We start from the raw sequence: 369,648 nt of genomic DNA on the forward strand, positions 1-369,648 counted from the left end.
CTCGCCTTCAAACGCCCACGCTTATCGGCTGTGAATTCTTAAAGAACATCGCGATCAACTACTGTCTTTCGCGTCGCCAATCAGTGATCAGCGAAGAATCGAATTATGACTGAATTCTTTTCAATTCGTCAAGCGTTTTTGAAAACTTCTGAAAGTTTCGCAGCGCCTGCTGTCACCGTTCTCACCACCTTCGCCTCGCAGCAGCCGCACCCCGTCTCCAAGGAGCGCTGTCAGCAGCGAAGCCCGCCACTGTAGCACAAGAGTTGAAGCACTTGGGAAAGCAGTCAGTGAAAAAATCTTCCCGCGGCCTGCAGGCCGACCCCAAGCGCCTGTCGAGCGGCTTCCCTTGGATCTTCACTGGCGAGGATGATCGGCAGGGCGCCAGCCAGCTTGGCACTATCGGCACGCAGGACGCGCTGCTTCACCGAGGGGATCTGAGAGGGGTGCATAGAGAAGCTGCGCAGCCCCATTGCCAGCAGGAGATCGGTGAACTCAGCGTCTCCTGCCATCTCGCCGCAGACGCTGACTGGCTTTCCCGCAGCGCGCGCCTGCGCGATGGTTGAAGCAATCAGCTGCAGCACAGCGGGATGCCAAGGGTCATATAGATGAGCCACCGTCTCATCTGCCCGATCAATGGCCAGTGTGTACTGGATCAGGTCATTGGTACCAATGGAGACAAAGTCCACGTGCCTGAGCAGCAGCGGGAGCATCACTGCCGCGGCAGGAATCTCGATCATCACGCCCAAGGCCACATGTGAATAGGCCTGACCGGCATCGTTGAGCTGCTGCTGCACGCGCTTCATCGCCTCGATCACTTGGCGGATTTCGGCGAGATGCGCCACCATGGGGATCAACAGCCTGACCTGGCCGAAAGCGCTGGCGCGATAGATGGCGCGCAGCTGCTGTCTGAACATGCTTGGTTCTGCAAGGCTCCACCGGATCGCGCGCAAGCCCATCGCGGGATTGAGCACATGCTCGTGACGCAGCTCACTCGGACTCATGCGATCCAGTGGCTTGTCCGCACCGATGTCGACCGTTCGTATCGTGACCGGCATGCCCTGCATGGCCTCCACGGCCGCGCGGTAAGCCTCGAACTGCTCATCCTCACCAGGCAGCTCGCCGCCTCGGTTCATGAAGAGGAACTCGCTACGGAAAAGGCCAACCCCAGTCGCGCCCGCCTCAACCGCAGCTGCGGCGTCGCCAGGCAACTCAATGTTGGCTTGCAGCTCAACACGCTCGCCATCCAGCGTTATCGCCGGGGTGTGGCGCAATCTGGCCAAGCGGGCGCGCTCCAGCTCGCTTTGGCGCTGACGGAAGCGGTATTCCTCCAGCACGATGGGGGATGGATTCACGATCACCGCACCGACATCGCCATCGATGATGACCCAGTCGTCCTGCCGGATCAGGCGCGACGCTTCGCGGGTCCCCACAACGGCCGGGATATCCATGCTGCGCGCGACGATGGCGGTGTGCGAGGTTCTGCCACCAATGTCGGTGACGAAGCCCTGAAAGACGCTGCGCTTGAACTGCATCATGTCGGCAGGCGCAATGTCGGCTGCGACCAGCAGCAATGGATCCTCGCCAGCGAAGTCTCGCTGCCCGATGGCTGGCTGGCCCTGAGGGCTCTTGCCTTGCTCGCGCGCAAGCGCACCGAGAACCCGCTCCACCACTTGCTCCAAATCGGCTTTGCGCTCGCGGAGGTAGTCGTCCTCCATCTCGTCGAATTGACGCGCAAGAACCTCGAGCTGCGCAGACAGCGCCCACTCGGCGTTGTAGTGGCGCTCGACAATCCACTGCTTGGTTGCCCCCGAAAGCGCCTCGTCATGCAAGAGCATCAGGTGAACATCGAGGAGAGCAGCCAGCTCATGCGGCGCATCTTCAGGAAGATCCTGCTTCAAGGTCTCAAGCTCGCGCACGACTTCGTCGCGTGCCCGAAGGCAGCGCTCGATCTCGGCGGGCACGCTGGCCTCATCGATGAAGTAGTGCGCTACGTCGACACGGCTGGACGCCACCAGCACAGCGCGCCCGATGGCCACGCCGCTCGACACAGGGATGCCGAAGACTTGGAAGCTCATGCGGCGACTGTAGCAGCGCAGCCGCTTCATCCAGGCGTCACATCCCAGTCATGCGGCCGTCACCTGCAAGCACGAGCATGAAAGGCGTCCAAGCTAGCCGAGGTTGCCATGAGGGATATCCCGCTGCCCACCCTGCCCTTCTCCGAACTGCGCCCAGATTCAGCACCACGGAGGTCACTTCATGGGCACGATGTGGCCTCGAAAGTTGGGCTGGCTGTGGCCTGGGCCCGCACTGAAGAAGAGATCCGCGAAGCGCAGCGGCTGAGGCACTTCGTCTTCGCCGAGGAGATGGGCGCCCGGCTCAGCCCTCCGGCCGGCACCCCTGCCGGCCTGGACGTCGACCGCTTCGACGCCTTCTGCGAACACCTGCTGGTACGCCTGACCGCCAGTGACGGCAGCAGCGGCCCGGTGATCGGCACCTACCGCGTGCTGACCCCTGCGGCAGCCGGGCGCGCCGGCGGTCTCTACAGCGAGACCGAGTTCGATCTGACACCTCTGGCGGCACTGCGCCCGCGCATCGTCGAGCTGGGCCGCTCCTGCGTGCACCCTGACCATCGTTCCGGCGGCGCGATCATGGCGCTGTGGGGCGCACTGGCCGAGTTCATGGTCCGCAATGGTCTGGACATCATGGTCGGCTGCGCCAGCATCAGCATGCGCGATGGCGGCCACTATGCGGCGAGCCTGTGGGAGAACCTCAGCAAAACGCAGATGGCCGCTGACGAATGGCGCGTTCGCCCGCACCTGGCTCTGCCGGTTGGTGAGCTGCGGCGCGACCTGCCCGTCGAGCCGCCGCCGCTGATCAAGGGCTATCTGCGCTGCGGTGCTCGCGTGCTGGGCGCGCCAGCCTGGGACCCGGACTTCAACACCGCCGACCTGCCGCTGATGATGCAGATCGCCGATCTGCCGGCACGCTACCGCAAACACTTCCTCGGTTGACACCCCGGGCGGGCACCGCCCTGGCCATGAGCCTTACTCGCCCTCGCCGAACTTGTCATTGACCAGCGCAGTGATTGCCTGCTGGGCGGCCGCCTCGTCGGCCCCATCGGTCTCCAGTTCCACCTGCGAGCCCATGCCGGCTGCCAGCATCATCACGCCCATGATGCTTTTGGCATTGACGCGCCGGCCGTTACGACTGAGGAAGACCTCGCACTGGAAGCCGCCGGCCAGCTTGGTCAGCTTGGCCGAGGCGCGGGCATGCAAGCCCAGTTTGTTGCTGATAGTGAGCGTGGACTTGAGCATCTGGGCTAGGCAGAAGGGTGAGGGTTGCAGGCGGCGGCGCAGACAGGCAGCTGTTCCGACGCCACGATGCCGCGGCTGCCACCCTCGCGCGCACGCTCGGCCAGAGCCTCCAGCGGCTCGGCGGCGTAGCACAGCGAGCGCCACAGCATCGGCACATTGACGCCACTGACCACGCGCACATGTCCGGCGCTGAGGTCCTGCAGCCGCTGCGCGGCATTGCAGGGCGTGGCGCCGAACACATCGGTCAGCACCAGCGTGTCGACAAAGCCCGCCGAGGCCAGCAGCCCGCGCGCGCGCGCCTCCACCTCCTCGGCAGACATCTCCGGCGTCACATCAAGCACCGCCAGCTGCGAAAGACAGTTGGGATAGGTGTGCTGGGCCACCTCCCGCAAGGCGGAAGCCAGTGGCGCATGGGCAATCAACAGCAGGCCGGTCATCGTGCCGCCATTATCCGCCGTCGCGCCCGGGCTGCCGCTGCGGCCAGACGAACCAGAGGTAAGCCAGGACGCAGCCCACCGCCAACGCGCCGAAGGCCCCCTGGAAGGCGGCCTCGGTCGTCCAGCCCCTGGCGAGCAAGGCGTCGACGAGCAGGCCCACCCCCCACTGCACAATGAAGACGCCGACGAAGATCGCCAGGTTGAAGGCCGACAAGGCACGGCCAGCCAGTGCGGCAGGAAAGACCTGGGCCACAGCCGGCTGCGACAGGCTGACCACCGAGCAGGCGGCGCAGAACAGCACCCAGGCCCAGACACCGCTGTGCGAGCCCAGCGACAGTGCGAGCACCAGCAGCGCGATCGCCACGGGCAGCAGGCGTCGCAGCAAGCGCTGCGCATCCCAGCCGCCAGCCAGCAGACGGGGCATCAGCGCGCCCCAGGCGAAGAAGGTGCACAGCATCGCCAGGTTGAGGAAGAAAAGCCCGCGCGCCGCGTCGATCTGACTCCAGCCGCAGACTCGCGTCAGCCAGGGGCCGGCCCACAGCGACTGCACGGCCACCATGCCGGCATAAGGCAGCAGGCCCAGCGGCAGCATGCGGCGGAATACCGGGTGGGCGAACACTTCCCGATAGCTGCCAGTCGCGCGCAGGCCCAGCTCGGGTCGCGGATCAGCGGGCACCCTGACCAGCAGCACGCACCACGCGAGTGCCAGCAGCGCCGCCAGCAGCCAGAACAGCCCCCGCCAGCCCATCAGCGGCAGCAGCCACTGCACCGGCAACGTGGAGGCCACCATGCCCAGCGAGCCTGTCATCAGCATCCAGGAATTGGCGCGCAACTGCTGCTCGGGACTGAAGCGCTGCCGAAACGCAGTCAAGGGCGCCATCAGGCAGGCCGAGACACCCACCCCCACAAGCATGCGTGTCATCAGCATGGCGCTGAAGCCCTGGGCCATCGCGAAGCCGGCGCATCCCGCCACGCCGATGCCCAGCAGGATCAGCAACACCCGCTTCGGGCCCCAGCGATCCAGCGCACTGCCCAATGGCAGCTGCATGACGGAGAAACCAAGGAAGTAGGCTCCGGCCAGCAGCCCCAGCTCTGCCGCCTGCAAACCGATCTCTGCGCTGAACACCGGCGCCAGCGTCGCTGTCACGGCACGCAGCAGGGCCGACAGGAAGTAGGCGAAGGCAAAGCTCAGGAAAAGCGGCAATGGCCGCGCGTCGCCAAGCCCGACGCTCATGGGACGAGCCGGACACCGCCAACGAAACTGTCCCAGGGCTGCGCCTCAGCGCCGGTGCGCGCGCCCAGCAGCACCAGCTGGTAGATGCGCAAGCCCCGAGCGAACACGGCGACACGCCCCTCGCGCAGCTGGCCGCCGGACATCGTCTCGAAGCTTTGCTGCAGGGCCTCGTCGTTCGGCGTCATGCCTTGCATTGTGAACGCCTGGGTCGATCCGGCCTGCGCCTGCAGACGAGACAGTAGCGAGGTGCGCATCTCGCGCAGTGCCACGCCCAGCTGGGCCGGATCGCCGACCTCGGCCCAGGCCAGCGAGAAGCTGATGTCGTCCGCCTGACACACCGCCAGGCCCAGGGCCCGCGGCCCTTCCGTCGGCGCCGAAGCGGCAGGCCCGGGCTGCTCGCGCGTCTGCACCGCAGGCTTGCAGGGGAACATCAGCGCCAGGCCGGCGTCGTCAGGGCGCACCTCGCGCCAATCCAGCCTGGGCGAGCATCCGACAAGCATGAGGGTCGCGCCGAACAGCAAAGCCAGGCGACAGGCGCGCGATGCACAGGGAATCATCAGCCGATTATCGGCGCCGGCTCGGCGGCCTGCCGGCCAGACCGTGACGGACAATCAGCGCCATGCAGACCTCATCCGCCTCCCTTGCCCCCGGCGCGCTCGACGGCGTGCGTGTGCTCGATCTGTCCCGCGTGCTCGCCGGCCCCTGGTGCACGCAAACCCTGGCTGACCTCGGCGCCGACGTAATCAAGGTCGAGCGCCCCGGCAGCGGCGACGACACCCGCGCCTGGGGCCCGCCCTATCTGCGCGACGGCGAGGGTCGCGACACCAGCGAGGCGGCCTACTACCTGGGCGCCAACCGCAACAAGCGCTCGATCGCGATCGACATCGCCAAGCCCGAGGGTCAGGCCTTGATACGCGAGCTGGCGATGCAAGTGGACGTGCTGGTGGAGAACTTCAAGGTCGGCGACCTGGCCCGCTACGGGCTCGATGCCGACAGCCTCCATGCCCTGAACCCGCGCCTGGTGTTCTGCTCGATCACCGGCTTCGGCCAGACCGGCCCCTACAAGGATCGCGCCGGCTACGACTACGCGGTGCAGGGCATGGGCGGGCTGATGAGCGTCACCGGCGAGCGCGACGACCTGCCCGGCGGCGGCCCGCAGAAGGTGGGCGTGGCGGTGGCCGACCTGTTCACCGGCATGTATGCCACCGTGGCCATCCTCGCCGCGCTGCGCCACCGCGACCGCACCGGCCAGGGCCAGGTGATCGACATGGCGCTGCTGGACACGCAACTGGCCATGCTGGCCAATCTGGGCTCCAACTACCTGTGCACCGGTGTCGCACCCAAGCGCATGGGCAATGCGCACCAGAACATCGTGCCCTATCAGGTCTTCGCCGCCAGCGACGGCCACCTGATCCTGGCCGTCGGCAATGACGGCCAGTTCGCCAAGTTCGCGGAGATCGCCGGCCGGCCCGACTGGCCCGCCGACCCGCGCTTCGCGAAGAATGCCGATCGGGTGCGCAACCGTGAGCTGCTGGTGCCCGACATCGCCGCCGAGATCGCCAAGCGGCCGCGCGCCGAGTGGCTGGCGGCTCTCGAAGCCGCCAAGGTGCCTTGCGGCGCGATCAACAACCTGGCCGAGGCCTTTGCCGACCCGCAGGCCCAGGAGCGCGGCATGACGGTGGCAATGGCTCATCCGTTGAGCGACCGTCTCAAGCTGGTCGCCAGCCCGATGAAGCTCTCGGCCACGCCGGTCAGCTACAGGCATGCGCCGCCGCTGCTGGGCCAACACAGCGACGAGATCCTCACCGCCGCCGGACTGAGCGCCGAGCGCATTGCCGCGCTGCGCGAGCGCGGCATCGTGGCCTGAGCGCCCGGGCGGCATGCCCCGCAGATAGGCGGCGCAAACGGTGCTTCCGTGACAAAGTGCGCAGCCGACGATACGCCGGTCGCACCCGTCTAGGTGTTGCCCCCGATCCGGGGGATGGACGCTCGGACACCCCAAAACCGACCATGGCGACCGCCTCAGACCCGGCGCCATGACCGGACTCTAAGTACACAAAGCCGAACAACAACTCCCGTTGGAGCCCCTGTCCTTCTCTGCGCGTCCGATGTCCAACCAGCCCCCAAGCCCGCCCGTGAAGCTTGCCGGCGCCGCCAACGATGTGGCGCAGGGGCCCAACCACGCCCAATGGGCGGACATCGTGCAGCAGATCGGCGCGGAGATCGCCGGGCCGCTGAGTTCGGCGCTGGAGCGCATCCACAACCTGATGGTCACCGGTCAGATCGACCGGCAGGGCCTGCGCTCGCTGCGCGAGGCCGTGGCCCATGCGCGCGAAGCCGGCATGATGGGTCAGCAGCTGGCCCGCCTGGCCTCGGGCCGCGTCAAGCTGGCGCGCGAGCGCATCCACCTCACCCAGCTGCTGCGCAGCGTGCTGGCGCAGCGCAGCCGCGAGACGCAGGCGCGCGGCATCCAGGTCCGTCAGGTGCTCAAGCCGGTGGAGGTGATGGCCGACGGCTCGCTGCTGTTCGCGCTGCTCAACGCGCTGATGGACTGGGCGCTCACCAGCACGCACTCGTCGGTGGATCTGCGCCTGGACCTCACACCCTGGCCGGCGAAGGCGCGGCTGGTGTGCCGCTTCGCGCACCGCTCGCTGGACATGCTGGACAACCTGAAGCCGGCGCCGACGCCGCCGTCGCTGAACTCGCTGGCCTGGCGCCTGCTCGAACAGACCGCGCTGACCATGGGCGTGCTGCCGCTGCGCGAAGACGATGGCGGCCTCACCGTGCTGACACTGGAGTTCCCCCAGACGGTCGGCGAGGATGGTGTGGCCGGGACGAGCGCGCCTTCGCCAGCCGGCGAACGGGCCGTCGACCGTCCGCTCGAGCGTGCTGCGGATCGCCCCGCCGAGCGCAGCCGGGAAGCCGAGGGGGCGCCCACCACCACGCTGAACTCCAAGCCGCTGGCCGGCAGCCACCTGCTGGTCGTCACGCCGCGACGCGATCTGCGCGCGCAGATTCAGGACGCGGTCAAGCACATGGGTCTGATCATCGACATGGTCAGCGACATGAACGAGGCCAGCCAGTTCTGCCTGGAGGGCTTGCCGCACGGCATCGTCTTCGAGACTGCGCAGCGCGGTCCAGCCTTCGACCTGCTGCGCCAGGAGCTGTTGCACGAGGTGCCGGAGTTCTGCTTCGTCGAGGTGCTGGACATGGATCACCTGACGCAGTTGTCCACCGCCACCGGCGAGCGCATGGCGCGCATCTCACGCGCCCATCTGGGCGACGCACTCCCCTCGGTACTGCTGTTCGAACTCTCGCGCGGCATGTGAGCGGGCCGGCCGGCGGCGGGGCAATAGCACTGCGGCACGGCCCACTTGGTCGCGCTGGCCTAAACTGCAGGCCTTATGAAGCTGCCCCGATTCGCTGCCCCGCTGCTCGTCGTCGCCGGTCTGGCCGTGGCCGGCGTGCTGGCCTACAACAGCCTCGCCGTGCGGCCGCCCGCGCCGACGGTCGACTATGTGCTGCTCGACGGCAGCCAACACCAGTCCTCGCAGTGGCGGGGCAAGGTGGTGCTGGTGAACTTCTGGGCCACCAGCTGTGCCACTTGCGTGCTGGAGATGCCCGAGATCGTCGCCACGCACGAGAAATTCAAGGCGCGCGGCTTCGACACCCTGGCCGTGGCGATGAGCTACGACCCGCCGGCCTATGTGGCGCGCTTCGCCGAAAGCCGCAAGCTGCCCTTCGGCGTCGCGATCGACAACACCGGCGAGATCGCCCGGCGCTTCGGCGACATCCAGCTGACGCCGACGACAGTGCTGATCGACAAGCGCGGCCAGATCGTCAAACGCTACGTGGGCATGCCGGACTTCCCGCAGCTGCACGCGCTGGTCGAGAAGCTGCTGGCGGAAAGCTGAACCGACGCCCGCATTGAAAGCCAACGAGCCGCTCGAAGCGGCTCGTTTCGCTTAGGCCCGCTGCAGCGCTCAGCCGCCGCTGCTCACGCCCGCCGCGTGCGCCTGCTGGTCGGCGTGGTAGCTGGACCGCACCAGCGCCCCGACAGCCGCATGGGTGAAGCCCATCTTGTAGGCCTCGGCCTCATACATCTTGAAGGTGTCCGGGTGCACATAGCGGCGCACCGGCAGGTGGTGGCCCGAGGGCGCCAGGTACTGGCCGATGGTCAGCATGTCGATGTCGTGCGCGCGCATGTCGCGCATCACCTGCAACACCTCCTCGTCGGTCTCGCCCAGGCCGACCATGATGCCGCTCTTGGTCGGCACGCCCGGCACCTCTTCCTTGAAGCGCTTCAGCAGGTTCAGGCTGAACTGGTAGTCCGAGCCCGGGCGCGCTTCCTTGTACAGGCGCGGCGCGGTCTCGAGGTTGTGGTTCATCACGTCCGGCGGGGCGGCCTTGAGGATCTCCAGCGCGCGGTCCATGCGTCCGCGGAAGTCGGGCACCAGCACCTCGATCTGTGTCTGCGGACTGAGCTCACGGACCCTGCTGATGCACTCGGCAAAGTGGCCGGCGCCGCCGTCGCGCAGGTCGTCGCGATCCACGCTGGTGATCACCACATACTTGAGCTTCAGCGCCGCGATGGTCTTGGCCAGATTGAGCGGCTCGTCGGCGTCCAGCGGATCCGGACGGCCATGGCCCACGTCGCAAAAGGGGCAGCGACGCGTGCACTTGTCGCCCATGATCATGAAGGTGGCCGTGCCCTTGCCGAAGCATTCGCCGATGTTCGGGCAGGAGGCCTCCTCGCAGACCGTGTGCAGCTTGTGCTCGCGCAGGATCTGCTTGATCTCGTAGAAGCGCGTGCTCGGCGACCCGGCTTTCACGCGGATCCAGTCGGGCTTCTTCAGCGTCTCCGCCGGCACCACCTTGATCGGGATGCGCGCGGTCTTGGCCTGGGCCTTCTGTTTGGCGCTGGCGTCATAGGCCTCGCCGCTCTTGGCTTCGTGGGTGATGTTCTCGGTCGGCATGGAATGCGCCCCGTCTGCAGGAGAGGTCAGCGCGTCAGCTGGGCGACCAGGCGGTCGGCGAAGCGCTGGGCCACGGTGGGCCAATCGGTGAAGACTTGAAGTGTAGCGAGGTCCACCGTCTGCATCCCGGCATAGCCGCAAGGGTTGATGCCGGCGTAGGGTTGCAGATCCATCGCCACGTTCAGCGCCACGCCGTGGTAGCTGCAGTGACGGCTGATCTTGATGCCCAGGGCCGCGACCTTGCCCAGGCCGCGGAAGGGATCGTCCGCCGGCGCCGGGCCAGTGAGCGCCGCATGCGAGAAGGGATCCTCCAGCCGCACATAGATGCCGGGCGCGCCGGCGACGCGGTGGCCGGTGACGCCAAAGCTCTCCAGCGTCTGAATCACCGCCGTCTCCAGCCGGAATACGTACTCGCGAACGTAGACGCCCAGGCGCTGCAGGTTGACCAGCGGATAGGCCACCACCTGTCCAGGCCCGTGGTAGGTCACCTGGCCGCCGCGGTTGGTCTGCACGATGGGGATGCCCGCCGGGTTCAGCACATGCTCGGCCTTGCCGGCCAGGCCCTGGGTGTAGGTGGGCGGATGCTCGCAGATCCACAGCTCGTCGGGGCTGTCCTCGCTGCGCGCCTCGGTGAAGGCGCGCATCGCCGCTTCGGTGGGCGCATAGTCGACACGCCCCAGCATCTTGACGATCATCGCCGGCTCAGAGCACGACCTTGACCATCGGGTGCGTCGTCAGTGTGCGGTAGAGCTCGTCGAGCTGCTCGCGGCTGGTGACCAGCACGGTGACGGTCAGACCCAGGTAGTTGCCGCCCTTGCTCGGGCGCTGCTCGATGGTGGCCGGATCGAAGTCCGGGTCGAAGCCCCGGGCCACGTAGGCGATCGCATCGATGAAGCCCTCCACGTTCGCGCCCATCACCTTGATCGGGAAGCGGCAGGGGTACTCGATCAGCGATTCTTCGGGCGGTATCGGTCGATTCATGATGGGTTCTCGCGCGCCGGCTCAGATGGACTGCAGCAGCTTGGCACGTTGGTAGGCTTCGTAAAGCCGTGCATACACGGGGCCCGGCTTGCCGCGCAGCGCGCCGTGGCCCACAGGCTCATGGTCCAGCGTGGTCACCGCGAGCACTTCCTTGGTCGCCGAGCTGAGCAGCACCTCATCGGCGCTCATCAGCTCGTCCTCGGCAATCGGCCGCAGATTGAAGCCGATACCGCATTCCTCGCAGAGCTCGCGCAGCAGTTCGATGCGCACGCCTTCGAGCACATGCTCGCTCTTGGGCGGGCCGAGCAACGCGCCTTCCCTGACGATCCAGACATTCGAGGCCGAAGCTTCAGTCAGGTGGCCGTCGCGGAACATGATGGTCTCCGCCGCCCCCTGATCCGCCGAGATCTGGCGCGCCAGCACATTGCCCAGCAGCGAGATGCTCTTGATGTCGCCGCGCTCCCAGCGGAAGTCGCGCGCCGTCACGCAGGCCACGCCGTGGTGGCGCTGCTCGGCCGACACCGGCTCGGCCGCGACGCTGTAGCAGAACACGGTGGGCGTGAGCCCCTCGGGCATCACATGATTGCGCGGGGCGACGCCGCGCGTGACCTGCAGATAGACCCATTGATCGGCCGCCGGCAGCGCCGCGACCAGTCGGCGTGCGATCGCCAGCCATTCGCTGCGCGTCAGCGGCGGCTCGATGCGCAGCTTGGCCAGGCTGCGCTCCAGCCGCTCCATATGCGCCTCGAAGCGGAACAGCCGCCCGCCATAGACCGGGATCATCTCGTACACGCCGTCGCCGAAGATGAAGCCGCGGTCCATTGCCGAGACCTTGGCCTCGGCCAGCGGGCCATAGTCACCGTTCAGATAGCACTGAACTTCGGGCAAGGCGATGGTCATGCGCTTCTCCTGCTGCTCAAGGTTGCGACAAGGCCCGAGCTTAGCCCCTGCATATGGCGCTTTACTTGATCCAGAGCCGAATCGCATCCCAGGCGCGGCCGAAAATGCCGGCCAGCGGCACATCCTGCTGCACGATCACCGGGATGTCGGCCACCGGCGCGCCGCTGGCGGTGCTGACCTTCAGCGTGCCGACACGCTGCCCCTGGGTCAGCGGCGCCACCAGCGGGTCGGTGCGCTCCAGGCGGCTGGCAAGCTTGCCGCCTTCGCCGCGCGGCACCGCGACGAACACCGCGTCCGCGGCGCCCAGCCTGGCCTCCGGCGCGGCGCCCTTCCACACCGGCACGGTGGCGATGGCCTGGCCCTTGTCGAACAGGCGGATCGACTCGAAGGCGGAATAGCCCCAATTGAGCAGCTTCTGGCTCTCGGCGGCACGCGCCTCGCGCGATGCCGTGCCCAGCACGACGCTGAGCAGACGGCGCTTGCCGTTGGGGAAGTCGCGCTGCGCGCTGGCGATCAGGCAGTAGCCGGCTGCCTCGGTGTAGCCGGTCTTCATGCCGTCGACGCTGGGATCGCGGCCCAGCAGCAGGTTGCGGTTGTGCTGGCGGATCTTGTTGTAGGTGTACTCGCGTTGCGAGTAGTAGCCGTAGAACTGCGGGAAGTCGCGTACCAGGTTGGCGGCGATCACCGCGAGGTCGCGCGCGCTGCTCTTGTGCCCCGGCTCGGTCATGCCGGTGACGTTCCTGAACTCGGTGTTCTTCAGACCCCAGGCCTTGGCCTGGCGGTTCATCATCGCGACGAAGTTCTCCACCGAGCCGGCCACGCCCTCGGCCAGCGCGACCGACGCGTCGTTGCCCGACTGGATGATCATGCCGCGTAGCAGCTCATCGACCTTGGGCCGCATCGTGGTGTCGATGAACATCAGCGAGGGATCGCCCTTGCGCTCGTCCCAGGCGCGCTGCGAGACGCTCAACTGCTGGTCCAGCGTCAGCTTCTTGTCGCGCAAGGCGCCGAAAACGATGTAGGCCGTCATCAGCTTGGTCAGCGAGGCCGGATCCTGCGGCTGGTCGGCCTCGCGCTCGGCGAGCACCTGATTGGCGGTGACGTCGAGCAGCAAGTAGTTGCGCGCCGCGATTTCGGGCGGCTGCGGGGCCTGGGCCCAGGCATGGGTGGCGCTGGCCGCAGCCAGCAGCAAGGCAATGAAACGCTTCATCTCAGGGAACCTAAGGGAAAGTAGGCAGAAATCAAGGCCGCGGGCACCGCCCGTCAGGCCTGCCAGTTGCGCAGCACGATGTCCTTCAGCAAGGGCAGCTTGCCATGGAAGAAATGACCGACGCCGGGCACCACGACCACCGGCAGCGATTGCGGTCGCGCCCAGTCGAGCACCGATGCCAGCGGCACCACCTCGTCCGTCTCGCCATGGATGACCAGGGTGTCGGGCGGCACGGCCGCGGTGTCGAAGCGGCTCGTCGCCGGGCCGACCAGCACCAGGCGCTCCGCCGGTGCATCGGCGGACAGGCGCTGTGCTGCGCGCGAGGCGACGTAGCCGCCAAAGGAAAAGCCGGCGAGCACCAGCGGCGCGCCCGCCTCGCGAAAGGCTTCGATCACCGCCAGCGCATCGTCGACCTCGCCGCGGCCCTCATCCCAGCCGCCGGCCGAGGCACCGATGCCACGGAAGTTGAAGCGCACGGTGCGGTAGCCCAGTTGAACGAAAGCACGGGCCAGGGTCTGCACGACCTTGTTGTCCATCGTGCCCCCCTGGGTGGGATTCGGGTGGCAGACCACCGCCACACCGCGCGGCGCCTGGCCGCCCGGCGGCAGGTCGATCGCACACTCGATCGATCCCGCCGGTCCGGCGACCAGCTGTTTCTGGGTCTGGGCGTTCACGGCAGGCGCTGCACGCTCAGCGACCGACGTTCGGAGGCAGCACCAGGCGCTCGACCACCTGGCCGTTCTTCAGGTGCTGCTCGACGATCTCGTCGATATCGCTCTGGTCCACATACGTGTACCAGGTCGCATCCGGGTAGACCACCGCCACCGGACCGCCGGCGCAGCGATCCAGACAGCCTGCCTTGTTGACACGCACGCCACCAGGCCCCGCCAGGCCCAGGTCGCGCACCTTGGCCTTGCAGTGGTCAAAGGCCTGTTGCGCGCCATGCGGAGCGCAGCAGGCTTCGCCGTTGTCGCGCTGATTCAGGCAGAAAAAGATGTGGCGCTGGTAGTAGCTCATGCCGCGATTGTAGGCAGCCGGCCTGAGCCGCCGCCGCTGTGGGCCTATCGAAGCACCCGTGGCGGCACGCGTCAGAACTCGCGCTTGCCGAGCTGCGTCAGCAGCAGCACCAGCACGCCGAAGGGCCACAGCCAGCCCAGCCACTGCGCCAGGCCGTAGAAATGGATATAGCGGCTTTGCTCCCAGCCGGCGATGCTCTGCGCCAGGTAAGGATCGGTCGGCGCGCCGCTCACCAGCGCGATCAGCACCGTCGTCGCCAACACACCCCATGCAGCGCTGACACGACGAGAGAACAGACACATCGCCACCGCCAGCACCAGCCCCAGCAGCAGGCCCGCGCCGCTGCTCGGCGTCAGCCAGGCCCAGATGTGCTGAGGGCCGAAGTTCAGCGCCGTCGAAATGCCGGTCGCCAGCACGCCGAGCAGGCAGGTCGCCAGCACCAGGACCAGGCGGCGCTCGCCGGGGCGCGCCACCGAGAGCAGTAGCAGGCAGGGAGACAGCAGGCCCAGCGCGGTGACCAGCGACTCCAACCCGGGTGCGAGCGGCAGCGGCGCAGCGAGGAAGGCGCCCTCGCGTTGCAGGTCCCAGGGCGTGCCGGCCAGCAGCTGAGCCAGCCCAAGCTGCAGCCGCGGCAGCAACTGTCCCAGGCCCAGCGGCGCGGGTGGCGGAAACAGCAGACCCAAGGGCCACAGCGCCAGCATGGCGAGGGCGCCGGCGCTATGCGGTACGAAGCAGCGTTCGCGCCAGTCGTGCCAGCCGTTCAGCCCACCCAGATGATGCAACAGCAGCCCGCCGAGCGCACCCAAGGCCGCCCCCACGCTGTTGAGCAGACAGTCCAGCGCCGAAGGGACACGGCCCGGCACGAAGTACTGCAGGCACTCCATCGTGTAGGACAGCAAGGCCGGCAATACGACAGCCCAGATCAGGCTACGCGACGCACGCCAGCCGCTGCGCACACCGGCGGCGTACAGCAGCAGCCCCAGCGGCATGTAGCCGATCAGGTTGAGCTGGATGTCCAGCGTGCCGGTGTAGCGCGGCCAGGGCAGATGCAGCAGGCCCATGCCCGCAACGCCTGGAGGCCATTGCCAGGCAGCGAAGGAATAAAGACTGGCATAGACGATCAGCAGCACATAGGCGAAGGCCAGCGGGCTGGCCGTGCTGCGCCGGCGCGGCGCGAAGTCCAGCGGCCGGCTGCGCCTCATGATCAGAACGGCTTGACGACGGCGAGCACCACGATGGCCATGAACAGAAGCACCGTGATCTCGTTGAAGACCCGGAACCAGCGATGGCTGCGGCGATTGCTCATCTGCTCGAACTGCCGCAGGATGGATTTGCAGACATGCTGGTAGCCGATCACCAGCACCACCAGCGCCAGCTTGGCGTGCAGCCAGCCGCGGTTGAAGCCGTCGAAATTCAGCCACCACATCCATAGGCCCAGCACCAGGGCCGGGATCATCAGGATGACCATGAACTTGTAGAGCTTGCGCGCCATCAGCAGCAGGCGCTCGCGCTCGGCATGGCTGTCGGACGGCACCATCGCCAGGTTCACGAAGATCCGCGGCAGGTAGAACAGGCCCGCGAACCAGGACGCCACGAAGACGATGTGGAAGGCTTTGATCCAGAGCATCGGGGCATCATACGTGCCCGGCCTGAGCGCCTGCCGCGGCGACTGGGCGAAAAAAAGCCCCGGCCATGAGGCCAGGGCTGGAAAGCCTTTTCGCTGTCATCACGTCAAGGCTCCTGCTCAGGGAGGAAAAGCAGGGGACAACACCCTTGCGGATATCATCCGGGACTGATTTTAGCAGTATCGCGTCGAGCCCGTCTCTACGGGAAGTTGCGTAGTCCGCGCAGTTCGGCACACGCCAAAGGCGTCCCCGCCCAGATACCGGAGCCCATCTTGTCTCGCCAGGCCTTCATCCCCGCCCCCTATCCCGCCAGCCGTCCACGCCGCCTGCGTCGCGACGCCTACACCCGCGCCTTGGTGCGCGAGAACACCGTCAGCGCCAGCGACCTGATCCTGCCGGTCTTCGTTCATGAGGGCGTGGACAAGGTCGAGCCGGTGGCCTCCATGCCCGGTGTCGCACGACTGAGCCTGGACCGACTGATCCCGGTGGCCGAGGAGTGCGTCATGCTGGGCATCCCGGCGCTGGCACTGTTTCCTGTGATCGACGTCACACTGAAGACACCCGATGGCCGCGAGGCCACCAATCCCGACGGCTTGGTGCCGCGCGTGGTACGCGCACTCAAGGAGAAGGTGCCGGGACTGGGCATCCTCACCGACGTGGCGCTGGATCCCTTCACCAGCCACGGGCAGGACGGCGTGCTCGACGACAAGGGCTACATCCTCAACGACGAGACGGTGGAAATTCTGGCCCGCCAGGCGCTGGTCCAGGCCCAGGCCGGCGTGGACATCGTCGCGCCCAGCGACATGATGGACGGCCGGGTGGGTGCGATTCGTGCGGCGCTGGAGGCGGGCGGCCACATCCACACCCGCATCATGGCCTACAGCGCCAAATACGCGAGCGCCTTCTACGGTCCCTTCCGAGATGCGGTGGGCTCGGCGGCCAACCTGGGCAAGGCCGACAAGAAGACCTACCAGATGGACCCGGCCAACAGCGACGAAGCGCTGCGCGAGGTGGCGCTGGACATCGCCGAAGGCGCCGACATGGTGATGGTCAAGCCCGGCATGCCGTATCTGGACATCGTGCGCCGTGTGAAAGACGAGTTTCGGGTGCCGACCTTCGCCTACCAGGTCAGCGGCGAGTACGCGATGCTTAAGGCCGCGGCCGCCAACGGCTGGCTGGACCACGATGCGGTGATGATGGAATCGCTGCTGGCCTTCAAACGCGCCGGCGCGGATGGCGTCCTGACCTACTTCGCGCTCGAAGTGGCACGTCTGCTCAAAAAGGCCTGATGCGCATCTTCCACGTCCAGGGCGAGCGTTTCGTCGAACTGGACGGGCTGCCGGCCACACTGCCCCCCGAGGGCTATCTGTGGCTGGGTTGCGCGCGCGAGTCGCTTGCGCCGCGCATCGCCGAGGTGCAGACGGCGCTGCAGCGCTGGACCGGCGGACAGCTCGTCGATCTGCATGTCTCCGACCTGCTCAATCCGCAGCTGCCCTCGCATTTCGACTACACGTCCTGGTACGACCTGCTGGTGTTCCGGCGCCTGGCCGCCGCAGCGGGCAGCGAGCCGGCAGCGCCCGACGAAGCCGGCGCCGGCACGCTGCAAGCGGAGCAGCGCGTGCTTGACGAGATCGACACGAGCCCGGTGGGATTTGCGGTGTTCGACCGGGTGCTGCTCAGCGTGCATCCTGAGGACTGTCTGGTGCGCGAATTCTTCGCGACACGTCTGGGCAAGCTAGCCCAAGGCGCCGACTTCCGCGGCAGCGCGCGCCTGCCCAGCAGCCCGGCCGAGCTGATGCTGCGCATGGTCAACCACATCGTCGACAGCTATCTGGCGCTGCGCCGCCTGCTCAGCCGCCACTTGGGCAGGCTGCAGCAGGCGCTGCTGGCGCCGCGCAGCCGCTTCGCCGACTGGCAGCTGCTGCTCGACGCGCGCAATGCGCTGCACCTGCTGGAAGACATCTGCGAGGATCAGCGCAGCGCAATGCAGGAGTGGCTGGACGTGCTGGCCGACTGGCCTACCGCGGACGATGCGCAGCAGCAGCGCGAGCGCGAGCTGCTGCGCGTGCGTTCGCGCGATGTGCTCGAACATGTGGAGCGCGTGCTCTCGCATGTGCGCCGCCTTGAGAACTCGGTCGAGTCGGCGGTGCAGATGCATTTCTCCGCACTGGGCCATCGCACCAACACCATCATGCGCACGCTGACCGTGCTGACCGCGATCTTCCTGCCGCTGAACCTGATCACCGGCATCTTCGGCATGAACTTCGACACGCTGCCGCTGATCCACCGCGCCACCGGCTTCTGGATCGCGGTAGGCCTGATGGCTGCACTGGGCCTGGGGCTGGGGCTGTTCTTCTGGCGCAAGCGCTACCTGGGCACACAGCGCTGAGGTAGGACCACCCCCTACACGCTGACGCGCGCCCCTTCATGGGGGCGAGTCCGCAGGACCGGCACAGCCAGATCCTCGGACTCCGCTGTGTCAAGGGGCTTGGTGTACCTCAGTCTCGACCTGCGTACGGATCGGCGAAGCCAAGGGCGCGCATGATCTCGCTCTCGCGCGCTTCCATCACCTCGGCTTCGGCATCGTCCTCGTGGTCGTAACCCTGTGCATGCAGGGTGCCATGCACCAGCATGTGCGCGTAATGGTCGACCACCGGAATGCGCATCTCCTGCGCCTCGCGCTCGACGACCTCGGCACAGATGACCAGATCGGCGCCGACCACCGGCTCGTGGCTGTAGTCGAAGGTCAGCACATTGGTCGCGTAGTCCTTGCTGCGGTAATCGCGGTTGAGCGTGCGCCCCTCCTCGGCATCGACGATGCGTACCGCGATCTCGCCCGGCAGCTCCAGCGCCGCACGGATCCAGCGCGCGACCTTGTGGCGCGGCAACAGTGCCTTGTGGCGGGCATCGGCGAACTGCAAGGACAGGCTCAGGTCTTCGCGGGCGATGCTCATTGCTCAGCTCCCTTGGCGCGTTCGGCGGCCTTGGCCTGCGCCGCAGTGCGTTTCTCGTAGGCCTCGACGATGCGCGCCACCAGCGGATGGCGCACGACGTCGGCGGAACTGAAGCGCGTCGTCGCGATGCCCTTGACACGCGAGAGCACGCGCTCGGCATCGACCAGCCCGCTCATCTGGCCCTTGGGCAGGTCGATCTGGCTGACGTCGCCGGTCACCACGCACTTGCTGCCGAAGCCAATGCGGGTGAGGAACATCTTCATCTGCTCGGGCGTGGTGTTCTGAGCCTCGTCGAGGATGACGAAGGCATGGTTGAGCGTGCGCCCGCGCATGAAGGCCAGCGGCGCGATCTCCAGCAGGCCCTTCTCGAAGGCCTTGGTGACGCGGTCGAAGCCCATCAAATCGTAGAGAGCGTCGTAGAGCGGGCGCAGATAGGGATCGACCTTCTGCGCCAGGTCGCCGGGCAGAAAGCCCAGGCGCTCGCCGGCCTCGACGGCCGGGCGCGTCAGGATGATGCGCTGCACCGTCGAGCGTTCCAGCGCGTCGACCGCGCAGGCCACCGCCAGATAGGTCTTGCCGGTGCCCGCCGGACCGATGCCGAAGGTGATGTCGTGCGAAAGGATCTGCGCCAGGTACTGATGCTGGTTGGGCGTGCGGCCGGCGAGATCGGCGCGACGCGTGCGAAGGACCAGACCTTCGTTGGGGGCCGTCGGGGCGACGCGTGCGGCTGCACTGCCGGCCAGGTCGGCCTGGGCCTCGGCCAGGGCCAGTTGCAGGGCTTCGGCGGCAATCGGCTTCTTGGCCCGCTCGTACAGCGCCTCCAGCAGCGTGCGCGCGCGCTCGGCAGCGGCCTTGGGGCCGTCCAGGCGCAGTTGCTCGTTGCGGCGCGTGATGCGCAAGTCCAGCGCGGCCTCGATGCTGCGCAGATGCTCGTCCAGCGTACCGCACAGATGTGCCAGGCGCGCGTTGTCCAGGGGCGTAAATGACAGTCGGATGATCACGGCGCGCTTCCTTCTCCTGGCCTGGCAGTGTGCAAAGTCACATTGTCGCCCCACCGACGCACAGCTACACCGGTCCATCGCGCCGGGCTGGCCTGCACAATCGCCGGTCATGCAAATCGGAACAATGAGCCGCGCCGCGCTGGCCGTGGCCCTGGCGCTGGGCCTGCCGCTTCTGACCTGGGCACAGGACGCGCCGGCCGGCGCCTTGCGCTGGCCGGCAGCGCTGCCGGCCTGGCTGAGCGGCATGGTGCTGGCCATGGCACTGGTCCTCGGCCTGCTGTCGCACTTGCACCGACGCGAACGCGAGCTGCCCTGGCTCGCGCTGCTGATGCTGGCCAGTGCGGCGCAGGCCGCACTGGCCCACGACCACGCGCTGCCGGGTATGCCCGCACTGATCGGGGCGCTGCATGCGCTGCAGCTGCTGGGTCTGGTGCGTTATCTGCTCGGCATCGTCGGCTGGCATCGGGCATGGCTGGACCTGGCGCTGTGGCTGCAGCTGCTGGCTGTGCCCTTGAGCCACCAGCTCACCGCACCCGCCGGCCAAGCCTCGCTGGAACATGCCTGGACTGCACTGCTGGCGGCTCAGGCACTGGGCGTCATCGCCTGGCAGCTGCGCCTGCGCAGCCAGGACCTGCAGCGCCAGGCACCCGATGCGCAAGCCCGCCGCGACCGGCTGTGGATGGCCCTGCTTCTCGCCGGTGCGCTGGGAGTGGCTGGCTGCAATCTGCTTGCCTGGTGGCATATCTGGGCACAAGGCGAACAGATCGCCGCCACGCTGCAGACCTTGCTGCTGCTCGGCCTGGGCCTGCATGCCCTGACGCTTTGCGTGCGCCAGCAGGGCGATGCCGAGGCGCAACTCAGGCAGTTGGAGCAGGATCATCAGGAGCAGGTGGAAGCGATGGAGCGGCGCTTCGTCGAGGCGGCCGAGCAACGTCTCGAACAGGTCACCGAGCGAGAACGCAAGCGCATTGCCGCCGATCTGCACGACGACCTCGGCGCCAAGCTGCTGACCATCGTGCACACCAGCGAGTCCGACCGCATCTCGACGCTGGCGCGCGAGGCGCTTGAAGAGATGCGCCTGTCGGTGCGCGGTCTCACCGGCAAGCCGGTGCAGCTGATCGACGCTCTGGGCGACTGGCGCGCCGAGGCGGTGTCGCGGCTCTCGCAGGCCAACATCCTGGCCGAGTGGAAGTCGCCCGCCGAAGACGTGGAGCACACGCTGCCAGCGCGCACCTATGTGCAGACCACGCGCATCCTGCGAGAGTCAGTGAACAACATCATCAAGCACAGCGGCGCGACGCACTGCACGATCAGCTGCAATGTGCTGGACAGCGACTTCCAGGTGGTCATTCAGGACAACGGCCAGGGCATATCGACCGAGATTGATGGCCGACTGGACAAGGGCCATGGCATGGCCGGCATGAAGTCACGCGCCAAGCAGATGCACGGCCAGTGTCTGGTCGAGTCCGGCCCGGGCTGGGGAACCGTGATCCGTCTCACGATTCCACTGTGAACGTGCGCCCGGTCGCTTGAATCGAACAGAAGCTGGCCGATAAGGTCGAATGGGCGACCCCTGTGTGGTGGTCGCAGTACAGTCGGGGAGAAGGACCTTGAACATGAATCACATCCTGCTGCTCGAAGACATTCCTGAGATCCGCGCCTGGCTCAAGGCGCTGGTCAAGCAAGTCTTCGCCAATGCACAGGTGACCGAGTGCTCGCGGGTGCAGGACGCGCTGAAGCTGGTCGCCAGCCAGCGCTTCACGCTCGCGCTGCTGGACCTGGGCCTGCCGGACGGCTCGGGCGTCGACGTGATCGCCGCGCTGCGCGAGCAGCAGCCCGAGGTGCAGTCGGTGATCGTGACCATCCACGACGACGACGAGCATCTCTTCCCGGCGCTGCAGGCCGGCGCCTTCGGCTACCTGCTCAAGGAGCAGTCGCGCGAGTTGCTGGTCGAGCAGCTACAGCGCATCAGCCAGGGCGAGCCGCCGCTGTCGCCGTCGATCGCGCGCAAGGTGATCGCCTATTTCGCCTCCCAGCGTCGTCCGCAGGCCAGTCAGCTGCTGCACGAGGTCTCGCTGACCGAACGCGAGAGCGAGGTGCTGCTGCGCGTGGCCAAGGGCTTCACGCTGCCAGAGATCGGCGTGCAGCTGGGCCTGTCTCGCCACACCATCGCCGACTACGTCAAGCAGATCTACCGCAAGCTCAACGTGAGCTCGCGCGCCGAAGCGGCGCTTGAGGCCCAACGCCTCGGCCTGTTCGGCAGGAATTGAGCGCTCCCCCTACCGCCTGCGGCTGCCACCTCAAGGGAGCTGAGGCCGGACACGGACCGTCCTGAGGACTGTTCGTGCCTGCCGAAGGCCAAGGCCGCTGGCCTTGGCAGGTCCGTAGGACCGGCTGAGCCGGATCCTCGGACCTCGCTCGATCAACAGTCGACCGAGCCATTTCGCGAGAGACCGATAATCAGCCAATGATTGGAAGATTGACCGGCGTCATCGCGGAGAAAGCGCCCCCGCAGGTCCTCATCGATGTGCAGGGCGTTGGCTACGAGGTCGACGTGCCGATGAGCACCTTCTTCAATCTGCCGGGCCTCGGCGAGCGCACCAGCCTGCTCACCCATCTGAGCATCCGCGAGGATGCCCATGTGCTGTTCGGCTTCCTCACCGCCGAGGAGCGCAACACCTTTCGCCTGCTGATCAAGATCAGCGGCGTCGGCCCGAAGATGGCGCTCTCGCTGCTGTCCGGCCTGTCGGTCGGCGAGCTGGCGCAGGCCGTCTCCAAGCAGGAGTCCGGCCGGTTGGTGAAGGTGCCGGGCATCGGCAAGAAGACCGCCGAGCGGCTGCTACTGGAGCTCAAGGGCAAGCTCGGGCCAGACCTGTCCGCGCCCGTGGCGGTGGCCAACGACGCGCAGACTGACATCCTGCAGGCGTTGATCGCGCTGGGCTACAGCGAGAAGGAAGCCGGTGCCGCGCTGAAGGCGCTGCCCCCTGATGTCGGTGTCAGCGAAGGCATCAAGCTGGCGATGAAGAAGCTGTCATGAGCATCCAGACCGACGATTTCGGCGACGTGCCGCCGGCTGCAGCACGCCGCGTGGTCAGTGCCGCGCCGAGCTCGCCCAACGAAGAGGCGCTGGAGCGCGCGCTGCGCCCCAAGTTGCTCGACGAATACGTGGGCCAGGCCAAGGCGCGCGAGCAGTTGGAGATCTTCATCGGCGCCGCGCGCAAGCGCAGCGAAGCGCTGGACCATGTGCTGCTGTTTGGCCCGCCCGGGCTGGGCAAGACTACGCTGTCGCACATCATTGCCGCTGAACTGGGCGTGAACCTGCGCCAGACCTCCGGACCGGTGCTGGAAAAGCCCAAGGACCTGGCCGCCATCCTGACCAATCTCGAGAAGAACGATGTGCTCTTCATCGACGAGATCCACCGACTCTCGCCGGTGGTCGAGGAGATCCTCTACCCGGCATTGGAGGATTACCAGATCGACATCATGATCGGCGAGGGCCCGGCGGCGCGCTCGATCAAGCTGGACCTGCAGCCCTTCACGCTGGTCGGTGCCACCACGCGCGCCGGCATGCTGACCAACCCGCTGCGCGACCGCTTCGGCATCGTCGCGCGACTGGAGTTCTACAACGCCGAGGAACTGCAGCGCATCGTCACGCGCTCGGCCGGGCTGCTCAATGCACCCATCGATCCAGAGGGCGCACTGGAAGTGGCGCGCCGCTCGCGCGGCACGCCCCGCATCGCGAACCGGCTGCTGCGCCGCGTGCGCGACTATGCCGAGGTCAAGGGCGACGGCCGCATCAGCAAGACCATGGCCGACAAGGCGCTGGCCATGCTGGATGTCGATCCGCAGGGCTTCGACCTGATGGACCGCAAGCTGCTCGAGGCGGTGGTGCACCGCTTCGACGGCGGGCCGGTCGGCCTGGACAACGTCGCCGCCGCGATCGGCGAGGAGAGCGGCACGATCGAGGATGTGATCGAGCCTTACCTGATCCAGCAGGGTTTCCTGCAGCGCACGCCGCGCGGGCGCATCGCCACCTTGGCCGCCTATCGGCACCTGGGCCTGACGCCACCCAAGAGCGCCGGGCAGTTGTTCGACGAATAGCCGACTGCGCCCAGCGATTCAGCCAAGAAAAAAGCGACCCGAGGGTCGCTTTTTTCATTTCCGATCGAGGTTCGATCAGAAGTTGTGGCGGATGCCAGCAGCCAGCGAGCTGAAGTCCGACGCCTTGTTCTTGGCGTCGACGGCGGTGTAGTAGCCGTACAGCTTGGTGCGCTTGCTCAGGTTGTAGTTGTAGCCCAGCGTGTACTGGCTGGCGCTGCCAGCAGCGTTGAACTTCTCGGCATTGCCGTAGTTCAGGTGGAACTCGGAAGCGCCCATCACATACATGCCAGCCAGGCGATAGATGTCGCGCGTGGTCGCGCCATCGTCAGCACGCTGGTAGTAGCCGCCAACCGTGAACGCGCCCATCTCGTACAGGCCGCGCAGAGCGAACTGGTTCACGTCACCACGCTTGGCATAGCCTGCGCCCAGGTGCAGAGCGCCAGCCTGGTAGTTGCCGGCCAGATCGTAAGCGCGCTTCTGAGCGCCTTCGCCCAGGGACATAGCCACCTCGGCGTTGAAGCCGTTCACCGTCGGGGTGAAGTAAGCGATCTTGTTGGTGGTCGCCCAGCCGTTGCCGCTGTACAGCTTGTCTTCCGACGAGCCGGTGTCGTGGTTGTGCATGCTGACGTAGTCAGCGGTGGCGAAGTACGAGCCCGGGGTCCAGTTGCCCAGACGGACAGCACCGAAGGCGCCGGCCAGTTGCACGGACGACTCACGGTTCCACATATTGCCGGTGGCCTTGCCTTCGTCGACATTGAAGCCATGCTCCAGCACGAACGACGCCTTCAGGCCACCGCCCAGGTCTTCCGTGCCCTTGAAGCCGATACGCGAAGCGTTGTTGGCGACGACGGTCTTGCGGTCGGCATTGCCTTCCTTCTGGCTTTCGACCGTAGCGTTGAAGCGGCCGTAGATATTCACGCTGCTTTGCGCGAAAGCGGCGCTGGACAGGGCTGCCATAGCAGCCACGAGTGCGATCTTCTTCATCGTTTACCCTTTGAAAGATGTTTCGACCTCGCCCGCGTCGGCAAGACGACGGGCATGAGAGCGAAGGGCAGTATAGGAGCTGCGGGTAATTCCCGATAAGCATCGACGCGAAATTGCAACAGGTACCTGCTATGCGTGGGATGTCGCAGGTTCACAGAGCTTCGCCACGCCGACAAGACCCAGAGTCATGGAAAGCGTCGCCCCGAGCCAGCCCAGCGGCCCCAGCGTGTGAGCCCACCACAGGAAGGCCGCCGTCGCACCCAGCAGCATGAGGAACAGCGCAGCAGCCAAGGCCAGCCGCACCGACCCCGGCTGCGGGTCGTAGCGCTGACGCGACGCAAGATCCTGCGCCTCGCTGGATGCGGGCGCTGGCGGCAGACCGGCCTCGGGCTGCCATCCTGCGGAGGCAAACCAGGCGGCAAGCTTGTTGCGCCAGCCGCGCGCCGCGCGCATCTTGCGCCACAACCCAACATAGACGGTGGTGTTGGCCGTCCACGGATTCCAGCTGCGCAGCGGCTCCTTGGTGCCGTAGACGCAGGGCACCTCATCGAGCTCATCCTGAAAGGTGCCGAACAAGCGATCCCAGATGATGAGGATGCCACCGTAGTTCTTGTCGATATAGACCTCGTTGACCGCGTGATGCACGCGGTGGTTGGAGGGCGAGCAGAACCAGCGATCGAACCAGCCCAGCCGCCCGATCTGCTGCGTGTGCACCCAGTACTGGTAGAGCAGATCGATCAGCGCAACCACGGCGAACACCAGCGGCGAGAAGCCCAGCAGCGCCATCGGCAGGTAGAACACCCAGCCGACGATCCAGCCGCTGCTGGTCTGGCGCAGTGCGGTGGACAGGTTGTAGTCCTCGCTCTGGTGATGCACCGCATGGGCCGCCCACAGCAATGCCACTTCGTGACCGAAGCGGTGGTACCAGTAATAGAGGAAGTCGTACAGCAGCAGGCCGGCAACCCACACCCAGACCGCGTCATCCGGCAGGCGTAGCAGCGCCGCGTGCTCATAGACCCAGACATAGATGCCCAGAGTGAAAAGCTTGGTGCCGACACCAACCACCTGGCTGAGCATGCCCAGCCCGATGCTGGACATCGCATCCGCCAGACGGTAGGTGTTGCGCCTGCGCCAGCGGCCGACCAGATACTCGATGCCGATGAGCAGAAAGAAGACCGGCGTGGCGAAGACGATGATCTGCTCAGGACGCATGGGGGCTCGCTCCTTGGAACTCTTGTCGTGGGCCTGCAGCGTTCAGGCCGCTGCCTCGTCCAGGCTCAAGCCCTCGAGGTGCTTGTCGTCATTCCAGCCGACGAGGTTGAAATCCTGTCCGGTGTAGAGCAGGCGGTTGATCGTGGCGTTGCCGAGCAGCCAGGTGCGCGGCGCCTGCAAAGGCTGACGGGCCGCGGCGCGGTAGAGGCAGTCGAGCACACCGCCGTGCGCGACCAGCAGCACGCTCTGGCCAGGATGAGCGGCCGCCAGCCGCTGCGCGGCCGCCACGGCGCGCGCATAGAAGTCCTGCAGGCTCTCACCGCCTGCGGCGCCGAATTCCGGATCGCGGCGTCGCCAGCGCTCGCTCTCGGCGGGCCAGCGCTCCTCGATCTCCGCCCAGGTCTTGCCCTCGAAGACGCCGAAGGCGCGCTCGCGCAGGCCCGGGTCGCTGCGCACCTCCAGGCCCAGCAGCTCGGCCACGATGCGCGCCGTCTCATCGGCGCGCCCCAGGTCGCTGGCATAGATCACATCGATGGGCTGATCGGCCAGGGCTTGCGCGAGCCGCTGCGCCTGGGCCCGGCCTAGCGCGTTCAGCGGAATGTCGAGCTGCCCCTGGATGCGGGTCTCGCGATTCCAGGCCGTCTCGCCATGACGCACTGCGAGCACCGTCGTGACCCGGTCGAGAGCGTCCATGCTCAGACGCCCCAGACCACGTCCTGGCCAGCCGCCAGGCTGCGTCGCATCAGCTCCAACACCGGCCAGGCTCGCTGCCGCAGACTGACGCCCTGACGTTGCGGCACAGGTTCGCCGCGCTCCTCGGCCTCCAGCTGCAGGCGAGCAAACTCGGCCTCGTCCTCGGCCACCGCCCGCTCGAGCTCGGCAATCGCCGCAGGCAACTGTGCGGCCAGCACGATGCCGCTGGCAGACGGCTCGCGCCCGAGCAGACGGAGCAACTGGTCGCCTGCCGCACCCATCATGATGACGTCGGCAGCTGCCTTGGATCTGAACTTGTAGAGCACGTACCCTCCTGTGAGCTGGAGGGTATTGTGGAGGCTTTCGGCCGCAGATACGGCCCGGGCAAGTCCTCAGCCGCCGCGCATCAGGCGCGCCGGCGCCAGCGCCGGTCGGGCCGGCGGCATGGGCGCGACAGCAGCCACGGTCGGGGCGCGCCAGACGAGTTGCTCGAAGGCCTGAGCGTCCAGTGCCGGCGCGAAAAGATAGCCCTGGAACTCGTGGCAGCCGCAGCGCCTGAGGAACTCCTGCTGCTCTGCGGTTTCCACACCTTCGGCAATCACCGAGAGATGCAGCGCCCGGCCCATCTGCACGACGGCATTGACGATGCCAGCGTCGCTCTCGTCGCTGGGTAGCCCCTTGACGAAGCTGCGGTCGATCTTCAGGCGCTGGATCGGGAAGCGCTTCAGGTAGCCGAGGCTGGAATACCCGGTGCCGAAGTCGTCGATGGACATGCACACGCCCAGCGCATCGAGCGCCTCGAGGCGCAACAGCGCCTCGTCCGCATCGCGCAGCAGGATGCCTTCGGTCAGCTCCAGCTCGAGCAGCTCCGGCGGCAGCTCATGCTCGCGCAGCACGGCAGCCACCCGATCGACGAACTGCGGCTGCTGGAACTGCAAGGCCGACACATTGACCGCCACCGGCATGCGTCGGCCCTTGCGCAGCCAGGCGGACGCCTGCTTCACTGCACGCTGCAGCACCCAGTCGCCGATCGCGGTGACAAAGCCGCTCTCCTCGGCCACCGGGATGAACTCGGCCGGCGAGATATCGCCGCGAACCGGGTCGTGCCAGCGGATCAGCGCCTCGGCGCCGATGACGCGACCATCGGCCAGATCGACCTGGGGCTGGAAAAACAGCTTGAAGCGGTCCTCCTGCAAGGCCTGGCGCATCGCATGGTCCAGGCGCATGCGCGAGAGCAGGTCCACGTCCTTGCGCGGCTGGTGGAAACGGAAGTCGCCACGCCCGCTTTCCTTCACCCAGTGCATCGCACGCTCGGCGCTGGCCATCAGCTCCTCGACCGTCGCGCCATCTCCCGGGAAGAGCGCGATACCGATGCTGCAGGTCACGGTGAAGTTCAGCGTGTCGAAACTGAACGGGCGCGACATCGCCTCCTGCACGCGCCGAGCGGCCAACTCGGCGGCTCGCGCATCGGCCTGGTGGATGAGCAGCGCAAAGTCATCGCCGCCCAGGCGCGCCACGGTGTCCACCTCGCGCAGGCAATCCTTCAGACGCAGCGCCACTTCCTTGAGCACGCGATCGCCATAGCTGTGGCCGAGCGTGCCATTGATCTGTTTGAAGCGATCGAGATCCACATCCAGCAGCGCGAAAGACTGGCCGTCGCGGCGCGCGATCGCCTGCGCGTAGTCGAGCCGCTCGGCCAGCGCACGCCGGTTGGGCAGGCCGGTGAGCATGTCCGAATGCGCCAGCTCTTCGATGCGCTGGTTCGCCGCCAGCTTCTCGCTCAGGTCGCGGAAGGAGTACACGCGCCCGATCGGCCGACCACGGCTCCACTGCGGCTGGGAGACGCGCTCCAGCACACGGCCGTCGTGCAGTCTGATCACATCGCTGGTCTGCAGCAGCGGCGCATCCTGGATTGCCGCCAGGCGGCTCTCATAGCTGCCGGCATCGACGACGCTGCGACGCATCCAGGCCTGCACGGCCTCGTCATCGCGCTCCAGCAGCAGGTCCTCGGGAATGCCCCAGAGCGAGGCGAAACGCTGATTGAAGCTGCGCATGCGCCCAGCCAGGTCGATGACGAGGATGCCGTCGGCGGTCGACTCCAGCGTCGCACGCAGCTCGGCCAGCAAGGTCTCGCGGTCCTCATCCTGCTGCCGCTGGCGCGTCTGATCCTGGATGGCCACCATCCAGAGTCCGGCGCTGCCCGGCTGCGGCACAAAGCTGATGCGCCGCGACACCCAGAGGGTCTGCCCGTCAGCACGGCGCATCAGGGTGTCGGAGTGCAGCCCCTCGCGCAGACCTGCTGCCGCCTCGCTCCAGAAGATCGCGTCCTCCGTCGTGCAGGCCAGCGATTGCATGGACATGCCTAGCAGCGAGCCTGCACCGGCGCCCATCAGCTGGGCGGCGGCGTCATTGATGGCCAGCAGCGCGTTCGTGCCCGCATCGACCAGATACACCGCCTCCTGCAGACCATCCAGCAGAGGCTGGTATTGGTCCACCAGCGGCGGCGCTGGCGACTTGAGCAGGGCTTTGATCACGCAGCCATCTCCCCCACGGGTGAGGTGGCCGCGCTCTCGAAGAAGTAGGCCACCCGGGTGCGCGGGGTCAGGTACTGCAAGGCGTCGCGCGGCAACAGACTGGGCTTGAGGCTGCGCCGGATGCCCAGGTCAGAGTGATCTTCAAGATTGACGATCAGAGCGTCCTCACGCGGCACCTTGGGATCGTGAACCATCACCTTGGGCTTGAGCGGACGCGAGGAGTTCACCGCGACGACCAGCGCATAGCGGTCGTCGGTCAGCTGCACCGCCGAGCCCGGCGGATAGACGCCCATCATGCGGATGAATGCGTTCAGCATGGTCGCATCGAAGCGGTTGCGTCCCTGCGCAAACATCAGCGAAAGCGCCTCGTGGGGCGTCATAGCCTTGGACGTCACCAGCGGATTGCACAGGCCGTCGAACCGGTTGACCAACGCCACAATGCGCGAGGCCGCACTCATGCGGTCGACATTGATGCGCTGAGGGAAGCCACTGCCATCGGCGTTTTCGTGGTGCTGGGCAATCACCAGCAGCTGGCCGGCGGACAAGCCCATCTGCTGCCCCAACGCCACGCCCTTGGTCACGTGCTGTTGATAGAGCTGCGTCTCGGGCAGCGTGAAGCTCTCGTCACGGTGTCGCACGCGCGCCGGCAATTCCTGCTTGCCGATGTCATGCAGCAAGGCCCCGACACCCAGATCCATCAGCTCCTCGCGCCCCAGGCCGAAGGCGCGCCCCAGCAGCAGCGAGATGATCGACACATTCAGCGCATGCGCGGTGCCGCGATCGCCAGCGCTTTCGTTGAGCAGCCGGATGCTGATGTCGCCCTCGACCAGCATCTTGTCGAGCATCGCGCCGGTCAGGGCCACGGTCTGTTCGCGCGTCCCCTGCGGGTGGCTCGGCATCAGCTCGACAGCCTGTCGATAGGCCGCAGCCGCCTCGCCATACTGCTTCTCACAGAGGTTGAGCGCAGCACGCTGGGCAGCCAGCGCACGCCGGTGCGCGTCGCGCTGAGCCTGCAGGGGATCGGCGCCAGCCAATCCCGCCGCCGCTTCCTGCGGCACCGGCACCGGCGTTGCGTCGGTCTGCAAATCGCTTTTGCCCGGACTCCAGCGCACCTGCGCAATTCCAAGGCGGCGAATGGTCGCCAGCTGCTCTTCCGAGCTCAGCTTGAAGCTGCTCAGCGGAAAGGGATGCGACATCCACCCCAAGTCGAGATGGATGAACATGCCAACCTTCAGCTGGCTGACGTCGATCAGGGGTTCCGAAGACCTGTCCTTCATTTTGTACCTACCGCCTGCTAGGCCTTTCAGGCGCTTTCGGGAGCAGCATCGTCCATCTGCCCGCCCTTCTTGAGTGAACAAAGCGCATTTCGTGCATCTGCTTGCAAGGCAAACAAATTTACGTGCGAATTGTCACGCGCCCCACTTGACCTCTTGTGCATCAAAAGGGACAGTCCTCGTGAAATATAGAACACAGGTTCTATATACGAACAACCACTACATCACGCCATGATCGACAAGACTTGTCCGACGCCACAGCAGGCGCTTGCCGATGTGCGCGACGGCTCGACAGTGATGATCGGCGGCTTCGGCACGGCCGGCCTTCCCGACGAACTGATCGAGGCTCTGCTCGAGCAGGGCGCGCGCGAGCTGACCGTGGTGAACAACAACGCCGGCAACGGCGACACCGGCCTGGCCGCGCTGATCGGCGCCGGCCGCGTGCGCAAGATCATTTGCTCCTTTCCTCGGCAGGTCGACTCGCACCATTTCGACCGCCTCTACCGTGCCGGCAAGATCGAGCTGGAACTGGTGCCGCAGGGCAATCTGGCCGAGCGCATCCGTGCCGCCGGCGCCGGCATTGGTGCCTTCTTCACGCCCACCGGCTACGGCACGCAGTTGGCCGAGGGCAAGGAGACACGCATCATCAACGGCCGCGGCCAGGTACTCGAGTACCCCATCCATGCCGACTTCGCACTGATCAAGGCCGAGCGCGGTGACCGCTGGGGCAATCTCTGCTACCGCATGACGGCGCGCAACTTCGGCCCCATCATGGCGATGGCCGCGCGCACCACCATCGCCACCGTGCACGAACTCGTGCCGCTGGGCACGCTGGACCCCGAGGCCGTCGTCACGCCGGGCATCTTCGTGCAACGCGTCGTACCGATCGCCTTCAGGCCTGCCCGTGCCGGCGGCAACGCCGCCAGGAGCTGAGATGAGCGTCACCGTCAACTACACGCCCTGGACACGCGAGCAGATGGCCGCGCGCGTTGCGCGCGACATTCCCGAGGGCGCCGTCGTCAACCTCGGCATCGGCCTGCCCACGCTGGTGGCCGCGCACATCCCGGCCGAGCGCGAGGTGATCTTTCACAGCGAGAACGGCGTGCTCGGCATGGGTCCGCCGCCGCCTGCCGGCGATGAAGACTACGACCTCATCAACGCCGGCAAGCAGCCCGTCACGCTGCGCCCCGGAGGCTGCTTCTTCCACCACGCCGACAGCTTCGCGATGATGCGCGGCGGTCACCTGGACCTGTGCGTGCTCGGCGCCTTCCAGGTCTCCGTCACCGGCGACCTGGCCAACTGGCACACCGGCGCGCCCGACGCGATCCCCGCGGTCGGCGGCGCGATGGACCTGGCCATCGGCGCGAAGAAGACCTACGTGATGATGGAGCACCTGAGCAAGCAGGGCCACAGCAAGATCGTCGCGCAGTGCAGCTATCCGCTGACGGCGCCGGCCTGCGTCGCACGCATCTACAGCGACCTCGCCGTACTCGACGTCACGCCGCAGGGCCTGCGCGTCGTCGACTGCGTCGACGGACTGGACCACGCCAGCCTGCAGGCGCTCAGCGGCGTGCCGCTGCTCGCCCGCGGAGCGGCATGACAAACCACTCACAACAGACAACAGCACAGGAGCACAAGCCATGACCCAGCACGCCTTCATCTGCGACGCGCAACGCACCCCCATCGGCCGCTACGGCGGCGCCCTCTCCTCGGTGCGCACCGACGACCTCGGTGCCATGCCCCTTCGCGCGCTGATGGAGCGCAACACCAAGGTCGACTGGGAGGCCGTGGCCGACGTGCTCTACGGCTGCGCCAACCAGGCCGGCGAGGACAACCGCAACGTCGCACGCATGGCCGCGCTGCTCGCCGGCCTGCCCATCGGCGTGCCCGGCGCGACGATCAACCGCCTGTGCGGCTCGGGCATGGACGCGGTCGGCACTGCCGCGCGCGCCATCCGTGCCGGCGAGGCCGAGCTGATGATCGCCGGCGGCGTGGAGAGCATGAGCCGCGCGCCCTTCGTGATGCCCAAGGCCGAGAGCGCCTTCTCGCGCAGCAACGCGATCTACGACACCACCATCGGCTGGCGCTTCGTCAACAAGCTGATGAAGGAGAAGTACGGCGTCGACTCGATGCCCGAGACCGCGGAGAACGTCGCCACCGACTTCAAGATCGAACGCGAGGCGCAGGACCGTATGGCTCTTGCGAGCCAGCTCAAGGCGGTGGCCGCGCAGAAGGCCGGCTTTTTCGACGCCGAGATCTGCCCGGTGACGATCCCGCAGAAGAAGGGCGACGCGGTCGTCGTCAGCCGCGACGAGCACCCGCGCGAGACCAGCCTCGAAGCACTGGCCAAGCTCAAGGGCGTGGTGCGCCCCGACGGCACGGTGACCGCCGGCAACGCCTCGGGCGTCAACGACGGCGCGGTGGCGATGCTGATCGCCAGCGAAGCCGCCGCCAAGCGCCATGGTCTGACGCCGCGCGCCCGCGTGGTCGGCATGGCCACCGCCGGCGTGGCGCCGCGCATCATGGGCATAGGCCCGGCACCGGCAACGCGCCGCGTGCTCGAACTCACTGGCCTGAGCCTGGCGCAGATGGACGTGATCGAGCTCAACGAGGCCTTCGCCGCCCAGGGCCTGGCGGTGCTGCGCGACCTCGGCCTGCAGGACGACGACCCGCGCGTGAATCCAAATGGCGGCGCCATCGCGCTGGGCCACCCGCTGGGTGCCAGCGGCGCCCGCCTGGTGATGACGGCGGTGAACCAGCTGCAGCGCAGCGGCGGTCGCTACGGCCTGTGCACGATGTGCATCGGCGTGGGCCAGGGCATTGCCTTGATCGTCGAGCGCGTCTGACCGAAGGGGGATGGGCGGAGCGGTCAGCCCCACCGGGCCGCCGGCAAATGTGCGCCATGCGCCCGAAATTCCGGTTTTTGCGTACGCAGATGCGCAAACGCCCCCCCTATAGTGAAGGAGTCCCGCCCGGCTAGCGCACAGCCGGGCGCCTATCGCCCCTTTCGAAGCGCCACCCATGTCTGCAGCCCGTGCCCTAGATGATCTGGCCGCAATCGCGGCAGCCAGCCCCTCCTCCGACAGCGAAACCCGCGGCCCGCTCAAGCGCGACCTCGTGGCCGGCCTCGAAAAAGGCCTGGCGGTGATCGAGGCCTTCGATCAGGAGCGCCCGCGCTTGACGATCAGCGAGGTCGCGGCACGCACCGGGCTGACCCGGGCCGCCGCCCGCCGCTACCTGCTCACGCTGACCCATCTGGGCTTCGTCTCGCAGGACCGCAAGATGTTCGCCCTCACGCCCCGGGTGCTGCGCCTCGGGCAGAGCTATATGCACTCGGCCCGCCTGCCGCGGCTGGTGGAACCCGAGCTGCACAAGCTGGCCTATGCGATGAAGGAGGCCAGCGGCGCTGGCGTTCTCGATGGCAACGACGTGATCTGCATCTCCGCCACCAGCGCCGGCCGTGCCGTGTCGCCGGTGCTGCAGCCCGGCACGCGCGTGCCGGCCTATTGCGCCGGCACCGGCCGCGCCATGCTGGCAGCGCTGCCGCAGACCGATGTCGACGACTGGATCGCGCGCCAGGAGCTTCGGCCTCTGACGCCCCATACCATCACCCAGCCCGAGAGGCTGCGCAACGAGATCGCGCGCATCCGCTCGCTGGGCTATGCCTGCGTGGATCAGGAACTGGAAATGGGCTTGCGCACCGTGGCCGTGCCGCTGAAGAACTACCGCGGCGAGGTGGTAGCGGCGATGAGCGTCAGCGTCCATGCCTCACGCATGAGCATGGACCAGCTTGTCGACCATTGCCTGCCGCCGCTGCTGCAGTCCCAGGCTCATCTGCGCATGCTGCTGTAAGCCGGCGGCTGCTGTCCCATCAATGCACAAGGGCGGGATCTCGAGATCCCGCCCTTGTTCGTTCAGCCGCGTCGGCGCGGCAACTCAGGGGTGCGCCGCCATCACCTGCGCCACGGCGGCGGTGAGCCTCTTGCCGTAAGGCACATGCAGGAACTCATTGGGGCCGTGGGCATTGCTCTTCGGACCGAGCACGCCGCAGACCATCATCTGCGCCTTCGGGAAGCCCTTCTGCAGCATGCTCATCAAGGGGATCGTGCCGCCCTGGCCGATATAGCCCAGCGGCGCGCCGAAATGGGTCTGACTGGCCTCGTTCAGCGCCGTCTCCAGCCAGGGCGACAGCTCGGGCGTGTTCCAGCCGGTCGCGCCGTAGGCGCCAGCCCGGCCATCGGGCACGAAGGTGACCTTGGCGTTGTAGGGCGCGTTGTCTTCCAACAGGGCCTTGAGTTCCAGCGCCGCCTGGTTGCCATCGATCAGCGGCGGCAGACGCAGCGAGAGCTTGAAGGCCGTGTAGGGACGCAGCACATTGCCGGCGCTCTTCAGCTCGGGGAAGCCATCGACGCCGGTGACCGACAGCGTCGGGCGCCAGGTACGGTTCAGCAGCGCCTCGACCGGATCCTGGGTCATCGGCAGCACCGGGCCGCCATCGGCGCCGCAGGCCCAGGGATAACGCTTCCACACCTCGTCCTTGAGGATCGCCGCGGCGGCGCGCGCCTGCTCGACACGCTGCGTCGGGATTTCGCAATGGAAGCTCTCGGGCAGCAGCCGGCCGGTCTTGCTGTCCTCCAGCCGGTCGAGCACCTGGCGCAGGATGCGGAAGCTCGACGGCACCAGGCCGGAGGCGTCGCCCGAATGGATGCCCTCGGTGAGCACCTCGACCTTCAGCACGCCGCTGACCATGCCGCGCAACGAGGTCGTCAGCCAGAGCTGCTCGTAGTTGCCGGCGCCCGAATCCAGGCAGACCACCAGCGAGACATTGCCCAGCCGAGCCTTCAGCGCGTCGATATAGGCCGGCAGGTCGAAGGAGCCGCTTTCCTCGCAGGTTTCGATGATGCCGACGCAGCGCGGCCGCGGAATGCCCTGCTTGTCCAGAGCCATGATCGCGGTCAGCGAGGCATAGACCGCATAGCCGTCGTCGGCGCCGCCGCGGCCGTAGAGCAGGCCGTTCTCGTACTTGGGCGTCCAGGGCCCGAGGTCGCTGCGCCAGCCGTTGAACTCGGGCTGCTTGTCGAGGTGGCCGTACAGCACGATGGTGTCCGTGCAGCCGCTCTTGGTGGCCGGCACCTCGAAGAAGATCACCGGCGTGCGGCCCTCGATGCGCACCACCTCGAGCTTGAGACCGGCCACCTTCTTGCTTTCCACCCAGCTCGCCGCGTCACGCACCACCTTCTCCAGATGGCCGTTCCTGGCCCAGTCGGCGTCGAACATCGGGCTTTTGGCGGGAATGGCGATGTAGTCGGTCAGCGCCGGGACGATCTCCTCGTCCCAGACACGTTCGGCATAGGCGCCGATCGCGCTGGCTTCATCGGCTTGCAGGGGCAGTGCGGGGTCGCGTGCATTCATGGCGGTCTCCAGCTCGTGGCGGGTGAGCCGGCAGTTTACCCAGCGCGCCGCACTGCAAGGCTCAGCGGCCGTGCGGAAAGCGCGCATCCAGCCAACGGCGCAACCGCGCGAAGACCAGCTCGCGCTCCGGCTCGTTGAAGATCTCGTGATAGAGCGCGGCAAACTCGTGGCCCTGCACCACCGTGGTCGGCGCCTGGGCCAGGAAGGCAGCACTGCCTGCCGGCGCAATGCAGCGGTCCGCACCGGCCCACATCAGCAGGGTCGGCACCACCCAGGCCGGCGCATGCTCGATCACCGTGCGGCCCTCGTCGGCGATCAGCCGGGCAAGAGCCGGCGTGACCCGGTCGTGCACCAGCGGGTCGTTCTTGTAGGCCTGCACCACCGCCGCATCGCGCGAGATCCAGGCGGGCTTCAGCCCGTTGCCCACCGCCAGATGCGGCAGCAGCGGATGCGCGACCGCGAGCAGCAGTTTCTGGAAGGGAGACATGCCCGGGTCCAGCGCAGGCGAACTCAGCACCAGCGCATCCACAGGCCGGAACCAGGCCGGCAGCACGCCGCCATGATTGACCGACAGGCCGCCCGCGACGAAGCGTGCCGCTACCAGGCCGCCCATGCTGTGCCCCAGCAGCACCAGCGGACCGGCGCCCAGCTGCGCATCGGCACGCAACTCGTCGATCACCAGCGCCAGATCGAGCAGCAGGCTGTCCGCGGCAGGAATGTCGCCGCGCGCACCGCCCGAAGCGCCGTGGCCGCGCTGGTCGTGGCCGACCACATGCCAGCCCCAGTCGTTGAGTTGAGCGGCGAGATGCTCATAACGCCCGACATGCTCACCCAAGCCATGCACCAGCAGCACCGTGCCACGCGCCGGATCCATGCCGGGCTTGCTCCATTGCCGCCAGTGCAGGGGCAGACCGTCGCTGGTTCTCAGAGTACGCATCGTCTGCAGTGTAGGCAGGCCACCCCGCTACACGCACCCGGTGTTCCCCTTTCAGTAAAAGTACGCAAGCGCCTGCTTGTGTCGCGCAGCGGATAGACCGTGGCCGTCCCCTGAGTAAGCTACGCCACTGTGCACGCACAAGCAGTGATCAATAGGGACCCCAAGCCATGAACGAATTCTTCACGCTCGCCCAGTCGCCCCAGGGCGTCGCCCATCTGCAGCTCAACCGCCCCGAGCGCATGAACACGATGGCGCCGACCTTCTTTCCGGCGCTGCGCGATGCGGTGCGCCGCCTGCACGACGAGGGCCGCACACGGGTGCTGGTGATCTCCTCCACCGGCAAGCACTTCAGCGCCGGCATGGCGCTGGACACCTTCGCCGGCCAGGGTGCGGTGCTCGACACCAGCAGTCCGCGCGCGCGGCTGAGCTTCCAGGATTCGCTACGCGCGCTGATGGACTGCTTCAGCGTGCTCGACGAGGCGCGCTTTCCGGTGATCTGTGCCGTGCAGGGCGGCTGCATCGGTGGCGGCTTCGACCTCGCCGCAGCCTGCGACATCCGCGTCTGCAGTGCCGACGCCTTCTTCAGCGTGCAGGAGATCAATATCGGCATGGCGGCCGACCTGGGCATCCTGCAGCGCCTGCAGCGCCTGATCCCGCAGGGGCTGGCGCGCGAGCTGGCCTACACCGGCGAACGGCTGCCCGCCGAGCGCGCACTGGCCGTCGGCCTGGTCAATACCGTGTTGCCCGACCCTGAGGCCCTGCTCGATCATGCGATGAAGCTCGCCGCGCAGATCGCATCCAAGTCCCCGCTGGCGATGGCCACCAGCAAGCTTGCGCTCAACCATGCGCGCGACCATGGCGTGGCCGCTTCGCTGGCGCATATGAGCGTGCTGCAGAGCGCGGTCTTCGACACCGCCGAGATGGGCCAGGCCATCATGGCCTGGAAGAGCAAGCAGGCCGACGCCGGCTTCGCCGACCTGAGCCCTGTGGGCAAGTTCTGAGGCGCCCCGTCAACAGGTGGCGCGATTGCCCCATGCCGGGCGATGGCGGCGCCTAAACTGCCGGGCAACCTCGCATCGTCCAAGACCCTCGATGTCTGCCCTGCCCCGACCGTCTCCGCGCTGGCGTGCCCCGGTCAGCTGTCTCGTGCTGTCCCTGTTGCTGGCCGGCTGCGCCGGCCCCAAGTACACCGTTGATGACGGTCGCAAGGTCGACGAGGTGCTGCTCGGCAATATCCGCGCCTATGGTGCCGGCGAGCGCGCGCTGCGTCCGGCCATCGTGCGCAGCGGCGCGCTGAAGGACAGCGACTGCGACACGCAGTGGGAACTGCCGATCGCGGTGGCCACCAGCCAGGGCTGGAGCGACAACGACCGCGTCGCCTGGGTGCGCGGCCTGGGCGTGGACGAGCGGCTCACCGTCGTGGCCGCCAGCGCCGACGCGCCGCTGCAGGTCGGCGAGCGCATCGTCAGAATCGCTGGCTCGGCCAGCGACGACAGCCAGAAGCTGCTCGAGCGCCTGGCTGAGTACCGCGACGAGGGCAAGCCCTTCGCGGTGCAGTTGGCCGATGGCAAGAGCGCGACGCTGAAACCCTTCAAGGTCTGCCGCGGCTATGCGCGGCTGGCGCCGCCGAACACGCCCAAGCTGCAGGACTATCACTGGCTGCTCAGCCTGCACCCGCTGGAGATCACCCGTGCCGACCCGAGCGAGGACGAAGCGCTGTGGGCCGTGCTGTGGACGCAGGGCCTGTCCGAGGAGGGCGGCGCGCGCATGAAGACCTACCACTACGGCACCAAGATCGCCGGCACGCTCTACAACCTGGTCACGCTGGCCTCCGGCCTGCAGGGCGCTGCGCTGGCGGCCAATGCGGCGATCAGTGCTGCCAAGTCCGCCGCGGCCACCGTCGCCACCGAGGTGCTCAAGCAGCAGCTGATCGAGCAGGGCAAGGCGCTGGCCATGCAGAGAATCCGCGAAGGTCTGGTCGATGCCGCGCAACAGCTGACCAAGGCGCAGGTGGTCGATGCGCTGCAGCAGGCCGCCGCGAACCGCGGCTCGCTCAGCGGCGTGGCACGGATCGGCGCCACGGTGTTCGACGACGCGGACCGCTGGGCCTTCGAGCGCATGGGCAAGCTCGGCGCCAACCCGCTGGCCGGCTTCACGCTGCACCAGAAGATGGTCGAGCGCAGCCTCACCGCCAATACGCTGATCTTCGACGCCGAGCGGCTGACCGCGCTGAACAAGGTCGCGCAGGCCAAGGGCCTCGAGGGCGAGGTGCTCGCCATCCTGCAGGGCTTCAGGCCCGACGAGCTGGCCAACGAGATCGGCGCGATGCCGCTGGCCTCCGCACCAGAGGCCTTCTCCTTCGAAGACCCCAACGATCCCGGCGCCGGCCGTTTCTCGCGTGGACTGATCGACGCGATGCTGGACATCCCCGCCGAATCCTCTGCCGCTCCCCGCAAGCCATGAACCCTCTCGCCCCCGCGCTGGCCCTGCTGCTGACGCTCGCGCTGACGCCCACAGTGCGCGCTCAGATGCCCCCCGCACCGGCCGCGTCCGACGCCGCACTGAGCATGCCCAGCGAGGGCGCGGCATCCGCAACCGCGCCGGCGGCCTCGGCTGCCGCGCCGGCGCCGCCGCCTCCGCCGAGCTGCGCGATGCTCACCGCACGCGCCATTGCCGCCGACCTGCGCGCCACCACGGCGCAGACGCTCAAGCGCGACCTGGACGTGCAGATCCAGCAGCTCGACGAGGCACTGGCGCTGTGGACCGCCGCCGTGCAGCGCTGCGAAGACCGCGCCAAGGAGCGCGCCAGCCGCCACCTGGCCGATGGCCAGAAGCAGCGCGCCGCACTGGCCGAACGCCAGGCAGCCGGCGCCGCCTGCGAGGGCGCGCACCGCGACGCCACCGCGCTACAGGACCTGGCGCGCCAGGCCTTCGGCGAGCGCCGCTGGAGCGATGCCGGCGCGCTCTATCGCAAGGCCGAGACCATGTGGGAGTTGGCCGCCGAACAATGCAGCGGCCAGCAGCAGCAGATTGCCAAGCAGCGCCACGCACAGAGCGAGATCGACGGCCACAACGCCGAGCACTGCGCGCCGCTGTTCGACCGTGCGCGCGAGCACACGCAGAAGTTCCGCAACAGCGCCGCCGGCCTGGCGCTGGCCGACAAGCAGCGCTTCTCGATGGAAGCCGAGACGCTGTGGCGCAACGCGGTGGGCCAGTGCAAGGGCAATGCGCAGGAGCTGGCGCAGAACAATGCCCAGGCGCTGGCGCGCGAGCGCGGCACGCCCTGGGTGGCCAGCTACCCCGCCGGGACCAGCGCGCCCGCCGCGCCCGTGGCCACGGCAGCGGCCAAGCCGGCCACCGCGCCGGCGGCGGCTGCTCCGGCGGCCACGGCACCCAGCGCCAAGCCAGCGGCAGCCAGTGCCGCCGCGCCGGCCGCACGCGGCGCCGCCGCTGCAGGCGCATCCACCGCCACCGCTGCGGCCAGCGAAGGCCCCGGCCTGCTCGGCAGCATCGGCTCGGCGATCGGCAGCGCGGCCAGCAGCGTCAGCGCCGCGGCCACCGCCACGCCGACCAAGCCCGACGAGCCCGTCGCCGCGCCGCCCAAGCCCAGCGAGATCGACATCCGTGTCGGCGACACACGCTACCAGGGCCTGTTCGCGCGCGAGACTGGTCAGGTGGTCACCGGCACCGGCCGCGTCGAATGGAGCAATGGCGACGTCTACGAAGGCGCACTGCTGCGCAGCAAGCGCCAGGGCCAGGGCGAGCTGCGCTGGGCCAGCGGCCAGCGCTACAAGGGCGACTGGCAGGACGACAGGCCGACCGGCCGCGGCCAGATGCTGTTCGCCAACGGCAACCGCTACGAGGGCCCGGTGATCGACGGCGTGCCGCAGGGTGCCGGCGTGATGGCCTATGCCAGCGGTGACCGCTACGAAGGCCAGTTCCGCGACGGCGTGCCGCACGGTCAGGGCCGCTACCGCTGGGCGAGCGGCCAGGAGTTCGACGGCACCTGGGTCAACGACAAGCCGCAGGGCCGCGGCGTGATGCGCTTCGCCAACGGCAATGTCTACGAAGGCCCGGTGGAGGCCGGCGTGCCGCAGGGCCGCGGCCGCATGCGCTATGCCGACGGCAGCGAGTACGAGGGCGACATCGCCCAGGGTCAGCCGCAAGGCCAGGGGCGCTTCCGCTGGCCCAGCGGCGACAGCTACGAAGGCGGCTGGCGCGCCGGGCTGAAGCATGGCCAGGGCGTGTTCCGCTGGGCCAGCGGCGATCGCTGGGAAGGCGAGTACCGCGACGACCAGCAGACCGACAAGGGCGAGATGATCTACAAGAAGGACGTCAAGGAAGAGCCCGGCAAATGAGCGAGACCAATCCCGCCGGCATGCCGACCCAGGTCGAGCTGCACGCCCCCGACATCGCGCCCTACCGCGACAGCGCCACCGGCGTGCCCTGGGTGCATGTCTACGACTCGGGCCGCGCTGGCCCGACGGTGATGGTGCAGGCGCTGACGCATGGCAACGAGCTCTGCGGCGCGATCGCGCTGGACTGGCTGTTCCGCCAGGGCATCGGGCGCACGCTGCAGCCGCAGCGCGGCCGGCTGGTGCTCAGCTTCGGCAATGTCGAGGCCTACCAGCGCTTCGACCCGGCGAACCCGGCCGCCTCGCGCTACGTGGACGAGGACCTCAACCGCGTCTGGGCCGACGAGGTGCTCTACAGCCGGCGCGACTCGCTGGAGCTGCGCCGCGCGCGCGTGCTGCGCCCCTTCGTCGATGCGGCCGACTACCTGCTCGACATCCATTCGATGCAGGACGCCTGCCGGCCGCTGATGGTCTGCGGCCTGCTCGACAAGGGCGCGGAGTTCGCGCGTCAGCTCGGCATGCCCTCCGAGCTGCTGATCGACACCGGCCACCCCGCCGGCCTGCGCATGCGCGACCGCGGCGGTTTCGGCGATCCGGCCAGCGCGAAGAACGCCGCGCTGATCGAATGCGGCCAGCACTGGGAGCGCTCCAGCGCCGTGGTGGCCATCGATGCGCTGCTTCGCTTCCTGCGCCTGACCGGCGTGCTGGACGCGGCCTGGGTGGAGTCGCGGCTGCGCCTGCCGCTGCCCGGCCAGCAGCGCCTGATCCGCGTGGACGAGGCGGTGGCCGCACGCAGCGAGGACTTCCGCTTCCTCTTCCCGGTGCACGGCCTGGACGTGCTGCCCAAGGCCGGCACCGCCTTCGCGCAGGACGGCGACACCGTCTTCAGCACCGCCTACGACGACTGCGTGCTGGTGATGCCCTCCTATGGCCGCGCCAGGCCCGGCGCGACCATGGTGCGGCTGGGCCGCATCGACACGAGCTTCGGCCGCGCCTGAGCGCGGCCGCGGCCGGCGCCTCAGCGCGCCTTCAGCAGCTCGGGCACGCGCAGCAGGATGAACTCGTTGTCGTCCTGCACATTGGGCTGGCGGCCGGCCGAGTACGGCAGGTTGTTGTCGTTGGCGACGATGATGTGCTCGGCATCCACCACGTCCACGTTCTCTATCGTCACGAAGGGGAAGCTGAAGCGGCCGTCCTTGCTGCTGCCGCGCTTGGCCACGCCCTTGGCATCGGCGATGTCCATCAGGTCGATGTAGCCGATCTTGCGCAGCACGCCGTCGGCATCGGCATCCTTGAAGCTGACCTTGTAGACGCGCTTGAAGCGCGCCGGCAGGTTCTGGCAGTCGGGCTGCGGCGCGCCCTTGCAGGCATGGGCCTCCAGGCCTTCGCCGTTGTCGCGCTCGATGATCAGGCCGGTGTCGGCGTCGATCATGTTGAAGTCGCCGATGTTGTTGCCCTTGAGCTCCAGCGGGTACTTCCAGCTGCGGCCGGTCCAGGCGCCGCGCTTGACGTCGAATTCCAGCACGCGCAGCAGCTCGCGGCCGTCCTTGTCGGTCTCCCACTTCTTCTCGCCGTCCAGCCACAGCGGGCCTTCCTGCAGCGGGTAGAGGAACTGGCCGTCGGTGCTGGAAGCCATGCCCTCAAAGCCGCGCGAGCGGCGTACCGGCGTGGCGAACTGGCCCGGCACCGCCGGCGTCGTGACGCTGTAGTGGTCGGGCGACTTCAGCGTCTTGCCGTCGAGCTGCGTCTCGAACACCGCCAGCACGCGGCCATGGCGGTCGGCGCGGATCAGGTAGGGGCCCAGCTCGTCGCCGAACCAGAACTCGCCGTCGATCAGCTGGATCGATTCGATGTCGAAATCCGCGCCGGTCAGGTAGCGCTTGGCAGTGGCTTCGTTGACGATCAGGAACGGTACCTTGCGATCGGGGTCGTGCAGGAACACCGTCTGCAGACGCTGCACCTGGCCCTTGGCCCAGTCGGGCTTGACGCGGTGGAACATCAGCATCGCATCGGCGCTGTTCGCCTTCGATCCGAAGCCGTTGTCGGTCAGCACCCAGTAGCTGCCGTCCTTGAGCGTCTTGATGCCCGAGAAGCCCTGCACCGCCTGGCCCTTGAAGGGCAGGCTGACGCCGGTGGCGCGCGGCGCGTTCTTGTCGGACAGGAAGGAGCTGCCCATCACCGATTCCAGCCTGTCGATGCGGCGGCCATCGGCGGACGTGAACTTGCCGCTGCTGCGCAGGAACTCGGGCGCGTCTTTCGGCGCGGCGACGAAGCTGCGCGCTGGCAGCAGCGCATGGCCGGCCAGCTCGGCCGGATAGGCCACCGGCTGGGCCTGCGCGGCGCCACTGGCCAGCAGGCCGGCAAGCAACGCGGCCAGGGGCTGACGACACAGCAGACGATCGAGACGCGAAGAGAGGTTCATGGCTGTCGGCGCAAAGGCGTTGGGGTGGAAGCCCCGCAGCCTAGGCGGCGACGATGACAGCGCCGTGAAGCGGCCGCCGCCCGCGCCTCAGCGCGGCCGCGCCCAGTCGAGCAGCTCGGCCGGGTAGTGGCGCAGCAGCGCAGCGCGCACGCGCCCCTCGCGCACGGCCTTCTGCAAGGCCTCGGCGATGCGCTGCCGGTCCGCATTGGGCAGGCTCTTGCGGGACAGGTAGACGCCGAACTCCATCGCCGGCAGACCCGCGAGCGGCAGCAGTTGCAGGCCCGGCCGCCATTGCCCATCGGCATCCTGCAGCGAGCTCGGCGGCAGCAGACTGAACTGCACGCGTCCCGCGTGCAGCATGCGCATGGCAGAGGCCGGGTCGGTCACCAGATCGGCACGCTGCTGGGTGCGCAGGGCCTCGACCAGGCCGACGTACTCGTCATTGAAGGCATAGGCGCGCACCAGCGCGCCACGCCATGCGGAACGGTCCCTGAGCTCGGCCAGGCTGGCTGGCGCGCTGCCCTGTTCCGACTGGTGGACGACCAGGGCGACCTGCTCGCGCAGCAGCGGCACGAACTGCGCCACCGCATCACGCTGCGAGTTGCGGCCGGCCGGCAGCAGCAGATCCATGCGCCCTTGCTCGATCACCTCCTGATGCACGCGCGCACGCGGCATCACCGGGAAGCGGAACTCGCAGCCAATCTCGCGCCCGATCTCGCGCAGCAGCTCAGGCAAGGCACCGCCGACCTCGTTGCCCTCCACCTGCACCATGCGCCCTGTCGGCGCCGCCGGCACCAACACCGGCCGCTCACAGGCCGCATGGCTCTGGGCTGACGGTGCCAGCCCGATGCCGGCAGCCATGAGGGCAAGCGTCAAGGGTCGAAGGTATTCCTCGTTCAGACGAAACAACTGATTTGTCTCCGCGATCGGCTCGTTCTCGTCGGTTGCGTCTGCCTGTGCCGGCCCTTCACTTGATCGGCATCAATGACAGCACTCCCTGTCGATGGAATTCTGACCCTGAGCATCCATCGTAATGTCACAAGACTATGGCAACCAATCGAAACAACCCTGCTGCCGAGCGCAAATCCGTTAAGACTGCCGCAGTTCGCACGCCGCGCCCGCGGAGCACGCGCGCTGGCGACACCACCGGCACGCTGAAGCCTGAACGCATCGCACGGCGCACGGTGGCGGAAGCGGTGGAAAAGGCGCAGGCGCGCGAGCTGGAGGCGCTGAAGGACATCGTCGGCAAGAACGCCGCCGGCAGCCTGGCCAGTTCAGTGCGCGCCGTGGTGGCCGGCGCCGCTCCGGACGACGCGGCGGCGCTGCGCAAGGCGCTGCTGAAGGAGTTGCAGGTTTCGGTACGCCAGGGCACTGTCGACCCGGACGAGGAGCTGGCGCCCAACTGGCGCAAAGGCGGCTACCCGTACAAGAACCTGATGTCGCGACGGGCCTACGAGAAGCAGAAGTACCGCCTGCAGGTGGAACTGCTGAAGCTGCAGGCCTGGGTCAAGCAGACCGGCCAGAAGGTCATCATCCTCTTCGAAGGGCGCGACGCCGCCGGCAAGGGCGGCACGATCAAGCGCTTCATGGAACACCTGAACCCGCGCGGCGCCCGCGTCGTCGCGCTGGAAAAGCCCAGCGAGGTCGAACGCGGCCAGTGGTACTTCCAGCGCTATGTGCAGCACCTGCCCACTGCTGGCGAGATCGTGCTGTTCGATCGCAGCTGGTACAACCGCGCCGGCGTCGAGCGGGTCATGGGCTTCTGCAGCAACGACGAGTACAACGAGTTCATGCGGCAGGCGCCGGAGTTCGAGCGCAATCTGGTGCGCTCGGGCGTGCACGTGATCAAGTTCTGGTTCTCCGTCAGCCGCGAGGAGCAGCGCCGCCGCTTCAAGGAGCGCGAGGCGCACCCGCTCAAGCAGTGGAAGCTCTCGCCGATTGACAAGGCCTCGCTGGACAAGTGGGACGATTACACCAAGGCCAAGGAAGCGATGTTCTTCCACACCGACATCGCCGAGGCGCCCTGGACCGTGGTGAAGTCGGACTGCAAGAAGCGCGCGCGCCTGAACGCGATGCGCTACGTGCTGCACCAGCTGCCCTACGCCAACAAGGACCTCGACAAGATCGGCCAGATGGACCCGCTGCTGGTGGGCCGTGCCAACGTGGTCTACGAGCGCGGCGAGGCGCAGAGCCCGGCACCCCGCTGAAGCTTGCAGGGCCGGATTCCCGGCCCGCCTGCCGACTTACTCGGTGGTCATGCAGAAGGCATTGAGCTTGTTGCCGTCGAGGTCGCGGAAGTAGCCGGCGTAGAAGCCGCCGCCGCGCGGCCCTGGCGCGCCTTCGTCCGTGCCGCCCAGGGCCAGCGCCTTGGCGTGCAGGGCCTGCACCGTAGCCGGGCTGTCGGCAGCCAGCGCGATCATCACGCCGTTGCCCACGGTGGCGGGCTTGCCGTCGAAGGGCAGCATCACCGCGAAGCCCGGCTCGCTCATGCTGCGACCCCAGGCGATGCCGCGGCCAAAGTCCATCGTGCGCTTGACGCCGATGACGGCGAACAGCTCGTCGTAGAAAGCCGCGGCGCGCGGCAGATCGTTGGTGCCGAGGGTGGTGTAGCCGATCATGTCTGAGCTCCCTGAAAGACGTGGAGCACCGATGATGCCAGCGGCACGTGCCGGGAAATGGCAGCAGCCTGGCCCTAGACTGCGCAGACACTAAGCAACGGCCAACGAGGAGGTGGGAGATGAGCAGCAACTGGGGCTATTTGCTCGGCGCCATCGTCAGCGAGGTGATTGCCACCTCGGCCCTGAAGGCGTCCGACGGCTTTACCCGCCCTTGGCCCTCGCTGCTGGTGATCGGCGGCTATGCCGCAGCCTTCTACCTGCTCTCGCTGACCTTGCGCAGCATCCCCATCGGCGTGGCCTATGCGATCTGGTCGGGCCTGGGCATCGCGCTGATCAGCGTGATTGGCTGGGTGCTCTACGGCCAGAGCCTGGACCGCGCCGCGCTGGCCGGCATCGCGCTGATCGTCGCCGGCGTGCTGGTGATACAGCTGTTCTCGAAGAGCAGCGGGCACTGAGAGCGGCACGCTCTCGACGCTCCACGCCGCTTCGCGCCCCCCGGCTCGCATGTCACAACCGCATTCCCGAGCGACGTCCGAGGATCCGGCTCCGCCGGTCCTACGGACGTGCCCCCTTGAGGGGGCGGCCGAAGGCCGTAGGGGGTGATCCAGTATCAGCCGCGATCGAACTTGAACACGGCCATGCTTGCCATCAGGTTGGGCAGCGAACGGACGATGCGCCCGTCCTGGATGCCGAAGCTGTCCAGCACGCGCAGGCGGTTCTTCTGCGCCAGCACCTCGAAGTCGGCGTAGGTGCCGACGCGGATGTTCGGCGTGTCGTACCACTCGTAGGGCAGCACGCGCGTCACCGGCATGCGGCCCAGCAGCACCTGCAGTCGGTTGGGCCAGTGGGCGAAGTTGGGGAAGCTGACGATGCCCATGCGGCCCACGCGCGCGGTCTCCTTCAGCATGGCCTCGGTATTGCGCAGATGCTGCAGCGTCTCCAGCTGCAGCACCACGTCGAAGCTCTGGTCCTCGAAGATCGCCAGGCCCTCTTCCAGGTTCAGCTGGATCACGTTGACGCCGCGCTTGGCGCAGGCCAGCACATTGGCGTCGTCCAGCTCCACGCCGTAGCCGGTGCAGCCCTTGGTCGTCTGCAGGTGGTGCAGCAGCTCGCCAGTGCCGCAGCCCAGGTCCAGCACGCGCGAACCCACCGGCACCAGCGCGGCGATCGCTTCCATCACAGCCTTGTCGCTCATGCCGAGAACTCCTTGGCGATGCGCTCGAAGTAGGCGCGCAGCACGCCGTGGTAGCGCGGGTCTTCGAGCAGGAAGGCGTCGTGGCCGTGCGGCGCATCGATCTCGGCATACGAGACATCGCGCTTGTTGTCCAGCAGCGCCTTGACGATTTCGCGCGAGCGCGCCGGCGAGAAGCGCCAGTCGGTGGTGAAGCTGGCGAGCAGGAACTTGGCCTTGGCCGACGCGAAGGTGCGCGACAGGTCGCCGCCGTGCTCGCGCGCCGGGTCGAAGTAGTCGAGCGCGCGCGTGATCAGCAGGTAGGTGTTGGCGTCGAAGTACTCGCTGAACTTGTCGCCTTGATAGCGCAGATAGCTCTCGATCTGGAACTCGATGTCCTGCGTGCTGTAGCCCAGCTCGGCGGCGCGCATCTGGCGGCCGAACTTCTGTTCCATCACATCGTCGCTGAGGTAGGTGATGTGGCCGATCATGCGCGCCACGCGCAGGCCGCGCTTGGGCACTACGCCGTGCTCGTAGAAATGGCCGTCGTGAAAATCGGGGTCGGTGATGATGGCGCGGCGCGCCACCTCGTTGAAGGCGATGTTCTGCGCCGACAGGCTGGGCGCGGTGGCGATCGCGATGCAGTGGCGCATGCGCTCGGGGTAGCGCAGCGACCAGTCCAGCGCCTGCATGCCACCCAAGCTGCCGCCCAGCACCGCCGCCAGCTGCGTGATGCCCAGCGCATCGAGCAGCCTGGCCTGCGCATCGACCCAGTCCTGCACCGTCACCACCGGGAAGTCGGCACCATAGACGCGGCCAGTCGCCGGGTTCAGATGCATGGGCCCGGTGGAGCCGAAGCAGGAGCCCGGGTTGTTGATGCCGATGACGAAGAACCTGTCGGTGTCCAGCGGCTTGCCCGGGCCGACCAGGTTGTCCCACCAGCCCTCGCTCTTGTCCTTGCCCGCATAGGTGCCGGCCACATGGTGGCTGGCGTTGAGCGCGTGGCAGACCAGCACGGCATTGCTCTTGTCCGCGTTCAGCTGCCCGTAGGTCTCGTAGACCAGTTCGTAGTCGCACAGCTGCGCACCGCTACGCAGCGGCAGCGGGGCACTGAACTTCATGCGCTGCGGCGTGACATGGCCGACTGACCCCATGTGCTCACCTCTGACTTCCATAACACCCATAAACGAAAACACCGGTGTCGCTGACGGAGCGGACACCGGTGCATCGGGCGTCCCTCTTTAGCGGCATTTGTAGAGCGCCCGCAATCCGGAACAAATCGGCGCTGTGGCCGGAAGTATATCGGGCCGGCTCAAGCCCCGCCCGCCGGCGCGCAGATGAAGTCCAGCATCTGGCGCCGCGCCAGCCTTGCCTCAGCCACCGGCAGCAAGGGCCAGGCGTGCAGCATGCCGGGTGCCTCCACATAGCGCAGCGCCGCGCCGGCCGCCTCGGCCTTGTCGCGCAGCCGCCGCACGCCGGGCCAGAGCAGGTCGCGCGTGCCGATGAACACGGCCATCTCGGCCAGCCCATCGAGCCGGCCGTGCAGCGGGCTCAAGGCGGGCGCATCGAGCGGCTCGCCATCGGCCCACAGCCGTGCCGCTTCGCGCAAGCCCGGCAGGTCCAGCATTGGGTCGCGCACGGCCAGTGCCTGCAGCTCGGCATCGTCCGCCGGCAGATGCAGGTCCACCCAGGGCGAGATCAGCAGCAGCCGCGCCGGCTGCGGCAGGCCCGCCTCGCGCAACTGCTGCGCCAGCGCCAGCGCCAGCCCGCCGCCGGCCGAATCGCCGGCCAGCGTCAGCGCCTGCGGACCATGCGCGTCGAGCAGGCGCTGGTACTGCGCGCGCACGAAGGGCAGCGCGTCGCGATGGCTGTGGCGCGGCGCCAGCGGATACAGCGGCACCGTCACCGCCGCATCGGCCTGCTGCGCAAGCTGCGCGACAAGCTGCCAGTGCTGGCGCACCACCGGGTTGATGTAGGCGCCGCCGGGCAGGTAGAGCAGCTGGCGCTGCGGCTCCCGCGTGCCGGCGGGACGCACGCGCAACACCGGATGTGCGCCATCGACGACGCGTTCGACGCGCAGGCCCGCACGCTGCAGGGCCGCGTGCGGCGCATCGCCCTGCGGCCGGCGCACTGCCTGCGCAGCGATGAAGCGGTGCAGCGCCGCCGCGCTGGCATAGCGCGCACGGCGCCGCGTCAGGCGCAGCACGGCAAGCACCGCGTGATGGGACAGGCTGGGCATGAGCGGAACAATGGAGCGGCGATCGCCGGCCATGCCCGGACCGCGCGCGGGTCGCACAAGAGACGCCGCATTGTCCTCATGCGTGGCAGCATCCGCACTCAGGACAAACCGCCTGGCCGCATCGACAGCCGGGCAGGCGCATGGACCCGGACGCAGCAGCGGAGACGACACGATGGCTTGGTTCGACGAACACTTCAAGGCCGAGACGGTCACGGTCAAGGCAGACGAAGGCATACGCCTGTTCGTGCGCAGCGGCGGGCGCGCCGACGGACCGCCGCTGCTGCTCTTGCACGGCTTTCCGCAGACCAGCGCGATCTGGCATCGCGTGGCCCGGCTGCTGGCGCCGCACTTCTTCCTCGTCATGCCCGATCTGCGCGGCTACGGTGCCTCCAGCAAACCGGCCAGCGACGGCCAGCAGCACCTGCCCTACAGCAAGCGCGCGATGGCTGCCGACATGGTGACGCTGATGCGCGCGCACTTCCGTACTGATCGCTTTGGCCTGGTCGGCCACGACCGCGGCGGGCGCGTCGCGCACCGCCTGGCGGTGGACCATCCCGATGCGGTGGACAAGCTCGCCGTGCTGGACATCGCGCCGACGCTGGACATGTACGCGCGCACCGACATGGCTTTCGCCCGCGCCTACTACCACTGGTTCCACCTGATCCAGCCCGAGCCGCTGCCCGAGCGCATGATCCTCGGCAGCGATGGCGGGCGCTTCTACCTGCACTGGAAGCTCGGCGGCTGGGGCAGCGCGGGCCTGGGCCACATCGAGCCCGAGGCGCTGGCCGAATACGAGCGCAGCTTCTGCACGCCCGAGGCGGTGCACGCCGCCTGCGAGGACTACCGCGCCAGCGCCGGCATCGACCTGGAGCACGACCGCGCCTCTCGCGCAGCCGGCCAGCGCATCGCCTGCGACACGCTGGTGCTGTGGGGCGAGCGCGGCGTGGTGCACCGCATGTTCGAGCCGCTGGCGCTGTGGCAGGCGCAGTGCTCCGGCACCGTCAGCGGCCACACCCTGCCCTGCGGACACTATCTGCCCGAGGAGCAGCCGGAGGCGACGGCTAAGGCGCTGCTGGGCTTCTTCGGCAGCTGAAGCCTTGCTGCGCGCTGCGTTGCTGGCGGCCCTCACTCCAAAGGGGGGGCCGCCGTGCCCGCCCCACTGTGCAGCCATACTCACAGGCATGCTTTGCTCGCGTTAGCGCTCCAAGCGCTGGACCGGCACAGGCAAAGCCCGAAGGAGCCGTGACGATATGCATGCAGACCGCCAACCTTTTGCTGCGACCGTCCTACGTGTCGCACTCGCCGCCGCGCTGATTGCTGCCATCGTCGTCTACATCGCCGCGCAAGTCGCTCCAGGCGTCAGCTCGCTCGTCGTGCTGGACTACACCGCGCTGGCAGGCCTCAGCGTCGTCGCCCTTGTCGCACTCCGGCTCGCCTTCGGGCAGTGGATTCTGCGGCTCGGCGGTACGGACACACAGTGGCTCTGGTTCAGGAGCGAGCCGCGCGGTCTGGAAGCGATGCGGCAGGACGAGAACCCACGAAGCTGATCTGTCCCCGCTCAGCGCTGCGGCTCGATCAGCAGCGGCCGCTCGACAGACCGCACCTGCGGATCCCCCGCGCGCAAGTCCAGCCCCAGGCGGACCAAACGCAGCCGCTCCCTGACGATGTCGGCCACCGCAGCAGCGTCCGACGCAGTGCAGCGCAATTCGATCCGCACGCGACCCTCCGAAGTCCGCGAGCGGATCTGCTGGATCTCGCCCAGTGGCTGCAGCGCCTGTTCCATCGGGACCGTGAACGCCCTTTCGATTTCCTCGGCAGCCACCTTCGCCACGGCGCTGTGCGCCTCGATTGCGACGACGCAGGCTGCGGCCTTGCCCGCCGCAGCCATCAGCAAGGTGCCGAGCATCAGCGCCTTGCGCATGCGCGCCGCAGGCGCGAACAGGCGGCGCAACCTCACGGCGCCGTACACAGGCAATGCACCACCGCAGAGAAGGGCCTGCGGCCGTCCACCAGCTCAGCGGCCCATGCCAGTTCCTGGCGGGCCTGCTCGGCGGGCGCCGGCAAGGCCGTGGCCAGCATCACCGGGCGCAGCCAGTCGGCGACCGTCGGCGCGAGCACGCCGTCCAGCGACTTGAACATACGCTCCAGCTTGCCGGGTTCGCGTTCGATGTAGCTGACGCGCGGCTTGTCGCCTTCGATCTTGGCCAGCTGCGCAGCCAGCTTGACCGCATCGCCGTAGCTGCCCAGTTGATCGACCAGACCACGCTCCAACGCCTGCGCGCCGGTCCACACGCGGCCCTGCGCGACGGCATCGATCTCGGCCACGCTCTTGTTGCGCGCCTTGGCGGCACGGCCAGTGAAGTCGTCGTAGATGTGCTGGATGCCGGACTGCACCGCGGCACGCAGCCGCTCGTCCAGCGGACGGCGCGGGTCGTAGCCGGCGGCCAGCCAGCTGGTGGTGTAGCCGCCGGTGTGCACCGAGAGCTTGTCCATCAGCTTGTTGGCGGTAGGCAGCATGCCGAACACGCCGATCGAGCCGGTGACGGTACCGGGGTCGGCGATCACGCGATCCGCGGCCATAGCGATCCAGTAGCCGCCCGAGGCCGCCACATCGCCCATCGAGACGACCACCGGCTTGCCGGCGGCACGGGTGATCTCCAGCTCGCGGCGCACGATCTCGGAGGCAAAGGCGCTGCCGCCCGGCGAGTTCACCCGCAGCACCACGGCCCTGATCTTGTCGTTCTCGCGCGCCTGGCGAATCAGCGCAGCGGTGGAGTCGCCGCCCACCTTGCCGCGGGCGGCCTCGCCGTCGACGATCTCGCCTTCGGCCACGACGATGCCGACGCGGCCGGCCTGTTCATGCTCGCCACCCTTGGGCTCCTTCACATGGACCAGGTAGCCGGCCAGGCCGACGCGGCGGTAGCTCTTGCCCTTCTCGTCCTGCGCGCCCCGCTCCATCAACAGCGCACGCATCTCGTCGCGCGTCTTCAGGCCGTCGACCAGCTTCTCGTTCAGCGCCAGTTTGGCGGTGTCGCCGCCCACGGCCTGCAGGCGCTGCGGCAGCTCGTCGATGCCGCGCTGCAGCGCGCCCCTGTCGAGCTTGCGCGCCCTCTCCACCACGCCGCTGTAGTCGGCCCACAGCGCGCCGTAGAGAAAACCTTCCGATTCCAGCGTCGCCGGCGAGGGCGCATTGGCGAAGTAGGGCTCGCCGAAGTTCTTGTACTTGCCGACGCGGATCACGTTGGCTTCGATGCCCAGCCTGTCGAGTGCGTCCTTGTAGTAATTGCGGTAGCGGCCGAAGCCCTGGATCAGCACGCCGCCCATCGGGTTCAGATAGATCTCGTCGGCACGCGCAGCGAGGTAATAGGCGCGCTGGTCGAAGTAGTCGCCATAGGCATAGACCTTCTTGCTGCCGCCGGATTCCTTTTTGAAGCGCTCCAGCGCATCGGCCACCTCGCGCAAGCTGGCCATGCCACCACCGCCGAAGCCGTCCAGGTCCAGCAGCACATGGGCGATCTTGTCGTCCTTGGCAGCGGCATCCAGCGCGCGCAGCACATCGGGCAGGCGGGTCTGCTTCTGCGGCTTCTCGCCGCGCGCCTCGGCCAGCGCCTGCTCGCGCAGCGAGCCCGAGGTCTGCTCGACCAGACGGCCGCGCAGGTCCAGCACCAGCGCGGTCTTGTCCTCCAGCGGCTTGGGGCCGCGCTTGGCAATGCCCACCACCACGGCGACGATGATGGCCAGCAGCAGCAGGTTCAGCAGGCCGCGCCGCAGCGCGTCCAGCCAGCCCCAAACCTTAGCGATACCCCGGCCTACCGGGCGAAGAATGGACATCATGGATGGCTGCTCCCTGTCGGTGATCCGACTGTTGATCTGTTCATTGCCGCGCGCTGGCGCTGGCTCGCGCCGATTCTAGGCACGGCCCGCGGCGGCCTTCGCTAGGCTGGCGCGTACCGGGGCAAACACCGGGCAAGACCTGGCCCCGCGCTGGCTATGCTGACAGCCACGCGCGCCCCACCCACGGCGCGAGGAGGCATCACCCATGCCCAGCTGGCTGCACGCGCTCGACCGCCTCTACCCGGCCCGCTACACCGTCTGGCTGCTGTGCTGCATTGCCGCGCTGGCCTTCTCGGTGGACTGGCTGTTCACGCGCAACGCGCGCGAGCTGCTGCCGGCCATGGTCTTCGCGGCGCTGGCCCTGCTGGGCTGGCGCGACCGTCTGCAGACCAAGCGCGCGGTGCTGCGCAACTACCCGGTGATCGGGCATCTGCGCTTCTTCCTCGAGTACATCCGTCCCGAGATCCGCCAGTACTTCATCGAGAGCGACAGCGAGGCGGCACCCTTCTCGCGCCAGCAGCGCTCGCTGGTCTATCAGCGCGCCAAGGGCGACCCCGACAAGCGCCCCTTCGGCACGCAGCTGGACGTGGGCGCCGCGGGCTACGAATGGATCAACCATTCGCTGGCGCCCACACAGCTGCCGGGACATGATTTCCGCGTGCTGATCGGCGAAGGCCGCGCCCAGCCCTACGAAGCCAGCATCTTCAACATCTCGGCGATGAGTTTCGGCGCACTCAGCGCCAATGCCATCCTGGCGCTGAATGCCGGCGCGAAGAAAGGCCACTTCGCCCACGACACCGGCGAGGGCTCGATCAGCGTGCACCACCGCCAGCATGGCGGCGACCTGATCTGGGAGATCGGCTCCGGCTACTTCGGCTGCCGCAACGAGGACGGCAGCTTCAGCGCCGAGCGCTTCGAAGCCAACGCGCGCGACCCGCAGGTCAAGCTCATCGAGATCAAGCTCAGCCAGGGCGCCAAGCCCGGCCATGGCGGCATGCTGCCCGGCCCGAAGGTGACCGCCGAGATCGCGCAGGCCCGCGGCGTGCCCATCGGCGTGGACTGCGTCTCGCCGGCATCGCACAGCGCCTTCGGCACGCCGATCGAGCTGATGCTGTTCGTCGAGAAGCTGCGCAACCTGAGCGGCGGCAAGCCCACCGGCTTCAAGCTCTGCATCGGCCATCCCTGGGAGTGGTTCGCCATTGCCAAGGCCATGCTGCAGACCGGCATCGTGCCGGACTTCATCGTCGTCGACGGCGCCGAAGGCGGCACCGGCGCCGCGCCGCTGGAGTTCACCGACCATGTCGGCGCGCCGCTGCAGGAAGGCCTGCTGCTGGTGCACAACACGCTGGTCGGCATCGGCCTGCGCGAGCAGGTCAAGATCGGCTGCGCCGGCAAGGTGGTCAGCGCCTTCGACATCGCGCGCATGATGGCGCTGGGTGCCGACTGGTGCAATTCGGCGCGCGGCTTCATGTTCGCGCTCGGCTGCATCCAGGCCCAGCACTGCCACACAGGTCTGTGCCCCACCGGCGTGACCACGCAGGACCCGCTGCGCCAGCAGGCGCTGGTGGTGCCCGACAAGGCCGAGCGTGTCTACCGCTACCACCAGAACACGCTCGCGGCCCTGCAGGAACTGACCCAGGCCGCCGGCCTGCGCCATCCCGGCGAAATCAGCGCCGCACACATCGTGCACCGCACCGGCCCGCACGAGACGCGGCTGCTGATCAACCTGCTGTCCTTCATCGCGCCCGGCTCGCTACTCAATGGCGAGCTGCCCGGCAACGTCTTCAAGGTCTACTGGCCGCTGGCCAGCGCGCAGAGCTTCAGCCCGCAGGGGACGGTGGCACGCATCTGCTAACAGGAACCGGCAGCGCGCCGCCAAATCTGACCGGGCGCGCTGCTAGTCCTAGCGCAACGAGCGCGAAGCATGAGTGAAGCGAGTTCTGCGCCCGCAGGCCGCCGGCCGGGCGGCGCCGCGCCAGCCTCGGCATGCCGCCAGCACGCGGCAACAAACCCGCACACCCCACTCAAGCACCCCGCCTGCCCTACCCTTGCGCCATGCGCCGCCTGTTCACCGCCTTCCGCCACTTGATGCCGCAACGCAAGCTCCACCTCGCCGCCGCCGGCCTGATCGTCAGCCTGGGGCTGGCCACCAGCGGCTGCGCCACGCTGGACGAGAAGCAGCGCGAGTGGATCTTCCAGCCCAGCGACCGCAGCTGGTCCGGCGGGCTGGCGGCGGCGCAGGGCATGGACGATGTGTGGATTGACTTCAAGTCCCCCAGCAGCGGCGATGCCGTCAAGCTGCACGGCCTGTGGCTGCCGGCTGAGCGCGGCGTCGACACAGCGCCGGTGCTGCTCTACCTGCATGGCGCACGCTGGGACGTGCGTGGCAGCGCCAACCGCATGCGCCGCATGCAGGAGCTGGGCTTCTCGGTGCTGGGCATCGACTACCGCGGCTTCGGCAAGAGCGGCTTCGGCCAGCTGCTGCCCTCGGAAGCCATGGCCTACGAGGACGCGCGCGCCGCGTGGGATTGGCTGGGCCGGCAGTACCCGGGCCGGCCACGCTACATCTTCGGCCACTCGCTGGGCGGCGCGATCGCTACGCATCTGGCGCAGGAGGTGCAGCAGGAAGCCGCCGGGCTGATCGTCGAAGGCAGCTTCACATCGATCGCCGATGTGGTGGGGACGTTCCGCTGGGGCTGGCTGCCGGTGGGGCCGCTGCTGACGCAGCGTTTCGAGTCGGCCGAGCGCATCGCCCACGTGCGCGTGCCGGTGCTGGTGCAAGGCGGCAGCCATCACAACACCAATGCGGTGGGTCAGCCGCAGTACCGCGCGGCGCTGGCCGAGCTGTTCGGCCTGCCCACGCAGGCAGGCGGGACACGCGCTGCGACGAAGATGCCGCTTACGCCCAGCAGCGCTGGCGCAGCAGGGGGCTGACGCGGTAGCGCTCGCTGCGGTAGGCGGCGAAGAGGCCGTCGATCAGCGCCACCACGCGCGGCGCGCCCAGCAGCGCCAGCCACTCGAAGGGGCCAGCGGGATAGTTGACGCCCAGCTTCATCGCCAGGTCGGCGCCCTGCTCGTCGCAGACGCCCTGCCACACCGCATCGGCGCCTTCGTTGACCAGCATGGCCACGGTGCGCGCCACAGCAAGACCTGGCACGTCGCGCAGCACCAGCAGCTCCCAGCCCAGCACATGCCAGAGGTCGGCGAGCAGGCCGCGCGCGACCTCGCCCACCTGCGGTGCGAAGGCCACGGCCAGGCCGTCGGCGCGGTCGGGCTGCAGCGGCCAGTCCATCACCGCCAGCTGCGGATGCGCGCGCTCATGCGCCAGCTCGGCGGCGCAGCGGCCGCTCGTCAGGTGCACCTGCAGATCGCCGATCTGCAGGCCGGCCCAGTCGGCCGATTCGGCGCGGGTGAAGGTCAGGCCCTGGTGGGCCATCCACTCGGCCAGGCGCTCCACCAGCGCGCCACGGCCGGCCACGCTGAGCGCAGGCAGCGCGCCATTGAAGGCCGGCACCGGCACGGCCGCAGCTGGCGTGCCGACATAGAAGCCCTTGCCCACCTTGCGGCCCAGGCGACCGCCGTCGACCAGCGCCTTCTGCACCAGCGAGGGCACGTAGCGCTTGTCGCCGAAGTTCGCTTCGAACACCGACTGCGTCACCAGGTAGTTGGTGTCGTGGCCGATCAGATCCATCAGCTCGCAGGGGCCCATGCGGAAGCCTGCGCCGCGCAGCGCGCGGTCCATCACCGCGGGCTCGGCGCCCTGCTCCTGCAGCACGGCCAGGGTCTCGGCGTAATAGGGCCGCGCGATGCGGTTGACGATGAAGCCCGGCGTGCTCTTGGCATGCACCGGCGTCTTGCCCCAGCGCTTGGACAAGGCATAGATGGTCTCGGCCACCGAGGCCTCGGTCTCGGCGCCCCACACCACCTCCACCAGCTTCATCAGCGGCACGGGGTTGAAGAAGTGCATGCCGACCAAGCGCTGCGGATGGGCCATGCCATTGGCCAGCGCGGTGATGCTGATCGACGAGGTGTTGGACGCGATGATCGCGTCCGCCGGCAGCAGCGCATCCAGCTCGCGCAGCAGCGCCTGCTTGGGCTCCAGCTTCTCGACGATCACCTCCACCACCAGTGCGCAGTCGGCCAGCTCGGCGGTGGCGCTGGCGGGGCTGATGCGGGCGACGACAGCCTCGCGCTCGGCGGCTTCCATGCGGCCCTTGGCCACCAGGCCGTCCAGCGCCTTGGCGATCGAGGCCACCGCGGCGGCGGCGGCACCTTCGCGCACGTCCAGCAGCTTCACCGCATGGCCGGCCTGCGCGGCCACCTGGGCGATGCCCGCGCCCATCACGCCGGCGCCGATCACGCCGATGGGGGCGTCGGCAGCGGCACCGGCGACGCGCCAGCTCTGTTGTTGTGTGTTGTTGCTCATCGCTGTTGTCTCGTCTGCTTGATTCGATCAGTCGTTCTTCGCCGGCACCCAGGCTGCGGGCCGCTTGGCCAGGAAGGCGGCAAAGCCTTCGCGTGCCTCGTCGCCCATGCGCACGCGAGCGATGGTCTGCGCGGTCAGCTCGCGCACGCCGCTGGTGACCGGGCCGACTTCCAGATGCTCCATCAGCTTCTTGATCTCGGCCTGCGCCTGCGGGCCGTTCAGCAGCAGCTCGGCGATCCAGTGCTCCAGCGCAGCGTCCAGCGCCTCAGCGCTGTCGACCACCTCGTGCACCAGGCCCATGGCCAGCGCCTGGGCCGCCGGAATGCGGCTGGCTGTCAGCGCCAGCCGGCGCGCCTGGCGCGGGCCGACGGCGTTCACCACATAGGGGCCGATCACCGCAGGCAGGATGCCAAAACGCGCCTCGCTGACGGCGAACTTCGCATCGGCCGACGCGATGGCAATGTCGCAAGCGGCCGTGAGGCCCACGCCGCCGCCCAGCGCCACGCCCTGCACGCGTGCGATGGTCGGCTTGGGGCACACATGGATGCGATGCAGCATCGCCGCGAAGCCACGCGCGTCTTCGACATTCCACTCATGCGTGGCTTCCGACGCGCGCTTCATCCACTGGATGTCCGCGCCGGCGCTGAAGGCCTTGCCCGCTCCGGCCAGCACGATCACCCGCACCGCGGGATCGTGCGCCAGTCGATCGAAGGCCTCGCCCAGTTCGGCGATCATGGTTTCGTTGAAGGCGTTGAACACCTCCGGCCGGTTCATCGTTACACGCGCGACGCCGCGGGCGTCGGTGGCTAGGGTCAAGGTTTGCATGGCGGGCACTCTGATGGGCTTTGTCTAGTGAATTGCTGCGGTCTCCAGGACAAGCCGGCAGTATCGCAGCGAGAGGTGACGGGGGTGTTCGGAGGCGGTCGCGCCGCGGACCGCAATCATCGAGTGCCGACCCAGAAACAAAGGGGGGACGAAGCCGCGCAGCTAAGGTGTAACGCTATGTCAACTCTGACAGATCGCGAGTAGCCTGGATCGAGCCGTCGTACAGCGACGACGCGCGTATGTCGTGCAAATCTGCTGCGCCAACACTGAGTGCTCTTTGCAGAGCGGCAAACGGTCTTGGGGCGCAAGGACTGTCGTCCCCGGCCCCGTGTGGGGGCATCCGCCAGCCACCTCTTTCAAGGAGAACCGTATGAAGATGAAGTACAGGAACTGCAAGAACTGCATTCAGCAGGCCATGGCGTTGTCTGTTGTTGCTCTCTTCTCTGCATCTGCTGCAGCTCAGACACTCGCACCCCCTAGCAAGCTATCTTGACGTTGGACTACTGTTGATGGAGCTGCGGGGCAATCCATTTCCGCCACCATCGATGTGGCGACCTCCAAGGGCACCCTCACTGTTTGGTCGAACACAGCGGACTGCACAGTGCGAGATGCGCCCATTTCAGTAACGTCCGCAGGTGAGAAGCTCACCCTCAAGGTCGACCCGACATATACGAACCCATGCAGGTCGGATGTGTCGGTTGAGCTCACGAAGAAAGCCGGCTCCGACGAGTACGAGGGAGAGCTGCGCCAAGGCGGTCCCGCCGGCGCCCGGTTTCCGGTCCTGCGAGTGCGAATGAGCCCGTGAGCTGATGCCGGTTATGGGCTGCCAGCCTTGCTAATTGGTAACGCTGGCACCCGCGTCTACAAGCCGTAGATCTCGCCGAAGTCGCGGGTGGTCTTGCCCTTGGCCACGCAGGGAAGCGCCGCGATCTCGCGCATCAGCAGCTGCAAGCGCTGCCCGACAATGAGCCGATGCATCCGCCCGGCCCCGCATCAACTCCCCAATCGTCACTGTCAGCCTTCGCGCCCGGCGCGCCCTTCCTGCAGCCGCTGACGCTGCACGGCCGCGCGCTGCAGATCGAGACGCAGTGGCTGGCACCCGCCGGCGCTGCCGACGAACAGTCGCCGCTGATCGCCTTCCTGCACGAAGGCCTGGGCTCGCTGGCGCAGTGGCGCGAGTTCCCGCAGCAGCTCTGCGACGCGGCCGGATGCCGCGGCCTGGTGTTCTCGCGCCCGGCCTATGGGCGCAGCACGCCGCGCACCGAGCCCTGGGAGCCCGACTATCCGCAGCGTCAGGCGCGCGAGCTGCTGCCTGCCTTCTTCGACGCACTGGGGCTGCAGCACGAGCGGCTGTTTCTCTTCGGCCATAGCGATGGTGCAACGCTGGCACTGCTCTTTGCGGCCCACTTTCCTGAGCGGGTGTGCGGCCTGGTCGCGATGGCGCCGCATCTCTTTGTCGAGGAGATCACGCTGGCCGGCCTGCGCGAGGCCAAGGCCGCCTACGAGCGCCCGAACAGCGCGCTGAAGAAAGGCTTGGCGCGCTATCACGCCGACACCGATTCGGCCTTCTACGGCTGGAACGACTGCTGGCTGCGCCCCGGTTTCGAGGACTGGAACATCGAGGCCGAGCTGCGCACGCTGTCCTGCCCGGTGCTGGCGCTGCAGGGCGTGGGCGACGAGTACGGCACGCTGGCGCAGATCGAGGCGGTCGGCCGCCTGCATCCGCAGGGCACGCGCGTGCTGGCGCTGCCGGACTGCGGCCACATCCCGCAGCGCGACCAGCCCGCCGCGGTGATCGCCGCGACGCTGGAGCTGCTGGACCGTTCGCGCTGAAACGGCGGCCGGCACCCTTCTCCGGACGCCGCCCTCGGGCAATGGGGGAAAGCCCGGCTGTGACTGCCATCGGCAGCGACGCCATCGCTCCTCATAATCGTTGTCAACGATGCGCCGGCGCTGCTGTGACGGACGCGTCCAGCACAGGCTGCCCTGCGGCCGACGAGGAGACAACAGCATGCAGCACGCCTTGGCCCTGCCAGCGGCAAGCCGTGAAACCGGCTTGCACCTGCCGACGCGCCAGCTCGATGCCGCCCGCGAGGCCATCGCTGCGCTGGAGCTGGAGCAGTTCGTCCACTGCGAGCCGGGGCTCGGCCTGCTGCGACTGCGCACCGACAGTGCCGACGCGCTGGGCCTGATCGGCCACGACACCACGGCGCTGGGCCGCCGGTTGCAACTCGACACCGAAGCTTGTGCCGAAGACCTGGCGCGCGAGATCTGGCTGAGCCTGCTGGCCACGCCTCGCCTGCTGGACTTCCCGAGCAGCGAGGAACTGCTCGCTGCGGTGCGCATGCGCGCGCACATCGTGCGCGACGCGCGACGGACGGCGCTGGCCTTTCGGACCAATGCAGCCGAACGGCCGGAGGGTCTGTGGAGCTATGCAGACGGCACCGGCTTCACCGTCGTGCCCGGCGTCGACCTGATCGAAGCACTGCAACGCGCCACGCAGCCTGGCTGCAACGGCGGACGACTCTACGACTTCTCCTGCTACCGCGCCACCGAGTATGTGATCCTGCTGGGCATCGCGCGCGAAGCGAAAGAGAACCACCCGCAGCTCTATGCGCGTCTGCAGCGGCAGAACGAACTGCGCGCGGTGATGTCCGGCAGCTTCCACGAGGTCTACCTGCGCGAACTCGGCGATACCGATGATCCGCTGCCGCCGGCCTATTACGTGCCAGGCGACCGCGTCTGGTTCCGCAACCCGGATGCGCGCTCGTCGGACGCCTCGGGCTTCGAGGGCTCGTGGGTGATCTATCTCGGCAATGGACAGTTCGCCAACTTCTGGCAGCGCGACCAGCCCTTCACGATGCAGAGCAAGTGCCTGGAGATCTATCACTGGCGCCATGGCGTCTACCAGGACGCGCAGGGCGAGGCGCGGGTCGACGAGGACCGCGTCGCCGCGCACATGGAGCAGACCTTGCGCGACCCCACGGCCACGGCACGCATCGTGGACCGCATGATGCGGCTGCGCGACCCCAAGGGCGTGTACCAATGGGGCGGCTGCGTCGATCGCAGTCGGGAAAGCCCGCGCTGGGTCTGCCCCGGCACGACCGACATCAGCCTGCCGGACGCCTGAAACGAAGACCGCCCCGGCAGCAAAGACAAAGGGCGCCTACCGGCGCCCTTTTGCTTTGCTAGCAGCGGAAGTGGTCGTCTGGGGACGATTACTTCTTTGCAGCCTTCTTGGCCGGCTTGGCAGCAGGCTTGGCGGCGGGCTTGGCAGCAGCCTTGCGCGCAGCAGCCTTGGGGTCCACGGCGGCCTTGAAGCCAGCACCCGGGCTGAACTTGGGCAGCTTGGCAGCGGCGATCTTGATCTTCTCGCCGGTGCTGGGGTTCACGCCAGTGCGGGCTGCGCGAGCGTGCTGCTTGAAAGTGCCGAAGCCAGGGATCGAGACCGAGCCGCCCTTCTTGACGGTGGTCACGACTGCGTCCAGCAGGGTCTCGACGATGCGGCCGGCCTCGGCCTTGCTCAGCTCGTGCTTGCCAGCCAGGTGCTCAATCAGTTCGGTCTTGTTCATTCCTAGGTTCTCTGTGTTCAGGGTGAAGCCCGTCGATCACGGGCAGGCGCGATTGTGCCGCGAACTTGCTTCGATCCCGCTGACGACGAGGGAAAACGCTGAAGGCGGATCTGTAACGAAGTTGGCCGGCCAAGGCCCTGCCGGCTGGGCGCATAAACGCAAAAGGCCAGTACTTTCGTACTGGCCTTTCTTGTTTGGTGCCCAGGAGAGGACTCGAACCTCCACGGAGTTACCCGCTAGTACCTGAAACTAGTGCGTCTACCAATTCCGCCACCTGGGCTTTCAGGTCCCGCATCGCTGCGGGAGGCCGCACTATAGCATCAAATTCGAGGCCTTCCGGACAGGCCTCAGACGTCGAACTTCACACCCTGCGCCAGCGGCAGTTCGCGCGAGTAGTTGATGGTGTTGGTGGTGCGGCGCATATAGACCTTCCACGCGTCGGAGCCCGACTCGCGGCCGCCGCCGGTTTCCTTCTCGCCGCCGAAGGCGCCACCGATCTCCGCGCCCGAGGTGCCGATGTTGACGTTGGCGATGCCGCAGTCCGAGCCGGACGCTGACATGAAACGTTCGGCCTCGCGCAGGTCGTTGGTGAAGATCGCCGACGACAGGCCCTGCGGCACTGCGTTCTGCAGCGCGATCGCTTCGTCGAGCTCGCGGTACTTCAGCGTGTAGAGGATGGGCGCGAAGGTCTCCTGCATCACCACCGCGCTCTGCGTCGGCATGCGCGCGAGCGCCGGCTCGGCATACCAGGCCTCGGGATGCTCGGCGGCCAGTGCGCGGCCGCCGCCCGTCACCACGCCGCCCTGCTCGCGCGCGGCGGCCAGCGCGGCCTGCATCGCGTCGAAGGCGCGCTGGTCGATCAGCGGGCCGACCAGCGTGCCGGCTTCCAGCGGGTTGCCGATGCGCAGGCTGGCGCGGGCGCGCTCCAGGCGTGCGACCAGCTCGTCGTGGATGCTCTCGTGCGCGATGACGCGGCGCGTCGTCGTGCAGCGCTGGCCGGCGGTGCCATAGGCGCCGAAGACGATGCCGCGCACCGCCAGGTCCAGGTCGGCCGTCGGCGTGACGATGATCGCGTTGTTGCCGCCCAGCTCGAGCAGGCAGCGGCCGAAGCGCGCCGCCACACGCGGGCCCACCGCGCGGCCCATGCGCGTGGAGCCGGTGGCCGAGACCAGCGCCACCTTGTGGTCGTCGACCAGTGCTTCGCCGACCGCAGCGCCGCCATTGAGCACCTGCGAGAGCTGCGCCGGTGCGGCAAACCCCGCGGCGCGATAACGCGACAGCGCGCGCTCGAACAGGGCCTGCGTGGCCAGCGCGGTCAGCGGCGTCTTCTCCGAGGGCTTCCAGACGCAGCTGTCGCCGCAGACCAGGGCCAGCGCCGAGTTCCAGGCCCACACCGCTACGGGGAAGTTGAAGGCCGAGATGATGCCCACCACGCCCAGCGGCAGGTACTGCTCCATCATGCGGTGGCCGGGGCGCTCGCTGGCGATGGTCAGGCCATGCAGCTGGCGCGACAGGCCGACGGCGAAGTCGCAGATGTCGATCATCTCCTGCACCTCGCCCTCGCCTTCGCTGGCGATCTTGCCGGCTTCCAGCGAGACCAGACGGGCCAGCGCGCTCTTGTGCTGGCGCAGCTCTTCGCCGAACAGGCGCACCAGTTCGCCGCGCTTCGGTGCGGGCACATTGCGCCAGTCGAGGAAGGCGGCATGCGCCTGCGCGACGGCATCGCGCATGTCGTCGGCCGAGGCCTCATGCACGGCGCCGATCACGGCGCCGTCAATGGGCGAACGCACGATCAGCATGCCGCCGGTGCTGGCCGCCTGCGGCACGCCCAGCGTGGCCAGCAGGTCCTGGATGGAGGAGGTGGAGGTATTCGTCATGGTGCGTGATTGTGGCGTGATCTCCAGCCCGGCCACTCGCAGGCGGCCGGTCCTTCGTCAGGCGTCGCCCAGTGCGCAGGCACTGCGCTCGGTCCTGTCTCAACCAATGGATTCCACCTGGCGCGACTGCTGATAGGCGCGGCCGAAGCGGTTGGCGAGGAAGTCGGGCAGCTCCACCTGCTCCTGACGGATGAAGCCGCGTTGCGGCAGCTTGCCTTCGCGGAACAGGTCCAGTGCGGCGCAGATGCCGGCCGCGGTGGTGATCTGGATGGCCGACAGCGGATGCGCCTCGTCGCGCTCTGCGAAGATCTTGCGCGCGAAGACCTCCTGCATCAGCGCGCCGCCCTTCATGCCGGAGACGGTGACGAAGACCAGCACCACGTCCTGCATAGTGGCCGGCATGCTCTTGCGCATGATGTTCTTCAGCGTCTCCTGGTCGCTCTTCAGGCCCAGGTCGCCGAGCAGGAACATCATCAGGTCACGATGACCGGGGTAGCGCACCGTCTTGTAGTCGAGGTTGCGCACGCGGCCGCTCAGGGTCTCGCACAGCGTGCCCAGGCCGCCCGAGGTGTTGAAGGCCTCGTACTCGGTGCCGTCCAGCGAGAAATGCTCCAGCCCTTCCAGCGGCAGCGCATCGATGCGCTCGCCGTCGTGGATGGCCTCGCAGGGATGGCAGTACTCGTTGATCAGGCCGTCCACGCTCCAGGTCAGGTTGTACTTCAACGCATTGGTCGGGAAGGCGGGCAGCGCGCCGACTCGCATCTTCACGTCCTGCAGCGTGTCGAAGCGCTTGGCCAGGTGGTGGGCGACGATGCCGATGAAGCCCGGCGCCAGGCCGCACTGCGGCATGAACGCCGTCTTGGCACCCTCGGCCATCTTCATGATCGCCTTGGTGGCGGCCACGTCCTCGGTGAGGTCGAAGTAGTGGCAGCCGGTCTCCAGCGCCATCTGCGCGGCGGGAATCGCGAGGTGATAGGGCAGCGCATTGAGCACCGCGTCGTTGCCACGCAGCGCAGCGGCCAGCGCCGGCTGGCTCTCGGTATCGACCTGCTGGGTGGCGATGCCTTCGGCCGCCAGACGGGCCAGCGCCTCGGCGCTACGGTCCATCACGGTGACGCGGTAGTCGCCCGTGCCATGCAGCAGGCGGGCAATGGTCTGGCCGATATGGCCGGCGCCCAGCAGGGCGATCTTCATCGGTGCGGCGGTGTAGTCGTTCATCGTCTGGGTCCTGGCTTGCCTCAAAGGGCCGGTTCATCGATGGCGCAAGTCTGTGTCGGCTTGCCGACGAATGAAAGCGCGAGTTCGTCGAAAAATCCGTGGAGAATGACGATTCGTCAGCAAGTCCATTACGTATCGTCAGAACCAAGGGAAAACCATGGTCAGCCGCAAACCGCCACTTGCGCCGCGCAGCCGCAGCCACCCCAGCGCTGCCGAGCCCAGCCCGGCACCGCCGAGGAACGACGCGCTGGACCGCGAGTTGATCCGCCTGCTGCAGGCCAATGCGCGCGAAAGCAGCGCCAATCTCGCACGCAAGCTGGGCGTGGCGCGCACCACGGTGGTGGCCCGCCTGTCCCGTCTGGAGGCATCGGGCGTGATCGTCGGCTACACGACGCGGCTGTCCAGCGAGGCTGCGGACCGCGGCGTGCAGGCCTTCGTGGGCATCACCGTGCAGCCCCGCGCCGGGCGCGAGGTGGTGGCGCGGCTGGGCCGCTTCCCCGAGCTGAGACAGCTGGCCTCGGTGAGCGGCGAGTTCGATTACATGGCGGTGCTCAGAGCGGAATCGACCGCGCGGCTCGATGCGCTGCTCGACGAGATCGGCGACATCGAGGGCGTACTCAAGACCACCAGCTCGGTGGTGCTGGCACTACGCGTGGACCGCACCAGCTGACGGCGCATGTGCATTCCTGCACGCGGTTCGCCAGGCGTGGCAAGCTGCGGCATGGCTCTTGCTGTACGGTGCCCATCCACCCTCCTGGAGAGCACCATGAGCCGAGCCCTCGCTACACGCGGTCAAGACTTCGGTACCGCGCTCAAAGTCGTCCTGCTGTTGTCCGGCATCTGGGGCGGCGTCTTCCCGGGCCTGCTCTGGGTCCTGGGCCAGGCGCTCAACAGCTGAGCGCCGGCTTGCCCCTACGACGGGCACTGCAGGCGCAGCCCCGCCAGCACGGATGTGCGTGCTGACAGATACTCGCGGCCGAGTACGACAACCTGACGCCCCGCGCGGGCGTCCAACGCCATGCCCGCCACCAGTTACCTGATCCTCGGCCTGCTGATCTTTCTCGGCGCGCACTCGGTGCGCATCTTTGCCGAAGACTGGCGCCGCGCGCAGATCGCGCGCCTGGGCACCAAGGGCTGGAAGGGCCTCTACAGCCTGGTATCGATCGTCGGCTTCGCGCTGATCATCTGGGGCTACGGACAGGCAAGGCTGGCGCCGGAGGTGCTGTGGGCCACGCCCAAGGGCATGGCCCACCTGGCCTCGTTGCTGACGCTGGTGGCCTTCGTGCTGCTCGCGGCCGCTTATGTGCCGGGCAACCACCTGAAGGCCAAGCTGCGCCATCCGATGATTCTGGGCGTGAAGACCTGGGCGCTGGCGCACCTGCTGGCCAACAACACCGTCGCCGACCTGCTGCTGTTCGGCGGCTTCCTGGCCTGGGCCGTGCTCGACTTCCGCGCCGCGCGCCAGCGCGACCGCGCCGAGCCGCCGGCACCGCTGCCGGCCACCGTCGCCGCCACCGGCGTGACGGTGATCATCGGGCTGGCCGCCTGGGCCGGCTTCGCCTTCTGGGCCCATGCGGCCTGGATCGGCGTGCGGCCTTTTGGCTGAAGCACCGGGCTGATCGTCGCGAAGCCTCAGAGCAGGCCGCGCGTCTGCGCCATCAGGCGCGTCAGCCCCAGCATCGCGTCGGTGAAGGGCGTGGCCAGGCCGATGTGCCGGGCGATCTCGCGCACCGCGCCGACCAGCGCCTGCAGCTCTATCGTCCGCCCGGCCTCCACGTCCTGCAGCATCGAGGTCTTGAAGGCGCCGAGCTTGCGCGTCACCGCGTGGCGCTGCTCGGGGGTCTGATCGACCGCGCAGCCGATGCGCGCGCCGATCTCGGCCGCTTCCAGCATCACGTTCGTGACGAAGCCGCGCACCAGCTCGTCGTCGAGGATGCGGTCGCAGGTGGCGCCGGTCAGCGCCGAGATCGGATTCATGGTCATATTGCCCCAGAGCTTGAACCAGATGTCGCGCTGGATGCGCTCGGACAGCGTGGCCTCGAAGCCGGCGCGCTGCAGCAGCGCCAGCAGCTGCTCCAGATGGGCCGGCCGGCCGCCCTCGGGTGCGCCGACGATCAGGCCCATGCCCATCACATGGCGCACCAGGCCCGGTTCGGGCGTCGCGCAGCTGGCATGCACCACGCTGCCGATGACACGATCGGTGGGGATCAGTGCGCGCACGACGCCGCCCGGGTCCACCGACTCCAGGCGCAGGCCCTGGCAGGGGCCGGGCAGGCCGTCGAAGAACCACCAGGGCACGCCGTTCATCGCGACCAGAACGCGAGTCTCGGGGCCCAGCAATGCGTTCACCGCAGGCGCCACGGAGGCCAGAGCCGGCCCTTTGACGGCAACCACGACCAGGTCCTGCGGGCCGAGATCTGCGGCCTTGTCGCTGGCTGTCACCGGTACGCTCAAGCGCTCGCCCGTCGGCGTATCCAGCCGCAGGCCATGCTCACGCAGCGCTGAAAGGGTGGCGCCGCGGGCATACACGCTGAGGCGCACATCGCTGTCGGGTCGACGACCGAGATAGGCACCTATCCAACCGCCAATGGCTCCAGCGCCAACGATGCACAGCTTCACAAGACACTCCAGGTCGCTCAGGGATAGCGATGCTATCCGGACCGGGAGCAAGCACAATCTGCATGAAAGCGCTGCCGCAAATTCGGCACCATCTCTGCGCCAAGCCATGTTGTCCCCCGCCGCCGAGATCAAGTCCGAACCCAGCTTCAGCGACTGGATGGCCTTGCGTTCGCTGCCGGTGTTCCGCTTCGTCTATGCGATCGGTGGCTTCATTCCGCTGCTGTACCTGCTTGGCGATCTGCTGGTGGAGCCAGCCGCCGGCGATGTCTCGCGACTTCGCCTGGGCTACCTGTTGTTCTGGTTCGCATTGAGCGCGCTGACGTTCAAGCCCGGTTGGCATCTGCCGTTGAGCATCTCCTATCCGGTCTACACCCTTGTCGGCGTTGCCTTCACCTGTGTCATCGACGGGCTGCTGCTTGAACGCCCCCAGTTCATCCTGGCCACCTCGCTGCTGTATCTGGTCGGACTGGTGATCGCCAAGGCAGGCGTCGGTCTGACTGCCATCTGCGGCGCCGTGACGGTGCTGGTCCCGGCGATCATGCTGCCCCGTCTGGGCTTGCCGGACGATGAGGTCCATCGTTTGGTCTTCTTCCACGTCGTCTGGGCTGCGGTCTGTGTGGCCGCCGCCTGGACCATTCAGAGACTGAACCGAAGGCTGTATGACACCGAGTGCGAGTTGCACCGTTCGCTCGCGCTGAACCAGCGCCTGCTTGTCGAGGCAGACAAGCTCGCCAGAACCGATGCGCTGACCGCCCTGCCCAACCGGCGCCACTTCTTCCGCAGCGCCGAAGCCGCCCTTGCCGACGCACGCATGCATGGGCGCCCCCTGGCGCTGCTGGCATTGGATGTTGACCACTTCAAGCGGATCAACGACCAGGGCGGACATCAGCTCGGCGACACCGTGCTCCGCGAGGTGGCCCAATGCTGCCGAAGCAGCCTGCGGGCCAGCGATCTTGCCGCGCGCCTGGGCGGCGAGGAATTCGCGATGCTCCTGCCCGACACCGATCTTGGTCAGGCCCAACAGCTGGCCGAGCGGCTGCGTGCCGCCATCGCCGAACTGCAACTGCCAGCCGCCGTGACGGTCAGCATCGGCTGCGCAGAACTGAGTTCGAGCATGGTCAGCGTCGACGCCCGCTGGCGCGCGCGGACGATGCCCTCTATGCGGCCAAGCAAGGCGGACGAAACCGCGTCAGCAGCGCGAGTCGAGAGAAACAAGCCGCGGGCTGACCTGTCGCCCGCCTAAGGTGCAAAGAGCGCTTGGGCGAGCAGCAATCCCCTTTGCAGATGAGCGAACACTTGGCGCCGCACAATGGCGCTTTCGTCTTCGCCAGACTCTACAAGCCTTGCCAATGAAATACCTTCACACGATGGTCCGCGTGACCGACCTCGAAGCCAGCCTGAAGTTCTACCGCGACGCGCTGGGCCTGCAGGAAATGCGCCGTAGCGAGCACGAGGCGGGCCGCTTCACGCTGGTCTACCTGGGTGCCCCGGGCGACGAGCCGGGCAAGTACCAGCCCCAGGTCGAGCTCACCTACAACTGGCCCGATGCCGACGGCAAGGTCGAGACCTATACCGGCGGCCGCAACTTCGGCCATATCGCCTATGCGGTGCCGGACATCTATGCCGCCTGCCAGCGCCTGGCCGACCATGGCGTGACCATCCTGCGTCCGCCGCGCGATGGCCGCATGGCCTTCGTGCGCTCGCCCGACAACATCTCGATCGAGCTGCTGCAGGACGGCCCGGCGCTTGCACCGGCCGAGCCCTGGGCCTCGATGCCCAATACCGGCAGCTGGTAAAGCGCCCTACTCGACCAGGATCCCGCGGTGCTTGAGCGCCAAGTGGATCTTGTCGGCCAGCGTGTCCTTGTTGAAGGGCTTCACCACATAGCCGGCCGCACCCAACTGGGCCGCGCGAATGATGTCTTCCTTGCGGCCTTCTGCCGTCACCAGCAGGACGGGAATCTTGTGCAAGGGGCTGTCGGCTGGACTGCTCTTCAGCGACTCGAGCAACTGAAAGCCATTCATCTCCGGCATGTTCACATCGCTCAGCACGAAGTGAATCGGCTCGGCAGAGGCCGCAGACAACTCCAGCATCTGCAGGGCAGCCTTGCCATGCTCTGCCTCGACGATCCTCTTGAAGCCAATCTCGCGCAACAGGCCCGAGATGATGCGCCGCATGGTGGAGAAATCGTCCACCACCAGGAAACAGAATTCTTCGCGTTTGATGGTCGTAGGCATGACCGACTCCTTGACCGCCACATGCTAGCGCAGCCTGGAAGGGGGCGGCCCGCCAGGGCGCTCAGGATTCGCTGAGCGCAGCGGCCAGCAAGGCCGGCACCTCGTTGTCGAAGCTCATCAGCAGATCCGTCGCCTGGCTAGAGGCGGCCAGGCGCAAGGCATCGCCGATGCTGGCCTTCTGCACATCGGTCGCGGGGCGGGCGAGCCTGGCTTCGAGCAGGGCCACGGTTTCGTCGCACATGCGCTGCGAGCCGAGCACATGCCAGGCATAGTCGACCTCGTAGCGCTCGACGGCATCGCGCAGCGTCTCGCCGTCCAGCCGCGACTCCTCCGCGAAGCCGCCCAGCGTGCGCGTGCACAGCGCATCGACAACGACGCGGGCCAGACGCTCGGCCTGCTCGTGCACAGCGGTGTTTCGATCGTTCATCTGCAAGTCCTTGTTCAACAGGCCCACGAAAGGTTCGAACGATTGACGATCCATGGGCGGACAAGCAATCACCGGCGGCGTCGCACGCGATGAGCGGCGATACGGGTAAGTCGGGCAACACGAACGCCGCACTGGGCAGCGCTGAAAAGACAAAAGCCCGTCGTCACGACGGGCTTTTGCATGCTGTTTGGTGGCCAAGGGCGGAATCGAACCACCGACACGCGGATTTTCAATCCGCTGCTCTACCAACTGAGCTACTTGGCCTTGCTGCCTCACTGATCCGGCCAGAGGCCGTTTCGGCGAAGACGCAGACTATAGCACAAGACTAGACGCTGCCACCCCGCTTGTTGCGACTGAGATCCACGCCCAGTTGCTTGAGCTTGCGATAGAGGTGGGTACGCTCGAGGCCGGTCTTCTCGGCCACGCGCGTCATCGAGCCGCTCTCCTTGGCGAGATGGAACTCGAAGTAGCTCTTCTCGAAGGCATCGCGCGCCTCGCGCAGCGGACGATCCAGTTCGAAGAGCTGCTCGGAAGACAACGAGGTCACGGTCATCGCGCCGCCAAGCGCACTGCCGCCCACCACCATGGTGCTTGGCGCCATGGCCACGCCGGCGCCAGCACTGATCTCGGCGCGCGCATAACCGGCGCTGACGCCGGGCAGCGGCGCCGGGCGCGGCGCGGTCTTCACCAGCGCCTGCTCGACGGCGCGCAGCAGCTTCTGCAGCGTGATCGGCTTTTCGAGGAAAGCGATGGCGCCGAATTTCGTGGCTTCGACGGCCGTATCGATGGTGCCGTGGCCGCTCATCATGATCACCGGCATGGTCAGCTGCCCGCCGCTGCCCCACTCCTTGAGCAAGGTGATGCCGTCGACATCGGGCATCCAGATGTCCAGCAGCACGAGGTCCGGCCGCATGCGCTCGCGCACGGCGCGGGCCTGTGCAGCGTTCTCCGCAAGCTCGATGGTGTGGCCCTCGTCGCTGAGGATTTCGGACAGCAGGGCCCGGATGCCCAGCTCGTCGTCGACTACAAGAATGGTTGCCATGTATGCCTGAGGTTCACGCGGCCCGTTGCGTATCGCCGGGATCGGCCGGGGCAGGAGCGGCGGTTGCCGCTGCTGCAAGTTTTGAAAATGATAGCGAAACTTGCGCCCCGCTCGGCGGCGCACCCTCCTCGCCTGCGGGATGCAGATTACTCAGACGCACGCGGGCGCCGTGTTCATCGGCAATCTTCTTCACCACCGCCAGGCCCAGGCCGGTGCCTTTGCTCTTGGTCGTCACATAGGGCTCAAAGGCGCGCTTGAGCACCTTCTCGGCGAAGCCGGGACCGTTGTCGGCGACGATGAGGCGCAGGCCGCGCAGCTCGCCGGAATCGTTGAAGCTCTTCTGCGTGCGCAGCTGCACATGGCCGTCGGGCCGCTCGGCCACCGCGTCCAGCGCGTTCTGCACCAGGTTGTGGATCACCTGACGCAGCTGCGAGGCATCGCCCATGATCAAAGGCAGATCGCTGCCCAGCTCGGCATGCAGCCGGCCGGCCTCTTGGGCCGGCGCATAGAGACCGAGCACCTCGCTGACCAGCGCATTGATGTCCAGCGCCTTGAGCTTGGCCGAGGGCAGCCGCGCGTAGTCGCGGAACTCGTTGACCAGCTGCTTCATCGCCTGAACCTGGTTGACGATGGTGCCCACCGAGCGCACCAGCATCGCCTGGTCGGTGCCCTCAAGCTTGGCTTCCAGCTTGTGCTGCAGGCGCTCGGCAGAGAGCTGTATGGGCGTCAGCGGGTTCTTGATCTCGTGAGCCAGTCGCCGCGCCACCTCGCTCCAGGCCTGCGAGCGCTGCGCCGAGACCACCTCGGAGATGTCGTCGAAAACCAGCAGCCGGCCCTCTTGCGGCAGCTTGGCGCCGCGCGCCAGCAGCGTCAGCGTGTCGCGCCCTTCCTGGATCGGCAGCTCGAAGGTGTCCTGCCAGTGGTCGCGCTCGCCGGCCTCGGGCGCCTCGTCGAGCTGCTCGAAGCGTTGCCACACCGCCTGTGCGAAGTCCTGCAGCGCGGCAATATCCTCGAGCCGGCCGCCGTGATGGGCCGACAGCGGCAGACGCAGGATGCGCGTGGCGCCAGGGTTGACCGTCTCGATGCGGTGCTGCGCGTCAAACACGATCACGCCGGCGGTCAGGTTGTCGAGGATGGTCTGCAGATTGGTGCGTGCGCTCTCCAGCTGGGCCACGCTGCGCTCCACCTGCGCGCGCGCATCGGCCAGCTGGTCGGTCATGTCGGCGAAGGAGCGGGTCAGGCCGCCCAGCTCGTCGCGCGAGGCCAGCACCGGCTTGCGCGTCAGATCACCCTTGGCCACCTGGCGCACGCCGTCGGCCAGCAGCAGCAGCGGGCGCGCCAGCTGGTTGCCCAGCGTGACGGCCAGCAGCAGCGCCGCGAACACGGCGAGGATCAGCACCAGCGTCAGCGTGCCCAGATACATGCGGCGCAGGCCATCGCGCTCCAGCGCGCGCTGCTGGTATTCGCTGCTCGCCGTCTGCACCGCCAGCGCATTGGCCAGCACCTGCGCCGGCACGCGCTGCACCACCATCAGATAGCGGTCGCCGCCGCCGAGCAGGAACTGGCTGCTGGGCAGCAGCGCCAGCGCGCGGATGCGGGCCTGACCGCGCAGCGCGGCCGCCTCGTCCTCCAGGCCCTCCAGCTGGCCGATCACGCCGGCCGACCTCGCCTGGCGCAGCAGCCCCGGCGGCGGCCGGTCCGGTGCCAACGAGCGCGTGTCGCTGCCCACGGCCAGCAGCACCTGCCCGCTGCTGCTCAGCAGCGCCACGCTGCGCGCCGAGAGCTGCTCGCGCAGCCGCTCCAGCGCCAGCGGCTGCGGCGTGGTGCCGGACTCGGACAGGCGCTCCGCGGCATCGCGCGTCTTCGCCGCCAGGTCGTCGACCATGCCGTCCAACGTCACCCGGCCCAGGTTCAGGCCGGCCTCCAGCGCGCTGGCCAGCCTCACGTCGAACCAGCTCTCGATGCTGCGGTTCACGAACTGGTAGGACACCGTGTAGATCAGCACGCCCGGCACCACACCGACGAGGGCGAAGATGCCGGCCAGTTTCAGCAGCAGCCGGCTGCCGAACCTGCCCTGGCGCACCCGCAGCACCAGACGCACCGCGGCCGAGCCGATCACCAGCACCAGCACCGCGGCCACCGCCACGTTCAGCCAGAACAGCCAGACGTAATGGCGCTCGAAAAAGCCGCGCGGCGAGGTGGCGCCGATGGACAGCAGGAAGGCCAGCACGCCGCAGGCGCCGGTCACCACCACCAGCGACACCAGCCACGCCCAGCGTGCGGCCTTGGTCATGGCTTGATCTGACTCGAGTAGTCCGTGGTGTTGAGCAGCAGCGTGCGCTCGACGGCCAGGGTCCAGCCCTGCGGCGAGCCCAGGCCGATCTGCATCGGCCGGGGCAGCTGGTTGGTATCGAGCCGGTAGCTGAACTCGAGGTAGTGGCGCGTGTCGTCCTCGATCTCGCGAGCCTCGGCGACGCGCCAGCCCGAGATCGCCTGCAGGCTGGCCAGCGCCTCGGACAGGCTGGCATAGCTGCGATGCAGACCGCCGGTGCTGACCCGGTACTGCCGGGTCAGCGGCTGCCAGGCCAGGCGCCAGGTCTTGCTGACGCGCGCCACACGGGCATCGCGCCAGTACCAGCGCGCGCGCAGCAGCGTGGCCTCGGCGACGAAATAGATCGGCACCCCCTTGTGCAGCGCCTCATCCACCGCGCGCGGCAGCTCGAAGAAGGTGGCGAAGCTCAGCTCCAGCCCCTCGTCCGCCTTGGCGGTGCTCAGCGCCGTCAGCTCCAGCGTCGACTGCGCCCGGGCCGCAGGCGGCAGACACGCCAGCCACAGCGCCGCCAGCAGGGCCAGCAGCCAGCGGCCGATAGGCCGGCCGGCTGCAGCGATGCGCAGGCGATGAGAGGTGACGGACAGCAAGGCGCTAGCTCTTCTTGGTCAGCAGGGCATAGAAGAAGCCATCGACCAGCGATGCCTCCGGGCCGCCCCGATTTGGTGAACGGCCATTGTCGGCCAGGGGCAGCAAATGCCCGGTGACGCCCTCCACGGCCAGCGCCCGCGCGTCGTCGTGCCGTTGCATAAATGCATCGATCTGCGCCTGGCCCTCGGCCTTGAAGATCGAGCAGGTGGCATAGACCAGGCGCCCGCCCGGCGCCAGCGTGGGCCACAGCGCCTCCAGCAGCTCAGCCTGCACCTTGGCCAGCGCCGCGATGTCCTCGGGCCGGCGCAGCCAGCGCACGTCCGGGTGGCGGCGCACGATGCCCGAGGCGCTGCAGGGCGCGTCGAGCAGGATGGCGTCGAAGGGCCGGCCGTCCCACCAGGCCGCCGTCTGCCGGCCGTCGGCGGCCTTCAGCGTGGCCTTGAGCTGCAGGCGCAGCAGGTTGTCCTGCACGCGCGAGAGGCGCTGTGCGTCGGCGTCCAGCGCCAGCAGTTCCAGCTCGGCCAGCTCCAGCAGATGGGCGGTCTTGCCGCCCGGGGCCGAGCAGGCGTCCAGCACGCGGGCATGCGGCGGCAGCGGGGTCAGGTCTTGCCGCTCGCCCAGCAGCAGCGGCGCAGCCAGCTGGGCGGCAACGTCTTGCACCGAGACCAGGCCCTGCGCGAAGCCGGGCAGCGCCGTCACCGGCACCGGTTTGTCCAGCACCAGCGCTTGCGGCGCCAGCGCGCCGGCCAACCGGGCGCCGATGCCCAGCGCGGCCAGGCGCTCCAGATAGGCCTGCGCCGTCAGATGCCGCGCATTGACACGCAGCGTCATCGGCGGATGCGTGTTGTTGGCCTGCAGGATGGCCTGCCACTGCGTCGGCCAGTCCTGGCGCACCCGCTCTATCCACCAGGGCGGATGGTTGAAGGCGCCCTGCGGGTCGCGCTGCGCAGCGGCCACCACCGCATCGCGCTCGCGCAGGAAGCGGCGCAGCACCGCGTTGACGAAGCCGGCCGCGGCCGGCGCGCGCTTGTTCATCGCCTGCACCGCCTGATCCACCACGGTGTGCTCGGCATAGGCCGGCTCGGCCACCGGCCACAGCAGGGCCAGTGCGCACAGCAGCAGGCTGTCCACCCGCGGCGGCGGCGTCTTGGGCGCCAGCTGGGCACGCGCCGCCTGCGCGCCGCCCAGCAGGCGCAGCACCGCGAAGCTCAGCGCCTGCGTGCCGGGGCGCAGCTCGGCCGGGCAGCGCGCCAGCACATCGGTCAGCGAACGGCCCTCGCGCACCGCCTGCACCGCATCGGCGGTCTGGCCGAGCAGGCGGTTCAGCGGGACGGAAGAAGGATGAGAGGATGGGGGCGGCGTGGACACGCGCCCAGTGTAGGTGCAGGCCCCGCCGCCCCGCGGCGAGACAAGGGCATGGGCTTGCGCACACAATGCATCCAGATGAAGCAGGACCAAGGAACCACCCCCATGAACGACGGCAAGAAGAGCCCGGCGCCCGATCTGGCAGTGGCCGCAGCCAAGCCCGCGCTCAGCGAAGCCGAGCTGGCCGCCCTGCCCGCCTCCGAGCGCATCCGCTATCGGCTGATGTCCGCCGGCTGCCGCCACCACGCCAACGACAACATCTCCGCCTTCATCGAAGACGGCGAGCTCGACGAGCTGCAGGCCGAGGTGCAGGCCAAGCTGCAGGAGGTGCTGCGCGCGATGGTGATCGACACCGACAGCGACCACAACACGCAGGAGACCGCCAAGCGCGTCGCCAAGATGTACCTGCGCGAGATCTTCAAGGGCCGCTATGCCGCCGCGCCCGCGGTGACCGAGTTCCCCAACGTCACCCGGCTGAACGAGCTGATGATCGTCGGCCCCATCACCGTGCGCAGCGCCTGCTCGCACCACCTCTGCCCCATCATGGGCCGGGTCTGGATCGGCCTGCTGCCCAACGAGCACAGCAACCTGATCGGCCTGTCCAAGTACGCGCGGCTGACCGACTGGATCATGAGCCGGCCGCAGATCCAGGAAGAGGCAGTCACGATGCTGGCCAACGAGCTGCAGGAACGCGTGCAGCCCGACGGCCTGGCCATCGTGATGGAGGCCGACCATTTCTGCATGCATTGGCGCGGCGTCAAGGACACCGACTCGATGATGACCAATAGTGTGATGCGCGGTGCCTTCCTGAAGGACGCCAACCTGCGCCGCGAGTTCCTGTCCTTGCTCAGCAAGAAGTGAAGTCGTCCAACCCCCTACGCGCTGCGCGCGCCCCCTCGAGGGGGCGTCACCGGCAGCCCGGCGAAGCCGGATCTGCGGTGACCGCTCGGGAAAACCAAACAGCCCTTGCGTAGCGGGCACTCATGATTCGCACGGAGATTTGAAATGCTCGTCCGCCTCCTCTACGCCAGCCGCGCCGCCAAGCCCATGGGCGATGCCGAGCTGGCCGCCATCGTCAAGCAGTCGCGCGAACACAACCCGGCCGAAGGGCTGACCGGCCTGCTCTGCTACAGCGACGGCATCTTCATCCAGGTGCTCGAAGGCGGCCGCGCCGCGGTGAACGCCCGCTACAAGAAGATCATCGAGGACCCGCGCCACCAGGACGTGCAGCTGCTCAGCTACGAAGAGATCGCCGAGCGCCACTTCGCCGGCTGGAGCATGGGCCAGGTCAACCTGCACCGCCTGAACCCGGCGCTGATGCTCAAGTACGGCGAGAGCACCAAGCTCGACCCCTATGCGATGAGCGGCCGTACGCTGATGAAGCTCTTTGAAGAGCTGGTCAGCACCGGCGCCATCGTCTGCGGTTAAAGGCTCTTCTGCTGCGCCACCGCCATGCGTCGTTGGTCGGTGCTCGAAATCCTCACGTACAGGGAGTACGTTCCGGTTCCTGCGCGCCGCCCGCCTAGCCTGGCGGCGGCTCGCGACGAAGAGCAAGTCGCGCTGATCTTCAAAGCGCCCGCGCGGGCGCAAAGCCGTACAGGCTCACCAGCAGCCGCGTCGGCATCTGCTGCAGTGCCTCGTTGTACTGCTCGACTGCGTTGTTGAATACCTGGCGCGCGAAGGCGTACTGGCGGCCGGTCATCTTCAGCTCGTCGATCAGGCTGCCGATCTCGGCATGGCCGTTGAGCTCGCCGTGGTGCTCCACCAGGCTGATCAGCCGGGTCAGCGCCGCACTGTGCAGCGCGGCGGCCACTGCCAGCGCAGCCACCGGCTCCCCGGCATGCGGCTTGGCGCGCACCGCCTGCGCGGCCGTCTGCGCCTCGGCCTGCGCCGACTCCAGCGTATCGAAGGTGGCATGCTCGTTGGCCAGGCGCGGACGCAGCAGCGTCAGCAGCACGCGGCAATGCGCGGCGCGCGCCGACAGCGTCTGGTCCAGCTGCACATAGGCCGCGCCGATGGCATTGCGCAGCTTCATCAGCCGGTTGTAGGCGCCTATGCCCCAGAAGAGCAGCAGCGCCAGCAGCAGCCAGCCCAGCAGCGACCAGCTCATGTGCTGGCGTTCTCCGCCGCCTCGTCGGCCGCAGCGGCCGCAGCGAACTCGGCATAGCCCTTGGCGCGCAGCTCGCAGGCCGGGCAATGGCCGCAGCCATGGCCCCAGTCATGCAGCTCGCCGCGCTCGCCCAGATAGCAGGTGTGCGTGTGCTCGACGATCAGCCGGTTCAGCGCCGGGCCGCCGAGCTGCTGCGTCATCGCCCAGGTCTCGGCCTTGGTGATGAACATCAGCGGCGTCTCCAGCGTCATCGGCGTGTCCAGCCCCAGGCTCAGCGCCACCTGCAGCGCCTTCAGCGTGTTGTCGCGGCAGTCCGGATAGCCGGAGTAGTCGGTCTCGCACATGCCGCCCACCAGCACCGAGGCGCCCCTCCGGTAGGCCAGCGTCGCCGCAAACGTGAGGAACAGCAGATTGCGCCCCGGCACGAAGGTATTCGGCAGCCCATTGGCCTGCATCTCGATCGCGCGCTCGGCGGTCAGCGCGGTATCGGAGATCTGGCCCAGCAAGGCCAGGTCCAGCACATGGTCCTCGCCCAGCTTGGTGCCCCAGTGCGGGAATTGCCTCGCGATCTCCTCGCGCACCGTCTTGCGGCACTCCAGCTCGATGCGATGGCGCTGGCCGTAATCGAAGCCGATGGTCTCCACCGCCGCGAAGCGCTCCAGCGCCCAGGCCAGGCAGGCGGTCGAATCCTGGCCGCCGGAGAACAGGACCAGGGCTTTGCGGGAAGACGAGGCGAGATCGGACATGGTGCTTGGGGCGTCGGCGCGCAGCGGAGGGATCAATCAGGCCGCAAGTGTGCCAGCCAGCAAGACACCGCGCCTGCCACGATGAACCGACTTACCGCGCGGGCGCCGCCGATCCGGCTCTGCCGGTCGGCCGGCAACGCCCCCTCGAGGGGGCCGGCGCAGCCGGTAGGGGGTGGGCCTTTCAGCCCCGCACCTCGCCCTGCCCCAGCACGATCCACTTCATCGAAGTCAGGCCTTCCAGGCCCACCGGGCCGCGGGCGTGGAACTTGTCGGTGGAGATGCCGATCTCGGCGCCCAGGCCGTACTCGAAGCCGTCGGCAAAGCGCGTGCTGGCGTTGACCATCACGCTGGCCGAATCGACCTCGCGCAGGAAGCGCATCGCGTTGGGGTGATGGGTCGTCAGGATCGCATCCGTGTGGTGCGAGCCGTAGCGGTTGATGTGCGCAATGGCCTCGTCCACGCTGGCCACGATCTTCACGCTGATGATGGGGGCCAGGAACTCGGTGGACCAGTCTTCCTCGCTCGCGTCCACCAGCTGCGCGCCGGCCACGCCGGCGAGCATGACCTTGGACTCTGGGCAGCAGCGCATCTCCACGCCCTTGGCCGCGAACACCGCTCCGATGCGCGGCAAAAAGGCCGCCGCCTGCGCGCGATGCACCAGCAGCGACTCGGTCGCGTTGCAGGGGCTGTACTTCTGCGTCTTGGCGTTGTCGGTGACCTTTACCGCCAGATCGATGTCCACCTCGGCATCCACATAGGTGTGGCAGTTGCCGTCCAGGTGCTTGATCACCGGCACGCGCGCCTCGGCGCTGATGCGCTCGATCAGGCCCTTGCCCCCGCGCGGGATGATCACGTCGACGAACTCGGGCATCGCAATGAGCTTGCCCACCGCGGCGCGATCAGTGGTGTTGATCAGCTGCACCGCGTCACGGGGCAGGCCGGCCTCGGCCAGCGCATCGCCCACCAGCGTGGCCAGTGCGAGATTGGAATAAATCGCCTCGGAGCCGCCGCGCAGGATGCAGGCGTTGCCGCTCTTGATCGCCAGCGACGCGGCCTCGATGGTCACATTGGGCCGGCTCTCGTAGATCATGCCGAACACGCCCAGCGGCACGCGCATCTGGCCCACGCTGATGCCCGTCGGGCGGCGCTTCACGCCGGTGATCTCGCCGATCGGGTCGGGCATCGCCGCCAGCTGCTCGCAGCCTTCGGCGACGGTGGCGATCACCTTGTCGGTCAGCCGCAGCCGATCCACCATCGGCGCCTCCAGCCCGGCAGCGATCGCCCCATCCACATCCCGCGCATTGGCCGCCGCCAGCGCCGGGCCCGCCTCGCGCAGCCGGCGCGCCAGCGCCAGCAGGGCGTTGTTCTTGGCCAGCGTGGAGGCCGCAGCCATCGCAGTGGCGGCAGCGCGCGCGGCGCGGCCGACGGTGCTCATGTAGGCGGCGAGATCGGAGGCGGGGGTGGCAGTGGTCATGGCCCGATTCTCGCTGATCGGGCTTGACGGCATTCGACGGGCGGCAGCCCCAGTCACTGCAACGGTGTCGCTTCGAGCTTCGCCCTGGCAAGCCAGCCCAGGTGCTCGGATGACCTGGGTGAGGCGGAAAGTCTATGAGTCAGGCCACGGAACAGCGGGGCGCCAGGGATTGAACTGCGCAAGGAGAGCAGCCGTGCTGGGCATCACTGCGCGGTGTAGCCCCCGTCGATCGAGTGCACGCTCCCGGTGATGAAGGCGCCGGCATCACTGAGGAGGTATGCGATCAAGCCGGCAACTTCGCCACGTGCCGCAAGACGGCCCATCGGATGACGACTCGCCATCCAGTCAGTGACCTCAGTGCCAGAGGCCAGGATCCGCGGCGTGGCGACATAGCCGGGGGCAACGGCGCAGACGCGGATGCCCTGCGCAGCAAGCTCCAGCGCGGCCGACCTTGTCAGCCCGATGACGGCGTGTTTCGCGGCTGTGTAGGCCGACATGCCGGCCAGTCCAACCAGTCCATTCGCAGAAGACAGATTGACTATCGCGCCGGCGCCGTTCTGCAGCATCGCGCGGACCTGGTACTTCATGCAATGGAAGACGCCGGTAACGTCCACATCCATGACGTCGCGCCATTCCTTGGGATCGAGGTCCTGCACAGGAACGCCGGCGGGACCGGTGATCCCGGCGCTATTGATGCCGTAATCAAGCCTTCCAAAAGTGGCGACGGTCTGCTCGACAGCCCTTGCCACCGACTCCGGGTCGCGGACATCAGCCTCGACAGCCAAGGCGCGACGCCCCTGCGGGTCGATCCGATCACGGGTCGCGTTCAGCGTCGAGAGGCTGCGCCCCACCAGTGCAACTGAAGCGCCGCGAGCCCATAGGAGCTCTGCAACGGATTCGCCGATCCCGGTGGCCGCGCCGGTCACGAACGCAACCCTGCCCGCAAAGTCCTGTTCCATCGTGTGCGCCTTTCGTCCTGACCAACCAGGCCCGCGCGCCAGCGCCTGAAGGCTGGCGCTCAACGAGCCCGGTATCGAGAAGCGATTGTGAAGATCAGCTCCTGACAGCGTCTGGCGGCAGCGTCAGGGTTCCGTTCGGACGGAGTTCAGGCGATGGCCTTCACAGCGGCGCGCCGTCGGCCACGGTGGCGACCACCTTATCGGTCAGCATCGGCGCCGCCAGCCCGGCGGGAACGACGCGCCACGTACTGCTGAAGCACTGCATCCATTCGCAACTGCCAACCGTCGCCGGTGGATTTGAAATAGGCGACCACCTCCGGGCTGTAGCGCACCGAGACCAGCATCTTCTTGTTCTCGGACTTCGGGCGGCCACGCAGCGATTTCAGCGGAACCATGGCCTTCAGTTGCTTGGGCGTCAGCGGCTGTGCATCGGGGTCGGCCTCTGCAGCCGCTGTGATCGCCCGGTCTTCTTCCACGCTTGGCATGGCTACCGCAGGCCGCTTAGAAACTTTGGACATAGTGCTTCACCTCGCGTCTATTTGCTCTGCGCAGGCTGATGATCCGTCGCGCCTCGGTTCGATCCACAAACGCCACGTAGTACAGGGTCCCGGTCCGCGGGGCCAAGGCGATCATGCGCAACTCGCCGTATTCGTGCCGCTCATCCACCCAGACCAGTGCTGCATCCCAATCGAGCTCCGAGGCCATTGCCACGGGTCTTGAACGGGAACGGTACAGATTCAAGACCTGACCCCGGTTCTTCGGGCATTGTCAATCGACTCGCTCGGCGTCACTCTTCGACCTTTGGTAAGGATCCAATGAGTTTGATGAGCTCTTCGGTGAGCGCGAAGGCATTTCGATGCATGCGGCGTAGCTCGGCCATGTTCAACGTGCGTTCGGTCTTGCGTGTTCTGGATGGAGACGGAACCCCGCCAGCGAGGGCTGTTCCAAAGACCTCGTCATCGTTGGATCGAAGCCAGCAGAAGTGCGAAATCTTGTTCCGTTCAGCTCGAAGCTTCGTGACCTCCGCGTTTAGAGCGCCGATCTGGTCAAGGATTGGCGAGGCTATCCGCGCGGCGCCGTACCGATGGCGATGGACTTGAATCGCCTCCGTTATGGCGTCTTGGAGTCGCACGGCAGATAGGCCTGCTGTGTAGGTACGACCAAGAAATTCCGGTGTCCGCAATAGGCGGCTAAGGAGAAATCCGAGCAGCCGCTCAATGTTCGACCACTCAACCACTATTCGCCCAATCGCGGCGTACTGCTCGTCCGTTAGGTCACTGAACGGGCTAGTGTGATTGAGGGGCATTTCTTACGCTTGTTGGGATCAACCAAGAACTGCTCGTGCAGCCACCACCGAAGCGAGCTCACGAGTCGGCAAACGGTTCCAGGCTGTTGAACTCATGGTTCCTATTGTGCGCACCTTCGCTACGCGCCTAGGCGCTCTGAACCCGCATCAGGGGTCCCAACGGCGTCCAAGTGCAGGCCCGGTAAGGCATCTATCGCCACGCAGGCATCCCGCGTCGACACTATTGATTGGCCGGGACCAGCACTCCCGCCGCACCCCTCACCTCAACCCCACCCTTGCCCCGCTTCAGCCCCTTCAACTGCGGCTCCACCTGCCCCTTATCCCCCACCGCCACCACGATCAAATCCTCGGGCCGCAGGTGCGTCCTCAGCGCACGCAGCGCATCCCGCGCCGTCACCGCGCGATAACGCGCCGGCAGCGTGGCCAGGTGATCGGGGGGCAGGCCTTTCGCCCACTCGCCGGCATAGCCGACGGCCAGCGCGGCGTTGGTGTCGAAGAGGCCGGGCAGCGCCAGCAGCTGCGCGTTGCGCACGCGCTCCAGTTCGGGCTTGCCCATGGGCTTGGCGCGCATGGCTTCGATCTCGCGGAACATGTCCTTCAGCGCGGCGCCGGTGGCGTCGCTGCGCACGCTGCCGCGGATGCCGAAGTCGCCCAGCTCGCGGCCCTGGTTGAAGCCCGAGTAGATGCCATAGGTGTAGCCCTTGACCTCGCGCAGCTGGGTGTTGATGCGCGAGGTGAACAGGCCGCCCAGCGCCGCGTTGGCGATCTTCAGCGCGGCCTCGTCGGGCACGCCGGCACGCGGGCCCGGCGCCACCACGGCCAGCGCGGTCTGCTGCGCGCCGGGCTTGTCGACGAGGACGATGCGCGAGCGCGTCGGCTGCGGCTTGGCCAGCGGGGCGGCTGACGCTGCTGCTTCGGCAGCCGGGCGCTGCCAGGCGCCGAAGTGTTGCTCGGCCAGCGCGCGCAGCTCGGCCGCATCAATATCGCCGGCCACCACCAGCGCAGCCTGGTCCGGCCGGTAATGCTGCTGCCAGAAGGCGCGCAGTGCAGCGGCGTCCACTGCAGCGATCGCGGCCTCGCTGCCCAGCGGGTTCTGGCCCAGCAGGTGCGAGTCGCCATAGACCGCGCGGGCGGCGGCGAGTGCGGCGATCGCCTCCGGCTCCTCGCGCTGCTGCGCCAGCGCGGCCAGGCGCGCGGACTTCAGGCGCGCGATCTCGGCCGCGTCGAAGGCCGGGTTCATCGCCATGTCGGCCAGCAGCGCCAGGCCCGGCGCGAAGTTGCGCTTCAGTGCGACGCCCAGGCTGATGCTGGCGCTGTCGCTGCCGGCGCCGCTGGACAGGGCCAGGCCCAGCGCCGAGGCCTCGTCGGCCAGCTGCAGGGCGCTGCGCGTGCGCGTGCCCTGCTGCAACATGGCCGCGGTGAAGCTGGCCAGGCCCGGCTGTGCGGGCGGGTTGGCGCTCTGGCCGGCACGCAGCACCAGGCTGGCGCTGACCAGCGGCAGGCCCGGGCGCGGGATGTGGATCAGCGCCAGGCCGTTGGGCAGCACGCTGCGCTGCGCCTGCGGGATGGCCAGCGGCGCGGCAGCCGTGGGCGGGGGCTGGCGGCGGCGCCACTCAGCGGGTGCGTTCATCGCCTCGCGCTCGCCTTTGCTCGCCTTGGCCGGCATCGGCGGCGTGGGCGGCTCGGGCGGCAGCTGCTTGTCGCCCGGCAGCACCTGGGCCACCACGCGCGCATCGCGCCGCAGCTGCGCGGCCACCACGGCGCGCACATCCTCGGGGCTCAGCGTCTGATAACGCGCCAGGTCCTTGCCCACATAGCCGGGGTCGCCCGCCTGCTGGTTGTAGTAGTTGATCTGGTCGGCCAGCGCGCCGAGCTTCTCCAGCCGCGCCAGCAGCCCGGTCTCGATGGCAGCGCGGGCGCGCTGCAGCTCCTCAATCGTAGGCGGCCTGGGGCCGGCCAGCGCGTCGAGCTCGGCATTGACGATGGTTTCGATCTCGTCGAGCGATTTGCCCGGCCGCGCCAGCACCTCGATGCTGAACACCGAGCCCAGCGAGGCCGAGCCCTGCATCACCTGCACCGACTGCGCCAGCTGCTTGTCGTAGACCAGGGTCTTGTACAGGCGGCTGCTCTTGCCGCCGCCGAGGATGTGCGAGGCCACGTCCAGCTCGGCATCGCCGCGCTGGAACACCGCCGGCGTGTGCCAGGCGATGGTCAGGCGCGGCAGCTCGATGCGGTCGGTCACGGTGATGCGGCGCTCAGCGGTGATCTTGGGCTGCGCCACCTTCAGCTCGGGCACCGGCTCGCCGGGCTGCAGCGGGCCGAAGTAGGTCTGCACCAGGGCTTTCGCACGCGCGGGGTCGAAGTCACCGGCCAGCACCAGCGTGGCGTTGTTGGGCCGGTAGTAGCGGCGCGCAAAGGCCTTCACGTCGGCCAGCTTGATCGACTGGATGTCCTCGTGCGAGCCCATCACCAGCGCCCGGTAGGGGTGGCCGGCGGGAAAGAGCTCGCGGTAGATCGCTTCGTCGACGATGCCGTAGGGCCGGTTCTCGATGGACTGGCGGCGCTCGTTGCGCACCACGTCCTGCTGGTTGGCCAGCGCGACCGAATCGACCTCGTCGATCATGTAGCCCAGCATGTCCGACTTCAGCCACAGGCCCAGCTCCAGTTGGTTCGATGGCAGCGTGAAGTAGTAGTTGGTGCGGTCGAAATCAGTGCTGCCGTTGGAATCGGTGCCGCCGGCGGCGTCCACGATGCGGTCCATCTGGCCACGCGGGATGTGGCGCGTGCCGGCGAACATCAGGTGCTCGAACAGGTGCGCGAAGCCGGTCTGGCCCTGAGCCTCATTGCGCGGGCCGGCATGCACCCAAAGGTTGAAGGCCACCAGCGGCAGGCGGTGGTCAGGCACCAGGATCAGCTCGAAGCCGTTGGCCAGGCGCAGCTTCTCGAGGCGCACCGCCAGGCGGCCGCCCGGCTCTATCGCTACAGCGCTGGCACTGGCGGTGGCACTGGCGCCAGTGCCGGGCCCGGTGCTGTCGGCCGGCGCCGCCTGCGCGACCGGAACGACCAGACTGCAGCTCAGCAGCAGCAAGCCCACGGGCAGCAGTCGCGTCTTCGCCGCCAGGTTCGCCATCCATCGCATCGCTTGGTTCTCCCTCATCAAGATCGCAGGCTTGCGTTCTGCGCAAGCCGCGCATTCTGCACGATAGCCGTGCCGCTCAGCCCACCGCGCCCAGCCAGACGGCGGTGATCGCCAGGCTGGCCAGCGTCACCGGCACGCCCACGCGCGCATGGCGCCGCCAGTCGATCGCCACACCGGCGCGGCGCGCCGCATCGACGACGATGATGTTGGCGATCGAGCCGACGATCAGCAGATTGCCGGCCAGCGTGGACACCAGCGCCAGCGTGCTGCCGCCGTGCGGCGCCTGCTGTGCAGCGGGCAGCAGCAGCATCACCGCCGGCACGTTGGACACCAGGTTGGACAGGCCCAGCGTGGCGATGAACAGTGTCGCCGGCTCGGCCAAGTTCACGCCCTGCGCGACCAGCCAGGCCATGGCCTGCTCGGTCAGCCCGGTCAGCGCCAGCGCATGGTTGACGATGAACAGGCCTATGAAGAGGATCAACAACTCCCAGTCGATCAGGCCCATCATCCGGCTGCTGTGGAAGCGCCGGCTCAGCAGCAGCACGCCGGCGCCCACCAGCGCCGCCACGTCGCGCGGCCAGTCGGTGAGCAGGAACACCGCCACCAGCGCGCCGGCCACGACCAGGCCCTTGATGGTCTGCCAGCCGTCGTAAGGCGTCTCCTCGCGGCGCTCGGTCGGCACCGGTGCCAGGGCCGCCGCGGGCGCGCGCTTCAGCGCCCAGGCCAGCAGCGCCCACAGCGCCAGCAGGCTGAAGCCCACCGGCGCGATGGCGCCGCGCAGATAGTCGGCGAAGTGCAGTTTCAGCACCTCGCCGATCAGCATGTTCTGCGGGTTGCCGATCAGCGTCGCCGCCGAGCCGATATTGCTGGCGCAGGCCAGCGCCAGCAGATAGGGCACCGGGTCGACGCGGCGGCGCAGGCAGGCCTCGGCCAGCAGCGGCGCCATCGCCAGGCAGACGATGTCGTTGGAGAACACCGCCGAGAGCAGCGCCGACACCGCGATCACCACGCCCAGCAGCAGCGTGGGCGAGACCGGCAGCGCGGCGATGCGCCGCGTCACGCGGTCGTAGAAGCCGCCCAGGCGCATCTGCGCCGAGATCACCATGAAGGAAAACAGCAGCACGATGGTCGGCAGGTGGATGCTCTGCGCGGCCTGCTCGGGCGTCATCACGCCGGTGCCGACGATGGCGATCGCGCCGAGCAGCGCCACGCCGGTGCGGTCGAGCTGCAGCCGCGGCAGGCCGCCGAGGATCATGCCCAGGTAGACGATCACGAAGACCGCCAGCACCAGGCCGGTCTGCAGCGGCAGCGTCGCCAGGCTCATCGTGCGATGCCCTCAGCGCCCGCCCAGCAGCGCCAGCGCCTGCGCAGCAATGGCGCGCGTGGTCTCCGCCGCCGGCCGGGCCTGGGTGAGCGCCGCGGCCTGGCCGGCCCACAGCGGCGTGAAGTCACTGCGGCCCTGCGCCTCGGCCACGGCGCGCAGCGGCGCCAGTGCGGCGCTGGCCTGCGGGAAGGCCGGCGCCAGCGCCGACAGCGGCCCCAGCTCGCGCATCAGCCGGTTGACGATGCCGCGCGCCGGCCGGCCGCTGAACAGATTCGTCAGCGCCGTGCGTTCGGCCTGCGTCGGGTCCTGCAGCGAGGCGCGGTGCACCGCGGGGATCTTGCATTCCGGCGCCAGCAGATAGGCCGTGCCGATCTGCACGCCGGCCGCGCCCAGCTGCAGCGCTGCGGCCATGCCGCGCCCGTCGGCGATGCCGCCGGCGGCGATCACCGGCAGCTCGACCGCGGCGACGATCTGCGGCAGCAGCGCAATGAGGCCCGGCTGCGTGCTGATGTCCTGCGCATCGAGGAAGACACCGCGATGGCCGCCGGCTTCCAGGCCCTGGGCAATGATCGCGTCCACGCGCTGCGCGGCCAGCCAGCGCGCCTCGTCCACCGTGGTGGCAGAGGACAGCACCTTGGCGCCGGTGGCCTTCACCCGTGCCAGCAGCGCCGGCTCGGGCAGGCCGAAGTGGAAGCTCACCACTTCGGGCTGCAGTTCCTCGACCAGCGCGCAGGTGTCGGCATCGAAGGGCCGGCGCGTCGCGGCCGGCAGCGGCATGGCCGGGTCCAGGCCCAGCTCGCGGTAATACGGTGCCAGCGCCTCGCGCCAGGCGGCGTCGCGCGCGGCGTCGGGCAGCGGGTTGCGGTGGCAGAAGAAGTTCAGGTTCAGCGGCTTGCCCGGCGCCAGCGCGCGGAAGCGTTGCACCTCGGCGCGGATCTGCTCGGGCGACAGCATCGCGCAGGGCAGCGATCCCAGGGCGCCGGCCGAGGCCGCGGCGGCGGCCAGCGCGTGGTCGTTGGGACCGGCCATCGGCGCCTGCACCAGCGGCAGCGCGATGCCAAGCAGCGCCTGCAGGCGCGTGTCGGGCCAGCCGGCCGCGGAACTGGGATGCGTCATCGATTCAGGTCCTTCCCACACCGGTCAGCCAGGCGATCAGCGCCAGCCACAGCGGCGCGCTCAGCACATAGAGCAGCGTGGAGATCACCGTCGCCGCGGTGGTCTCGGCTTCGCGCGTGCGGTAGCGCTGCGCGAAGATCAGCGCGTTCGAGCCCACCGGCAGCGTGCCCATCAGCACGATCACCGCCAGCGGCAGGCCGCGCAGGCCGAAGCCCCACCAGGCCACGGCCAGCACCAGCGCCGGCAGCGCGATCATCTTCAGCAGCACCAGCCCGATCACGCCACGCCAGCGCTTGGGCCAGCCGTAGTAGGCCAGCGACATGCCGATCAGCACCAGGCACAGCGGCACCACCGCGGTGCCGAGCAGTTGCAGCACCTCGTCGATGGGGCCGGGCAGCGGCAGCGACAGCGCATTCCACGTCAGCCCGGCGACCACCGGCAGCACCACCGGATGGATCACCGTGTTGCGCACGGTGGCGCGCAAGGTGCGCAGCAGGCTGGCGCCGCCATCGGCGTGGGCGCGCGCGCGGGCCAGGTCCTGCTCGACCAGCGCGGTCAGCACCACCAGGATGATCAGCGCATGCAGGCTGACCACGGTGATGTGGATGGCCAGCCCCGCCTCGCCGAACACGCCGGCCGCCATCGGGATGCCGATCTGCAGCGTGTTGCCGAAGGTGGTGGTGATGGCCTGCACGCTGGGCAGTGCGGGCTCCTCGCGGCCGCCGGCGCCGCGCCAGCGCTGCACGCCATAGACGGCCAGGATCATCAGCAGCACCGGCACGAAGAAGGCCGACAGCGTGACCCAGGGCAGCGTGGCGAAGTCCACCCGCGCCGTGGTGCGGAACAGCAGCGCCGGCACGAAGATGTAGAAGGCCGCGGCCGAGAGCACCCGCGCCGGATCGCTGCCGGTGCCCGAGGGGTCGGCCTGGCCCAGCCAGCGCATGCGGCCGACGAACCAGCCTATCGTCACGGCGATCAGTATCGCCAGCAGCTTGTAGAGAACAGTCGCGGACATTGCGGCCAAGTATCGCCGCGCGGCGCAGGGCCGGGGTCAGGACTGAACGGGGAGTTCGAGCTCGAAGAAGAAGCGGCTGCCGCGCTGCGGCGCGCTCTCCACCTGGATCTGCGCCCCCATCAGCCGCACCAGCTGCTGGCTGATCGACAGGCCCAGGCCGGTGCCGCCGCCGCGGCGGTGGTCCTCGGAGACCTGCTCGAAGGGCTGGAACAGCCGCGCCTGCTGCGCCTCGTCCATGCCGATGCCGGTGTCGATCACTTCGATCAGCACCCGCGCCAGCCCGGGGCGCTGCGCGGTCACGCGCGCATGGAGCCGCACCTCGCCGCTGTCGGTGAACTTGATGCCGTTGGCCAGCAGGTTCAGCACCACCTGGCGCAGGCGCTGGCCGTCGATCTGCACGCGCAGCGGCAGGGCCGGGTCCAGCGAGACGAGGAAGCCGAGCTGCTTCTCCTCGGCACGGATGCGCACCGAGTCGCAGGCCACCTCGAGCAGCGCGCGCAGGTCCACCACGGTGGGCAGCAGGCGCACCTTGCCGGCCTCGATGCTGGCCATGTCCAGCAGGTCGGAGATCAGGCTGAGCAGGTGCTCGCCGGAGTCGCGCATCAGGTCCACCTTGCTGCGCTGCGCGTCGTTGAGGCTCATGTCCATCTGCAGCAGCTGCGCGAAGCCGAGGATGGCGTTCAGCGGCGTGCGGAACTCGTGGCTCATCGTGGCCAGGAAGCGGCTCTTGCTGCGGTTGGCCTCCTCGGCGCGCAGCTTGGCCTGCGAGAGTTCCAGCGTGCGCTCGGCGACCAGCTCTTCCAGATGGTCGCGGTGGCGCGTCAGCTCCTGCTCGGCCTGACGGCGCTGGGTGATGTCGGTCACCATGCCCTCAACGCGGGGCGCGCCGCCGGCACTGTCGGCAGACAGGCGCACGCTGACCTCCACCCACAGCTCGCGGCCGCCCGGACCGACCAGCAGCAGCGGCAGCTGCTGCAGCATGCGGTGGCGCAGCAGCGCGTTGGTCAGGCGCTTGTATTCGTCACGTTCGAAGCCGCCCAGCTTGCGCAGGCTGGGACGGCCCTGCAGCGCGTCCTGCGGGCGCGCAAAGCCCAGCAGATGCGCCAGCGCCCGGTTGATCTCGAGCACCCGGCCCCGCGCATCGGCCTGGAAAATGCCCTCGATCGCGTTCTCGAACAGGCCGCGGTAGCGCTCCTCGCTGCGCCGCAGGCCTTCGGACGAGCTGCGCAGCTGCAGGCTCATCTGGTTGAACTGCTCGGTGAGCATGCCCAGCTCGTCGAAGCGCTGCACCGGCTGGGTCACACCCAGCTCGCCGGCGGCCACGCGCCTGGCCAGCGCGCCCAGGCTCACCACCGGCTGGGTGACGAAGCGGCGCACCAGCAGATAGCTGACCACGATCACCGACGCCAGCACTGCCGCCAGCAGGCTGCCCACCAGCTGGCGCGTCCCGGCCACGGTCTCCTGCACCTTGTCCCGGCTGAAGACCAGCCGCGCCTGGCCGACCACGCTGCCCGGCGACTGGGCCTGGCCCTGGTAGTGGATGGCCACCTCGCGCACCAGCGTCTGCTGCGGCATGCCCACGCGGCTGCGCGCCATCGCCCCCTCGTGCACGCCAGTGGCCGTCAGCGAGATCGCATGGACCTCGGGGTCCTCCATCACCGCGTCGAGCAGGGTGTCGATGGCCAGGGTGTCGATGTTCCAGATCGGACCGGCCAGGCCGCGCGCGACCATCTGCCCCATGCGCTCGGCGCGGCGCTCCAGCGCAGCGTTGAGTTCACGCTCCTCGCGCGCCGTCCAGAACCATCCGATCGCCACCACCAGCACGGTGGCGGCCAGGCCGATGCCGGCGATCAGGCGGGTCTGCAGGCTCAGCGGACTGGCCTTCAAGGACATCTGACTCCCCTGTTGCTCCTGCCGGCCCATGCGTGACGGGCCTTCACGGCCCAAGTGTCACGCATTCGGGCCGTTCGGCGGCCGCTTGTTTTCCCCCATGCGCCGGGCGGCTGCCATTGGCCGCCACTCAGCCCTTGCTGGCGCTCTTCTTGGCAGCGGCCTTCTTGGCCGGCGCCTTGGCCGCTGGCTTGCCCGCAGTCTTCGCCGCAGGGCGGCCGGCACGCGGTTCGAACTCGAACACCACCTTGCCTTCCTTCTTGTCGTAGACGAGATAGGCCTTGAACTTGCGACGCGTCTTGTTGGAGACGAAGCCGTCGAGCAGGTCGGTCTTGCCCAGCTCGAGCAGCTTGTGCAGTTGGGTGCCGTCGATGGTCTGCTGCAGGATGATCTTGCCGGTCTTGAAGTCGCAGGTCACATGCGCGCCGACCGCGTGCTCGCAGACGTAGTTCGTGCCATGTTCGTACACATGGCCCTGGCACTTGGGGCAGGCGCCCAGCGAGCTCTGGCCGCTGAAGTCCACCGGCTCGCCGCTTTCCTCGGCCTTCTTGGCGTCCTCGCCGAAGTCGAACTCGAGCTTCCAGTTCTGGATCTCGTCGTCATAGACCAGCGCCAGCTCGGCGGTGAAGGGCCAGCCGGCCTTGGAGCGGAAGCCTTCCAGCGGGCCGATCTTCTTGTCACGCAGGAAGACCTCGACCTCATGCAGCTCGAAGCTGCGGCCGCCGGGGATCTTGCCGATAGAGAAGCCGCAGCCTTCGGTATCCCCGGATTTTCCGGTGCAGGTGAAGCGGCGGTAGTTCTCCTTCACGACGCCGCCGCACTTCGGGCAGGGGGTCTTGAGCGTCGCGTAGTCGCCGGGGATGGTGTCGCGGTCGTATTCCTTGGCCTTGCGCACCACCTTCTCGGTCATCGCGGCGATCTCGGCCATGAAGGCCTCGCGCTTCAGGCGGCCCTTCTCCATCTCGGCCAGCTGGTACTCCCAGTTGCCGGTCAGCTCGGGCTTGGTGAGCTCCTCGACGTCCAGACCGCGCAGCAGCGTCATCAGCTGGAAGGCCTTGGCGGTGGGGATCAGCTCGCGGCCTTCGCGCAGCATGTACTTCTCGGCCAGCAGGCCTTCGATGATGGCCGCGCGCGTGGCCGGCGTGCCCAGGCCCTTCTCGGCCATGGCCTCGCGCAGTTCGTCGTCGTCGACCAGCTTGCCCGCGCCTTCCATCGCCGAGAGCAGCGTCGCTTCGGTGTAGCGCGCCGGCGGCTTGGTCTGCAGCGCCTTCACCTCGGTGCTTTCGGTGCGCACCAGCTCGCCGGGCTGCACCGGCACCAGATTGGCACCGCTGCCGTCGGCCGGGTCGTCGGTCTGCGCTTCCTTGCCGTAGATGGCCTGCCAGCCCGGCTTGACCAGCACCTTGCCATTGGTCTGGAACTTGTACTCCTTGCCGCCGGCCTTGACGGTGGAGATGCGCGTCGTGACCTGGAACTCCGCCGGTGGGAAGAACACCGCCAGGAAGCGCTTGACCACCATGTCGTAGAGCTTTGCCTCGGCCTCGGTGAGGCTGCGCGGCGCCTGCAGCGTCGGGATGATGGCGAAGTGGTCCGAGACCTTGCTGTTGTCGAAGACCTTCTTGGTCGGCTTGATGTAGCCGTTCTTCAGCGCGGTGGCGGCATGGCCGGCCAGCGCCAGCAGCGGGCCGGGCAGCTCCTCGGTGGCGATCATCTCGGCGGTCTGCTTGGCCACGCTCAGATAGTCCTCGGGCAGGTAGCGCGAGTCGGTACGCGGGTAGGTCAGCACCTTGTGCTTCTCGTACAGCGCCTGCGCCAGCGACAGCGTGGTCTTGGCCGAGAAGCCGAAGCGCGAGTTGGCCTCGCGCTGCAGCGTGGTCAGGTCGTAGAGGCCCGGGCTGGCCTGCGTGCTGGGCTTGCTCTCCTCGGTGACCGAGGCGGGCTGGCCGGTGGCCGCGGCGGCGATGGCGTCGGCCTCGGCGCGGGTCCAGACGCGGTCGGCGCGGCGCTCCGGGTCGTTCTCGTCCTTCTTGAACGCCGGATCGAACCACTTGCCCTCGTACTGCCCAGCCTGGGCGTCGAAAGTGCCGCGGATCTCCCAGTAGTCGCGGTAGACATGCTTGCGGATCTTCTCCTCGCGCTCGACGACGATGGACAGCGTGGGCGTCTGCACGCGGCCCACGGTGGTGAGGAAGAAGCCGCCGTCGCGCGAGTTGAAGGCGGTCATCGCGCGCGTGCCGTTGATGCCCACCAGCCAGTCGGCCTCGCTTCGGCAGCGCGCCGCATCGGCCAGCGGCAGCATCTGCGCGTCGCTGCGCAGCTGCTCGAAGCCATCGCGGATGGCCGCAGGCGTCATGCTCTGCAGCCACAGGCGCTGCACCGGCTTGTCCAGCTTGCCCTTGGCCGGCTGCGCGTACTGGACGATCAGGCGGAAGATCAGCTCGCCCTCGCGCCCCGCGTCACAGGCGTTGATCAGGCTGCTGACATCCTTGCGGCGGATCAGCTTGACCAGCGCATTGAGCCGGCCCTTGCTCTTGTCGATGGGGTTGAGCTCGAAGTGCGGCGGGATCACCGGCAGGTGCGCGAAGCTCCACTTGCCGCGCTTGACGTCGAACTCCTCCGGCGCCTTGATCTCCACCAGGTGGCCCACGGCGGAGCTGACCACGTACTGCTCGTTCTCGAAATACTCGTCGTGCTTGTCGAACTTGCCGGCGACGGGCGTCAACGCCCGCACGATGTCCTGCGCGACAGACGGCTTCTCGGCAATGATCAGTGCTTTGCTCATGTTTGCGGCTTCTTCTCAACAGCTGGCGGGGGGCGGGTGCAGGAGCTGCCTACAATCCGCCTCGCGCGCACATGCGTACGTACGCATACACGTGCACACACGCACGCACACGCGCACCCATGAATTCAATGTACCGAAGTCGAGAGATGACGCAAGAAGAGCGCAAGGCCCCGGGCGGCCGCCGTATCCAGGTGAGGCGCTCTGGCGTCCATGGCCGCGGTGTCTATGCCGTCGCCCCCATCGAGGCCGGCGAGACCGTGATCGAGTACACCGGCGAGCGCATAGCCTGGCCGGAGGCGCTGCGCCGCCACCCGCACGATCCCAAGCAGCCCAACCACACCTTCTATTTCCATCTCGACAACGGGCTGGTCATCGATGCGCTGTACGGCGGCAACAGCTCGCGCTGGATCAACCACAGCTGCGAACCCAACTGCGAGGCCGAGGAGAGCAACGGCCGCGTCTTCATCAAGGCGCTGCGCGACATCCTGCCCGGCGAGGAGCTCTTCTACGACTACGGCCTGGTCATCGACGAGCGCTACACCCCTAAGCTGAAAAAGCAGTTCGCCTGCCATTGCGGCAGCGAGAGCTGCCGTGGCACGATGCTCTCGGCCAAGCGCTGAGTGTGAGCGCACGCAAGGGGCGAGACGGGGTCGGCAATGAGCGGCAGCACGGATCAACAAGGGCAACAGCAACATCTGCAGTGGCATGTCGAGGCACTGTGGGAACAGCTCGAACCGCTGCTGCCGGGCCTGAGCATCGAGGTGCTGGCGCGCATCGAATCGACCAACACGGCCTTGCTTGACCGCGTGCGCAGCGGCGGCAGCGCTGCCGGCGCGACACGAGGCGGCGGTGAGGAGCGACGCGGCTTTGGTCGGCGTGCCCAGGACCTGCAGCCCTGCCTGCTCGTCGCCGAGGCGCAGACCCAAGGCCGCGGGCGCATGGGTCGCATCTGGCAGTCGCAGGCCGGCGATTCGCTGACCTTCTCGCTGGCGCTGCCGCTGGCGGCCACCGACTGGTCGGGGCTGTCGCTGATCGTCGGCACGGCCATCGCCGATGCGCTGGACCCGCCCGGCGATGCAGCCCAGGGCTGGGTGCCGCGGCTGCAGCTGAAGTGGCCCAACGACATCTGGCTGGACGGCCGCAAACTCGGCGGCATCCTGATCGAGACGGTCGCCGCCGGCCAGCAGCGCATGGCCATCGTCGGCGTGGGCCTCAATGTGCGCGCCAGTGCCGACCTGTCCGCCGCCAGCTTCGCCACCGGCTATGCCAGCCTTGACGAGCTCATCCCCGGCATCGGCGCTCCGCAGGCGCTGGCACGCTGCGCGCCGGCGCTGGCGCAGGCGCTGCGCGACTTTCCGCAGACCGGCTTCTCCCCGGCCTGGATGGCGGCCTACGGCCGGCGCGACCTGCTGCGCGGCCAGGCCATCAGCGCCGGCGCGCTGGACGGCATCGGCCAGGGCGTCAGCGCCCATGGCGAACTGCTGCTGCAGGATGCGCAGGGGCAACAGCACGCGATCGGCGCCGGCGAGGTGAGCGTGCGCCTGGCAGCAACGGGCAAAGACGCGGGCAGCTGATAACCTAGCGCCCATGCTGAGAACCCTCGTCGCGCTGCTGCTGCTGGCCAACGCCCTCTTCTTCGCCTGGACACGCGGCTGGCTGGACCCGCTGCTGGGTGTCGGCCCCGACGCCGGGCGCGAACCGCAGCGCCTGCAGCAGGAACAGCAGTCGCAGCGTGTGGCCCTGCTTTCCCCACAGGCGGCCAGCGCGCTGCAGCAGCCCGTCTGCCTCGAGTTCGGCCCCTATGCCAGCGACGAGAGCCTGCGCGCCGCGCAGTCCGCGCTGGAGCGCCTGGGACTGGCTGCAGCGAGCTGGCAGGTGGACAGCGGCGAGCAGCCCGGCGTGTGGGTGCTGGCCACGGCCAAGCTCGATGCGCGCGAGCTCGCGCGCCGGGAAGAGGCTTTCAAGCGCCTGAAGATCAACGTCGAACCGCTCGCCGGCAAGCCCGAGGAACAACCCGCGCTGGTGCTGAGCCGTCACGGCAGCGAGGCGGCAGCGCAAGCGGCACTGGAAGCGCGGCGCAATATTCGCGAGCTGCGCGTGCTGCAGCTGCAGCCGCCGCAGGTCCGCCACCTGATTCGCCTGCCGCAGGCCAACAGCCTGTTGGCCAAGCAGATTGCCGACGCCAAGGACCGCGCGCTGGGCGCATCGCGCGTCTGCAGTCCGGCGGCCGCCGCTGCCGCGGCCTCGGCTGTGGCCGCCTCCGCAGCAGCCTCCGGCGCATCGCGCTAGACGGACGACAAGCCGCCGCGAGGCGGCGTCTCAGCGGCGTCGGCCAGGCAGCAGCGCCGTCAGCAGCAGCAGGCCGGCCAGCCAGAGCGTGCTCATCGCGCCTCCGCCGCCGCTACCCGCATTGCTGTTGCCCGAGGGCGTGGTGCTGGAGCCGCCGGTCGCGGCACTGATGGTCAGCGTCTGGCTGCTGCTGGCCGTGTAGCCGTTGCTGTCGGTCACGGTCAGCGTCACGGTGACCGTGCCGGCCGCACTGGCCGCCAGCGTGGCGGTGCTGGCATTGGTCGCACCGCTGAAGCTGGCCAGGCCGGCGCCGCTGCTGATCTCCCACTGATAGGCGCTGACCCGCGCGCTGCCCCTGGCGCTGGAAGCGCTGCCGTCCAGCGTCACGCTGGCACCGACGCTGGGCGTGCTGGTCGAAGCGCTGAAGCTGGCTGTCGGCCGGCCGGCGGCGATCGCGAAGCTGAAGCTCTGCGTGGCGCTCTGGCCCAGGCTGTCGGTGACGGTCAGCTGCACCGTGACCGTGCCCTCGGCACCGGCCGCCAGCAGCACGCTGCTGCCGGTCGCCGAGCCGCTGATGCTGGCCAGACCGGCACCGCTGGTGATCGTCCAGCGGTAGGCGGCGATGCTGCGGCCGCCGGGCGCGCTGGAGCCGCTAGCGTCCAGGCTCAGCGTCTCGCCGGCGAGCACACGGCTCGCCGCGCCGGCGATCACCGCGGTGGGCGCGAGCGTCGCGGCGGCGGCCCGCACCGCGGCCGCGGCGTCGAGCAGGCCGGCACCACAGGTCTCGGTCGTGCAGTAGCACTCGCTGGTCTGGGCCGTGCCGCTGGGCGCCTGGCAGGCGCTGACGCCGGCATCGGCACCGCTGCTGGGGAAGCTGCGCGCGGTGGACCTCAGCAGGCTGGTGACCTCACCCGGCGTGAGCGCGCTGTTGGCCGCCAGCATCAGCGCCACCGTGCCGGCCACCTGCGGCACGGCGAAGCTGGTGCCGACGTTGTAGTTGCTGCCATCGGTATAGCTGGAGCTGACCGGCACCGTGGTGCCGGTGTTGGTGGCGGCGGTGATCGGGTACAGGCACAGGCCGCTGAGGTTCACGCAGTTGCCGGCCGGCGCCGCGATGCTCACCTCGGGCCCGAGATTCGAATAGCCGACCTTGGTGCCGGCATGGCGCACGCCGGTCACGGCGACCACGCCCGGGCAGCTCGCCGGCGTGCCGACCGCTAGGCCGTCGTTGCCGGCCGCGGCGACCACCACCGCCCTGGCAGCCACCAGCTGGTTGACCACCTCGCGGTAGGCGATGTTGCAGCTGCCTGACGAGCCCAGGCTCATATTGATGACCCGGGCCGGATTCGGATTGGCAGGCACGCCGGGCACGGCAATGCCGGCCGACCACAGCATCGCCGCCTGGATGTCGGAGTCGTAGCCGCCGCACTTGCCCAGCACGCGCACCGGCAGCAGCGGCGCATTCGGCGCGGTGCCGGCCATGCCAATGCCGTTGTTGGTCGCCGCGCCGACGACGCTGGCCACGCGAGTGCCGTGCCAGCTGCTGTTCTCGACGCCGCAGCCCTTGAAGCTGCCAGCGCTGTCCTCGGCCGCGGTGATCCAGTCTCCGGGGTCGGAGGGGTTGCTGTCGCGGCTGTTCTGGACTGGGCTAGCGTCGTCGTTGGCGGTCGCAGTATTGGTGATGAAGTCGTAGCCAGCGAGCAGCTTGCTCGACAGGTCCGGATGCGTCCTGATCACGCCGGTGTCGAGGATGGCCACGACGATGCCGGCACTGCCCTGGGTGGTGGCCCAGGCACCCTCGGCATTGATCGCCGAGACCAGCGTGCTGTTCGGTGCACGCAGGTACCACTGGCCGGCCACCGGCGTGCTGCTCGTCTGGTTGTCGGCAAAGAGCGGGTCGTTGGGCGCCGCCAGCGGGAAGCGCCGCTGGTCCTCGACCACCCATTCGACATCGGCCTGCTGCGCGAGCTTCTCGACCAGTGCGCGCGAGCTCAGGCCCTGGCCGTGCAGCACCTGGCTGCGGCTGCCCAGCGCGCGGCCGTCGCTGAGCGCCAGGCTCAGGCGCTGCGCCAGCACCGCGGCGCTCTGCGGGCCGCTGGCGCTGCCGTCGGCCGACTGCGCCTTCTTGATATCGCTGGCGAGGAGGGTCGCATTGGCGCGGTACTTGACGATCACGCGCGCCGTGGCGGCTTCGGCCTCGAGCCGCGGCGGGATGCGCGGCTTGCCGCCCTCGCCCGGCGGCGTGGCCTGCACCTGCCATGCGGCAAGGGCCAGCAGCGCTGCCAGAAGCTGACCTACCTTTGTCGATCGTTGATGAATCAGCGGAGTCCGCATCGACTTGCACCTGCAACACTGGTCATGACAGCGCGCAGTCTAGTGCTGCTGCTGTTGCTGCAAGGTTTCCAATCGTGCACCCCGGGAGCCGATGGGGTGATTCCCCAAGACCGGTCGCATCGCCGCCTCGCGCCAAGCGGGGCATGCACCCTCAAGCGGCCCGCTCCACCGAGCAGCGGACAAGCAAAGAAAAGGGGCCCTCGCAGGGCCCCTTCGATGCACAGCGCGAGCGCAGCGTGCTTACTTGGCGACGACGCGCACCATCTCCAGCACCTTGTTGGAGTAGCCCCACTCGTTGTCGTACCAGGACACCAGCTTGACGAAGGTGCCGTCCAGCGCGATGCCGGCGTCGGCGTCGAAGATCGAGGTGCGGGCATCGCCGCGGAAGTCGGTGGCGACCACCTTGTCCTCGGTGTAGCCGAGCACGCCCTTCATCGCGCCCTCAGACTGCGCCTTCATCTCGGCGCAGATCTCGGCGTAGGTGGCAGGGCTGTTCAGCTCGACGGTCAGGTCGACCACCGAGACGTCGGAGGTCGGCACGCGGAAGCTCATGCCGGTCAGCTTCTTGTTCAGCTCGGGGATCACCACGCCCACGGCCTTGGCGGCGCCGGTGCTGCTGGGGATGATGTTCTCCAGGATGCCACGGCCACCGCGCCAGTCCTTGTTGGACGGGCCGTCGACGGTCTTCTGCGTCGCGGTGGCGGCGTGCACCGTGGTCATCAGGCCGCGCTTGATGCCCCACTTGTCATTCAGCACCTTGGCCACCGGGGCCAGGCAGTTGGTGGTGCACGAAGCGTTGGAGATGATGGCCTGGCCGGCGTAGGTCTTGTCGTTGACGCCAAAGACGAACATCGGCGTGTCGTCCTTGGACGGCGCCGACATGATGACCTTCTTGGCACCGGCGGCCAGGTGCTTCTCGCCGCCCGCCTTGTCCAGGAACAGGCCAGTGGCCTCGACGACGATGTCGGCGCCGACTTCGTTCCACTTCAGCGCGGCGGGGTCGCGCTCGGCGGTCAGGCGGATCTTCTTGCCGTTGACGACCAGGGTGTTGCCCTCGACCGAGACTTCGCCGTCGAAGCGGCCGTGCACGCTGTCGTACTTCAGCATGTAGGCCAGGTAGTCGGGCTCGAGCAGGTCGTTGATGCCGACCACCTCGATGTCCTTGAAGTTCTTGATGGCAGCGCGGAACACCATGCGGCCGATGCGGCCGAAGCCGTTGATACCGATCTTGATCGTCATGTCAGTCTCCTGAAGAAAAACCTGAAAAACCAAAAACAAAAGGGGTGCTGCGAGGCACCCCTTCGGATCACTTCCGAGCGCCCTTCAGACGCGCGGCGCCGACCGCCACCTTGACCGTATCGGCCACGTTCTCGGCGGTGAAGCCGAAGTGCTTGAACAGCACGCCGGCCGGGGCCGATTCGCCATAGCTGTCGATGCCGACCACGGCGGCGCAGCCGTACTTCCACCAGAAGTCGCTGACGCCGGCCTCGACGGCCACGCGCGGCAGACCGGCCGGCAGCACGCTCTGCTTGTACTTGGCGTCCTGGCGGTCGAAGACATTGGTGCTGGGCATCGAGACCACGCGCGCGGCGATGCCGTCCTTGGCCAGCAGTGCCTGCGCGTTCAGCGCCAGTTGCACCTCGGAGCCGGTGGCGATGATCACCACCTGGGCCCTCTTCTTCAGGCCCACCTCGCTGGGCTCGGCCAGCACATAGGCGCCCTTGGCGATCTCGTCCACCGCGACCTTGGGCGCATAGGGCAGGTTCTGGCGCGACAGCGCCAGCACGCTGGGACGCGTGGCGTTGCCGATGGCCATGGTCCAGGCGACCACGGTCTCGGCGGTGTCAGCCGGACGCCAGACATCCAGGCCCGGGATCAGACGCAGGCTGGAGACATGCTCGATCGACTGGTGCGTCGGGCCGTCCTCGCCCAGGCCGATGGAGTCGTGCGTGAACACATGGATCACGCGCTGCTTCATCAGCGCGGCCATGCGGATGGCGTTGCGGCTGTAGTCGCTGAAGGTCAGGAAGGTACCGCCGTAGGGGATGTAGCCGCCATGCAGCGCGATGCCGTTCATGATCGCGGCCATGCCGAACTCGCGCACGCCGTAGTTGATGTGGCGGCCGCCGTTGCTGCTGCCGTCGGCTTCGATGCGGAAGGCCGGCGTGCTCTTGGTGTTGGTCAGGTTCGAGCCGGTCAGGTCGGCCGAGCCGCCGAGCAGCTCGGGCAGTGCCGCAGTGAAGTGCTCCAGCGCCAGCTGGCTGGCCTTGCGGCTGGCCACGGTCTCGGCCTTGGTGTGGGCGGCGATCACGGCGTCCACCGCAGTCTGCGCGAAGTTGGCGGGCAGCACACCGGCCATGCGGCGCTGGAACTCGGCAGCCAGCTCGGGATGGGCGGCGGCATAGGCCTCGAAGCGCTCGTCCCAGCTCTTTTCGGCAGCGGCGCCGGCAGCCTTGGCGTCCCAGTCGGCATAGACCTCGGCGGGGATCACGAAGGGCTCGTGGGTCCAGCCGATCGCTTCACGGGTGAGCTTGATCTCCTCGGCGCCCAGCGGCTCGCCGTGGGCCTTGGCGGTGTTGGCGCGGTTGGGCGAGCCCTTGCCGATATGCGTCTTGGCGATGATCAGCGTGGGCTTCTCGCTGCTCTTCTTCGCGTCGGCGATGGCCTGCGCCACGGCCTCGACATCGTGGCCGTCCACCGAGCCGATCACGTTCCAGCCATAGGCCTGGAAGCGCTGCGCGGTGTTGTCGATGAACCAGGGCGCGACCTGGCCGTCGATGGAGATGCCGTTGTCGTCGTAGATCGCGATCAGCTTGTTGAGCTTCCAGGCACCGGCCAGCGCGCAGGCCTCGTGGCTGATGCCTTCCATCAGGCAGCCGTCGCCCAGGAACACATAGGTGTGGTGGTCGACGATGGCATGGCCGTCGCGGTTGAATTCCTTGGCCAGCATCTTCTCGGCCAGCGCCAGGCCCACCGCATTGGTGATGCCCTGGCCCAGCGGACCGGTGGTGGTCTCCACGCCCGGGGTGATGCCCACCTCGGGATGGCCCGGCGTCTTGCTGTGCAGCTGACGGAAGTTCTTCAGCTCCTGCATCGACAGCTCGTAGCCGCTGAGGTGCAGCAGCGCGTAGATCAGCATCGAGCCGTGGCCGTTGGACAGCACGAAGCGGTCGCGGTCGGCCCACTGCGGATTGGCCGGGTTGTGCTTGAGGTGGCTGCCCCACAGCGCGACGGCGATGTCGGCCATGCCCATGGGGGCGCCAGGGTGTCCCGAATTGGCCTGCTGCACGGCGTCCATGGCCAGTGCGCGAATGGCGTTGGCCATCTGGGTGGTGTTGCGAGCAGCGGTATCAGCCATGGTGGATGCGATGCAGAGTTGCGGGGAAAACCCTGGATTTTACTTGCGCAACGATCTGGTCCCAGCTTGACTCAAGGCAAGACCCCGGCGCGCCACTCTGTCACGCTTGCGGCAAAGAATTCCGGAGACTTCTGCGATGAACACGACCCCGCTGACCCTGCGCATCATCCGCGACGAACACAGCGCCTTGGCGGCGATGCTGCGCTCCATCCCGCTGCTGCTGGCCGAGCACCGCCGCCACGGCACGCTGCCCGACTTCGCTGCGCTGCGCGCGATGATCTTCTACGTCGACGAGTTCCCCGAGCGCCTGCACCACCCCAAGGAAAGCGAGCTGCTCTTTCCCAAGCTGCGCGCCCGCGCGCCCGAACTGCGCGACACGCTGGACAAGCTGGACCACGACCACGACCGTGGCGAGAACGCGATCCGCGAGCTCGAGCACAGCCTGCTGGCCTTCGAGATGCTCGGCGAACCGCGGCGCGAGCGCTTCGAGCGTCAGGTCGAGCGCTACATCGCGTCCTATCTGCAGCACATGGAACTCGAAGAGCGCGAGATTCTTCCCGCCGCCATACGCATGCTCAGCGCCGAGGACTGGGCCGAGTTGGACGAGGCCTTCGCGGCGAACCGCGATCCACTGACCGGCCATGCGCCGGACGAGGCCTACCAAGGCCTGTTCCAGCGCATCCTCAACCTGCTGCCCGCCCCGCTGGGCCTGGGCAGCGCCAAGGCCTGAGTCACTGCCGCGAGGCGGCGACAGCTGTGACGAAATTCGCGCGGCCTCCGAATCATTTTTATCTAGTTGAGCTCGTTTTTATCATTTGATGCACACTCAGGTCCAAGCCCGAAAGCGACGGCGCTGCCGTTCGGGAGGACCTCATGGAAACGACGCCAAGCCCACTGCCCGAGCCCACGCTGCTCTTCGTCGATGACGAGCCTTCGATCCTGAGCTCGCTGCGGCGCCTGTGCCGCCCGCAGGGCTACCGCGTGCTGATTGCCGAGAGCGGCGCCGCTGCGCTGGAGATCCTCGAGCGCGAGCCGGTGGACCTGATCGTCTCGGACATGCGCATGCCGCAGATGGACGGCGCGCAGCTGCTGGCCATCGTGCGCGAACGCTGGCCCGAGGTGGTGCGGCTGCTGCTGACAGGCTATGCGGACATCAACTCGACCATCGCCGCGATCAACCAGGGCGAGATCCACCGCTACATCGCCAAACCCTGGGACGATCAGGAGCTGCTGCTCAGCCTGAGCGATAGCCTCAAGCGCCAGCAGCTGGAGCGCGAGAACCGCCGCTTCGCCGCACTGATCCAGTCGCAGAACGAACAGCTGCAGAGCGCCAACGAGATGCTCCAGCAGCTCAACGATGAACTCGAGGCCAGCAACACCCAGCTGGCGAACAGCAACGAAGAACTTGACCGCAGGGTCAAGGAGCGCACCGCCGAGCTGGAAGAGAGCAACCTCAAGCTCGCCGACGCCAACACCCGCATGGCTGCTGCCAACCAGCGGCTGCAGGAGGCCAACGCGCTGCTCGAGGAGAACTTCGCCACCTCGATCGCTGTCTTCTCCGCGCTGCTGGAGCTGCGCGACGGCAGCGTTTCCGGCCACGGGCATCGCGTCGCCGCGCTCGCCCAGCGCATTGCCGAGCAGATGGGCATGGGCCCCGCCGAGGTGCTGGACATCTACAACGCGGGCCTGCTCCACGAGATCGGCAAGATCGGCCTGCCCGACGCGCTGATGAACAAGACCGTCTCGCTGATGACAGGTGCCGAGTTCGAGCGCTACAAGCGTCATCCGGTGCAGGCCCAGGCAGCACTGATGCCGCTGGGCCGGCTGCGTCAGACCGCTTTGATCATCCGCTCGCAGCACGAGCGCATCGATGGCCACGGCTTCCCGGACGGCCTGAGCGGCTACGAGGTACCGCTGGGCTCACAGATCATCAACATCGCCAGCACCTTCGAGTCGCTGATCTCCGGCCGTCTTGCGCAGAAGGAGTACTCCACCCAGGAGGCGGCAAGCCTGATCGCCGAAGGCGCGGCGCAGCGCTATGCACCGGATCTCTGGGAAGCCTTCAACGCGGTGCTGCGCGAGTTGATGAAGGAAGCCGAAGCGGACATCGAGGTCGACAGCAGCGGACTGCGCTCCGGCATGGTGCTGTCGCGCGCGCTGCTGAGCCCGCAGGGCAACGTGCTGCTTCCGGCCGGCTTCAAGTTCACCGCACAGCTGGTGCGGCAGGTGCAGGAGCTCGAGGCCCGCGACGGGCTCAGGCTGAGCTACTTCGTCAAGCAGGACAAGGACGCCCGTCCGATTCCGGCGACGCCCGGCAAGAGCCCCTTGCCGCCGTCAGGCGCTCAGCGCAGCGGGCCAGGTGCGGCAGGCGTGGCGGTGCAGCATGCTTGAGTTCCACAGCACGCCCGCACCCATGCCGCAGGCCGGCCTGACGGGAAGCGCCGGACTGCGCCCGGCCGGCGGGACGACGCGGACATTGAGCCGCGAGTTCTGCTCGTCGCTCGAGGCGGTGAGCGCCCCGGTCCTGGTGCACGCCGGAGACGAAACGCTGTTCGCAAACTCCGCCATGCAGCGCCTGCTCGGCTACAGCCTCGATCAGCTGCAGGCCATGCCTCACTACGCATGGGCGACGGCCGAGTTCATCGCGCCGCTCCAGCACTACGGACGTCGCTGCCTCAGCGAAGCCGAGCAGTTGCCCTCGCTGGAGTGCGATGCGCTGACAGCCAGCGGCGCGGTCCGCCACCTCGACATCAATGCCCGCCAGCTCTGCTGCGCAGACGGCACGCTGGCGGTGATCACCTGCCAGGACCTGAGCGACATGCGCCACGTGCAGAACAGCCTGCTCGAGATGGGCCGCGTGATGCACCAGATCATCGAGACCGATCCGGTGCCGACCTTCGTGATCGACGCCGAGCACCGCGTGACGCACTGGAACGCCGCCTGCGCGCGGCTGACCGGCGTACCCGCCACCGAACTGCTGGGCAGCCACGAGCCCTGGCGCGCCTTCGACACCGCGCCGCGGCCGGTGCTGGCCGATCTGGTGGTGGACGGCCGGGTGGAGGCCGAAGGCGTACAGCGCTATGGCAGCGCGCTGCGCTCCAACCTGCTGCTGCCCGATACCTGGGAATGCGAAACCTTCTTCCCCCAGCTGGGCGGCCAGGCCCGCTGGGTGTACTTCACCGCGACGCCGCTTCGTGACATCGAGGGGCGCGTGGTTGGTGCGATAGAGACCCTGCAGGATGTCACAGCGCGACAAATGGCGGAAGAGCAGCTGCGCCGCAGCCAGGCCGAGCTGGAGAACATCGTCGCGCAGCGCACTGCCGAACTGCTGCTGAGCAACCACGAGCTCGACGCCTTTCTGGAGAACGCCTCGGTGGGCATCATCGCCACGCGAGGCAGCGCGATCTCGCGCAGCAACAAGAAGTTCGCCGAGATCTTCGAGCTCGACAATCCGCTCGGCGGCAGCCTGGATGCCCGACGCTTCTTCCCCAGCGAAGAGGACTTCCGCGAGCTCAGCCGCCTGATGCGCAAGACCCTGGCCGAGGGCCGCCCGCTGACGCATGAGATGCGGCTGCGCACCGAGCGCGGCACGCCGATCTGGGTGCAGATGATCGCCTACACCACCAACCCCGAGGACCCGCAGGCCTCGGTCTGGTGGCTGCTGCAGGACCGCACCGAGGTGATGCGCGCGCAGGAAGAGCTGGTGCTGAACTACCGCAACATCCAGGAGACCAACCGGCGTCTCGAGGAAGCGCAGAACCAGCTGCTGCAGTCCGAGAAGATGGCCTCGATCGGCCAGCTCGCCGCCGGCGTGGCGCACGAGATCAACAACCCGATCGGCTTCGTCAACTCCAACCTCGGCTCGCTGCGCCGCTATGTCGAAGCGCTGCTCGCGCTGGTTGCCGCCTACGGCCGCCACCGCGACGAGCTGGCCGAAGATGCCGAGCTCGCCCGGCTCGAGAAGGCGGCCGACCTCGACTACCTGGCCGAGGACCTGCCCGCGCTGCTGCAGGAGAGCGAAGAAGGCCTGTCGCGGGTGAAGAAGATCGTGCAGGACCTCAAGGACTTCTCGCGCGTGGATTCGGCCGACTGGCAGGACGCCGACATCAATGCCGGCATCGAATCCACGCTGAACGTGGTGATGAACGAGGTCAAGTACCGCGCCGACATCGAGCGCCACTACGGCACGCTGCCGCCGGTGCGCTGCCTGGCCGGCCAGCTCAACCAGGTGTTCATGAACCTGATCGTCAATGCCGCGCATGCGATGGAAGGCAAGCGCGGCCTGATCACGCTGAGCAGCGGCGTCGAGGCGCGCGGTGGCATCGAGGGCGTGTGGATCGAGGTGGCCGACAACGGCAAGGGCATGCCCCCGGAAGTGCAGCGGCGCATCTTCGAGCCCTTCTTCACCACCAAGCCGGTGGGTCAGGGCACCGGCCTGGGGCTGTCGCTGTCCTTCTCCATCGTGCAGAAGCATGGCGGCGCGATCCAGGTGAAATCCACACCGGGTGAGGGCACGCGCTTTCGCGTCTGGGTTCCAGTGGCCGGACCGAACGCACTGCCCGCTGCGGCCTGAGACGGCAAGGCGAACGGCAGCCCCTACACTGCCGGCCCATGCGAGCCATCATCCTCGCGGCCGGGCGCGGCGAGCGCCTGCGGCCGCTGACCGACCACCGCCCCAAGCCCTTGATCGAGGTGCAGGGCAAGCCGCTGATCGTCTGGCACATCGAGGCGCTGGCCCGGGCCGGCGTGCGCGACATCGTCGTCAACACCGCCTGGCTGGAGGAGCAGTTCCCCGCAACGCTGGGCGAAGGCTCGGCTTACGGCGTGCGCCTGCACTACAGCTTCGAGGGCCGCGATTGCGGCGGCGCGCTGGAGACTGCCGGTGGCATCGCCCGCGCGCTGCCGCTGCTGTGCGCCGATGGCGACGCGCATTTCTGGGTCGTCTCGGGCGATGTGTTCGTGCCCGGCTTCGAGTTCGACATGGATGCCGCCCGGCGCTTCGCGCAGGGCCTGCTGCTCGCGCAGCTGTGGATGGTGGACAACCCTCCGCACCACCCGGACGGCGACTTCGGCATCAGCGCCGAAGGCCTGGCACTGCTGGACGCGCCGCAGCGCTACACCTGGTCCTGCATCGGCCTGTACCGGCGCGAGTTCTTCGCCGGCGTGCCAGCCGGACAGGCGGCACGCCTGCGCCCCCACCTGGAAGCGGCGATCACGCAGCAGCGCCTGGGCGCCGTGCACTACCGTGGCGCATGGACCGACGTCGGCACGGTCGAGCGCCTGGCCGCGCTGAATGCAGCACGGCCGGCCGCGCTCATGCCACGCGCCTGATCACCTCCAGCTCGCCGCTGGCCAGCCAGTCGCTCTGCGGTCGCGCCGCCTGCGCACGCAGGGCGGCCGCATCCTGCTGGGGCGCGGCATGCACGCCCACCCAGGTGTTGCGCCCGGCGGCCTTGGCGGCATAGAGCGCCGCATCGGCCAGGCCCAGCGAGATGCGCCAGTCCAGCAGCCCCGGCTGCGCCGGCTGCAGCGGGAAGGGGGCAAAGCCCAGCGAGCAGCTCATCGCCACCGTGCTGCCATCGGCAAGCAGGAAGCGTCGCTCGCCCACCGCGCGGCGCGCGCGCTCGGCCAGCTCCGCCGCATGGCTGCGCGAGGTCTCGCGCGCGACGATGAGGAACTCCTCGCCACCCCAGCGCAAGAGGTAGTCGCTCTCGCGGAACACCTGGGCCAGGCGGTCGTGCATCTGCTGCAGCACCGCGTCGCCGGCCGCATGGCCGCGGCTGTCGTTGAGCGACTTGAAGTGGTCGAGGTCGAGCAGGAAGAACACCAGGTCGCCGTCGTCGACCGCGGCGCGTCCCTGGCGGCGCGCGCCCTCGTGCCGCCGCAGCGACAGCGCGACGTCCTGCTCGATATGGCGGTCGAGGAAGCGGCGGTTGCGCAGGCCGGTCAGCGGATCGCTGAGGCTGGCCTCCTCCAGCTCCTGGCTCTTGCGGCGCAGCTCGGCCGACACGGCCTCCAGCGCCTCGGTGCGCTCGCGCACGCGCGCCTCGAGCTCGCGCTGCCGGCGCGCCAGCCATCGCGTGCGCAGCTGCACCACGCCGAGCATCAGCAGCGTCGCAGCCAGCACCAGCAGCACGGTGCCCCACCAGGTCTGCCACCAGGCCGGCAGCACGCGCACCGGCAGGGTCAGCTCCTTGTCGCTCCAGACGCCGGCGCGATTGCTGCCACGCACGCGCAGCAGATAGTCACCCGGCGCCAGATCCTCGTAGCTGGCGACACGGTAGGCGGCATCGGCCTCCAGCCAGTCCTTGTCGCGCCCGTCCAGCCGGTAGCGGTAGCGCACGCTGCGCGGACTGCTGAAGTCCAGCGCCGCGAATTCCGCGCTGAAGCTGCGCTGTCCGGGCTGCAGCGTGAGCGGCTCGTCGGCCGCACCGCGTGCGACGCGCTCGCCGGCGACACGCAGCTCGGTCAAGGTCAGCGGCGGCGCATAGGTCCAGGGCTTGAAATGCTCGGGCTGCACCACCAGCAGCCCGGTACTGCCGCCGAAAAGCAGGCGCCCGTCGTCCAGCGGGGCATAGGAACGGAACCAGCCGGTGCCGATGTCGCTGCCGTCGGCGGGCGTCAGCGCGTAGTGGCTGCCCGCGGCGACGTCGAACACGCCGCGCTGGCTCCACACCCGACCATGCGCGTCGGCCAGCAGATTGGCGCCGAAGCTCTGGCCGCCAAAGCCGTGACGCTCGGCGACCGGCTCGAAGTCCAGCTGCGCGGCGCGCCAGTCCGGCGCGCGGAAGAGGCCGGCGTTGGTGTCTATCCACAGACTGCCCTTGCCGTCGAGCAGCAGGCCCAGCACCGAGGATCGCGTGCTCGCCCCGTCGCCGCGCACCGCGACCTCGGCCAGCGACTCGCTGCCGGGCGCCAGGCGCAGCAGGCCGAACTCGGTGCCCGCCCACAGCGCACCGTCCGGCGTGAGCAGCAGCGTGTGGATGTTGCCGCCCAGCGCCCGACCGCCGGCCAGCCCGATGCGCAGCAGCTTGCCCGAGGGATCGCGACGGAACAGCCCGTCCTCGGTGCCTATCCACAGGCTGCCGTCCTCGGCAGGAAGCAGCCGGCGTATGCGTCCTTTGCCCACCGCTTCCGAGCCGAGCAGCTGCCGCTCGGTGGAAAAGCGCAGAAGCTTCGCATTGGCGCCCACCCAGACCTGCTCGCTGCGCAGGTCCTGCGCGATTGCTCCGACCAGGCCGCCCGGGAATCCGCCGCGGCCGGGCGCGATGACGGCGCGCGCCTGCAGCTCGCGGTCCAGCACCGCGATGCCATGTTCGTTCAGCCCCAGCCAGACCTCGCCGCTGCCGCGCAGCTGCGCGACGCTGCGTACATCGGCTTCCAGCGGCTCGGCGCCGGCGCGCTCGATCAGGCGCAGCACGCTCAGGCCGCTCTCGGTGGCGTTGTAGCGCTGCAGGCCGCCGCCGAAGCTGCCCAGCCAGACCCAGCCGGCCTGGTCGCGCAGCATGGTGGCGATGCTGTTGCCGGCCAGGCCCCAGGGCTTGCGCAGGTCGCGGCGCAGCAGCTGCAGCAGGCGGCCGTCGGCCAGCTGGCGCCGCTCGACGCCATCGGTGCGGCCGAGCCAGAGTTCGCCGTCATCGAGCTGCACCATCGCGTAATAGGCGCCATGACGCCCCCCCTCGGGGCGCTGCAGCCACTGCCCCCGCTCGCTACGCGGGTCCAGGCGCAGCAGCGCGCCGCTGCGCGTGCCGACCCAGAGCTGCCCGTCGCTGGTCTCGCCCAGCAGCGTGATGACCTCGCTGCCCAGCCCCTCGCCGGCCGCGGAGGCGTCCAGCGCAATGGCCCGGCAGCGCTGTGCCTCGCGCGGGCACAGGGCCAGGCCGCCCCAGGTGCCCACCCAGAGGTCGCCACGCCGGTCCACCCACAGGGCCTGCACCCTTTCGTCGGGCAGTCCGTCGCTGACGTGGCGCTCGGCGAAGCTGTTGCTGGCCGGGTCGTAGCGTCGCAGGCCGGCGCCCAGCGTGCCTATCCACACCTGGCCGGCACCGTCCTCCGCCAGCGCGCGCACCGTGGCGCCGGCCAGGCGCGCCGGGTCGCCCGCATCGCTGCCGAAGAAGGTCCAGCGCTCGGTCGCGGGCTCGTAGCGCGCCAGCCCCGCGCTGTCGCTGCCCAGCCAGATGGCGCCGTCGCGCGCGGTCAGCAGGCTGCGCACGAAATTCGTGCCCTTGCGCGTGCTGCCGCTGGCGCGGATGTCGTAGCTGCGCAGCTGGTAGCCGTCGTAGCGCAGCAGGCCGGCGCTGGTGCCTATCCACAGCAGGCCGCGCGGGTCCTGCGCCAGGGCGGTGACGATGCCGTCGGGGATCTGGCTGGCGTCGCCGATGCTCTCGAAGCGGGGCTCGGCTCGGGTCGCGCTGCTGGCAGCCAGCGGGCACAACAGCGCCAGGGCTGCCAAGCCACCGGCCAGGACGGACCGCGGTCGAGCCGCGAGAGTAGGGAACCAGCGCATGGTCGTGATGCTAGGGCCTGGCGGGGATGTTGCCAGCGGCGTCAGAACTTCGCACCACCGTCAGCCGCCCTTCCTCGAGCCAGGCGGCAGCGCTGCCGCGCCGCTCGGCGAGGGCGGCGACATCCGCCTGTCCGGCATCGAGCACCCCCACCCAGGCATCGCGACCGGAACGCTTGGCCTGGTAGAGCGCGGCATCGGCGAGGTCCACCGTGGCAGCCCAGTCCGGCCCCCACTGCGTCGACAGCGGGAAGCAGGCGAAGCCCAGCGAACAGCTGACTGCCAGCGGCCGGCCATCGTCGAGCCGGAACGGCTCGCCGGCCACGCGCTGGCGCACCCGCTCGGCCAGCTCGGCCGCGTGCCGGCGCGAGGTACCGCGCGCGACGATGAGGAACTCCTCGCCGCCCCAGCGAACCAGCCAGTCGCTCTCGCGGAACACCGGCTCCAGCCGGGCGCGCATCTGTTGCAGCACGGCGTCGCCGGCCGCGTGCCCTTGCTCGTCGTTGATGCGCTTGAAACGGTCGATGTCGATCAGGAAGAACAGCAGATCGGCATCCTCGGGGACCGGCTGCCCGGCCTGCTGCGCATTGGCATGGCGGCGCAGCGCCAAAGCCACATCGGTCTCGATATGCTGGGTCAGGAAGCGGCGGTTGCGCAGACCGGTGAGCGGATCGGTCAGGCTGGCTTCCCGCAGCGCCCGTGTGGCGGCTTCCAGTTCGGCGGTGCGCTCGCGCACGCGCTGCTCCAGCAGCGCCTGGCGGCGGCGCAGCACCACGGTGCGCAGATGCACCACGCCAGCCACCGCAGCCAGCGTCGCCGCCAGTGCCAGCAGCCGCAGCCACCACTGCTGCCACCAGGCCGCCTTCACCAGCACCGGGATCGCCAGCTCGTGGCTGCTCCAGGCGCCGCTGCGGTTGGTCGCGCGCACCTGCAGCGTGTAGCGACCCGGCGGCAGGTTGCCATAGCCCGCGATGCGCACATTGGCCGAGGTGCTGATCCAGTCATCCTCGTAGCCCTGCAGCCGGTAGGCGTAGCTGCTGCGCAGCGGCGCACTGAAGTCCAGCGCTGCGAACTCGATCGCGAAGCGACGCTCACCGGCCTGCAGAACCAGCCCCTGTCTGAGCTCGCCAAGGCCGCGCAGCTGCCCGTCCACGCGCAGCTCCGAGACCACCAGCGGCGGCGCGTAGCTCCAGGGCTGGTAGCGCTGCGGGTCGACCACCAGCAGGCCCTTGCTGCCGCCGAACAACATGCGGCCGTCGCGCAGCTGCGCATAGGAACGGAACCAGCCAGTGCCGATGTCCGCGCCGTCGGCCGGCGTCAGTTCGTCGATCTTGCCGGTGGCGGGGTCATACACATACTGCTGCGTCCAGATGCGGCCTTGCGGGTCCTCGAGCAGGTTGGCGCCGAAGGCGCGCCCGCTCAGGCGCTGCGCGACGATCTCGAACGCGGCCTCGCTGCCGTCCCAGCTGCTCATGCGGCGCAGCCCGTCCGCGGTGTCCACCCAGAGACGACCGCGCCGATCGAGCAGCAGGCCCAGCACCGAGGGATGGCCGAGGCCCGCCCCCGCGCGCTCGCGCACGCGCTGCAGCTGCCCGGCCCCCGGCGGCAGGCGCAGCAGCCCCTGCTCGGTGCCTATCCACAAGCCGCCGTCGGCAGCCGGCACCAGGGCGTTGACATCGCCGCTGAGGCGCTGGCCGTCCTCCAGGACCATGCGCTCCAGCTGCCCCTGCGCATAGCGGTACAAGCCGTCCTGCGTGCCGATCCAGAGCTCGCCGCTCGCACCGGCGAGCATGCGGCGCACCCGTCCGCCCGTCAGGCTCAGACGCTGCAGCACCCGACGCTGGCGGTCCAGCTCGTAGACCTCGGCATCGGCCCCGACCCACAGACGGCCATCGCGGGTCTGGGCCATGCCGCCGATGCGCCGCCCGGCGAAGCCGCCCTGGCCGGGGCGCAATGTGCCCATCAGGCGCAGCTGCTCGTCGAACACCGCCAGCCCGCGCTCGCTGGTACCGACCCAGATCTCGCCACTGTCCAGCTGCAGCAGGCTGCGCGTGCTGGCGTCGTCGAAGGCGCTTCCGGGCGCAAGGTCCGGGCCGCGCACCCAGATGCCGGTGTCCACCGGGTTGTGGCGCTGCAGGCCGCCGCCGTAGCTGCCGACCCAGATCCAACCGGCGCGATCGCGCAGCAGCGCGCGCACCTCGTTGCTGCCCAGCCCGCCAGCCGGGTCGCCCCGCGCATGCTGGATGCGTCGCATCAGCTGACCTTCGGCATCGCGATGCTCGATGCCACTGCCGCGTGCGACCCAGAGCTGGCGCTGATCCAGTTCGGCGAAGCCATGCACGCTGCCGAGTCCGTCCTGGGGCCGGGTGAACACGCGCTCATCGCTGCCATCGCCGGACAGCTGCACCAACGTGCCCTGCTGCGAGCCGGCCCAGATGCGGCCATCGCTCGCTTCGTGGATCGCGGTGACGATCTGCCCGGCCAGCGCCGGCGCCACCGTCTCGAAACGGCTGCCGTCGCGGGGACGTCGCTGCAGCCCCGCCCAGCTGCCCACCCAGAGCGTGCCTTTGCGGTCGATCAGCAGAGTCTGGATGCGGTCGTCGGCCAGACCCAGCGCTGCGTCCGCCTTGCGGTAATGGCTGAAGCGGCCGCTGCGCACGTCCAGGCGGTCCAGGCCGCGACCGATGGTGCCGATCCAGATGGCGCCATCGGCATCCTCGGCCAGCCCACGCACCGTACCGGGCGAGATGCCGTCGGGCTGCGCCGGGTCGCTTCGATAGGCGGTCGCCTCCTCGCTGCGCGGATCCAGCCGCACCAGGCCGTCGGATTCGGTGCCCACCCACAGCCGGCCGTCGCGGGCCACCATCATCACGCGCACGAAGCCCAGGCTGCCACCGTTGCGCCCCTCACGCTCCAGACGGAATGGCCGGAAGGTGTAGCCATCGTGCCGCACCAGGCCCGCGCCAGTACCTATCCACAGCAGGCCCTGCTGATCCTGGGCCAGGGCCGAGACCACGCTCTGCGGCACGGTGCTGGAGTCGCCGACCGTTTCGAAGCGCGGCTGCGCCAGCAAAGGCGCACCGGCCGCCGCTGTCGCGGCGACAGCCGGCAGCTGACACAGCAGCAGCATCAGGCCAAGCAGCAGCGAACGACGTAGCAGCAGGTACAGCAAATGGAGCGAGCGCATCGGGCGTGATGCTAGCCGGTCGGCACGACCCGGCTCCTGGAGAAAAGCGGTCCGCTGCGCCGCCTCACTCCGCCAGCGGCTGACAGATCGCGTCGATGCGCGCCATCAACTCGGGCGTGAGCTTGGGCGCCAGCGCCAGCGCGCCCAGGTTGTCCTGCAGCTGGGCCAGCTTGCTGGCGCCGAGGATCACGGTCGACACGCGCGGGTTCTTGTTGATCCACGCGATCGCCAGCTGCGCCAGCGTGCCGCCCAGCTCGGCGGCGATAGGCTCCAGCTGCGCGACCGCGGCATTGCGCGCCGGGTCGGTGAGCTGATCGCGCATCCAGGCCAGGTTGTCCATCGCGCCGCGGCTGCCCGCGGGGATGCCGTGGCGGTACTTGCCGGTCAGCAGGCCCGAGGCCAGCGGGCTCCAGGTGGTCAGGCCCAGGCCGATGTCCTCGTAAAGCCGCGCGTACTCCTGCTCGACGCGCTTGCGATGGAACAGGTGGTACTGCGGCTGCTCCATCACCGGCTTGTGCAGGTGGTGGCGCTCGGCGATGTTCCAGGCCGCGCGGATCTCGTCGGCGCTCCATTCGCTGGTGCCCCAGTACAGCGCCTTGCCCTGGCGGATGATGTCGCTCATCGCCCACACCGTCTCCTCGATCGGCGTGTGCGGATCGGGGCGGTGGCAGTAGATCAGGTCCACATGGTCGAGCTGCAGGCGCTTGAGCGAGCCGTCGATCGCCTGCATCAGGTATTTGCGGTTCAGCGTGTTCTGGAAGTTGACGGTGCAGGCCGGCTCGCGATCGATGCCCCAGAAGAACTTGGTCGAGACGATGTAGCGGTGACGCGGCCAGCTCAAGCGTTTGAAGGCCTCGCCCATCACCTGCTCGCTCTTGCCCAGCGCATAGACCTCGGCGTTGTCGAAGAAGTTCACGCCGGCATCGAAGGCGGCAGCCAGCATCTCGGCGGCGGCGGCGACATCGACCTGGTTGGCATAGGTGATCCACGAGCCCAGCGAGAGCTCGGACACCTGCAGGCCGCTGCGGCCCAGACGACGGTATTGCATGGGGTCTCCAGTGCTTGTGTGCGTGTTTGCGGAAGTGGCGGCAAGCGTAGCCCAGCGGCATGGCCCCTGTCAGCCGCAGGGGCGGCAGACCATGCGACTGCCGTGCGCTTGTCGTATCGCTGTCATCTGTGACGCCGAGACTGCGCGCATGAGCACCACACCCGATACCCCCAGCAAGCCCGTCCACAACCTGATCGCCGAAGCGGCCGCCACGCACGATGCCGGCCGGCGCGGCTTCGTCCGCGGCGCCGTCGCGCTGACCACGCTGGGCGGCAGCGGCGCGCTGCTGTCCGGCTGCGGCGGCAGCGACTCGCTGCAGGCCAGCTTCCCCCAAGGCGTGGCCAGCGGCGATCCGCTGGCCGACCGCGTGATCCTGTGGACCCGCGTGCTGGTGCAGGACGGTCTGGACAGCGCCGACGTGACGGTGAGCTGGGAAGTCGCCAGCGACGCCAACTTCACCAGCATCGCCGCACGCGGCAGCGCGGTGGCCAAGGCGTCCAGCGACTTCACCGTCAAGGTCGACGCCAGCGGGCTGCAGGCGGGCACGCGCTACTGGTACCGCTTCGCCGTCGGCGACACACGCTCAGCCGTCGGCCGCACCAAGACCTTGCCGACCGGCAGCGTCGCGCAGGTGAAGCTGGCGGTGTTCTCCTGCTCGAACTATCCGGCCGGCTATTTCCATGCCTATGCCGAAGCCGCCAAGCGCGAGGACCTGGACGCGGTGCTGCACCTGGGCGACTACATCTACGAATACGGACGCGACGGCTACGCCAGCAGCAAGGCCGCCAGCCTGGGCCGCGAGGTGCAGCCTGCGACCGAAATCGTCGCGCTGGCCGACTACCGCCGCCGCTATGCGCAGTACCGCAGCGACGCGAACCTGCAGGCCCTGCATGCGGCCGCGCCGATGATCGCGGTCTGGGACGACCACGAGTTCACCAACGACGCCTACATGAACGGCGCCGACAACCACCAAAGCGCCAGCGAAGGCGACTGGGGCGCGCGCAAGGCCGCCGCGATGCAGGCCTACCATGAATGGATGCCGATCCGCACCGGCTCAAGCCGCGAGCAGATCTACCGCAGCTTCGACTTCGGCAGCCTGGTCTCGCTGCACATGCTGGACACGCGCATCGTCGGCCGCGACAAGCAGCTCGACTATGCAAACTACATGACGGCCAACGGCTTCAATGCGAGCGCCTTCGCCGCCGACATGGCCAGCACCAGCCGCCAGCTGCTGGGCGCCACGCAGACCGCCTGGCTGCAGCGCCAGCTGGCCGCCTCCAGCGCGACCTGGCAGCTGCTCGGCCAGCAGGTGCTGATGGCGCGCATGAACATCCCCGCACCCATCCTCTTCGAGGCCAACAATCCGGGCAGCGGCGTCAGCGTCTCGACCTACGCAGCTATCGTCGCCAAGGCGCAGACCGCGCCGGCCACGCTGACCGCCACCGAGAAGGCCGTCCTCGCCCAGCCCGCGATTCCCTACAACCTCGACGCCTGGGACGGCTACGCGATGGCGCGCGAGACCGTGCTGGCCAGCGCGCGCCAGCTCGACAAGAACCTGGTCGTGCTCGCCGGCGACACGCACAACGCCTGGGCCAGCGAGCTGCAGGACTACGCGGGCAACCCGGTCGGTGTGGAATTCGGCACCAGCTCGGTCAGCTCGCCGGGCTTCGAGGAATACCTGCCCAAGGAGAACCCGGCCGTGCTGGCCGGCGCGCTGACCCAGCTGATCAAGACGCTGAAGTACTGCGACACCTCGCGCCGCGGCTATCTGCTGATCACCGCCACGCCCGCCGAATGCCGCGCCGACTTCGTCTTCACCAGCAGCGTGCTCGAGCGCACGTACACCGCGACGACCGGTGCCAGCTGGAAGGTGCTGCCCGGCGCCGGCCAGCGCAAGCTGCTCAGCGCCTGAGCCGGCGCGCCCTGTCGCATCGAGGCACTGGCGCTGGTCCCGGGACGAGCGCCGGTTCAGCCGTCCGAGCGGACCAGCTCAAGCTCGCCGGTCGCCAACCATTCCTGCGCCGACGGTCTGTGCGCCAGGGCGGCCTGGGCCTGCAGCACGCCCGTCCAGGCATTGCGACCGCGCGCCTTCGCGTCATAGAGCGCGGCATCGGCCAGATTGATGGTCTCGTCCCAGCCCAGCGCGAACGGCTGGGACGGGATCAAGGGAAAGGCCGCAAAGCCGGTGGAGCAGCGCACCGACAGGGTCTGTCCGCCGGGCAGCCGGAAGGGCGCATCGGCCACTGCCTGGCGCACACGCTCGCTGATCTCCGCTGCATGGCGCCTGTCGCTGCCGCGTGCCACGACCAGAAACTCCTCGCCACCCCAGCGGATCAGGTAGTCGCCATCGCGAAAGACCGGCTTCAGGCGCTCGCCCATCTGGCGTATCACCTCGTCTCCCGCCGCGTGCCCATGGCGGTCATTGATGGCCTTGAAGTGGTCGACATCGATCAGGAAGAAGAGCAGATCGGCATCCACGGGTGCCGGCTGCTGTGCTGACCACCCCTGATACCTGCGCTGGCAGATCGAGACGTCGGCGGCAATTTGCTGCGCCAGGAAGCGCCGGTTGCGCAGCCCGGTCAGCGGGTCGCTGAGGCTGGCCTCCTCCAGCGCCGCGGTCCGCTCGCGCACCTTGTGCTCCAGCACCAGCTGATGCTGGCGCAACTGGCGGGTGCGCAGCTGCACCAGCCCCAGCAGGGCGGCCGCTGTCAGCAGTGCCGCCAGGGCTCGCGCCCACCAGCGCTGCCACCAGGCCGGCAGCACCTCCACCGGTATGTGGAGTTCGTGAGGGCTCCACAGGCCGCTGCGGTTGCTGCCCCGCAGCTTCAGCAGATAGCGGCCGGGCGGCAGGTTGCCGTAGCTGACCACGCGAAAGTCCGCGCCGGTCGTGATCCAGTCGCTGTCATAGCCTTCGAGACGATAGGCATAGCGCAGCCTCGCGGGCTCGCTGAAGTCCAGCGTCGCGAACTCCAGACTGAAGCCGCGCTGCCCCGGCTCCAGACGCAAGCCCTGGCGCAGGTCTCCGGCAAGGCGCGGCTGGCCATCGATGCGAAGCTCGGACACCACCACCGGCGGCTGATCGGCGGAAGGCCGAAACAGCTCCGGCCTGACCACCAGCAGGCCGCGACTGCCGCCGAAGAACATGCGCCCATCGGGATGCTGGCCGAAGGACTGAAACCAGCCCGTGCCGAAGTTCACACCATCGGCAGGACGAAGCGCATCCAGCCGGTCGGACGCCGGGTCGTACACATACATATGCGTCCAGATGCGCCCCTGGCCATCCTCCATCAGATTGGCACCGAAGGGTCGGCCGATCTCGCCATGGCGTTCGCTGATCCGCGCAAAGCGCAGCTCCGGCGCCTTCCAGTCCTGCGCCAGATGCAGTCCCGTGACGGCGGTGTCCACCCACAGGCGACCCGCGCGGTCGAAGAGGATGCCCAGCACCACGGGATTGCCCAGGCCCGCATCTGGCGCCGTGCGCACCAGCTCCAGCGTCTGCCCATCGCTGCCCAGACGGTAGAGCCCCGGCATCGCGCCGAACCACATGCTGCCGTCCGGCGCCTGGGTGATCGCATGCATTTCACCCGACAGCGCCCGCCCATCGGCAAGCCGCAGGCGCTCGACGCGGTCCGCACCCGGCCGCAGGCGGTAGAGCCCGTCCTCTGTGCCGATCCAGACCGTGCCCTCCCGGGACACCACCAGGCGACGCGTCATGCCGCCGCCGTGGACCAGGCTGCGCAGCAGCTGGCGCCGTGGGCTGTACTGCAGCAGCTCCGCGCCGGCACCAATCCAGACCGTGCCATCCCGCGCCTCGGCCATCGCCCAGGCCTGGGGCTGGCCCTTGCCCCGCCTTGGCCGCACCTCCAGACCTCCCTGGTAGCGCAATTGCGCGTCCAGCGCCAGGATGCCGCCCTGCTCGGATGCCAGCCAGACCTCGCCATTGCGCAGCGGCAGCACCTGCCGCACATCCAGACTTTCCTTGCCTGAGCGAGCCGGCTCGCCTGGCAGCTCCACCGCAATCGCTTTGTTGCCCGGGTTGTGCCGCTGCAGGCCCAGACCGAAGCCACTGACCCACAACCAGCCTGCGCGATCCAGCAGCAGCTGGGTCACCTGTCGGGAGCGCAAGGCGCCATCGCGCCCGGGCTCGGGTCGCACCTTGTGCAGCAGCCGGCCGTCCTGGCTGTCGATCAGGTCGATGCCGGATGAACGGCCCACCCAGATCTGCCCGTCGGGCAGTTCGGCGATGCTGCTCACCGCTTCGGCGCTGGCAATCTGCGTGTCCGCAGCCGTGCCCAGCATGCGGGCCTCGCCCGAGCGAAGGTCATGGACCACCAGATCGCCATGCTGCGTGCCGATCCAGAGCCGGCCGTCGCGGCCCAGATGCAGCGCGGTGATGCGGCGACCGGCGAGCAATTCCTGCAGCACCGGCTGCGGCGCTGCAGCCCCGGCATCGAGTCGCAGCAGCCCCTGCCAGCTGCCGATCCACAGCCGCCCCTGCTGGTCGACCAGCAGCGACTCGACGCGCGGGTCCGGCAGGCCGAGATCCCGCCAGCTTCGATGCTGAGGGTCGTAGCGGCGCAGCGCACCGCCTATGCTGCCGATCCAGATGCCGCCTTGCCGGTCCTGGGCCAGCGCACGTATCGTTGGCTGGGGCTGATGGATCGCCCGAGGCTCGAGCAGCTCTATCCGGCCCGTGCTGGGCTCATACACCGCCAGGCCACGGGTCTCGGTGCCGATCCACAGCCGGCCATCGGGCGCCGCCAGCATGGCCCGGATCCAGCCCAGGTTGCGCTCGGCCGCAGGCAGGTCGACCAATGACTGGGCGCGGAAGCTGTAGCCGTCGTAGCGCACCAGACCGTCACCGGTGGCGATCCACAGAAAGCCGGCGCGGTCCTGGGCCATCGATGGCACGACGCCACGCGGAATCACGTCCGCACCCACCGACTCGAAATGCGGCTCCGCGCCGAACGCGCCCCGCACCAGCAGCAGCCCCAGCAGCACCCGTGACGCCACCCTCGCCCATCGACTCCATTGCATGCGAGGCATGGTAACGCGCCAACTGCACCGATCATGGATGAGCTGGCTATAGTGCTGTGCACCCGGTGAACCTCCGGCCTGGCAGTACCCACCCGATGTCCGACGCAAGACCTGACCCTCTTCTCCCGCCCGACCCCCTGACCCCGCCGCTGCGCCTGGCCGTGGTCGGCGCCGGCCCGGCCGGCCTGGCGCTGGCGCTGCTGGCCGCACAGCGGCTGCCGCAGGCGCAGGTCAGCCTGTTCGACGCGCGGCCGCTGGAGCGCGACATCTCCGGCGACCCGCGCACGCTGGCGCTCAGCCTGGGCAGCGTGCAGCTGCTGCAGCGCCTGGCCTGCTGGCCGGCCGCTCAGGCCGAACCCATCCTGCAGGTGCATGTCAGCCAGGCGCCGCCGACGCTGAACCATGAGTTCTTCGGCAGCGCCGGCCAGCCCGAGGTTCGCATCAGCGCCGCCGAGCAGGGCGTGGCCCTGCTCGGCGCGGTGCTCGCCTACGGCCAGCTGGTCGCGCCGCTGCAGGCCGCCTGGCTGCAGCGCGCTGCGGCCGAGCCGAAGCGGCTGACCAGCCGCTTCGGCACGCCGGTCGCCGACATCAAGCGCCTGGCCGGCGGCGTCGAGATCGACGCGGGCATCGTCGAGTCCTTCGATCTGGCGGTGATCGCCGAAGGTGGTGTCTTTGCCGAGCAGGCACGCAAGGGCCTCGCCCATGACTACCGGCAGAACGCCTGGGTGGGCACGGTGACGCTGTCGCCCGACTGCCCGCCGGGCATGGCCTTCGAGCGCTTCACGCGCAACGGCCCGCTGGCGCTGCTGCCGCTGCCCCCACTCCCGACGCAGCAGCCCGGCGAGCGCCGCGCCGCGCTGGTCTGGTGCATGCCGCAGGACGAGGACGACATCGCCTCGCTCAGCGACGCGCAGCGCATTGCGGTGATCCAGCACCTGCTGCCCGCCGCAGCCGGCACGCTGCTGGGCATCTCGCCGCTGAAATGCTTCCCGCTGGGGCTGAACGCCGAACGCACGCTGGTCGAAGGCCGCAGCATCCGCATCGGCAATGCCGCGCAGACCCTGCACCCGGTGGCCGGACAGGGCCTGAACCTGGGCTTGCGCGATGCCTATGCGCTGGTCGATGCGCTGCGCCGCCGTCCCACCGACATCGATGCCGCCTTGCGCAGCGTCGAATGGCAGCGCGCCCCGGACCGCTGGAGCACCATCGTCGCCACCGACTTCCTCGCGCGCAGCTTCGCCTGGCGCTGGCCGGGGCTGCCGCTGGCGCGCGGCCTGGGCCTGGCGGCGCTGCAGGCGCTGCCGCCGCTGAAGAAGGCGCTGGCGCGGCAGATGATGTTCGGGCGGCGCTAGGCGGGCGCAGCGCAGGCGCCCCGACCGGACGTGCAGGGACTCGGCGTGACAAACTGCCGCCCCAGCTGTCGCTAACAGGCCATTTCCGCGCCAGGAGCCACCCTCCGAGGACAAGCCCCTGCAGGAAGTCGGGTTATAAAGCCGGCGGAGGTCCGGCCTTCCGAGAACGCCGCAGCTGCAGCGGCGCCGAGGCCGGTGTCCCGGACGATGACTGACACCCCCCTTTGCCGCCCTGACGTCGACAGCAGGCGCCGGCGCCTGCTTGGCGCGGCCGCCGGCGCTGTGACCCTGCTCGCTGCCTGCACGGCGCCGCTGCCGCGGCTGCGCGTGGGCAGCATCGTCTTTCCGGGCTACGAGCTGCTGTTCCTGGCTCGCGAGCTGGGCCTGCTCGACGAGTCGCAGCTGCGGCTGGTCGAGATGCACTCCAACACCGACACCATGCGCGCTCTGGCCACCGGCAGACTGGAGGCCGCCGCGCTGACGCTGGACGAGGCGATGTCGCAGCGCGCCGACGGCGTGGATCTGCGCGTGCTGGCGGTGCTGGACATCTCGGCTGGCGCCGATGTGGTGCTGTCGCGCCATCCGCTGCCCAGCCTGGCCGAGCTGGCCGGCAAGCGCATCGGCGTGGAGGACGACGCTTCCGGCGCGGTGATGCTGGGCGCCTTGCTGGACGCTGCAGGTCTGAGCCCGGGCATGGTGGTCAAAGTCCCCATCACGCTGGATGGCAGCGTCGAGGCCTACCGCAGCGGCGAGGTGGATGCCGTCGTCACCGCCGAGCCCTGGGCCGCCCAACTCGAGGCCGAGGGTGCGGTGCGCCTCTTCGACAGCCGCGCCATCCCCGAGCGCATCGTCGATGTGCTGACCGCGCGCGCCGACGTGTTGCAGTCGCAGCACAGCGCGCTGCGGCAGCTCGTCGCCGGCCACTTCACCGCCTTGCAGCTGCTGCGCGAACAGCCCGAGCGTGCGGTCCGGCTGATGGCGCCACGCCTGCAGCTGCCGCCGGAGGCGGTGCTGCCCAGCTTCCGCGGCTTGCAGCTGCCCGATGCGGCGCAGAATCGCCGCCTGCTCGACCCGGCCGGCGGCGCCTTCGCGCAGTCGGTGCAGCGACTGCAGCAGCAGATGCTGGGCCAGGGGCTGCTGCGGCGCAGCGTCGCGCTGGCCGAGCTGTTCGACGCCAGCTTCCTGCCGGGCTAGCGCCGCGATGGACACGCCAACCACCGGGCCGCGCCCCGACAGCCCCGAGACCCGCCCGCCGCGGCGACGGCGCAGCTACACGCTGCGCCACCTGCTGCCGGCCATGCTGCTGGCAGCGATGGGTGCGGCGCTGGCGCTGAGCTACCAGAGCACGGTGGCACATCGCCAGGACGCAGTGGTGCAGCAGGCCCAGCGCGACCTGCAGCTGCTGGCCGAGGATCTGGCGCGTAGCGCCGAGCGGCAACTGCGCACCCAGCGCGGCGAGGTGGCCTCCGATCTGGCGCTGCGCTCGGCCGATGCTCGCATCGCCGCGCTGGTGCTGGTCAATGCCGGCGGCGCCGTCGAGCTGGCCCACCGCCGGGCCTGGGTGGGACGGCTCGCTGCAGACCTGGCTTCGGGCTTCGATGCGGCGCGCTTCTCGCGCGTCACGCAGGGGCGCAGCCCGGACCTGCAGATCAGCCCGGACCGGCGCCGCATCAGCCTGATGCTGCCCTACTTCGTGCGGCGCGACGTGGACCGGCTGCGCGATCTGGACCGTGGCGTGGTGTTCGCCGAGTTCGACCTCGGCCATGAGTTCGCGCAGGCACGCCATGAGGCGCTGACGGGTCTGCTGCCGCAGGCGGCGGCCACACTGGCGCTGGCCCTGGCGATGGCTTGGCTGCTGCGCAGCCGCGTCACGCGCCCGCTGGCCCGGCTCGAGGCGGCGGCACAGCAGCTGGCCGCGAACGGCGAGATCGCTGCGCCGGCGGCCGAATCCGGCCCGCAGGAGGTGGCCGCGCTGGCCGCCAGCTTCAACGAGATGACGCAGCGCATCGCCGATGCCCGCGCGCAGCTGGAGGCCAGCCGCTCGCGCCTGGCCGGCATCGTCGAGGCGGCGATGGACGCGATCGTCACCACCGATGCCACCCAGCACATCACCATGGTCAACCGGGCGGCGCTGCAGCTCTTCGGCGCCAGCGAGGCACAGCTGCTCGGCCAGCCTGTGGAGCTGCTGGTGCCGGCGGGCGCGCGCGCCAGGCACGCCGAGCACATGCGCGGCTTTGCCGCCTCGCAGGCGGACCGCCGCGCGATGGCGCGCCATACCGTCGTCCATGGCCGGCGGCTCGATGGCAGCGAGTTCCCGGCCGAGGCCTCGATCTCGCATCTGCGCCTGGGCGACGAGCAGATCTTCACCATCACGCTGCGCGACATCACCGAGCGGCTGCGCGCGCAGCAGGAGATCGAGGCGCTGAACAGCAATCTGGAGGCGCTGGTCGCACAGCGCACCGCAAGGCTGCAGGAGATCACCGCCGCGCTGGAGCGCCAGCAGCTCACGCTGCGCGCCACCAACGACGAACAGGCGGCGATCTTCGACACCGTCCCGGTCGGCATCGCCCTGCTGCAGGACCGCGTCATCCAGCGCTGCAACCCGCGGCTGGAAGAGATCTTCGGCTACCCGAGCGGATCGATGCAGGGCCTGGCCACGCGCATCTGGTACCCGGACGAGCAGAGTTACCTGCGCGGCGGCAGCGAGGCCTACGAGCAGATCAACCTCGGGCTGACGCATCAGCGCGAGCAGCAGCTGCACCGCCGCGACGGCAGCCTGTTCTGGGCGCGCCTCACCGGCCGGCGCATCGCCACCGCGACGCTGGGCGAGGCGGTGCTGGGCATCGTCGAGGACATCACGCCCGAGCACGAGGCCGCCGCGACGCTGCAGGCCGCCAAGGAAGCCGCCGAGGCCGCCAATGCGGCGAAGAGCGCCTTCCTGGCCAATATGAGCCACGAGATCCGCACGCCGATGAACGCCATCATCGGCCTGACCTACCTGACGCTGCAGACGCCGCTCGACACCAAGCAGAGCGACTACCTGCGCAAGATCCAGGTCTCGGCCCAGCATCTGCTCGGGCTGGTCAACGACATCCTCGACTTCTCCAAGGTCGAGGCCGACAAGCTCAGCCTGGAGCGCGCCGAATTCCGCCTCAGCGCCGTGCTCGACAAGGTGGCCGCGCTGCTGGCCGAGAAGGCGGATGCCAAGGGCCTGGAGCTGATCTTCGACATCGCACCCGAGGTGCCCGATGCGCTGGTCGGCGATGCGCTGCGCCTGGGCCAGGTGCTGATCAACTACGGCAACAACGCGGTCAAGTTCACCGAACGTGGCGAAGTCCAGCTGCACGTCGCCGTGCAGCAGCGCGAGACCGACAGCGTGCTGCTGCGCTTCGAGGTGCGGGACACCGGCATCGGTCTCAGCGCCGAACAGATCGCCCAGCTGTTCCAGCGCTTCCAGCAGGCCGACAGCTCGACCAGCCGGCGCTACGGCGGCACCGGGCTGGGCCTGGCCATCGTGCGCAGCCTGGCCGAGCTGATGGGCGGCGAGGTCGGCGTGCACAGCAGCCCCGGCGCGGGCTCGACCTTCTGGTTCACCGCGCGGCTGGGCCTGGCCCGCCAGGCGCGGCCGCTGCTGCAGCGCCATGCCGATGCCGCCGCACGGCGCGTGCTGGTGGTGGACGACAACACCGCGGCACGCCAGGCGCTGTGCGACATGCTGGCCGGCCAGGGCTTCGAGGTCGGCGCGGTCGACAGCGCCAGCGCCGCCAGCGCGGCCATCGCTGAGGCAGCCCGGGCTGGACAGCGCTACGAGCTGGCGCTGGTGGACTGGCAGCTGCCCGAAGGCGACGGACCGGCCAGCGCCGCGCTGCTGCGCGCGCAGCCCGAGGCGCCGGCGCTGGTGCTGCTGGCCGGGGCCGGGCATCAGGAGGTCTGGCCCGCGGCCGAGCGCGCCGGCTTCGTGGGTCTGCTGAGCAAGCCGGTGATCCCCACGCTGCTGGCCGAACAGCTGCTGCAGGCGCTGCAGGGCGCGGCAGACTCGGCAGCGTCCACGCAGCCGCCACGCCCGCCGGCGGCGGCGCTGCCGGCCGAGCTGCACGGCGCGCGCGTGCTGCTGGTGGAGGACAACGAGATCAACCAGCAGGTCGCCAGCGAGCTGCTGCGCAATATCGGCCTGCAGGTGGAGATCAGCGGCGACGGCGAGCAGGCGGTGCAACGCCTGGGCCATGAGCGCTTCGACCTGGTGCTGATGGACATGCAGATGCCGCGCCTGGACGGTCTGGCCGCGACACGGCAGATCCGCGCGCTGCCAGGCCTGGCCGAGCTGCCCATCGTCGCAATGACCGCCAATGTCGGCGTCGGTGATCGCCAGCGCTGCCTGGACGCCGGCATGAGCGACTTTCTCGCCAAGCCCATAGACCCGTTGCGCCTGTTCGAGCTGCTGCGCCGGCACCTGCTGGGTCGCCGCAGCTCCACCGGCCTGCCGGACATGCCGGGCGCCGCGCCGGCGCCGGCCACGGCCGCCGCAAGCGTCGCCGCCCAGGAGGCGCTGCAGCGACTCGTCCCCTGCGACGGGCTGGACAGCGCGGCCGGGCTGCAGCAGGCACTGGGCCGGCCGGAGTTCTATCTGAAGCTGCTGCGCCTCTTCGTCGACGGCCATGGCCAGTCGGCCGAGCAGATCGCCGCCGCGCTGGGCCAGGCAGACGCGCAGCAGGCACGCCAGCTGGCCCATGCGCTGCGCAGCGCTGCCGCGCATGTGGGCGCCAGCACGGTGCAGCGACTGGCCGGCGAGATCGAGCAGGCCCTGGCGCTGCAGCAGCCAGCCGCGCAGCTGAAGCCCCAGCTGCATGCGCTGGAGCAAGCCCAGCGGCAGCTGCTGCAGGCGCTGCAGCCGGTGCTGGGCCTGGCGCGCCGCACCTGAGGCCCGCCGGCTTTACATTGCTTGACGACTGGCAAACACGGCGACAGCAGACCCTGTCGATACTGGGCACATGAATGCAATGACAAGGCGCCGCGGACCGGCCGGCGTTGCTGTGGCGCTGAGCGCGCTGCTCGCGCTGAGCCTGACGCTGCCCGGCTGCGCCAGCAGCCGCCCGACACCGGCAGCGGGCAAGGCCTGGCCCGGAACGCCGCCCGCGCGCTGGCTGCATGACGAGCCCCGGAGCGCGGCGGCAGCAGCCGGCCCCAGCGCATTGGCCGGCTGGTGGCAGCGCTTCGGCGATGCCGAGCTGAGCGCACTGGTCGAGGCCGCACTGCAGGCCAACGGCAGCGTGAAGAGCGCGCAGGCCGCACTGGGTCAGGCGCGGGCCTTGCGCGACGCTGCCGCAGGCGCGCTGCTGCCCGCGCTGAGCCTGGGTGCGTCGGCCTCGCGCAGCCGCAGCGGCCAGGGCAGTGCGGCCGTGGACAGCCGCAGCGTGAAAAGCGCCTTCGACGCCAGCTGGGAGCCCGATGTCTTCGGCGGCAATGCGGCCGCGCTGGCCGAGCGCGAGGCCGCAGCCCGCGCCAGTGCTGCCAGCCTGGCCGATGCGCAGGTCTCGATCGCTGCCGAGGTGGCGCTGAACTACATCACGCTGCGCGGCAGCCAGCAGCGCCTGGAGATCGCGCGCGCCAACCTCGCTGCGCAGCAAGAGACCTTGCAGCTGACGCAGTGGCGGCTGCAAGCCGGGCTGACCACCTCGCTGGAGGCCGAGCAGGCACGCAGCGCCGCCGAGCAGACGCGCGCCACGCTGCCCACGCTGCAGACCGCGCGCGACCAGGCCGCGCACGCGCTGGCGCTGCTCACCGGCCGCACGCCCGAGGCGCTGGCGCCGCTGATGCAAGACAGCGCCGCCGCGCCGGTGCCGCTGCCCACGCAAGACCTGACCCTGGCCTTCCCGGCCGACACGCTGCGCCAGCGGCCCGACGTGCGCGCCGCCGAAGCCAATCTGTCGGCCGCGCTGGCGCGCGTCGCGCAGGCCGATGCCGCGCGCCAGCCCAGCTTCAGGCTCAGCGGCTCGCTGGGCCTATCCGCCGCCCGCCTGTCGGGCTTGAGCGACAGCAGCGCGCTGCTGCGCAGCCTGCTGGCCAGCGTGACGCTGCCGCTGTTCGACGGCGGCACGCTCGCCGCACAGCAGCGTGCCGCGCAGGCCGGCGCAGAGCAGCAGCGCGCCGTCTACGAAACCGCCTTGCTGACCGCCTTGCAGGAGGTCGAGGATGCGCTGATCGCGCTGCAGAACGAGCGCACCCGCCTGGCCACGCTGCAGCGCGCCGCCGACGCGGCCGCCAATGCCGCGCTGCTGGCGCGTCAGCGCCATGCCAGCGGCCTGGTGGACTTCCAGACCGTGATCGACACCCAGCGCACGCTGCTGTCCACCCAGGACAGCGTGGCCAGCGCCACCGCCGCGCTCGCTGCCGACCATGTGCGTCTGTACAAGGCGCTGGGCGGCGGCTGGCAGCCCGAGGCCGATGCGGCCGACGCCGGCGCCAACGACAGGAACCCCCGCTCATGACCCGCAACGATTCGTCCTCGGCCACCGCCTCCGCGTCTGCGATCGACGCCCTGCTCGGCGCAGGCGCTGACCGTCCCTGGTGGCGCCGGCCCGCGCCCTGGATCGCGGCCGGTGTGCTGCTGCTCGGCGCGCTGGGCTTCGCCTACTGGCGCGGCGAGCAGCGTGCCGCGGCCGCGCCCAGCTACACGACGCACACAGTGGCGCGCGGCAAGCTCACGCTCAACGTCACCGCCAACGGCACGCTGCAGCCGACACGCGCGATCAATGTCGGCTCCGAGCTGTCCGGCACCGTGCTCAAGGTGCATGTGGACGTCAACGACCGGGTCCACAAGGGCCAGGTGCTGGTCGAACTGGACACCGCCAAGCTGCAGGGCCAGGTGCTGCGCTCGCGCGCCTCGCTGGCCTCGGCCCAGGCCAGGTATGCGCAGGCCCAGGTGACGGCCAAGGAAGCGCAGGCCAGCCTGGCGCGCTACGAGGAGGTGGCGCAGCTCTCCGGCGGCAAGGTGCCGTCCAGGGCCGAGCTCGACGCCGCGCGCGCCGCACTGGAGCGCGCCCGTGCCGACGAGGCGAGCGCGCAGGCCAGCATCGCCGATGCGAAGGCGGCGCTGGCCACCGACGAGATCAACCTCGGCAAGGCCTCGATCCGCTCGCCGGCCGATGGCGTGGTGCTGACGCGCAATGTCGATCCCGGCAACGCGGTGGCCGCGTCGCTGCAGGCGGTGACGCTGTTCTCCATTGCCGAGGACCTGACGCGGCTGAAGCTGCAGGTCTATGTGGACGAGGCCGACGTCGGCATGGTCAAGACCGGTCAGGCCGCCAGCTTCACCGTCAGTGCGCACCCCGGCCGGCAGTTCCCGGCGCGCGTCACCCGCGTGGCCTACGGCTCCACGCTGAGCGAGAACGTGGTCACCTACCTGACCCAGCTCGACGTCGACAACGCCGACCTGAGCCTGCGCCCCGGCATGACGGCCACCGCCACCATCGCCGCACTGCAGCGCGAGAACGTGCTGCTGGTGCCCAATGCGGCGCTGCGCTTCTCGCCGACCAGCGCCGCGGCGGCGCCCGGCGCGAGCAAAAGCGGCAGCATCGTCTCCAGTCTGATGCCGCGCCCGCCCGTGCAGCAGACGAAGAAGTCCGCGCGCGACAGCAACGGCGGCGCCGGCATGACACGCCAGCTCTGGGTGCTGGAGAACGGCACGCCGCGGCAGCTCAGCGTGCAGGCGGGACTCAGCGACGGCCGCATGACCGAGGTCAGCGGCGGCGAGCTCAAGGAAGGCATGCAGCTCATCGTCGACCAGAAGGCGCAGCAGCCATGAACGTTCCGGCGAGCGAGGACGGCGCCGCACCGCTGATCCGCCTGCGCGGCATCAGCAAGCGCTACGGCAGCGGCGCCACCGAGCTGATGGCGCTCAAGGGCATCGATCTGGACGTCCAGGAAGGCGAGTTCGTCGCCATCATGGGCCCCAGCGGCTCGGGCAAGTCCACCGCGATGAACATCCTCGGCAGCCTGGACACGCCCAGCGGCGGCGAATACCTGTTCCGCGGCGTGCCGGTGCAGGACCTGACGCGCGACCAGCGTGCGCTGCTGCGCCGCCGCTACCTGGGCTTCGTGTTCCAGGGCTTCAATCTGCTGGCGCGCACCTCGGCGCAGGAGAACGTCGAGCTGCCGCTGCTCTACCGCGGCGAGTCCGCGGCCCGGCGCCACCAGCTCGCCGCCGAGGCGCTGGCCGCGGTGGGCCTGGCCGGTCGCGAGCGGCACACGCCGGCCGAGCTCTCCGGTGGCCAGCAGCAGCGCGTGGCCATCGCGCGGGCGCTGGTCAGCAATCCGGCCGTGCTGCTCGCCGACGAGCCCACCGGCAATCTGGACACGCAGCGCAGCCGCGAGATCCTCGAGCTGCTGCGCCGCCTCAACGAGGAGCGCGGCATCACCGTGCTGATGATCACCCACGAGTCCGACATGGCCGCCTATGCGCAGCGCCTGGTGCGCTTCGTCGACGGCCAGATCGCCAGCGACGAGCGCAACCCGGCACCGACGCCGGTGCCCGCGGCGCATGCCGCGCAGGGAGGGGGCTGAGTCATGCTGCTCAACGCCCTGCTGCTCGCGCTGCGCTCGATCCGGCGCAACCTGATGCGCTCTTTCCTGACCGTGCTGGGCATCGTCATCGGCGTCAGCGCGGTGATCACCATGGTCACGCTGGGCCAGGGTGCCACCGCCGCGGTGCAGAGCCAGATCTCCAGCCTGGGCAGCAATCTGCTGCAGATCCGCCCCGGCCAGCGCCTGGGCATTCCCGGCGGCGGCGGGGGCAGCGGCGCGCCCTCGTTCAAGGAGGCCGATGGCCAGGCCATCCTCGACCAGATCGGCGGCGTCGCGGCGGTCGCGCCCGAGGGCCGCAGCGCCGCGACCGTGGTGGCCAACGGCAAGAACTGGAGCACCAGCGTCATCGGCAGCAACAACGAATGGCTGACGGTGGGCAACTGGAAACTCGCTGCCGGACGAGAGTTCAGCGAGGCCGAGCTGCAGGCCGGTGCCGCGGTGTGTCTGATCGGCTCGACCTTGCAGCGCGAGCTGTTCGCCGGCAAGGACGCCGTGGGCGAGCTGCTGCGCATCAAGCAGTTCAGCTGCACCATCATCGGCCAGCTCGCCTCCAAGGGCCAGGCGGCGATGGGCATGGATCAGGACGACACCGTCGTCGTGCCGCTGCGCACGCTGCAGCGCCGCGTCACCGGCAACCAGCGCGTCTCCACGCTGCTGGTGTCCATGCAGGAAGGCAGCGACAGCACGCGGCTCAAGGCCAGCGTGCGCGAGCTGCTGCGCGAGCGCCGCAAGCTCGGCCCCAACGACGACGACAACTTCAATGTGCTGGACACGCAGCAGCTGGCGCAGACGCTCTCCGGCACCACGCAAGTGATGACGGCGCTGCTCGGCGCGGTGGCGGCGGTGAGCCTGCTGGTCGGCGGCATCGGCATCATGAACATCATGCTGGTCAGCGTGACCGAGCGCACCCGCGAGATCGGCCTGCGCCTGGCGATCGGCGCGCGCGAGCACGAGGTGCTGCTGCAGTTCCTGATCGAGGCCGTGGTGCTGGCCGCGCTGGGCGGTCTGGTGGGCATCGTGCTGGCCACGGCGGCATCGGTGCTGCTGGCCGCACTGATGCAGGTGCCCTATCTGTTCAACCCGGGCATCAACGCGCTGTCCTTCGTGTTCTCGGCCGGCATCGGCGTGCTGTTCGGCTATTTCCCGGCGCGCCGCGCCGCGCAGCTGGACCCGATCGAGGCGCTGCGGCACGAGTAGATCAATAGAGCCTCGTCTGCGCCCGGGCACAATGGCAGACAGACCGATCAAGACCGCCGCTGGAGATCACCATGCCCACGATCAAGAATGCCCGCCTGCCCGTCACCACCGTCGCGCTGGCCGCCGTGCTCGCCGCCCTGGCCGGCTGCAGCAGCAGCGGCCAGGTCGAGCTGCTCAACCGCAAGCCGGCCGAGCAGCTGGCCCGCGAGACGCGCGAGACGCAGTCGCCCGGCTCGGTCTACAGCGGCTGGCGTGTCTTCCAGGACAAGTGCGCGCGCTGCCACGGCACCGCTGCCAACGGCACGGCGCTGGCCCCCGACCTGCTGCCGCGCGTGCGCGACATGGGTCAGCGCCGCTTCGTCGGTCTGGTGTTGACGCGCTACGACTGGAGCCTGCCCGCCGGCCAGACCAAGGGCAGCGAGGCGCAGATCGACGCGGTGCTGCAGCGTCAGGCCGGCGCGGTGAGCATGCCCGCCTGGCAAGGCGAGCCCAGCGTGACCGCGCATATCGTCGATCTCTATGCCTACCTGAACGCCCGCGCCAGCGGTGCGCAGGGGACGGGGCAGCCGGGGCGCTGAGGCGCCGAAATTGCGTGCGTGCGCTGCGTCGGCGCGAGGAGCGACGCGACGGGCTTGCTTTGCTCCGTACACCACCGGGGCATACCAAGCACCGCATGCCTGCACCGTGCAGGCAGTGGTGGGCCGGGGCGATTTGCGTAAGTAAAGGAGGAGGGGTCACGCAGTGGCCCCGGGGGACATGGAGCAAATCGCCCCGGCCCATCGCTGCCCCGCTCGATCCTCGGCAAGGCAACGAGTCTGCGCCGCTCACTTGAAGAACCAGTACCCCACCACGATCGCCCCGATGAGCCCGACCAGATCGGCAAACAGCCCGCAGGCCAGCGCATAGCGCGTCTTCACGATCTTCACGCTGCCGAAGTAGACGGCCAGCACATAGAAGGTGGTCTCGGTCGAGCCCTGGATGATGGCGGCGAGCTTGCCCTCGAAACTGTCCACGCCGTAGGTCTTCATCACATCGACCATCAGGCCGCGCGCGCCGCTGCCCGACAGCGTCTTCATCAGACCCACCGGCAGCGCCGGCACGAAATCGGTCGGCAGGCCCAGCATCGCCACCACCGCGGCGATGCCCTTGACCACATAGTCCATGCAGCCGGTGTTGCGGAACACCGAGATCGCCACCAGCATCGCGATCAGGTAGGGAATGATGCCCACCGCAACGCCGAAGCCCTCCTTGGCGCCCTCGACGAAAGCCTCGTAGACATTGATACGCTGCCAGGCGCCGACGGCGATGAACAGCATGATGATCGCCACGATCACCAGCGCGCCCAGCAGGCCGATGTAGCGCGACATCTGCTCCGGCGGATAACCGTGCAGCCACGCGAAGAGCCCGGCCATCAGCGCTGCGAAACCGCCGAAGAAGACCAGCACCGGCGTGGTGAGCAGATTGATGCGCTGCATCCAGGCCACGGCCAGCAGGCCGGAGACGAAGGAGATGAAGGTGCCGATCAGCGTGGGCAGAAAGATGTCCGCCGCGTTGAAGCCCACCAGCCCCTGGTCCACCGCCAGCGTCTGGCGGATCGCGATCACCGAGGTGGGAATCAGCGTGATGCCCGCGGTGTTGAGCACCAGGAACATGATCATCGCGTTGCTGGCCTCGTCCTTGCGCGGATTGATCTCCTGCAGCTCCTGCATCGCCTTCAGCCCCAACGGCGTGGCAGCGTTGTCCAGGCCCAGCATATTGGCCGAGAAATTCATCGTCATCGCACCGTTGGCCGGATGGCCTGCGGGCACGCCGGGGAAGATGCGCGAGAAGAAGGGCGCCAGGCCGCGCGCAAACAGCTGGATCACGCCGGCGCGCTCGCCGATCTTCATGATGCCCAGCCACAGGCTCATCACCCCGATCAGGCCCAGCGAGATGTCGAAGCCGGTCTTGGCGCTGTCGAAGATGCCGGTGAGAAGTTGCGTGAAGATGCCCAGATCGCCGCCGGCCAGCCGCGCCAGGGCCACGCCAAAGCCGATCAGGAAGAAGGCGATCCAGACGTAATTGAGGAACATAGGAGAGACAGTCCGTGTGACCCCCGCATTATTCAGGCTGCAGCCTGCATGGGCGCTTGTCGGTCCGGCTCTGGCTATCGCAGCCGGCGAACAGGCCATAACCGAACGTGATGACACAGGCCCTGCCGAGAGCAGCTGCGCCACCAAGTCATGCGGCATGCATGGCCGCCATGCGCCCCCAGCCGGGCATACTTCAGCACTTAGGCTTGCTTGCTCCCGATGCTCTGATGCCCACACTCGACCCGATGACCTTGTGGATGGCCGATGTGCTGGTGCACGCCTTCGGCGCCCTGGTCTGGGCCATGCTGGCCGGCTTCTACCGCATCGCGCCGCGCGCAGCCTGGCTGTTCTGCGCCGCCTCGCTGCTGGCGATTCCGGCCTTGGGTTGCAGCGGCTGCAGCGCTCCCTGGCCGGGCGTCTGGCTGGCCGACTGGCAGCGCGCTGCGCTGGCCCTGCTGTCCATGCTGACGCTGGAGCGGGGCGCCCGGCGCCTGCTGCATGCCCCGCCGCGACTGATCTATCCGCTGGTGTCCGCCGCCACCATCGTGCTGGCGGCCGGCGCGGCACTGCTGCTCGACGCACCGATGCTGGCCTGGCGCATCTCCGCCGCCGCGCTGGCCCTGCTGTCCGCCGGCATGGCGCTGCTGCTCTACACGGGCACCCGGGATGCGCGCCAGCATCACATGGCGCGACTGGCGCTGTGCCTGCCCTTCGCGGTGTTCGCGGTGGCGCTGCTGCTCTCTGCCATCGACGGCCACCCGCTGGAGCGCAGCACGCTGCTGCACCAGCTGCTGCCCAGCGCGCTGCATCTGTGGATACCGCTGAGCCTGATGATCCTGGCCGTGCGACGCCTGTGGCTGCGCATCGACCATCTGGCCAGTCACGACCCGCTGACCGGCCTGCTCAACCGCCGCGCGCTGCAGGAGGCGCTGGGTCTGGCCCAGGCGGCGTTGCGCCGCGGCCAGCCCTTCGCCTGGATCGTGCTCGACATCGACCACTTCAAGCGCATCAACGACGCGCTGGGCCATGCCGGCGGCGATGCCGCCCTGGTGCATGTGGCCGGCCTGCTCACGCGCGAGTGCCGCGCCGTCGATCGCCTGGCCCGCCTGGGCGGCGAGGAGTTCGGCCTGCTGCTTCCCGGCAGCGATCAGGGCGCGGCCCTGGCCCTGGCCGCGCGGCTGCGGCAGCGCCTGCATGAGCAGCCGCTGCAGTGGCAGGGTCAGGTCTGGCCCCTGCGCGCCAGCTTCGGCGTGGCGATCGGCGAGGCGGACGACGATGCCGGCTGCACGCGGCTGTTGCAGCGTGCCGACCTGCTGCTCTACCAGGCCAAGGCGCAGGGTCGCGACCGCATCTGCGTCGAACCCGCAGTGCAGGGCGGCGCCGCATGATGCCGACGATTGCCAGCCATACCCCGACCCTGCTGGTGCTGGTCGCCGGTGTGGCCCTGCTCGCTGCCGTGGCCTGGGCGCTGCTGTCTCGCTCGCAGCGCTTCGCGCCACAGCCGGCCCGGGTGATGGCGCTGGTGAACCTGCTGCTGGCCGGAGGCATCGCGCTGTATGTCGCGCGCGACCGGCCCGGCTGGCCCGACCTGCTGACCTACCTGGGCTCCGCGCTGCAATTGCAGGGCGCCTTCGCGCTGATGTGGGCCTTCGGCCCGGTGATCGCGCACGGGCGGCCGCAATGGCGGCTGCCGCTGGCCATCGTCGCGGGCTGCGCGCTGCTGCTCTTGCTGCTGCCCTCGGGCGGCCCGGCCTGGCTGGCAGTCAGTGCCTGGGGCATGGCGCTGCTCAACGCTGGCATCGCGCGCGCCGCATTCGCCGTGCTGCGCCGCGCGGTGCCGGCCGGCTGGGCCTTGCTGCTGGTCTCACCCTATCTGCTGCTGGCGCTGATGTTCGGCCTGCGCGGGATGGGCGCGCTGCTGCTGCCGGCCGACAAGCTGAGCCTGCTGCACCAGAGCAGCGCGCATGCGCTATGGCTGTGGTTCGGCCTCGGCATGGCGCTGCTGATCAACACGCAGGTGGCCTTCCTGCTGGTGCTGCGCCTGGTGCTGAAGCTGCGCCAGCTCACCCGTGAAGACCCGCTGACCGGTGCGCTGAACCGCCGCGCCTTCGAGGCCGCGCTGCAGCGTGCCCACCAGCACTGGCGTCGCGGCACGCCGCAGGCGCTGGTGATCCTGGACATGGACCACTTCAAGCAGCTCAACGACGAGCTCGGCCATCCCGCCGGTGACGCTGCGCTCGCGCTGCTCACGCGGCAGATGCGGCCCCTGGTCCGCGAGGTCGACGCACTGGCACGCCTGGGCGGCGAGGAGTTCGCGCTGCTGCTGCACGACACCGACACCGTCGGCGCCGCGCTGGTGGCCGAGCGTGTCCGCCAGATGCTGCACGAGCTGCACTGGGCCTGGCAGGGCCGGCCCTGGCCGCTGTCGGCCAGCTTCGGCGTGGCCCAGTGGGAACCCGGCGATGCCGGCCCCGACGCGGTGCTGGCCCGCGCCGATGCAGCGCTGTACGAGGCCAAGCGCCTGGGCCGCGATCTGGTGCGCTAAGCCCGTCGTCCGGAGCCGCAATCAGGGCCGCAGCTCGGCAAAGTCGCGCAGCAGCTGCTGCAGGCTCTGGCGCAGCGCGCCCTCGTTGGCCAGGCGCAGCCGGTCCGACTGCGAGAACAGCGCCTCACCGAGTTCGGCCGCATGCTGACTGCGCATGCTGCGCTGGTAGACCACCGCGCCGCTTGCGCGGTCCTTCAGCGTGTACTCGACCACCGCGAGCACGCGGTTCTCGGTGACCAGGGCCTGCGGCTGCCACTTCAGGTCGGGCTGCTGCAAGGCCACCAGCTTCGCGCTGAGTTCGAAGCGTGCCGCCGCCGGCTGCGCCGCGAGCACGCCCACCGAGCGCAGGCTGTCCTCCACCGCCTCGGCCAGCGCCGCGCTGCTGACCTTGGAACCCCAGTAGCGCCAGGTCTCGCTGCCGCCGTCGATCTGCCCCAGGGCGATCTGGCCGCGCAAGGCCTCGGGCATGAAGCCGCGCAGTTGCAGCGCGTCCAGCGGCGCCAGGTTCATCTGCCGTGACTGTGCCGGCGTGCCGCAGCCGGCCAGCAGGCCCGTCGCCAGCAACGCCGTCGCCAGGGCCGTCCATCCAAGTCGCTTCATCGCCGCCTCCTCGAGCAGTCTCACAGCCGGCGGTGCTTCAGCGCCGGCAGCTGGCTGCGCAGCTCGGCCAGGCGCGAGCGGTACAGCTCGGCCACGGCCAGGCCTTCGCCCTCGGGCAGGCAGTCCAGCACCTCGCCCCAGGGGTCGACGATCATCGTGTGGCCCCAGGTGCGACGGCCATTCTCATGCCGGCCGCCCTGGGCCGGTGCGATGACAAAGGCGAGGTTTTCGACCGCTCGTGCGCGCAACAGCAGTTCCCAGTGCGCCTGGCCGGTGGTGTGCGTGAAGGCCGAGGGCACGGCCAGCAGCTCGGCCGACAACGCCCGATAGAGCTCGGGGAAACGCAGGTCGTAGCAGACCGACAGGCCCAGGCGCAGTGCGTCCTCGCCGGCACCGACCTGCAGTGCCACCGGCGTGTCGCCGGCCTCGAGCACGCGGCCCTCGTCATAGCGCTCGCGGCCGTTGTCGTAGCAGAACAGGTGCATCTTGTCGTAGCGCGCGACGCGGCGGCCGTCCGGCGCGAACACCAGGCTGCTGTTGCGCACGCGCTGCGGGTCGGCGGTGCGCAGCGGCAGCGTGCCGCCGATCACCCACAGGCCCAGCTCGCGCGCCGCGTCGGACAGGGTCTGCTGGATGGGCCCGTCGCCCAGCGCCTCGGCGATGGCCAGCTTGTCCTCGTCCTTGCGGCCCATCAGGCAGAAGTACTCGGGCAGCGCGGCCAGCTGTGCGCCGCGCGCGGCGGCCTGCTCCAGCCAGTGGCGGGCGCGGGCGAGGTTCTCGACCACGTCGGGGCTGGAGACCATCTGGATGGCGGCGACTTTCATGGCGGGGCTCCTCACGGGCTGCTGGCGGCCGCGGCGGGCTCGGCCGGTCTCGAGGCCGGCTGCCCAGGCAGCTCGCCCGATTTCAGGCCGGAGGCCGGCTGCCCAGGCAGCTCGCCCTTGTGCTCCACGCGCTCGACCTTGGGATCATCCCAGCTGCCGGTGACGTGGAACTCGCGCGTGTTGGCCGCGATCATCGGCCGGCGCAGCACCAGCTGGGCCAGGAAGGTGGCCAGGCCCACGGCCGGGTTGATCGCGGCATAGGCCAGCGAGGCACCGGCGGCATTGATCTCGGGCACCACCAGCACGCGCAGGTCCTGGGTCTCGGCGGCCAGGTCGGTGCTGCCGGCCATCAGCACCGCAGCCTGCACGCCGGTCATGCGCAGGTTCTGGCTGCTGGCCACGCCGCGCTCGATCTGCACATCGCCGCCGAAGCCATCGAAGGCGAAGCCCTCGTTGAACACGTCGCGGAAGTCCAGCAGCAGCCGGCGCGGCAAGGACTGCAGGCTGAGCACGCCGAGCAGCCGGCCCACGCCCGGCTCGGCCTTGAGGAACTGGCCAGCGTCCAGCGCCACCTTGAACTTGCCGCTCATGCTCGGGTAGTCGGGGCTCAGCGGCGAGCCCTGCCAGCCCAGCGTGCCGGCCAGCTCGCCCTTGCCGCCGCGCAGCACACGGCCCTGGCCCATCGCTTCGAGCAGCCGGCCGGCGTCCTGCACCTCCAGGGTCCATTCCAGCTGCGTGCGTCGGGCGCGCTGGCCCGCTTCGGCCTGCCAACGCCCGCTGGCGTTGAGCACTGCGTCGGGATGGCGCAGCTGCAGCTTGGACAGGCGCCAGTCGCGCTGCGCACCGCTGCTGCGTGCCTCGACCTCGAGCCGGCCCAGGCGCTTGCCGCGCAGCTCGAAGTCCTCGACCACGATGTCCAGCGCCGGCACGCTGGCCGGCTGCTGCTCGAGCAGGCTGCTGACGCGATCGGCCTCGCTCTTGGGCAGCGACAGCCGCGCCAGCCTCGCGAACACCAGGCCCGGCTGGCTACCGCTCGCGGCGCGCAGCTCGAGATAGCCGCTGAGCTGATCGGCGTCGACAGTGCCGCGCCAGCTCTCGCCGACCCGGCTCACACCGGCCACCACATCGTCCAGCGTGCGGCCGTCGACCTGCAGCGTGCGCGCGCGCAGGCCGATCTCGCCGGGCGCGTAGCCGTTGCCTGCACCGGCATCGACGGACTCGCCGAGCAGGCGCCGCGCCTGCTCCTGCCAGGCATCGAGGTTGAGCTGTTCCAGGCTGGCCTGCAGACGCACGCCCTGGGCGGGCAGCGCCGGCAAGCTGTCGTGCAAGGCGATCACGCCGCTGAGCACGCGCGGGCTCTCGCCGCTGAGCTCGCGCAGATAGCGCGCCTGCACCGCGCTGCCGAGCTCGAAGCGCAGCTCGTCGCGCGCGCCGTTGGCCAGCAGCGTGTTCTGCCAGCGCAGCGGCAGCGCGGCGTCGGCACTCTTGCGCAGCGGCGCCGGCAGGTCCAGCGCCATGCCCTGCAGCGAGCTGGTCAGCAGCATCTCGCTGCGCCCCTGCACGAAGCCCAGCTCCAGCCGGTAGGCCGCCTGGCCGCTCATCGCCTGGGCCAGCCGGGCCGGCTGGCCCAGTTCGGTGGCGCGACGCAAGGCCTCCGCGCTGGCCACACCCTGGCCGGCAAAGCGCAGGCTGCCGTCGCGCTGGCTGCCGCCCTCGAAGCTGAGCTCGCCGCCCAGCGCGCGCGCCGCGCCGCCCTGGATGGAGACGCCGCGCCGGTCGAACTCGACCCGCGCCCGCGTGTTGGCCAGCAGCGGCACATCGGGACGCAGGCGCATGTCGTTGCCGGCGAGCAGCACCTGGCCCTTGACGGTGGCGCGCTCCACATCGGCCAGCGGGATCTGCACCGCCAGCTTCAGCGCCGCATTGCCGGTGGCGCTGGCCAGATCCAGCGCATGGCCGGTCCAGCCGCCCAGCGGCGAGGCGCGCATGAAGCCCAGCAGCTCGGCCGCCGGCCCGCGGCCGCTGCCCTCCAGCGCCAGCACCTGCTTGTGCATCAGGTCCTTGATGCCGCCGTTGACGCCGTAAAGCTCATAGCCGAGCACGCGCGCGCGGCCGTTCCTGATCTGCATGCCGGCACGCTCGAACACCAGCTCGGCATTGACCTTGTCCATCACCGGCCAGGGCGATTCCCAGGCCGGCGCCGTGGCGGTGGCCGCATGGCTGGGCACATAGGCCAGCTGCACGTCCTCGGCCTGCGTGCTGATGCGGAACTGCCCCTGCGCGCTCTGGTCGAAGGGGAAATCCCAGAGGTCGCCGCGCACGCGGATTTGCACATTCCGGGCCACGCCGGAGCGCACCGCATCGCGCACATAAACGCGCGCATCGGCGCCCACGCCCAGCGGCAGGTAGCGGGCCACACTCGTCGCCTGCGCCTCGTCGAGGCGGCCATTGAGTTCCAGATAGCCGGGGAAGCGCGCGCCGCGGCCGGGCTTGTCGGCCGGACCGGCGCCGGTGCGCCACAGTGCGTCCAGCTGCCCGCGCAGATCGGCGTTGGCGATGCGCAGCTCGCTGACGCGCAGCTCCACCATGGGCAGCGCGCCTTCGCGCGGCGTCAGCGTCCAGCTGAGCGCGGCGCTGGCCTCCGGCAATTCGAGCCGCGGCTGCTCGAACACGCCGGGCAGCTCCACCGCGCCATCGCTGAACTTCAGCCGCGCCTGGCCGCCCTTCTCGCTGGCGTCCAGCTGCAGGCTGGCACCGGCGATGCCGGGACGGCCGGCCACCCGCGACTCGGACGCCGGCCGGGCCACCAGGCTGAGCTCCTCCAGCGTCGCCTTGACGCGGTAGCCCTTCAGCGCCTCCAGCGGCCCCTGCCACTGCGCCTGAAGCGCACGCACATGGCCCTGCGGCGCGAGCTCGCTGAGCAGGCGGCGCTGCGGCTCGGCCAGCGGCAGCCGGCTGGCGATCTGCGCCATCAACTGCAGATCCAGCTGCTCGGCAGCGAGCTCGCCGCCCGGCGCATCGGCCCGCTCGGACAGCTGCAGCCGCCAGTCGGAGCGCGGCCAGACCAGACCGTCGTCGCCCTCGAAGCCCAGCTGCGTGGCAGCGATCGAGAGGCCGCGCTCGTCGCGCTTGAGCGCCACCCGGCCTTCGATGCGCGCCAGGTCCAGCGCATCGATGTGCTCCGCCAGGCGCAGCCGCACCGCGCGCAGCGCCAGGTCCAGCGTCAGGCCGCTGACCTCGCCCTCGCGCAGGTCCAGCCAGGCGCGCAGCGCGCCGTCGCCCTCGCTGAGCTCGAAAGGCAGGCTCACATGGCGGCGCAGCTGGCTGACATCGGCGCGCGGCAGCTCCGCATACAGCTGACCGCTCCAGTGCGAGAGCTCGCCAGCGCGGCGCAGCAGCGACTGGGTGAAACGGCCGCGCAGCGAGAAGCGCTGGCCCCAGGCCGCCGGCGGCGTGGCGTCCAGGCGGATCGCATGGCGGCGCAGGCCGTTCTGCACCAGCAGGTCCAGCTCGCCCAGCTCCAGCGCCGCGCCGCCGCGCAGCTCGTCCACCCAGCGCACCCGGCCCTGACGGATGACGAACTCGTGCTGCGAGAAGAACCAGTCCAGCAGCGCATCACCGGTCTCGGCCGGTCCGGCGCTCTCCACGTCCAGGCCCGCCACCAGGATGCGGCCCCGGGCATCGCGGCGCACCTCCAGCTCTGGCGCGTCCACCAGCAACTGCTCGAAACGCAGCTCGAAGGCCAGCAGCGAGCGCGCCGACAGCGCCGCGCTGACCAGGGGCAGGCGCAGCGCCTCGCGACCGGCCTTGTCGAGCAGGCGCACATCCTGCAGCGTCAGCGCCGGGATCCAGCCGCCGGAGCTGACCTCGATGTGGCCTATGCGCAGCGCCATACCCAGGTTGCGCTCGGCGGCTTGTTCGATGCGGGGACGCCACTCGTCGATGTGCGGCAGAATGAGCCAGTGCAAGAGCAGCAGGGCCGTCAGCAGCAAGATCCACAGCGCCAGCACCCCGCGCAGGGACCAGCGCACGACGCTGCGTATCCAGCGGGGTACGCGTACGAACTTGGCGGAGGCGGCGGACGGACGGACGGACACGGGTATGTGGGAATCGAGCGCCTCGGAGCCGCGATTCGACGTCGCCGTGGCTTCGAACCACCGGCTGCCATGCACGACGCAGCGACAGCAGCAGCGCAACGCAGTCCGGCACCCCCAGGATGGCCGGGAATCTAGCACAGCCACCATAGGCCCATGAGCGTCCCCGAGCCCTCTTTGCACTCCGAAACCAGCCCGGCCGCGCGCGCGGATCACAGCCGCTTCGTGCAGCGCATCCGTCGCCGCTATGCCGCGGAGCTGGCGCTGCTGCCGCCGGGGCTGCCCGACCGCGCTGCCATCGAGGCGACGGTGGCGGCCCTGCAGGCCGGCGGCCGCAGCCTGGCCGCTGCGCTGCGGGTGGCGCGCCAGCTGGTGCTGGAGCGCCTGGCCGTGCTCGACGTCGAGCAGGGCGCGCCAATGAAGGCGATCACCGAGGTGATGACCACGCTGGCCGAGACCACCTTGTGCCTGGCACTGGCGGACGCGCGCGCGGCCCAGGACGCGATCAACGGCGCGCCGCGCAACGCGCAGGGCGAGGTGATAGCGTTCTGGGTGGTCGGCATGGGCAAGCTCGGCGGCCGCGAACTCAATGTCTCGTCGGACATCGACCTGATCTATGTCTACGACGACGACGGAATGACCGACGGGCCGCAGCAGACCACGGCGCACGAGTACTTCGCCCAGGTGGCGCGGCGCCTGTACACATTGATCGGCGATGTGACCGACGAGGGTCAGGTCTTTCGCGTCGACCTGGCGCTGCGCCCCAACGGCAACTCCGGTCCGCCGGTGGTCAGCCTGGCGATGCTGGAGGAGTACTTCCTCGTCCAGGGCCGCGAATGGGAGCGCTTCGCCTGGCTGAAGAGCCGCGTCGTCGCGCCGCTGGACGCGGCCAGCCTGAAGCGCGCGCTGGCGCTGCGCTCGCTGGTCACGGCCTTCGTGTACCGGCGCTATCTGGATTACGGCGTCTTCGAGGGCCTGCGCCAGCTGCACCGCAAGATCCGTGACGAGGCCCAGCGTCGCGCCGCCGGCCGACCCGAGCGTGCCAACGACGTGAAGCTCTCGCGCGGCGGTATCCGCGAGATCGAGTTCATCGTGCAGTTGCTCCAGGTGGTGCGCGGCGGCCAGTTCCCCGAAATCCGCACCCGCTCGACAGTGAAGGCGCTGTCGCGCGTCGCCGCACGCGGGCTGATGAAGCCGGAGACCGCCGAGAAGCTGCAGGCCGCCTACGACTTCCTGCGCCGCATCGAGCACCGCATCCAGTACCTGGACGACCAGCAGACCCATTTGCTGCCCACTGCCGATGGCGACCTCGCCTGGATCGCGCAGAGCATGGCCATGACCTGCAAGCCCGAAGCCTGCGAGCTGCTCGACAAGCTGTGCGAGGTGCGCGAGCTGGTGGCCACCGAGTTCGATGCGCTGCTGCACGACGGTCAGGCGCCGGCGCCTGCCGGTGGCGGCAACGGCTGCCGCAACTGCGGCAGTGCGCCGCTGCCGGTGGATGCCGACGACTTCCTCGACAAGCTGCAGCCCGAGCTGGCCAGTGCGGTGCGCCGCTGGGCGCAGCAGCCGCGTGTGCAGGCGCTGCGCGAGGAATCCCGGCTGCGCCTGGCCAGGCTGATCGGCCGCGCCGACCAGGCGGTACGCGACGAGGGCTGCAGCCTGGACGCCGCGGTGCGCTTCGTCGAGTGGATCGAGCCGCTGCTGCGCCGCGAGGCCTATCTGGCCCTGCTGGTCGAGCGGCCCTCGGTACAGACGCGGCTGCTGCGCCTGCTCGGCCTGGCACGCTGGCCGATGCGCTACCTGATGCAGCATCCCGGCGTGATCGACGAGCTGGCCGATGCGCGGCTGCTCAACGAACGCTTCGACGGACAGGTCTACTACCAGGACCTGCAAGCGCGCCACGCCGGCTGGGAGCGCTCCGGCGAGGCCGACGAGGAGCAGCTGCTCGACACGCTGCGCCGCGCCCACCATGCGGAGGTGTTCCGCACCCTGGTGCGTGATGTCGAAGGCAGCATCACGGTGGAGCAGGTGGCCGACGAGCTGTCGGCGCTGGCCGACGCCACCGTGCAGTGCGCGATCGACTGGGCCTGGGCGCGGCTGAAGCAAGCGCACCGGCCGGCGCCGCGCTTCGCGGTGATCGCCTACGGCAAGCTCGGCGGCAAGGAGCTGGGCTACGGCGGCGACCTGGACGTGGTCTTCCTCTTCGACGACGCCGACCCGAGCGAGAACATCAGCGCGGCCGAGATCTACGGCGCCTTCGTGCGCAAGCTGATCACCTGGCTGACGCTGCGCACCGCGGCCGGCGAGCTGTTCGACATCGATACGGCACTGCGCCCCAACGGCAACTCGGGCCTGCTGGTGACCTCGATGGACTCCTTCGAGAACTACCAGACCGGCCGCGGCAGCAACACCGCCTGGACCTGGGAACACCAGGCCATCACGCGGGCACGCTTCTGCGCCGGCGATGCGGCGCTGGCCGAGCGCTTCGAGCGCGTGCGCCGCGCCGTGCTCACCGCCGAGCGCGATGGCGCGGCGCTGCGCGGCGAGGTGCAAGCGATGCGCGAGAAAGTGCGCCAGTCCCGGCCGGTGCGCGCCGGCATGTTCGACGTCAAGCACAGCCCCGGCGGCATGATGGACGCCGAGTTCGCGCTGCAGTACCTGGTGCTGCTGCATTCACGCGCTCACGCCGAGCTGCTCGACAACGCCGGCACCATCGCGCTGCTGCAGCGCGCGGAAAGCTCCGGCCTGCTGCCCGAGGGCGTGGGCCGCGCCGCCGCCGATGCCTACCGCGAGCTGCGCCGCGTTCAGCACAAGGCGCGCCTGGACGAGCAGTCGACCGCGCTGGACGAGGCGGCGGTCGAAGCGGCCGGTCTGGGCAGGCATCGCGACGCGGTGCTGGCGTTGTGGCGCAGCGTCTTCCCCGCCTGAGCGCCTGGGTCGCGCTGGCGCTGCTGCATGCGGCGGCAGCGCTGGCCGTCTGGCCGCTGTCGCGCGAGGGGCTGGACTGGCAGCCCGCGCTCGCGGCCGCCCAGCCCTGGCGCGCGCTCAGCGCTGCCTGGGTGCACTGGAGCCCGACGCACCTGCTGGCCAATCTGGCCGGCTGCGCGGCGCTCGCCTGGCTGGGCTGGCGCGCCCGCCTGGGGCCGGGCCAGGCCCTGGCCTGGCTGGCGGCCTGGCCGCTGACGCAGGCGATGCTGCTGGGCTGGCCAGCGCTGCAGCATTTCGGCGGGCTCTCGGGCGTGCTGCATGCTGGCGCCGCGATCGCCGCGATCGAGTTGCTTGCGCGCCGCGGGCGCGAGCGCCTGATCGGCTCGCTGCTCGGTGCCGGGCTGCTGCTCAAGCTGACCCTGGAGGCACCGCTGGGGCCGGCGATGCGCGAGCTGGAAGGCTGGGACATCGCCATCGCACCAGCCGCGCACCTCAGTGGCACGCTGGCCGGTGCGCTCTGCGCCCTGCTGCTGCGCGCCTGGCGCATGCGGCAGGCGCTGCGGCAGGCATGATGCGTGGCACATGATCGCAACGCCCGAACGCAAATCGCATCTCGACAGTTTCGCCATCACCTCGCTGCTGCTGTGCTGCGCGCTGTGGGGCCTGAACCAGGTCGCGGCCAAGGCTGCGCTCACCGAGATCAGCCCGCTGTGGCAGGCCGGACTGCGCTCGCTGGGTGCGGCAGTGCTGGTGGCGCTGTGGGCGCGCTGGCGCGGTATTGCGCTGTTCCGGCGCGACGGCAGCCTGCCGGGCGGCCTGCTGGCCGGCCTGCTCTTCGGCCTGGAGTTCGCCTGCATCTTCATCGGCCTGCAGTTCACCAGTGCCTCGCGCATGGTGGTGTTCATCTACCTGAGCCCCTTCGTCGTCGCGCTGGGCATGCCCTTCATCGCGCGCTCGGAGCGGCTGACGCTGCGCCAGGGCGCCGGGCTGCTGATCGCCTTCGGCGCGGTGGCCTGGGCTTTTGCCGAGGGCTTCGGCGGCGCCGGCGCCTCACCGCTGCAGTGGCTGGGCGATGCTTTGGGCCTGCTGGCGGCGCTGCTGTGGGGCGGTACGACGCTGGCGATTCGCGCCACGCGGCTCGCGCAGGCCAGCGCCGAGAAGACCCTGCTCTACCAGCTGGGCGTCTCGGGGCTGGGCCTGACAGCGGCGGCGCTGCTGGTCGGCGAGCCGGCGCCGCTGCAGTGGTCGGCGCGCCTGGGCGGGCTGATGTTCTTCCAGACGGTGGTCGTCTCCTTCGCCAGCTATCTGCTGTGGTTCTGGCTGATCCGCCACTACCCGGCCACGCGGCTGGCCAGCTTCACGCTGGCCACGCCGCTGTTCGGCCTGCTGGCCGGCGTGCTGCTGCTGGGCGAGCCGTTGACCTTGCGCCTGGTCGTCGCACTGGCTGCCCTGGCCGCCGGCATCGCGCTGGTGAACCGGCGCTGACGACGCTGTCCCCTGCGCGGCAACTCCGCCAGGCATGGCGCCTTAGACTGCGCGCACGCCGAGCATTCTTCAACCTGACGTCGAGGAGACAGATCATGATCACGCTGTGCGGTTTCTCGCTGAGCAACTACTACAACAAGGTCAAGATGGCCCTGCTGGAGAAGGGCATCCCCTTCCAGGAAGAGCTGGTGATGACCCGCTCGAAGGAAGAGGCGGTGCTGTCCTGCACGCCGCTGGGCAAGATCCCCTACATCCGTACCGAGCAGGGCCCGCTGTGCGAGAGCCAGGTGATCATGGACTACCTGGAAGCGGCCTATCCGACGCCGGCGCTGATCCCGGCGGATCCCTTCGCCGCCGCCAAGGTGCGCGAGCTGATCACCTACATCGAGCTGCATCTGGAGCTGGTGGCGCGCGAGCTCTACGGCCAGGCCTTCTTCGGCGGCAGTTGCAGCGACGCCGACAAGGAGCGCGTGCGCCGCCAGCTCGACAAGAACATCCCCGCCTTCAAGCGCCTGGCCAAGTTCTCGCCCTATATCGCTGGCGACAGCTTCACGATGGCCGACTGCTCGGCCTGGGTCAGCCTGCCGCTGGTCGCGATGGCCACCAAGGCGGTGCTCGGCGAAGACCTGCTCGCTGCCCATGGCGTGGACTGGAAGGGCTATGTGAAGATGATCGGCGAGCGAGCGTCGGCGCAGAAGGTCAGCGCCGACCGCAAAGCTGACCAGGAGCGCATGGCGGCTGCCAAGGGCTGATTCACAGCCGCACATCGGCAGGGCTCCCGCGCGGAGCCCTTTGTCTTTTCTCTTGATGTCGATGGCTTGCCAGCAATCGACGCCTGGACGGCGAAGGGTGCGGCGCCGCGCCACAACATTGCGATGTCCCCTGAGCATCGGCACGTCATTGCGCAAATCTGGCGCAAACGTTCTTCAGGGCTGACCCGGCCCCGCATTCGCGGGGGTTTTCCAGGTTCCGCCCCGGCATGACACGACAAATTCACGCAATCCCTGAAACATCGCTGGCGTTTTGCACCGCAGCATTGCCAAACGTTTTACGTCTGCCAGCTGCCCCACTCAAGCCACCAGCATCGGGAGTCCCGCCGTGTCCAAGCGCCTTCTTGCTACTGCCGCTCTCGCTGCGGCCGCCGCCTCGCCCGCCCATGCCGCCATCCAGCTGACGGATGGCAACCTCGTCTACAGCCAGGACTTCAACACCCTGGCCAGCAGCGGTGCCACCGTTCCCTGGCTCAATGACAACACCCTGGCGGGGTGGAGCCTGTTCACGGCCAGCGGCACCGCAATCGCCAGCTACACGACGGGCACCGGCAGTACCAACACCGGCAGCTTTTTCAGCTTCGGCACGACCGGCAGTGCAGAGCGCGCGCTGGGTGGCATTGCCTCGGGTGGCGCCTACTTCGGCTCCCCGGCGTCAGGCGCCGTGGCCGGCTACATCGCCGTCGCGTTCACGAACAGCAGCAGCATCGCCTTCGACAGCTTCACGCTGCGCTTCGACGGCGAGCAGTGGCGCAACGGCGGCAACACCTCGGCGCAGACCATGGCTCTGCAGTACGGCTTCGGCAGCAGCTTTGCCAGCGTGAGCAACTGGACTGCGCCGGGCGGCAACTTCGACTGGTCCTCACCCACCGTCGGCAGCACGGCGGCCGCGGTCGACGGCAACGCGAGCGGCCTGCTGGCCAACCGCGGCGGCACCGTCAACGGACTGAGCTGGAACCCCGGCGAGACGCTGTGGATACGCTGGGTCGAGAACAACGACACCGGCAACGACCATGGCCTGGCCATCGACAACGTCGCGCTGAGCGTCACCTCGCCAGTGCCCGAGCCCAGCAGCTACGCGCTGATGCTCGCCGGCCTTTGCGCCGTCGGCCTGATCGCCCGTCGCCGCCGCCGGGACTGAGCCGGCCGAACGGGCGCCGGCCACAGCAGGGCGCGCACGCCGCACCGGCGCCCTGCATCGATGAACACCAAGCGAAGAACACCCGCCATGAACACCTCCCTGCATCTGTTGCGGCGAACCGGCCTTGCGCTGGCGCTGTCGGCGCTGTCGGCCCTGGCCGCCGCAGCCGACACGCCGATCTATCTGATCCAAGGCAGCGGCGCGACCAGCACCTACGTCAACCAGAGCATCACGACCACCGGTGTCGTCACCAGGCTCAATAACAACGGCTTCTACATCCAGGACCTCACCGGCGACAACAACCCGGCCACCTCGGACGGCATCTTCGTCTTCAGCAGCGCGCACACGCCTGCCGTTGGCAGCCTGGTGCGCGTGGCCGGCACGGTGCTCGAGTTCAACACCGGCGCAGCGTCCAACACCGTCACCAGCAGCCAGCCGCTGACACAGATCAGCAATGTCAGCAGCGTCACCGTGCTGGGCACCGGCTACAACATCGCGCCGGTGGATGTCAGCCTGCCGCTGGCCGGCGGCGACAGCCTGGAGCGCTTCGAGGGCATGCTGGTGCGCCTGCTCGGCCCGCTGACCGTGCAGCAGAACTACTTCCAGGCCCGCTACGGCCAGCTGACGCTGGGCTCAGGCGGCCGCTTCGAGACGCCGACCAATCGTCATCGCCCGGGCAGCAGCCAGGCCATCGCGCTGGCCGAGCTGCAGGCCCGCTCGGCGGTGCTGCTCGACGACGGCAGTTCGGCACAAAACCGCAACCCCATGCCCCACTACCAGGGCAATGGACTGCCGCGTGCTGGCGACACCGTGGCGTCGGTGACCGGGGTGGTCGACTTCGGCCTGGCCACGGCCAGCACCGGCGGCGCGGCGATGTACCGCATCCATCCCACCACGGCGCCGAGCTTCGCCGCCACCAACCCGCGGCCCGCCACGCCGCCGGCGGTCGGCGGCAACATCCGCGTCGCCGCCGCGAACGTGCTGAACTTCTTCACCACCTTCACCAACGGCGCCACTGCCAGCGGCCAGAGCGGCCAGGGCTGCACCGAGGGCGGATCGAGCAGCGCATCCAACTGCCGCGGCGCCAACAACATCACCGAGTTCCAGCGCCAGCGCGACAAGATCGTGCGCATGCTCGCAGGCCTCGACGCCGATGCGGTCGGCCTGATGGAGATCCAGAACAACGGCAGCACCGCGGTGCAAAACCTGGTCGATGCGCTCAACGCCCATCTGGGCAGCAGCGCCTATGCCGTCGTGCCCGACCCGGCGACCGGCACCGGCAGCGATGCGATCAAGGTGGCGATGATCTACAAGCCGGCGCGTCTGAGCCGCGTCGGCGCATCGCTCAGCGATACCGCGCAGGTGAACAACCGGCCGACGCTGGCACAGACCTTCGCCGCGGCCAATGGCGAGCGCTTCACGCTGGTCGTGAACCACCTCAAGTCCAAGGGCTGCTCCGGCGCCAGCGGCAGCGACGCCGACCAGGGCGACGGCCAGGGCTGCTGGAATGCGACCCGGGTCCAGCAGGCGCGCCAGCTGCGCAACTTCGTCGCCCAGCTGCAGTCCGGCTCGGGCAGCAATGACGTGCTGCTGGTCGGCGACTTCAATGCCTATGCACAGGAAGACCCCATCTACGAGCTGACCAGCAACGGCTTCGTCGACCAGATCGGCCGCTTCAACGGCTTCGGCTACTCCTATGTCTTCGATGGCGCGGCCGGTCGCCTGGACCACGCCATCGCCAGCCAGAGCCTGTCGGCCAAGGTCAGCAGCGCCAAGGACTGGCACATCAATGCCGACGAGTCGCTGGCCCAGGACTACAACCTGGAGTTCAAGCAGCCCGCCTGCGCAAGCTGCGCGCCCGATCCCTACGACGGCAGCCTGCCCTATCGCTCCTCCGACCACGACCCGGTGCTGATCGGCCTGAACCTGTACAAGCAGATCCTCGGCACCGCCGGCCGCGACACCCTGGTCGGCACGGCTGGCGACGACATGCTCGTCGGCGGCACCGGTGCCGACACGCTGAGCGGCGGCGCCGGTGCGGACCTGTTCGCCTACACCTCGATGCGCGATGCCGGCGACACCATCACCGACTTCGCGCCAGGCCTCGATCGCCTGGACCTGCGCACCCTGCTGGCCGGCCTGGGCTATGCCGGCAGCGAGCCGGTGGCCGAGGGCTGGGTGCGCTTCGTCGCCGTCGCCAGCGGCACCAGCGTGCAGATCGACGCCGACGGCCCCGGCACTGCCGCCGTCTTCCGGCCGCTGCTGACGCTGCAAGGCGTCAGCCCGGCCAACCTCGACGCTGCCCGCGATCTGCTGGTGCGCTGATCGCCTGGAGCCCTGACGATGAACAAGCAGACCCTCCGCTCTCATCTGCTGCGTCTTGCCGCAGCGCTGGCGCTGGCACAGGCAGTGGCCAGCCCGGCACACGCGCTGGCCAGCAGCGACAGCCTCACCGGCTGGACCGTGCTGGGCGACGCGCTCGCACTGGGTGGCAAGCTGTCCCTCACCACCGCCTACCGCGACGGCGATGCGGACCAGCTCGGCAATCTGTCCGGCAACTCGGCTGTCGAGATTAATCGCATCGAGCCGGCCGCAGGCCTGCCCAGCTATGCACTGGACCTCAGTGCCGCAGATTACGCGGTCGAGGGCTCGCTGCTGCAGCAGAGCTTCGCCGTGGTGGCCGGCCAGACGTTGAGCTTCAGCTGGAGCTTCAGCAGCCTGGACACTTTCGCGCTGGACCATGCCTTCGCCGTCGTCAACGGCCAGGTCTTCACGCTGGCCACCACGGCCCAGCCTGGCGCAGCCAGTCAGAGCTTCAGCTACACCTTTGGCCAGAGCGGCATGGCCAGCTTCGCGCTGGGCGTGGTCGACACCACCGACGTCAGTGGCGTCTCGCGCCTGGACGTCAGCAACCTGCAGATCAGCGCCGTGCCCGAGCCGGGCAGCTGGGCGCTGATGCTGGCGGGCCTGGGCGCCGTCGGCGCGCTGCTGCGCCGCCGCCGCAGCGAAGGCTGACGCGGCGCGTCCAGCCACGCCGGGCCGTCGCCCGGCACCGCAGTTCGTCGGCCCGCCGTGCAGCCTGTCGCCCGGCGCTGGGGTGGCGCGAGTCCGCTTGATATGGTGTGCTACATCAGCAACACAGCAAGCAGGACATGCCCCATGCAGAGCTGGAACGATTCCTCGCCGATCTATCAGCAGCTGGCCGATCGACTGGCCGCGCAGCTGCTCGACGGCCAGCCGCCCGAAGGCGACGCCATGCCCTCGGTACGCAGCCTGGCCAGCCAGTACCTGATCAATCCGCTGACGGTCAGCCGCGCGCTGCAAGCCCTGGTCGACAACGGCTTGGTCGAGAGTCGCCGCGGCATCGGCATGTATGTGCGCACCGGCGCCCGCGCCCGCCTGCGGCAGAGCGAACGCGAGCACTTCCTCCATGAGGAATGGCCGCTGCTGCGCGAGCGGCTGCGCCGGCTCGGCCTGGGCGCCAAGGACCTGAACTGGGAGACGCAATGAGCAGCACTGACTCGCAAGAACAACAACCGCAAGCCCTGGTCGAGGCTCGCAACTTCAGCCTGCGCTACGGCCGCAAGACCGCGCTAGACCAGCTCAGTTTCAGCATCCCCCGGGGACGTGTCGTCGGCCTGCTGGGGCACAACGGCGCCGGCAAGACCTCGCTGATGAAGGCGATGGTCGGCTTGCAGCGTGGACAGGGCCATCTGCAGGTGCTCGGCCTCGATCCCGTCGCGCAGCGCAGCGAGCTGCTCAGCGCGCTGTCCTACATCCCCGACGTGGCGGTGCTGCCGCGCTGGGCGCGGGTCAGCGAGCTGATCACGCTGATGAGCGGCCTGCAGCCGCGCTTCTCGGCCGAGCGGGCACGGGCGCTGCTCAAGCGCACCAGCGTCTCGCTGGACGACAAGGTGAAGAGCCTGTCCAAGGGCATGGTCACGCAGGCGCATCTGGCGCTGGTGGCGGCCATCGACAGCCGGCTGCTCATCCTCGACGAGCCTACGTTGGGGCTGGACGTGATGTCGCGCAGCGCCTTCTACTCGATGCTGATCGACGAGTGGTGCGACGGCGAGCGCACGGTGCTGATCTCCACCCATCAGGTCGAAGAGGTCGAGACCCTGCTGACCGACGTGATGATGCTCGACGAGGGCCGGCTGGTGCTGAACATCAGCCTGGAGGAAATCGACTCGCGCTTCGTTGCGCTGAGCCACGACGCTGCTGCCGCCGAAGCTGTCGCCGCGGCGCACCCGCTGCTGCGCTACCGGCTGCAGGACCGTCCGGTCGCGCTGTTCGACGGCGCGCCGCCCGAACCGGTGGCCGCGCTGGGTCAGCGCATGCGGCCCAGCCTGGTCGACCTGTTCCTCGCGCTGACGCGCAAGCCCGAACTGCAACGCCGGCAGGCCTGATGCCGCGGCGCCGACTGGAGACGACTCCGATGACAAACTTTTCGACAAGCCGGATGCGCGCGCTGATGCTGCGCGAATGGATGCAGCACCACCGTGGCTGGTTCGCGGTGATGCTGGCGTTGCCGCTGATCGTGGCGCTGCTGCTGCCCTTCGGTGGGGTGGAGGTCGGCGGGCACAACGAGCCGGCGCTGCTGGCCGGGGCAGTGCTGATGGCCAGCGCCGCGGTGGTGTGCGGCCTGAGCTGGGTCGTGATGCTGCTGCAGCTGCCGGGCCTGGCCCGACGAGACCAGCAGGACCGCTCGATCGAGTTCTGGCTCTCGCTGCCCGCCAGCCACAGCGAAAGCGTGATGGCGACCTTGCTGATGCATGTGGCCGTGCTGCCGCTGCTGGCGCTGGTCGTGGGCGCCGCGCTCGGCTTGCCGTTCAGCGCCGCCTTCGTCATCAAGGTCCACGGGTTCAGCGGCCTCGAACAGGTGCCCTGGTTCACTCTGCTGGCAGCTGGCGGCGTGCTGCTGCTGCGCGCGGCCCTGGGCCTGCTGCTGCTGGGACTGTGGCTGGCTCCGCTGTACCTGCCGGTGATGGCTGCATCGGCCTGGCTGGGGCGTTGGGGAGCACCTGCGCTGATCGGCGTGGTACTGATCGGCGGCGGCGTGCTGCGCCAGCTGTATGACAACAACATCGTCTTCGAGTTGCTCCGTCAGCAGCTCAGCGCCGGATTGAACGCGAGCACCCTGGACCCGGATTCCCTGGCGCGGCCCGCCAGCGATCTGTCCGCAGGTTTCGTCGCCGAGGTGGCACGCCTGGCCGGACAGGATGCACTGCAAGCGCTGGGCCAGATCTTCAGCTCGCCGAACTTCTTGCTTGGCCTGCTGGTCGCCGCCGCAGCCTTTGCGCTGCTGCTGCTGCAACGTCGCCGCGCGGGCTGATCCATGGCGCCGGCCGGCGCCGCAAACGTCAGCGCGATACCGACGTCCGGCGCCAGCGCTGAACTTCGCCGGCAATGCGCGCCAGCTCGGTTACGGCATGCACGCCCTGCGGCAGGCGGCGGCGCGTCAGCAGCGCATTGCCGCCCCCCGCCCATAGCTCGGTCTGCGGCGCCAGGGTCACGCGCAGCTCGCTCAGGGCGGTTAGCAGCGGCGCGGCGGGCAGGTAGCTGCTGCAGCTCAAAGCCACGATGTCCGAGCGGTGTGCACGTGCCGCTGCAGCAATCTCCGCAACCGGCGTCTGCACGCCCAGCGAGAGACACAGGCAGCCCTCCAGACTGAACATCGCCTCGGCCATCAGCAGGCCCAGGCCATGGTGCTCGCCAGGCAGCGTCGCCAGCAGCACCCGCGGGCCGGCGGCGTCGCCGCTGCGTGGCAGCGTCTGCAAGGCCACGCGCAGAGACGATTGCACGGTCTCGCAATAGACATGCTCCTCGAACACCTGCAGCGCGCCTTGCAGCCACAACTCGCCGACCTGGCGGGTCAGTGGCGCAACCAGATCCTGGACCGCCGACGCAAGCCCCATGCGCAGCAAGGCCTGCGAGAGCAGGCGTCGCAATTCGTCGAAACGATGTGCGCGCAGCGCTTCGATGAAGGGCTCCAGTACTTCATCGCGCGCCGTCAGCGGTGCGGCAGTGCGCAGCGCGCTGCCCAGCAGTTCGCCAAGCTCCTCTTCTGAAGCCGGCACCAGGCGACCGGGTCTGTAACCACGGTCGAGCAGCCGCTTGACCAGCAGCAGCTTACGCACCTGCGCCCGGGAATAGAGCCGCTCGCCATGGGCATCGCGTTGCGGTTGCGGAAAGCCATAGCGCCGCTCCCAGACTCGCAGGCTGTCCTTGCTGATACCGGTATCGCGCTCGACGACAGCGATGCCCACGCCCTCAGTGCCTGCGGTCGGCGGCGCCGCCGGCAAGGCCGGCGCGCCGCTCTGGCTGGCTATCGGGCTGCCCCCGTTTTCTGGCACAGCGCCACTCCTCACTGAGTTTGTCATGGACATTCAAAAGACAAAACCATCACATTTCGCCTAATATCGCTCAAACGACCAAGTTTGACCAGGACAAACCATGGACAAAGACTTGCCATTCTCGCGCATCAGCCGCCGGCGCCTCTGTGGCGCCATCGCTCTGGCCTGGTCGGGCACGGCCGGCGCCCAGACCGCCCCGGCCTGCCTGCCGCTGCTTCAGCACACACTGCCGCGCCTGCAGGATGAGAAACCACAGGATCTGTGCCAGTACAGCGGCAAGGTGCTGCTGGTGGTCAACACGGCGAGCTACTGTGGCTTCACCGGCCAGTACAAGGCGCTGGAAACGCTGGCGCAGCGCTACGCCGAGCGCGGTCTGGTCGTGCTGGGTTTCCCGTCCAACGACTTTGCCCAGGAACCCGGCAGCAACAAGGACATCGCCGAGTTCTGCGAGAACACCTTCAACGTGAAGTTCCCGATGTTCGCCAAGTCCAGCACCCGTGCCGGTCGAGCAGACAGCAATCCGCTGATCGTCGAACTGGCCAAGCGCAGCGGCCAGGCGCCGCGCTGGAACTTCCACAAGTACCTGGTCTCGCGCGATGGTAAGCAGGTGTTGAGCTTCGGCTCGATGACGGACCCGCTGTCGAGCGGCTTCGTACGCGAGCTGGAACGCCTACTAATTCACGTTTGAGCCGGAAAGCGCGCTGAGCATGTTTATCACAGTTGCAGATTTGTTATCATTTGTCCCGAATAGCAGGGACAGATCGTCGGCTCACCAATCCGGACGACGTTCCGCAGGTTACATATCTGCTTACAGCAACGGAGTGGAGCAAACTACGCTGCAGGCTCGACACAGATTTATCAGTCCTGCTGTCCAGTTGCCTGGAGGGTACAAACGTTTTTTTCAGTCGCAAGATCTGCGCTCCTTGAGCGCTGAAATCTCGGAGCCTTTCTCCTCCTCCTCCCTCCCTCCCTCGTTGGCTCCGGGGCGTCTTGCGACTACTTTTCTGCCCGGGGCTTCCGTCCGCGACGGAAGCCCCTTCGTTCTGCAGCGTCGCGTCGGCAGCCATGCCGACACCGCGGCGGCCCATGCGGACGGCCTGCGCGACTTCCTCACCGGCCTGCAAGCGCCCCCGATTGAAGCGGGTACGGCATCCCGCCGCGTTGCCGTCGTCGGTTCCGGCATCGCCGGCCTGTCTGCCGCCTGGGCACTGAGCCGCCACGCGCGGGTGACGCTGTTCGAGGCTGGCGACTACTTCGGCGGCCACACCCACACCGTCGATGCCGAGTTCGAAGGCCGGCGCTGCGGCGTCGACACCGGCTTCCTGGTCTTCAACGAGCGCACCTATCCGCTGCTGATCCAGCTGTTCGCGCAGCTCGGTGTGGCCACCGCGAAGAGCGACATGTCCTTCTCTGTGCAGCTGCCGCATCAGGGCCTGGAGTGGAGCGGCAGCAACCTCGACACGGTCTTCGCGCAGCGCGCCAACCTGCTGCGCCCGCGCTTCTGGCGCATGCTGGCCGACCTGCTGCGCTTCAACCGCCTGACCACCGCGCTGGCCAGCAGCGGCAGCGAGGCGGCGCTGGCCCAGCCGATCGGCGCCTTCCTCGCCGAGCACCGCTTCGGCGACGAGTTCCGCGACTGGTACCTGCTGCCGATGGTCGCCTGCATCTGGTCCTGCCCGACCGCGCAGATGTTGTCCTTCCCGATCGCCACGCTGATCCGCTTCTGCCACAACCACGGCCTGCTGCAGGTGGCCAACCGGCCGCAGTGGTTCACCGTGCGGGGCGGCGCGCGCCACTATGTCGAGCGCCTGCTGGCCGACATCCCGGATGCGCGGCTTCGCACGCCGGTCAGCGGCGTGCGGCGTCTGAGCGGCGGTGGGGTCGAGCTGCACACGCCGCAGGGCAGCGAGCGATTCGACGCCGTCGTGCTGGCCTGCCACAGCGATCAGGCGCTGGCGCTGCTGGACGACGCATCGCACCACGAGCACCAGCTGCTCGGCGCGATCGGCTACCAGCGCAACCGCGCGGTGCTGCACACCGACACCTCGCTGCTGCCGCAGCGCCGCAAGGCCTGGGCCGCTTGGAACTACGAGCATGGCGGCAGCGCCGGCGGCCCGGAGCGCAGCTCGGTCTGCCTGCACTACCTGCTCAACAAGCTGCAGCCGCTGCCCTGGCAGCAGCCCACGCTGGTGACGCTCAACCCGGTGCGCGAGCCCGATCCGGCCCGCGTGCTCGGCGAGTACGACTATGCCCACCCGGTGTTCGACCAGGCGGCCATCGCCGCGCAGCAGCGCCTGGCGCTGATCCAGGGCCAGCGTGACACCTGGTTCTGCGGCGCTTGGACCCGCTACGGCTTCCATGAGGACGGCCTGCTGTCGGGCCTCTCCGTCGCCAAGGCCTGGATAGCCGAGCAGAAGCACCAGCAGGGCTCGACGGACCGCGGCATCGGAGCCTGCGCATGAGCGCAGCCCGCTGGATCGAGACCGGTACGCCCCGGGCCCTGATCGGCCATGGCGAGGTGCGCCATGCACGGCTACTGCCGCGCGAACATCGCTTCAGCTACCCGGCCTTCTTCCTGATGCTGCCGATGCGCACGCTCAAGCGCGAGCCCTGCGCGGCGCTGCGCCGCAACGGCCGCGGCTGGCTGAGCTTCCACGACGCCGACCATGGCGATGGCGGTGCGGATGCGCTGGCCTGGCTGGAGGCCCTGCTGCAGCGCGAAGGCATCGCTGATGCCGATGGCGAGATCTGGCTGCAATGCTTCCCGCGCGTGCTCGGCTATGCCTTCAAGCCGGTGAGCTTCTGGTACTGCCAGCGTGCCGACGGCACGGTCGCGGCCATCGTCGCCGAGGTCAACAACACCTTCGGCGAGCGCCATTGCTATCTGCTGCGCGACGCCACCGGCCAGCCCCTGGCCTGGGGCCGCGAACTCGGCGCGAGCAAGGTCTTCCATGTCTCACCCTTCTGCAGCGTCGAAGGCCGCTACCGCTTCCGCTTCATGGCCGCAGGCCCTGCCGAGGCCGCACGCAGCGTCGCGCGCATCGACCTCGACGACGCAGCCGGCCAGCCGCTTTTGCAGACCAGCATCAGCGGCACGCTCGGGCCGCTCAGCGCCGCCGCGGCACGCCAGGCCTTCTTCGCACATCCGGCCTTCAGCCTGATGCTGATCGCGCGCATCCACTGGCAGGCGCTGCGCCTGTGGCTCAAGCGCGTGCCCTTCTTCAGCAAGCCCGACAGCCCCGCGCAATTCGTCACCCGCTAACCACGCTCCTTCGACCTCTTCTGACCATGCCGACGACCACCACGCTCAAGACTGCCGGCCTGCCCGGCTCGGCGCCGGCCGCCGCCCGCGCCGTGTTCAAGCTGCTCGAGAAGCTGCAAATCGGCAGCCTCGACCTGCAACTGCCCGAAGGCAGCAGCATCCACTTCGGCACGCAGACCGAGCCGCGCGCGGCGCTGCGCATCCGCAACTGGGAGGTCTGCGCCGCGGTGCTGCGCAGCGGCGATATCGGCTTCGCCGAAAGCTATGTTGCCGGCCACTGGAGCACACCGGATCTGCGCGCCCTGCTGACGCTGATGCTGCGCAATCGCGAGGTGCTGGAGCGCGCGATCTACGGCAGCTGGTGGGGTTCGCTGCTCTATCGCCTGCGTCACCTGACGAACCGCAACAGCCGCGCCGGCAGCCGCAAGAACATCCATGCCCATTACGACCTCGGCAACGAGTTCTACAAGCTGTGGCTGGACCCGAGCATGAACTACTCCAGCGCGCTGTTCGCCGGCGACGGCACGCAGTCGCTGACCCAGGCGCAGCAGGCCAAGATGCGCCGCGCGCTGGCGCAGTGCCAGCTGCAGCCCGGCCAGCGCGTGCTCGAGATCGGCTGCGGCTGGGGTGCGGTGGCCGAATGCGCGGCGCGCGACTTCGGCGCGCAGCTGCTGGGCGTGACACTGTCGACCGAGCAGCTGGCCTACGGGCAGCAGCGCCTGCAGTCGGCCGGACTGGACTCGCAGGCCGAGTTGCGCCTGCAGGACTACCGCGACATTCCCGAGTCCGGCTTCGACGCGATTGTCTCCATCGAGATGTTCGAAGCCGTCGGCCGCCAGTACTGGGATGGCTACTTCCGCACCGTGGCCGACAAGCTCAAGCACGGCGGCCTCGCCTGCATCCAGACCATCACCATCCGCGACGACCTGTTCGAGCGCTACAGCCGTTCCACCGACTTCATCCAGCAATACGTCTTCCCTGGCGGCATGCTGCCCAGCCCCAGCCTGTTCCGCGCCCATGCGCGCGCCGCCGGGCTGGAGGTGGTCGAGGAGCTCGCCTTCGGACCCGACTACGCCGAGACCCTGCGGCTGTGGCGCGAAGCCTTCCTGCAGCGCGAGGCCGAGGTGCTGCGCCAGGGCTTCGACCGCCGCTTCATCGCGCTGTGGGAGTTCTACCTCGCCTATTGCGAGGCGGCCTTCGCCACCGGCAACACTGACGTCATGCAGTTCACGCTGCGCAAGCCCTGAGCGCCAAGTCCATGCCCAGCCGCCGCCACTGCCTGCAAGGCGCCACACTGCTTGCGCTGGCGCCGCTGTACGCCACAGCGGTCCACGCGAAACCCGAGGAGGGCTGGACGCTGCAGGGCCAGGCGCAGATGCGCTGGTTCGGCCTGCTGATCTACGACGTCCGTCTGTGGGCCGAACAGCCGCCGGGCCGCGAATGGTGGAGCCGGCCGCTGGCGCTGGAGCTGCGCTATGCGCGCAATCTTGGCGGTAGCGCCATTGCCGAGCGTTCGCTGGTCGAGATGCGTCGCCAGCAGGCCATTGCCGCCGAGCAGGGCGAGCGCTGGCTGGCGCAGATGCGCGCGCTCTTCCCCGATGTGAAGGCCGGCGACCGGCTTGCCGGCCGCTATCTGCCGGGTCGTGGCGCCGAGTTCTTCTTCAACGAGGCGCCGCGTGGCCGTGTCGACGACGCGCTGTTCGCGCGCCTGTTCTTCGGCATCTGGCTGGCCGAGCAGAGCTCGGAGCCGGCGCTGCGCGCGCAGCTGCTGGGGCTGAGCTCATGAATGCCCCCTGGCGCTACGGTGCGCTGGGCTTTCCGCTGGCCTTCGTCGCGCTGCCGCTGTACGTCACGCTGCCTGCCTATTACGCCGAGCGCTTCGCGGTGCCGCTGGCCGCGCTGGGCGCGGTGCTGCTGGCGGCGCGCGCGCTCGATGCGCTGGCCGACCCCTTCATCGGCCGGCTCGCCGACCGCTGGCTGGATCTGCCCGCAGCAGCGCTGCTGCGCCGGCTCGTCGCGGCCGCGCTGCTGCTCGCCGTCAGCTTCGCGCTGCTGTTCTTTCCGCCACGACTGGAAGGCGGCAGCAGCGCCTGGCTGGCCTGGTGCGCCGCCTTGCTGCTGCCCACCTATGCCGGCTACAGCCTGCTGATGGTGACCCACCAGGCCTGGGGCGCACGCCTGGGCGGCGATGCGCTGGTGCAGACCCGGCTGAACGCCTGGCGCGAAGGCTTGGCACTGGCCGGCGTGCTCTGCGCCAGCGTGCTGCCGTCGCTGGCTGGCATGGCCGCCACCAGCGCGGTACTGGCCCTGGCGCTGCTGCTCGCGCTGCCGCTGCTGGCGCGGGCACCGCGCGCGGCCATCCTGTCGACCGAACAACAACAGCAGCAACAAGCTCAGGCCTGGTCGCTGGCCTGGCGCACGCCGGGCTTCATGCGCCTGATGCTGGTCTTCCTGCTCAACGGCATCGCCGCGGCGATCCCGGCCACGCTGCTGCTCTTTTTCGTGCGCGACCGGCTGCAGACGCCGGCGCTGGAGCCGCTGTTCCTGCTTGCCTACTTCATCGCCGCGGCGCTGTCGCTGCCCTTGTGGCTGCGCCTGGTGAAGCGCCTCGGTGCGGCGCGCGCCTGGGGCTGCGGCATGGCGCTGGCGATCGCGGCCTTCGTCTGGGCGGCCAGCCTGGGTGCGGGCGACTGGGCGGGCTTCGTCGCGGTGTGCATCGGCAGCGGCATCGCGCTGGGCGCCGACCTGGCGCTGCCCGGTGCGCTGCTGACCCGCGTGATCCAGCGCGCCGGCCTGGCCGGCCGCGCCGAGGGCGCCTTCTTCGGCTGGTGGAACGGCGCCAACAAGCTCAATCTCGCGCTGGCCGCCGGCCTGGCGCTGCCGCTGCTGCAACTGCTGGGCTACGCGCCCGGCAGCCGCGACGCGCAGGCGCTGCAGGCACTGACGCTGGCCTATTGCCTGCTGCCCTGCGCGCTGAAGGCGCTGGCACTGCTGCTGCTCCATCTGCTGTGCATCCGACCCGAACGACACGAAAAGGCTGTGCCATGTCCCCCGCTGACCACGACCTGAACGACAAGACGCCGCTGCGCATCGGCCGCCGCGGCCTGCTCGCCGCCGCTGGCGCGCTGGCGCTGGCCGGTTGCGCTTCGTCGCCCACGCCGGCCGACTACGCGGCCGAGCGTCCGACGCTGGACCTGCGTCAGTACTTCAACGGCCCGCTGCTCGCCCACGGCGTGTTCACCGACCGCGCCGGCAAGGTGCAGCGCCGCTTCGTCGTCAAGCTGATCGGCCGCTGGCAGGGCGAGGAAGGCGTGCTGGAGGAAGACTTCATCTACAGCGACGGCAAGACCGAGCGCCGCGTCTGGCGGCTGCGCCATCTCGGCGAGGGCCGCTACAGCGGACGTGCCGACGACGTGGTCGGCGAGGCCGTCGGTGAGGCGCGCGGCAATGCGCTGCGCTGGCAGTACACGCTGGCGCTGCCGGTGGACGGCCGCGTCTGGCATGTGCAGTTCGACGACTGGATGTTCCTCGTCGACGACAAGGTCATGCTGAACAAGGCGCGCATGAGCAAGTTCGGCCTCACGCTGGGCGAGGTCACGCTGTCCTTCCAGAAGCTTTGAACGATCTGCGCATGTCCTGGCTCGGCTCGCTGAATCCCCCGCTGCGCGACTGGCGCGGCAAGACCGTCTGGCTGATCGGCGCGTCCACCGGCATCGGCCGTGCGCTGGCCGAGGCCTTGCACGCAGCCGGCGCGCGGGTGGCCGTGTCGGCGCGCGGCCGCGAGCGGCTCGACGATTTCGTCGCTGCGCACCCCGGCAGCCTGGCGCTGCCGCTTGACGTGCAGGATCAGGCCTCGCTGGCGCAGGCGCTGCAGCAGCTGTTGCAGGCCTGGGGCCGCGTGGACCTGTGCGTCTACTGCGCCGGCCACTACCGCGCGATGCGCGCCACTCAGTACGACCATGCAGACGCCCTCAAGCACCTGCAGATCAACTATGTGGGCGCGCTGAACCTGCTGGCCGCGCTGCTGCCGCAGCTGCAGCGTCAGGCCACGGCCGGCCAGGGCGGGCATCTGAGCCTGGTCTCCAGCGTCGCCGGCTATCGCGGCCTGCCGCAGTCGCTGGCCTACGGGCCGACCAAGGCCGCGCTGACCCATCTGGCCGAGGTGCTCTACCTCGACCTCGCGCCGCTGGGCCTGGGCGTCTCGGTCGTGCACCCGGGCTTCGTCGCCACGCCGCTGACCGCCGCCAACGAGTTCCGCATGCCGGCGCTGATCAGCCCCGAGCAGGCTGCCCAGGCCATGCTGGCCGGCTGGGCCAACGGCCGCTTCGAGATCCATTTCCCCAAGCGCTTCACGCGGGTGCTGAAGCTCTTGCGTATGCTGGGCGACCGCCTGTACTTCCGCCTGGTGCGCCGCGCCACGGGTCTGTAGCCATGAGCCATCCATCCACGCCATCGCCCCACGCCACGGCGATCGCCGCCTTCGTCACCTTCTTCGAGCAGCTCAAGCCCGAGGACCTGGCACGGCTGGACCGCTTCTATGCCGAGGATGCCTTCTTCAAGGACCCGTTCAACGAGGTTCGCGGCCTGGCCGCGATCCGCGCCATCTTTGCGCACATGTTCGACAGCCTGGAGGCGCCGCGCTTTCGCGTGCTCGACGTGGTGGCGCAGGACGCGCAGTGCTTCCTGACCTGGGACTTCGACTTCGCGCTGCGCGGACGGCCCCAGCGCATCCACGGCGCCAGCCATCTGCGCCTGGCCGAAGACGGCCGCGTCGCCTACCACTGCGACTACTGGGACGCGGCCGAGCAACTGTGGGAAAAAGTCCCGCTGCTGGGCGCTGTGCTGCGCTGGCTGCGCGGCCGGCTGCGCCTGCAGACCTGATGAACAGGGTGTGGCTCAGTGCGACATCAGCACCGGCACCGTCATCGACTGCAGCATCGTGCGCGTGACGCCCCCCAGCACCAGCTCCCACAGCCGCGCGTGGCCATAGCCGCCCATCACGATCAGGTCGGCGTCGATATCGGCCGCATGCGAGAGCAGCGCCTCGGCCACCGGCGCGTCGGGTGTCCAGTTCGCCGCCAGGCGCTCGCTGAGCGAGCTCTCGCGGCCATGCAGCACCTGGATCTTCGCCTGGACGCCGTGCAGCGCCAGGTAGTCGCGCGCACGCTCCAGCGGCTCGGGTCCGGCCTCGTCATGGCCGGCGAAGCGGACCAGCTCGACATGCTTGGCCATGCCCAGCCAGGGTAGCGCGTCGCGCAGTGCACGGGCGCTCTCCCGCGTGTCGCTCCAGGCCACCAGCACGCGGCTGCCGCAGCGCTCCAGCGGCGTGTCCACGGCATAGGGAACGAAGAGCAGCGGGCAACCGCCGGCGACCAGCAGCCGGCTGACCATGCCGGACGCGGTGCCGTCCGGGGTCGCCGGATCGGGCTGCCCCAGCACCAGCAGATCGCAGTTGCGCGCGCGCTGCAGCAGCTCCTGCGGCGATTCGCTCAGCAGGCTCTCGAAGGGAATCCCGCTGCCCGCCCTGGCGACCAAGGCGGCCGCATTGGCAACCCGCTGACCATCGAGCTCGGTTCGCAGCTGCAGTGCCAGGGCCGATGCTTCGGGCGTGAGGTAGGCGCCCGAGGCGCTGGGCGCCACCGCATGCAGCGCACGCAGCTGCGCGCCCTGGCTGCCAGCCAGACGCTGTGCCAGCGCCAGCACCGCAGCCGAGCGTGGGCTGTCGCTGAGCAGGGCCAGCACGGAACGCACTTGTGTGTGGGCATTCATCGCAGATCTTCCCTTCTTGCTTCGTTCTGATCGTCAGAGTGCCGATGCTAGCGGCTCGCCGCTGCACCTGGAGGGCTCACACTTGTCCGGGCGCAATGATGCGTGCGTTCGACGCAGAGCCGACATCGGCGCAAGGCATAGTTGCACCGGCCCGGCGTCCGACCCTCGAGCTGCGCCCCGAACGATGAACCCCGCCGACAAGACCCTTCGCCCCTGGCATGCCGTGCCGCCGACCGAGCTGCTGCACGCGCTGGACTGCGTGCCGGGCCGCGGACTGGAGGCCGTACAGGTGGAGGTCGCGCGGGCCCGCCACGGCAGCAACGTGCTGCCCGAGGCGCCGCCACTGCCGCTGTGGCGGCGCCTGCTGCGCCAGTTCCAGAGCCCGCTGATCTACATCCTCTTCGTCGCCGCTGCGCTCGCGGTGGCGCTGGGCCACCGCAGCGATGCGCTGGTGATCCTCGTCGTCGTGGGGGTCAACGCCGCCATCGGCCTGCTGCAGGAGGGCCGCGCCGAGCGCTCGATGACCGCGCTGCGCCGGCTCTCGGCGCTGCGTGTGCGCGTGCTGCGCGAGGGCAGCGAGCAACTGATCGCCGCCGCCGAGCTGGTGCCCGGCGACCTGCTGCTGCTCGCGGCCGGCGACGCGGTGGCCGCCGATGCGCGACTGCTGGACGCGGCACAGCTGCTGGCCGCCGAGGCCGCGCTGACCGGCGAATCGGTGCCGGTGGCCAAGCAGGCCGGCATGCTGCCCGAGGCGACCGGCCTGGCCGACCGGCACAACATGCTGTTCTCCGGCACCTTCGTCACCGCCGGGCGCGCACGCGCCGTGGTCGTCGCCACCGGCCAGCACACCGAGGTCGGTCGCATCGCCGCGCTGACCCAGTCCGCGGTCGAGCCGCGCACGCCGCTGGAGCAGCGCCTGCACGCCTTCGGCCAGGCCCTGGTCGCGGCCGCGCTGGGGCTGTTCGTGCTGGTGCTGCTGCTGGGCTTCTGGCGCGGCCTACCGCTGGCCGAGCTGCTGATGGTGGCGATCAGCCAGATGGTTTCGATGGTGCCCGAGGGCCTGCCAGTGGCGATGACGATTGCGCTGGCGGTGGGCATGCAGCGCATGGCGCGGCGCGGCGCGATCATCCGCCGCCTCTCGGCGGTGGAGACGCTGGGCTCGGTGACGGTGATCTGCTCGGACAAGACCGGCACGCTGACGCGCAACGAGATGACGGTGCGCCAGCTCTGGCTGGCCGACGGTCGCGAGATCGCGGTCTCCGGCATCGGCTATGTGCCGCTGGGCGAGCTGCAGCCGGCGCCGCCCGCTGACGACGCGGCGCTGCAGGCGCTGCTGCGCTGCGCGGTACTGTGCAACGACGCCGAGCTGCTGCCGCCCGAAGAGGACCTGCGCGACGAATGGACCGTGCTCGGCGACCCCACCGAAGGAGCCTTGCTGGTGCTGGCCGAGAAGGCCGGCCGCCCCGCCGGCAGCGCGCGCGCCGACGCGCCGCGCGAGGCCGAATTGCCCTTCGATGCCGATCATCAGCTGATGGCCACGCGGCATCGCCTGAGCGATGGCAGCATGCGCGTCTTCGTCAAGGGCGCGCCCGAGGCCGTGCTGCGCCTGTGCAGCGGGCTGGACCCGGCGCCGGCCCGCGCCGCAGCCGAGGCGATGGCCGCCACAGCGTTGCGCGTGCTCGCCTTCGCCGAGGCCGACGGCAATGCGCTGGACGAAGCACTGGGCTTTGCCTCGCTGCAAGGCCGGCTGCGCCTGCTCGGCCTGGTCGGCCAGATCGACCCGCCGCGCGACGAGGCCAAGGCAGCGGTGGCCGCCTGCCGCGCCGCCGGCGTGCGGCCGCTGATGCTCACCGGCGACCACACGCTCACCGGCCTGGCGATCGCCCGCGAGCTGGGCATCGCGCAGCCCGGCGACCTGGCGCTGGACGGCGAGGCGCTGGAGCGCATGGGCGAAGCCGAGCTGCGCGAACAGCTCGACCGCGTGGCCGTCTACGCCCGCGTGCAGCCAGCGCAGAAGCTGCGCATCATCGAGGCGCTGCAGTCGCGCGGCGAGGTCGTCGCGATGACCGGCGATGGCGTCAACGACGCGCCGGCGCTGGCGCGTGCGGACGTCGGTGTGGCCATGGGCATCACCGGCACCGAAGTGGCCAAGAGCGCGGCCAAGATCGTCGTCAGCGACGACAGCTTCGCCACCATCGTCGCCGCCGTCGAGCAGGGCCGCGTGGTCTATGCCAACCTGAAGAAGGTCATCCTCTTCCTCTTCGCCACCTCGCTGGACGAGGTGCTGATCCTGCTGCTGGCGCTGCTGGCCGGCTATCCGCTGCCGCTGGCGGCGGTGCAGATCCTCTGGATCAACATCGTCACCGAAGGCACGCTGACGGTGAACCTGGTGATGGACCCCGCCGACGGCGACGAGATGCGCCGTCCGCCGACGCCGCGCAGCGCCGCGCTGCTGGACGGCAGCATGCTCGGCCGCGCGCTCCTGATGGCTGGCTGCTCGACGATGGTCTGCCTGGGCTGGTATGCCTGGGGCCTGGCGCAAGGCGTGGCTTTGGAGCTGTTGCGCACCGAGCTGTTCTGCCTGCTCGCGGCCTGCCAGTGGTTCAACGTGCTGAACTGCCAGTCGGCCACGCGCTCGGCGCTGCGTCTGGGCGTGCTCGCGAACCGCTGGCTGCTCGTCGGGCTGTGCAGCAGCGTGCTGCTGCAGCTGGCGGCGGTCTACCTGCCGGCGCTGCAGGGCCTGTTCCACACCGAGGCCATCGCGGCCGAACGGCTGCTGATGCTGCTCGTGCTGGCGAGCGGCGTGCTGTGGGTGGAGGAGGCGCGCAAGCTGATCCAGCGCGCGCGCATCAAGCCGCTACATCCGGCCGCTACTTGAGCCAGCCCTTGCGGCGGAAGTAGATGAAGGGCGCAGCCACCGAGGCCGCCATCAGCGCCAGCGCGAAGGGATAGCCCCAGGCCTGGTCCAGCTCGGGCATGTGCTTGAAGTTCATGCCGTAGATGCTCGCGATCAGCGTCGGCGGCAGCAGCGCCACGCTGGCCACCGAGAAGATCTTGATGATCTTGTTCTGGTTGATGTTGATGAAGCCGACGGTGGCATCCATCAGGAAGTTGATCTTGTCGAACAGGAAGGCGGTGTGCGAATCCAGCGAGTCGATGTCGCGCAGGATCTGCCGCGCTTCCTCGAACTGCTCGGCGCTGAGCATGCGGCTGCGCATCATGAAGCTGACCGCGCGGCGCGTGTCCATCACGTTGCGGCGGATGCGCCCGTTCAGGTCTTCCTCGCGCGCGATCGCGGTCAGCACCTCACCGGCGGCAGCGTCGGTCACGTCCTGCTTGAGCACGCGGGCGCTGACCTTCTCCAGGTTGTCGTAGATGCCCTCGAGCACGTCGGCCGAATACTCGGCATCGGCGTCGTAGAGCTTGAGCAGCACGTCCTTGGCATCCTCGATCAGCGCCGGGATGCGCCGCGCGCGCAGGCGCAGCAGACGGAACACCGGCAGGTCCTCGTTGTGCACCGAGAACAGCACGTTGTTGTGCAGGATGAAGGCCACGCGCACGTTGCGCGGCGTCTCGTCGTCGTCGATGAGGAAGTCCGAGCGAATGTGCAGCTCGCCGTTGTCTTCCTCGTAGAAGCGCGCCGATTCCTCGAGGTCCTCGTCGACGATGTTGTCGGGCAGGACCAGGCCGAAGTGAGCGAGGATCCAGGCCTTTTCCTCGGCGCTGGGCTGTTCGAGGTCCACCCACACCGGACGCGATTGCGCCAGCTCCTCGGCGCTGTGGATCTTTTCTTCCTGGAACAGGCCGCCCTTCAGGCGCCCGTTGTCCAGCGTGAACACATTGAGCATGCTGCGGATCTCCAGCGCCTCACGCGCCGTCTTTGCAGGGGACGGCGCCAGGGCCGACCGGAAGGGGTTTTGGGACCCGTCTCACTCCGGACCGGCATGCGCCCTGCAGCAAGGCAGGTCGGGCTCAGGCGCTGGAGTGGACGGTCACCGAGGGTGATCGCTGTCCAAGGAACTGCTCCAGTGATGCGGTGCGCAATTATCACATCCCGTGATCGCGACCATCAACCGTGAGGCACCTGTTCAGGCCCCCGTTTCCGGCCCGGCTTGCGCGAAGCCAACAGCGCATTGAAGCACAGCTTGCAGGCTTGTGGTGCCCATCACGGAAAGGCGCTGGGTCTTTGCGCCCGAACGGTTGTCAGGCGCTGGAATTCGGGAGCAAACTGGGCTCGCCGAACCGGTGAATCCTCCACGACCTCCGCTACCCGCGTCAGATCCCAACCGTCGCCACCTTGCGACCCGCGTTCATCCCAGTCACCTGCACCCACAACCGCCGTCTGAGACCCGTCCCAGAAGGCACACCGTCCACCCTGTGAAAGGAGGCAACATGAACCTGACTATCAGCGGCCACCACCTGGAAGTCACGCCTGCGCTGCGCGAATATGTGCGCACCAAGCTCGACCGGGTGACCCGACATTTCGACCAGGTTGTCGACATCAACGTGCTGCTCCGCGTGGAGAAGCAAAAGGAGAAGGAACGCCGCCAGAAGGCCGAAGTCAACCTGCATGTGAAGGGCCGGGACATCTTCGTCGAACAGGCGCACGAGGATCTCTATGCCGCCATCGACCAGCTGATGGACAAGCTGGATCGTCAGGTCTGTCGCCACAAGGACAAGATCCAGGAGCATCACCACATGGCCGCCAAGCGGCTGGAGGCCGGCGCACCCTGAACGATGTCGTTCGACGTCCGGCAAAAAGCGGCCCTCGGGCCGCTTTTTTTGTTTTCTTCCTGCCACAGGACGCGAGCGCAGCGCGCAGGACGCGATTCTGTTGCCGCAGTGCCGCAATTTTGCGCAATACTCCCGCCCGACCACATAGGCCGGCAAGCATGCTTGCCGGCCCCTTCCTATAATCCCAGGCCTAGCTACCCAAAAGCGTCCCGCCCAAGGCTACCCGCCGAAATCGGTGCTGCGACCCGCGATGAACCGTCTTGCCGCCATCCTGCCCGCCAGCAACGTGCTGGTGAACGTGGACGCTTCCAGCAAAAAGCGCGTCTTCGAACAGGCGGGCTTGCTGTTCGAGAACAACCACGCGATCTCGCGTGCCTCCGTGACGGACAACCTGTTCGCGCGTGAGCGACTGGGCTCGACGGGCCTGGGGCATGGCGTGGCCATTCCGCACGGACGCATCAAGGGGCTGAAGAACCCGCTCGCCGCAGTGCTGCGCGTGCAGCAGCCGATCGGCTTCGACGCGCCGGACGATGAGCCGGTGAGCCTGCTGATCTTCCTGCTCGTGCCCGAGGCGGCCACCCAGCGCCATCTGGAGATCCTCTCCGAGATCGCCGAGATGCTCTCGGACCGCGAGCTGCGCGAACGTCTGAAGAGCGAGACGGATGCCGCCGGCGTGCACCGCCTGATCGCCGATTGGGAACCGCTGAAGTCGGTCGCCTGAGCCGCAGCCTGCCGCCTCACGCGTGAAACCCACCTCGATCAGTGCCGACCGGCTCTTCGAAGAGCACCGCGAGGCGCTGCGCTGGGAATGGATCGCCGGCCATGCGCATCCTGAGCGTCGCTTCGACGAAGCCGCTCTGCGCGACGCACAGTCCTCGGCCGACCTGGTCGGCTACCTGAACTACATCCACCCCTACCGGGTGCAGATCGTCGGCCGCCGCGAGGTGGCCTATCTGAGCCAGGCCTCGGGTGACGTGCTGGACCGCCGCATCTCGCGCATCGTCACGCTCGAGCCGCCGGTGATCATCGTCGCCGACGACCAGATCCCGCCGGACCGCCTGGTCGCGATGTGCGACCGCGCCGAGATTCCGCTGTTCGTCACGCGCGAGTCGGCCGGCCATGTCATCGACGTGGTGCGCACCTATCTCGCCCATGTCTGCGCCAACCGCACGACGCGCCACGGCGTGTTCATGGACATCCTTGGCCTGGGCGTGCTGCTGACTGGCGAATCCGGCCTGGGCAAGAGCGAACTGGGCCTGGAGCTGATCTCGCGCGGCCACGGTCTGGTGGCCGACGATGCGGTGGACTTCTATCGTATCTCCGAGACCGCCATCGAAGGCCGCTGCCCCGAGCTGCTGCTCAACCTGCTGGAAGTGCGCGGCATCGGCCTGCTGGACATCAAGGCCATCTTCGGCGAGACCGCGGTGCGCCGGAAGATGCGCCTCAAGCTCATCGTCCACCTGGTGCGCAAGGAGACGATGGAGCGCGACTTCGAGCGCCTGCCCTACGAGCCGCTCTACGAGCCGGTACTGGGCATGCCGGTGCGCAAGGTGGTGATCGCGGTGGATGCCGGTCGCAACCTGGCCGTGCTGGTGGAGGCTGCGGTGCGCAACACCATCCTGCAGCTGCGCGGCATCGACACCTACCGCGAGTTCATCGAGCGACACCAGCGCGCCATCGAACAGGGCCAGCACGGCGAAGAGGCCTGAGCGGGCTTGGCGCCGCGCCGGCAGCGCTCAGCTGCCGCGGTGCGGGCAGTCGGTCTTGGTGCAGTGCGCGTAGAGCGCGAGCGAATGCTCCTGCAGCGTGAAGCCTCGCTCCTTCGCGATGGCATGCTGCCTGTCCTCGATCTGCGCGTCGAAGAACTCCTCGACACGGCCACAGTTCAGGCAGACCAGATGATCGTGGTGCCGACCCTCGTTGAGCTCGAACACCGCCTTGCCCGATTCGAAGTGATTGCGGGACAGCAGGCCGGCCTGCTCGAACTGCGTGAGCACGCGATACACCGTGGCCAAGCCGATGTCGGCATCGTCCAGAAGCAAGGCCTTGTAGACATCCTCGGCCGTCATGTGGCGCTGCGCAGACTTCTGGAAGATCTCCAGAATCTTGATGCGGGGCAGCGTGGCCTTGAGGCCGCTGTTCTTGATTTCGTCGGTGCCGGTCATTGCGTCGGAACGGCTCCAGCCCGAAATGGGCCTGCCGCTAGAATCAGCGCCCAATCATAGCCAGCTCCCGGTTTCCCCGGCCCAAGCCCCCGAAGATATGCGCCCCATTCCACCTTCCGTGCGCAAACTGCGCCTTGTCGTGGTGCTGGCAGCCGTCGCCGGCCTCGGTGCCTGCTCGAGCCTGCCTTCGCTGGACCAGCTGCCTTCGGTCGCTGGCGACAAGGTGCTCGGGCTGGTGACGCCCTACCGCCTGGAGATCGTCCAGGGCAATGTGCTGACCAAGGAACTGCTGGCGCGCGTCAAGCCCGGCATGTCGCGCGCCCAGGTGCGCGACCTGATCGGCTCGCCGCTGCTGACCGATGTGTTCCACGAGAACCGTTGGGACTACGTCTTCACGATCAAGCGCCAGGGCGCGCCCGAGCAGAAGCGCGAAGTCGTGCTTTGGTTCGACGGCGAGAAGCTCAAGTCCGTCGACGCGCCGCCAGATCTGCCGACCGAGAACGAGTTCATCGCGCTGATCAACACCTTCAAGTCCAGCAAGCCGGTGCCCAAGCTCGAGCTCAGCGACGCAGAGCGCAAGTCGCTGCCGGTCCCGACCAAGCCGGCGGCGGCCGCAGCCGAGCCGATGGGCCCGATCCGCGCCTACCCGCCGCTGGAGGGTGGCAAGTCGTGAACGCCAAGCCCCAGCTGAACATCGTCGTCGCCGGCGCGTCCGGCCGCATGGGCCGCATGCTGGTCGAGGCCGTGCTCGGCACGGCCGACTGCCGTCTCAGCGGCGCACTGGACCGCGCCGGCAGCCCGGCGCTGGGCCAGGACCCCGGCGCCTTCCTCGGCCAGAGCACCGGCATCGTCATCACCGACGATTTGCGCCAGGGCTTGGGCGGCGCCGACGTGCTGATCGACTTCACCCGCCCCGAGGGCACGATGGCCCACTTGGCCGTCTGCCGCGAGCTGGGCGTCAAGGTGGTGATCGGCACCACCGGCTTCAGCGATGAGCAGAAGGCACAGATCGCCGCGCATGCCCAGCACATCGGCATCATGATGGCGCCGAACATGAGCGTGGGCGTCAACGTCGTGCTCAAGCTGCTCGACATGGCCGCGCGTGCGCTCAACGAGGGCTTCGACGTCGAGGTCATCGAAGCTCACCACCGCCACAAGGTCGACGCGCCCAGCGGCACGGCGCTGGCGATGGGCGAGGTCGTCGCCCAGGCGCTGGGCCGCGATCTGAAGGAATGCGCGGTCTACGGCCGCGAAGGTCACACCGGCGAGCGCGATGCCAAGACCATAGGCTTCGCCACCGTGCGCGGCGGCGACATCATCGGTGACCATACCGTGCTCTTCGCCGGCACCGGCGAGCGCATCGAGATCAGCCACAAGTCCAGCAGCCGCAGCACCTATGCACAGGGCAGCCTGCGCGCGTCGCGCTTCCTGGCTGCTCATGGCCCCGGCCTGTACGGCATGGACGACGTACTCGGCCTGAAGCAAGCCTGACCCGATCATGACGGGCTTCGCTGAGTTTTGGGACCAGGCCGATGCGGTCATCCGTGGCGTCGCGCTGCTGATGCTGGCGATGTCGATCAGTGCCTGGGTGCTGATCCTCTGGAAGGGCTGGCTGCTGCGCCGCGCGCGCCGCGACATCGCCCTGGCCGTGCCCGCCTTCTGGGCCGCTGCCAACATCGAAGCCGGCCGTGGCGCGCTGCAGCACTATGACCGCGAGGAATTGCTGCTGCCGCTGCTTGACGCCGCCACCGCCGCCGCCAACCGCGGCACATTGGAAGCCGCCGGCCGGCGCGAATCGCAACTCACCCGCCGCCTGCGCGACGCGCTGCACGCGGTGCTGCGTCGCCTGCAACTGGGCCAGGTGCTGCTTGCCTCCATTGGCAGCACCTCGCCCTTCATCGGCCTGTTCGGCACAGTCTGGGGCATCTACCACGCGCTGGTCAGCATCTCGGCGGCCGGCAACATCACCATCGAGAAGGTCTCCGGCCCGGTGGGTGAGGCGCTGATCATGACCGCCGCCGGCTTGGCCGTAGCGATCCCGGCCGTGCTGGCCTACAACGTCTTCGGCAAGCTGGTCGCCGCCTGCGAGATCGAGCTCGAAGGCTTCGCGCACGATTTGCGCGAGATGCTGGACGGCGACGCCCCGGGCGTCTGACGCAAGATGGCTTTCGGTCGCCTGGAGCGTCGCGAGACCCCGCCCCCGATGGGCGAGATCAATATGACGCCGCTGATCGACGTGATGCTGGTGCTGCTGGTGATCTTCATGATCACTGCGCCGCTGATGAGCACCAGCCTGCGCCTGGACCTGCCCAGCAGCCAGGCCGCCACGCCCAGCGAGGCGCCGGCCTATGTCAACGTGGCCATCACGCCCGACGGCAGCCTCTTCCTGGGCGACGAGAAGCTGCCTGCCGAGATGCTGCGGCAGCGCCTGGCTGCACTGGGCAAGAGCAACCCGCAGATGGAAGTGCAGCTGCGCGCCGACAAGACCGTGCCCTATGGCAGCGTGGCCGAGCTGATCGGCTGGCTGCAGGACGCCGGTCTGCAGCGCATCGCCTTCGTCGCCGAAGCCAAGCTGCCGGGCTGAGCCCAGTCTGCCCAGCGGGGGCCTGCGGCCCCGGCCTCCTACAATCCATCCCTTCAGCGCGGGCACGCCTGCGCGACGCTGTTTCCGCCCGAGCGCCGTCCCACAGATGATGAACGACAAGTACACCCCGTCCGAGGTCGAGAAGGCCGCCCACGCCCACTGGCAAGCCCGCGACGCCTATCGCGTCGTCGAGGACTCGAGCAAGCCGAAGTTCTATGCCTGCTCGATGCTGCCCTACCCCAGCGGCAAGCTGCACATGGGCCATGTGCGCAACTACACGATCAACGACATGCTGGCCCGGCAGCTGCGCATGAAGGGCTTCAATGTGCTGATGCCGATGGGCTGGGACGCCTTCGGCCTGCCCGCTGAAAACGCGGCGATGAAGAACAAGGTGCCGCCGGCCAAGTGGACCTACGAGAACATCGCCTACATGAAGGGCCAGATGCAGGCCATGGGCCTGGCGATCGACTGGTCGCGCGAGATCGCCACCTGCAAGCCCGACTACTACAAGTGGAACCAGTGGCTGTTCATCAAGATGCTCGAGGCGGGCATCTGCGAGCGCCGCACCCAGGTCGTCAACTGGGACCCGGTGGACCAGACCGTGCTGGCCAACGAGCAGGTCATCGACGGCCGCGGCTGGCGCTCGGGCGCCATCGTCGAGAAGCGCGAGATCCCCGGCTACTACCTGAACATCACCAAGTACGCCGAGGAGCTGCTCTCGGCCGTGGCCAACCCCGAGGACAAGAGCTATCTGTCCGGCTGGCCCGAGCGCGTACGCCTGATGCAGGAGAACTGGATCGGCAAGAGCGAGGGCGTGCGCTTCGCCTTCCCGCATCAGATCAAGGGCGCCGACGGCGCGCTGATCCAGGACGGCAAGCTGTATGTGTTCACCACGCGCGCCGACACCATCATGGGCGTGACCTTCTGCGCCGTGGCACCGGAGCACCCGCTGGCCACGCATGCCGCAGCGACCAACCCGCAGCTCGCCGCCTTCATCGAGGAATGCAAGCAGGGCGGCACCACCGAGGCCGAACTCGCCACGCAGGAGAAGAAGGGCCAGCGCACCGGCCTCTTCGTCACGCACCCGCTGACCGGCGCTGAAGTCGAGGTCTGGGTCGGCAACTATGTGCTGATGAGCTACGGCGACGGCGCCGTGATGGGCGTGCCCGCGCATGACGAGCGCGATTTCGCCTTTGCGAAGAAGTACGGCATCGCGATCAAGCAGGTCGTCGCGGTCGACGGCGAGAGCTTCAGCCTTGATGCCTGGGCCGAGTGGTATGGCGACAAGCAGAAGTGCCGCTGCGTCAACTCCGGCGTGCTCGATGGTCTCGACCACAAGGCCGCCGTCAGCAAGGTCGCCGAGCTCGTCGGTGCCAAGGGCCTGGGCGAGAAGAAGACCACCTGGCGCCTGCGCGACTGGGGCATCAGCCGCCAGCGCTACTGGGGCACGCCGATCCCGATCATCCATTGCGACGATTGCGGCGCCGTGCCGGTGCCGGCCCAGGACCTGCCGGTGGTGCTGCCCGAGGACTGCATCCCCGACGGCAGTGGCAACCCGCTGAACAAGCGCGCCGACTTCCTGAACTGCAGCTGCCCCAAGTGCGGCAAGCCCGCCAAGCGCGAGACCGACACGATGGACACATTCGTGGACAGCTCGTGGTACTTCATGCGCTATTGCGACGCGCAGAACAGCGAGGCGATGGTCGCCGACGGCACCCAGTACTGGATGCCGATGGACCAGTACATCGGCGGCATCGAGCATGCGATCCTGCACCTGCTCTACGCCCGCTTCTGGACCAAGGTGATGCGCGACCTGGGCCTGGTCAAGGTGGACGAGCCCTTCACCAAGCTGCTGACCCAGGGCATGGTGCTCAACCACATCTACTCGCGCCGCGGCGAGAAGGGTGGCATCGAGTACTTCTGGCCGCATGAGGTCGAGAACGTCTTCGATGCGTCCGGCAAGATCACCGGCGCCAAGCTCAAGAGCGACGGCTCAGCCGTGGACTACGAGGGCGTGGGCACCATGTCCAAGTCCAAGAACAATGGCGTCGATCCGCAGGAGCTGATCAACGAATACGGTGCCGACACCGCGCGCCTCTTTGTGATGTTCGCGTCGCCGCCGGAGCAGACGCTGGAATGGAACGATGCTGGCGTCGAGGGCGCGCACCGCTTCCTGAAGCGCGTCTGGGGCTTCGGCGCCAAGAACGCCGCGGCGATCCAGTCCGGCGGCACCGATTTCGCCGCGCTCAGCGGCGAAGGCAAGGCGCTGCGCCGCGAGGTGCACCTGGTGCTCAAGCAGGTCTCGTATGACTACGAGCGCATGCAGTACAACACCGTGGTCTCCGGTGCGATGAAACTGCTCAATGCACTGGAAGGCTTCAAGGCCGCCGGCCAGGATGCTGCCGTGCGCGAGGGCTTCTCGGTGCTGCTGCGCGTGCTCTACCCGGCCTGCCCGCACATCACCCACGCGCTGTGGCAGGAGCTGGGCTTCGCCGCCGAGCTGGGCGAGCTGCTGGATGCGCCCTGGCCCACGGTGGACGAAGGCGCGCTGGTGCAGGACGAGATCGAGCTGATGCTGCAGGTCAACGGCAAGCTGCGCGGCGCGATCAAGGTGCCCGCCGCTGCCGACAAGGCCGCCATCGAGGCCGCAGCGCTGGCCAGCGAAGACTTCGCCAAGTTCGCCGAAGGCAAGCCGGCCAAGAAGGTCATCGTCGTGCCCGGCCGCCTGGTCAACGTCGTCGTCTGAAACATGACCCACCCCCTACGCGCTTCGCGCGCCCCCTCAAGGGGGCACACCCGCTGGCCCGGCAAAGCCGGAGCCTCGGGTGTCGCTGGGTTCTCGGCGGCGCAAGTGCAACGCCGGCGCCTACTCGGCCTCTTGCTAAGCGCGCCATTGGCCGGCTGCGGCTTCGCGCCGCGGCGCGAGCCCGAGCTGCACTTCAGCACCATCGGCCTGCTCGGCTTCAAGGCCGACTCGCCGCTGGCGGCCGAGCTCAAGCGTCAGATCGCGCGTACGCCGGTCAAGCTGCTCGACGACGCCAACCGCGCCGAGGTCGTGCTGGAAGCCAGCGAAGACAGCCGCAAGCGCCGCGTCGTGGCCACCACCAGCGCCGGCCTGGTGCGCGAATGGCAACTGCAGCTGCGCCTGGACTATCTGCTGCGCACGCCGGCCGGCGAAGTGCTGCTGCCACGCGCCGAGCTGCTGATGACGCGCGAGATGAACTACACCGAAGCCGCCGCGCTGGCCAAGGAGCAGGAGGAGGCGCAGCTCTTCCGCAATATGCAGGCCGATGCGGTGGCGCAGGTGATGCGCCGGCTCTCGTCGGTCCGCCTCCCCCGCTGAGCTTCCAGCCATGCAGCTCCGCGCCGACGCACTCGCGCCGCAACTCGCCAAAGGCCTGAAGCCGCTCTACACGGTGTGGGGCGACGAGCCGCTGCTGGCGCAGGAGGCGGCCGACGCGATCCGTGCTGCGGCACGCGCGCAGGGCTTCGGCGAGCGCCAGGTCTTCACCGTCAGCGGCGCCTATTTCGACTGGGGCCCGGTGCTCGCCGCCGCGCAGGAGCTGAGCCTCTTTTCCGAGCGCCAGTTCATCGAGATCCGCATCCCCTCGGGCAAGCCGGGCAAGGACGGCTCCGAGCAGCTGCAGCGCTACTGCGCGAACCTCAGCGAGGACATCGTCACGCTGGTCACGCTGCCCAAGCTGGACCGCACGCAGCAGAACAGCGCCTGGTTCCAGGCACTGGACGCCAACGGCGTGACGGTGCGCGTGGACCCGATCGAGCGCCGCGCGTTGCCGCAGTGGCTGGCGCAGCGCCTGGCCGCACAGGGCCAGCGCGTCGAAGCCGGCGAGGCCGGCCAGCAGGCGCTGGCCTTCTTTGCCGACCGCGTGGAGGGCAATCTGCTCGCCGCGCACCAGGAACTGCAGAAGCTCGCGCTGCTCCACCCGGCCGGCGAGCTGACGTTCGCGCAGATCGAAGCCGCGGTGCTCAACGTCGCGCGCTACGACGTGTTCAAGCTCAGCGAAGCGGTGCTCGGCGGCCAGCTGTCGCGCACCTTGCGCATGCTCGAAGGCCTTCAGGCCGAGGGCGAGGCCGCGGTGCTGGTGCACTGGGCGCTGGCCGAGGACATCCGCGCGCTGCGCCGCGTGCGCGAGGCAGTCGATGCCGGCAAGCCGCTGCCGATGGCGCTGCGCGAGGCGCGCGTCTGGGGCCCCAAGGAAAAGCTCTTCGAGCGCATCGTCCCCGGCATCAAGAGCAGCGCCGAACTGCTGCCGCTGGTGCAGGCCGCGCAGATCTGCGACGGCCTGGTCAAGGGCCTGCGCCACCCCGGCTGGCCGGCCGATCCCTGGGCCGGGCTGCAGCGCCTGGCGCTGATGCTGATCGAAGCCGCTGCGCCGCGCGCGCCGCAGCTGGCGCTGCGCCCCTGAGCCGTCTCCGTCAATAGCCGCGCCCGCGCTCCACCAGATGCGCCAGCGGCCGGCCTTCGCGCAGCGCACGCACATTGGCCGCCACCACCGCGCAGGCGCTGCGCGGGTCGGTCTGCGCCGCGGTGTGCGGCAGCACGGTCACGCCGGGGTGCCACCAGAAGGCATGCTCGGCCGGCAGCGGCTCGGTCTGGAACACATCGAGCAGCGCATGACGAATCTGCTGCGCGTCCAGCGCAGCCAGCAGGTCGGCCTCCACCACCTGTGCGCCACGTGCCAGGTTCACCAGGCCGGCGCCGCGCTTCATCTGCGCAAAGCGGGCGGCGTCGAAGAAGCCGCGCGTCGCCTCGGTCAGCGGCAGCAGGTTGATCACCGTGTCGGCGCGCGCCAGGGCCTCGGCCAGCGCAGCCTCGCCGTGCACGCAATGCTCGACGCCCTCGATCCGCGTCTCGCGCGTGCTGTAGCCGGTGACGGCGTAGCCCAGCTGCGCCAGCGTGCGCGCCACGCGCCCGCCCAGCTCCCCCAGGCCCAGCACCAGCACCTGCCACTCGTGCGCGCGCAGCTGCGGCGGCTGGCGCCATACGGCCTCGCGCTGCTGCAGCTGCAGTTCGAAGAAATGCCGGTGCTGGCCCAGCACCGCCCACAGCGCGGTCTGCACCATGGCCTCGTTCATCGCCGGGTCCACCATGCGCGCCAGCGGCACGCCAGCGGGCAGCGTGGGGTCGGCCAGCAGCCTGTCCACGCCCGCCCACAGCGACTGGATCAGGCGCAGGTTCGGCAGCTGCTGCAGCAGACCCTGCGCGGGATTGGCGACGACGGCCACCTCGATGGACGCCGCCTCGGCCGCGTCGCGCGGCGCGTCGAGCACCCAGGGCTCGCCCGGCAGCTGGGCCTGCAGCTGCGCCAGGTACTGGTCGCGCTCGGCCGCGCCCCAGCGGCCCGTCAGTAGCAAGGCCATGGCCAGGCGCCCTTTCTTCAATCCTTGTCTTCGAGCGCCTCGCACAGCGCCATCAGGCCCGCGCGCACCGTGGCCATGCGCACCTCGTGGCGGTCGCCTGGGAAGAGCTCCTGCCAGACCTTGGGCGGCTTGCCGGGCTGGGCCAGCGCCAGCCACACGGTGCCCACCGGCTTGCCCGCGCTGCCGCCCGTGGGGCCGGCGATGCCGGTGACGGCCAGCGCCCAGTCCACCGGCGCATGTGCCAGCAGGCCGCGCGCCATATGCGACGCCACCTCGCCGCTGACCGAGCCATGCAACTCGATCAGCGCCGCGGGCACGCCCAGCAGCTCGGTCTTGGCCTGGTTGCTATAGCTCACCACGCCACGCTCGAACCACTGGCTGGAGCCGGAGAGGCTGGTGCAGGCCGCGGCAATCAGGCCGCCGGTGCAGGACTCGGCAGTCGCCATGCGCTCGCAGCGCTGGATCAGCGCCAGCGCGATGCGATGGATCAGTTCGGATTCGTCGGGGAACAGCATGGCGGATCTCCTTGCCTCGCGTGCTTATGCCATGAGCGCGCGCCATAGCGCGATCACCAGGAGCGTACATCCGGCGGCGACGAAATCGTCAAAGAGAATCCCCCAGCCCTGCGCCCAGCCAACCGGCGCGCCGCGCTGGCCCTTGAAGAGCCCATCGGCCCAGGCCACCGGCCCGAACTTCACCGCATCGAAGAAGCGGAACAGCGCGAAGGCCACCAGCTGCCCCCAGAAGCCCGTAGGCATCACCAGCACCAGCACCAGCCAGAAGGCCAGTACCTCGTCCCACACCACGGCGCTGGGGTCAGGCGTTGCCAGATTGCGCGCCGTCACCGTGCAGGCCCACCAGCCGACCAACGTGCCGATGGCGATCAGCCCCAGCCACTGCGCCTCGCTCAGCCAGACGTCGAAGACCAGAAACGCCGCCCAGGCCCACAGCGTGCCCACCGTGCCCGGCGCCTTGGGCGAGAGCCCGCTGCCGAAGCCCAGCGCGATCCAGTGTGCCGGATGGCCCAGCATGAAGCGCGCGGTGGCGCGGCGCGGGCCGGACGCTGACGGCGGCGCGGCGGCCGTCGCTGCTGCTGCGGAGGCGACAGCGACAGGCGGCGGCGCTTCTTGCGCCTGCGCTTGTTGTTCTTGCTCTGCTTGGCTCATGCGTTGGTCTTGAAGTGGTCAAAGCTTGCCGGCACGGCATCCTCGGGCAAGACCTGACCCTGCGCATCGATCAGCCGCAGCTGCCCGGCCGGCAGTTCGTCACCGGCACACAGCCGGCCCACACGCGTCACCGGCGTGCCGCTGGCTGCCGCGGCGGCCAACACCGCGTCGCGCGTGGAAGGCGGCGCGCTGAAGACCAGCTCGTAATCGTCGCCGCCAGCCAGCGTGCACAGGCGCTGCAACGCCAGCGGCTGCTTGGCTATAGCCGGGCCGCGCGGCAGCGCATCGGCGTCAACGACAGCGCCCAGGCCCGAGCGCGCCAGCACATGGCCCAGGTCGCCGACGAAGCCGTCCGACACATCGATCGCGCTGCTCGCCAAGCCACGCAGCGCCTGGCCCAGCGCCACGCGCGGCTGCGGTATCTCCATCGCGCGGCGCGCGGTAGCGAAGTCCTCGCCACTGAGCTGCACCGTGCCACGGAACCCCTCCAGCGCCAGCCGCGCATCGCCCAGCGTGCCGGAGACATACAAGTCATCGCCCGCCTTCGCGCCGCTGCGCAGCAGCGCCGTGCCGGCCGGCGCCTCGCCCATCACCGTGATGCAGATGTTCAGCGGCCCGGCCGTGGTGTCGCCACCGACCAGCGCGATGCCATGCGCATCCGCCAGCGCGAACAAGCCGCGCGCAAAGCCTGCGAGGAAGACTTCATCCACACGCGGCAGCGCCAGCGCCAGCGTGAAGGCCCGCGGCGTGGCGCCGCTGGCCGCCAGGTCCGACAGATTCACCGCCAGCGCCTTGTGGCCCAGCCGCTCGGGCGCGACGGTCGACAAGAAATGCCGGCCCTCGACCAACATGTCGGTGGACACCAGCCACTGCGTGCCCGGCGTCGGGCTCAGCACGGCGCAGTCGTCGCCGATGCCGAGCGCGACACCGGACTGCGGTGCAGCCGTGTCGCGCGTGAAGAAGCGTTTGATCAGGTCGAATTCGCCCATGCGGGCATTGTCTCAGCCCTCGGTTCCGGGGTCAGGGCTCCAGGACGCCCGAGCGACGGGCGCCTGGGCCTCAGCCACGCTCGTAATCGTGCAACAGGCTCTTCACCTTGGTGGTGATGATGTCCACCGCCGGACCGTTGGCGCCGTGCGGCAAGATCACGTCGGCGTTGCGCTTGGTCGGCTCGATGAACTGCTTGTGCATCGGGCGCACCGTTTCCAGGTACTGGTTCACCACCGACTCGGTGCTGCGGCCACGCTCCGAAATATCGCGCTGCAGCCGACGGATGAAGCGCACGTCCGAGGCCGTGTCCACATAGATCTTCAGCGACATCATGTTGCGCAGCTTGGTGTCGTACAGGGCGAACAGGCCCTCGACCACGATCACCGGTGCGGGCTGCACGGTGATGGTCTCGCTGGAGCGGTTGTCGGCTGCGAAGTCATACACCGGCATCGCTATCGCCTCGCCCTTGCGCAGCGCGGCCAGGTGCTGCGTCATCAGCGGCCAGTCAAAGGCATCGGGATGGTCGTAGTTCTGCTTGCGCCGTTCTTCAGGCGGCATGTGGGACTGGTCCCGGTAGTAGTCATCCTGCATCACGACCGCCACCTTCTCCGGCCCGATCGCGGCAAAGACTTCTCGCGTCACCGTCGATTTGCCGCTGCCGCTGCCTCCTGCGACACCGATGACAAAAGGCTTGTGCGGGTTCTTGGGCATGTGCTCGTGCTGCAGGCTTGGGCGAAGTCTGAGAATGTACAAGTTGGCGAGGTGGTTATGAGCAGCCTCGGGGGCATTCACTTTGCACCCAGCTGCCAGCCGGCGAAGACAAGACCGGCCAGCGCTTTGGCAACCGCCACCAGGGCGAGGACGACGACGACGGCACACAGCATGGGCGTCAGCCCCCGCAAGCGCTCCAGGACTTGCCAGCATCGCTGCTGCATTCCTTGAGGCTTGTGCCATCTGCGCGGGTGCTGGTGCGCGACAAGCTGCCGGTGCTCTGCTTCTCAACGATGACACGCAGGCCGCTGTCGTCGGTCGACCGCTTGTACCAGCCGTCCGTGGCGACCTTGACCTCTTCGTCGAAGCGGAAGCCGCTGCTGGCGATGCGCTTGATCACGCTGCTGAAGTCCAGCTGGGCACTCTTGCCTTGCAGGTGATGCCAGTCCGCAAGGGCCTGGTGCTCGGGGTGGGAGCTGTCGAAGCGCAGTACGCTCGTATAGCTGACCCTCCCCACGGTGTAGTTCGCGTAGTAGTCACGCATGCCCGTGCTTCCCGGCGTGGCATGAGCCTCACCCATGCAGGCCAGCGGGTCGGTCTCCCGCTTGGGGGCCTGGTAGTGCACGACCAGTTCGTAAGTGACGCCGTCCTTTTGCTGCTCGACGCCCTCATCGAGCACGCAGATGTAGTCGCTCGCATCGAGCTGGTAGTTATAAGCGGTGCGGGTGGTCTTCAGCGTGGCCGCACCCCAGGGCTCTTGATCCTGACTGCGAAGATGCAGAACGCGCTCCACCTTGCTCAGGTCGCTGCCCAGCACGACCCACTCGTTGCTGTAGCCCGAGGGGCGCCAGACCGAGACATTGCGGTACCAGACGCCGGCCTGGTCATAGAGGTTGCTGGTGCCGCGGCCGCGGTAGACCTCGGCGCGCACATGGCTGGCATCGGGGTATTGCACATGCAGCTTCTGCTTGTAGGCATAGCCCGCCTTCAGGCCTTTGACGATGTCCTGCGCCAGTGCATAGCTCTGGCTGTCCTGGGTCTGGATGAAGTCGGCATGAATGCGCGCCTCCGACAGATTGTGTCGGCGCACCAGATCACCCATCACGGTCTTGATCTCGTTGACCATGTTCTCGCGCAGCTGCTGGTTCTGTCGCAGCTGATCGCAGCTGCTGAGGCTCGGCGAAGAGGCGGTGAGGCGAGTGCGCACCTGATCCCAGATCGCGCTGGTCAAGGGCGAGATGTGCAGCACCTGGGCCTCGCTGATGGGCTGGAACCTTGGGGCGACCGACATCTGATAGGCCTGCGTCACCGCTCCGCTGCTTTCGTCCACCGCACCCACAGGCACATCGACGTAGAGCGTGGCGTAGGGCAAGCAGGCCTGCTGCGACTCACTGAGCTCCAGCTGATAGGCGCCCGCCGCCTTGGACAGCGCCGAGGGCTCGTCGGCATCCCGCTTCTGGTTGCCATTGATGTCCAGCCACACGGTGGCACCGCTGACATAACCGTCGATGACCTTGCCGCTGAGCACGCTCTTGGGGGCTGGGGCTGGGGCTGGGGCTGGGGCTGGAGCCGGAGCGGTTGCCGGCGCCTGGCCGCCACCACCACCGCATCCGACCAGAAGCGCCAGTGCCAAGCCGCTCGCGCAGCCTGTCGCCCATCGTCGAGTTTCGGCTCCCATGTGCATGCTCTCCCTCATGAACTCTTGTCAAAAAAGTCGGGGAGTCTAGGTGCTGGAGACGCACGTCAGCTACGGGTTACCACCAGAATCGCTGCGGACTCTTGGTGTCAGCCTGTCGCACCTCGGGCCACAGCGCTTGCATACAAAGAGACCGAGCGGCAACAGACGGCGGGGGCCACGCTGCGGTTAGGTACGCGAAGCTGGCGATGACTGCGGCGGCACCGATGCGTCGATGGACACCGCCAGCCCATACTGCGCCAACAGGCCGATCACATGCCCGACGGCCACGCCGGGCTCGCCGGCTTCGATACGCCCGATGGTCTGCACATGCACGCCCAGTCGGGCTGCTGCCGCGGCCTGACCTTCGCCAGCCTGCAGCCGCGCGGCCTTGGCGGCGGCGCCGAGTTGCTGGATCGCCTGCAGGGCGTCGGGGGCTATGTCCGAGGAGATGCGCTTGCCTTGTGCCATGCGCGCATTGTGGACCTTGGCGGCAGGGCGGGACGGCTGACGCCGGAGCGGCGACACTAGCGAGCCTCACTCATCGTCCGCTTCTGCACGCTCAATCGCCTTGGATTCCCGCCTCTCCTCCTCGTCCGCTGCGCCGCCGCTCTTCGCCACGCTCCCCAACGGCCTGCGCCTCGTCGCCATCCCCATGCCCTGGCGGGCCACGGTGAGCTTGAGCGTGTTCGTGCGCACCGGCAGCCTGCACGAGAGTTCGGCGCGGCTCAATGGCATCAGCCATGTGGTGGAGCACATGGCCTTCAAGGGCACGGCCACGCGGGACTGCCAGCGCATCAATCTGGAAGCCGAGGCGCTGGGCGCCGAGATGAATGCGCACACCGACAAGGACCACACGGCCTTCCATATCGAGGGGCTGCCGCAGGATCTGCCGGCCTTCGTCGCGCTGCTGGCCGACATCGTGCTGAACCCGAGCTTTCCCGAGGACGAGCTGGCGCGCGAGCTGCGCGTGATCGAGCAGGAATATGCCGAGTACGAGGAAGACCCGGCCTCGCTGGCGTTCCGCCTTTTCGACGCGGCCTGCTACGGCAGCGCGCACCCGGCCGGGCGGCCCATCATCGGCACGCGCGCCAATATCCGGCGCTTCAAGCGCGAGGACCTGCTGGCCTATGTGCAGCGGCAGTACACGGCGCGCAATGTGGTGGTCGCCGTGGCCGGGCCGGTGGACGAAGCGATGTTCGCCGCGCTGGAACGGCAGCTGCAGCACGACACCGGCTTCGGCGCGATGCACCCCGGCGAGGCCAACCGCGTGGACACGCCCGCCTGGCTGGGCGGGCTGAAGACGCGGCGCCTGGCGGGCAGCGGGCAGACGCAACTGGTGCTGGGCTTTGCGGCGCCGGCGCTGCCCGCGGGCGAGGCGGCCACCGCGCCGCATGTGCTGGCCGCGGCAATGCTGGGCGAGGGCATGAGCTCGCCGCTGCTGGACGAGATCCGCGAGCGCCGCGGCCTGGCCTACCAGGCCGGGTGCGCGGCCGACATTTGGCCGCACGGCGGGCAGTTCGTCATCGATGCGTCCACCGCGCCGGAGCAGGCCATCGAGCTGCTGGATGCGGTGCATGCGCTGCTACAGCGCCATGCGGACGGCACCGGGGGCGGCGCCGGCGACCGCATCGCGCTGGAGCGTGCGCGCAAGCAGCTGATCGTGCGCGCGCTGCGCTCGCAGGAACAGCCGGCGCGTCGGCTGGAGGCGGCAGCGCAGGATCTTTTTTGCTTCGGCCGACTGCGCGAGACCCGGGACTGGATCGCGCAGCTGCAGGCGGTGACGCCGGCGCAGATCGCCGCGACTTTTGCGGCGATGCAGAGCGGCGCCTCGGGCGAAGAGTCGATCAAGAAGCCCGCGCTGGCACTGGCCGGCAGCGTGCCGGCCAAGGCGCGCGAGCGGGCGGCGGCGCTGTTCGGCTTCACGGCGGAGGCAGCGTCGGCATGAGCATGAACAGCAGCAACAGCAATGCCCAAACGATCATCGCGTTCAGCGCGCTGCGCTGCCCCGGCCAGGACGCGCCGCTGAGCTTCGCGCTGCGGCCAGGCCTGACCTTCATCAGCGGTGGCGAGGGACGCGGCAAGAGCAGCCTGCTGCGCCTGATCGCCGCGGTGGCGCGTGCTCAGGGCCTGAGCGTGTGGCTGGAGCAGCCGGCCGATGCGGTGCACGACCAGCGGGTGGCGCGTGCGTGGCTGGATGAGCGGCGCGCCGGATCGACTGATGCGCGCTGGAACGATGCGTTGCAGGCCGCGCTGGTGCAGGCCTTCGCGCTGGGCGAGCATCTGGACAAGCCGATGTACATGCTCTCTGCCGGCAGCCGGCGCAAGCTGGGCCTGGTGGGCGCGGCGGCCAGCGGCGCAGCAATCACGCTGCTGGACGTACCTTTTGCGGCCATCGACATGCGCTCGGCACGCGTGCTGGGCGAGCTGCTGGCCGATGCGGCCGATGACGATGCCCGCGCCTGGGTACTGGCCGACTATGCGCGGCCGGCCACGCTGGACGATGTGACGTTGGCGGGCGAGATCGCCCTCGGCGATTGACTCAATCGCCCCGCAGCAGGTTCGACAGCTCCACCGCCGACTTCACGTTCATCTTCTCGAAGACGCGTGCACGGTGGACCTCGACGGTGCGCACGCTGATGTTGAGCTGGTCGGCGATCAGCTTGTTCGGCAGGCCCTGCACCACCAGGGCCATCACTTCGCGCTCGCGGTCGGTCAGCTCGGCCATGCGCTGCGCGCGCTGGCCCAGTTGGGCGCGCGCTTCGATGGCTTGCTCGCTGAGCTTGAGCGCCTGCTCGACACGGTCCACCAGGCTGTTGTCGGAGAAGGGCTTCTCGACGAAGTCGAAGGCGCCGCGCTTGACGGTGGAAACGGCGGTGGGCACGTCGCCATGGCCGGTGAGGAAGATCACCGGCAGCACGTCACCCAGGCCGCGCTCGATCAGGCGCTCGAACAGCGCCAGCCCGCTCATGCCGGGCATGCGCACGTCCAGCAGCAGACAGGACGGCGCATCGGGCCAGCCGCGGCCGCGGTTGGGCCGCGCGTCGAGCATGGCCTCGAAATCCTCGGCACTGGCATAGGCCTCGGAGAGCAGGCGACGCGAGCGCAGCAGCCAGGTCAGCGCGTCGCGCACGACGTCTTCGTCGTCGACCAGATAGACCATGGGCAGCGCGTTGCGGTTGAGCGTCATGGCGAAGAGGATGTCTCGGTTGTGCCCGGTGCAGGCATGTTATCGGCCGGCAGCGTGAAGCGGAACGCGGTGCCCGTGCCCGCGCCGGGGCTGCCGGCTTCGGTGCGGCTCTCGAAGTCGATTGCGCCGCCGTGCTGTTCCACCACCGTGCGGCACAGGCTCAGGCCCAAGCCCATGCCTTCGCTACGCGTAGTGAAGAAGGGCGTGAACAGCTGCCTGGCCACCGCCTCGGGGATGCCGGGACCACGGTCGATCACCGCGATGGTCACCCAGCGTGGCGAGCTCTGCGTGACACGCAGCGTCAGCACCCGATCCGCCAGCGGCGTGGCCACGTCCATGGCCTGGATGCCGTTGCGGCTGAGGTTCAGCAGCACCTGTTCGACCATGGTGCGGTCGCAGCGCACGCGCGGCGGCGGGTCGGGCAGCTCCACGTCGATGCGCGCGCCGCTCTTGCGCGCCTGCAGCCGCACCAGCGGCAGGACAGCGTCGAAGAGCTGGTCCACGCCTATGGCCTCGCGCGACTGGTCGCGGCGGCGCACGAAGTCGTGCACGCTGCGGATCACGCGGCCGGCACGCTCGGCCTGCTCGGCGATGCGCATCAGCGCCTGGCGCACCATCGCCGGCGTCTGCGGATCGTGCGCTTCGCGCGTGACCAGGTTCAGCGAGGCCGTGGCATAGCTGGCGATTGCGGCCAGCGGCTGGTTCAACTCGTGGCTGAGCAGCGAGGCCATCTCGCCGACCGTGGCCAGACGCGCCGTGGCCTGCAGGCGGTCCTGCTGCTGGCGCGAGAGTTCCTCGACGCGGCGCTGCGCGCTGACATCCAGCACCGCGCTCATCCACCCCGCCTGCTGACCCTGGGCATTCTGCAGCGGCGCCTCGAAGATCAGCACCGGGAAACGCTCGCCGTTCTTGCGCATGAACACGGTCTCGAAGCCCTGACGCTGCTCGGGGATCAGGCCGCCGCGTTCGCGGCGCTCGCGATGGCGGCGCTGGTACTCGGCGATGAACTCGGGCGGCCAGTAGGGCGGCACCGGCTGGCCCAGCAGTTCTTCAGGCGTGAAGCCGACGATGGCGCAGAAGGCCGGGTTCACATAGGTGATGTTGCCGTCCATGTCGCGCGCGCGCAGGCCGGTGATCAGCGAGTTTTCCATCGCTTGCCTGAAGGCCAGTGCTTCGGCCAATGCCGCCTCGGCCTTGGCGCGGCGACGCACATCCCGCGCCAGCAGCAGCACCACCGCGAAGAGGGCCAGCGACAGGCCCAGCACCAGCGCAGTGGTCAGGTTGGGAATCAGCTTGGGGGCCCCGGCGGCGCTGTTGACGCGCAGTTGCAGCGTCAGCCCGGGGAGGTCGACGACGCGATCGGCCACGTAGTGACCAGCACCCCGCACCAGGCCGGCTCTGGCCAGACGCGTGCCGTCGCCTTCGACGAAGCTGATCTCGTGCCTGCGCGCCAACTCGGGCGTGACCGCATCTTCGAGCAGCTGGCGCAGCCCCACGGTCGCGACGATGAAGCCTTCGACCTCACCGGCACGCTGGCGCGGCAGGCACAGGTCGGCGACCTCGAGGCCATCGCCGCCGGACAGCGGCACGAAGTAGCTGCGCGAGTACAGCTGCGCACCCTGGCGCAACGAAGCCACGCAGGCCAGCTCGGTCTCGAGCTGCAGTTGCTCGCGGCGGATGCGGTTGAACAGCGGCGGCGAGTAGGGCGAGTCGACCGCCAGCTGCACATGCCGCTCGGCATCGCGGTACTCGACACGCAGCAGGCCGCGCGATTGGCGCAGCAGCGTCGCCGCATCGGTCAGCCAGCGGCTCTCGTCGACGGCCTCCCAGAGCAGGCCCTGCAAGGCCTGCAGCTCGCGGCCGGCCTGCTGCTTGGCCCGTGCCGCCACTTCGCCTGCGCTCTGCTCCGCCTGCTCCTGGGCGCGCGCAGCCTCGTAGTTGAGCGTCAGCCAGACCAGCAGCGTCTGCACCACCGCCAGCAGCCCCACCAGCGCCCCCCACAGCAGCGCACGGCGCCAGCGCCGCCAGGGCCTGGCACTGCGCAGCGGCAGAAAGCGGTCGAAGCTGGTGGGTGAGTTCATCGGCGGGCGCAGTATGCGGCGCCAGGGCGGCGGCGCGCTGCGCAGTTTCGCGTATCGCGCCGCAAATCAGCCGTCAGGCGGCACACGGATAGTGCGGCTCAACCGCTTCATTTAATGAAACCGATGAACGCAATGCGAAATGCGAACCTAAAATCGCTCCGCAGTCCCGCGGCTCCCGCAGAATCACACCATGCTCACCCCCGAACAGAAACGCGCCCAGTTGCGCCAGGCCGCGCTCGAGTATCACGAGCTCCCCACTCCTGGAAAGATCGCCATCGCGCCGACCAAGCAGCTGGTCAACCAGCGCGATCTGGCGCTGGCCTATTCGCCCGGCGTGGCCGCCGCCTGCGAGGAGATCGTGGCCGATCCGGCCAACGCCTTCCGCTACACCTCGCGCGGCAATCTGGTCGCGGTGGTAACCAACGGCACCGCGGTGCTGGGCCTGGGCGACATCGGCCCGCTGGCCTCCAAGCCGGTGATGGAAGGCAAGGGCGTGCTGTTCAAGAAGTTCGCCGGCATCGATGTGTTCGACCTGGAGATCCAGGAGCGCGACCTGGACAAGCTGGTGGACGTGATCGCAGCGCTGGAGCCTACGTTCGGCGGCATCAACCTCGAAGACATCAAGGCGCCGGACTGCTTCTACGTGGAGCGCAAGCTGCGCGAGCGCATGAAGATCCCGGTCTTCCACGACGACCAGCACGGGACGGCCATCGTGGTCGGCGCGGCGCTGCTCAACGGTCTGAAGGTCCTGGGCAAGGACATCAAGCAGGTCAAGCTGGTGACCTCTGGTGCGGGTGCGGCAGCGTTGGCCTGCCTGCAGCTGCTGGTCAAGCTGGGCCTGCCGCGCGAGAACATCTGGGTGACCGATCTGGCCGGCCTGGTCTACGAAGGCCGCGTCGAGCTGATGGACCCGGACAAGGCGGTGTTCGCACAGAAGACAGAGATGCGCACGCTGCGCGAGGCGATCGCCGGCGCCGATGTGTTCCTGGGCCTGTCGGCCGGTGGCGTGTTGAAGGCGGACATGGTGGCCAGCATGGCGGCCAAGCCGCTGATCTTTGCGCTGGCCAACCCGACGCCGGAGATCCTGCCGGAAGAGGTGAAGGCGGTGCGCGACGACGCCGTGATGGCCACCGGCCGCACCGACTACCCGAACCAGGTCAACAACGTCCTGTGCTTCCCCTACATCTTCCGCGGCGCGCTGGACAGCGGCGCCACCACGATCACCGACGAGATGGAGATCGCCGCGGTTCACGCCATCGCCGAGCTGGCCCAGGCCGAGCAGAGCGAGGTGGTGGCCGCAGCCTATGCTGGTGCCACCCTGAGCTTCGGGCCCGAGTACCTGATTCCCAAGCCCTTCGACCCGCGGCTGATGATGAAGATCGCACCGGCGGTGGCGCAGGCGGCCCAAGACTCCGGTGTGGCCTCGCGGCCCATCGCGGACATGGCGGCCTACCGAGAGAAGCTGCAGAGCTTCGTCTACGCCTCGGGCACGACGATGAAGCCGATCTTCACCCAGGCCAAGCGCGCCAAGAACAAGCGCGTCGCCTATGCCGAGGGCGAAGAGGAGCGCGTGCTGCGTGCGGTGCAGATCGTCGTTGACGAGGGCCTGGCACGCCCGACGCTGATCGGCAGGCCCGCGGTGATCGCCGAGCGCTGCGAGCGCTTCGGTCTGCGTCTGCAGGAAGGCCGCGACTACGACATCGTCAACGTCGAGCAGGATCACCGCTACCGCGACTTCTGGCAGACCTACCACCGCATGACCGACCGCAAGGGCGTGACCGAGCAGCTGGCCAAGATCGAGATGCGCCGCCGCCTCACGCTGATCGGCTGCATGCTGCTGCACAAGGGCGAGGTCGACGGCATGCTGTGCGGCACCTGGAGCAACACGGCCATGCACCTGCAGTACATCGATCAGGTGATCGGCAAGCGTGCCGGGGTCAGCAACTACGCCTGCATGAACGGGCTGATCCTGCCGGGTCGCCAGGTCTTCCTGGTGGACACGCATGTCAACTACGACCCGACGGCCGAGCAGCTGGCAGAGATCACTGTGATGGCCGCGGAAGAGCTGATGCGCTTCGGCATCCGCCCGAAGGCGGCCCTGCTCTCGCACAGCAACTTCGGCTCGAGCAACCAGCCCTCGGCGGTGAAGATGCGTGAGGCCCTGGCCTTGGTGCAGCAGCGTGCCCCCTGGCTGGAGATCGACGGCGAGATGCATGGCGACACCGCGCTCGATGCGGCCTACCGGGCCCAGCTGATGCCACGCTCGACGCTATCTGGCGAAGCCAACCTGCTGGTGCTGCCCAATATCGACGCCGCCAACATCTCCTACAACCTGCTCAAGACGGCAGCCGGCGGCGGCATCGCCATTGGCCCGGTGCTGCTCGGCGCCGCCAAGCCGGTGCATGTGCTGACCCCATCGGCCACGGTGCGGCGCATCGTCAACATGACGGCCCTGACGGTCGCCGACGCCAACGCGGCACGCCACTAGGCAGCCAGGACCCGGGCACAGCGAGCCGGCCTGATGGCCGGCTCGCTGCTTTCGGCGCGCCCCAATGAGGTGCAGTCACAAGCCCCCGCAAATCAGCGCTTACAAAAGTTTGTAAAGGCTCACGGCCGCTAGCTGCCGGCCCATCAAGCTGCTTGCCAGTTTGATTTCCACAACTGTGTGCGCACACTAACCAAGCCCTTCAAAGCCCTCACGGGGTTTGCCGCCGCTTGAGATTTCGCGGCCCATTCGGTACCATTCTGCTTTCAAAATTCAGGGTAAACCCGTGTTCTTGCTTGATCGGTCACCGAAGTGGCCATCTTGGCGGCAAATAGGTTCTGCAATTGCGCTGCTTGCGGCGCTAGGATCCGGCGCCTCGGTGGAAGCCAAGGGATCGCCAGCAGATCAAGACACGGTGGCCTTGGCAGCCCTGCCGCGCGAAGCGCAGGAGACCCACCGCCTCATTCTTGAAGGCGGCCCGTTCCCCTACCAGAAGGACGGCACGGTCTTCGGCAATCGCGAGCGCCTGCTGCCAATCAAAGCCAGGGGTTACTACCGCGAGTACACGGTGAAAACGCCGAGGGCGCGCAATCGCGGCGCCCGGCGCATCGTGTGCGGCGGAAAGCCTCCGACCCAACCTGAGGCGTGTTACTACACCGACGACCACTATGCGAGCTTCAAACGCATCGCACCGTGAGTCGGCGGCGGCGAGATCGAGAAACTACTAGGAGGATTGCGACAATGCTTTTGCAGACCGTCCGTCCCAATATCGTGCAGGCCATTCGGGCCTACCGGGTGGAGGATCTGATGCGGGCCGCCCAGGAGGCAGGGCATCATTTCCTCTATGCCAATCTGAACAACTGCCAATCCAAGCAGGAAGTGCTGGAGAGCATTGCTCAATCCTTCCTCTTCCCTGCGCACTTCGGCAAGAACCTGGACGCGCTGCATGACTGCCTGACCGATCTGGTGCACAAGTCGGGCGCTCAGCCGGGCTTCGTCGTCGTGCTGGAGCAGTTGCCCGACAACCTGCGTTTCGACCGCGAGGCGCGCGAGCAGTTGCTCGATGTCTTCCGCGATGCGGCCGACTACTGGGCCGACAGGCGGGTCCAGTTCAGGTGTTTCTATTCTTTTCAGTAGCCCGCTCCCAAGAAAACGGGTCATGGGAGCGGGCTACTGAAGTGGCCCCCAGCAGCGAGAGCAAGCCGGCAGCAAAGACGAGCAAAGCTGCAGCCAATGCGAACTTCGGCATGAACATGCCGATGATGTGCAGCGCCTTCGATACCTCGATGTGGCTCAACGCCGCTTGAGCGTCCAATCGATGCGCCAATGACGAAGAGGCCCCGCGGGGCCTCTTCTCTTTTCTTGCATCCAGCCGGCCTGTTGCGTTCAGCCCAGCTGCCGGGCCAGACCGACGTACTCCTCGACCGGCACTTCCTCGGCACGGCGCTGCAGATCGAAGTCGCCGGCATAGCCGCGCGCCTCGAGCCAGCGGCCCAGGCTGTGCCGCAGCAGCTTGCGCCGCTGCGAGAAGGCCGAGGCCACCAACTCCTCCAGCAGCGTCGCATCCAAGAGTGCCGGCTCCGCATGGGGCAGCATGCGCACCACCGCCGAGTCCACGCGCGGCGGCGGGTCGAAAGCGTCCGGCGGCACATCCAGCACCGACTCGATGCGGTAGCGCCACTGCAGCATCACCGACAGGCGTCCGTAGTCCTTGCCACCCGGCTCCGCTGCCATGCGGTCGACCACTTCCTTCTGCAGCATGAAGTGCTGGTCGACCACATGGTCGACGAAGCCCAGCAGGTGGAAGAGGATGGGCGTGGAGATGTTGTAGGGCAGATTGCCGACCACGCGCAGCTTCTGGCCACGCTCGGCCGCGAGTGCGGCGAAGTCCACCTTGAGCACGTCGGATTCGACCACCATCAGGCCCTGGCGCTGCCGCAGCCGGGCAGCCAGGTCACGATCCAGTTCGATCACGGTGAGCTGCGGAATGCGCGCCAGCAAGGGCAAGGTCATCGCACCCAGACCTGGCCCGATCTCCACCAGCGCCTCGCCCTCGCGCGGGTCTATGGCGTCGATGATCGCGTCGATGACGGCGCGGTCAGTGAGGAAATGCTGGCCGAAGCGCTTGCGCGCGCGATGCGGCGTACCTGCAGCCATGTCAGCCTCGGCGCGTTCCGGCGGCGCGGCTCACTGCCATTCGCGCAACTCGACGAATGCGCGCGACCGCAGCTCCTTGACCCACTCCTGGTAGGCCTCCTCGTACTTGCGCTCGCGCAGCGCATTGCGCGCCTGCTCGCGCAGCTGGCGCGGATCGGCCTCGACCTGCCGCCGCTCCAGCACCTGGATCAGATGCAGACCGAAGCGCGACACGACCGGCTGCGAAATGCCGTTGATCGGCAGCGCGTTCATCGCCTCCTCGAACTCGGGCACGAAGCCGCCCGGCGAGGTCCAGCCGAGTTCGCCGCCATCCTGGGCACTGCCATCCTCGGAGTTCTCCTTGGCCAGCTGCTCGAAGCTGGCGCGGCCGCTCTCGACCGCGCGCTTGAACTCGGCCAGGCGACGCGCCGCCACTTCGGCGCTGAGCTGGGCCGAGGGCCGCAGCAGGATGTGCCGGGCCCGCGTCTGCACCACCGTGTTGCTCGCTGCCGCAGGTGCCACGCGCTGGACCAGCTTGAGGACATGGAAGCCCGCGCCAGTGCGCAGCAGGTTTGTGGCCACCTCGCCGTCCTTCAGCGGACGCACCACGTCGACGAAAACGTCCGGCAGCCGGTCGGCCTGGCGCAGACCGATCTCGCCGCCGCGCTCCTTGTTGCCGTCCTCGGAGATCTCGCGCGCCACCTTGGCGAAGTCCTCGCCGCCCTTGATGCGTGCCAGCGCAGCCTCGGCCCGCGCACGGCGCTCGGCCACCACGGCATCGCTGGCGCCTTCCGGCACGCCGACCAACACCTGCGCGATATTGAGCTGCGGGTTGCCGGCCTGTCGGGCGCGCTGCTCCTCGAGATAGTTGTCGATCTCGCCATCGGTGACGCGGATACGGCCGACCACCTCACGTTCGCGCAGACGCTCGGTCATGATCTGGTCGCGCAGGTTCTCGCGGAAGCGTCGGTAGTCGATGCCCTCGGCCTTGAGCCGCTCGAGCAGCTGCTCCTGGGTGAGGCGGTTCTGCTGCGCCACATTCGCGACAACGCGGTCCAGCTCGGCCTCGTCAACCTTGCTGCCGAATTCGCGCGCGGTGGTGACGAGCACACGGTCCTCGATCAGCGCCTCCAGCGCCTGCTTGCGCAGCTGCTCGATGTCGACACTCTCGCCGCGCTGACGCGCCTCGGCACGCAGCCGCTCGGTACGCGAAGCCAGCTCGCTGGCGGCCACCACATCCTGATTGACCACCGCGGCGATGTGATCGCCAGGGCGCAAGGTGCCCGCCGCTGCGCCGCCGCTCTGCGCCAGGGCTGCGGAAGTGCTCAGAGCGGCGCTGAGCGCGCAAGCCAGGGCCAGGGAACGGGGAAGCAGCGGTTCAGTCATAGGAGGCATTGAGAAGGTTCGAGCGTTCCGAGCTCAGCGGCCGGTAAGCCGGGATATTGTCCCTCAGGACCTGCAGCGCATTGGAGCCCAGCCGCGACAGGCCCACCAGCTCCAGCTGCAGCAACAGGCGCGTGTTGGTCTCGCTGCGGCCGGTGGACAGCCGCTCGGCGCCGACGCGCAGGATCCAGCAGCCGGCGTCGTACTCCAGGCCCAGCAGCGAATCCGAGAAGCGGCTGTCGCGCAGGCTGTACTGCAGACGCCCGGCGCTGTACCAGGCGCCGCTGCAGCTGCTGCCCGATGCGGCGCCAGCGCGGGCGCCACCGTCGCGGCCGCCGAACAGCGGCCACTGCCAGGCCAGCTCGACCTGCTCGCTTTGCCCGCGAGCCAACCGGTAGGCCGTGCTCACAGTGCGCAGCGGGCCTGGCGCAAAGCGTGCACGCAGCACCGTGCGCACCACCGCGGCGCTGTCCGAGTCGACCTGCATCGAGCCTTCGAACCACCAGCGCGAGCCCACATGCACCGCACCGAGCAGCAACAGATCGGAGAGGCGCTGATCATTGGGCGCGCCCTCGGGCGTGATGCGCTGCTCGCTGAAGCGCACACGCTGCACCAAGCCCAGGCGCAGCAGCTCGTCGCCCTGGTTGGCATCCAGCCAGCGCGACACCGCGCCCACGGTCAGCTGGTGCGCGTCGGAGACGCGATCCACGCCGGAGAACTGGTTCTCCGTGTAGATGGTGTCGAAGGTGAAGTCCTTGGGCGTGGCGTCGAAATTGGGCAGCCGGCTCTGGTCGCGGTAGACCGTGTTCACGTACATCAGCCGCGGCTCCAGCGTCTGCAGCAGCGCCCGGCCGAACAGCGAGGCCTCGCGCTCGAACACCCAGCCATGATCCAGACTGAAGCCGGGCACGCTGCGCGCCGCCGAGGTACGCCCATCCGTCATCGGCTGGTCCAGCCGGTAGCTTGCCGCATTGACATAGAGCTTGGGCGTCAGCCACCAGGCTGCGCCGCCGATGGGCAGGCTGACATGGCCGAGCAGGTGCGCGCGCTGGCCGGTCAGCGTCTGCGCGGCATGCGCCGACCCGGACAGATCGAAACGGTTGTACTCCAGCTCCAGCGCGCCCTCCAGGCGACCGCGCCGTCCCCAAGGCAGGTAGCCGGCAAGCTGGCCTTCCTCGCCCTGGCTCGCGAGCTGAACGCCCAGCTGCGGCGAGCGCTGGTAGGGGGTGAGAAACTGCGTCGCCGGATCCAGGCCCTGCAGCGCCTGCCAGCGCTGTGCACGGGCATAAAGACGCGCCTCGCCCCAGCTCAGCTCCCGGCGGCGCTCGAGCTGCAGATCGCTGGCCAGCAGGCGCGGCGTGGCACTGGCAATCCGTCGGGGCAAGTCCTTCCAGTACTCGTCGTCCGACACCTGCTCGGCACGCAGCCGGTACGCCCAGCCCGGCAGCAGCTCACCGTCATTGCGCAGATCCGCAGCCCAACGGGAGCTGCGCGTCACACTGTCGTTAGGCAGCCAGGCCAGGCGCAGCTCGCCACGGTGGCGCGGCTCCAGATAGCGGAACTCGCTGTCCAGCCCCGCGCCACGGCGCGTCATCACGAAGGGCGTCAGCGTCATGTCGCGCTGCGGCGCCAGGTTCCAGTAGTAGGGCAGGCCAAACTCGAAGCCGCTGCGGTTGTCCAGCCCGATATTGGGCGGCAGCCAGCCTGACTTGCGCTGACCGCTCAAGGGAAAGCTCAGCGCCGGTGCGGCCAGGATAGGCACGCCCTGGAAGCGCAGCACCGCGCCCACGGCCCGACCCTCACCCGACTCCATGTCCATGTCCAGGCGGCTGGCGCTGAGTTGCCAGGCCGGTTCGGCCTCGCCCTCCACGGCCGGACAGCTGCTGTAGGTGGCGGCGTCGGCGCGCATCCTCTTGTCGCCGAGGAACTTCAGGCTCGCCGCCTGGCCGCCGGCGCCAGTGAGCGAGAAGAAGTACTCGGGCTTCACGAACTCGCCCTCGAAGCGATCGACAAACAGCTGCAGCTGAGGCCCGCGCACGGTGTTGCCGGCACGGCTGATCTCGACATGGCCACTGGCCAGCGCCGAGTCGTTGACGATGTCGTAGCTGACGCGATCGGCTCGCAGCAGCAGCTCGCCGTAGCGCAGCTCGGCCTCGCCCTCAGCCTTGGCGGTCTGGTCCACCTGGCCTTCGATGCGGCGCGCCTGCAGCACCAGCGCCGGCTTGGCGGCGGCAGCAGCATCGCCTGCGGGCCGCGTCAGCAGACGCGAAGGCTTGAGCTTGAGCGCCGGGTCCGCCGCGGTCACCGGACCCGCCTGCTGCGCAGACGCGGTGGCGCCCAGCGCGCAGCCCAGCAGCAGGGTCAGCATGCGGCGCCGCAGGACAGGCGGGCGGCAGGGCTTGCGGGCGTAGGAAAGCGAGGTCTGCGGGGGCAGCACGGCGTCGGCAGCCTTTGTCGGTCTAGCGGGAAGTCTTCTTCGGACGGGGGCCGGCGCGATGCCGACGGTTTGTAGAATTCATTATCCATGAGCCCCTGTCCAAGACAGCCCGGGCCACAGCCCTGGCGGCGCCGCTGCGCCGCACCTGCCCAGACACCTCCCGATGAGCATGATTGCCTGGCCCGACGCGGCCCGTGAGCAAACCTTCCAGCATTGGCTGCAGAGCCTGGACGCCGGCCTTGGCCTGCGTCCCGAGACGCTGGCTCCGGCCAGCGCCGACGCCAGTGCGCGGCGCTATTTCCGTATCGCGCGTGCCGACGGCAGCACGCTGATCGTGATGGATGCGCCGCCCGAGCAGGGCAGCGCACGCCCCTTCATCGAAATCGCCCGCCATATGGCGCAGGACTGCGGCCTGCATGTGCCCGAAGTGCTGGCGGCGGACGAGACGAACGGCTTCCTGCTGCTCGGCGACCTCGGACCGCAAACCTACCTGCAGGCGCTGCAGCAGGCCGACGAGCGCGAGGCCGACCGGCTGATGCGCGCCGCCATCCAGGCCCTGGTGCAGTGGCAGCGCAAGGGCGACGCCAGCCGACTGCCGGTCTACGACGAGGCCTTCATCCGCCGCGAACTGCAGATCTTCGTCGACTGGTGCGTGCAGCGCGAGTTCGGCCGCAGCTGGAACGAGGTGCAGCAGGCCTGGTGGGAGCGCGTCTGCCAGGCCCTGGTGCGCAGCATGCTCGGCCAACCACAGGTCCCGATGCATCGCGACTACATGGTGCGCAACCTGATGGTCAGCGAGCCCTTGCCCGGCATCCTGGACTTCCAGGACGCGGTGCGCGGCCCGATCGCCTACGACATCGCCTCGCTGCTGCGCGACGCCTTCATCTCCTGGGACGAGGAACGCGAACTCGACTGGGCGATCCGCTACTGGGAGCAGGCGCGCAAGGCCGGCCTGCTCGACCCCGAGGAACTCGGCGCCGACTTCGGCGAGTTCTGGCGCCTGGTCGAATGGGCCGGGCTGCAGCGCCACCTGAAGATCCTGGGCATCTTCTGCCGCCTGAAGCACCGCGACGGCAAACCGGCCTATGCCGAGGATCTGGGCCGCTTCTTCGCCTACGCGATCAAGGTATCGACGCGCTATGTGGAACTGGCGCCGCTGACGCAGCTGCTGCAGGACCTGCGTGGCGACCTGCTGGCCACCGGCTTCGATCTGCGCTGAGCCAGCAAGAGTCCCGTCTTGGCGGGACAGGCTGGCGACAAAACTCAGACGCCGGCGGGCGGCGCGCTGTCGATGAAGCTCGGCCGCGCGGCCAGCTTCTCGTAGTGACGCGCCAGGTTGGGATAGCTCGTGCGCCAGGCTATGGCGGGGAAGCGGAAGTCCAGATAGCCCAGTGCGCAGCCGACCGCGATATCGGCCAGCGAGAAATGGTTGCCCGAGCACCAGTTGCGCTCGCCCAGGCCCTGGCTCATCGCGGCCAACGCCGCATGTACGCGCGTCATCTGCCGCTCTATCCACACCACACTGCGCTGCTCCTCGGTGCGGCCATTCCAGGTCTGCTCCAGACGGGCCAACACCGAAGCGTCCAGCAGGCCATCAGCCAGCGCTTCCCAGGTGCGCACCTCGGTGCGCTCGCGGCCGCGCTCGGGAATCAGCTTGCCCACCGGCGACATCGCATCGCAGTACTCGACGATCACGCGCGAGTCGAACACCGCACCGGTGATCGAATCCTGCCCTTCCATCACCAGGCAAGGCACCTTGCCCAGCGGATTCATCTTCAGGATCTCGTCGCTGCCCCACACGTCCTCGAGCACCAGCTGGTAGTCGAGCTTCTTCTCCGCCATCACGATGCGGACCTTGCGGACATAGGGGCTGGTGAGTGAACCGATGAGCTTCATGGGTGTGCGGTGCTGCTGTGCGGATCATTCTACTGAAGCACCCCTGCGCGGCACGGTGCCTGCCTGCGTCCAACAACAGCCGCCCAGGCAGGTGGAAAAACCGCTTGCCAAACTGCGCCGCAGGCCCTCAGACTCTTCGCGCCGTCTGCGTGTGCGCCTGAAGCGTCCAGTCCACCGCGTCGGGTCGGCCCGGGAGGCTCAGCCGCGCCGTGGCCGGCGCCATGCGGCTCAAGACCTGACCCCGCCGCACCACCAGCAGCCTCTGTGCACGCAAGCGGATCGCCTCCACCACGTCGCGCGCCTGCAGCAGCACGAAGTCGGCATGGCAACCCGGCGCGAGGCCGTAGCCCTCCAGCCCGAGGATGCGCGCGCTGTTCACCGTCACCGCATCGAAGCAGGCGCGCATGCCGGCCTGCGAAGTCAGCTGCGCCACATGCAGGCCCATGCTCGCCACCTCCAGCATGTCGCCGCTGCCCAGCGAGTACCAGGGGTCCATCACGCAGTCGTGGCCGAAGCCCACATTGATGCCGGCGGCCATCAGCTCGGGCACGCGCGTCATGCCGCGCCGCTTCGGATAGCTGTCGTGCCGGCCCTGCAGGGTGATGTTGATCAGCGGATTGGCCACCACCTGCAGCTGCGCCTCGGCCATCAGCGGGATCAGCTTGGAGACGTAGTAGTTGTCCATCGAATGCATGGAGGTCAGGTGCGAGCCGGTCACGCGGCCCTGCAGACCCAGGCGCTGCGTCTCATAGGCCAGGGTCTCGACATGGCGCGACAGCGGGTCGTCGCTTTCGTCGCAATGCATGTCCACGCGCAGGCTGCGCTCGGCCGCCAGCTCGCACAGCAGCTTCACGCTGGCGGCGCCGTCGGCCATGGTTCGCTCGAAATGCGGGATGCCGCCGACCACGTCGACGCCCAGGTCGAGCGCACGCTTCAGGTTCGCCTGCGCGCCGGGTGAACGCAGCACGCCGTCCTGCGGAAAGGCGACCAGCTGCAGATCGAGATAGGGCTTCACGCGCTCGCGCACCTGCAGCAGCGCCTCCACCGCGAGCAGGCGCTCGTCGCAGACATCCACATGCGAGCGGATCGCCAGCAGGCCCTTGGACACCGCCCAGTCGCAATAGGCCAGCGCGCGCTCGACCAGCGCCTGCTGCGTCAGCAGCGGCTTGAGCTCGCCCCATAACGCGATGCCTTCGAGCAGCGTGCCGCTCTGGTTCACGCGCGGCAGGCCGTAGCTCAAGGTGGCATCCATATGGAAGTGCGCATCGACGAAGGGCGGGCTCACCAGCCAGCCCTGGCCATCGACGATCTCGGCACCGGGCGGCGCCGGCAGTGCCGGACCGAGCGCCGCGATGCGCCCGTCCAGGGCCAGCAGATCGATGCCGCTGCGGCCATCGGGCAGGCAGACATTGCGAAGCAAGAGTGGCGGCGGGCTCATGACGGATCCTCCAGGGCGGCCTTCGGTCAGCGCGGACGGCCGACAGTCCATCGAGCATAGAGCGTGCCGGCATGCGTGAACTCCGCCCGCAGCGCCATGGCTTGCAGCGCTGTGCGCAAGCGGTCATGCAGGGCTCAGCCGCTAAAATCTGCGGGTTTGCCCGCATCGGCCCCTCCCTTCTGACCGCGGCCCAGCCGCCCGCCCGCCATGAACCTCTCCAGCCTCAGCGCCCTCTCCCCTCTCGACGGCCGATATGCCTCGCGCGTCGCCGCGCTGCGCCCCCTGCTGTCCGAGTACGGCCTGATGCACCGCCGCGTGCAGGTCGAGGTGGAGTGGTTCATCGCGCTGTCCGACGCCGGCTTCGCCGAGTTCAAGCCGCTGTCCGAAGCCGCGCGCGGCCTGTTGCGCGGCCTGGTGGCGCGCTTCAGCGAAGCCGATGCGCAAGCGATCAAGGACATCGAGAAGACGACGAACCACGACGTCAAGGCGGTCGAGTACTGGCTGAAGTCGCGCTTCGAGCACAACGCCGAGCTGAAGGGCGCCGGCGAGTTCGTGCACTTCGCCTGCACCAGCGAGGACATCAACAACACCAGCCACGGCCTGATGCTCAAGGCCGCGCGCGAGCAGGTGATGCTGCCCACGCTGGACCGCATCACCGCCAAGCTCACCGCGATGGCCCAGGCGCTGGCCGGCGTGCCCATGCTCAGCCGCACCCACGGCCAGACCGCCAGCCCGACCACCGTGGGCAAGGAGATCGCCAACGTCGTAGCCCGCCTGCGCAATGCCCGCGAGCGCATCGCCGACGTCAAGCTGCTGGCCAAGATGAACGGCGCGGTGGGCAACTACAACGCGCATCTGTCTGCCTGGCCCGAGCATGACTGGGAGGCCTTCTCCAAAGCGGTGATCGAAAACCAGCTGGGCCTCACCTTCAACCCCTACACGATCCAGATCGAGCCGCACGACTACATGGCCGAGCTGTTCGACGCCTTCACCCGCGTCAACACCATCCTGATCGACTGGTCGCGCGACGTCTGGGGCTATATCTCGGTGGGCTACTTCAAGCAGCGCACCGTGGCCGGCGAGATCGGTTCCTCGACGATGCCGCACAAGGTCAACCCGATCGACTTCGAGAACGCCGAAGGCAACTTCGGCCTGGCCAATGCGCTGCTGACCCACCTGAGCCAGAAGCTGCCGATCAGCCGTTGGCAGCGCGACCTGACCGACTCCACGGTACTGCGCAATATGGGCGTGGCGCTGGGCTACGCGCTGCTGGGCTACGAGTCGCTGCTCAAGGGCCTGGACAAGCTGGAGGTCAACGAGGCCGCTCTGGCCGCCGACCTGGACGCCGCCTGGGAAGTGCTGGCCGAGCCCATCCAGACCGTGATGCGCCGCTACGCGCTGCCCAACCCCTACGAGCGCCTGAAGGAACTGACCCGCGGCAAGGCGATCACGCGCGAATCCATCCAGGCCTTCATCCACACGCTGGAGCTGCCCGAGGCCGAGAAGCAGCGCCTGCTGGCGCTGACCCCCGGCGGCTACACCGGCAAGGCCGAGGAGCTGGCCAAGCGGATCTGATCGACCTGGCAGTCCTGACAGGTCCGGCGGCTGATACAAGCACCGGATCGAGCGGTCTGGCTCACAATCGCCGCATAGCCCCACCGCCAAGCAGCCGATGAGCCGAAGCCAAGTCGCCGCCGATCCTGCCGCTGCTGCCGTTGCGCGATCCGGCGCGAGCGCCGACGCCGCCACGCGCGAGCGCGACCTGCTGCTGGAGTTCGCCGGGGTCGGCATCGTCTACGTGAAGCAGCGCATCCTGCAGCGCTGCAACACCCGCTATGCGGAGATCTTCGGCTACGCGTCGATGGACGAGATCATCGGGCGCTCCAGCCTGTCGATCTATCCCAGCGAGCGCGACTTCAAGCAGCTCGGCGCCGAGGCCTACCCGGTGCTGTCCACCGGCAAGGCCTACCGCACCGAGCGGCAGATGCGCCGCCGCAGCGGCGAGCTGTTCTGGTGCAGCCTCACCGGCCGCCTGATCGATCCGCAGGACCCGAGCCAGGGCTCGATCTGGATCGTTGAGGACATCCAGGAGCGCAAGCAGGCCGAGGCCGCCTTCGCGCAGCTCTCGCACGAACAGCAGCTGATCTTCGACCATGCGATGGTCGGCATCGTCTTCCTCAAGAACCGTCGCGTCACCCGCTGCAACCGCGCCTTCGAGGAACTGTTCGGCTACGGCCCGGGCGAGCTCGACGGCAGCTCGTCGCGCCAGTGGTACCTCAGCGATGCCGAGTGGGAAGACGCCGGCCGACGCTGCTACGAGCCCTTCAAGCAAGGGCGCGCCTTCCAGGGCGAGATGGTGCTGGCGCGCAAGGACGGCAGCCCGGTGCACTGCGAGGTGCGCAGCAAGGCCATCGACCCCAATGACCTGTCGCTCGGATCGATCTGGATCACCATGGACATCAGCGCGCGCAAGCAGGCCGAAGCCGCGCTGATGCGCGCCAAGGGCCAGCTCGAGGAACTGGTGCGCGAACGCACGCGCCAGCTCAGCGAGACGGTGCGTGCGCTGGAGGACAAGGTGCGCGAGCAGGCCGAGGCCGAGGCCCGCATCCAGCGCCTGGCGCATTTCGATGCGCTGACGCAGCTGCCCAACCGCGTGCTGCTCAAGGACCGCAGCGAACAGGCCATCGAGATCGCACGCCGCCACGGCGAATCGCTGGCCTTGCTCTTCCTCGACCTGGACCACTTCAAGCGCGTCAACGACTCGCTGGGCCACCGCGTCGGCGACGAGCTGCTGCAGCAGCTGGCCACACGCCTGCGCGGCGCGCTGCGCGAGCAGGACACCGTCGCGCGCCTGGGCGGCGACGAGTTCGTCGTCGTGCTGCCCGAGACCGATATGCAGGGTGCCTCGCATGTGGCGGCCAAGCTCGCCGAGCTGGCCACCCAGCCCTTCCAGGTCGAGGCCGGCGAGCTGACCGTCACGCCCTCGATCGGCATCGCGATGTTCCCCGCCGACGGGCCGGACTTCGACACGCTGTGCAAATGCGCGGACGCGGCGATGTACCAGGCCAAGCGCGACGGCCGCCACACGGTGCGCTTCTTCACCGACGAGATGCAGGCCCAGTCGGTGCGTGCGCTGACGCTGGAGAACGCGCTGCGCCGCGCGCTGGAACGCGGCCAGCTGAGCCTGCACTACCAGCCGCAGGTCGAGCTGGCCAGCGGCCGCGTGGTCGGCGCCGAGGCGCTGCTGCGCTGGACGCATCCCGAGCTCGGCGCTGTCTCGCCGGCCGAGTTCATCCCGGTGGCCGAGAGCTGCGGCCTGATCCTGCCGATCGGCGAATGGGTGATCCGCGAGGCCGCGCAGCAGATCCGCCGCTGGCAGCAGCAGGGCCTGGGCGATATCAAGGTGGCGGTGAACATCTCCTCGGTGCAGTTCCGCCATGCCGAGCTGCCGCAGCAGATCAGCCGCCTGATCGACGAGGCCGGCATCGCACCGGCGCTGCTGGAGCTGGAGCTGACCGAAGGCATGGCGATGCTGGACCCGCCGCGCGCCATCGCCACCATGCAGGAGCTGCACCGCCGCGGCCTGCACCTGGCGATCGACGACTTCGGCACCGGCTATTCCTCGCTGAGCTACCTGAAGCGCTTTCCGGTCTACAAGCTCAAGGTCGACCAGAGCTTCGTGCGCGACCTCACCGAAGACCCCGAGGACCGCGCCATCGTCGCCGCCATCATCAGCATGGCCGACAGCCTGGGCCTGCAGACGCTGGCCGAAGGCGTGGAAACCGAAGGCCAGCTCGCCTACCTGCGCGAACGCGGCTGCCGCGAAGCCCAGGGCTGGCTGTTCGGCCGGCCGCAGAGCGCCGCGCAGTTCACTGCGGCGCTGCAGAAGCAGGGCGGCTAGCTGGCGCTACGCGTCTCAGCGCAGCACGCCCTTGCCCAGCCACTGCGGCCACACCGCGGCACTCACACGCTGCTCGGCCAGGCCGGGATAGCCGGCGAGCGCGGCCTGCAGTGCGGCGCTGTCCTTCGTGCGCGCGAACAGCACCGCGGCGAGCGGGCCGTCCTGCAGCGCGTACCAGGCGCCGATGCGGCCTTCGTCGAGCAGGCGCTGCAGATGCGCGTCGGCGCCGGCGGCATCGGCGGCGTTGGCCGATCGGCTCAGCAGCACGATGCGCACCTCCTCGATGCCCTCGGGGTCGATGCCGCTGCTGTTCAGCGCACGCCGCGGCTGCGCCGGCACGGCGTTGACCGTCATATAGCCGTCGCGCACGTATTCATCGGGCTGGAAATAGCCCATCAGCTCTTCGCGGCTGGCGGCGCGCACGACGACGATGCCGCGCTTGTGGCCCGCGGGGTCGCGCATCGGCCCGGCGGCGAGCAGCTGGCCGGCGGCGAAGAGGCGCTTGAAATTGTCGATATGGCCACGCTGCATCGCCGCCACCGCGGCCTTGTCCTCGGGCGTGGGCCGGCCGCGTTCGAGGAAGATGAACCAGTCGCGCGGCTGCGGTGGCTCGGGGGGCGCCGTCGCGGCGCAGCCGGCGAGCGCCGTGCCCGCGCCCAGGGCCAGGCTGGACTGGATGAAATCTCGACGGCTCGTCATCATCGGCATGGGGCCTCCGGCAGGGCGCTGCACTGGGCATGATTCTGCGTGGCAGCGGCGCTGGCGGCAAACGCGAGACAATCCGGCATCACCCCCAGCACAAGGCCACGCACCGCTCATGAATTTCATCGCCCAGCTCCACGCCGCCGAACGACTCAACGACTCGCTGCTGTGCGTGGGCCTGGATCCGGAGCCGGCCAAGTTCCCCGGCGCCTGGAAGGGCGATGCTGGGCGCATCTACGACTTCTGCAGCGCGATCGTCGACGCGACCAAGGACTTGGTGATCGCCTTCAAGCCGCAGATCGCCTACTTCGCCGCGCATCGCGCCGAAGACCAGCTGGAGCGCCTGATGGCGCACATCAAGCGCACGGCGCCGCATGTGCCGGTGATCCTGGACGCCAAGCGCGGCGACATCGGCTCCACCGCCGAGCAGTACGCCAAGGAAGCCTTCGAGCGCTACCAGGCCGACGCGGTGACGCTATCGCCCTTCATGGGCTTCGATTCGATCGAGCCCTATCTGCGTTATCCGGACAAGGGTGCGATCCTGCTGTGCCGCACCTCCAATGCCGGCGGCAACGACTGGCAGATGCAGCGCCTGGCCGATGTGCCGGGGCAGCCGCGCCTGTACGAGCACCTGGCCCGGCTGGCGCAGACCGAGTGGAACAAGAACGGCCAGCTGGGCCTGGTGGTGGGCGCCACCTATCCCGAAGAGATCGAGCGCGTGCGCGAACTGGCACCGACGCTGCCGCTGCTGATCCCCGGCGTCGGCGCGCAGGGCGGCGACGCCGCGGCCACGGTCAAGGCCGGCTGGCGCGGCGACGCCCAGGGCAGCACCGGGCCCATCATCGTCAACTCCTCACGCGCGGTGCTGTACGCCAGTGCCGGCGAAGACTTCGCGGCGGCAGCGCGCCGTGTGGCGCAGAGCACACGCGAAGCGCTGCGTCCGGTGCGTTAACTAATGCGCAGACCCTCGCCGCGCCATCGATCTGCGGGGGGATTCGGGGCCAGTCCGGCTGTTCCAGCCGCCGCTTCTGACCGAGACTGCGCTACTGGCTAGGCCTGCGCCCGGCCCTCAGCAGCATTCGGCACCGTGATCAAGGACAACCCGGACAACCTCAGCAGCCTGGTCGGCGACGACGCCTCGACGTCGGAGCAGCGCTCCGCCATGGAGGCGCTGCTGCAGCGCCATTCGATCGGTCTGTTCCTGCTCGTCGCGACGCTGCTGTCCTTCACCGCCGCGCTGCTGCTCTGGCTGACGATAGGGCCGAACGAGCCGCTGAACGGATGGGCGCCTCCCGGACTGGCGCTGCTCACCGGCGTGCTCAGCGCCTTGGCGCTGTGGCGCCGCGACCAGCCCAGCGTAGGCCCCTGGCTCGCCACGCTGATCATGGCGCTGGCCATCTGTGGCGCGGCTGCCATCGTGATCTCGCGCCAGTTCGGCTTCCAGGGCGCGGCGCTGGGCATGATGGGCCTGATGGTCGCGCTCAGCACGGCACTGCACGGCCCCCGCCACGGCCTGCCGCTGTTCCTGCTCGGCCTGGTCGTACTGGGCGTGATCGGCTGGGCCGAGTTCAACGACTACGGCAGGCCGGTGCTCGGCCCCGACCATCGCATCGTCGGGCCCGCCGTCACGCAGCTGCTGCTGCTGGTGATCGGTCTGGTCGTCGGGCTGGGCACGCGCCGCATGATCAAGCGATCGCTGCGTGAGACCTCAGAGCGCAATGCCCGTTTCCGCCACCTGCTGGGCATGGCGGCCGATTGGTACTGGGAGATGGACCGCGAGTTCCGCTTCACCCACATGGTCGAGAACCAGCAGGGTACCTCGGGCCTGGACCTCCAGGCCCGCCTGGGCAAGACGCCCTGGGAGATCGAGGGCATGGGGCTCACCGACGACGAGCTCGATGCGCACCGCGCCGACCTCGAATCGCACCGCGCCTTCCACGGCATGGTCGCGCGCCGCCGCGGCAGCGATGGCAGCTACCGCTTCGTCTCGATCAGCGGAGAGCCGCGCTTCGACCCGCAGGGCAATTTCCGCGGCTACTGGGGCGTGGGCCGGGACGTCACCCACGAGGTGCAGGCCGAGCAGGCGGTAGCCGCCACCGAGACGCGCTACCGCGAGCTGTTCCGCCGCTCGCCCAGCCCGCTGGTGCTGCACCGCTGGGGCCGGGTGCTCGATGCCAACCCGGCGGCGATGGCGATGTTCGGCTACACGCAGCGCTCCAGCATGATCGGTCAGGACCTGTTCTCGCACTACGAGCCGGGGGACGACGAGCGCGCTCGCCAGCGCACGGCGAAGCTGGAGAACATGCCGGTGGGCGCGCTGCTGCCGATGGCCGAGTTCAAGCTGCGCACGCTGTCGCGCCGCCGCCGCCTGGTGCAGGCCACCAGCGTGCGGGTCGATGCCGCCAGCGGCCCCGCGACGCTGACCTTCTTCATCGACCAGACCGACACCTCGCGTGCGCAGGAGGCGCTGCGCCGATCGGAAGGGCTGCTCTCGCACCTGGTGGCGACCAGCCCTGACGTGATCACGCTGACCGAGATCAGCTCGGGTCGCTTCGCGATGGCCAACAAGACCTTCGAGCAGCTCACCGGCTACAGCTCGGAAGAGATTCTCGGCCGCACCTCCGAGGAGCTGGGCATCTGGCAGGACCTGGCCGACCGCGAACGCATCGTCGAGGGCATACGCCGCCATGGCCGCGTCACCGATGTGCCCGCCAACTTCGTGGCCAAAAACGGGCAGGTGCTGTCGATGGTGATCGCGGCCGCGCCTTTCAATATGGAGGGCCAGACCTATCTGGTCTTCAACGCGCGCGACGTCACCGAGACCGAGCGCACGCGTCTGGTTCACGCGGCCATCCTGCAGAACGCCTCGATCGGCATCTGCCTGACGCGAGAGCAGCATTTCATCCAGGTCAACCCAGTGGTGGACGAGATGTTCGGCTGGACGCCGGGCACGCTGCTGGGCCAGCATGCCAGCGTGGTCTGGCCCAGCGCCGGCGACTACACGGCGGTGGACGAGGAGCTGGGCCCCCGGCTGGCTGCGGGCGAGCAGGTCGAGTCGGAACGCATGATGCGCCGCCGCGATGGCAGCACCTTCCTGTGCCGCATGCTGGCCAAGGCGGTTGACATCAGCCATCCCAGCCGCGGCGGCACGATCTGGATTCTGGAAGACGTCACTGAGAAGCGCCGCGTCGAGGCCGCGCTGGCACAGGCCAAGGACGAGGCCCAGGCGGCCAACCGCGCGAAGAGCGCCTTCCTCGCCAACACCAGCCACGAGATCCGCACGCCGCTCAATGGCCTGGTCGGCCTGGCGCGCATGCTGCAGCAGCCCGACCTGGACGAGGGCAAGCGCCGCGAGTACCTGGACCAGATGCTCGACAGCGCCGAGAGCCTGTCGGGCCTGATCTCCGACATCCTCGACCTCTCGAAGATCGAGGCGGGCCGACTGACGCTGGAGACCGTGCCCTTCGCGCTGCGCGACATGCTCGCCACCATGCGTCTGGCCTACCTGACGCTGGCGCAGGCGCATGGCCTGGCCTTCAGCATCGAGGTCGCGCCGGACGTGCCGGCCTGGGTGGTGGGCGACCCGGTGCGCACGCGCCAGATCATCAGCAACTACCTGAGCAATGCGCTGAAGTTCACGCAGGCCGGCTCGGTGGGCGTGAGGGTGCTGCGCTCGGCGCAGCAGCCCGCACCCGGCGAGACCGGCATGATCCGCATCGAGGTCAGCGACACCGGCCCAGGCATAGACCCGGCGCTGCACGAGCGGCTGTTCCAGCCCTTCACGCAGGCCGACGAATCGACCACGCGCCGCTATGGCGGCACCGGCCTGGGCCTGTCGATCTGCCGCGAACTCGCCACGCTGATGGGCGGCACGGTGGGCGTGATCAGCCAGCCCGGCAAGGGCTCGACCTTCTGGGCCGAGCTGCCGCTGCCCGGCGCACCCACGCCGATCAGCACCACGCTGCGCGAGGCGCGCGACAACACCGACCTGCAGGGCCTGCGCGTGCTGATGGTCGAGGACAACCCGGTGAACATGATGATCGCCGTCGCCCTGCTCGAGCAGTGGGGCCTGGAGGTCTCGCAGGCCAGCGACGGCGCGCAGGCCGTGGAAGCCATCCACGCCCAGGCGAGCATGGGCCGGCCCTTCGACGCGGTGCTGATGGACGTGCAGATGCCGGTGATGGGCGGCCACGAGGCCACGCGCGAGGTGCGCCGCCGCTTCAGCGCCGAGGAGCTGCCCATCGTCGCGCTGACCGCCGCGGCCCTGGTCTCCGAGCGCGACGAGGCACTGGCCGCGGGGATGAACGACTTCCTCACCAAGCCGATCGACGCGCAGCGTCTGCGCGACACGCTGGTGCGCCTGATCGGCCGCCAGGAACGCAGCCTGCGCGAGCACTGAAGCAGCGCGCTCAGCCGCTGCCGAGTTCCGCGAGCAGCTGCTCGGCGCTGGTCGTGGCACCCGCGAAATCGAAGCGCGCCACTGCCTGGGCCAGACCACGCAGCTGCTGCGGAAAGCGTTGCGCCAGCTGCGGCCGCAGCGCTGCGAAGGCTTCGACCGCATCGAGATCGTCGCCTCGCAGCAGCACCAGCAGATCCTGCAGGCCACGCTTCAGCATCGCTTCGTCGGCCTGCGCCACAGCGCCGTCGACAGCGCCGTCCGCCTCAGGCCAGCCGCGCAGGGCGTCGGCCAGCGTCGCCAGCATCTGCTCGAGCGCCTGCAGCTTGGCCCCCCAGTCCTGCGCTGACGCGCCCGGCTGGTGCAGCCGCTGTTCGAGCTGCTGCGCCTGCTCGGCCAACTCTGCCAGCCCCAAGGTGCCGGCCACACCGCGCAGAGCGTGCAGCTGCCGCGCGGCAGCCGCGGTGTCGCCCCCCTGCAGCAGCTCGCTGCAGTGCCGGGCAGTGCCCCGTTGATCACCAACGAAGCGCTGCAGCAGGGCCGCCAGCCGGCGCGCGCGACCGCTCACGCTGCGCAGGCCCAGTGCAGGCTCCAGACCCGGCAAGGACTGCAAGCGTTGCCGCCAGACTTCATCGTCTTCGCCCGCCGGCGCCGCCGCTGCGGGCGCCGTCTCCTGCGCAGGCAGCCAGCGCTCCAGCACCTCGCGCAACTGCACCGGTTCGACCGGCTTGCCGATATGGTCGCTCATGCCGGCGGCCAGCGCCTGCTCGCGATCCCGCGCATAGACATTGGCCGTCATCGCGATGATGGGCGTGCGCGCATAGGCCGGCAGCGCGCGCAGACGCCGCGTCGCCTCCAGGCCGTCCATGCGCGGCATCTGCACATCCATCAGCACGAGATCGAAGGCCTGTGCCTGCGCCGTCGCCAAGGCCTCCAGGCCGTTGGAGGCAATGACGACCTCGTGGCCCTGCTCGCGCAGCAGCTCGGCCGCCACCTCTTGGTTCAGCGCGTTGTCCTCGACGACGAGGATGCGGTGCTGGCGCCCCTGCGGAGCCGGCGCGGCCGCCGGCTGCGACTCGGGCCCGTGGCGGCCCCAGGCGCGAGCGATCGCATCGGCCAGCGTGGCCGGCAGCACCGGCTTGGCCACGAAGGCGGCGAAGCCGCCTCGCTCCAGCTCCTCGCGCGGGCAACCGCTGGAGCCGCTGACCAGGATGCACACCGGACGCTGACGCAGGCCGAGGCCGTCCAGCCGCGCCACCAGCTCGCTGCCGCTCAGGCCCGGCATCTGCCAATCCGTCATCAGCAGCGCGAAAGCGTCGCCGTGCGCCTCGGCCTCGCGCAGGCGCTGCAGAGCCTGCTCGCCACCCGGCGCCGTCTCCACGCGTGCACCCAGCCGGCCCAGCAGGTCGGCCAGCAAGGCTCTGGCCTCGTCCATGTCGTCGACGACCAGCACATGGCTGCCCGGCGGCATGGCGCTGGTCGGCGGCGGCGCGGCGGCGGCGCGTCGCAGCGGCAGCTCGATCCAGAAGCTGCTGCCCCTGCCGGGCGCACTCTCCGCGCCAACATGGCCCCCCATCAGCTCGGCGAGCCGGCGCGAGATCGCCAGGCCCAGCCCGGTGCCGCCGTACAGCCGCGTGGTCGATGCATCGCCCTGCTCGAAGGCGCCAAACAACCGCGCCTGCTGCTCCTCGCTGATGCCGATGCCGGTGTCACGCACCGTGAAGCGCAGCCAGAGCTGCTCGCCGTCCTCACGCACCAGCTCACCGCGCAACATGATGCTGCCGCTCTCGGTGAACTTCACCGCGTTGCTGAGGTAATTGAGCAGCACCTGGCTCAGGCGCAAGCCGTCGCCATGCAGCAGCGGCGGCAGCGTGCCGATGTCGGCGACCATCTCCAGGCCCTTGGCCTCGGCCTTGTCGGCAACCAGCGCGAAGGCATTGGCGACCACGCGTTCGAGCTCGAAGTCCATCGGCTCCAAGGTCATCTTGCCGGCTTCGATCTTGGAGAAATCCAGGATGTCGTTGATCACCGCCAGCAGGTGCATGGCCGCAGCACTGATCTTCTGCACCTGCAGTCGCTGCCGCTCGCTGAGCGCATCGCGGCCGAGCAGATGGGCCATGCCGATGATCGCGTTCATCGGCGTGCGGATCTCATGGCTCATATTGGCCAGGAATGAACTCTTGGACCGGTTGGCGCTCTCGGCGGCCACCTTGGCCTCGCGGAGCGCTTGTGCCACCGCATGCTCCTGGCTGATGTCCTCGACGATGGCGATCAGCGCGTCATGCACGGGCGGCGCATCCAGGCGCGCACCGGTCAGGCGAGCCCAGAAGAGGCTGCCGTCGGCACGCTGCAGCTGCAGCTCGCGCTTGAAGGTGCCCCCCTTGCTCTGGATCTGCGCCACCCACTGCCCGACTTCGGCATGGTCGGCATCGCTGGCATACCACAGGCGCGTGGGCTGGCCCAGCAGGCTGCCGGGCATGCGGCCCAGTATCTGCTCCAGCCGCGCATTGCAGCGCATGACCTGCCGATCCCGCACCAGCGCGATGCCGACGGTGGCTGCATCGAAGATGATGCGCAGCTCTTCGTCGGCGCGCGCCAGAGCGGCGGTCCGCTCGGCGACGAGCTGCTCCAGATGCTCGCGGTGCTCCATCAGCTCGCGCTCTGCCTTCTTGCGCTCGGTGATGTCCATCGTGATGCAGCTCAGGCAGTCGCGCCCCTGCAGATGGATGCCCTTGATCGCCACCCAGAACTCGCGCGTACTGCCGTCCTTGCAGCGCTGGCGGGTTTCGAAGGCCGCGCTGTCGCCCGGAGCCGTCCTGGCCAGCCAGGCCTGCTGCTCGTCGGGGCTCAGCTGCGCCGCGAGGTCAAAGACCGTCAGCGCGGCAAACTCCTCACGGCTGTAGCCCAGCGGGGCATGGGCGGCGTCATTGAAGCTCAGGAAACGCCCGCTGTCGCGACTGACCAGCACGATGCCTATCGGCGCCAGCTCGATCATGGTGGAGTACAGCTCTTCGCGCTCGCGCAAGGCCTGCTGCGCCTGGTGCAGCGCGGTGATGTCCCTTCCCACACCGAGCACGCCGAGCAGCCGCCCGGCGCGGTCGTGGATCGGCGTCTTGGTAGCCGCAATCAGCTCGCCATGGCCATCGGCAAAGCGGCGCCAGTGCGGCGGCAGCTCGACGCTGCCCTTGCCGGCGAGCGCACGCTCATCGGCGGCGCGATACAGCGCCACCTGCTCGGGTTCGAACAAGTCCGCGTCGGTCTTGCCGACAAGGGCCTGCGCATCGAGCCCGGTCAAGGCCTGGAAGCGATGGTTGAAGATGCGGTAGGCGCCGGCGGCGTCCTTCAGCCAGACCAGATCGGGCATGCCCTGGATCAGCGCCTGCAGCTGCTGGCGCTCGTCGTCGAGGGCGCGGCGTGCCGCATCGCGCTCACGCTGCAGCGCCGAGAAGCTCAGCAGCGACTGCGCCAGCGCGCCCACCATCGTGCGGGGCTGCTCGGCCATCTTCTGGATGCTGCGCGCCAGCTCGGGGTTCTCGATCGCGCCATCGTCGCGCACGTCACGGATGGCCTCGTTGAGTATGTCCAGGCGACGCGCAAGCCAGCCGGCAATCAGCAGCCACAGCGCGCCCAGCACCACCGCCGAACCCAGCAACACCCGATGCCGCGCCGCCATGCTGTCCAGCACCTGGCGCATCTGCGCCTCGCTGCTCGCCGCGCCATGCTCCTGCAGCTGGCGGCTGAGCGCATAGCTCAGCTGTGCGAAGGCCTGGTAGTGCTGGCCGGCCTGCGAGAGTTGCCGGCTGGCCTGGCTGGCATCGATGATGCTGAGGTCGGTGCTGCGCAGGATGGCAGAACGGAACTCGTCGAACCGCGCACGTGCCTGCGCCTGCGCGACGCTCGCACCGGCTGTGCTGTGCTCCGGGTGCAGCCGCGCCAGACGCTGCTCCAGCACCTCGAGCTGATCGACCACTGCGCTGTGCTCGGCGTAGAGCCTGGCCTCGTCCATCGAGCGGTCCAGCGCCGCCTGCAACAGCGCGCTGACCCGCTGCTGCACCTGCAGCAGGCCCTCGCTGAGCGCCAGCGCCTCGGCGGAGGCATCCATGTCGGCGCGCAGTTCGGCGCTGCTGCGCGTCAGCAGCGCACGGTTCTCGCTGTCTGACCACAGCCCGTAGCCGACACCGGCACCGAGAGCCAAGGCCATCGGCACGAAGAACAAGGCGAGGAAGCGCCAGCGGCGGCCCCGCCGCACAAAGCGCAGCGCATGGCTGTTCATCACCGTGCCGCATCCCCCAACAGTTGCGACCAGCGGGCGGGCGGGATGCTCGCCAGATACTCGAAGCGGCCGTTGCTCTGCGGCAGCAGGATCAGCACCGTGCCCTCGGGCTTGACGAAGTAGCCGATCAGATCGGCCATGTTCGGTGCATGTGCGATCACGACACGGTTGCTGCCAGCCGGCACAGGCTCGGAAAGCAGCCGGCGCGTCATCTCCAGCACCGGCTGCTTCTGCGCGCTGCTGAGATTGGCGGTGTACATCAACAGTCGCTCGCTGCGACGCGGCAGTTCGGGGAAGGCCAGTTCGGCCGTCTCACGCGTGCGGCACAGCGGGCTGTGCACCACCTCGAAGATGGGCACGCGCGCACGGCGCATCGCCTCGCCGACCTGGCGGGCCAAGGCACGGCCCTCGTCATTGAGCAAGCGCTGCGTGCTGCAGTCGTCCAGATTGACCGGCACCTGGTCGGCGCGGCTGTTGTCAGTGGTGCCGTGGCGCATATAGAGCACGAAGCCACCGTTGCGCAGGGCCTCGACCTGGGCACGCGAGGCGAACTGCTCGACGAAGGCGGGCGCCGCGGCCGCCGCAGAGGTCGGCGCCACCGCTTGCGCCGCAGCCACGCCAGGCAGCAGCAGAAGCAGCCCGGCAGCGAGCGATAGGGCCCGGGGACCGCGCAGAAGTCTGGTCGCAGCGCAAGTCATCACAACTCCTTTGAACGGCTCCCGATACGGGGCTCAGTGCACATCGGCATAGCGCCGCGAAATGTCGATGAACTCATCCAGGCTGTCGAACAGCGCGTCGAGGATGTCCGGGTCGAAGTGCTTGCCGCGCCCCTCGCGCATGATCTCCAGCACCTTCTCCAGCGGCATGGCCTCTTTGTAATGACGGCGCGACATCAGCGCATCGAACACGTCGGCCACCGCCATCAGCCGGGCTGCCAACGGGATCGCTTCGCCGGCCAGGCCCTGCGGATAGCCGCTGCCATCCCACTTCTCATGGTGGCCGCCGGCGATGTCCTGCGCCACCTCCAGAAAGGCCAGCGGCGACAAGCTGTAGGCACCGGTGCCCCCCTGGGCTGCAGCCTCGTCGAAGTGCACGCGCGCGCGCGCGATGGCGTCGCCCAGCGCCTCGCGTCCGATCTGCGCGTGCTGCTTCATGATCTCGAATTCCTCCGGCGTCAGCCTGCCCGGCTTGAGCAGGATGGCGTCGGGAATGCCCACCTTGCCGATGTCGTGCAGCGGCGCGGCCCGCGAGATGCGACCACAGTGCAGCGGGTTGGCCAGTTCGGCCTGAAAGCGTGGATGCGGGCGCAGGCGCCGGATCAGCGTGGTCACGTAGGCCTGGGTGCGATACAGGTGGTTGCCGGTCTCGTTGTCGCGCTTTTCCGCCAGCAGGGCCAGCGAATGCAGGCTGACCTCCTTGATCAGCTCGTTCTCCAGCATGCGGCGGTGGACTTCGGCATCCAGATACTCGTTCTGGTGTGCCAGCCAGTCGCGCGCCTTCTTGAGCTCGAGCTGAGCGCGCACGCGCGCCAGCAGCAAGGCCGGCTTGATCGGCTTGGTGACATAGTCCACCGCGCCCAGGGCGAGGCCTTTTTCCTCGTCCTCGTCGGCGTCCAGCGCGGTGACGAAGATCACCGGGATGTCGACCGTACCGGATTGCGACCTGAGCTGGCGCAGCACCTCGTGGCCATCCATCTCCGGCATCATCACGTCCAGCAGGATCAGGTCGGGCCGCGGCTCGCTGGCCGCCACCCGAAGCGCATGGCTGCCGGAATTGGCGACCCGCACGCGATAGAAAGGGCGCAGCAGCTGACCAAGGACAGCGAGGTTCTCGGTCATGTCGTCCACCACCAGCACGGTGGCCTGCGGCTCGGGTATGGACTGCGATTCGGCAACCATGGCTCAAACAACTCCGTTGGCACCAGACGACCTCAGCATACGTGAATCGCAGCGCGGCGCGCGACTGCTGCTGCGCCTGGCGCACAGCCACGCCACAATCCGTACACCATGAAACCATCCGCCGACGATCGCAGCCGGGCCCTGGCGCTACTCCCCACCAATGGCCGGCCCGAGCTGCTCTTCCTGCTGCTGCACGGACTGGGCGCCAACGCCACGCAGATGCGGCCGCTGGCGCAGGCGCTGCGCGAACAGTACCCGCAGGCCGCCGTGCTCTCGCTGCAGGGACCTCAGCCCGACGAGCGACTGCCGGGTGGCGGCGCCGGCTTCCAGTGGTTCTCGCCGCATGGCCAGGACACCGAGGCGATCGCCGATGCGCTGCCAGGCTTCATCGCCGAGGTGCGCGCCTGGGCGGCACAGTTCGAACTGTCCTGGGAGCGCGTGGCGCTGGCCGGCTTCTCTCAGGGCGGCATGCTGGCGCTGGAGGCCGTGCAGGCCGAAGAGAAGCTGGCCGGCCGCGTGCTCGCCTTTGGCAGCCGCTACGCGAGCCTGCCCGCACACGCGCCGCAGGAGGTCAGCGTGCACCTGTTCCACGGCATGGCCGACGATGTGCTGCCCTACCAGGATGTGGTGCGTGCGGCCAAGCAGCTGGTCGCGCTGGGCGCCGACATCACCGCCGACATCCGCCCCGACATCGGCCATGAGCTGCACCCGGAGCTGATCGCCAAGGCGATGGAGCAGCTGCGCAGTTTCATTCCCGCGCGGCTGTGGCGCGAAGCGATGCTGGCCGCGGCGGAGCAGGATCGGCAGGCACCTAACTGAGACGCGAAGCGTCGCCGCTGTTTGTGGCACCATGCCGATCCAGCGCCATCCGGGGCGCTGCTGGATCCGCAGGCAGGGCCGAGCCCACCCGGAAGGACAGGAGCCCGCCTCTTGTCCCGTCATCGCATCTTCTCACCGCCTTTGTGCGGCCTGACAGTGCGGATCGCAGGCTTGATACGCATGGAGGTGTCCCTTGACGACCCACGACGGAGCTGCGCCGCAGCCCGCCCTTCCCGAACGCGCCGATCTGCAGCAGCTCAAGCGGCAGGCCCGCGAACTGCTGCGCGCCTGGCAGGCTGGCGATGCGCGCAGCCTGGAGCGCGCCGCGCCCTACTGCCGAGAGCAGCAGCCGGCCCGGCTCGCGCAGGCGCAGCTGGTCATCGCCCGCGAGTTGGGCTTTGCCGGCTGGCCGGCCTTGCAGCACGCCGTACAGGCGCAGCAGCAGGCGCGCGCGCTGGACGCCAACGCGCTGGTGACGCGCATCCTCGAACTGGCCATAGGCCGGGGCTGGGATGGCCCGCAGCCCGAGCGCGCACTGGCCCTGATGCAGCAACTGCCGCGGCACGGCGCCTGCCCGCCTGCGTTGCGTCCCGCGCTGGCCCTGGTGCAGGGCGGTCTCGACAGCCTGGACCGCTTGCCGCCTTCGACGCAGCGCCTGCCACCCTTCGACGCGCCGGCGCTGGCCTATGTCTGCTTCTCCGGGCTGCATCGCTTGGGCGAGCCCTGGTCCACGGCGCTGCAGCGCAGTGCCGAGGCCCTGCTGGCGCTGCCCGGCGCCGACCCCAACGCCCGCATGCCGGACCCCGCGTTGCCGCAGACCCCGGCAGCGGCCGGGCCGCAGGCCTCGAGCCTGCCTGTACTCTATGGCGCCATCGACCGCGCGCGCAGCCCGGCCATCGCCGCCGCGCTGCTGGCTGCGGGTGCCGAGCCCAACGACGGCGAGTCGCTCTACCACGCCTGCGAGGACCCCGAACGCACACGCGCCGCACAGCAACTGCGCCAGCTGCTGGCCAGCGGCGCGCGCTGGCAGGGCACGAATGCACTGCTGCGCCTGCTCGACTTCGAGGACCCGGCCGGGCTGCAGCTGGCGCTGGCGCAAGGCGCCGATGTCAATGAGCGCGGCCCCAGCGGCGGCACGGCGCTGCACCATGCGCTGCGCCGCGGTCGATCGATCGCCTGCCTCAGCCTGCTGATCCAGCGGGGCGCCGATCTGCAGGCCCGCGACGCGCAAGGGCACACACCCGCCACGCTGGCCGCCCTGCTGGGCGAAGCCGAGGCGCTCGCGCTACTCGAAGCGCAGGGCGCGCGCGCCGAGCTGCCATCGGCGCCGCTGCGCTTCCTGGCCGCCTGCGCCGCTGCCGATGCCGAGTCGGCCCGCTCCCTGCTGCACGAACGACCCGGACTGTTGGCCCAGCTGTCGGCGCAGGAGCTGAGGCTGCTGCCCGACCAGGCGCAGCGCCGCATGCATGAATCGGTGGCATTGATGCTGTCGCTGGGCTGGCCGGTGTCGGTGCCCGGCGACTGGCAGGCCAGCGCGCTGAACCAGGCAGCGTTCAACGGTGACGCGGCGCTGGTGCAACTGCTGCTGAGGCATGGCGCCAGCTGGCAGGAGAGCAACGGCTATGGCGGCGACGTGATGGGCAGCCTATTCCATGCCGCGGCGCATCTGCCCCAGCCCGGCGCCGATTACCTGGGTTGCCTGCAGCTGCTGCTTGCTGCGGGCGCGCCCTGGCCGTCTGCCGACGAACGCGAAGCGCTACCCGCCGAACTCCAGGCCTGGCTCGACGAGCAGGCCGAGACCTGAACCTGGCGGTCCAAGCTCAGCCCCTCAGCTAGCCGGCCGCCAGGCTCAATCGAGCGACACCTCCGTGCGCACCGTGCCGGCGCGCGCCGCACTGGCGGTGAGCGCCAGGCGCGTGCCCTTGGGGGCGCGCACCACCCACTCGCCCACCGCACGGTCGGCGGTGATCTCGCGGTTGGGCAGGAAGGCCAGCTGGGTGGCCTTGGGCGCGTGGCCCTCGAGCTGCGGGCCTTCCATGCGCTCCTTGCCGCCGATCAGGCTGATCTCGGGATCGCCGCCGGGCAGGTGGATCTCGAACATCACGCCGCGCACCACCTTGCGCTCCAGCGCTCGCTTGGTCACGTAGGCAGGCAGGTAGCCGGTGTTGGCCACCGCCATGCGCACGCGCCAGGTGTCGGGGCCGAGCGCGCGCACCTCGGTGCGCAGCAGCTCCAGGCGCGGCAGCGACAGCGCGATCTGGTTCATCCAGCCGGGGAAGCGCGCCGCCTCGCGCTCGCGCAGATGCGGCGGCGGGTTGCGCCAGTAGTTCATCTTGTCCCAGCCGCCGATCTCGATGGCGCCCAGCTGCGGATGCATGAAGGGCTTCCAGTCCACATGGGCCTGACCGCCGCATTGCTCGTCGCTCCACTTGAGCAGCTTCAGGTCGTCCTCGACCGGATGGTCGCGGAACCAGTCGATCCACTTGTAGCCTTCGATGCCGGCTTCCTTGTTGGGCGACCAGATCTCCACCACCCAGAACAGCGCGCCGAGGTGCTCATAGACCCACTGCTGTGTGCCGGTGATGATCTCCTTGGGGTGGTACTTGAAGTCGTGCCAGCTGCTGATGGCCGGGTAGCCGGTGTGCTTCTCGCCCAGCTCGGAGAAGCGCTTGATGCTCCACAGATCCTCCTGGATCATGTCGTCGTCGCTGCAGCTGCCCATCGGACGCAGGATCACGCCGCTGTAGGTGTGATAGCTGATCGCCGCGCCGATGTTCGGATGCGTGGCGAAGAACTCGACCATCGCACGCACCTCGGGCTCGCTGGTCGGGAACGGACCCGCACCGACCTGCTGGTACTCCTGGCGCCAGTCGCTGGGAAAGTTGCGATTCAGGTCCAGGCCCTCACGATCGGGGTTGACCGTGACCGTCAGGCCGTCGTGGTTCTTGATGAAGCCCTCGGGGATCAGCCGGTAGTACTCGCCGCCGAACTCGCCGGGCTCGCGCGCCACCATCAGGCGCGGCTCGTCGGGATGCTTCTTGTAGGTGCCGTTGGGGTCGGGCACGCGCATCGTCAGGATGCGGCCGTCGCCGTCGATGTCCTCCATCGTCAGGCCATCGACCGGCTCCTCGTCGTACGGGTAGGCGCGCACCGAGCTGCGGATGTGGCGCGGCCGCTCGGCCAGCGCGAGTTCGGCGCCGTCCGGGCACAGCCGCGGCACCATGTAGATCACGCGGGTGTCGAGCAGCTGCGTGACCTGCAGGTCGCTGCCGTACTTGCCGACCAGATCGTGCAGGTAGTACAGGCAGGCGGTGGAGGCGCTCAGCTCGGAGGCGTGGATATTGCCGTCCAGCCAGAAGGCCGGCTTGTCCACGTCGGCACCGGTGGCGGTGTTGGTGATCACCAGCAGCCAGATGTCCCGGCCCTCATGGCTCTTGCCGATGGAGCGCACGGAGATCAGGTTGGGCAGCGCCTCCGCATAGGCGAAGAGCAGCTGGGTCAGTTCGGTGTAGCGGTAGAACTGGTCGAAACGCGGTTGGGGTAGAGCAGGCATCGGTGCAGGACAGGACTGGAGCACAAGCAATCGATTGTGCCGACACGCCCGCCGCTGTCGAGTGCTGCAGACCCGCAGCGGCGCAGACGCGTGCGCATCGCGCCACTCACTGTCCTTTGAACAGACCCTGGAACTGGCGCGAGACCGGCAGCTTCTCCTCGCGGCCCTTGAGCGTGAGCACCATCGAGCTCTCGTCCACGCGTATCGCACTGGCGATACAGCGGCTGTTGACGATCACCGAGCGATGCACCTGCCAGAACTGCTCGGCGTCGAGCTGGGCCAGCAATTCTTTCAGCGGCGTGCGGATCAGCGCCTCGCCGCCGTCGTACACCACGCGCGTGTAGCGGTTGTCGCTCTCGAAGTAGATGACGTCCTCGGGCGCGATCATCTTCACCTCGCGGCCCAGCGAGGCCTGGATGGGCTTGGGCCGCGGCGGCGCCATGGCCGGCAGCAGCTGCTTGAGCAGGGCCTGCAGGTCGGGTCCGGCCTCGGCGGTCTGCAGCCGGCTCTTCAGCCGGGCGATGGCCTGGCCGAGCCGCGCATCGTCCACCGGCTTCATCACATAGTCCACCGCACCGGCCTCGAAGGCCGACAGCGCATGGTCGCCATACGCGGTCACGAACACCACCTGCGGCGGATTGGCGGTGGCGGCCATGCGGCTGGCCACCTCCAGGCCGGTCAGGCCTGGCATGCGGATGTCCAGGAAGCAGATCGCCGGCTCATGCGCGAGAAAGTCGTCCCAGGCATCGACGCCATGCACGCTGGCGGCCACGATCTGCAGCTCCGGCCACAGCCGGGCCAGCGCGGCGCGCAGCTGCTCGCGCGGGCCCTCCTCGTCGTCGGCGATCAGCGCGGTCAGGGGCTTGCTCGTCATCGTCATCATCATTGCTGTGCGTCCTCTCTATCTCTCTTGCTCTGTTGTTGTCGGCGAGCCGCTCAGCTCGACGCTGGTGCGGCCGCCTCCGGCTGCACCAGCACCTGGGCCAGACAGCCTCCGGGCTCGGCCGGCGCCAGGCGCAGCCGGGCCCGCGAACCAAAGGCCTGGGCCAGGCGCAGCGAGCTGTTGCGCAGGCCGTGCCCGGCGTCGGCGCCTGTCGTCTGCGCCTGCGTGGCGGCACTGAACTCCAGCTCGGCAGCGACGCCGGGACCATCGTCGATCACCTCGACCTGCAGACTGCCGTCGGCCAGCACCTCGGCCCGCAGCAGCACCTCGCCACCGGAGAGCTGCGGCTGCACACCATGCTCGACGGCATTCTCGACCAGGGTCAGCAGCAGCCCCGGCGGCAGCTGGCGGGCCGCGGCGGCGTCGCTGATCTCGACCCGAAAGCGCAGGCGCTCACCCAGCCGCGCCTGCATCACTTCCAGATAGCGTCGCACCGCCTCGCCCTCCTCGCCGACCGACAGCAGCGGTCGGTCGAACAGCGGCAGCGTGGCACGCAGATAGGCCGTCAGCGAAGCCAGCATCGGCGCGGCGCGGTCGTCCTTGCTGGCCACCCAGTGCTGCAGCGAGGCCAGCGAGTTGAACAGGAAGTGCGGCTGGATCTGCGCACTGGAGAGCTGACGCGCCAGCTCGGCGGCCTGCTCGCGCAGGCGCTGGTCGTGCAGCCAGTCGGCCAGGAACTCGTTGCGCCACATCGCCAGCACCCACAGCCCGAAGCTGGCCAGCAGCAGCAGCGCCAGGCCCATCTGGGCCACCGTGGTCTTGCCCACCGAGAAGTCCAGGTGCATGAAGCCCGCGTAGACGCCCAGCAGGAAGTTGCTGCAGATGCTGATCGCGATCACCCACAGGTAGCCTAGATACAGCGAGCGCATCGTCGGCCGGCGCCACACCCAGGCGGCCACGCGCATCAGCGCCAGCGCCATCACGAAGTCGACGATGAAGCCGGCCACTCGCAGCGCAGGCTCCAGCATCCAGCTCAGCAGGATCGCCAGCGCCAGCGCGCTGACGACCGAGGCGGCCTGCACGCTGGGCGAGATGCCCGAGGCGCGCTGGCCCAGCAGCTGCCACTGCGCCTCGCTGAACTTGTGGCGCGGGCCCAGCATCAGCACCACATGCCAGTCCAGCGCGGCGAACCAGGCCCTGGCGCGCTGCAGCTTCGTCATCGCAGTGCTCATCGCGTGTGCTCTCCCTGCACCGCGGTCTGCAGCGGCAGGCTCAGCGTGGCGACACAGCCGCCGGTCTGGGCCGAGTTGGCCAGCGCGAGGCTGGCAGCGTCGCCGAAGGCCTGGGCCAGGCGTTCGCGGCTGTTGGCCAGCCCGACGCCACGGGCGCCGACGGCCGGCGTGCCATCGTCAGCCAAGCCCGGCCCGTCGTCGCTGACGCAGAGCTGCATCTTGCCGTCCACGCGCCGCGCCTCGATGCGCACGCAGGCGGCGCCCAGCTTGGGCATCACGCCATGCTCGATGGCGTTCTCCACCAGGGTCAGCAGCAGCGCGGGCGGCAGCAGCTGATCCTCCAGTCCGGGCGCGATCTCGATGTCCACGCGCAGTCGCTCACCGACACGGGCCTGCATCACCGCCAGGTATTCGCGCACCGCAGCCAGTTCTTCGCCCAGCCGGATGCGCTCGCGGTTGAACAGCGGCAGCGTGGCGCGCAGATAGCCGGTCAGCGCGCGCAGCAGCGGCGTGGCGCGCGCGTCACCGCCAGCCACCCAGTGGTCCAGTGAGGCCAGCGAGTTGAACAGGAAGTGCGGCTGGATCTGTGCCTGCAGCAGCTGCGTCTGCATGGCGGCATGGCGGCGCTGGTCGTCCAGTTCGCGCAGCCGCGACTCGATCTGCTGCACGCGGAAGATCACCAGGAACCACCAGCCGCTGGCCGCCGCGAAGAACCAGGCCGCCATCAGCATCACCGGCAGATCCATCCAATCCCGGCCCAGGATGCGCACGCCGGCATAGCTCAGCAGCATGAACAGCACGCCCGCCACCAGCGTCATCAGATTCAGGTCCCGGCGGGTCGGGCGCAGCCACAGCCAGCGCGCCACCTGCAAGCCCAGCAGCGTCAGCAGCAGCATGCCCGCGAAGATGAACGGCGCCTGCTGACGCGGCATCTGCGAGTAGCTGACGGCCAGAATTACAAACAGATTGCCCAGCACATAGTGCTCGATCATGCGCGGCCAGCGCTGGCTGCCGGCGCGATCCATCTCGTCGCGGCTGAAGACGCGCGTCGGCCCCGGATACCAGTACTGGCTCCAGTCCAGACGCTTCGTTTCTTGCTCTGCGCTCATGTCGCCCCTCCCTCGCGCTGCACCTCCAGGCAGACCTCGGTGCCCCCGCTGTCCCGATTGCACAGCAACAGCCGGGCCCGCGGGCCGAAGGCCGCTTCCAGGCGTGCGCGGCTGTTGCCCACGCCCAGCCCTTCCTGCCAGCCCTCGGCCAGGCCGACTCCATCGTCGACGATGCGCAGGCGCCAGCCTTCACGCTGCGCCTGCAGACTGATCTGCAGACTGCCGCCGGCCAGCGTGGGCGCCAGCCCATGCTCCAGCGCGTTCTCCACCAGGCTGAGCACGATGCCTGGCGGCAGCTGCGCGCGCTCGGCGGTGGCTGCGTCGATGTCGAGCTGGTAGCGCAGGCGCTCGCCCCAGCGCGCCCGCATCACGATCAGGTAATGGCCCACCAGCGCCAGCTCCTCGGCCAGGCTGACCTGGGGCTTGAGCATCAGCTCGGCCGAGCCGCGCAGGAAGGCCGTCAGCGCCCGCAGCAGCTCGCTGGCGCGGGCATCACCGCTGTCCACCCAGTGCTGCACGGCCGACAGGGTGTTGAAGATGAAATGCGGCTGGATCTGCGCCTGCAGCAGGCGCAGCCGTGCCTCGCTGGCTTCGCGCGCCATGCGCTCGCGCTCCTCGGCGACTCGCGCCTCCTGCAGCTCCTGCTGCAGCTGGTAGCGCCTGGCCGCCGCCGTCACGCCGGTGAGCGCGGCGATGAGCAGCATGCCTCCCAGCCCGGCCGGCACGCCGATGCGCAGCAGGCCTTCCAGCTCATACGGCAGGTCGTAAAACACGCCTGAGCCCTTGAGAATCAGGCGCATCAGCACCCAGCCGCTGACGATGCCGATCAGCACACTGAGCAGCACCCCGGGCAGATGGGAGCCGCTGCGCAGCCGGTATTTCTCGGGCATCAGCCAGGCCCCCAGTACCAGCACCAGGAGTGCGCCCAGGATCAGCAGGGGCAGGGCGAGCGCCATCGCCCAGGGCATGCCGGCGACTATCAGCCCCGCGCTGCTGCCCAGCCAGGCGCCAGCCAGACCCAACCAGACGCCAAGTCCGCGGCGGCTGTAGAGAAAGCGGTCCATGGCCCGCGCCTGGGCCTGCATTTGCGGCTCCATGCGCTGGTAGTAGGGCTCGGCCCAGGCGAAGTACCAGCGCTGGAATCGGTTGAGTTGGGTCTCGGTACTCATGGGCCGGAGTCTAGGCAGGGCCAGCGAGGCCGCGTGGCGCTGTGCGGCGAGCTGCAGATCGGGCGGACGAATGGCGGAGGCGCGGCGGCGGGCTCGGGGGCGTCGCCCTCATCGGGCACGCACAGAACCGCCCTCGAAGACCTTGAGCTCGCCGGGCTGGAAGGCCACCCAGGGCTCGTCGCGCGTCAGCGGCTCGGTGGCGATCACGGCAACGCGGTCGTGCGCGGTGGTGTGGGCGGCAAAGTCCACGCTCAGGTCCTCGTCGGCCAGATGCGCCTGGCCGAAGGGATGCTGGCGCAGCAGGTAGTGCAGCTTGGTCGAGCCATGCGCCCACAGCGCCTGGCCGTTGGAGAGCAGCATGTTGAAGGTGCCGTGGCGGTTCAGCTGCGGCATCAGCTCGGCCAGCGTGTGGCTGAGCTCGGCCACGCTGGGCACGTCGCAATGCGCCTTGGCCAGCTCCTGCATCAGCCAGCAGAAGGCGCGCTCGCTGTCGGTATCGCCGACCGGCCGGAAGGCAGCATGCAGGCGCGGCTGGAAGTCGACCAGATTGCCGTTGTGCGCGAACACCCAGTAGCGGCCCCAGAGCTCGCGCTGGAAGGGATGGGTGTTCTCCAGTGCGACACGACCCTGCGTGGCCTTGCGGATGTGCGCGATGACGTTGTCGCTCTTGATCGGGTAGTGCTTGACCAGCTCGGCCAGCGGCGAGACGCGCGCACTGTGGTGGTCGACGAAGTGGCGCAGGCCCTTGCCCTCGAAGAAGGCGATGCCGAAGCCGTCCTTGTGCTCCTCGGCCCGGTGCGCTAGGCCGGTGAAGCTGAACATCACGTCGGTCGGCGTGTTGGCATTCATGCCCAAGAGCTGGCACATGTCAGCCCCTCGCCCGCCAGGTACGGCGGCCGATCCCCCGTGGGGATGCGGGCCGGCTTGGGGCGGCCCGGCGCTCGGCCCGCGGGGTCTGTGAATACGGTCGCATCTCTGCCTACTCGAAGAAAAGCCGCGAGATGCCCTTGACGCTCACGAGATTGCCCGGGTTGCTGGTCTCCTCCAGCACGCCGCTCATGCGGCGCAGCAGGCGCTCGCTCTTCTGGGCGCGCCAGATCAGCAGGTCGGCCAGCCAGGGATAGGCATTGACGCGGTTGGCACGCTGGTAGAGGTCGAACTTGGGCTTGAGCGCGCGCAGCGAGGCTTCGTAGCGCTCACGCGCCGCCGCGTCGTCGTCGCGATGGGCCAGCACCGCCTCGGCGGCGAGCAGGCCGGTTTCCATCGCCTTGCCTATGCCTTCGCCGGTGAAGGAATAGGTCGAGCCCGCCGCCTCGCCGGTGACCAGCAGGCCGGGGCGCGTCCAGCGCGCGCCTTCGAGCGTGCAGCGCAACGGTGCGCCCTTCAGCTCGCCGAGCAGCTCGCCTTCGCGCATCAGCTCGGCGGCCGGCGCGTAATGGGCAACGAAGGCGTCGAAGATGGCACGGAGGTTGACATCCTTCTTCGCGCCCTTGCCCTCGCTGGCGCGATGGCTGTCGGCCACCCCGACACCGATGTTGAAGCAGCCGTCCGGCGCCGGAAAGATCCAGCCATAGCCTGGACGCACCGCGCGGCTCCACACCACCTCCATCGCCTTGATGCGTCCGACCATCGCCGGCGCGCGCACATAGCCGCGCAGCGCCACGCCGCTGGGCGTGTGGCGCTCGCACATGCCGGCGGCAGTGAGCGCCTTGGGCACCGCGCCGGTCGCCAGGATCACCCAGTTCGCGCGCACGTCGCGCTCTTCATCGCCGAGTTTGAGCACCGCGCCGCAGACGCGGCCCTGCGCATCTTCGAGCGGCCGCTCGAAGCGCGCCGGCGCGAGGAAGCGCGCACCGGCATCCTGCGCCCCGCGGCACAGCAGCTCGTCCAGCTCGCGCCGCGGCAGCACCGCCAGCGAACCCGGCACGTCGATGCGTCCGCCGCGCGGGCCTATGCAGCCCACATGAGCCACCGGCTGTGCGCGGGCCATCACTGCATCGAGCAGCCCCAGCCGCTTCAGCGCCTTGTGCGCATCGGGAATGAGGCCGTCACCGCAGATCTTGTCGCGACCCAGCGGCTGCTGGTCGACCAGCAGCACATCCGCACCGGCCTGCGCCAGCCATCGCGCGGCGGCGCTGCCGGCCGGGCCGGCACCGATGACAAGGACTTCAGTCTGCAACGGGCTGTCCATTGTCGGTATCGTCCATGACGCAGGATTCTATGAGGCAGGCCCTGGCCCAAGCAGCGGCCCATGCGAGAGCGCCGGCACGAGGCCGGCGCTGATGGAGTGCGGTCGCCTGAGGCGCATCAGCGCCTCAGGCGATGAGCACCAGGCTCAAAGGCCTCCGCCGCCGCAACCGCTCTTGAAGTAGTTGCTGATCAGCTTCAGCTGATGCGTGTTGGTCGCCCGCGTCCAAGCCGGGCCATGCGCGTAGTCCTTCAGCAGGTGGTACTCCACCGGCTTCTTGGCCGCCTTGGCCCTGTCGACGAAGAGCTCCGACTGGATCTCCGGCACGATTTGGTCCCGGTCACCGGTGTAGACCATGATGGGGATCTCGATCTGGTCGGCCTTCTTCGCCGGGCTGAGGCCCTTGACCGTCGGCGCCTGGCGCTGGCGGAAGAAGGGGTTGGAGTAGAACCTGGCCCAGATGCGCTCGATGTCCGACACACCGGCACCGGCGATCGCACACTTGTAGAGACCCATGGGGCGGACCGAGGCGGCGAAGGCCGCATAACCACCGTAGGAGAAGCCGAACATCGCAATGCGCTTGGGATCCGCCAGCTTCTCGCTGACCAGCCACTTGGCGCCATCGTCCTTGTCGTCCTGCATCTTCTGACCCCACTCGGCATCACCAGCCAGCCAGAGCGAGCGGCCCCAGTCAGCCGAGCCGCGGTACTGCGGCTGCAGGACCACCTGGCAGCGCGACACCATCAGGGGCACCCATCCCGAGTAGTCGAAGTCCATGTTGTCGCGCGCCCAGGGACCGCCGTGCGGATGGATGACGGCAGCGTAAGGGCCGGGGCCGCACAGTTCCTTGTTCGGCACGGTCAGGTAGGCAGGGATGTTCAGTCCGTCACGCGCCTTGTAGTAGACGAAGCTGGCTGTCCCCAGCGAGCGCCTGTCCAGCTTCGGGAACTCGCGCGCGAGCAGCATGAGCTTCTGGCCGCGAAGCAGGTAGTGCTCGGTCGGATAGGCCTTGCCGCTGACGCGCACCAGGTAGGTCGGCACGTCGCCAGGCAGGTAGGCCCGCAACTGCACGCTAACTGCACCGGTCGACGGCACGGTCGCGCGCGCGCCGGTGGTCACGTTGACGAGCTCCTGCTGCGTGGTTTCGATGCCCAGGGCCTTTGCCAAGCCGCTGACCACGGACTCGATCTTCGGATTGGCCCAGTGCACGTCGTCGCCAAAGACGCCCTGGTAGACATAGCCATCGAAGCCGTCTTCGCTCAGTTCGTCGCTCGGGTGAACGACACGCACATTGCTGGCGTCGAAGAACTTGTGCTCGAACACGGTGGAGACGGTCTTGCGCTCGGCGATGTCGTATTCGAGCAGCGCGGTGAACTCGCGCCCCACATTGCTGCGCAGGATCACCGTGCCTGGCTTGCTGCCACGCCGAACGACGTCGATCACATCGCGATCCTTGACGTAGCTGCGGAAGTGTTCCTCCCACTCGCCGGCCTTGTTGCGGAAGTCGATCGCCACATAGGCGCCCTTGTCTTCGGTGGCATATCGCGCCTTGGCCCAGACCTGACCGGAGCCATCCACCCAGACCTGGCCGTCGTTCTCGCCCAGACGCATCAGGCGCTGCGAGGCGCCGGTGCGCACGTTGTAGCGATAGACGTCGCGGCTGTCGCCCCTGGAGTCGCTCTCGACCACGATGTGGTCAGGGTCCTTGGGCATGCGGCTCAGCACCGAGGGACTGGCCAGCGCCTGGCGCAACTTGGCTTCGTCGGAGCGCGCGATCTCGGCCGAGGCCATGGGCTCCTTCCAGACCTTGCCTTCCAGGTCGGTGAACAGGAGCTTGTTGATGAAGGTCTTGGTGACCACGTCGGTGCGCAGGTCATAGGGCTGCGTCAGCTCGACCTGGAGCATGTCGTTCTTGAGGAACGAAGCGCGGCGGATCTGCATCGCGCTTGCACCGATCACGGTCGGTTTGGCCGACAGGTTGTCCAGCTTCCACACGAGGATGTTGCGCGTATCGCCTTGACTCTCGATGGCCAGCATGTGCTTGCCGTCGGGAGACAGTTGAAAGCCTGTCATCTGCGGGAACTGCGCGAGCAGCTCCTCGGAAGGAACGCTGATGGGACTTGGCGTTGCTGGCGTGTTCGCGATGGCTGCCTGCCCCATCAGCACGCTGCTGACGGCCAAGACGAGCGCCCGGCGCGCCCAGGAAGGATCAAGTCGCATTGGCATGGAGTTCTTCTCCCATAAAAAAAGCTGGCAGCCATAGGCTGCCAGCATTCGCTTGGTCCGCAGCCCTGCTTAGAAGGACTTGGACAGGTTCAGGAACACGCGGCGGCCGGTGTAGTCGTAGCCGCTATACAGCGGCGCGTTGCCCACGCGGTTGTAACCGGCCTGCGCCGAGATCATCGGCAGCTTGGCGTCGGTCAGATTGCGCACGCCCAGCGTGGCCTTCCACTTGCTGACGCTGTCCGTGTAGGTCAGGGACAGGCTGTGCAGGAAGTAGCTCGGCGTGTCCAGCTTGTAGGTGCTGGTGGCCGGGTCCTGACCCAGGTAGCCATAGGAATCCATCTTGCCAACCCATTCCAGGCCGTAGTAGACGTTCCAGTCCTTGAACTTGTACCGCACGTCCATGGCGCCGGACCAACGGGGGCTGCCGATCGTGCCGTTCACATCGTCCAGGGGATCCTCGGGGAACAGCTTGTTCGCCTGCTCGTGGTACTCGGTCAGCGTCAGGTCCACACCCAGTCGGCCGATGCCGACATTGTTGGCATAGCGCGCGGTGTAGTCATAGCCGCGGACAGCGTCCGTCGCCAGGTTGACATAGCCGCTCGTCACGCTCAGCGCGTTGGACGGCGTGCGTGCTGCCACCAGTCGGCAGAAACCGCCACCGCTGCGGAAGGCCGGATCGTCGTAGCAGCGCTGCAGGATCTGGCCACCGGTCAAGCGAGACACACCGTTGTCGACCACGATGTCGAAGCGATCCACCGCCAGCGACAGATCACCCCAGCCGGCCGGCAGGGTCGGCTGGAAGATCACGCCCCAGGTCGCGTTCTTGGACGTCTCTGCCTTCAGGCCGGTGTCCTTGCCGCCCGAGCTGATCACGGTGATGCTGTTGTTCTGCGTGAAGCCAGCCGGCAGGCCTTCGCTCTGGCAGTTCGCGGCGCGGGCCGTACCAGCATTGGCAGCCGAGTCCCAGTTGTTGCACGGATCGTTGGTGTTGCTGATGAAGCCCGTCGTAGCACCCAGGCTCTGCTCGTACACGGCAGGCGCACGGTAGGAGGTGCCATTGGTACCACGCAGCGACAGCCACTTCACCGGCGACCACACCGCACCGACCTTGTAGGTCGAGCCCGCGCCATAGGACTTGTAGTCGGCATAGCGGGTCGATGCAGAGACGGTCAGCTCATGCGCCAGCGGCAGGTTCTTCAGCAGGGGCGCCTCGATCTCGGCGAATGCGTCCATGGCCTGGTCGCTGCCGCGCGTCGGCAAGGAGCCAGTCAGGCCGAACAGATTGCCATTCACCGAGTCTTCGGAAGGCGAATCGTCCAGCGAGAAGCGGCGCCATTCGGCACCAACGGCTGCCTTCATCTTGCCGTAAGGCAGTTGCGCGACCGGGCCGGTCATCGAGCCGGAAACCACGTCTTCTTTGTACTTGGCCACACCGGTGTGCGGGCGGAACACGAAGTCAACCCAGGCCTTGGGCAGTTGGCCGGCGACGACGGCGCTGCTCAGTGCCGGCGCAGCCACACAGCCGTTGGAAGGATCGACACAGGTGAAGCCCGTGGCAGCGCTGCCGGTGACCCGCAGGCTCTGCGACAGACGATCGATCAGGAAGGTGTCCTGGGTGTAGGTACCACGGCTTTCGCTGTGCGTCGCCACCACATCGTAGTCCCAACCGAACTTGGGCAGCGAGCCGCGCAGGCCGGCAACAGCCCGCGTGAAGTCGACGGTCTGGCTGGACGAGGTGTTGCCAAAGCCGATGAAGGCGCGAACGCCCGTGGCCGCACCGCCAGTGATGTTGCTGCCGCCTGCCGGCAGGATGGTGCTGAAGGCGAGGTTGGCCGGGATCAGCGGACTGCCCTTGGCGTAGTCCAGCGTCAGCTGCCGATAGCCGGTCTGCTCCGACTCGCGGCGGTTGTACATCAGCTCCCAGTAGAACTCGGCATCGCCGAAGGCCGGAACGTCGACGCCACCCTGCGCATAGAAGTTGTGGTTGCGCACAGGCGAGATCAACGAGCTGTTCAGCATGCGCGGATCGAAGGTGTCGCGGACGTTCAGGTTGTTGGCGCCGCCGCCCACACCTTCCCAGCCCACGAGCCCGGTGGTCACGCCCGAGTTCGGACGCCAGCGATTGAAGGAGGTGCCGACCGAGCCAGGAGCGCCAACGCCAGCAGCCGAGCTGGTACCGATGGTGTTGATGGTGACGCCGTTGGAACCCGTGCCGCTGATGGGGTAGCACTTGGGCTTGCCAGTGCGCGGGTCGACGAAATCGAAGCTGCCCCAATCGCCGACCACGCCATTGGCGCTGGTGCGGCGGTAGTCGGTATTGCACTGAGTCCAGTCACGATCGGCCAGGGTCAGATCGCTGCGGCCGGTGTACTGGTAGGAAGCAAGGAAACGCGAGGTGTCGCTGACACGACCACCGGAGATCGAGAAATTGCGCGAGTCGCCGCCGCCGTTCTCGGTCTTGTTCACCGAAGCATCCAGCGTGATCGAGCTCAGGTTCTTCTTCGTGATGATGTTGATCACGCCGGCCACCGCGTCGGAGCCGTAGATGGAGGACGAACCGTCCTTCAGCACCTCGATGCGATCGATCACCGCGCTGGGCAGCGTGTTCAGGTCAGCCGCGCCGATGGAGCCGCGCGAGCCGGACGGCGCCAGGCGGCGACCGTTCAGCAGCACAAGCGAACGGGTCGGCGCAAAGCCGCGAAGACCGATGGTGTTGACACCCGGGCCACCCTCGACGACGAAGCCGCCGTAGGCGTTGTTGATCTGCCCCTGGCCGCCGGTGACGGAGGTGCTCTGCAGCACTTCGGTGGTCGAGGCAAAGCCTGCCAAGGCCGCGTCTTCGTTACGAATGATCTGCAAGGGGGCCGGAGTGCCGCCGAAGTTGTCGCGCTTGATACGCGAGCCGGAGACGACCACCGCCTCCAGCTTGGTCTCGGCCTGCGCCTTCTGGGCCGCGTCGGTCGATGCGGGCTTCTCTTCCGCTGCGCCCGTGCTCTGAGCTGCGGCGTGCTGAATCAGGATCAGACTCAGCACCGCCAAAGCGACTGGTTTGCGTGCAAGCCGCAGGCCTGCGTTGTTCTTAGCCATTAAGGACCCCTTGAAGTTGACTCCTGGGCCGGCGCTGCGACCGCCATGAACAATCAAACGATTGCGCATAGCGCGCACACTCAGCCCAAAAGCATAAAAAGAAATGAGGTTGCACTTTACCCGCTGATGACAATGGCGAAACGCGGAGTCAACCCTAGTGAGAAATGCGCAACACTGTGCCAAACCGTTGAGCCGTAGCCCGGCACAGGGACCGCGGCGTCACGGCCAGGCCAGCGCTCGGTAGAAAGACGGAAGCCCGGGGCTTGCCCCGGGCTTCCTATTGCATAGCCTACTGACCTACCGACGATCAGAAGTCGTAGCTGGCGCGCAGCTGCAGGGTACGGCCCAGCGGGTTGAAGTAGCGGTAGTCGAAGCCCAGCATGTGCCCGCCATTGGCGCGCAGCGACAGCGGCGGCTTCTTGTCGAACACATTCTTCAGACCGGCCGACAGCTTCAACGCCTTGTTCATCTGGAACTCGGTCTGCCAGTCGAAGGTGTAGTAGGGGTCGATATCCAGACGGATGGTGCGATCGTCGCCGTTGTAATTGCCGTTCGCATCCTTGCCGTACACATCACCCGGGAAGTCCTTGTAACCCGACTGGAAGTTCACGTTCAGCGTGTGAGCCCAGCGACCCGACTGCAGCGTGTTGCTCAGCGTACCCTTCCAGCGGAACGTCACGGCACCGATCGACGGATTGTTGTCGCCCACCGTCGTGAAGTACTCGCCGCCAGCCAGCAGTTGCGACACGTCGCGGATCATGTAGGTCATCCGCAGGTTCGAGGTTAGGCGACCCAGACCGGTCTGAACCCGGCCGGTGGCGTCGATGTCGAGGCCAGTCGTGTACGAGTTACCCAGGTTGGTCTGGCTGGCGTTGTAGGCCAAGTAGGTGTCCCCAGTCACCGAGTCCTTGCGGGTCATCCACAGCGAGGCGTACTTGTAGACATTGTTGAAGGCCTCGTTCTCGTCAACCGAGCCGAAAGTCTTCTTGATGCCCACCCACCAGAGATCTGCACCGACCGAGAAGTCCTGGTTCGGCTCGACACGGAAGCCCAGGGTAGCCTGCTTCGACTCTTCCGGCTTGATGTTCTTGTTGCCACCGGTATAGACGTCGTACTGAAGCTTGCCCGGCTGGCAGGTAGCACCCAGGCTGGCGGCCATCTTGGCCATCTCGGCCGAGCACTCATACGGCTCCGCGGTGACGCCGAACGGCTGGATCGGACGGAACAGCTGGCGCAGCGTCGGGGTACGGAAGCCGGTGCCCACCGAGCCGCGGATCAGCAGCGCACTCATCGGCTGGAAGCGGAAGCTGACCTTGCCGTTGGTGGCACTGGCGATGTCGCTGTAGTTGTCGTAGCGGACGCCGCCAGTGACTTCCAGCTGCTTGGTCAGCGGCGCAGCCATCTCGGCGAACACGCCCTGGGACTTGCGCGTCGCGTTGTAGGCGATCGCAGCGGCTTCGTCGCCAAAGCGCGTGTCATCACCATTCGGACCACCCTTGCCCTGCGCCACGAGGCTGGGGTCGGACTTGACCTTGTCCTCGATGTAGCTGGCGCCGATAGCCAGTGCTGCGTTGCCGCCGCCGAGCTTGAACAGCTCGCGGGAGGCTCGCACATCGGCAGTGGTCAGCGTGCTGGTCTCCGTGTCGTAGATGCCGGAAACCATGATGGCCTTGGCGGCGTCCAGGGCGGCCTGCGACTGATTGCCAGGCAGCACGAAGGGGTTCCAAATGCCGCTGCGCAGCAGTGCGCCGAAAGCCTTCGCCAGCGGGTAGCCGGAGTTGCTCTCTTCGACCTTGGCTTGCTGGCGACCCACGGTGGCCGTGTAGTCCCAGTCGGCAAGGCGGCCTTCCAGCGAAGCCCACACGGCCTTGTTGTCGCGGTCGTACTCGGACTTGCGATTGCCCAGATCGAAGGCGCGATAACGCACAGTCGCAGGTGTCGTGCCGGTGTAGCCGACCATGGTCAGATAGTTGCCAAACGGGCCGGCCGGATCAACCAGCACACCACCGGGTGGCGCCGCAATCTTGCCGCTGCTGGAAGTCTTGCCAAGCAGCAGGTCGACGGTCAGCGTGTGGTCCGCGCCGAGCTTCTTGGCCACGGATGCAAACACATTGGCACGCTCGCGATCCGGGAAAGCCTCCACGGTGCTGGCGTAGTCGAAATAGCAGGTCGGGCCGTCCTGCACATGCATCGGCGGGCACTGGCCTTTCTCGACCAGGTAGGCACTGCGCGGCACGCCGTTGACGACGACGTTGCCAGGGATGGCGCTCGGCGAGCCGTTGAACCACTCGTAGCGCTTGCCTTCGTACTCGAAGTTGATCACGCCGGTCTTGGAGAAGTCCCGCTGGTTCGCCACCAGCGCCTTGCGGCGATCGGCCGACAGGCCGACCAGCACATTGAAGCCATCGCTGTCGATGTTGCCGAAACCCTTGGAGACGGAAACGCTTTCTTCCGATCCGCCAGCCTTCTCGGGCTTGCTGGCCATGATCGAGATGTTGCCGGCGCCATAGTTGCGCTTGGTGATGAAGTTCACCACGCCTGCGACAGCGTCGGAACCGTACAGAGCCGATGCACCATCAGTCAGCACTTCGACGCGCTCGACGATGGCCAGGGGAATCATGTTCAGATCCACCGCACCGCCGGCCTCACCGATCAGCCGACGACCGTTGAGCAGCACCAGAGTGCGGTCGCCGCCAAGGTTGTGGATGGACACCGTCGCTTGACCGCCGCCGCCGCCGCCGATGGTGTCGCCCTCGACGATGCCGCCCTGGACAGCCGAGAGGTTCTGCAGCAGCTCGACCACCGAGGTCACACCGCTACGCTCGATCTCCTTCTTGGAGATCACCTGGACAGGGAGAGCCCCCTCCGACGCAATGCGCTTGATCGCAGAACCCGTGATCTCGACTCGCTCGAGAGACTGCTGAGCAAACGCCGGCGTGGCAGTCAGCGCGACACCACCGCCGAGCGCCAGCAATGCGGCCGTGCAGATCTTGGACTTCATAAACATACAGGAACACCCCTTTTGTTGAGCAGACTCTTCGTCCCAAATCGACCGCCGAGCACTTTGTGGGCGAGGCGGCCTCTGCGTGCGAAAAGTGACGATTCTGTGAATCACAAATCCTTTGAACGAGTGAGGGCTTCCCCCAAGACGGAGGCAGGGCAGCCGTATCGATTTCGCACAACTTCGCATCCAGCGACAGAAAGACATTCAACGACAGCGACTTAGAGGCGATCAAGCCACCCCCAAAGGTTTGCGTCACACACAAACTCTCGTTCGCTCAGGCCCAATCACACGCCGAAACCGTTGAAATCGTCGCATGGCAGCAACGCTCAGGCCAGCGAGGTCACGCCTGGGCGCCTATCGCCAAGCGTCTGACCAGCATGGCCGGCACGGACCCTCGAGGCAAAAAAAAGAGCGGGCCCGAAGGCCCGCTCTGCATTCTTCAGCTTTGGATGGCTGCTGATCAGAACTTCAGCGTCGCACCCAGCGTGAAGTAGCGTCCCACGACGTCATAGACCTGCGGGAAGGTGTTGCCGCTGTTCGCCGTGGTCGTGCCGATGGTGTTACCCACGTTCGGCGCTTCCTTGTCGAAAGCGTTGTTCACGCTGAGGTTCAGGCGCAGGTTCTTGTGGACGTTCCACGATGCCGACAGGTCGACATAGTTGACCGCCTTGATCGTCGAGAAAGCCGGCAGGAAGTTGGTGCCGCCCGGCTCTTCGACCATCTTGCCCACATGACGCCAGTTGTAACCCACCGTCCAGTCACCCAGGTTCCAGCTGGCACGCTGCGTGAACTTGGTCTTGGGCATGAAGCCCGAGGCCGTGCCGTTCAGATTGCCGCAGGCGATGCTGTAGTAGCCCAGGCAGTCACGCACCACCGACGCAGGGGTCGATTGCACGCCATGCTTGGTGGCGACGTTGGCGTTCAGGCTCAGATCGACACGACCCAGCTTGGGGTTGCCGGCCAGCTTGCCCAGCTCCAGCATGTAGTTCACGCCAAAGTCGAAACCACGGGTCCAGATCTTGCCGAGGTTGGACGAGGGGGTGACCACACCAGGGGCGTCCGCACCGTTGAACGTGCCCAGAGGACCACGCAGCACCAGCGCGCAAGCGCCGTTCATGGTCAGGCCCGGGTTGCGTGCCGGGTCATAGCAGTCGTTCAGGATGTCGGTCGTGCTGGGGCTGGACACCGCCTTGTTCAGGTCGATCTGGTAGTAGTCCAGCGACAGCAGCAGGTTGGGCACGGCATCCGGCTGGAACACCAGGCCCAGGGTCTTGGTGTTGGCTTCCTCAGGTCCCAGGTTCGGATTGCCACCGCTACGCTGGTTGATCTGGCCAGCAGACGGTGCCGGCAGGTTGCCGATCGAGGGCACCGGCACACCGGTCAGACGGCACAGGTTGGACAGCGTGCCGGCGGTGTTGGCATCAGCCTGGTTGACCCGATTGCCCTGGCAGGGGTCGATGGCCAGATTGGACAGACCGGACACCAGCGGTGCGTACAGCTCGTTGATGTTCGGCGCACGGGTGGCGCGCTGGCTCATCGCGCGCACACGCAGGCCACGCACCGGCTCCCAGTCGCCACCGATCTTCCAGCTGCCGTAGTCGGTCGTCGAGGTGGTCTTGAACTCGGTGTAGCGATAGCCCAGCTCCAGGCCCAGCTTGTGGATCAGCGGCTGGTTCTTGATCAGGGGCACGCTGGCCTCGGCATAGAGTTCGCTGAGCTTCAGCGTACCGGCACGGTCAGGCGTGGGTGCACCGGTGCCGAGCACTTCGCCCTGGATCTGCGAAGCGCTGTCGGAGAAGTTGGAGGCCGTGACCTCGCGCTGCTCAGCACCGAAGGCCACACCGATCACGTCGGTGGTCCAGGGGCTCTTGAAGGTCTTGCCCAGGTCACCAGTGACGTTGGCGGCCATCACCTGCTGCTCGACCTGCGACTGCAGGAGGGCGCTCAGGTTGATGAACTTCAGCATCTCCGGCGTGATCGAGCCCTCGGTGCCGAACACGTTCAGCGGCACGCAGCCGTTGGCCGTGTTCAAGCACTGGGTCGTGCTCACCGCACGCAGCGCCTGCTGCACCTTGGACAGCGAGCCCCAGTTGCCGCGGGTCTGCACCTGCTGCGACTCACCCTTGGAGAGGTAGGCGTCGTAGCTCCAGTTGTCGTTGATCGCGCCCTTCAGGCCGATCGTGCCTTGCATCGACTTGTTCTTGAAGTCGTTGATGCGGGGGCCGAGCTCGGTGAAGCGACGGCCAATGGCCATCGGCACTTCGGTGGTGTTGCCCAGCACGCAGTTCGCTGCGGAGATGCCGCGCACCTGGCAGATCTGCTGGCGCGCCGCTTCAGGAATGAAGGGGTTGCCGATAGGCACGTTGTAGACGTTGAAGAAGGTGCCGCTAGGCGCCAGGTTCGACAGCACGTCAGAGCGCGTGTAGAACAGGTCTGCGTACACCTCGGCATGGTCGTTGATGACGAAGTTGGCCAGCGCGGTGGCCTGCACGCGATCCAGCGGCGTGACGTAGAAGTTCAGCGGGTTGAAGTTGTAGCTGTTGTACGGAGCAACCAGCTGGCCGGTGGCGGGGTCGATCTGCACGTTGGCCAGGCTGGGCGTGCCAGCGGGCAGGCCGGCTACCGAGCCGATCTGGAAGCTCGTCGGAACGCCCGTGCCCGAGCCCTGCGGGTTGCCCGTCGTGGACGACAGCGAAGTGGAGCCGATCGCGCGATCACCCTGACGCAGCGCATCGGTCTTGGTCGTGCCAAGGCTCAGCACCATGCTGCCGCGGCCATCGGCCAGGGGACCGCCCATGGTCAGGTCGGTACGGCGGCGCACGGCGTCGCCTTCGCCCGACGCACCGTAGCTGCTGCTCAGCTCCACGCCCTTGAATTGGCGATTCAGCACGAAGTTCGCGACACCGGACACAGCGTCAGCGCCGTACACGGCCGAGGCGCCACCGGTCACCAAGTCGATGCGGCGCAGCAGGGCCACCGGAATCGCGTTGGTGTCAACCTGGGCGTTCAGGTCAAAGGGCACCATGCGGCGACCGTCGATCAGCACCAGCGAACGCGCACTGCCCAGGCCACGCAGATCCAGCGTGGCGCCGCCGCCGGTGCCGTTGTTGGTGGCCGCACCGATGGCGGGCACAGCTGCCGGCAGACCCTTGACGACCTCTTCGATCGCGACCGGCTGGCTCGAGTTGATCTCGGCTGCGCCGACCGAGGTCACCGGGCTGCTCGACACGGCGCCGATGGTCTTGATGCGGGTACCGGTGACCTCCACGCGCTCCAGGGTTTCCTGGGCATAGGCGGGTACGGTGACGAATGCGATGCCACCGCTGAGCGCCAGCAGCGCGGCAGTGCTGATCTTGGATTTCCTGAACATGAACTCTCCTTGATGAGAAAGGGGGCTCTCGAAGGCCTGCGTGCAGCTTCGTGGGCACGTGAGCAAACAGCGCCTCAAAAGGTTCGCCATTCTCAAGATCTGGTCCTTGCCAGACGACGCAGGACTTCCCCTAGCGGCTCAAGCTCAGCAGCACTGGCGCTCGACCAGGAATCCAACAATTACCTTTTGAAACAAGGACTTAGGCCCACATCGAGCTTCCAGCCGAAGGGGACACAACATCGATAACGGTTCAGGCATTCGCGTAAACCCCAATCTTTGCTGCACCGCGGCGTAGTCGTCACACAACAGCAAACGCTTGCAGCCATAGGCTGAAATGACGAGCGCGGCCCGAGTTACTGGGAACTCGACAGCCGCGCCGGTGGTTTAGCCGCACAAGGGCGGCTGAACTGTGCCCCGCTACGGGGCGGACACTCAGAGCAACATCACTGCCCCGCCTTCACCTTCAGGCGCCACGCATGCAGCAGCGGCTCGGTATAGCCACTGGGCTGCTCCTTGCCCTTGAAGACCAGATCCAGCGCGGCCTGGAAGGCGGCACCGTTGGGGTTCCCGGCCAGGCTCTTGTAGAGCGGGTCGCCAGCGTTCTGCTGGTCCACCACTTTGGCCATGCGCGCGAAAGTCTCACGCACCTGCGCCTCGGTCACCACGCCGTGGTGCAGCCAGTTGGCGATGTGCTGGCTGGAGATGCGCAGCGTGGCGCGGTCTTCCATCAGGCCGACGTTGTGGATGTCGGGCACCTTGGAGCAGCCCACGCCCTGGTCGATCCAGCGCACCACATAGCCCAGGATGCCCTGCACGTTGTTGTCCAGCTCCTGCTGGCGCTCCTCGGCGCTCCACTCGGCCTTGGCCACCACCGGGATGGTGAGCAGCTTGTCGAGGATGCCGGCGCGCTCGGCGTCGGCGTCGATCTTCTCCAGCTCCTGCTGCACCGCGGCCACGCTGACCTGGTGGTAGTGCAGCGCATGCAGCGTCGCGGCGGTAGGCGACGGCACCCAGGCGGTGTTGGCGCCGGCCTTGGGGTGCGCGATCTTCTGCTCCAGCATCGCAGCCATCAGGTCCGGCATGGCCCACATGCCCTTGCCGATCTGCGCGCGGCCGCGCAGGCCGCAGCCCAGGCCGGTCAGCACGTTGCTGCGCTCATAGGCCTGGATCCAGGCGCTGGACTTCATGTCGCCCTTGCGCAGCATCGGGCCAGCGAGCATCGCGGTATGCATCTCGTCGCCGGTGCGGTCCAGGAAGCCGGTGTTGATGAAGGCCACGCGGCTGGCAGCTGCGGCGATGCAGGCCTTCAGGTTGACGCTGGTGCGGCGCTCCTCGTCCATGATGCCCAGCTTCACGGTGCTGTCCGGCAGGCCCAGCAGCTGCTCGACGCGGCTGAACAGCTCGGCGGCGAAGGCCACCTCGGCCGGGCCGTGCATCTTGGGTTTGACGATGTAGACCGAGCCCTTGCGCGAGTTGCGCAGGCCGTCCTTGCCATGGCCCTGCAGGTCGTGCAGCGCGATGGTCGTGGTGATGACGGCATCCATGATGCCCTCGGGGATCTCGCGGCCGCCGTCCAGCAGGATGGCCGGGTTGGTCATCAGGTGGCCGACATTGCGCACGAACATCAGCGAGCGGCCATGCAGCACCACCTCGCCGCCATTGGGCGCGGTGTAGCGGCGGTCGGCATTGAGGCGACGCGTGAAGGTCTTGCCGCCCTTGGCGACTTCCTCGGTCAGCGTGCCCAGCTGGATGCCCAGCCAGTTGCTGTAGGCCAGCACCTTGTCCTCGGCGTCGACGGCGGCGACCGAGTCTTCCAGGTCCAGGATGGTCGACAGCGCGGCCTCGACGATCACGTCGCTGATGCCGGCGGCATCGCTCTTGCCGATCGGCGTGTTGCGGTCGATCTGGATATCCAGGTGCAGGCCGTTGTGGACCAGCAGCACCGAGCTCGGGTTGCCAGCGTCGCCCTGGTAGCCGACGAACTGGGCCGCATCGGCCAGGCCGGTGCTGGCGCCGCCGATCAGGCTGACGACCAGGCGGCCGTTCTCGACACGGTAGCCCGCGGCGTCCTTGTGCGAGGCGCCAGCCAGCGGCGCAGCCTGGTCCAGCACCTGGCGGGCATAGGCGATCACCTTGGCGCCACGCACCGGGTTGTAGCCCTTGTCGCCCTTCTCGGCGCCACCGGTCTCGGGAATCGCGTCGGTGCCGTAGAGCGCGTCGTACAGCGAACCCCAGCGCGCATTGGCCGCGTTCAGCGCATAGCGCGCATTGAGGATGGGCACGACCAGCTGCGGGCCGGCCTGCGTGGCCAGCTCGGCGTCGACATTGGCCGTCGTCGCCGCCACCTTGCCCGGCGCCGGCACCAGATAGCCCAGGCCTTCGAGGAAGCTGCGGTAGGCGGCCATGTCCCGGATCGGGCCGGGGTTGGCGCTGTGCCATTTGTCCAGCTCGGCCTGCAGGCGGTCGCGCTCGGCCAGCAGGGCCGCGTTCTTCGGTGCCAGATCATGGGCGATCGCGTCGAAGCCGGCCCAGAAGGCGGCGCTCGTGATGCCGGTGCCGGGCAGGACCTTGTCCTCGATGAAACGGTACAGCGGCGTGGCGACCTGAAGACGGTGGCAGGTGGTGCGATCGGACATGTTCTGACCTCGGGCGTATGGGGTGGAAACTGCATCGGGGCACGGGCCCCCTGGCGGAGAATTTAAGCCAGAGCCGGGCCTCGATTCATTGCCTCGAAAGCATTGAATCCCTGATGTTTTTGCACAAATCAGGCATCTGCCGGGTTGCTTTCAGCGGCCAGCCGCGCACAATCCGGGGGCATGGATCGCCTCAAGCAGATCGAATCCTTCGTCGCCGTCGCCACCAAGGGCAGCCTCACTGCGGCAGCCCAGCTGGAGGGCGTGGCACCGGCGGTGATGGGCCGGCGCATCGATGCACTGGAGCAGCGCCTGGGCGTCAAGCTGCTGGTGCGCACCACCCGCCGCATCACGCTGACACCCGAGGGCAGCTCGTTCCTCGAGAACTGCCAGCGCCTGCTGGTGGACATCGCCGATGCCGAAGCCAGCGTCAGCGCCGGCGGCGTACAGGCCAGCGGCCATCTGCGCATCACCGCGCCAGCCGGCTTCGGGCGCCGACATGTGGCGCCCTTGGTGCCCGAGTTCCTTGCCCAGCACCAGGACCTGAGCCTGTCGCTGAACCTCAGCGACCGTGTGGTCGACATCGTCAACGAGAGCTTCGATTGCGCGGTGCGCGTCGGCGATCTGGTCGACTCCAGCCTGGTCAGCATGCGCCTGGCTGACAACCGGCGCCTGTGCGTGGCCTCGCCGGCCTACCTGAGACGCGCCGGCATGCCCAAACACCCGAGCGAGCTGGCGCGCCACCAGTGCCTGGGCCTGAGCTCCGAGGCCAGCCAGTCGCGCGGCTGGGCCTTCATGGTCGATGGCGAACTGATGCATTGGCGCCCCTCCGGCCGCCTAGACTGCAGCGACGGCCAGGTGCTGCACGACTGGTGCCTGGCGGGACTGGGCATCGCCTGGCGCAGCATCTGGGAGGTCGAGGCCGACCTTGCCGCCGGCCGGCTGCATGCCGTGCTGGAGGAGTTCGCGGCGCCGCCCAACGGCATCTTCGCGTTGGTGCCACAGCGCAAGCACCTGCCGCTGCGTGTCAAGCTGTGGATCGACTTCCTGAAGTCGAACTACGCGAACCCCGACTACTGGGCGCGCGCCTCGGCGGCCCGGGCGCCCGGCTGAAAGAGCAGCTCGGGACCACCGGTCCCGAGTCCAGCTTTACTTGGCTGCGGCGTCGGCAACGCACTTCTTGACGAAGCTGGTCTTGGCAGCACCGGCCAGCTTCTTTTCTGCCGCCTTGGCCTCGCAGGCCGCTTCGGGCGTCGGCGCAGCTGCTGCACCACCGGCATCGCTCACGCACTTCTTCACGAAGCTGGTCTTGGCAGCGCCGGCCAGCTTCTTCTCTGCTGCCTTGGCCTCGCAGGCGGCTTCGGGTGCGGCCCCGCCGGCATCGCTGACGCACTTCTTGACGAAGCTCGTCTTGGCGGCGCCAGCCAGCTTCTTCTCTGCCGCCTGAGCCTCGCAGGCCTGGGTGGCATCAGCCGCCTGAGCATTGGATGCGACGAGGACAAGACCGGCCAGCAGCGCGGCCAGGGTGTGCTTGAGCATGGTGTATCGGCTCCGAGTTGGTCAGTTGGGGTCAGGTCTTGCCATCTGCAGCAAGCCCTGCCGGAGCGTAACGCAGCGGCATGCCGGCGCGATTACATGATGCGCCGCGGATGCGAGAGTTGCTCGTGGGCCGCATGCAGGCGCCGCACCAGCACCTGGATGAAGGCACGGTCGAAACGATGCTGGCATTCAGGGCTGAGCATGCCCAGCGACTCTGGCGTGAACGAGATCGTCGTGCAGAGCTCGCTGACCTTGATGTCGGTGCTGTGCCGGCGCAGGTCGGGATTCGGCGCCAGATAGGCCATCTCGCCGACCGAGGTACCCTTGCCCAGCGTGGCCACCTTGGCGCCATCGCGGAACACCACCACCTCGCCCTGGGCGATGATGTGGAAGGTGTTGCCCTCCTGCCCCTTCTTGTAGAGCGCATGATCGACCGGGAAGCGCCGCCAGCGCGCGCGGTGCACCACCTCCCACAGGTCCACATCGCCGAAGTCGGCGAAGAACTCCAGCTCGCGCAGCAGATTGAAGCGCTCCGAGTCCTTCACCTCATAGAGCCGCGCCAGCGGCACCAGCTGGCGCGACACCAGCTCGGAGAGAGCGCGCGCGAAGCTGTCCCAGTCCGCATAGCGCTCGCTCGGGTGCTTGGCCAACGCCTTCAGGATCACCGCATCGAGCTCGGCCGTCACGCCGGCGCGCTGGCCCTGCAGCGACACCGGCGCCTGGTGGTAGATCTGATGCATCAGCGCCATCTGGCTGGGCGCATCGAAGGGCGGGCGCCCAGCCACCAGGTGGTAGAGCACGGCGCCTAGCGAATACATGTCAGCGCGGCAATCGACGTCACCGCCCTCGATCTGCTCCGGCGGCATATAGGCCAGCGAGCCGACGCGATGCACCTGGGTGGCGTCGGAGTTCAGGTTCAGCGCGCTGCCGAAATCGCTGACCTTGACATCGGTGACCTGGCCTTGCGCGTCCAGCACCGCCAGCAAATTGGCTGGCTTGACATCGCGATGGATCAGCCCCTGGCGGAACACATAGGACAGCGCCATCGCGCACTTGAAACCCAGCTCGACGATCTGGTCCAGCGGCAGCAGGCGGTCGCTGCGGCAGAAGTTCTTCAGCGTGACACCGGGCACGTACTCCATCACCAGATACGGCGCATCCGGGTCGGGCACGGCGTCGAGGATCTGCACCACGTTGGGATGCTGCAGCCGCCCGGCCAGTGCGGCCTCGGCCGCGTAGAAGCGAATCGGGAAGGTGTCGCCCGCGCCGCCGCGGCTGCCGGTCGCCCAGGCGCGCACGCGCTTCACCGCCACCTCGACGTCATGGAAGTCGTCGCGCGCCAGGAACACATCGCTGGTCGCCCCCTCGCCCAGGCGTCGCAGCACGCGGTACTTGCCGATGAACTTCGGCAGGTCGGCCGTGGTGTCTGCAGGCAGTCCTGGGTCGAGTGTGGACATGGGCCTCATCATACTGACGCCTCGATACGTAGAATCCCCGCCCATGATCCAAGCCAAGCAGGACCTGCTCGCCGCCCTGGGCGAGGCCATCCAAGAACTGAGCCCCGGCAGCGACCTGGCAGCCGCCTTCGAATCCCCCAAGCAGGCCAGCCATGGCGACTTCGCCTGCACCGCCGCGATGCAGTTGGCGCGCCCGTTGAAGAAGAACCCGCGCGAGCTGGCGCAGGCCTTGATCGACGCGCTGCAGCGCCGCGCAGCCTTCCAGACCTGGGTCGAGAGCCTGGAGATCGCCGGCCCCGGCTTCATCAACATCCGCCTCAAGCCCGCCGCCAAGCAGGCCGTGGTCAAGGAAGTGCTGGACGCCGGCGCCGCCTTCGGCAGCAGGCCGCCCAACGGCCAGCATGTGATGGTCGAGTTTGTCTCCGCCAACCCGACCGGCCCGCTGCATGTGGGCCATGCGCGCCAGGCCGCGCTGGGCGACTCGCTGTGCCACCTCTTCGCCACGCAGGGCTGGGACGTCACGCGCGAGTTCTATTACAACGACGCCGGCGTGCAGATCGCCACGCTGGCCCAGTCCACGCAGTGCCGCCTCAAGGGGCTGAAGCCCGGCATGGACGGCTGGCCCGAGTCCGCCTACAACGGCGACTACATCCAGGACATCGCCGACGACTTCGCCGCGAAGAAGACCGTCAAGGCCGACGACCGTGAGTTCACCGGTTCGGGCGACGCCGAGGATCTGGACGGCATCCGCCAGTTCGCCGTCGCCTATCTGCGCCACGAGCAGGATCTGGATCTGCAGGCCTTCGGCCTGAAGTTCGACCACTACTTCCTCGAGTCCAGCCTCTACAGCACGGGCCGCGTCGAAGCCACGGTGGCCAAGCTGGTCGCCAACGGCAAGACCTACGAGCAGGACGGCGCGCTGTGGCTGCGCTCGACCGACTACGGCGACGACAAGGACCGCGTGATGCGCAAGTCCGACGGCGGCTATACCTACTTCGTGCCCGACGTCGCGTACCACATCAACAAGTTCGAGCGCGGCTATACCAAGTGCATCAACGTGCAAGGCACCGACCACCACGGCACGATCGCGCGCGTGCGCGCCGGCCTGCAGGCGGCGGACGTGGGCATCCCGCAGGGCTTCCCCGACTACGTGCTGCACAAGATGGTCACCGTGCTCAAGGGCGGGCAGGAGGTGAAGATCTCCAAGCGTGCCGGCTCCTACGTGACGCTGCGTGACCTGATCGACTGGACCAGCCGCGACGCCGTGCGCTTCTTCCTCATCAGCCGCAAGGCCGATACCGAGTTCGTCTTCGACGTTGACCTGGCGCTGAAGCAGAACGACGAGAACCCGGTCTTCTACGTGCAGTACGCGCATGCGCGCATCTGCTCGGTGATCCGCCAGTGGGTGGCCAGCGGCGGCGTCGAGGCCGACCTGCCGGGCGCCGAGCTGGGCCTGCTCAGCGCACCGGCCGAGACCGCGCTGATGCTCAAGCTGGCCGACTACCCGCGCATGCTGACCGGCGCCACCGAGGGGCTGGCACCGCACGATGTGGCTTTCTACCTGCGCGATGTGGCGGCCGCATTCCACAGCTACTATGCGGCCGAGCGCTTCCTCACCGACGACGACGCGCTGACCCGCGCCCGCATGGCGCTGCTGGCCGCGACCCGCCAGGTGCTGCGCAATGCGCTGGCGGTGCTGGGCGTCAGCGCGCCGGAGGCGATGGCCCGCGAGACCACGGAGAACGCATGAGCAACAGCAAGAGCAGCAGCGGCAAGAAGAGCGGCGAAGGCAGCCCGCAGCGCGCCCAGCGCGGCGGCTTCGTTCTCGGCCTGATCGTCGGCCTGCTGCTGGGTCTGGGCATCGCGCTGGGCGTGGCGCTCTATGTCACCAAGGTGCCCATCCCCTTTGTCGACAAGGTGCCGCAGCGCACCGCGGAGCAGGACGCCAGGGAGGCCGAGCGCAATCGCAGCTGGGACCCCAATGCTGGCCTGGCCGGCAGGGGCGGCAAAGCTGCCAGCGGCGTGGTCAGCGGCGCCCCCGGACCGGCCCAGGCGACGGCTTCCGCCGCGGCACCGGCTGCGCAGCCGGCGCCACAGGCCGCGGCGCCCGCACCGGCCGCCAAGCCGGCAGCCGCCGCTGCGTCGACCGCGCGCACCGAAGCCAAGCCAGCCACCGCCGCGGCCAGCGCCGCCGGCGCCGACCCCTACGTCTACTATGTCCAGGCCGGCGCCTACGGCAAGACCGAAGATGCCGAGACCCAGCGCGCCAAGTTGGCGATGCAGGGCTTCGTGGCCAAGATCTACGAGCGCGAGCAATCGGGCCGCACCGTCTACCGCGTCCGCATGGGCCCGATGGAAAGCCGCGATGAGGCCGAAGCGCTGCAGCGCAAGCTGGAGGCCGCCGGCATCGAGGCCAACCTGGCCCGCGTGCAGCGCTGAGCGGGCGCGTCAGCCCCGCCCGCGCCTGCAGCGTTCACTGACTTCCCCCATCTGCACATCGAACGAGGATCTCCGATGAAGCGTCGCGATTTCAATGCCGGCCTGGGACTTGCCGGCAGCGCTCTGGCTCTGGGTCTGCCTGAACTGGCCAGCGCCCAGGGCGGCCCGATCGAGGGCACGCACTTCCGCCGCCTGGCGTCGCCCCTGCCCACGCAACCCGGCAAGATCGAGATCGTCGAGTTCTTCTGGTATGGCTGCCCGCACTGCAATGCCTTCGAGCCGATGCTGGGCGAGTGGGTCAAGAAGCTGCCGGCCGACGTCAGCTTCCGTCATGTGCATGTGGCCTTCCGCGCCAACGTCAAGCTGCACCAGCGTCTGTTCTACGCGTTGGAAGCGTTGGGCAAGGAGAAGGAACTGCGCGCCCGCATCTTCTCCGCGATGCATGTCGAGGGCCGTGCGCTGGACAGCGTCAAGGCCATGAGCGACTTCCTGGCGCCGCTGGGCATCGAGCCGGCCAAGTTCGAGCAGGCCTACAACAGCTTCGGCGTGCAGACCAAGTGCCAGCAGGCCGAGAAGCTGTCCGAGGGCTACCGCATCGATGGCGTGCCGGCGATCGGCATTGGCGGCCGCTTCCTGACGGCGCCGAGCATCGCCGCCGCGGGCCAGCGCCTGAACGAGATCGAGTCCGGCCGGCGCGCACTGGCCGTGACTGACTACCTGATCCAACAGATCCGTTCCGGAAAGGCCTGAGCGGCCGATTTGCAGGGCTAGAATGGCCTGCAAGAACTGTGCCGCCATGAACCCGCCCTGCCCCCTCCTGAACCCTAGGCGCCTGCTGCAAAGCTGGGCGCCGGCCCTGCTGGCCGGCGCGCTGGCGACCCTGCCGGCCTGGGCGGAGAAGGCCGATCGCGACAAGCCACTGAACATCGTCTCCGAGCGCGGCGGCCTGCACGACGCGGCCAAGCAGCTCACCGAGTTCAGCGGCAAGGTCATCCTCACCAAGGGCACGATGCAGCTCAGCGCCGAGACGCTGTCGGTGCGCGAGAGGAGCGACGGTTTCGTGCTGGCGATCGCGCAGGGGCGCGAAGGCGAGCCGGTCAGCTTCCGCCAGGCGCGCGACGTGCCCGGCGAGAGCATCGCCGGCACCGCCGGCCAGGTCGAATACGACGCACGGACCGACACCGTGCGCTTCAGCGGCGCTGCGATCGTGCGCATCCTGCGTGGCAGCACGGTGATGCGCGAAATCAGCGGCGCCGTGCTGGTCTACGACAACCGCAGCGAGCGGGTCAGCGTCGAGGCCGGCCAGACCTCACCCAACCCGCGCGGCGGGGTGCGCATGACCATCATGCCGCGCGAAGCCACCGCGCCGGCGGCGCCGGCCTCGGCCGTACCGCTGCAGGCCGTGCCGCCGGTGCCGCGCAATCCTTCATGACCGGCATCGCCACGCAGCACCGCCCGGCGCTGGAGTCCGGACCCAGCAGCCGGCTGGAGGCCGAAGGCCTGCAGAAGAGCTATGGCGTGCGCAAAGTGGTCAAGAACGTCCATGTGGACGTGCACAGCGGCGAAGTGGTCGGACTGCTCGGCCCGAACGGCGCCGGCAAGACGACCAGCTTCTACATGATCGTCGGCTTGGTGCGCGCCGATGCCGGCGAGATCCGCATCGACGGCCAGCCGGTGCAGAACCTGCCCATCCACAAGCGCTCGCGCCTGGGCCTGTCCTATCTGCCGCAGGAAGCGTCGATCTTCCGCAAGCTCACCGTCGAGGAGAACATCCGCGCGGTGCTGGAGCTGCAGCGCGACGACAAGGGCCGGCCGCTGCCGGAACAGCGCATCAAGGACCTGCTGGAAGGGCTGCTCGCCGACCTCAGCATCGAGAAGCTGCGCGACAGCCCGGCGCCGGCGCTGTCCGGCGGCGAGCGCCGCCGCGTCGAGATCGCCCGCGCGCTGGCCACGCAGCCGCGCTTCATCCTGCTGGACGAGCCTTTCGCCGGCGTGGACCCGATCGCGGTGCTCGAAATCCAGCGCATCATCCGTTTCCTCAAGGCGCGCGGCATCGGCGTGCTGATCACCGACCACAATGTGCGCGAGACGCTGGGCATCTGCGACCGCGCCTACATCATCAGCGAGGGCGCCGTGCTGGCCGAGGGCACGCCGCAGGAGATCGTCGACAACGCCGACGTGCGCAAGGTCTATCTCGGCGAACACTTCCGCATGTAGGGCCGGGATGGCGCAGCGATGAAGCCCTCACTGCAGGTCCGCCTCAGCCAGCACCTGGCGCTCACACCGCAGCTGCAGCAATCGATCCGCCTGCTGCAGCTCTCCACGCTGGAGCTGAACCAGGAAGTCGAGCAGATGCTGGCGCAGAACCCGCTGCTAGAGACCGAGGACGAATTCGGCGACGCGCCCGCCCCGGAGCTGCCGGAGATCCGCAACAGCAGCAGCACCGACAGCGACGGCGGCGACGACTACGCCGGCGGCACTGAAACCGAAAGCACGGCCGAGATCCGCGCCGAAGACTTCGGCACCACCGAGCGCGAAGACTGGGAGAACGGCACCGAGGGCGACGACTTCGACGGCATCCGCGAACTGCCCAGCAACAGCAGCAGCGGCAGCGGCTCGGGCGACGAGGATGGCGAGCGCAGCGAGCTGGAGTCGGCCGAGATCAGCCTGCAGGAGCATTTGGGACAGCAGCTCGCCGGCATGATGCTCAGCCGTGAGGACAAGGCCGCGCTGCACGTGCTGATCGAGTCGCTCAACGAGGACGGCTATCTGGAGGACAGCCTCGAGGAGCTGACCGATGCGCTGCTCGGCGCCGACGCGGACCCGGAGTCCAAGGACGAGGTATTGGACCGGCTGCGCTGCGCGCTGGCCTGGCTGCAGAGCATGGACCCTGCCGGCGTGGGCGCGCGCGACCTGTCCGAGTGCCTGACGCTGCAGCTGCGCGCGCAACCGCGCAGTGAGGCGCAGGCGATCGCGATCCTGATCTGCAAGAAGCACCTGGAACTGCTCGCCAAGCGCGACTGGAAGCGCCTGATGTCGTTGACCGGTGCCGACGAGGAGCTGCTGCGCGAGGCGCAGAGCCTGATCACGCATCTGGAGCCCAAACCCGGCCGCCGTTTTGCGCGCGGCCAGGCGCAGGCGGTGATCCCCGATGTGATCGTGCAGAAGGTCGGCCGCGAGTTCCGCGTGATGCTGAATCCCGAGGTCGCGCCCAAGCTGCGCATCAACGAACTCTATGCGCAGGCGCTGCGCGCCACGCGTGGCGGCATCAGCAACTCGCCGCTGGGCGCGCAGCTGCAGGAGGCACGCTGGTTCATCAAGAACATCCAGCAGCGCTTCGACACCATCCTGCGCGTCTCGCAGGCCATCGTCGAGCGGCAGAAGGGCTTCTTCACCCATGGCGAGCTTGCGATGAAGCCGCTGGTGCTGCGCGAGATCGCCGACGAACTGGGCATGCACGAGTCCACGATCTCGCGCGTGACCACTGCCAAGTACATGGCCACGCGCTTCGGCACCTTCGAGCTGAAGTACTTCTTCGGCTCGGGCCTGGCCACCGAGGCCGGCGGCAATGCATCGAGCACCGCGGTGCGCGCGCTGATCAAGCAGTTCGTCGCCGCCGAGGATCCGGCCAAGCCGCTGTCGGATAGCACGCTGGCGCAGATGCTGGAAGAGCAGGGCATCCAGGTCGCCCGCCGCACCGTCGCCAAGTACCGCGAGGCGCTTAAAATCGCGCCAGCCAATTTGCGCAAAAGCCTCTGATCCCGCGCCCGCGGTCCTTGGCGCCGCCGTCTGCCCGCCTCAGCCCGGCGAGCGCTCACGTCTCCCCGTCACACCCTGCTTGTTCGCACGCCGACGGCGCCTGAGACGCTGTCTCGATCGTCATGGAGTCCGTTCGACCGCAACTGCTCTCCCGCCCGTCGCAGCGCCGCTGGGGCCTGCTGCTGACGGCCATCGCGGCCGCCTGGGCAGGCATGGCTGTGTGGCTGACGCTCGAGCACGAGCAGCTCTATGAGCGCGAGACTGCCATGCTGCAGTCCCAGGCGCGCACGCTGGACAGCATCGTCAGCCAGCAGCTGGATGCCGTGCGCGGCGCTCTGGGCACCATCGTCACTGACCATGCCGGCTGGGACGCGCGGGCGCTGCAAGCGCAGGCTGGGCCCCTGCTGAGCACATTGGCCAAGGCCATGCCGGGCATCCGGGTGCTGAGCATCGTCGACGCGCAAGGCATCGTCCAAGCCAGCTCGGCGCCGCAGCTGATCGGCATCGACGCGAGCCAGCGCGACTTCTTCCGGGTGCCGCGTCAACAGCCGCACGCCGAGCGCATCTTCGTCTCTGCACCCTTCACCTCGGCACTGGGTGCTTACACGATGACGCTCTCGCGTGCCCTGCTGGACGCGCAAGGGCGCTTCGCCGGCAGCATCGCGATCAGCCTGGATCCGTCCTACTTCCGCCTCATGCTGGACTCAGCCCGCGGTGACTTGCAGACATGGAGCGCGCTGGCACATTCCGATGGCCTGCTGTTCAGCCTCAGCCCGCATAAGGACAGCTGGCTGGGGCGCAATCTGCTGAGCCAGCCCAACTCGCTGCTGGAACGTCATTTGCGCGGCGCTGCGGATGCGTCCGTGATCCGCGGCTTCTCGCTGGTCAGTCAGGATGAGCGGCTGGTCGCGCTCAGGACATTGCATGGCCGGGATATCGGAGCCGATCTGGACAAGCCGCTGGTCGTGGCGGTGGGGCGCTCCGTCGCCGCTCTGGAGGCCCCCTGGAAGCGCCAGCGCAACCAGCTGCTCGCCAGCGCCGGTCTGCTGAGCCTTGGCGCCATCCTGGGCATGCTGATGCGGGAGCGGCGGCTCCGGACCGTCGAGGCCATGCGACTGAGACAGCGCCAGCTGGAGGCCGACAGCGCACAGCGCATGGCGCTGGCGCTGGACGGTGCCGCGCTGGGGATGTGGCAATGGCAGGTCGATAGCGGCGACGCGGTGTTTGACGAGCGCTGGTGTTCAATGCTGGGCTACACCCGAGACGAGCTGCAGCCCTCGGTGCAGACCTGGCAGCAACTGCTGCACCCGGACGACAAAGCCCTGACCGAAGCGGCACTGGACGACTGCCTGCAGGGCCGCAGCGCGGTCTACACCCTCGACTTCAGGCTGCGCCATCGCGACGGCGACTGGCGCTGGATCCACAGCAACGGCCGGGTGATCGAGCGCGACGCACAGGGGCGCGCACTACGCATGACCGGAACGCATCTGGACATCACTGCCGCCAAACAGGCCGAGGCTCGCCTGATCGAGCAGGCCCGACACACCCAGGCCATCCTCGACAACATGGTCGACGGCGTCATCACGATAGACGCCCGGGGCATCATCGCTTCATTCAATCCTGCCGCCAGCCGCATCTTCGGCTACACGGCGGATGAGGTGATCGGCCGCAACGTCAGCATGCTGATGCCCGAGCCCGATGCCAGCCATCACGATGGCTACCTGCACAACTACATGCGCGGGCAGCAACCGCGTGTCATCGGCGTCGGCCGCGATGTCGATGGCCGCCGCAAGGGCGGCAACATCTTTCCGATGAACCTGGCCGTCTCGCGCGTCGAGCACCAGGGCGAGGTGGTGTTCATCGGCCTGATCCGCGACATCACCGAGCGTAAGAAGGCCGAGGCGCAGATCGAACGGTTGGCCTTTTACGACCCGCTGACCGGCCTGCCCAATCGCCGCCTGCTGCTGGATCGCCTCGGTCAGGCACTCAGCAGCAGTCAGCGCACCGGCCGGCGCGGCGCCGTGCTGTTCATCGACCTCGACAACTTCAAGTCACTCAACGACACGCTCGGCCACGGCATGGGCGACCGGCTGCTGCTCAGCATCGCGCAGCGCCTGCAGTCCGCGCTGCGCGCCCAGGACTCGGTGGCCCGCTGGGGGGGCGATGAGTTCGTCGTGCTGCTGCAGGACCTGGGATCCGATGCAGACACCGCCGCGCGGCATGCGGAGGCCGCGGGCGAGAAGCTGCTGCGCGTGCTGGGACAGCCTCATCACCTGGACAACCATGTCCATCACAGCACGCCCAGCATCGGCATCGTGCTGTGGGGCGAGACCCCGACCAGTAGCGACGAACTGCTCAAGCATGCCGACCACGCGATGTACCAGGCCAAGGCGGCCGGCCGCAACCAGCTGTGCTTCTTCGATCCGGTGACGCAGGCAGCGATGGCGGAGCGTGCCGCGCTGGAAGCCGAGCTGAGACTGGCGCTGGAGCGTGGACAGCTTGATCTGCACTACCAGCCGCAGGTCGATCGCCAAGGCCAGCTGATCGGCGCCGAGGCCCTGCTGCGCTGGCGACACCCAGAGCGCGGCTGGATCTCACCGGCCGTCTTCATCCCGCTGGCCGAGCAGACCGGCTTGATCGCCCAGCTCGGCGAGTGGGTGATCGAGCAGGCCTGCCGCAGGCTTGGGCAATGGGTCGGTGATGCCCAGCTCGCGCCCCTGACGCTGGCGGTCAATGTCAGCGTCCACCAGTTCCGCCAGAAGGGCTTCCTGGGCCTGATGCAGCAGCAGCTGGCCCGCAGCGGCGCGCCGACCGACAGGCTGAAGCTCGAGATCACCGAGAGCGCGCTGGCCACCGACATCGAGTCGATGATCCAGCTGATGGATGCACTGCGCCAGCAAGGCCTGCGCCTGTCGCTGGACGACTTCGGCACCGGCTATTCCTCGCTGGCCTACCTCAAGCGACTGCCGCTGTCGCAGCTGAAGATCGACAAGTCCTTCGTCGACGACCTGCTGACCGACCCCGACGACCGCGCCATCGCGCATACCATCATTCAGCTGGGCGACAACCTGGGGCTCAATGTGCTGGCCGAAGGCGTTGAAACCGAGGCCCAGCGCGAGCTGCTGCAGCAGCTGGGCTGCGACGCCTTTCAGGGCTATCTGTTCAGCCGACCGCTGCCGCTGGGCGCATTCATCGACCTCGTGCGGCAGTGGACCCCTCGGCACGCCTGAGGCACAGCTGCCGCGGCGCCGCCACTGGCCGCCTGGCGCGTAGAGGGACAATAGGCCCTTGTTGACCGCCCAGCCCGCCATGTCCCGCTCCGACCTTCTCGACCTGTTTCTCTCCTGTCCCGCCGGCGTCGAACCTTGGCTGGCCGAGGAAGTCGCGGCCATCCTGCCTGGCGCGCCCCTGGAGGCGCTGCGCGGGGGCGTGGCGGTGAAGAGCGACCTGGCCGGCGTGATGAAGCTGAACCTGGAAAGCCGCCTGGCGCAGCGCGTGCTGATCGAGCTGCTCGGCGGCCCCTACCAGCATGAGGACGACATCTATGCGCTAGCGCGCCGCATCGACTGGACGAAGTGGATCCATGCGCGCAACACGATCCGCGTGGACACCACGGCGCAGCGCTCGCCGCTGCGCTCGATCAACTTCGCCACGCTGCGCGTCAAGGACGCGATCTGCGACGTGCTGCGCGAGGCCACCGGTGAGCGCCCCAGCGTCGACACCCGGCACCCCGACCTGCCGGTGGTGCTGCACCTGGGCCCCGACTACGCGATGCTCTATGTGGACAGCTCGGGCGAGGCCTTGTTCAAGCGCGGCTGGCGCACCGACAAGGGCGATGCGCCGCTGAAGGAGACGCTGGCCGCGGCGATGCTGGCCGCCGCCGGCTGGAAGGGCACGCCAGAGACCGGCGGTGCGCTGCACGACCCCTGCTGTGGATCGGGCACCATCCCGATCGAGGCCGCGCAGATCGCCTGCGGCATCGCGCCCGGGCTGACGCGGCGTTTCGCCTTCGAGCGCCAGCAGCCCTTCCAGCCGCTGCGCGCGCAGTGGCAGCAGATGAAGGACGCTGCCAAGGCGCGCATCCATGCCCCCGCCGTGCCGATCTACGGCAGCGACGTGGCCTTCCGCATGGTCGACTTCGCCCGCCGCAATGCCGAGCGGGCCGGCGTCGCGCAGTACATCCAGTTCAACGGCGGCGACGCGCTGGAACGCCCGGCGCCGCAGCTGCCGCCCGGGATGCCCGGCACGCTGATGCTCAACCCGCCCTATGGCGAGCGCATCGAGGTGCGCGGCAAGGCCGCCGCGGTGCGCGAAACGGCGGGGTCGGAACAACGCAGTGCCGACGAGGAGTTCTTCCCCCGCCTGGCCGCGCACTGGAAGCGCCAGTACACCCAGCACCCGGCCGGCTGGACCGCCTGGATGCTCAGTCCTGACATGAAGCTGCCCAACAAGATGCGGCTGAAGGAATCGCGCCGCACGCCGATGTGGAACGGCCCGATCGAGTGCCGGCTGTTCCGCTTCGATCTGGTCGCCGGCTCGGCGCGCGACAAACCCGCGGCCTGAGTGCGCCTCAGCCGGCCACGCGCTGCGATGCCGGCTTTCGCGCCAGCCACAGCAGCGCCAGGCCGACGAGAACCAGCGGCAGCAGGCTGCCCGCGTTCATCCAGGTCCAGCCGCCGGTGGTGACCAGGGCCCCGGAGCTGAACGAGGTGAACGTCATCGTCAGGTAGATCCAGAAGTCCATGGTCGCCTGGGCGGTGGTCTTCTCCTCGGGGCGGTAGGTGCTGGTGAACAGCGTGGTACCGCCGACGAAGAGGAAGTTCCAGCCCACGCCCAGCACCAGCAACGCGGCGATGAAGTGCATCAGCTCGACGCCAGACAGCGCGATCGCCACACAGGCAAGATTCAGCAGCACGCCCACCGCCATCACCGGCAGCGCGCCGAAGCGCTTGATCAGGTGGCCGGTGAAGAAGCTGGGCACGAACATGCCCAGCACATGCCACTCCAGCACCAGCGCCGCGCTATCGAAGGGGTGCGCGCACTGCGCCATCGCAATCGGCGTGGCAGCCATCAGCAGATTCATCACGCCATAGCCCAGTGCCGCCGCCATGATCGCGACGACGAAGGCGGGCTGCCGCGCCAGCTCGCGCGGACTGCGCCCCTGCGCTGCGCCGGGCGCGGCCTGCGGCAGCGCGGGAAAGTTGATCAGCGAGATCAGCGCCAGCGACAGCAGCGCCACGCCTATCAGCACCAGATAGGCGCCGGCAAAGGGCTGGGCCAGCAGCTGCTTGCTGGCACTGGCCAGGTTGGGCCCCGCCACTGCGCCGAGGATGCCCCCGGCCAGCACCCAGGAGATCGCCTTCTCCTTCATCGCCGGCGGCACCAGCTCGGTGGCGGCAAAGCGGTAGAGCCCGGCATTGGCGTTGTAATAGCCCGCCAGCACGGTGGCCAGCACCACCGTCCAGAAGGATTGCGCGCTCACCGCCCAGGCCGCCAGCGCGCAGGCCGCCATGGCCGCCAGCAGGCCCAGCTGGAAGGCACGGCGGCGGCCAAAGGCCAGCTGGTGCCGCGCCACCAGCGGCGCGAAGAGCGCGCCGCCGGCCACATAGCCGCAGACGGGCAAGGTGGCCATCCAGGCCTGCGGCGCCAGCGCCAGGCCCACCAGGCCATTGATGGCGATGAAGGTGACGTTGTTGGTGAGGAAGAGGCCCTGGCAGACGGTCAGCAGCAGCAGCTGCCGGTTCATCGCGCCACACCCTGCACGGCCAGCCAGGCGGCCACCGCCATCGGCGCGGTGTCGGCGCGCAGGATGCGCGGCCCCAGGCTCACGGCGCTGAAGCCGCGTGCCCGCGCCGCCTGCTCCTCCGCATCGCTCAGCCCGCCTTCGGGACCGCTGAGCACCAACACGCGCGCCGCCAGCGACTGCCCGGCCAGCGCTTCGGCCGCCACCGGGCTGAGCAGCCAGCGCCGCTCGTCAGCAGCGAGCATGGTCAGGCCGGCCAGCCAGCTCGACAGGCTCTGCACCGGCGCGATCGTCGGCACGCGCGTGCGGCCGCTCTGCTCGCAGGCGGCAATCGCCACGCCGCGCCAGTGCGCCACCTTCTTGTCGGCGCGCTCGCCCGCCAGGCGCAGCACCGAGCGCTCGCTCATCAAGGGCTGGATCGCCGCCACGCCCAGCTCGGTGGCCTTCTCCACCAGGCTGTCCATGCGGTCGTTGGCCGGCATCACCAGGGCCAGGGTCAGCTCCTGCGCCAGCTCGCGAGCGGCCAGATGCCGTTCGAGCAGGCGCACGCGCACCGTGCTGCGGCCCATCGCCAGCACCTCGGCCGCCCACTCTTCGCCGCCGCGGCCGTCGAACAGCGTGATGGCGCTACCAGGCTGCAGGCGCAGCACCTGCACATGGCGTGCCGCAGCGGGCGGCAGGTCCAGTTCGCCAGGGGTGGTGAGGGCTTGATCGACGAAGAAGCGCGGGGGCATGGGCGAGTCAGCAGCGGAGTTCGACTAAAGGGTCTGCGGCACCGCCAGGGTGCCGCAACCCGAGTGTGCCAGCCCTGTGAGGCTCAGCGGTCCGACTTGTATCGCCGGCCGGCCTTCGCCAGCCACGGGCCCCTTCCGGGCCACGCCCAGCCTCAGGTATCGCGGCTCGGCCCTCGCCAGCCGCAGGCCCCTTCCGGGCCCCGTGCGCGGGCTCAGCCGCGCATGCCCATCGCAGCACGCAGTTCGGCAGCGGCAGCCTCGCCCTTGCTCTGTTCGACGCGCTCGACCAGGCTGAGCGCCAGGTCCTGCAGATCGGCCAGGCCCTGGCATTGCTCGATCTCCAGCGTGAACATGTAGCGCTTCATCGCACCCAGCTGCTTGCTGCCATTGGCGAGCAACCAGGCATAGAGCTGCTCATGGCCCAGCACAGGCGGCTCGCCGAAGGCAGCGCGCCGGCGCTGCGCCGCGCTGGGCGGCGCGACGGGGGCCGGCGTGGCGGCCGCGCGCGGCGCCTCGCGCACCTGCGCGGCAGCGATCAGTCCCTGCTCGAGCAGATAGCCCAAGTCCGCCTCGACGACGCCGTTGACCAGCGCCAGCCATTCGGCGCCGCTCTTGCTGCCGTCGATGACCAGCAGCAGATTGCGTGCACTGCGCGACAGAGGCAGGGCGCGCGCCTTGATCTCGGCGCGGCCGGCCTCGGTTTTTTGATAGGCCTGATCCAGCATTCGCTTGTCTCCTCGGCCGCGATACTAGACCGAGGAGGACCGGCCCCGATATCAGCAAAACTCAGGTCTTGTCACGTAGTTCACGGCGCAGCACCTTGCCCACCGGTGTCTTGGGCAGGTCGGCGCGAAACTCGATGATCTTCGGGCGCTTGTAGCCGGTCAGGTTCGCCTCGCAGAAGGCACGCACGTCAGCCTCGGTCAGCTCGGGGTTCTTCTTGACGATGACCACCTTGACCGCCTCGCCGGACTTGGCGTCCATCACGCCGACGCAGGCGCACTCCAGCACGCCGGGCATCTGCGTGATCACGTCCTCGACCTCGTTCGGATAGACGTTGAAGCCGCTGACGACGACCATGTCCTTCTTGCGATCGACGATCTTGAAGTAGCCGCGCTCGTCGACGATGCCGATGTCGCCGGTACGGAAGTAGCCGTCGGCCGTCATCACCTTGGCGGTCTCGTCGGGGCGCTGCCAGTAGCCGGCCATCACCTGCGGGCCGCGAATCGCGATCTCGCCGGTGGCGCCGGGCGTCGTCACCTCGTGCCCCTCGTCGTCGAGCAGGCACATCTCGGTGCCCGGCATGGGCATGCCGATGGTGCCGGTGTAGGTGGTGCTGTCGGTCGGGTTGCAGCTGGCCACCGGCGAGGTCTCCGACAGACCATAGCCCTCGACAATGGGGCAACCGGTCTTCTCCAGCCACAGCTTGGCGGTGGCCTGCTGTACGGCCATGCCGCCGCCCACCGAGATGACCAGATGGCTCCAGTCAACGGTGTCGAACTGCGGATGGTTGGCCATGGCCAGGAACAGCGTGTTCACCGCCGGCAGGCTGTGGAAGCGGTGCTTGGACAGTTCCTTGAACACCGCCGGCAGGTCGCGCGGATTGGTGATCAGGATGTTGCAGCCGCCCACATGCATGGACAGCATCATGTTCGTGGTGAAACCGAAGATGTGATAGAGCGGCAGCGCGCAGACGCTCATCAGTTGCTCGCCGGCAGGCACCTTCTTGAGCGCCGGCTGATACCAGGCCTCGGCCTGCAGCGTGTTGGCGACCAGGTTGCGATGCAGCAGCACCGCGCCCTTGGACACGCCGGTGGTACCGCCGGTGTACTGCAGCACGGCGATGTCCGTGGGCCCGACCTTGGGCGCCGTGTAGGGCAGGCTGCGGCCCTTGGCCAGCGCATCCTTGAAGCTCACCGCGCCGGGCAGCTCGTAGGGCGGCACCAGCTTCTTCACCTTGCGCACCACGTAGTTGACGATCGCGCCCTTGGGGAAGCCCAGCATCTCGCCCAGCGAGGCCAGGATCACATGCTTGACCGGCACATGCGAGAGGCAGGCCTGCAGCACCGCGGCGCTGGTCTCGAGGATGACGATGGCCTTGGCGCCCGAGTCCTTCAGCTGGTGCTCGAGCTCGCGCGGCGTGTACAGCGGGTTGACATTGACCACCACCAGACCGGCACGCAGGATGGCCGCCACCGCGATGGGGTACTGCATCGCATTCGGCATCATCACTGCGACGCGGTCGCCCTTGACCAGGCCGAGACTCTGGAAGTAGGCCGCCAGCGCCCGTGATGCCTCGTCGAGCTGCCCGAAGCGCAGCGTGGCACCCAGCATCTTGTAGGCGGGCCGCTCCGGATACTTGGCGAACGCACTCTCGATGAGGTGGAGCAACGAAGGGTAGAGCTCCGCGTTGATCTCCGCCGGCACGCCTGCGGGGTAGTGCTTAAGCCAAATCTTCTCCATCAGATGTCTCGTGTAAATGTGCAGGGCGACAATTGTCCGGCATTGTGTTGGGGAAACTGCCTAGGGGATTCGATAGCAGCGTCTAGGCCGGCCCCGCTGAGGACAGCCCTGAAGAACAGGGCCGGCAAACGCCGGCCCTTGCGAATGCGCGCTGTGCGCGCCTATTCGATGGCCTTGACCATGTCCTCGACGACCTTCTTCGCGTCGCCGAAGACCATCATGGTCTTGTCCATGTAGAACAGCTCGTTGTCCAGGCCCGCATAGCCCGAGGCCATGGAGCGCTTGTTGACGATCACGGTCTTGGCCTTGTAGGCCTCGAGGATGGGCATGCCGTAGATCGGGCTGCCCTTCACATGCGCGGCCGGGTTCACCACGTCGTTGGCGCCCAGGATGATCGCCACGTCGGCCTGGCCGAACTCGGCATTGATGTCCTCCATCTCGAAGACCTGGTCGTAGGGCACCTCGGCCTCGGCGAGCAGCACGTTCATGTGGCCGGGCATGCGGCCTGCCACCGGATGGATCGCGTACTTGACGATGACGCCCTTCTCGGTGAGCTTGGCCGCCAGTTCCTTGACCGCATGCTGGGCGCGCGCCACCGCCAGGCCATAGCCCGGCACGATGATCACCGTCTCGGCATTGCCGAGGATGAAGGCCGCGTCGTCGGCGCTGCCGCTCTTCACCGAACGCTGCTGCTGCGCGCCCTGCGCCGCGGCACCCGCCTCGCCGCCGAAGCCGCCGAGGATGACGTTGAAGAAGGAGCGGTTCATCGCCTTGCACATGATGTACGAGAGGATGGCGCCCGAGGAACCGACCAGCGAGCCGGCGATGATCAGCATCGAGTTGTTCAGCGAGAAGCCGATACCCGCGGCCGCCCAGCCCGAGTAGCTGTTCAGCATCGACACCACCACCGGCATGTCGGCACCGCCGATCGGGATGATGATCAGCACGCCCAGCACGAAGGACAGCGCCAGCATGATCGCGAAGGCCATCCAGTTCTCGGTGAAGGCGAAGTAGACACCCAGGCCGACGGTGGTGACGCCCATCACCAAGTTCAGCATGTGCTGGCCGGAGAAGGTCACCGGCGCGCCCTGGAAGAGGCGGAACTTGTATTTGCCGCTGAGCTTGCCGAAGGCGATCACCGAACCGCTGAAGGTGATCGCGCCGATGGCCGCACCGAGGAAGAGCTCGAGCCGGTTGCCCACCGGGATCGGCGCGCCCTTGGTGGTGATGCCGAAGGCCCAGGGCTCGGCCACCGCCGCGATGGCGATGAACACCGCGGCCAGGCCGATCATGCTGTGCATGAAGGCCACCAGCTCGGGCATCTTGGTCATCTCGACCTTGTTGGCCATATAGGCGCCCAGGCCGCCGCCTATCACCAGACCGGCGAGCACATAGCTCAGGCCGAAGGCATTGCCGCCGGCGAGCTTGAGGATCAGCGCACCGGTGGTGAGCACGGCGATGGTCATGCCGACCATGCCGAAGACATTGCCCTTGATCGAGGTGGTCGGGTGCGACAGGCCCTTGAGCGCCTGGATGAAGCAGATGCTGGCGATCAGATAGAGCAGCGTGACGAGGTTGAGACTCATTGCTTGCCCTCCGCTGCCGCCGCGGGCTTCTTGTCCTTCTTCTTGAACATCTCCAGCATGCGCCGCGTGACGAGGAAGCCGCCGAAGACGTTGACCGCCGCCAGCGCCACCGCCAGCGTGCCCATCACCTTGCCGAGATCGGTCTCGGTCAGCGCCGCAGCCAGCATGGCGCCGACGATGACAATGGCCGAGATCGCATTGGTCACCGCCATCAGCGGCGTGTGCAGTGCGGGCGTGACGTTCCACACCACGTGGTAGCCCACGTAGATGGCGAGCACGAAGATGATCAGATTGATAAGGGTTGGGGAGACTTGTTCCATGGTGTCCTTCTTCTCGCTCAGCTCTTGCGCTTGACTTCGCCGCCCTGCGTCATCAGGCAGGCGGCCACGATGTCGTCGTCCATCGGCACCTGGAAGGCACCTTCCTTGGTCAGGACGAGCTTGAGGAAGTCCAGCACGTTGCGCGCATACAGGGCCGAGGCATCGGCTGCCACCAGCGCAGCCAGATTGGTCTCGCCGACCAGGGTCACGCCATGCTTGACCACGGTCTTGCCGGCCTCGGTCAGCGGGCAGTTGCCGCCCACGCCATCAGCGCCCTTGCCGGCGGCGATATCGACGATCACCGAGCCCGGCTTCATGCTCTTGACCATCTCCTCGGTCACCAGCGTCGGCGCGGCGCGGCCGGGGATCAGCGCCGTGGTGATCACCACATCGGCCTGCGCGACACGCTTGGCCACCTCGGCCTTCTGACGGTCCAGCCAGCTTTGCGGCATCGGGCGCGCATAGCCGCCCACGCCTTCGGCGGCCTCCTTCTCCTCGGCGGTCTCGTAGGGCACGTCGATGAACTTGGCGCCCAGCGACTCGACCTGCTCCTTCACCGAAGGCCGCACGTCCGAGGCCTCGATCACCGCGCCCAGGCGCTTGGCCGTCGCGATGGCCTGCAGGCCCGCCACGCCCACGCCCAGCACGACGACGCGCGCGGCCTTCACCGTGCCCGCCGCGGTCATCAGCATCGGAAAGAACTTCTGGTAGCGGTCGGCCGCGATGATCACCGCCTTGTAGCCGGCGATATTGGCCTGCGAGGACAGCACGTCCATGCTCTGCGCCCGCGTCGTGCGCGGCGCCGCTTCCAGCGCGAAGCTGGTCAGCCCGGCCTGTGCCAGCGCAGCCAGGCCGTCCTTGTCGAAGGGATTGAGCATGCCGACCAGCGCCGCGCCGGACTTCATCAGCGCCAGCTCGGTCGCATCCGGGCTGCGCACCTTGAGCACCAGTTCGGCGCCCAGCGCCGCGGCGCGGTCGACGATCTCGGCACCGACGGCCACATAGGCCTCGTCGATGGCGCTGGCCGCCACGCCCGCACCGCTCTCGACCAGCAGCCGGTGGCCCTGCGCCTTGAGCTTCTTGGCGGTCTCGGGCGTCACCGCCACGCGTGTCTCGCCGGCCGCACTCTCGCGCGGGACTCCGATCAGCATGATGTGTATCTCCTCAAGATATGTGCTCGCGTGATTGCGTGTTTGCTTATGAATCGATGCCTTGCGTCCAGCTTACACAATAGCGGTGACACCCCGTACCCGGGCAAGCACGAAAGCGACACTCAATGAAACACGAACGCTGGAAACCCTCGGTCACCGTGGCCGCGATCATCGAAAACCAGGGCCGCTTCCTGCTGGTCGAGGAGGAAACGCCTGAGGGCCTGATGCTCAACCAGCCCGCCGGCCACCTGGACGAAGGCGAATCGCCCGTCGAAGCCGTCGTGCGCGAGACACTCGAAGAGACCGGCCGCGAATTCAGTCCCGAGGCGCTGGTCGGTCTGTACATGGCGCGCTTCCAGCGCCCGGCACGCGGCGAGGACGTCACCTATCTCCGCCTGGCCTTCTGCGGCCGCGCCGGCGACGAGATCGCAGGCCGCACGCTGGATCAGGGCATCGTCCGCACGCTGTGGATGACGCTGGACGAGCTGCGCGCCACGCAGCCGCGCCATCGCAGCCCGCTGCTGCTGCAATGCGTGGAGGACTATGTCGCCGGCCGGCGCCTGCCGCTGTCGGCCATCCATGTGGACGCCTCGCTGTACCGGCCACTGGTGAAGTAGCCGCAGCAGCAGCGGAAGCAGCCCGCTGCCCGCGACGCGCTGGCGCATTTGGGACAATCGCACCCATCATGAATTCCCCGCGCAAGTACCGCGTCGTCGTCGGCCTGTCCGGCGGCGTCGATTCCGCCGTTTCCGCCTATCTGCTGAAGAAGGCCGGCCATGAAGTGGTCGGCATCTTCATGAAGAACTGGGAGGACGACGACGACAGCGAGTACTGCTCGTCCAACGTCGATTTCGTCGACGCCGCCGCGGTGGCCGACGTGATCGGCATCGAGATCGAGCATGTCAACTTCGCCGCCGACTACAAGGACCGCGTCTTCGCCGCCTTCCTGCGCGAGTACCAGGCCGGCCGCACGCCCAACCCGGACGTGCTGTGCAATGCCGAGATCAAGTTCAAGGCCTTCCTCGACCACGCGATGCGCCTGGGCGCCGAGAAGATCGCCACCGGCCACTATGCGCGCGTGCGCGAGCAGGGCGCTGAGTTCCAGTTGCTCAAGGGCCTCGACCCGCTGAAGGACCAGAGCTACTTCCTGCACCGCCTCAACCAGGCGCAGCTGGCCAAGACGATGTTCCCGGTCGGCGAGCTGGCCAAGACCGAGGTGCGGCGCATCGCCGAGGAGATCGGCCTGCCCAATGCCAAGAAGAAGGACTCCACCGGCATCTGCTTCATCGGCGAGCGGCCCTTCCGCGAGTTCCTCAACCGCTACCTGTCGCACCAGCCGGGCCCGATCAAGGACGAGCGCGGCCGCAAGCTCGGCGAGCATCTGGGGCTTTCCTTCTACACGCTGGGCCAGCGCCAGGGCCTGGGCATAGGCGGCATCAAGGAAAAAGGCGCACCGCGCGGCGGTGGCGAGCACGCACCCTGGTTCGTCGCGCGCAAGGACCTGGACAGCAACACGCTGGTCGTCGTCCAGGGCCACGACCATCCGCTGCTGCAGAGCCGCTCGCTGATCGCCGACGACCTGAGCTGGTGCGCCGGCGCGATGCCCGCTTTCGGCGGCTATGGCGCCAAGACCCGCTACCGTCAGGCCGATGCCGCCTGCGCGCTGACGCCCGGCGAGGGTGGCGCGACGATGCGCCTGGACTTCGTGCAGCCGCAGTGGGCGGTCACGCCCGGGCAAAGCGCGGTCATCTACGCCGGCGACGTGTGCCTGGGCGGCGGCGTGATCGCCGAGGCGATCGCCTAGCGGCGACTAGCTCAGTTTTCGGTGGACAGCGGCACGAAGATCCACATCAGCACATAGACCAGCAGTCCGGTGCCGCCGCAGAGCAGCAGCAGCGCGAAGAGCAGGCGCCAAGCCCAGGAGGCCATGCCGGTGATGCGCGCCAGGCCACCGCAGACGCCGGCGATCCAACGGTCCTGGCTGCTGCGCTGAAAGTCGTTGATGGCGCGCACCGCCGCGGGCTGCGAGGCTGGGGCGCCCGCGGCCGGTGCACCATCGAGCACGCGGGCCTTGGCACGTGCGAACTCTTCGTCGCTCAGTACGCCACGCTGATGCAGCTCGGCCAGACGGGCCAGTTCGTCGCTGAAGGAACTCATGAGAACCTCTCCTTGCTCTTTGATGGTTACGCCGTGCGCTGCGGTCGCCGCCCAGGCGGGGTGTTTGCTCGAGAACTGCGCACAGCCTAGGGCACAGGCAAGGAACGGGCCATCCCGAAGCGATGGACTGCACAGGCGCCGGTGCAGGGTGTCCACGGAGCCGACAGACCGGCTGGCACCACGCCAGCCAGCCACGCTTGCCAAGGCAGCCAGCTTGGCCGAGCATGGCGACATGATGATGAAGAACATGCGCTCAAGTCCGCTGACCAGCCACCGCCGCGGCTGGTCCATGCGGGCCCGCCAAACTGCGGCGCTGCTGCTGTTGCCTGTGCTGGGCGCCTGCGCCGCACCGCCCGCGCCACCGACCGTGCTGGCCGCGCCCGCGGCCGCCAGCGCCGAGTTGCTCAGGCAGATCCAGGCAGAGGTCGGGGACGCAGCCTGCAATAGCGACGCCCAATGCCGCACGCTGGCTATTGGCGCCAAGCCCTGCGGCGGCCCGGAGTCCTACCTGGCCTGGTCGACGCAGCGCAGCCGTGCAGACAGGCTCGAACGTCTGGCTGCCGACTACAGGCAACAGCGCGAGGCCGAGAACCAGCGCGATGGGCGCCTATCCAACTGTCTGTTCGTCACGGACCCCGGCGCCCAGTGCAAGGCCAGCCGCTGCCAGCTGGGCACCGGCACGGCCGGCGGTGGCGGCCAGCTGCGCTGAGGCGCGAATGAAGCACGGCCCCAATGGAAACGGCCCCCGCAGGGGCCGTCGGTGCGAGGCCAGTCGAGCTGGCCGGCGGACGTCTTAGAACGGAATGTCGTCGTCCATATCGTCGAAGCCGGTCGCCGGCTTGGGCGCTGGCGCCTGACGCGGAGCGGGACGCGCAGCCGCACGCGGTGCCGGCGCATCGCCGAAATCGCCGCCACCGCCTGCATCGCCACCGCGGCCACGGCCGTAACCGCCGCTGCCAGCACCGCCGCCGAAGTCGTCGCCACCACCGCCACCGCCGTCGCGGCTGCCCAGCAGTTGCATCTGCTCAGCGATGATCTCGGTGGTGTACTGCTCGCGGCCTTCCTTGTCGGTCCACTTGCGGGTCTTCAGGCGGCCTTCCACATAGACCGGGCGGCCCTTCTTCAGGTACTCGCCGGCGATCTCGGCCAGACGGTCATAGAAGACCACCCGGTGCCACTCGGTCTCTTCCTGGCGCTCGCCGCCTTCGCGGCTCTTCCAGTTGCGGGTGGTGGCGACCGAAACATTGCACACTGCGGCGCCGCTGGGGGTGTAACGCACCTCGGGGTCGCGCCCCAGGTTGCCGATGATGATGACTTTGTTGACACTGGCCATGGCGTGCTCCGTTCCGGTTAGTTGACCCATCGTTCGTTGCTTGGAGGCCGGATTATGCCGCCCGCGCCGGCGGCACTTGGCGGCCGCAGCGCCGCAGTTCGTGCCGCCTGTTTCGCGACCGGTCGCCAGCAGGCCATGTGGTCCGGAGGACATCCCTAAGATCGCCGCATGGCCCACCCCGCATTCCCGGCAACGCCTAGCGCAGCCAGCGACCGCCGCACCCACTCCCGAGGAGGCGGCGACCGCCGCCTCTGGGCCGGCTACGCGGCAGCCTGCCTGATCGCCTGGATGCTGTATGTGCTGGCCGGCACCGAACTGCAGCCGGGGCTGTGGCAGCTTTGGGAGGCCATCTACCAGGCCACGCTAAGCCTGTGGGCACCGATGCTGCTGGGCATCGCCGTCTATCCCTGGCTGCGCTGGCTGCAGCGTCGCGTGCCCGAGCGCCTGTGGCCGGTGGCGCATGCGCTGGCGGCGCTGCTTTTTGCCGCTGCCTGGCAGGCCGGTGAGCTGGCGTTGGCCTGGACGCTCTTCAGCGCCGAGCATGCGCAGGCGGTGTTGCGCCAGACGGTGCTGTGGCGTGCGATCTGGGGCGTGTTCGCCTATGCCGCCATCGCCACCGGCTTCACCGCGGCGCTCAATGCGCGCCGCGCGCGGGCTGCCGCGCTGGCGGCGGCGCAGGCCGAGTCGGCGCTGGCCCGCGCCGAGCTGGCGGCGATCAGCGGCAAGCTCAATCCGCATTTCCTCTTCAACACCCTCAACTCGCTGATCGCGCTGACCCGCCGCGACGCCCAGGCTGCCGAGGCCGCGCTGCTGCACTTCGCCGCGATGCTGCGCTATGTGCTGGCGGCCAAGCGCGAAACCAGCGAGCGCGTCGCGCTGGCCGAGGAGCTGGATTTCGTGCGCGACTACCTGGCGCTGGAAACGCTGCGCCTGGGGACGCGCCTGCGGGTGGACTGGCAGATCGACCCGGCCACACTGGACGATGCAATCCCGCCGCTGACGCTGCAGCCGCTGGTGGAGAACTGCGTTGTGCATGCGGTGGCGCCGCGCACCCAGGGCAGCAGCATCACGATCCGCTGCCGGCGCGATGCGCAGGACCAGGGCCTGGAGTTGAGCGTCAGCGACGACGGCCCCGGCTGCAGCCCGCAGGCACTGGCGCCAGCCCAGCCCGCTGGACGGCGCGGCATCGGCCTGGACGCCTTGCGGCGACGCTTCGCGCTCGACTTCGAGGGCCGCGCGCGGCTGAACATCCACACCTCCCCGGGGGCCGGCTTCAGAGTCGATCTCTGGATCCCGCAATGAGGACGCGCTGCCGATGACGAGCACCCTGCAAACCCACAAGCGCTACACGACGCTGATTGCCGAAGACGAGCCGCTGGCAGCCGAAAGCCTGGCGGACTGGGTACGCGCCCTGGATCAGCTGGAGCTGGTGGCCGTCTGCGCCGACGGGGCGCAGGCGCTGGCACAGATACGCGCGCTGCGGCCCGAGCTGGTGCTGATGGACATCCAGATGCCGGCGATGACCGGGCTGCAGGTGCTGCGCGCGCTGGCCGACGAAGGCCTGCGACCCGCCGTGATCTTCACCACCGCCTACGACGAGCATGCGCTGGCCGCCTTCGAGCTGCATGCACTGGACTATCTGCTCAAGCCTTTCTCGCACGAGCGCTTCATCGATGCGGTCGAGCATGCGTTGGCAAATGGCCGCGCGGCCGCCTCGACACCGGCGGCGGCGCTGGACGCGCTGCATCAGATCGAACAGCCGGCCCAGACGCCGCTGACCCGCGTGCTGGTACGCGACCAGGGCAAGATCTTTCCGCTGCAGGCGCAAGACATCGAGCACCTGCGCTCGGACAGCAAGTACACCGCCATCACCAGCCGCGGGCGCAGCTATCTGGTGCGCCTGCCCATCGCCGCCTTCGAGCAGCGCCTGGATCCAGAGCGCTTCCTGCGGCTGCAGCGCGGCACCATCGTCAATCTGGACTTCGTCGACTCGATGACACCCGACGAGAATTCGCAGCTGGTCGTACAGATGCGCGACGGCACGCGGCTCACCGCCAGCCGCGAGGTCTCCAAGAAGCTGCGGGAGCAGTCGATATGAGCTCGCGCTGCGCTCTGTCGATCCGCCGCTTCGCTGCCCCGCTCACCGGCCTGTTCAGCAGCCTGCTGCTGGCCGCTGCCGCGCTGGCGCAGCCCGCCGCGCCGGCCGCCCCGCCGGCTGTGCCAGCCGCAGCCGCGCCACCCGCGCCCACACCGCCCACGCCCTGGCCCCCGGCCGCGACCGAAGGCCAGCTCTACACGCCGGGCGACTTCGCGCGCCTGGAGGTGGCCGGTGCCGCCCATGTCCGCCTGCTGCAGGGCGAGCGCGATCAGGTCTTCATCGCCGGAGGGCCAGAGGTGCAGCGCTCGGTCGAGCTGGAGCTGCGCAAGGACCGGCTGGTGATCCGGCCGGCCGGCGGCTGGAAGTTCTGGAGCCCCGCGCGGCTGCAGATCGATGTGGCGATGCGCCAGCTCAGCCAGCTGGTGATCTCGGGCAGCAGCGACGTGCGCGCGCCCGGCCCGCTGCGCGCCGAACGGCTGGCCGTGCAGATTTCCGGCGCCGGCCAGGTGCGCTTCGACGAGCTGCAGGCCGAGCAGCTGCGCTTCATCGTCAGCGGTGCAGGCGACGGTCAGTTGGGCGGCCAGGTTCACGACCTGCAGCTGCAGATCTCCGGCAAAGGCAAGCTGCTGGCGGACCAGCTGCGTACCGCGCGTGCCACGGTCGCGATCAGCGGCATCGGCACGGCCAGGCTGTGGGTCAGCGATCAGCTGCAGGTCAACGTGTCAGGCGTGGGCACGGTGGAGTACTGGGGCCAGCCCGAAGTGCAGCGCCAGAGCTCTGGCTTCGCATCCGTCAAGGCACTGGGCGAGAAGCGCTAGCTGGCGAGCGGGTCGTTGCTGACGCGCCTTGCGCTCAGGGTCGGGCTTCGCGCCGGTGTTGCTGCTTCTGCAGGTACATCTGCTGGTCTGCAGCGGCCATCAGTTCGGCGCCGCCAAGGCTTTGCCCTTCTGCTGCAAGGGCCCAGCCCACGCTGTAGCCGAGCAGCCAGTCACGCCCCGGCTCGGCGTTGTAATCCGCCACGGCCTGGTCCAGCCGCTGCAGCACGAGGTCGCGGTCCGCCGTGTCCGCACCGGTGAGCAGCGCGACGAACTCGTCGCCACCGAGGCGCCCCAACACATCCGAGCCACGCGTGGTCTGGCGCAGCAGCTCGGCGAAGTCCCTGAGCACCTTGTCGCCCGCCGAATGGCCGTGCAGATCGTTGATCTGCTTGAAGTGATCGAGGTCGAAATAGAGCAGCAGCGCCGAGCTTTCCAGGCGCCGGCACAGCGCCAGGGTCTGCGCCAGCTGCAGCCCGAAACCGCGCCGGTTGCTGAGCCCGGTCAGCTCGTCGACCATGGCCAGCTGCACCATCGCCAGCTCATGCTCCACCGTGATCGCCAGATCCTTCAGCAGTTCGCGCTCCTCGCCATCGAGCTCTCGCGGCGAGGAATCGATCAGGCAGAGGGTGCCGACCCGGCTGCCGTCCGGCGCATGCAGCGGCTGGCCTGCGTAGAAGCGCACCTGCGGCGCGCCGGTCACCAAGGGGTTGTCCGCGAATCGCGGGTCCAGCCAGGCATCCGGCACATGCATCAGCTCGTCACTGAGCACGGCATGGCCGCAGAACGAGATGTCGCGCGGCGTTTCGCAGGCATCCAGACCCTGGCGCGACTTGAACCACTGGCGCTTGGCGTCCACCAAGTTGATGAGCACCATCTTCACGCCGAACAGGCGCTTGGCCATGCGCGTCAGCCGGTCGAATCGCTCCTCGGGGCTGGTGTCAAGAATCCCCAGGGCGCGCAGTGCCTGCAGGCGCTGCTCTTCGTCCGCGGGGATAGGCGCAACTTGCATAAACACCTCTCGGTTCGCCCTGCCATCCACTGCCGATGAGTATGCCGTACGAGATGGGGGCGGCAATGCGGCTCAGTCCTGAGACAATCGCGCGCCACTCACACCATGCAGCTCTCCACCTCGACCACGAGCCCGCAGACCATCCTGCAGGAAGTCTTCGGCTACAGCGCCTTCCGCGGCGCCCAGGCCGCGATCGTTTCCCATGTCACGGACGGCGGCGATGCGCTGGTGCTGATGCCCACCGGCGGCGGCAAGAGCCTGTGCTACCAGATCCCGGCGATCGCGCGCCACCGTGCGGGCCAAGGCGTCGCCGTGGTGGTAAGCCCGCTGATCGCGCTGATGCACGATCAGGTCGGCGCGCTGGAAGAGGCCGGCGTGCATGCCGCCTTCCTGAACTCAACGCTGTCCAGCGAGGACGCGCAGCGCGTTGAGCGCGAGATGATGAGCGGCCGCCTGGTGATGCTCTACGCGGCGCCGGAGCGCGTCACCAACCCGCGCTTCCTGGCGCAGCTGGAGTCGCTGCACGAGCGCGGCCTCTTGAGCCTGTTCGCGATCGACGAGGCGCATTGCGTCAGCCAGTGGGGCCACGACTTCCGCAGCGAATACCTGGCGCTGTCCACGCTGCACGAGCGCTTCCCCAGCGTGCCGCGCATCGCGCTGACCGCCACCGCCGACGACATCACGCGCGCCGACATCATCGAGCGGCTGAAGCTCGAGGAGGCGCGCGTCTTCATCAGCAGCTTCGACCGGCCCAATATCCGCTACAGCATCGTCGAGAAGGACGCGAAGCCGCGCGAGCAGCTGCTGCGCTTCATCCGCGACGAACATGAGGACGAGGCTGGCATCGTCTACTGCCAGAGCCGCAAGAAGGTCGAGGAAACGGCCGCCTGGCTGGAGAGCGAGGGCCTCAAGTCCCTGCCCTATCACGCCGGCCTGGACGCCGCGGTGCGCCAGCGCCACCAGGACCGCTTCCTGCGCGAGGACGGCATCGTGATGGTGGCGACCATCGCCTTCGGCATGGGCATCGACAAGCCGGACGTGCGCTTCGTCGCCCACCTGGACCTGCCCAAGAACATCGAGAGCTACTACCAGGAGACCGGCCGCGCCGGGCGCGACGGCGCGCCGGCCGAGGCCTGGATGACCTATGGCCTGGCCGATGTGGTCAACCAGCGCCGCATGATCGACGAAAGCCCCGCCGGTGAGGAGTTCAAGACCATCCAGCGCGGCAAGCTTGACGCGCTGCTGGCGCTGGCCGAGGCCACCGATTGCCGGCGTGTGCGGCTCTTGGGCTACTTCGGCGAAGCCAGCCAGCCCTGCGGCAACTGCGACAACTGCCTGCATCCGCCCGCCACCTGGGACGCCACCGAGGCAGCGCGCAAGCTGCTCTCCTGCATCTACCGCTTCCACCAGAACGGCGGCCAGCGCTTCGGCGCCGGCCACCTGATCGACGTGCTGCGCGGCAAGGAAACCGACAAGGTGCGCCAGTACGGCCACCAGCACCTGTCCACCTGGGCGATTGGCGCCGAGCTCAGCGAGCAGCAGTGGCGCGCCGTGCTGCGCCAGCTGATCGCGCTGGGCCATGTGTTCACCGAGGGCGAGTACCACACGCTGGCGCTGGCCGAGTCGGCGCGCGCGGTGCTCAAGGGCGGCGTGGAGCTGCTGCTGCGCGTGCCGACCAGCCTGCCCAAGAAGGGCCGCAGCACGAGAACCAGCAGCAGCAGCAAGGCCGGCCGCGCCGGCGCCGAAGCGATGGACCTGGACTTTGAGGCGCAGCAGCGCTTCGAGGCGCTGAAGGCCTGGCGCGGCGAAGTCGCCAAGGAGCATGGCCTGCCGGCCTATGTGATCTTCCAGAACGTTACGCTGGCCGAGATGGCGCAGCGCGATCCGCAGACGCTGGACGAACTCGCCGGCATCAGCGGCGTCGGCGCGAAGAAGCTCGAGGCCTACGGGCGCGAGATCCTGCGCGTGCTTGGCCGCTGAACCGACCCGCTTCGCCAAAGCAAAGGCCCGGCATTGCCGGGCCTTTCTTCCATCGAAAGCAGCGCTGCGCTCAAGCAGCAGCTCGCTTCGATACAGCGCGTGTCGCGCTTCAGCAGGCGATGCAGCTCGCCGGCGCAGCAGCGACGCGAGTCTGCGGTGCAATGCTGCTGCGACCTTCGATGACCACGCGCGGCAGCTGTTCGATGCGGCTCGCGTCATGCTGGGCCAGCAGCGCGTCGCCGCCAGCCGGCGCGCGCTTGCCGACCACGACGACGCGCTCGAGCTGGACCACCTGCTGCGCGGCCGGCGACTCGGTGCCCGTCCGGACCATCGCCTCGTACAGACCCAGCGTGGCCACACCGGCCAGCGCCGCGACGAGAGTGGCGAAGAGGCGACGGGAGGCAAGATCGAGGTTCATGACGTACTCCTTGGGACGGTGGGGCCGAGGTCGGCATCGACTCGGTGATGCCAGTTTCGGCAGCGCGAGGCCCAATTTCCAGCGCGGGGCGACGAACCGCCGGTTGCGCCGTCCGTTCTGCAGCTGCGGCCGATGGGCTGGATGTATGGTCAGCCGCGAGCCAAAGGGCCGGGGCGCACTGCTGCCGAGTTAGGCGATGGTGCGACGCCAAGATCCGGAAAACAAAAAGGCCCGGCTGGGCCGGGCCTCTGATGACCAGGATCAGGCACGCCTCAGGCGCGAGGGGCCTTCCCTGCCGGCTGCGATGCACCGTGCGTCGCCGGCTCTCGGGCCAGGCGCTCGGACGCGGGTTCCGGCACGGTCTGCTCGGCCAGCACCAGGGCGACGATGACGGCTCCTACCACTGCAACCACAGCAGTCATGAAGGTACTGAAGCTGGATCTCATGATGATGGCGGGCTCCACGAGTGCAGAAGGATCGGAGAGGGCTGGCTTCATTCAGTGTGCGACGCCACGTCCGCGTCGGCCAGCGGCAGGCGACGAGTTGCGGCTGCAGCGGCGTGAAGTGCCGCCCGCGGCGACGAGTGCGCGGCCCGGAAGAAGCCAAGCCGAGTGCCTGCTGCAGACCCGCTGCATCAGGCACTCGGCTCGACGCTGTGCGACGCCAGACCGTTGCCGAATGGAAAAGAGGCGCTGGTTCTTCATGCCAGGCACCCTGCTCAGATGCCGGCATGCAGCGGCTTGGCGGCGGCCAGCAGGCGCTGTTGCACACCCTGGCTGCGTCCCTCGATGACGACGCGCGGCAACTGCTGCACGGCGACACGCACGGGGGCGGGCTGCGCCTTGCCGGTGACGACGACCATGGGCAGCTTCTCGATGCGCTGGGTCGGCTGGGCCTGGGCCATACCGGCAGCCGTCACAGCCAGGACAACGACAAGGGTGCGATGGAACTTGGTGCTCATGATGGATTCCTTTGCTTGGGCTCGGCACGCGGTGTGTGTGTCGATGAAGTCAGTGTCGGCGTCGAGCGCCGCGCTCGCCAGGCAGATGAGACGAACTGCAGGCAGGGCGCGATCGGCTGCAATCACGGCCGATGGATGTCATGCCGCGGCAGCCTGCTGCCAGGCCCTGTCAGCAGCAGCTGGGGCGCGTGGCAGTGACGGCCTATCATGGTGGGTTTTCCACGCCGAGCCGGTCCATGTCCGCCAAGCCTGCCGAGTCCGCTGCCCCCAATGCCGAGGTACCGAAGATCCGCGTGCGCGGGGCGCGCACCCACAATCTGAAGAACATCGATGTGGACCTGCCGCGCAACCAGCTGGTGGTGATCACCGGGCTGTCGGGCTCGGGCAAGTCCAGCCTGGCCTTCGACACGCTTTATGCCGAGGGCCAGCGCCGCTATGTGGAAAGCCTGTCGGCCTACGCGCGCCAGTTCCTGCAGCTGATGGACAAGCCGGATGTGGACGTGATCGAGGGCCTGTCGCCCGCAATCTCGATCGAGCAGAAGGCCACCAGCCACAACCCGCGCTCCACCGTCGGCACGGTGACCGAGATCCACGACTACCTGCGCCTGCTCTATGCGCGCGCCGGCACGCCGTTCTGCCCTGACCACCACCTGCCGCTGGAGGCCCAGAGCGTCAGCCAGATGGTCGACGCGGTGCTGGCCATGCCCGACGAGAGCAAGCTGATGCTGCTGGCACCGGTGGCGCGCGACCGCAAGGGCGAGTTCGTCGAGCTCTTCGAGGACATGCAGGCGCAGGGCTATGTGCGCTTTCGCGTCGACGGCCGGACCGTCGAGGTGCCGGACATCCCGGCGCTGAAGAAGGCCGAGAAGCACGATATCGACGTGGTGGTGGACCGCATCAAGCTGCGCCACGACAGCGCCGATCAGCTGCGCCAGCGCCTGGCCGAGAGCTTCGAGGCCGCGCTGCGCCTGGCCGAGGGCCGCGCGCTGGTGCTGGACATGGACAGCGGCGCCGAAACACTGTTCTCCAGCAAGTTCGCCTGCCCGGTGTGCAGCTACTCGCTGCCCGAGTTGGAGCCGCGCCTGTTCTCCTTCAACTCGCCGGTGGGCGCCTGCCCCAGCTGCGAGGGCCTGGGCCATGTGACCGTGTTCGACCCGGATCGCGTGGTCGCCTTTCCCAGCCTGAGCCTGGCCAGCGGCGCGGTGAAGGGCTGGGACCGCCGCAACGCCTATACCTTCTCGATGCTCGAGAGCGTGGCCGCGCACTACGGCTTCGACATCGAGCTGCCCTTCGAGGAACTGCCCGAGAAAGCGCGCCAGGTGCTGCTGCACGGCTCGGGTGAAGAGGAAATCGCCTTCACCTACGAGGCCGAGGGTGGCCCAGGCAAGAAGGGCAAGCGCTCGGTCAAGCGCAGCCATCCCTTCGAGGGCATCCTCAACACGCTGCAGCGCCGCTTCAAGGAGACCGACTCCAGCGCGGTGCGCGAGGATCTGGCGCGCTACATGGCCGCCAAACCCTGCCCGCACTGCGAGGGCTCGCGACTGCGCCGCGAAGCCCGGCATGTGGTGCTGCAGCCCGCCGATGCGCCGCCGGGCTTCAAGGGCCGGCCCATTTACGAGGTCGAGCACTCGACGCTGGCCGAGTGCCTGGCCTATTTCGAGGGCCTGAAGCTCAAGGGCGCCAAGGCCGAGATCGGCGACAAGGTGGTGCGCGAGATCGCCTCGCGCCTGCGCTTCCTCAACGACGTGGGGCTGAACTACCTGAGCCTGGACCGCAGCGCCGACACGCTGTCAGGCGGCGAGGCGCAGCGCATCCGTCTGGCCTCGCAGATCGGCTCGGGCCTGACCGGCGTGATGTATGTGCTGGACGAGCCCAGCATCGGCCTGCACCAGCGCGACAACGACCGCCTGATCGCCACGCTGCGCCATCTGCGCGACCTGGGCAACTCGGTGCTGGTGGTCGAGCACGACGAGGATGCGATCCGCGCGGCCGACTATGTGCTGGACCTCGGGCCCGGCGCCGGCGTGCATGGCGGCCGCATCATGGCCCAGGGCACGCCCGCCGAGGTGGCGGCCAACCCGGCCTCGCTGACCGGTCGCTATCTGTCCGGCACGGCGAAGATCGAGGTGCCGGCCAAGCGCCACAGCCTGGCCGACATGGCCGAACCGCGCACGCTGCAGATCGTCAACGCGCGCGGCAACAACCTCAAGGGCGTCAGCGTCGAGATCCCGGTGGGCCTGCTGACCTGCGTCACCGGCGTCTCGGGTTCGGGCAAGAGCACGCTGGTCAACGACACGCTGTATGCGGCCGTCGCCAAGAAGCTCTACCAGGCGCACCAGGACCCGGCGCCGCACGACGAGATCGTGGGGCTGGATGCCTTCGACAAGGTCATCAACGTCGACCAGAGCCCGATCGGCCGCACGCCGCGCTCCAACCCGGCCACCTACACCGGCCTGTTCACGCCGATCCGCGAACTCTTCGCCGAGATGCCCACCGCGCGCGAGCGTGGCTACGGCCCGGGGCGCTTCTCCTTCAACGTGGCCGGCGGCCGCTGCGAGGCCTGCCAGGGCGACGGGGTGCTGAAGGTGGAGATGCACTTCCTGCCCGATGTCTACGTGCCCTGCGATGTCTGCCACGGCAAGCGCTACAACCGCGAGACGCTGGAAGTGCTCTACAAGGGCAAGAACATCACCCAGGTGCTGGACCTGACGATCGAGGACGCCTACGCGCTCTTCGGTGCCGTGCCCAATATCGCCCGCAAGCTGCAGACCCTGCTCGATGTCGGCCTGGGCTATGTGAAGCTGGGGCAGAGCGCGACGACGCTATCTGGCGGCGAGGCGCAGCGCGTCAAGCTGGCGCTGGAGCTGTCCAAGCGCGATACCGGCCGCACGCTCTACATCCTGGACGAGCCGACCACCGGACTGCACTTCGCCGACATCGCGCTGCTGCTCAAGGTGCTGCACCAGCTGCGCGATGCCGGAAACACCATCGTCGTGATCGAGCACAACCTGGACGTCATCAAGACCGCCGACTGGCTGGTCGACATGGGGCCCGAGGGCGGCTCGGGCGGCGGCCAGCTGCTGATCGCGGGCACGCCTGAAGAGGTGGCCGACTGCGCGGCCAGCCATACCGGCCGCTACCTGAAGCCTTTGCTGCTCAGGACCTAGCGCCGTTGCGGCGCCGGGCCAGCCAGAGCACGGCGCCCAGTCCGGCCAGCAGCATCGCCCAGGTCTCCGGCTCGGGCACGGGCGGCGTGGTCGGCGGCAGGCTTGGCGGCAGCGTCGGCGTGCCCGGCACCACAGGCCGGAAGGTCGTTGGCGGGCTGCTGGGCAGCGCAGCGGTTCGCACGGTGGGCGTGGGGCTGCTCAGTTCCGCAAAGCTCGGGCTCGCCGGGGCGCTGCCGGCAGCCGGCACACCAGCTGCCGGAGGATCGAACACCAGCTCCTCCTGCGGCTCTTCGGCCTTGGCCACCGCGGGCGGTGCCACGCGCTGGATGCGGCTGACATTGCGGCAGACGGTGGGCACGAGGATGCAGTGACCGTCCTCGCAATAGACCAGCCCGCGCTCCAGCGCATCTGCGCTCCACTTGCTGCGCGTCACCGTGCGGCAGACCGAGCCGGCACCGAAGTGCATGTCACGGATCTCGCTGCCGTACTGCGCACGACCCTGGATGCTGTCGCGACGGATCTCGACGATCTCGTCGTAGTGCCGCACCTGCATGCGCTCCTTCAGCTTGGCGCGCACCGCCGGCGGGATGTCGCTGTAACGGTCCACCGCGGCCACCAGATCGCCCATGAAGGGGTTCGCACCCGGCTTGTCCCAGCTGCACTGGGGCAGAGTCGCCGTGGAGGCGGCAAGGGCGATGGAGGCGAGGATGGACATGGTGTGCGGTAGGGCGCCGCCGCCGTCGGACGGATGGCAGCGTACGGACTTCAGTGTAGGGATAGCGGGCCAGGTCCCCTTGACCTGCCCCCCTGTTGAGGGGGAGGCCAGGACGCCAACAAAGTCACACTTCGGGCGGGCAGCCTCATGCTGCGAGAATGCGCAGCGTCATGCCAGCCGATTCCGTGACCGCGCGCCTCGTCCTTTACGTCGAAGACGACCGCATCAACCATGTGCTGATGGAAGAGGTCTTCCACCGTCTGCCCGATTGGCGCCTGGAGGTGGCCGAAGACGGCGCACAGGCCCTGCAACTGCTCGACGGTATGCAGCCCGACCTGTTGCTCATCGACATGAACCTGCCCGATATGAGTGGGCTGGAGCTGCTGCAGAGGCTGCAGTGCCAGCCGCACCTTGGCAAGATCCCCTGCGTGGCCTTGTCGGCCGACGATCTGCCTGAGCAGGTGCAAGCGGCGCTGGCGGCCGGCTTCTTGGACTACTGGCCCAAGCCTATCGACGTGCCGCGTTTCGTCACGGCGCTGCAGGCACTGTCCGCGCCACAGGCCTGAGACTCGGCAGTCCGCAACTGGCAACAAAAAGGCCCGGGAGTCCCGGGCCTGTGCTGCCGACGCGGCAGCGCCGAAGCGCGCCGCGGGCTCGCCAATCACTTCAGGTGGCTGTTGATCAGCTTGGTCATCTCGAACATGTCGGCCTTGGCCTTGCCGAAGATTTCCTTCAGCTTGGCGTCGGCAATGATGACGCGCTTCTGCACCGCATCCTGCAGCTTGTTCTTCTTGATGTATTCCCAGACCTTCTTGGTCACGTCCGTACGGGGCAGCGGAGCTGCGCCCACGATCGCGGCCAGCGCAGCGCTGGGGGTCATCGCCTTCATGAAGGCAGCATTGGGCGTGCGCTTCTTCGCCGGAGCCGCAGCCTTCTTCGCCGGTGCCGCCTTCTTGGCGGGAGCGGCCTTCTTCGCCGGTGCAGCCTTCTTGGCCGGAGCCGCAGCCTTCTTCGCGGGCGCCGCCTTCTTGGCGGGAGCTGCGGCCTTCTTCGCCGGTGCAGCCTTCTTGGCCGGAGCGGCCTTCTTCGCAGTTGCCATTTCGATTCTCTCCATCAAAGGTTGTGTTGATGTGCCGGGGTCCGGGTGAAGGTCTGAGGCCTTCAATTCTCTCTGGCGCCCTGCGCGAGCAATGGTACTGCGCGCCTCCTGCATTGAGAAGGCTCTGCTAGAGGAGAAAACGCTCGGAATGGCCTGTTTGTGCCTCAGGGCAAGGGCGAATGTCGCGGCTGAGCATCACTCAGGCGCGTGCCACAGCAGTTGCGGGCCGATCTCGGCGCAGCTGCGGCAGCCGGTGAGGGCCATCGCAATCTCGAATTCATCGCGCAAAAGTCGCAGCGCGAGCGCCACGCCCTGCGCGCCGGCGACGGCCAGCGCATGCACGTACGGACGGCCGAGCAGCACCGCATCGGCTCCCAGTGCCAGCGCCTTGAGCACATCGCTGCCGCGGCGGATGCCGCCGTCGACCAGCAGCGGATAGCCGGCGCCGACGGCCTCGCGCAGGCGAGGCAGCAGCGCTGCAGTGGGCGGCACCGTATCGAGCGTGCGCCCCCCATGGTTGGAGACAACGATGCCGGCAGCGCCGCGCGCCTGCGCCTCGCGCGCATCGTCCGGGTGCGTGATGCCCTTGAGCAGCAGCGGCAGCCGGCTGTGCGCGCGCAGCCAGTCCACCGTGTCCCAGGTCGCAGCGCGCGACAGCAGGCCGTCGAACAGCGCGCTCTGCCCCGGTTGCAGCTGCAGCGGCGGCTGATGCCCGCCGAGGTTCACCGCGCGGATGTGCGCCGGCAGCGCGAAGCCAGCGCGGCGTTCGGCGTCGCGCGCACCCTGCACCGGCGCGTCGACGGTGAGCACCAGCGCCTCGTAGCCGGCCGCCTCGACGCGCTGCAGCAGCCTGCGCATGAAGTCTTCGTCGTCGCGCCAGTAGAGCTGAAACCACAGCGGGCCGCGCTCGGCTTCGCTTTGCATCACATGCGCCACCGGCTCCATCGCCACGCTGCTCTGCGCGCTGAGCACCATGCCGCAGCCCTGCGCCGCTGCTGCCAGCGCGCTGGCCAGCTCGCCATCGGCATGGGCGAGTTGCTGGTAGGCGATAGGCGCCAGCGCGATCGGCACCGGCCAGCGGCGCCCCAGCAGCTCGATCGCCGTGCCGCCTCCGGCGAGATCGCGCAGCACGCGCGGCCAGAGCTGAAGCGCATCCCAGGCAGCGCGATTGGCGCGCAGCGTCAGCTCGTCGGACGCGCCACCACTGAGGTAGGCCCAGGCAGGGGCATCCATGCGCTCGCGCGCATGCCGCTCGAAGTCGGCCAGGGCGACGATGTCGGCGGGGACGGGTTGCAGCGCCACCGGTCCTGTTCTGCTCATGTGTCGGCCCACATGCGCAGCAGGTTGTGATACGTTCCGGTGATCTGCACGGTCGCGGCGGAATCGCCATGCTCGGCGCGCAGCCGCATCAGCGCCATGTCCAGCTCGTAGAGCAGGCGTCGCTGCTCGTCGCTGCGCACCATGCTCTCCACCCAGAAGAAGCTGGCCATCCGATAGCCGCGCGTCACCGGCGTCACCTCGTGCACGCTGGTGCTTGGGTAGAGCACCAGGTCGCCGGCCGGCAGCTTGATGCGCTGTGCACCGTAGGTGTCGTGCACGCACAGCTCGCCGCCCTCGTACTCATGGGGCTCGGCCAGGAACAGCGTGCAGGAGACGTCGGAGCGCACGCGCTGACCATCGGCGCGCGAGTGCATCACCGCACTGTCGACATGGGCGCCATAGTGGTCGGCACCGCCGCCGTAGCGGTTGAACAGCGGATTGAAGATCTTCTTGGGCAGTGCAGCGGAGAAGAACTGGGCATGCCGGTTCAGCGCGCCCAGCACCAGCGCCTGCAGCTGGCCGGATGCCTCGCTGCCTTGCGGCAGCTGGGCGTTGTTCTTCACCTGCAGCGCCTGCCCGCCGGCGGTCGCCGCACCGTCCACCCACTGCGCCTGCTCGAGCAGGCTGCGAGCCTGCCGCAGCTCTTCGGCACTCAGGACGTCTTTCAGATGGAGCAGCATGGCGACCTCGGGGATAGCAAGGTTTCAGAAACGCGCCTTCAGCGAGACCGCCACCGAGCGCGGCGCGCCCGGCGCGTAGAAGCCACGGTAGAGCGAATCGGCGTAGAGCTCGTCGGTGGCGTTGGCAACGTTGACCTTCATCGTCACGTTCTCGTTGAAGCTGTACTCGGCCATCAGGTCCAGCGTGGTGAAGGCATCGGCCGTGACATGGCGCGCGCCTTCCGGGTTCTGCTCGCCGCGATGGTTCAGGCCGCCGCCGATGCGCAGCTTCGGGCTCAGACGGTAGGTCGTCCACAGGCTGGCGCTGTGCCTGGGCGTCAGGCCCGGACGGTCTCCCTGCACCTGGGCGCCGGTGCCGGCGCTGTTGAGCGCGACATTGCTCTTGTCGATCCTGGCATTGGGAATCCAGGTGTAGGACAGGAAGGCTTCCCAGTTGGCGCCGATGCGGCCGGCGATGTCGATGTCCAGGCCCGAGGCATGGCGCTTGCCCGAGAGCAGCTCCTGCGCGGCAGCACTGTCGGGGTCGGTGTTGCGCTCGTTGTACTTCTCGCTACGGAACAGCGCCGTGCCCAGCGACAGGCGGCCGTCGAAGAGGTCGAACTTGGCGCCCAGTTCGAGGTTGCGGCTCTTCTCCGGAGGCGTGTTCGGCACACGGGTGTTGGCCGGTGCGCCTGGCGCGAACTGGTAGGTGTCACCCGAGGTGTTGTACGAGGTGCCGAAGGAGAGGTGATAGGACGCCCACTCATTGGGCTGGAACAAGGCGCCGACGCGCGGGCTCCACAGCGAGTCCTTGCGCTCGAAGCTGGTGGTGGCGGTCTGGTAATCGGCCTCGAAGCGGTCGAAGCGCAGGCCGCCGATCAGCTTCAGGGCCCGGTTCAGCACCAGGGTGTCCTGCGCGTACAGGCCCAGCGAGCGGGCACCGAAGCTGTTGAGCACCGGGTTGCCGCGCGTGTCGGCACGGGTATCGCCGTCGTTGGGCGTGCCGACGGTGCTGGTCAGGCCGCTGGCGCTGCCAGCGAAGTTGTTGTTGCGCTTGGCATCTTCATGGTTGAAGTCGATGCCGGCGATCAGCTCGTGGCGCAGACCGAGCGCGTCGAACTTGCTGCTGTAGTCGCTCTGCAGCGTGGTGATGTCGCTGATGCCGACCCGGCCCTTGGGCGTACGCGTGATGAGGGTGGCGTCGCTCAGATTGGCCAGCGTGGTCGGCGCGCCGTTGGTGGTGCCGAAGCGGATCACGCTCGCCCACAGATCGCGCTCGTAGTGACCATGGCGCAGCGTGGTACGCAGCTCGCCGCCATCGGCGAAGCGGTGGGTGTGGGTCAGCGTAGCGTGCGTGGTCGTGCCGCGCAGATAGTCGCTGGCCAGGCCGTAGAAGTTCTTCGCCGGCAGCGTCGGCACCAGCTTGCCGTCGACGATGAACCAGGGGTGGCTGTAGCTGGGCACATTGTCGAATTCGAGGTGATAGAGGCCCAGCGAGAACTCGTTCGCGGTGCCAATGCCCCAGCGATAGGTCGGAGCGATGCCGCGCTTGGACACGCTGGCGCCCCAGTTGTCGGCCTCCTGAATCATCGCGTTGACGCGCAGCGCCGAGTTGTCGCCGGTCTTCTTGTTGAAGTCGGCGGTGATGCGCAGGTCGTCGCCCGAACCGAGCGTGATGTCGAGCTCGTTCTGGTCGATCAGCAGCGGCTGTTTGCTGACCTGGTTGACAACGCCGCCGGTCGAGCCCTTGCCAAACAGCATGGAAGCCGAGCCCTTGAGCACTTCGATGCGGTCGTTGTTGAAGGTGTCGCGCTCGGTGATCGAGGTGTCGCGCAGGCCATCCACATAGATGTCGCCCGCCTGGCTCAGCGAGAAGCCGCGCAGGCGCACATCCTCCTCGCCGGTCTCGCCGGCCTGGAAGGTGATGCCAGCCGTGGTGCGCAGCAGCTCGCGGAAGTCGTCCAGGTTGCGATCGTCGATCAGCTTCTCGGTGATGACGGTGACGGACTGCGGAATGTCGCGCAGCTCCTGCTTGCCCTTGCCGATGCGCGTCTCGGTGGCCTGGTAGTCCTCCTTGCCGCTCTTCTCGGCGGCGGCCTTGGCGCGCACCACCGGCAGGGTGACATCGGCCTTGGCCGGCTCGGTGGCGGTCTGTGCCAGCGCGGCGGACGCCAGGCCGAAACCAGCGGCCAGCGCGCCCAGCGGCAGCAGTGCCGGCTTGATGTTCTTGATCTTGCGGTTCATGGATGCTTCTCCTCGTTGTCAGTGACGGGCACGCTCGTGCCCATGCGGCCTGGCGACGGCTTGACCGCGAGTTCGTTCCGGTTCGCCCGCTGCCGGGCGTGGCCGGGGCTCAGGGTTGCTCAGGTTCGCTGACGAAGCCGACCTTGCTGAGGCCGGCCTTGGCGGCATCGCCCAGCGTCTCGGCCACCGCTCGGTAGGCGACGTTCTGGTCGGCACGCAAATGCACCTCGGGCTGATTGGGCTTGCTGCCCTCGGCGGCGAAGCGCGCCTGCGCCTCGGCCCGCGTCACCGGCGCGCCGTTCCAGAAGCGCTGGCCCTGGGCGTCGATGGCGAACTCGATCTTCTCGGGCTTGAGTTCATTGGCCGCGGAACTGACCTTGGGCAGGTCGAGCTTGACCGCGTGCGTGAGCAGCGGCGCGGTGACGATGAAGATCACCAGCAGCACCAGCATCACATCGATCAGCGGCACCATATTGATTTCTGCCACCGGCGCGCTGGCGCGCTTGTTGTCGAAGGAGGCGAACGCCATTGCGTGCTCCTGTTGATCAGGCCGCCGCGGGCTTGAGGGCGCGCACGTTCGCAGCGCCGCCCTGCTGGGCCGCGCCAGGCGCCTCGCCCAGCGTCAGAAAGCTGTGCAGCTCATAGGCGAAGCCATCGAGGCGCGCAGCGAAGACGCGATTGGCGCGGGTAAAGGCGTTGTAGGCAATCACCGCCGGAATCGCGACGGCCAGTCCGATGCCGGTCATGATCAGCGCCTCGCCCACCGGGCCGGCCACCTTGTCCAGCGTACCGGCACCGCTCATGCCTATGGCCAGCAGCGCGTGATAGACGCCCCAGACGGTGCCGAACAGGCCGACGAAGGGCGCCGTTGCGCCGATGGTGGCCAGCGTCGTCAGGCCGGACTCCAGGCGTGTGGTCTCCTCGTCCAGCACCTTCTTGATCGTGCGCGTGATGAAGTCATTGGCCGTGCCGGCCTCGGCCAGACGCGCTGCGCCGTGGCGCGCATGGTGGGCCTGCGCATGCAGCGCATGGGCGCTGAGATGCGAGAAGGGGTCGCGCGCGCCATGCGTGCCGATCTCGGCCTGTACCGCATCGAGCGAGCGGGCGTTCCAGAAGAAGTCCAGGAATGCATTGCTGCGCTTGTTACGCAGGTACTGGGTCAAGCCCTTGGCGACGATCAAGGCCCAGGAGGCCACCGACATCAGCACGAGCACGGCGAAGAGAAACTTGCCGACCGCATCGGACTGGGCAATGAAGTGGCCGAAGCCGACGGAAGAAGAAGCGTCCATGATGGAATGCAAACGGGGGCTTGAAGACAGGAAAGAGGTTCAGTCGATCTCGTAGGAGAAGGGCGCGCTGGTTTCCCACTCGATGGGCTGCCCGTTCTCGGTATAGGGTGCGAAACGGGCCGTGCGGATGTCCTGCAACGCCTGCTGGTCCAGCCGCGCGAAGCCCGAGCTCTTGCGCACGCTGGCCTCCTTCAACTGACCTTGCGCGTCGACGACGATGCGCAGCACGACGACGCCAGACTCGCGCAGGCGCCGCGAGATCAGCGGCACGCTGGTCCGGGGCTCGACGAGGTAGCGCACGGCGCTGGGTGGAATCACCTTGGGTGCCGGCGAAGCAGGCGGCGTCACCGGGGCTGGCGGCACCGGTGGCGCGGGCGGCGCCTGCACCGCGACCACCGGAGCGGGCGCCGGCTCAGGCGCCACGAAGGCTGCAGGCGCAGGCGTCGGCGCAGGCGCAGCAGCGATCACCGGAGTCGGTGCCGGAGCCGCACGGGGGCGCGGCGCAGGTGCTGGTGGTGGCGGAACCGGCTTGGCCCGCTCGGTCGGCGGCAGCAGGTTGACCATGATGGGCGCGGCCTCAACGACCACCTGACGCACCGCATCGAGCTGCAACAGCGCCCAGCCGCCGATCAGATGCGCCCCCAGTACGCCGGCCGTCAGTGCGCGGCGCACCGCGGGGCTCAGCCCATCATCCGGGCGAGCCGGCAGCGGCGATGCGATTCGAAGCGCCCCCGGCAACGCAGCCTGCCGCAACGGCGGCGCGGCCTCGTGGCTTGGCTGAAGGGCGGTAGCGGTGTTCACGATGGCGTATTCCCGAAAACAGGAGGGCATCGTAACACAAATGCGAACGATTCCTATTTGTTTTAATACATACCGCCGACCATGTCTCGTGTCGCGCTGAGCACCGCTGCTTTGACAGTCCAGCGACTCAGCAAAAGCACAAGGCCCCGCCGGCTGACGCCGCGGGGCCTTGCAGTAGGGGAAGCAAGCTGGCAGGCCGTGGCCGGCCCGCCGGACTCATCACTGGCTGGCTTCGTTGCCGATCTTCGGTGCGGTACGCACGCTCAACACCATGGTCAAGGCCAGGATCGCCACCACCACACCCAGCGAAACCAGCACCGGGATCTTGTAGATGTCGATCAGCATCATCTTCACGCCGATGAAGGACAGCACCACCGCGAGACCGTAGCTGAGCAGATGGAACTTGGTGGCCATCGCCGCCAGCAGGAAGTACATCGCGCGCAGCCCCAGGATGGCGAAGATGTTGGAGGTCAGCACGATGAAGGGGTCACTGGTGATGGCAAAGATCGCCGGGATCGAGTCGACCGCGAAGATCACGTCGGTGATACCCACCAGCGCGATCACCAGCAGCAGCGGCGTAGCCAGGCGCTTGCCGCGCTTCACCGTGAAGAAGCGCTCACCGTCGAAGTTGTCGCTGACCGGCATCACCTTGCGCAGCAGCTTGAGCGCCGGGTTGCTCTCCAGATCGGGCTCCTGACCCGCAGCCCACCACATCTTGATGCCAGTGATCAGCAGGAAGGCACCGAACACATAGAGGATCCAGTGGAACTGCGCGATCAGCCAACTGCCCACCAGGATCATGATCGTGCGCAGCACGATGGCACCGATGATGCCGTACATCAGCACCCGCTTCTGGTAGGCCGCCGGCACCGAGAAGTAGGTGAAGATCATCAGGAAGACAAAGATGTTGTCGACAGCCAGCGACTTCTCGATCAGGTAACCGGTGAGGAACTCGAGCGACTTGGTCGTGGCGAGATCCGAATCGCCTGTGCTGTCCTTGACAGCCCACCAGAACAGCGCGTTGAAGGCCAGGCTCAGGCCCACCCAGACGAGCGACCAGTTGATCGCCTCCTTCACGCTGACTTCGTGCGCGCCTTGCTTGCGCAGCACCACGAAGTCGACAAAAAGAGCCACCAACACGCTGGCGACAAAAAAGATCCACAGCCACATGGGCGCGATGGTGGTCATCGATTACCTCCGCAAAAAATCTAAAACCATTAGCCAACGGCAAACAGCCGGCATGCGCCGGCAGTTCCGTAAGGTCTTGCGGGGCACGACCGGCGCGAAACCGGCAGCTGCGAGGGCCCGGATGCGCGCTGTCACAGCGCTCATCGTCCTGACGGGCCAACGCCACGACTTTGAAGCCGTGCAGCTACTCCCCTTGCGGAAGGCTCGCATTATGACCGAGCACCAATGAGCCGCAAAGGCCCGGGGATATCACCGCGCCTGCAGACGCCATGGCGCTTCCGGCGCCCTGTATGCTTGGCGCATGAAGACACTGACGCGTTGGCTGCTGCTTGCGGGCGCCCTGCTGCTGGTGGCGAGCCTGTACCCGGGGGTATCGGTAACGAGCTATCCAGCGGCGCTGCTCGCTGCACTGGTGCTGGGCCTGCTCAATACCCTGGTGCGGCCAGTGCTGGTGCTGCTGACGCTGCCGGTCACCGTGCTGAGCCTGGGGCTGTTCCTCTTCATCATCAACGCGCTGATGTTCTGGGCCGCCGCCAGCCTGATCGACGGGCTGCATGTCACCGGCTTCGGGGCCGCGCTGATCGGCTCGCTGATCTACAGCCTGTTCGGCATGGCGATCGACGCGCTGATCGAACGCCTGTTTCCGCGTCTCGACTGACGCGGCGCCCGACGCTTCAGTTCAGGCCCAGTCGCGGCGAGAGCGCCTGCCCCTGCAAGCGAGGCAGTTCCGTCCCGGGTGGGGCGCCACGCGGATACATCTCGGCCAGCAGCTGGCGCCGTTCATAGAGCAGGCTGCGCAGGCGCGCATCGATCACGGCCGCCTCCACCTGATCGGCATCGCGGCCGCGCGACAGGTTCAGGCCGGAGCGCATGCGATCGATCGCACCATTGAGATCGCCGGCAGCCGCGCGGGCCTCGCCGAGTGCCCGCACCGCACGCAGCGGCTGGTCGAGCCGCTCCCACAGCTGAGCCTGCAGGCTCCAGGCGCCGGCATCGCGGGGTTCCAGGCTCAGGTGGGTCTGCAAGGCCTCGGCCGCGCTGCGCAGCGACGGGCTGTCGCCACCGGCCAGGGCCATCTGACCGCGCATCATCAGCAGCACGCGGGAGTTGTCCTTGCGCAGCGGTTCCAGCGCGGCCCAGCCCTGGGCAGCCTGGCCGCTGGCCTGCGCCAGCTCGGCGCGCAGCAGCAGCAGCGCGCGGCGGGCCCGCTCGTCCGGACCTATCAGTTGCAGCATCAGCTCCGCCTGGCGCAGCGCGTTCTCCGCGCGCGGCCATTGGCGAAGCTTCAGTGAAGCCAGCGCGCTGGCGTAGCGAGCCCCCAGCTGATCCAACGCTTCCTGGCCGCTGTGTGCGCTACGCACGCCGGCGTCGAGGTCTTGCAGCTTGGCCAGACTCTCGGCGCGCCCGTCCATCAGCACACGCGCACGCGAGCCCATCAGCACGTGTTCAGCTCGGCTGAGCGGCCGCTCCCAGCCGCCAGTGCCCAGGCGTGCGCGAGCCTCGCCGATGCGCTCGGTGGTCAGCGGATGTGAGCGCAGGTAGGGATAACTGCCCGAATCCATCAGGTGATAGGCCTGCTCCATGCGCTCGAACATGCTCATCATCCCCGAGCCGGCGAAGCCCGCCTGCATGAGCACGTTGAAGCCGACACGGTCAGCCTCGCGCTCCATGTCGCGCGAGAAGTTCAGCGACATCTGCGTCGCCGCGGCCTGGCCGCCGACAATGGCCGCGTTGGCCATGTCGGCGCTGTTGGTGCGCGCCGCGGCGATGAGGCCCAGCACCATGCCCACCATCGCCAGCGTGCTGCTGCGCGAGTCGCCAACGATGCGCCGCGCGATATGCCGTTGGGTGATGTGCGAGAGCTCGTGGGCCAGCACCGAGGCCAGCTCGTCGCGCGCCCCCGTCATCGAGATCAGGCCAAGATGCACGCCGACGAAACCGCCCGGCAGCGCAAAGGCGTTGACGCTGCGATCGCGCACGAGAAAGATTTCCCAGGCGAAGCGATCCACCGTGTCGTCACCGATCTGCCCGAGCTGACGCGCCGCCTGCACGAGCGGGTTCCACAGGCTCTCCACGTACTCGAGCAGCAGCGGATCGTCGAGGTAGTCCGGGTCGAGGCGGATCTGCCGCATGACTTGGTCGCCCAGACGCTTCTCGGCACTGATGCTGACGTCCTCGGACACCGAGTCGCCCAGTGCCGGCAGATTGACCTGCGCCGCCGACGGCGTGGCCAGCAGCGCCGCCGACAGCAAAACGGCCAGCGCACGGCAGGCAAAAGGAATGGAGCACAGCCTCAAGATCGATCTCCGCGATGGGGCCTGTCTATGATGGCAGACATCAAGTTTCTCGATTGTTGCCGCCGGCGATTGCACCATGAATCCACTCACCCATTTCGACGCCGAAGGTCAGGCGCATATGGTCGATGTCTCGGCCAAGGCCGAGACACACCGCATCGCCCGCGCCAGCGGACGCATCCGCATGCAGCCTGCCACGCTGGCACTGATCCAGGCCGGCAGTGCCAAGAAGGGTGACGTGCTGGGCGTGGCGCGCATCGCCGCGATTCAGGGCGCCAAGCGCTGCTCGGACCTGATCCCGCTGTGCCACCCGCTGCCGATCACGCGCGTCGCGGTGGAGTTCGAGCTCCAGCCGGCCGACAACGCCGTGCTCTGCCATGCGCAGGTCGAGACGCTGGGTCGCACCGGCGTCGAGATGGAGGCGCTCACCGCGGTGCAGATCGGCCTGCTGACCATCTACGACATGGTCAAGGCAGCCGACAAGACCATGGTGATGGACAACATCCGCGTGATCGAGAAGCAGGGCGGCAAATCCGGCGACTGGAAGGCGGAGTGAGCGCCATGGGCAGTCCGACGCTGATGCTGCTGCCTGGCTTGCTGTGCGACGCCGAGGTCTGGCAGCCGCAGATCGACGCCCTGGAGGGCGTGCGCTGCATGGTGCCCGACTGGGGCCATGCGGACTCGCTGGTCACGATGGCACGGCAGGTGCTGTCCGAGGCGCCCAGCGAGCGTTTTTCCTTGGCCGGTCATTCGATGGGCGGGCGTGTGGCGCTGGAGGTGCTGCGCCTCGCGCCGCAGCGCGTCGAGCGCCTCGCGCTGCTCGACACCGGCGTCGATCCGCTGCCGGATGGCGAGGCCGGCGACAAGGAGCGCGCCGGCCGCCTGGCGCTGCTGCAGCTGGCACGCGAACAAGGCATGCGCGCGATGGGTCGCCAATGGGCGCGCGGCATGGTGCATCCAGATCGGCTGGGCACACCGATGTTCGAGCAGCTGCTCGACATCATCGAGCGCAAGACGCCGGAGATCTTCGCGGCGCAGATCCAGGCTCTGCTGAGCAGGCCCGATGCGCGGCCGGTCTTGGCCGGCACGCGCTGCCCGACGCTGCTGCTCTGCGGCCGTCAGGACGCCTGGAGCCCGGTCGAGCGTCACGAGCAAATGCAAGAGCTGCTGCCATCGGCTCAGCTGGCCGTCATCGAGGACGCCGGCCATATGGTGACGATGGAGCAAGCGCAGGCAGTCAGCGCGGCGCTCGGCGACTGGCTGGGCTGGCCGGCCGACTAGCGCCGGGCTGGTCTCAGAACCTGTGAATGAACCGGTCGCGCCCGAGCGGCGCGACAGGGCGGGTCCGATCTAGGCGCAAGGCACAGCCATAGCTCGGGCTATGGCGAGCATTTGCAACGACGAGCGGGACCGTCAGGTCGCGTCGAGCGGGCACGAGTGGTTCGTTCGCAGGTTCTTAGGCCAGTGTCAACGTCACGTCGATATTGCCGCGCGTCGCGTTCGAGTAGGGGCAGACCTGGTGAGCCGTGGCCACCAGCTTCTCGGCGACGGCGCGGTCCAGGCTGGGCAGATGCACGGTCAGGCGCACGGCCAAGCCGAAGCCCTGCGCGATCGGGCCCAGGTCCACGCTGGCATCCACCGCGGCGTCGGCAGGCAGCGCGAGCTTCTGCGCGGCGGCCACATGCTTGAGCGCGCTGAGGAAGCAGGCCGAGTAGCCGGCCGCGAACAGCTGCTCCGGGTTGGTCGCGCCGCCCGCGCCGCCCAGGCCCTTGGGCGGCGACAGCTTCACGTCGAGCAGGCCGTCGTCGGAAACTGAGCGGCCGTCGCGGCCACCGGTGGTGTGCACGTTGGCGGTGTAGAGAACTTTGTCGAGTGCGGTGCTCATGAAATGCTCCTGTCGAGAATTGAACGGGCGTGGGACTTGCGAAGAGGCCGAAGCGCGCCCGGCGCCGCGGTCCCGGTGAAGAAGATCAGTCGGGCGCGCTGCCGGCGCTGGTTTGTAGCGTCTGCAACAGCTCGTCGAGCAGGCGCTTGAGCTGCTGCGCCTTGGCCGGCGCGAAATCGGTGGCCGCCATCATCTGCTCGGGGATGCAGGCGCACTGCGCCTTGAGCTTGCGCCCCTGCGCGGTGACGCTGATCAGCACGCTGCGCTCGTCGCTCGCGCTGCGCGTGCGCTCGATCAGGCCCTGCTGCTCCATGCGCTTGAGCAGCGGCGTCAGCGTGTTGGTGTTGAGCACGGTGCGCCGGGCGATGTGCGAGACGGTGCAGGGCGCCTCCTCCCACAGCACCATCAGCACGATGTACTGCGGATAGGTCAGGCCGACCCGGTCGAGCAAGGGCTGATACAGCCGCGTGACCAGGCGCGACGAGGCATAGAGCGCAAAGCAGATCTGCTCGTCCAGGTGCAGCGCGTCTTTCATCGGGGTCTTGCTCCAGGGTTCGGTGATTTGAATCTTTTGCGATTATGTCGCGTACGATCTATTGTGCGCATCGGCAACCTGCAGAGACCCTCGACGGCCAAGTGCCATTCGCCACCGACCGGACACCGGCCGCGATGGCGTAGCACGCACTCCGGTCCGGAAACGAAGCTGCCGCCCGAGGGCGGCAGCTGCTAGATGCGGCGACGGGCGTCACCGCGACAGGTCGAGTCAGGCGGGTTCAGCCCTGCGGCTTGTATCGCCGCCGGGCCTTCGCCAGCCGACAGGCTCCTTCCGGACCCTGTGCGCGGGTTCAGCCCTGCGGCCTGTATCGCCGCCGGGCCTTCGCCAGCCGACAGGCTCCTTCCCGGACCCTGTGCGCGGGCTCAGTCAACCTTGGCGCCGGACACCTTGACCACCTGGGCCCACTTCTTGGTTTCCTTGCCGATCAGCGACGCGAACTCGGCACTGCTCATGCCGCTGGCGATCGCGCCTTGCGAAGCCAGGCGCTCCTTCAATGCCGGGGTAGCCAGCGCCTTTGCGGTCTCGCGCTGCAGCCTGGCAACCTGATCGGCCGGCATGGACGCTGGCGCGAGCAGGCCGAACCAGCTGCTGGCTTCATAGCCCTTCAGCGACGGCCCGCCCGCCTCTTCGATCGTCGGCAGCTCGGGCACCGCCTCGCTGCGCTTCGCGCTGGTCACCGCGATCGCCTTGAGCTTGCCGGACTTGATGTGCGGCAGCGCCGAAGGCAGGTTGTCGAACATCAGATCGGTATTACCGGCCATCAGGTCGATCAGCGCCGGGCCCGAGCCGCGGTACGGGAAGTGCACCATGAAGGTCCCGGTCATGCTCTTGAACAGCTCGCCGGCGAGGTGGATGGACGTGCCGTTGCCACTGGAGGCCATGTTGAGCTTGCCGGGGTTGGCCTTGGCCGCCTTGATCAGGTCCGGCACGGTGTTGATGGCGTACTGCTGCGCTTTGGCGGGATTGAGCACCAGCACATTCGGCACCGCGGCGACCAGCGTGATCGGTGCGAAGTCCTTGATCGGGTCATAGGGCAGCTTGGGATAGAGCGACTGGTTGATGCCGTGCGAGCCCACCGTGCCCATCAGGATGGTGTGGCCGTCGCTGGCTTTGGCCACTTCGGCGGTGCCGCTGTTGCCGCCGGCGCCGGGCTTGTTCTCGACCACGAAGGGCTGACCGAAGGCCTTCTGCAGCTCGGGCGCCAGCGCGCGTGCCAGCAGGTCGGTGGTGCCGCCTGCCGCGAAAGGCACAACGATGCGTACCGGCTTGCTCGGCCAGGCGCTTTGGGCCTGGGCACTGCCCAGGGACAGCAGGCTGATGCCAGCCAGGGCAGCAAGGGCAAGACGTCGGTTCGGCAGTCGGTTCATGCGCAGTCTCCTCGTTGTTGGTGTGATGCTTGTCGGCCAGTATGCGCGAGGGATCTGCCGCTCAGACTACGGTCTGACCCTGTGACTGTGAGCGCTATGTCACACAGATACTAGGCCGGACCGAGCAGGGTCTCCAGGCGCACATGGCCGGAATTGCAGGCCTGCTCGAAGCCCCGCACCAGGCGCGCCATCTGCTCGCTGTCCGCTGCATCGACGCTGGCGATGCCCACGGCGCGATTGCGCCCCTGGCCCTTGGCCGCATAGAGCGCCATGTCCACCCACTCGAGCGCCTGCTCCCAGCTCTGCTCGAGCAGATGAGTCGGCAGCGGGAAGGCCGCGAAACCGATCGAGACCTTGACCGGCAGGCTGCCCGCCTCCAGCGCCACCGGCGTGCCGCCCGCGCCAGCCAGAATCCGCTGGGCAAGCTGCTGCAGCGCCGGCGCCTCGGCCCGCGAAACGAAGACGAGGAACTCCTCGCCGCCCCAGCGCACCACCAGATCCTCGTGCCGCACGGCAGCGCGGATGCGGCGCGCGATCTCGCAGATCACCGCATCGCCGACACCGTGACCCTGGCGATCATTGATCTGCTTGAAGTGATCGATGTCGATCATCATCAGCCCGCCCGCGAAGCCGCCGCTGCCGAAACGCTGCTCCATCACGGCATGGAAATGGCGTCGGTTCGCCAGCTCGGTGAGCGGATCGGACTCGCTCTGCGCACGCAGCAGGCGCTCGTTGGCCTTGAGCTTGCGATGCGCCTGGCGCACGCGGCGGAACATCGCCACCGACAGCACGAAGGACAGCAGCACCAGCACGCCCACCGCCACCGCCAGCTGGCGAGCCAGCGCCTGGTTGGCCAGCTTCTGCTCCTGCAGCGTCTTCTCGCGCGTCAGCAGCTCGAGATTGCGCTGCTCGCGCTCGCTGTCGAACTTCACGCGCAGCTCGGCCAGCCTTGCCTCACGGTTGCGCGCGGCTATCTTCGAGGTCAGCGCCCGCTCGGCGTGGTACAGAGCCAAGGCCTCGCGCGGCTGACCGGCCGCCGCCCAGGCCTCGCCGAGCTCGCGCAGCTCGGTGGCGCGAGCGAGCGGCAGCGACTGCAGATCGGCCAGCTCCTGCACACGGGCCTGCTCGCGCCTGGCCTCGTCGAAGCGGCCCAGCTTGACGAGGGACACCGCACGGTTGTGGCGCAGCGTGCGCTCCAGCCGCTCGTTGCGGAACTCCAGCACCACCGGCAGCGCTTCGCGCGACACGGCCAGCGCCTGCTGCGCACGCCCGGCATGCATATGCAGATCGACCTGCGCCGTCTGCAGGAAGGCGACGTAATGACGGGCCTCGGCCTCGCGCGCCAAGGCCAGCGCCTCGCTCAGCGCACGTGCTCGCGCAGCCCCGTCCTTGCGATGCCCCGCGACCGTGGCCTCGAAGAAGCGCACCCGAGCCAGCAGCGCTGCATCGCCCTCGGCCAGCCGCGCAGCCAGCGCCAGCTGCTGGCGCGCCGCTTCGGGCTCGTCGAGCAGCTCGCTCAGCGGCGCCAGCGCGGCGGCACCCAGCACCTGCAGCGTGCGGTCGCCAGCCAGCTCGGCCAGCCGCAGCGCCAGGCGCAACAGCCGCGCCGCCTCGGCAGACGCGCCCTCGGCCTGCAGGGCCCGGGCACGCAGACGCAGCGCATGCCAGGCGCTGCGGTACTCGCATTCGGCGGACACCTCGATGAGCTCGGCCGCGCCGCCACAGCGCGGCTCCAGCAACCGCCAAGCCCGCGAGGCCGCCGCATCCGTCTCCGGCGCCTGCGCCTGACGATCAGCAACCAGGGCCCGCACCAGCTCCGCCCATGCCAGGCCCTGCGGCATGGCACCCAACCGATCGGCGAGCGCGCTCGCGCGGGGCAGATCGCCGGCGTCCACCAGCACCTGCGCCTGCGCCGCCAGCAGGCTGGTCTGGCTCACACCCGCCGGCGGCTTCTCGCGCAGGCTGGCCAGCACCGCCGCAGGGCGGTCGAAGCCTTCCAGCGCCAGCCGCGACAACGCGGCCTCGCCCTCGCCGGCCAGCGCAGTCAGCGGCTGGATCAGCAGCAGCATGCAGCCGGCCAGCCGGCCGGATATGGACCGCCAAGCACTCAGGCGGCTCATGTGCCTGCCTCCGCCGCCTCGTGCCGCGGGCCGTGCAACTCCAACAGTTCGACACGCCCCTCGCGCCAGGCCGCCTCGAGCCGGGACTGCAGGGCCAGCAGCTGCGCCTCATCCTGCGCGTCGACATGGCCCAGACCAAAGGCGCGATTGCGTCCGCTGGACTTGGCCAGATACATCAGCGCATCGGCCAGATCGACGGCCCGCTCCCAGGGCAGCGGCAAGCCATGCGGTGGCAGGGGCAGCGCCACGAAGCCTATCGATGCGCTGACGGGCACGCTGCGCCCCTCGTGCAGCACAGGCGCGCAGCCGATCGCATCCAGCAGGCGCTGCGCCAGCGGCTGCGTGTCGGTGCCGACCGGCTCGGGCGCCAGGATCAGGAACTCCTCGCCGCCCCAGCGCACCACCAGGTCCTCGTCGCGCACCGCCATGCGCAGACGCCTTGCCGCCTCGACCAGCACCGCGTCGCCGGCCGCATGACCAAATCGGTCGTTGATGCGCTTGAAGAAATCGATGTCCAGCAGATAAAGGCCGGCGCGCAGCGGCGCCGCTGCCGTCAGCCGCGTCAGCTCCTGCTGGAAGTGGCGTCGGTTGGACAGGCCGGTCAGCGGGTCGCGCTCGCCCTGGCGGGCCAGCGCGGCGTTGCTGTCCTTGAGTGCCTCGTTGACCCGCCGGGTGCGCTGGTAGGCCAGGCCCAGCAGCAGGGCCGACAGCACCACGCAGCCGGCCACCACAGCCCACAGACGCAGCGCCAGCTCCTGGGCACGGATCTGCTCGGCCTGCAGGCTGGTGTCCTTGGCCAGCAGCTCGATCTCGCGCGCGCGCTTCTCGGCATCGAAGCGCTCCTGCGCCTCCAGCACCAGCTTGCGCGTCTCGGCGCGCAGCACACGATCGATCAGTGTGCGGTGCTCGTGGTAGGCCTGGATCGCGCCGCTCCAGTCGCCGCTCTTTTCCAGGTAGGCACCCAGCTCGGCCCAGCCTTCGGCGGCATAGGTCTCGGCGCCCTGCGCTTCATCGATCGCAATCGCGCGGCGCACGTCGGCCGCACCCTCGGCCAGGCGCTTCAGGCCGATCTTGGCGATGCCCATGTTGTGCAGCACCAGCGACAGCACCTTCTGGCTGCCCGAGCGCTGCGCCAGCGCCAGCGCCTGCTCCGACAGGGCCAGTGCGCGCGCATACTCCCCGCGCCGCAGGTGGTAGTCGGCGAAATTGCCCAGGGCCTGCGCCTGCTGAGCCTCGCTGCCGCCCAGCCGGGTCTGCTCCAGCGCCGCGGCATAGGCCTGCAGCGTGATGCTGCGGTCGGGGTGATTGGCATGCACGATGCCCTGCACGGTGAGCGCGCGGGCGAGCGTGAACGGGTCCGGCTCGAGCCGGGCCTCGCCCAGCGCCTCGGCGGCCGTCTGCCGCGCGCTCTCGATGCGCTCGGTGCGGTAATAGACCATCGCCAGCTCGGTCAGCGCCCGCGCCAGCCGCCAGCGCTGCCCCAGCGTCTGGGCCAGTCGCACGCATTCCTGCCCCGAGACCAGCGCCGCGGCAATATCACCCGACTCCGCGTATGCGGCCGCGCGCAGCGTTTCCAGACGCAGCTGCAGCCTGGGGTTGGCGATCTGCGAGGCATCGATATCACGCAGCAGGCGCAGCGCCTCGCGCAGCTCGCCGCGCTCGTGGAAGAACTGGGCCTGCGCCAGCGCGGCGACCACCGGCACGTCAGCTGCAAGCCCAGCCGGAGGCGCGCTCCGGCGCAGCTCGGCCAGCAGTTGGTCGAGCTGACTGCGATCACGCTGAAGACTGGCCGCCATGGCACGCAGGCTGGTGGCCTCGAGCTGCAGCGGGCTGTCCGGCGGCAAGCCTGCCTGCAGCGCCAGCAGCTGCTGCGAGGCGGCTTGCGGCCGGGTGTTCAGGCTCCGCTCGATGCCGTCGAGTTCACCGGAGGCCGGCACGGCTGCCGCCGCTGGGGCAGCCGGCACGGCGGCGGGCTTGCCATCGGCGCGCAGCAGCCAGAAGCCAGCGCAGCCCAGCGCGATCAGGCCCGCCAGATGCCATGCGCGGCGCGACGGCTGCCCCACACCCGGCAGCCGCCCGACCCATGCCTGCCGGTCAGCCTTGCTCATCTGTGAATGTTCATCAGCCCTGCGCGGTGCACCCCGATGACCCCGGCGCGCCGCCCCGAAACACCCCTGGTCATGACGCGCTGCATTGTCATGCGCCGCTTGGCGCACTCCTGCCCGCGTTTGCCCTAGACCCAAACGAAACAGGGCATGACTGCATTGCAGACATGCCCTGTCGATCCGGTACGGGCGCCTTGCCGCGGCGCCGTGCTCAGAGCCGGAAGCGTGACAGGCTGTCCACCAGATGCCCCGCCTGGCTGCGCAACGACTCGGTCGCCGCCGTGGCCTCCTCGACCATGGCTGCATTCTGCTGCGTGGACTTGTCCATTTCCGCCACCGCACTGTTCACCTGGGCAATGCCCTCGGCCTGCTCGCTCGCGGCGCGGGTGATGTCGCCGACCATCTGCGAGACCTTCTGGATGGACTCGACGACGCGCGACATGGTCTGGCCCGCCACCTCCACCTTGCCGGTGCCCACATCCACCTGCTCGACCGTCGCGCCGATCAGCGTGCGGATTTCCTTGGCGGCGTCGCCGCTGCGCTGGGCCAGCGTGCGCACCTCGGAGGCGACGACCGCGAAGCCGCGACCTTGCTCGCCGGCGCGCGCTGCCTCCACTGCCGCGTTCAAGGCCAGGATGTTGGTCTGGAAGGCGATGCTGTCAATGGTGCCGATGATTTCGGCGATCTTGCGACCCTGAGCGCTGATCGCGTCCATCGCGTTGACCACCTCGGACACCGCCGCGCCGCCCTGCACCGCCACATCAGCGGCCTGGCGGGCCAGCGTGTCGGCCGCGCGCGAGTTGTCGGCGGTGCTGCGGATGGTGGCCGACAGCTCCTCGATCGAGGCCGCGGTCTGCTCCAGCGCCGAAGCGGTGTTCTCGGTGCGCGCCGACAGGTCGGCGTTGCCGGATGCGATCTCGCTGGCCGCGGTGTTGATCTGGTCCGCCGTGCCGCGCACGCCGCCAACGATCTGGCTCAGGTTGTCGGCCACCTTGCGCAGCGCGCCCAGCACCTGGCCGGTTTCGTCGCGACCCACGTCCACAGGTCGCTGGCTGAGATCGCCATCGGCCAGCGCCGTCGCCATGGACACGGCCTGGCCCAACGGCGCAACGATGGCGCGCGCGACCAGCAGCGCGAACGCGATGCTGGCCACCACGGCGACTGCCGTCACCAGCAGGGACAGACTGGAGGCACGCTCGCCGGAAGCCTGCGCGGCGACCACGCTCTGTTCGCTAGCCTGTGTCTCGGTCTTTACAAAGTCGGCCAGCTTGGCCTGCAGCAGCTCGTACTGCTTGTCGGAAGTAACGACGAATGACGTCGCCGTCTCTACACCGGCGGATTTGATGTCCAGCGTGTCGTTAACCGTCTTGCGGTATGCAGCAAAGTCCTTAGCGATAGTCTCCAGCGCAGCGCGCTGGCCCGGCTCAAGCGTGCTGTCCTGCAGCGCTTCCTGCACAGACTTGTCGAAAGCCGCGGCGCGCGCGACCAGCTTCTTGTCATGTTGGGCGATCAGCTCGGGCCGGTTGCCGATGGCCTCCCAGGTCAGCGACTGGTAGAGCTGCTGATGCATCGCCGTCAGTTCGACGTTGAAGGTCTGCGCCGCGACGATGCGCTTGAGACCCACGCTGCCGACGTTCTCTAGCTCACCGACCAGGCTGCGCTTGAGCGACCATGCCATGGCCGCCACGATAAGGATGCAAAGGATCGCAAAGGCCGGCGCCAAGGCCACCTTGATGCGGATGGACGCATTGCCGAGGAGCTGATTCACAGCCGACTCCTTGGGTGAACGGGCGGCATCGATGCCGGCCACTGGACGGAAAGAGGCGCCCGCAGCGCCTCTTTCCTGGACTTCTACTGAACGCTAGGGATCAGAGGATCAGCGGTAGATGCCGACGCCAATGAAGCCGTCGCCGCTCGGCGGCTTGATCGCATAGGTGCTCTTGGGCGCGATCTTCTTGGTGATCGGATCGGGCCAGTCGTAGTCGAACCAGCCGCCACCCTTGTTGGCCACTCCAATCAGTCCAGGCACCACCGGGTTTCCATTGGCATCCTTGATGGCAGTCATGTCCTTGCCGATCAGCTTCTCGTTGGCGCCATGGGCCAGCGTCACACCCTTGCCGTCGTAGACCATCACGTAGAGGTCCTTCTTGGTCCAGTTGGCCTTGTCGGTCGTGAAGTCCTTGTAGGCCTTCTCCGGACCGACCTTCTTGATGTGCTCAAACGCGGCCTTGGTCATCGCGACCGCCTCGTCCTTGGTGCCGCGCTCCTGCGCCTGGGCGGCGCCCATCAGACCCACTGCGGTCGCCGCCGCGACCAACCACTTCATCCAGTGCTTCATGTCTGTCATCTCCTGCATCAGTTCGAATCGTCACGGCGAATTGCCGCATTCCGTGCCTGTCATATCGGCCGCCGGCCACCGCAGTTGAGCCGAAAAAGCGGCCCGATCAGGCTGCAGATCCGCGCGGCGCCGTGCCGGCGCGGGCAAGCCTGCTGCCGACCCGACGAATATTAGGCCTGCGCTGGCGCCTATGGACAGACGGGGTCCGCATGCCGCGGGCGCCCCAGTGAAATATCAACGGAAGTGCTGGAAATGACGGAAACGCGAAGGCGGCCACCGCCGCCAGCGGCGCCGCCACGGCGCATCACTTGCAGCTGAAGCTGCGCGCGCTGACTTCCTTGACCTGGCCCTCGCCGCAGGTCTTGAGGGCCTGCTCGCCCATGCGTGCGAGTTCGGTGGCGTCGTTTGCGCGTGCGGTGCCGGAAGGCACGATCACGCAGCCGGTGGCCAGCAATGCGGCGCCGAGCGTCAGGACCAGCAGGGTGGGGCGTGTCATCGAGGGGTCTCCTTGTCGATTGCAGATGCCAGGCGGCACCCGGGAGCGCCCACTGTAGGCAGCGCAATGCGCAGCGCCGATGGTGCTGCGACGAAACGACGAAGCACGGGGACGGGCTGCAAGCACCCTGACCCACCGCCAGTGGAGCCGACAAGAAAAAGGGCGCCAGAGGCGCCCTTGCTCGGTCGAGTCGGCCCCGCCGCTCAGGCCGCTGCACTGGCCGGTGCGTGCCCCTGATAACCGCGCGGCACCGCGCCGAGCAGGCGGCGGGTGTAGTCCTGCTTGGGTGCGGCCAGCAGGCTCTGCGTCTCGGCCTGCTCGACGACGTCGCCGTTCTGCATCACCAGCACCTCGTCGGAGATGAACTTCACCACCGCCAGATCATGGCTGATGAAGATGTACGAGAGACCGAACTCGTCCTGCAGGTCCTTCAGCAGGTTCAGCACCTGGGCCTGCACCGAGACGTCCAGTGCCGACACGGCTTCGTCGAGCACCAGCACCTCGGGGTTCAGCGTCAGGCAGCGTGCAATGGCGATACGCTGGCGCTGGCCGCCGGAGAACTCGTGCGGGTACTTGTAGAGCGCCGAGTCGTCCAGGCCCACCTTCTTCAACAGCGCGCTGGCGCGCGCCTGGCGCTCGGCCGTGTCCTTGCCGATGCCATGGATCTCCATCGGCTCCAGCAGCGTCTGGCCGATGGTGAAGCGCGGGTTCAGCGAGGCATACGGGTTCTGGAACACCACCTGGATGCGGCGGCGCATCTTCTGCCAGTCGTTGCCGCTCATCTTCAGCAGGTCCTTGCCCTCGAAGAGCACTTCGCCGCCGGTCGGCTCATGCAGGCGCAGCAGGGTCAGACCCATGGTCGTCTTGCCCGAGCCGGACTCGCCCACCACGCCCAGCGTGTGGCCCTTCTTCAGCTGGAAGTCCACGCCCTTGACGGCCTTGAACTCCTTCTTGCCGAACAGCCCTTCCTTGAAGAAGAAGCTCTTCTTCAGGCCGCGCACCTCCAGCACCACCGGCGCGTTCGGGTCCTTGGCCTTGCCCTGCGCCTGCGCCTTGGCCTGGCCGTTCTGCGCAGCGATGTGGTCGTCGATCACCATCAGCCGGGCCGGGTTCTCGGTCAGCGAGGGCCGGCAGGCCAGCAGCGCCTTGGTGTAGGCGTCCTTGGGCGCATTGAAGATCTCGGCCACCGGCGCCTTCTCGCGGATCTCGCCATGGCGCATCACCACCACCTGGTCGGAGATCTCGCCCACCACGCCCAGGTCGTGCGAGATGAACAGCAAGCTCATCTTGTGCGATTCCTTGAGCTTGGCCATCAGCTCCATCACCTGGCGCTGGATGGTCACGTCCAGCGCCGTGGTCGGCTCGTCGGCGATCAGCAGCTTGGGCTTGCAGGCCAGCGCCATCGCGATCATCACGCGCTGCTGCTGGCCGCCGGACATCTCGTGCGGATAGGCCTTCAGGCGGCGCTTGGGCTCGGGGATGCCCACTTCGTTGAGCAGCTCCTCGGCGCGCGCCAGCGCCTGGCGCGGCGTCATGCCCATGTGGCGGATCAACGGCTCGCAGAGCTGGTTGGCCACGGTGAACACCGGGTTCAGCGAGGTCATCGGGTCCTGGAACACGCAGGCGATGTCCTTGCCGCGTATGCCCTGCAGCTCTTGGAGAGAGGTCTGCAGCAGGTCACGGCCCTGGAACAGGATCTTGCCGCTGCGCTCGGCGTTGTCGGGCAGCAAGTTGAGGATGGACATCGCGGTGACGCTCTTGCCCGAACCCGACTCGCCGACCAGCGCGACGGTGCTGTTCTCGGGAATGTCGAAGCTCACGCCCTTGACGGCCAGCTGGCGCTGCATCTGGCCGTCGACCTTGCCCATGCGAAAGGCGACCTTGAGGTCTTGAATGCTCAGCAACATCGTTCTTTACTCCAGGCCGCGCAGCTTCGGGTCCAGCGCATCGCGCAAGGCATCGGTGAACAGCGCGAACGCCGTCACGAACAGCGCCATGAAGCCGGTCACGGCGGCCAGCTGCCACCAATAGCCCAGGATCAGCTCGCTCTGGCTCTCGGCCAGCATCGTGCCCCAGGAGACCTGGTCCACGCCCACGCCCAGGCCCAGGTAGGACAGGATCACCTCGCTCTTGATGAAGCCCACCACGTGCAGCGACAGCTGCACCAGCGCCACGTGCGAGACGTTGGGCAGGATGTGCTTGAACATGCGCGAGAACTTCGACGCGCCGATCGCCTCGGCCGAACGCACGTAGTCGCGCACCGAGTGCTTCATGAACTCCGCGCGGATCAGCCGGTAGATGCCTGGCCAGCCGGCCAGACCCAGGATCATCACCACCGAGGTCACGCCGCGGCCGAAGATCACCGCGAAGGCGAAGATCAAGAGGATGCTCGGGATCGCGGTGAAGACGTTGTAGAGCCACTCGAGGAAGTCGCCCACCTTGCCGCCGAAGAAGCCCGACAGCGCTCCCAGCACGGTGCCGATCAGCGTGGCCACCACCGCGGCCAGCACGCCGACGGTGATCGACACCTCGGCGCCCTTGAGCACCTTGGCCAGCACGTCGCGGCCCAGGCGATCGCCGCCCAGCGGCAGTGTCTCGGCCTTGACGGTCTGCTCGGTCTTGTACTGCTTGGCGCGCTCTTCCCATTCCTGGTAGCGCGGCGCCAGCGGGTCGATGTCCGACAGGTCCACGTTGGGGCCCTTGGGCTGCTCGATGGTGCCCAGCGCCTCGGCAGGCGCCGGACCCATGAAGGTCGGCGGCGCATTGGGCACGCCCTTTTCCTGCTGCCAGTTGCCGGCCACCAGGCCCAGGCCCGACAGCGTCACCAGCACCAGGAACACGCCGACGATGGTCATGCAGACCATGCCCACCTTGTCGGCACGCAGGCGGCGCCAGGCCGCCGCCCAGACACCCTCGGAGCGCTTGGGCGCCACGGTGGTCGCAGAGGAGGAAGACATGACCGCGCTCATTTCAGCACCACGCGAGGATCGACCAGCTTGTAGAGCAGGTCAGTGAGCAGATTGACCACCATGGTCAGGAAGGCGATGTAGATCGAGAAAGCCTGGATCACCGGGTAGTCGCTGCGGTTCACGGCCAGCAGGATCTCGCGGCCCAGACCCGGGATCGAGAAGAACACCTCGAGCAGGAAGGAGCCGACGAACACGCCCGGCAGCGCCACCGCGACGTTGGTGAGGATGGGGATCATCGCGTTGCGCAGCACATGCTTGAGCAGGATGGTCCGCTCGGTCAGGCCCTTGGCGCGCGCGGTGCGCACATAGTCGTGACCGATCTCGTCGAGGAAGAAGGTGCGATACAGGCGCGTATAGGGCGCCAGCGCCACCGCCACCGCCACGAAGATGGGCAGCGGCGCGTAGGTGGTCAGATTGGTCCAGAAGCTGTCGGTCCAGCCCTGCACCGGGAACCAGCCCAGGCGGAAGGCGAACACATACTGGAACACGATCACGTAGACGAGCAGCGAGATTGACACCGCCACCGTGGTGATCACCATCACCGAGCGGTCTGTCAGGCTGCCGCGCACATAGGCCACGGCCAGCGCGAAGGGGATGGCCAGCAGCACTTCCAGCAGCAGGATGGGCACCATCACCGTCAGCGTCGCCGGCAGGCGCGTCATGAACAGATTGGCCACCGACTCGTTGGTCGCCCAGCTCTTGCCCCAGTCGAAGGTGACGATCTGCTTGAGAAAGATCAGCAGCTGTTCCCAGACCGGCTTGTTCAGGCCGAGCTGTTCGCGGATCGCGTCGATCTGCTCCGGGCTGGCGTTCAGGCCGCCGAGAATCTCGGCGGGATCGCCGCCGAAGTACTTGAAGAGAAAGAACACCAGCAGCACAACGCCCAACAGGGTGGGAATCATCTGCCACAGGCGTCTTATCAGGTATGCCGCCATCGCTGTCGGTACTCCATGCCAAGCGTGTCGAGTGGACAAAAGCGAGACCCCGCTCACTTGTGGTGAGGGGGTCCCGGTTGAAAAAACAGGCGCGAGTCTAATGGAGCCGCGAATGTCCCCTCACCCGCGTTTGCCCTCGTTTCCCCGCAGACACCCCCGGCATTTGCGGGGGCAGGCCGTCGCCCTGGCCCGTTCTGGCACACAATGCGCCGCCCCGGGCGCGCTCTAGGGGTTGGCGCCCATGACCGGCCGGGCGCGGCCCGACTAGACTGCGCACCCAATCGAGCCGCCCCTGACCGTGGCGGCACCTGGAGTATTTTTCGCTGCGCCGCGCCCACGAGGCTGGCGGCGCACATGAAGGCAAGGATTCCGATCGTGATGCGAGCTGGCTTCGCGCGCGCGGCTGTGGCTGCGCTGGCGCTCAATGCTGTTTTCCACTGGCCCGCGATGGCGCAGACCGCGCCCGCTCAGGAGCCGGCACAGAAGGTGCTGCGCTACTCCTTCCGCGTCGCCGAGACCGGCTTCGACCCGGCGCAGATCTCGGACCGCTACTCCAAGACCATCGCCGCAGGCATCTTCGAGGCGCCGCTGGAGTTCGCCTACCTGGCGCGGCCCTACCAGATGCGCCCGTCCACCGCGGCGGCAATGCCGGAGATCTCGGCCGACTACAAGACGCTGACCTTCCGCATCAAGCCGGGCATCTACTTCTCCGACGACCCCGCCTTCAAGGGCAAGAAGCGCGAGCTGACCGCGGCAGACTACATCTACTCGATCAAGCGCCACTACGACCCCAAGCTCAACAGCCGCAATCTCTACCTGCTGGAGAACGTGCAGATCCTGGGCCTGTCGGAGCTGCGCAAGGAGCTGATGGCCGCGAAGAAGCCCTTCGACTACGACCGCGAGGTCGAGGGTCTGAAGCTGATCGACCGCTACACCTTCCAGGTGCGCACCGGCGTCGGCGACCCGCGCTTCATCAACCAGTTCGCCGACTCGGCCTTCCTCGGCGCCGTAGCGCGCGAGGTGGTCGAGTACTACGGCGAGAAGAAGATCATGGAGCACCCCGTCGGCACCGGCCCCTACCGGCTGGCCGAATGGCGTCGCAGCTCGCGCATCGTGCTGGAGCGCAATCCCGCCTACCGCGAGGAGCTCTACGACGAGCAGCCGCCGGCCGATGCCGACCCGGTGCTCAAGGCCCAGGCCGCCCAGCTCAAGGGCCGTCGCCTGCCGCTGACCGACCGGGTGGAGATCGCCATCATCGAGGAGAACCAGCCGCGCTGGCTGTCCTTCCTCAACGGCGAGGCCGACGTGCTGGAGGAGGTGCCGGCCGAGTACGTCAGCATCGCCACGCCCAACGGCAAGCTCGCCCCCAACCTGGCCAAGCAGGGCATGCGCTCGGTGCGTTTCCCCTATCCGGAAGTGGCCTTCAGCTACTTCAACATGGAAGACCCGGTGGTCGGTGGCTACACGCCGGACAAGATCGCGCTGCGCCGCGCGATCAGCCTGGCGGTGGACGTGGACAAGGAGATCCGCCTGCCGCGCCGCGGCCAGGCGATGGCCGCGCAAGGCCCCTTCGCGCCGGGCACCTTCGGCTGGCGGCCGGACTACAAGTCCGAGATGAGCGAGTACAACCTGCCCAAGGCCAAGGCGCTGCTCGATCTGTATGGCTATGTGGACAAGAACGGCGACGGCTGGCGCGATCTGCCGGACGGCAAGCCGCTGGTGCTCGAGTACGCGACCCAGCCCGACAGCCAGAGCCGCCAGCTGATCGAGCAGTGGCAGAAGAACATGGACGCGCTGGGCGTGCGCATCGAGTTCAAGACCGCCAAGTGGCCGGAGAACCTGAAGAGCGCCAATGCCGGCAAGCTGATGATGTGGGGTGTCAGCTGGGTGGCCACCGCGCCGGACGGCGACACCTTCCTGGCGCTGGGTGACGGCCGTGCCAAGGGCCAGGCCAACAAGTCGCGCTTCGACCTGCCGGCCTTCAACGCGCTCTACCAGAAGCAGAAGCTGCTGCCCGATGGCCCCGAGCGTCAGGCGGTGATGGAAGAGGCCGGCAAGCTGATGGTGGCCTACATGCCCTACAAGATCTCCGTGCACCGCCTCTTCACCGACCTGGCCCAGCCCTGGGTGATCGGCTACGACCGCAACGTCTTCCTGCGCGACTTCTGGCAGTACGTGGACATCGACACCACGCTGCAGCGCACCCGCAAGTGAGCGACGGCGCCGTGGGCAGGACGATGCGCAGCCGCCTGCAGCGCCGGCGTCACCGCCACGCCACCGACATCGCGCAGCCGCAGCTCCGCGGCTGCTGCCGCCACCCGTTCAAGCTGGACCGGTGGCACTACGTGGACATCGACAACAGCCGGATCGCCACCCCATGAGACGAGAGTTCCTGCAGCGCGCCGCCGCCACCGCGGCCCTCATCGCCGTCGGCCCGGGCGCCGCCAGCGCGACATCGGCCGACAAGGCTGCCGACGCGGACGCCAAGGTGCTGCGTTATGCCTTCCTGGTCGCTGAGACCGGCTTCGATCCGGCGCAGCTCTCCGACCTCTACTCGCGCACCATCACAGCGCACATCTTCGAGGCGCTCTACCACTACGACCATCTGGCCCGGCCGGTGAAGCTCAAGCCGCTGACCGCCGCCGCCATGCCCGAGGTCAGTGCGGACTACCGCACCTGGACCATACGCCTGCGCCCCGGCATCTACTTCGCCGACGACCCGGCCTTCAAGGGCAGGAAGCGCGAGCTGGTGGCACAGGACTATGTGTACAGCTTCAAGCGTTTCGCCGATCCGGCGGTGAAGAGCCCCGCCTGGGCCACGCTGGACGACGCCGGCATCACCGGTCTGAAGCCGCTGCGCGAGCAGGCGCTGAAGAGCAAGGGAGCTTTCGACTACGACCGCGAGATCGAGGGCCTGCGCGCGTTGGACCGCTACACGCTGCAGATCCGCCTGGATCAGGGCCGGCCGCATCTGCTGCAGGCACTGCTCACCGGCTCCGACCTCTACGGCGCGGTGGCGCGCGAGGTGATCGAGCACTATCCCGGCAAGAGCATGGAGCATCCGGTCGGTACCGGCCCCTTCCGGCTGGAGTCCTGGCGGCGCAGCTCGAAGATGGTGCTGGCGCGCAACCCCAACTACCGCGAGCGCTACTACGACGCCGAGCCCGCGCCCGACGATGCCGAAGGCCAGGCCCTGCTGGCTCGCTTCAAGGGGCGGCGCATCCCCATGGTGGACCGCGTGGAGATCGCCGTCATCGAGGAGAGCCAGCCGCGCTGGCTGAGCTTCCTCGCCAACGAGCAGGACATGCTCGAGCGCGTGCCGGCGGACTTCATCAGCCAGGCCCTGCCCAATGGCCAGGTGGCACCCAATCTGGCCAAGCGCGGCATCCACGGCCTGCGCATCGTCGGGCCGGAGTCCACGATGACCGTCTTCAACATGGAAGACCCCGTGGTCGGCGGCTACACGCCGGACAAGATCGCGCTGCGCCGCGCGATCAGCCTGGCCATCGACGTGGACCGCGAGATCCGCCTGGTCCGCCGCGGCCAGGGCATTCCCGCGCAGTCGCCGGTGGTGCCGCACACCACCGGCTACGAGGCGCAGTTCAAGAGCTCGATGAGCGATTTCGACCCCGCGCGCGCGATGGCGCTGCTGGACATGCACGGCTATGTGGACAAGGACCGCGACGGCTGGCGCGAACTGCCCGACGGCAGCCCGCTGACGCTGACCCGCCTGACCCAGCCCGACAACGCCTCGCGCCAGCTCGACGAGATCCTGCAGAAGAACCTCGCCGTCATCGGCCTGCGCATCGAGTTCAAGACGGCCAAGTGGCCGGAGAACCTGAAGAGCGCGCGCGGCGGCAAGTTCCAGATGTGGGGCGTGGGCTCCTCGGCCGACAAGCCCGACGCGCAGGCGGCGCTGCAACGCCTCTATGGTCCGGCCACCGGCGGGCAGAACCTCTCGCGCTTCAAGCTGCCGGCCTTCGACCGCATCTACGAGCGCATGCAGATGCTGCCCGACGGTCCCGAGCGCCTGGCCCTGATCTTTGAAGCCAAGCGCATCGCCGCCACCTACCTGCCCTACCGCAACCATGTGCACCGCCTGCTCACCGACATGACCCATCCCTGGGTGATCGGCTACCGACGCGCGCTGTTCTGGCAGGACTGGTGGCATTACGTGGACATCGACACGAGCCTCAAGCCGCAGGCATGAACACCCGCCGCTGCGTCTGCCTGCTGCGCCGCCTGGCCCTGAGCGCGGCCCTGGCCCTGGCCCTGGCCCCGCTCGTCGCGACGGCCGCCGAGGCCGACTCGAAGGCCGCCAAGGTGCTGCGCTATGCCTTCCCGATCGCCGAGACCGGCTTCGATCCGGCGCAAATCAGCGATACCTACTCGCGCACCATCACGCCGCACATCTTCGAGGCGCCCTACACCTACGACTACCTGGCGCGACCGGTGAAGATCCGGCCGCTGACAGCGGCGGCACTGCCCGAGGTATCGGCGGACTACCGCGTCTGGACGGTACGCCTGCAGCCCGGCATCCATTTCGCCGACGACGCTGCCTTCCAGGGCCGCCGGCGCGAGCTGGTGGCGCAGGACTATGTCTACAGCCTCAAGCGCTTCGCCGATCCGGCGGTGAAGAGCCCGATGTGGGCCGCCCTCGACGAGCTGGGCATCGTGGGCCTGAAGGCGCTGCGCGAGCAGGCGCTGAAGAGCAAGAGCGCCTTCGACTACGACCGCGAGATCGAGGGCCTTCGCGCGCTGGACCGTTACACGCTGCAGCTGCGCCTGGAGCAGCCGCGGCCGCGACTGATCGAGTCGCTGGCGCAGAACGACCTGTTCGGTGCGGTCGCCCGCGAGGTGGTCGAGCACTACGGCGACGCGATCATGGAACATCCGGTGGGCACCGGCCCCTTCGTGCTCAAGCAGTGGCGGCGCAGCTCGCTGATCGTGCTGGAGAAGAACCCCGGCTACCGCGAGCGCTATTACGAGGCCGAGCCGGCCGCCGATGATGCCGAGGGCCAGGCCCTGCTGGCGCGCTTCAAGGGACGGCGCCTGCCGATGATCGACCGCGTGGAGGTCTCCATCATCGAAGAGAGCCAGCCGCGCTGGCTGTCCTTCCTGCGCGGCGAGCATGAGCTGATCGACCGCATCCCGCCTGAGTTCATCAATCTGGCACTGCCGCAGGGCCGCATCGCGCCCAACCTGGCCAAGCAGGGACTGCAGCTCTACCGCGAGCTCGCCGCGGACGCGGCCCTCACTTACTTCAACATGGAAGACGCCATCGTGGGCGGCTACACGGTGGACAAGGTGGCCTTGCGCCGGGCGCTGGCGCTGGCGATGGACGTGCCCCGCGAGATTCGCGGCGTGCGCCGCGGCCAAGCCATCGTCGCGCAGTCGCTGGTGATGCCGCACACCAGCGGCTACGACCCGGCCTACAAGAGCGAGAACGGCGACTACGACCCGCGCCGCGCCATGGCCCTGCTCGACCTGTATGGCTATGTGGACAAGAACGGCGATGGCTGGCGCGACATGCCCGACGGCGGCCCGCTGGTGATCGAGGTGGCCAGCCAGCCCGATGCGCTCTCGCGCCAGTACGACGAGCTGTGGAAGCGCAATCTCGATGCGGTGCAGATACGCAGCCGCTTCTTCCATGGCAAGTGGCCAGAGCAGCTCAAGCAGGCGCGCGCCGGCAAGCTGATGCTGTGGTTCCTGGGCAGCACCGCCAACGCGCCCGACGGCATCGGCGCACTGCAGCGTCTGTACGGACCGCAGGCCGGCAACCAGAACCTCGGCCGCTTCCGCCATGCCGAGTTCGATGCGATCTACGAGCGCCTGCAAGTGCTGCCTGACGGCCCCGAGCGCGACGCGCTGTTCCAGCAGGCCAAGCGCATCCAGGCGGCCTGGATGCCGATGAAGGTGCATGTGCACCGCATCGTCAACGACATGGCCCAGCCCTGGCTGATCGGCTACCGGCGCCCGCTGTTCCGCAACGAGTTCTGGCACTTCGTCGACATCGACTTCAGCCGCATGTCGGCGGGGATGCGGCCGCAATGAAGCGACGTCACTGGCTGGCCGGCAGCCTGGCGGCGAGCGCGCTGCCAGGGCTGGCGCTGTCGGCTCAAGCCACCGGGTCGGCGCCAGACGGCGCGCGCAAGATCGTGCGCACCGCCTTCAACTCCGCCGAGGTGGGCTTCGATCCGCCGCAGGTCTCGGACCAGACCTCGGTGATCGTCAACGCCCACATCTTCGAGCCGCCGCTGACCTACGACTACCTGGCCGCCGGCGCGCAGCTGCGTCCACTGACGGCGGCCGCCCTGCCGGAGGTCGGCGAGGATGCGCGCCGCTTCGTCTTCCGCATCTCGCCAGGCATCTTCTTCGCCGACGACCCGGCCTTCCAGGGCCGCCGACGCGAGCTCGTCGCCGAGGACTATGTCTACACGATCAAGCGCTTCTACGACCCGCGGCTGAAGACCGAGCATCTCTACCACTTCGAGAATGCGCAGATCCTCGGCATGAACGAGCTGCGCCGTGAGGCCATCGCCGCCAAGCGCGGCCTGGACTACGACAAGCCGGTGTCCGGGCTTCGCGCGCTGGACCGCTACCGCTTCGAGGTGCGGCTGGCGCAGGGCGATGCGCGCTTCGTGCATGTGTTCGCCAATGCCGGCCTCACCGGCGCGGTGGCGCGCGAGGTGGTGCAGGCCTATGGCGACGATCTCATGGCGCACCCGGTGGGCACCGGCCCTTTCCGTCTGAAGCGCTGGCGGCGCGGCTCGCAGATCGTGCTGGAGAAGAACCCGGGCTTTCGCGAGCAGCGCTTCGACAGCGTGGCGCCGGACGGCGATGCCCATGCCCAGGCGCTTGCCGCACGCCTGGCCGGCCGTCGCCTGCCGCTGGTGGACGAGGTGCAGGTCTCCATCATCGAGGAGGAACAGCCGCGCTGGCTGGCCTTCTACGGCGGTGAGCTCGACATCGTGGAGATGCCCACTGCGGTGGCGCCCATCGCGATGCCCGGCGGCAAGCTGGCGCCCAATCTGGCGCGACGCGGCATCCAGGCCCGCGCCAGCACCGGCGCGGATGTGAAGCTGAGCTTCTTCAACTGCGAGGACCCGCAGATCGGCGGCAACAGCCCCGAGCGCGTGGCGCTGCGCCGCGCCATCCTGCTGGCCTACGACAACGAGGCGGAGATCCGCCTGATCTTCAAGGGCCAGGCGGTGCCGGCGCAATCGCTGCTGCCGCCTGCGGTGTACGGCTACGACCCGCAGCTCAAGAGCGAGATGAGCGCGGCCGACCTGCCGCGCGCCCGCGCGCTGCTCGACAGCTACGGTTACCTGGACCGCGACGGCGACGGCTACCGCGAACACCCCGACGGCCAGCCGCTGACGCTGCGCATGGCCGGCACCGCCAACATCCGCCAGCGCGCGCTCAACGAGCTGTGGAAGAAGCGCATGGATGCAATCGGCCTGCGCATCGAGTTCGAGACCGGCCAGTTCGGCGAGCTGATCAAGAAGGCCCTGGCCGGCCAGCTGATGATGTGGAGCTACATCTGGAGCATCTCGTCGCCGGATGGCGACTTCTTCCTCGGCATGGGCTATGGCCCGAACGCCGGTCAGTCCAACGACGCACGCTGGAAACTGGCCGCCTACGACCGGATCTACGAACGCCAACGCGCGCTGCCCGACAGCCCCGAGCGCCTGGCCGCGATGCGCGACGCGAACCGCCTGATGCTGGCCTACGCGCCCTATCTGGCGCACTGGCATGCGATCCGCGTGGACCTCACGCAGGCAGCGGTGCACGGCTACCGCCGCCATCCCTTCACACGCGACTGGTGGCGCTTCGTCGATGTGGACGAGCCCCGCTGACGCCTGAGGGGTGCGCCGTATCAGGGCTCGCTCGGTGGCGTGCGCGGATCTGAGAGGAAGTCCGCGACCGCAGCCATGAACAGCGTGGGCGAGTCCTTGTGCACCTCGTGGCCGGCCAACGGCACATTGAACAGCGATGCCACCGGCAGCGCGGCGCGCAACGCGGCGGCTTCGCCGAGCGAGAGCAGGAAGTCGTTGTCGCCGCGAACGATCAGCGTGGGCGTGGCGATCTTGCGCACGCTGTCGCCGGGGTATCCGCTCGGGCCCAGGTCGGTCCACAGCGCGACGGCACTGCACACCAGGCGCGCGAAGTCGGGGAACGGATTGAGCGCGTCATAGTCGCTGCGCGAAGCCGGGAACATGGCCTCCCACATCTCCGCACTGACGCCGTTCAACAGCTCGAAGGCCGGGTCCGCAGCACTCAGGCGCCACTGCGCACCAACCGTGACCAGCGCCCTGATCCGCGCGCCGAGACGGGAGGCCAATCGATAGCCAACGATGCCACCGTCGCTGAATCCCAGCAGCGAGAAGCTGTCAATGCCGAGCTGCTGGAGCAAGGCGACGACGTCCTGCTCGTAGCGCTCGTAAGTCAGCGGTAACGGGCCTAGCGTCGAACGGCCATGCCCGCGAAAATCCATGCCGATGAGGCGGAACCGACCGGCCAGTTCGGCCGCGACGGGGTTCATGTCGCACAGATTGCCCAGGCCGCCATGCAGCAGCAGCAACGCAGGCAGCTCTGAAGAGCCGACCTGCTCATAGTAGATCTCGGCATCGTCGAGGCGTAGGCATGCGCCCGTCCGGTGCGTGAATGGTGCGTCGCTGCTCATGCAATTCCTGCTGTGCTGTGTCTCGATACCGCCACCCTAAGCCCGGCCTGCTGACAAGGTCGGACAGCATCATGCCGCGGCTGCCAGCCGCAGACCGATCGGAGAATGCCCGAGCAAGTGCACGGCATTGCGCTCGAGCCGCGCGGGTGTGATGACGCTCCGCGCCGATGAGCGCCCCTGATAGAACTCATCGCGAGGAGCTCCAGCGGCCACTGAGCGATGTGCTGGATCAGGCCGCTCAGAGCGCCTTCTCATAGACGTCCATGTGCTGCCCCTCGTGCCGAACCTGGGCGAGCAGAGACCATCCGCAGCGCTGCAGCAGCGACGCGGATGTTGCGGTGGCGCAGTAGATGCGCGAGAACCCCAGCGCCCGTGCCTCGGGCTCCAGCGCCAGCAGCAATGCTCTTCCGATGCCGCACCGACGCAGTGAGGGCTCGACGACAGCCGCACCCGCCCACGGCGACAGCTGCGGATGCGACGGGAAGGCCTCTCGCTTGAGCGCCGCGAAGCCGCAAGGCACGCCGTCAAGGAAAGCCACCAGGCCGAACGGCACGCTGCCGCTGTTGGCATAGGCGCGCAGGTCCTGGCTGGCGTCACCGCGACCGCCCGGGCCGTAGTACGCGGGCCACTCGGCTTCGAACCATGCGGCGAGGCGAGGAATCAGATGGCGATGCGATGCCAGCGGCTGGATGACCAGCTCACTCACGGCCTTGGTCCCGCACGCGTCCCATCACTGCCTAGCAGCGCCCCTGCACCGGCAGCCGCTCGGCATTCCAGCGCAGCATGCCGCCGGCCAGGTTGGCCACGCGCTTGAAGCCGGCGCGCTGCAGCAGCACCGTGGCTTGGGCCGAGCGCGCGCCGGAGCGGCAGACGCTGATCACCGGGCGCTGCGGATCCAGCTCGGCCAGCCGGCTCTGCAGCTGGCCCAGCGGCAGCAGCCGCGCTTGCGCGATATGGCCCAGCGTGTTGTTGAACTCCTCGGGCTCGCGCACGTCCAGCAGCTGCAGCCCTGCGCCATCGGCACCGTGCAGTTTCTCCAGCAGCGCCCCCGGCTGGATCTCCCAGACGCCGCCGAAGCTGTAGCTCAGCGGCGCCCAGTCGGGCTCGTCGGCTGGCGCCTCGGTGTCGGCGTCGGGCCGCCCGCAGCGCAGATTGGCCGGCACGGCGATGGCGATCAGCTTGGGATGCGGCAGGCCCAGCGCATTCATGTAGCCGGTGAAATCGCCTTCGTCGACATCGCCGCCCAGCCGCGGGTTGAAGCGCAGCTCCTCGGCCACGCTGGTCACGGTAAGGCCACGGTAGTCGTGCCCGGGGTAGAGCAGGCAGCTCGGGGGCAGGCTGAGGATCTGCTCGCGCACCGAGTGGAACAGGCGGCTGGCGCTGCCCTGCTGGAAGTCGGTGCGGCCGCAGCCACGGATCAGCAGCGCATCGCCGGTGAAGGCCATGCTGTGGTCGTCCAGCACATAGCTCAGGCAGCCGTCCGTGTGGCCGGGCGTGGCGCGCACCTGCAGATGACGGCCGCCGAATGCCACACGATCGCCGTGGCCCAGTGGGCGGTCGACATGCTCAGCCTGCGCGACGGCGGAGAGCAGGATCGCGCTGCCGCTGTGCTGCTTGTGCAGCCAGGCGCCGGTGACGTGGTCGGCATGCACATGGGTATCCAGCGTGGCCACCAGGCGCAGGCCCAGCTCGCGCAGCAGGGCTTCATCGCGGCGCACCTGCTCGAACACCGGGTCGATCAGCAGCGCCTCGCCGCTGGCCGGATCGCCGAGCAGGTAGGTGTAGGTCGACGAGGCTGGGTCGAAAAGCTGGCGAAAGACGAGCGGCGCGGCGGTCATGATGGCGATTCCTTCCTGTTGGCGCCGCATCTTACTGAGCGGGCATGAGTCACGCACACGACTGGCAGCGTGCGACGCCCCGGTCAGAATGGTCTCAAGACCAGGCATGAGGAGACGGACGATGAGCAGCAGCACGGCACAGCCCCAGCACCAGATCGAGCGCTACCAGCATTTCCTGCAGCAGACGCGGGGCCTGCGCTTCGACAGCTACGACGCGCTGTGGCAGTGGTCGGTCCGCGAGCTCGACGCCTTCTGGCTGAGCCTGTGGGAGTTCTTCGAACTGAAGTCGCCCACGCCCTTCGAACACGCGCTGTGCGAAGAACGCATGCCTGGCGTGCGCTGGTTCGAGGGCGCGACGATCAACTACGCGGCGCAGGTGCTGCGCCATGCCGACGCCGCCGACGCTGCAGGCCGCCCGGCGATCGTCCACAGCAACGAGGCCATGCTGGCGAAGAGCGATCTCGGCGAGCTGTCCTGGCCCGAGCTGCAGCGCCAGGTCGGCACGCTCGCCGCTGCGCTGCGCGGCCTGGGCGTGGGCCGCGGCGACCGCGTCGTCGCCTACATGCCCAACATCCCGCAGACGGCGGTGGCTTTCCTCGCCGTGGCCAGCCTGGGCGCGATCTGGTCGGTGTGCTCGCCGGACATGGGGCCGGTGGCGGTGCTGGACCGCTTCCGCCAGATCGAGCCCAAGGCGCTGATCGGCGTCGACGGCTATGTCTATGCCGGCCAGAGCGTGCCGCGCATGGCGCTGCTGCGCGAGCTGCTCGACGCGCTGCCCAGCGTGGAGCACGTGCTGCTGCTGCCGCAGCTGGAGGCGGCGCCCGATCTGCAGTCGCTGGCCAGCCCGACGCGCCGCGCGCACGACCTGGCTGCGCTGCTGGCGCAAGACCTGGCCCCGGAGCAGCTGGTGACGCCGGAGCTGCTGCCCTTCGACCATCCGCTGTGGATCGTCTATTCCAGCGGCACCACCGGCCTGCCCAAGCCCATCGTGCACAGCCATGGCGGCATCGTGCTGGAAGGGCTCAAGGGTGCGGTGCTGCACAACGATCTGCGCGCCGAGGACCGTTTCCACTGGTACAGCTCCACCGGCTGGATCATGTGGAACTGCCAAGTCGGCGGCTTGCTGGCCGGCAGCACGATCTGCATCTTCGACGGCAGCCCGGGCGGCAGCCGCGAGCGCGCGGACTGGGGCACCTTGTGGCGCTTCGCCGCGCTCAGCCGTGCCAGTTTCTTTGGCGCCGGCGCGGCCTTCTACGCCAGTTGCCTGAAGGCCGGCGTCGAACCTATGGCCGAGGGCGACCTCTCGGCGCTGCGCGCGGTGGGCTCCACCGGCAGCCCGCTGGCCGACGAGTGCTACGACTGGATCTGGGCGCATTGCCCCAGGCCCGGCGGCAAGCCCATCTGGATCGCCTGCATCAGCGGCGGCACCGATTTCGCCGGCGCCTTTCTTGCCGGCCATCCGCTGCTGCCGGTGCATCGCGGCCAGATGCAGTGCCGCTGCCTGGGCGCGGCGGTCTATGCGTACAGCCCGCCGGATGCCAAGGGCCAGGGCCAGCCGCTGGTGGACGAGGTCGGCGAGCTGGTCTGCACGCGGCCGATCCCGTCGATGCCGCTGCGCTTCTGGAATGACCCGGGCGACCAGCGTTACCTGGACAGCTACTTCGACATGTACCGCAGCCCGAGCGGTGAAGGCATCTGGCGCCACGGCGACTGGCTGCGCATCACGCCAGAAGGCGGCGCGATCATCTACGGCCGCTCGGACGCGACCATCAACCGCCACGGCATCCGCATGGGCACGGCCGAGCTCTACCGCGCGGTGGAGACACAGCCCGAGGTGCTGGACAGCCTGGTCGTCGACCTCGAATACCTGGGCCGCGAGAGCTATATGCCGCTGTTCGTCGTGCTGCGCGAGGGCCACGTGCTGGACGAGGCCTTGAGCCGCCGGCTGCGCGACGCGATCAAGGCCGCGTTGTCACCGCGCCATGTGCCCAACGAGGTCCTGCAAGTGCAGGCCATCCCGCGCACGCTCTCGGGCAAGAAGATGGAGCTGCCGGTGAAGAAGCTGCTGCTGGGCGCGGCGCCGGAAACGGTGTTCAAGCGCGATGCGATGGCCAATGCCGACTGCGTGGATTGGTTCGTGGACTTCGCGCAGCGACGCCTGGCCCGCGAGCAGCAGGCGCAGCAACAGCAACAGTAGGGATCAGCGCCGCTGAGTCAGCCACTGCAGGATCTGCGGCGCCTGCAGCGCGCCGGAGATGCGGTCGCGCTCCTGGCCGCCGTGGATCAGCAGCAACGTGGGAATGCTGCGGATGCCGTAGCGCTGCGACAGGCGGGGGTTCGCGTCGCTGTCCACCTTGATGAACAGGGCCTGGCCCTTGAGCTGGCGCGCGGCCTGCGCGAAGTTCGGCGCCATCATGCGGCAGGGGCCGCACCAGGCCGCCCAGAAGTCCACCACCACGGGCAGCTCGCTGCCGCCGACGACGGCGTCGAAGTTGGCTTCAGTCAGCTCGATGGGCTCGCCGGTCAGCATCGGCGCCTTGCAGTGGCCGCAGATCGGGTCCTGCGCCGCGCGCTCGGCCGGCACGCGGTTCTTGGTCAGGCAATGGGGGCAGGTGACGATCATGGTGCGGCAACTCTCCTTGCCGCGCAGATGGGGCCGCCCATTTGGCTTTCAAGCGTGGACCGATTACAGATCCGCCCAGCCGGAGGCCGTGGCTTCCGCCGCCGTCCATTCGCTGATCTGCGCAGCCGCCATCACGCCGGCATGGCGCTGCACTTCCTGCCCGCGCATGAACAGCAGCAGCGTCGGCTGGGTGCGCACCGCGTAGCGCTGCACCAGGCGCGGGTTCTTGTCCACGTCGACGCGGAACATCGCCACGCGGCCCTTGAGCTGACGCGCCGCCAGCATCAGCTGCGGGCCCATCATGCGGCAGGGTCCGGCCCAGGAGGCCCAGAACTCGACCACCACCGGCACCTCGGTGTGCGGCATCACGAGGTCGAAGTTCGCCTCGGTCAGCTCCCTGACCTCGCCGCTGAGCAGCGCCTTGGCGCAATTGCTGCACACCGGGTTCAGCAGCGCGCGCGCTTCGCTGACCTGGTTCTGGGTCTGACATTCGGTACAGGTGATCAACATGGCTTACCTCTCCGGGCTCGCAATGGACTGACTGAGTGCAGAAACCAACGACGTGAAGACACGAACCCTTGTGAGGCGGGATTCTGGGCAGCGCCTCGATGACCAGGGGTTTCAAACCCCGCGAGTGCGTAACAGGGTGCTTCTCCGCTACAGCGGCAGCTCGGTGTAGTAGCGCCCACCGTGAAATATCAACGGTTGGCCGGCCGGGTCGCGCGAGCAGCGCTCGACCTCGCCGACGAAGATGACGTGGTCACCTTCCTCGTACTGGCTGCGGTTGGCGCACTCGAACACCGCCGCCGCACCGGCCAGCACCGGCGCGCCGCCGGCGCCTTCGTGCCAGGCCACGCCGGCAAAGCGGTCGATGTCGCGGGTGGCGAAACGCTCGGCCAGCGCCTTCTGGTCGGCGGCCAGGATGTTGATCGCGTAATGCGAGCCGCGGCTGAACACCGGCATCGAGCCGGCGCGGCGCGACAGGCTCCACAGCACCAGCGGCGGCGTCAGCGAGACCGAATTGAAGGAGTTGGCGGTCAGCCCGACCAGGGTGCCGTCGAAGGCGCGCGCGGTGACGATGGTCACGCCGGTGGCAAACATGCCCAGCGCGTCGCGAAACTGCCGGCTGTCGAAGACGGACGGGGCGGTGGCGGGCAAGGCGGCGTCGGACATGACGCTATTGTCAGTCAGGGCGGCTGGGGCCGGGCCCGGCAAGCGCGAAGACCTTGCTTCACAATGCGCGCCATGCACAAGCCCGACTGTCGTTTCGAAGTCCACGATGACCTGACCCTGCCGAGCGCGCCGAGCTACGGCTTCGGCCGCTGCGACTGCGCGCGCTGCGGCGGCGAAGGCCCGCGCCAGCTGCAGCGGCGCCTGTTCACCGGATTGCTGGCCGGCGGCGCTGCGCTGGCCAGCGTACCGGCCTGGGCGCAGGACGGCGTCAACGTCGGCGAGCGCAGCCGCATCGCCGGGCTTGTGCCGGCCGAGCAGTTGGAGAGCGCTGGCGCCCAGCAGTACCAGCAGATGATGCGCGAGGCGCAGGCCCAGCGCGCACTGGCGCCGGCCGAGCATCCGCAGGTGCAGCGGCTGCGCGCCATCGCGCGGCGCATCATCGACAACTCCTACAGCTGGAACCCGCGCGCGCGGCAGTGGAAGTGGGAGGTGAACCTGATTGGCAGCAGCCAGCTCAACGCCTTCTGCATGCCGGGCGGCAAGATCGCCTTCTATTACGGCATCCTCGAGCGGCTCAAGCTCGACGATGACGAGGTGGCTTTCATCATGGGCCATGAAGTCGCGCACGCACTGCGCGAGCATGCGCGCGAGCGCATGGCCAAGACCACGGCCACGCGCATCGGCGCCAACCTGCTGTCGTCGGTGCTGGGACTGGGCAGCCTGGGTGATGTCGCCCTGGGCATGGGTGCGCAGCTGCTGACGCTGACCTTCAGCCGCGAGGACGAGACCGAGGCCGATCTGGTCGGCCTGGAGCTCGCCGCGCGCTCGGGCTACCGGCCCGAGGCCGGCGTCAGCCTGTGGCAGAAGATGGGCGAGGCGTCCAAGGGCGCGCCGCCGCAATGGATGTCCACCCATCCCTCGGGCCCGACGCGCATCCGCGACATCGAGGCCAACATCCCCAAGGTCGAAGGCCTCTACGCGCGCGCGGCCAAGCCGACGCAGCGCTTCGAGATCGCCCCGGCGCTGAAGAAGCCGCAACAGCCGCCGCCCCAGGCGAACGGCTGAAGCTGCTCAGTTGCGCAGTGCTGACACCAGCGGCGGCAGCATCGCCAGCTGACGCAGCAGCTCGCGGATGCTCTTGGCGCCGGATTTCGCGCGGATGCTCTGGATCTGCGTGCGCACCGTCGAGATCGCCACGCCCTGGGCTTCGGCGACAGCGGCCGGATGCGCGCCGCTGCTCAGGCCCTTGAGCACCTCGGTCTCCGCGGGCGTCAGGCCGTAGCGCAGCGCGAACCACTGCGCGGCCAGCGAGCCGCAGAGTTCCTGGCGCTCGAGCACCAGCAGCACGGCCGCCTGCTCGACGTCGCGATTCAGCGGCACGACCACGACATTGGCGCGCTGCGGCCCGTCGCCCAGGCGCAGCAGACAGCGGCGCCCGTCGCGCTGCGCCTGCAGCAAGGCTTCCGCCAGCGGCTTGCCATCGAGCAGGTGGCGCGCACGCACCTGACCGTCCAGCAGCTGCAACGGGTGTGCCCCCTGCAGGGCGAGCTGTGCCGCCCGGTTGCAGTGCAGCAGCTCGCCGCCGGCGTCGACCAGCATGAGCCCGTAGTCCAGCTCGTCGAGGACGAGCGTCATCCAATGCTTGCTCAACGACCCGGCGCGCCTTCGCTCTGCAAAGGGCATGACAGCGCCAATCCGGTGTCGTTCCGCGGTGGTTTCATTGACCAACATCTTCGGCTCCCTGACACGAGGCCGTTCGATGTTAGCGCCGCAGTTGCGCGCGTGCACCCCTATTTGCGCGCCCCGAGAGCCAGGGAAACCCTGCTGACGTCGCGGTTACGCGCCTCGCACCGGGCCTGATGAATTCAGGTACCGAGAACGTAGGGGTTGCTGCGCCGCTCGCGGCCGAAGCTGCTCTCCGGGCCGTGGCCAGGGATGAACACCGTGTCGTCGCCCATGGGCCATAGGCGCTGCGTGATCGACGCGATCAGCGTGGCATGGTTGCCACCGGGGAAGTCGGTGCGACCGATGCTGCCGGCGAAGAGCACATCGCCAACGAAGCAGCGTTTGATCTGCGGCGCATGGAAGACCACATGGCCCGGCGTATGACCGGGGCAGTGGCGCACCTTCAGCGACTGCCGGCCCAGTGTCACGGTGTCGCCGTCGTCCAGCCACTGCGTCGGCGTGAAGTGCTCGGCCGGCGCGAAGCCGAACATCGCGCTCTGCTGCGGCAGGCCATCGATCCAGAACTCGTCGCCGCGATGTGGGCCGATGATGGGTATGCCCTGTTCGCGCGCCAGCTGGCCGGCGCCGCCGGCGTGATCGATGTGCGCATGCGTCAGCCAGATCGCCTTGAGCACGAGGCCGCGCTTCGCAATGGCAGCCAGCAGACGGGACAGCTCGCCGCCCGGATCGATCAGGGCAGCCTCGTTCGTCTCGTCACACCAGAGCAGCGAGCAGTTCTGCTGGAAGGGCGTGACCGGGATGGTTTCGTAGTGCAGGCTCATGCCGACATTGTCCGCCCTATCCCGGTCGACGCCCCTTCAGGCCTCACTTCTTCAGCGCGCCCGCCAAGCCCGGCACATGCTCGGCGCCATGCAGCACCTGGGCCGTGGACTTGCGCTGCGTCTCGCCCATTGGCTCGACGCGGCCGCCCAGGCAGTTGCCCAGGAAGGCCTCGGCCACGGCGTTGAAGCCGATGCGGTTGTCGGGCTTGGCGAAGCCATGGCCCTCGTCCGGATACAGCACATAGGTCACCGGGATGTTCTTGGCCTTCATCGCGCTGACGATCTGGTCGCTCTCGGCCTGCTTGACGCGCGGGTCGTTGGCGCCCTGGCCGATCAGCAGCGGGCGCACGATCTGGTCGGCCTTGTACAGCGGCGAGGCGGCGCGCAGGATGGCGCGACCCTCTTCGGTGGTCGGGTCGCCCATGCGGCTGTACATCTGCTTGCGGCCGGCCTCCCAGTAGGGCGGGATGGTCGCCAGCAGCGTCTCCAGATTGGACGGGCCGACGATGTCCACCGCGCAGGCGAAGGTGGTCGGAGTGAAGGTCACGCCAGCCAGCGCCGCATAGCCACCGTAGCTGCCGCCCATGATGGCGACCTTGTCGCTGCTGGTCACGCCCTGCTTGACGGCCCAATCGACGGCATCCAGCAAGTCGTTGTGCATCGCCAGGCCCCATTGCTTGTTGCCCGCGTTGAGGAACTTCTTGCCAAAGCCGGTGGAGGCACGGAAGTTGACCGACAGCACCGCGTAGCCGCGGTTAGCCAGCCACTGGTGCGTGCCGTTGTAGCCGTAGCCGTCGCGCGCCCAGGGGCCGCCATGCACCAGCAGCACCAGCGGTACGCGCTTGTCGGCCTTGCCGTCGCCATTGGTGTCGGCCCCGGGCGGCAGCGTCAGGTAGCTGGGCAGCGTCAGGCCGTCGCGCGCCTTGATCTCCAGCGGATGCATGGGCACCAGCGGCGCGCCCTGCAGCTCGGGGCGGGCGACATAGAGCGGCTGCAGCTTCTTGGCCTTGCGGTCATACAGATAGGTGGTCGCGACCTTGGAGACCGCATCGATGCTGACGATCCACTTGTCGTCGGCACGGGTGCGGCTGGCCACGATCACCTCGCCCTTGCCCAGCTGCTGCTGCAGCCAGTCGAAGTCGGCCTTCAGGCTCTTGTCGAGGAACTGCCACTCGGTGGTCAGGTACTCCACCGCATAGGCCTGCACCTCGCCGCTGATCGGATGGCGCAGCGTGCCGCCCAGATCGGCACGCGCATCCTGAGCGATCAGCGTGCGCTTGCCGGTGGCGCTGTCTTCGGCGAAGACGGCGGTGGTATCGCGCTCGCGCGAGTCCATCCAGTACAGGGTCTTGCCGTCGGCGGTGTAACCCAGCGGGCTGGTGGCGGCGTCTTCCAGGCTGGTGCTGACCGAGGGCTTGTCGGCCACCACACCGTCCTTGACCGGGAAGTAGTCCACGCCGCCGGCCGCATTGGGGCGTGCCGCCAGGCGCAGTTGCAGGTCGTCATCGGCCAGGAAGCCGGCATAGCCGTCGCCCTTCATCACCAGCTTGAGCTCGCCGGTCTTCAGGTTCAGCAGATGCACGTCATGCCAGCGCGGATCGCGGTTGTTGATGCCCACCAGCAGCTCGTCCACGCGCTTGCGCGAGCCGCCCATCAGTCGCACACGCACCTTGTCGAAGGGCGTGAAGTCCTGCTGCTTGCCGGTAGCGACATTGACGCCGTAGAGGCGGAAGTTCTCGTCGCCGGCGTTGTCCTTCACGAACAGCACCTGCTCGCTGTTGGCCGACCAGGAATGGCCCGGGATGGGCCGGTCGGTCACCGCGGTGATGGCCTTGGCGGCCTCGGGCTTGTCCGAGGGCGCCACCCAAACGTTCATCACGCCGTTGACCGGCGCCATCCACGACAGCCACTTGCCGTCGGGACTTAGCTGCGCACCGGCCTTGACCGGATTGCCGAACAGCGCGGCGCGCGGGATCAGCGGCGTGTCGCCGACGGTGATCGTGGCAGCCCCCTGGGCCAGCGCCGCCAGCGGCATCGCGGCCGCCAGGGCCAGGGTCAGCAGGGCAGGACGGAAAGAAACCATCGCACGACGAGTCGAAGCAGCAGCCATATTCATCTCGGTGATCGAGGAGTGGATGAAGAGGCCCGCAGCATAGCCAAGCCCTGGCCTGTCTGAAGCCCCCCATCGGATGGACTGCGGCTTGGTCGGCCCGGCGCGCGGCAAAGCGGGATGAACGGCGGCGCACTGCTAGAGTCGCCCCAGCTTCGCCCTAAACTGATCGCTACGCAGCCGCGAGGACTGGAGCCCGCCAATGCCCGCCCGACGCCATACCGAAACCGTCCTGACGATGTTTGCCCTTGGCTTGCTGCCAGCGGCCGCGCTTGCGGACGTGCAGCAAGCGCCGAAGCCGGCCTGCGCCGTCACTCAGCAGTTCCTGCCCGGCGGCGATGGCTGCCTGGGGCCCGGCTTCAACACGCCGGCTGGCGACGATGCATCGACGCCGCTGGGCTGGTCCGCGCTGGGGCGCAGCGAGGCGCGGCGCCGGGCCGAAGCCTTGCTGATCGCGGCAGCGCCGGACTGCGTGCTCAACGCGGACGCGATGCGCGATGCGCTGGCGCGGAACGCGCCTATTCCGCTGCCGCGCCTGGCCGACACGACGGCCTGCATGCTCTGGCGGCAGATGCTGCGCCAGTCTGCACCGCCACAGGCCACCGCCGGCGCCGTGGCGCCCGGCGGCTGAGCCGGATCAGTCCTCCAGCTGCGACAGGTCGCGGACCGCGCCCTTGTCGGCCGACATGACCAGCTTGGCATAGGCCTTCAGCGCGGCCGAGACCTTGCGCGGGCGCGCTTCAGCGGGCTTCCAGCCCTTGGCATCCTGCTCAGCGCGGCGGCGGGCCAGCTCTTCATCCGAGACCAGCACGTCGATGCGGCGATTGGGAATGTCGATGCGGATGCGGTCGCCGTTCTTCACCAGGCCGATCGCGCCGCCGGCGGCCGCCTCGGGGGAGCAGTGGCCGATCGACAGGCCCGAGGTGCCGCCGGAGAAGCGGCCGTCGGTGAGCAGCGCGCAGGCTTTGCCCAGGCCCTTGCTCTTGATGTAGCTGGTCGGGTAGAGCATCTCCTGCATGCCGGGGCCGCCCCTGGGGCCTTCGTAGCGCACCACCACCACGTCGCCGGCCTTGACCTTGTCATCCAGGATGTTGGCCACCGCCTCGTCCTGGCTCTCCACCACATGGGCCGGACCCTCGAAGACCAGCAGCTCGTCGTCCACGCCGGCCGTCTTCACGACACAGCCGTCGACGGCGATATTGCCGTGCAGCACCGCCAGGCCGCCCTCCTTGGAGAACGCGTGCTCGTAGGAGCGGATGCAGCCTTCGGCACGGTCGGTATCGAGACTGGGCCAGCGCGTGTTCTGGCTGAATGCCACCTGGGTCGGAATGCCAGCCGGCCCGGCCATGTAGAACTGCTGCACCTCGGCCGACGGATTGCGCTTGATGTCCCAGCGGTCCAGCGCCTCCTTCATGGACTTGCAGTGCACGGTGGGCACGTCGGTATGCAGCTTGCCGGCACGGTCCAGCTCACCGAGGATGGCCATGATGCCGCCGGCGCGGTGCACATCCTCGATGTGGTACTTGTTGGTGTTGGGCGCCACCTTGCACAGCTGGGGCACCACGCGCGAGAGACGGTCCACATCCTTCATCGTGAAGTCGATGCCAGCCTCCTGGGCCGCAGCCAGGATGTGCAGGATGGTGTTGGTCGAGCCACCCATCGCGATGTCCAGCGTCATCGCGTTCTCGAAGGCCTTCTTGCCGATCGCGCGCGGCAGCACGCTGGCATCGTCCTGCTCGTAGTAGCGCTGGCACAGCTCGACGGCGAGACGGCCGGCGCGCTTGAACAGCTGTTCGCGGTCGGCATGCGTGGCCAGCACCGTGCCATTGCCCGGCAGCGACAGGCCCAGCGCCTCGGTCAGGCAGTTCATCGAGTTGGCGGTAAACATGCCCGAGCAGCTGCCGCAGGTCGGACAGGCCGAGCGCTCGACCTCGGCGAGATCGGAGTCGCTGACCTTGGCATCGGCGGCCATCACCATCGCATCGATCAGGTCCAGCTTCTTGATCTGTACGGTCTGCGTGCCCGGCACCGCGAGGCGCACCTTGCCGGCCTCCATCGGGCCGCCGGAGACGAAGACCACCGGGATGTTCAGCCGCATCGCGGCCATCAGCATGCCCGGGGTGATCTTGTCGCAGTTGGAGATGCACACCAGCGCGTCGGCGCAGTGCGCGTTGACCATGTACTCGACCGAGTCCGCGATGATGTCGCGGCTGGGCAGCGAATAGAGCATGCCGTCGTGGCCCATCGCGATGCCGTCGTCCACCGCGATGGTGTTGAATTCCTTGGCCACGCCGCCGGCGGCCTCGATCTCGCGCGCCACCAGCTGGCCCAGGTCCTTCAGGTGCACATGGCCGGGGACGAACTGGGTGAAGGAGTTGGCGATCGCGATGATGGGCTTGCTGAAGTCGGCGTCCTTCATGCCCGTGGCACGCCAGAGTGCGCGGGCGCCTGCTTGGTTGCGGCCGGCGGTGGATGTTTTGGAGCGGTAGGCTGGCATGGTGGGAAACCCTTTTGCTTCGGTCGTGCGGGCACGGCGGCAGGTGCATTGCTGCAGCGCGATGCCGATTCTCACCCAAGCGGCAGGAAGACATTGCCGGCCGGCTTTCGAGCCTCGCGAAGGGCACGTTGCGGCGACGCGATCGGCAAACGACAATCGCCAACGGATTCCGACAGGCGCGGCGCGAAGATTTGCAAAGCGTCAGAAGTTGACAACACCCGCCCCCACCTGAAGGGTGGAGTGAAGCCAACTCTCAAGTGGGCGCCTCGGCAACCGAAGTAGAGTCAATGCGCCTTCGCCCAGGTAGGTCGCTGGCCTGCCTGCCCCCTATCGAACATGCGCGTCTGCCCCCTCGCCACAGTCAAGAACCATATCGTCCTCGGCCAGCCCTTGCCGTTCAGCGTGCGCGACTCCAACCGGCTGCTGCTGCTGGCGCGAGGCCAGGTGATCGTCGACGATGCGCAGCTGGAAGAGCTGTTCCAGCGCGGCGCGCTGGTCGAGGTGGACGAGCTCACCAAACTGGCGCAGCCCAGCGCCCGGCGCGAGTCGCCCGAGCGTCGCCTGGCCCAGCTGCCTGCGCAATGGGAGCGCAGCAGCAACGACGTGCGGCAGACCTTCAGCGCTCCGACGGAGCACATGGCCGGCGCGATCCACAGCACGACCGATCTGCTGCTCTCGTTGATCGACAGCTCGCCGGACCTGGCGCTGTCCCAGGTAATCCGGCAGCCCGATGCAGCCAGCAGCCACTACGGGGTGAACCATTCCATCCATGCCGCCACCGCCTGCCACGCGGCGGCACGCTTTCTCGGCTGGAGCCCGGCGGACCAGCGGCGCGCCTTCCAGGCCGCACTGACGATGAACATCGCGATGGTGGACCTGCAGGCCAAGCTGGCCACGCAGGTCTCGCCGCTGACGGCCAAGCAGCGCGAGGCGGTGAACGATCACCCGCTGCGCGGCGCCGAGATGCTCGAGGAAGCAGGCATCACCGACGAGCTGTGGCTGGAAGCGATTCGCCAGCATCATGAGGTGCGCGACGGCTCCGGCTATCCGCACGGCCTGTCCGACATCTGCGAGCTGGCCGAGCTGCTGCGCTTTGCCGATGTCTACACCGCCCGACTGAGCAGCCGCGCCACGCGACCCGCGATGAGCGCGCAGCAGGCCGGCCGCGAGCTGCACCAGATGGCCGAGTCCAGCCCGCTGGCCGGGGCCTTGATCAAGGCCTTCGGCATCTTCCCGCCCGGCAGCGTGGTGCGTCTGGCCACCGGGGAGCTGGGCATCGTCGCGCGTAACGGCGAGAAGGCTTACCGCCCGGTGGTGGCGGTGCTGACCAATTCAGCCGGCGAGCCGCGGCTTTCGCCGGTGATGCGCGACACCTCGGACGAAAGCCATGCCGTGGTCGCGCTGCTGCCCGCCCAGGCCATGCCGATGCGCCTCTCGGACGAGAAGATCGCGACGCTGATTGGCGGGATCTGAGCCCGGACTCAGCCCGACCGCTTGCAGGCGGCCAGGCCTTCGTCAGGCGTCGCCGAGTCCGCAGGGACTCTGCTCGGTCCTGACTCAGATCGCGAAGTCGTAGTCGATGGTCAGCGGCGCGTGGTCGCTGAACTTCTGGTCCTTGTAGATCGCAGCACGCCGGGCCAGCGCGGCGAGCTTGGGCGTCGCGAAGTGATAGTCCAGCCGCCAGCCGACGTTCTTCGCATAGGCCTGGCCGCGGTTGCTCCACCATGTGTAGCACTCGTCGGTGGTGTCAGGATGCAGCTGCCGATAGACGTCCACCAGACCGCCCTGGTCCTTGGCCGTGCCGAAGAGCTGATCCAGCCAGGCGCGCTCCTCGGGCAGAAAGCCGCTGTTCTTGACGTTGCCCTTCCAGTTTTTCAGGTCGGCTTCCTTGTGCGCGATGTTCACGTCGGCGACGAGGATGAATTCGCGCTTGCCTTTCAGCGCCATCAGGTGCGGGTACATCGCCTCCAGAAAACGGAACTTGGCCTCCTGCCGCTCCGGGCCGCTGGAGCCGCTTGGAAAGTAGCAGGAAATCAGGCTGAGCTTGCGCCCCGGCTTGTCGAAGCGCTTCTCGACCCAGCGGCCTTCGTCGTCGAACTCCGGCACGCCGAAGCCGACGATCAGCTCGCTGGGCTCTTCGCGGGTGTAAAGACCCACGCCCGAGTAGCCCTTCTTCTGCGCGTAGTGGAAATGGCCTTTCAGGTCCTCGCTGCGGCAGAAAGTGCCCTCGACGACATCGGCCTGCGCCTTCACCTCCTGCACGCCCAGCGCGTCGGCCTGCTGCTGCGGCAGCCAGTCGAAGAAGCCCTTGGTGGCGGCGGAGCGGATGCCGTTGAGATTGGCGGTGATGAAGCGCATGTGACAGAGCAGGCAGAGAGGCGACGTGTGCCGATGGCTGCGCAGTATCGCAGCGCAGGGTCAGCGGGGCCCGAGCGCAAGACCTGACCCCCATCGGGGGGCGAAAGGCCAGAGAAGGGGGCCGCCTACAATCCGCGGCGTTTGCTGCCGAATCCTGACGACACCCATGAACACCGCCCTCACGCCCGACCCCCTGGCCCAGGACTTCGTCGCCTTCGCGGTCGACTCCGGCGTGCTGCGCTTCGGCGAGTTCAAGACCAAGGCCGGGCGGCTGAGCCCCTACTTCTTCAACGCCGGCCTGTTCGACGACGGCGCCAAGCTGGGCCGGCTGGCGCAGTTCTACGCGCAGCGCTTGGTCGCGTCGGGCCTGCAGTTCGACATGATCTTCGGCCCGGCCTACAAGGGCATCACGCTGGCCGCGGCGCTGGCCATCGAGCTGGCGCGCCTGGGCCACAACAAGCCCTTCGCCTACAACCGCAAGGAAGCCAAAGACCACGGCGAGGGCGGCACGCTGGTCGGCGCGCCGGTGCGCGGCCGCGTGCTGATCGTCGACGACGTGATCTCGGCCGGAACCTCGGTGCGCGAGTCGATCGCGATGATCAATGCCGCTGGCGCCACACCCTGCGGCGTGGCCATCGCCTTGGACCGTCAGGAAAAAGCTGCAGAGAACGGCGTGGACATGGCCTGGTCGGCGGTGCAGTACGTCACGCAGCAGCTGGCTTTGCCGGTGGTGTCGATTGCCGGCCTGGCGGACTTGCTGCAGTATCTGCGCACCACCAGCAACCCGGCTGCAGCGGCGCATTCAGCCGCGGTGCAAGCCTATCGCGACCGCTACGGAGTCTGATGCTGCGTCCTGCTCGCCATCGTCCGCTGATTTCCCTGCTCGCGCTGTCCGCGCTGCTCGGCACGGACCTGGCCGCTTGGGCGCAATCCAAGCCGATCGGCAGCGGCACCATCTTCACCTGCGTGACCGCGGATGGACGGCGTCTCACCTCGGACCGCCTGATCGTCGAGTGCAACGACCGCGAGCAGCGCATCCTCAATCCCGACGGCTCGCTGCGCGCCGTGGTGCCGCCGGCGATGTCGCCCGACGAGCGTGCCGCGCACGAGGCCAGGCAGCGCAAGCTGGCCGCCGAGCGCGCCGCCCAGCAGGACGCGGTGCGACGCGACCGCAATCTGATGATGCGCTACCGCGACGAAGCCTCGCACCAGCAGGCACGCGAGGCGGCACTGGACGACGTGAAGAAGTCCATGCAGATCTCCGAGCGCCGCATCCAGGAGCTGGCCGTCGAGCGCAAGCCGCTGCTCGACGAGGCGGAGTTCTACAAGGGCAAGGTCATGCCGGCCAAGCTCAAGCAGCAGCTCGATGCCAACGAAGCCGCCACTGAGGCGCAACGCGTGCTGATCGAGAACCAGAAGGCCGAGCTGGTGCGCGTGAACAAGCTCTACGACCAAGAGCTCGCGCGGCTCAAGCGCCTGTGGGGCGGCGCCGCGCCGGGCAGCCTGGACGGACCGGCCGCCACGGCCAGCAAGCCCTGAGGCGGGCCTCAGCGCATCTCCTGCCAGCGATAGTCGCGCTGCGGCGGCAGGCACTGCCAGGGCCGCGGCGTCACGCTGAGGTCTTCGCACACTGCCAGCCACTCGGCCTGCGCACCCGAAGGCCTGAACTCGCGCAGGCGCTGCACCACATGGCGGGCACGCTCGGTATCGCCCTGCGCATGCAGGGTCTGCGCCCAGTGCTTCATCAGCCGTTGGTCGATCAGGTTGTGCGCGGTACGCCGCGTCGCATCCAGCGCCTCGGCACTGGGGCCGAAGCTGGTCGCCGCCGCATAGTCGGCCTGCGTGGTGAAGAAGACGCCGCGCTGACCGCGCTCGACACGCTGGGCCAGCGGCGCCGGCTTGGCCGGCGGCGCGTAGATCGCGACCACCTGCAGATAGTCCGCCACCGCGAACACGCAACCCGCGATCAGCACCGCACCGCCGATCTGCCAGCGCAGCGGGCGGCTGGGCGCCCGCACCGGGCGCGGCTCCTGTTCCCCCAGCGCGATGCCCAGCGCGAAGGCGGTGGGCAGCAGGAAATAGGCGTACCAGAGCGGATACTCGAGCAGGCTGTGCAGGCCGATGGCCAGCAGCATCAGCAACGCGGCGCGCAGCACGCCGGCCCGTTCGCCCCGGGCCTGCGCCGCCGCACGCCAGGCACGCCACAGCGACCAGGCCAGCAGCGCCAGCACCGTGCCGCCCAGCGGCCAGCCCAGCTCGACCAGCAGCTGCATCGGCAGGTTGTGGCAGTGGTCGAAGAAGGCAGTCGGCCGGTCGGGGAAGGGCGTCATGCTCCAGGCCAGGTTGAACTCGCCCCAGCCCACCCCCGTCCACGGATGCATCTGCAGCAAGGCCCAGCTGTTGCGCAGGATCGCCACCCGCGACGGCGAACCGGCGCCCTCGGCCAGGCGCGACTCGGCGCCGAAAGCATGACCGCCCAGATGCGCCCAGGCGCTCATCAGGCCCCAGCCGATGCCCAGCAGCAGCGGCGTGGCCAGCAGCGCAGCGCGCGCCGGCCGGGACAGCTGCCGGTCCAGCGCGCCCCAGGCGAGCAGCAGCAGCACACCGATCATGCCGGTGCGCGAGGCGCTCATCACGATGGTCAGGATGAAGGCGAAGAGCAGCACCGGCAACAGCCAGCGCGTCCGCGCCGTCGGGCCCAGCCGTCCGGCCTCGGCCAGCCACACTGCGGCGATCGCCGCCCACAGCATCAGGCTGGAGAGGTGGTTGGGCTGGCGCAGATTGCCCACCGCGCGACCGGCGATGCCGGAGCGCGCGATCAGCGTGCCATCGGCCAGCGCGGGTGCGAACACCTGCACCAGGCTCACCGCCACGCTGGCCAGGCCGGCGACGAGCAGGGCCCAGCACAGCGCGCCCCACCAGTGGCGCGCATGCGCAGCATCGAAGCGGGTCGCGGCCGAGAGCACCCACCAGGCCGCCGCCAGCAGCGCCGCGCCGGACAGCGACAGCGACAGCGGCAATCCGGTCCACAAGGGCGAGGCCAGCGCGGCGGCCAGCAGCAGCAGCAGCGCCAGCTGCGCGGCATCGCCGCCGCTGCGCCTGCCGTCTGCGCCGCCTGAACTGCGCATGGGCGGCAACAGCAGCAGCACCACGCCCCAGCCAGCCAGCGCGGCCAGCTGGTTGAACAGCGTTGCATTGGGCGTGAGATTGAAGGCGAGCAAGGGGGCCAGTGCCACGGCCAGCAGCATGGCCGGCAGTGCGGCGACCTCGACGGGCGAGCGTGCCGGCACCGGCGGGAGGGGCGATTCAGCAGAGGTGGAGCGCGGCGCAGCTTGCATGGGGCCGCATCATCACATGGCCGGCCAGCGGCCCGGCCGGCAACAGCCGCCGGGGCTCACCCGCCCAGGGCCTGGCGGCGGAAATCGCTGGGTGGCAGGCCCAGGTGGCTGCGGAACACGCGGCTGAAGTGCGCCATATTGGAGAAGCCCAGGCCGAAGGCGATCTCGGTGATCGAGCGATGCGCGTTGCCCGGGTCGGCCAGGCTGGCGCGGCAGGCTTCGAGGCGACGCTGCAGGATGTAGCCGGCCACGCCGTCGGGCTCCTCGGCGAAGGCGTTGTAGAGCTGCCGTCGGCTGACGTTGAGCGCCAACGCCAGGCTGTCCACCGACAGGCCCGGGTCGCCCAGGTGCGTGGCCACGTGCTGCTTGATGCGCTCGCGCAGCGCCTCGCGCTGGCTCTGCGCGGTGGCGATGCCGGCCAGGTCCAGCATGGCCAGGTGCACAAACTGCGTGATCGCATCGCCGACGCCGCGCGCCGCGGCGTCGCTCATCGTCGGCAGCTCGCGGTAGGCGCTGCGCATGGTCTCCAGCGCCAGCCGTGCCACGCCGCCGCTGCCGCCCAGGCGCCGCGCCATCAACGGGTCCAGCGCCAGGCCACGCTCGACCAGCAGCGACTTGGGCACCATCACGATCAGGTGCTCGACGCGCACCGGATTGGCCACCGCATAGCTGTCGGTGGTGTCGTAGATGCTCCACTGGTCCGGCGTCACCCAGGCCTCGCGACCCTTCTGCTCGACACCGGCGCAGCCCACATAGGGCGCGACGATCTTCAGGTAGCCGATGTCGGAGGAACGCACATGGCTGGCCGAGCGCGTCACGCGGTGACGGTTGGCCTCCAGCCGGCTGAGCACCACATCGCCCGCCTGCACGCTGCTGATGCGGCCGTCGAAGTCGCTGTCGCCGTAGTTGTCGTTCTTCAGGCCGTGGAAAAGCCGGTCGACCCAGTCGGCCCAGAACCCGGCACGCTCGGCGGGCGCGACCTGGTCGGTGCTCATCTGCTTGTTGATCGTCACCATGCTGTGCGGCCGGCCACCCCGTCGGGCCGGGCCGGGCTTGTCTCGCTTTGTTCGTTGTTTCGTTCTGGCACCGCATGGCGCCGGTCGCCAGCGTATGCCTGTACAGAGCCCCGCTCAAGCCCGGGGACATTGCCCGCGGGAAATCCCTAGGCCGGCCTGCACAAATCGACAAGCCCGCGTGCATGCCTGGTCAAGCGCCGGCAGCATGCGCTGCCCACAATGCGTGACACCGGCGAAACAGCCGGCCGTTGCCTCGCCGTGACGACCCCAACGAACAGGAGACTGACCATGAGCCGCAAACCCGAAGCCGAAACCGGCCTGAAGCGCCGCACCCTCGTCCAGGCCGCCGCCGTCGCGCCGGCTGCGCTGGCCTTCCCCGCCATCGTGCGCGCCCAGGCCGCCCCGGTGCGCATCGGTTACGCGATGGCCCGCACCGGCCCGTGGACCACCGGCGCCCAGGTCAGCCAGGAGCCCAACTACCTGCTGTGGGCCGAGCAGCAGAACGCCGCCGGCGGTCTGAACGTCAAGGGCACCAAGCGTCCGATCGAGCTGATCTCCTCGGACGACCGCAGCGACATCGAGACCTGCGTGCGCACCTACGAAAAGCTGATGGGCAGCGACAAGGTCGACCTGGTGCTGCCGCCCTGGGGCAGCAACGCGAACTTCGCGGTCGCGCCGCTGGCCAACCGCTTCGGCTATCCCTTCCTCGCGCCCACCGCGCTGAGCCGCCGGCTCATCGAGATGAAGCTGCCCTACTTCTTCCTGATGCTGCAGCAGCCCAAGCCGATGATGGACGCGCTGGTGGACATGCTCAAGGCCAATGGCGTGAGGAGCATCGCCACCATCTACGTGGACGACCTCTTCGGCCTGGAGAACTACGCCGCGCTGAAGGTCGCGCTGCAGGGCAGCGGCATCAGCATCGTCGAGGACAAGAGCTACCCGCTGGGCGTCAAGGACCTGAGCCCGGTGCTGCGCTCGATGAAGGACAAGAACCCCGACGCCTTCATCGGCCTGACCTATCCGCCCGACACCATCCTGGCCAGCCGCCAGGCCAAGGAGATCGGCTTCAACCCGAAGTTCTTCTACGCCTCGGTCGGCACCGCCTTCCAGCTCTATCGCAATGTGATGGGCGCCGGCGCCGAGGGCGTGCTGGGCATGGGTTCGTGGAACGGCAAGACCAGCCCCGGCGCCAAGGCCTACTTCGACGCGCATGTGAAGAAGTTCGGCGCGCAGAAGGAACCCGACCGCTGGGCCAGCGGCGCGACCTGGGCCAGCCTGGAAATCCTCACCGCCGCCGTCGCGCAAGTCGGCCTGGACCGCAAGGCGATCCGCGACTATGTCGCCAAGAACGAGCACAACACCATCCTCGGCAAGGTCCGGTTCGCCGGCAGCGAGAACGTCGGCACGCCGGGCACGGTGGGCCAGTGGCAGAAGGGCGAGTTCGAGGTGGTCTGGCCCAAGAGCAACGCCACCGCGCCGCTGGCACCGAAGCCGGCCTGGAGCTGAGCCCGGGCGCCGACGGGCGCTTGCCCGGCGCCTGCCGCCAGCCATTGATTGCAGCGCGTACACGCCGGCCCGGCAGGGTCGGTGCGGCAGCGCGCTGCCGTCGGCACGATGCGGCACGCGCCGCATGAAGCCGCAGAGCATGAACGGACGTTTGACATGACAGTGGGAAGCTGGCTGGAGCTGATTGCCTCCGGCCTGATCACCGGGGGGGTCTATGCGCTGGTGGCGCTGGGCCTGAACCTGCAGTACGGGCTGATGCGCATCCTCAACATCGCGCACGGCGAGTTCCTGATGCTGGGCGCCTTCCTCACCTGGACGGCGCACACCGCGCTGGGCCTGTCGCCGCTGGCGATGGTGCCGCTGGCCTTCGTCGTGCTGGCCGCCGCCGGCCTGGCCATCCACAAGCTGGTGTTCGCCAAGCTGACGCGCAGCTCGCCCAATCTGGATGTGTTCGAGGCCCGCGGCCTGATGGTCAGCTTCGGCCTGATGTTCCTGGTGCAGAACCTGGCCCAGGCGCTGTGGGGCGGCGATCTGCGCGGCTACGACTTCCTCACCGAGCCGGTCTCGCTGGGCGGCGCGCAGTTCGCCGGCAACAAGCTGCTGCTGCTGGCGCTGGCGCTGCTGTTCAGCGGCGCGCTGATCGCGCTGCTGCGCATGACGCTGCTGGGCAAGGGCGTGCGCGCGCTGATGCAGTCGCCCACCGGTGCGCAGCTGGTCGGCATCGACACGCACAAGCTGCATCCGTTGATGTTCGGCCTCGGCCTGGGCCTGTCGGGCGTGGCCGGCTGCCTGCTGTCGATGACCTACACGATCTCGCCGTCGATGGGCGAGCCCTACACGGTGACGGCGCTGATCGTCATCACGCTGGGCGGCTTCGGCAGCATGACCGGCGCGCTGGTCGGCGGCCTGGGCCTGGGCGTGATCGAGGCGCTGGGCATGCATTTCACCAATCCCTCGCTGAAGGCCCTGCTGTCCTACGCGATCTTCATCGCCGTGCTGCTGTGGAAGCCAAACGGCCTGTTCACGCGCAAGTGACGCAGCAGGAGTACCCCATGCAAAGAGACCTGATCCTCCTGTTCGCCTTCGCCGGCTGGGCGCTAGCGGTGCCGCACTACGGCAGCGAGTTCGCCATCTCGATGGCACTGACCTGCCTGATGTACGCCGCGCTGGCCACCAGCTGGAGCACCTTCTGCGGCAGCACGCGCTATATGTCGCTGGCCACTGCCGCCTTCTTCGGCCTGGGCGCCTATGCCGGCGCGCTGACGCTGGAGCAGCTGCCCTGGCTGGCCGTGGTCGCGCTGGGCGCCGCCGTCGCCGCGGTGGTCGCGGTGGTGATGGGTGCCGGCGTGCTGCATCTGCGCGGCACCTATTTCGCAGTGCTGACCTTCGGCATGACCGAGCTGATCCGCCATGCGGTGACCTACTGGGAAAAGCAGGTCAGCGGCACGGTGGGCCGCGTGCTGACCGTGGTGCCCGAGGGCGACACCGTCTATCTCACCGTGCTGGCGCTGGCGGTGCTGGCACTGCTCAGCGCCATCCTGATCCGCCGCAGCCGCTTCGGCCTGGCGCTGGCCGGCATCGGCGCCGACGAGCAGCGTGCGCAGACGCTGGGCGTGAACACGCGGCTGGTGAAGATCGCCGGCTTCGCGCTGACCGCCGCCTTCGCCGGCGCGGTGGGCGCGGCGATGAGCGTGCGCTGGACCTATATCGACCCGCACACGGTGTTCAACCCCTTCATCGGCTTCCAGACCGTGCTGATCGCGCTGATCGGCGGCGCCGCCACGCTGTGGGGCCCGCTGATCGCCGCGGTGGTGTTCAGCCTGCTGGCCGAGACGCTGCGCCTGCAGATGCCGCAGATCTACATGATGTCGCTGGGCCTGCTGCTGATCCTGTGCGTGCTCTACCTGCCAGGTGGCCTGGCATCGCTGCGCCTGGCCCCGCTGCGCGACGCCGTGCTGGCCAAACTGCCCCGGAGGGCCCGCGCATGAGAGCCTCCCATCCCCTGCTGGAAGCCCGCGAGGTGACGGTGCGCTTCGGCGGCCTCACCGCGGTGGACGCGGTCAATGCCGCCTTCGGTGCCGGCGAGCTGGTCGGCATCATCGGCCCCAACGGCGCCGGCAAGACCACCTTCTTCAATGCGCTGTCGGGCGTCACGCCGGTCACTTCGGGCGAGCTCTATGCCCAGGGCGACCGCCTCACCGGCGCCGGTGCGCACCGCTTCGCCCACCACGGCATCGCGCGCACCTTCCAGACGCCGCGCGTCTTCGCCGAATTGAGTGTCGCGGCCAATATCGACTTCGGTCTGCAGTTCGCCGGTCGCCGCGCTACCGCGGCACATGAGCGTCCACGCTGGCTGGGCAACGAGACGGCCATCCTCGAGCTGATCGGACTGGCCCGGCTGAAGGACCTGCCCGCCGCGGCGATCACGCCCTCGCAACAGCGCCTGCTGGAGATCGGCATGGCGCTGGCGACGCGCCCGCGCGTGCTGCTGCTCGACGAGGTGGCCGCCGGCCTGACCGAGAGCGAGGTGGACAACATGGCCCAGCTGATCCGCCGCCTGCGCGACGAGCTGGACCTGACGGTGATCTGGATCGAGCACGCGGTGACCACGCTGCTGCGCTATGTCGAGCGCGTGCTGGTGCTGCACCAGGGGCGCAAGATCGCCGACGGCACGCCCGCCGAGGTGGTGCGCAATGCCGAGGTGATCGAGGCCTATCTGGGTGACGAGATGGCGGAGCCCGCAGCATGAACATGAACGAACTCAGCCTGGCGCTGAACAAGAAACTGGCCCATCTGCAGATCAAGGGCCTGTCGGCGGGCTATGGCGGCTTCCAGGTGCTGCGCGAGATCACGCTGGAGGCCAAGCCCGGCCTGACGGTGATCCTCGGCCCCAACGGCGCCGGCAAGACCACGCTGCTCAAGGCCATCTCCGGCCTGATCGGGCGCCAGGGGCAGATCCTGCTGGACGGCGAGGCCATCGCCGCCGACGCCAAGACCTCGGACATCGTGCGCCGCGGCCTGGTGCTGGTGCCAGAAGGCCGTCAGCTCTTTCCGCAGATGACGGTGGCCGAGAACCTCGAGCTCGGCGGCTGGCTGATCCCGAAGGCGCAGCGCGCCGAGCGCATGGCGCAGGCGCTGCAGGACTTCCCCAAGCTGGCCCAGCGCCTCAACCAGCTGGCCGGCACGATGAGCGGCGGCGAGCAGCAGATGGTGGCGGTGGCGCGCGCGATGATGAGCCAACCGCGCCTGCTGATGCTCGACGAGCCGTCCCTCGGCCTGGCGCCGCGCATGGTCGACGAGCTGCTGGCCATCGCCCGCCGCATCGCCGACCAGGGCACGACCGTGCTGATGGTCGAGCAGAACGTGCGCAAGGCGCTGGCCGTGGCCGACCGCGGCTATGTGCTCGAGCGCGGCCGGCTGATCGCCAGCGGACCGGCATCGCTGCTGGCGCGTTCCAGCGTGATCCGCCAGGCCTACCTGGGCCAGGGCACCACCTCCACTTCCTCTTCCGCAGACGCAGTCAACAAGGAGACTTCGCAAATGTCCGACCTCACCATGCTCATCAACGGCCTGGCCGTCTCCGCCCACGGTGGCGCCACCTTCGAGCGCCGCAATCCGCTGGACGGCAGCGTCGCCACCCGTGCCCCGGCCGCTACGGCCTCCGACGCCGTCGCCGCCGTCGAGGCCGCCGCCGAGGCCTTCAAGACCTGGAGCAACACCGGCCCCAACGAGCGCCGTGCGCTGCTCAACAAGGCGGCCGACGCGCTCGAGGCCAAGACGCCGGCCTTCATCGCCGCGGTGGCTGCCGAGACCGGCGGCTCGGCGATGTGGGCCGGCTTCAACGTGCATCTGGCCGCCGGCATGCTGCGCGAGGCCGCGGCGCTGACCACGCAGATCAGCGGCGAGGTGATCCCCTCCGACGTGCCGGGTTCGATCGCGATGGCACTGCGCCAGCCGGCCGGCGTGGTCATCGGCATCGCGCCGTGGAACGCGCCGGTGATCCTGGGCGTGCGCGCCGTCGCGGTGCCGCTGGCCTGCGGCAATACCGTGGTGCTCAAGGGCAGCGAGAACTGCCCGCGCACGCACCAGCTGATCATCGAGGCGCTGCAGGAAGCCGGCCTGCCTGCCGGCGTGGTGAACTACATCACCAATGCCCCAGCCGATGCCGGCGCCATCGTCGAGGCGATGGTCGCCCACCCGGCGGTGCGCCGCGTCAACTTCACCGGCTCCACCCGTGTGGGCAAGCTGATCGCGCAGACCTGCGCCAAGTACCTGAAGCCCTCGGTGCTGGAACTCGGCGGCAAGGCGCCGCTGCTGGTGCTGGCCGATGCCGACATCGACGCGGCGGTCAACGGCGCGGCCTTCGGCGCCTTCGCGAACTCGGGCCAGATCTGCATGTCCACCGAGCGCATCATCGTGGACAACAAGATCGGTGACGACTTCGCCGCCCGCCTGGCCAAGAAGGCCAAGAGCCTGCCGCTGGGCGACCCGCGCGGCCCGCAGCCGGTGGTGCTGGGCTCGGTGGTGGGCATGGGCACGGTGGAGCACTGCAATGCGCTGATCGACGACGCGCTGGCCAAGGGCGCCAAGCTGCTGTGCGGCGGCCGCGCCGAGAACACGCTGATGCCGGCGACCATCCTCGACCATGTGACCCGCGAGATGCGCATCTATCACGAGGAGACCTTCGGTCCGGTGAAGTGCATCGTGCGCGTGGACGGCGACGAGGCGGCCATCGCCTGCGCCAATGACAACGAGTACGGCCTGTCCGCGGCCGTGTTCAGCCGCGACACCGCGCGCGCCATGCAGGTGGCGCGCCGTATCGAGTCCGGCATCTGCCATATCAACGGGCCGACAGTGCACGACGAAGCGCAGATGCCGTTCGGGGGCGTGAAGGGCAGCGGCTTCGGCCGTTTCGGCGGCAAGGCCGGCATCGACGCATTCACCGAGCTGCGCTGGGTGACGATGCAGACCGGCGAACGCCACTATCCCTTCTGACGCGGGAGAGCGAGCCGAGGCCGGGTCCCGACGGGGCCCGGCCTTTGCTTTTGGAGATGTCCGACCGGGCGCACGCCAGGCGGCAGTCGGCGTCGCGCTGGGCTAAGCTGCGGGCCTTCGATTCCCTGTTGTTCCGCGACGAAGAGGTGTGCCGATGGCGGCGACGATCGTAGATGCACTGTTCCCCCTGGGCTGGGCCCATTACCTGGCCGGCGGCCTGATGCTGGGCCTGGCCACCGGCGGCCTCTTTCTGCTCACCGGCCGCATCGGCGGCATGAGCACGGTGTTCAGCTCCAGCTGGTCCTGGCTGCTCAAGGGCCAGGCCTTCTTCCAGCAGCCACGCCTGGTGGACAGCCGCGCCTGGCGGCTGACGCTGGCGCTGGGCCTGGTGATCGGTGCCGCGCTGTGGTGGAAGTTCTTCGGCCCCGAAACGGCGCAGCGGACCGAGGTGCCGCTGTGGCAGCTGGGCCTGGGCGGCCTGCTGGTGGGCTACGGTGCGCGGCTGTCCAACGGCTGCACCTCGGGCCACGGCATCTGCGGCCTGTCCTCGCTGCAGCTGCCTTCGCTGGCCGCAGTGCTGACCTTCATGGGCACGGCCTTCATCACCGCCCATGTGGTGCGCGCCTTGGGAGGCGCATGAGATGCGCACGATGACGCCTGCGCAATTCATCGCCGTGCTGCTGTGCGGCGCGCTGTTCGGCTTCGGCCTGGCCTGGTCGACGATGATCCAGCCGGAGGTGGTGCTGAGCTTCCTGCGTTTCCAGGACTGGGGCCTGATGCTGGTGATGGGCGGCGCGATCGCCCTCACGCTGCCGGCCTACCAGCTGGCGCGGCGCCTGCTCGGGGCGACGCCGCTGCTGGGCGGGAGCTTCGAAGTGCGCCAGTCCAAGCTGGACCGGCCCACGCTGGTCGGCGCCGCGATCTTCGGCATCGGCTGGGGCCTGTCCGGCGTCTGCCCGGCGCCGGCCATCGCCGGACTGGGTGTCGGCAACTGGGATCTGCTGGTCGCGCTGGCCGGCATCGCGCTGGGTGCGCTGCTGCAGGGGCTGACGGCGAAGGCGGCGCGCTGACGACGCCGCGCCTCGCGCACCCCTTCTAAAACTTCATCTTCAGACTGCCGCCGACGGCCCAGGCACGGTCGCGCTCGACCAGCGCATTGGGCCGCGGCCAGAAATGGCCGAGGATCAGCTCGCCGATCAGCCAGTCCTGGTAGACGGGCTGTTCCCACTTGAGCTGCAGCCCGTAGTCGGACACCGGCACGTCCGCGCCCTGGATGCCGCTGGCCAGTGCCTCCAGCGAGAGCAGCCGATGCTGGCCGAAGTAGCGATAGGCGCCGAGGCTGCTGGACCACTCGAAGTCACGCTGTCGCCGCGTGATGGTGGCCGCGTTCAGCCAGCGCATCGCCAGGTCCGGCGCGAAGGCATGCTCGTAGGACAGCGCAGTGGTCGAGCCCAGCGCGTCGCCGGTCGTCCAGAACACCGTCTCGCGCAGGTCCAGGCGGTTTGCCGAACCGAACCAGAAGGAGTGGCCGATGCGTGCCTGCGCATAGGGCTTGAGTCCGCCGCGCAGACCCAGGCGCAGATCCACGCTGTCGCGCAGGCGCAAGCCCAGGCCGGCGAAGAAGGCACGGTTTTCGGCATTGCCCTTGAGCAGTAGCTGCTCGTTGCTGAAGGTGTTGGGCTTGTCGGTCACCATCTCGCGCTGATCGTCGCGGCCGATGAACACGTAGGCGTTCTCTTCCAGATTGGGCAGCCGGAAACGGGCGTTGAAGCGGATGCCGAACTGGGGCTTGTCCTCGTCCTGCCTCTTCAGCAGACGCACGCTGAGCTGACCATCGGTGACCTTGCCGCCTTCGGAGAAGGGCTTGTCGCCAAACCAGCTGTCCACGCCGCGAGCCAGCCACTCGGCGGTGGAGCGCACCTGCCGGCGTGCGGTCTCAACCGCTGGCGTGTCAGGCGTGACCGCCTCCTTGGGCTGCGGCTCCATCGCACCGACCGGCGGCACGATCAGCATCCCACAGAGCAGCGGAGCGGCAAAAACAGCAGAGCGGCGCAACATGGTCGACAAGCTCCGAAATGACGAAACGGGCCCATCTTAGGGCCCGTTTCGGGAGTGAAGCCGGCAAGAAGGCCGGCCTGGGTGCCTCTGTTGCCGCGGCGATCCGCGGTCAGCCGCTTACTGGGCGCGGTAGTTGCCCGGGAACACATCCTTGAGCGTGGCCATCGTCTCGCCGTAGGCCAGCACTTCGCCCTTGCTCACGGCGTCGCGCAGCTCGGCCTTCACCTCGTCGCGGCTCTTGGCCGTGGCGGCCGGCTTGTTGCTCTGGTACAGGCCGGGGTAGATCTCGTTGGCCTTCTGGCCCGACTCGGTGATGAAGTCGCCAGCCGCGGCAGCCTTGGCAGCGTCGGCCTTGACCTGCTCGCGGGTCTTGCTGTCGCTCTTGGCCGGAGCGGCGGCCGGCTTGCTGCTCTTGTTGTACAGGCCGGGGTAGAGCTCATTGGCCTTGAAGCCCGACTCGGTGATGAAATCGCCGGCAGCCAGGGCAGCAGCGGCTTCGGCACGCACCTGCTCGCGGGTCTTGGGAGCGTCGGCGGCGATGGCCTGGCCGGCACCGAAAGCGGCCAGGGTCAGGGCGATGATGGAAGTGGTAGCGCGGTTCATGGTTCAGTCCTTTCAATTGCGTTGAACTCTGATGACCCGGCCTGCCGAATTACAGGTCTTTGGGTCGCCTCGGCGAGGCTGAGTTGTTTACGTCTCGTCGATGGGATGAACTGTAGAATTTCGTTAGAAGCTGATAAACAGCCGGTACAGACATGCGCCATTTCTAAATTGGCAACAATTGACGACAAAGGAGAAAGACCATGGACCGCTTGCAGTCAATGCGCGTGTTCGAAAAAGTCGTCGACGAGGGCGGCTTCGCTGCCGCCGCCAGGGCGCTGGACATGTCGGCACCGGTGGTGACCCGGCTGGTGGCCGATCTGGAAGACCACCTGGGCACGCGGCTGCTGCAGCGCAGCACGCGCCGGCTGTCGCTGACCGAAGCCGGACAGAACTACCTCAGCCGGGTGCGCCACATCCTCCAGGACATCGACGAGGCCCACGCGGTGGCCCGCGCCGAGACCGTGGAACTGGCAGGCACGCTGCGCCTGCATGCGCCCCCCATCCTGGCCAGCTTCGTGTTGGCGCCGCTGCTGGAGGGCTTCCGCCAACGCCATCCGAGCGTGCTGATCGATGTCGAGGCCGCGTCGCCGCGCGAGCTGCCGATCGAAGACTTCGACCTCACGCTGATGCTGGCCGACCAGCCCTTCGACGCCGACATCGTCGCCCGCAAGGTGGCGGAGTCCGAGCTGGTGCTGGTGGCTTCACCGGGCTACCTGAACCGCCGCGGCCTGCCGGCCACGCCTGAGGAGCTGCGGGAACACGACTGCATCCGCTTGCGCGCGCTGAACGCCAGATCGCGCGTCTGGCGGCTGTGGCGCACCGACACGCCGGACGATGTCATCGAGGTGGAAAGCGCACCGGTACTCGCCGGCAACCATACCGAGACCCTGCTGCGGGCCACGCTTGACGGCGCCGGCATCATGTCCGCGGCCATCGATCTGGTGGCGCCCTATCTGGCCCGCGGCGAGTTGGTCCGCGTGCTATCGCCATGGATCAGCGGCCAGGTGGCGCTCTACGCCGCCCTGCCCAGCCGCAAGTTCATCCCGCAGCGCACCCGCGTCTTTCTTGACTACCTGATCGAGCAGACGCGCGAGCAGCAGAACCGCGCCAAGCAGGTCTGCGCCGCCGCACATGCGACGGCGGCGCTGAGGCGCTGAGGCTGCGCGCTGCGCGCTGCGGGCCTTGCCGCAGGCGCATCCAGTCCGGACCGATGGCCGGTCCGCCATCGCGCCGGAGCCAGACTCAATGCCCCTGGTCCGCGATCTCCAGCGTGCCCCGACAGGTGGGATAGGCGCTGCAGCCCCAGAAAGCCCGCCCGGCGTTGGCTCCCCGCTTGGCCACGCGCCGCAGCATGGGCTTGCGGCATCTCGGGCAGGCGGGTGCGGCGGCGGGCGTCTCGCGCGTCGCAGCGGCTGGCGCCTCGGCGCTGGTCCTGCTGCTGCCGCCATGGCCGGCGCCAGCCCCCTGCCTTGCCGCATCCAGCATGGCCTGCAGCTGCGGGCCATCGACCAGCGTCACATTGCGCCCAGTGGCAAAGGCCTGGGCATCCGGCGTGAAACGCCCTGACGTGACGACATAGCCGCCAGCTGCACCGCGTGCCGCCATCACGCCATAGAGCTCGCGCACCACATCCACGCCGACCTTGTAGGCCCGCCACTGCTTGCATTGCACGAGGAACTTCTCGTCGCCCCTGCGCAGCACCAGGTCCACGCCGCCATCGGCACCGCCACCGCCGGTCTCGACGACGCGGTAGCCCTGCTGACGGAAAGCCTCGCCGACCAGCAGCTCGAAGCGTTGCCAGCTCATGCCATCCAGCGCGTCAGCCGCCGAGGACCCACCGCCGACATCGGCAGCAAGGCGGCGACGTTCGTGCCGGCGCCAGGCCGAGATGCCGGCGCCTGCCAAGCAAATCAGCGGCAGGATGTACTGGCCGCCGGTAGCCAGGCCCTTCACCATGATCTGCAGCACGCTGCTACCGGCCTTGCCCGCAGCGAGATTCGGCGTCAGCGGCTCAGCCGCAATCTGGTGCAGCCACAGATGCGACAGCAGCGCCAGCGCCACGCCAGCCCACCAGGGCAGCATCGCCACCAGATCCATCAAGTCCTCGGCAGGACTGGTCTTCTTGCGTCGGCTTCGCATGTCGAGCGCCTCCCTGGCGTGCGGTTCAATCAGCATTTGCGAGCTCCCATCTGCGTGGGAGCTGATTTGCAAGCTTAGCAATGGTGCCTGAATGCGCCAGCGTCAGCGCATGTTCGTCTCGGCCGGCCGGACGCCGGCAGCGCCGCCGCCTCCAAGCGCTGGATGACTTTCTGCAGCAAGAAGCCTAGCCTCGGTAAATCGGCCAGCTTCAACGGCCGAGTCTTCAGCGTGGAGTGCTGGTTGGCGCACAGGTCGTAGAACCACGCGCCCTGGGTGTGCATGTTCGCTGAGCGCGCCAGCACCGGTCCTCAGCGGAATCGCGCGGTATCGCTGGCCAGGTAGAACCATTCCTGGCCGGCACGGGCCTTCGCGTTGGGGAAGACGATGGCGCCGTCCATGGGCGCCAGGATCGCCTCGCCGCCGGCGCGGTGACCGATGAGCTCGCCGGCGCGAACGCGGTCGAAGCTGACCCAGGCCTTGGCGAACTGATCGCCGTCGTCGGCCTTGTCGTGCACGCTGCACAGGCTCAGCCCCTCCATCGACTGCACCGGCGGCGCATCGCCGTCGACCATGCCCAGATGGATCAGCGCGTTGAGGATCGCGCGATAGGCCACCTCGGGCGCCTGCGGGTCCTCGTGCTGGCCGCACTCCAGCGTCAGCGCGATGCCGCCCATCTGTCGCATCGCCTCGGTGGTGCCGACGCCATAGGCCTCGTCCAGGTCCACGCCGACCAGCGCCTCGAGCGGCAGCGTGGCCGCCCACGCACGCCGCTTGGCCACGCCATCGGCATAGGTCTGCAACCAGCCGTCCACGCCGCGCTGCACGCCCAGCACCTTGGCCAGCGCCAGCTCGCGCTCGGCATGGGCAAAAGGCTGCAAGGGGCCGCTGTTGTTCCCCGGGCCCACCATCACGAAGGGCCGGCCTGCCGCCTGGAAGCTGTGCAGGTCCAGCAGCACCTCGTGCTCGGCCAGCAGCGGGCACAGCCAGTTGGCGACATGGTCCTCGAACTGCGTGGGCTGCGTGGTCGGTCGCAGGCGCCGGTTGAGGTTGCGGTCGCCCATGCGCTGGCCCAGCGCGTAGGCCTTGGGATTGGTGACCGGCACCAGGGTCAGGCGGCCGCGGCGCAGCGTGCGCGCGCCGCTTTCGAACTCGGCGACCAGGCGACGGATCGCCTTGGTGCCGCACACCTCGTTGCCATGTACCGCGCCGGTGACGAGGAAGCGGGGGCCCGGCTCCGGGCTGTCAAATCGGATGGACTGAAAGCTCTGCATGGGTCGGCAGTGTGCCAGCGACTGCCCTGTGCTGCGGCCGTCCGCGCTTCGATTTGCAGCACAGCGCATGCGCTGGAGTTATGGGCTGCGCCACCGCATTCATTGGCAGCGCTGCAGGCCTTCGCGTAGCCTGCTGCCCATTCAAGCTTGACCTTCCCTGGGACAGATGACGCACATCGTGGTCGTGGGTGGTGGCGTGGTGGGGCTGACCAGCGCTTGGGCGCTGCTCGAGGCCGGGCACCATGTCACCCTGATTGAGCGGCGACCCGAGCTCGCCGAGGGCGCCAGCCGGGCCAATGGCGGGCAGCTGAGCTACCGCTATGTCTCGCCGCTGGCCGATGCCGGCGTGCCGCTGAAGGCCCTGCACTGGCTGCTCGACGCCGACGGCCCGCTGCGCTTCAAACCCGAGGCCGACCCCCGCCAGTGGCGCTGGCTGACCAGCTTCCTGGGCAACTGCCGCGCTCCGGTGAACCAGCGCACCACCGCCTGGCTGCTGCGGCTGGGCGCATTCAGCAAGCAATGCTTCGAAACCATGGCCCTGCAGGCCGCGCTGGACGAGGTGCAGCTGCGCAGCCCCGGCAAGCTGGTCGTCTATCGCAAGGCGCAGGAGTTCGAGCGCGTGCGCCAGCGCATCGGGCCCGGCGACCCTGAGCAGGCGCTGGATCGCGCCGGCTGCCTGGCCCTGGAGCCGGCCCTGGCCGATGGCGCCGAGCAACTGGCGGGCGGCATCTTCACCGAGGGCGAGGCGGTTGCCGACTGCCACCGCCTGTGCCTGCAGCTGGCCGAGAGAATGCGCGCCCATCCGCGCTTCGAGGGCTTCGTGCACGACGAGGTGCTGGGCCTGGAGCTGCAGCAGGGCCGTGTCAGCGGCGTGCGTGCTCGCCAGGGCCTGCTGCCAGCGCAGGCCGTGCTGCTGGCCGCCGGGCTGCAAAGCCGCGACCTCGCCGCCGCGCTGGGCCTGTATCTGCCCATCTATCCGCTCAAGGGCTACAGCCTGACCGCTCCGATCGGAGCGTCGCACCGGGCGCCCGAGGTCAGCGTGACCGATTTCGAGAAGAAGACGCTGTATGCGCGCATCGGGCAGCAGCTGCGCGTGGCGGCCATGGTGGATCTGGTCGGCGAAGACGAGCGCGTCGATCCGCGGCGCATCGCTGCGCTGCACCGATCGGTGCGCAGCCTGTTCCCGAATGCCGCCGACTACGCGCAGGCCCAGCCCTGGGCCGGTCTGCGTCCGGCCACGCCCAGCGGCGCGCCCATCATCGGCGCCAGCCCTGTGCAGGGTCTGTGGCTCAATGTGGGCCATGGCGCGCTGGGCTTCACCTTCTCCTTCGGCAGCGCCCGCATCCTCGCCGCACTGGTCTCAGGGCAGGACAGTCCCATTCCGCTGGATGGCCTGACACTGCAGCACTCATGAACCCGCTGAGCTCCGCCCGTCTGGCCCTGGCCCTGCGCGACACGCTGGCCGCCTTGCGGCTGGACCGCATTGCCGACCCGCAGGACGGCGGGCGCGCGCTGCGCCATCCGCCCAGCCTGGACCTCGCCGTGGTCGCCTTCGTGCCCGGCGGCGAACCCGTGGCCGCCAATGTGCTGTGGTCCCGCGAGCACCCGCAGGGCCTGATCGCGCCACTGCCGGAACGCTTCGGGCCGCAGCAGGGGCTGCACTACCTGGCCGACCAACGCGACGAGGCGCTGAACTCGGTACTCTGGGCGCCGCAGGCCGATTGGTCGGCGCGGCAGTTCAAGACCCTGGGCGGCACACCGGGCGCCCCGCGCTTCGTCGCGCCCTATCCGGCCTCGCTGCTCAAGCTGATGATCGCCGTCGGCGTGGCGCGCCACTGCGGCCCCGACGGCTATGCACGGCCCTGGACCTTCGACGGGCGCAAGCGGACGCTGCGCGACTGGCAGTTCGACATGCTGGCCGTCAGCTGCAACATCTCCACCTCGGCGCTGGTGGCCTGGCTGCACGCCCAGGGTCTGCTGGGGCCGCAGCGCCATGCGCTGCACGAACTCTTCGCCGAACTGCAGCTGCCCACGCTGCGCCTGGCGGGCACGCAGGCCGACGGCGGCTGGGGCAATGCGGCCGGTGCCGGCGTCGGGCAGATCCAGATGACCGCCTGGGACACGGTACGCCTGCTGTGGTGGCTGGACCCCGCCGCACCGCGGCCGCCCTGGCTGAGTGCCGACGCGCCACAGCTGGACCCCGCCCACCGCGCCGAGATCCTGCGCGGCCTGGGCGAGCAGGGCCTGGACATCGTGCTCAGCGCCGGCGTGCTCGCCGGGCTGCCGGGTGCTGCGCCGGGTCTGCCCAACCGGCTGCAGGCGCTGTGGGTGCAGCCCGACGGCAGCTGGCGTGCCGGCGAGTACGACTTCCCCGGCGACTTCCGCCCCCGGCTGGCTGAAGGCAGCGTGCACTTCGCCCACAAGATCGGCAACACCGAGAACTACTCGTCCGACGCGGGCATCGTGCGCGGCATCGCACCGGCGCGACGCCACTACCTGATCGCGCTGCTCAGCAACCTCGGCAGCCGCTATGCCTTCCATCCGCTGGCGGCCGGACCGCGGCAGCTGGCGCAGCTGGGTGCTGCGGTCGATGCGCTGCTGGCCGAGCATCTGGAATCGCCCGCATGAAGCCCTCGCTGCAGCCGCTGCCTGCGGGCGCCTGCCTCGGCGTGGTCGCGCCGGCCGGCCCACCCAAGCCCGGCGTGCTGGAGCAGGTCGCCCCGCTGATCGAGTCCACCGGCTACCGCGCCAAGCTGTTTCCCGGCTGCGCCGGCCCGGCCCACCTGGGCCATCTGGCCGCCAGCGACGCCCAGCGCCTGGCCGATCTTCATGCCGCGCTGGCCGACCCCGAGGTGGACGCGCTGCTGTGCCTGCGCGGCGGCTACGGCTGCCTGCGCCTGCTCGACGGGCTGGACCGTGCGCTGCTGCGCCGCCATCCCAAGCCCCTGATCGGCTACAGCGACATCACCACCTTGCATGCGCTGTGGGCACAACAGGGCATCCCTTCCTGGCATGCGCCGATGCCAGCCTCGGACTGGCTGCAGCCTGGCGGCGAGGCCGATCTGCAGCGGCTGCTGGCCGCCTTGAGACGCGGCGTGCCACCGGGCCATGCGGAGACGGCGCCCGGCCCCCATGCGCTGGACCGCGCGGGCCGCGCGCGCGGGCCGCTGCTGGGCGGCAATCTCGCCGTCTGGGCCTCCAGCATCGGTCTGGACGCGCTGCCCAAGGTACAGGGCGCACTGCTGTTCTTCGAGGACGTGTCCGAGACACCCTATCGCGTGGACCGCTTCCTGGCCCAGCTGCGGCTCAGCGGCCAGCTCGACGCGGCGGCAGGCTTCGTGCTGGGCAGCTTCAGCGACTCGGACGACAGCATCGGCACCGACGCCGTGCTGGCCGACTATCTGCACCCGCTGGGCAAGCCGGTGCTGGCGGGCTGGCCGGCCGGACATGGCCAACCCAACCATCCGCTGCCGCTGGGTCTGAGCGTCGAGCTGGACGTTCAGGCGCGACGCCTGTCCTGGTAGCGCACAGGAGCGCCACCGCACTCAGCGCTGGCGCGCCAGCCACTCGATCAGACGGTCCAGCACCGCACGGCCGCGCGGCCCGGCGCGCTCGTCGTTGAGCATGGCCGCCACCACCCAGGTGCGGCCGGCCGCATCCGGCACGAAGCCGGCCAGCGCGGTGACATTGCGCAGCGTGCCGGTCTTGAGCCGGGCGCGGCCAGCGGCCGGGCCATCGCGCAGGCGCCGGCTCAGCGTGCCGTCCACGCCGGCCACCGGCAGCGTGACCAGCAGTTCGGGCCCATGGCGACCGCGCTGCGAAGCCAGCAGCAGCGCCACCATCTGACGCGCGCTGATGCGCTCGCTGCGAGAAAGGCCGGAGCCGTTGTCCATCACCAGGCCATCGGCGTCGATGCCCTGTTCGGCAAACCAGGCGCGCACCTGGCGATCGGCCGCAGCGCGGCTGTCCTCGCCCGGCGCGGCAGCGGCCGCGCCAAGACGCAGATAGACCAGGCGGGTGAGCGGGTTGTCCGAGCGCTTGTTCATGCCGTACATCAGCTCGGCCAGCGGCCGGCCCTGATGCAGCGCCAGTCGCACGGCGCCGGCAGGCGTGACGCCCTCGCGATCCTCGCCCAGCACGCTGCCGCCCAGCTCGCGCCAGATCTGGCGCAGGGCCTGGGTGGCGATCCATTGCCGCTCGATCAGATTGAGCTGGGGCTCGGCCGTGCAGTGGCGCGGAAAGCTGCCGCGCAGCTGCACCACCGCCTCACCGTCCTGCCAGGCCACGCCGGGCAGCAGCCAGCCGGACGCCCAGTCCTTGCAGGCCTGATCCGCAAGCGCCATGCCGCTCACATCCACGCGCATGCCGGGCCAGGCCGGGCTCAGCCGCGCCTGCAGCTGCTGCCCATCCGATTGCAGGCGCAGGCCCAGCAGCTGGCCGTTCAGATGCAGCGCATCGGGGATCACGTTGTAGGGAAACTCGGGCGCCTCGTCGAAGGGTGGCACGCCGATGTCCAGCCGTCCGGGCGTGAACAGGCTGCGATCGACCACCAGGCCGCCGCGGATCTCGCGCAGGCCCTGCTCGCGCAGCTGACGCAGCATCTGCCACAGCGCACCCCAGTCCAGCTGGTCATCGGCGCCGCCGCGCAGATACAACGGCCCGTCCAGCACCTCGCCGCGTATCGGCGTGTCGGCCAGCAGCTCGGTCTGGCCACGGCTGTTCGGTCCCAGCCGGTCCAGCGCCACCACGCTGGTCACCAGCTTCATGATCGAGCCCGGCTGCATGGAACGATCGGCCTGCACCTGCAGACCGTCGCGTGCGGCATCGCCCCCTTGCAGCGGCACCGCCACCACGGCCAGTGCGCTTTCCGGAAGACCGGCGCCTTGCAGCGCCTCGCGCAGCTCGCCGGGAAGGCCCGGGCCTACCGGCGCAAGGCCGGCGCAACCGGACAGCAGCAGGGCCGCGCCCAGCAGACTCAAAGACTTGGTGATCGCTCTCATGCTCGGTTTCGTTCTCGTCCTTGCGTCAACGCAAGGCCCGTGGCGAGCAACTGTATGTCCGCCGCCGTCTGCAGGCATGACTTCTTGCACATCGGCTAGAAACACCGGGAATGAGCCTGTACGACGGCCAGCGCCGATGGCGGGCATTTCTACGCACGGCCATGCCTGTGCCACGCGGTAGCAGGCCATGCCCTGTATGCCCCCAGGTTATACGCAGGTGACAAGCATTCATCGTGGCGAGCGCAACAAATGGGGGAGCTCCCTCTGGCTGCCGTCCCTGTCTGTGCTTGATCATGCGGCAGAGCCTTGTCATTGGCATGACGTCCCACCCATGGTTCGAGGGCGCCGCCGCAGCGGCGCCGAAGCAAGTCTTAGGAGAAGCACCGTGAAACTGAATCAACTCGCACGCAGTCTTGCGCTGGTCGGCATCGGTGCCCAGGCGCTGGGCATGGCCTGGGCCCAGAACACACCCGTCCAGCGGGTTGATCGCGTAGAGATCACCGGCTCCAGCATCAAGCGAATCGCCTCAGAGGGTGCACTGCCGGTGCAGTCGATCACCAAGGAGGAGATCCGGCGGGCAGGCATCTCCAGCGCCGAGCAGCTGATGGAGTCGCTGGCGATCAGCGGCACGGGTCTGGACAACATGGCCTCGCAGGTCGGCATCATGTCGACCGCCGAGCGTGGCAACAACGGCGTGGCAAGCGCCAATCTGCGCGGACTGGGCGCCGGTTCGACGCTGGTGCTACTGAACGGCCGCCGCGTCACGGTGCACGGCCTCAAGGGCGGCGCGGTGGACCTGAACTCCATCCCGATGGCGGCGGTGGAGCGGGTCGAAATTCTGACCGACGGCGCCTCGGCCATCTACGGCACCGATGCCATCGGCGGCGTCATCAACTTCATCCTGCGCAAGAACTACAGCGGCGCAGAGGTGAACCTGTTCACCGACCAGCCCACCGAGGGCGGTGGCGCCATCACCACGGTGTCACTGCTGGGCGGCGCGGGCGATCTGACACGCGACCGCTTCAATGTGCTGGTCAATCTGGCCTTCGACGACCAGGCCAAGCTGATGCCGGGTCAGCGTGACTTCGTCAACGGCTACCAGCCCTCGCGCGGCATCGCCCCTGAGACCATAGGCACGCCCTTCGCCTCCCAAGTGGTCGGCGTTGGCAGCGCGCTGCAGAACTTCACGCTGGCCGGCAGCGGCCCCAACAACAAGAACACCGCGAACCTGCTGAGCCTGCAGGGCAAGTGCAACAGCGTGCCAGGCATGGAGCAATACCGCGCCGACCTCTGGACCAGCATCGTCAGCCGCACTCACGGTTGCACCTATGACTACAACGGCGCCGCCGTGCTGATCCAGCCGGTCCAGCGCCAGAACCTGGTGTCGCGCGCGATGTTCGCGATCGACGCCGACACCAACCTGATCGCCGAATTCGTTGGCTCGCGCACCACGTCGCGCAAGGAATTCGAGCCGATGCAGATCAACAACTCGACCTCGATCTGGCGCAACTCCAACGGTGGCCAAGGCGCCTACTACCCGGTCGGTGGCCCCTACTATCAGGACCTGACCGGCCTGGTGCCGGGCTTCGACAAGACCAAGGGCATCGCTTACTCCTGGCGCTGCGTCGACTGCGGCAACCGCATCATCGAGACCGTGTCCGATGCCAGTCGTCTGCTGGTGGGCCTGGAGGGCAGCCTGAGGGGCTGGGACTACAAGCTGGGACTGTCGCGTGCCGAGAGCGAGGCCTCATCCAAGCTGGGCGGCGGCTACTTCTACACCGACAAGATGGCCGCCGCACTGCGCAGCGGCAAGGTCAACCCCTGGCTTCTGCCAGGCCAGTCGCAGACCGCCGAAGCCATGGCCTTGCTGAGCGGCGCCAGCGCAGACGGCGTCACGCTGTATGGCGGCAAGTCCAAGCTGACCCAGATCGACGGCACGCTCAGCGGTGAAGTCTTGCAGCTGCCGACCGGCCCGGTGGGCGCGGCGGTGGGCTTTGATCTGCGCCGCGAGACCTATGTTTTCAACGGCGACGGCAACCTCTCCAACAGCATCTTCAACGTGCCGGCCGACGGCTCGATCAAGCCCGGCCAGCGCGACATCAAGGCCGTGTTTGCCGAGGTGGCCGTGCCGATCTTCAAGAGCCTGGAAGCCACGCTGGCGCTGCGCCATGACAAGTACAGCGACTTCGGCGGCACCACCAACCCCAAGCTGGCGCTGCGCTACCAGCCGCTCAAGTCCCTGATGTTCCGCGGTTCCTACAACGAGGGCTTCCGCGCGCCCAGCTTCAACCAGCTGAACAGCCCGATCTTGCTGTCGCAAACCAGCACCGACCGGGTCGACCCTGTGCTGTGCCCCCAGAACCCGGGCAACCCGCTGTACTGCACGGCCAAGCGCTACGAGGTCATCGCCGGCGGCAACCCCAATCTGAAGCCGGAGACGGCCAAGATGTGGACCCTTGGCACGGTCTTCGAGCCGACCGACTGGATCAGCGCAAGCGCCGACTTCTGGAAGGTCGAGCGGCTGGGCCGCATCCTGGCTCTGACCGACACCATCATCATGAACAACCCGTCGCAGTTCCCGAACAGCTTCCTGCGCAATCCGGACGGGACGCTGGCAGCGATCCGGTCCGGCCTGACCAATGCCGCTGGCGACATCGCCCAGGGCGTGGACCTGGCGGTGACGCTGCGCGGCTCGCTGGCCGACGGCCGCTGGACCGCCAAGATCGGCGGCACTTACATGGACAGCTACAAGACCCGCGTGCTGGAAAGCCAGCCCTATGTCGAACAGGTCGGCAAGTTCAGCTCCCGCGATCTGTACATGCGCTGGAAGCATTCGGCCAGCCTGAGCTACAGCCGTGGCCCCTGGAGCGGCACGCTGTCCCAGACCTACTCCTCAGGCTACCTGGATGACACCTCTGGCCGCACCATGCCCGCCACCTTCGAGCCCAAGGTCAAGGCCTACCTGCGCCACAACATCTCGGTCAGCTACACAGGCTTCGAGGACACCACCTTCACCGTGGGCATGAAGAACATCTTCAACCGCGAGCCTTCGTTCTCTGCTCATCACCCGGACGATGTCGCCGGCGCCGGCTGGGATGCACGCGTGGGCGACCCGCGTGGCCGTGCCATCACTGTCTCGGTGAACCACAAGTTCTTCTGAAGCCAAGTACTGCGTGCGAAGCCCCACCCGCGTCAGCTGGTGGGGCTTCGCCCATTTCGGCGCAACCCGGTGATTCCAGCGGCGGGGTGCGCCGGAGCCTCGAAAGTCAGACAACCCGGGCGCACCACCGGCCCCATTGAAGGCCGAACTTGCCGGGCACAGAATTCCATGAAGTTATCCGTCATGCCCAAGCATTCATTGGCCGCTCGGCGAGGCGCTGCCTAGAGTGCACGCTCCACCCTCGCCGAGCCTGCTGGTCCATGAATCTGCCGACCGAGACACCCAGCGCACGCCACGCACAGCTGGACACCTACGACAGCGCCGCCCTGGTACAGGCCCTGGTCGATGATCAGGCCGATGCGCTGCGTGCGGTGCAAGCCGCAGCCCCGCAACTCGCCCAGGTGGTCGACGCGGCGCTGCCGCGCTTGCAGGCCGGCGGCCGGCTGCTCTATGTCGGTGCCGGCACCTCCGGGCGGCTGGGCCTGCTGGACAGCGTGGAGCTCTTCCCCACCTTCAGCTGGCCGCCCGAGCGCGCGCGCGCCGCGCTCGCCGGCGGCGCGCCGGCACTGTTCCAGGCAGTCGAGGGCGCCGAGGACGACGCCCTGCAGGGCGAGCAGGACCTGCTGGCCCTGGCACCGCAGGCGCAGGACGTGGTGCTGGCGCTGGCCGCCAGCGGTGCCACGCCCTATGTGCTGGGCGCCATCCGGGCCGCCCGCGCGCAGGGCGCGATGACGGTGGGCCTGGCCAACAACCCCGGCACGCCCGTGCTGGAGCAGGCCGAGTTCGGCGTGCTGCTGGACAGCGGGCCCGAGCTGATCTCGGGCAGCACCCGGCTCAAGGCCGGCACCGCGCAGAAGATCGCCCTCAACGCGATCAGCAGCGCGCTGATGGTGCGGCTGCACAAGGTCTACGGCAATCTGATGGTCGATGTGAAGGCCACCAATGCCAAGCTGCGCCGCCGCGCGCTCGCGCTGGCCGTGCGCGCCTCGGGCGCCCCGGAAAGCGCCGCCCAAGCCGCGCTCGAGGCCGCCGAGGGCCAGGTGAAGCTCGCCATCCTGATGCTGCGCCTCGGGCTGGATGCGGCCAGCGCCCGTGCGCGACTGGCCGCCTGCCAGGACGATCTGCGCGCCGCGCTGCAGGGCGGATGAGGACCTCGCCCCGGGCCTTGCCGCAGCGCAGCTGAGCTGCCACGGCGACTTGGCCATCGCCTACAGTGCCGGCTTCAATATCGTGAAAGGTCCGACGCGATGACATGCACCCGGCTGGATTTCGAAGGGGTCTGGCGCGAATGAGGCTCAGGCATATCGAGGTCTTCCACGCCATCATGCAGGCCGGCTCGATCAGCGGCGCCGCGCACATCCTGCATATCTCGCAACCGGCGGTCACCAAGGTGCTGCAGCATGCCGAGCTGCAGCTGGGCATGCCGCTGTTCGACCGCGTGCGCGGCAAGCTCTATCCCACACCCGAGGCGCAGCGGCTGTTCGTCGAGATCGACAAGCTCAACCGCGACCTGGTGGCGATCCGCCGCCTCGCAGCCAGCCTGCGCGCCGGCGAGACCGAGCAGCTGCGCGTGATGGCCACGCCGACGCTGGGCGCCTCGGTGCTGCCGGCGGCGATGACGCTGTGGTCCAAGGCCTTTCCCAAGGGCCGTTGCCAGCTCTCCACCCACCACACGCGCGAGATCGTCAGCAGCCTGCTGCTCGGCGAAGCCGACCTGGCGCTCTCGCTGCAGGACCCGCGCCACCCCAATATCCGCGCCGAGGTGCTGGCCAGCGGCGACATGATGGCGCTGTGCCCGCTGGGCAGCCCCGAGGCACTAGAGGACGGGCCGCTGCCGCTGGCCGACATCCAGACCGAGCTCATCGCCATGGCCGAGGACGATCCGCTGGGCAACCAGGTGATGAACGCCTTCGAGGCGCTGGACATGCATCCGACCATACGGCTCACCGTGCAGACCTACCAGCTGGCCCGCTCGCTGGTCGAGGCCGGCCTGGGCTTGAGCATCGTCGATCCCTTCACCGCCACCTCGGCCGATCTGACGCGCGTGCGCGTGCGTCCGGTGCAGCCGGCGGTGCCCGTCAACCTGGTGCTGCTGACCGCGGCCAACGCACCGCTGCCGCAGGCCGGCCGCCGGCTGGTGCGCCAGCTCGGCGAAGCCACCCGCGCCAGCCTGGACAAACTGGCCCCATGAGTACTGAATCGCCAGCGGGCGTGCTCTGCGAGGACATCGCCGCCCATCCCGACTTCGTCTCGCTCTGGAGCCTGCCCGGCATCGACGTGGACCTGCGCTACGCGAGCCCGGACAACTTCGTCAGCCGCGATGTCTATGGCGGCCTGGACTGCGCCTACCTCCGCCGTGAAGCGGCGGCGGCGCTGGTGCAGGCGCAGATCTGGCTGCAGGCGCACCGGCCGGGCTGGCGCCTGCGCGTGCTGGACGCACTGCGGCCCCAGCGCGTGCAGGAGGCGCTCTATGCCGAGCTCGACGGCACGCCGCTGGTGCGCTATCTGGCGCACCCCGAGCGCGGCAGCATCCATTCCTTCGGCATGGCCGTCGACGTGACCCTGCTGGACGAGCAGGGCCGCGAGCTGGACATGGGCGCGGGCTTCGACGAGATGCACGAGCGCTCGCACCCGGAGTTCGAGGCCGAGCTGCTGGCACAGGGCCTGCTGGAGCCCGCGCATCTGGTGCACCGCGGCTGGCTGCGCGCGGCCATGCGCCACGCGGGCTTCCATGGCATCAACACCGAATGGTGGCACTTCGACTTCGGCGACCGCGTCGCGGTCCGGCGCGAGCTGCCGCGGGTGCTGTGATCCACCACACCCACCTCCGCAAGGATCCATCGATGACCGACATGAACCGCAGACAGCTGGCGCGAGCCATCGGCATCGGCGCCCTGACGGGCGGCGTGCACACCGCCACGTCCTCCGCGCCCGGCAGACCGTCCGTGCTGCTGCCGCGCCGCCTGCAAGCGGGCGACACGGTGGGGTTGGTGGCGCCAGCGCATGCGGTGCACGAGCGCGCGCCTATCACCTATGCCACCGAGGCCCTGCAGGCGCTGGGCTTCAAGGTCAAGGAGAGCCCGGGGCTGCGCGCACGCCGCGGCCAGTTCGCCGGCACGCCGGCGCAGCGTGCCGAGGACCTCAATGCGATGTTCGCCGACGACGGCGTGGCCGGCATCCTGGCGCTCACCGGGGGCTCGGGCTGCAACCACATCGTCGACAGGCTGGACTACGCGCAGATCCGCCGCACCCCCAAGTTCCTGGGCGGCTTCTCGGACCTGACCAGCCTGATCAACGCCATCCACCAGCAGACCGGGCTGGTGACCTTCCACGCGCCGGTGGCGGTCTCGGAGTGGAACAGCTTCAGCGTCGCGCACTTCAAGGCCGTGGTGATGGAGGCCCAGGCCCCGCTGCTGCGCAATCCGCAAGGCGAGCAGGGCGACAAGCTGGTGCAGACCCAGGACCGCACCAGCACGCTGCGTGGCGGCCGCGCGCGGGGGCGCCTGGTGGGCGGCAATCTGGCGGTGCTGGCCTCGCTGGCCGGCACGCCCTACTTTCCCGACTGCCGCGGTGCGATCCTGTTTCTGGAAGACATCAACGAGTACATCTACCGCGTGGACCGCATGCTCAGCACGCTGCGGCTGACTGGCGCACTGAGCCAGCTCGCCGGCGTGGTGCTGGGGCAGTTCACCAAGTGCGAACCCGGCGACGGCTTCGGCTCGCTGACGCTCGACGAGGTGTTCGACGACTACTTCCTGCCGCTGGGCGTGCCCGTCTATCGCGGCGCGATGATCGGCCACATCCGCCGCAAGTTCACCATCCCGGTGGGCACACTGGCCGAGATCGACGCCGACGCCGGCACGCTGCAGCTGCTGGAGCCCTCGGTGCGCTGAGCGTCCGTGCCTGCACGCCGCCATGCATGAATCTGCACCACCTGGTGAGGTGCGCCACGGCGTGCGCGCGTTGTCCTGAGCTGGCGTCGGCAAGTCCGCGCAGGACTCGCCGACAGCTGACTCAACCCAGCAGCTTGCGCGCGATCAGATCCTTCATGATCTCGTTGGTGCCGCCGTAGATCTTCTGCACGCGCGAGTCGGCATACAGGCGCGCGATCGGGTACTCGGCCATATAGCCGTAGCCGCCGAAGAGCTGCAGGCACTCGTCCATCACCTTGCACTGCTGCTCGGTGGTCCACCACTTGGCCATATAGGCGGCCTCGTCGTCCAGCGTGCCGTCGAGCAGGCGCTGCACGCAGTCGTTGACGAAGCTGCGCACCACATGCGCCAGCGTCGCGCACTCGGCCAGCTTGAAGCGGGTGTTCTGGAAGCTCGCCACCGACTGGCCGAAGGCCTGGCGCTGCGTGGTGTACTCGACTGTCAGCTCGACCGCGCGCTCGATCGTCGCGGCCGCGGGCACGGCCAGCAGCATGCGCTCGTAGGGCAGCTGGCTCATCAGCTGCTTGAAGCCCTGGCCCTCCTGGCCGCCGAGCAGATGGCTCGCCGGCACGCGCACGCCCTGGAAGGACAGCTCGGCCGTGTCCGAGGCATGCTGGCCCAGCTTCTCCAGCCGGCGGCCCACCGCGAAGCCGGGCAGGTTCTCGGTCTCCAGCACGATCAGCGAGACGCCGCGGCTGCCGGCCTCGCCGGTGCGCAGCGCGACGACCAGCAGATTGGCGGTGAAGCCGTTGGTGATGAAGGTCTTGGCGCCGTCGATGACGTACTCGTCGCCTTCGCGGCGTGCGCGGGTGCGCATGGACTTCAGGTCCGAGCCGCAGCCCGGCTCGGTCATCGCGATGCCGGCCAGCATCTCGCCGCTGGCCAGCTTAGGCAGCCAGCGGCGCTTCTGCTCGTCGGTGCCGTAGTCGAGGATGTAGTGCGCGGCGATGGTGTGCACGGCCGTGTTGGCCGGCACCTCGGCGCGGGCCAGCTCGTCCTGCACCACCAGCTGGTAGGCCAGATTGGCGCCGGCGCCGCCCCATTCTTCGTCGAGCTCGGGCAGCATGAAGCCCAGCTCGCCGAAAGGCCGCCAGGCCTCGCGCGGGATATAGCCCTGGCGGCGCCAGCCGTCCAGCTGCGGCGCCAGCTCGGCCGTCACATAGCGGCGCAACTGATCGCGGAAAGCCTCGATCTGCTCGTCCATCCAGGGATGGCGATGCAGGCGGGGCAGGATGTTGTCGATACTGCTGCTAACGCTCATGCTCAGATCCCCGTCAGGCCGCCGGTGCACAGCAGGGTCTGGCCGCTGATGTAGTCGGACTCGGGCGTGCACAGCAGGTAGACCGCGCCGGCCGCTTCCTCGGGCGTGCCGCCACGGCCCAGCGGGATGGTCTTTTCCATCATCGCCAGCAGGTCGGGGTTGACGCCCAGCTTGATGTCGCGGCCGTCGATGTTTGCGCTGCCCTCGCCGGCGGCGGTTTCGGTCAGGCGCGTCTTGATCAGGCCGAAGGCCACGCAGTTGACCGTCACGTTCATGCGGCCCCATTCCTTGGCCAATGTCTGCGTCAGGCCCATGATGCCGGCCTTGGCCGACGAGTAGTTGCTCTGGCCCGCATTGCCGAACACGCCGGCAACCGAGGAGATGTTCACCACCTTGCGCACCACGCGCTGGCCGGCTTCCTTCTCGGCCTTGGCCATCTTGCTGATCACCGGCTGCGCGGCGCGCAGGATGCGGAAGGGCGCGGTCAGGTGGCAGTCGATCATCGCGTACCACTGCTCGTCGCTCATCTTCTGGATCACGCTGTCCCAGGTGTAGCCGGCGTTGTTGACGATGATGTCCAGGCCCTGGAAGCTGCCGACCGCGGTGCCGACGATGCGCTCGGCGAAGTCCGGCGCGGTGACGCTGCCGGCACAGGCCACGGCCTGGCCGCCGGCGGCGGTGATCTCGGCCACCACCTCGGCGGCGGGCGCGGCGTCGAGGTCGTTGATGACCAGGCGCGCGCCTTCGCTGGCGAGCTTAAGCGCGATGGCGCGGCCGATGCCGCGGCCCGAGCCGGTGACGATGGCGACCTTGCCTTCGAGTTTGCGGGTCATGGGGTGTTCTCCTGAAAGCTGTTGTGGATTCGTTCTTAGGGCAGCGCGACGAGCGCCTCGCCGGCTATTTTTGCTTGGCCGTACTGGTTGACGCTGGAAAGCTCGATGCGCACGCAGCGCTCGCCACCATGGTCTGCGAGCTTCTCGACGATGCGGCCGCTGCAGAGCATCGCGTTGCCCAGGTGTGTGATGCCCTGGAAGCGCGCGTCGAAGCGGCGCAGCTGCGCCTGCGGCGCCCAGCCGGTCAGCAGCCGGCCCAGCCAGGCCATGCCCAACATGCCCTGCGCGAAGACGTCGGGCATGCCGGCGCGGCGGGCCACGTCGATGTCGAGGTGGATGGGGTTGTGGTCGCCCGAGGCGCCGGCAAACAGCGCCAGCATCGTGCGGTCCACCGGCGGCAGCTGCAGCGCCGGCAGCTCGTCGCCGACCTGGACGCTGTCGAAGCTGGGAGTCTGAGTCTTGCTCATGGGGTGCAGCGCTCCTCGTTCAGTGGCGGCAGACCAGTACCGCGCGCAGCTCGGCGACCAGCTCGCCACGCTGGTTGCTGGCGCGCGAGGTCTTGACGACGAATTCCAGCGCACCGTTCTTCTTGTCGTAGATGTCGTCGATGGTCGAGCGCACGGTGATGGTGTCGCCCACGCAGGCCGGCCGGTGGTAGACGAAGCCCTGCTCGCCATGCAGCAGCTTGGCGATCGGGATCTCCAGCTGGTCGAGCAGCTTGAAGACCACGCCCGAATCCAGTTCGGCCGCGAACAGAAAAGTCGGCGGCGCCGGCAGGTCCGCATAACCCGCCGCCTGGGCGGCCTGCACATCGGTGTAGACCGGGTCGGTCTCGCCGATGGCCTTGGCGAAGAACTGCAACCGGCTGCGCTCGATGGGCAGCACCGAGGCGCTCAGCTCGTAGCCGATCCACTTCTTGTCGATCATGGCTCAATGCTCCTCGCTCAGACCTTCTCGTACAGTGTCACCACGCAGGCGCCGCCCAGGCCCAGGTTGTGCTGCAGCGCCAGGCGCGCGCCCTCGACCTGTCGCTTGGCCGCGGTGCCGCGCAGCTGCTGGACCAGCTCGGTGCACTGCGCCAGGCCGGTGGCGCCCAGCGGGTGGCCCTTGCTGAGCAGGCCGCCGGAAGGATTTGTGACGACACGGCCGCCGTAAGTGTTGTCGCCGTCGACGACGAACTTCTCCGCGCCGCCGATCGGGCACAGGCCCAGCGCCTCGTAGGTGATCAGCTCGTTGTGCGCGAAGCAGTCGTGCAGCTCCACCACATCCAGGTCCTCGGGGCCGATGCCGGCCGCCGCATAGACCTGCTCGGCCGCTTCCTTGGCCATCGTGAAGCCGACCACCTCGCGCATATCGCGCGCCTCGAAGGTGACCGCGCGATCGGTGGTCATCGCCTGCGCCTTGATGCGCACGCCGGGCTTCATGCCGTGGCGGGCGGCGAAGTCTTCCGAGCAGATCAGCGCCGCCGCCGCGCCGCAGGTCGGCGGGCAGGCCATCAGGCGCGTCATCACGCCGGGCCACATCACCGGCGCGTTCATCACGTCCTCTTCGCTGACCACGGTCTTGAACAGCGCCAGCGGGTTGTTCGCCGCATGGCGGCTGGCCTTGGCGCGAATCTTCGCGAAGGTGCTCAGCTGCGTGCCGTACTGCTGCATATGCGCCAGGCCGGCGCCGCCGAAGTAGCGCAACGCCAGCGGGATCTCGGCATGGCCGACCAGCTCGTCGGTGATCTGGTCGAAGCGGTCGAAGGGACTGGGGCGGTCCTTGAACACCGAGCCCAAGGCACCGGGGCTCATCTGCTCGAAGCCCAGCGCCAGCACGCAGTCTGCCGCGCCGCTGGCCACCGCCTGGCGCGCCAGGAACAGCGCGGTGGAGCCGGTGGAGCAGTTGTTGTTGACGTTGACCACCGGGATGCCGCTCATGCCCACCTCGTAGAGCGCGCACTGGCCGGCGGTGCTGTCGCCGTACACATAGCCCACATAGGCCTGCTGCACCTGCTCATAGGAAATGCCGGCATCGGCCAGCGCCAGGCGCGTGGCCTCGGCGGCCATCTGCGGATAGGGCGCGCTGGCGCCCGGCTTGGTGAAGGGGATCATGCCGACGCCGGCGACGAGCACATTGCGACTCATGGTGGGGACTCCTGCTCAGAAGGGAGATGCAGCGCCGGCATGCTAGGCACAAGGCCGCGCCACGGCGATGGCAAAAGGCCGCGGCCGGATGTCATTTCGCGTCGCGCTACAGTGCGGCGCCGTGAGCCCCGACACCGTACCGACCTCTGCCGCGCCAGCGCCCGCGCTGACCGTGGGCATCGAGTTCGCGCACAACCTGCTCTCCGGCCTGCGTGCGCGCGGCATAGACGGCAGCGCGATGCTGCGCGAGGCGGGCATCCCCGAAGAGGCGATCCACCGCCCCGGCGCGCGCATCGCCGCGCGCCAGCTGGCCCAGCTGCTGCGCGTGCTGATCGAGCGCCATGACGACGAGGTGCTGGGCATGCTGTCGCGCCCGTCCAAGCGCGGCTCCTTCGCGCTGCAGGCGCGCTCCGCCCTGTCGGCGCCGACGCTGGAGGTGGCCATCCGCCATATCGCCCATGTGTTCCGCCTGCTGCACGACGACCTCAGCCTGGTGCGCGTCAACGAGGGCAAAGACCTGGCCGGCGTCGCGCTGCAGTTCCACAAGCCGGAGGCCGCTGCCAACCCGAACCTGCACGAGCTGCTGCTGCGCGTGTACTGGCGGCTGTTCGCCTGGCTGGTGGGCGGGCAGCTGCCTGCAGTGCGCTTCGACTTCGCCTACCCGCGCCCGGCCTATGCCGAGGGCTACGGGCCGATCTTTCCGGCGCCTTGGCGCTTCGACGCCGAGCGCAGCGCGATGTGGTTCCAGGCCGAACGCATGCAGCTGCCGGTGTGTCGAGACGAGAGCGCGCTGCGCGCCTTCGTCGCCGACGGTCCGGTGCAGGTGATCCTGCCCAGCCGCGATGCCGGCATCAGCGGTCGCCTGCGCACGCATCTGCAGCGCACGCAGCCGCAGTGGCCCGATCTGGAGCGTTGCGCCGAGGCGCTGCACATGTCGCCCAGCACGATGCAGCGCCGCCTGGCCGCCGAAGGCACCAGCTTCCAGGCGCTGAAGAACCAGCTGCGCCGCGAGGTGGCGATCTACCGCCTGCACACCAGCGAGACGCCGCTGGCTACGCTGGCGGCCGAGCTGGGCTTTGCCGATGCGGCGGCCTTCCAGCGCGCGTTCAAGAGCTGGACCGGCCATCCGCCGGGCAGCTACCGCCGCCTGCGCAGCGGTGGCGGCGGCGCCTGAGGCTCACTCGCGGTAATAGACCAGCTGGTGCGAGCAGGCGAGCAGCTCGCCGCTGGTGCTCCACAGCTCGGCGCTCTGGTCGAAGTAGCCGTTGCGGAAGTTCAGCGCGCGCGCCGTGCCCAGCATGTGGCGCTCGCCCTGCGCGGCGAGCAGGTCGGCATCGGCATGGAAGAACACCGTCAGCGTGACGGTGCCGATCGGCGCCACCGCGCGGCGGCGCAGGAAGATGCGCGGGAAGAAGCAGTCGCTGGCCGCGGCCAGCGACAGGAAGTCCAGCGGACGCGGCGGATCGTCGCGCACCCACAGGCGGTTCACCGAGCTGCTCTGCTGCTGCGCGTCGAAGGGGCCGGGTGCCTCGCCGGGCGCAAAGCGCATGTCGTAATGCTGGGTCCAGGCCGGATGGCCGAGGAAGGGCGAAGGCTGCAGCGTCTCGGCCGCGGGCATGTCGGCGGGCGGCTGGGCCTCGCCGGCCGACCAGGTCTCGCGCCGCGTGGCCAGCACCGCAGTGGCGGTGGCGGCGACGACGCCCTTCTGCGTCAGCGTGACGTTCCAGTGCTGGGTGGAGCGGTTGGTACGCGCCGGCCGCGCCTCGATCTCGAAGCCGCCCTCGGCGATCGGGCCCGCGTAGTTCACCGTCAGCGAGATCGGATCGCCCTGGCGCTGCGGGTGCGACAGCACCGCGTTGAGCAGCGTCGCCGCGGTGATGCCGCCATAGGGGCCGACCATATTGGCGTAGGCCGGATGCGGGGCGCCGCTGAAGCGATCCTCGCCGAGCGCGCTCAGCGCAACGGCAGCGTCGAAGACATGGGACATGCGCGGGATGATGAGGGCTGCAAAGGTGCCTCTATTGTGCCGGCCGCGGCCCGTTCGCGCTCAGGCTGGCGACGACGCTGGCCGCGAGGGTCAGGTTTTGCCCGCGCCGAACTCGTCGCCCAGCTCCTTGGCGCGGCGTGCCGCGGCCAGCACGGCGCGCTGGATCGCCTCGCCCACGCCATCGGCCTGCATGCTGCTGATCGCCGCGTAGGTGGTGCCGCCCTTGGAGGTGACGCGCTCGCGCAGCACGGTCGGCGATTCGCTGGACTGCAGGCCCAGCGCCGCGGCGCCGCCGCAGGTGGCCAGCGCCAGGCGCCGGCCTTGCTCGGCGCTCAGGCCCAGCTGCTGCGCGGCGGCCATCATCGCCTCGACCATGTAGAAGAAATAGGCCGGGCCCGAGCCCGACAGCGCGGTGACCGCATCGAGATCGGCCTCGGCGTCCACCCACAGCGTCTGGCCGGTCGGTGCCAGCACCTGCTCGACCAGCGCCTTGTCATCGGCGGTGACCGCCGCGCGCGCATACAGGCCGGCGATGCCCTGGCCGATCAGCGCCGGCGTGTTGGGCATCGCGCGCACCACCCGCTCGCTGCCGGTGGCGGCGACGATCGCCTCGCTGCGGATGCCGGCCATCACCGACAGCTGCAGCGCGCCGCTCACCGCGCCGGCGCAGGGCGCGGCGGCCTCGGCGAAGAGCTGCGGCTTGACGGCCCAGACCAGCAGCGCAGCCTCGCCCAGTGAGGCATCCGCCGCGGCCAGCAGGCGCAGGCCGGGAAAGTCTGCCGCCAGCTTGGCGCGCTGCGCCTCGAAGGGCTCGACGACGATGATCGATGCGGCAGGACGGCCGGCGCGCAGCAGGCCGCCGATGATGGCGCTGGCCATATTGCCGCCGCCGATAAAGGCGAGAGTGGGTGTGGTGCTCATGATGGGCAGGAGTGTATGAACTGGAAGGAAGGGCGCCGGCCTGTTCAGCCTGGCAGCTCGTCCCAGCGCTCGTGGCGCTCGCGGCGTTCGGCGCGGCAGTTGGTGATCTCCAGGCGCACGCCGTCGGGATCGGTGAAGAAAGTGGCCCAGTAGTCGGGCGCGTAGTCGGGGTAGTGGGCCGCGTCACTGGCGGCGATGCCACGCTGCTGCAGCTGCGCGGCGGCGGCCTGCACGTCGGCGATGCTGTCCACGCGCAGGCAGAAATGGTGCAGGCCCGGTGCGTAGGGCTCGTGCCTCGTCGCCACGCGTGCCGGCCGCAACACATAGCCGAACAGGCGGTTGTAGTACTGCACATGCGCATCGCCGCCGAGGGTGAAACGGTTCTTGCGGAAACCCAGCGTCTCGAGCAGCACGCGGTCGTAGAAGCGCTCGGCCGCGACCATGTCGCTGACCGTGATGTAGATGTGGTCGATGCCGGTGACGTCGGGCATGGTGCGGCGCTCACTGAAAACGATGGCCGTCGCGGCCGGATCCTTGATTGTGCGGGGACGACGCGGCCTCACGCAGACCTAACGACGGCCTAACGCAGCGCCGCCTAGTCTGGGCTTGCCGGCGCCGCTGCCGGCATGCAGACCGGGAGCCTCCGCCATGAACGACTTCTTCCACTGCCGTCGCGCCGCATCCACCGCGCCACTGCTGCTTGCCGGCCTGGCGGTCACACTGGCCGCGCTGCCCATGCCCGCCGCCGCACTGTCCAACTCCGCCAGCGTCAGCATGATGGCCCGCGCTGCCGGCAGCAAGTCGATGACGCAGCCGATCCCCTGGGTCAGCAGCAGCTACCAGGACCAAAAGACCTCCGACGCCTTGGCCCCTGTGGCTGTGGGCGGCATGGCCGAGCAGCACGGCTATTCCGGCCTGCAGGTGGCCGACGGAGGCTTCGGCAACGTCAATGCCAGCGCCTGGTCCACCAATGGCGCGCTGGGCCTGAGCGGCCTGCTGGAGGTGCAGGCCCGCCAGCAGGCGGACGGGTATGCCGCCGGCGAGGCCAGCCTGGTGGCCAAGGCCTACTGGGAGGACCGGCTGAGCTTCTCTGTCGCCAGCTTGCCGGCAGGCACGCTGCTGCGCGTCAGTGGCGCGATGCTGCTCGACGGCTTCGTGTCCAACAGCGGCACGACGATCGATCTGCTCGGCTACGGCACCGGCATGAACTTCAACCAGAACTGGACGCAATGGTCCATGTCCTGCACCCGCGGCAGCAGCAGCTGCAGCTACACCGATGCCAACTACAACAGCGGCAACTGGAACTCGGGCACGCAGCTGGCGCTGCCCTTCGTCTTCTACGTCGCCAACGGCGGCTCGCGCGACGTCACCTACTCGCTGCAGCTGCATATGGGCGCCAGCGTGAATTTCGCGCCCTGCGCCAATCCGGTCGGCGGCGCCTGCACCAACGGCAAATTCGGCGGCAAGGTGGGCGAGCTGGACTTCGGCCACACGCTGGCCTGGGGCGGCTCCACCGTCACCGACGAGTGGGGCAACCCGGTCAGCGGCGTGACGATCAGCAGCCAGAGCGGTTTCGACTACTCGAAGGCCTACGCCGCCGCGGTGCCCGAGCCCTCGCAAGCGGCCACGCTGGCGGCCGGGCTGGCCGTGCTGGCCGGCCTGATCTGGCGCCGCCGCCAGCCCTTGGGCCGCGCCCGGGGCTATGCCTGACCTGCCAGCAGCGCCGCGTTGCCGCCGGCGGCGGCAGTGTTGATGGTCAGCGTCTGCTCGGCGGCGAAGCGGTAGAGCTGCTGCGGCAGCACGGCCTCGTCCGCAGCGATCAGGGGCAGGATAGCGCCGTCGCGTGCCGCCAGGCGTGCCTGCAGCGCCAGCAGCGACGCGGCGGCGCAAGGCTGGCCCAGGCAGACGCCGGCGATGCCCGGCGCCGCCAGCCAGTCTTCGCGCGGGCCGCCCACCAGCTGCGCCAGCCCTTCGGGCAGACCGGCCTGGCGCAGCGCGCGCAGCAGCGGCTCGGCCTGGGCCAGCGCGGCCGCAGAGCCGGCGTGCAGGGCCACGGCATTGCCCGCCAGCACGGCTGCGCCCACGGCGGCCGCAAGGCTGTGTGCCGCGCCCGCCGAGGCGCCGGTCACGCAAAGGAAGACGCCACGACCATGCAGACGCAGCTCGTTGCTCTCGCCGGTGGGGCCGGGCAGCGCGCGCGCCGGCAGCTGCTGCGCGGCCGCCTCGGCCAGCCTCAACAGCTGGGCGCCCGACTGCGCGTCCAGCGCAATCGCGGCGCGCCGCACCACATCGGCACGCTCGGCCGGCGGCAGCTCGGCCCAGGCCTGCTGCGCGCGCAGCAGCGCCGGCATGGCCACGGCCGGGCCCTCGCCCAGCGCCGTGCCGCTCTCGCAGCCGCCGCCCATCTCCACGGCGGCCAAGGCCGGCACCGCAACGAAGCGGCGCAGGTAGAACGGTCCGCCCGCCTTCGGGCCGGTGCCCGACAGGCCCTCGCCGCCGAAGGGCTGCACGCCGACGACCGCGCCGATGATGTTGCGGTTCACATAGACATTGCCGATGCGCGCCTGCGCCGCCAGGCGCTGCGCGCGGCTGTCGATGCGCGTCTGGATGCCGAAGGTCAGGCCGTAGCCCAGCGCGTTGATGCGCTGAACCACCGCGTCAGGTTCGCCGCTCCAGCGCCAGACATGCAGCACCGGGCCGAAGATCTCGCTGCGCAGGTCTTCGGGCTTGTCGATCTCGAAGGCCAGCGGCCGCAGCGTGTGTGCCGGCAGCGTGGCCGCGTCGGCCGGCGTCTCGGCGATCAGGCGGGCCTCGCGGCGCAGGCGCTCGACCTGCGCGGCGATGCCGGCATGCGCCTCGGCGTCGATCAAGGGGCCGACATCGGTGGCCAGCGCGGCGCTGTCGCCCACGCGCAGCTCGCGCATCGCGCCGGCCAGCATCTCGATGAGGCCGTCGGCGATGCTCTCGTGCACGCACAGCAGGCGCAGCGCCGAGCAGCGCTGGCCCGCGCTGCGGAAGGCGCTCTGCACCACCGCATCGACCACCTGCTCGGGCAGCGCGGTGGAGTCGACCAGCATCGCGTTCAGGCCGCCAGTCTCGGCGATCAGTGGCACCGGCGCCGCCTTGGTCTCGGCCAGCGTGCGATGGATGATCTGCGCCACCTGGGTGGAGCCGGTGAAGCACACGCCCGCGGTCAGCGCATGCGCCACCAGCGCGGCGCCCACGGTCTCGCCCGGGCCGTGCAGCAGGGCCAGCACATCAAGCGGCACGCCGGCCTCGTGCAGCAGCGCGACCATGCGCTGTGCGACGAAAGGCGTCTGCTCGGCCGGCTTGGCCGCCACCGCATTGCCAGCCACCAGCGCCGCCACCACCTGGCCGGCGAAGATCGCCAGCGGGAAGTTCCACGGGCTGATGCAGACGAAGACGCCGCGGCCGCGGGCCTCGCTGCCCAGGGCTTCAGCCTGGTCTGCGTAGTAGCGCAGGAAGTCCACCGCCTCGCGCACCTCGGCCACGCAATCGGCCTGGGTCTTGTGCGCCTCCTTGACCAGCAGCGCGCAGAACTCGGGCAGCTGGGCGTCCAGCGCATCGGCGGCGCGGCGCAGCACGGCGGCGCGCTCGCCCACCGGCCGCGCGTTCCAGCCCGCAAAGCCCGCCTGCAGGCGCTGCATCGCGGCATCGATCTCGGCCGGCTGCGCTTGCGGCACCGGCAGGATCTGGCCCTGCGCCAGCGCCTGCTGCAGCGGCGCGCGCTGCGCCGGGTCGGCCAGATCGACGCCGCGCGAATTGGCGCGGCCCGCGCCGGCCGCATCGCGGTACAGGTCTAGCGGCAGCGGCAGCGTGCCCTGCGCCTGCAGTTGCGTCAGCGGCGAGGCCAGCAGCTCCTGCGGCGCCACCGCAGGATCGGCGAGCTGGTGGACGAACGAAGAGTTCGCGCCGTTCTCCAGCAGGCGGCGCACCAGATAGGCGAGCAGGTCGCGGTGCTGGCCCACCGGCGCATAGACGCGCACCGGCAGCGGCAGGCCGTCGGCGCCGGTGGTGCCGGCGTCGGCCATCACCTCGCGATAAACACCCTCGCCCATGCCATGCAGGCGCTGCATCTCGAAAGCCGCGCCGGCCGCCCGGCCCATCTGCACGATGGCGGCGATGGTGCCGGCGTTGTGGCTGGCGAACTGCGGGTAGATCACGTCGGCATGGGCGATCAGGCGCTGCGCGCAGGCCAGATAGGAGACGTCGGTATGCGGCTTGTGCGTGAACACCGGATAGGCGGCCAGGCCCAGCTCCTGCGCGCGCTTGATCTCGCCGTCCCAGTAGGCGCCCTTGACCAGGCGCACCATGAAGCGCAGGCCGTAGCGGCGCGCGATGGCGGCCACTTCGTCCACCACCGCGACGGCGCGCGTCTGGTAGGCCTGCACCGCGAGGCCGAATCCACGCCAGGCCCGCCACTGCGGGTGGGCGGCGATGCGCTCGGCCAGCGCCTCGAACACATCCAGCGAGAGCTCCAGGCGGTCGACCTCCTCGGCATCGATGGTCAGGTTGATATTGGCCTGCGCGGCCTGCTCGACCAGCTGCCACACGCGCGGCAGCAGCTCGGCGAAGACGCGCTCGCGCTGCAGCACCTCGTAGCGCGAGAACAGCGCCGAGAGCTTGATCGAGATGCCGTCGGCGCTCTCCGGCGTGTCGGCGCGCTGCCCGCCGGCGATCGCGGCGATGGCCTGCAGATAGGCGGCGTGGTAGCGCGTGGCATCGGCCTCGGTGCGCGCGCCTTCGCCGAGCATGTCGTAGGAGAAACGCAGCTGGCTTTGCTTGCGGCGCGCCTGCGCGGCCTCATCCATCGCTTCGGCGATGTCGCGGCCGAGCACGAACTGACGGCCCAGCAGCTGGATGGCACGCACCGTGGCCGCCACCACGGTCTGCGCGCCCAGGCGCTTGAACAGGCCGCCCTCGGCGTCGGCCTCGGGCAGGAACTTCTTCGACAAGGCGATCGCGCTGGCCGACAGGCTGGCCAGCATCTTGTGCGGGCCTTCGCCACCCGCCGCATCGAACTCGGCACGGCCCAGCTGGTCGGCGGTCAGCGCGATCGCGGTGGGCACGTCGGGCACGCGCAGCAGCGCTTCGGCCAGACGCATCAGCGCCAGGCCCTCGGCGCTGGTGATCGGGTATTCGCGCAGCAGCGACTCCATCGCCCAGAAGGGCGCGGGCTGCGCGCGCACCCGCTCCACCCAGGGCCCGGCCCGGCGCAGCACCCCGGCCCAGTCCAGGCCCGGCTCGAGCGCCTGCGCCAGCGCCTGCACCAGTGGCGTTTCGTCCCGGTAGGGGCTGGGCAGGCGGGCCTGCTCCGGCAGCAGGGGGAAGGGCAGGGTCGGGCGAGTGCTCATGGCGGCGGCTCCGCGGGTGACTAGTGAATAGCCGGACTGTAGGAATTGCCGTGCCGGATTAAATTCAGAACTTCACCCATCCGACCGAACGATATTCGCCATGCCCAGCCGCAAGCCCGCCACCGCCCCTGCCGCCGCCACCACGCCGGTGCCCGAGGGGCTGGACAAGATCGATGTGCGCATCCTGCGCGCGCTGCAGGCCGATGGCCGCATCTCCAACCTGAAGCTGGCCGAGACTGTGCACCTCTCGCCCACCGCGGTGCTCGAGCGCGTCAAGCGCCTCACCCGCGAGGGCTACATCCTTGGCTACGAGGCGCGGCTCAACCCCGCCAAGCTGGGCGCCAGCATGCTGGTGTTCATCGAAATCCTGCTCGACCGCACGGTGCACGATGTGATGGACAACTTCCGCGCCGCCGTCCAGGCCCGGCCCGAGATCCTGGAATGCCATCTGGTGGCAGGTGGTTTCGACTACCTGCTGAAGACCCGGGTGGCCGACATGGCCCACTACCGCGAGTTCATCGGCAGCGTGATCTGGACCCTGCCCGGCGTGCGCGAAACCCGCACCTATGCGGTGATGGAAGAGGTGAAGAGCACGGCGGCGCTGCCGCTGTGACCGGCGCCCGGGCGGCCAGCCTGGCGGGCGGCGGCGGTGTGGCGGGCGCGGCACAAGCCCCCCTCTTGCGAGGGAGAGGGTTTGCCGCATCCCTCCGCGCCCCTCCGGGCGTGTGATGGAAGGCCGCCCTGCCGTCGCCAAAACTGCAAGCAAGCAAGTCAGCCCGCCCGTCCTTCCTCCAGGAGCCCGCCATGCAAGCCAGCACCGCCCGCCGCAGCCCCATCGCGATCAACCCGCAGCCGCTGCTGTTCGGTGCGCCGGGCGAGTCCAGCTGCGGCTGGTTCGCCTCCAGCGAGGCGCTGCGCACGGGCCTGGCCATCCGCGAGCTGAGCGACGGCGAACTGCTGGCCCTGTGGCTGGACTGCCGCAGCGGCACCGGCTCGGGCAACGGCGAACCGGCGCTGGCGAACTGAGTGAAGCGGCCGGCGAGCGGGTGCTGCGGCCGGCCCGCCCGCACCCGGCTGCCGGCGGAACTGGCGGTCCGGGCCGCCCAGTTCGGTGTTTCCAGGGCCAGGATTCGCGTCAGAATTCACGCCCATGAACGCCAAGCCGGTCATCAGCCGCCACGACCTGGAGCGCCGCCACGCCGCGCTGCAGGACCTGCTGCGCTATCTGGCCGAGCAGGAGCGCGAATTCAATGCGCAGCGCGCCAGCGTGGCGGCCTTTGCCGCCCGCTACCAGGCGGTGCTGGGGCCGCTGTATCAGGAGCTGGAGACGCTGGAGGCCCAGCTGCGCCACACCACCGATGCACTGCTTGGCACGCTGCGCAGCCGCGGTATCGACATCGGCCTGCCGATGGACGGCGGCGGCTCGACCGCGCGCAGCCAGCTGCCCGAGGCGCTGATGCCGCGCATGGCGCAGATGGCCCGGATGGAAGGCCTGCCGCCCGCCACACCGCTGCCCCCGGTGCCGGTGGGCGCCGAGATCAGCCTGTGGGCGCCGCCGACGCTGAAGATGCTGTACCGCCGAGCCGCGATGCGCATCCACCCCGACCGCGCAGCCAGCGATGCCGAACGCGCCGAACGCGAGCAGCTGATGATGGCGGTGAACGCGGCCTATGCAGCCGGCGAGCGCTGGAAGCTGGAAGCGATGCTGCTGGCGGCCGGCGAGGAACCGGCCAAGGTCAGCGGCGGCAACGCCGAGGCCTTGCGCAACTGGCTGGCCCACTGCGAGCAGCTGGTGCAGGACCGGCTGCGCACCGTGCACGACTACCGGGTCGCGCTGGCCAGCACCGGCATGTACAAGCTCTGGCAGACGGTGGCGCAGGCCGAGGCGCGCGGCGTGGACCTGTTCAACACCATGGCCTTCAAGCTGCGCGACCAGATCGTCGAGCGCCGCAAGGAGCTCTACATCGGCACCCGCCTCAAGCCCGAATCCAGCCTGGCCCGCGCCTTCCTGCACCAGCGCGCGGGACGGCTGGGCGGCGTGGGGGCGGCGAGCGGGGCGCATTGAGGGGGCGCGGGCTTGTGCTGGCGGGGCATTCTTCCGCTGGCGTAATGCCTGCCTCTGTCAGGCCCTTTGTGAGGCTATCACCTGGGTTCTGCTGTGCAAGGTCGATATAGGCCCTTGATTTTTATGGACCGCTGCAGCGTATCGCCCGGTTTCTATCACCCGTTAGCGGCAGATTCCTGGCCTGTTGTCCGATAGCCTGGGCCAGACACGGCCGAATACCGGCGCCAACGCTTGTCGCCTTCAAAGCGGACTTCACCACGCGCAATCAAGTCCTCCAGCGCGCGCTTGACTTGTTTGGCGTGAATCTCACCACCGATGCGCTTACGGACGTCGCCAATGGCGGACTTTGGATAGCGCTGTAGGTCTTCCAGCACCAACGCGGCCAAGCGATGCGGCTCAATGCGCTTGAGCGTGGTCTCGCTATTGAAGCTCAAACTGCGCAGCAGCCCCGGGTCGATGAAATAGCGGGTGGCCTGGGTACGGCCGGTGCTCAACACCAGGCGCCAGTCCAGTAGGCGCCTGAGCCAAGGGAGGAGCGCCTCGGCCGATGGAAGTTCGAGCGCCGCAGCCAGTTCTCGAGCAGTCAAGGCATCGTGTTGCGCCAACAAGCCTATGGCAATGCGCTCGCGTTGGGTCAGCTGATAGGCCTGGTCTGCCTTAGCAATGAAGTCGATCACCTCAGGTTTGAGGATGCGGCGGCGCACGGTAACCTGCACACGATCATGGGTCTCGATCAATTCTGGGGCGGGGCGCCCCTGCGAGAGCAGCACTTCAAAGATCTTGTCGAAGCCGCTCCCTTCGCGCTCCATCAACTTCAGGTCGTGGAACAGTCGGGCCAGGTGATCGTTGCGCCGCACCGTGGTGTGCAGGATGTTCTGTGGCGTGACACCCAAAGGCAACGGGCCTGGGTTAACGATATCGAGTCGGTCCGGGTGGAGATTCAGAAAGATGTCGCCTCGCTGCGTGTAGGGGCGGTGCACCAAGGCATTGACCAGCAGTTCCCGCACCACGATTTCGTCGAACGCGGGCACGTTCTGACGGTACAGCCCATCGGGCAATTCGTAGCGCTCTCGAAAATCAGGAACTTCGAGCCAGACTGCCTCGATCAGCTCCATCGGACTATGGGTGTGGTCATCCCAAGCCAGCTTGTTGACTTTCTGGTTCTGCTCGTCGTACTTGATGAACTGGATGACCGGCGCAGTGGTCAGTGAATCGCCCCGGGTTCAGTAGACACCTTCGAGCCTCAAACTGAGGCCCAATCGGAGGTGCCATGCAGAGCAAGCAACCCTACCCAGAAGAATTCA

At 68.7% G+C, this 369,648-nt stretch carries 309 protein-coding genes, 2 tRNA genes, 3 pseudogenes and 1 riboswitch; of the genes and pseudogenes, 147 read left to right on the forward strand and 167 right to left on the reverse strand.

Going from position 1 to position 369,648, the window contains the following annotated elements:
• Positions 1-284: 284 nt before the first annotated feature.
• The gene (ptsP, locus tag AC2EBS_RS14510) at positions 285-2,075 is read right to left on the reverse strand and encodes a phosphoenolpyruvate--protein phosphotransferase (RefSeq protein WP_484729150.1); all 1,791 of its coding nucleotides are present in this window, start codon (positions 2,073-2,075) and stop codon (positions 285-287) included.
• A 108-nt stretch (positions 2,076-2,183) separates the two neighbouring features.
• Between ptsP and AC2EBS_RS14515 the strand changes: the two genes are divergently transcribed.
• A complete protein-coding gene (locus AC2EBS_RS14515) occupies positions 2,184-3,011 on the forward strand; it encodes a GNAT family N-acetyltransferase (protein ID WP_484729151.1) in 828 nt (275 codons plus the stop codon).
• A 33-nt stretch (positions 3,012-3,044) separates the two neighbouring features.
• Here AC2EBS_RS14515 and AC2EBS_RS14520 read toward each other — a convergent pair whose 3' ends face one another.
• From AC2EBS_RS14520 to AC2EBS_RS14535, 4 genes are read right to left on the reverse strand one after another with little or no spacing between them, the layout of a single operon-like run.
• Positions 3,045-3,314, reverse strand: coding sequence for an HPr family phosphocarrier protein (locus AC2EBS_RS14520; RefSeq protein WP_484729152.1), 270 nt, complete (start codon positions 3,312-3,314; stop codon positions 3,045-3,047).
• Between the two features lie 5 nt (positions 3,315-3,319).
• The gene (locus AC2EBS_RS14525; RefSeq protein ID WP_484729153.1) at positions 3,320-3,751 is read right to left on the reverse strand and encodes a PTS sugar transporter subunit IIA; all 432 of its coding nucleotides are present in this window, start codon (positions 3,749-3,751) and stop codon (positions 3,320-3,322) included.
• Positions 3,752-3,761: 10 nt separating this feature from the next.
• Positions 3,762-4,985, reverse strand: a complete 1,224-nt coding sequence (locus tag AC2EBS_RS14530) for an MFS transporter (RefSeq protein WP_484729154.1) — start codon at positions 4,983-4,985, stop codon at positions 3,762-3,764.
• Positions 4,982-5,446 carry a hypothetical protein gene (locus AC2EBS_RS14535; RefSeq protein WP_484729155.1) on the reverse strand — a complete coding sequence of 155 codons (465 nt, stop codon included), beginning with the start codon at positions 5,444-5,446 and terminating at the stop codon, positions 4,982-4,984. Before AC2EBS_RS14535 ends, AC2EBS_RS14530 begins: the two co-directional genes overlap by 4 nt.
• A gap of 158 nt (positions 5,447-5,604) precedes the next feature.
• Between AC2EBS_RS14535 and AC2EBS_RS14540 the strand changes: the two genes are divergently transcribed.
• The 3 genes from AC2EBS_RS14540 (at position 5,605) to AC2EBS_RS14550 (ending at position 8,899) form a co-directional block, all read left to right on the forward strand.
• On the forward strand, positions 5,605-6,852 hold the full coding sequence (locus AC2EBS_RS14540) for a CaiB/BaiF CoA transferase family protein (RefSeq protein ID WP_484729156.1): 1,248 nt from the start codon (positions 5,605-5,607) through the stop codon (positions 6,850-6,852).
• Between the two features lie 268 nt (positions 6,853-7,120).
• A complete protein-coding gene (locus AC2EBS_RS14545; RefSeq protein ID WP_484729157.1) occupies positions 7,121-8,314 on the forward strand; it encodes a hypothetical protein in 1,194 nt (397 codons plus the stop codon).
• 75 nt (positions 8,315-8,389) lie between these two features.
• A complete protein-coding gene (locus AC2EBS_RS14550; protein WP_484729158.1) occupies positions 8,390-8,899 on the forward strand; it encodes a TlpA family protein disulfide reductase in 510 nt (169 codons plus the stop codon).
• A gap of 69 nt (positions 8,900-8,968) precedes the next feature.
• On the opposite strand, the gene lipA is transcribed toward AC2EBS_RS14550, so the two are convergent.
• The 9 genes from lipA to AC2EBS_RS14595 all read right to left on the reverse strand — a co-directional run bounded on the left by lipA (position 8,969) and on the right by AC2EBS_RS14595 (position 15,696).
• Positions 8,969-9,961 carry a lipoyl synthase gene (gene lipA, locus AC2EBS_RS14555; RefSeq protein ID WP_484729159.1) on the reverse strand — a complete coding sequence of 331 codons (993 nt, stop codon included), beginning with the start codon at positions 9,959-9,961 and terminating at the stop codon, positions 8,969-8,971.
• 26 nt (positions 9,962-9,987) lie between these two features.
• On the reverse strand, positions 9,988-10,656 hold the full coding sequence (gene lipB / locus AC2EBS_RS14560) for a lipoyl(octanoyl) transferase LipB (protein ID WP_484729160.1): 669 nt from the start codon (positions 10,654-10,656) through the stop codon (positions 9,988-9,990).
• A 7-nt stretch (positions 10,657-10,663) separates the two neighbouring features.
• On the reverse strand, positions 10,664-10,942 hold the full coding sequence (locus AC2EBS_RS14565) for an HP0495 family protein (protein ID WP_484729161.1): 279 nt from the start codon (positions 10,940-10,942) through the stop codon (positions 10,664-10,666).
• Positions 10,943-10,963: 21 nt separating this feature from the next.
• On the reverse strand, positions 10,964-11,842 hold the full coding sequence (locus AC2EBS_RS14570) for a D-amino acid aminotransferase (protein WP_484729162.1): 879 nt from the start codon (positions 11,840-11,842) through the stop codon (positions 10,964-10,966).
• A gap of 61 nt (positions 11,843-11,903) precedes the next feature.
• Positions 11,904-13,052, reverse strand: coding sequence for a D-alanyl-D-alanine carboxypeptidase family protein (locus AC2EBS_RS14575; protein WP_484729163.1), 1,149 nt, complete (start codon positions 13,050-13,052; stop codon positions 11,904-11,906).
• Between the two features lie 53 nt (positions 13,053-13,105).
• Positions 13,106-13,726, reverse strand: coding sequence for an alpha/beta hydrolase (locus AC2EBS_RS14580; RefSeq protein ID WP_484729164.1), 621 nt, complete (start codon positions 13,724-13,726; stop codon positions 13,106-13,108).
• 16 nt (positions 13,727-13,742) lie between these two features.
• A complete protein-coding gene (locus AC2EBS_RS14585) occupies positions 13,743-14,069 on the reverse strand; it encodes a (2Fe-2S) ferredoxin domain-containing protein (RefSeq protein WP_484729165.1) in 327 nt (108 codons plus the stop codon).
• 71 nt (positions 14,070-14,140) lie between these two features.
• Positions 14,141-15,271, reverse strand: a complete 1,131-nt coding sequence (locus AC2EBS_RS14590) for a VanZ family protein (RefSeq protein WP_484729166.1) — start codon at positions 15,269-15,271, stop codon at positions 14,141-14,143.
• Positions 15,272-15,273: 2 nt separating this feature from the next.
• A complete protein-coding gene (locus AC2EBS_RS14595) occupies positions 15,274-15,696 on the reverse strand; it encodes a CopD family protein (protein ID WP_484729167.1) in 423 nt (140 codons plus the stop codon).
• A 270-nt stretch (positions 15,697-15,966) separates the two neighbouring features.
• Here AC2EBS_RS14595 and hemB point away from each other — a divergent pair, with 270 nt between their 5' ends.
• Together hemB and AC2EBS_RS14605 are read left to right on the forward strand one after the other, a co-directional pair.
• The gene (gene hemB, locus AC2EBS_RS14600; protein ID WP_484729168.1) at positions 15,967-16,983 is read left to right on the forward strand and encodes a porphobilinogen synthase; all 1,017 of its coding nucleotides are present in this window, start codon (positions 15,967-15,969) and stop codon (positions 16,981-16,983) included.
• Positions 16,983-18,083 (forward strand): magnesium transporter CorA family protein, encoded by a 1,101-nt coding sequence (locus AC2EBS_RS14605; RefSeq protein WP_484729169.1) that lies wholly within the window; start codon positions 16,983-16,985, stop codon positions 18,081-18,083. Before hemB ends, AC2EBS_RS14605 begins: the two co-directional genes overlap by 1 nt.
• 109 nt (positions 18,084-18,192) lie before the next feature.
• Here AC2EBS_RS14605 and ybeY read toward each other — a convergent pair whose 3' ends face one another.
• On the reverse strand, positions 18,193-18,642 hold the full coding sequence (gene ybeY, locus AC2EBS_RS14610; protein ID WP_484729450.1) for an rRNA maturation RNase YbeY: 450 nt from the start codon (positions 18,640-18,642) through the stop codon (positions 18,193-18,195).
• Positions 18,643-18,644: 2 nt separating this feature from the next.
• A complete protein-coding gene (locus AC2EBS_RS14615; protein WP_484729170.1) occupies positions 18,645-19,649 on the reverse strand; it encodes a PhoH family protein in 1,005 nt (334 codons plus the stop codon).
• Between the two features lie 901 nt (positions 19,650-20,550).
• On the opposite strand from AC2EBS_RS14615, the pseudogene AC2EBS_RS14620 reads away from it, so the two are divergent.
• The 4 genes and pseudogenes from AC2EBS_RS14620 to ruvB form a co-directional block, all read left to right on the forward strand.
• Positions 20,551-21,162 (forward strand): annotated as a pseudogene (locus AC2EBS_RS14620) (sensor histidine kinase); the annotation flags it as partial.
• A 103-nt stretch (positions 21,163-21,265) separates the two neighbouring features.
• Entirely contained in the window at positions 21,266-21,919 is a 654-nt protein-coding gene (locus AC2EBS_RS14625; RefSeq protein ID WP_484729171.1) for a response regulator, read from the forward strand.
• Between the two features lie 197 nt (positions 21,920-22,116).
• A complete protein-coding gene (ruvA, locus tag AC2EBS_RS14630; protein ID WP_484729172.1) occupies positions 22,117-22,686 on the forward strand; it encodes a Holliday junction branch migration protein RuvA in 570 nt (189 codons plus the stop codon).
• The gene (gene ruvB / locus AC2EBS_RS14635; RefSeq protein WP_484729173.1) at positions 22,683-23,750 is read left to right on the forward strand and encodes a Holliday junction branch migration DNA helicase RuvB; all 1,068 of its coding nucleotides are present in this window, start codon (positions 22,683-22,685) and stop codon (positions 23,748-23,750) included. Before ruvA ends, ruvB begins: the two co-directional genes overlap by 4 nt.
• Before the next feature lie 75 nt (positions 23,751-23,825).
• Here ruvB and AC2EBS_RS14640 read toward each other — a convergent pair whose 3' ends face one another.
• The 6 genes from AC2EBS_RS14640 to AC2EBS_RS14665 all read right to left on the reverse strand — a co-directional run bounded on the left by AC2EBS_RS14640 (position 23,826) and on the right by AC2EBS_RS14665 (position 30,450).
• Positions 23,826-24,734, reverse strand: coding sequence for a porin (locus AC2EBS_RS14640; RefSeq protein ID WP_484729174.1), 909 nt, complete (start codon positions 24,732-24,734; stop codon positions 23,826-23,828).
• A gap of 129 nt (positions 24,735-24,863) precedes the next feature.
• Entirely contained in the window at positions 24,864-25,946 is a 1,083-nt protein-coding gene (locus tag AC2EBS_RS14645) for a sterol desaturase family protein (protein WP_484729175.1), read from the reverse strand.
• Positions 25,947-25,988: 42 nt separating this feature from the next.
• Positions 25,989-26,639, reverse strand: a complete 651-nt coding sequence (locus AC2EBS_RS14650; RefSeq protein ID WP_484729176.1) for a histidine phosphatase family protein — start codon at positions 26,637-26,639, stop codon at positions 25,989-25,991.
• A 2-nt stretch (positions 26,640-26,641) separates the two neighbouring features.
• Entirely contained in the window at positions 26,642-26,965 is a 324-nt protein-coding gene (locus tag AC2EBS_RS14655; protein ID WP_484729177.1) for a DUF1840 domain-containing protein, read from the reverse strand.
• Between the two features lie 66 nt (positions 26,966-27,031).
• A complete protein-coding gene (locus AC2EBS_RS14660; protein ID WP_484729178.1) occupies positions 27,032-29,173 on the reverse strand; it encodes a putative bifunctional diguanylate cyclase/phosphodiesterase in 2,142 nt (713 codons plus the stop codon).
• On the reverse strand, positions 29,170-30,450 hold the full coding sequence (locus AC2EBS_RS14665; protein ID WP_484729179.1) for a cyclic di-GMP phosphodiesterase: 1,281 nt from the start codon (positions 30,448-30,450) through the stop codon (positions 29,170-29,172). The genes AC2EBS_RS14660 and AC2EBS_RS14665 overlap by 4 nt, the downstream gene beginning before the upstream one ends.
• A 228-nt stretch (positions 30,451-30,678) precedes the next feature.
• Here AC2EBS_RS14665 and AC2EBS_RS14670 point away from each other — a divergent pair, with 228 nt between their 5' ends.
• The 4 genes from AC2EBS_RS14670 (at position 30,679) to AC2EBS_RS14685 (ending at position 34,299) form a co-directional block, all read left to right on the forward strand.
• On the forward strand, positions 30,679-31,380 hold the full coding sequence (locus AC2EBS_RS14670; RefSeq protein WP_484729180.1) for a 3-oxoacid CoA-transferase subunit A: 702 nt from the start codon (positions 30,679-30,681) through the stop codon (positions 31,378-31,380).
• A 1-nt stretch (position 31,381) separates the two neighbouring features.
• Positions 31,382-32,047, forward strand: coding sequence for a 3-oxoacid CoA-transferase subunit B (locus AC2EBS_RS14675; protein WP_484729181.1), 666 nt, complete (start codon positions 31,382-31,384; stop codon positions 32,045-32,047).
• Positions 32,048-32,087: 40 nt separating this feature from the next.
• Entirely contained in the window at positions 32,088-33,293 is a 1,206-nt protein-coding gene (pcaF, locus tag AC2EBS_RS14680) for a 3-oxoadipyl-CoA thiolase (protein WP_484729182.1), read from the forward strand.
• Between the two features lie 175 nt (positions 33,294-33,468).
• Positions 33,469-34,299 carry an IclR family transcriptional regulator domain-containing protein gene (locus AC2EBS_RS14685; protein WP_484729183.1) on the forward strand — a complete coding sequence of 277 codons (831 nt, stop codon included), beginning with the start codon at positions 33,469-33,471 and terminating at the stop codon, positions 34,297-34,299.
• Between the two features lie 84 nt (positions 34,300-34,383).
• Here the strand turns inward: AC2EBS_RS14685 and AC2EBS_RS14690 are convergent, their stop codons facing one another.
• Both AC2EBS_RS14690 and AC2EBS_RS14695 read right to left on the reverse strand, forming a co-directional pair.
• The gene (locus tag AC2EBS_RS14690) at positions 34,384-35,859 is read right to left on the reverse strand and encodes a M20 family metallopeptidase (protein WP_484729184.1); all 1,476 of its coding nucleotides are present in this window, start codon (positions 35,857-35,859) and stop codon (positions 34,384-34,386) included.
• A gap of 61 nt (positions 35,860-35,920) precedes the next feature.
• Positions 35,921-36,796, reverse strand: coding sequence for a lysophospholipase (locus tag AC2EBS_RS14695; RefSeq protein WP_484729185.1), 876 nt, complete (start codon positions 36,794-36,796; stop codon positions 35,921-35,923).
• A gap of 167 nt (positions 36,797-36,963) precedes the next feature.
• Between AC2EBS_RS14695 and AC2EBS_RS14700 the strand changes: the two genes are divergently transcribed.
• From AC2EBS_RS14700 to AC2EBS_RS14715, 4 genes are all read left to right on the forward strand, one after another.
• Positions 36,964-37,797, forward strand: a complete 834-nt coding sequence (locus AC2EBS_RS14700) for an enoyl-CoA hydratase-related protein (protein WP_484729186.1) — start codon at positions 36,964-36,966, stop codon at positions 37,795-37,797.
• A 145-nt stretch (positions 37,798-37,942) separates the two neighbouring features.
• Positions 37,943-39,259: a hypothetical protein gene (locus AC2EBS_RS14705; protein WP_484729187.1), complete on the forward strand. Its 1,317-nt coding sequence runs from the start codon at positions 37,943-37,945 to the stop codon at positions 39,257-39,259.
• Positions 39,256-41,154, forward strand: a complete 1,899-nt coding sequence (locus AC2EBS_RS14710; RefSeq protein WP_484729188.1) for an MORN repeat-containing protein — start codon at positions 39,256-39,258, stop codon at positions 41,152-41,154. Before AC2EBS_RS14705 ends, AC2EBS_RS14710 begins: the two co-directional genes overlap by 4 nt.
• A complete protein-coding gene (locus AC2EBS_RS14715; protein ID WP_484729189.1) occupies positions 41,151-42,149 on the forward strand; it encodes a M14 family metallopeptidase in 999 nt (332 codons plus the stop codon). The genes AC2EBS_RS14710 and AC2EBS_RS14715 overlap by 4 nt, the downstream gene beginning before the upstream one ends.
• Before the next feature lie 20 nt (positions 42,150-42,169).
• Here the strand turns inward: AC2EBS_RS14715 and AC2EBS_RS14720 are convergent, their stop codons facing one another.
• Positions 42,170-43,573: an esterase-like activity of phytase family protein gene (locus AC2EBS_RS14720; RefSeq protein WP_484729190.1), complete on the reverse strand. Its 1,404-nt coding sequence runs from the start codon at positions 43,571-43,573 to the stop codon at positions 42,170-42,172.
• Positions 43,574-43,660: 87 nt separating this feature from the next.
• Complete coding sequence (locus AC2EBS_RS14725; protein ID WP_484729191.1) at positions 43,661-44,449, reverse strand: substrate-binding periplasmic protein; 789 nt, start codon at positions 44,447-44,449, stop codon at positions 43,661-43,663.
• Positions 44,450-44,619: 170 nt separating this feature from the next.
• Here AC2EBS_RS14725 and ppk2 point away from each other — a divergent pair, with 170 nt between their 5' ends.
• Positions 44,620-45,780 (forward strand): polyphosphate kinase 2, encoded by a 1,161-nt coding sequence (gene ppk2 / locus AC2EBS_RS14730; RefSeq protein ID WP_484729192.1) that lies wholly within the window; start codon positions 44,620-44,622, stop codon positions 45,778-45,780.
• A gap of 36 nt (positions 45,781-45,816) precedes the next feature.
• Here ppk2 and AC2EBS_RS14735 read toward each other — a convergent pair whose 3' ends face one another.
• The gene (locus AC2EBS_RS14735) at positions 45,817-46,191 is read right to left on the reverse strand and encodes a VOC family protein (protein WP_484729193.1); all 375 of its coding nucleotides are present in this window, start codon (positions 46,189-46,191) and stop codon (positions 45,817-45,819) included.
• A 119-nt stretch (positions 46,192-46,310) separates the two neighbouring features.
• On the opposite strand from AC2EBS_RS14735, the gene AC2EBS_RS14740 reads away from it, so the two are divergent.
• Positions 46,311-46,646, forward strand: a complete 336-nt coding sequence (locus AC2EBS_RS14740) for a DMT family transporter (RefSeq protein WP_484729194.1) — start codon at positions 46,311-46,313, stop codon at positions 46,644-46,646.
• A 155-nt stretch (positions 46,647-46,801) separates the two neighbouring features.
• On the opposite strand, the gene metW is transcribed toward AC2EBS_RS14740, so the two are convergent.
• The 3 genes from metW to AC2EBS_RS14755 form a co-directional block, all read right to left on the reverse strand.
• Positions 46,802-47,386: a methionine biosynthesis protein MetW gene (gene metW, locus AC2EBS_RS14745; RefSeq protein WP_484729195.1), complete on the reverse strand. Its 585-nt coding sequence runs from the start codon at positions 47,384-47,386 to the stop codon at positions 46,802-46,804.
• Positions 47,383-48,516 carry a homoserine O-succinyltransferase MetX gene (metX, locus tag AC2EBS_RS14750; RefSeq protein WP_484729196.1) on the reverse strand — a complete coding sequence of 378 codons (1,134 nt, stop codon included), beginning with the start codon at positions 48,514-48,516 and terminating at the stop codon, positions 47,383-47,385. Before metX ends, metW begins: the two co-directional genes overlap by 4 nt.
• Positions 48,517-48,582: 66 nt before the next feature.
• Positions 48,583-48,658: riboswitch (SAM riboswitch) on the reverse strand.
• A 16-nt stretch (positions 48,659-48,674) separates the two neighbouring features.
• The gene (locus AC2EBS_RS14755) at positions 48,675-49,601 is read right to left on the reverse strand and encodes an alpha/beta hydrolase fold domain-containing protein (RefSeq protein WP_484729197.1); all 927 of its coding nucleotides are present in this window, start codon (positions 49,599-49,601) and stop codon (positions 48,675-48,677) included.
• Positions 49,602-49,773: 172 nt separating this feature from the next.
• Between AC2EBS_RS14755 and AC2EBS_RS14760 the strand changes: the two genes are divergently transcribed.
• Positions 49,774-50,694, forward strand: a complete 921-nt coding sequence (locus tag AC2EBS_RS14760; RefSeq protein ID WP_484729198.1) for an alpha/beta fold hydrolase — start codon at positions 49,774-49,776, stop codon at positions 50,692-50,694.
• Positions 50,695-50,851: 157 nt separating this feature from the next.
• Positions 50,852-51,148, forward strand: coding sequence for a hypothetical protein (locus AC2EBS_RS14765; protein WP_484729199.1), 297 nt, complete (start codon positions 50,852-50,854; stop codon positions 51,146-51,148).
• An 11-nt stretch (positions 51,149-51,159) separates the two neighbouring features.
• Here AC2EBS_RS14765 and AC2EBS_RS14770 read toward each other — a convergent pair whose 3' ends face one another.
• Positions 51,160-51,522: a hypothetical protein gene (locus AC2EBS_RS14770; RefSeq protein ID WP_484729200.1), complete on the reverse strand. Its 363-nt coding sequence runs from the start codon at positions 51,520-51,522 to the stop codon at positions 51,160-51,162.
• Between the two features lie 32 nt (positions 51,523-51,554).
• Positions 51,555-53,435 (reverse strand): signal peptide peptidase SppA, encoded by a 1,881-nt coding sequence (sppA, locus tag AC2EBS_RS14775; RefSeq protein ID WP_484729201.1) that lies wholly within the window; start codon positions 53,433-53,435, stop codon positions 51,555-51,557.
• A 205-nt stretch (positions 53,436-53,640) separates the two neighbouring features.
• On the opposite strand from sppA, the gene AC2EBS_RS14780 reads away from it, so the two are divergent.
• Both AC2EBS_RS14780 and AC2EBS_RS14785 read left to right on the forward strand, forming a co-directional pair.
• Positions 53,641-55,290, forward strand: coding sequence for an FMN-binding glutamate synthase family protein (locus AC2EBS_RS14780; RefSeq protein ID WP_484729202.1), 1,650 nt, complete (start codon positions 53,641-53,643; stop codon positions 55,288-55,290).
• 200 nt (positions 55,291-55,490) lie between these two features.
• Positions 55,491-56,369 carry an alpha/beta hydrolase gene (locus AC2EBS_RS14785; RefSeq protein ID WP_484729203.1) on the forward strand — a complete coding sequence of 293 codons (879 nt, stop codon included), beginning with the start codon at positions 55,491-55,493 and terminating at the stop codon, positions 56,367-56,369.
• On the opposite strand, the gene AC2EBS_RS14790 is transcribed toward AC2EBS_RS14785, so the two are convergent.
• Together AC2EBS_RS14790 and AC2EBS_RS14795 are read right to left on the reverse strand one after the other, a co-directional pair.
• Positions 56,335-57,861 carry a 3-hydroxyacyl-CoA dehydrogenase gene (locus tag AC2EBS_RS14790; protein ID WP_484729204.1) on the reverse strand — a complete coding sequence of 509 codons (1,527 nt, stop codon included), beginning with the start codon at positions 57,859-57,861 and terminating at the stop codon, positions 56,335-56,337. The genes AC2EBS_RS14785 and AC2EBS_RS14790 overlap by 35 nt on opposite strands.
• 27 nt (positions 57,862-57,888) lie before the next feature.
• The gene (locus AC2EBS_RS14795) at positions 57,889-58,686 is read right to left on the reverse strand and encodes an enoyl-CoA hydratase-related protein (RefSeq protein ID WP_484729205.1); all 798 of its coding nucleotides are present in this window, start codon (positions 58,684-58,686) and stop codon (positions 57,889-57,891) included.
• A gap of 972 nt (positions 58,687-59,658) precedes the next feature.
• Between AC2EBS_RS14795 and AC2EBS_RS14800 the strand changes: the two genes are divergently transcribed.
• Together AC2EBS_RS14800 and AC2EBS_RS14805 are read left to right on the forward strand one after the other, a co-directional pair.
• Entirely contained in the window at positions 59,659-60,519 is an 861-nt protein-coding gene (locus AC2EBS_RS14800) for an alpha/beta fold hydrolase (protein WP_484729206.1), read from the forward strand.
• Between the two features lie 178 nt (positions 60,520-60,697).
• The gene (locus AC2EBS_RS14805) at positions 60,698-61,816 is read left to right on the forward strand and encodes a hypothetical protein (RefSeq protein WP_484729207.1); all 1,119 of its coding nucleotides are present in this window, start codon (positions 60,698-60,700) and stop codon (positions 61,814-61,816) included.
• An 88-nt stretch (positions 61,817-61,904) separates the two neighbouring features.
• Here the strand turns inward: AC2EBS_RS14805 and AC2EBS_RS14810 are convergent, their stop codons facing one another.
• From AC2EBS_RS14810 to AC2EBS_RS14825, 4 genes are all read right to left on the reverse strand, one after another.
• Positions 61,905-62,258, reverse strand: coding sequence for an HU family DNA-binding protein (locus AC2EBS_RS14810; RefSeq protein ID WP_484729208.1), 354 nt, complete (start codon positions 62,256-62,258; stop codon positions 61,905-61,907).
• Between the two features lie 195 nt (positions 62,259-62,453).
• Positions 62,454-62,538: transfer RNA gene (locus AC2EBS_RS14815), tRNA-Leu, on the reverse strand.
• Between the two features lie 67 nt (positions 62,539-62,605).
• Positions 62,606-64,135: an L-piperidine-6-carboxylate dehydrogenase gene (amaB, locus tag AC2EBS_RS14820; protein ID WP_484729209.1), complete on the reverse strand. Its 1,530-nt coding sequence runs from the start codon at positions 64,133-64,135 to the stop codon at positions 62,606-62,608.
• 99 nt (positions 64,136-64,234) lie between these two features.
• Entirely contained in the window at positions 64,235-65,329 is a 1,095-nt protein-coding gene (locus AC2EBS_RS14825) for a saccharopine dehydrogenase family protein (protein ID WP_484729451.1), read from the reverse strand.
• Between the two features lie 181 nt (positions 65,330-65,510).
• Here AC2EBS_RS14825 and AC2EBS_RS14830 point away from each other — a divergent pair, with 181 nt between their 5' ends.
• The 3 genes from AC2EBS_RS14830 (at position 65,511) to AC2EBS_RS14840 (ending at position 66,959) form a co-directional block, all read left to right on the forward strand.
• A complete protein-coding gene (locus AC2EBS_RS14830; protein ID WP_484729210.1) occupies positions 65,511-66,023 on the forward strand; it encodes an Lrp/AsnC family transcriptional regulator in 513 nt (170 codons plus the stop codon).
• 96 nt (positions 66,024-66,119) lie between these two features.
• Positions 66,120-66,251, forward strand: coding sequence for a hypothetical protein (locus AC2EBS_RS14835; RefSeq protein ID WP_484729211.1), 132 nt, complete (start codon positions 66,120-66,122; stop codon positions 66,249-66,251).
• 120 nt (positions 66,252-66,371) lie between these two features.
• Complete coding sequence (locus tag AC2EBS_RS14840) at positions 66,372-66,959, forward strand: NnrU family protein (RefSeq protein ID WP_484729212.1); 588 nt, start codon at positions 66,372-66,374, stop codon at positions 66,957-66,959.
• A gap of 26 nt (positions 66,960-66,985) precedes the next feature.
• On the opposite strand, the gene AC2EBS_RS14845 is transcribed toward AC2EBS_RS14840, so the two are convergent.
• Positions 66,986-67,972 (reverse strand): 2-dehydropantoate 2-reductase, encoded by a 987-nt coding sequence (locus AC2EBS_RS14845; protein WP_484729213.1) that lies wholly within the window; start codon positions 67,970-67,972, stop codon positions 66,986-66,988.
• 106 nt (positions 67,973-68,078) lie between these two features.
• Between AC2EBS_RS14845 and AC2EBS_RS14850 the strand changes: the two genes are divergently transcribed.
• Together AC2EBS_RS14850 and AC2EBS_RS14855 are read left to right on the forward strand one after the other, a co-directional pair.
• Entirely contained in the window at positions 68,079-69,215 is a 1,137-nt protein-coding gene (locus AC2EBS_RS14850; RefSeq protein WP_484729214.1) for a GGDEF domain-containing protein, read from the forward strand.
• A 106-nt stretch (positions 69,216-69,321) separates the two neighbouring features.
• Positions 69,322-69,768 carry a VOC family protein gene (locus tag AC2EBS_RS14855; RefSeq protein ID WP_484729215.1) on the forward strand — a complete coding sequence of 149 codons (447 nt, stop codon included), beginning with the start codon at positions 69,322-69,324 and terminating at the stop codon, positions 69,766-69,768.
• A gap of 6 nt (positions 69,769-69,774) precedes the next feature.
• Here AC2EBS_RS14855 and AC2EBS_RS14860 read toward each other — a convergent pair whose 3' ends face one another.
• The 7 genes from AC2EBS_RS14860 to rsmB form a co-directional block, all read right to left on the reverse strand.
• Positions 69,775-70,209: a response regulator gene (locus AC2EBS_RS14860; RefSeq protein ID WP_484729216.1), complete on the reverse strand. Its 435-nt coding sequence runs from the start codon at positions 70,207-70,209 to the stop codon at positions 69,775-69,777.
• Positions 70,210-70,270: 61 nt separating this feature from the next.
• Entirely contained in the window at positions 70,271-70,636 is a 366-nt protein-coding gene (locus AC2EBS_RS14865) for a hypothetical protein (protein WP_484729217.1), read from the reverse strand.
• Positions 70,637-70,824: 188 nt separating this feature from the next.
• Positions 70,825-70,900, reverse strand: a tRNA-Phe gene (locus AC2EBS_RS14870).
• Between the two features lie 61 nt (positions 70,901-70,961).
• Positions 70,962-71,678, reverse strand: coding sequence for a response regulator (locus tag AC2EBS_RS14875; RefSeq protein ID WP_484729218.1), 717 nt, complete (start codon positions 71,676-71,678; stop codon positions 70,962-70,964).
• Positions 71,679-71,691: 13 nt separating this feature from the next.
• Entirely contained in the window at positions 71,692-73,971 is a 2,280-nt protein-coding gene (locus AC2EBS_RS14880) for a sensor histidine kinase (protein ID WP_484729219.1), read from the reverse strand.
• Positions 73,968-74,597 (reverse strand): DUF4390 domain-containing protein, encoded by a 630-nt coding sequence (locus tag AC2EBS_RS14885; RefSeq protein ID WP_484729220.1) that lies wholly within the window; start codon positions 74,595-74,597, stop codon positions 73,968-73,970. The genes AC2EBS_RS14880 and AC2EBS_RS14885 overlap by 4 nt, the downstream gene beginning before the upstream one ends.
• Positions 74,598-74,601: 4 nt before the next feature.
• Positions 74,602-75,966 carry a 16S rRNA (cytosine(967)-C(5))-methyltransferase RsmB gene (gene rsmB, locus AC2EBS_RS14890; protein WP_484729221.1) on the reverse strand — a complete coding sequence of 455 codons (1,365 nt, stop codon included), beginning with the start codon at positions 75,964-75,966 and terminating at the stop codon, positions 74,602-74,604.
• Between the two features lie 219 nt (positions 75,967-76,185).
• Between rsmB and folE the strand changes: the two genes are divergently transcribed.
• A complete protein-coding gene (gene folE / locus AC2EBS_RS14895) occupies positions 76,186-76,824 on the forward strand; it encodes a GTP cyclohydrolase I (RefSeq protein ID WP_484729452.1) in 639 nt (212 codons plus the stop codon).
• A gap of 144 nt (positions 76,825-76,968) precedes the next feature.
• Positions 76,969-77,391, forward strand: a complete 423-nt coding sequence (locus AC2EBS_RS14900; protein ID WP_484729222.1) for a BLUF domain-containing protein — start codon at positions 76,969-76,971, stop codon at positions 77,389-77,391.
• 139 nt (positions 77,392-77,530) lie between these two features.
• Here the strand turns inward: AC2EBS_RS14900 and AC2EBS_RS14905 are convergent, their stop codons facing one another.
• From AC2EBS_RS14905 to AC2EBS_RS14960, 12 genes are all read right to left on the reverse strand, one after another.
• Positions 77,531-78,073 carry a LemA family protein gene (locus tag AC2EBS_RS14905; RefSeq protein WP_484729223.1) on the reverse strand — a complete coding sequence of 181 codons (543 nt, stop codon included), beginning with the start codon at positions 78,071-78,073 and terminating at the stop codon, positions 77,531-77,533.
• Positions 78,070-78,819 carry a 7-cyano-7-deazaguanine synthase QueC gene (gene queC, locus AC2EBS_RS14910; RefSeq protein ID WP_484729224.1) on the reverse strand — a complete coding sequence of 250 codons (750 nt, stop codon included), beginning with the start codon at positions 78,817-78,819 and terminating at the stop codon, positions 78,070-78,072. The genes AC2EBS_RS14905 and queC overlap by 4 nt, the downstream gene beginning before the upstream one ends.
• Before the next feature lie 181 nt (positions 78,820-79,000).
• A complete protein-coding gene (locus AC2EBS_RS14915) occupies positions 79,001-80,293 on the reverse strand; it encodes a glutamate-5-semialdehyde dehydrogenase (protein WP_484729225.1) in 1,293 nt (430 codons plus the stop codon).
• A 203-nt stretch (positions 80,294-80,496) separates the two neighbouring features.
• Positions 80,497-81,252 (reverse strand): SDR family NAD(P)-dependent oxidoreductase, encoded by a 756-nt coding sequence (locus AC2EBS_RS14920; RefSeq protein WP_484729226.1) that lies wholly within the window; start codon positions 81,250-81,252, stop codon positions 80,497-80,499.
• 197 nt (positions 81,253-81,449) lie between these two features.
• Positions 81,450-81,770: a BrnA antitoxin family protein gene (locus tag AC2EBS_RS14925; protein ID WP_484729227.1), complete on the reverse strand. Its 321-nt coding sequence runs from the start codon at positions 81,768-81,770 to the stop codon at positions 81,450-81,452.
• Positions 81,754-81,957, reverse strand: a complete 204-nt coding sequence (locus tag AC2EBS_RS14930; RefSeq protein ID WP_484729228.1) for a BrnT family toxin — start codon at positions 81,955-81,957, stop codon at positions 81,754-81,756. Before AC2EBS_RS14930 ends, AC2EBS_RS14925 begins: the two co-directional genes overlap by 17 nt.
• Before the next feature lie 821 nt (positions 81,958-82,778).
• Positions 82,779-85,697: a M16 family metallopeptidase gene (locus AC2EBS_RS14935; protein ID WP_484729229.1), complete on the reverse strand. Its 2,919-nt coding sequence runs from the start codon at positions 85,695-85,697 to the stop codon at positions 82,779-82,781.
• 76 nt (positions 85,698-85,773) lie between these two features.
• Positions 85,774-87,021, reverse strand: coding sequence for an anion transporter (locus AC2EBS_RS14940; RefSeq protein WP_484729230.1), 1,248 nt, complete (start codon positions 87,019-87,021; stop codon positions 85,774-85,776).
• A 12-nt stretch (positions 87,022-87,033) separates the two neighbouring features.
• Positions 87,034-88,137: an NAD(P)H-dependent flavin oxidoreductase gene (locus AC2EBS_RS14945; protein WP_484729231.1), complete on the reverse strand. Its 1,104-nt coding sequence runs from the start codon at positions 88,135-88,137 to the stop codon at positions 87,034-87,036.
• A 4-nt stretch (positions 88,138-88,141) separates the two neighbouring features.
• Positions 88,142-89,152 (reverse strand): AEC family transporter, encoded by a 1,011-nt coding sequence (locus tag AC2EBS_RS14950; RefSeq protein ID WP_484729232.1) that lies wholly within the window; start codon positions 89,150-89,152, stop codon positions 88,142-88,144.
• Positions 89,153-89,188: 36 nt separating this feature from the next.
• Positions 89,189-91,045 (reverse strand): ATP-binding protein, encoded by a 1,857-nt coding sequence (locus tag AC2EBS_RS14955; RefSeq protein WP_484729233.1) that lies wholly within the window; start codon positions 91,043-91,045, stop codon positions 89,189-89,191.
• Positions 91,046-91,172: 127 nt separating this feature from the next.
• A complete protein-coding gene (locus tag AC2EBS_RS14960; RefSeq protein ID WP_484729234.1) occupies positions 91,173-93,824 on the reverse strand; it encodes a DNA topoisomerase III in 2,652 nt (883 codons plus the stop codon).
• Between the two features lie 146 nt (positions 93,825-93,970).
• On the opposite strand from AC2EBS_RS14960, the gene AC2EBS_RS14965 reads away from it, so the two are divergent.
• Genes AC2EBS_RS14965 through AC2EBS_RS14975 form a run of 3 tightly spaced genes read left to right on the forward strand, consistent with a single transcriptional unit; the run spans position 93,971 to position 96,113 of the window.
• Entirely contained in the window at positions 93,971-94,444 is a 474-nt protein-coding gene (locus AC2EBS_RS14965) for an SET domain-containing protein (RefSeq protein WP_484729235.1), read from the forward strand.
• A 36-nt stretch (positions 94,445-94,480) separates the two neighbouring features.
• Positions 94,481-95,398 carry a biotin--[acetyl-CoA-carboxylase] ligase gene (locus AC2EBS_RS14970; protein WP_484729236.1) on the forward strand — a complete coding sequence of 306 codons (918 nt, stop codon included), beginning with the start codon at positions 94,481-94,483 and terminating at the stop codon, positions 95,396-95,398.
• Positions 95,399-95,411: 13 nt separating this feature from the next.
• A complete protein-coding gene (locus tag AC2EBS_RS14975) occupies positions 95,412-96,113 on the forward strand; it encodes a hypothetical protein (protein WP_484729237.1) in 702 nt (233 codons plus the stop codon).
• 30 nt (positions 96,114-96,143) lie between these two features.
• Here AC2EBS_RS14975 and AC2EBS_RS14980 read toward each other — a convergent pair whose 3' ends face one another.
• The 3 genes from AC2EBS_RS14980 to tkt form a co-directional block, all read right to left on the reverse strand.
• Positions 96,144-98,447 (reverse strand): S8 family peptidase, encoded by a 2,304-nt coding sequence (locus AC2EBS_RS14980; protein ID WP_484729238.1) that lies wholly within the window; start codon positions 98,445-98,447, stop codon positions 96,144-96,146.
• Between the two features lie 240 nt (positions 98,448-98,687).
• Positions 98,688-99,686 (reverse strand): type I glyceraldehyde-3-phosphate dehydrogenase, encoded by a 999-nt coding sequence (gene gap, locus AC2EBS_RS14985; protein ID WP_484729239.1) that lies wholly within the window; start codon positions 99,684-99,686, stop codon positions 98,688-98,690.
• A gap of 67 nt (positions 99,687-99,753) precedes the next feature.
• Positions 99,754-101,805, reverse strand: a complete 2,052-nt coding sequence (tkt, locus tag AC2EBS_RS14990; protein ID WP_484729240.1) for a transketolase — start codon at positions 101,803-101,805, stop codon at positions 99,754-99,756.
• A gap of 136 nt (positions 101,806-101,941) precedes the next feature.
• Between tkt and AC2EBS_RS14995 the strand changes: the two genes are divergently transcribed.
• The 4 genes from AC2EBS_RS14995 to murU all read left to right on the forward strand — a co-directional run bounded on the left by AC2EBS_RS14995 (position 101,942) and on the right by murU (position 107,136).
• On the forward strand, positions 101,942-102,535 hold the full coding sequence (locus AC2EBS_RS14995) for a hemerythrin domain-containing protein (protein ID WP_484729241.1): 594 nt from the start codon (positions 101,942-101,944) through the stop codon (positions 102,533-102,535).
• Between the two features lie 143 nt (positions 102,536-102,678).
• Positions 102,679-104,196, forward strand: coding sequence for an HD domain-containing phosphohydrolase (locus AC2EBS_RS15000; RefSeq protein ID WP_484729242.1), 1,518 nt, complete (start codon positions 102,679-102,681; stop codon positions 104,194-104,196).
• Complete coding sequence (locus AC2EBS_RS15005; protein WP_484729243.1) at positions 104,189-106,378, forward strand: ATP-binding protein; 2,190 nt, start codon at positions 104,189-104,191, stop codon at positions 106,376-106,378. Before AC2EBS_RS15000 ends, AC2EBS_RS15005 begins: the two co-directional genes overlap by 8 nt.
• Positions 106,379-106,416: 38 nt before the next feature.
• Entirely contained in the window at positions 106,417-107,136 is a 720-nt protein-coding gene (gene murU, locus AC2EBS_RS15010; protein ID WP_484729244.1) for an N-acetylmuramate alpha-1-phosphate uridylyltransferase MurU, read from the forward strand.
• Here the strand turns inward: murU and AC2EBS_RS15015 are convergent.
• The 3 genes from AC2EBS_RS15015 to AC2EBS_RS15025 form a co-directional block, all read right to left on the reverse strand.
• A complete protein-coding gene (locus tag AC2EBS_RS15015; protein ID WP_484729245.1) occupies positions 107,120-110,257 on the reverse strand; it encodes a ligand-binding sensor domain-containing protein in 3,138 nt (1,045 codons plus the stop codon). The two genes, murU and AC2EBS_RS15015, sit on opposite strands and share 17 nt — an antisense overlap.
• 64 nt (positions 110,258-110,321) lie before the next feature.
• Positions 110,322-113,495, reverse strand: coding sequence for a two-component regulator propeller domain-containing protein (locus tag AC2EBS_RS15020; protein WP_484729246.1), 3,174 nt, complete (start codon positions 113,493-113,495; stop codon positions 110,322-110,324).
• A gap of 64 nt (positions 113,496-113,559) precedes the next feature.
• Positions 113,560-114,543: a potassium channel beta subunit family protein gene (locus tag AC2EBS_RS15025; protein ID WP_484729247.1), complete on the reverse strand. Its 984-nt coding sequence runs from the start codon at positions 114,541-114,543 to the stop codon at positions 113,560-113,562.
• Positions 114,544-114,691: 148 nt separating this feature from the next.
• Between AC2EBS_RS15025 and AC2EBS_RS15030 the strand changes: the two genes are divergently transcribed.
• A complete protein-coding gene (locus AC2EBS_RS15030; protein ID WP_484729248.1) occupies positions 114,692-116,455 on the forward strand; it encodes an alkaline phosphatase D family protein in 1,764 nt (587 codons plus the stop codon).
• A 56-nt stretch (positions 116,456-116,511) separates the two neighbouring features.
• Here AC2EBS_RS15030 and AC2EBS_RS15035 read toward each other — a convergent pair whose 3' ends face one another.
• On the reverse strand, positions 116,512-119,580 hold the full coding sequence (locus tag AC2EBS_RS15035; protein ID WP_484729249.1) for a ligand-binding sensor domain-containing diguanylate cyclase: 3,069 nt from the start codon (positions 119,578-119,580) through the stop codon (positions 116,512-116,514).
• A 95-nt stretch (positions 119,581-119,675) separates the two neighbouring features.
• On the opposite strand from AC2EBS_RS15035, the gene AC2EBS_RS15040 reads away from it, so the two are divergent.
• The 8 genes from AC2EBS_RS15040 to AC2EBS_RS15075 all read left to right on the forward strand — a co-directional run bounded on the left by AC2EBS_RS15040 (position 119,676) and on the right by AC2EBS_RS15075 (position 131,287).
• Positions 119,676-120,932, forward strand: a complete 1,257-nt coding sequence (locus AC2EBS_RS15040; RefSeq protein ID WP_484729250.1) for an FAD-dependent monooxygenase — start codon at positions 119,676-119,678, stop codon at positions 120,930-120,932.
• 207 nt (positions 120,933-121,139) lie between these two features.
• Entirely contained in the window at positions 121,140-122,126 is a 987-nt protein-coding gene (locus AC2EBS_RS15045) for an ABC transporter substrate-binding protein (protein ID WP_484729251.1), read from the forward strand.
• A gap of 7 nt (positions 122,127-122,133) precedes the next feature.
• Positions 122,134-125,850 carry a response regulator gene (locus AC2EBS_RS15050; RefSeq protein WP_484729252.1) on the forward strand — a complete coding sequence of 1,239 codons (3,717 nt, stop codon included), beginning with the start codon at positions 122,134-122,136 and terminating at the stop codon, positions 125,848-125,850.
• 70 nt (positions 125,851-125,920) lie between these two features.
• Positions 125,921-127,417, forward strand: a complete 1,497-nt coding sequence (locus AC2EBS_RS15055; RefSeq protein ID WP_484729253.1) for an efflux transporter outer membrane subunit — start codon at positions 125,921-125,923, stop codon at positions 127,415-127,417.
• Positions 127,414-128,733 carry an efflux RND transporter periplasmic adaptor subunit gene (locus AC2EBS_RS15060; protein ID WP_484729254.1) on the forward strand — a complete coding sequence of 440 codons (1,320 nt, stop codon included), beginning with the start codon at positions 127,414-127,416 and terminating at the stop codon, positions 128,731-128,733. Before AC2EBS_RS15055 ends, AC2EBS_RS15060 begins: the two co-directional genes overlap by 4 nt.
• On the forward strand, positions 128,730-129,491 hold the full coding sequence (locus AC2EBS_RS15065; RefSeq protein ID WP_484729255.1) for an ABC transporter ATP-binding protein: 762 nt from the start codon (positions 128,730-128,732) through the stop codon (positions 129,489-129,491). Before AC2EBS_RS15060 ends, AC2EBS_RS15065 begins: the two co-directional genes overlap by 4 nt.
• Positions 129,492-129,494: 3 nt before the next feature.
• Entirely contained in the window at positions 129,495-130,709 is a 1,215-nt protein-coding gene (locus AC2EBS_RS15070) for an ABC transporter permease (RefSeq protein WP_484729256.1), read from the forward strand.
• A 71-nt stretch (positions 130,710-130,780) separates the two neighbouring features.
• On the forward strand, positions 130,781-131,287 hold the full coding sequence (locus tag AC2EBS_RS15075; protein WP_484729257.1) for a c-type cytochrome: 507 nt from the start codon (positions 130,781-130,783) through the stop codon (positions 131,285-131,287).
• Between the two features lie 246 nt (positions 131,288-131,533).
• Here the strand turns inward: AC2EBS_RS15075 and AC2EBS_RS15080 are convergent, their stop codons facing one another.
• Positions 131,534-132,781, reverse strand: coding sequence for a nucleoside recognition domain-containing protein (locus AC2EBS_RS15080; RefSeq protein ID WP_484729258.1), 1,248 nt, complete (start codon positions 132,779-132,781; stop codon positions 131,534-131,536).
• 227 nt (positions 132,782-133,008) lie between these two features.
• On the opposite strand from AC2EBS_RS15080, the gene AC2EBS_RS15085 reads away from it, so the two are divergent.
• Together AC2EBS_RS15085 and AC2EBS_RS15090 are read left to right on the forward strand one after the other, a co-directional pair.
• Positions 133,009-134,169 (forward strand): GGDEF domain-containing protein, encoded by a 1,161-nt coding sequence (locus AC2EBS_RS15085; protein ID WP_484729259.1) that lies wholly within the window; start codon positions 133,009-133,011, stop codon positions 134,167-134,169.
• Positions 134,166-135,326, forward strand: a complete 1,161-nt coding sequence (locus AC2EBS_RS15090) for a GGDEF domain-containing protein (protein ID WP_484729260.1) — start codon at positions 134,166-134,168, stop codon at positions 135,324-135,326. The genes AC2EBS_RS15085 and AC2EBS_RS15090 overlap by 4 nt, the downstream gene beginning before the upstream one ends.
• 21 nt (positions 135,327-135,347) lie before the next feature.
• On the opposite strand, the gene AC2EBS_RS15095 is transcribed toward AC2EBS_RS15090, so the two are convergent.
• The 3 genes from AC2EBS_RS15095 to AC2EBS_RS15105 are packed head-to-tail and all read right to left on the reverse strand — an operon-like array spanning position 135,348 to position 140,847.
• The gene (locus AC2EBS_RS15095) at positions 135,348-135,926 is read right to left on the reverse strand and encodes a hypothetical protein (RefSeq protein WP_484729261.1); all 579 of its coding nucleotides are present in this window, start codon (positions 135,924-135,926) and stop codon (positions 135,348-135,350) included.
• Between the two features lie 20 nt (positions 135,927-135,946).
• Entirely contained in the window at positions 135,947-136,750 is an 804-nt protein-coding gene (locus tag AC2EBS_RS15100) for a carbon-nitrogen hydrolase family protein (protein WP_484729262.1), read from the reverse strand.
• Positions 136,751-136,761: 11 nt separating this feature from the next.
• Positions 136,762-140,847, reverse strand: a complete 4,086-nt coding sequence (locus AC2EBS_RS15105) for a YhdP family protein (protein ID WP_484729263.1) — start codon at positions 140,845-140,847, stop codon at positions 136,762-136,764.
• Positions 140,848-141,000: 153 nt separating this feature from the next.
• Between AC2EBS_RS15105 and glnE the strand changes: the two genes are divergently transcribed.
• From glnE to AC2EBS_RS15155, 10 genes are all read left to right on the forward strand, one after another.
• On the forward strand, positions 141,001-143,772 hold the full coding sequence (gene glnE / locus AC2EBS_RS15110) for a bifunctional [glutamate--ammonia ligase]-adenylyl-L-tyrosine phosphorylase/[glutamate--ammonia-ligase] adenylyltransferase (RefSeq protein WP_484729264.1): 2,772 nt from the start codon (positions 141,001-141,003) through the stop codon (positions 143,770-143,772).
• Positions 143,748-144,344: a rhombosortase gene (gene rrtA / locus AC2EBS_RS15115; RefSeq protein ID WP_484729265.1), complete on the forward strand. Its 597-nt coding sequence runs from the start codon at positions 143,748-143,750 to the stop codon at positions 144,342-144,344. Before glnE ends, rrtA begins: the two co-directional genes overlap by 25 nt.
• Before the next feature lie 10 nt (positions 144,345-144,354).
• Positions 144,355-145,257: a DMT family transporter gene (locus AC2EBS_RS15120; protein ID WP_484729266.1), complete on the forward strand. Its 903-nt coding sequence runs from the start codon at positions 144,355-144,357 to the stop codon at positions 145,255-145,257.
• Positions 145,258-145,352: 95 nt separating this feature from the next.
• The gene (locus AC2EBS_RS15125) at positions 145,353-146,009 is read left to right on the forward strand and encodes a glutathione S-transferase (RefSeq protein ID WP_484729267.1); all 657 of its coding nucleotides are present in this window, start codon (positions 145,353-145,355) and stop codon (positions 146,007-146,009) included.
• A gap of 346 nt (positions 146,010-146,355) precedes the next feature.
• The gene (locus AC2EBS_RS15130; RefSeq protein WP_484729268.1) at positions 146,356-147,168 is read left to right on the forward strand and encodes a PEP-CTERM sorting domain-containing protein; all 813 of its coding nucleotides are present in this window, start codon (positions 146,356-146,358) and stop codon (positions 147,166-147,168) included.
• Between the two features lie 87 nt (positions 147,169-147,255).
• On the forward strand, positions 147,256-149,493 hold the full coding sequence (locus AC2EBS_RS15135; protein WP_484729269.1) for an ExeM/NucH family extracellular endonuclease: 2,238 nt from the start codon (positions 147,256-147,258) through the stop codon (positions 149,491-149,493).
• Positions 149,494-149,511: 18 nt separating this feature from the next.
• Positions 149,512-150,183, forward strand: coding sequence for a PEPxxWA-CTERM sorting domain-containing protein (locus tag AC2EBS_RS15140; RefSeq protein ID WP_484729270.1), 672 nt, complete (start codon positions 149,512-149,514; stop codon positions 150,181-150,183).
• A gap of 144 nt (positions 150,184-150,327) precedes the next feature.
• Positions 150,328-150,678, forward strand: coding sequence for a GntR family transcriptional regulator (locus tag AC2EBS_RS15145; RefSeq protein WP_484729271.1), 351 nt, complete (start codon positions 150,328-150,330; stop codon positions 150,676-150,678).
• Positions 150,675-151,577 carry an ABC transporter ATP-binding protein gene (locus tag AC2EBS_RS15150; protein ID WP_484729272.1) on the forward strand — a complete coding sequence of 301 codons (903 nt, stop codon included), beginning with the start codon at positions 150,675-150,677 and terminating at the stop codon, positions 151,575-151,577. The genes AC2EBS_RS15145 and AC2EBS_RS15150 overlap by 4 nt, the downstream gene beginning before the upstream one ends.
• Positions 151,578-151,606: 29 nt before the next feature.
• Positions 151,607-152,503 carry a hypothetical protein gene (locus AC2EBS_RS15155; protein WP_484729273.1) on the forward strand — a complete coding sequence of 299 codons (897 nt, stop codon included), beginning with the start codon at positions 151,607-151,609 and terminating at the stop codon, positions 152,501-152,503.
• A 28-nt stretch (positions 152,504-152,531) separates the two neighbouring features.
• Here the strand turns inward: AC2EBS_RS15155 and AC2EBS_RS15160 are convergent, their stop codons facing one another.
• Positions 152,532-153,524, reverse strand: coding sequence for a MerR family transcriptional regulator (locus AC2EBS_RS15160; protein WP_484729274.1), 993 nt, complete (start codon positions 153,522-153,524; stop codon positions 152,532-152,534).
• 100 nt (positions 153,525-153,624) lie between these two features.
• On the opposite strand from AC2EBS_RS15160, the gene AC2EBS_RS15165 reads away from it, so the two are divergent.
• The 9 genes from AC2EBS_RS15165 to AC2EBS_RS15205 all read left to right on the forward strand — a co-directional run bounded on the left by AC2EBS_RS15165 (position 153,625) and on the right by AC2EBS_RS15205 (position 161,667).
• Complete coding sequence (locus AC2EBS_RS15165; RefSeq protein ID WP_484729275.1) at positions 153,625-154,212, forward strand: glutathione peroxidase; 588 nt, start codon at positions 153,625-153,627, stop codon at positions 154,210-154,212.
• A 445-nt stretch (positions 154,213-154,657) separates the two neighbouring features.
• A complete protein-coding gene (locus tag AC2EBS_RS15170; protein WP_484729453.1) occupies positions 154,658-155,986 on the forward strand; it encodes an NAD(P)/FAD-dependent oxidoreductase in 1,329 nt (442 codons plus the stop codon).
• A complete protein-coding gene (locus AC2EBS_RS15175; RefSeq protein ID WP_484729276.1) occupies positions 155,983-156,786 on the forward strand; it encodes a DUF1365 domain-containing protein in 804 nt (267 codons plus the stop codon). The genes AC2EBS_RS15170 and AC2EBS_RS15175 overlap by 4 nt, the downstream gene beginning before the upstream one ends.
• A gap of 26 nt (positions 156,787-156,812) precedes the next feature.
• The gene (locus tag AC2EBS_RS15180) at positions 156,813-158,033 is read left to right on the forward strand and encodes a class I SAM-dependent methyltransferase (RefSeq protein ID WP_484729277.1); all 1,221 of its coding nucleotides are present in this window, start codon (positions 156,813-156,815) and stop codon (positions 158,031-158,033) included.
• A gap of 11 nt (positions 158,034-158,044) precedes the next feature.
• Positions 158,045-158,572: a chalcone isomerase family protein gene (locus AC2EBS_RS15185; RefSeq protein ID WP_484729278.1), complete on the forward strand. Its 528-nt coding sequence runs from the start codon at positions 158,045-158,047 to the stop codon at positions 158,570-158,572.
• The gene (locus tag AC2EBS_RS15190) at positions 158,569-159,855 is read left to right on the forward strand and encodes an MFS transporter (protein WP_484729279.1); all 1,287 of its coding nucleotides are present in this window, start codon (positions 158,569-158,571) and stop codon (positions 159,853-159,855) included. Before AC2EBS_RS15185 ends, AC2EBS_RS15190 begins: the two co-directional genes overlap by 4 nt.
• Positions 159,831-160,406 (forward strand): DUF3833 domain-containing protein, encoded by a 576-nt coding sequence (locus AC2EBS_RS15195; protein WP_484729280.1) that lies wholly within the window; start codon positions 159,831-159,833, stop codon positions 160,404-160,406. Before AC2EBS_RS15190 ends, AC2EBS_RS15195 begins: the two co-directional genes overlap by 25 nt.
• Positions 160,407-160,417: 11 nt before the next feature.
• Positions 160,418-161,215, forward strand: coding sequence for an SDR family NAD(P)-dependent oxidoreductase (locus AC2EBS_RS15200; RefSeq protein ID WP_484729281.1), 798 nt, complete (start codon positions 160,418-160,420; stop codon positions 161,213-161,215).
• 2 nt (positions 161,216-161,217) lie between these two features.
• Complete coding sequence (locus AC2EBS_RS15205) at positions 161,218-161,667, forward strand: nuclear transport factor 2 family protein (protein ID WP_484729282.1); 450 nt, start codon at positions 161,218-161,220, stop codon at positions 161,665-161,667.
• Positions 161,668-161,682: 15 nt separating this feature from the next.
• Here the strand turns inward: AC2EBS_RS15205 and AC2EBS_RS15210 are convergent, their stop codons facing one another.
• Entirely contained in the window at positions 161,683-162,555 is an 873-nt protein-coding gene (locus AC2EBS_RS15210) for a universal stress protein (protein ID WP_484729283.1), read from the reverse strand.
• 184 nt (positions 162,556-162,739) lie between these two features.
• On the opposite strand from AC2EBS_RS15210, the gene AC2EBS_RS15215 reads away from it, so the two are divergent.
• On the forward strand, positions 162,740-165,433 hold the full coding sequence (locus AC2EBS_RS15215; protein ID WP_484729284.1) for a cation-translocating P-type ATPase: 2,694 nt from the start codon (positions 162,740-162,742) through the stop codon (positions 165,431-165,433).
• Here the strand turns inward: AC2EBS_RS15215 and corA are convergent.
• On the reverse strand, positions 165,426-166,403 hold the full coding sequence (corA, locus tag AC2EBS_RS15220) for a magnesium/cobalt transporter CorA (RefSeq protein ID WP_484729285.1): 978 nt from the start codon (positions 166,401-166,403) through the stop codon (positions 165,426-165,428). The genes AC2EBS_RS15215 and corA overlap by 8 nt on opposite strands.
• Positions 166,404-166,947: 544 nt before the next feature.
• On the opposite strand from corA, the gene hpf reads away from it, so the two are divergent.
• The 3 genes from hpf to hprK all read left to right on the forward strand — a co-directional run bounded on the left by hpf (position 166,948) and on the right by hprK (position 168,998).
• Entirely contained in the window at positions 166,948-167,289 is a 342-nt protein-coding gene (gene hpf / locus AC2EBS_RS15225; RefSeq protein ID WP_484729286.1) for a ribosome hibernation-promoting factor, HPF/YfiA family, read from the forward strand.
• Between the two features lie 250 nt (positions 167,290-167,539).
• Entirely contained in the window at positions 167,540-168,010 is a 471-nt protein-coding gene (gene ptsN / locus AC2EBS_RS15230) for a PTS IIA-like nitrogen regulatory protein PtsN (RefSeq protein ID WP_484729287.1), read from the forward strand.
• 22 nt (positions 168,011-168,032) lie between these two features.
• Positions 168,033-168,998 carry an HPr(Ser) kinase/phosphatase gene (gene hprK / locus AC2EBS_RS15235; RefSeq protein WP_484729288.1) on the forward strand — a complete coding sequence of 322 codons (966 nt, stop codon included), beginning with the start codon at positions 168,033-168,035 and terminating at the stop codon, positions 168,996-168,998.
• A gap of 27 nt (positions 168,999-169,025) precedes the next feature.
• Here the strand turns inward: hprK and fur are convergent, their stop codons facing one another.
• Positions 169,026-169,454, reverse strand: a complete 429-nt coding sequence (fur, locus tag AC2EBS_RS15240) for a ferric iron uptake transcriptional regulator (protein ID WP_484729289.1) — start codon at positions 169,452-169,454, stop codon at positions 169,026-169,028.
• Positions 169,455-169,572: 118 nt separating this feature from the next.
• Between fur and AC2EBS_RS15245 the strand changes: the two genes are divergently transcribed.
• The 7 genes from AC2EBS_RS15245 to holA all read left to right on the forward strand — a co-directional run bounded on the left by AC2EBS_RS15245 (position 169,573) and on the right by holA (position 176,465).
• Entirely contained in the window at positions 169,573-170,127 is a 555-nt protein-coding gene (locus AC2EBS_RS15245; RefSeq protein WP_484729290.1) for an outer membrane protein assembly factor BamE, read from the forward strand.
• The gene (gene dapB, locus AC2EBS_RS15250; RefSeq protein ID WP_484729291.1) at positions 170,124-170,945 is read left to right on the forward strand and encodes a 4-hydroxy-tetrahydrodipicolinate reductase; all 822 of its coding nucleotides are present in this window, start codon (positions 170,124-170,126) and stop codon (positions 170,943-170,945) included. The genes AC2EBS_RS15245 and dapB overlap by 4 nt, the downstream gene beginning before the upstream one ends.
• A 7-nt stretch (positions 170,946-170,952) precedes the next feature.
• Complete coding sequence (locus AC2EBS_RS15255) at positions 170,953-171,609, forward strand: MotA/TolQ/ExbB proton channel family protein (RefSeq protein ID WP_484729292.1); 657 nt, start codon at positions 170,953-170,955, stop codon at positions 171,607-171,609.
• Between the two features lie 6 nt (positions 171,610-171,615).
• The gene (locus tag AC2EBS_RS15260) at positions 171,616-172,038 is read left to right on the forward strand and encodes an ExbD/TolR family protein (RefSeq protein ID WP_484729293.1); all 423 of its coding nucleotides are present in this window, start codon (positions 171,616-171,618) and stop codon (positions 172,036-172,038) included.
• A gap of 109 nt (positions 172,039-172,147) precedes the next feature.
• Positions 172,148-174,784, forward strand: coding sequence for a leucine--tRNA ligase (gene leuS, locus AC2EBS_RS15265; RefSeq protein ID WP_484729454.1), 2,637 nt, complete (start codon positions 172,148-172,150; stop codon positions 174,782-174,784).
• 132 nt (positions 174,785-174,916) lie between these two features.
• The gene (locus AC2EBS_RS15270; protein WP_484729294.1) at positions 174,917-175,381 is read left to right on the forward strand and encodes an LPS-assembly lipoprotein LptE; all 465 of its coding nucleotides are present in this window, start codon (positions 174,917-174,919) and stop codon (positions 175,379-175,381) included.
• A 10-nt stretch (positions 175,382-175,391) separates the two neighbouring features.
• The gene (holA, locus tag AC2EBS_RS15275) at positions 175,392-176,465 is read left to right on the forward strand and encodes a DNA polymerase III subunit delta (protein WP_484729295.1); all 1,074 of its coding nucleotides are present in this window, start codon (positions 175,392-175,394) and stop codon (positions 176,463-176,465) included.
• Positions 176,466-176,475: 10 nt separating this feature from the next.
• On the opposite strand, the gene AC2EBS_RS15280 is transcribed toward holA, so the two are convergent.
• From AC2EBS_RS15280 to AC2EBS_RS15310, 7 genes are all read right to left on the reverse strand, one after another.
• The gene (locus tag AC2EBS_RS15280) at positions 176,476-177,420 is read right to left on the reverse strand and encodes a 2-hydroxyacid dehydrogenase (protein WP_484729296.1); all 945 of its coding nucleotides are present in this window, start codon (positions 177,418-177,420) and stop codon (positions 176,476-176,478) included.
• A 17-nt stretch (positions 177,421-177,437) separates the two neighbouring features.
• A complete protein-coding gene (locus AC2EBS_RS15285; protein ID WP_484729297.1) occupies positions 177,438-177,935 on the reverse strand; it encodes a CinA family protein in 498 nt (165 codons plus the stop codon).
• 24 nt (positions 177,936-177,959) lie between these two features.
• On the reverse strand, positions 177,960-178,451 hold the full coding sequence (locus tag AC2EBS_RS15290) for a phosphatidylglycerophosphatase A family protein (RefSeq protein WP_484729455.1): 492 nt from the start codon (positions 178,449-178,451) through the stop codon (positions 177,960-177,962).
• Between the two features lie 131 nt (positions 178,452-178,582).
• Complete coding sequence (gene thiL, locus AC2EBS_RS15295; protein WP_484729298.1) at positions 178,583-179,575, reverse strand: thiamine-phosphate kinase; 993 nt, start codon at positions 179,573-179,575, stop codon at positions 178,583-178,585.
• Positions 179,576-179,645: 70 nt separating this feature from the next.
• On the reverse strand, positions 179,646-180,287 hold the full coding sequence (gene udk, locus AC2EBS_RS15300) for a uridine kinase (protein WP_484729299.1): 642 nt from the start codon (positions 180,285-180,287) through the stop codon (positions 179,646-179,648).
• A gap of 178 nt (positions 180,288-180,465) precedes the next feature.
• Positions 180,466-181,815 (reverse strand): hypothetical protein, encoded by a 1,350-nt coding sequence (locus tag AC2EBS_RS15305; protein ID WP_484729300.1) that lies wholly within the window; start codon positions 181,813-181,815, stop codon positions 180,466-180,468.
• A gap of 336 nt (positions 181,816-182,151) precedes the next feature.
• Positions 182,152-182,433, reverse strand: coding sequence for a helix-turn-helix domain-containing protein (locus AC2EBS_RS15310; protein WP_484729301.1), 282 nt, complete (start codon positions 182,431-182,433; stop codon positions 182,152-182,154).
• A gap of 100 nt (positions 182,434-182,533) precedes the next feature.
• On the opposite strand from AC2EBS_RS15310, the gene AC2EBS_RS15315 reads away from it, so the two are divergent.
• Positions 182,534-183,910 carry a M16 family metallopeptidase gene (locus tag AC2EBS_RS15315; protein WP_484729302.1) on the forward strand — a complete coding sequence of 459 codons (1,377 nt, stop codon included), beginning with the start codon at positions 182,534-182,536 and terminating at the stop codon, positions 183,908-183,910.
• Positions 183,907-184,503, forward strand: coding sequence for an ABC transporter ATP-binding protein (locus AC2EBS_RS15320; protein ID WP_484729303.1), 597 nt, complete (start codon positions 183,907-183,909; stop codon positions 184,501-184,503). The genes AC2EBS_RS15315 and AC2EBS_RS15320 overlap by 4 nt, the downstream gene beginning before the upstream one ends.
• Before the next feature lies 1 nt (position 184,504).
• Here AC2EBS_RS15320 and AC2EBS_RS15325 read toward each other — a convergent pair whose 3' ends face one another.
• On the reverse strand, positions 184,505-185,152 hold the full coding sequence (locus tag AC2EBS_RS15325) for a response regulator transcription factor (RefSeq protein WP_484729304.1): 648 nt from the start codon (positions 185,150-185,152) through the stop codon (positions 184,505-184,507).
• Entirely contained in the window at positions 185,149-187,233 is a 2,085-nt protein-coding gene (locus AC2EBS_RS15330) for an ATP-binding protein (RefSeq protein WP_484729305.1), read from the reverse strand. Before AC2EBS_RS15330 ends, AC2EBS_RS15325 begins: the two co-directional genes overlap by 4 nt.
• A gap of 190 nt (positions 187,234-187,423) precedes the next feature.
• Here AC2EBS_RS15330 and AC2EBS_RS15335 point away from each other — a divergent pair, with 190 nt between their 5' ends.
• From AC2EBS_RS15335 to AC2EBS_RS15345, 3 genes are all read left to right on the forward strand, one after another.
• Positions 187,424-189,721: an NADP-dependent malic enzyme gene (locus AC2EBS_RS15335; RefSeq protein WP_484729306.1), complete on the forward strand. Its 2,298-nt coding sequence runs from the start codon at positions 187,424-187,426 to the stop codon at positions 189,719-189,721.
• Between the two features lie 346 nt (positions 189,722-190,067).
• Positions 190,068-190,415: a guanyl-specific ribonuclease gene (locus tag AC2EBS_RS15340; protein WP_484729456.1), complete on the forward strand. Its 348-nt coding sequence runs from the start codon at positions 190,068-190,070 to the stop codon at positions 190,413-190,415.
• Positions 190,416-190,459: 44 nt separating this feature from the next.
• On the forward strand, positions 190,460-190,855 hold the full coding sequence (locus AC2EBS_RS15345) for a barstar family protein (RefSeq protein ID WP_484729307.1): 396 nt from the start codon (positions 190,460-190,462) through the stop codon (positions 190,853-190,855).
• Here AC2EBS_RS15345 and AC2EBS_RS15350 read toward each other — a convergent pair.
• From AC2EBS_RS15350 to AC2EBS_RS15365, 4 genes are all read right to left on the reverse strand, one after another.
• Positions 190,830-191,015 carry a hypothetical protein gene (locus AC2EBS_RS15350; protein WP_484729308.1) on the reverse strand — a complete coding sequence of 62 codons (186 nt, stop codon included), beginning with the start codon at positions 191,013-191,015 and terminating at the stop codon, positions 190,830-190,832. The genes AC2EBS_RS15345 and AC2EBS_RS15350 overlap by 26 nt on opposite strands.
• 89 nt (positions 191,016-191,104) lie before the next feature.
• On the reverse strand, positions 191,105-191,875 hold the full coding sequence (gene rsmA / locus AC2EBS_RS15355) for a 16S rRNA (adenine(1518)-N(6)/adenine(1519)-N(6))-dimethyltransferase RsmA (RefSeq protein WP_484729309.1): 771 nt from the start codon (positions 191,873-191,875) through the stop codon (positions 191,105-191,107).
• A 30-nt stretch (positions 191,876-191,905) separates the two neighbouring features.
• Positions 191,906-193,240, reverse strand: coding sequence for a peptidylprolyl isomerase (locus tag AC2EBS_RS15360; protein WP_484729310.1), 1,335 nt, complete (start codon positions 193,238-193,240; stop codon positions 191,906-191,908).
• Positions 193,233-195,605 (reverse strand): LPS-assembly protein LptD, encoded by a 2,373-nt coding sequence (locus tag AC2EBS_RS15365; RefSeq protein ID WP_484729311.1) that lies wholly within the window; start codon positions 195,603-195,605, stop codon positions 193,233-193,235. The genes AC2EBS_RS15360 and AC2EBS_RS15365 overlap by 8 nt, the downstream gene beginning before the upstream one ends.
• A gap of 238 nt (positions 195,606-195,843) precedes the next feature.
• On the opposite strand from AC2EBS_RS15365, the gene AC2EBS_RS15370 reads away from it, so the two are divergent.
• Positions 195,844-196,893 carry an aminoglycoside phosphotransferase family protein gene (locus AC2EBS_RS15370; protein ID WP_484729457.1) on the forward strand — a complete coding sequence of 350 codons (1,050 nt, stop codon included), beginning with the start codon at positions 195,844-195,846 and terminating at the stop codon, positions 196,891-196,893.
• A gap of 44 nt (positions 196,894-196,937) precedes the next feature.
• On the opposite strand, the gene AC2EBS_RS15375 is transcribed toward AC2EBS_RS15370, so the two are convergent.
• A complete protein-coding gene (locus tag AC2EBS_RS15375) occupies positions 196,938-197,570 on the reverse strand; it encodes a glutathione S-transferase family protein (RefSeq protein ID WP_484729312.1) in 633 nt (210 codons plus the stop codon).
• 127 nt (positions 197,571-197,697) lie between these two features.
• Positions 197,698-199,008 (reverse strand): amidohydrolase family protein, encoded by a 1,311-nt coding sequence (locus AC2EBS_RS15380; RefSeq protein ID WP_484729313.1) that lies wholly within the window; start codon positions 199,006-199,008, stop codon positions 197,698-197,700.
• A 207-nt stretch (positions 199,009-199,215) separates the two neighbouring features.
• On the opposite strand from AC2EBS_RS15380, the gene purB reads away from it, so the two are divergent.
• Complete coding sequence (gene purB / locus AC2EBS_RS15385; RefSeq protein WP_484729314.1) at positions 199,216-200,583, forward strand: adenylosuccinate lyase; 1,368 nt, start codon at positions 199,216-199,218, stop codon at positions 200,581-200,583.
• Positions 200,584-200,680: 97 nt separating this feature from the next.
• On the forward strand, positions 200,681-202,909 hold the full coding sequence (locus AC2EBS_RS15390; protein WP_484729315.1) for a sensor domain-containing protein: 2,229 nt from the start codon (positions 200,681-200,683) through the stop codon (positions 202,907-202,909).
• Between the two features lie 15 nt (positions 202,910-202,924).
• Here the strand turns inward: AC2EBS_RS15390 and AC2EBS_RS15395 are convergent, their stop codons facing one another.
• A complete protein-coding gene (locus AC2EBS_RS15395) occupies positions 202,925-203,617 on the reverse strand; it encodes a YciI family protein (protein ID WP_484729316.1) in 693 nt (230 codons plus the stop codon).
• A 109-nt stretch (positions 203,618-203,726) separates the two neighbouring features.
• On the opposite strand from AC2EBS_RS15395, the gene pyrF reads away from it, so the two are divergent.
• Both pyrF and AC2EBS_RS15405 read left to right on the forward strand, forming a co-directional pair.
• Positions 203,727-204,563 carry an orotidine-5'-phosphate decarboxylase gene (gene pyrF / locus AC2EBS_RS15400; RefSeq protein WP_484729317.1) on the forward strand — a complete coding sequence of 279 codons (837 nt, stop codon included), beginning with the start codon at positions 203,727-203,729 and terminating at the stop codon, positions 204,561-204,563.
• A 135-nt stretch (positions 204,564-204,698) separates the two neighbouring features.
• Positions 204,699-208,010, forward strand: a complete 3,312-nt coding sequence (locus tag AC2EBS_RS15405; protein ID WP_484729318.1) for a PAS domain S-box protein — start codon at positions 204,699-204,701, stop codon at positions 208,008-208,010.
• Positions 208,011-208,020: 10 nt separating this feature from the next.
• Here AC2EBS_RS15405 and AC2EBS_RS15410 read toward each other — a convergent pair whose 3' ends face one another.
• From AC2EBS_RS15410 to AC2EBS_RS15420, 3 genes are all read right to left on the reverse strand, one after another.
• Positions 208,021-212,280 carry a PAS domain-containing hybrid sensor histidine kinase/response regulator gene (locus AC2EBS_RS15410; RefSeq protein WP_484729319.1) on the reverse strand — a complete coding sequence of 1,420 codons (4,260 nt, stop codon included), beginning with the start codon at positions 212,278-212,280 and terminating at the stop codon, positions 208,021-208,023.
• Positions 212,280-212,897 (reverse strand): histidine phosphatase family protein, encoded by a 618-nt coding sequence (locus AC2EBS_RS15415; protein ID WP_484729320.1) that lies wholly within the window; start codon positions 212,895-212,897, stop codon positions 212,280-212,282. The genes AC2EBS_RS15410 and AC2EBS_RS15415 overlap by 1 nt, the downstream gene beginning before the upstream one ends.
• A 114-nt stretch (positions 212,898-213,011) precedes the next feature.
• Positions 213,012-214,178, reverse strand: a complete 1,167-nt coding sequence (locus AC2EBS_RS15420) for a response regulator (protein ID WP_484729321.1) — start codon at positions 214,176-214,178, stop codon at positions 213,012-213,014.
• Between the two features lie 108 nt (positions 214,179-214,286).
• Between AC2EBS_RS15420 and ypfH the strand changes: the two genes are divergently transcribed.
• Together ypfH and AC2EBS_RS15430 are read left to right on the forward strand one after the other, a co-directional pair.
• Complete coding sequence (ypfH, locus tag AC2EBS_RS15425; RefSeq protein WP_484729322.1) at positions 214,287-214,997, forward strand: esterase; 711 nt, start codon at positions 214,287-214,289, stop codon at positions 214,995-214,997.
• Positions 214,998-215,190: 193 nt separating this feature from the next.
• On the forward strand, positions 215,191-216,801 hold the full coding sequence (locus tag AC2EBS_RS15430; protein WP_484729323.1) for an ankyrin repeat domain-containing protein: 1,611 nt from the start codon (positions 215,191-215,193) through the stop codon (positions 216,799-216,801).
• Positions 216,802-216,846: 45 nt separating this feature from the next.
• Here AC2EBS_RS15430 and AC2EBS_RS15435 read toward each other — a convergent pair whose 3' ends face one another.
• The 12 genes from AC2EBS_RS15435 to AC2EBS_RS15490 form a co-directional block, all read right to left on the reverse strand.
• Complete coding sequence (locus tag AC2EBS_RS15435; RefSeq protein WP_484729324.1) at positions 216,847-218,550, reverse strand: M14 family metallopeptidase; 1,704 nt, start codon at positions 218,548-218,550, stop codon at positions 216,847-216,849.
• 106 nt (positions 218,551-218,656) lie between these two features.
• Positions 218,657-219,424 carry a LytR/AlgR family response regulator transcription factor gene (locus AC2EBS_RS15440; RefSeq protein ID WP_484729325.1) on the reverse strand — a complete coding sequence of 256 codons (768 nt, stop codon included), beginning with the start codon at positions 219,422-219,424 and terminating at the stop codon, positions 218,657-218,659.
• A gap of 62 nt (positions 219,425-219,486) precedes the next feature.
• Positions 219,487-220,665, reverse strand: coding sequence for a sensor histidine kinase (locus AC2EBS_RS15445; RefSeq protein ID WP_484729326.1), 1,179 nt, complete (start codon positions 220,663-220,665; stop codon positions 219,487-219,489).
• Complete coding sequence (locus AC2EBS_RS15450; RefSeq protein ID WP_484729327.1) at positions 220,662-221,774, reverse strand: sensor histidine kinase; 1,113 nt, start codon at positions 221,772-221,774, stop codon at positions 220,662-220,664. The genes AC2EBS_RS15445 and AC2EBS_RS15450 overlap by 4 nt, the downstream gene beginning before the upstream one ends.
• On the reverse strand, positions 221,771-222,943 hold the full coding sequence (locus tag AC2EBS_RS15455) for a sensor histidine kinase (RefSeq protein WP_484729328.1): 1,173 nt from the start codon (positions 222,941-222,943) through the stop codon (positions 221,771-221,773). Before AC2EBS_RS15455 ends, AC2EBS_RS15450 begins: the two co-directional genes overlap by 4 nt.
• A 108-nt stretch (positions 222,944-223,051) precedes the next feature.
• Positions 223,052-223,810, reverse strand: a complete 759-nt coding sequence (locus tag AC2EBS_RS15460) for a class II glutamine amidotransferase (RefSeq protein ID WP_484729329.1) — start codon at positions 223,808-223,810, stop codon at positions 223,052-223,054.
• Between the two features lie 112 nt (positions 223,811-223,922).
• Positions 223,923-225,122, reverse strand: coding sequence for an NAD(P)/FAD-dependent oxidoreductase (locus AC2EBS_RS15465; protein WP_484729330.1), 1,200 nt, complete (start codon positions 225,120-225,122; stop codon positions 223,923-223,925).
• Between the two features lie 156 nt (positions 225,123-225,278).
• The gene (locus tag AC2EBS_RS15470; protein WP_484729331.1) at positions 225,279-227,357 is read right to left on the reverse strand and encodes an alpha/beta hydrolase family protein; all 2,079 of its coding nucleotides are present in this window, start codon (positions 227,355-227,357) and stop codon (positions 225,279-225,281) included.
• Positions 227,358-227,426: 69 nt separating this feature from the next.
• Entirely contained in the window at positions 227,427-230,390 is a 2,964-nt protein-coding gene (locus AC2EBS_RS15475; protein WP_484729332.1) for a TonB-dependent receptor domain-containing protein, read from the reverse strand.
• 361 nt (positions 230,391-230,751) lie between these two features.
• Entirely contained in the window at positions 230,752-233,445 is a 2,694-nt protein-coding gene (locus AC2EBS_RS15480; RefSeq protein WP_484729333.1) for a TonB-dependent receptor, read from the reverse strand.
• A gap of 463 nt (positions 233,446-233,908) precedes the next feature.
• Positions 233,909-236,818: a TonB-dependent receptor domain-containing protein gene (locus AC2EBS_RS15485; RefSeq protein WP_484729334.1), complete on the reverse strand. Its 2,910-nt coding sequence runs from the start codon at positions 236,816-236,818 to the stop codon at positions 233,909-233,911.
• A gap of 443 nt (positions 236,819-237,261) precedes the next feature.
• The gene (locus AC2EBS_RS15490) at positions 237,262-239,454 is read right to left on the reverse strand and encodes a malate synthase G (RefSeq protein WP_484729335.1); all 2,193 of its coding nucleotides are present in this window, start codon (positions 239,452-239,454) and stop codon (positions 237,262-237,264) included.
• Between the two features lie 180 nt (positions 239,455-239,634).
• Between AC2EBS_RS15490 and AC2EBS_RS15495 the strand changes: the two genes are divergently transcribed.
• Positions 239,635-240,564, forward strand: coding sequence for a LysR family transcriptional regulator (locus AC2EBS_RS15495; RefSeq protein WP_484729336.1), 930 nt, complete (start codon positions 239,635-239,637; stop codon positions 240,562-240,564).
• Positions 240,565-240,600: 36 nt separating this feature from the next.
• Here AC2EBS_RS15495 and AC2EBS_RS15500 read toward each other — a convergent pair whose 3' ends face one another.
• Together AC2EBS_RS15500 and AC2EBS_RS15505 are read right to left on the reverse strand one after the other, a co-directional pair.
• On the reverse strand, positions 240,601-240,990 hold the full coding sequence (locus AC2EBS_RS15500) for a hypothetical protein (protein ID WP_484729337.1): 390 nt from the start codon (positions 240,988-240,990) through the stop codon (positions 240,601-240,603).
• Positions 240,991-241,082: 92 nt separating this feature from the next.
• Positions 241,083-242,447: a serine/threonine-protein kinase gene (locus AC2EBS_RS15505; protein ID WP_484729338.1), complete on the reverse strand. Its 1,365-nt coding sequence runs from the start codon at positions 242,445-242,447 to the stop codon at positions 241,083-241,085.
• A gap of 43 nt (positions 242,448-242,490) precedes the next feature.
• Between AC2EBS_RS15505 and argS the strand changes: the two genes are divergently transcribed.
• The 8 genes from argS to AC2EBS_RS15545 all read left to right on the forward strand — a co-directional run bounded on the left by argS (position 242,491) and on the right by AC2EBS_RS15545 (position 253,208).
• The gene (gene argS, locus AC2EBS_RS15510) at positions 242,491-244,197 is read left to right on the forward strand and encodes an arginine--tRNA ligase (protein WP_484729339.1); all 1,707 of its coding nucleotides are present in this window, start codon (positions 242,491-242,493) and stop codon (positions 244,195-244,197) included.
• Positions 244,194-244,886 carry an SPOR domain-containing protein gene (locus AC2EBS_RS15515; protein ID WP_484729340.1) on the forward strand — a complete coding sequence of 231 codons (693 nt, stop codon included), beginning with the start codon at positions 244,194-244,196 and terminating at the stop codon, positions 244,884-244,886. The genes argS and AC2EBS_RS15515 overlap by 4 nt, the downstream gene beginning before the upstream one ends.
• Before the next feature lie 75 nt (positions 244,887-244,961).
• Entirely contained in the window at positions 244,962-245,636 is a 675-nt protein-coding gene (locus AC2EBS_RS15520; RefSeq protein ID WP_484729341.1) for a thiol:disulfide interchange protein DsbA/DsbL, read from the forward strand.
• A 46-nt stretch (positions 245,637-245,682) separates the two neighbouring features.
• Positions 245,683-246,318, forward strand: a complete 636-nt coding sequence (gene lptA, locus AC2EBS_RS15525; protein WP_484729342.1) for a lipopolysaccharide transport periplasmic protein LptA — start codon at positions 245,683-245,685, stop codon at positions 246,316-246,318.
• A complete protein-coding gene (gene lptB, locus AC2EBS_RS15530; RefSeq protein ID WP_484729343.1) occupies positions 246,315-247,103 on the forward strand; it encodes an LPS export ABC transporter ATP-binding protein in 789 nt (262 codons plus the stop codon). Before lptA ends, lptB begins: the two co-directional genes overlap by 4 nt.
• Positions 247,104-247,121: 18 nt before the next feature.
• Complete coding sequence (locus tag AC2EBS_RS15535; RefSeq protein WP_484729344.1) at positions 247,122-248,645, forward strand: RNA polymerase factor sigma-54; 1,524 nt, start codon at positions 247,122-247,124, stop codon at positions 248,643-248,645.
• A 122-nt stretch (positions 248,646-248,767) separates the two neighbouring features.
• On the forward strand, positions 248,768-251,875 hold the full coding sequence (locus AC2EBS_RS15540; protein WP_484729345.1) for a bifunctional diguanylate cyclase/phosphodiesterase: 3,108 nt from the start codon (positions 248,768-248,770) through the stop codon (positions 251,873-251,875).
• A gap of 79 nt (positions 251,876-251,954) precedes the next feature.
• On the forward strand, positions 251,955-253,208 hold the full coding sequence (locus tag AC2EBS_RS15545) for a THUMP domain-containing class I SAM-dependent RNA methyltransferase (RefSeq protein ID WP_484729346.1): 1,254 nt from the start codon (positions 251,955-251,957) through the stop codon (positions 253,206-253,208).
• A 7-nt stretch (positions 253,209-253,215) separates the two neighbouring features.
• Here the strand turns inward: AC2EBS_RS15545 and AC2EBS_RS15550 are convergent, their stop codons facing one another.
• The 7 genes from AC2EBS_RS15550 to AC2EBS_RS15580 form a co-directional block, all read right to left on the reverse strand.
• Entirely contained in the window at positions 253,216-254,391 is a 1,176-nt protein-coding gene (locus tag AC2EBS_RS15550) for an MFS transporter (RefSeq protein ID WP_484729347.1), read from the reverse strand.
• Positions 254,388-255,122, reverse strand: a complete 735-nt coding sequence (locus AC2EBS_RS15555) for a 16S rRNA (uracil(1498)-N(3))-methyltransferase (protein ID WP_484729348.1) — start codon at positions 255,120-255,122, stop codon at positions 254,388-254,390. The genes AC2EBS_RS15550 and AC2EBS_RS15555 overlap by 4 nt, the downstream gene beginning before the upstream one ends.
• Before the next feature lie 212 nt (positions 255,123-255,334).
• A complete protein-coding gene (locus AC2EBS_RS15560; protein WP_484729349.1) occupies positions 255,335-255,847 on the reverse strand; it encodes a hypothetical protein in 513 nt (170 codons plus the stop codon).
• 61 nt (positions 255,848-255,908) lie between these two features.
• Positions 255,909-257,585 (reverse strand): long-chain-fatty-acid--CoA ligase, encoded by a 1,677-nt coding sequence (locus AC2EBS_RS15565; RefSeq protein WP_484729350.1) that lies wholly within the window; start codon positions 257,583-257,585, stop codon positions 255,909-255,911.
• 161 nt (positions 257,586-257,746) lie between these two features.
• The gene (locus AC2EBS_RS15570) at positions 257,747-259,171 is read right to left on the reverse strand and encodes an NAD(P)(+) transhydrogenase (Re/Si-specific) subunit beta (protein WP_484729351.1); all 1,425 of its coding nucleotides are present in this window, start codon (positions 259,169-259,171) and stop codon (positions 257,747-257,749) included.
• A complete protein-coding gene (locus AC2EBS_RS15575) occupies positions 259,168-259,491 on the reverse strand; it encodes an NAD(P) transhydrogenase subunit alpha part 2 (RefSeq protein WP_484729352.1) in 324 nt (107 codons plus the stop codon). Before AC2EBS_RS15575 ends, AC2EBS_RS15570 begins: the two co-directional genes overlap by 4 nt.
• 17 nt (positions 259,492-259,508) lie before the next feature.
• Positions 259,509-260,642, reverse strand: coding sequence for a Re/Si-specific NAD(P)(+) transhydrogenase subunit alpha (locus tag AC2EBS_RS15580; protein ID WP_484729353.1), 1,134 nt, complete (start codon positions 260,640-260,642; stop codon positions 259,509-259,511).
• Between the two features lie 125 nt (positions 260,643-260,767).
• Here AC2EBS_RS15580 and AC2EBS_RS15585 point away from each other — a divergent pair, with 125 nt between their 5' ends.
• On the forward strand, positions 260,768-261,259 hold the full coding sequence (locus tag AC2EBS_RS15585) for an NUDIX hydrolase (protein WP_484729354.1): 492 nt from the start codon (positions 260,768-260,770) through the stop codon (positions 261,257-261,259).
• Positions 261,260-261,327: 68 nt separating this feature from the next.
• Positions 261,328-262,446 carry a tRNA 2-thiouridine(34) synthase MnmA gene (mnmA, locus tag AC2EBS_RS15590; protein WP_484729355.1) on the forward strand — a complete coding sequence of 373 codons (1,119 nt, stop codon included), beginning with the start codon at positions 261,328-261,330 and terminating at the stop codon, positions 262,444-262,446.
• An 11-nt stretch (positions 262,447-262,457) separates the two neighbouring features.
• Here the strand turns inward: mnmA and AC2EBS_RS15595 are convergent, their stop codons facing one another.
• Positions 262,458-262,799, reverse strand: a complete 342-nt coding sequence (locus AC2EBS_RS15595) for a PspC domain-containing protein (protein WP_484729356.1) — start codon at positions 262,797-262,799, stop codon at positions 262,458-262,460.
• Between the two features lie 232 nt (positions 262,800-263,031).
• Between AC2EBS_RS15595 and AC2EBS_RS15600 the strand changes: the two genes are divergently transcribed.
• On the forward strand, positions 263,032-263,508 hold the full coding sequence (locus AC2EBS_RS15600) for a hypothetical protein (protein ID WP_484729357.1): 477 nt from the start codon (positions 263,032-263,034) through the stop codon (positions 263,506-263,508).
• Positions 263,509-263,592: 84 nt separating this feature from the next.
• On the opposite strand, the gene ssb is transcribed toward AC2EBS_RS15600, so the two are convergent.
• A complete protein-coding gene (gene ssb / locus AC2EBS_RS15605; protein WP_484729358.1) occupies positions 263,593-264,132 on the reverse strand; it encodes a single-stranded DNA-binding protein in 540 nt (179 codons plus the stop codon).
• A gap of 168 nt (positions 264,133-264,300) precedes the next feature.
• On the opposite strand from ssb, the gene AC2EBS_RS15610 reads away from it, so the two are divergent.
• Genes AC2EBS_RS15610 through AC2EBS_RS15620 form a run of 3 tightly spaced genes read left to right on the forward strand, consistent with a single transcriptional unit; the run spans position 264,301 to position 267,048 of the window.
• Positions 264,301-265,434, forward strand: a complete 1,134-nt coding sequence (locus AC2EBS_RS15610) for a sensor histidine kinase (RefSeq protein WP_484729359.1) — start codon at positions 264,301-264,303, stop codon at positions 265,432-265,434.
• Positions 265,435-265,447: 13 nt separating this feature from the next.
• Positions 265,448-266,230: a LytR/AlgR family response regulator transcription factor gene (locus tag AC2EBS_RS15615; protein WP_484729360.1), complete on the forward strand. Its 783-nt coding sequence runs from the start codon at positions 265,448-265,450 to the stop codon at positions 266,228-266,230.
• Positions 266,227-267,048 (forward strand): head GIN domain-containing protein, encoded by an 822-nt coding sequence (locus AC2EBS_RS15620; RefSeq protein WP_484729361.1) that lies wholly within the window; start codon positions 266,227-266,229, stop codon positions 267,046-267,048. The genes AC2EBS_RS15615 and AC2EBS_RS15620 overlap by 4 nt, the downstream gene beginning before the upstream one ends.
• A 34-nt stretch (positions 267,049-267,082) precedes the next feature.
• Here the strand turns inward: AC2EBS_RS15620 and AC2EBS_RS15625 are convergent, their stop codons facing one another.
• Positions 267,083-268,057 (reverse strand): sensor domain-containing diguanylate cyclase, encoded by a 975-nt coding sequence (locus AC2EBS_RS15625; RefSeq protein ID WP_484729362.1) that lies wholly within the window; start codon positions 268,055-268,057, stop codon positions 267,083-267,085.
• A 105-nt stretch (positions 268,058-268,162) separates the two neighbouring features.
• On the opposite strand from AC2EBS_RS15625, the gene recQ reads away from it, so the two are divergent.
• Positions 268,163-270,037 carry a DNA helicase RecQ gene (recQ, locus tag AC2EBS_RS15630; RefSeq protein WP_484729363.1) on the forward strand — a complete coding sequence of 625 codons (1,875 nt, stop codon included), beginning with the start codon at positions 268,163-268,165 and terminating at the stop codon, positions 270,035-270,037.
• A 109-nt stretch (positions 270,038-270,146) separates the two neighbouring features.
• On the opposite strand, the gene AC2EBS_RS15635 is transcribed toward recQ, so the two are convergent.
• Together AC2EBS_RS15635 and AC2EBS_RS15640 are read right to left on the reverse strand one after the other, a co-directional pair.
• The gene (locus tag AC2EBS_RS15635) at positions 270,147-270,455 is read right to left on the reverse strand and encodes a hypothetical protein (RefSeq protein WP_484729364.1); all 309 of its coding nucleotides are present in this window, start codon (positions 270,453-270,455) and stop codon (positions 270,147-270,149) included.
• Positions 270,456-271,173: 718 nt separating this feature from the next.
• Complete coding sequence (locus AC2EBS_RS15640; RefSeq protein WP_484729365.1) at positions 271,174-271,416, reverse strand: hypothetical protein; 243 nt, start codon at positions 271,414-271,416, stop codon at positions 271,174-271,176.
• A gap of 236 nt (positions 271,417-271,652) precedes the next feature.
• On the opposite strand from AC2EBS_RS15640, the gene uvrA reads away from it, so the two are divergent.
• Positions 271,653-274,583 (forward strand): excinuclease ABC subunit UvrA, encoded by a 2,931-nt coding sequence (gene uvrA / locus AC2EBS_RS15645; RefSeq protein ID WP_484729366.1) that lies wholly within the window; start codon positions 271,653-271,655, stop codon positions 274,581-274,583.
• On the opposite strand, the gene AC2EBS_RS15650 is transcribed toward uvrA, so the two are convergent.
• Positions 274,573-275,298 (reverse strand): MHFG family PEP-CTERM protein, encoded by a 726-nt coding sequence (locus AC2EBS_RS15650; protein WP_484729367.1) that lies wholly within the window; start codon positions 275,296-275,298, stop codon positions 274,573-274,575. The genes uvrA and AC2EBS_RS15650 overlap by 11 nt on opposite strands.
• A 170-nt stretch (positions 275,299-275,468) precedes the next feature.
• On the opposite strand from AC2EBS_RS15650, the gene AC2EBS_RS15655 reads away from it, so the two are divergent.
• Complete coding sequence (locus tag AC2EBS_RS15655) at positions 275,469-275,864, forward strand: response regulator (RefSeq protein WP_484729368.1); 396 nt, start codon at positions 275,469-275,471, stop codon at positions 275,862-275,864.
• Between the two features lie 95 nt (positions 275,865-275,959).
• On the opposite strand, the gene AC2EBS_RS15660 is transcribed toward AC2EBS_RS15655, so the two are convergent.
• The 8 genes from AC2EBS_RS15660 to AC2EBS_RS15695 form a co-directional block, all read right to left on the reverse strand.
• Complete coding sequence (locus tag AC2EBS_RS15660) at positions 275,960-276,397, reverse strand: SWIB/MDM2 domain-containing protein (RefSeq protein ID WP_484729369.1); 438 nt, start codon at positions 276,395-276,397, stop codon at positions 275,960-275,962.
• 195 nt (positions 276,398-276,592) lie between these two features.
• The gene (locus AC2EBS_RS15665; protein ID WP_484729370.1) at positions 276,593-277,717 is read right to left on the reverse strand and encodes an alpha-hydroxy acid oxidase; all 1,125 of its coding nucleotides are present in this window, start codon (positions 277,715-277,717) and stop codon (positions 276,593-276,595) included.
• Positions 277,714-278,397, reverse strand: a complete 684-nt coding sequence (locus AC2EBS_RS15670; RefSeq protein WP_484729371.1) for a Fe2+-dependent dioxygenase — start codon at positions 278,395-278,397, stop codon at positions 277,714-277,716. Before AC2EBS_RS15670 ends, AC2EBS_RS15665 begins: the two co-directional genes overlap by 4 nt.
• A 24-nt stretch (positions 278,398-278,421) precedes the next feature.
• Positions 278,422-280,620, reverse strand: a complete 2,199-nt coding sequence (locus AC2EBS_RS15675) for a TonB-dependent receptor (protein WP_484729372.1) — start codon at positions 280,618-280,620, stop codon at positions 278,422-278,424.
• Between the two features lie 109 nt (positions 280,621-280,729).
• Positions 280,730-281,149, reverse strand: a complete 420-nt coding sequence (locus tag AC2EBS_RS15680; protein ID WP_484729373.1) for an ExbD/TolR family protein — start codon at positions 281,147-281,149, stop codon at positions 280,730-280,732.
• 16 nt (positions 281,150-281,165) lie between these two features.
• Entirely contained in the window at positions 281,166-281,909 is a 744-nt protein-coding gene (locus tag AC2EBS_RS15685; RefSeq protein ID WP_484729374.1) for a MotA/TolQ/ExbB proton channel family protein, read from the reverse strand.
• Positions 281,910-281,948: 39 nt separating this feature from the next.
• The gene (locus AC2EBS_RS15690) at positions 281,949-282,581 is read right to left on the reverse strand and encodes an energy transducer TonB (RefSeq protein ID WP_484729375.1); all 633 of its coding nucleotides are present in this window, start codon (positions 282,579-282,581) and stop codon (positions 281,949-281,951) included.
• A gap of 348 nt (positions 282,582-282,929) precedes the next feature.
• Positions 282,930-283,898, reverse strand: coding sequence for a TerC family protein (locus AC2EBS_RS15695; RefSeq protein WP_484729376.1), 969 nt, complete (start codon positions 283,896-283,898; stop codon positions 282,930-282,932).
• A gap of 301 nt (positions 283,899-284,199) precedes the next feature.
• On the opposite strand from AC2EBS_RS15695, the gene AC2EBS_RS15700 reads away from it, so the two are divergent.
• A complete protein-coding gene (locus tag AC2EBS_RS15700) occupies positions 284,200-284,556 on the forward strand; it encodes a phage holin family protein (protein WP_484729377.1) in 357 nt (118 codons plus the stop codon).
• A gap of 16 nt (positions 284,557-284,572) precedes the next feature.
• On the opposite strand, the gene AC2EBS_RS15705 is transcribed toward AC2EBS_RS15700, so the two are convergent.
• Complete coding sequence (locus tag AC2EBS_RS15705; protein ID WP_484729378.1) at positions 284,573-286,195, reverse strand: M48 family metalloprotease; 1,623 nt, start codon at positions 286,193-286,195, stop codon at positions 284,573-284,575.
• A gap of 76 nt (positions 286,196-286,271) precedes the next feature.
• On the opposite strand from AC2EBS_RS15705, the gene moaC reads away from it, so the two are divergent.
• Positions 286,272-286,748, forward strand: a complete 477-nt coding sequence (gene moaC, locus AC2EBS_RS15710) for a cyclic pyranopterin monophosphate synthase MoaC (protein ID WP_484729379.1) — start codon at positions 286,272-286,274, stop codon at positions 286,746-286,748.
• Between the two features lie 5 nt (positions 286,749-286,753).
• Positions 286,754-287,473 (forward strand): alpha/beta fold hydrolase, encoded by a 720-nt coding sequence (locus AC2EBS_RS15715; RefSeq protein ID WP_484729380.1) that lies wholly within the window; start codon positions 286,754-286,756, stop codon positions 287,471-287,473.
• 175 nt (positions 287,474-287,648) lie between these two features.
• Here the strand turns inward: AC2EBS_RS15715 and AC2EBS_RS15720 are convergent, their stop codons facing one another.
• From AC2EBS_RS15720 to AC2EBS_RS15770, 11 genes are all read right to left on the reverse strand, one after another.
• A complete protein-coding gene (locus AC2EBS_RS15720; protein ID WP_484729381.1) occupies positions 287,649-288,077 on the reverse strand; it encodes an organic hydroperoxide resistance protein in 429 nt (142 codons plus the stop codon).
• 85 nt (positions 288,078-288,162) lie between these two features.
• Positions 288,163-288,612, reverse strand: coding sequence for a MarR family winged helix-turn-helix transcriptional regulator (locus tag AC2EBS_RS15725; RefSeq protein WP_484729382.1), 450 nt, complete (start codon positions 288,610-288,612; stop codon positions 288,163-288,165).
• Positions 288,613-288,995: 383 nt separating this feature from the next.
• Positions 288,996-290,000, reverse strand: a complete 1,005-nt coding sequence (locus AC2EBS_RS15730; protein WP_484729383.1) for a Bug family tripartite tricarboxylate transporter substrate binding protein — start codon at positions 289,998-290,000, stop codon at positions 288,996-288,998.
• A 110-nt stretch (positions 290,001-290,110) separates the two neighbouring features.
• Positions 290,111-292,120: a GGDEF domain-containing protein gene (locus AC2EBS_RS15735; RefSeq protein WP_484729384.1), complete on the reverse strand. Its 2,010-nt coding sequence runs from the start codon at positions 292,118-292,120 to the stop codon at positions 290,111-290,113.
• Complete coding sequence (locus AC2EBS_RS15740) at positions 292,117-294,228, reverse strand: GGDEF domain-containing protein (RefSeq protein ID WP_484729385.1); 2,112 nt, start codon at positions 294,226-294,228, stop codon at positions 292,117-292,119. The genes AC2EBS_RS15735 and AC2EBS_RS15740 overlap by 4 nt, the downstream gene beginning before the upstream one ends.
• A 208-nt stretch (positions 294,229-294,436) precedes the next feature.
• Entirely contained in the window at positions 294,437-295,993 is a 1,557-nt protein-coding gene (locus AC2EBS_RS15745; protein WP_484729386.1) for a methyl-accepting chemotaxis protein, read from the reverse strand.
• A 108-nt stretch (positions 295,994-296,101) separates the two neighbouring features.
• Positions 296,102-296,563: a cache domain-containing protein gene (locus AC2EBS_RS15750; RefSeq protein WP_484729387.1), complete on the reverse strand. Its 462-nt coding sequence runs from the start codon at positions 296,561-296,563 to the stop codon at positions 296,102-296,104.
• 304 nt (positions 296,564-296,867) lie between these two features.
• Positions 296,868-297,059, reverse strand: coding sequence for a hypothetical protein (locus tag AC2EBS_RS15755; RefSeq protein WP_484729388.1), 192 nt, complete (start codon positions 297,057-297,059; stop codon positions 296,868-296,870).
• Between the two features lie 203 nt (positions 297,060-297,262).
• Positions 297,263-298,966, reverse strand: a complete 1,704-nt coding sequence (locus tag AC2EBS_RS15760) for an ABC transporter ATP-binding protein (protein WP_484729389.1) — start codon at positions 298,964-298,966, stop codon at positions 297,263-297,265.
• Between the two features lie 6 nt (positions 298,967-298,972).
• Positions 298,973-300,016 (reverse strand): ABC transporter permease, encoded by a 1,044-nt coding sequence (locus tag AC2EBS_RS15765; RefSeq protein WP_484729390.1) that lies wholly within the window; start codon positions 300,014-300,016, stop codon positions 298,973-298,975.
• An 8-nt stretch (positions 300,017-300,024) separates the two neighbouring features.
• Positions 300,025-300,963: an ABC transporter permease gene (locus AC2EBS_RS15770; protein WP_484729391.1), complete on the reverse strand. Its 939-nt coding sequence runs from the start codon at positions 300,961-300,963 to the stop codon at positions 300,025-300,027.
• Between the two features lie 378 nt (positions 300,964-301,341).
• Between AC2EBS_RS15770 and AC2EBS_RS15775 the strand changes: the two genes are divergently transcribed.
• From AC2EBS_RS15775 to AC2EBS_RS15795, 5 genes are read left to right on the forward strand one after another with little or no spacing between them, the layout of a single operon-like run.
• Positions 301,342-303,177: an ABC transporter substrate-binding protein gene (locus AC2EBS_RS15775; protein ID WP_484729392.1), complete on the forward strand. Its 1,836-nt coding sequence runs from the start codon at positions 301,342-301,344 to the stop codon at positions 303,175-303,177.
• Entirely contained in the window at positions 303,174-303,344 is a 171-nt protein-coding gene (locus AC2EBS_RS15780; protein WP_484729393.1) for a hypothetical protein, read from the forward strand. Before AC2EBS_RS15775 ends, AC2EBS_RS15780 begins: the two co-directional genes overlap by 4 nt.
• Positions 303,341-305,173, forward strand: coding sequence for an ABC transporter substrate-binding protein (locus AC2EBS_RS15785; protein WP_484729394.1), 1,833 nt, complete (start codon positions 303,341-303,343; stop codon positions 305,171-305,173). Before AC2EBS_RS15780 ends, AC2EBS_RS15785 begins: the two co-directional genes overlap by 4 nt.
• On the forward strand, positions 305,170-307,017 hold the full coding sequence (locus tag AC2EBS_RS15790) for an ABC transporter substrate-binding protein (protein WP_484729395.1): 1,848 nt from the start codon (positions 305,170-305,172) through the stop codon (positions 307,015-307,017). The genes AC2EBS_RS15785 and AC2EBS_RS15790 overlap by 4 nt, the downstream gene beginning before the upstream one ends.
• A complete protein-coding gene (locus tag AC2EBS_RS15795) occupies positions 307,014-308,822 on the forward strand; it encodes an ABC transporter substrate-binding protein (RefSeq protein WP_484729396.1) in 1,809 nt (602 codons plus the stop codon). Before AC2EBS_RS15790 ends, AC2EBS_RS15795 begins: the two co-directional genes overlap by 4 nt.
• 20 nt (positions 308,823-308,842) lie before the next feature.
• Here the strand turns inward: AC2EBS_RS15795 and AC2EBS_RS15800 are convergent, their stop codons facing one another.
• The 3 genes from AC2EBS_RS15800 to AC2EBS_RS15810 all read right to left on the reverse strand — a co-directional run bounded on the left by AC2EBS_RS15800 (position 308,843) and on the right by AC2EBS_RS15810 (position 311,487).
• On the reverse strand, positions 308,843-309,649 hold the full coding sequence (locus AC2EBS_RS15800; RefSeq protein ID WP_484729397.1) for an alpha/beta fold hydrolase: 807 nt from the start codon (positions 309,647-309,649) through the stop codon (positions 308,843-308,845).
• Between the two features lie 238 nt (positions 309,650-309,887).
• Positions 309,888-310,355: a GNAT family N-acetyltransferase gene (locus AC2EBS_RS15805; protein WP_484729398.1), complete on the reverse strand. Its 468-nt coding sequence runs from the start codon at positions 310,353-310,355 to the stop codon at positions 309,888-309,890.
• A gap of 31 nt (positions 310,356-310,386) precedes the next feature.
• Positions 310,387-311,487 carry an MBL fold metallo-hydrolase gene (locus tag AC2EBS_RS15810; protein WP_484729399.1) on the reverse strand — a complete coding sequence of 367 codons (1,101 nt, stop codon included), beginning with the start codon at positions 311,485-311,487 and terminating at the stop codon, positions 310,387-310,389.
• A gap of 121 nt (positions 311,488-311,608) precedes the next feature.
• On the opposite strand from AC2EBS_RS15810, the gene AC2EBS_RS15815 reads away from it, so the two are divergent.
• Entirely contained in the window at positions 311,609-313,684 is a 2,076-nt protein-coding gene (locus tag AC2EBS_RS15815) for an acetoacetate--CoA ligase (protein WP_484729400.1), read from the forward strand.
• A gap of 3 nt (positions 313,685-313,687) precedes the next feature.
• Here the strand turns inward: AC2EBS_RS15815 and trxC are convergent, their stop codons facing one another.
• The 3 genes from trxC to AC2EBS_RS15830 all read right to left on the reverse strand — a co-directional run bounded on the left by trxC (position 313,688) and on the right by AC2EBS_RS15830 (position 315,283).
• Positions 313,688-314,110, reverse strand: coding sequence for a thioredoxin TrxC (gene trxC / locus AC2EBS_RS15820; protein ID WP_484729401.1), 423 nt, complete (start codon positions 314,108-314,110; stop codon positions 313,688-313,690).
• A 63-nt stretch (positions 314,111-314,173) separates the two neighbouring features.
• Positions 314,174-314,620, reverse strand: coding sequence for a thioredoxin family protein (locus tag AC2EBS_RS15825; protein ID WP_484729402.1), 447 nt, complete (start codon positions 314,618-314,620; stop codon positions 314,174-314,176).
• Between the two features lie 147 nt (positions 314,621-314,767).
• Positions 314,768-315,283 carry a flavin reductase family protein gene (locus AC2EBS_RS15830; protein WP_484729403.1) on the reverse strand — a complete coding sequence of 172 codons (516 nt, stop codon included), beginning with the start codon at positions 315,281-315,283 and terminating at the stop codon, positions 314,768-314,770.
• 72 nt (positions 315,284-315,355) lie between these two features.
• Between AC2EBS_RS15830 and AC2EBS_RS15835 the strand changes: the two genes are divergently transcribed.
• Positions 315,356-316,348 (forward strand): M48 family metallopeptidase, encoded by a 993-nt coding sequence (locus AC2EBS_RS15835; protein WP_484729404.1) that lies wholly within the window; start codon positions 315,356-315,358, stop codon positions 316,346-316,348.
• A gap of 6 nt (positions 316,349-316,354) precedes the next feature.
• Here AC2EBS_RS15835 and AC2EBS_RS15840 read toward each other — a convergent pair whose 3' ends face one another.
• The 3 genes from AC2EBS_RS15840 to AC2EBS_RS15850 form a co-directional block, all read right to left on the reverse strand.
• Positions 316,355-316,918, reverse strand: a complete 564-nt coding sequence (locus tag AC2EBS_RS15840; RefSeq protein WP_484729405.1) for a helix-turn-helix transcriptional regulator — start codon at positions 316,916-316,918, stop codon at positions 316,355-316,357.
• 230 nt (positions 316,919-317,148) lie between these two features.
• Positions 317,149-317,790 (reverse strand): MBL fold metallo-hydrolase, encoded by a 642-nt coding sequence (locus AC2EBS_RS15845; RefSeq protein ID WP_484729406.1) that lies wholly within the window; start codon positions 317,788-317,790, stop codon positions 317,149-317,151.
• A 43-nt stretch (positions 317,791-317,833) separates the two neighbouring features.
• Positions 317,834-319,906 carry a S9 family peptidase gene (locus AC2EBS_RS15850; RefSeq protein WP_484729407.1) on the reverse strand — a complete coding sequence of 691 codons (2,073 nt, stop codon included), beginning with the start codon at positions 319,904-319,906 and terminating at the stop codon, positions 317,834-317,836.
• Positions 319,907-320,102: 196 nt separating this feature from the next.
• Here AC2EBS_RS15850 and AC2EBS_RS15855 point away from each other — a divergent pair, with 196 nt between their 5' ends.
• Complete coding sequence (locus AC2EBS_RS15855; protein ID WP_484729408.1) at positions 320,103-320,531, forward strand: hypothetical protein; 429 nt, start codon at positions 320,103-320,105, stop codon at positions 320,529-320,531.
• A gap of 6 nt (positions 320,532-320,537) precedes the next feature.
• Here the strand turns inward: AC2EBS_RS15855 and ilvD are convergent, their stop codons facing one another.
• Complete coding sequence (ilvD, locus tag AC2EBS_RS15860; RefSeq protein WP_484729409.1) at positions 320,538-322,397, reverse strand: dihydroxy-acid dehydratase; 1,860 nt, start codon at positions 322,395-322,397, stop codon at positions 320,538-320,540.
• Between the two features lie 336 nt (positions 322,398-322,733).
• On the opposite strand from ilvD, the gene AC2EBS_RS15865 reads away from it, so the two are divergent.
• The gene (locus AC2EBS_RS15865) at positions 322,734-323,870 is read left to right on the forward strand and encodes an HD-GYP domain-containing protein (RefSeq protein WP_484729410.1); all 1,137 of its coding nucleotides are present in this window, start codon (positions 322,734-322,736) and stop codon (positions 323,868-323,870) included.
• Positions 323,871-323,954: 84 nt separating this feature from the next.
• Here AC2EBS_RS15865 and AC2EBS_RS15870 read toward each other — a convergent pair whose 3' ends face one another.
• On the reverse strand, positions 323,955-324,755 hold the full coding sequence (locus AC2EBS_RS15870) for an exodeoxyribonuclease III (RefSeq protein ID WP_484729411.1): 801 nt from the start codon (positions 324,753-324,755) through the stop codon (positions 323,955-323,957).
• Between the two features lie 166 nt (positions 324,756-324,921).
• On the opposite strand from AC2EBS_RS15870, the gene pyrE reads away from it, so the two are divergent.
• Positions 324,922-325,599 (forward strand): orotate phosphoribosyltransferase, encoded by a 678-nt coding sequence (gene pyrE / locus AC2EBS_RS15875; RefSeq protein ID WP_484729412.1) that lies wholly within the window; start codon positions 324,922-324,924, stop codon positions 325,597-325,599.
• Positions 325,599-326,294 (forward strand): hypothetical protein, encoded by a 696-nt coding sequence (locus tag AC2EBS_RS15880; RefSeq protein ID WP_484729413.1) that lies wholly within the window; start codon positions 325,599-325,601, stop codon positions 326,292-326,294. The genes pyrE and AC2EBS_RS15880 overlap by 1 nt, the downstream gene beginning before the upstream one ends.
• Positions 326,295-326,302: 8 nt before the next feature.
• Here AC2EBS_RS15880 and AC2EBS_RS15885 read toward each other — a convergent pair whose 3' ends face one another.
• Together AC2EBS_RS15885 and AC2EBS_RS15890 are read right to left on the reverse strand one after the other, a co-directional pair.
• On the reverse strand, positions 326,303-328,093 hold the full coding sequence (locus AC2EBS_RS15885; protein ID WP_484729414.1) for a PglL family O-oligosaccharyltransferase: 1,791 nt from the start codon (positions 328,091-328,093) through the stop codon (positions 326,303-326,305).
• Between the two features lie 56 nt (positions 328,094-328,149).
• Positions 328,150-329,109, reverse strand: coding sequence for an AraC-like ligand-binding domain-containing protein (locus tag AC2EBS_RS15890; protein ID WP_484729415.1), 960 nt, complete (start codon positions 329,107-329,109; stop codon positions 328,150-328,152).
• 288 nt (positions 329,110-329,397) lie between these two features.
• On the opposite strand from AC2EBS_RS15890, the gene AC2EBS_RS15895 reads away from it, so the two are divergent.
• The 8 genes and pseudogenes from AC2EBS_RS15895 (at position 329,398) to AC2EBS_RS15930 (ending at position 336,680) form a co-directional block, all read left to right on the forward strand.
• Entirely contained in the window at positions 329,398-330,615 is a 1,218-nt protein-coding gene (locus tag AC2EBS_RS15895; protein WP_484729416.1) for an amino acid ABC transporter substrate-binding protein, read from the forward strand.
• A 156-nt stretch (positions 330,616-330,771) separates the two neighbouring features.
• Positions 330,772-331,650, forward strand: a complete 879-nt coding sequence (locus tag AC2EBS_RS15900; RefSeq protein ID WP_484729417.1) for a branched-chain amino acid ABC transporter permease — start codon at positions 330,772-330,774, stop codon at positions 331,648-331,650.
• A 17-nt stretch (positions 331,651-331,667) separates the two neighbouring features.
• Complete coding sequence (locus AC2EBS_RS15905) at positions 331,668-332,603, forward strand: branched-chain amino acid ABC transporter permease (RefSeq protein ID WP_484729418.1); 936 nt, start codon at positions 331,668-331,670, stop codon at positions 332,601-332,603.
• Complete coding sequence (locus tag AC2EBS_RS15910; RefSeq protein WP_484729419.1) at positions 332,600-333,364, forward strand: ABC transporter ATP-binding protein; 765 nt, start codon at positions 332,600-332,602, stop codon at positions 333,362-333,364. Before AC2EBS_RS15905 ends, AC2EBS_RS15910 begins: the two co-directional genes overlap by 4 nt.
• A 2-nt stretch (positions 333,365-333,366) precedes the next feature.
• Positions 333,367-333,873: pseudogene (locus tag AC2EBS_RS15915) on the forward strand (ABC transporter ATP-binding protein); the annotation flags it as partial.
• Positions 333,874-334,155: 282 nt separating this feature from the next.
• Entirely contained in the window at positions 334,156-335,610 is a 1,455-nt protein-coding gene (locus AC2EBS_RS15920; RefSeq protein ID WP_484729458.1) for an aldehyde dehydrogenase, read from the forward strand.
• A 154-nt stretch (positions 335,611-335,764) separates the two neighbouring features.
• Positions 335,765-336,250, forward strand: a complete 486-nt coding sequence (locus AC2EBS_RS15925; RefSeq protein ID WP_484729420.1) for a YeeE/YedE family protein — start codon at positions 335,765-335,767, stop codon at positions 336,248-336,250.
• Between the two features lie 10 nt (positions 336,251-336,260).
• Positions 336,261-336,680: a DUF6691 family protein gene (locus tag AC2EBS_RS15930; RefSeq protein WP_484729421.1), complete on the forward strand. Its 420-nt coding sequence runs from the start codon at positions 336,261-336,263 to the stop codon at positions 336,678-336,680.
• 25 nt (positions 336,681-336,705) lie between these two features.
• On the opposite strand, the gene AC2EBS_RS15935 is transcribed toward AC2EBS_RS15930, so the two are convergent.
• On the reverse strand, positions 336,706-337,668 hold the full coding sequence (locus tag AC2EBS_RS15935) for a hypothetical protein (RefSeq protein ID WP_484729422.1): 963 nt from the start codon (positions 337,666-337,668) through the stop codon (positions 336,706-336,708).
• Positions 337,669-337,785: 117 nt separating this feature from the next.
• Positions 337,786-338,271 carry a DUF4148 domain-containing protein gene (locus AC2EBS_RS15940; protein ID WP_484729423.1) on the reverse strand — a complete coding sequence of 162 codons (486 nt, stop codon included), beginning with the start codon at positions 338,269-338,271 and terminating at the stop codon, positions 337,786-337,788.
• Positions 338,272-338,471: 200 nt separating this feature from the next.
• Between AC2EBS_RS15940 and AC2EBS_RS15945 the strand changes: the two genes are divergently transcribed.
• Positions 338,472-339,428 carry a LysR family transcriptional regulator gene (locus AC2EBS_RS15945; protein ID WP_484729424.1) on the forward strand — a complete coding sequence of 319 codons (957 nt, stop codon included), beginning with the start codon at positions 338,472-338,474 and terminating at the stop codon, positions 339,426-339,428.
• Between the two features lie 85 nt (positions 339,429-339,513).
• Here AC2EBS_RS15945 and AC2EBS_RS15950 read toward each other — a convergent pair whose 3' ends face one another.
• Positions 339,514-340,410 (reverse strand): restriction endonuclease, encoded by an 897-nt coding sequence (locus AC2EBS_RS15950; RefSeq protein WP_484729425.1) that lies wholly within the window; start codon positions 340,408-340,410, stop codon positions 339,514-339,516.
• A 308-nt stretch (positions 340,411-340,718) separates the two neighbouring features.
• Positions 340,719-341,681: a M14 family metallopeptidase gene (locus AC2EBS_RS15955; RefSeq protein ID WP_484729426.1), complete on the reverse strand. Its 963-nt coding sequence runs from the start codon at positions 341,679-341,681 to the stop codon at positions 340,719-340,721.
• A gap of 166 nt (positions 341,682-341,847) precedes the next feature.
• Here AC2EBS_RS15955 and AC2EBS_RS15960 point away from each other — a divergent pair, with 166 nt between their 5' ends.
• From AC2EBS_RS15960 to AC2EBS_RS15970, 3 genes are read left to right on the forward strand one after another with little or no spacing between them, the layout of a single operon-like run.
• Positions 341,848-343,095 carry a D-amino acid dehydrogenase gene (locus AC2EBS_RS15960; RefSeq protein ID WP_484729427.1) on the forward strand — a complete coding sequence of 416 codons (1,248 nt, stop codon included), beginning with the start codon at positions 341,848-341,850 and terminating at the stop codon, positions 343,093-343,095.
• Positions 343,092-344,309 carry a serine hydrolase gene (locus AC2EBS_RS15965; RefSeq protein WP_484729428.1) on the forward strand — a complete coding sequence of 406 codons (1,218 nt, stop codon included), beginning with the start codon at positions 343,092-343,094 and terminating at the stop codon, positions 344,307-344,309. Before AC2EBS_RS15960 ends, AC2EBS_RS15965 begins: the two co-directional genes overlap by 4 nt.
• On the forward strand, positions 344,306-345,205 hold the full coding sequence (locus AC2EBS_RS15970; protein WP_484729429.1) for a S66 peptidase family protein: 900 nt from the start codon (positions 344,306-344,308) through the stop codon (positions 345,203-345,205). The genes AC2EBS_RS15965 and AC2EBS_RS15970 overlap by 4 nt, the downstream gene beginning before the upstream one ends.
• 21 nt (positions 345,206-345,226) lie before the next feature.
• Here the strand turns inward: AC2EBS_RS15970 and dacB are convergent, their stop codons facing one another.
• The gene (dacB, locus tag AC2EBS_RS15975; protein WP_484729430.1) at positions 345,227-346,681 is read right to left on the reverse strand and encodes a D-alanyl-D-alanine carboxypeptidase/D-alanyl-D-alanine endopeptidase; all 1,455 of its coding nucleotides are present in this window, start codon (positions 346,679-346,681) and stop codon (positions 345,227-345,229) included.
• A gap of 385 nt (positions 346,682-347,066) precedes the next feature.
• Between dacB and AC2EBS_RS15980 the strand changes: the two genes are divergently transcribed.
• From AC2EBS_RS15980 to AC2EBS_RS16000, 5 genes are all read left to right on the forward strand, one after another.
• Positions 347,067-349,841 carry a TonB-dependent receptor domain-containing protein gene (locus tag AC2EBS_RS15980; RefSeq protein ID WP_484729431.1) on the forward strand — a complete coding sequence of 925 codons (2,775 nt, stop codon included), beginning with the start codon at positions 347,067-347,069 and terminating at the stop codon, positions 349,839-349,841.
• A 260-nt stretch (positions 349,842-350,101) separates the two neighbouring features.
• On the forward strand, positions 350,102-350,989 hold the full coding sequence (locus AC2EBS_RS15985; protein ID WP_484729432.1) for an N-acetylmuramic acid 6-phosphate etherase: 888 nt from the start codon (positions 350,102-350,104) through the stop codon (positions 350,987-350,989).
• A 140-nt stretch (positions 350,990-351,129) separates the two neighbouring features.
• Positions 351,130-352,032 (forward strand): LysR family transcriptional regulator, encoded by a 903-nt coding sequence (locus AC2EBS_RS15990; RefSeq protein WP_484729433.1) that lies wholly within the window; start codon positions 351,130-351,132, stop codon positions 352,030-352,032.
• A complete protein-coding gene (locus AC2EBS_RS15995; protein WP_484729434.1) occupies positions 352,029-352,652 on the forward strand; it encodes a M15 family metallopeptidase in 624 nt (207 codons plus the stop codon). Before AC2EBS_RS15990 ends, AC2EBS_RS15995 begins: the two co-directional genes overlap by 4 nt.
• Before the next feature lie 41 nt (positions 352,653-352,693).
• The gene (locus tag AC2EBS_RS16000) at positions 352,694-353,734 is read left to right on the forward strand and encodes a S66 peptidase family protein (RefSeq protein WP_484729435.1); all 1,041 of its coding nucleotides are present in this window, start codon (positions 352,694-352,696) and stop codon (positions 353,732-353,734) included.
• A 121-nt stretch (positions 353,735-353,855) separates the two neighbouring features.
• Here AC2EBS_RS16000 and AC2EBS_RS16005 read toward each other — a convergent pair whose 3' ends face one another.
• From AC2EBS_RS16005 to AC2EBS_RS16025, 5 genes are read right to left on the reverse strand one after another with little or no spacing between them, the layout of a single operon-like run.
• Positions 353,856-355,034 carry an acyl-CoA dehydrogenase family protein gene (locus tag AC2EBS_RS16005; protein ID WP_484729436.1) on the reverse strand — a complete coding sequence of 393 codons (1,179 nt, stop codon included), beginning with the start codon at positions 355,032-355,034 and terminating at the stop codon, positions 353,856-353,858.
• Positions 355,035-355,036: 2 nt separating this feature from the next.
• Positions 355,037-355,867, reverse strand: coding sequence for an SDR family NAD(P)-dependent oxidoreductase (locus AC2EBS_RS16010; RefSeq protein ID WP_484729437.1), 831 nt, complete (start codon positions 355,865-355,867; stop codon positions 355,037-355,039).
• Positions 355,868-355,902: 35 nt separating this feature from the next.
• Positions 355,903-356,334 (reverse strand): MaoC family dehydratase, encoded by a 432-nt coding sequence (locus tag AC2EBS_RS16015; protein WP_484729438.1) that lies wholly within the window; start codon positions 356,332-356,334, stop codon positions 355,903-355,905.
• 19 nt (positions 356,335-356,353) lie between these two features.
• Positions 356,354-356,794 (reverse strand): MaoC family dehydratase N-terminal domain-containing protein, encoded by a 441-nt coding sequence (locus tag AC2EBS_RS16020; protein WP_484729439.1) that lies wholly within the window; start codon positions 356,792-356,794, stop codon positions 356,354-356,356.
• A gap of 17 nt (positions 356,795-356,811) precedes the next feature.
• Positions 356,812-357,996: a lipid-transfer protein gene (locus tag AC2EBS_RS16025; protein ID WP_484729440.1), complete on the reverse strand. Its 1,185-nt coding sequence runs from the start codon at positions 357,994-357,996 to the stop codon at positions 356,812-356,814.
• A 121-nt stretch (positions 357,997-358,117) separates the two neighbouring features.
• On the opposite strand from AC2EBS_RS16025, the gene AC2EBS_RS16030 reads away from it, so the two are divergent.
• A complete protein-coding gene (locus AC2EBS_RS16030; protein ID WP_484729441.1) occupies positions 358,118-359,170 on the forward strand; it encodes an AraC family transcriptional regulator in 1,053 nt (350 codons plus the stop codon).
• A 3-nt stretch (positions 359,171-359,173) separates the two neighbouring features.
• Here AC2EBS_RS16030 and AC2EBS_RS16035 read toward each other — a convergent pair whose 3' ends face one another.
• The 3 genes from AC2EBS_RS16035 to AC2EBS_RS16045 form a co-directional block, all read right to left on the reverse strand.
• The gene (locus tag AC2EBS_RS16035) at positions 359,174-359,983 is read right to left on the reverse strand and encodes an acyl-CoA thioesterase (RefSeq protein ID WP_484729442.1); all 810 of its coding nucleotides are present in this window, start codon (positions 359,981-359,983) and stop codon (positions 359,174-359,176) included.
• Between the two features lie 90 nt (positions 359,984-360,073).
• Complete coding sequence (proC, locus tag AC2EBS_RS16040) at positions 360,074-360,904, reverse strand: pyrroline-5-carboxylate reductase (RefSeq protein WP_484729443.1); 831 nt, start codon at positions 360,902-360,904, stop codon at positions 360,074-360,076.
• 44 nt (positions 360,905-360,948) lie between these two features.
• A complete protein-coding gene (locus AC2EBS_RS16045; protein ID WP_484729444.1) occupies positions 360,949-361,395 on the reverse strand; it encodes a VOC family protein in 447 nt (148 codons plus the stop codon).
• A gap of 157 nt (positions 361,396-361,552) precedes the next feature.
• On the opposite strand from AC2EBS_RS16045, the gene AC2EBS_RS16050 reads away from it, so the two are divergent.
• On the forward strand, positions 361,553-362,614 hold the full coding sequence (locus AC2EBS_RS16050) for a hypothetical protein (protein WP_484729445.1): 1,062 nt from the start codon (positions 361,553-361,555) through the stop codon (positions 362,612-362,614).
• Positions 362,615-363,333: 719 nt separating this feature from the next.
• Here AC2EBS_RS16050 and AC2EBS_RS16055 read toward each other — a convergent pair.
• Positions 363,334-366,279 (reverse strand): annotated as a pseudogene (locus AC2EBS_RS16055) (L-glutamate gamma-semialdehyde dehydrogenase); the annotation flags it as partial.
• Positions 366,280-366,379: 100 nt separating this feature from the next.
• Here AC2EBS_RS16055 and AC2EBS_RS16060 point away from each other — a divergent pair.
• The 3 genes from AC2EBS_RS16060 (at position 366,380) to AC2EBS_RS16070 (ending at position 368,344) form a co-directional block, all read left to right on the forward strand.
• A complete protein-coding gene (locus AC2EBS_RS16060; RefSeq protein WP_484729446.1) occupies positions 366,380-366,892 on the forward strand; it encodes an Lrp/AsnC ligand binding domain-containing protein in 513 nt (170 codons plus the stop codon).
• A 191-nt stretch (positions 366,893-367,083) separates the two neighbouring features.
• Positions 367,084-367,305, forward strand: a complete 222-nt coding sequence (locus AC2EBS_RS16065; RefSeq protein WP_484729447.1) for a hypothetical protein — start codon at positions 367,084-367,086, stop codon at positions 367,303-367,305.
• Positions 367,306-367,429: 124 nt separating this feature from the next.
• Entirely contained in the window at positions 367,430-368,344 is a 915-nt protein-coding gene (locus tag AC2EBS_RS16070) for a J domain-containing protein (RefSeq protein WP_484729448.1), read from the forward strand.
• 155 nt (positions 368,345-368,499) lie between these two features.
• On the opposite strand, the gene AC2EBS_RS16075 is transcribed toward AC2EBS_RS16070, so the two are convergent.
• On the reverse strand, positions 368,500-369,459 hold the full coding sequence (locus AC2EBS_RS16075) for an ATP-binding protein (RefSeq protein ID WP_484729449.1): 960 nt from the start codon (positions 369,457-369,459) through the stop codon (positions 368,500-368,502).
• Positions 369,460-369,648: the final 189 nt, after the last annotated feature.

The organism is Roseateles sp. T103 (genome assembly GCF_057219915.1).

Excerpts from the sequence above, each read along its gene's own strand:
- ptsP (WP_484729150.1), bottom strand. The coding sequence starts at position 2,075 with ATGAGCTTCCAAGTCTTCGGCATCCCTGTGTCGAGCGGCGTGGCCATC.
- AC2EBS_RS14515 (WP_484729151.1), top strand. The coding sequence starts at position 2,184 with ATGAGGGATATCCCGCTGCCCACCCTGCCCTTCTCCGAACTGCGCCCA.
- AC2EBS_RS14520 (WP_484729152.1), bottom strand. The coding sequence starts at position 3,314 with ATGCTCAAGTCCACGCTCACTATCAGCAACAAACTGGGCTTGCATGCC.
- AC2EBS_RS14525 (WP_484729153.1), bottom strand. The coding sequence starts at position 3,751 with ATGACCGGCCTGCTGTTGATTGCCCATGCGCCACTGGCTTCCGCCTTG.
- AC2EBS_RS14530 (WP_484729154.1), bottom strand. The coding sequence starts at position 4,985 with ATGAGCGTCGGGCTTGGCGACGCGCGGCCATTGCCGCTTTTCCTGAGC.
- AC2EBS_RS14540 (WP_484729156.1), top strand. The coding sequence starts at position 5,605 with ATGCAGACCTCATCCGCCTCCCTTGCCCCCGGCGCGCTCGACGGCGTG.
- AC2EBS_RS14550 (WP_484729158.1), top strand. The coding sequence starts at position 8,390 with ATGAAGCTGCCCCGATTCGCTGCCCCGCTGCTCGTCGTCGCCGGTCTG.
- lipA (WP_484729159.1), bottom strand. The coding sequence starts at position 9,961 with ATGCCGACCGAGAACATCACCCACGAAGCCAAGAGCGGCGAGGCCTAT.
- lipB (WP_484729160.1), bottom strand. The coding sequence starts at position 10,656 with ATGATCGTCAAGATGCTGGGGCGTGTCGACTATGCGCCCACCGAAGCG.
- AC2EBS_RS14565 (WP_484729161.1), bottom strand. The coding sequence starts at position 10,942 with ATGAATCGACCGATACCGCCCGAAGAATCGCTGATCGAGTACCCCTGC.
- AC2EBS_RS14570 (WP_484729162.1), bottom strand. The coding sequence starts at position 11,842 with ATGACCATCGCCTTGCCCGAAGTTCAGTGCTATCTGAACGGTGACTAT.
- AC2EBS_RS14575 (WP_484729163.1), bottom strand. The coding sequence starts at position 13,052 with ATGAAGCGTTTCATTGCCTTGCTGCTGGCTGCGGCCAGCGCCACCCAT.
- AC2EBS_RS14585 (WP_484729165.1), bottom strand. The coding sequence starts at position 14,069 with ATGAGCTACTACCAGCGCCACATCTTTTTCTGCCTGAATCAGCGCGAC.
- AC2EBS_RS14590 (WP_484729166.1), bottom strand. The coding sequence starts at position 15,271 with ATGAGGCGCAGCCGGCCGCTGGACTTCGCGCCGCGCCGGCGCAGCACG.
- AC2EBS_RS14595 (WP_484729167.1), bottom strand. The coding sequence starts at position 15,696 with ATGCTCTGGATCAAAGCCTTCCACATCGTCTTCGTGGCGTCCTGGTTC.
- AC2EBS_RS14605 (WP_484729169.1), top strand. The coding sequence starts at position 16,983 with ATGCGCATCTTCCACGTCCAGGGCGAGCGTTTCGTCGAACTGGACGGG.
- AC2EBS_RS14625 (WP_484729171.1), top strand. The coding sequence starts at position 21,266 with ATGAATCACATCCTGCTGCTCGAAGACATTCCTGAGATCCGCGCCTGG.
- ruvA (WP_484729172.1), top strand. The coding sequence starts at position 22,117 with ATGATTGGAAGATTGACCGGCGTCATCGCGGAGAAAGCGCCCCCGCAG.
- ruvB (WP_484729173.1), top strand. The coding sequence starts at position 22,683 with ATGAGCATCCAGACCGACGATTTCGGCGACGTGCCGCCGGCTGCAGCA.
- AC2EBS_RS14640 (WP_484729174.1), bottom strand. The coding sequence starts at position 24,734 with ATGAAGAAGATCGCACTCGTGGCTGCTATGGCAGCCCTGTCCAGCGCC.
- AC2EBS_RS14645 (WP_484729175.1), bottom strand. The coding sequence starts at position 25,946 with ATGCGTCCTGAGCAGATCATCGTCTTCGCCACGCCGGTCTTCTTTCTG.
- AC2EBS_RS14650 (WP_484729176.1), bottom strand. The coding sequence starts at position 26,639 with ATGGACGCTCTCGACCGGGTCACGACGGTGCTCGCAGTGCGTCATGGC.
- AC2EBS_RS14665 (WP_484729179.1), bottom strand. The coding sequence starts at position 30,450 with ATGAAGGACAGGTCTTCGGAACCCCTGATCGACGTCAGCCAGCTGAAG.
- AC2EBS_RS14670 (WP_484729180.1), top strand. The coding sequence starts at position 30,679 with ATGATCGACAAGACTTGTCCGACGCCACAGCAGGCGCTTGCCGATGTG.
- AC2EBS_RS14675 (WP_484729181.1), top strand. The coding sequence starts at position 31,382 with ATGAGCGTCACCGTCAACTACACGCCCTGGACACGCGAGCAGATGGCC.
- pcaF (WP_484729182.1), top strand. The coding sequence starts at position 32,088 with ATGACCCAGCACGCCTTCATCTGCGACGCGCAACGCACCCCCATCGGC.
- AC2EBS_RS14685 (WP_484729183.1), top strand. The coding sequence starts at position 33,469 with ATGTCTGCAGCCCGTGCCCTAGATGATCTGGCCGCAATCGCGGCAGCC.
- AC2EBS_RS14690 (WP_484729184.1), bottom strand. The coding sequence starts at position 35,859 with ATGAATGCACGCGACCCCGCACTGCCCCTGCAAGCCGATGAAGCCAGC.
- AC2EBS_RS14695 (WP_484729185.1), bottom strand. The coding sequence starts at position 36,796 with ATGCGTACTCTGAGAACCAGCGACGGTCTGCCCCTGCACTGGCGGCAA.
- AC2EBS_RS14700 (WP_484729186.1), top strand. The coding sequence starts at position 36,964 with ATGAACGAATTCTTCACGCTCGCCCAGTCGCCCCAGGGCGTCGCCCAT.
- AC2EBS_RS14710 (WP_484729188.1), top strand. The coding sequence starts at position 39,256 with ATGAACCCTCTCGCCCCCGCGCTGGCCCTGCTGCTGACGCTCGCGCTG.
- AC2EBS_RS14715 (WP_484729189.1), top strand. The coding sequence starts at position 41,151 with ATGAGCGAGACCAATCCCGCCGGCATGCCGACCCAGGTCGAGCTGCAC.
- AC2EBS_RS14720 (WP_484729190.1), bottom strand. The coding sequence starts at position 43,573 with ATGAACCTCTCTTCGCGTCTCGATCGTCTGCTGTGTCGTCAGCCCCTG.
- ppk2 (WP_484729192.1), top strand. The coding sequence starts at position 44,620 with ATGGCAACCAATCGAAACAACCCTGCTGCCGAGCGCAAATCCGTTAAG.
- AC2EBS_RS14735 (WP_484729193.1), bottom strand. The coding sequence starts at position 46,191 with ATGATCGGCTACACCACCCTCGGCACCAACGATCTGCCGCGCGCCGCG.
- AC2EBS_RS14740 (WP_484729194.1), top strand. The coding sequence starts at position 46,311 with ATGAGCAGCAACTGGGGCTATTTGCTCGGCGCCATCGTCAGCGAGGTG.
- metW (WP_484729195.1), bottom strand. The coding sequence starts at position 47,386 with ATGAGCGACAAGGCTGTGATGGAAGCGATCGCCGCGCTGGTGCCGGTG.
- metX (WP_484729196.1), bottom strand. The coding sequence starts at position 48,516 with ATGGGGTCAGTCGGCCATGTCACGCCGCAGCGCATGAAGTTCAGTGCC.
- AC2EBS_RS14755 (WP_484729197.1), bottom strand. The coding sequence starts at position 49,601 with ATGCCCAGCCTGTCCCATCACGCGGTGCTTGCCGTGCTGCGCCTGACG.
- AC2EBS_RS14760 (WP_484729198.1), top strand. The coding sequence starts at position 49,774 with ATGGCTTGGTTCGACGAACACTTCAAGGCCGAGACGGTCACGGTCAAG.
- AC2EBS_RS14765 (WP_484729199.1), top strand. The coding sequence starts at position 50,852 with ATGCATGCAGACCGCCAACCTTTTGCTGCGACCGTCCTACGTGTCGCA.
- AC2EBS_RS14770 (WP_484729200.1), bottom strand. The coding sequence starts at position 51,522 with ATGCGCAAGGCGCTGATGCTCGGCACCTTGCTGATGGCTGCGGCGGGC.
- sppA (WP_484729201.1), bottom strand. The coding sequence starts at position 53,435 with ATGATGTCCATTCTTCGCCCGGTAGGCCGGGGTATCGCTAAGGTTTGG.
- AC2EBS_RS14780 (WP_484729202.1), top strand. The coding sequence starts at position 53,641 with ATGCCCAGCTGGCTGCACGCGCTCGACCGCCTCTACCCGGCCCGCTAC.
- AC2EBS_RS14785 (WP_484729203.1), top strand. The coding sequence starts at position 55,491 with ATGCGCCGCCTGTTCACCGCCTTCCGCCACTTGATGCCGCAACGCAAG.
- AC2EBS_RS14790 (WP_484729204.1), bottom strand. The coding sequence starts at position 57,861 with ATGAGCAACAACACACAACAACAGAGCTGGCGCGTCGCCGGTGCCGCT.
- AC2EBS_RS14795 (WP_484729205.1), bottom strand. The coding sequence starts at position 58,686 with ATGCAAACCTTGACCCTAGCCACCGACGCCCGCGGCGTCGCGCGTGTA.
- AC2EBS_RS14800 (WP_484729206.1), top strand. The coding sequence starts at position 59,659 with ATGCATCCGCCCGGCCCCGCATCAACTCCCCAATCGTCACTGTCAGCC.
- AC2EBS_RS14805 (WP_484729207.1), top strand. The coding sequence starts at position 60,698 with ATGCAGCACGCCTTGGCCCTGCCAGCGGCAAGCCGTGAAACCGGCTTG.
- AC2EBS_RS14810 (WP_484729208.1), bottom strand. The coding sequence starts at position 62,258 with ATGAACAAGACCGAACTGATTGAGCACCTGGCTGGCAAGCACGAGCTG.
- amaB (WP_484729209.1), bottom strand. The coding sequence starts at position 64,135 with ATGACGAATACCTCCACCTCCTCCATCCAGGACCTGCTGGCCACGCTG.
- AC2EBS_RS14825 (WP_484729451.1), bottom strand. The coding sequence starts at position 65,329 with ATGAAGATCGCCCTGCTGGGCGCCGGCCATATCGGCCAGACCATTGCC.
- AC2EBS_RS14830 (WP_484729210.1), top strand. The coding sequence starts at position 65,511 with ATGGTCAGCCGCAAACCGCCACTTGCGCCGCGCAGCCGCAGCCACCCC.
- AC2EBS_RS14835 (WP_484729211.1), top strand. The coding sequence starts at position 66,120 with ATGAGCCGAGCCCTCGCTACACGCGGTCAAGACTTCGGTACCGCGCTC.
- AC2EBS_RS14840 (WP_484729212.1), top strand. The coding sequence starts at position 66,372 with ATGCCCGCCACCAGTTACCTGATCCTCGGCCTGCTGATCTTTCTCGGC.
- AC2EBS_RS14850 (WP_484729214.1), top strand. The coding sequence starts at position 68,079 with ATGTTGTCCCCCGCCGCCGAGATCAAGTCCGAACCCAGCTTCAGCGAC.
- AC2EBS_RS14855 (WP_484729215.1), top strand. The coding sequence starts at position 69,322 with ATGAAATACCTTCACACGATGGTCCGCGTGACCGACCTCGAAGCCAGC.
- AC2EBS_RS14860 (WP_484729216.1), bottom strand. The coding sequence starts at position 70,209 with ATGCCTACGACCATCAAACGCGAAGAATTCTGTTTCCTGGTGGTGGAC.
- AC2EBS_RS14865 (WP_484729217.1), bottom strand. The coding sequence starts at position 70,636 with ATGAACGATCGAAACACCGCTGTGCACGAGCAGGCCGAGCGTCTGGCC.
- AC2EBS_RS14875 (WP_484729218.1), bottom strand. The coding sequence starts at position 71,678 with ATGGCAACCATTCTTGTAGTCGACGACGAGCTGGGCATCCGGGCCCTG.
- AC2EBS_RS14880 (WP_484729219.1), bottom strand. The coding sequence starts at position 73,971 with ATGACCAAGGCCGCACGCTGGGCGTGGCTGGTGTCGCTGGTGGTGGTG.
- folE (WP_484729452.1), top strand. The coding sequence starts at position 76,186 with ATGTCCGCCGGCTGCCGCCACCACGCCAACGACAACATCTCCGCCTTC.
- AC2EBS_RS14900 (WP_484729222.1), top strand. The coding sequence starts at position 76,969 with ATGCTCGTCCGCCTCCTCTACGCCAGCCGCGCCGCCAAGCCCATGGGC.
- AC2EBS_RS14905 (WP_484729223.1), bottom strand. The coding sequence starts at position 78,073 with ATGAGCTGGTCGCTGCTGGGCTGGCTGCTGCTGGCGCTGCTGCTCTTC.
- queC (WP_484729224.1), bottom strand. The coding sequence starts at position 78,819 with ATGTCCGATCTCGCCTCGTCTTCCCGCAAAGCCCTGGTCCTGTTCTCC.
- AC2EBS_RS14915 (WP_484729225.1), bottom strand. The coding sequence starts at position 80,293 with ATGACCACTGCCACCCCCGCCTCCGATCTCGCCGCCTACATGAGCACC.
- AC2EBS_RS14920 (WP_484729226.1), bottom strand. The coding sequence starts at position 81,252 with ATGGAACAGGACTTTGCGGGCAGGGTTGCGTTCGTGACCGGCGCGGCC.
- AC2EBS_RS14925 (WP_484729227.1), bottom strand. The coding sequence starts at position 81,770 with ATGTCCAAAGTTTCTAAGCGGCCTGCGGTAGCCATGCCAAGCGTGGAA.
- AC2EBS_RS14930 (WP_484729228.1), bottom strand. The coding sequence starts at position 81,957 with ATGGCCTCGGAGCTCGATTGGGATGCAGCACTGGTCTGGGTGGATGAG.
- AC2EBS_RS14935 (WP_484729229.1), bottom strand. The coding sequence starts at position 85,697 with ATGCGATGGATGGCGAACCTGGCGGCGAAGACGCGACTGCTGCCCGTG.
- AC2EBS_RS14940 (WP_484729230.1), bottom strand. The coding sequence starts at position 87,021 with ATGAGCCTGGCGACGCTGCCGCTGCAGACCGGCCTGGTGCTGGCGGTC.
- AC2EBS_RS14945 (WP_484729231.1), bottom strand. The coding sequence starts at position 88,137 with ATGACGCATCCCAGTTCCGCGGCCGGCTGGCCCGACACGCGCCTGCAG.
- AC2EBS_RS14950 (WP_484729232.1), bottom strand. The coding sequence starts at position 89,152 with ATGTCCGCGACTGTTCTCTACAAGCTGCTGGCGATACTGATCGCCGTG.
- AC2EBS_RS14955 (WP_484729233.1), bottom strand. The coding sequence starts at position 91,045 with ATGTCCTTGAAGGCCAGTCCGCTGAGCCTGCAGACCCGCCTGATCGCC.
- AC2EBS_RS14960 (WP_484729234.1), bottom strand. The coding sequence starts at position 93,824 with ATGAGCAAAGCACTGATCATTGCCGAGAAGCCGTCTGTCGCGCAGGAC.
- AC2EBS_RS14965 (WP_484729235.1), top strand. The coding sequence starts at position 93,971 with ATGACGCAAGAAGAGCGCAAGGCCCCGGGCGGCCGCCGTATCCAGGTG.
- AC2EBS_RS14970 (WP_484729236.1), top strand. The coding sequence starts at position 94,481 with ATGAGCGGCAGCACGGATCAACAAGGGCAACAGCAACATCTGCAGTGG.
- AC2EBS_RS14975 (WP_484729237.1), top strand. The coding sequence starts at position 95,412 with ATGCTGAGAACCCTCGTCGCGCTGCTGCTGCTGGCCAACGCCCTCTTC.
- AC2EBS_RS14980 (WP_484729238.1), bottom strand. The coding sequence starts at position 98,447 with ATGCGGACTCCGCTGATTCATCAACGATCGACAAAGGTAGGTCAGCTT.
- gap (WP_484729239.1), bottom strand. The coding sequence starts at position 99,686 with ATGACGATCAAGATCGGTATCAACGGCTTCGGCCGCATCGGCCGCATG.
- tkt (WP_484729240.1), bottom strand. The coding sequence starts at position 101,805 with ATGGCTGATACCGCTGCTCGCAACACCACCCAGATGGCCAACGCCATT.
- AC2EBS_RS14995 (WP_484729241.1), top strand. The coding sequence starts at position 101,942 with ATGAACACGACCCCGCTGACCCTGCGCATCATCCGCGACGAACACAGC.
- AC2EBS_RS15000 (WP_484729242.1), top strand. The coding sequence starts at position 102,679 with ATGGAAACGACGCCAAGCCCACTGCCCGAGCCCACGCTGCTCTTCGTC.
- AC2EBS_RS15005 (WP_484729243.1), top strand. The coding sequence starts at position 104,189 with ATGCTTGAGTTCCACAGCACGCCCGCACCCATGCCGCAGGCCGGCCTG.
- murU (WP_484729244.1), top strand. The coding sequence starts at position 106,417 with ATGCGAGCCATCATCCTCGCGGCCGGGCGCGGCGAGCGCCTGCGGCCG.
- AC2EBS_RS15020 (WP_484729246.1), bottom strand. The coding sequence starts at position 113,495 with ATGCGCTCGCTCCATTTGCTGTACCTGCTGCTACGTCGTTCGCTGCTG.
- AC2EBS_RS15025 (WP_484729247.1), bottom strand. The coding sequence starts at position 114,543 with ATGCAATACCGTCGTCTGGGCCGCAGCGGCCTGCAGGTGTCCGAGCTC.
- AC2EBS_RS15030 (WP_484729248.1), top strand. The coding sequence starts at position 114,692 with ATGAGCACCACACCCGATACCCCCAGCAAGCCCGTCCACAACCTGATC.
- AC2EBS_RS15035 (WP_484729249.1), bottom strand. The coding sequence starts at position 119,580 with ATGCAATGGAGTCGATGGGCGAGGGTGGCGTCACGGGTGCTGCTGGGG.
- AC2EBS_RS15040 (WP_484729250.1), top strand. The coding sequence starts at position 119,676 with ATGTCCGACGCAAGACCTGACCCTCTTCTCCCGCCCGACCCCCTGACC.
- AC2EBS_RS15045 (WP_484729251.1), top strand. The coding sequence starts at position 121,140 with ATGACTGACACCCCCCTTTGCCGCCCTGACGTCGACAGCAGGCGCCGG.
- AC2EBS_RS15050 (WP_484729252.1), top strand. The coding sequence starts at position 122,134 with ATGGACACGCCAACCACCGGGCCGCGCCCCGACAGCCCCGAGACCCGC.
- AC2EBS_RS15055 (WP_484729253.1), top strand. The coding sequence starts at position 125,921 with ATGAATGCAATGACAAGGCGCCGCGGACCGGCCGGCGTTGCTGTGGCG.
- AC2EBS_RS15060 (WP_484729254.1), top strand. The coding sequence starts at position 127,414 with ATGACCCGCAACGATTCGTCCTCGGCCACCGCCTCCGCGTCTGCGATC.
- AC2EBS_RS15065 (WP_484729255.1), top strand. The coding sequence starts at position 128,730 with ATGAACGTTCCGGCGAGCGAGGACGGCGCCGCACCGCTGATCCGCCTG.
- AC2EBS_RS15070 (WP_484729256.1), top strand. The coding sequence starts at position 129,495 with ATGCTGCTCAACGCCCTGCTGCTCGCGCTGCGCTCGATCCGGCGCAAC.
- AC2EBS_RS15075 (WP_484729257.1), top strand. The coding sequence starts at position 130,781 with ATGCCCACGATCAAGAATGCCCGCCTGCCCGTCACCACCGTCGCGCTG.
- AC2EBS_RS15080 (WP_484729258.1), bottom strand. The coding sequence starts at position 132,781 with ATGTTCCTCAATTACGTCTGGATCGCCTTCTTCCTGATCGGCTTTGGC.
- AC2EBS_RS15085 (WP_484729259.1), top strand. The coding sequence starts at position 133,009 with ATGCCCACACTCGACCCGATGACCTTGTGGATGGCCGATGTGCTGGTG.
- AC2EBS_RS15090 (WP_484729260.1), top strand. The coding sequence starts at position 134,166 with ATGATGCCGACGATTGCCAGCCATACCCCGACCCTGCTGGTGCTGGTC.
- AC2EBS_RS15095 (WP_484729261.1), bottom strand. The coding sequence starts at position 135,926 with ATGAAGCGACTTGGATGGACGGCCCTGGCGACGGCGTTGCTGGCGACG.
- AC2EBS_RS15100 (WP_484729262.1), bottom strand. The coding sequence starts at position 136,750 with ATGAAAGTCGCCGCCATCCAGATGGTCTCCAGCCCCGACGTGGTCGAG.
- glnE (WP_484729264.1), top strand. The coding sequence starts at position 141,001 with ATGAGCGTCCCCGAGCCCTCTTTGCACTCCGAAACCAGCCCGGCCGCG.
- AC2EBS_RS15120 (WP_484729266.1), top strand. The coding sequence starts at position 144,355 with ATGATCGCAACGCCCGAACGCAAATCGCATCTCGACAGTTTCGCCATC.
- AC2EBS_RS15125 (WP_484729267.1), top strand. The coding sequence starts at position 145,353 with ATGATCACGCTGTGCGGTTTCTCGCTGAGCAACTACTACAACAAGGTC.
- AC2EBS_RS15135 (WP_484729269.1), top strand. The coding sequence starts at position 147,256 with ATGAACACCTCCCTGCATCTGTTGCGGCGAACCGGCCTTGCGCTGGCG.
- AC2EBS_RS15140 (WP_484729270.1), top strand. The coding sequence starts at position 149,512 with ATGAACAAGCAGACCCTCCGCTCTCATCTGCTGCGTCTTGCCGCAGCG.
- AC2EBS_RS15145 (WP_484729271.1), top strand. The coding sequence starts at position 150,328 with ATGCAGAGCTGGAACGATTCCTCGCCGATCTATCAGCAGCTGGCCGAT.
- AC2EBS_RS15150 (WP_484729272.1), top strand. The coding sequence starts at position 150,675 with ATGAGCAGCACTGACTCGCAAGAACAACAACCGCAAGCCCTGGTCGAG.
- AC2EBS_RS15155 (WP_484729273.1), top strand. The coding sequence starts at position 151,607 with ATGACAAACTTTTCGACAAGCCGGATGCGCGCGCTGATGCTGCGCGAA.
- AC2EBS_RS15165 (WP_484729275.1), top strand. The coding sequence starts at position 153,625 with ATGGACAAAGACTTGCCATTCTCGCGCATCAGCCGCCGGCGCCTCTGT.
- AC2EBS_RS15175 (WP_484729276.1), top strand. The coding sequence starts at position 155,983 with ATGAGCGCAGCCCGCTGGATCGAGACCGGTACGCCCCGGGCCCTGATC.
- AC2EBS_RS15180 (WP_484729277.1), top strand. The coding sequence starts at position 156,813 with ATGCCGACGACCACCACGCTCAAGACTGCCGGCCTGCCCGGCTCGGCG.
- AC2EBS_RS15185 (WP_484729278.1), top strand. The coding sequence starts at position 158,045 with ATGCCCAGCCGCCGCCACTGCCTGCAAGGCGCCACACTGCTTGCGCTG.
- AC2EBS_RS15190 (WP_484729279.1), top strand. The coding sequence starts at position 158,569 with ATGAATGCCCCCTGGCGCTACGGTGCGCTGGGCTTTCCGCTGGCCTTC.
- AC2EBS_RS15195 (WP_484729280.1), top strand. The coding sequence starts at position 159,831 with ATGTCCCCCGCTGACCACGACCTGAACGACAAGACGCCGCTGCGCATC.
- AC2EBS_RS15200 (WP_484729281.1), top strand. The coding sequence starts at position 160,418 with ATGTCCTGGCTCGGCTCGCTGAATCCCCCGCTGCGCGACTGGCGCGGC.
- AC2EBS_RS15205 (WP_484729282.1), top strand. The coding sequence starts at position 161,218 with ATGAGCCATCCATCCACGCCATCGCCCCACGCCACGGCGATCGCCGCC.
- AC2EBS_RS15210 (WP_484729283.1), bottom strand. The coding sequence starts at position 162,555 with ATGAATGCCCACACACAAGTGCGTTCCGTGCTGGCCCTGCTCAGCGAC.
- AC2EBS_RS15215 (WP_484729284.1), top strand. The coding sequence starts at position 162,740 with ATGAACCCCGCCGACAAGACCCTTCGCCCCTGGCATGCCGTGCCGCCG.
- corA (WP_484729285.1), bottom strand. The coding sequence starts at position 166,403 with ATGCTCAATGTGTTCACGCTGGACAACGGGCGCCTGAAGGGCGGCCTG.
- hpf (WP_484729286.1), top strand. The coding sequence starts at position 166,948 with ATGAACCTGACTATCAGCGGCCACCACCTGGAAGTCACGCCTGCGCTG.
- ptsN (WP_484729287.1), top strand. The coding sequence starts at position 167,540 with ATGAACCGTCTTGCCGCCATCCTGCCCGCCAGCAACGTGCTGGTGAAC.
- fur (WP_484729289.1), bottom strand. The coding sequence starts at position 169,454 with ATGACCGGCACCGACGAAATCAAGAACAGCGGCCTCAAGGCCACGCTG.
- AC2EBS_RS15255 (WP_484729292.1), top strand. The coding sequence starts at position 170,953 with ATGACGGGCTTCGCTGAGTTTTGGGACCAGGCCGATGCGGTCATCCGT.
- AC2EBS_RS15260 (WP_484729293.1), top strand. The coding sequence starts at position 171,616 with ATGGCTTTCGGTCGCCTGGAGCGTCGCGAGACCCCGCCCCCGATGGGC.
- leuS (WP_484729454.1), top strand. The coding sequence starts at position 172,148 with ATGAACGACAAGTACACCCCGTCCGAGGTCGAGAAGGCCGCCCACGCC.
- holA (WP_484729295.1), top strand. The coding sequence starts at position 175,392 with ATGCAGCTCCGCGCCGACGCACTCGCGCCGCAACTCGCCAAAGGCCTG.
- AC2EBS_RS15280 (WP_484729296.1), bottom strand. The coding sequence starts at position 177,420 with ATGGCCTTGCTACTGACGGGCCGCTGGGGCGCGGCCGAGCGCGACCAG.
- AC2EBS_RS15285 (WP_484729297.1), bottom strand. The coding sequence starts at position 177,935 with ATGCTGTTCCCCGACGAATCCGAACTGATCCATCGCATCGCGCTGGCG.
- AC2EBS_RS15290 (WP_484729455.1), bottom strand. The coding sequence starts at position 178,451 with ATGCTGGGCCATCCGGCACACTGGATCGCGCTGGGCTTCGGCAGCGGG.
- thiL (WP_484729298.1), bottom strand. The coding sequence starts at position 179,575 with ATGGGCGAATTCGACCTGATCAAACGCTTCTTCACGCGCGACACGGCT.
- udk (WP_484729299.1), bottom strand. The coding sequence starts at position 180,287 with ATGCCCAAGAACCCGCACAAGCCTTTTGTCATCGGTGTCGCAGGAGGC.
- AC2EBS_RS15310 (WP_484729301.1), bottom strand. The coding sequence starts at position 182,433 with ATGGCACAAGGCAAGCGCATCTCCTCGGACATAGCCCCCGACGCCCTG.
- AC2EBS_RS15320 (WP_484729303.1), top strand. The coding sequence starts at position 183,907 with ATGAGCATGAACAGCAGCAACAGCAATGCCCAAACGATCATCGCGTTC.
- AC2EBS_RS15325 (WP_484729304.1), bottom strand. The coding sequence starts at position 185,152 with ATGACGCTCAACCGCAACGCGCTGCCCATGGTCTATCTGGTCGACGAC.
- AC2EBS_RS15330 (WP_484729305.1), bottom strand. The coding sequence starts at position 187,233 with ATGAACTCACCCACCAGCTTCGACCGCTTTCTGCCGCTGCGCAGTGCC.
- AC2EBS_RS15335 (WP_484729306.1), top strand. The coding sequence starts at position 187,424 with ATGCTCACCCCCGAACAGAAACGCGCCCAGTTGCGCCAGGCCGCGCTC.
- AC2EBS_RS15345 (WP_484729307.1), top strand. The coding sequence starts at position 190,460 with ATGCTTTTGCAGACCGTCCGTCCCAATATCGTGCAGGCCATTCGGGCC.
- rsmA (WP_484729309.1), bottom strand. The coding sequence starts at position 191,875 with ATGGCTGCAGGTACGCCGCATCGCGCGCGCAAGCGCTTCGGCCAGCAT.
- AC2EBS_RS15360 (WP_484729310.1), bottom strand. The coding sequence starts at position 193,240 with ATGACTGAACCGCTGCTTCCCCGTTCCCTGGCCCTGGCTTGCGCGCTC.
- AC2EBS_RS15365 (WP_484729311.1), bottom strand. The coding sequence starts at position 195,605 with ATGCTGACCCTGCTGCTGGGCTGCGCGCTGGGCGCCACCGCGTCTGCG.
- AC2EBS_RS15370 (WP_484729457.1), top strand. The coding sequence starts at position 195,844 with ATGATTGCCTGGCCCGACGCGGCCCGTGAGCAAACCTTCCAGCATTGG.
- AC2EBS_RS15375 (WP_484729312.1), bottom strand. The coding sequence starts at position 197,570 with ATGAAGCTCATCGGTTCACTCACCAGCCCCTATGTCCGCAAGGTCCGC.
- AC2EBS_RS15380 (WP_484729313.1), bottom strand. The coding sequence starts at position 199,008 with ATGAGCCCGCCGCCACTCTTGCTTCGCAATGTCTGCCTGCCCGATGGC.
- purB (WP_484729314.1), top strand. The coding sequence starts at position 199,216 with ATGAACCTCTCCAGCCTCAGCGCCCTCTCCCCTCTCGACGGCCGATAT.
- AC2EBS_RS15390 (WP_484729315.1), top strand. The coding sequence starts at position 200,681 with ATGAGCCGAAGCCAAGTCGCCGCCGATCCTGCCGCTGCTGCCGTTGCG.
- AC2EBS_RS15395 (WP_484729316.1), bottom strand. The coding sequence starts at position 203,617 with ATGCCGATGATGACGAGCCGTCGAGATTTCATCCAGTCCAGCCTGGCC.
- pyrF (WP_484729317.1), top strand. The coding sequence starts at position 203,727 with ATGAATTTCATCGCCCAGCTCCACGCCGCCGAACGACTCAACGACTCG.
- AC2EBS_RS15410 (WP_484729319.1), bottom strand. The coding sequence starts at position 212,280 with ATGAACAGCCATGCGCTGCGCTTTGTGCGGCGGGGCCGCCGCTGGCGC.
- AC2EBS_RS15420 (WP_484729321.1), bottom strand. The coding sequence starts at position 214,178 with ATGGTTGCCGAATCGCAGTCCATACCCGAGCCGCAGGCCACCGTGCTG.
- ypfH (WP_484729322.1), top strand. The coding sequence starts at position 214,287 with ATGAAACCATCCGCCGACGATCGCAGCCGGGCCCTGGCGCTACTCCCC.
- AC2EBS_RS15435 (WP_484729324.1), bottom strand. The coding sequence starts at position 218,550 with ATGCCTGCTCTACCCCAACCGCGTTTCGACCAGTTCTACCGCTACACC.
- AC2EBS_RS15440 (WP_484729325.1), bottom strand. The coding sequence starts at position 219,424 with ATGACGAGCAAGCCCCTGACCGCGCTGATCGCCGACGACGAGGAGGGC.
- AC2EBS_RS15445 (WP_484729326.1), bottom strand. The coding sequence starts at position 220,665 with ATGAGCACTGCGATGACGAAGCTGCAGCGCGCCAGGGCCTGGTTCGCC.
- AC2EBS_RS15450 (WP_484729327.1), bottom strand. The coding sequence starts at position 221,774 with ATGAGCGCAGAGCAAGAAACGAAGCGTCTGGACTGGAGCCAGTACTGG.
- AC2EBS_RS15455 (WP_484729328.1), bottom strand. The coding sequence starts at position 222,943 with ATGAGTACCGAGACCCAACTCAACCGATTCCAGCGCTGGTACTTCGCC.
- AC2EBS_RS15460 (WP_484729329.1), bottom strand. The coding sequence starts at position 223,810 with ATGTGCCAGCTCTTGGGCATGAATGCCAACACGCCGACCGACGTGATG.
- AC2EBS_RS15470 (WP_484729331.1), bottom strand. The coding sequence starts at position 227,357 with ATGCCAATGCGACTTGATCCTTCCTGGGCGCGCCGGGCGCTCGTCTTG.
- AC2EBS_RS15480 (WP_484729333.1), bottom strand. The coding sequence starts at position 233,445 with ATGAAGTCCAAGATCTGCACGGCCGCATTGCTGGCGCTCGGCGGTGGT.
- AC2EBS_RS15485 (WP_484729334.1), bottom strand. The coding sequence starts at position 236,818 with ATGTTCAGGAAATCCAAGATCAGCACTGCCGCGCTGCTGGCGCTCAGC.
- AC2EBS_RS15490 (WP_484729335.1), bottom strand. The coding sequence starts at position 239,454 with ATGTCCGATCGCACCACCTGCCACCGTCTTCAGGTCGCCACGCCGCTG.
- AC2EBS_RS15495 (WP_484729336.1), top strand. The coding sequence starts at position 239,635 with ATGGATCGCCTCAAGCAGATCGAATCCTTCGTCGCCGTCGCCACCAAG.
- AC2EBS_RS15500 (WP_484729337.1), bottom strand. The coding sequence starts at position 240,990 with ATGCTCAAGCACACCCTGGCCGCGCTGCTGGCCGGTCTTGTCCTCGTC.
- AC2EBS_RS15505 (WP_484729338.1), bottom strand. The coding sequence starts at position 242,447 with ATGTCCACACTCGACCCAGGACTGCCTGCAGACACCACGGCCGACCTG.
- argS (WP_484729339.1), top strand. The coding sequence starts at position 242,491 with ATGATCCAAGCCAAGCAGGACCTGCTCGCCGCCCTGGGCGAGGCCATC.
- AC2EBS_RS15515 (WP_484729340.1), top strand. The coding sequence starts at position 244,194 with ATGAGCAACAGCAAGAGCAGCAGCGGCAAGAAGAGCGGCGAAGGCAGC.
- AC2EBS_RS15520 (WP_484729341.1), top strand. The coding sequence starts at position 244,962 with ATGAAGCGTCGCGATTTCAATGCCGGCCTGGGACTTGCCGGCAGCGCT.
- lptA (WP_484729342.1), top strand. The coding sequence starts at position 245,683 with ATGAACCCGCCCTGCCCCCTCCTGAACCCTAGGCGCCTGCTGCAAAGC.
- lptB (WP_484729343.1), top strand. The coding sequence starts at position 246,315 with ATGACCGGCATCGCCACGCAGCACCGCCCGGCGCTGGAGTCCGGACCC.
- AC2EBS_RS15535 (WP_484729344.1), top strand. The coding sequence starts at position 247,122 with ATGAAGCCCTCACTGCAGGTCCGCCTCAGCCAGCACCTGGCGCTCACA.
- AC2EBS_RS15540 (WP_484729345.1), top strand. The coding sequence starts at position 248,768 with ATGGAGTCCGTTCGACCGCAACTGCTCTCCCGCCCGTCGCAGCGCCGC.
- AC2EBS_RS15545 (WP_484729346.1), top strand. The coding sequence starts at position 251,955 with ATGTCCCGCTCCGACCTTCTCGACCTGTTTCTCTCCTGTCCCGCCGGC.
- AC2EBS_RS15550 (WP_484729347.1), bottom strand. The coding sequence starts at position 254,391 with ATGAACCGGCAGCTGCTGCTGCTGACCGTCTGCCAGGGCCTCTTCCTC.
- AC2EBS_RS15555 (WP_484729348.1), bottom strand. The coding sequence starts at position 255,122 with ATGCCCCCGCGCTTCTTCGTCGATCAAGCCCTCACCACCCCTGGCGAA.
- AC2EBS_RS15560 (WP_484729349.1), bottom strand. The coding sequence starts at position 255,847 with ATGCTGGATCAGGCCTATCAAAAAACCGAGGCCGGCCGCGCCGAGATC.
- AC2EBS_RS15565 (WP_484729350.1), bottom strand. The coding sequence starts at position 257,585 with ATGGAGAAGATTTGGCTTAAGCACTACCCCGCAGGCGTGCCGGCGGAG.
- AC2EBS_RS15570 (WP_484729351.1), bottom strand. The coding sequence starts at position 259,171 with ATGAGTCTCAACCTCGTCACGCTGCTCTATCTGATCGCCAGCATCTGC.
- AC2EBS_RS15575 (WP_484729352.1), bottom strand. The coding sequence starts at position 259,491 with ATGGAACAAGTCTCCCCAACCCTTATCAATCTGATCATCTTCGTGCTC.
- AC2EBS_RS15580 (WP_484729353.1), bottom strand. The coding sequence starts at position 260,642 with ATGCTGATCGGAGTCCCGCGCGAGAGTGCGGCCGGCGAGACACGCGTG.
- AC2EBS_RS15585 (WP_484729354.1), top strand. The coding sequence starts at position 260,768 with ATGAAACACGAACGCTGGAAACCCTCGGTCACCGTGGCCGCGATCATC.
- mnmA (WP_484729355.1), top strand. The coding sequence starts at position 261,328 with ATGAATTCCCCGCGCAAGTACCGCGTCGTCGTCGGCCTGTCCGGCGGC.
- AC2EBS_RS15595 (WP_484729356.1), bottom strand. The coding sequence starts at position 262,799 with ATGAGTTCCTTCAGCGACGAACTGGCCCGTCTGGCCGAGCTGCATCAG.
- AC2EBS_RS15600 (WP_484729357.1), top strand. The coding sequence starts at position 263,032 with ATGATGATGAAGAACATGCGCTCAAGTCCGCTGACCAGCCACCGCCGC.
- ssb (WP_484729358.1), bottom strand. The coding sequence starts at position 264,132 with ATGGCCAGTGTCAACAAAGTCATCATCATCGGCAACCTGGGGCGCGAC.
- AC2EBS_RS15610 (WP_484729359.1), top strand. The coding sequence starts at position 264,301 with ATGGCCCACCCCGCATTCCCGGCAACGCCTAGCGCAGCCAGCGACCGC.
- AC2EBS_RS15615 (WP_484729360.1), top strand. The coding sequence starts at position 265,448 with ATGACGAGCACCCTGCAAACCCACAAGCGCTACACGACGCTGATTGCC.
- AC2EBS_RS15620 (WP_484729361.1), top strand. The coding sequence starts at position 266,227 with ATGAGCTCGCGCTGCGCTCTGTCGATCCGCCGCTTCGCTGCCCCGCTC.
- AC2EBS_RS15625 (WP_484729362.1), bottom strand. The coding sequence starts at position 268,057 with ATGCAAGTTGCGCCTATCCCCGCGGACGAAGAGCAGCGCCTGCAGGCA.
- recQ (WP_484729363.1), top strand. The coding sequence starts at position 268,163 with ATGCAGCTCTCCACCTCGACCACGAGCCCGCAGACCATCCTGCAGGAA.
- AC2EBS_RS15635 (WP_484729364.1), bottom strand. The coding sequence starts at position 270,455 with ATGAACCTCGATCTTGCCTCCCGTCGCCTCTTCGCCACTCTCGTCGCG.
- AC2EBS_RS15640 (WP_484729365.1), bottom strand. The coding sequence starts at position 271,416 with ATGAGCACCAAGTTCCATCGCACCCTTGTCGTTGTCCTGGCTGTGACG.
- uvrA (WP_484729366.1), top strand. The coding sequence starts at position 271,653 with ATGTCCGCCAAGCCTGCCGAGTCCGCTGCCCCCAATGCCGAGGTACCG.
- AC2EBS_RS15650 (WP_484729367.1), bottom strand. The coding sequence starts at position 275,298 with ATGTCCATCCTCGCCTCCATCGCCCTTGCCGCCTCCACGGCGACTCTG.
- AC2EBS_RS15655 (WP_484729368.1), top strand. The coding sequence starts at position 275,469 with ATGCCAGCCGATTCCGTGACCGCGCGCCTCGTCCTTTACGTCGAAGAC.
- AC2EBS_RS15660 (WP_484729369.1), bottom strand. The coding sequence starts at position 276,397 with ATGGCAACTGCGAAGAAGGCCGCTCCGGCCAAGAAGGCTGCACCGGCG.
- AC2EBS_RS15665 (WP_484729370.1), bottom strand. The coding sequence starts at position 277,717 with ATGAGCAGAACAGGACCGGTGGCGCTGCAACCCGTCCCCGCCGACATC.
- AC2EBS_RS15670 (WP_484729371.1), bottom strand. The coding sequence starts at position 278,397 with ATGCTGCTCCATCTGAAAGACGTCCTGAGTGCCGAAGAGCTGCGGCAG.
- AC2EBS_RS15675 (WP_484729372.1), bottom strand. The coding sequence starts at position 280,620 with ATGAACCGCAAGATCAAGAACATCAAGCCGGCACTGCTGCCGCTGGGC.
- AC2EBS_RS15680 (WP_484729373.1), bottom strand. The coding sequence starts at position 281,149 with ATGGCGTTCGCCTCCTTCGACAACAAGCGCGCCAGCGCGCCGGTGGCA.
- AC2EBS_RS15685 (WP_484729374.1), bottom strand. The coding sequence starts at position 281,909 with ATGGACGCTTCTTCTTCCGTCGGCTTCGGCCACTTCATTGCCCAGTCC.
- AC2EBS_RS15695 (WP_484729376.1), bottom strand. The coding sequence starts at position 283,898 with ATGACCACCATCGCGCCCATGTGGCTGTGGATCTTTTTTGTCGCCAGC.
- AC2EBS_RS15700 (WP_484729377.1), top strand. The coding sequence starts at position 284,200 with ATGAAGACACTGACGCGTTGGCTGCTGCTTGCGGGCGCCCTGCTGCTG.
- moaC (WP_484729379.1), top strand. The coding sequence starts at position 286,272 with ATGAATCCACTCACCCATTTCGACGCCGAAGGTCAGGCGCATATGGTC.
- AC2EBS_RS15715 (WP_484729380.1), top strand. The coding sequence starts at position 286,754 with ATGGGCAGTCCGACGCTGATGCTGCTGCCTGGCTTGCTGTGCGACGCC.
- AC2EBS_RS15720 (WP_484729381.1), bottom strand. The coding sequence starts at position 288,077 with ATGAGCACCGCACTCGACAAAGTTCTCTACACCGCCAACGTGCACACC.
- AC2EBS_RS15725 (WP_484729382.1), bottom strand. The coding sequence starts at position 288,612 with ATGAAAGACGCGCTGCACCTGGACGAGCAGATCTGCTTTGCGCTCTAT.
- AC2EBS_RS15730 (WP_484729383.1), bottom strand. The coding sequence starts at position 290,000 with ATGAACCGACTGCCGAACCGACGTCTTGCCCTTGCTGCCCTGGCTGGC.
- AC2EBS_RS15735 (WP_484729384.1), bottom strand. The coding sequence starts at position 292,120 with ATGAGCCGCCTGAGTGCTTGGCGGTCCATATCCGGCCGGCTGGCCGGC.
- AC2EBS_RS15740 (WP_484729385.1), bottom strand. The coding sequence starts at position 294,228 with ATGAGCAAGGCTGACCGGCAGGCATGGGTCGGGCGGCTGCCGGGTGTG.
- AC2EBS_RS15750 (WP_484729387.1), bottom strand. The coding sequence starts at position 296,563 with ATGAAGCACTGGATGAAGTGGTTGGTCGCGGCGGCGACCGCAGTGGGT.
- AC2EBS_RS15755 (WP_484729388.1), bottom strand. The coding sequence starts at position 297,059 with ATGACACGCCCCACCCTGCTGGTCCTGACGCTCGGCGCCGCATTGCTG.
- AC2EBS_RS15760 (WP_484729389.1), bottom strand. The coding sequence starts at position 298,966 with ATGTTGCTGAGCATTCAAGACCTCAAGGTCGCCTTTCGCATGGGCAAG.
- AC2EBS_RS15765 (WP_484729390.1), bottom strand. The coding sequence starts at position 300,016 with ATGTCTTCCTCCTCTGCGACCACCGTGGCGCCCAAGCGCTCCGAGGGT.
- AC2EBS_RS15770 (WP_484729391.1), bottom strand. The coding sequence starts at position 300,963 with ATGGCGGCATACCTGATAAGACGCCTGTGGCAGATGATTCCCACCCTG.
- AC2EBS_RS15775 (WP_484729392.1), top strand. The coding sequence starts at position 301,342 with ATGCGAGCTGGCTTCGCGCGCGCGGCTGTGGCTGCGCTGGCGCTCAAT.
- AC2EBS_RS15785 (WP_484729394.1), top strand. The coding sequence starts at position 303,341 with ATGAGACGAGAGTTCCTGCAGCGCGCCGCCGCCACCGCGGCCCTCATC.
- AC2EBS_RS15790 (WP_484729395.1), top strand. The coding sequence starts at position 305,170 with ATGAACACCCGCCGCTGCGTCTGCCTGCTGCGCCGCCTGGCCCTGAGC.
- AC2EBS_RS15795 (WP_484729396.1), top strand. The coding sequence starts at position 307,014 with ATGAAGCGACGTCACTGGCTGGCCGGCAGCCTGGCGGCGAGCGCGCTG.
- AC2EBS_RS15800 (WP_484729397.1), bottom strand. The coding sequence starts at position 309,649 with ATGAGCAGCGACGCACCATTCACGCACCGGACGGGCGCATGCCTACGC.
- AC2EBS_RS15810 (WP_484729399.1), bottom strand. The coding sequence starts at position 311,487 with ATGACCGCCGCGCCGCTCGTCTTTCGCCAGCTTTTCGACCCAGCCTCG.
- AC2EBS_RS15815 (WP_484729400.1), top strand. The coding sequence starts at position 311,609 with ATGAGCAGCAGCACGGCACAGCCCCAGCACCAGATCGAGCGCTACCAG.
- trxC (WP_484729401.1), bottom strand. The coding sequence starts at position 314,110 with ATGATCGTCACCTGCCCCCATTGCCTGACCAAGAACCGCGTGCCGGCC.
- AC2EBS_RS15825 (WP_484729402.1), bottom strand. The coding sequence starts at position 314,620 with ATGTTGATCACCTGTACCGAATGTCAGACCCAGAACCAGGTCAGCGAA.
- AC2EBS_RS15830 (WP_484729403.1), bottom strand. The coding sequence starts at position 315,283 with ATGTCCGACGCCGCCTTGCCCGCCACCGCCCCGTCCGTCTTCGACAGC.
- AC2EBS_RS15835 (WP_484729404.1), top strand. The coding sequence starts at position 315,356 with ATGCACAAGCCCGACTGTCGTTTCGAAGTCCACGATGACCTGACCCTG.
- AC2EBS_RS15840 (WP_484729405.1), bottom strand. The coding sequence starts at position 316,918 with ATGACGCTCGTCCTCGACGAGCTGGACTACGGGCTCATGCTGGTCGAC.
- AC2EBS_RS15845 (WP_484729406.1), bottom strand. The coding sequence starts at position 317,790 with ATGAGCCTGCACTACGAAACCATCCCGGTCACGCCCTTCCAGCAGAAC.
- AC2EBS_RS15850 (WP_484729407.1), bottom strand. The coding sequence starts at position 319,906 with ATGAATATGGCTGCTGCTTCGACTCGTCGTGCGATGGTTTCTTTCCGT.
- AC2EBS_RS15855 (WP_484729408.1), top strand. The coding sequence starts at position 320,103 with ATGCCCGCCCGACGCCATACCGAAACCGTCCTGACGATGTTTGCCCTT.
- ilvD (WP_484729409.1), bottom strand. The coding sequence starts at position 322,397 with ATGCCAGCCTACCGCTCCAAAACATCCACCGCCGGCCGCAACCAAGCA.
- AC2EBS_RS15865 (WP_484729410.1), top strand. The coding sequence starts at position 322,734 with ATGCGCGTCTGCCCCCTCGCCACAGTCAAGAACCATATCGTCCTCGGC.
- AC2EBS_RS15870 (WP_484729411.1), bottom strand. The coding sequence starts at position 324,755 with ATGCGCTTCATCACCGCCAATCTCAACGGCATCCGCTCCGCCGCCACC.
- pyrE (WP_484729412.1), top strand. The coding sequence starts at position 324,922 with ATGAACACCGCCCTCACGCCCGACCCCCTGGCCCAGGACTTCGTCGCC.
- AC2EBS_RS15880 (WP_484729413.1), top strand. The coding sequence starts at position 325,599 with ATGCTGCGTCCTGCTCGCCATCGTCCGCTGATTTCCCTGCTCGCGCTG.
- AC2EBS_RS15885 (WP_484729414.1), bottom strand. The coding sequence starts at position 328,093 with ATGCAAGCTGCGCCGCGCTCCACCTCTGCTGAATCGCCCCTCCCGCCG.
- AC2EBS_RS15890 (WP_484729415.1), bottom strand. The coding sequence starts at position 329,109 with ATGGTGACGATCAACAAGCAGATGAGCACCGACCAGGTCGCGCCCGCC.
- AC2EBS_RS15895 (WP_484729416.1), top strand. The coding sequence starts at position 329,398 with ATGAGCCGCAAACCCGAAGCCGAAACCGGCCTGAAGCGCCGCACCCTC.
- AC2EBS_RS15900 (WP_484729417.1), top strand. The coding sequence starts at position 330,772 with ATGACAGTGGGAAGCTGGCTGGAGCTGATTGCCTCCGGCCTGATCACC.
- AC2EBS_RS15905 (WP_484729418.1), top strand. The coding sequence starts at position 331,668 with ATGCAAAGAGACCTGATCCTCCTGTTCGCCTTCGCCGGCTGGGCGCTA.
- AC2EBS_RS15910 (WP_484729419.1), top strand. The coding sequence starts at position 332,600 with ATGAGAGCCTCCCATCCCCTGCTGGAAGCCCGCGAGGTGACGGTGCGC.
- AC2EBS_RS15920 (WP_484729458.1), top strand. The coding sequence starts at position 334,156 with ATGTCCGACCTCACCATGCTCATCAACGGCCTGGCCGTCTCCGCCCAC.
- AC2EBS_RS15925 (WP_484729420.1), top strand. The coding sequence starts at position 335,765 with ATGGCGGCGACGATCGTAGATGCACTGTTCCCCCTGGGCTGGGCCCAT.
- AC2EBS_RS15930 (WP_484729421.1), top strand. The coding sequence starts at position 336,261 with ATGACGCCTGCGCAATTCATCGCCGTGCTGCTGTGCGGCGCGCTGTTC.
- AC2EBS_RS15935 (WP_484729422.1), bottom strand. The coding sequence starts at position 337,668 with ATGTTGCGCCGCTCTGCTGTTTTTGCCGCTCCGCTGCTCTGTGGGATG.
- AC2EBS_RS15940 (WP_484729423.1), bottom strand. The coding sequence starts at position 338,271 with ATGAACCGCGCTACCACTTCCATCATCGCCCTGACCCTGGCCGCTTTC.
- AC2EBS_RS15945 (WP_484729424.1), top strand. The coding sequence starts at position 338,472 with ATGGACCGCTTGCAGTCAATGCGCGTGTTCGAAAAAGTCGTCGACGAG.
- AC2EBS_RS15950 (WP_484729425.1), bottom strand. The coding sequence starts at position 340,410 with ATGCGAAGCCGACGCAAGAAGACCAGTCCTGCCGAGGACTTGATGGAT.
- AC2EBS_RS15955 (WP_484729426.1), bottom strand. The coding sequence starts at position 341,681 with ATGCAGAGCTTTCAGTCCATCCGATTTGACAGCCCGGAGCCGGGCCCC.
- AC2EBS_RS15960 (WP_484729427.1), top strand. The coding sequence starts at position 341,848 with ATGACGCACATCGTGGTCGTGGGTGGTGGCGTGGTGGGGCTGACCAGC.
- AC2EBS_RS15965 (WP_484729428.1), top strand. The coding sequence starts at position 343,092 with ATGAACCCGCTGAGCTCCGCCCGTCTGGCCCTGGCCCTGCGCGACACG.
- AC2EBS_RS15970 (WP_484729429.1), top strand. The coding sequence starts at position 344,306 with ATGAAGCCCTCGCTGCAGCCGCTGCCTGCGGGCGCCTGCCTCGGCGTG.
- dacB (WP_484729430.1), bottom strand. The coding sequence starts at position 346,681 with ATGAGAGCGATCACCAAGTCTTTGAGTCTGCTGGGCGCGGCCCTGCTG.
- AC2EBS_RS15985 (WP_484729432.1), top strand. The coding sequence starts at position 350,102 with ATGAATCTGCCGACCGAGACACCCAGCGCACGCCACGCACAGCTGGAC.
- AC2EBS_RS15990 (WP_484729433.1), top strand. The coding sequence starts at position 351,130 with ATGAGGCTCAGGCATATCGAGGTCTTCCACGCCATCATGCAGGCCGGC.
- AC2EBS_RS15995 (WP_484729434.1), top strand. The coding sequence starts at position 352,029 with ATGAGTACTGAATCGCCAGCGGGCGTGCTCTGCGAGGACATCGCCGCC.
- AC2EBS_RS16000 (WP_484729435.1), top strand. The coding sequence starts at position 352,694 with ATGAACCGCAGACAGCTGGCGCGAGCCATCGGCATCGGCGCCCTGACG.
- AC2EBS_RS16005 (WP_484729436.1), bottom strand. The coding sequence starts at position 355,034 with ATGAGCGTTAGCAGCAGTATCGACAACATCCTGCCCCGCCTGCATCGC.
- AC2EBS_RS16010 (WP_484729437.1), bottom strand. The coding sequence starts at position 355,867 with ATGACCCGCAAACTCGAAGGCAAGGTCGCCATCGTCACCGGCTCGGGC.
- AC2EBS_RS16015 (WP_484729438.1), bottom strand. The coding sequence starts at position 356,334 with ATGAGCAAGACTCAGACTCCCAGCTTCGACAGCGTCCAGGTCGGCGAC.
- AC2EBS_RS16020 (WP_484729439.1), bottom strand. The coding sequence starts at position 356,794 with ATGATCGACAAGAAGTGGATCGGCTACGAGCTGAGCGCCTCGGTGCTG.
- AC2EBS_RS16025 (WP_484729440.1), bottom strand. The coding sequence starts at position 357,996 with ATGAGTCGCAATGTGCTCGTCGCCGGCGTCGGCATGATCCCCTTCACC.
- AC2EBS_RS16035 (WP_484729442.1), bottom strand. The coding sequence starts at position 359,983 with ATGTCCCATGTCTTCGACGCTGCCGTTGCGCTGAGCGCGCTCGGCGAG.
- proC (WP_484729443.1), bottom strand. The coding sequence starts at position 360,904 with ATGAGCACCACACCCACTCTCGCCTTTATCGGCGGCGGCAATATGGCC.
- AC2EBS_RS16045 (WP_484729444.1), bottom strand. The coding sequence starts at position 361,395 with ATGCCCGACGTCACCGGCATCGACCACATCTACATCACGGTCAGCGAC.
- AC2EBS_RS16050 (WP_484729445.1), top strand. The coding sequence starts at position 361,553 with ATGAACGACTTCTTCCACTGCCGTCGCGCCGCATCCACCGCGCCACTG.
- AC2EBS_RS16060 (WP_484729446.1), top strand. The coding sequence starts at position 366,380 with ATGCCCAGCCGCAAGCCCGCCACCGCCCCTGCCGCCGCCACCACGCCG.
- AC2EBS_RS16065 (WP_484729447.1), top strand. The coding sequence starts at position 367,084 with ATGCAAGCCAGCACCGCCCGCCGCAGCCCCATCGCGATCAACCCGCAG.
- AC2EBS_RS16070 (WP_484729448.1), top strand. The coding sequence starts at position 367,430 with ATGAACGCCAAGCCGGTCATCAGCCGCCACGACCTGGAGCGCCGCCAC.
- AC2EBS_RS16075 (WP_484729449.1), bottom strand. The coding sequence starts at position 369,459 with ATGGAGCTGATCGAGGCAGTCTGGCTCGAAGTTCCTGATTTTCGAGAG.